Origin of the sequence: Pseudonocardia sp. HH130629-09, from assembly GCF_001294645.1 — a bacterium.
GTDB lineage: Bacteria > Actinomycetota > Actinomycetes > Mycobacteriales > Pseudonocardiaceae > Pseudonocardia.
Genome location: NZ_CP011868.1, coordinates 339,546 through 797,666, shown reverse-complemented (window position 1 = coordinate 797,666; position 458,121 = coordinate 339,546). Strand labels below are relative to the sequence as shown.

The 458,121-nt window shown below is 73.4% G+C and carries 430 protein-coding genes, 3 tRNA genes and 21 pseudogenes (2 of these 454 running past the window's edge); 210 read left to right on the top strand and 244 right to left on the bottom strand.

Going from position 1 to position 458,121, the window contains the following annotated elements; all coding sequences use genetic code 11:
* The 3 genes from XF36_RS03820 to XF36_RS03810 all read left to right on the top strand — a co-directional run.
* Positions 1-1,252, top strand: partial view of a 3-oxoacyl-ACP synthase III family protein gene (locus tag XF36_RS03820; RefSeq protein WP_060710913.1) — the 3' portion only. It extends 698 nt beyond the left edge of the window; the window shows 1,252 of its 1,950 coding nt (coding positions 699-1,950); its start codon lies off the left edge, out of view; the stop codon is at positions 1,250-1,252.
* A 183-nt stretch (positions 1,253-1,435) separates the two neighbouring features.
* On the top strand, positions 1,436-7,057 hold the full coding sequence (locus XF36_RS03815) for a biotin carboxylase N-terminal domain-containing protein (RefSeq protein WP_060710912.1): 5,622 nt from the start codon (positions 1,436-1,438) through the stop codon (positions 7,055-7,057).
* A complete protein-coding gene (locus XF36_RS03810; RefSeq protein ID WP_060710911.1) occupies positions 7,054-7,821 on the top strand; it encodes a beta-ketoacyl-ACP reductase in 768 nt (255 codons plus the stop codon). The genes XF36_RS03815 and XF36_RS03810 overlap by 4 nt, the downstream gene beginning before the upstream one ends.
* Before the next feature lie 64 nt (positions 7,822-7,885).
* Here XF36_RS03810 and XF36_RS03805 read toward each other — a convergent pair whose 3' ends face one another.
* Positions 7,886-9,100: a glycoside hydrolase family 3 N-terminal domain-containing protein gene (locus tag XF36_RS03805; RefSeq protein WP_060714390.1), complete on the bottom strand. Its 1,215-nt coding sequence runs from the start codon at positions 9,098-9,100 to the stop codon at positions 7,886-7,888.
* Positions 9,101-9,239: 139 nt separating this feature from the next.
* Positions 9,240-10,229, bottom strand: coding sequence for a glutathione S-transferase family protein (locus XF36_RS03800; protein ID WP_060710910.1), 990 nt, complete (start codon positions 10,227-10,229; stop codon positions 9,240-9,242).
* A gap of 35 nt (positions 10,230-10,264) precedes the next feature.
* On the opposite strand from XF36_RS03800, the gene XF36_RS03795 reads away from it, so the two are divergent.
* The 3 genes from XF36_RS03795 to XF36_RS33640 all read left to right on the top strand — a co-directional run bounded on the left by XF36_RS03795 (position 10,265) and on the right by XF36_RS33640 (position 13,458).
* A complete protein-coding gene (locus XF36_RS03795) occupies positions 10,265-11,470 on the top strand; it encodes an acetyl-CoA hydrolase/transferase C-terminal domain-containing protein (RefSeq protein WP_060710909.1) in 1,206 nt (401 codons plus the stop codon).
* Between the two features lie 339 nt (positions 11,471-11,809).
* Complete coding sequence (locus XF36_RS33645) at positions 11,810-12,625, top strand: class I SAM-dependent methyltransferase (protein WP_082375141.1); 816 nt, start codon at positions 11,810-11,812, stop codon at positions 12,623-12,625.
* A complete protein-coding gene (locus XF36_RS33640) occupies positions 12,622-13,458 on the top strand; it encodes a methyltransferase domain-containing protein (RefSeq protein ID WP_082375140.1) in 837 nt (278 codons plus the stop codon). Before XF36_RS33645 ends, XF36_RS33640 begins: the two co-directional genes overlap by 4 nt.
* 13 nt (positions 13,459-13,471) lie before the next feature.
* Here the strand turns inward: XF36_RS33640 and XF36_RS03785 are convergent, their stop codons facing one another.
* The 5 genes from XF36_RS03785 to XF36_RS03765 all read right to left on the bottom strand — a co-directional run bounded on the left by XF36_RS03785 (position 13,472) and on the right by XF36_RS03765 (position 17,585).
* Positions 13,472-14,383, bottom strand: a complete 912-nt coding sequence (locus tag XF36_RS03785) for an alpha/beta fold hydrolase (RefSeq protein ID WP_202968474.1) — start codon at positions 14,381-14,383, stop codon at positions 13,472-13,474.
* Positions 14,347-14,922, bottom strand: a complete 576-nt coding sequence (locus XF36_RS03780) for a GtrA family protein (RefSeq protein ID WP_060710908.1) — start codon at positions 14,920-14,922, stop codon at positions 14,347-14,349. The genes XF36_RS03785 and XF36_RS03780 overlap by 37 nt, the downstream gene beginning before the upstream one ends.
* Before the next feature lie 128 nt (positions 14,923-15,050).
* Positions 15,051-15,638: a protocatechuate 3,4-dioxygenase subunit alpha gene (pcaG, locus tag XF36_RS03775; RefSeq protein ID WP_060710907.1), complete on the bottom strand. Its 588-nt coding sequence runs from the start codon at positions 15,636-15,638 to the stop codon at positions 15,051-15,053.
* Entirely contained in the window at positions 15,635-16,333 is a 699-nt protein-coding gene (gene pcaH / locus XF36_RS03770; RefSeq protein ID WP_020625980.1) for a protocatechuate 3,4-dioxygenase subunit beta, read from the bottom strand. The genes pcaG and pcaH overlap by 4 nt, the downstream gene beginning before the upstream one ends.
* Positions 16,334-16,361: 28 nt before the next feature.
* Positions 16,362-17,585 carry a 4-hydroxybenzoate 3-monooxygenase gene (locus XF36_RS03765; RefSeq protein ID WP_060710906.1) on the bottom strand — a complete coding sequence of 408 codons (1,224 nt, stop codon included), beginning with the start codon at positions 17,583-17,585 and terminating at the stop codon, positions 16,362-16,364.
* 70 nt (positions 17,586-17,655) lie between these two features.
* Between XF36_RS03765 and XF36_RS03760 the strand changes: the two genes are divergently transcribed.
* Both XF36_RS03760 and XF36_RS03755 read left to right on the top strand, forming a co-directional pair.
* Positions 17,656-18,414 carry an IclR family transcriptional regulator gene (locus XF36_RS03760; RefSeq protein WP_060710905.1) on the top strand — a complete coding sequence of 253 codons (759 nt, stop codon included), beginning with the start codon at positions 17,656-17,658 and terminating at the stop codon, positions 18,412-18,414.
* A 57-nt stretch (positions 18,415-18,471) separates the two neighbouring features.
* Positions 18,472-19,599 carry an epoxide hydrolase family protein gene (locus XF36_RS03755; protein WP_060710904.1) on the top strand — a complete coding sequence of 376 codons (1,128 nt, stop codon included), beginning with the start codon at positions 18,472-18,474 and terminating at the stop codon, positions 19,597-19,599.
* Between the two features lie 4 nt (positions 19,600-19,603).
* Here the strand turns inward: XF36_RS03755 and XF36_RS03750 are convergent, their stop codons facing one another.
* Entirely contained in the window at positions 19,604-20,806 is a 1,203-nt protein-coding gene (locus tag XF36_RS03750; protein WP_238589098.1) for an FIST signal transduction protein, read from the bottom strand.
* 119 nt (positions 20,807-20,925) lie between these two features.
* Complete coding sequence (locus XF36_RS03745; RefSeq protein ID WP_238589097.1) at positions 20,926-21,198, bottom strand: S24/S26 family peptidase; 273 nt, start codon at positions 21,196-21,198, stop codon at positions 20,926-20,928.
* Between the two features lie 145 nt (positions 21,199-21,343).
* Between XF36_RS03745 and sodN the strand changes: the two genes are divergently transcribed.
* The 4 genes from sodN (at position 21,344) to XF36_RS03725 (ending at position 23,256) form a co-directional block, all read left to right on the top strand.
* Complete coding sequence (gene sodN / locus XF36_RS03740; RefSeq protein ID WP_020628231.1) at positions 21,344-21,751, top strand: superoxide dismutase, Ni; 408 nt, start codon at positions 21,344-21,346, stop codon at positions 21,749-21,751.
* 128 nt (positions 21,752-21,879) lie between these two features.
* Positions 21,880-22,212, top strand: coding sequence for an ArsR/SmtB family transcription factor (locus XF36_RS03735; RefSeq protein ID WP_060710901.1), 333 nt, complete (start codon positions 21,880-21,882; stop codon positions 22,210-22,212).
* Complete coding sequence (locus XF36_RS03730) at positions 22,209-22,694, top strand: SRPBCC family protein (RefSeq protein WP_060710900.1); 486 nt, start codon at positions 22,209-22,211, stop codon at positions 22,692-22,694. The genes XF36_RS03735 and XF36_RS03730 overlap by 4 nt, the downstream gene beginning before the upstream one ends.
* A gap of 28 nt (positions 22,695-22,722) precedes the next feature.
* Positions 22,723-23,256: an AAA family ATPase gene (locus XF36_RS03725; protein WP_060714388.1), complete on the top strand. Its 534-nt coding sequence runs from the start codon at positions 22,723-22,725 to the stop codon at positions 23,254-23,256.
* Positions 23,257-23,265: 9 nt separating this feature from the next.
* Here the strand turns inward: XF36_RS03725 and XF36_RS03720 are convergent, their stop codons facing one another.
* Positions 23,266-23,733 carry a MarR family winged helix-turn-helix transcriptional regulator gene (locus XF36_RS03720; protein WP_238589096.1) on the bottom strand — a complete coding sequence of 156 codons (468 nt, stop codon included), beginning with the start codon at positions 23,731-23,733 and terminating at the stop codon, positions 23,266-23,268.
* Between the two features lie 80 nt (positions 23,734-23,813).
* Here XF36_RS03720 and XF36_RS03715 point away from each other — a divergent pair, with 80 nt between their 5' ends.
* The 3 genes and pseudogenes from XF36_RS03715 (at position 23,814) to XF36_RS03705 (ending at position 26,445) form a co-directional block, all read left to right on the top strand.
* Positions 23,814-24,989, top strand: a complete 1,176-nt coding sequence (locus XF36_RS03715; RefSeq protein ID WP_202968473.1) for an FAD-dependent monooxygenase — start codon at positions 23,814-23,816, stop codon at positions 24,987-24,989.
* Positions 24,990-25,007: 18 nt separating this feature from the next.
* Entirely contained in the window at positions 25,008-25,559 is a 552-nt protein-coding gene (locus XF36_RS03710) for a DUF1697 domain-containing protein (RefSeq protein ID WP_060710897.1), read from the top strand.
* Positions 25,560-25,846: 287 nt separating this feature from the next.
* A pseudogene (locus XF36_RS03705) lies at positions 25,847-26,445 on the top strand (superoxide dismutase).
* 69 nt (positions 26,446-26,514) lie between these two features.
* Here XF36_RS03705 and XF36_RS03700 read toward each other — a convergent pair.
* A complete protein-coding gene (locus XF36_RS03700; protein ID WP_082375138.1) occupies positions 26,515-27,849 on the bottom strand; it encodes a competence/damage-inducible protein A in 1,335 nt (444 codons plus the stop codon).
* 363 nt (positions 27,850-28,212) lie between these two features.
* Between XF36_RS03700 and XF36_RS03695 the strand changes: the two genes are divergently transcribed.
* On the top strand, positions 28,213-29,655 hold the full coding sequence (locus XF36_RS03695; RefSeq protein WP_060710896.1) for a glycosyltransferase family 2 protein: 1,443 nt from the start codon (positions 28,213-28,215) through the stop codon (positions 29,653-29,655).
* Positions 29,656-29,738: 83 nt separating this feature from the next.
* Here the strand turns inward: XF36_RS03695 and XF36_RS03690 are convergent, their stop codons facing one another.
* Positions 29,739-30,218, bottom strand: a complete 480-nt coding sequence (locus XF36_RS03690) for an acyl-CoA thioesterase (RefSeq protein WP_020625583.1) — start codon at positions 30,216-30,218, stop codon at positions 29,739-29,741.
* Between the two features lie 255 nt (positions 30,219-30,473).
* Between XF36_RS03690 and XF36_RS03685 the strand changes: the two genes are divergently transcribed.
* Together XF36_RS03685 and XF36_RS03680 are read left to right on the top strand one after the other, a co-directional pair.
* Entirely contained in the window at positions 30,474-30,866 is a 393-nt protein-coding gene (locus tag XF36_RS03685) for an STAS domain-containing protein (RefSeq protein WP_043280132.1), read from the top strand.
* A 141-nt stretch (positions 30,867-31,007) separates the two neighbouring features.
* Entirely contained in the window at positions 31,008-32,261 is a 1,254-nt protein-coding gene (locus tag XF36_RS03680; protein ID WP_060710895.1) for an amidase family protein, read from the top strand.
* 19 nt (positions 32,262-32,280) lie between these two features.
* Here the strand turns inward: XF36_RS03680 and XF36_RS03675 are convergent, their stop codons facing one another.
* A complete protein-coding gene (locus XF36_RS03675; protein ID WP_082375737.1) occupies positions 32,281-33,327 on the bottom strand; it encodes a PLP-dependent cysteine synthase family protein in 1,047 nt (348 codons plus the stop codon).
* Positions 33,328-33,641: 314 nt separating this feature from the next.
* Between XF36_RS03675 and XF36_RS32145 the strand changes: the two genes are divergently transcribed.
* The 3 genes from XF36_RS32145 (at position 33,642) to XF36_RS03660 (ending at position 35,618) form a co-directional block, all read left to right on the top strand.
* Positions 33,642-34,517: a hypothetical protein gene (locus tag XF36_RS32145; protein WP_060710893.1), complete on the top strand. Its 876-nt coding sequence runs from the start codon at positions 33,642-33,644 to the stop codon at positions 34,515-34,517.
* 104 nt (positions 34,518-34,621) lie between these two features.
* On the top strand, positions 34,622-35,035 hold the full coding sequence (locus tag XF36_RS03665) for an STAS domain-containing protein (protein WP_060710892.1): 414 nt from the start codon (positions 34,622-34,624) through the stop codon (positions 35,033-35,035).
* Between the two features lie 256 nt (positions 35,036-35,291).
* Positions 35,292-35,618, top strand: coding sequence for a WhiB family transcriptional regulator (locus XF36_RS03660; protein ID WP_060710891.1), 327 nt, complete (start codon positions 35,292-35,294; stop codon positions 35,616-35,618).
* 94 nt (positions 35,619-35,712) lie between these two features.
* Here XF36_RS03660 and XF36_RS03655 read toward each other — a convergent pair whose 3' ends face one another.
* The gene (locus tag XF36_RS03655) at positions 35,713-36,246 is read right to left on the bottom strand and encodes a hypothetical protein (RefSeq protein WP_060710890.1); all 534 of its coding nucleotides are present in this window, start codon (positions 36,244-36,246) and stop codon (positions 35,713-35,715) included.
* Between the two features lie 293 nt (positions 36,247-36,539).
* A complete protein-coding gene (locus XF36_RS03650) occupies positions 36,540-38,831 on the bottom strand; it encodes a GAF domain-containing SpoIIE family protein phosphatase (RefSeq protein ID WP_145981243.1) in 2,292 nt (763 codons plus the stop codon).
* 215 nt (positions 38,832-39,046) lie between these two features.
* Here XF36_RS03650 and XF36_RS03645 point away from each other — a divergent pair, with 215 nt between their 5' ends.
* The 4 genes from XF36_RS03645 to XF36_RS03630 all read left to right on the top strand — a co-directional run bounded on the left by XF36_RS03645 (position 39,047) and on the right by XF36_RS03630 (position 42,074).
* Positions 39,047-39,475: an STAS domain-containing protein gene (locus XF36_RS03645; protein ID WP_060710888.1), complete on the top strand. Its 429-nt coding sequence runs from the start codon at positions 39,047-39,049 to the stop codon at positions 39,473-39,475.
* A gap of 81 nt (positions 39,476-39,556) precedes the next feature.
* Entirely contained in the window at positions 39,557-39,988 is a 432-nt protein-coding gene (locus XF36_RS03640) for an ATP-binding protein (protein WP_060710887.1), read from the top strand.
* A gap of 1 nt (position 39,989) precedes the next feature.
* Positions 39,990-40,766: a SigB/SigF/SigG family RNA polymerase sigma factor gene (locus XF36_RS03635; protein ID WP_060710886.1), complete on the top strand. Its 777-nt coding sequence runs from the start codon at positions 39,990-39,992 to the stop codon at positions 40,764-40,766.
* A gap of 90 nt (positions 40,767-40,856) precedes the next feature.
* On the top strand, positions 40,857-42,074 hold the full coding sequence (locus XF36_RS03630; protein WP_060710885.1) for an NAD(P)/FAD-dependent oxidoreductase: 1,218 nt from the start codon (positions 40,857-40,859) through the stop codon (positions 42,072-42,074).
* Positions 42,075-42,127: 53 nt separating this feature from the next.
* On the opposite strand, the gene XF36_RS03625 is transcribed toward XF36_RS03630, so the two are convergent.
* A complete protein-coding gene (locus tag XF36_RS03625; protein ID WP_060714386.1) occupies positions 42,128-42,349 on the bottom strand; it encodes a DUF3618 domain-containing protein in 222 nt (73 codons plus the stop codon).
* A 275-nt stretch (positions 42,350-42,624) separates the two neighbouring features.
* Between XF36_RS03625 and bcp the strand changes: the two genes are divergently transcribed.
* The 3 genes from bcp (at position 42,625) to XF36_RS03615 (ending at position 43,566) form a co-directional block, all read left to right on the top strand.
* Complete coding sequence (gene bcp, locus XF36_RS03620) at positions 42,625-43,092, top strand: thioredoxin-dependent thiol peroxidase (RefSeq protein WP_060714385.1); 468 nt, start codon at positions 42,625-42,627, stop codon at positions 43,090-43,092.
* A 153-nt stretch (positions 43,093-43,245) separates the two neighbouring features.
* The gene (locus XF36_RS32140; RefSeq protein ID WP_168169454.1) at positions 43,246-43,503 is read left to right on the top strand and encodes an HNH endonuclease; all 258 of its coding nucleotides are present in this window, start codon (positions 43,246-43,248) and stop codon (positions 43,501-43,503) included.
* Positions 43,494-43,566, top strand: a tRNA-Leu gene (locus tag XF36_RS03615). Before XF36_RS32140 ends, XF36_RS03615 begins: the two co-directional genes overlap by 10 nt.
* An 18-nt stretch (positions 43,567-43,584) precedes the next feature.
* On the opposite strand, the gene XF36_RS03610 is transcribed toward XF36_RS03615, so the two are convergent.
* The gene (locus tag XF36_RS03610; protein ID WP_060714384.1) at positions 43,585-44,298 is read right to left on the bottom strand and encodes a TVP38/TMEM64 family protein; all 714 of its coding nucleotides are present in this window, start codon (positions 44,296-44,298) and stop codon (positions 43,585-43,587) included.
* A 129-nt stretch (positions 44,299-44,427) separates the two neighbouring features.
* Here XF36_RS03610 and XF36_RS03605 point away from each other — a divergent pair, with 129 nt between their 5' ends.
* Positions 44,428-44,826 (top strand): carboxymuconolactone decarboxylase family protein, encoded by a 399-nt coding sequence (locus XF36_RS03605; RefSeq protein WP_020624061.1) that lies wholly within the window; start codon positions 44,428-44,430, stop codon positions 44,824-44,826.
* Positions 44,827-44,829: 3 nt separating this feature from the next.
* Here XF36_RS03605 and XF36_RS03600 read toward each other — a convergent pair whose 3' ends face one another.
* The 10 genes from XF36_RS03600 to XF36_RS03555 all read right to left on the bottom strand — a co-directional run bounded on the left by XF36_RS03600 (position 44,830) and on the right by XF36_RS03555 (position 51,377).
* Entirely contained in the window at positions 44,830-45,516 is a 687-nt protein-coding gene (locus tag XF36_RS03600) for a non-canonical purine NTP pyrophosphatase (RefSeq protein WP_060710884.1), read from the bottom strand.
* Positions 45,513-46,268 (bottom strand): ribonuclease PH, encoded by a 756-nt coding sequence (rph, locus tag XF36_RS03595; protein WP_060714383.1) that lies wholly within the window; start codon positions 46,266-46,268, stop codon positions 45,513-45,515. Before rph ends, XF36_RS03600 begins: the two co-directional genes overlap by 4 nt.
* A gap of 67 nt (positions 46,269-46,335) precedes the next feature.
* A complete protein-coding gene (locus XF36_RS03590; RefSeq protein ID WP_060710883.1) occupies positions 46,336-47,121 on the bottom strand; it encodes an MBL fold metallo-hydrolase in 786 nt (261 codons plus the stop codon).
* 8 nt (positions 47,122-47,129) lie between these two features.
* Complete coding sequence (locus XF36_RS03585; RefSeq protein ID WP_020624065.1) at positions 47,130-47,546, bottom strand: hypothetical protein; 417 nt, start codon at positions 47,544-47,546, stop codon at positions 47,130-47,132.
* On the bottom strand, positions 47,539-47,913 hold the full coding sequence (locus tag XF36_RS03580) for a hypothetical protein (protein WP_060710882.1): 375 nt from the start codon (positions 47,911-47,913) through the stop codon (positions 47,539-47,541). Before XF36_RS03580 ends, XF36_RS03585 begins: the two co-directional genes overlap by 8 nt.
* 82 nt (positions 47,914-47,995) lie before the next feature.
* Positions 47,996-48,826, bottom strand: coding sequence for a glutamate racemase (murI, locus tag XF36_RS03575; protein ID WP_060710881.1), 831 nt, complete (start codon positions 48,824-48,826; stop codon positions 47,996-47,998).
* A gap of 3 nt (positions 48,827-48,829) precedes the next feature.
* Complete coding sequence (locus tag XF36_RS03570) at positions 48,830-49,432, bottom strand: rhomboid family intramembrane serine protease (protein ID WP_060710880.1); 603 nt, start codon at positions 49,430-49,432, stop codon at positions 48,830-48,832.
* A gap of 49 nt (positions 49,433-49,481) precedes the next feature.
* A complete protein-coding gene (locus tag XF36_RS03565; protein WP_060710879.1) occupies positions 49,482-50,429 on the bottom strand; it encodes a PLP-dependent cysteine synthase family protein in 948 nt (315 codons plus the stop codon).
* 62 nt (positions 50,430-50,491) lie between these two features.
* The gene (locus XF36_RS03560) at positions 50,492-50,767 is read right to left on the bottom strand and encodes a MoaD/ThiS family protein (protein ID WP_043278539.1); all 276 of its coding nucleotides are present in this window, start codon (positions 50,765-50,767) and stop codon (positions 50,492-50,494) included.
* A gap of 115 nt (positions 50,768-50,882) precedes the next feature.
* Positions 50,883-51,377, bottom strand: a complete 495-nt coding sequence (locus tag XF36_RS03555; RefSeq protein WP_064485547.1) for a Mov34/MPN/PAD-1 family protein — start codon at positions 51,375-51,377, stop codon at positions 50,883-50,885.
* Positions 51,378-51,511: 134 nt separating this feature from the next.
* On the opposite strand from XF36_RS03555, the gene XF36_RS03550 reads away from it, so the two are divergent.
* Entirely contained in the window at positions 51,512-53,197 is a 1,686-nt protein-coding gene (locus XF36_RS03550) for a bifunctional metallophosphatase/5'-nucleotidase (RefSeq protein ID WP_414706214.1), read from the top strand.
* A 19-nt stretch (positions 53,198-53,216) separates the two neighbouring features.
* Here the strand turns inward: XF36_RS03550 and XF36_RS03545 are convergent, their stop codons facing one another.
* On the bottom strand, positions 53,217-53,768 hold the full coding sequence (locus tag XF36_RS03545) for a DUF2017 domain-containing protein (RefSeq protein ID WP_060710878.1): 552 nt from the start codon (positions 53,766-53,768) through the stop codon (positions 53,217-53,219).
* Between the two features lie 2 nt (positions 53,769-53,770).
* On the bottom strand, positions 53,771-54,079 hold the full coding sequence (gene clpS / locus XF36_RS03540; RefSeq protein ID WP_060710877.1) for an ATP-dependent Clp protease adapter ClpS: 309 nt from the start codon (positions 54,077-54,079) through the stop codon (positions 53,771-53,773).
* A gap of 155 nt (positions 54,080-54,234) precedes the next feature.
* Here clpS and XF36_RS03535 point away from each other — a divergent pair, with 155 nt between their 5' ends.
* Positions 54,235-55,521 carry a nicotinate phosphoribosyltransferase gene (locus XF36_RS03535; RefSeq protein WP_060710876.1) on the top strand — a complete coding sequence of 429 codons (1,287 nt, stop codon included), beginning with the start codon at positions 54,235-54,237 and terminating at the stop codon, positions 55,519-55,521.
* A gap of 3 nt (positions 55,522-55,524) precedes the next feature.
* Positions 55,525-56,100, top strand: a complete 576-nt coding sequence (locus tag XF36_RS03530) for an isochorismatase family protein (protein WP_060710875.1) — start codon at positions 55,525-55,527, stop codon at positions 56,098-56,100.
* 289 nt (positions 56,101-56,389) lie between these two features.
* Here XF36_RS03530 and XF36_RS03525 read toward each other — a convergent pair whose 3' ends face one another.
* Positions 56,390-56,881 carry a BCCT family transporter gene (locus XF36_RS03525; protein WP_060710874.1) on the bottom strand — a complete coding sequence of 164 codons (492 nt, stop codon included), beginning with the start codon at positions 56,879-56,881 and terminating at the stop codon, positions 56,390-56,392.
* A gap of 164 nt (positions 56,882-57,045) precedes the next feature.
* On the opposite strand from XF36_RS03525, the gene XF36_RS03520 reads away from it, so the two are divergent.
* Complete coding sequence (locus XF36_RS03520; RefSeq protein WP_238589343.1) at positions 57,046-58,257, top strand: IS256 family transposase; 1,212 nt, start codon at positions 57,046-57,048, stop codon at positions 58,255-58,257.
* Between the two features lie 200 nt (positions 58,258-58,457).
* On the top strand, positions 58,458-58,994 hold the full coding sequence (locus XF36_RS31215; protein WP_145981242.1) for a hypothetical protein: 537 nt from the start codon (positions 58,458-58,460) through the stop codon (positions 58,992-58,994).
* Here the strand turns inward: XF36_RS31215 and XF36_RS03510 are convergent.
* Positions 58,883-60,139: an IS256 family transposase gene (locus XF36_RS03510; RefSeq protein ID WP_060710872.1), complete on the bottom strand. Its 1,257-nt coding sequence runs from the start codon at positions 60,137-60,139 to the stop codon at positions 58,883-58,885. The genes XF36_RS31215 and XF36_RS03510 overlap by 112 nt on opposite strands.
* Positions 60,140-60,640: 501 nt before the next feature.
* Positions 60,641-61,531 (bottom strand): thioesterase family protein, encoded by an 891-nt coding sequence (locus XF36_RS03505; protein WP_060710871.1) that lies wholly within the window; start codon positions 61,529-61,531, stop codon positions 60,641-60,643.
* Between the two features lie 178 nt (positions 61,532-61,709).
* Between XF36_RS03505 and XF36_RS03500 the strand changes: the two genes are divergently transcribed.
* Both XF36_RS03500 and XF36_RS03495 read left to right on the top strand, forming a co-directional pair.
* Entirely contained in the window at positions 61,710-63,770 is a 2,061-nt protein-coding gene (locus tag XF36_RS03500) for an ATP-dependent DNA helicase (protein ID WP_043280142.1), read from the top strand.
* Positions 63,771-63,842: 72 nt separating this feature from the next.
* Positions 63,843-64,259 (top strand): organic hydroperoxide resistance protein, encoded by a 417-nt coding sequence (locus tag XF36_RS03495; RefSeq protein WP_060710870.1) that lies wholly within the window; start codon positions 63,843-63,845, stop codon positions 64,257-64,259.
* On the opposite strand, the gene XF36_RS03490 is transcribed toward XF36_RS03495, so the two are convergent.
* The 5 genes from XF36_RS03490 to XF36_RS03470 all read right to left on the bottom strand — a co-directional run bounded on the left by XF36_RS03490 (position 64,260) and on the right by XF36_RS03470 (position 69,732).
* Positions 64,260-64,871 carry a carboxymuconolactone decarboxylase family protein gene (locus XF36_RS03490; protein ID WP_060710869.1) on the bottom strand — a complete coding sequence of 204 codons (612 nt, stop codon included), beginning with the start codon at positions 64,869-64,871 and terminating at the stop codon, positions 64,260-64,262.
* Positions 64,872-64,881: 10 nt separating this feature from the next.
* On the bottom strand, positions 64,882-65,637 hold the full coding sequence (locus tag XF36_RS03485) for a peptidyl-tRNA hydrolase (protein WP_060710868.1): 756 nt from the start codon (positions 65,635-65,637) through the stop codon (positions 64,882-64,884).
* Positions 65,634-66,893 (bottom strand): phosphoserine phosphatase SerB, encoded by a 1,260-nt coding sequence (gene serB / locus XF36_RS03480; protein WP_060710867.1) that lies wholly within the window; start codon positions 66,891-66,893, stop codon positions 65,634-65,636. The genes XF36_RS03485 and serB overlap by 4 nt, the downstream gene beginning before the upstream one ends.
* The gene (gene ctaD / locus XF36_RS03475) at positions 66,893-68,647 is read right to left on the bottom strand and encodes a cytochrome c oxidase subunit I (protein WP_060714380.1); all 1,755 of its coding nucleotides are present in this window, start codon (positions 68,645-68,647) and stop codon (positions 66,893-66,895) included. Before ctaD ends, serB begins: the two co-directional genes overlap by 1 nt.
* Positions 68,648-68,922: 275 nt before the next feature.
* Positions 68,923-69,732 (bottom strand): PIG-L family deacetylase, encoded by an 810-nt coding sequence (locus XF36_RS03470; RefSeq protein ID WP_060710866.1) that lies wholly within the window; start codon positions 69,730-69,732, stop codon positions 68,923-68,925.
* Between the two features lie 135 nt (positions 69,733-69,867).
* Between XF36_RS03470 and XF36_RS32895 the strand changes: the two are divergent.
* From XF36_RS32895 to eutC, 4 genes and pseudogenes are all read left to right on the top strand, one after another.
* Positions 69,868-70,858, top strand: a pseudogene (locus tag XF36_RS32895) (IS481 family transposase); the annotation flags it as partial.
* A gap of 66 nt (positions 70,859-70,924) precedes the next feature.
* A complete protein-coding gene (locus XF36_RS32890; protein WP_349675560.1) occupies positions 70,925-71,896 on the top strand; it encodes an amino acid permease in 972 nt (323 codons plus the stop codon).
* Positions 71,893-73,269: an ethanolamine ammonia-lyase subunit EutB gene (locus tag XF36_RS03460; RefSeq protein ID WP_060710865.1), complete on the top strand. Its 1,377-nt coding sequence runs from the start codon at positions 71,893-71,895 to the stop codon at positions 73,267-73,269. Before XF36_RS32890 ends, XF36_RS03460 begins: the two co-directional genes overlap by 4 nt.
* Positions 73,266-73,985, top strand: coding sequence for an ethanolamine ammonia-lyase subunit EutC (gene eutC, locus XF36_RS03455; RefSeq protein ID WP_060710864.1), 720 nt, complete (start codon positions 73,266-73,268; stop codon positions 73,983-73,985). The genes XF36_RS03460 and eutC overlap by 4 nt, the downstream gene beginning before the upstream one ends.
* On the opposite strand, the gene XF36_RS03450 is transcribed toward eutC, so the two are convergent.
* Positions 73,954-74,955, bottom strand: coding sequence for an LLM class flavin-dependent oxidoreductase (locus XF36_RS03450; protein ID WP_082375134.1), 1,002 nt, complete (start codon positions 74,953-74,955; stop codon positions 73,954-73,956). The two genes, eutC and XF36_RS03450, sit on opposite strands and share 32 nt — an antisense overlap.
* Before the next feature lie 161 nt (positions 74,956-75,116).
* Between XF36_RS03450 and XF36_RS03445 the strand changes: the two genes are divergently transcribed.
* From XF36_RS03445 to XF36_RS03430, 4 genes are all read left to right on the top strand, one after another.
* On the top strand, positions 75,117-76,550 hold the full coding sequence (locus XF36_RS03445) for an IS1380 family transposase (protein ID WP_060710862.1): 1,434 nt from the start codon (positions 75,117-75,119) through the stop codon (positions 76,548-76,550).
* A gap of 175 nt (positions 76,551-76,725) precedes the next feature.
* The gene (locus XF36_RS03440; protein ID WP_238589094.1) at positions 76,726-77,706 is read left to right on the top strand and encodes an ABC transporter substrate-binding protein; all 981 of its coding nucleotides are present in this window, start codon (positions 76,726-76,728) and stop codon (positions 77,704-77,706) included.
* Positions 77,707-77,801: 95 nt separating this feature from the next.
* The gene (locus XF36_RS03435; protein WP_202968472.1) at positions 77,802-78,836 is read left to right on the top strand and encodes a FecCD family ABC transporter permease; all 1,035 of its coding nucleotides are present in this window, start codon (positions 77,802-77,804) and stop codon (positions 78,834-78,836) included.
* Positions 78,833-79,597 carry an ABC transporter ATP-binding protein gene (locus XF36_RS03430; protein ID WP_060710861.1) on the top strand — a complete coding sequence of 255 codons (765 nt, stop codon included), beginning with the start codon at positions 78,833-78,835 and terminating at the stop codon, positions 79,595-79,597. The genes XF36_RS03435 and XF36_RS03430 overlap by 4 nt, the downstream gene beginning before the upstream one ends.
* A gap of 72 nt (positions 79,598-79,669) precedes the next feature.
* Here XF36_RS03430 and XF36_RS03425 read toward each other — a convergent pair whose 3' ends face one another.
* The 5 genes from XF36_RS03425 to XF36_RS03405 form a co-directional block, all read right to left on the bottom strand.
* The gene (locus XF36_RS03425; RefSeq protein WP_060714377.1) at positions 79,670-80,749 is read right to left on the bottom strand and encodes an ABC transporter ATP-binding protein; all 1,080 of its coding nucleotides are present in this window, start codon (positions 80,747-80,749) and stop codon (positions 79,670-79,672) included.
* 143 nt (positions 80,750-80,892) lie between these two features.
* Entirely contained in the window at positions 80,893-81,258 is a 366-nt protein-coding gene (locus XF36_RS03420) for a hypothetical protein (RefSeq protein ID WP_145981241.1), read from the bottom strand.
* On the bottom strand, positions 81,255-81,818 hold the full coding sequence (locus XF36_RS03415; protein ID WP_060710859.1) for a hypothetical protein: 564 nt from the start codon (positions 81,816-81,818) through the stop codon (positions 81,255-81,257). Before XF36_RS03415 ends, XF36_RS03420 begins: the two co-directional genes overlap by 4 nt.
* On the bottom strand, positions 81,815-82,348 hold the full coding sequence (locus tag XF36_RS03410) for a hypothetical protein (protein WP_060710858.1): 534 nt from the start codon (positions 82,346-82,348) through the stop codon (positions 81,815-81,817). The genes XF36_RS03415 and XF36_RS03410 overlap by 4 nt, the downstream gene beginning before the upstream one ends.
* Positions 82,349-82,458: 110 nt before the next feature.
* Positions 82,459-83,004, bottom strand: coding sequence for a hypothetical protein (locus XF36_RS03405; protein WP_060710857.1), 546 nt, complete (start codon positions 83,002-83,004; stop codon positions 82,459-82,461).
* Between the two features lie 498 nt (positions 83,005-83,502).
* Here XF36_RS03405 and XF36_RS35435 point away from each other — a divergent pair.
* Positions 83,503-83,610: pseudogene (locus tag XF36_RS35435) on the top strand (acyl-CoA dehydrogenase family protein); the annotation flags it as partial.
* A gap of 92 nt (positions 83,611-83,702) precedes the next feature.
* Positions 83,703-84,344: a TetR/AcrR family transcriptional regulator gene (locus tag XF36_RS03400; RefSeq protein WP_060710856.1), complete on the top strand. Its 642-nt coding sequence runs from the start codon at positions 83,703-83,705 to the stop codon at positions 84,342-84,344.
* 341 nt (positions 84,345-84,685) lie between these two features.
* On the opposite strand, the gene XF36_RS03395 is transcribed toward XF36_RS03400, so the two are convergent.
* From XF36_RS03395 to XF36_RS03360, 8 genes are read right to left on the bottom strand one after another with little or no spacing between them, the layout of a single operon-like run.
* Positions 84,686-85,486 (bottom strand): alpha/beta fold hydrolase, encoded by an 801-nt coding sequence (locus XF36_RS03395; RefSeq protein ID WP_238589092.1) that lies wholly within the window; start codon positions 85,484-85,486, stop codon positions 84,686-84,688.
* 20 nt (positions 85,487-85,506) lie between these two features.
* Positions 85,507-86,928, bottom strand: a complete 1,422-nt coding sequence (locus XF36_RS03390; protein ID WP_082375733.1) for an aldehyde dehydrogenase family protein — start codon at positions 86,926-86,928, stop codon at positions 85,507-85,509.
* Between the two features lie 7 nt (positions 86,929-86,935).
* On the bottom strand, positions 86,936-87,799 hold the full coding sequence (locus XF36_RS03385) for an SDR family NAD(P)-dependent oxidoreductase (RefSeq protein WP_060710855.1): 864 nt from the start codon (positions 87,797-87,799) through the stop codon (positions 86,936-86,938).
* A 39-nt stretch (positions 87,800-87,838) separates the two neighbouring features.
* Complete coding sequence (locus tag XF36_RS03380; protein ID WP_060710854.1) at positions 87,839-88,639, bottom strand: enoyl-CoA hydratase/isomerase family protein; 801 nt, start codon at positions 88,637-88,639, stop codon at positions 87,839-87,841.
* On the bottom strand, positions 88,636-89,475 hold the full coding sequence (locus XF36_RS03375) for an enoyl-CoA hydratase/isomerase family protein (protein ID WP_238589091.1): 840 nt from the start codon (positions 89,473-89,475) through the stop codon (positions 88,636-88,638). The genes XF36_RS03380 and XF36_RS03375 overlap by 4 nt, the downstream gene beginning before the upstream one ends.
* Positions 89,472-89,690 carry a hypothetical protein gene (locus tag XF36_RS03370; protein WP_193393998.1) on the bottom strand — a complete coding sequence of 73 codons (219 nt, stop codon included), beginning with the start codon at positions 89,688-89,690 and terminating at the stop codon, positions 89,472-89,474. The genes XF36_RS03375 and XF36_RS03370 overlap by 4 nt, the downstream gene beginning before the upstream one ends.
* Positions 89,690-90,190: an aromatic-ring-hydroxylating dioxygenase subunit beta gene (locus tag XF36_RS03365; protein WP_060710853.1), complete on the bottom strand. Its 501-nt coding sequence runs from the start codon at positions 90,188-90,190 to the stop codon at positions 89,690-89,692. Before XF36_RS03365 ends, XF36_RS03370 begins: the two co-directional genes overlap by 1 nt.
* Positions 90,187-90,879 (bottom strand): RHO alpha subunit C-terminal catalytic domain-containing protein, encoded by a 693-nt coding sequence (locus XF36_RS03360; protein WP_238589272.1) that lies wholly within the window; start codon positions 90,877-90,879, stop codon positions 90,187-90,189. Before XF36_RS03360 ends, XF36_RS03365 begins: the two co-directional genes overlap by 4 nt.
* 143 nt (positions 90,880-91,022) lie before the next feature.
* On the opposite strand from XF36_RS03360, the gene XF36_RS32130 reads away from it, so the two are divergent.
* From XF36_RS32130 to XF36_RS32125, 3 genes and pseudogenes are all read left to right on the top strand, one after another.
* Complete coding sequence (locus XF36_RS32130; protein ID WP_060710852.1) at positions 91,023-91,811, top strand: enoyl-CoA hydratase/isomerase family protein; 789 nt, start codon at positions 91,023-91,025, stop codon at positions 91,809-91,811.
* Positions 91,808-92,161 (top strand): annotated as a pseudogene (locus XF36_RS33635) (nuclear transport factor 2 family protein); the annotation flags it as partial. The gene XF36_RS32130 and the pseudogene XF36_RS33635, both read left to right, overlap by 4 nt.
* Before the next feature lie 245 nt (positions 92,162-92,406).
* A complete protein-coding gene (locus XF36_RS32125) occupies positions 92,407-92,964 on the top strand; it encodes an enoyl-CoA hydratase-related protein (protein WP_349675531.1) in 558 nt (185 codons plus the stop codon).
* Here the strand turns inward: XF36_RS32125 and XF36_RS03340 are convergent.
* Positions 92,951-93,535, bottom strand: coding sequence for a TetR/AcrR family transcriptional regulator (locus tag XF36_RS03340; RefSeq protein ID WP_238589089.1), 585 nt, complete (start codon positions 93,533-93,535; stop codon positions 92,951-92,953). The two genes, XF36_RS32125 and XF36_RS03340, sit on opposite strands and share 14 nt — an antisense overlap.
* Positions 93,536-93,641: 106 nt before the next feature.
* Between XF36_RS03340 and XF36_RS33630 the strand changes: the two genes are divergently transcribed.
* Both XF36_RS33630 and XF36_RS33145 read left to right on the top strand, forming a co-directional pair.
* Entirely contained in the window at positions 93,642-95,843 is a 2,202-nt protein-coding gene (locus XF36_RS33630) for a phosphotransferase (RefSeq protein WP_238589088.1), read from the top strand.
* A gap of 127 nt (positions 95,844-95,970) precedes the next feature.
* Positions 95,971-96,450, top strand: coding sequence for a hypothetical protein (locus tag XF36_RS33145; protein ID WP_060710848.1), 480 nt, complete (start codon positions 95,971-95,973; stop codon positions 96,448-96,450).
* Between the two features lie 171 nt (positions 96,451-96,621).
* On the opposite strand, the gene XF36_RS03320 is transcribed toward XF36_RS33145, so the two are convergent.
* Positions 96,622-97,671 (bottom strand): SDR family oxidoreductase, encoded by a 1,050-nt coding sequence (locus XF36_RS03320; protein ID WP_349675530.1) that lies wholly within the window; start codon positions 97,669-97,671, stop codon positions 96,622-96,624.
* 14 nt (positions 97,672-97,685) lie between these two features.
* Here XF36_RS03320 and XF36_RS33625 point away from each other — a divergent pair, with 14 nt between their 5' ends.
* On the top strand, positions 97,686-97,880 hold the full coding sequence (locus XF36_RS33625; RefSeq protein ID WP_060710846.1) for a hypothetical protein: 195 nt from the start codon (positions 97,686-97,688) through the stop codon (positions 97,878-97,880).
* Between the two features lie 164 nt (positions 97,881-98,044).
* Here XF36_RS33625 and XF36_RS03310 read toward each other — a convergent pair whose 3' ends face one another.
* The gene (locus XF36_RS03310) at positions 98,045-99,196 is read right to left on the bottom strand and encodes an acyl-CoA dehydrogenase family protein (protein ID WP_060710845.1); all 1,152 of its coding nucleotides are present in this window, start codon (positions 99,194-99,196) and stop codon (positions 98,045-98,047) included.
* A gap of 17 nt (positions 99,197-99,213) precedes the next feature.
* On the bottom strand, positions 99,214-99,516 hold the full coding sequence (locus XF36_RS03305) for an NAD(P)-binding protein (protein ID WP_145981239.1): 303 nt from the start codon (positions 99,514-99,516) through the stop codon (positions 99,214-99,216).
* Positions 99,517-99,762: 246 nt separating this feature from the next.
* Here XF36_RS03305 and XF36_RS03300 point away from each other — a divergent pair, with 246 nt between their 5' ends.
* The 11 genes and pseudogenes from XF36_RS03300 to XF36_RS03255 all read left to right on the top strand — a co-directional run bounded on the left by XF36_RS03300 (position 99,763) and on the right by XF36_RS03255 (position 107,396).
* Positions 99,763-101,184 (top strand): DHA2 family efflux MFS transporter permease subunit, encoded by a 1,422-nt coding sequence (locus tag XF36_RS03300; RefSeq protein ID WP_060710843.1) that lies wholly within the window; start codon positions 99,763-99,765, stop codon positions 101,182-101,184.
* Positions 101,185-101,224: 40 nt separating this feature from the next.
* Positions 101,225-101,698 carry a MaoC/PaaZ C-terminal domain-containing protein gene (locus tag XF36_RS03295; RefSeq protein ID WP_060710842.1) on the top strand — a complete coding sequence of 158 codons (474 nt, stop codon included), beginning with the start codon at positions 101,225-101,227 and terminating at the stop codon, positions 101,696-101,698.
* A gap of 108 nt (positions 101,699-101,806) precedes the next feature.
* Positions 101,807-102,472: an amidase family protein gene (locus XF36_RS29930; protein WP_349675529.1), complete on the top strand. Its 666-nt coding sequence runs from the start codon at positions 101,807-101,809 to the stop codon at positions 102,470-102,472.
* The gene (locus tag XF36_RS03285) at positions 102,432-102,722 is read left to right on the top strand and encodes a transposase (RefSeq protein WP_060710840.1); all 291 of its coding nucleotides are present in this window, start codon (positions 102,432-102,434) and stop codon (positions 102,720-102,722) included. The genes XF36_RS29930 and XF36_RS03285 overlap by 41 nt, the downstream gene beginning before the upstream one ends.
* Complete coding sequence (locus XF36_RS03280; RefSeq protein WP_060710839.1) at positions 102,719-103,627, top strand: IS3 family transposase; 909 nt, start codon at positions 102,719-102,721, stop codon at positions 103,625-103,627. Before XF36_RS03285 ends, XF36_RS03280 begins: the two co-directional genes overlap by 4 nt.
* Positions 103,528-103,863, top strand: a pseudogene (locus XF36_RS35090) (amidase family protein); the annotation flags it as partial. The gene XF36_RS03280 and the pseudogene XF36_RS35090, both read left to right, overlap by 100 nt.
* A 49-nt stretch (positions 103,864-103,912) precedes the next feature.
* Positions 103,913-104,377, top strand: a complete 465-nt coding sequence (locus tag XF36_RS35085) for an amidase family protein (protein ID WP_060710838.1) — start codon at positions 103,913-103,915, stop codon at positions 104,375-104,377.
* A gap of 85 nt (positions 104,378-104,462) precedes the next feature.
* The gene (nthA, locus tag XF36_RS03270) at positions 104,463-105,101 is read left to right on the top strand and encodes a nitrile hydratase subunit alpha (RefSeq protein ID WP_060710837.1); all 639 of its coding nucleotides are present in this window, start codon (positions 104,463-104,465) and stop codon (positions 105,099-105,101) included.
* Between the two features lie 18 nt (positions 105,102-105,119).
* Positions 105,120-105,755, top strand: a complete 636-nt coding sequence (gene nthB, locus XF36_RS03265) for a nitrile hydratase subunit beta (RefSeq protein ID WP_060710836.1) — start codon at positions 105,120-105,122, stop codon at positions 105,753-105,755.
* Between the two features lie 94 nt (positions 105,756-105,849).
* Positions 105,850-107,079 (top strand): GTP-binding protein, encoded by a 1,230-nt coding sequence (locus tag XF36_RS03260; protein WP_060710835.1) that lies wholly within the window; start codon positions 105,850-105,852, stop codon positions 107,077-107,079.
* 11 nt (positions 107,080-107,090) lie between these two features.
* Complete coding sequence (locus tag XF36_RS03255) at positions 107,091-107,396, top strand: ArsR/SmtB family transcription factor (protein ID WP_064485365.1); 306 nt, start codon at positions 107,091-107,093, stop codon at positions 107,394-107,396.
* A 90-nt stretch (positions 107,397-107,486) separates the two neighbouring features.
* Here the strand turns inward: XF36_RS03255 and XF36_RS03250 are convergent, their stop codons facing one another.
* The 4 genes from XF36_RS03250 to aceA form a co-directional block, all read right to left on the bottom strand.
* On the bottom strand, positions 107,487-108,620 hold the full coding sequence (locus XF36_RS03250; protein WP_060710834.1) for a bifunctional 2-methylcitrate synthase/citrate synthase: 1,134 nt from the start codon (positions 108,618-108,620) through the stop codon (positions 107,487-107,489).
* A gap of 33 nt (positions 108,621-108,653) precedes the next feature.
* Positions 108,654-109,439, bottom strand: coding sequence for an isocitrate lyase/phosphoenolpyruvate mutase family protein (locus tag XF36_RS03245; RefSeq protein WP_060710833.1), 786 nt, complete (start codon positions 109,437-109,439; stop codon positions 108,654-108,656).
* The gene (locus XF36_RS03240) at positions 109,439-110,320 is read right to left on the bottom strand and encodes a 3-hydroxybutyryl-CoA dehydrogenase (RefSeq protein WP_082375130.1); all 882 of its coding nucleotides are present in this window, start codon (positions 110,318-110,320) and stop codon (positions 109,439-109,441) included. Before XF36_RS03240 ends, XF36_RS03245 begins: the two co-directional genes overlap by 1 nt.
* A 79-nt stretch (positions 110,321-110,399) precedes the next feature.
* Positions 110,400-111,704 (bottom strand): isocitrate lyase, encoded by a 1,305-nt coding sequence (aceA, locus tag XF36_RS03235; protein WP_060714371.1) that lies wholly within the window; start codon positions 111,702-111,704, stop codon positions 110,400-110,402.
* 208 nt (positions 111,705-111,912) lie between these two features.
* On the opposite strand from aceA, the gene XF36_RS03230 reads away from it, so the two are divergent.
* Positions 111,913-113,361, top strand: coding sequence for a short-chain fatty acyl-CoA regulator family protein (locus XF36_RS03230; RefSeq protein ID WP_060710832.1), 1,449 nt, complete (start codon positions 111,913-111,915; stop codon positions 113,359-113,361).
* 171 nt (positions 113,362-113,532) lie between these two features.
* Here XF36_RS03230 and XF36_RS35430 read toward each other — a convergent pair.
* From XF36_RS35430 to XF36_RS03200, 6 genes and pseudogenes are all read right to left on the bottom strand, one after another.
* A pseudogene (locus XF36_RS35430) lies at positions 113,533-114,204 on the bottom strand (enoyl-CoA hydratase/isomerase family protein); the annotation flags it as partial.
* Between the two features lie 97 nt (positions 114,205-114,301).
* Entirely contained in the window at positions 114,302-115,429 is a 1,128-nt protein-coding gene (locus XF36_RS03220; protein ID WP_060710830.1) for a bifunctional 2-methylcitrate synthase/citrate synthase, read from the bottom strand.
* Positions 115,426-116,334: a methylisocitrate lyase gene (gene prpB, locus XF36_RS03215; RefSeq protein ID WP_060710829.1), complete on the bottom strand. Its 909-nt coding sequence runs from the start codon at positions 116,332-116,334 to the stop codon at positions 115,426-115,428. Before prpB ends, XF36_RS03220 begins: the two co-directional genes overlap by 4 nt.
* Positions 116,334-117,845: an MmgE/PrpD family protein gene (locus tag XF36_RS03210; RefSeq protein WP_060710828.1), complete on the bottom strand. Its 1,512-nt coding sequence runs from the start codon at positions 117,843-117,845 to the stop codon at positions 116,334-116,336. Before XF36_RS03210 ends, prpB begins: the two co-directional genes overlap by 1 nt.
* Positions 117,846-118,258: 413 nt before the next feature.
* Positions 118,259-120,196, bottom strand: a complete 1,938-nt coding sequence (locus XF36_RS35080) for a tyrosine-type recombinase/integrase (RefSeq protein ID WP_064485364.1) — start codon at positions 120,194-120,196, stop codon at positions 118,259-118,261.
* 91 nt (positions 120,197-120,287) lie between these two features.
* A tRNA-Gly gene (locus tag XF36_RS03200) sits at positions 120,288-120,361 on the bottom strand.
* A gap of 120 nt (positions 120,362-120,481) precedes the next feature.
* Here XF36_RS03200 and XF36_RS03195 point away from each other — a divergent pair.
* Together XF36_RS03195 and XF36_RS33135 are read left to right on the top strand one after the other, a co-directional pair.
* Entirely contained in the window at positions 120,482-121,051 is a 570-nt protein-coding gene (locus XF36_RS03195; protein ID WP_064485363.1) for a sigma-70 family RNA polymerase sigma factor, read from the top strand.
* A gap of 20 nt (positions 121,052-121,071) precedes the next feature.
* Positions 121,072-121,716 (top strand): zf-HC2 domain-containing protein, encoded by a 645-nt coding sequence (locus XF36_RS33135; protein ID WP_060714369.1) that lies wholly within the window; start codon positions 121,072-121,074, stop codon positions 121,714-121,716.
* On the opposite strand, the gene XF36_RS03185 is transcribed toward XF36_RS33135, so the two are convergent.
* The 6 genes from XF36_RS03185 to XF36_RS03160 form a co-directional block, all read right to left on the bottom strand.
* On the bottom strand, positions 121,709-122,875 hold the full coding sequence (locus XF36_RS03185) for an FtsW/RodA/SpoVE family cell cycle protein (RefSeq protein ID WP_020627193.1): 1,167 nt from the start codon (positions 122,873-122,875) through the stop codon (positions 121,709-121,711). The genes XF36_RS33135 and XF36_RS03185 overlap by 8 nt on opposite strands.
* Before the next feature lie 67 nt (positions 122,876-122,942).
* Positions 122,943-123,551, bottom strand: a complete 609-nt coding sequence (locus XF36_RS03180; protein WP_082375128.1) for a class F sortase — start codon at positions 123,549-123,551, stop codon at positions 122,943-122,945.
* Complete coding sequence (locus XF36_RS03175; protein ID WP_060710827.1) at positions 123,538-124,239, bottom strand: CHRD domain-containing protein; 702 nt, start codon at positions 124,237-124,239, stop codon at positions 123,538-123,540. The genes XF36_RS03180 and XF36_RS03175 overlap by 14 nt, the downstream gene beginning before the upstream one ends.
* 73 nt (positions 124,240-124,312) lie before the next feature.
* On the bottom strand, positions 124,313-125,188 hold the full coding sequence (locus tag XF36_RS03170) for a hypothetical protein (protein ID WP_060710826.1): 876 nt from the start codon (positions 125,186-125,188) through the stop codon (positions 124,313-124,315).
* 15 nt (positions 125,189-125,203) lie between these two features.
* The gene (locus tag XF36_RS03165) at positions 125,204-126,934 is read right to left on the bottom strand and encodes a diflavin oxidoreductase (protein ID WP_238589086.1); all 1,731 of its coding nucleotides are present in this window, start codon (positions 126,932-126,934) and stop codon (positions 125,204-125,206) included.
* Complete coding sequence (locus tag XF36_RS03160) at positions 126,931-132,207, bottom strand: glutamate synthase-related protein (RefSeq protein WP_238589084.1); 5,277 nt, start codon at positions 132,205-132,207, stop codon at positions 126,931-126,933. The genes XF36_RS03165 and XF36_RS03160 overlap by 4 nt, the downstream gene beginning before the upstream one ends.
* Positions 132,208-132,351: 144 nt before the next feature.
* On the opposite strand from XF36_RS03160, the gene XF36_RS03155 reads away from it, so the two are divergent.
* Positions 132,352-132,428, top strand: a tRNA-Pro gene (locus XF36_RS03155).
* A 61-nt stretch (positions 132,429-132,489) separates the two neighbouring features.
* Here XF36_RS03155 and XF36_RS03150 read toward each other — a convergent pair.
* From XF36_RS03150 to XF36_RS03120, 7 genes are all read right to left on the bottom strand, one after another.
* Positions 132,490-133,647, bottom strand: coding sequence for a tyrosine-type recombinase/integrase (locus XF36_RS03150; protein ID WP_060710824.1), 1,158 nt, complete (start codon positions 133,645-133,647; stop codon positions 132,490-132,492).
* A complete protein-coding gene (locus tag XF36_RS03145) occupies positions 133,644-133,832 on the bottom strand; it encodes a helix-turn-helix domain-containing protein (RefSeq protein ID WP_060710823.1) in 189 nt (62 codons plus the stop codon). Before XF36_RS03145 ends, XF36_RS03150 begins: the two co-directional genes overlap by 4 nt.
* Positions 133,833-133,847: 15 nt before the next feature.
* The gene (locus XF36_RS03140) at positions 133,848-135,374 is read right to left on the bottom strand and encodes a replication initiator (protein ID WP_060710822.1); all 1,527 of its coding nucleotides are present in this window, start codon (positions 135,372-135,374) and stop codon (positions 133,848-133,850) included.
* On the bottom strand, positions 135,374-135,691 hold the full coding sequence (locus tag XF36_RS03135) for a hypothetical protein (protein ID WP_060710821.1): 318 nt from the start codon (positions 135,689-135,691) through the stop codon (positions 135,374-135,376). Before XF36_RS03135 ends, XF36_RS03140 begins: the two co-directional genes overlap by 1 nt.
* The gene (locus XF36_RS03130; RefSeq protein WP_064485362.1) at positions 135,688-136,584 is read right to left on the bottom strand and encodes an FtsK/SpoIIIE domain-containing protein; all 897 of its coding nucleotides are present in this window, start codon (positions 136,582-136,584) and stop codon (positions 135,688-135,690) included. Before XF36_RS03130 ends, XF36_RS03135 begins: the two co-directional genes overlap by 4 nt.
* Before the next feature lie 61 nt (positions 136,585-136,645).
* Complete coding sequence (locus XF36_RS03125) at positions 136,646-137,455, bottom strand: hypothetical protein (protein WP_060710820.1); 810 nt, start codon at positions 137,453-137,455, stop codon at positions 136,646-136,648.
* Positions 137,456-137,582: 127 nt separating this feature from the next.
* On the bottom strand, positions 137,583-137,906 hold the full coding sequence (locus tag XF36_RS03120) for a hypothetical protein (protein WP_060710819.1): 324 nt from the start codon (positions 137,904-137,906) through the stop codon (positions 137,583-137,585).
* A gap of 157 nt (positions 137,907-138,063) precedes the next feature.
* Between XF36_RS03120 and XF36_RS03115 the strand changes: the two genes are divergently transcribed.
* Positions 138,064-138,807, top strand: coding sequence for an XRE family transcriptional regulator (locus XF36_RS03115; RefSeq protein WP_060710818.1), 744 nt, complete (start codon positions 138,064-138,066; stop codon positions 138,805-138,807).
* Between the two features lie 7 nt (positions 138,808-138,814).
* The gene (locus XF36_RS03110) at positions 138,815-139,282 is read left to right on the top strand and encodes an NUDIX hydrolase (protein WP_060710817.1); all 468 of its coding nucleotides are present in this window, start codon (positions 138,815-138,817) and stop codon (positions 139,280-139,282) included.
* Here the strand turns inward: XF36_RS03110 and XF36_RS03105 are convergent.
* From XF36_RS03105 to XF36_RS03100, 4 genes and pseudogenes are all read right to left on the bottom strand, one after another.
* Positions 139,273-139,827 carry an HD domain-containing protein gene (locus XF36_RS03105; protein ID WP_060710816.1) on the bottom strand — a complete coding sequence of 185 codons (555 nt, stop codon included), beginning with the start codon at positions 139,825-139,827 and terminating at the stop codon, positions 139,273-139,275. The two genes, XF36_RS03110 and XF36_RS03105, sit on opposite strands and share 10 nt — an antisense overlap.
* Before the next feature lie 245 nt (positions 139,828-140,072).
* A complete protein-coding gene (locus tag XF36_RS29915) occupies positions 140,073-140,381 on the bottom strand; it encodes a transcriptional regulator (protein ID WP_082375127.1) in 309 nt (102 codons plus the stop codon).
* Entirely contained in the window at positions 140,374-140,841 is a 468-nt protein-coding gene (locus XF36_RS31195) for a hypothetical protein (RefSeq protein ID WP_145981238.1), read from the bottom strand. The genes XF36_RS29915 and XF36_RS31195 overlap by 8 nt, the downstream gene beginning before the upstream one ends.
* A gap of 314 nt (positions 140,842-141,155) precedes the next feature.
* Positions 141,156-142,028: pseudogene (locus XF36_RS03100) on the bottom strand (IS256 family transposase); the annotation flags it as partial.
* 57 nt (positions 142,029-142,085) lie between these two features.
* Here XF36_RS03100 and XF36_RS03095 point away from each other — a divergent pair.
* On the top strand, positions 142,086-143,237 hold the full coding sequence (locus XF36_RS03095) for an IS30 family transposase (RefSeq protein WP_060710806.1): 1,152 nt from the start codon (positions 142,086-142,088) through the stop codon (positions 143,235-143,237).
* 14 nt (positions 143,238-143,251) lie between these two features.
* Here XF36_RS03095 and XF36_RS29910 read toward each other — a convergent pair.
* Positions 143,252-143,527: pseudogene (locus XF36_RS29910) on the bottom strand (transposase); the annotation flags it as partial.
* A gap of 153 nt (positions 143,528-143,680) precedes the next feature.
* On the opposite strand from XF36_RS29910, the gene XF36_RS03090 reads away from it, so the two are divergent.
* A complete protein-coding gene (locus XF36_RS03090) occupies positions 143,681-144,892 on the top strand; it encodes an IS256 family transposase (RefSeq protein WP_238589343.1) in 1,212 nt (403 codons plus the stop codon).
* A 198-nt stretch (positions 144,893-145,090) separates the two neighbouring features.
* Here the strand turns inward: XF36_RS03090 and istB (XF36_RS03085) are convergent, their stop codons facing one another.
* The 3 genes and pseudogenes from istB (XF36_RS03085) to XF36_RS03075 form a co-directional block, all read right to left on the bottom strand.
* Positions 145,091-145,942: an IS21-like element helper ATPase IstB gene (gene istB, locus XF36_RS03085; protein ID WP_060713594.1), complete on the bottom strand. Its 852-nt coding sequence runs from the start codon at positions 145,940-145,942 to the stop codon at positions 145,091-145,093.
* A complete protein-coding gene (istA, locus tag XF36_RS03080; RefSeq protein ID WP_145981219.1) occupies positions 145,939-147,198 on the bottom strand; it encodes an IS21 family transposase in 1,260 nt (419 codons plus the stop codon). Before istA (XF36_RS03080) ends, istB (XF36_RS03085) begins: the two co-directional genes overlap by 4 nt.
* A 123-nt stretch (positions 147,199-147,321) precedes the next feature.
* Positions 147,322-148,119 (bottom strand): annotated as a pseudogene (locus XF36_RS03075) (transposase family protein).
* 180 nt (positions 148,120-148,299) lie between these two features.
* Here XF36_RS03075 and XF36_RS03070 point away from each other — a divergent pair.
* Positions 148,300-148,518 carry a cold-shock protein gene (locus XF36_RS03070; RefSeq protein WP_060710815.1) on the top strand — a complete coding sequence of 73 codons (219 nt, stop codon included), beginning with the start codon at positions 148,300-148,302 and terminating at the stop codon, positions 148,516-148,518.
* Positions 148,519-148,526: 8 nt separating this feature from the next.
* Here XF36_RS03070 and XF36_RS03065 read toward each other — a convergent pair whose 3' ends face one another.
* Genes XF36_RS03065 through XF36_RS31190 form a run of 3 tightly spaced genes read right to left on the bottom strand, consistent with a single transcriptional unit; the run spans position 148,527 to position 151,505 of the window.
* A complete protein-coding gene (locus XF36_RS03065; protein WP_060710814.1) occupies positions 148,527-149,753 on the bottom strand; it encodes a tyrosine-type recombinase/integrase in 1,227 nt (408 codons plus the stop codon).
* A complete protein-coding gene (locus tag XF36_RS03060; RefSeq protein ID WP_060710813.1) occupies positions 149,753-149,938 on the bottom strand; it encodes a helix-turn-helix domain-containing protein in 186 nt (61 codons plus the stop codon). Before XF36_RS03060 ends, XF36_RS03065 begins: the two co-directional genes overlap by 1 nt.
* A gap of 1 nt (position 149,939) precedes the next feature.
* Positions 149,940-151,505, bottom strand: coding sequence for a hypothetical protein (locus XF36_RS31190; RefSeq protein ID WP_060710812.1), 1,566 nt, complete (start codon positions 151,503-151,505; stop codon positions 149,940-149,942).
* 192 nt (positions 151,506-151,697) lie between these two features.
* On the opposite strand from XF36_RS31190, the gene XF36_RS31185 reads away from it, so the two are divergent.
* A complete protein-coding gene (locus XF36_RS31185) occupies positions 151,698-151,835 on the top strand; it encodes a hypothetical protein (RefSeq protein WP_349675528.1) in 138 nt (45 codons plus the stop codon).
* A 16-nt stretch (positions 151,836-151,851) separates the two neighbouring features.
* Here XF36_RS31185 and XF36_RS03050 read toward each other — a convergent pair whose 3' ends face one another.
* Positions 151,852-152,220, bottom strand: coding sequence for a DUF4870 domain-containing protein (locus XF36_RS03050; RefSeq protein ID WP_060710811.1), 369 nt, complete (start codon positions 152,218-152,220; stop codon positions 151,852-151,854).
* Between the two features lie 237 nt (positions 152,221-152,457).
* On the opposite strand from XF36_RS03050, the gene XF36_RS33130 reads away from it, so the two are divergent.
* Both XF36_RS33130 and XF36_RS33125 read left to right on the top strand, forming a co-directional pair.
* Positions 152,458-153,138 carry an acyl-CoA dehydrogenase family protein gene (locus XF36_RS33130; RefSeq protein ID WP_202968471.1) on the top strand — a complete coding sequence of 227 codons (681 nt, stop codon included), beginning with the start codon at positions 152,458-152,460 and terminating at the stop codon, positions 153,136-153,138.
* A 2-nt stretch (positions 153,139-153,140) separates the two neighbouring features.
* Positions 153,141-153,716, top strand: coding sequence for an acyl-CoA dehydrogenase family protein (locus XF36_RS33125; RefSeq protein WP_202968470.1), 576 nt, complete (start codon positions 153,141-153,143; stop codon positions 153,714-153,716).
* Between the two features lie 32 nt (positions 153,717-153,748).
* On the opposite strand, the gene nhaA is transcribed toward XF36_RS33125, so the two are convergent.
* Positions 153,749-155,089 (bottom strand): Na+/H+ antiporter NhaA, encoded by a 1,341-nt coding sequence (gene nhaA / locus XF36_RS03040; RefSeq protein WP_060710810.1) that lies wholly within the window; start codon positions 155,087-155,089, stop codon positions 153,749-153,751.
* Between nhaA and XF36_RS03035 the strand changes: the two genes are divergently transcribed.
* On the top strand, positions 155,090-155,656 hold the full coding sequence (locus XF36_RS03035) for a DsbA family protein (protein ID WP_238589083.1): 567 nt from the start codon (positions 155,090-155,092) through the stop codon (positions 155,654-155,656).
* Between the two features lie 1,438 nt (positions 155,657-157,094).
* The gene (locus XF36_RS32120; protein ID WP_168169452.1) at positions 157,095-157,262 is read left to right on the top strand and encodes a hypothetical protein; all 168 of its coding nucleotides are present in this window, start codon (positions 157,095-157,097) and stop codon (positions 157,260-157,262) included.
* 25 nt (positions 157,263-157,287) lie between these two features.
* Here XF36_RS32120 and XF36_RS03020 read toward each other — a convergent pair whose 3' ends face one another.
* Positions 157,288-157,983 (bottom strand): TetR/AcrR family transcriptional regulator, encoded by a 696-nt coding sequence (locus tag XF36_RS03020; protein ID WP_145981237.1) that lies wholly within the window; start codon positions 157,981-157,983, stop codon positions 157,288-157,290.
* 312 nt (positions 157,984-158,295) lie between these two features.
* Here XF36_RS03020 and XF36_RS03015 point away from each other — a divergent pair, with 312 nt between their 5' ends.
* Together XF36_RS03015 and XF36_RS03010 are read left to right on the top strand one after the other, a co-directional pair.
* A complete protein-coding gene (locus tag XF36_RS03015) occupies positions 158,296-159,447 on the top strand; it encodes an IS30 family transposase (RefSeq protein WP_060710806.1) in 1,152 nt (383 codons plus the stop codon).
* Positions 159,448-159,518: 71 nt separating this feature from the next.
* Entirely contained in the window at positions 159,519-160,376 is an 858-nt protein-coding gene (locus XF36_RS03010) for an alpha/beta hydrolase (protein ID WP_060710805.1), read from the top strand.
* A gap of 28 nt (positions 160,377-160,404) precedes the next feature.
* On the opposite strand, the gene XF36_RS03005 is transcribed toward XF36_RS03010, so the two are convergent.
* Entirely contained in the window at positions 160,405-161,262 is an 858-nt protein-coding gene (locus tag XF36_RS03005; protein WP_060710804.1) for a universal stress protein, read from the bottom strand.
* A 178-nt stretch (positions 161,263-161,440) separates the two neighbouring features.
* Between XF36_RS03005 and XF36_RS03000 the strand changes: the two genes are divergently transcribed.
* The gene (locus tag XF36_RS03000) at positions 161,441-162,889 is read left to right on the top strand and encodes a flavin-containing monooxygenase (protein WP_060710803.1); all 1,449 of its coding nucleotides are present in this window, start codon (positions 161,441-161,443) and stop codon (positions 162,887-162,889) included.
* A gap of 70 nt (positions 162,890-162,959) precedes the next feature.
* Here XF36_RS03000 and XF36_RS02995 read toward each other — a convergent pair whose 3' ends face one another.
* Positions 162,960-163,247, bottom strand: coding sequence for a hypothetical protein (locus XF36_RS02995; RefSeq protein ID WP_060710802.1), 288 nt, complete (start codon positions 163,245-163,247; stop codon positions 162,960-162,962).
* A gap of 434 nt (positions 163,248-163,681) precedes the next feature.
* On the opposite strand from XF36_RS02995, the gene XF36_RS02990 reads away from it, so the two are divergent.
* Positions 163,682-164,386 carry a MerR family transcriptional regulator gene (locus tag XF36_RS02990; protein ID WP_060710801.1) on the top strand — a complete coding sequence of 235 codons (705 nt, stop codon included), beginning with the start codon at positions 163,682-163,684 and terminating at the stop codon, positions 164,384-164,386.
* Between the two features lie 212 nt (positions 164,387-164,598).
* Here XF36_RS02990 and XF36_RS33610 read toward each other — a convergent pair whose 3' ends face one another.
* Positions 164,599-165,015 (bottom strand): zinc-binding dehydrogenase, encoded by a 417-nt coding sequence (locus XF36_RS33610; protein ID WP_238589082.1) that lies wholly within the window; start codon positions 165,013-165,015, stop codon positions 164,599-164,601.
* 268 nt (positions 165,016-165,283) lie between these two features.
* Positions 165,284-165,562: pseudogene (locus XF36_RS35425) on the bottom strand (alcohol dehydrogenase catalytic domain-containing protein); the annotation flags it as partial.
* 137 nt (positions 165,563-165,699) lie between these two features.
* On the opposite strand from XF36_RS35425, the gene XF36_RS02980 reads away from it, so the two are divergent.
* The 4 genes from XF36_RS02980 to XF36_RS02965 are packed head-to-tail and all read left to right on the top strand — an operon-like array spanning position 165,700 to position 168,756.
* Positions 165,700-166,320: a TetR/AcrR family transcriptional regulator gene (locus XF36_RS02980; RefSeq protein WP_060710799.1), complete on the top strand. Its 621-nt coding sequence runs from the start codon at positions 165,700-165,702 to the stop codon at positions 166,318-166,320.
* Positions 166,321-166,328: 8 nt separating this feature from the next.
* Positions 166,329-166,601, top strand: coding sequence for a hypothetical protein (locus XF36_RS02975; protein WP_060710798.1), 273 nt, complete (start codon positions 166,329-166,331; stop codon positions 166,599-166,601).
* Positions 166,598-168,097 carry an AMP-binding protein gene (locus tag XF36_RS02970; RefSeq protein WP_060710797.1) on the top strand — a complete coding sequence of 500 codons (1,500 nt, stop codon included), beginning with the start codon at positions 166,598-166,600 and terminating at the stop codon, positions 168,095-168,097. The genes XF36_RS02975 and XF36_RS02970 overlap by 4 nt, the downstream gene beginning before the upstream one ends.
* Positions 168,094-168,756 carry an RraA family protein gene (locus tag XF36_RS02965; RefSeq protein ID WP_060710796.1) on the top strand — a complete coding sequence of 221 codons (663 nt, stop codon included), beginning with the start codon at positions 168,094-168,096 and terminating at the stop codon, positions 168,754-168,756. Before XF36_RS02970 ends, XF36_RS02965 begins: the two co-directional genes overlap by 4 nt.
* A 9-nt stretch (positions 168,757-168,765) precedes the next feature.
* Here the strand turns inward: XF36_RS02965 and XF36_RS32115 are convergent, their stop codons facing one another.
* The 4 genes from XF36_RS32115 to XF36_RS02950 all read right to left on the bottom strand — a co-directional run bounded on the left by XF36_RS32115 (position 168,766) and on the right by XF36_RS02950 (position 171,078).
* The gene (locus XF36_RS32115) at positions 168,766-168,918 is read right to left on the bottom strand and encodes a hypothetical protein (RefSeq protein WP_168169451.1); all 153 of its coding nucleotides are present in this window, start codon (positions 168,916-168,918) and stop codon (positions 168,766-168,768) included.
* 45 nt (positions 168,919-168,963) lie between these two features.
* Complete coding sequence (locus XF36_RS02960) at positions 168,964-169,704, bottom strand: HAD-IIA family hydrolase (RefSeq protein WP_198932332.1); 741 nt, start codon at positions 169,702-169,704, stop codon at positions 168,964-168,966.
* Positions 169,705-169,766: 62 nt separating this feature from the next.
* Entirely contained in the window at positions 169,767-170,582 is an 816-nt protein-coding gene (locus XF36_RS02955) for an Fpg/Nei family DNA glycosylase (protein ID WP_060710795.1), read from the bottom strand.
* A 25-nt stretch (positions 170,583-170,607) separates the two neighbouring features.
* Positions 170,608-171,078, bottom strand: a complete 471-nt coding sequence (locus XF36_RS02950; protein WP_020626091.1) for a ribose-5-phosphate isomerase — start codon at positions 171,076-171,078, stop codon at positions 170,608-170,610.
* Positions 171,079-171,096: 18 nt separating this feature from the next.
* On the opposite strand from XF36_RS02950, the gene XF36_RS02945 reads away from it, so the two are divergent.
* Together XF36_RS02945 and XF36_RS02940 are read left to right on the top strand one after the other, a co-directional pair.
* Positions 171,097-171,771 (top strand): DUF429 domain-containing protein, encoded by a 675-nt coding sequence (locus XF36_RS02945; RefSeq protein WP_060710794.1) that lies wholly within the window; start codon positions 171,097-171,099, stop codon positions 171,769-171,771.
* A 16-nt stretch (positions 171,772-171,787) separates the two neighbouring features.
* The gene (locus XF36_RS02940; protein WP_060710793.1) at positions 171,788-172,669 is read left to right on the top strand and encodes an MBL fold metallo-hydrolase; all 882 of its coding nucleotides are present in this window, start codon (positions 171,788-171,790) and stop codon (positions 172,667-172,669) included.
* Positions 172,670-173,409: 740 nt separating this feature from the next.
* Here the strand turns inward: XF36_RS02940 and XF36_RS29900 are convergent.
* Positions 173,410-174,471: pseudogene (locus tag XF36_RS29900) on the bottom strand (MFS transporter); the annotation flags it as partial.
* A 169-nt stretch (positions 174,472-174,640) separates the two neighbouring features.
* On the opposite strand from XF36_RS29900, the gene XF36_RS02935 reads away from it, so the two are divergent.
* Complete coding sequence (locus XF36_RS02935; RefSeq protein ID WP_060710792.1) at positions 174,641-177,226, top strand: carboxylate--amine ligase/circularly permuted type 2 ATP-grasp protein; 2,586 nt, start codon at positions 174,641-174,643, stop codon at positions 177,224-177,226.
* A gap of 7 nt (positions 177,227-177,233) precedes the next feature.
* Here XF36_RS02935 and XF36_RS02930 read toward each other — a convergent pair whose 3' ends face one another.
* Together XF36_RS02930 and xylA are read right to left on the bottom strand one after the other, a co-directional pair.
* The gene (locus XF36_RS02930) at positions 177,234-178,406 is read right to left on the bottom strand and encodes an ROK family protein (protein WP_168169450.1); all 1,173 of its coding nucleotides are present in this window, start codon (positions 178,404-178,406) and stop codon (positions 177,234-177,236) included.
* A gap of 5 nt (positions 178,407-178,411) precedes the next feature.
* Positions 178,412-179,581, bottom strand: a complete 1,170-nt coding sequence (gene xylA, locus XF36_RS02925; protein ID WP_060710790.1) for a xylose isomerase — start codon at positions 179,579-179,581, stop codon at positions 178,412-178,414.
* Between the two features lie 254 nt (positions 179,582-179,835).
* On the opposite strand from xylA, the gene XF36_RS02920 reads away from it, so the two are divergent.
* Positions 179,836-181,695 carry a S9 family peptidase gene (locus XF36_RS02920; RefSeq protein WP_060710789.1) on the top strand — a complete coding sequence of 620 codons (1,860 nt, stop codon included), beginning with the start codon at positions 179,836-179,838 and terminating at the stop codon, positions 181,693-181,695.
* 27 nt (positions 181,696-181,722) lie between these two features.
* Here XF36_RS02920 and XF36_RS02915 read toward each other — a convergent pair whose 3' ends face one another.
* The 3 genes from XF36_RS02915 to XF36_RS02905 all read right to left on the bottom strand — a co-directional run bounded on the left by XF36_RS02915 (position 181,723) and on the right by XF36_RS02905 (position 185,547).
* Positions 181,723-183,288, bottom strand: a complete 1,566-nt coding sequence (locus XF36_RS02915; RefSeq protein ID WP_060710788.1) for a serine/threonine-protein kinase — start codon at positions 183,286-183,288, stop codon at positions 181,723-181,725.
* A 139-nt stretch (positions 183,289-183,427) separates the two neighbouring features.
* Positions 183,428-184,801, bottom strand: a complete 1,374-nt coding sequence (locus tag XF36_RS02910; RefSeq protein WP_060710787.1) for a transglycosylase family protein — start codon at positions 184,799-184,801, stop codon at positions 183,428-183,430.
* Between the two features lie 119 nt (positions 184,802-184,920).
* Positions 184,921-185,547: a DsbA family protein gene (locus XF36_RS02905; protein WP_060714363.1), complete on the bottom strand. Its 627-nt coding sequence runs from the start codon at positions 185,545-185,547 to the stop codon at positions 184,921-184,923.
* Between the two features lie 99 nt (positions 185,548-185,646).
* Between XF36_RS02905 and pepN the strand changes: the two genes are divergently transcribed.
* Positions 185,647-188,253, top strand: coding sequence for an aminopeptidase N (pepN, locus tag XF36_RS02900; protein ID WP_060710786.1), 2,607 nt, complete (start codon positions 185,647-185,649; stop codon positions 188,251-188,253).
* A gap of 64 nt (positions 188,254-188,317) precedes the next feature.
* Here the strand turns inward: pepN and XF36_RS02895 are convergent, their stop codons facing one another.
* The 7 genes from XF36_RS02895 to XF36_RS02865 all read right to left on the bottom strand — a co-directional run bounded on the left by XF36_RS02895 (position 188,318) and on the right by XF36_RS02865 (position 193,960).
* The gene (locus XF36_RS02895) at positions 188,318-188,641 is read right to left on the bottom strand and encodes a hypothetical protein (protein WP_060710785.1); all 324 of its coding nucleotides are present in this window, start codon (positions 188,639-188,641) and stop codon (positions 188,318-188,320) included.
* Positions 188,642-188,808: 167 nt separating this feature from the next.
* The gene (locus tag XF36_RS02890) at positions 188,809-190,371 is read right to left on the bottom strand and encodes a sensor histidine kinase (RefSeq protein ID WP_060710784.1); all 1,563 of its coding nucleotides are present in this window, start codon (positions 190,369-190,371) and stop codon (positions 188,809-188,811) included.
* Positions 190,372-190,472: 101 nt separating this feature from the next.
* The gene (locus tag XF36_RS02885; protein WP_060710783.1) at positions 190,473-191,144 is read right to left on the bottom strand and encodes a response regulator transcription factor; all 672 of its coding nucleotides are present in this window, start codon (positions 191,142-191,144) and stop codon (positions 190,473-190,475) included.
* Positions 191,145-191,225: 81 nt separating this feature from the next.
* A complete protein-coding gene (locus XF36_RS02880; RefSeq protein ID WP_060710782.1) occupies positions 191,226-191,705 on the bottom strand; it encodes a DUF5130 family protein in 480 nt (159 codons plus the stop codon).
* Complete coding sequence (locus XF36_RS02875) at positions 191,692-191,946, bottom strand: hypothetical protein (protein ID WP_020626927.1); 255 nt, start codon at positions 191,944-191,946, stop codon at positions 191,692-191,694. The genes XF36_RS02880 and XF36_RS02875 overlap by 14 nt, the downstream gene beginning before the upstream one ends.
* 11 nt (positions 191,947-191,957) lie before the next feature.
* Positions 191,958-193,388: a DUF2252 domain-containing protein gene (locus XF36_RS02870; RefSeq protein WP_060710781.1), complete on the bottom strand. Its 1,431-nt coding sequence runs from the start codon at positions 193,386-193,388 to the stop codon at positions 191,958-191,960.
* Entirely contained in the window at positions 193,385-193,960 is a 576-nt protein-coding gene (locus tag XF36_RS02865) for a TetR/AcrR family transcriptional regulator (RefSeq protein WP_060710780.1), read from the bottom strand. Before XF36_RS02865 ends, XF36_RS02870 begins: the two co-directional genes overlap by 4 nt.
* Before the next feature lie 96 nt (positions 193,961-194,056).
* Between XF36_RS02865 and XF36_RS02860 the strand changes: the two genes are divergently transcribed.
* On the top strand, positions 194,057-194,986 hold the full coding sequence (locus XF36_RS02860) for an NmrA family NAD(P)-binding protein (RefSeq protein ID WP_060710779.1): 930 nt from the start codon (positions 194,057-194,059) through the stop codon (positions 194,984-194,986).
* Here the strand turns inward: XF36_RS02860 and XF36_RS02855 are convergent.
* A complete protein-coding gene (locus XF36_RS02855; protein ID WP_202968469.1) occupies positions 194,956-196,305 on the bottom strand; it encodes a UDP-glucose dehydrogenase family protein in 1,350 nt (449 codons plus the stop codon). The genes XF36_RS02860 and XF36_RS02855 overlap by 31 nt on opposite strands.
* 115 nt (positions 196,306-196,420) lie before the next feature.
* Here XF36_RS02855 and XF36_RS02850 point away from each other — a divergent pair, with 115 nt between their 5' ends.
* Complete coding sequence (locus XF36_RS02850; RefSeq protein ID WP_060710778.1) at positions 196,421-197,095, top strand: GPP34 family phosphoprotein; 675 nt, start codon at positions 196,421-196,423, stop codon at positions 197,093-197,095.
* A gap of 4 nt (positions 197,096-197,099) precedes the next feature.
* Here the strand turns inward: XF36_RS02850 and XF36_RS02845 are convergent, their stop codons facing one another.
* Both XF36_RS02845 and rfbB read right to left on the bottom strand, forming a co-directional pair.
* Complete coding sequence (locus tag XF36_RS02845; protein WP_060714361.1) at positions 197,100-197,699, bottom strand: dTDP-4-dehydrorhamnose 3,5-epimerase family protein; 600 nt, start codon at positions 197,697-197,699, stop codon at positions 197,100-197,102.
* Complete coding sequence (rfbB, locus tag XF36_RS02840; RefSeq protein WP_060710777.1) at positions 197,696-198,658, bottom strand: dTDP-glucose 4,6-dehydratase; 963 nt, start codon at positions 198,656-198,658, stop codon at positions 197,696-197,698. Before rfbB ends, XF36_RS02845 begins: the two co-directional genes overlap by 4 nt.
* 73 nt (positions 198,659-198,731) lie before the next feature.
* On the opposite strand from rfbB, the gene rfbD reads away from it, so the two are divergent.
* The 4 genes from rfbD (at position 198,732) to XF36_RS02820 (ending at position 202,000) form a co-directional block, all read left to right on the top strand.
* Positions 198,732-199,577, top strand: a complete 846-nt coding sequence (rfbD, locus tag XF36_RS02835; RefSeq protein ID WP_168169449.1) for a dTDP-4-dehydrorhamnose reductase — start codon at positions 198,732-198,734, stop codon at positions 199,575-199,577.
* Complete coding sequence (gene rfbA / locus XF36_RS02830) at positions 199,574-200,461, top strand: glucose-1-phosphate thymidylyltransferase RfbA (RefSeq protein WP_060710775.1); 888 nt, start codon at positions 199,574-199,576, stop codon at positions 200,459-200,461. The genes rfbD and rfbA overlap by 4 nt, the downstream gene beginning before the upstream one ends.
* A 355-nt stretch (positions 200,462-200,816) precedes the next feature.
* The gene (locus XF36_RS02825) at positions 200,817-201,107 is read left to right on the top strand and encodes a hypothetical protein (RefSeq protein ID WP_145981235.1); all 291 of its coding nucleotides are present in this window, start codon (positions 200,817-200,819) and stop codon (positions 201,105-201,107) included.
* Between the two features lie 2 nt (positions 201,108-201,109).
* Positions 201,110-202,000 (top strand): exopolysaccharide biosynthesis polyprenyl glycosylphosphotransferase, encoded by an 891-nt coding sequence (locus XF36_RS02820; RefSeq protein ID WP_060710773.1) that lies wholly within the window; start codon positions 201,110-201,112, stop codon positions 201,998-202,000.
* 22 nt (positions 202,001-202,022) lie between these two features.
* Here the strand turns inward: XF36_RS02820 and XF36_RS02815 are convergent, their stop codons facing one another.
* The 4 genes from XF36_RS02815 to XF36_RS02800 form a co-directional block, all read right to left on the bottom strand.
* Complete coding sequence (locus XF36_RS02815; RefSeq protein WP_060710772.1) at positions 202,023-202,499, bottom strand: hypothetical protein; 477 nt, start codon at positions 202,497-202,499, stop codon at positions 202,023-202,025.
* A gap of 82 nt (positions 202,500-202,581) precedes the next feature.
* Positions 202,582-203,865: an NAD(P)H-dependent oxidoreductase gene (locus XF36_RS02810; protein WP_060710771.1), complete on the bottom strand. Its 1,284-nt coding sequence runs from the start codon at positions 203,863-203,865 to the stop codon at positions 202,582-202,584.
* On the bottom strand, positions 203,865-204,437 hold the full coding sequence (rfbC, locus tag XF36_RS02805) for a dTDP-4-dehydrorhamnose 3,5-epimerase (protein ID WP_060710770.1): 573 nt from the start codon (positions 204,435-204,437) through the stop codon (positions 203,865-203,867). Before rfbC ends, XF36_RS02810 begins: the two co-directional genes overlap by 1 nt.
* 57 nt (positions 204,438-204,494) lie before the next feature.
* Positions 204,495-205,064: a DUF4232 domain-containing protein gene (locus XF36_RS02800; RefSeq protein ID WP_060710769.1), complete on the bottom strand. Its 570-nt coding sequence runs from the start codon at positions 205,062-205,064 to the stop codon at positions 204,495-204,497.
* 125 nt (positions 205,065-205,189) lie between these two features.
* On the opposite strand from XF36_RS02800, the gene XF36_RS02795 reads away from it, so the two are divergent.
* Positions 205,190-205,828 (top strand): acyltransferase family protein, encoded by a 639-nt coding sequence (locus XF36_RS02795; RefSeq protein ID WP_060710768.1) that lies wholly within the window; start codon positions 205,190-205,192, stop codon positions 205,826-205,828.
* 22 nt (positions 205,829-205,850) lie between these two features.
* On the opposite strand, the gene XF36_RS02790 is transcribed toward XF36_RS02795, so the two are convergent.
* Entirely contained in the window at positions 205,851-207,176 is a 1,326-nt protein-coding gene (locus tag XF36_RS02790; RefSeq protein WP_168169448.1) for an HNH endonuclease signature motif containing protein, read from the bottom strand.
* Positions 207,177-208,525: 1,349 nt separating this feature from the next.
* Between XF36_RS02790 and XF36_RS29895 the strand changes: the two genes are divergently transcribed.
* Positions 208,526-209,272: a sugar transferase gene (locus XF36_RS29895; RefSeq protein ID WP_060710765.1), complete on the top strand. Its 747-nt coding sequence runs from the start codon at positions 208,526-208,528 to the stop codon at positions 209,270-209,272.
* 174 nt (positions 209,273-209,446) lie between these two features.
* Here the strand turns inward: XF36_RS29895 and XF36_RS02775 are convergent, their stop codons facing one another.
* The 3 genes from XF36_RS02775 to XF36_RS02765 all read right to left on the bottom strand — a co-directional run bounded on the left by XF36_RS02775 (position 209,447) and on the right by XF36_RS02765 (position 212,266).
* On the bottom strand, positions 209,447-210,871 hold the full coding sequence (locus XF36_RS02775) for an IS1380 family transposase (RefSeq protein ID WP_060710764.1): 1,425 nt from the start codon (positions 210,869-210,871) through the stop codon (positions 209,447-209,449).
* A 92-nt stretch (positions 210,872-210,963) separates the two neighbouring features.
* A complete protein-coding gene (locus XF36_RS02770; protein ID WP_060710763.1) occupies positions 210,964-211,218 on the bottom strand; it encodes an aldehyde dehydrogenase family protein in 255 nt (84 codons plus the stop codon).
* 295 nt (positions 211,219-211,513) lie between these two features.
* Positions 211,514-212,266, bottom strand: coding sequence for an SDR family NAD(P)-dependent oxidoreductase (locus XF36_RS02765; protein WP_060710762.1), 753 nt, complete (start codon positions 212,264-212,266; stop codon positions 211,514-211,516).
* Between the two features lie 108 nt (positions 212,267-212,374).
* On the opposite strand from XF36_RS02765, the gene XF36_RS02760 reads away from it, so the two are divergent.
* From XF36_RS02760 to XF36_RS02730, 7 genes are all read left to right on the top strand, one after another.
* Positions 212,375-212,992, top strand: coding sequence for a TetR family transcriptional regulator (locus XF36_RS02760; RefSeq protein ID WP_060710761.1), 618 nt, complete (start codon positions 212,375-212,377; stop codon positions 212,990-212,992).
* A gap of 190 nt (positions 212,993-213,182) precedes the next feature.
* Entirely contained in the window at positions 213,183-214,718 is a 1,536-nt protein-coding gene (locus XF36_RS02755; protein WP_060710760.1) for a class I adenylate-forming enzyme family protein, read from the top strand.
* Complete coding sequence (locus tag XF36_RS02750; RefSeq protein WP_060710759.1) at positions 214,715-215,830, top strand: NDMA-dependent alcohol dehydrogenase; 1,116 nt, start codon at positions 214,715-214,717, stop codon at positions 215,828-215,830. Before XF36_RS02755 ends, XF36_RS02750 begins: the two co-directional genes overlap by 4 nt.
* Before the next feature lie 141 nt (positions 215,831-215,971).
* Positions 215,972-216,469 carry an SRPBCC family protein gene (locus XF36_RS02745; protein ID WP_060710758.1) on the top strand — a complete coding sequence of 166 codons (498 nt, stop codon included), beginning with the start codon at positions 215,972-215,974 and terminating at the stop codon, positions 216,467-216,469.
* A 1-nt stretch (position 216,470) separates the two neighbouring features.
* Positions 216,471-217,523 (top strand): phosphotransferase family protein, encoded by a 1,053-nt coding sequence (locus XF36_RS02740; protein WP_060710757.1) that lies wholly within the window; start codon positions 216,471-216,473, stop codon positions 217,521-217,523.
* The gene (locus tag XF36_RS02735) at positions 217,520-218,086 is read left to right on the top strand and encodes a DUF7065 domain-containing protein (protein WP_060710756.1); all 567 of its coding nucleotides are present in this window, start codon (positions 217,520-217,522) and stop codon (positions 218,084-218,086) included. The genes XF36_RS02740 and XF36_RS02735 overlap by 4 nt, the downstream gene beginning before the upstream one ends.
* On the top strand, positions 218,083-218,436 hold the full coding sequence (locus XF36_RS02730) for a DUF7064 domain-containing protein (protein ID WP_060710755.1): 354 nt from the start codon (positions 218,083-218,085) through the stop codon (positions 218,434-218,436). Before XF36_RS02735 ends, XF36_RS02730 begins: the two co-directional genes overlap by 4 nt.
* Positions 218,437-218,440: 4 nt before the next feature.
* Here the strand turns inward: XF36_RS02730 and XF36_RS02725 are convergent, their stop codons facing one another.
* The 4 genes from XF36_RS02725 to XF36_RS02710 form a co-directional block, all read right to left on the bottom strand.
* Positions 218,441-219,964, bottom strand: coding sequence for a class I adenylate-forming enzyme family protein (locus XF36_RS02725; protein WP_060710754.1), 1,524 nt, complete (start codon positions 219,962-219,964; stop codon positions 218,441-218,443).
* A gap of 67 nt (positions 219,965-220,031) precedes the next feature.
* A complete protein-coding gene (locus tag XF36_RS02720; RefSeq protein WP_060710753.1) occupies positions 220,032-221,486 on the bottom strand; it encodes an aldehyde dehydrogenase in 1,455 nt (484 codons plus the stop codon).
* A gap of 12 nt (positions 221,487-221,498) precedes the next feature.
* Positions 221,499-222,323 carry a mycofactocin-coupled SDR family oxidoreductase gene (locus tag XF36_RS02715; protein ID WP_060710752.1) on the bottom strand — a complete coding sequence of 275 codons (825 nt, stop codon included), beginning with the start codon at positions 222,321-222,323 and terminating at the stop codon, positions 221,499-221,501.
* A 141-nt stretch (positions 222,324-222,464) separates the two neighbouring features.
* A complete protein-coding gene (locus XF36_RS02710) occupies positions 222,465-223,349 on the bottom strand; it encodes a LysR family transcriptional regulator (protein WP_060710751.1) in 885 nt (294 codons plus the stop codon).
* Between the two features lie 106 nt (positions 223,350-223,455).
* Here XF36_RS02710 and XF36_RS02705 point away from each other — a divergent pair, with 106 nt between their 5' ends.
* Together XF36_RS02705 and XF36_RS02700 are read left to right on the top strand one after the other, a co-directional pair.
* A complete protein-coding gene (locus tag XF36_RS02705; RefSeq protein ID WP_060710750.1) occupies positions 223,456-224,688 on the top strand; it encodes an acyl-CoA dehydrogenase family protein in 1,233 nt (410 codons plus the stop codon).
* Positions 224,689-225,828 carry an acyl-CoA dehydrogenase family protein gene (locus XF36_RS02700; protein WP_060710749.1) on the top strand — a complete coding sequence of 380 codons (1,140 nt, stop codon included), beginning with the start codon at positions 224,689-224,691 and terminating at the stop codon, positions 225,826-225,828.
* Between the two features lie 280 nt (positions 225,829-226,108).
* Here the strand turns inward: XF36_RS02700 and XF36_RS02695 are convergent, their stop codons facing one another.
* Positions 226,109-226,771: a TetR/AcrR family transcriptional regulator gene (locus XF36_RS02695; RefSeq protein WP_060710748.1), complete on the bottom strand. Its 663-nt coding sequence runs from the start codon at positions 226,769-226,771 to the stop codon at positions 226,109-226,111.
* A gap of 73 nt (positions 226,772-226,844) precedes the next feature.
* On the opposite strand from XF36_RS02695, the pseudogene XF36_RS02690 reads away from it, so the two are divergent.
* Positions 226,845-228,294 (top strand): annotated as a pseudogene (locus tag XF36_RS02690) (MFS transporter).
* Complete coding sequence (locus XF36_RS02685; RefSeq protein WP_060710747.1) at positions 228,291-229,478, top strand: cytochrome P450; 1,188 nt, start codon at positions 228,291-228,293, stop codon at positions 229,476-229,478. The pseudogene XF36_RS02690 and the gene XF36_RS02685 overlap by 4 nt, the downstream one beginning before the upstream one ends.
* A 318-nt stretch (positions 229,479-229,796) precedes the next feature.
* Here XF36_RS02685 and XF36_RS29890 read toward each other — a convergent pair.
* The 4 genes and pseudogenes from XF36_RS29890 to XF36_RS35420 all read right to left on the bottom strand — a co-directional run.
* Positions 229,797-229,963: pseudogene (locus tag XF36_RS29890) on the bottom strand (IS481 family transposase); the annotation flags it as partial.
* Between the two features lie 125 nt (positions 229,964-230,088).
* Entirely contained in the window at positions 230,089-230,352 is a 264-nt protein-coding gene (locus XF36_RS32110; protein ID WP_168169447.1) for a hypothetical protein, read from the bottom strand.
* Between the two features lie 197 nt (positions 230,353-230,549).
* The gene (locus XF36_RS02675; RefSeq protein WP_060710745.1) at positions 230,550-231,026 is read right to left on the bottom strand and encodes a hypothetical protein; all 477 of its coding nucleotides are present in this window, start codon (positions 231,024-231,026) and stop codon (positions 230,550-230,552) included.
* A gap of 30 nt (positions 231,027-231,056) precedes the next feature.
* Positions 231,057-231,440 carry a hypothetical protein gene (locus XF36_RS35420; RefSeq protein ID WP_414706228.1) on the bottom strand — a complete coding sequence of 128 codons (384 nt, stop codon included), beginning with the start codon at positions 231,438-231,440 and terminating at the stop codon, positions 231,057-231,059.
* A gap of 247 nt (positions 231,441-231,687) precedes the next feature.
* Between XF36_RS35420 and XF36_RS02670 the strand changes: the two genes are divergently transcribed.
* The 4 genes from XF36_RS02670 to istB (XF36_RS02655) all read left to right on the top strand — a co-directional run bounded on the left by XF36_RS02670 (position 231,688) and on the right by istB (XF36_RS02655) (position 235,712).
* Positions 231,688-232,461, top strand: a complete 774-nt coding sequence (locus XF36_RS02670) for an HARBI1 family protein (protein WP_060714360.1) — start codon at positions 231,688-231,690, stop codon at positions 232,459-232,461.
* Positions 232,462-232,755: 294 nt separating this feature from the next.
* Positions 232,756-233,457 carry a phosphopantetheine-binding protein gene (locus XF36_RS02665; RefSeq protein WP_060710744.1) on the top strand — a complete coding sequence of 234 codons (702 nt, stop codon included), beginning with the start codon at positions 232,756-232,758 and terminating at the stop codon, positions 233,455-233,457.
* Positions 233,458-233,604: 147 nt separating this feature from the next.
* Positions 233,605-234,864 carry an IS21 family transposase gene (gene istA, locus XF36_RS02660; RefSeq protein WP_145981219.1) on the top strand — a complete coding sequence of 420 codons (1,260 nt, stop codon included), beginning with the start codon at positions 233,605-233,607 and terminating at the stop codon, positions 234,862-234,864.
* Entirely contained in the window at positions 234,861-235,712 is an 852-nt protein-coding gene (gene istB / locus XF36_RS02655; protein WP_060713594.1) for an IS21-like element helper ATPase IstB, read from the top strand. The genes istA (XF36_RS02660) and istB (XF36_RS02655) overlap by 4 nt, the downstream gene beginning before the upstream one ends.
* 117 nt (positions 235,713-235,829) lie before the next feature.
* On the opposite strand, the pseudogene XF36_RS02650 reads toward istB (XF36_RS02655), so the two are convergent.
* Positions 235,830-236,063 (bottom strand): annotated as a pseudogene (locus tag XF36_RS02650) (transposase family protein); the annotation flags it as partial.
* Positions 236,064-236,221: 158 nt separating this feature from the next.
* Between XF36_RS02650 and XF36_RS02645 the strand changes: the two are divergent.
* The 5 genes from XF36_RS02645 to XF36_RS02625 all read left to right on the top strand — a co-directional run bounded on the left by XF36_RS02645 (position 236,222) and on the right by XF36_RS02625 (position 241,967).
* Positions 236,222-237,679 carry a CitMHS family transporter gene (locus XF36_RS02645; protein ID WP_202968467.1) on the top strand — a complete coding sequence of 486 codons (1,458 nt, stop codon included), beginning with the start codon at positions 236,222-236,224 and terminating at the stop codon, positions 237,677-237,679.
* Between the two features lie 45 nt (positions 237,680-237,724).
* Positions 237,725-238,405, top strand: a complete 681-nt coding sequence (locus XF36_RS02640) for a GntR family transcriptional regulator (RefSeq protein ID WP_060710741.1) — start codon at positions 237,725-237,727, stop codon at positions 238,403-238,405.
* 60 nt (positions 238,406-238,465) lie between these two features.
* Positions 238,466-239,842 carry an acyclic terpene utilization AtuA family protein gene (locus XF36_RS02635; protein WP_060714359.1) on the top strand — a complete coding sequence of 459 codons (1,377 nt, stop codon included), beginning with the start codon at positions 238,466-238,468 and terminating at the stop codon, positions 239,840-239,842.
* 1 nt (position 239,843) lies between these two features.
* Positions 239,844-240,197, top strand: coding sequence for a DUF4387 domain-containing protein (locus XF36_RS02630; RefSeq protein ID WP_060710740.1), 354 nt, complete (start codon positions 239,844-239,846; stop codon positions 240,195-240,197).
* Positions 240,198-240,314: 117 nt separating this feature from the next.
* Entirely contained in the window at positions 240,315-241,967 is a 1,653-nt protein-coding gene (locus tag XF36_RS02625; RefSeq protein ID WP_060710739.1) for an acyl--CoA ligase family protein, read from the top strand.
* A 722-nt stretch (positions 241,968-242,689) separates the two neighbouring features.
* Here the strand turns inward: XF36_RS02625 and XF36_RS02620 are convergent.
* Entirely contained in the window at positions 242,690-243,859 is a 1,170-nt protein-coding gene (locus tag XF36_RS02620; protein WP_060710738.1) for a lipase family protein, read from the bottom strand.
* A gap of 165 nt (positions 243,860-244,024) precedes the next feature.
* Between XF36_RS02620 and XF36_RS02615 the strand changes: the two genes are divergently transcribed.
* Complete coding sequence (locus XF36_RS02615) at positions 244,025-245,143, top strand: alpha/beta hydrolase (RefSeq protein ID WP_064485540.1); 1,119 nt, start codon at positions 244,025-244,027, stop codon at positions 245,141-245,143.
* 110 nt (positions 245,144-245,253) lie between these two features.
* Here the strand turns inward: XF36_RS02615 and XF36_RS02610 are convergent, their stop codons facing one another.
* The gene (locus XF36_RS02610) at positions 245,254-246,024 is read right to left on the bottom strand and encodes a DUF2382 domain-containing protein (RefSeq protein WP_060710736.1); all 771 of its coding nucleotides are present in this window, start codon (positions 246,022-246,024) and stop codon (positions 245,254-245,256) included.
* Positions 246,025-246,320: 296 nt separating this feature from the next.
* Here XF36_RS02610 and XF36_RS02605 point away from each other — a divergent pair, with 296 nt between their 5' ends.
* Together XF36_RS02605 and XF36_RS02600 are read left to right on the top strand one after the other, a co-directional pair.
* Positions 246,321-247,187 (top strand): hypothetical protein, encoded by an 867-nt coding sequence (locus tag XF36_RS02605; RefSeq protein ID WP_060710735.1) that lies wholly within the window; start codon positions 246,321-246,323, stop codon positions 247,185-247,187.
* A 100-nt stretch (positions 247,188-247,287) separates the two neighbouring features.
* Positions 247,288-248,985: a GNAT family N-acetyltransferase gene (locus tag XF36_RS02600; RefSeq protein WP_060714358.1), complete on the top strand. Its 1,698-nt coding sequence runs from the start codon at positions 247,288-247,290 to the stop codon at positions 248,983-248,985.
* A gap of 91 nt (positions 248,986-249,076) precedes the next feature.
* Here the strand turns inward: XF36_RS02600 and XF36_RS31170 are convergent, their stop codons facing one another.
* A complete protein-coding gene (locus XF36_RS31170) occupies positions 249,077-249,274 on the bottom strand; it encodes a hypothetical protein (RefSeq protein ID WP_145981233.1) in 198 nt (65 codons plus the stop codon).
* Between the two features lie 293 nt (positions 249,275-249,567).
* Between XF36_RS31170 and XF36_RS29875 the strand changes: the two genes are divergently transcribed.
* The 4 genes from XF36_RS29875 (at position 249,568) to XF36_RS02575 (ending at position 252,571) form a co-directional block, all read left to right on the top strand.
* Positions 249,568-249,765: a hypothetical protein gene (locus tag XF36_RS29875; protein ID WP_060710733.1), complete on the top strand. Its 198-nt coding sequence runs from the start codon at positions 249,568-249,570 to the stop codon at positions 249,763-249,765.
* A gap of 93 nt (positions 249,766-249,858) precedes the next feature.
* The gene (locus XF36_RS29870; RefSeq protein ID WP_060710732.1) at positions 249,859-250,206 is read left to right on the top strand and encodes a hypothetical protein; all 348 of its coding nucleotides are present in this window, start codon (positions 249,859-249,861) and stop codon (positions 250,204-250,206) included.
* A 13-nt stretch (positions 250,207-250,219) separates the two neighbouring features.
* Positions 250,220-250,492: a hypothetical protein gene (locus XF36_RS02580; RefSeq protein ID WP_060710731.1), complete on the top strand. Its 273-nt coding sequence runs from the start codon at positions 250,220-250,222 to the stop codon at positions 250,490-250,492.
* 24 nt (positions 250,493-250,516) lie between these two features.
* Positions 250,517-252,571: an NAD(+) synthase gene (locus XF36_RS02575; protein ID WP_060710730.1), complete on the top strand. Its 2,055-nt coding sequence runs from the start codon at positions 250,517-250,519 to the stop codon at positions 252,569-252,571.
* Here the strand turns inward: XF36_RS02575 and XF36_RS02570 are convergent.
* On the bottom strand, positions 252,568-254,013 hold the full coding sequence (locus XF36_RS02570; RefSeq protein ID WP_060710729.1) for an amino acid permease: 1,446 nt from the start codon (positions 254,011-254,013) through the stop codon (positions 252,568-252,570). The genes XF36_RS02575 and XF36_RS02570 overlap by 4 nt on opposite strands.
* Positions 254,014-254,464: 451 nt before the next feature.
* Here XF36_RS02570 and XF36_RS02565 point away from each other — a divergent pair, with 451 nt between their 5' ends.
* The gene (locus XF36_RS02565) at positions 254,465-254,764 is read left to right on the top strand and encodes a hypothetical protein (RefSeq protein ID WP_238589383.1); all 300 of its coding nucleotides are present in this window, start codon (positions 254,465-254,467) and stop codon (positions 254,762-254,764) included.
* Between the two features lie 44 nt (positions 254,765-254,808).
* Here the strand turns inward: XF36_RS02565 and XF36_RS02560 are convergent, their stop codons facing one another.
* Positions 254,809-256,152, bottom strand: a complete 1,344-nt coding sequence (locus XF36_RS02560) for an MFS transporter (protein ID WP_238589081.1) — start codon at positions 256,150-256,152, stop codon at positions 254,809-254,811.
* A gap of 277 nt (positions 256,153-256,429) precedes the next feature.
* On the opposite strand from XF36_RS02560, the gene XF36_RS33605 reads away from it, so the two are divergent.
* Entirely contained in the window at positions 256,430-257,212 is a 783-nt protein-coding gene (locus tag XF36_RS33605) for a hypothetical protein (protein WP_238589080.1), read from the top strand.
* Between the two features lie 49 nt (positions 257,213-257,261).
* Here XF36_RS33605 and XF36_RS02550 read toward each other — a convergent pair whose 3' ends face one another.
* Both XF36_RS02550 and XF36_RS02545 read right to left on the bottom strand, forming a co-directional pair.
* Entirely contained in the window at positions 257,262-259,319 is a 2,058-nt protein-coding gene (locus XF36_RS02550) for a PhoX family protein (RefSeq protein ID WP_060714356.1), read from the bottom strand.
* A 337-nt stretch (positions 259,320-259,656) separates the two neighbouring features.
* Positions 259,657-260,394 (bottom strand): LuxR C-terminal-related transcriptional regulator, encoded by a 738-nt coding sequence (locus XF36_RS02545; RefSeq protein WP_060710726.1) that lies wholly within the window; start codon positions 260,392-260,394, stop codon positions 259,657-259,659.
* 268 nt (positions 260,395-260,662) lie between these two features.
* Here XF36_RS02545 and XF36_RS02540 point away from each other — a divergent pair, with 268 nt between their 5' ends.
* Positions 260,663-262,168: a helix-turn-helix domain-containing protein gene (locus tag XF36_RS02540; protein WP_060714355.1), complete on the top strand. Its 1,506-nt coding sequence runs from the start codon at positions 260,663-260,665 to the stop codon at positions 262,166-262,168.
* Between the two features lie 37 nt (positions 262,169-262,205).
* Here XF36_RS02540 and XF36_RS02535 read toward each other — a convergent pair whose 3' ends face one another.
* The 4 genes from XF36_RS02535 to XF36_RS33600 all read right to left on the bottom strand — a co-directional run bounded on the left by XF36_RS02535 (position 262,206) and on the right by XF36_RS33600 (position 268,675).
* Positions 262,206-265,994 (bottom strand): ABC transporter ATP-binding protein, encoded by a 3,789-nt coding sequence (locus XF36_RS02535; protein ID WP_060710725.1) that lies wholly within the window; start codon positions 265,992-265,994, stop codon positions 262,206-262,208.
* A 419-nt stretch (positions 265,995-266,413) separates the two neighbouring features.
* A complete protein-coding gene (locus tag XF36_RS02530) occupies positions 266,414-267,274 on the bottom strand; it encodes a hypothetical protein (RefSeq protein ID WP_060710724.1) in 861 nt (286 codons plus the stop codon).
* Positions 267,274-268,215 carry an ATP-binding cassette domain-containing protein gene (locus XF36_RS02525; protein ID WP_060710723.1) on the bottom strand — a complete coding sequence of 314 codons (942 nt, stop codon included), beginning with the start codon at positions 268,213-268,215 and terminating at the stop codon, positions 267,274-267,276. Before XF36_RS02525 ends, XF36_RS02530 begins: the two co-directional genes overlap by 1 nt.
* Before the next feature lie 157 nt (positions 268,216-268,372).
* Positions 268,373-268,675, bottom strand: a complete 303-nt coding sequence (locus XF36_RS33600; RefSeq protein WP_238589079.1) for a TetR-like C-terminal domain-containing protein — start codon at positions 268,673-268,675, stop codon at positions 268,373-268,375.
* Positions 268,676-269,161: 486 nt separating this feature from the next.
* On the opposite strand from XF36_RS33600, the pseudogene XF36_RS33590 reads away from it, so the two are divergent.
* From XF36_RS33590 to katG, 3 genes and pseudogenes are all read left to right on the top strand, one after another.
* A pseudogene (locus XF36_RS33590) lies at positions 269,162-269,338 on the top strand (nuclear transport factor 2 family protein); the annotation flags it as partial.
* Between the two features lie 294 nt (positions 269,339-269,632).
* Positions 269,633-270,052, top strand: coding sequence for a Fur family transcriptional regulator (locus XF36_RS33585; RefSeq protein ID WP_043278241.1), 420 nt, complete (start codon positions 269,633-269,635; stop codon positions 270,050-270,052).
* Positions 270,045-272,291, top strand: coding sequence for a catalase/peroxidase HPI (gene katG, locus XF36_RS02510; RefSeq protein WP_060710722.1), 2,247 nt, complete (start codon positions 270,045-270,047; stop codon positions 272,289-272,291). Before XF36_RS33585 ends, katG begins: the two co-directional genes overlap by 8 nt.
* A 277-nt stretch (positions 272,292-272,568) precedes the next feature.
* Here katG and XF36_RS02505 read toward each other — a convergent pair whose 3' ends face one another.
* The 4 genes from XF36_RS02505 to XF36_RS02490 are packed head-to-tail and all read right to left on the bottom strand — an operon-like array spanning position 272,569 to position 274,799.
* Positions 272,569-272,763 (bottom strand): hypothetical protein, encoded by a 195-nt coding sequence (locus XF36_RS02505; RefSeq protein ID WP_020623821.1) that lies wholly within the window; start codon positions 272,761-272,763, stop codon positions 272,569-272,571.
* The gene (locus XF36_RS02500; RefSeq protein ID WP_060710721.1) at positions 272,760-273,371 is read right to left on the bottom strand and encodes a winged helix-turn-helix domain-containing protein; all 612 of its coding nucleotides are present in this window, start codon (positions 273,369-273,371) and stop codon (positions 272,760-272,762) included. Before XF36_RS02500 ends, XF36_RS02505 begins: the two co-directional genes overlap by 4 nt.
* A gap of 5 nt (positions 273,372-273,376) precedes the next feature.
* A complete protein-coding gene (locus XF36_RS32105; RefSeq protein ID WP_060710720.1) occupies positions 273,377-274,378 on the bottom strand; it encodes an esterase/lipase family protein in 1,002 nt (333 codons plus the stop codon).
* A gap of 43 nt (positions 274,379-274,421) precedes the next feature.
* Positions 274,422-274,799 (bottom strand): DUF5997 family protein, encoded by a 378-nt coding sequence (locus XF36_RS02490; RefSeq protein ID WP_060710719.1) that lies wholly within the window; start codon positions 274,797-274,799, stop codon positions 274,422-274,424.
* Between the two features lie 30 nt (positions 274,800-274,829).
* Between XF36_RS02490 and XF36_RS02485 the strand changes: the two genes are divergently transcribed.
* Positions 274,830-275,510 (top strand): LysR substrate-binding domain-containing protein, encoded by a 681-nt coding sequence (locus XF36_RS02485; RefSeq protein ID WP_060710718.1) that lies wholly within the window; start codon positions 274,830-274,832, stop codon positions 275,508-275,510.
* A 68-nt stretch (positions 275,511-275,578) separates the two neighbouring features.
* Here XF36_RS02485 and XF36_RS02480 read toward each other — a convergent pair whose 3' ends face one another.
* Positions 275,579-276,547 (bottom strand): acyl-CoA desaturase, encoded by a 969-nt coding sequence (locus XF36_RS02480; RefSeq protein ID WP_020623104.1) that lies wholly within the window; start codon positions 276,545-276,547, stop codon positions 275,579-275,581.
* Between the two features lie 120 nt (positions 276,548-276,667).
* Here XF36_RS02480 and XF36_RS02475 point away from each other — a divergent pair, with 120 nt between their 5' ends.
* The 4 genes and pseudogenes from XF36_RS02475 (at position 276,668) to XF36_RS02460 (ending at position 284,139) form a co-directional block, all read left to right on the top strand.
* Entirely contained in the window at positions 276,668-277,696 is a 1,029-nt protein-coding gene (locus XF36_RS02475; protein WP_060710717.1) for an LLM class F420-dependent oxidoreductase, read from the top strand.
* A gap of 447 nt (positions 277,697-278,143) precedes the next feature.
* Complete coding sequence (locus XF36_RS02470) at positions 278,144-278,923, top strand: hypothetical protein (protein ID WP_060710716.1); 780 nt, start codon at positions 278,144-278,146, stop codon at positions 278,921-278,923.
* A 210-nt stretch (positions 278,924-279,133) separates the two neighbouring features.
* Complete coding sequence (locus XF36_RS02465; RefSeq protein ID WP_060710715.1) at positions 279,134-283,021, top strand: multifunctional oxoglutarate decarboxylase/oxoglutarate dehydrogenase thiamine pyrophosphate-binding subunit/dihydrolipoyllysine-residue succinyltransferase subunit; 3,888 nt, start codon at positions 279,134-279,136, stop codon at positions 283,019-283,021.
* Between the two features lie 121 nt (positions 283,022-283,142).
* Positions 283,143-284,139, top strand: a pseudogene (locus tag XF36_RS02460) (IS481 family transposase).
* 61 nt (positions 284,140-284,200) lie between these two features.
* On the opposite strand, the gene XF36_RS02455 reads toward XF36_RS02460, so the two are convergent.
* Both XF36_RS02455 and XF36_RS02450 read right to left on the bottom strand, forming a co-directional pair.
* On the bottom strand, positions 284,201-284,677 hold the full coding sequence (locus tag XF36_RS02455) for a hypothetical protein (protein WP_064485359.1): 477 nt from the start codon (positions 284,675-284,677) through the stop codon (positions 284,201-284,203).
* Positions 284,678-284,850: 173 nt separating this feature from the next.
* Positions 284,851-286,059, bottom strand: a complete 1,209-nt coding sequence (locus XF36_RS02450; protein WP_060710714.1) for a DUF418 domain-containing protein — start codon at positions 286,057-286,059, stop codon at positions 284,851-284,853.
* A gap of 87 nt (positions 286,060-286,146) precedes the next feature.
* Between XF36_RS02450 and XF36_RS32100 the strand changes: the two genes are divergently transcribed.
* Positions 286,147-286,323, top strand: a complete 177-nt coding sequence (locus XF36_RS32100) for a DUF6104 family protein (RefSeq protein ID WP_020623156.1) — start codon at positions 286,147-286,149, stop codon at positions 286,321-286,323.
* Between the two features lie 125 nt (positions 286,324-286,448).
* Complete coding sequence (locus tag XF36_RS02445) at positions 286,449-287,888, top strand: CitMHS family transporter (protein ID WP_060710713.1); 1,440 nt, start codon at positions 286,449-286,451, stop codon at positions 287,886-287,888.
* A gap of 312 nt (positions 287,889-288,200) precedes the next feature.
* On the opposite strand, the gene XF36_RS02440 is transcribed toward XF36_RS02445, so the two are convergent.
* The 3 genes from XF36_RS02440 to XF36_RS02430 are packed head-to-tail and all read right to left on the bottom strand — an operon-like array spanning position 288,201 to position 291,716.
* On the bottom strand, positions 288,201-288,563 hold the full coding sequence (locus XF36_RS02440) for a hypothetical protein (RefSeq protein WP_139318938.1): 363 nt from the start codon (positions 288,561-288,563) through the stop codon (positions 288,201-288,203).
* Complete coding sequence (locus XF36_RS02435; RefSeq protein WP_082375118.1) at positions 288,560-291,436, bottom strand: FtsK/SpoIIIE domain-containing protein; 2,877 nt, start codon at positions 291,434-291,436, stop codon at positions 288,560-288,562. Before XF36_RS02435 ends, XF36_RS02440 begins: the two co-directional genes overlap by 4 nt.
* 19 nt (positions 291,437-291,455) lie before the next feature.
* On the bottom strand, positions 291,456-291,716 hold the full coding sequence (locus XF36_RS02430; protein ID WP_020623160.1) for a hypothetical protein: 261 nt from the start codon (positions 291,714-291,716) through the stop codon (positions 291,456-291,458).
* A 259-nt stretch (positions 291,717-291,975) separates the two neighbouring features.
* Between XF36_RS02430 and XF36_RS02425 the strand changes: the two genes are divergently transcribed.
* On the top strand, positions 291,976-293,370 hold the full coding sequence (locus tag XF36_RS02425; protein WP_060714354.1) for an Nramp family divalent metal transporter: 1,395 nt from the start codon (positions 291,976-291,978) through the stop codon (positions 293,368-293,370).
* A 6-nt stretch (positions 293,371-293,376) separates the two neighbouring features.
* Here the strand turns inward: XF36_RS02425 and XF36_RS02420 are convergent, their stop codons facing one another.
* Genes XF36_RS02420 through XF36_RS02400 form a run of 5 tightly spaced genes read right to left on the bottom strand, consistent with a single transcriptional unit; the run spans position 293,377 to position 297,604 of the window.
* Complete coding sequence (locus XF36_RS02420) at positions 293,377-294,177, bottom strand: MOSC domain-containing protein (RefSeq protein WP_060710712.1); 801 nt, start codon at positions 294,175-294,177, stop codon at positions 293,377-293,379.
* On the bottom strand, positions 294,177-295,112 hold the full coding sequence (locus XF36_RS02415) for an ABC transporter substrate-binding protein (protein ID WP_060710711.1): 936 nt from the start codon (positions 295,110-295,112) through the stop codon (positions 294,177-294,179). Before XF36_RS02415 ends, XF36_RS02420 begins: the two co-directional genes overlap by 1 nt.
* A 32-nt stretch (positions 295,113-295,144) precedes the next feature.
* Positions 295,145-295,864 carry an ABC transporter permease gene (locus tag XF36_RS02410; protein WP_060710710.1) on the bottom strand — a complete coding sequence of 240 codons (720 nt, stop codon included), beginning with the start codon at positions 295,862-295,864 and terminating at the stop codon, positions 295,145-295,147.
* On the bottom strand, positions 295,861-296,514 hold the full coding sequence (locus XF36_RS02405) for an ABC transporter permease (protein ID WP_020623165.1): 654 nt from the start codon (positions 296,512-296,514) through the stop codon (positions 295,861-295,863). The genes XF36_RS02410 and XF36_RS02405 overlap by 4 nt, the downstream gene beginning before the upstream one ends.
* A 7-nt stretch (positions 296,515-296,521) precedes the next feature.
* Positions 296,522-297,604, bottom strand: a complete 1,083-nt coding sequence (locus XF36_RS02400; protein WP_060710709.1) for an ABC transporter ATP-binding protein — start codon at positions 297,602-297,604, stop codon at positions 296,522-296,524.
* Positions 297,605-297,757: 153 nt separating this feature from the next.
* On the opposite strand from XF36_RS02400, the gene XF36_RS32095 reads away from it, so the two are divergent.
* Both XF36_RS32095 and XF36_RS02390 read left to right on the top strand, forming a co-directional pair.
* Positions 297,758-298,537, top strand: coding sequence for a hypothetical protein (locus XF36_RS32095; RefSeq protein ID WP_060710708.1), 780 nt, complete (start codon positions 297,758-297,760; stop codon positions 298,535-298,537).
* A gap of 59 nt (positions 298,538-298,596) precedes the next feature.
* Positions 298,597-299,837, top strand: a pseudogene (locus XF36_RS02390) (acyl-CoA dehydrogenase family protein).
* Positions 299,838-299,876: 39 nt separating this feature from the next.
* Here XF36_RS02390 and XF36_RS02385 read toward each other — a convergent pair.
* The 3 genes from XF36_RS02385 to XF36_RS32880 form a co-directional block, all read right to left on the bottom strand.
* Positions 299,877-302,654, bottom strand: a complete 2,778-nt coding sequence (locus tag XF36_RS02385; protein WP_060710707.1) for a putative bifunctional diguanylate cyclase/phosphodiesterase — start codon at positions 302,652-302,654, stop codon at positions 299,877-299,879.
* A gap of 315 nt (positions 302,655-302,969) precedes the next feature.
* A complete protein-coding gene (locus XF36_RS02380) occupies positions 302,970-304,139 on the bottom strand; it encodes an NAD(P)-dependent malic enzyme (RefSeq protein WP_060710706.1) in 1,170 nt (389 codons plus the stop codon).
* A 283-nt stretch (positions 304,140-304,422) separates the two neighbouring features.
* Positions 304,423-305,418, bottom strand: coding sequence for a hypothetical protein (locus XF36_RS32880; RefSeq protein WP_060710705.1), 996 nt, complete (start codon positions 305,416-305,418; stop codon positions 304,423-304,425).
* 161 nt (positions 305,419-305,579) lie between these two features.
* Between XF36_RS32880 and XF36_RS02370 the strand changes: the two genes are divergently transcribed.
* A complete protein-coding gene (locus XF36_RS02370; RefSeq protein WP_060710704.1) occupies positions 305,580-306,200 on the top strand; it encodes a histidine phosphatase family protein in 621 nt (206 codons plus the stop codon).
* Positions 306,197-306,682, top strand: coding sequence for a GNAT family N-acetyltransferase (locus XF36_RS02365; protein ID WP_020623032.1), 486 nt, complete (start codon positions 306,197-306,199; stop codon positions 306,680-306,682). Before XF36_RS02370 ends, XF36_RS02365 begins: the two co-directional genes overlap by 4 nt.
* Here the strand turns inward: XF36_RS02365 and XF36_RS02360 are convergent.
* Positions 306,679-307,107 carry a hypothetical protein gene (locus XF36_RS02360; protein WP_060710703.1) on the bottom strand — a complete coding sequence of 143 codons (429 nt, stop codon included), beginning with the start codon at positions 307,105-307,107 and terminating at the stop codon, positions 306,679-306,681. The two genes, XF36_RS02365 and XF36_RS02360, sit on opposite strands and share 4 nt — an antisense overlap.
* An 83-nt stretch (positions 307,108-307,190) precedes the next feature.
* Here XF36_RS02360 and XF36_RS02355 point away from each other — a divergent pair, with 83 nt between their 5' ends.
* Together XF36_RS02355 and XF36_RS02350 are read left to right on the top strand one after the other, a co-directional pair.
* On the top strand, positions 307,191-308,141 hold the full coding sequence (locus XF36_RS02355) for a diacylglycerol/lipid kinase family protein (RefSeq protein ID WP_060710702.1): 951 nt from the start codon (positions 307,191-307,193) through the stop codon (positions 308,139-308,141).
* Between the two features lie 475 nt (positions 308,142-308,616).
* Complete coding sequence (locus tag XF36_RS02350; protein ID WP_043277332.1) at positions 308,617-308,868, top strand: WhiB family transcriptional regulator; 252 nt, start codon at positions 308,617-308,619, stop codon at positions 308,866-308,868.
* A gap of 384 nt (positions 308,869-309,252) precedes the next feature.
* Here XF36_RS02350 and XF36_RS02345 read toward each other — a convergent pair whose 3' ends face one another.
* Positions 309,253-310,767, bottom strand: a complete 1,515-nt coding sequence (locus XF36_RS02345) for a sensor histidine kinase (RefSeq protein WP_060714353.1) — start codon at positions 310,765-310,767, stop codon at positions 309,253-309,255.
* Positions 310,768-310,859: 92 nt separating this feature from the next.
* Here XF36_RS02345 and XF36_RS35415 point away from each other — a divergent pair, with 92 nt between their 5' ends.
* A complete protein-coding gene (locus XF36_RS35415; RefSeq protein WP_414706227.1) occupies positions 310,860-310,934 on the top strand; it encodes a 50S ribosomal protein bL37 in 75 nt (24 codons plus the stop codon).
* Between the two features lie 71 nt (positions 310,935-311,005).
* On the opposite strand, the gene rsrA is transcribed toward XF36_RS35415, so the two are convergent.
* Together rsrA and XF36_RS02335 are read right to left on the bottom strand one after the other, a co-directional pair.
* On the bottom strand, positions 311,006-311,344 hold the full coding sequence (rsrA, locus tag XF36_RS02340; protein ID WP_043277336.1) for a mycothiol system anti-sigma-R factor: 339 nt from the start codon (positions 311,342-311,344) through the stop codon (positions 311,006-311,008).
* Between the two features lie 41 nt (positions 311,345-311,385).
* Positions 311,386-312,039 carry a sigma-70 family RNA polymerase sigma factor gene (locus XF36_RS02335; RefSeq protein ID WP_060710701.1) on the bottom strand — a complete coding sequence of 218 codons (654 nt, stop codon included), beginning with the start codon at positions 312,037-312,039 and terminating at the stop codon, positions 311,386-311,388.
* A 308-nt stretch (positions 312,040-312,347) separates the two neighbouring features.
* Here XF36_RS02335 and ybaK point away from each other — a divergent pair, with 308 nt between their 5' ends.
* From ybaK to XF36_RS02320, 3 genes are all read left to right on the top strand, one after another.
* A complete protein-coding gene (gene ybaK / locus XF36_RS02330) occupies positions 312,348-312,824 on the top strand; it encodes a Cys-tRNA(Pro) deacylase (protein WP_060710700.1) in 477 nt (158 codons plus the stop codon).
* A 147-nt stretch (positions 312,825-312,971) separates the two neighbouring features.
* Positions 312,972-313,772: an SAM-dependent methyltransferase gene (locus tag XF36_RS02325; protein ID WP_238589077.1), complete on the top strand. Its 801-nt coding sequence runs from the start codon at positions 312,972-312,974 to the stop codon at positions 313,770-313,772.
* 20 nt (positions 313,773-313,792) lie between these two features.
* Complete coding sequence (locus XF36_RS02320) at positions 313,793-315,994, top strand: putative bifunctional diguanylate cyclase/phosphodiesterase (RefSeq protein WP_060710698.1); 2,202 nt, start codon at positions 313,793-313,795, stop codon at positions 315,992-315,994.
* Here the strand turns inward: XF36_RS02320 and XF36_RS02315 are convergent.
* The 3 genes from XF36_RS02315 to XF36_RS02305 are packed head-to-tail and all read right to left on the bottom strand — an operon-like array spanning position 315,991 to position 317,957.
* Entirely contained in the window at positions 315,991-316,509 is a 519-nt protein-coding gene (locus XF36_RS02315; protein ID WP_060710697.1) for a hypothetical protein, read from the bottom strand. The genes XF36_RS02320 and XF36_RS02315 overlap by 4 nt on opposite strands.
* Positions 316,510-316,539: 30 nt before the next feature.
* Positions 316,540-317,142 carry an alpha/beta family hydrolase gene (locus XF36_RS02310; protein WP_060710696.1) on the bottom strand — a complete coding sequence of 201 codons (603 nt, stop codon included), beginning with the start codon at positions 317,140-317,142 and terminating at the stop codon, positions 316,540-316,542.
* Complete coding sequence (locus tag XF36_RS02305; RefSeq protein WP_060710695.1) at positions 317,139-317,957, bottom strand: SOS response-associated peptidase; 819 nt, start codon at positions 317,955-317,957, stop codon at positions 317,139-317,141. The genes XF36_RS02310 and XF36_RS02305 overlap by 4 nt, the downstream gene beginning before the upstream one ends.
* 35 nt (positions 317,958-317,992) lie before the next feature.
* On the opposite strand from XF36_RS02305, the gene aroA reads away from it, so the two are divergent.
* From aroA to XF36_RS02285, 4 genes are all read left to right on the top strand, one after another.
* Positions 317,993-319,285, top strand: a complete 1,293-nt coding sequence (aroA, locus tag XF36_RS02300; RefSeq protein WP_060710694.1) for a 3-phosphoshikimate 1-carboxyvinyltransferase — start codon at positions 317,993-317,995, stop codon at positions 319,283-319,285.
* A gap of 1 nt (position 319,286) precedes the next feature.
* On the top strand, positions 319,287-320,306 hold the full coding sequence (gene rsgA, locus XF36_RS02295) for a ribosome small subunit-dependent GTPase A (RefSeq protein WP_060710693.1): 1,020 nt from the start codon (positions 319,287-319,289) through the stop codon (positions 320,304-320,306).
* Positions 320,307-320,380: 74 nt separating this feature from the next.
* Positions 320,381-321,175 carry a hypothetical protein gene (locus XF36_RS02290; protein ID WP_060710692.1) on the top strand — a complete coding sequence of 265 codons (795 nt, stop codon included), beginning with the start codon at positions 320,381-320,383 and terminating at the stop codon, positions 321,173-321,175.
* A gap of 106 nt (positions 321,176-321,281) precedes the next feature.
* Positions 321,282-322,106, top strand: coding sequence for a crotonase/enoyl-CoA hydratase family protein (locus tag XF36_RS02285; protein ID WP_060710691.1), 825 nt, complete (start codon positions 321,282-321,284; stop codon positions 322,104-322,106).
* A 14-nt stretch (positions 322,107-322,120) separates the two neighbouring features.
* On the opposite strand, the gene XF36_RS02280 is transcribed toward XF36_RS02285, so the two are convergent.
* Both XF36_RS02280 and XF36_RS02275 read right to left on the bottom strand, forming a co-directional pair.
* Positions 322,121-322,627, bottom strand: coding sequence for a DUF6912 family protein (locus tag XF36_RS02280; protein ID WP_060710690.1), 507 nt, complete (start codon positions 322,625-322,627; stop codon positions 322,121-322,123).
* Positions 322,628-322,649: 22 nt separating this feature from the next.
* Positions 322,650-324,086 (bottom strand): WS/DGAT/MGAT family O-acyltransferase, encoded by a 1,437-nt coding sequence (locus XF36_RS02275; RefSeq protein WP_060710689.1) that lies wholly within the window; start codon positions 324,084-324,086, stop codon positions 322,650-322,652.
* Here XF36_RS02275 and XF36_RS02270 point away from each other — a divergent pair.
* The 3 genes from XF36_RS02270 to XF36_RS02260 are packed head-to-tail and all read left to right on the top strand — an operon-like array spanning position 324,085 to position 326,453.
* A complete protein-coding gene (locus XF36_RS02270; RefSeq protein WP_060710688.1) occupies positions 324,085-324,879 on the top strand; it encodes a TrmH family RNA methyltransferase in 795 nt (264 codons plus the stop codon). The two genes, XF36_RS02275 and XF36_RS02270, sit on opposite strands and share 2 nt — an antisense overlap.
* Positions 324,880-324,901: 22 nt before the next feature.
* Positions 324,902-326,173: an alpha-hydroxy acid oxidase gene (locus tag XF36_RS02265; protein ID WP_060710687.1), complete on the top strand. Its 1,272-nt coding sequence runs from the start codon at positions 324,902-324,904 to the stop codon at positions 326,171-326,173.
* A 19-nt stretch (positions 326,174-326,192) separates the two neighbouring features.
* Positions 326,193-326,453, top strand: a complete 261-nt coding sequence (locus tag XF36_RS02260; protein WP_060714352.1) for an antitoxin — start codon at positions 326,193-326,195, stop codon at positions 326,451-326,453.
* A gap of 126 nt (positions 326,454-326,579) precedes the next feature.
* Here XF36_RS02260 and XF36_RS02255 read toward each other — a convergent pair whose 3' ends face one another.
* The 4 genes from XF36_RS02255 to XF36_RS31150 form a co-directional block, all read right to left on the bottom strand.
* The gene (locus tag XF36_RS02255) at positions 326,580-326,984 is read right to left on the bottom strand and encodes an HAD-IA family hydrolase (RefSeq protein ID WP_060710686.1); all 405 of its coding nucleotides are present in this window, start codon (positions 326,982-326,984) and stop codon (positions 326,580-326,582) included.
* 67 nt (positions 326,985-327,051) lie between these two features.
* Positions 327,052-327,816 carry an ABC transporter permease gene (locus XF36_RS02250; RefSeq protein ID WP_060710685.1) on the bottom strand — a complete coding sequence of 255 codons (765 nt, stop codon included), beginning with the start codon at positions 327,814-327,816 and terminating at the stop codon, positions 327,052-327,054.
* On the bottom strand, positions 327,813-328,799 hold the full coding sequence (locus XF36_RS02245) for an ABC transporter ATP-binding protein (protein WP_060710684.1): 987 nt from the start codon (positions 328,797-328,799) through the stop codon (positions 327,813-327,815). The genes XF36_RS02250 and XF36_RS02245 overlap by 4 nt, the downstream gene beginning before the upstream one ends.
* A 16-nt stretch (positions 328,800-328,815) precedes the next feature.
* Positions 328,816-329,319, bottom strand: coding sequence for a MarR family winged helix-turn-helix transcriptional regulator (locus tag XF36_RS31150; RefSeq protein ID WP_060710683.1), 504 nt, complete (start codon positions 329,317-329,319; stop codon positions 328,816-328,818).
* 327 nt (positions 329,320-329,646) lie between these two features.
* Between XF36_RS31150 and XF36_RS31145 the strand changes: the two genes are divergently transcribed.
* Positions 329,647-330,417 carry an Rv3235 family protein gene (locus XF36_RS31145; RefSeq protein WP_060710682.1) on the top strand — a complete coding sequence of 257 codons (771 nt, stop codon included), beginning with the start codon at positions 329,647-329,649 and terminating at the stop codon, positions 330,415-330,417.
* A gap of 138 nt (positions 330,418-330,555) precedes the next feature.
* Here the strand turns inward: XF36_RS31145 and secA are convergent, their stop codons facing one another.
* The 13 genes from secA to ald all read right to left on the bottom strand — a co-directional run bounded on the left by secA (position 330,556) and on the right by ald (position 348,579).
* On the bottom strand, positions 330,556-333,381 hold the full coding sequence (gene secA, locus XF36_RS02230; protein ID WP_238589076.1) for a preprotein translocase subunit SecA: 2,826 nt from the start codon (positions 333,379-333,381) through the stop codon (positions 330,556-330,558).
* 211 nt (positions 333,382-333,592) lie between these two features.
* Positions 333,593-334,252, bottom strand: coding sequence for a ribosome hibernation-promoting factor, HPF/YfiA family (hpf, locus tag XF36_RS02225; RefSeq protein WP_020622735.1), 660 nt, complete (start codon positions 334,250-334,252; stop codon positions 333,593-333,595).
* Between the two features lie 324 nt (positions 334,253-334,576).
* A complete protein-coding gene (locus tag XF36_RS02220) occupies positions 334,577-335,305 on the bottom strand; it encodes a ComF family protein (protein WP_064485534.1) in 729 nt (242 codons plus the stop codon).
* 117 nt (positions 335,306-335,422) lie between these two features.
* Positions 335,423-337,147 carry an LpqB family beta-propeller domain-containing protein gene (locus tag XF36_RS02215; RefSeq protein ID WP_060710680.1) on the bottom strand — a complete coding sequence of 575 codons (1,725 nt, stop codon included), beginning with the start codon at positions 337,145-337,147 and terminating at the stop codon, positions 335,423-335,425.
* On the bottom strand, positions 337,144-338,925 hold the full coding sequence (gene mtrB / locus XF36_RS02210; protein WP_060710679.1) for an MtrAB system histidine kinase MtrB: 1,782 nt from the start codon (positions 338,923-338,925) through the stop codon (positions 337,144-337,146). The genes XF36_RS02215 and mtrB overlap by 4 nt, the downstream gene beginning before the upstream one ends.
* A gap of 31 nt (positions 338,926-338,956) precedes the next feature.
* Positions 338,957-339,634 carry an MtrAB system response regulator MtrA gene (mtrA, locus tag XF36_RS02205; protein ID WP_020622190.1) on the bottom strand — a complete coding sequence of 226 codons (678 nt, stop codon included), beginning with the start codon at positions 339,632-339,634 and terminating at the stop codon, positions 338,957-338,959.
* A 25-nt stretch (positions 339,635-339,659) separates the two neighbouring features.
* Entirely contained in the window at positions 339,660-340,304 is a 645-nt protein-coding gene (locus tag XF36_RS02200) for a dTMP kinase (protein WP_060710678.1), read from the bottom strand.
* Between the two features lie 18 nt (positions 340,305-340,322).
* Complete coding sequence (locus tag XF36_RS02195; protein ID WP_238589075.1) at positions 340,323-340,856, bottom strand: NUDIX hydrolase; 534 nt, start codon at positions 340,854-340,856, stop codon at positions 340,323-340,325.
* Positions 340,857-340,942: 86 nt separating this feature from the next.
* Positions 340,943-342,430: an adenosylhomocysteinase gene (gene ahcY / locus XF36_RS02190; protein WP_060710677.1), complete on the bottom strand. Its 1,488-nt coding sequence runs from the start codon at positions 342,428-342,430 to the stop codon at positions 340,943-340,945.
* Between the two features lie 264 nt (positions 342,431-342,694).
* Positions 342,695-344,032 (bottom strand): glutamate mutase L, encoded by a 1,338-nt coding sequence (locus XF36_RS02185; RefSeq protein ID WP_060710676.1) that lies wholly within the window; start codon positions 344,030-344,032, stop codon positions 342,695-342,697.
* Between the two features lie 187 nt (positions 344,033-344,219).
* Complete coding sequence (locus XF36_RS02180; protein ID WP_060710675.1) at positions 344,220-345,764, bottom strand: amino acid permease; 1,545 nt, start codon at positions 345,762-345,764, stop codon at positions 344,220-344,222.
* 84 nt (positions 345,765-345,848) lie between these two features.
* Complete coding sequence (locus tag XF36_RS02175; RefSeq protein WP_060710674.1) at positions 345,849-347,384, bottom strand: amino acid permease; 1,536 nt, start codon at positions 347,382-347,384, stop codon at positions 345,849-345,851.
* A 94-nt stretch (positions 347,385-347,478) separates the two neighbouring features.
* Positions 347,479-348,579 (bottom strand): alanine dehydrogenase, encoded by a 1,101-nt coding sequence (ald, locus tag XF36_RS02170; RefSeq protein ID WP_060710673.1) that lies wholly within the window; start codon positions 348,577-348,579, stop codon positions 347,479-347,481.
* Between the two features lie 117 nt (positions 348,580-348,696).
* Between ald and XF36_RS02165 the strand changes: the two genes are divergently transcribed.
* The gene (locus XF36_RS02165; RefSeq protein ID WP_060710672.1) at positions 348,697-349,179 is read left to right on the top strand and encodes an Lrp/AsnC family transcriptional regulator; all 483 of its coding nucleotides are present in this window, start codon (positions 348,697-348,699) and stop codon (positions 349,177-349,179) included.
* A 27-nt stretch (positions 349,180-349,206) separates the two neighbouring features.
* On the opposite strand, the gene XF36_RS02160 is transcribed toward XF36_RS02165, so the two are convergent.
* Positions 349,207-349,797 carry a TetR/AcrR family transcriptional regulator gene (locus tag XF36_RS02160; RefSeq protein WP_060710671.1) on the bottom strand — a complete coding sequence of 197 codons (591 nt, stop codon included), beginning with the start codon at positions 349,795-349,797 and terminating at the stop codon, positions 349,207-349,209.
* 75 nt (positions 349,798-349,872) lie between these two features.
* Between XF36_RS02160 and XF36_RS02155 the strand changes: the two genes are divergently transcribed.
* A complete protein-coding gene (locus tag XF36_RS02155) occupies positions 349,873-351,090 on the top strand; it encodes an FAD-dependent oxidoreductase (protein WP_060710670.1) in 1,218 nt (405 codons plus the stop codon).
* Positions 351,091-351,130: 40 nt separating this feature from the next.
* Here XF36_RS02155 and manA read toward each other — a convergent pair whose 3' ends face one another.
* From manA to XF36_RS02130, 5 genes are all read right to left on the bottom strand, one after another.
* Positions 351,131-352,342: a mannose-6-phosphate isomerase, class I gene (gene manA / locus XF36_RS02150; protein ID WP_060710669.1), complete on the bottom strand. Its 1,212-nt coding sequence runs from the start codon at positions 352,340-352,342 to the stop codon at positions 351,131-351,133.
* Between the two features lie 28 nt (positions 352,343-352,370).
* Positions 352,371-353,489 (bottom strand): SIS domain-containing protein, encoded by a 1,119-nt coding sequence (locus XF36_RS02145; RefSeq protein ID WP_060710668.1) that lies wholly within the window; start codon positions 353,487-353,489, stop codon positions 352,371-352,373.
* Positions 353,486-353,689, bottom strand: coding sequence for a Trm112 family protein (locus XF36_RS02140; protein WP_020627721.1), 204 nt, complete (start codon positions 353,687-353,689; stop codon positions 353,486-353,488). Before XF36_RS02140 ends, XF36_RS02145 begins: the two co-directional genes overlap by 4 nt.
* A 110-nt stretch (positions 353,690-353,799) precedes the next feature.
* Complete coding sequence (locus tag XF36_RS02135; RefSeq protein ID WP_060710667.1) at positions 353,800-355,212, bottom strand: phosphomannomutase/phosphoglucomutase; 1,413 nt, start codon at positions 355,210-355,212, stop codon at positions 353,800-353,802.
* A gap of 63 nt (positions 355,213-355,275) precedes the next feature.
* Positions 355,276-355,626, bottom strand: a complete 351-nt coding sequence (locus XF36_RS02130) for a DUF3499 domain-containing protein (RefSeq protein WP_060710666.1) — start codon at positions 355,624-355,626, stop codon at positions 355,276-355,278.
* Positions 355,627-355,760: 134 nt separating this feature from the next.
* Between XF36_RS02130 and XF36_RS02125 the strand changes: the two genes are divergently transcribed.
* Positions 355,761-356,246 (top strand): metallopeptidase family protein, encoded by a 486-nt coding sequence (locus XF36_RS02125; RefSeq protein WP_082375113.1) that lies wholly within the window; start codon positions 355,761-355,763, stop codon positions 356,244-356,246.
* A 185-nt stretch (positions 356,247-356,431) separates the two neighbouring features.
* Here the strand turns inward: XF36_RS02125 and XF36_RS02120 are convergent, their stop codons facing one another.
* Positions 356,432-356,722: a WhiB family transcriptional regulator gene (locus XF36_RS02120; protein WP_043282017.1), complete on the bottom strand. Its 291-nt coding sequence runs from the start codon at positions 356,720-356,722 to the stop codon at positions 356,432-356,434.
* Positions 356,723-356,943: 221 nt separating this feature from the next.
* On the opposite strand from XF36_RS02120, the gene XF36_RS02115 reads away from it, so the two are divergent.
* On the top strand, positions 356,944-357,714 hold the full coding sequence (locus XF36_RS02115; RefSeq protein ID WP_145981230.1) for a site-2 protease family protein: 771 nt from the start codon (positions 356,944-356,946) through the stop codon (positions 357,712-357,714).
* Positions 357,715-357,923: 209 nt separating this feature from the next.
* On the opposite strand, the gene XF36_RS02110 is transcribed toward XF36_RS02115, so the two are convergent.
* From XF36_RS02110 to XF36_RS02085, 6 genes are read right to left on the bottom strand one after another with little or no spacing between them, the layout of a single operon-like run.
* Positions 357,924-358,454, bottom strand: a complete 531-nt coding sequence (locus tag XF36_RS02110; RefSeq protein ID WP_060710664.1) for an NUDIX hydrolase — start codon at positions 358,452-358,454, stop codon at positions 357,924-357,926.
* Positions 358,455-358,458: 4 nt separating this feature from the next.
* Complete coding sequence (locus XF36_RS02105; protein ID WP_238589074.1) at positions 358,459-359,835, bottom strand: coenzyme F420-0:L-glutamate ligase; 1,377 nt, start codon at positions 359,833-359,835, stop codon at positions 358,459-358,461.
* Positions 359,828-360,826: a 2-phospho-L-lactate transferase gene (cofD, locus tag XF36_RS02100; RefSeq protein WP_060710662.1), complete on the bottom strand. Its 999-nt coding sequence runs from the start codon at positions 360,824-360,826 to the stop codon at positions 359,828-359,830. The genes XF36_RS02105 and cofD overlap by 8 nt, the downstream gene beginning before the upstream one ends.
* A 19-nt stretch (positions 360,827-360,845) precedes the next feature.
* Positions 360,846-361,793 (bottom strand): DNA-3-methyladenine glycosylase family protein, encoded by a 948-nt coding sequence (locus tag XF36_RS02095; protein WP_238589073.1) that lies wholly within the window; start codon positions 361,791-361,793, stop codon positions 360,846-360,848.
* Positions 361,794-361,804: 11 nt separating this feature from the next.
* Complete coding sequence (locus tag XF36_RS02090) at positions 361,805-362,875, bottom strand: sugar phosphate nucleotidyltransferase (RefSeq protein ID WP_020625544.1); 1,071 nt, start codon at positions 362,873-362,875, stop codon at positions 361,805-361,807.
* A gap of 38 nt (positions 362,876-362,913) precedes the next feature.
* Entirely contained in the window at positions 362,914-363,792 is an 879-nt protein-coding gene (locus XF36_RS02085; protein WP_238589072.1) for a glycosyltransferase family 2 protein, read from the bottom strand.
* A 404-nt stretch (positions 363,793-364,196) separates the two neighbouring features.
* On the opposite strand from XF36_RS02085, the gene XF36_RS02080 reads away from it, so the two are divergent.
* The 4 genes from XF36_RS02080 to XF36_RS02065 are packed head-to-tail and all read left to right on the top strand — an operon-like array spanning position 364,197 to position 368,238.
* Positions 364,197-365,855 (top strand): LCP family protein, encoded by a 1,659-nt coding sequence (locus XF36_RS02080; protein ID WP_082375112.1) that lies wholly within the window; start codon positions 364,197-364,199, stop codon positions 365,853-365,855.
* Positions 365,856-365,872: 17 nt separating this feature from the next.
* Complete coding sequence (locus XF36_RS02075; protein ID WP_082375111.1) at positions 365,873-366,619, top strand: TIGR03089 family protein; 747 nt, start codon at positions 365,873-365,875, stop codon at positions 366,617-366,619.
* Between the two features lie 22 nt (positions 366,620-366,641).
* On the top strand, positions 366,642-367,907 hold the full coding sequence (gene ilvA / locus XF36_RS02070) for a threonine ammonia-lyase IlvA (protein WP_060710660.1): 1,266 nt from the start codon (positions 366,642-366,644) through the stop codon (positions 367,905-367,907).
* Between the two features lie 58 nt (positions 367,908-367,965).
* Positions 367,966-368,238, top strand: coding sequence for an MSMEG_0570 family nitrogen starvation response protein (locus XF36_RS02065; protein WP_226360665.1), 273 nt, complete (start codon positions 367,966-367,968; stop codon positions 368,236-368,238).
* A 9-nt stretch (positions 368,239-368,247) separates the two neighbouring features.
* Here the strand turns inward: XF36_RS02065 and XF36_RS02060 are convergent, their stop codons facing one another.
* A complete protein-coding gene (locus XF36_RS02060) occupies positions 368,248-369,426 on the bottom strand; it encodes a benzoate/H(+) symporter BenE family transporter (RefSeq protein WP_060710659.1) in 1,179 nt (392 codons plus the stop codon).
* 234 nt (positions 369,427-369,660) lie between these two features.
* Between XF36_RS02060 and XF36_RS29840 the strand changes: the two genes are divergently transcribed.
* The 3 genes from XF36_RS29840 to XF36_RS02040 are packed head-to-tail and all read left to right on the top strand — an operon-like array spanning position 369,661 to position 371,024.
* Positions 369,661-370,209, top strand: coding sequence for a DUF1097 domain-containing protein (locus XF36_RS29840; RefSeq protein ID WP_082375109.1), 549 nt, complete (start codon positions 369,661-369,663; stop codon positions 370,207-370,209).
* Positions 370,206-370,442 (top strand): MerR family DNA-binding transcriptional regulator, encoded by a 237-nt coding sequence (locus XF36_RS02045; RefSeq protein ID WP_060710656.1) that lies wholly within the window; start codon positions 370,206-370,208, stop codon positions 370,440-370,442. Before XF36_RS29840 ends, XF36_RS02045 begins: the two co-directional genes overlap by 4 nt.
* 48 nt (positions 370,443-370,490) lie before the next feature.
* The gene (locus tag XF36_RS02040; protein ID WP_060714347.1) at positions 370,491-371,024 is read left to right on the top strand and encodes a helix-turn-helix domain-containing protein; all 534 of its coding nucleotides are present in this window, start codon (positions 370,491-370,493) and stop codon (positions 371,022-371,024) included.
* A 40-nt stretch (positions 371,025-371,064) separates the two neighbouring features.
* Here the strand turns inward: XF36_RS02040 and XF36_RS02035 are convergent, their stop codons facing one another.
* Positions 371,065-371,886 carry a squalene cyclase gene (locus tag XF36_RS02035; RefSeq protein WP_238589071.1) on the bottom strand — a complete coding sequence of 274 codons (822 nt, stop codon included), beginning with the start codon at positions 371,884-371,886 and terminating at the stop codon, positions 371,065-371,067.
* Between the two features lie 229 nt (positions 371,887-372,115).
* Here XF36_RS02035 and XF36_RS02030 point away from each other — a divergent pair, with 229 nt between their 5' ends.
* A complete protein-coding gene (locus XF36_RS02030; protein ID WP_060710654.1) occupies positions 372,116-373,372 on the top strand; it encodes an IS256 family transposase in 1,257 nt (418 codons plus the stop codon).
* Between the two features lie 48 nt (positions 373,373-373,420).
* Positions 373,421-374,083 carry a tyrosine-type recombinase/integrase gene (locus XF36_RS02025; protein WP_238589070.1) on the top strand — a complete coding sequence of 221 codons (663 nt, stop codon included), beginning with the start codon at positions 373,421-373,423 and terminating at the stop codon, positions 374,081-374,083.
* Here the strand turns inward: XF36_RS02025 and XF36_RS02020 are convergent, their stop codons facing one another.
* Positions 374,084-374,437 (bottom strand): hypothetical protein, encoded by a 354-nt coding sequence (locus XF36_RS02020; RefSeq protein ID WP_145981229.1) that lies wholly within the window; start codon positions 374,435-374,437, stop codon positions 374,084-374,086.
* A gap of 92 nt (positions 374,438-374,529) precedes the next feature.
* Here XF36_RS02020 and istA (XF36_RS02015) point away from each other — a divergent pair, with 92 nt between their 5' ends.
* Positions 374,530-375,789, top strand: a complete 1,260-nt coding sequence (gene istA, locus XF36_RS02015) for an IS21 family transposase (RefSeq protein WP_145981219.1) — start codon at positions 374,530-374,532, stop codon at positions 375,787-375,789.
* Positions 375,786-376,637, top strand: coding sequence for an IS21-like element helper ATPase IstB (gene istB / locus XF36_RS02010; protein ID WP_060713594.1), 852 nt, complete (start codon positions 375,786-375,788; stop codon positions 376,635-376,637). Before istA (XF36_RS02015) ends, istB (XF36_RS02010) begins: the two co-directional genes overlap by 4 nt.
* A 520-nt stretch (positions 376,638-377,157) precedes the next feature.
* Here istB (XF36_RS02010) and XF36_RS02005 read toward each other — a convergent pair.
* Positions 377,158-378,312 (bottom strand): acyl-CoA dehydrogenase, encoded by a 1,155-nt coding sequence (locus XF36_RS02005; protein ID WP_060714346.1) that lies wholly within the window; start codon positions 378,310-378,312, stop codon positions 377,158-377,160.
* Between the two features lie 60 nt (positions 378,313-378,372).
* On the opposite strand from XF36_RS02005, the gene XF36_RS02000 reads away from it, so the two are divergent.
* Positions 378,373-379,080, top strand: coding sequence for a TetR family transcriptional regulator (locus XF36_RS02000; protein WP_060710652.1), 708 nt, complete (start codon positions 378,373-378,375; stop codon positions 379,078-379,080).
* Between the two features lie 127 nt (positions 379,081-379,207).
* Here XF36_RS02000 and XF36_RS01995 read toward each other — a convergent pair whose 3' ends face one another.
* From XF36_RS01995 to XF36_RS01985, 3 genes are all read right to left on the bottom strand, one after another.
* The gene (locus tag XF36_RS01995) at positions 379,208-380,131 is read right to left on the bottom strand and encodes a hypothetical protein (protein WP_060714345.1); all 924 of its coding nucleotides are present in this window, start codon (positions 380,129-380,131) and stop codon (positions 379,208-379,210) included.
* Between the two features lie 461 nt (positions 380,132-380,592).
* Positions 380,593-381,108, bottom strand: coding sequence for a 5-(carboxyamino)imidazole ribonucleotide mutase (purE, locus tag XF36_RS01990; RefSeq protein WP_020625222.1), 516 nt, complete (start codon positions 381,106-381,108; stop codon positions 380,593-380,595).
* Complete coding sequence (locus XF36_RS01985) at positions 381,105-382,304, bottom strand: 5-(carboxyamino)imidazole ribonucleotide synthase (protein ID WP_060710651.1); 1,200 nt, start codon at positions 382,302-382,304, stop codon at positions 381,105-381,107. Before XF36_RS01985 ends, purE begins: the two co-directional genes overlap by 4 nt.
* A 79-nt stretch (positions 382,305-382,383) precedes the next feature.
* Here XF36_RS01985 and XF36_RS01980 point away from each other — a divergent pair, with 79 nt between their 5' ends.
* Complete coding sequence (locus XF36_RS01980) at positions 382,384-382,917, top strand: GtrA family protein (RefSeq protein WP_060710650.1); 534 nt, start codon at positions 382,384-382,386, stop codon at positions 382,915-382,917.
* Here the strand turns inward: XF36_RS01980 and XF36_RS01975 are convergent.
* Positions 382,914-384,188 (bottom strand): sensor histidine kinase, encoded by a 1,275-nt coding sequence (locus XF36_RS01975; protein WP_020625225.1) that lies wholly within the window; start codon positions 384,186-384,188, stop codon positions 382,914-382,916. The genes XF36_RS01980 and XF36_RS01975 overlap by 4 nt on opposite strands.
* 7 nt (positions 384,189-384,195) lie before the next feature.
* The gene (locus tag XF36_RS01970) at positions 384,196-384,852 is read right to left on the bottom strand and encodes a response regulator transcription factor (protein ID WP_043279754.1); all 657 of its coding nucleotides are present in this window, start codon (positions 384,850-384,852) and stop codon (positions 384,196-384,198) included.
* A 65-nt stretch (positions 384,853-384,917) separates the two neighbouring features.
* On the opposite strand from XF36_RS01970, the gene XF36_RS01965 reads away from it, so the two are divergent.
* On the top strand, positions 384,918-385,736 hold the full coding sequence (locus XF36_RS01965) for an inositol monophosphatase family protein (protein WP_051050249.1): 819 nt from the start codon (positions 384,918-384,920) through the stop codon (positions 385,734-385,736).
* 20 nt (positions 385,737-385,756) lie between these two features.
* On the opposite strand, the gene XF36_RS01960 is transcribed toward XF36_RS01965, so the two are convergent.
* The 3 genes from XF36_RS01960 to XF36_RS01950 form a co-directional block, all read right to left on the bottom strand.
* Complete coding sequence (locus XF36_RS01960) at positions 385,757-386,653, bottom strand: hydroxymethylglutaryl-CoA lyase (RefSeq protein WP_238589069.1); 897 nt, start codon at positions 386,651-386,653, stop codon at positions 385,757-385,759.
* A gap of 32 nt (positions 386,654-386,685) precedes the next feature.
* On the bottom strand, positions 386,686-387,309 hold the full coding sequence (locus tag XF36_RS01955) for a PH domain-containing protein (protein WP_060710648.1): 624 nt from the start codon (positions 387,307-387,309) through the stop codon (positions 386,686-386,688).
* Positions 387,310-387,388: 79 nt separating this feature from the next.
* Positions 387,389-388,237 carry a biotin--[acetyl-CoA-carboxylase] ligase gene (locus XF36_RS01950; RefSeq protein WP_060710647.1) on the bottom strand — a complete coding sequence of 283 codons (849 nt, stop codon included), beginning with the start codon at positions 388,235-388,237 and terminating at the stop codon, positions 387,389-387,391.
* A 145-nt stretch (positions 388,238-388,382) separates the two neighbouring features.
* On the opposite strand from XF36_RS01950, the gene XF36_RS01945 reads away from it, so the two are divergent.
* From XF36_RS01945 to XF36_RS01925, 5 genes are all read left to right on the top strand, one after another.
* Entirely contained in the window at positions 388,383-390,023 is a 1,641-nt protein-coding gene (locus XF36_RS01945; protein WP_060710646.1) for an acyl-CoA carboxylase subunit beta, read from the top strand.
* Positions 390,023-390,280: an acyl-CoA carboxylase epsilon subunit gene (locus XF36_RS01940; protein WP_060710645.1), complete on the top strand. Its 258-nt coding sequence runs from the start codon at positions 390,023-390,025 to the stop codon at positions 390,278-390,280. The genes XF36_RS01945 and XF36_RS01940 overlap by 1 nt, the downstream gene beginning before the upstream one ends.
* 154 nt (positions 390,281-390,434) lie before the next feature.
* Positions 390,435-390,980, top strand: coding sequence for a hypothetical protein (locus tag XF36_RS01935; RefSeq protein ID WP_060710644.1), 546 nt, complete (start codon positions 390,435-390,437; stop codon positions 390,978-390,980).
* Positions 390,981-391,165: 185 nt separating this feature from the next.
* Positions 391,166-392,158 carry a sensor histidine kinase gene (locus XF36_RS01930; RefSeq protein WP_060710643.1) on the top strand — a complete coding sequence of 331 codons (993 nt, stop codon included), beginning with the start codon at positions 391,166-391,168 and terminating at the stop codon, positions 392,156-392,158.
* Positions 392,155-392,805 carry a response regulator gene (locus XF36_RS01925; RefSeq protein ID WP_060710642.1) on the top strand — a complete coding sequence of 217 codons (651 nt, stop codon included), beginning with the start codon at positions 392,155-392,157 and terminating at the stop codon, positions 392,803-392,805. The genes XF36_RS01930 and XF36_RS01925 overlap by 4 nt, the downstream gene beginning before the upstream one ends.
* A 45-nt stretch (positions 392,806-392,850) precedes the next feature.
* Here XF36_RS01925 and XF36_RS01920 read toward each other — a convergent pair whose 3' ends face one another.
* Genes XF36_RS01920 through XF36_RS01910 form a run of 3 tightly spaced genes read right to left on the bottom strand, consistent with a single transcriptional unit; the run spans position 392,851 to position 395,484 of the window.
* Positions 392,851-393,318, bottom strand: a complete 468-nt coding sequence (locus tag XF36_RS01920) for an FmdB family zinc ribbon protein (protein ID WP_060710641.1) — start codon at positions 393,316-393,318, stop codon at positions 392,851-392,853.
* A gap of 58 nt (positions 393,319-393,376) precedes the next feature.
* Positions 393,377-394,672, bottom strand: coding sequence for a hydroxyacid-oxoacid transhydrogenase (locus XF36_RS01915; protein ID WP_060710640.1), 1,296 nt, complete (start codon positions 394,670-394,672; stop codon positions 393,377-393,379).
* Positions 394,672-395,484, bottom strand: coding sequence for an N-acyl homoserine lactonase family protein (locus tag XF36_RS01910; protein ID WP_060710639.1), 813 nt, complete (start codon positions 395,482-395,484; stop codon positions 394,672-394,674). Before XF36_RS01910 ends, XF36_RS01915 begins: the two co-directional genes overlap by 1 nt.
* Before the next feature lie 137 nt (positions 395,485-395,621).
* Between XF36_RS01910 and XF36_RS01905 the strand changes: the two genes are divergently transcribed.
* The 16 genes and pseudogenes from XF36_RS01905 (at position 395,622) to XF36_RS01840 (ending at position 408,460) form a co-directional block, all read left to right on the top strand.
* Complete coding sequence (locus XF36_RS01905; RefSeq protein ID WP_060710638.1) at positions 395,622-397,436, top strand: helix-turn-helix domain-containing protein; 1,815 nt, start codon at positions 395,622-395,624, stop codon at positions 397,434-397,436.
* Between the two features lie 11 nt (positions 397,437-397,447).
* The gene (locus XF36_RS01900; RefSeq protein WP_060710637.1) at positions 397,448-398,065 is read left to right on the top strand and encodes a Maf family protein; all 618 of its coding nucleotides are present in this window, start codon (positions 397,448-397,450) and stop codon (positions 398,063-398,065) included.
* Between the two features lie 40 nt (positions 398,066-398,105).
* A complete protein-coding gene (locus XF36_RS01895) occupies positions 398,106-399,014 on the top strand; it encodes a sulfurtransferase (RefSeq protein ID WP_060710636.1) in 909 nt (302 codons plus the stop codon).
* 28 nt (positions 399,015-399,042) lie between these two features.
* The gene (locus tag XF36_RS01890) at positions 399,043-399,474 is read left to right on the top strand and encodes a SufE family protein (protein ID WP_060710635.1); all 432 of its coding nucleotides are present in this window, start codon (positions 399,043-399,045) and stop codon (positions 399,472-399,474) included.
* Positions 399,475-399,642: 168 nt separating this feature from the next.
* The gene (locus tag XF36_RS01885; protein ID WP_064485532.1) at positions 399,643-400,554 is read left to right on the top strand and encodes a TIGR04222 domain-containing membrane protein; all 912 of its coding nucleotides are present in this window, start codon (positions 399,643-399,645) and stop codon (positions 400,552-400,554) included.
* 93 nt (positions 400,555-400,647) lie between these two features.
* Positions 400,648-401,333: pseudogene (locus XF36_RS35410) on the top strand (DUF692 family multinuclear iron-containing protein).
* Positions 401,234-401,539, top strand: coding sequence for a DUF692 family multinuclear iron-containing protein (locus XF36_RS35065; protein WP_349675525.1), 306 nt, complete (start codon positions 401,234-401,236; stop codon positions 401,537-401,539). Before XF36_RS35410 ends, XF36_RS35065 begins: the two are co-directional and overlap by 100 nt.
* The gene (locus XF36_RS01875; protein ID WP_064485531.1) at positions 401,536-401,970 is read left to right on the top strand and encodes a hypothetical protein; all 435 of its coding nucleotides are present in this window, start codon (positions 401,536-401,538) and stop codon (positions 401,968-401,970) included. The genes XF36_RS35065 and XF36_RS01875 overlap by 4 nt, the downstream gene beginning before the upstream one ends.
* 115 nt (positions 401,971-402,085) lie before the next feature.
* The gene (locus XF36_RS01870) at positions 402,086-403,864 is read left to right on the top strand and encodes an acetyl/propionyl/methylcrotonyl-CoA carboxylase subunit alpha (RefSeq protein ID WP_060710633.1); all 1,779 of its coding nucleotides are present in this window, start codon (positions 402,086-402,088) and stop codon (positions 403,862-403,864) included.
* Between the two features lie 4 nt (positions 403,865-403,868).
* Positions 403,869-404,156: pseudogene (locus XF36_RS35405) on the top strand (GNAT family N-acetyltransferase); the annotation flags it as partial.
* A 107-nt stretch (positions 404,157-404,263) separates the two neighbouring features.
* Positions 404,264-404,452: a GNAT family N-acetyltransferase gene (locus XF36_RS34750; RefSeq protein ID WP_060710632.1), complete on the top strand. Its 189-nt coding sequence runs from the start codon at positions 404,264-404,266 to the stop codon at positions 404,450-404,452.
* A 298-nt stretch (positions 404,453-404,750) separates the two neighbouring features.
* The gene (locus XF36_RS31140) at positions 404,751-405,257 is read left to right on the top strand and encodes a hypothetical protein (RefSeq protein ID WP_051050033.1); all 507 of its coding nucleotides are present in this window, start codon (positions 404,751-404,753) and stop codon (positions 405,255-405,257) included.
* A 139-nt stretch (positions 405,258-405,396) separates the two neighbouring features.
* Positions 405,397-405,762 carry a hypothetical protein gene (locus tag XF36_RS01855; protein WP_060710631.1) on the top strand — a complete coding sequence of 122 codons (366 nt, stop codon included), beginning with the start codon at positions 405,397-405,399 and terminating at the stop codon, positions 405,760-405,762.
* The gene (locus tag XF36_RS01850; protein ID WP_060710630.1) at positions 405,759-406,442 is read left to right on the top strand and encodes a PPE domain-containing protein; all 684 of its coding nucleotides are present in this window, start codon (positions 405,759-405,761) and stop codon (positions 406,440-406,442) included. The genes XF36_RS01855 and XF36_RS01850 overlap by 4 nt, the downstream gene beginning before the upstream one ends.
* Positions 406,443-407,061: 619 nt before the next feature.
* On the top strand, positions 407,062-407,688 hold the full coding sequence (locus XF36_RS01845; RefSeq protein WP_060710629.1) for a hypothetical protein: 627 nt from the start codon (positions 407,062-407,064) through the stop codon (positions 407,686-407,688).
* Complete coding sequence (locus XF36_RS01840) at positions 407,681-408,460, top strand: ESX secretion-associated protein EspG (RefSeq protein ID WP_168169445.1); 780 nt, start codon at positions 407,681-407,683, stop codon at positions 408,458-408,460. The genes XF36_RS01845 and XF36_RS01840 overlap by 8 nt, the downstream gene beginning before the upstream one ends.
* Here XF36_RS01840 and XF36_RS01835 read toward each other — a convergent pair.
* A complete protein-coding gene (locus XF36_RS01835; RefSeq protein ID WP_060710627.1) occupies positions 408,435-409,838 on the bottom strand; it encodes an NAD(P)H-quinone dehydrogenase in 1,404 nt (467 codons plus the stop codon). The two genes, XF36_RS01840 and XF36_RS01835, sit on opposite strands and share 26 nt — an antisense overlap.
* A gap of 143 nt (positions 409,839-409,981) precedes the next feature.
* Between XF36_RS01835 and XF36_RS01830 the strand changes: the two genes are divergently transcribed.
* Positions 409,982-410,446, top strand: a complete 465-nt coding sequence (locus tag XF36_RS01830) for a gamma-glutamylcyclotransferase (protein WP_060710626.1) — start codon at positions 409,982-409,984, stop codon at positions 410,444-410,446.
* A gap of 107 nt (positions 410,447-410,553) precedes the next feature.
* Here XF36_RS01830 and XF36_RS01825 read toward each other — a convergent pair whose 3' ends face one another.
* Positions 410,554-411,801: an amidohydrolase gene (locus XF36_RS01825; RefSeq protein ID WP_060714344.1), complete on the bottom strand. Its 1,248-nt coding sequence runs from the start codon at positions 411,799-411,801 to the stop codon at positions 410,554-410,556.
* A gap of 481 nt (positions 411,802-412,282) precedes the next feature.
* Between XF36_RS01825 and XF36_RS01820 the strand changes: the two genes are divergently transcribed.
* From XF36_RS01820 to XF36_RS01805, 4 genes are read left to right on the top strand one after another with little or no spacing between them, the layout of a single operon-like run.
* A complete protein-coding gene (locus XF36_RS01820) occupies positions 412,283-413,965 on the top strand; it encodes a serine/threonine-protein kinase (protein WP_238589068.1) in 1,683 nt (560 codons plus the stop codon).
* Positions 413,966-414,002: 37 nt separating this feature from the next.
* Entirely contained in the window at positions 414,003-414,806 is an 804-nt protein-coding gene (locus XF36_RS01815; protein WP_060710625.1) for a purine-nucleoside phosphorylase, read from the top strand.
* The gene (locus XF36_RS01810; RefSeq protein ID WP_060710624.1) at positions 414,806-416,425 is read left to right on the top strand and encodes a phospho-sugar mutase; all 1,620 of its coding nucleotides are present in this window, start codon (positions 414,806-414,808) and stop codon (positions 416,423-416,425) included. The genes XF36_RS01815 and XF36_RS01810 overlap by 1 nt, the downstream gene beginning before the upstream one ends.
* The gene (locus tag XF36_RS01805) at positions 416,422-416,883 is read left to right on the top strand and encodes a flavodoxin family protein (RefSeq protein WP_060710623.1); all 462 of its coding nucleotides are present in this window, start codon (positions 416,422-416,424) and stop codon (positions 416,881-416,883) included. The genes XF36_RS01810 and XF36_RS01805 overlap by 4 nt, the downstream gene beginning before the upstream one ends.
* Before the next feature lie 6 nt (positions 416,884-416,889).
* Here the strand turns inward: XF36_RS01805 and XF36_RS01800 are convergent, their stop codons facing one another.
* The gene (locus tag XF36_RS01800) at positions 416,890-417,639 is read right to left on the bottom strand and encodes a GDSL-type esterase/lipase family protein (protein WP_060710622.1); all 750 of its coding nucleotides are present in this window, start codon (positions 417,637-417,639) and stop codon (positions 416,890-416,892) included.
* A 7-nt stretch (positions 417,640-417,646) separates the two neighbouring features.
* Entirely contained in the window at positions 417,647-418,270 is a 624-nt protein-coding gene (gene upp / locus XF36_RS01795) for a uracil phosphoribosyltransferase (protein ID WP_020625437.1), read from the bottom strand.
* 523 nt (positions 418,271-418,793) lie between these two features.
* Here upp and XF36_RS01790 point away from each other — a divergent pair.
* Both XF36_RS01790 and XF36_RS01785 read left to right on the top strand, forming a co-directional pair.
* Positions 418,794-419,030 carry a hypothetical protein gene (locus tag XF36_RS01790; protein ID WP_060710621.1) on the top strand — a complete coding sequence of 79 codons (237 nt, stop codon included), beginning with the start codon at positions 418,794-418,796 and terminating at the stop codon, positions 419,028-419,030.
* Between the two features lie 85 nt (positions 419,031-419,115).
* Entirely contained in the window at positions 419,116-420,378 is a 1,263-nt protein-coding gene (locus XF36_RS01785; RefSeq protein ID WP_060710620.1) for a hypothetical protein, read from the top strand.
* A 125-nt stretch (positions 420,379-420,503) separates the two neighbouring features.
* Here the strand turns inward: XF36_RS01785 and XF36_RS01780 are convergent.
* Positions 420,504-421,726: pseudogene (locus tag XF36_RS01780) on the bottom strand (IS701 family transposase).
* A gap of 109 nt (positions 421,727-421,835) precedes the next feature.
* Positions 421,836-422,939 (bottom strand): adenosine deaminase, encoded by a 1,104-nt coding sequence (locus XF36_RS01775; protein ID WP_060710619.1) that lies wholly within the window; start codon positions 422,937-422,939, stop codon positions 421,836-421,838.
* 184 nt (positions 422,940-423,123) lie between these two features.
* Between XF36_RS01775 and XF36_RS01770 the strand changes: the two genes are divergently transcribed.
* Positions 423,124-424,449 (top strand): hypothetical protein, encoded by a 1,326-nt coding sequence (locus XF36_RS01770; RefSeq protein ID WP_060710618.1) that lies wholly within the window; start codon positions 423,124-423,126, stop codon positions 424,447-424,449.
* A 295-nt stretch (positions 424,450-424,744) separates the two neighbouring features.
* Here XF36_RS01770 and murJ read toward each other — a convergent pair whose 3' ends face one another.
* Entirely contained in the window at positions 424,745-426,310 is a 1,566-nt protein-coding gene (gene murJ / locus XF36_RS01765) for a murein biosynthesis integral membrane protein MurJ (RefSeq protein ID WP_238589067.1), read from the bottom strand.
* 627 nt (positions 426,311-426,937) lie between these two features.
* On the opposite strand from murJ, the gene XF36_RS01760 reads away from it, so the two are divergent.
* The gene (locus tag XF36_RS01760) at positions 426,938-427,765 is read left to right on the top strand and encodes an enoyl-CoA hydratase/isomerase family protein (protein ID WP_060710616.1); all 828 of its coding nucleotides are present in this window, start codon (positions 426,938-426,940) and stop codon (positions 427,763-427,765) included.
* A gap of 77 nt (positions 427,766-427,842) precedes the next feature.
* Here the strand turns inward: XF36_RS01760 and XF36_RS01755 are convergent, their stop codons facing one another.
* Genes XF36_RS01755 through XF36_RS01730 form a run of 6 tightly spaced genes read right to left on the bottom strand, consistent with a single transcriptional unit; the run spans position 427,843 to position 434,531 of the window.
* Positions 427,843-429,129 carry a thymidine phosphorylase gene (locus XF36_RS01755; protein ID WP_060710615.1) on the bottom strand — a complete coding sequence of 429 codons (1,287 nt, stop codon included), beginning with the start codon at positions 429,127-429,129 and terminating at the stop codon, positions 427,843-427,845.
* Positions 429,126-429,527: a cytidine deaminase gene (locus tag XF36_RS01750; RefSeq protein WP_060714343.1), complete on the bottom strand. Its 402-nt coding sequence runs from the start codon at positions 429,525-429,527 to the stop codon at positions 429,126-429,128. Before XF36_RS01750 ends, XF36_RS01755 begins: the two co-directional genes overlap by 4 nt.
* 39 nt (positions 429,528-429,566) lie before the next feature.
* Positions 429,567-430,802, bottom strand: coding sequence for an ABC transporter permease (locus tag XF36_RS01745; protein ID WP_060710614.1), 1,236 nt, complete (start codon positions 430,800-430,802; stop codon positions 429,567-429,569).
* The gene (locus XF36_RS01740; protein ID WP_020627201.1) at positions 430,799-431,878 is read right to left on the bottom strand and encodes an ABC transporter permease; all 1,080 of its coding nucleotides are present in this window, start codon (positions 431,876-431,878) and stop codon (positions 430,799-430,801) included. Before XF36_RS01740 ends, XF36_RS01745 begins: the two co-directional genes overlap by 4 nt.
* The gene (locus tag XF36_RS01735; RefSeq protein WP_060710613.1) at positions 431,875-433,386 is read right to left on the bottom strand and encodes an ABC transporter ATP-binding protein; all 1,512 of its coding nucleotides are present in this window, start codon (positions 433,384-433,386) and stop codon (positions 431,875-431,877) included. Before XF36_RS01735 ends, XF36_RS01740 begins: the two co-directional genes overlap by 4 nt.
* Positions 433,383-434,531, bottom strand: a complete 1,149-nt coding sequence (locus XF36_RS01730) for a BMP family lipoprotein (RefSeq protein WP_082375101.1) — start codon at positions 434,529-434,531, stop codon at positions 433,383-433,385. The genes XF36_RS01735 and XF36_RS01730 overlap by 4 nt, the downstream gene beginning before the upstream one ends.
* A 193-nt stretch (positions 434,532-434,724) precedes the next feature.
* Between XF36_RS01730 and XF36_RS35400 the strand changes: the two are divergent.
* The 3 genes and pseudogenes from XF36_RS35400 to XF36_RS01720 all read left to right on the top strand — a co-directional run.
* Positions 434,725-434,829 (top strand): annotated as a pseudogene (locus XF36_RS35400) (SRPBCC family protein); the annotation flags it as partial.
* A gap of 31 nt (positions 434,830-434,860) precedes the next feature.
* Entirely contained in the window at positions 434,861-435,175 is a 315-nt protein-coding gene (locus tag XF36_RS01725) for an SRPBCC family protein (protein ID WP_238589066.1), read from the top strand.
* Positions 435,176-435,427: 252 nt separating this feature from the next.
* Positions 435,428-436,963 (top strand): D-alanyl-D-alanine carboxypeptidase family protein, encoded by a 1,536-nt coding sequence (locus XF36_RS01720; protein ID WP_238589065.1) that lies wholly within the window; start codon positions 435,428-435,430, stop codon positions 436,961-436,963.
* A gap of 45 nt (positions 436,964-437,008) precedes the next feature.
* Here XF36_RS01720 and yhjD read toward each other — a convergent pair whose 3' ends face one another.
* The 9 genes from yhjD to XF36_RS01675 form a co-directional block, all read right to left on the bottom strand.
* Positions 437,009-438,073, bottom strand: coding sequence for an inner membrane protein YhjD (yhjD, locus tag XF36_RS01715; protein WP_082375722.1), 1,065 nt, complete (start codon positions 438,071-438,073; stop codon positions 437,009-437,011).
* Between the two features lie 43 nt (positions 438,074-438,116).
* Positions 438,117-439,130, bottom strand: coding sequence for a tryptophan--tRNA ligase (gene trpS, locus XF36_RS01710; RefSeq protein ID WP_060710611.1), 1,014 nt, complete (start codon positions 439,128-439,130; stop codon positions 438,117-438,119).
* A 25-nt stretch (positions 439,131-439,155) separates the two neighbouring features.
* Positions 439,156-440,058, bottom strand: a complete 903-nt coding sequence (locus XF36_RS01705; RefSeq protein ID WP_060710610.1) for a winged helix-turn-helix transcriptional regulator — start codon at positions 440,056-440,058, stop codon at positions 439,156-439,158.
* 196 nt (positions 440,059-440,254) lie between these two features.
* Positions 440,255-440,470, bottom strand: coding sequence for a hypothetical protein (locus XF36_RS01700; RefSeq protein ID WP_060710609.1), 216 nt, complete (start codon positions 440,468-440,470; stop codon positions 440,255-440,257).
* 126 nt (positions 440,471-440,596) lie between these two features.
* Complete coding sequence (locus tag XF36_RS01695; protein WP_060710608.1) at positions 440,597-443,236, bottom strand: bifunctional FO biosynthesis protein CofGH; 2,640 nt, start codon at positions 443,234-443,236, stop codon at positions 440,597-440,599.
* Positions 443,237-443,318: 82 nt separating this feature from the next.
* Positions 443,319-443,831 carry a YbaK/EbsC family protein gene (locus tag XF36_RS01690; RefSeq protein ID WP_060710607.1) on the bottom strand — a complete coding sequence of 171 codons (513 nt, stop codon included), beginning with the start codon at positions 443,829-443,831 and terminating at the stop codon, positions 443,319-443,321.
* Between the two features lie 61 nt (positions 443,832-443,892).
* Positions 443,893-444,705, bottom strand: coding sequence for a protein kinase domain-containing protein (locus tag XF36_RS01685; RefSeq protein ID WP_020622531.1), 813 nt, complete (start codon positions 444,703-444,705; stop codon positions 443,893-443,895).
* Entirely contained in the window at positions 444,702-445,544 is an 843-nt protein-coding gene (locus XF36_RS01680) for an exodeoxyribonuclease III (RefSeq protein WP_060710606.1), read from the bottom strand. Before XF36_RS01680 ends, XF36_RS01685 begins: the two co-directional genes overlap by 4 nt.
* A gap of 43 nt (positions 445,545-445,587) precedes the next feature.
* A complete protein-coding gene (locus XF36_RS01675) occupies positions 445,588-445,917 on the bottom strand; it encodes a hypothetical protein (RefSeq protein ID WP_060710605.1) in 330 nt (109 codons plus the stop codon).
* Positions 445,918-446,175: 258 nt separating this feature from the next.
* On the opposite strand from XF36_RS01675, the gene XF36_RS01670 reads away from it, so the two are divergent.
* Positions 446,176-448,404, top strand: coding sequence for an NADP-dependent isocitrate dehydrogenase (locus XF36_RS01670; RefSeq protein ID WP_060710604.1), 2,229 nt, complete (start codon positions 446,176-446,178; stop codon positions 448,402-448,404).
* Positions 448,405-448,853: 449 nt separating this feature from the next.
* On the opposite strand, the gene XF36_RS01665 is transcribed toward XF36_RS01670, so the two are convergent.
* From XF36_RS01665 to XF36_RS01655, 3 genes are all read right to left on the bottom strand, one after another.
* Positions 448,854-449,162 (bottom strand): DUF3017 domain-containing protein, encoded by a 309-nt coding sequence (locus XF36_RS01665; RefSeq protein WP_060710603.1) that lies wholly within the window; start codon positions 449,160-449,162, stop codon positions 448,854-448,856.
* A gap of 51 nt (positions 449,163-449,213) precedes the next feature.
* Positions 449,214-450,068 (bottom strand): bifunctional methylenetetrahydrofolate dehydrogenase/methenyltetrahydrofolate cyclohydrolase, encoded by an 855-nt coding sequence (locus XF36_RS01660; protein ID WP_060710602.1) that lies wholly within the window; start codon positions 450,066-450,068, stop codon positions 449,214-449,216.
* A 527-nt stretch (positions 450,069-450,595) separates the two neighbouring features.
* The gene (locus XF36_RS01655) at positions 450,596-453,937 is read right to left on the bottom strand and encodes an error-prone DNA polymerase (RefSeq protein ID WP_060714340.1); all 3,342 of its coding nucleotides are present in this window, start codon (positions 453,935-453,937) and stop codon (positions 450,596-450,598) included.
* Between the two features lie 485 nt (positions 453,938-454,422).
* Here XF36_RS01655 and XF36_RS01650 point away from each other — a divergent pair, with 485 nt between their 5' ends.
* Positions 454,423-455,934, top strand: coding sequence for a M28 family metallopeptidase (locus tag XF36_RS01650; protein ID WP_064485358.1), 1,512 nt, complete (start codon positions 454,423-454,425; stop codon positions 455,932-455,934).
* Between the two features lie 88 nt (positions 455,935-456,022).
* Here the strand turns inward: XF36_RS01650 and XF36_RS01645 are convergent, their stop codons facing one another.
* Entirely contained in the window at positions 456,023-457,843 is a 1,821-nt protein-coding gene (locus tag XF36_RS01645) for a Y-family DNA polymerase (RefSeq protein WP_060714338.1), read from the bottom strand.
* A gap of 92 nt (positions 457,844-457,935) precedes the next feature.
* Positions 457,936-458,121, bottom strand: the end of a protein-coding gene (locus XF36_RS33575; RefSeq protein ID WP_064485357.1) for a hypothetical protein. Its footprint extends 906 nt past the window's final position; 186 of the gene's 1,092 nt are visible here — the last part of the coding sequence; the start codon falls outside the window, past its right edge — the gene reads right to left on this strand; its stop codon occupies positions 457,936-457,938.

The following is a 458,121-nucleotide window of genomic DNA, read 5'->3' as shown; positions in this document are numbered from 1 at the left end:
CGACGACGAGTACGTCATCGCCTTCCACCCGCGCAACCGCGACGTCGAGCAGTTCCTGGACCGCGCCACCGGCGCCCGTCCGGCGCGGCGCGGCCGGCTCTCCACCCAATCCGACCCGGTCGAGCCCGTCGCCCCGCTGCCCCCGATCCGGGTGCGCGAGGCGTTCGCGGTGCAGCCGAAGGTGGAGGCGCTCGCCGTCGTCCGGGGTGAGCACGTCTGCTCCAACGACGACGTCGTCCGCAACTCCGCGTTCTCCTGGTCACCGATGAGCGCCGACGAGATCGCCGCCAAGACCGGCATCGACCAGCGCCGCTACACCGAGCTCGACATCGAGGACCTGGCCTGGGCCGCCGCGGTCCGCGCGCTGGAGCACTCCGGCCGCGACCGATCCGAGATCGGCGCCGTGCTCGTCGCCACCTGCACCAGCGAGCGGCTCATCCCGTCGCTGTCGACGTGGCTGTCCGGTCGCCTGGGCCTGCTGCAGACGCACTGCTCGGCCGACATCATCGCCGCCTGCGCCGGGCTGCCCTACGGCCTGTCCGAGGCCGTGCGCCAGCTGCAGGAGGTGAACCGGCCGGTCCTGCTGGTCTGCGTCGAGAAGTTCTCCGACAAGATCGGCAACGTCCGCACCTCGCGGATGATCTTCGGCGACGGCGCGGCCGCGATGGTCATCGCCCCGGCCGCCGAGGGCGAGCGCGGCGACGTCGACCTGCTGCAGACCTACGCGTCGGGCCCGGACACCCAGGTGAACTCGATCATCTGGCCGAACCCGGAGTTCGACAACGACATCACCGTCTACGGCCCCGAGGTCAAGGCGCTGGTCGCCCGCTACCTGGCGCAGATGATCGACGAGCTCACCGAGCAGGCCGGGCCCGACGGCGAGGGCACGATGCTCGAGGCGGTCGACCTGATCGTCCCGCACCAGGCGAACAAGACGATGATCCTGCAGCTCGCGGGCAAGGCAGGGCTCTCGGCCGACCAGCTGTACTTCAACATCGAGTCGATGGGCAACGTGTCCGCGGCATCCATCCCGATCGCGCTGTTCGACTCCGTGGCCGACGGCGTGGTGGCTGGCCGGACCCGGGTCTTCGCGCCCGGCTTCGGGGCCGGCGCGGTGGGCGGCTATGCGGTGCTGGAGATCGACCCGGCCGTGATGGCGCCGGAGGTCCACCTGGACCCGACGGCCGCCGCGGTGGCCGAGCCGGCCGTCGCCCCGACCTCCGACGACGTCCGCATCGCCTTCGGCGAGTAGCACGACCGGGTGACACGGGCCACAGTGGGCGGGAAGATCCCCGTCCGAGAGGTGAGCCCGCCCGCATTCCGGCACAGCCCGGGCGACCGTCCGTACCGACCCGCCGACCGCACGACGACGATGTCAGTGCGGCACCCCGCCGCCACCTCGTCGTCGCACTCGTAGGAGCAGTGAACCCCAGCCATGTTCTCGCGCATCGCCATCGTCAATCGCGGCGAGCCCGCCATGCGGCTCATCAACGCCGTCCGTGAGTGGAACGCCCAGAACGGGCCCGACCGCCGCCTGCGCACGATCGCGCTGCACACCGCCGTCGACCGCCGCGCGATGTACGTCCGCGAGGCCGACGAGGCCGTCCTGATCGGTCCGGACGACCCGGACCACATGGGCGCGAGCCCCTACCTCGACCACGCCGAGCTGGAGCGCGCGCTGCGTGTCACCCGCGCCGACGCGGTCTGGCCCGGCTGGGGCTTCGTGTCGGAGAAGGCCGAGTTCGCGGAGCTGTGCGAGCGGCTGGGGATCACCTTCGTCGGGCCGTCGGCGGAGGTCATGCGCCGGCTCGGGGACAAGATCGCGTCCAAGCAGCTGGCCGAGTCGGTCGGGGTGCCGATGGCGCCGTGGTCGGGCGGCCCGGTGGCCGACGTCGAGGCGGCCCGCAAGACCGCCGAGACAGTCGGCTACCCGCTCATGGTGAAGGCCACCGCGGGCGGCGGGGGGCGGGGCATCCGCTACGTGGCGGGCCCCGAGCAGCTCGACGAGGCCTTCGAGCGGGCCGCGTCGGAGGCGTCGAGGACCGCGGGCGACGCGACCGTGTTCCTGGAGCGCGCGGTGTCCGGCGGCCGGCACGTCGAGGTGCAGGTCGTCGCCGACGCCACCGGCGACGTCTGGACCCTCGGGGTGCGCGACTGCTCGGTGCAGCGGCGCAACCAGAAGGTGATCGAGGAGTCGGCCTCCACCGCGCTCGACCCCACGCAGGAGGAGCTGCTGCGCAGCTCGGCCGCCGAGCTGGCCCGCGCCGCGGGCTACGTCAACGCCGGCACCGTCGAGTTCCTCTACCAGCCCGAGGAGAAGCTGCTCTCCTTCCTCGAGGTCAACACCCGGCTGCAGGTCGAGCACCCGGTCACCGAGGCGTGCACCGGCGTCGACATCGTCAAGCTGCAGCTGCACGTCGCCGCGGGCGGCACGCTCGCCGAGGTCGCGCGTGAGGTCCCGGCGGCGCAGGGCTGGGCGATCGAGGCCCGGCTGACCGCCGAGGACCCGGAGCGCGAGTTCGCCCCCGCCCCGGGCCGGATCGAGCACCTGGCACTGCCGTCCGGCCCCGGCATCCGGGTCGACACCGGCGTGGCCGCGGGCGACGTCATCCCGCCGCAGTTCGACTCCATGATCGCCAAGGTGATCGCCTGGGGCCGCGACCGCGACGAGGCCCGCGCGCGGCTGTCCCGGGCACTGCGCCAGACCGCCGCGGTGATCGACGGCGGCTCCACGAACAAGGCGTTCCTGCTGGACCTGCTCGACCGCGACGAGTTCCGCTCGGGCGAGCTGCAGACCACCTGGCTCGACGGCATGATGGCCGAGGGCTACGCACCGCCCCGCCGGCTCGACGTCGCGCTGCTCGCCACCGCCGTGCTCAGCCACGACGGCCACGTCGCCCGCCAGCAGGAGCGGCTGTTCCGCTCCGCCGAGGCCGGCCGGCCCGAGGTGGGCTACGAGACCTGGCACCAGACCGACGTCACCGTCGCCGGGCAGTCCTACAAGCTGAAGGTCGCCCGGACCCGCGCCGGGCGCTACACCGTCGAGCTGGACGGGACCTCGGTCGACGTCGACGTCGAGCGCAATGGCGCCTACGAGCGCCGGCTCACCGTCGGCGACCGGTCCTGGACCGTGCTGTCGGTCGCACAGGAGGCGGACTACCTCGTCGAGGTCGACGGCGCCGTGCACCGCATCTCCGGCGGCGAGGCCGGCATCGTCCGCGCCCCCGCCCCGGCGATGGTCGTCGCGCTGCCGGTCACCGCGGGCCAGACCGTGGCCGAGGGCGACACCCTCGCGATCGTCGAGTCGATGAAGCTGGAGACCTCGCTGCGGGCGCCGTTCGACGGCACCGTCGCCGAGATCCTCGTCCCGGCCAACACCCAGGTCGACGGCGGCACGAAGCTGGTGCGGCTGGAGCCGTCGGCCGACGCGGACGCAGCGGCGCCCAGCGGGGAGCGCGCCGACCTGTCCGCGTTCGCCGCGACCGGCGCCGACACCGACCCCGCCGCGACCGCGGCCGACGCGCTGTCCGCGCTGCGCTTCCAGGTGCTGGGCTTCGACGTCGACGAGCGCCAGGCCCGCCCGCAGCTGCGCCGCCTCGCCGGCGCCCGCGAGCAGCTGGCGGCCGACGACCCGGCCGTGCTGGCCGGGGAGACCGCCGTCCTGCAGATCTTCGCCGACCTGTGCCAGCTCTCGCGCAACCGGTCCGAGACCGACGACGAGACCGGCGAGACCGAGCGCAACCCGCAAGAGTACCTCTACGCCTACCTGCGCTCCCGCGACGCCGAGGACGAGGGCCTGCCCGAGTCCTTCCAGGCCAAGCTGCGCCGGGCGCTGGCCCACTACGGCGTCGCCGAGATCGACGGTGGCGCGGCCCGCGCCGACGATCTCGGCCCGGCGCTGTACCGGATGTTCCTGGCCCACCGCCGCGCGCCGCAGCAGGTGCCGGTGGTGCTGGACCTGCTGAACTGGCGGCTGCGCCACCCGGAGTCGGTCGCGCACCTGTCCCCCGCGGCGCGCGAGGACTACCTGCGCACGCTCGACGAGGTCGTCGTCGCCACCCAGCTGCGGCACCCGGTCGTCGGCGACACCGCCCGGCTGGTGCGCTACCGCGCGTTCGACGCGCCAGTCGTCGCGGCCGAGCGGGACCGGGCGCTGGCCGAGGTCCGGGAGAGCCTCGACGTGCTGGCCGAGAACCCCGACGCCGACGACCGGGCCCGCCGGATCGCCGCGCTCGTCGGCTCCTCGGAGCCGATCCTCGGCGTGTTCGGCGAGCGGCACGACGCCGTCCTGCTGGAGGTCATGACCCGGCGCTACTACCGGGTGCGGGTGCTGCGCGACCTGGAGCTCGTCGAGCACGCGGGCAAGCCGCTGCTGACCGCCCGCTACCAGCACCTGGGCCGGGACCGCACGCTCTTCGCCTCGGTGATCGACAACAACGACCCGGCCGCCGCGCAGGCCGTGGCCGACGAGCTGCGCCGCCGCGTCGGCGAGCTCGACGGGGACCGCACCGCACTCGTCGACCTCTACGTCACCTCGACCAAGGCCGACGACGGCGGTGACCCCGACGCCCGCGCCGAGCGCGTCCGCGCCGCCCTGGGGAAGGTGCCCGCGAACCTGCACCGGGTCGCCGTCGCCGTCCGCCCGAACCCGCGCGCCGCGGGCACGGCGAGCGAGGAGGCCGAGCCGCCGACCTGGTTCACCTTCCGGCCCGACGAGACCGGCGAGCTCGTCGAGGACCGCACGCTGCGTGGCATGCACCCGCTCGTCGCGGACCGGCTGCGGCTGTGGCGCTTCCGCGACTTCGAGCTGCACCGCCTGCCCGCCGCCACCGACGTGCACCTGTTCCGCGCCACCGGCCGCGAGGTCACCGCCGACGACCGGCTCGTCGCGATGGCCAACGTCCGCGAGCTGACCGTGCTGCGCGACGAGGAGACCGGCAAGGTCCGCTCGCTCCCGCAGTTCGAGCGGGCGCTCGACGCCTGCATCAACTCGCTGCGTGCCGCCCGCGCCGGGGACCGCACGCTGGCCCGGATGTCGTGGAACCGGATCGCGCTCTACGTGTGGCCGGAGGTCGACGTCCCGCTCGCCGAGCTGGACTCGGTGGTCCGGCGGCTCGCGCCGCGCACGGCCAACCTCGGCCTGGAGCAGGTCCTCGTCGAGTTCCGCACGGCCGATCCGCAGGTCACCGGGGGTCAGGGCGGCCCGCGCTCGATGCTGCTGCGCATGTCGCGCCCGCCCGGCGCGGGGCTGCAGGTCAAGCTCGACCAGCCCCCGACCGAGCCGATGCGCGAGCTCGACGCCTACGACCAGAAGGTGCTCAAGGCCCGTCGCCGCGGCGCCGTCTACCCGTACGAGATCGTCCCGCTGCTCACCGCCCCGATCGACGCCGGCCCGGGCACCTGGCAGGAGTACGACCTCGTCGACCCGGACGATCCGGCCCTGCCGGTGCCGGTCGACCGCGCGCCCGGCGGCAACACGGCCAACCTCGTGCTCGGCGTCGTCTCGGTGCCGACCCGGCGCTACCCGGACGGCATGAAGCGGGTCGTGCTGCTCGGCGACCCGACCCGGGCCCTCGGCGCGATCGCCGAGCCGGAGTGCCGCCGGGTGCTGGCCGCGATCCACCTGGCCCGCGAGCTCGACGTGCCGATCGAGTGGTTCGCCGTGTCGGCCGGCGCGAAGATCGCGATGGACTCCGGCACCGAGAACATGGACTGGATCTCCCGGGTGCTGCGCGGGATCATCGAGTTCACCCAGGACGGCGGGGAGCTCAACGTCGTCGTCACCGGCATCAACGTCGGCGCCCAGCCCTACTGGAACGCCGAGGCCACGATGCTCATGCACACCAAGGGAATCCTGGTGATGACGCCGGACTCGGCCATGGTGCTGACCGGCAAGCACTCGCTGGACTTCTCCGGCGGGGTGTCGGCCGAGGACAACTTCGGCATCGGCGGCTACGACCGGATCATGGGCCCGAACGGGCAGGCGCAGTACTGGGCGCCGGACCTGAGCGGCGCCGTCGGCGTGCTGCTTGCGCACTACGCCCACACCTGGACCCAACCGGGCGAGCGGTTCCCGCGGCCCGCCCCGACCACCGACCCGGTCTCGCGCGACGTCACGACTGCCCCGCACTCCGGGCCGAACTGCGAGTTCACCACGCTCGGCGAGATCTGGGCACCGGAGACCAACCGGGAGCGCAAGAAGCCGTTCGACATCCGCTCGGTGCTGCGCGGCGTCGCCGACGCCGACCACCCGACGTCGGAGCGCTGGGCCGACATGCACGACGCCGAGTCGGTCGTCGCGCTCGACGCCCACCTCGGCGGCCAGCCGATCGCGATGATCGGCATCGAGTCGCGGCCGCTGCCGCGGCGCGGGCCGCGCCCGGTCGACGGGCCGTCCCAGTTCACCGCCGGGACGCTGTTCCCGCGCTCCTCGCGCAAGTGCGCGCGGGCCATCAACGCCGCGTCGGGCAACCGGCCGCTGGTCGTGCTGGCGAACCTGTCCGGGTTCGACGGCTCGCCGGAGTCGCTGCGCGGCCTGCAGCTGGAGAACGGCGCCGAGATCGGCCGGGCCATCGTCAACTTCGACGGCCCGATCGTGTTCTGCGTGGTCTCCCGCTACCACGGCGGCGCGTTCGTGGTGTTCTCCGGAACGCTGAACGACAACATGGAGGTCGCCGCAATCACCGGCTCCTACGCCTCCGTGCTCGGCGGGGCGCCCGCGGCGGCCGTCGTGTTCGCCGGCGAGGTCAACGACCGCACCGCCAAGGACGAGCGGATCACCGACCTGGAGGCCCGGATCACCCGGGCCGTCACCGACGGGGACGAGGCGACGGCGGCCCGGCTGCGCGGAGACCTCGCCACGCTCCGCCCGGACGTCCGCTCCGAGAAGCTCGGCCAGGTCGCGGAGGAGTTCGACACCAAGCACTCCATCGAGCGGGCGCGGTCCGTCGGCTCGGTGCACCGGATCGTCAGCCCCGACCAGCTCCGGCCCTACCTGGCCGATGCGGTCCAGCGGGGCATGAAGCGCACACTCGACACCCTTGGAGGAACCGCATGACCGCGATCACCGACACCAACCCGGAGCAGCGCGTCGCCATCGTGACCGGGGGTGCGCGCGGGATCGGTGCGGCGATCACCACCGCGCTGGCCCGCACCGGCGTGCACGTGGCCGCCGGGTACTCGTCCAACTCCGAGGCCGCCGACGAGCTGAAGGGCAAGCTGGACGCCGAGGGCGCGTCGATCTCGGTGCACCAGGGCAACGTCGGCTCGCCCGAGGACTGCCAGCGGGTCGTGTCCGAGGTGCTGGAGCAGAAGGGCCGCGTCGACTACCTGATCAACAACGCCGGCATCACCGTCGACAAGACCGTCCGCAAGCTGACCGTCGACGACTGGCACGCCGTGCTGCGGATCAACCTGTCCGGCGCGTTCTACATGACCAAGGCCGTGCTGGAGCACATGACCGGCAACGAGTTCGGCCGGATCGTGAACATCTCCTCGGTGATCGGCCAGATCGGTTCGATCGGGCAGGCGAACTACGCCTCCTCCAAGGCGGGCCTGATCGGCTTCTCCAAGTCCCTCGCCCAGGAGGTCGCGAAGAAGGGCGTCACGGTCAACTGCGTCGCACCCGGCTTCATCGAGACCGAGATGGTCGCCGCGGTGCCGGAGAAGGCGCTCGAGAAGATCGTCTCGAAGATCCCGGTCGGCCGTCTCGGCCAGGCCGACGAGATCGCCCGGGCCGTGCAGTTCCTCGTCGACGACCGCGCCGGGTACGTGACCGGCTCGGTGATCAGTGTGAACGGCGGGCTGGACATGGCGTCCTGACCGTCGTTCTCCCCGGCCGAGGGCCTCGCACAGTGCTGTGCGGGGCCCTCGTGCGCAACCGGGCTCAGCCGCGGCGGCAGAGGCCCTTGGCCGCCAGCACCCGCGCGACGGCGGTGTCGTTGTCCTGCGCCGTGATCCGCCCGTCGGCCAGCGCCTTCTCCGCGGCGTCGAGCAGCGGTGCGACCGGGGTGACGTTGGAGAACAGCGCCATGTCCGCGCCCGCGGTCAGGGCCCGGGTGGTGGCCTCGGCCAGCCCGAAACGGTCGGTGATCGCCTTCATCGCACCGAGGTCGTCGGTCATGGCGAGACCGTCGAACCGGTAGTCCTCGCGCAGCAGCCGGTAGGCGGCCGGGGCGATGCTGGTGGGCACGTCGGTGGTCAGGCCGGGGACGTCGAGGTGGCCGAGCATGACCCCGACCCGCCCGTCGAGCGGCTTCCCCGGTCCGACGAGGTCGGCGTAGGGCTGCAGGTCACCGGCGCGCAGCTCCTCCAGCGGCGGGGTGCTCACCGACCCCTTGTGCGAGTCACCGGAGCTGTGCCCGTGGCCGGGGAAGTGCTTCAGGACGCCGAACACCCCGCCGGCCTCCTGCCCCTGCACCCAGGCCGCGGCGTAGCGGGTGACGGTGGCCGGGGCGTCGGAGAACGACCGGTCCCCGATGACGGCGGTGCGCGGCTGGTCGGAGACGTCCACCGACGGCGCGAGGTTCCAGGTCACGCCGCGGGCCTTCAGCTGTTCGGCGCGCTTGCGGGCGATCTCGGTGACCTGCTCGGGGCTGTCGGACGCGGCCATCTGCCGGGCGCTGGGGACGTCGCCGTCGAGCTCGTCGATGCGCTGGACCCGGCCGCCCTCCTCGTCGACGGCGACGGCCAGCGGCGTGCGGGACGCCTTCTGCAGCGCCGCGAGCCGGCCGTCCTGCAGCAGCGCGGTCGCGTTGCCGCCGAGGAACACCCCGCCGACCTGCGAGTCCCGCACGATCGCGGTGGCGCCGGCCGGGTCGGCCGCGTCCACCCCGACCATCAGACGCTGGGCGAGCCGGTCGCGGGGGGACAGCGCCGCCACCATCGGGGCGCAGGTGTCCGGGTCCGGCGCCGGCTGTGCCTGCACCGCATCCGGACCGGCGTCCGGCTGTGGGACGCCGGTGCTGTTCGCGGTGAGCTGCGGCCCGGCGACGGCGACGAGCCCCGCCGTCAGCGCGCCCACGACGGCGGCGGTGAGCAGTCCGGTGCTGCGACGACGTCGCTGCCGGAGCACGGGGTGGGGTCGTCCAGGCACTCGCATCGCGACCATCGTGACAGGCCCTCGCCGGTCCGGCGCCCCCGCCGCGCCGCCACCGGTTCGCCCGGACCGCGCTCGGCCGGGCCCTCCCGCCCGTGCCCGGACGCCCCGCCGTCGCCACGGCGGGACTCCGACGCCGCGGTCAGCCGATCGCGGGGACCCGCTCGGACTCCGGCGGCGGGCCGGGCGGGGTGCCGTCGCCGAACGGGCGCCCGCCCAGTTCCTCGCGGCCGTGTGGGGTCGTCCAGCCGGCGAGGTCGGGCCCCTTCGGGACGATCCCGGTCGGGTTCACCGACGCGTGCACGCCGTAGTAGTGCCGCTTGACCTGCTCGAAGTCGATGGTGTCGCCGAAGCCGGGGGTCTGGAACAGGTCCCGGGCGTAGGCCCACAGCACCGGCAGCTCGGTCAGCTTGTGCCGGTTGGCCTTGAAGTGGCCGTGGTAGGCGGCGTCGAAGCGGACCAGGGTCACCCACAGCCGGATGTCGGCCTGGGTGATCGAGTCCCCGACCAGGTAGCGGCGCGTCGACAGGTGATCGGACAGCTCGTCCATCCGCGACCAGAGGGCGTCGTAGGCGCGGTCGTAGGGACGCTGGGACGAGGCGAACCCGCACGTGTAGACGCCGTTGTTGACGTCGTGGAAGATCCCCTTCCCGATCTGCTCGATCGCCTCCGGGTCGGTCCACAGGTCCGGTGCGCCGTCGCGGTGGAACTCCCGCCACTCGGTGGACAGGTCCCGCTCCAGCAGCGCGTACTCGTTGGTGACGACCTTCCCCGAGGCGACCTCGACCATCGCGGGGACGGTGACGCCCTCGGCGTAGCCGGGGACGGCCTTCTCGTAGGCCTCGCGCAGGTACTCGATCCCGAGCACCGGGTCGACGTTCCCGGGGTCGAGGTGGAAGCGCCAGCTGCGCTCGTCGTGCAGCGGGCCCGCGATGCCCAGCGAGATCGCGCCCTCCAGCCCGAGCAGCCGCCGGGTGATGATCACCCGGTTCGCCCACGGACAGGCGCGCGCACCGACGAGGCGGTAGCGGCCCGCCTCGACCGGCCACGGCGACGACCCGTCGGCCGTGATCCGCTCGGCCACCCCGAGCGCCTCCCGTACGAACTCACCGCTGTCCTGGTCGGTCCCCATGCCCGCCAACGCTAGCCCTGTGGTCGGATGGGCCCATGAGCGTCGACGGTGACCTCGAACGCGGTCTGTCCGAGCTGGTCGCGCCGGGCTCCCGGGTGGCACTGGCCGACGGCTGTGGGCTCCCCTACGCGCTCGCCCGTCCGCTGTCGCGAGTGGCGGCCCGGGCCGGGGGTGTGCGGCTCGTGCTGGGCTGGGTTCCCGGCCCGGCCCCGGATCTCGACCCGGACGCGTTCGCCGACATCCGCACCGTCGTCGGCGGGCCGGGGGCGCGGGTGTTGATCGAGGCCGGGCACGCCCACCGGGTGCCCGCCCGGCTCTCCGCGGTGCCGGCGCTGCTCGCCGGGCCGCTGCGGCCGGACCTGCTGCTCGCCACCGTCGTCCGCGACGATGCCGGTGGCCTGCGGTTCGGCGCCGAGGTGTCCTGGATGCGTGGTCTGGCCGAGGCCGGTGTCCCGGTCGCCGCACTGGTGTCGGCCTCGGCCCCGCACGCCGACACCGGACCGCCGCTGCGCGGGGTGGCCGTGCTCGGCGAGGTCGACGGACCGATCGGGGCGCCACACACCGTCGGCACCCCGGCCCCGACCGATGCCGACCGGGCCGTCGCGGCCGCGGTCGCCGCGCTGGTCCCGGCCGGGGCACGGATCCAGTTCGGGCCGGGCCGGCTGGCCGCGGCGCTGGTCGCGGCCCTGGACGTGCCGGTCGCGGTGGACTCCGGGCTGCTCGCCGACCCGGTCGTCGACCTCGACGAGCGCGGGCTGCTGCGCGGCACCCCGACCTCGACGGCCCTCTACGGCAGCCCCCGGCTGCACGACTGGGCCGACCGGCTCGGCCGGGCCGGCCGGGCGACCGTGCGCCCGATCGAGTACACCCACGACGTGTCCCGGCTGACCTCGGCCCCGGGGCCGCTGGTCGCGCTGAACACCGCCCTGGAGATCGACCTCGACGGCCAGGTCAACGTCGAGGGGGTCGCGGGGTCGGCGGCCGGGATGATCGGCGGGCACCCGGACTTCGCGGCCGCCGCGGCACGCGGGCCGGGCCTGTCGGTGATCGCGGTGCCGTCGGCGCACCGCGGCCGCCCGACGCTGGTGGAGCGGCTCGGCGGGCCGGTCACGACGCCGTCGCACGACGTCGAGGTGGTCGTCACCGACCGGGGCACGGCGGATCTGCGGGGGCTCGGCCGCGGCGAACGGCGGCGCGCGCTGAGCTCCCTGTGGGGCGGCGCCGTTGCGCCGGACGGATGAACTCGAATCCATGGTGTGACCGGAGTCACCGATCACCCGGGGTGAGTGGATGGCCGCCGTCCCGGGCGCGGCCCGTCGTGGCCGGGCCTCGGTGACTCCGCGTCCCTACCGGACCGACGGCGTGTGACGGTCGTATGACGTCACTGGTGGGCCCGCGCGCCGCCCGGGACCGACTCGGCCCGGCCGCCGCCGTCCGGGAGCACCCCGAATGACCGGCCGGGTTGCGCATAGCACAACGCGGGCGATGAGTTCCAGGCTCACCCTCGGTGAGCGGACAGGGGCCGCGGGGGCACCTACGGTCGGGCCGTCCAGCCCCCGAGCGCCGAGGAGGCGCGCCACATGACGGCAGACCAGGAGTTCGGCGACGCGCCGACCGAGGTCCGCGAGTCCACCCACTACCGGCAGGAGTACGTGCAGACGTTCGTCGACAAGTGGGACGAGCTGATCGACTGGAGGGCCCGCTACGCCAGCGAGGGGAGGTTCTTCGTCGAGCAGCTCCGCAGGCGTGGGGTCACCAGCGTCCTCGACGTGGCGACCGGCACCGGTTTCCACTCCGTCCGGCTGCTGGAGGAGGGCTTCGAGACCGTCGTCTCCGCCGACGGCAGCGCCGAGATGCTGTCGAAGGCCTTCTCGAACGGGATGAAGTTCGGCGGGCACGTCCTGCGCGTCGTGCAGGCCGACTGGCGGTGGCTCAACCGGGACGTGCACGGCGAGTACGACGCGATCATCTGTCTCGGGAACTCGTTCACGCACCTGTTCTCCGAGCGTGACCGCCGCAAGGCGCTCGCGGAGTTCTACGCCATGCTCTCCCACGACGGTGTGCTGATCCTCGACCAGCGCAACTACGACGCGATCCTGGACAACGGCTTCAGCTCCAAGCACCAGTACTACTACTGCGGCGACGACGTGGTGGCCGAGCCGGAGTACGTCGACGACGGTCTGGCCCGATTCCGCTACAGCTTCCCGGACGGCTCCCGGTACCACCTCAACATGTTCCCGCTGCGCAAGGACTACACCCGGCGGCTCATGCAGGAGGTCGGGTTTCAGCGGATCGACACCTACGGCGACTTCCAGTCGACCTACGCCGACGACGAGCCCGACTTCTTCGTGCACATCGCCGAGAAGGCCTACCTCGACCAGGAGGTCGTCGCGTGACGCGGACGCCCGAGCACACTGCCGAACACACCGCCCGGTCGTACTACGACTCCGACGACGCCGACACCTTCTACGCGCGGGTCTGGGGCGGTGAGGACATCCACGTCGGCGTGTACAAGGACCCGGACGAGCTGATCTCGGTCGCGAGCTCCCGCACGGTGACCCGGATGGCCGAGGTCGCCGGGGTCGGCCCGGGCACCCGGGTGCTGGACCTGGGAGCCGGTTACGGCGGCGCGGCCCGCCGGCTGGCGGCCGGGCACGGGGCCGCGGTGCACTGCCTCAACCTCTCCCCCGTCGAGAACGCCCGCAACGAGCGGATGACCCGCGAGCAGGGGCTGGACCAGCAGGTCACCGTCACCACCGGCAGCTACGAGGCCGTGCCGGTCGAGGACTCCTCGGTGGACCTGGTGTGGTCCCAGGACGCGTTCCTGCACTCCGGCGACCGGGACCGGGTGCTCGACGAGGTCGCCAGGGTGCTGCGCCCGGGCGGGCAGGTGGTGTTCACCGACCCGATGGCCGTCGACGGGCTGGACCAGTCCTCGATCCAACCGATCCTGGACCGGATCGCGCTGTCCACGATGGGCACACCCGGCTTCTACACCGACGGGCTGGAACGACGCGGCTTCACCGGTGTGCGGTTCCACGACCACGCCGGGCAGCTGCCGACGCACTACCGCCGGGTGCGCGAGGAGCTCGTCGCGCACGAGGAGGAGCTGTCGTCGTCGATCTCGCGGCCCTACCTCACCGCGATGAAGGCCGGCCTGCAGCACTGGGTGGACGGCGGGCGGGCCGGGAAGCTCACCTGGGGCATCGTGCACGCCGTCCGGTCCTGAGGACCGCCGGCGGTCAGCCGCCCAGGAACGCGCGGACCGCGGCGGTGGTCGCGGCGGGCTGCTCGTCGATGAGGAAGTGCCCGGCGCCGGCGAGTGCCTCACCGGTGACCAGGTCCGGGTCGGCGGCGGCGCGGCGCCACACCTCCAGCGGGCTCTCGGCGTTGGCACCGACGACGCCGCGCTCGCCCCACAGCACCAGGGTGGGCGCGGCGATCCGCTCCCCCGCCCGCTCCGAGGCGGCGTCGTGGTCGAGGTCGATCGAGGCGCCCGCCCGGTAGTCCTCCAGCATCGCGTGCCGGGCGGCCGGGTCGGCGAACGCGCGCTCGTAGGAGGCCAGCGCCTCGGGCGGGTGCGCGTCGAGCCCGGAGCCCCAGCCGCCGAGCAACGAGTGCAGGAAGCCGATCGGGTCGCCGGCGATGAGCCGTTCGGGCAGATCGGCGGGCTGGATGAACAGGAACCAGTGGAAGTACGCCGTCGCCAGCGCGCGATCGGTGTGGGCGTAGACGTAGGCGGTGGGGAGGATGTCCAGCAACGCCGACCGTGTGATGCGCTCGGGATGGTCGAGCAGCATCCGGTGGGTGACGCGGGCGCCGCGGTCGTGGGCGACGACGGCGAAGGTGTCGAAGCCGAGGCGGGCCATCACGTCGACCTGGTCGGCGGCCATCGCCCGGAACGAGTAGCCGGCGTGGTTCTCGCCGTCGGCGGGGCGGCCGGACTCTCCGTAGCCGCGCAGGTCCGTGGCGACGACGGTGTGGTCGCGCGCCAGGTCCGCCGCGAGCGGCCCCCACATGGCGTGGGTCTGCGGGAAGCCGTGCAGCAGCAGCACCGGCGGGCCCTGTCCGCCGCGCACCCCGTGGACGACGACCCGCTCCTCGGGCGGCCCGACGGTCAGGTCGAAGGCGTCGAACTCGGCTGTTCCGGGCACGGGTGCCGTCCTTCTTGGTCGCCTCGCGCACCGGCGGCGGCCGGGCGTGCCACATCGAACACCCAGAACCGCAGCACCGCGAACCGCAGCAGCCCGCCGACGAGGCTGGCGGCGGCGACGACCGCCGCCTCCTCCCCCGGTGTGGTGTCCCCGGCCACCTGGTGCAGCGCGAGCAGCACCGCGGAGGTGTAGGTCGCGTAGAACGCGACGGTGCCCGCGTCGTGCACCCACTCGCGCAGCCGGTGCGCGGGGGCGCCGTCGAAGGCGAAGCGGCGGCTGGCCTCGGTGCTGACCGCGGTGGTGAGGACCAGCGCGACCAGGTTCGCCGGGACCGCCGGGAGCACCGGGCGCAACAGCAGGAACAGCGCGGCGTTCAGCGCGGTCGCCCCGCCGCCGACGACGGCGTAGCGGGCGAGCTGCACGGCGAGGGGGTACCGCCGCGACACCGCGGCGACGGCGCCCGTCACGCGCCCGCGTACCCGGGCGGCGGACTGCGCCGGATCACCGAACGGCACGTGTGCCGACTGCGCTGCGTCCACCGGTCCTCCCGCCCCTGCTGGGTAGATCTTCGCAGGAGTACCCCCGAAGGATCACCCGAATCAACCGGACGCGTCACACCCGCCACACCGGTGAGGTCCCGGGCGGGTGCCGGCGCGGCCGGGCGCCGTCACAACGCGAGGAACACCGTCTCCCCCTCACCGCGCAGCCGGATGTCGAACCGGTACCGGCCCGGCCCGTCCGCGACGGCGACGAGCGTGTGCCGACGGTCGGCCGGGACGGCGGTGAGCAGCGGCTCGGTGGCGTGCGCCGCGGCGTGCTCGGGGAAGTAGACGCGGGTGACGACGCGGTCGAGCAGGCCGCGGGCGAACACCGAGACGTTCACGTGCGGAGCCTCGGCGGAGCGCGCGTCGGCACCCTGCGGAGCCTCGGCGGGCAGCACACCCGGCAGCACGGTGCGGATCCACCACCGGCCCTCGTCGTCGGTGGGGCAGCGGCCGAAGCCGCGGAAGCCCTCGACGGACGGCTTCGCCGCGCCGCGGGGGTCGTCGGGGTGGTCGAAGCGGCCGTCCGGGTCGGCCTGCCAGGTCTCGACCAGCGCGTCGGGGACGAGTGCCCCGGCGCCGTCGAACACGGTCCCGCCGATCAGGACGGCGCCCGGGGTGCCGTCGGGCACGACGTCCGGGCCGTCCGGCCAGGGCAGGCCCAGCGCGAGGTAGGGGCCGACGGTCTGGGTCGGGGTCGGCGGCAGGCTCATGCGTGGGGCTCCTCGAACGGGGTGGCGCCGCGGCCGCGCAGCACGATGTCGAACCGGAACGCCAGCGCCCACTCCGGGCGGGTGGCCTCCAGGTCGAAGGTGGACACCAGCCGCGTCCGCGCCTGCTCGGGCGTCGCGTTGTAGATCGGGTCCTGGGCGAACAGCGGGTCGTCCGGGAAGTACATCTGGGTCACCAACCGCTGGGTGAACGCGCGCCCGAACAGCGAGAAGTGGATGTGCGCGGGGCGCCAGGCGTTGTGGTGGTTGCCCCAGGGGTAGGCGCCGGGCTTGATCGTGGTGAACGAGTAGCCGCCGTGGGCGTCGGTGAGGACCCGGCCGCCACCGGTGAAGTTCGGGTCGAGCGGGGCGGGCCAGTTGTCCCAGCGGTGGGCGTAACGGCCCGCGGCGTTGGCCTGCCAGACCTCGACCAGAGTGTCCGGGACGGGGCGGCCGTCGGAGTCGAGGACCCGGCCGAACACGACGATCCGCTGTCCCTGGGCCTCACCGTGCGCACCGACGGTGAGGTCGTCGTCGCCGGGGCGGACGGGCCCGGTGAGCAGCGGCCCGGTGATCTCGGTGAGCCGCTGGGGCAGGATCACCGGCTGCTCGGACGGCGCCCGCAACGCGGTGCTGCGGTAGTCCGGTGAGAGCAGCGGTGCGTGGGTCCCGGCCGGGACGGGGGCGTAGCCCTGCATCGGCGGTCCTTCCTCGTGGTGGGTGGGTCTAGACGGCGCCGTGCGGGAGGCCGACGTAGTTCTCGGCGAGGCTCGTCGCGGCGGCGCGGGAGGTCACGGTGTAGCGCAGCTGGGAGCGTTGCAGCCCGACGCCGAACGCGTCGCCGCCCTCGGTGGCGGGGTCGAAGCGGTGCAGCATCGAGGTCATGAACCAGGAGAAGTGCTCGGCCCGCCAGACGCGGCGCAGGCAGGTCTCGGAGTAGCCGTCGAGACCCGCGTCGTCGCCGTCGCGCAGTGCGCGGACGACCGCGTCGGCGAGCACCCGGACGTCGGCGATGGCGAGGTTCATACCCTTGGCGCCGGTGGGCGGCACGATGTGCGCGGCGTCGCCGGCGAGGAACAGCCGTCCGCGGCGCATCGGGGAGGCGACCATGCTGCGCATCGGGGTGACCGAGGGCTTCTCGATGAACTCGCCCTCGTTGATCGTGAAGCCGTCGCAGGCCAGGCGGGTGTGCAGGGCGTCCCAGATGCGGGCGTCGGACCAGTCGGACGGGTCGGTGTCGTTCGGGACCTGGACGTAGAGCCGGGTCACCTCGGGGCTGCGCATCGAGTAGAGCGCGAAGCCGTCGTCGTGGTGGGCGTAGACGAGTTCGTCGGTGGTGGGGGCGGCCTTCGCGAGCACGCCGAGCCAGGAGAACGGGTAGACGCGCTCGGCGATCTCCGGGGCGACGAGCGGGCGGGAGACGCCGTGGAAGCCGTCGCAGCCGGCGATGACGTCGCAGCGCAGGACGTGCTCGGTGCCGTCGGCCGCAGCGTAGGTGATCGACGGGGTGTCGGTGTCGACGTCGTGCAGGGCGACGCCGGTGACGCCGAACTCCACCGGCAGCCCGGCGGCGTCGACGCGGTCGGCGAGCAGGTCCTTCACGACCTCCTGCTGGCCGTAGACGGTGATGCCGGTGCCGACGAGGTCGGCGAAGTCGATGCGGTGGTCGGCGGCGGGTGCGCCGGGGGCCTCGGCGAATCGCAGCGCGATGCCGGTGTGCGGCATGCCCTCGCGGTCGAGCCGGCCGGCGACGCCCATCTCCCGGAGCAGCTCGACGGTCGGCGCCTCCAGCACACCGGCGCGGACCCGCGCCTCGACGTAGGCACGGTCGCGGGACTCCAGGACCACCGACCCGATCCCGGACAGCGCCAGCAGCTTCGCCAGGACGAGCCCGGCGGGGCCCGCTCCGACGATGCCGACCTGGGTCCGGGTCTCGCGTCGCTGCGTCATGGGCGTCACCTTCCCGCCCCGGCACCGGAGCATTCGACCCCGCTTCCGCTCTGCGGAAGAATGCCCGGTCATGGCGACACGTCCGGTCCGGTCGGGGGTCACCGCGCGGGTGCTGGACGTGCTGGGCGCCTTCAGCGCGCGGGCCCCGGTGCTCGGGTTGACCGACATCGCCCGGCGCACCGGGCTCCCGCTGACGACGGTGCACCGGATCGCCGGTGAGCTCGCCGCGGGCGGGGCACTGGACCGCGGCGACGACGGCCGCTACCGGATCGGGCTGCGGCTCTGGGAGATCGCGCACCTGGCCCCGGCCAGCCACGGGCTGCGGGAGGCGGCGATGCCGTTCCTGGAGGATCTGCACGAGGTCACCCGGCACAACGTGGCGCTCGCCGTGCTCGACCCGGACGACCCCGGCGAGGTCGTCTACGTCGAGCGCCTGTCCAGCCGCGGCGCCGTCTCGATCGTCTCGCGGACCGGGTCCCGGCTGCCGTCGACGGCGACCGGGGTCGGGCTCGTGCTGCTCGCGCACGCCGACCCGGCAGCGGTGGAGACGGTGCTGGCCCGCCCGATCCGCCGGTTCACCCCGTGGACGGTGTGCCGCCCCGACGGCGTCCGTGCGCTGCTCGCCCAGGCCCGGACCGGCGGGTTCGTGGTGTCCGACCGGCAGATCGAGGAGGTGTCGATGTCGGTGGCCGCGCCGGTGCGCGCCGGGGACGGGCCGGTCGTCGCCGGGCTGTCGATCGTCGTGCCGGCCGCGACGAACCCGCACACCCTGGTGCCCGCGGTGCGCGCGGCGGCCCGCGGGATCAGCCGGGCCCTCGCCGCATCGTGATCGTTCCGATGCCGTGGCCACGGCGCCCGTCGTCACGTTCCGTGTCACCGTGGCCAGGTGCGCGACTTCCGGATCGAGATCCCCGACGCCGAGCTGGACGACCTGCGCGAGCGGCTCGCCCGCACCCGCTGGCCGGACCCGGCAACGGTCGACGGCTGGTCCCAGGGCGTGCCGCTGGACTACGCCCGCGAGCTCTGCGACTACTGGCGCACCCGCTACGACTGGCGCCGCGTCGAGGCCGAGATCAACGCGTGGCCGCAGTTCCGCACCGGTCTCGACGGCGGCGGCGACGACGCGGTCGAGATCCACGTGCTGCACGCCCGGTCGAAGCACCCGGACGCGACGCCGCTGCTGCTCACCCACGGCTGGCCGGGCTCGCTCGTCGAGTTCCTCGGCGTGCTGCCCGCGCTGACCGACCCCGAGGACCCGGCCGACGCCTTCCACGTCGTCGTGCCGACGCTGCCCGGGTTCGGGTTCTCCGGCAAGCCCACGACGACCGGGTGGGGGGTCGAGCGGATCGCCGTCGCCTGGGCGCAGCTGATGGACCGGCTCGGCTACGAGCGCTTCGCCGCGCAGGGCGGCGGCTGGGGCTCGAGGATCACCTCGGCGCTGGGGACCGCCGCCCCGGAGATGCTGATCGGCATCCACCTGACGATGGCGCTGGCCCCCAAGCCCGACGACGCCGAGGCCCTGTCGGGGCAGGAGAAGGCCGACATCCGCTTCTCCAAGGAGTTCTCGCGCTACGGCTCCGGCTACTCCGCGGAGCAGTCCACCCGTCCGCAGACCATCGGCTACGGCCTCGCCGACTCCCCCGTGGCGCAGTGCACGTGGATCGTGGAGAAGTTCTGGGACTGGACCGACTGCGCGGGGCGCCCGGAGAACGTGATCAGCCGGGACCGGCTGCTGGACAACGTCATGCAGTACTGGCTGGGATCGGCCGGCGCGTCGTCGGCGCGGATCTACTGGGAGAGCTTCGCCCGCCGCCGCCTCGACGACGTCGACGTCCCGACCGGTGTCGCCCAGTTCCCGCACGAGATGGTGAAGCTCCCCCGGTCCTGGCTGGAGCGCCGCTACACCGACCTGCGCTGGTTCTCCCGCCCCGACGTCGGCGGGCACTTCCCGTCGCTGGAGCAGCCCGAGTCCTTCGTCGACGAGGTGCGGGGGTTCTTCCGGACCCTGCGCTGAGAGCTCAGACCACCAGCACGGACGCGGTGAACGCGTGCAGGTGGTTGCCCGGCCCGACCGGGCCGATCTCGCCGGCGGCGAAGAAGCCGGCCACCCGGGGGCCCGTCGCACCCGTGGCGGTCCCGTGCGGGTCGAGACCGACGCGCACGGCGTGCACGTCGTGGTCGGCGTCGCCGAACATGCCTGCGCCGCGGCCGTTGCAGGAGAACAGCAACGCACCCGCGGCCGGCGCTGCGCGGCGCACCGGGGCGAGCAGCTCGTGCAGGTCCTGGGCGGCGCCCGCGGCGTCGTGGACCTGGAAGCGCACGGTGGTGCCGACCTCGACGAGGTCGCCCGCGATGACGGCGCCGTCGCCGACGTCGACGGCCAGCACCGCCCGGACCAGGAAGTCGCCGCGGTCGTGGGACTCGGCGTACTCGTCGACGGCGACGCCCAGGTGCAGCCCGGTCAGCGCCTGCTCCTGCTCCTCGGGCGGCAGCGCGGTGACGATCTCGCGCAGCCGCTCGGCCGCGGGCCGCCCGGCGAGCTCGGCGATCCGGTTGTCCCGGGCGCTGGTGACGACCATCGGCGGCCCGATCGGGCGGCACCCCTGGCTGACGACGACCCGCGCGTCGGACGCACCGCCGAGCAGCACCCCGACCGCCCCGCCGTGGTGCACGGTGCCCCCGGCGAACAGCCGGTCGGCCCCGGGGCCGCCGGGTCCGCGGGCCAGGCCCCCGATCACCGGGAACCCCGGATGGGTCGACGCGAGCCGGTCCAGGACCCCGCTGACCGGGAACACGGACGGGTCGGCCAGCAGGACGGCGACGCGGTCGTCCTCGGCGGGCGGGACCAGGCCGCGCACCGCGATCGCGTCGCGTCCGTCCGGTCCTGCGCCGGGGCGGCGCCGCGCGACCGGGAAGAACGTCCGGACCCGGGTGCCGGGCAGCGACGCCGCCCAGACGGCGACGGCGGGCTCGCCCTCGACGCCGCGGCCGTCGGCCATCACGCCGTGCGCGGTGGTCCCGATCGTCGCGCCGGGTCCGGCGAGCTCCATCACCCGCAGTCCGGCGGCCTCGGCCTCCTCGACCGGGGCGGCGGGCCCGGCACCGGGACAGACGAAGAACGCCACGAGGTCGGGGACCGCACCGAGCGCCGCCAGCGCCTGCCCCGTCGCGACCTCCGCGGCCCCGACGAGATCCGGCCCCACGCCCAACCCGTCCCCCACCCGCGCACCCTCGCCCCGACCCACGCCCCCGACGCTACGTCAGCCCACCGCTCCCACACTGGATCCGGCGTCCCACACGGGTCCCGATCCCGTGTGGGAGACCGGATCCCGTGTGGGACTCAGCAGCGGGGGGCGGGGATGCGGCCGGGGCGGGGGCAGAGGCGGTAGCGGGCGACGGCGTGGACGCTCGCGGGGCCCAGGGTGGTCGAGTCCGTGGAGCCGAACGGGTTGTCGCCGCGGACGTGCCAGCCGTCGCCGTCGGGGTGCACGGCCCGCTTCACCGACAGCTGCCCGGGGCGGGACTCCCAGGTCACGAGGACGACGTCGCCGGGCCGGACGGGTGCACCGAACCGGACCAGCACGACGTCGCCGTCGGAGAGGGCAGGGGACATCGAGGGCCCCCGCACCGTCACCCGCCGCAGGCGCATCGCGGACTCCCTCCAGAGTGGATCTCCTGACGTGGTCGTCCTGCCCGACCACCGTCGCGAGGGTAGGGTCGCCGGTGCCAGAACGATCACCCCACCAGGAAGGACACTCATGCGGCTGTCCCGCATTCTCCGTCCGCGACTGGAGGCCACCGCGCACTGCGACCTCCCCTGCGGCGTGTACGACCCGGCCCAGGCCCGGATCGAGGCCGAGTCGGTCAAGGCGATCCAGGAGAAGTACCAGGGCAACGAGGACGCGGACTTCCGGGCCCGCGCCATCGAGATCAAGGAGCAGCGCTCCGACCTGGTGAAGCACCACCTCTGGGTGCTCTGGACCGACTACTTCAAGCCGCCGCACTTCGAGAAGTACCCGGAGCTGCACGAGCTGTTCAACAAGGCCACCAAGGCCGCCGGCGCGTCGGGCACCAAGGGCTCGAACGACCCGGCCACCGGCCAGGAGCTGCTCGACTACATCGCCCAGATCGACAAGATCTTCTGGGAGACCAAGCAGGCTGCCTGATCACAGGCCCTGAAACGGCGCTGACCAGCGGGAACCATCTCCCGTCGGTCAGCGCCGTTGTCGTGTCCGAGGCACAGCCACATCCATATGCCTTGACCGGCACATGCCCACTGTGGCATGTTCATCGAGTGCGTGATTCCTTCGACGTCCTGGCGGACCCGACGAGACGAGCCATCCTGGACCGGCTGCGGACGCCGCAGGGCTGCGTCGTCGGAGACCTCGTGACCGCGCTGGAGCTGAACCAGACCGCGGTGTCGAAGCACCTGCGCGTGTTGCGCCACATGGGCATGGTCGACGTCGTCGTCGAGTCCCAGCACCGTCGCTACGTACTCCGGGCGGATGCGCTGGCCGAGATCGAGACCTGGCTCGCGCCGCATCGCGCCTTCTGGCAGGAACGACTCGACGCCCTGGGCGCACACCTCGACTCACCCGACAGTCCCCCCGGAGAGGAACCATCATGAGCACTCAGGTCACCGTCGATCCCGACGGCCCGGTCCTGCGCTTCGTGCGCCGCTATCCGCATCCGATCGAGAAGGTCTGGGCCGCGCTGACCGAACCCGCCCAGATGAGCCGCTGGTTCCCCTGCGAGGTGCAGGCGGAGATGCGCGTCGGGGGAATGATCACGCTGACCTTCGAGGGCGGCGAGCAGGACCACGCCGAGATCACCGAGCTCGAGCCACCGACGGCGTTCGGGTTCACCTGGGCCGACGAGAAGCTGCACTGGACCCTCGAACCCGACGGCGACGGCTGCGTGCTGCGGCTCAGCAACACCGTGCTCGACCCCCGCTGGTCGGCGAACACCGCCGCCGGGTGGGACCGCTGCTTCGAGGCACTCGCCGCACACCTCGGCGGGAGCGACCCCGACACCACACCGGGTCCCGACGAGGCCCTCATCGCGCACTACCGTGCGGTGCTCGGGTCAGGAGCCCCGGCAGCTCGGTGACTCCGGACCCCGGCGCTACGGTGCCCCGGTGATCGTGTGGCTGAACGGCGGGTTCGGGGTGGGCAAGACGACCCTGGCCGCCGAGCTGCATCGCCGCCTCCCGGACGCGGTCGTGTACGACCCCGAGGACGTCGGCCTGATGCTCTGGAAGTGGCTCCCGCCGAACGAGGACTTCCAGGCCCTGCCGAGCTGGCGGGAGCTGGTCGTCGCGACGGCCCTGTCCCTGCGCAGGCACCACGCGCGGACGCTGGTGGTGCCCATGTCGCTCCTGCGCGACAGCTACCGGGCGGAGATCCTCGACGGCCTGGCCGACGCGGGCGAGGAGGTCCTGCACGTCTTCCTGGACGCCGCCCCCGAGGTGCTGCGGGACCGGCTCCGCGCCCGTACGCCGCCACCCGGTGGCCACCGACCGGACGGGTCGGCCCTCGACTGGGCCCTCAGCCGGCTCGACCCGACCGCCGCCGACCGGCAGCCGGCGGGGACCCTGGTCCTGCGCTCGGACCGGCTTACCCCGGCGGAGCTGGCCGACGCCGTCCTGGCCGCTGCCGACCGTCCGTCGTGACCGTCGGGGTCAGGACGGCTCCTCGTCGACCTGGGCGGTGAGGTCGTCCACCATCCGCCCGAGCAGCCGGGTGAGGTCGGCGCGGTCCTGCTCCGACCAGCCCGCCATCGCACCGGAGAACCAGCCGAGCACCTCGCGCAGGTAGCGCCCGACCGCGTCGGCACCCCCGGGGGTCATCTCGACGAGCCGGGCTCGCTGGTCTGCCGGGTCGGCGACGCGATGCACCAGGCCGCGCCGCTCCAGCTCGTTCACCTGCCGGGTGACGTGCGGCCCGACCACCTGCATCCGGGTGGCGATCTCCCCCACCCGCAGCGGGCCGCCGGCCGTGTGCAGCGTGATCAGCACCGACAGCGCGGGACGGTCGACGTCGATGCCCGCGGCGGCGACCGCTCGCTCGACCACGCGTCCCCGGTTCAGGACGGCACTGAGCTGGGTGATCCGCGGCAGCAGCCCGGCCGGCATCGGGTCCTCGGACACAGATCCCCCTTGATAGATACCTAAGTTAGGTATATGTTCGGCGATGTCGGAAAAAGATACCTAAGTTAGGCAGGTACATCGTGAAGGGGACGATCCTCGTGTCCGGGGCGAGCATCGCGGGGCCCGCGCTCGCCTACTGGCTGCACCGCCGGGGCTTCACCGTCACCGTCGTCGAGCGGGCCGGCGCGGTCCGCGGCGGCGGCTACCCGATCGACGTCCGGGGCACCGCGATCGAGGTGGTCGACCGGATGGGCCTACTCCCCCGCGTCCGGGCGGCGCACGTCGACTCGCAGCGGCTCACCTTCCTGACCCCCGGCGGCACGGCCATCGCGACCGTCGACCCGGAGGCCGCGACCGGTGGGACGCACGGCCGCGACGTCGAACTGCGGCGTGGCGACCTCGTCGGCGCGCTGTACGACGCGGTCCGTGACGACGTCGAGTTCGTCTTCGGGGACTCGATCGCGAGACTGGCCGACCACGACAACGGCGTCGACGTGACCTTCCACAGCGGGAGGGAGCGGACGTTCGACATGGTCGTCGGCGCGGACGGGCTGCACTCGGCCACCCGGGCGCTCATCTTCGGTCCTGAGGAGCAGTTCCACCACTACCTCGGGTACTGCTTCGCGGGTTTCACCATGCCGAACCACCTCGGCCTCTCCCACGAGGGCGTCATCTGGAACGTGCCGGGCCGGGCGGGCATCCTCTACGCGACGGGCGACGCCCCCGAGGTGCACGGCCTCCTGAACTTCGCCCGCACCGACCCGCCGTTCGACGCCTGCCGGGATCCGCAGGCCCAGTGCGACCTCGTCGCGGAGGTGTTCGCGGGTGACGGCTGGGAGATCCCGCGGATGATCGCGACCATGCGCACCGCCGACGACCTGTTCTTCGACGTCGTCAGCCAGATCCGGATGCCGCGCTGGTCGTCGGGCCGGGTGGCACTCGTCGGCGACGCGGGCTACGCGCCGTCGTTCATGAGCGGGCAGGGGTCGAGCATGGCGCTCGTCGGGGCCTACGTGCTCGCCGCGGAGCTGGCCGCGGCCCCCGATCACACCGGCGCGTTCGCCGCCTACGAAGACGGACTGCGCGGGTTCGTCGAGCTCAACCAGGCCCTCGCCACCGGGGGCGGCGGGCTCGTCGCGCCCCGCACGGCCGAGGACCTGGAACGGCGCGACGCGGCGCTGCGCGAGCCGGTGGGCCCCACCGGCGACCGCATCCGCGAGGCCGCGTCGGCCTTCACCCTCCCGGCCGCCGCATAGCCGCGGCACCATTCCGGCGTGCGTACCCACATCGCGCTGCTGCGCGGGATCAACGTCGGCGGCCACGGGAAGGTCCCGATGGCCGACCTGCGCCGGGTGCTCGGCGAACGCGGCTGCGCCGACGTCGTCACCCACATCCAGTCCGGCAACGTCGCCCTGACCAGTCCCGCGGGCGACGACGAGGTCGCCGCGACGATCGCCGCGGCGCTGCTGGAGGAGTTCGGCATCGAGCGCCCGGTGGTCGTGTTCGGCCGTGCCGACTACCTCACCGCGGTGGCGGCGAACCGGTTCCCGCAGGTCACCGACCTGAAGCAGCTGCACGTCCTGTTCCGGGCAGGTCCACCGCCCGACGACCACGAGCGGATCGCGGCCGCGCTGGCGGCCGAGCGGGCGAAGGGCGGCCGCGGCGACGCCGTCGCCCGTGGCCGGACGGTGTGGCTGCACCTGCCCGACGGGCTGGGCCGCAGCGAGCTCGCCACCCGGATCTCGGCCCGCACGACCGCGCCGGACCAGGGCGGCACGATGCGCAACCTCGCCACCGCCCGGAAGCTCGCCGACCTCCTGGGCTGAGAACTCCTGGGCGGAACGCTCCTGGGACGGGACGGGACGCGACGAAGCCGTGGCCCGCGCCCAATCGGACGCGACGCCACGGCGCCGTCGACGGCGGATGTCGAGCTGCCAGAACGATCTCCGCCGCGTCACCCGCATTCCTGCAAGTGACTTGCAGCAGACTACATGTTGCGGATCGATCCGTCCACGCGTGCGCGTGGCCGGTCGCGGGTAGTCGGCAGTTGCTACATAGTGGCAAGTGAATCCGCGTGGCACACCGCCGCGCGTTCCCGACCCAGGAGAGGACCATGGCCGAGTACACGCTCCCGGACCTGCCCTACGACTACTCCGCGCTCGCCCCGCACATCGCGCCCGAGATCATGGAGCTGCACCACTCCAAGCACCACAACACCTACGTCCAGGGCCTCAACACCACCCTCGACAAGCTCGCCGAGGCCCGGGACCGCAACGACTTCGGCGCCATCGTCGGACTCGAGAAGACCCTCGCGTTCAACCTCGGCGGCCACGTCAACCACTCCGCCTTCTGGAACAACCTCTCCCCGACGGCGGCGACAAGCCCACCGGCGACCTCGCCGCCGCCATCGACGAGGACTTCGGCTCCTTCGACGGATTCCAGGCCCACTTCACCGCCGCCGCCACCACCATCCAGGGCTCCGGCTGGGCCATCCTCGGCTACGACCAGCTCGGCGGCCGCCTGCTGATCCACCAGCTCTACGACCAGCAGTCCCAGCTCCCCGCCGGACAGACCCCGATCGTCCTGCTCGACATGTGGGAACACGCCTTCTACCTGCAGTACAAGAACGTGAAGCCCGACTACGTCACGGCCTGGTGGAACGTCGTGAACTGGGCCGACGCCGCCCAGCGCTTCGCCGCCGCGAAGGGCTGAGCCTCCCCCCGCACCGCGCAGCGCCCCGTCCGGGCCCCCCGGGCGGGGCGTCGTGCGGAGAGGGTGCACTCAGCGGTGCGCGCCCGGCCCCGTGACGCCGGTGGCGCGTAGCAGCAGGTGCATGGCCAGGTCGACCGAGCGCTCCCGCACGTCGGCCCGCCCGCCGGGCAGCTGCGGGTCGCGCGCGATGACCTGGCCGTCGGCGGTGGTCACGCAGAAGCAGACGTAGCCGACGGGCTTGGCCTCGGTACCCCCACCGGGGCCCGCGACGCCGGTGATCCCGACGCCGACGTCCGCCCCGAACCGCGCCCGCGCACCGTCCGCCAGTGCCCGCGCGACCTCGGGCGACACGGCCCCGTGCGCCTCGATGAGCGCGGCGGGGACGTCGAGCAGCGCGGTCTTCGCCTCGTTCGAGTAGGCGACCACGCCCCCGGCGACGTAGGCCGACGACCCGGCCCGGTCGACGAGCCGCCCGGCGAGCAGCCCACCGGTGCAGGACTCGCCGGTCGCGACCGTCCAGCCCTTCGCGACCAGCGCCGCGGCGAGCAGCTCGTCGGTGGTGCTGCCGTCGTCGCTGATGAGCGCGCGGCGGTGCCGGTCGACGATCCGCGCGGCCAGCTCGCGGGCCGCCGACTCGGCCCCGGGCAGCGGGTGCAGGTCGACCTCCAGCTCCGAGCGGCGCAGGCAGGTGGTCACCTCCACCCCGGACACGTCGAGCTCGGCCTCCAGGACGCGCAACGTCTCGGCGATCTCGGACTCCGGCAGCCCCGCGAAGCGCAGCAACGTCGCCTCCGCGCGGGGCACCCGGGTCAGCAGCTCCGCGACCGGCGCCGACTCCAGCGCGGCGGGCCACATGCCCTGCAGCTCCCGCGGCGGCCCCGGGAGCACGACGACGAGCGGCCCACCCGGCCGCGTCACGGCCAGTCCCGGCGCGGTCCCGACCGGTTCGAGGACGCTCGCCCCGCGCGGGACCCTGGCCTGCTTGGCCGTCGCCGCGTCGAGCGCGGGGCCGGCCCAGCCGGCGCGGCTCGCCCACCCGGCGACCCGGTCGTGGATCCGACCCTGCAGCGCGGTGTCGACCTCCATCTCCGCTCCGGCGAACTCGGCGACGACCTCGGCCGTCAGGTCGTCGGCGGTCGGTCCGAGCCCGCCCGAGGTGACGACGAGATCGTCGGAGGCGACGAACTCCAGGGCCGAGCGCAGGTCCTCGGCGCGGTCCCCCACCAGCAGGACCCGCGAGACGGCGAAGCCGAGCTCGCTGAGGGAGCGGGCGACGAAGGGGCCGTTGGCGTCGGCGACGTGGCCGGTCAGCAGCTCGCTCCCGGTGACCAGGACCGAGGCGGGGGGCGGGACTCGCTCATGATCCGAACCTACCCGCGCCCGGACACCCGCACCCCGTCCCACGCGAGGTCACCATCGGTGCTGGTCCGGGGCGTCGAGGGATCGTCCGGTGTGGACTTCGCACCCGTTCGAGTGACGCGAGCGGTGCGACACGCCCGAAACCGGACCTCTACGGCGTGTCGTCGCAGCACCGATGCCGCTCGTCGTGCCCCGGGAGCGCCGCGGGCAACCGCGCTGCGCGGCCGCCGTCGTCACCCGTACGGCGCATGATCGGGCGCCACGGCTCCGACCTGCGCCGACGCCGTCCGTCGCACCGCATCCGGTGAACTCCGCGACCGCGCACACGCACAGTGTCCGAAATCCGGCAACTGCGCACTCTCAGTGTGAGCACAGCTCGCGTACCCGACACTGTGACCCATGTCAGCGATGTCTGCGCCGAACGACGCCGCGACCTGGGTGGGTGAACTGGACCGGCTCGGCCCGCTGCGCGATCTGCGGGTCGCCCCGGGCTTCCACGCCGCCCGTCTGCTCGTCACCGTCGGGGGCACTCCACAGGGTCAGGTGACCGTGCCGCTGCGTGGCGGACGCGCCACGATCGCAGAGCTGCGGTCCGCGCTGATCACCCTGGGTCCGCCCGAGGACGTGGCCCCGGCACCGGTGGCGAGCGACCCGGTGACGGTGGTGATCGCGACGCGCAACCGCCCCGAGTCGCTGGCCCGCTGCCTGCGCGCGGTCCTAGCCTCCGACCACCCGGCGCTGTCGGTCGTCGTCGTCGACAACGACCCGGCGGACGAGCTCACCCGCGACGCCGTCGCCGCCGCCGGGTCCCCACGGGTCCGCTACGTCCGCGAGCCGCGCCGCGGTGCCTCGGTCGGGCGCAACCGCGGACTCGCCGAGGCCCGCACCGAGATCGTCGCCTTCACCGACGACGACACCGAGGTCGACCCCGCCTGGGCCTCCCGCATCGCCGGCGCCTTCGCCGCCGACCCCGAACTCGCCTGCGTCTCCGGCCCCGTCCTGGCCGCCCGCCTCGCCAGCCCCGAGGAACGCGCCGCCGACGTCGCCCTGGCCTGGAACAAGGGCTTCACCCCCCGCCGGTTCACCCTCGCCGAACCCCCCGCGGACTCCCCGATCTTCCCCTTCGCCCCCGGCCTGTTCGGCATCGGCGCCAACCTCGCCGTCCGCGCAAGCGCCGCCCGCGCCGTCGGCGGCTTCGACGAGGCCATGGGCCCCGGCACCCCCACCCACGGCGGCGAGGACTGCGAGTTCCTCGTCCGCACGATCCTCGCCGGCCACGTCCTGGGCTACGCACCCGGCGCCTACCTGTGGCACCACCACCGCCCCGACCAGGCCGCCCTGCGCAAGCAGATGGAGGGCTACGCCGTCGGGCTGGGCAGTTTCCTGGCCAAGGTGGCGCTGTCCCCGCAGGGCCGGTCGGTCGCACTGCGCCGACTCCCGGCCGCGGTCGCCCGGCTGCGCCACATCTCCGACCGCGAGGCCGGCGCCGGCGACGCGATGCCCGCCGACGCCGACCAGACGCGCAACCGGGGACTGCTGACCGGCCCGCGCGCCTACCTCCGGTCGCGCCGCGCGGTGCGACGGGCCGGTGGAGCGGTGCCGCCGCTCGTCGGCCCGGCCCGGGCCGGGACCACCGCCCCGCACAAGATCCTCGCGACCGGCGGCCACCGGGCCGTCACGCCCACCCGGCCGCACGGCACCGGCGGGTATCCCGCGGTCGCTCCGTCCGGGGCCGAGGGCACCGGGGGCCGTCCGGCCGCCGCACCCCGTCCGCAGGACAGCGGTGGGTACCGGCCCGTCCCCGCCCGCACCGGCGGCCCGTACGGCGCGGACCCCGCCCGGCGCGGCTGAGCCGTCGCGGGCCCGCACCGGCGGCACCCGCCACGGAGCCTCCGGCACCTCGACGCCCCCGCCGCGAGGGCGCGCCCCCGCCGTCACGACGGCGTCGTGGCCTCCGGGCCCGGCCCCAGCAGGGCCGGGTCCGACGCCGCGGCCACGAGCCGGCCGTGCGGGTCGGCGACCAGGCGTCGCGTCGTCGTGTCGAGCACACCGAGGGTGCACTCCACCTCGGCCGCGAGATCGTCCGTCCGGGCCCCGTCGGCCGCGGTCTCCCGGACGATCCGGTGACGCATCGTGAACGGCTTGCGGGTCGTGAACGCGATCGCCGAGTCGATCCACAGCTCGTCGCCGGCGCGCAGCTCGGCCCGGAAGTGCGCTGTCGTCGACAGCAGCACGATCGTCAGGCCGTGCGCCCCGAGCGCGTGCTGGGACAGCCCGGCCGCGCGGAAGTGCTCCATCCGGGCGTGCTCGCCGTACTGGTGGTAGACGGCGTGGTTGACGTGCCCGTTCACGTCCATCTCGTAGCTGCGGACACCGATCCGGACCCCGAACGGCGGAGGCATCTCGACGCTCATGGTGGCCACCCTGCCAGCCGGGCCGGACCACCCCCGCCGACGCACCGGACCACGTCGCGGAACGTTTGTGCCACCGCCGACCGCGGTCGTAGGGTGGGTGACCGCGCTGACTAGGCTGGTGCGGAGGCAGCACGAGCGGCACGTCAAGCAACGGCGGCCGGTTGTCACTCACGGTGAAGTCGACGGCGCGTCCGGGACCGGACCACGAGCACGTCGACGGCGCCGACGGCGACGACTCGCGAGGGAGCACGACACATGAGCAGTGAGACGCCCACCGGGGTGGGGGGAGACCAGGGCCCCGACGTCGGCGAGGTCGTCCGCTTCGAGGTGACCGAGCACGGTGACGGCGCCGTCGTCGTCGGTGTGCACGGCGAGATCGACACGATGACGGCGCCCGTGCTGAGCGAACGACTCGCCGAGCGGATCGGCTCCGCGAGCCTGCTGGTGGTGGACCTGACCCGGGTCACGTTCCTCGGGTCGGCCGGGCTGGCGGCGCTCGTCGAGGGCAAGGAGAAGGCGGAGAACGCCGGCAGCCGGCTGCGGCTGGTCTGCGGGTCGCACGCCGTCACCCGAGCGCTCGAGGCGACCAACCTGATGTCCCTGTTCGACGTGGCCGACGGTGTGCCGGAGGCACTCCGCACGGCCTGAGGACCCGGAGGTCCACGGGTGCCCGGTGGCGCCCGCGGTCCTCGACGCCGACATGGCCGAGCATCTCGGCAGGGCGGGTGCGATCCCCGTCCTCCTCCCCCACCACTCCCTCCGACGACCGGGACGACGAGCCCCACCGCGATGAGCACTCTGCACCTGGACGAGCCGTCCCCCACCTCGGGAGACGGCCCATCCGGTGTGTCGGGGCTCGCGGCCGCGGTGCGCGAGGGACGGCTGAGCGCGGTCACCGTCGCCGAGCGGCTCCTCGCCGCCCTCGACGACGCGGTACCCGTGAGCGCCGGGCTCGTGGTGGACGCCGGACCGCTGCGCGCGGCCGCCGCGGCGCTCGACCGGCGCACCGACCGGTTCGCCCTGCCGCTGGCGGGGGTCCCGGTGGTAGTCGAGGACGGCATCTCCGTCGCCGGTCGCGGGGACGAGGTCGTGCGCAGGCTGCGGGCCGCGGGCGCGCTCGTCGCCGGGCGGGCGCGGACCGCCGAGCACGAGGTGGGCCTCGACGGCACCCCGGGCGGCCGGGCCACCGCGACCGTGGTCGCCTCCGGTGTCGTCCCGCTCGGGATCGGCGTGGACGGCGACGGGACCCTGCGCTGCGCCGCCGCCGCCCACGGGATCACCGCGCTCAAGCCGGGCCGCCGGGTGCTCCCGCTGCCCGACGCCGCCGAGCGCCGCTGGTGCGGGCTGGCCGAGCCGACCCTGATCGCCGGGTGCGCGGAGGACCTCACCGTGGTGCTCGACGCCCTCTCCCGCGGCACCGGGGGGCCGGCCGCGCCGTCGTCGGTGCCGCGGCTCACCACCCCCGCCGGTCCCGGCCCCGGGTCCGGCGCGATGCCCGTCTCCTCCCTGGCCGCGTCGCTGCGCACCGGCCGCACCCGGCTCGCCGGGCCGGACGCGGCGTCCGCGGTGCACGCGGCGATCACGCTGCTGCAGGACGCCGGGCTGGGCCTCGTCGCCGCCGACCCGCCGTACCGGGCCGTGCTGGTCGTCCACTCGGCCCGCCGCCGGCAGGCCGGGCTCGCCCGCCGGGTGGAGGACCTCGGCCTCGACCCGGCCGAGCTGCCGCGCAGCGCCCGCAGCCTCGTCCGGCGCGGCCGCCGCGTCCGGCGCCTGGGCGGCCTGCGTCCCGCGACGCCCGCGTCGTGGCGGCAGCGGATGGTCGCCTGGCTCGACGACGCCGGCGCCGAGGCCGGCCTGCTGCCCGCCCCGCCGGGGGCGTCCGGTGCCGGATCCACCGGTGTGGCCGCGTGGAACCTGGCCGGGCTGCCGTCGCTGGTCGCGCCGGTGCACCGGCCCGGGGAACACGGCTGCGTGCAGCTCGTGGGGCGGCCCGGGTCGGAGCGACGGCTGCTCGCGACCGCCGCCCTGCTCGCCGAGGGCTGACCCGGACCGGCGGACCCGCTCAGTCCGCGGGCGGGGACCAGACCCCGGTCGCGACGAACCGGTCGAGGGTCGCCGTGTAGGGCGCCAGGTCCATCCCCTGGGCGGCGACCCAGGCGTCGTCGTAGTAGCTGTGTCGGTAGCGCTCGCCGCCGTCGCACAGCAGGGTCACGACGCTGCCCGACCGTCCGGCACGCAGCATCTCCGCGACGACCTGGTAGACGCCCCACAGGTTGGTGCCGGTCGACCCGCCGGCCCACCGGCCGGTGCGGTCGCGCAGGTGGCGGGCCGCGGCGACGCTGGCGGCGTCGGGGACCGGGACCATCCGGTCGATCACCGACGGGACGAAGCTCGGCTCCATCCGGGGCCGCCCGATCCCCTCGATCCGCGACGCCGCACCCGTCGCGTACGACGGGTCCCCCGCCGTCCAGCCGGGCAGGAACGCCGAGCCCTCCGGGTCGACGACGGCCAGCCGGGTCGCGAGCCGCCGGTAACGCAGGTAGCGGCCGATCGTCGCCGACGTGCCCCCGGTCCCGGCGCCGACGACGATCCACTCCGGCACCGGGTGCGGCTCCTCGGCGAGCTGGGCCAGGATCGACTCGGCGATGTTGTTGTTGCCGCGCCAGTCGGTGGCACGCTCGGCGTAGGTGAACTGGTCGAGGTAGTGCCCGCCGGTGGCCGCGGCGAGCCGCTCGGCCTCGGTGTAGACCTCACCGCCGTGGTCGACGAAGTGGCAGCGCCCGCCCTCCCGCTCGATCAGCGCGATCTTCTCCGGGCTGGTCGAGCGCGGCATGACCGCCACGAACGGCACCCCGATCAGCCGCGCGAAGTAAGCCTCGGAGACCGCCGTCGACCCGGAGCTGGCCTCGACGACCGTCGTGCCGTCGGTGATCCAGCCCGACGCGAGCGCGTAGAGGAACAACGACCGGGCCAGCCGGTGCTTGAGGCTGCCGGTGGGGTGCACCGACTCGTCCTTGAGGTAGACCTGCACACCCCACTCGGTGGGCAGGTCCAGCACGTGGAGGTGGGTGTCGGAGGAACGGTTCGCGTCGGCCTGGACGCGGCGCATCGCCTCGTCGACCCAGGCGCGGGTACGGGCACAGGAACGGTCGACGGGGTGCACGCCCCCGACCCTAGATCGGTCTCGGAGCCTGCCCGGCCCGGTCCCTCGGTCACCGCGCCGATCCGGGCCACGTCGTGCCCGCGCGGCCCGCCCCGGCGCCGCCCTCCGTGCCCCCGTGCCCGCATCGGCGCTCCGTGATCGCGCACGTCACACACCGTCGACCGCCGCACCGGCGCCGTCCGCCGAACGGGGGCTGTCGGGGTGCGTCACGGAGCCGGAGACTGACGCACCGTAAACAGCTGCCCGGGGAGTGCGACGAGGTGACCGACGGTGTCACAGAGACCGGTGCCGATGTGACGGCCGAGGACGTGCGCGACGACGAGGCGACCCGGCCCGGGGACGCGACGCCCCCGACCGGGCGCGTTCCCGAGGCCACGCCCCCGGGGACCACGGCCGCCGGACTGCCGCAGCGCAGCCCGCGCGGCGGCGACGGTGCCCGCACCGTCGAGCACATCGTCGAGGACCTGATGGTCCGTCTCGCCGCGGCCGAGCACGCCAGGGACACCGCCGAGCGCCGGGCCGACGCGCTCGCCGCCACCCTGGAGGAGGCTCGCTCCCGGCCCGCGGAGACCTTCGGCATGCGCGCGGACAAGGTGCTCCGGATGGCCGAGCACGAGGCCGCGATGCGGCGGCGCACCGCCGAGATCGAGGCCGCGCAGCTGGTGGACGCCGCCCGCGACGAGGCCACCCGGATGGTCGACGAGGCCCGCGCGGAGGTCGACCGGCTGCGTGCGGCCGGGGCGGCCGCACGGCGGGACAGCGAGCTCGTCGCGGACACCGCGGCGTCGATGCACGCGCACGTGTCCGGCCTGCGCTCGTCGGTGCGCGACGAGATCGCCCGGCTGCACGCGATGCTGGGGGCCGAGCTGGGCAGGCTCGACGCGCCCGCCCGCGCCCCCCGGGGCGCCGACCAGGGCGAGCGGGTCCGGCGCCCGGCGGGCGGCCCGGCGCACGCGCTGCGCACCGGGGAGACCGCCGGGCCGGACGAGGCCCCCGACGCCGTCGCGGACCGGGACGAGGCCGCCGCCCTCCCGGCGGTGGTGCTGCCGGAGCAGCGGGACGCCGAGCCGTCACCGGCCGCAGCCCCCGCCTCCTCCGCCGCCGGTTCCGAGGGCAGCGTGCAGCAGACGTCCTGAGCCGGGACGGTGCGGTCGCCCGACGGGACGCGTCGTCGGCACCGAGTGGGCACCGAGCGGGCTCCAAGTGGCGACGCCGTGCCGCGGTGCCTACCGTCGACCCAATGACCGACCCCCGTCCACCCGGCGCCGGCACCAGCGACGGCTCGGGCACGGCGTCACCCGACGTCACCGACAGCTGCGACGGGCTGCGACTGGAGACCACCCGGCCCGCGGACGGGACAGTCGTCGTCGCGGTGACCGGCGAGCTGGACATGCTGACCGCGCCGGAGCTGCGGCACTCGGTGGCCGAGCAGATCGCGGTGTCCTCGCTGGTCGTGCTGGACCTCGACGGGGTCCGTTTCCTCGGCACATCCGGACTGGCGGCCCTGATCGAGCTGCGCGAGCAGGCCCACCGGGCCGGCGTCGAGCTGCGTCTGGCATGCACCGAGCGGCGTGTCCTGCGCCCGATCGGCATCGCCGGGCTGCACCATCTGTTCGACATCCACGACGACGTGCAGGCCGCACTGGCCTCCTGATAGGTGACCTGAGTCACACATTGCTGGGCCGATTCCACCCTTTCCCGGCGCGCCGGTCGCAGCTCGCAGGTGCGTGGTGGTGTCGTGAACAGGGGTGATGGCGGTCGATCCGATCGACCGCCCGCCCCCGGGGGCCGCACGCGGCCGATCGCCGACACCGATCCCGCCACCCCGCAGGTTTGATCTCGGACCCCCTCGGGAATCGGGTTGGGGAGCCAACCCGGTCCGCCCGGGCCCCGAGCGACGAGGTGAGCACGTGAGCGACGTTTCCCGGCTTCCCGGCCCGATGGACGACGTGTGGCAGTGGCAGCGACTGGGCGCGTGCCGCGGCATGGACAGCGCCGTGTTCTTCCACCCAGACGGCGAGCGCAACCCCTCCCGCTCGCGTCGCACCGAGCGCGCGAAGCAGGTCTGCCGGGGCTGTCCCGTGCTGCAGGAGTGCCGCCGCTTCGCGCTGGCCAGCCGTGAGCCGTTCGGCGTGTGGGGCGGGCTGGGCGAGTCCGAGCGTCGCGCCATCATCGAGCGCCGCGACGCCGAGCGCATCGTCGCCGAGCAGGGCCCGGGCCTCGCCGCCGTCGTCTGACGGCACCGCTCGACGGCTCACCGATCCGGCACGGCCCGTCCGGGCATCGGGCGGGCCGTCTTGCTGCCCGGACGTTCTGCCACACCTCCGGGCGTCACACCGCGGAGGGCAGGGCCTCCGGCTCGGTGATGTCCCGAGTGATGTCCTCGGTGAGCTCCTCCGCGACGGGCCCCAGGGGCCGGTAGGGCAGCACCGGAAGGCCGTAGACCCGCGCGACCCGGCGCACCGCGCGACGGACCACCTCGATCTCGGGGTCGGACACCGGTCCGGCGGCGGCCGGGGCCACGCACCAGGTGTCGTCGTCGGGGTCGAACCCGACCAGCTCCGAGAGCGCCGCGACGAGGTCCGCCTCGTCGCCGTCCTGCACCGCCCAGCGCAGCCCGAGGCGGTGCACCCGCACCCGCTCGACCGGCAGCATCACCACCGGCGCGGCCCCAGTGCCGTCCTCGGTGTCGTCATCGGTGTCGTCATCGGCCGCCAGCAGCTCCCGCGCCTGCGCCGGTGTCAGCGGACGCCGGACGGGGGCCGGGTCGTCCCGCACCACCAGCAGGTCGGTCTCCCCCGCCGCGCCGGAGAGCGCCGCGAGCGGTCCCCCCGCCCTCTCCGACTCCGCAGCGGTCAGCGCCACGGCGACCAGCCTCCGCGGTCGCGTCGTCCCCTGCCCCACGCTCGCCCCCGTCGATCCCGCACGTCCTCGTCCGTCGAGTACAACGCCCGGGTCCCCCGATCGATCGCCGATTACCCACCCGGACGGACGAGTGGGGTCACCCGTTCCACGAGCGGGAGACGACCCCCTGTCCCGAACCCCCGGACGGCCCCGACCGCAACTCCGCCGTGACCTCGGCCCGCCCACCGGTAGTACGGAGGGGCCGGACGGTCGAACGGCGCCGGCCGGTCCGGGCGGCCGGTCAGGGCGGTCCGTCAGGCGGGGCGGTCCAGACGGATCGCGAGCAGCGCGATGTCGTCGTCGAGCCGGTCCGGCAGGCACACCTCGAGCACCCGGTCGACGACCCGCTCCGGGTCCGCGTCGGACGGCAGCTGCTCCACCGTGCGTTCGATGAGCTCGGTGCGGGCGTCGGCGTCCTCGCCGACGATGTCGGTCAGGCCGTCGGTGTAGAAGACCAGCAGCGACCCCGCCGCACACGGCACGGTGGCGCCGTCGCGGTGCGCCCCGGTGGCCCGCCCGAACTCCGGCACCGCCCCGAGCATCGGCGAGTGGTGCGCGTCGAGCCGGTGCAGCCGACCCTGCGGATCGCGCAGCAGCGGCGCCGGGTGCCCGGCGTTGGCGTAGGTCAGCTCGCGCGCGCCGTCGGGGCCCGCCGGGCCGAACCGGGCGTAGACCGCGGTCGCCATCGCGGCGATGTCCAGGCCCTGCACCAGCTGGTCACAGCGGTCGAGCACCGGCCCTGGCGCGTCGCCGCCCCAGGCGTAGGAACGCAGCACACCGCGCAGCTGCCCCATCGCGGCTGCCGCCGACAGGTCGTGGCCCACCACGTCGCCCACCGCGGCACCGACAGAGCCGTCCGGCATCGGCAGCACGTCGTACCAGTCCCCGCCGACCTGGTTGCCGTCCGCGCCCACCAGGTAGCGGGCCGCGACCCGCATCCCCGGGACCTGCGGCAACGCCGGGAGCAGGCTGTGCTGCAGGGTCGCAGCCGCGGCCCGCTCCACCTCGTAGAGCCGGGCGTTGTCGACGGCCAGCCCGGCGCGGCCCGCCAGGTCCGAGGCCAGGTGCACGTCGCGCTGGGTCCAGCGACGGCCGTAGGGGAACTGGGTGGACAACGTCACCAGGCCGAGCACCCGGCCGCGGCCGAGCAGCGGGACGACCATCGCCGAGCGCAGCCGCAGCCGCTCGTAGGCGTCGGCCGCCTCCGGGTCGTCCGGATGGACCTCGCGTCCGTCGTCGGGCAGCTCCTGCACCAGGTAGGGCTTGCCGGTCCGCACCGCGGTCTTGGCCTCCTGCTCGATCCGGCCCGTCCCCAGCGGACCGGACCGGGACAGCAGTGCCTCGTCGTCGGCGTCGCGGGCCGAGACGGCCATCCGCTCGCGGCTGGCCCCGTTGGGAGTGTCGAGCAGGTCCACCGTGCACAGGTCGGCCAGCTCCGGCACCACGATCCGGGAGAACCGACGGCACGCGTCGGCCACGTCGAGCGCCGAGGTCATCTGGGTGGTCGCCTCGGCGAGCAGCCGCAGCTGGGCCCGCGCCGCCTCGGCGTCGACCAGCGCCGCACGCCGCTCCTGCTCGACGACGACCCGCTCGGTGACGTCGCTCTGCACCCCGACGAAGTTGACCAGCTCGCCGTCGCCGTCGTGCACCGGCGAGACGGACACCTGGTTCCAGAACGCGGTGCCGTCGCGGCGGTAGTTGAGCAGCACCTCGGTGATCGGCCGCTGTTCCCGCAGCGCCTCGCGCAGCCGGCGGACCGCGGACCGGTCGGTGTTGGGCCCCTGCAGGAACCGGCAGTTGCGCCCGACGACCTCGTCGAGCGGATACCCCGTCAGCCGCTCGAACGACGGGTTCACCCAGGCCAGCGGGTCGTCCTCACGCTGCGGGTCGGATATCGTGAACGACATCTCGGTGGCCAGCACGGCGCGGTCGCGCAGGAACCCCATCCGGTCGCGGTCCCCGCCCTGGCCGACCTCGGAGTCCGACAGCGGCAGCAGCACGGCCAGCGCCCGGCCGGGGCCGGTGGCCTCGGCGAACGTGCCCCGCCCCTGGGCGGCCGGGTCCGACAGCGCGAACCCGGTCACCCAGACCAGCGTGCTGCTGGCCGGCGCGCCCTCACCCGGGACCGGGACGCCGTCGCGGTCGGGCATCAGACCCGGCCCGTGCAGCGCCACCGGCTCGCCGGACACCGCCTCGCCGGAGGCGATGCGGGACAGCGGTGCCCCCTCGTCGGTGTAGGGCCGGCCGTCCAGGTCGGTCAGCCGCACGGACTCGCTCCACTCGCGGACCCCGATCGGCAGCCGCACCGGGCGGTCGCCGGCCAGCTCCAGCGCGGTGGTGTTGGCATAGACGATCCGGCGGTCCGCGATGTCGATCATCAGGACGGCCACCTGGGTCCCGCCGCGCACGTACGGCATCGCGGGGGTGCTCGGCTGCTCACCGAAGGTCTCCACCGAGGTCGCGACCGCCTGGTCGACTGCCCGGTCCACCGCGTCGCCGGGCGGGCCGGCGGGGGTGTCGGAACCGAGATCGGGATACCGCGTCACCCGGGCGAGCCTAAGGGCAGGCGCCGTGCCGGGCGCACCGAGCCCGGCCGGTATCGTCGGTCCCGGTCTCCTGTCGTGGGTGGACCGGACCGGCGCGGGCCAGGAAGGCTCCGCCGCACCCCCGGTGCGTCGTCGCGATGCGAGAAGGCATCTGCCCGTCGAGAGCACGGCGGCGCTCCACCACGCTTCCGCGCCGCCCGGCGCCCGACACGGAGGTGATCACCCTGCCCGGATCCGCGCCGGCGCAACCGTCCCGGGGGGACGGCGACGCCGAGCTGGACCCCGCCGACTCCACCCACCTCGGGGTCCGCCTGTCCTCACCGCGCAGTGGCCTGACCGTGCTCACCGTGCGTGGCGAGGTCGACACCCTGACCGCGCCGCGTCTCGAGACGGCCCTCGACGAGCTGCTGAACCTCCCGCCCGACGGCGACGGCCGCGACCTCGCCGTCGACCTGGAGGGCGTCACGTTCCTCGCCTCCAGCGGCCTGGGCGTGCTCATCCACACCGCCCGTCGGGCCGCCCGGGACGGACGGCGACTGTTCGTCGTCGCCACCAACCGGGCCGTGCTCCGGCCGCTCGAGGTCACGGGCTCCGCCCAGCTGTTCACCGTCCTGCCCGATCAGGAAGGCATTCCCGGCGCCTGAGCGGACACCCGGTCTGCACATCCCCGCCGGAGGCGACATGATCCGGCCCGACACCCCCGTCGTACGAAAGGACTCGTCAGCGTGGCCCAGGAGGACGTGGCAGGCACGGCGCACCCCGCCGGCACCGACAACACCGTCGAGATCCGGGTCGCCGCGCGGCCCGCGTTGATCCCCACGGTCCGCGCGGTGGCCTCCGACCTCGCCGCGCGCGCGGACTTCGACCTGGACGCGGTCTCCGATCTGCGGATGGCCGTCGACGAGGCGTGTGCGACGCTCGTCGCGATGGCCACTCCCGGCACGCCGCTGCGGTGCACCTTCGCCGTGTCCGACGAGCGCATCGAGGTCACCGCCCGGGTCGAGACCGGCAGCGGCGCGCAGCTGCCCACCGACAGCTTCGGCTGGCGGGTCCTGCAGACCCTGGCCGACCACGTCGCCGTCGAGACCGGTGGTGAGGACGGCGGCCGCCCCGCCCTCACCATCCGGCTGCACAAGCTCGCAGGTCACGGACCGTGACGTGACGGTGGACCCCCAGTACGCCCACCTCACCCCGCTGCTCGAGCAGTACGCGGGCCTCGACGACGGCGATCCCCGCCGGGAGCGGCTGCGCGAGCAGCTCGTCACCGGCTACCTGCCCGTCGCCCAGCACATCGCCCGCCGGTTCAACCACCGGGGCGAGCCCCTCGACGACCTCGTGCAGGTCGCGACGGTCGGGCTGATCAACGCCATCGACCGGTTCGACCCGGAGAAGGGCGGCGAGTTCTTCTCCTTCGCCGTGCCCACGATCTCCGGTGAGGTGCGCCGGCACTTCAGGGACCAGAGCTGGTCGATGCGGGTACCGCGACGGCTCAAGGACATGCACGTGTCGATCAACGGCGCGGTGTCCGAGCTGTCCCAGACCCTCGGTCGCGCGCCCCGGCCCTCGGAGCTCGCGGAGTACCTCGACCTGCCCGTCGGCGAGGTACTGGAGGGCCTGGAGGCCGCCGAGGCCTACCGCAGCTCCTCGCTCGACGAGATGCTGTCGTCGGAGAACGGCAGTGCGACCGTGGGCGAGCTGGTCGGCGACGCCGACGCCGAGCTCGACCGGGTCGACTACCGCGAGTCGCTGCGCCCGCTGCTCGCCGAGCTCGCGCCACGGGAGCGGACGATCGTGATGCTCCGGTTCTTCGGCAACCGCACCCAGACCCAGATCGCCCAGGAGGTCGGCATCTCCCAGATGCACGTCTCCCGGCTGCTCGCACAGACCCTGTCGCGGCTGCGCAACCGGCTCGACCCGGACGACCGCACCTTCTGACGGCCGGGCCGCGCGGCCGCGTCGCACGCCGTCCGCGAAGATCGGGACGGGACCGGCGCACCGTCCGGCCCCGGAGCGGGGAGGTAGGAGATGAGCGTGCCGGAACACGTGCTGGTGGTCGGCGCAGGGCTGGCCGGGCTGCGGACGGTGGAGAACCTGCGCCGGGACGGCTACGAGGGCCGGATCAGCCTGGTGGGGGCCGAGGAGCACCTCCCCTACGACCGCCCCCCGCTGTCGAAGCAGTTCCTCGCCGGCGCGTGGGAACGCACCAAGATCGACCTGTGCACCGCCGAGGACCTCGCCGAGCTCGGCGTGCGCACCCATCTCGGCCGTTCCGCGGTCGCGCTGCGGCCCGGTGAGGACCCGGCCGACGGCTCCGAGGTCGAGCTCGACGACGGCACCGTGCTGCACGCCGACGCCGTCGTCCTCGCCGTGGGGGTCACCTCCCGGGTGCTCGACGGCCAGCCGGACTCCGCGCACCTGCTGCGCGCCGTCGACGAGGCCGAACGGCTGCGCGACGCGCTCGCCTCGGCGTCGTCGCTGCTCGTGGTCGGTGCCGGGTTCATCGGGGCCGAGGTCGCGAGCACCGCCCGGGACAGGGGTGTCGCGGTCACCGTGGTCGAGACCGGCACCGTGCCGATGGCGCGGCTCCTGGGCGAACAGGCCGGTGCGGTGGTGGCCCGGCTGATGGTCGACGCCGGGGTCGACCTGCGCACCGGGGTGGCGGTGTCGGAGCTGACGTCCTCGGGCGCCACCCTCTCCGACGGGTCGACGGTGACGGCCGACGAGATCGTCGTCGGCGTCGGCGGGATGCTCGACCTGGGCTGGCTGGAGGCCACCGGCGTCGACGTCTCCGCCGGGATCCCGTGCGACCACCGGGGCCGGGTCGACGGGCTGCCCGGGGTGTGGGCGGCGGGCGACGCCGCCGCCTGGACCGGCCCGGACACCGGCGAGCGCGCCCGGCTGGAGCACTGGACCTCGGCGAGCGACCAGGCCGCCGCGGTCGCCGCGGACATCACCGGCACCGACCTGCCGCCTGCCGCGGTGCCGTTCTTCTGGTCCGACCAGTTCGGCATGAAGATCCAGCTCGTGGGGTGGCCGGACCGCGCGGACTCGCTGCTGCCGTTGCACGGGGAGGGTCTCGGCGACGGCCCGGTGAAGGGCACGGTCCTCGGCTACCTGCGCGGCGACGACCTCGTCGCCGTCGCCGGGTTCGGCGCGGCCCGGCTCGTCGCCCGATACCGCCGTCCGCTGGCCGAGGGCGCCGACCGCGCCGCGGTGCTGGAACTGCGCAACTCGCTGTCCTGACACACCGACGCCCGGCCGGTGCGTGCACCGGCCGGGCGTGACGTGCAGGCGGTCTAGCGGAAGATCGAGCGGACGATCGCCAGCCCGACCAGCGCGCCGACCGCGATGAGCGAGTACTTGATCTTCGGGTCGGCGAGCCGCTCGGCGAGCTGCGCCTTGCCGCCCTCGATGAGGTTCTTCGGGTTCGCCCGGTCCGCCAGCGCGTCCAGACTCTCGGCCAGCGCGTCCCGGGTCTTCTCGATCTCGCGCTGGATGTTCTCGGGGTCGCGGGCCACCACGTCCACCTCCGGTTCGGCCGGTACGCGTCCGCGTACGGGACTCCTGCTGCTCGCGCCCGACGCTGCCCCGACACCTCTGTCCGGGCACCGCGAGCGGCGTGGGACACACCGTAGCCACCGACGGGGGCGGACCGCGCGCCCGGCCACCGGCGCGCCGCCGATCGGGTGCGCCCGACGGTCGTCGGTGTCGCATCCGTCCACAACCGGCCGGTACGTCCACAGGCACCACACTCGTGGCGGCGTCGCGGCCGGCGGGTGGCACGCTGATCGACATGAGCACACGGCTGCAGGCGGGCGACCCCGCCCCCGACTTCACCCTCGACGACGCCGACGGCACGCCCGTCTCCCTGGCCGACTACCGCGGCCGCAAGGTCGTCGTCTACTTCTACCCGGCGGCGAGCACCCCGGGCTGCACGAAGGAGGCCTGCGACTTCCGCGACAACCTCGCCGAGCTGAACGAGGCGGGCATCGACGTGCTGGGCATCTCCCCGGACAAGCCCGCCAAGCTCGCGACCTTCCGCGACAACGAGAAGCTGACCTTCCCGCTGCTGTCCGACCCCGACCGCGAGGTCCTCACCGCCTGGGGTGCCTTCGGGGAGAAGAAGCTCTACGGCAAGACCGTCACCGGTGTGATCCGGTCGACCTTCCTGGTCGGCGAGGACGGCACGATCGTCGACGCGCAGTACAACGTGAAGGCGACCGGGCACGTGGCGAAGCTCCGCCGGGACTGGAAGGTCTGATGCCGGACCGGCCGGCGGGCGCGGGGTGAGCGGGCGTGCCCCGCGCCCGCCGGTGGACCGACGAGGAGCTGGTCGCCGCGGTGGCGGCGTCGCAGACGATGGCCGAGGTGTGCCGGGCCCTCGGGCTGCGCCCGGGCCGTTACGACTGGCTGCGTGCCCACATCGCGCGGGTGGGCGCCGACGCGAGCCACCTGCCGGGCCCGGTGGACGGCCGTAGACGCCGCCGGGCTGAAGGAGGCCCGGTGCGAGCTGCGCGGACTGGACCGGTGGCGGGACCTGCCGTTGCCACTACAGCTGGACCACGTCAACGGTGACCACACCGACAACCGGCTGGAGAACCTCCGTATCCTGTGCCCGAACTGCCACGCCCAGACGACGACGTGGTGTGTCCGCAAGAGCCGGCCGGCGTAGCCCAACGGCAGAGGCACGGTCTTTAGGTGGCCGCAAGTGCGGGTTCGAATCCCGCCGCCGGCACGCGTCGCGTCGCCCGCCTCACCCGGCGGGCGGCGCGGTCCCGGTCGGCCCGGCACCCCCGGGCGTGACGCCGTCGGGCTCGTCGGGCAGCGGCCGGCGGGCGGCGAGCAGCACCCCTCCCAGCCCGAGCACCGCGCAGATCCCCGACACCAGCAGCAGCGCGGGCGGCACGTGCCCGGTCACCGCGTCGCCGAGGGCCACGACGGCGATGGTGCTCGGTGCCGACCCGATCACGGTGCCGACCAGGTAGGGCCAGAACCGCACCTGGGACAGACCGGACAGGTAGTTCAGCACCGCGAACGGCACCATCGGGATCAGCCGCAGCGACGTCACCGCCAGCACGCCGTGGTGGTCGAGCCTGCGGCGCACCCACACCGCGCGCGGGTGGCGCGCGTAGCGGGCGACGAGCCCTCCGCCGGTGGCACGGACGAGCGCGAACGCCACGACCGCGGACAGTGCGGTCGCGAACAGGGTCAGCGCGGCCCCGCCGACGGCACCGAACAGCACCCCGGCGGACACGGTGAACACCGTCCGGGGGAAGGGCGGGACGTTGAGCGCGACCTGGAGCAGGACGAACACGACCGGGCCCCAGAGCCCGGCCGACTCGACGGCCCGGCGCAGCTCTCCGAACCGGGGGAACGCAGACAGCCCCAGCGACCGGGCCACGAGTACGACGAGTGCGGCCGCGAGCACCAGCCCGAGGCAGCCCAGCAGAAACCGCCACCACCGCACGGACGTCACGGTACCGAGCCCCGCGCCGGTGCCGTCGGCCGCGTCGCCGCACCGACCGGTCCCCGCCGCCGGTCGTCGGGCGACCTCGGCCGGCGTGCCATGGGGATGGGCCGTGAGAGGCTGCCGACCATGAGCGACTCGGGTATCGATCCCGCCGAACTGGACGCCGATGGGCTGGCCGTGCGCCGCGAGGTCCTCGGCCAGGACTACGTCGACGCGGCGCTGGGCCGCGTCGACGACACGACCGCGGACTTCCAGAAGCTGATCACCCGCTACGCGTGGAACGAGATCTGGACCCGCCCCGGGCTGGAGCGCCGGATGCGCTCGGCGGTGACGCTGACCGCACTCGTCGCGCACGGGCACTGGGAGGAGTTCGAGCTGCACGTACGGGCGGCCCGGCGCAACGGCCTGACCACCGACGAGATCGTCGAGATCATCCTGCAGACCGCGATCTACTGCGGGGTCCCGGCGGCGAACTCGGCGTTCCGGATCGCGCAGCGCGTCCTGGCCGAGCCCGCCCCCGAGTAGCCCTCAGTCGCGGGCGAGCAGCGCCTGCAGGTGCGGGACGAGTGCGCGCAGCGCGGTCCCGCGGTGGGAGGCGGCGTCCTTCTCCTCGGCGCTGAGCTCGGCCGAGGAGCGGGTGTCGCCCTCCGGGGCGAAGATCGGGTCGTAGCCGAACCCGTTCTCCCCGCGCGGGGCACGCAGCAGGGTGCCGCGCCACGTCCCGTGCACCACAGTGCGCCCGGGCACGGAGTCCTCCGCGTCGGGGCCGCCGGTGGCATCGGAGCCGTCGGTGTCGTCGGTGTCATGGAGCCCGGCCGCCGCCTCGGGCGTGACGAGCGCGGCGGCGCACACGAACGAGGCGCCGCGGCGCTCGTCGGGGACGTCGGCGGTCTGTCCGAGCAGCAGCGCCAGGTTGGCCGCGTCGTCGCCGTGCCGGCCGGACCAGCGGGCGGAGAAGATGCCCGGCATGCCGTTGAGGGCGTCGACGGTGATGCCCGAGTCGTCGGCGATCGCGGGCAGCCCGGTCGCGGCGGCGGCGTCGCGGGCCTTGGCGAGCGCGTTCGCGGCGAAGGTCGCGCCGGTCTCAGGGGCCTCGGGGAACTCGGGGACGTCGGCGAGCCCGACGATCTCCACCCCGGAGAGACCCGCGGCCTCGGTGATCCGGCGCAGCTCGACGAGCTTCTTGGCGTTGCGGGTGGCGAGCAGGATCCTCACGCGTCGCCCTCCCCCGCGGTGCCCGGGGCGGCGGGGGCGGTCTGCGCGACGATCTTCGGGTGCGGCGCGGCGAGCACATCGACCTGGAGGCGGGACAGCTCGGCGATCCCGGCGAGCGCGGAGTCGAGCATCGCGTCGAGGGTCGAGCGGGAGAACGTGGCGCCCTCGCCGGTCCCCTGGACCTCGATCAGCGTCCCGGTCTCGGTGGCGACGACGTTCGTGTCGACCTCGGCCCGCGAGTCCTCCTCGTAGGGCAGGTCGAGCCGGACGCGTCCGTCGACGACGCCGACCGACACCGCGGCGACCTGACAGGAGATCGGCTTGGGGTCGGACAGCTTGCCCTGCTCCCCGAGCCAGGTGACGGCGTCGCACAGGGCCACGTAGGCGCCGGTGATCGCCGCGGTGCGGGTGCCGCCGTCGGCCTGCAGGACGTCGCAGTCGATCGCGATCGTGTTCTCGCCGAGCGCGCGCAGGTCGATGCAGGCACGCAGGGACCGGCCGATCAGCCGGGAGATCTCGTGGGTGCGGCCGCCGATCCGCCCCTTCACCGACTCCCGCGACGAGCGGGTGTCGGTGGCCGAGGGCAGCATCGCGTACTCGGCGGTGACCCAGCCGAGGCCGGATCCCTTGCGCCAGCGCGGTACCCCGTCGGTGACGCTGGCGGCGCACAGCACCTTCGTGTCACCGAACTCCACCAGCACCGATCCCGCAGGGTGCTTCTGGAAGCCCCGGGTGATGGTCACCGGCCGCATCTCGTCGTCGGTCCGGCCGTCGGCCCTGCCCTCGGTTCGTGTCACCGGACCATCGTAGGAAGCCGGTTCAGACCTCGAACACCGCGTCGGGCCGGGCGAGCTCGACGGTCCCGCCGAAGGCCGCCTTGGCCTCGGCGCCGAGGGACTCGCGGTCGAACCAGGCCGGGACGTGGGTGACGACCAGACGCCGGGCGCCGGCAGCCGCGGCGTGCTCGCCCGCCTCCCGTCCGGACAGGTGCACCCCGGGCGGTCCGGCCTCGGCGTGCGGCCAGCTGGCCTCGCAGAGCAGCAGGTCGGCGTCGCGGGCGGCCTCGACGAGTCCGGGGCAGGCGGCGGTGTCCCCGGAGTAGGTCAGCACCCGGCCGCGGTGCTCGAGGCGCAGCGCCCAGGCGGGGCAGACGTGCACGACCTCGTGGGCGGTGACGGTGACGACGTCGTCGCCGGCGCCGACGGTGAACGGCTCCCCCGCCACGAGGTCGTGGAAGGAGAAGACGTCGGTGAGGTCGGTGCGGGCGTAGTCGGCCTCGGTGACGGCGTCGGCGCGGGCGAAGCGGGTGTGCGCACCGGCCGGGGCGTGCACGGGCAGCTTCCGCGCGGTCGCGTCGAACGGGGGCCGGGGATGGTAGCGACGGTGCACCGCCAGCGACGGGAAGTCCGAGCAGTGGTCGGGATGCAGGTGGCTGAACACCGCGGCGTCGAGGGAGAACGGGTCGGCGTGCCGCTGCAGGGCGCCGAGGGTGCCGTTGCCGAGGTCGAGGGTGAGGCGGGTCGACCCGGCCTCGACGAGGTAGCCCGATGCCGGGGACTCGGGTCCGGGGCCGCTGCCGGAGCACCCGAGAACGATCAGCTGCATGCGCGCCCCTAACCCGTTCGTGAGGTGCGCCGCAGCCACCAGAGTCCGACGAACGGCAGGACGAGCGGGACGAAGCCGTAGCCGGCGCCGAAGTGCGACCAGACCGTCTCGCGGGGGAAGTCGGCGGGGACGAACGTGGTGAACGCGCCGACCCCGAGCACGCCGACGAGCTCGAACACGACGGCGGACCAGGCGAGACGGCGGAAGCCGGGCCCGGTGCCCGCCAGGCCGACGGTGGCCAGGATGTAGACGAACCCGGCGAGCGCGGACAGCGAGTACGCCAGCGGTGCCTCGCCGAAGCGTTCGGCGATCTGCACGCCGGCCCGCGCCGAGGCCGAGAGCGCGAAGATGCCGTAGACGGCGATGAGGATGCGGCCGGGGCCGGTGGCGGTGGCGCGGGGCCCGGGGGCGTGGGGCTCAGGCACCGGGCACCCCCGGGATCCACAGGCCCTGCAGGCGCAGCACGGCGACGAGCGTCCCGATCGCGCCGACCGCGATCACGGCTCCGCCCCAGCGGCTCGGTTCGGCGGTGGCGAACTGCAGCGCGATCACCGGGACGCAGACCGCGACGGCGAGGTAGATGAGGAAGGTCGACTGTTCGGGCAGGGTGACCCCGCCGAGCAGGACCCGGTACGCCGCGATCGCGGCCTGCACGACGACGAGCGCCACACAGACGCCGACGGCGACGGCGTGCACCCGGCTCGGGGGCCGGTTCAGCGCCGTCGTGACCAGCCCGAACAGCGCGGTGGCCGAGAGCGCCACGGTGATCACCAGGACGAGCGTTCCGATCACGGCGGGAACGCTACCCCCGCGCCCCTCCGACACGGCGCCGGACCCACCGTCGTGGGCCGGTGGGCATCCACACCCCCGGCCGTCAGGCGGACGGGAGCGCGGCACCCGCGCGGCCCACGACCGACCCGATCTCCGGGCCCAGGAACCGGCGGCCCAGGCGGGCGAAGGGCTCCGGGTCACCGGTGGCGAGGAAGCGGTGCGGTGCGGGCGGGGCGGTGTCGTCGCGCAGCAGGTCGTGCGCGTGCAGGGTCCGGACCAGGGTGCGGGCGGTCTCGTCGGCCGAGGACACGAGCGTCACGTCCGGGCCGAGGACGATCTCCAGCACCCCGGACAGCAGTGGGTAGTGGGTGCAGCCGAGGACGACGGTGTCGACCCCGGCGCGCTGGAGCGGCTCCAGGTAGCCCTGGGCGACGCCGAGGACCTGGCGGCCGCTGGTGGTGCCGCGCTCGACGAAGTCGACGAACCGGGGGCAGGCGACCGAGGTGATCTCGGTGTCGGGAGCGGCGTCGAAGGCGTCGGAGTAGGCGCCCGAGGCGATCGTCGCGGCGGTGCCGATGACACCGATCCGACCGTTGCGGGTGGTGGCGACGGCGCGGCGCACGGCCGGGCGGACGACCTCGACCACCGGCACGGGGTAGCGCTCGCGGAAGTCGGCCAGGCACGCCGCCGAGGCGGAGTTGCAGGCGATGACCAGCGCCTTGACCCCGGAGTCGACGAGCTCGTCGCCGATGCCGAGCGAGAGGCGCCGGATGTCGGCGAGCCGGCGCGGCCCGTACGGGCTGTGCGCGGTGTCACCGACGTAGACGATCTGCTCGGCGGGCAGCAGGTCGATGACCGAGCGGGCGACGGTCAGACCGCCGACCCCGGAGTCGAAGATGCCGATCGGGGCGTCGAGCCCGGGTGCGTCGCTCACACCCTAGGAGGGTAGGCGGTCGGCCCGGGACACCCAGTAGGCGGCGAGCACCCCGCCGACCGCGCCGAACAGGTGGCCCTGCCAGGACACCGACGGGTCGGAGGGCAGCACGCCCCAGAGGATGGAGCCGTAGAACAGGAACAGGAACAGGACGACGGCGAGCAGGATCTGCGTGCCGTTGCGGGCGTAGAAGCCGCGGGTCAGCAGGAACAGGAACCAGCCGAACACGATCCCGGAGGCGCCGAGTACCGGCAGCGGCGAGGTCAGCCACACCCCCAGCCCGCTGACCAGCCAGATCGTCGCGGTCACCGCGAACCACTGGACGGGGCCGCCGGACATCGCGAGGAACCCGAAGATCAGGAACGGCAGGCTGTTCGCGGCGAGATGCGCCCAGTCGCCGTGCAGCAGCGGCGCGGTGAGGATCCCGGCCAGCCCGTCGATGTCGCGCGGGTAGATCGCCGAGGCGGCGTCGACCATCTCGCCCGACGCCTGGTCGACGGCCTCGAAGACGTACAGCGCGGCGGTGAACACCAGCATGATCACCGCCGCGCGCACCGGCGCGGGCGGCAGCACACGGGCGGGGCGGCCGTCCGGGGGTGCGGTCATGCCGTCCACGGTACCGGCGCGCCCGCCCGCTATGCCCGTTGTGACCGGTTCAGGCCCAGAGGTGCCCGTCGATGCCCTGCGCGGCGGTGCCCAGGTCACCGGAGTAGGCGCCGGTGGACAGGTACTTCCATCCGCCGTCGCAGACGATCATCACGACGTCGGCGCGCTGACCGGCGTCGAGCGCCTTGTTCGCGACGCCGAGGGCGGCGTGCAGGATCGCGCCGGAGGAGATCCCGGCGAAGATGCCCTCCTGCTCCACCAGCTGGCGGGTGCGGCGCAGCGCGTCGTAGGAGCCGACAGAGAAGCGACCGGTCAGCACTGTCTCGTCGTAGAGCTCCGGGACGAAGCCCTCCGACAGGTTCCGCAGGCCGTAGACGAGCTCGCCGTAGCGGGGCTCGGCCGCGACGACCTGCACGTCGGGCTTCTGCTCACGCAGGTAGCGCCCGGCCCCGACGAGGGTGCCGGTGGTGCCGAGCCCGGCGACGAAGTGGGTGATCGACGGCAGGTCGCGCAGGATCTCCGGGCCGGTGCCGCGGTAGTGCGCGTCGGTGTTGGCCGGGTTGCCGTACTGGTAGAGCATCACCCAGTCCGAGTGCTCGGACGCCAGCTGCTTGGCGAGGGCGACGGCCTGGTTCGACCCACCGGCCGCCGGCGAGGAGATGATCTGCGCGCCGTACATCGCCAGCAGCTGGCGACGCTCCTCGGAGGTGTTCTCCGGCATCACGCAGATGATCTCGTAGCCCTTGAGCTTCGCGGCCATCGCCAGCGAGATGCCGGTGTTGCCCGAGGTGGGCTCCAGGATCGTGCAGCCGGGCGTGAGCAGCCCCTGCTTCTCGGCGTCCTCGATCATGGCCAGCGCAGGCCGGTCCTTGATCGAGCCGGTGGGGTTGCGGTCCTCCAGCTTCGCCCACAGCCGCACGTCCTCCGACGGCGACAGGGACGGCAGCCCGACGAGCGGGGTGTCGCCGACGGCGTGCAGCAGCGAGTCGTAACGCACGGGATCTCCTCACGCACCGGTGCCGGGCGGGCGGGCCGCCCGGCACCGATCTCCGGTGGGGCTCAGCGACCGCCGGCCACGGCCGGGAGGATCGTGAACGTCGAGGACTCCTTGACCGGGGCCTCCAGGCCGCCGGCGAAACGGATGTCCTCGTCGTCGACGTAGATGTTGACGAAGCGGTGCAGCTTGCCGTCGGTGATCAGACGGTCCTTGATGCCGCTGTGCCGCGACTCCAGGTCGTCGATGACCGCGGAGACGGTGTCGCCCTTCGCCTCGACGGTCTTCTCGCCGCCGGTGTGGGTGCGAAGGATGGTGGGGACGGACACGGAGACGGCCATGTCGGTGATCACTCCTGGTGGGGTCGCTCTGGCGTGGACTTCTGCACGCGGCAACGCGGCCGGAGTACGGCGACATTCCCGCGCGACCTCCGGCGCGGGTGCGCGAGAGGGTCGATCAGGCCCGGTCGGGCACGTCGTCGGAGCCGGTGTGGGAGAACATGTAGGACTCCACGACCGCCAGCTCGTCCTCCACGACCTCGCCGTCGGCGAGGTGGTAGGAGCGCACCTCGGGCTCGGCGTCGGCGGTGGCGAGGCCCACGATCAGCCAGTGCTGGTCGGGGGTCCACTCCATCTGGGCGACGTCCTTGGGCGACGGGTAGGCCTCGGGCAGGCCGGTGTGCGCCACCGGGCGCCGCGGCAGCCGCGTGTGGGAGTGGACGACGAACATGCGGCGCTCACCGGACGCGTCCAGCTCGCGCTCCAGGCGGATGTCCTCGGCCGGGGAGAAGGCGAAGTCGCTCGCCACCTCGTCGGCGTTGGTCATCGGCACGTAGCGCTCGGGGTGCTCACCGGTCTCGGGACCGACGAGCTGCCCGCACGACTCGACCGGGAAGTCCCGGCGGGCGTGCGCGACGATCGCATCGACGAGGTCGGACCGGAGGACGAGCACGACGTGAGGATACGCGGCCCCGGCGGCGGGACCGAACACCCGCCGGGCCCGCACCCGGCGTTCACGCACTCGACACCACGGTCTGTGATCCCGGCCACGGCCCGGCGGTCGGCGGTGCCTCCATACTGCCCTGCGTGTCCTCCCCCGGTCGCCGTGTCGGAATCGTCCTCGCCGCCCTGCTCGCCGTCGTCCTGGCGGTGGGGGTCACCGTCGAGGCGGTGACGCTCTCCGGCCGTTCCGCCCCGGGTGCCCCCGGCTCCGGCACGGTGCGGCTCATCGCGCTCAACGACCTGCACGGCAACCTGGAACCGCCCTCGGGATCCTCGGGCCGGGTGACCGACGACGCCGGCGCGCAGGTCGAAGCCGGCGGCGCCGCGTTCCTCGCCGCGCACGTCGCGGCGCTGCGGGCACAGGCTCCGGCGAGCGTGGTGCTGTCCACCGGCGACAACGTCGGCGCGTCCCCGCTGGCGTCGGCGCTGTTCCACGACGAGCCGACCGTCGAGGTGCTGGAGCGGATGGGTGTCGCCGCGTCCGTCGCGGGCAACCACGAGTTCGACGAGGGCATCGCCGAGCTGCGCCGGTTGCAGCACGGCGGCTGCCACCCGACCGACGGCTGCCGCTTCACCCCGTCCTACGACGGCGCCTCCTTCCCGATCCTGTCCGCCAACGTGACCGACGGCTCCGGGCGGCCGGCGCTCGCCGCGTCGACGGTGGTGGAGGCGGGCGGGACCCGGATCGGTGTCATCGGCGCCACCCTGTCCGAGCTGCCCGACCTGGTCTCCCCCGACGGCATCCGCGGCCTGGCCGTCGGCGACGAGGTCGCCGCGGTCGACGCGGCGTCGCGCGGGCTGACCGCGCAGGGGGTGCGGGCGCAGGTGCTGCTGCTGCACCAGGGCGACGAGACGACCGGTGACGGCGGCCCGGACGCCTGTGCGATCGAGCCCGGCGGGCCGGCGTCGCGGATCGCGGCCGCGGTGTCCGCCGACGTCGACGCGGTGTTCTCCGCGCACACCCACCAGCAGTACCTGTGCTCGGCGACCGACCCGGCCGGGAACCCCCGACCGTTCGTGCAGGGCCTGTCGTTCGGCAGGCTGCTGTCGGTGGTCGACCTCGCCCTGACCGGCGACGGCGACGTGGACCGCGGCACGACGACGGCCCGCAACGAGGTCGTCACCCGCGACGTCACACCCGACCCGGGCGTGGCCGAGGTCGTCGACCGTGCGGTCGCGCAGTCGCGGCCGCTGGCCGAGCGTCCGGTCGGGACGGTGGCCGGGCCGCTGCTGCGCGCGGCCGGGCCGACCGGGCTGTCCCCGCTCGGCACGGTGATCGCCGACGCCCAGCTCGCCGCCTCCCGCGGCGACGGCGCGCAGATCGCGCTGACCAACCCCGGCGGGGTGCGCGCGGACCTGGTGCCCGGCGCGGGCGGCCGAGTCACCTACGGGCAGGCCTACACCGTGCAGCCGTTCGGCAACATCCTGCAGACGATGACGCTCACCGGTGCCCAGCTGCGGGCGGTGCTCGACCAGCAGTTCACCGTCGAGGACGGCCCGACGGTGCTGCAGAGCTCGTCGAACCTGCGCTACACGGTGACGGGGAACCGGGTGGGCGACATCGCGATCGGCGGTGTCCCGGTCACCGACGGCGGCCGCTACCGGGTCGCGACGAACAACTTCCTGTCCGCGGGCGGCGACGGCTTCGACACCTTCACCGCCGGGACCGAGCTGGTCGGGGGGCCGGTGGACCTCGACGCGTTCGTCGCGTACCTCGGCGCGAACCCGGGACTGACCCCGCCGTCCACCGACCGGATCGTGCGGCGGTGACGGGACCCGACCCGTCGGGTCAGAGCCCCCGGACGCGAACCCGGACCAGGGAGTCCTGCACGTAGGTCAGCCAGTGGTAGACGCCCAGGTGCTGGGCCCGCGGGTCGTCGTCGGGCAGCTGCTCGGGCATGTCCTCGCTGACGTCGAGGGCGGTGCCGAGCGCGAGCCGCACGTCGTTGAGGGCGGCCAGCCAGGCGTCGACCTGGGCCTCGGTGAGCTCCAGCCGTCCACCCGCCTCCGGCAGGGTGTCCAGCACGGTCGCCGCGGCGGCGTCCTTGGCCTCGATCAGCGACGGCTCGTGCAGCGAGCGCATCCCGCCGGCGAGGTCGGAGTCCTCGGTGGTGAAGTCCGGCAGCAGCCGGGCCAGCACCCGGTCGGTCGGCCGCGACGTCGGGCCGGTGCGGATACCGGTGAGCTCGGCGAGCTCGTCGGTGGACGCGAACTCGGCGCGACCGGCGAGCATCTGGCGGATCTCGGTGAACAGCCCCCGCAGGACGACGGCCTCCTCGCCGGAGAACCCGGACGTGTAGCGGACGCGGTCACCGCGGCCGCTGCGCTTCCAGCCGTTCACCCTCAGGCCCGCTGCATGGTGGCCCACAGGCCGGCCGCGTGGAGCTGGGCGACGTGCCCCTCCACGGTGTCCTTGTCACCGGCCGACACGGCGGCGCGTCCCTTGTGGTGCACGTCGAGCATCAACGCGGTGGCCTTCGCCTCGGGGTAGTGGAACACCTTCTGCAGCACGTAGGTCACGTACGACATGAGGTTGACCGGGTCGTTCCAGACGATGGCCTGCCACGGCGTGTCGGGGCCGGCGGACTCGTCCAGGTCGGGCGTGACCTGCTCGGTGGGCGCCGGGGACGGCGCTGGTGACGGCGCGGACATGCGCCCATGGTGGCACAGCCGGGACGGCGGTCCCGGCCCGACCGCACAGCCCCCGACACGGCCCCCGACACGGCCCCCGACACCGGCCCGACCGCTCCGGCACCGACCAGCGCGGCCCCGACCACGTCGGCGGGCGCGGCCGTAGGCTCCCGACCATGACCGGCACGGCCCTGCTGACCGACCGCTACGAGCTGACGATGGTGGCGGCGGCCCTCGCCGACGGCACCGCCGAACGGCACTGCGTCTTCGAGCTGTTCGCGCGCCGCCTCCCCGACGGGCGCCGCTACGGCGTCGTCGCCGGGACGGGGCGGCTGCTGGAGGCGCTGTCGCGCTTCCGCTTCTCCGACGCCGACCTGGAGTTCCTCACCCCGGTCGTCGACGCGGCGACCCTGGACCGGCTCCGCGACTACCGCTTCTCCGGCGACGTCGACGGCTACCCGGAGGGCGAGCTGTACTTCCCCGGCTCCCCCGTCCTCACCGTGACCGGCACCTTCGCCGACGCGGTGATCCTCGAGACCCTCGCGCTGTCGATCTACAACCACGACAGCGCGATCGCCTCGGCCGCGGCGCGGATGGTGACCGCGGCGGCCGGGCGGCCGCTGATCGAGATGGGTTCGCGGCGCACCCACGAGGAGGCCGCCGTGGCCTCCGCACGGGCCGCGTACCTGGCGGGCTTCGCGACGACGTCGAACCTCGCCGCCGGTGCCCGGCACGGCATCCCGACAGCGGGCACGGCCGCGCACGCCTGGGTCCTGCTGCACGACGACGAGCCGTCCGCCTTCGCCAGCCAGGTCGCCGCCCTGGGCACCGACACCACGCTGCTCGTCGACACCTACGACATCCGCCGCGGCATCTCACACGCCGTCGCGGCCGCCGGTCCCGGGCTGGGTGCGGTCCGCATCGACTCCGGGGACCTCGGCGTACTGGCCCGCCAGGCCCGCGAGCAGCTCGACGCGCTCGGTGCCACCGGGACCCGGATCGTGCTGTCCGGCGACCTCGACGAGTACGCGATCGCCTCGCTGCGCGCCGAGCCGGTCGACTCCTACGGCGTGGGGACCTCCTTGGTCACCGGGTCGGGCTCGCCGACGGCCGGGATGGTCTACAAGCTCGTCGAGGTCGACGGGCGCCCGGTGTCCAAGCGGTCGAGCGCGAAGGAGTCCCGCGGCGGGCGCAAGGCGGCGCTGCGTCGGTTCAAGCCGACCGGCACCGCGGTCGAGGAGGTCGTGTACCCCTACGGCACCGATCCGGTCCCCGGCCCGCACGACCGGGTGCTGCCGGAGCCGCTGGTACGGGGCGGCGAGATCGTCGCCGACGGCTCCGTCACCGGCCTGGAATCCGCCCGGGAGCGGCTGCGGACGGCGCTGGTCGCCGTACCGTGGGAGGGGCTGAAACTGTCCCGCGGCGAGCCCGCGATCCCGACCACCTTCCTCACCGGGAGCTGAGCCATGGCCCGAGCGTTGATCGTCGTCGACGTCCAGAACGACTTCTGCGAGGGCGGCGCCCTCGCGGTGGCCGGTGGGGCCGCCGTCGCCGCCGGCATCGGGCCGCTCGCGACCGGCGGCCGGGACGGCACGGCCTACGACCACGTCGTCGCCACCCGGGACGTGCACGTGGACCCGGGCCCGCACTTCTCCGACACCCCGGACTTCGTCGACTCCTGGCCGCCGCACTGCCGCGCGGGGACGCCGGGCGCGTCGTTCCACCCGGCGCTGGACGTCGCGCCGATCGAGTGCGTCTTCGACAAGGGCGCCTACACCGCTGCCTACTCGGGCTTCGAGGGCGCGAGCGCCAACGAGTCGGGCCAGCCGCTGGGCGACTGGCTGGGCGAGCGCGGGGTGACCGAGGTCGACGTCGTCGGCCTGGCGACCGACCACTGCGTCCGGGCGACCGCGCTCGACGCCGCACGGCTCGGGCTCGCGACGACGGTGCTGCTGCACCACTGCGCGGGGGTCTCCCCGGAGACGACGGAGCGGGCGCTGGCCGAGCTGGCCGAGGCCGGCGTGGAGCTCCGCACGGCCTGAGCCGGGCGCCGGCCGGGAACGCGTCCCGGCCGGCGCCGGGGTCCCGGCGCCGGGGTCCCGGCGCCGGGGTCCCGGCGCCGACGTCCCGGTGCCGACGTCCCGGTGCCGACGTCCCGGTGCCGACGTCCCGGTGCCGACGTCTCAGTGCCGACGTCTCAGTGGCGCTCGACGGTCGTGACCTGGGCGGCCCGGTCGCCGTCCACCGGGGTGGCGTCGCCGTCCACCGGGGTGGCGTCGCCGTCCGCCGGAGCCGCGTCGCCGTCGGGGCGCTGCGGGTCCGCCGGGACGCTCAGGGGGTCGACCGCCGCGACCGGGACGGCCGCTCCCCGGGGTACGCGGCGGTGACCCCATCGTCCTTGGCGAAGGAGCCGACCTTCACGTAGAAGTCGTCGCCGTGGTTGTCGGTCGCCCAGTCGACGGCCTGCTCCATCACCTCGGCGCTCTTGACCGCGCGCAGGATGACCCGGTCACGGCGGACGTCGCGGTGCAGGGCCACGCACAGCAACACCATGATCACCACGAACGGTGCCGCGACCAGGATCGTGAGGTTCTGGATGCCCGACAGGGCGTCCTCGCCCCCGGTGAGCAGCATCAGCACCGAGACCGCGCCCATCGCGGCGCCCCAGAAGACGACCACCCACTTGCTGGGCTCGACGGTGCCGCGCTGGGACAGGGTGCCCATCACGATCGACGCGGCGTCGGCGCCGGAGACGAAGAAGATCGCGACCAGGACCATGACGAGCAGGCCGGTGACCGTCGCCCACGGGTAGGCGGCCAGCATCTGGAACGGGACTGTTTCAAGATCGGTGTTTTCGGCCCGACACGCCGGGCTGAGGTCCGGCGAGATGGGCACGGACAGTGATGACATCGGACCTTGTGGATCCAAGCGAGGGTGACCCGAAGCCTGCTCGGCAGGCGTCGGCGGAGCGGGCCGCTGCGGCGGCGATGGTGGCCGAGGCGAAGGCGCGCGGGCTGGCGTTGACCGGCCCGGACGGCCTGTTGAAGCTCTTTACCAAGAATGTTCTGGAAACGGCGCTGAACGAGGAGATGACCGAGCACCTCGGGCACGACAAGAACCGGGCCGACCCCGGCCGGGAATCCACCAACGTGCGGAACGGGTCCCGCTCGAAGACGGTTCTCTCGGATGCCGCGGGTGACGTGGAGATCGACGTTCCGAGAGACAGGGCCAGCACTTTCGAGCCGCAGATCGTGAAGAAGCGTCAGCGGCGCCTCACAGATGTCGACGAGGTCGTACTGTCGCTGTATGCGAAAGGGATGACGACCGGGGAGGTTTCCGCACATTTCGCTGACATCTATGGGGCGTCAGTATCGAAGGAGACGGTCTCGCGGATCACCGACAAGGTCGTCGCCGAGATGAATGACTGGGTTGGTCGGCCGTTGGATTCGGTGTACGCCGCGGTGTTCATCGACGCTGTCCACGTCAAGGTCCGGGACGGGCAGGTCGCCAACCGGCCGGTCTACGCAGCCATCGGCGTCACCGTGGACGGCTGCAAGGACGTGCTGGGGCTGTGGATGGGCGTCGGCAGTGAGGGCGCGAAGTTCTGGATGAGCGTGCTGGTCGACCTGAAGAACCGCGGCGTGCGTGACGTGCTGTTCCTGGTCTGCGACGGCCTCAAAGGACTCCCGGAGGTCGTGGCCAACGTGTGGCCGCAAACCATTGTCCAAACCTGCGTCGTGCACCTGATCCGAAACACTTTCCGGCTGGTGGGTCGACAGGACTGGGACGCGGTGAAGCGCGACATCAAACCAATCTATGCCGCGCCCAACCCGAATGCAGCACTTATCGCTATGGATGAGCTCGACGAGAAATGGGGCCGTAAGTACGCGGCGATGATCCGGCTATGGCGCAACGCGTGGGAAGAGTTCGTGCCGTTCTTGGACTACGACGTCGAGATTCGAAGGGTGATCTGCTCTACGAATGCGATCGAATCGCTTAACGCCCGCTACCGGCGCGCGGTGCGGGCGCGTGGTCATTTCCCCACTGAGCAGGCTGCGATGAAATGCTTGTATCTTGTGACTCGCAGCCTGGACCCGACCGGGACGGGCCGCACGAGGTGGACGATGCGTTGGAAGCCCGTGATCAACGCGTTCGCCATCACGTTCGGTGACCGCTGGCCGGGAGCCGAGACCTACTGAGCAACGACGCCGAAACACCGATCACGAGACAGGCCCCATCAGACCCGAATCCGCGAGTAGCGCTGGTGTCCGGACTGGGGAGATGGCGATAGGTGCCCGCTGACCTGCGATGATCGTGTTTGCGACGACACGACATTGCGGGTTGAGAGGACACCTATCAGGTGCGAACAGTACGCAAGCGACGCCCGCGGTGTGCGCGGGTGCGTCTCGGCGCGCCGGACGCGGCGCTGACCAGGTTCTCCGGGCTGGCCGCGGTGACCGAACTGATCGACCGGCTCGGGATCATCGACAAGCTCGACGCCGCGGTCGGGCCCATCAAGGACCGCGACCGCGGGTGCAGCGCCGGGCAGATGCTGGTCGGCATGTCGGCGGCGCAGCTGTGCGGGGAGGACTTCCTGGTCGGGCTGGACCGGCACCGCGCCGACACCGCCGGGCAGGCACTCACGCCGGTGCCGGGGTTGGCGTCCACGACCGCCGCCGGGCTCGCGCGCAAGTTCATCGAGGGGCAGTGGGCGGCGGTGGAGACCGGGCTCGGTGACGTGCACACCACCGCGCTGGACCTGCTCGCCCAGGTCAAGTCCGCTGGCGTGGTGTGTGACGACGACCGCGTGATCTTCTTGTTCGGTCAGGCGCTGAGCGCCGGGATGGTGGTGGTCGAGGTCGCCTCCTCAGCGCTGGTGGCGGTGTCGGGGATCCTGGTGACGCGGGAGCGGGCGAGGACGTCGAGGCCGAGGTAGCGGCGTCCTTCGGCCCATTCGTCGTGTTGCTCGGCCAGGACCGCGCCGACGAGGCGGATCAGGGAGTCGCGGTCGGGGAAGATCCCGACGACGTCGGTGCGGCGCCGGATCTCACGGTTCAGGCGCTCGGAGGGGTTGTTCGACCAGATCTGGCGCCACAGTTCTTTCGGGAAGCCGGTGAAGGCCAGGACGTCGGCTCGGGCGGCGTCGAGGTGCTCGGCGACCTTCGGGAGCTTGTCGGCCAAGGCGTCGAGGACCCGGTCGAACTGGGCGTGCACCGATGCGGCGTCGGGCTGGTCATAGACCGAGTGCAGCAACGCCCGCACCCACGGCCAGGACTGCTTCGGGGTCGCAGCCATCAGGTTCGCCGCGTAGTGCGTCCTGCACCTCTGCCAGGCGGCGCCGGGCAGGGTCGCCCCGATCGCGGACACCAAGCCGGCGTGGGCGTCGCTGGTGACCAGCGCGACGCCGGTCAGACCGCGGGCGGTGAGGTCGCGGAAGAACCCCAGCCAGCCGGCGCCGTCCTCGGCGGAGCTGACCTGCAGGCCGAGGATCTCCCGGTGTCCGTCGCCGTTGACCCCGGTGGCGAGCAGGGCGTGGACTGCCACGACCCGGCCGCCCTCGCGGACTTTGAGCACGAGCGCGTCGGCGGCGACGAAGGTGTAGGGGCCCTGGTCGAGCGGACGCGTCCGGAACTGCTCGACTTGGCCGTCGAGGTCCCGGACCATCTCTGAGACCTGCGACTTCGACAACCTCGTGATGCCCAGGGAGTCGACGAGTTTCTCCATCCGCCGCGTCGAGACCCCGAGCAGGTAGCAGGTCGCGACCACCGTGGTCAGGGCCCGCTCCGCCCGGCGACGACGCTCCAGCAACCAGTCGGGGAAGTAGGAGCCGTTGCGCAGCTTGGGGATCGCCACGTCGATCGTGCCAGCGCGGGTGTCGAAGTCGCGGTGGCGGTAGCCGTTGCGGGTGTTCGTGCGAGCCTCGGAACGCTCGCCCCAGGCCGCGCCGCACACCGAGTCGGCGTCGGCGGACATCAGGGTGTTGATGAACGTGGTCAACATGTGGCACAGCAGATCCGGGCTCGCCTGGGACAGCTGCTCGTGCAGGAACTCGGTGGGGTCGATACTGGAGGGTGCGGTCATCGCGTGATCCATCTTCTGTGGGCTGTGAGAGGCGTTCAGAAGATCACGCGGTGGCCGCCCTACAGCTCGACCAGCTCGTCACCGGGCCGGTCGCACACCACCTTGGTGGACGCCACTCCGGACGACGGACCCGCCCCAGCGCACCCGAGCACCGCAGCCGAGGACCGCGGCCGGGGTTCACGGCCGGGGTTCACGGCCGGGGTTCACGGCCGGGGTTCACGGCCGGGGTTCACGGCCGGACGTGCCGCCGGAGGGCGCGCACGCGGCCGGAGAGCGGGGACAGGCCGGCACAGCCGGGGCGGGCGGACGCCCCCGGGTTCGCACGTCGCAGGGAACCCCTGCGTCGAGATGCAGCTCAGCGGGCTCTGGCGAGCCACGGATCCCGCTGAGCTGCATCTCGACGAGCGGTCGAGCAGACAGCGCGGAACGAGGGGCGGCCGAGGGCGAGGGGCAGCGCGGAACGAGGGGCGGGGGCCGTGACGGGGCACGGCCCCCGGCGGTTCAGCCGCGGAGGCGGAACGGGGCGAGCTTCTCGGCCAGCTCGACCGGGTCGCCGTCCTCGCCCGGGGCGTGGTGGAAGCCCTCGGCCTCGGCGAGACCGATCAGCCTGCGCTCGTCGAACAGGCCGCAGACGTAGCGGACGGTGTCCTCGCCGATGTCGGTGACCGCGACTCGGAGCTGGTAGATGCCCGGGTAGTGGACCTCCTCGAGGTACTGCACCGACAGCGACGACGGGGACAGCCCGTCGAGCGGGCCGCCCGCCGGGTAGCCGAGCACGTCGGAGTGCAGCTCGGCGAGGCCGTCGAGGTACCAGGCCGCCAGCGCGACGTTGTTGACGTGGCGGTTGGTGTCCAGGTCGGTGAAGCGGGTCCGCACGTCCCACCGGAACGGGTAGTTCTCACGGACCGCGCGGGCCTCGCCGCGGTCGGGGCGGCTCGGGGCCGGGGCGTCGATGCGCAGCGTCGTCAGGGCGCCGCGGACCTCGTCGGTCAGCGGGGCCGGGGCGGTGCCGTCGGTGTGCACCGAGGTGGACTCGCCGGTGGCGACGCACTCGTCGCCGGCGAAGACCGCGTAGCGGTAGGAGAACGACGTGGTCCCGATGTGGCTGACGCCGACGCCGATCCGGTAGGAGCCGGCGACCCGCAGCGGGGCCAGCACGTCGACCCGGATGGCGGCGAGCAGCAGTCGTACGCGGGACTGCAGGCGAGCGACGAGGTCGGCGCCGAAAGTGTCGCGCTCGACGGCGACGCGGGCGTCCTCGAACCAGCGCACCAGGGCGTCGCGGCCGATCCGGCGGCTCGGGTCGAGGTCGGCGTACCGGGCCTCGTGCTCGATCAGCACCGGGAACATCCCGGGCTCGGGCACGGTCGGCGTGGTGATGGTTGCTGTCACCCCTCCATCGTGACGCTGTGTCGCCGCTCACCGGTAACCGGCCGTCGGACATCACACCTGGTGAGCTGTCCGGATACACCGGGTGCGCGGTCCCGGGTGCCGGGCGGCCCGGTCACGGCCGGGCCTGTCGGGGGTGCTCGGTAACCTGCCGGACGTGCCTCCCCCCTCGACGGCCCCCGTGCGTACCCAGGACCTGCCCGGTGTGCACGAGCTGCTCGAGGTGGCCGTCACCTCGGTCGGCGGTGCGCGCCGCGAGGGCCAGGACCGGATGGCCGACGCGGTGCGCCGCTCGCTGTCGTCCGGGGAGCACCTGGCCGTGCAGGCGGGCACCGGCACCGGGAAGTCGCTGGCCTACCTCGTGCCCGCCATCCGGCACGCGATCGCCCGTGACACCACGGTCGTGGTCTCGACGGCGACGATCGCGCTCCAGCGCCAGCTCGTGGACCGGGACCTGCCGCGCGTCGCGAAGAGCCTGAAGCAGGTGCTGGGTCGCGAGCCCACGTTCGCCATCCTCAAGGGGCGGCGCAACTACCTGTGCATGAACAAGCTGCACGGGGACATGGGAGACACCGCCGACGAGGCGGACCAGCTGTTCGACGCGTTCGCCATCTCGGCGCTCGGGCGGCAGGTGAAGCGGCTGCACGAGTGGTCGTCGGACACCGAGACCGGGGATCGCGACGAGCTGGTCCCCGGCGTCCCGGACTCCGCGTGGCGGCAGGTGTCGGTGACGGCGCGGGAGTGCCTGGGCGCGAGCCGCTGCCCGGTCGGTGAGGACTGCTTCGCGGAGAAGGCGAAGGCCGAGGCGGGTCGGGCGGACATCGTCGTCACCAACCACGCGCTGCTCGCGATCGACGCGATGGGCGAGGCACAGGTGCTGCCCGAGCACGACGTCGTGATCGTCGACGAGGCGCACGAGCTGGTGGACCGGGTGACCGGCGCGGCGACCGCCGAGCTCACCGCGGGCACGGTCGCGACCGCGGCCCGGCGCTGCGGCAAGCTCGTCGACCAGGACACCGCGGACCGGCTCGCGGAGGCCGGTGAGGGCCTGGCGGCGGTGCTGGAGGACATGCCCCCCGGACGCTGGGAGTCGCTGTCCACCGCCGCCGCGGGCGCGCTGAACGCCATCCTGTCGGCCGGGGCGGGCTGCCGGCAGGCGATGGGCGCGAACAAGCGCAGTGACGACTCCGACCCGGAGGGCGCGGCCGCCCGCAAGCTCGCCCAGGCCGTGCTCGACGAGGTCGTCGACACCGCCGCGCGGCTGCTGGAGACGTTCAAGGAGACGGACGCGGCCAAGCGCCGCGACGTCGTCTGGCTGGGGGAACAGGGTCCGGACGGGTCCCGGCACAAGGTGCTGCGGGTCGCACCGCTGTCGGTGGGCGGGCTGCTGCGCGAGCGGCTGTTCAACACCCGCACCACCGTGCTGACCTCCGCGACGCTGGCCCTGGGCGGGTCGTTCGACGCGCTGGCCCGGCAGTGGGGCCTGCCCGCCGCGCAGCCCAAGGAGGCCGGCTCCACCCCGCCGTCGAGCGTCGACGAGGGGCACGGCCCCGTCCAGGACCCGGAGGCGCCGCGCTGGCAGGGCCTCGACGTCGGCTCGCCGTTCGCGCACGCCAAGTCCGGGATCCTCTACCTGGCGCGCCGGCTGCCCAACCCGGGCCGCGACGGGCTGGCGCCGGAGACCCTGGAGGAGATCGAGGGACTCGTGCGCGCCGCCGGGGGCCGCACGCTGGGTCTGTTCTCCTCCACCCGCGCGGCGAAGCAGGCCACCGAGGCACTGCGCGGCAAGCTCGACACGCCCCTGCTGTGCCAGGGCGACGACTCCACGATGCTGCTGGTCAAGCGGTTCGCCGAGGACCCGGAGACCTCGCTGTTCGGCACGCTGTCGCTGTGGCAGGGCGTCGACGTGCCCGGCCCGTCGCTGTCCTGCGTGATCATCGACCGGATCCCGTTCCCCCGCCCGGACGACCCGCTGGTCGCGGCCCGGCAGAAGGCCACCGACGCCCGGGGCGGCAACGGCTTCCTGTCGGTGTCGGCGACGCACGCGGCGCTCCTGCTCGCCCAGGGCGCCGGGCGGCTGCTGCGCGCCACCGACGACCGCGGCGTCGTCGCCATCCTGGACCCGCGGATCGCGACCGCGCGCTACGGCGGGTTCCTGCGGGCGAGCCTGCCCCCGTTCTGGGAGACCAGCGACCGCGAGAAGGTGCACGGCGCGCTGCGCCGGCTGCGCGGGTCCTCGTGACCGGCTCCATACGGCGGACGACCCTCCTCCCTTGATAGGTTGTGCACAATCAATCAAGTCGGAGGAGCACTCATGGCGAACTACACGACCGAGGCCACCTCGACCGGCGGCGGCCGCGACGGCCACATCCGCAGCGAGGACGGCTTCATCGACCAGGACCTGAAGATGCCGCCGGAGCTGGGCGGCCCCGGCGGCGCCACCAACCCCGAGCAGCTCTTCGCCGCCGCCTACGCGGCCTGCTTCCACGGCGCGCTGCGGCTGGCGGCCCGGAAGGCGAAGGTCGCCGTCCCGGACGACGCACAGGTCACCGCGACCATCCAGCTGCAGCCCGACGACGTGAGTTTCCACGTCGCCGCAGACATCACCGCCCACCTGCCGGGCCTGGAGCAGCCGGCCGCCGACGAGCTGGTCGAGGCGGCGCACCAGGTGTGCCCCTACTCGAAGGCGACCCGCGGCAACATCGAGGTCACCCTCACCGCCACGGTCTGATCAGGGACCGTCCGGCGCCGGGATCTCGAAGGCGTTGAGCAGCGCCGACACCGACAGGTACATCCCCGTCAGGTGGACGGTGTCGAGCACCCCGTCGCGGCCGAGCGCGGCCTCGGCCGCGGCGTAGGTGTCGTCGGTGACCCGGTGGGTGCGGACCAGCTCGTCGACGAACCGGTGCACGACGCGCTCGTCGCCGGTCAGCACCTTCGCCGCGGTGCCGTCGAGCAGTGCCTGCACCACGTTCTCGTCCAGCCCGACCGAGCGGGCGACCGCGGTGTGCGCGTACAGCTCGTAGGCGGCGCCCCAGGCCGCGCCGACGGTCAGGATGACGACCTCGCGCACGGTCGCCGGCAGGGACGACTCCTGCTGGTCGGTCGCGACCCACCGGTTGAACGCCGTGCCCGGGCGCGGGCGCAGCACGAACGCGTTGAACGGGCCGATGAGGCCGCCCTCGTCGTCAGTCGCGGCGAAGCCGGATTCCTCGGCCCAGCGGGCCGTGCCGGAGCGGATCCGGTCGACGGCGGCGCACTGCTCGTCGTCGAGGTCGAGGGTCTCGTTGCGGGGCAGCCGGCCGCCCCAGTCCCGGGCGCCGGCAGGCGGGTGTGTGGTCACGCCCGGTGTATCACCGCCGGGGTCCGGCCGCAAACGCGGCGTGAGCCACTGCCAGGCAAGTCATGGTGCCCGGGTCGACCTCGGTGAAACCCGCGTCGCGCACCCCGACGACGCCGTCGGTGCCGTCGTCGGCGGCCGGGGCCATGCGCGCCCAGGTGGCCGGGTCCGCGGCGCGCACCGCGCACACCGGTGCCGCGCCGACCGGCCACCCGGCGGCCGCGCCGAGCAGCATGGTGGCGTGCCCGACCTGCGCGGCGGCCTTGCCGACGGTCATCTCGGCGTGCGGTGACAGCAGCACCAGCGGGGCGTCCGGGTCGGGTGGGCCGGGCTCGTCGGCGGGCAGCTCGGTGCCGCCGATCTGCAGCCGTGCGACGACCTTCGGCACGCCGTCGACCGGGCCGAGCAGCAGGGCACGGGCCTCGGCGTCACCGACCCGCACCGTCACGCCGGGGAGCTCAGCCACGGCGCGCCAATGCGCGCCACGGGCCCGCCGCGCGATCTTGCGGATGCGTCCGTCCACCCACGGGGCGACGGCGTCGTGCCACTCGCCACCGGGCTGGGCCCGCGGGTCGGTGCAGACGGCGAGCGCCGCGGTGGCCGCCGCCTCCAGCAGCGCGGTGCGCACGGGCAGCGGGTCGCGCTCGATGCGCAGCACGACCGGCATCGCCCGCACGACGCCGTCGGCCTCCGGCGCGATGTCCCGGCCGCGGGCCCCGGCTCCGTAGCGGCCCGCGAGCAGCGCCAGAACCGGTGCGGGGGCGGTCACGCCAGCGGGACCCGGCGCAGCACGCCCTCGGCGGCGTCGGCGACCTCGACCTCGGTGCGGGTGATGCCCAGGACGAACAGCACGACGTCGAGGTAGGGCACCGACACCGAGGTGTCGGCGACCTCGCGCAGCGCCGGCTTGGCGTTGAACGCGACGCCGAGCCCGGCGGTGGAGAGCATGTCGATGTCGTTCGCGCCGTCACCGACCGCGACCGACTGCTCCAGCGGGATGTCGTGGGCCGCGGCGAACCGGCGCAGCGCGACGGCCTTCCCGGCCCGGTCGACGACCTCGCCGACCACCCGTCCGGTCAGCTTCCCCCCGGAGATCTCGAGCTCGTTCGCGGCGACGAAGTCGAGCTTGAGCTCGCGCGCGAGCCCGGCGATGACCTGTGTGAACCCGCCCGAGACGACGCCGCAGCGGTAGCCGAGGCGGCGCAGCGTGCGGATCGTGGTGCGGGCACCGGGCGTCAGCTCGATCTCGGCGGCCACCTCGTCGACGACGGAGGCGGGCAGCCCCTCCAGGGCCGCGACGCGCCGGGTCAGCGACTCGGTGAAGTCGAGGCGGCCGGCCATGGCTTCCTCGGTGACCCGGCGGACCTCGGCCTCGACGTCGGCCCCGGCACGGGCGGCGAGCATCTCGATGACCTCGCCCTGGATCAGGGTGGAGTCCACGTCGAACACGATGAGCCGCTTGCTGCGCCGGGCCAGCCCGGCCCGGGACACCGCGACGTCGACGCCCGCCTGCCGCGCCACCCGCACCAGCCGCTTGCGCAGCGTGCCGGGCGGGTAGGCGTCGGCGTCGCCCTGGGGGACCGGGGAGACGAGCAGCTCCAGCCCGGTCACCGGGTAGTCGGCGACCCGGCGGATGGAGTCGATGTTGGCGCCGACCGCCGCGAGCTCAGCGGCGATCGCGCCGAACGCGCGGGCCGTGATCGGCCGGCCGAGTACCGTGACGACGTGCGTCGACGGAGTCCGGGTGGCCCGGCGGCCGTCGCGCTGGATCTCGATGTGCACGCTCATGGCGATGGAGTCCATCGCCGCGCCGACGGTGTCCTGCAGGTCCTCCGGGTCCCCCTCGGGCACGACCAGCGCGCCCAGGGTGAGCCGGCCGTTGACCACGACCTGTTCCAGGTCGAGCAGCTCGACACCGGCCGCGGTGAGCGCGGTGAACAGCACGGAGCTGACACCAGGACGGTCCGGCCCGGTCACCGTGACGAGCACGGTGGGCCGGGCCGGACCGGGAAGTACTGGGGTCACTACTTCGACTTGGGGTCGCTGTCCGGCATGGACTCCTTGCCGACCTCCTGCGCGAGCACCTCGCTCGGGTGCGCCCGGTTGCCGACGTGCGCCTCGGCGCGCGCCTTCTCGACCAGGTGCGGGTAGTGCAGGTCGAACGCCGGGCGCTCGGAGCGGATCCGGGGCAGCTCGGTGAAGTTGTGCCGCGGCGGCGGGGACGAGGTCGCCCACTCCAGCGAGTTGCCGAAGCCCCACGGGTCGTCGACGGTGCAGACCCGGCCGAACCGGTAGCTCTTGAAGACGTTGTAGAAGAACGGCAGCGTCGAGGCACCGAGGATGAACGCGCCGATCGAGGAGATCGTGTTCAGCGTCGTGAAGCCGTCGGAGGGCAGGTAGTCCGCGTAGCGACGCGGGTAGCCCTCGTTGCCCAGCCAGTGCTGCACCAGGAACGTCAGGTGGAACCCGAGGAAGGTCAGCCAGAAGTGGATCTTGCCGAGCTTCTCGTCGAGGAACCGGCCGGTCATCTTCGGGAACCAGAAGTAGATCCCGCCGAAGGTCGCGAACACGATCGTGCCGTAGAGCACGTAGTGGAAGTGCGCGACCACGAAGTAGGTGTCCGACACGTGGAAGTCCACCGGCGGCATCGCGAGCAGGATGCCGGTCAGGCCGCCGAAGAGGAACGTGACGAGGAAGCCGACCGAGAACAGCATCGGCGTCTCGTAGGTGATCTTGCCCTTCCACAGGGTGCCGATCCAGTTGACGAACTTGACGCCCGTCGGGATGGCGATGAGGAAGGTGGTGAAGGCGAAGAACGCAAGCATGATCGCGCCGGTGGCGTACATGTGGTGCGCCCACACCGCGACCGACAGCGCCGCGATGGCGATGGTCGCGAACACCAGGCCCTTGTAACCGAACAACGGCTTGCGGGAGAAGACCGGGAAGATCTCCGAGACGATGCCGAAGAACGGCAGCGCCACGATGTAGACCTCGGGGTGGCCGAAGAACCAGAACAGGTGCTGCCAGAGCACCACACCGCCGTTGGCCGGGTTGAAGATCTGGGCGCCGAGGTGGCGGTCCGCGGCCAGTGCCAGCAGCGCGGCGGTCAGGATCGGGAACGCGATCAGGACCAGCAGCGCGGTGATGAAGATGTTCCAGGTGAAGATCGGCATCCGGAACATCGTCATGCCCGGGGCGCGCATGCAGACGATCGTCGTCACGAAGTTGACGCCACCGAGGATCGTGCCCAGACCGGAGACGACCAGACCCATGATCCAGAGGTCACCGCCCGGACCCGGCGACCGCACCGCGTCCGACAGCGGGGTGTAGGCGAACCAGCCGAAGTCCGCGGCGCCGCCCGGGGTCAGGAAACCGGAGACGACGATGATGCCGCCGAACAGGTACAGCCAGTACGAGAACGAGTTGAGCCGCGGGAACGCGACGTCGGGGGCACCGATCTGCAGCGGCACGATGTAGTTGGCGAAACCGAAGACGATCGGCGTCGCGAACAGCAGCAGCATGATCGTGCCGTGCATGGTGAACAGCTGGTTGTACTGCTCGGTCGACAGGAACTGCAGCTCCGGCCGTGCGAGCTCGGCGCGGATCAGCAGCGCCATGACACCGCCGACGGCGAAGAAGCCGAACGACGTCGTCAGATAGAGGATCGCGATGTCCTTCGGGTCCGTCGTCCTCAACATCTTGAGGAACGTGGATCCCTTGCCCTCACGCCGCGCCGGATACGGGCGCGTCGAGATCGGCTTGGGCTCGACGGCTGTCACCTGGGCCTCCATGCACTTGCCTGACCTGAGCACGTCCTCGCGGACGGGCAGACTCTACTTCCCGACCGGCGAGCGGCGCCCGTCCGGTCCGGGAGATCCACTTCGTGGGTCCCGGCTCGTCGCACGGCGCGCGCCGATTGTGCTCTACGGAGAGTAGAACCGACAGTCCCCGACCGCGCACTCAGGGCGCCCTTCACCCGGACCGACAGGTGGGCGAGGGCCCGCGACGGTGGCGGCGTGGCGCGCCCGACACTGCCCGGAACCGGCGCGGGGCGTCACCGCAGCGGCTCGAAGACCTCGGTCCAGAGCTCCGGCGCGCTGGCCGGGTTGGGCTGGGCGTCGACGATGTAGAACTCGGTGCCCAGCCCCATCGCGAACACCGGGTCCGGCATCGCCAGCAGAAAGTGGTCGGGCCCCATCTGGCTGGCGTGTGCGCGCATCGAGGCGCGCTTGGCCTCGGCGTACTCGACGGCCTCGACCCGGTGGGTGATCTCGGACTCGGGCTTGCCGAACGACGGGTCGTCGGGGATGTCGAGGAAGAAGTCGGCGCCGCCGTCGGCGCGCAGCCCCTTCATCCCGCGCAGCAGCCAGTCCCGGTTGGTGGTGTTCTGCGCGACGACCGGCACCCCGGCGAGCTCGCCCGCGCGGGCGCCCACCCGGTGCACCTGGATGTGGTCGGGGTGGCCGTAGCCGCCGTTGTCGTCGTAGGTGGTGAGGACGTCGGCCTCCTCCTCCTCCTCCTCGAGGATCAGCGCGAGCCGTTTGGCCGCGTGCTCCACCGAGGCCTGCCAGAAGCAGTACGGGGCGTCGTTGGACGGCTCGCCCATCATCCCGGAGTCGACGTAGCCGAGAAACTCCACGCGAGCCACGCCCAGCACGCGGGCCGACTCGTGGCACTCCGCGGAGCGGCGCACCGGCAGCTGCTCCCCCTCGACCAGGACGCCGGGCACCGGCTCCCCCAGCTCGCCACGGGTGGCGAAGACGAGGACGACGCGATGGCCGAGCGCGGCGGCCTTGGCGAGCGTGCCCGCGGTGCCGATCGACTCGTCGTCGGGATGGGCATGGAAGCTGACGAGGGTCCCCACGACGGTGAGCCTAGGTGTGATGTCCATGGACGTTGTTCCAGGTTGAGCTGATGACGGCCTGTCGCTGAGACAGGCGAGGACCCCCGGTTGTGAAGTGGAGCTGTCTAGGAACCGCTTCACCAACCGGAGGCCCTTGTGACCCACGCTAACGCTGCGCTGACTCCGCGTGCCCGGCTACGGCTGGCCCGTCTGATCGTCGACCAGGACTGGACCTGCTCCACCGCGGCCAGAATGTTCATGGTCGCCCCTCGCACCGCCCGAAAGTGGGCTGACCGCTACCGCGCCGAGGGCCCGCCCGGGATGGTCGACCGCAGCTCCCGACCACGGTCGATGCCGGCCAAGACCCCGCCGAGGCTGGTGAAGCAGATCGTGCGACTGCGGTGGCACCACCGACTCGGACCAGTACAGATCGGCGGCCGACTCGCTCTCTCTCGCCGCCTCGACCGTGCACGCGGTCCTGCGCCGCTGCCGGATCAACCGGCTCTCCCACATCGACCGGGTCACCGGCGAGCCCCTACGCCGCTACGAACACCCACACCCCGGCTCGTTGATCCACGTCGACGTCACCAAGTTCGGCAACATCCCCGACGGAGGCGGACACCGCTTCGTCGGACGCCGACAAGGCGCCCTGAACAAGCGGTCCACTCCCGGACTGCCCAGGGGAACCGACTACAAGCCGCGCACCGGCAGAGCGTTCGTCCACACCGTCATCGACGACCACTCCCGCGTCGCCTACGCCGAGATCCACAGCGACGAGAAAGCCGACACCGCCACCGGTGTGCTACGCCGGGCCGTGGACTGGTTGAACGCCCGCGGCGTGACCGTCGAACGGGTCCTGTCCGACAACGGCAGCTGCTACCGATCACACGCCTGGCGTGACACCTGCAGCGAACTGGGCATCACCCACAAGCGAACCCGGCCCTACCGGACTCAGACCAACGGCAAGATCGAACGTTTCCACCGCACCCTCGCCGACGGGTGGGCATACGCCCGCTTCCACCCCTGCGAAACGGCTCGGCGAGACGCGCTCCCCGGCTGGCTGCACTTCTACAATCACCACCGGCCCCACAGCGCAACCAACGGCCTACCGCCGATCAGTCGCCTGACCAACCTGCCTGGACATCACACCTACGTCGAGTCGCTCGGCCTGTTCGGCATCACCGACGGCTGGTGGGTCTACCTGGCCGCGTACGTGCTGTTCATCGGCATCCACATCGCCGGCGTGGGCGAGGCGCTCAAGGTCATGTTCGTGATCACCGCGATCGCCGTGGTCGGACTGCTGATCTTCGCCGTCGCCGCGGTGCCGCTGTTCGACGCGGGCAACCTCGTCGACATCCCGCCGACCGACGCCGCCGGCGCCTCGGCGTTCCTGCCGTTCGGCTGGCTGGGGATCTGGTCGGCGGTGCCGTTCGCGATCTGGTTCTTCCTCGCACTGGAGGGCGTACCGCTCGCGGCGGAGGAGGCCCGCGACCCGGAGCGCAACGTCCCCCGCGGGATCGTCGCGGCGATGCTCGTCCTGCTCGTCACCGGCGCGCTGGTGCTGGTGCTGGCGACCGGGGCGCTCGGCGCGCAGGCGCTCTCGGAGTCGGGCAACCCGCTGGTGGAGGCGCTCGGCGGGTCCACAGCGGGCGTCGTCGTCAACTACGTCGGTCTCGCCGGGCTCGTCGCCAGCTTCTTCTCGATCATCTACGCCTACTCCCGGCAGACCTTCGCGCTGTCGCGGGCCGGGTACCTGCCGCGGGCCCTGTCGGTGACCAACGGTCGCAAGGCCCCCACGCTCGCGCTCGTCGTGCCCGGCGTGATCGGGTTCCTGCTGTCGCTGACCGGGCAGGGCGCGGTGCTGCTCAACATGGCGGTGTTCGGGGCGGCACTGTCGTACGTGCTGATGATGGTCAGCCACATCGTGCTGCGCCGGACCGCGCCGGAGATGCCCCGCCCCTACCGCACCCCGGGCGGGGTCGCGACGACCGGGTTCGCCCTGGTCGTCGCGGTGCTGGCGGTCGTCGCGACCTTCCTGGTCGACCCGGTCGCCGCCGGCGCGACCCTCGGCGCCTTCGCCCTGTTCATGCTGTACTTCGCGCTCTACTCACGACACCACCTGGTCGCCGCGGCACCCGACGAGGAGTTCGCCGCGCTGGCCCGCGCGGAGGAGGAGCTCACGTGACGGTCCGCCGGACCACGCTCGGGGGCCACACCCACGAGTTCGCCGACCTGCGCGCACTGCTGGCCGCGGCCACGCCACAACGGTCCGGGGACGTGCTCGCCGGGGTCGCGGCCCGCTCGGAACAGGAACGGGTTGCCGCCCAGACGGTGCTGGCCGACCTGCCGCTCGCCACCATCCTCGACGAGCAGGTCGTCCCCTACGAGGACGACGAGGTGACCCGCCTGATCGTCGACTCGCACGACGCCGACGCGTTCGCCCCGGTCGCGTCGATGACCGTCGGCGAGTTCCGCGAGCACCTGCTCGACCCGGCCACCGACACCACCGCGCTCGCCCCCGGGCTGACCCCGGAGATGGTCGCGGCGACCTCCAAGCTCATGCGGCTGCAGGACCTGATCGCCGTCGGTCGGCGCACCCCGGTCGTCACGGCGTTCCGCTCGACGGTCGGGCTGCCCGGCACGATGGCGACCCGGCTGCAGCCCAACCACCCCACCGACGACCCCGCCGGGGTGACCGCCTCGATCGTCGACGGGCTGCTGCTCGGCTGCGGCGACGCCGTCATCGGCATCAACCCGGCGACGGACTCGCCACAGCGCACCACCGATCTGCTGCACCTGATCGACGAGGTCCGCACCCGCTACGACATCCCCACCCAGTCCTGCGTGCTCGCCCACGTCACGACCTCGATCGAGATCATGGAACGCGGCGCCCCGGTCGACCTGGTCTTCCAGTCGATCGCCGGGACCGAGGCCGCGAACACAGGGTTCGGGGTGACCCTGGCTATGCTGCGGGAGGCGCACTCCGCCGCGCTGTCGCTGGACCGCGGCACCGTCGGGACGCAGTGCATGTACTTCGAGACCGGCCAGGGGTCCGCGCTGTCCGCCGACGCCCACCACGGCGTCGACCAGCAGACCCTGGAGGTCCGCGCCTACGCCGTGGCGCGGGCGTTCGACCCGCTGCTGGTCAACACCGTCGTCGGGTTCATCGGGCCGGAGTACCTGCTCGACGGCAAGCAGATCACCCGCGCCGGGTTGGAGGACCACATGTGCGGGAAGCTGCTCGGCGTCCCGATGGGTGTCGACGTCTGCTACACCAACCACGCCGAGGCCGACGCCGACGACACCGACGCGCTGCTCACCCTGCTCGGCGCGGCGGGCTGCTCGTTCGTCATCTGCGTGCCCGGCGGCGACGACGTGATGCTGCACTACCAGTCGCTGTCCTTCCACGACGCGCTCTACGCCCGCCAGGTGCTCGGGCTGCGTCCCGCGCCGGAGTTCGAGGCGTGGCTGACCACGATGGACATGCTCGACGGCGACGGGCGGCTGCGGGACCTGCCCGCGGGCGCCGTCCGGACCCTGACCGCGGGTGTCCGGTGAGCGACCCGCTCGACGTGCTGCGCGCCTCCACCCGGGCCCGGGTGGCGCTCGGCCGCGCCGGGGACGCCCTGCCGACCGCGCGGCTGCTGGAGCTGCGCGCCGCGCACGCCGCCGCCCGCGACGCCGTGCACACCCCGCTCGACGTCGACGCGCTCGCCGAGCGGATCACCGGGCTGGGGGTGTCCACGCTGCACGCCGCGGGCGCGCCCGCCGACCGCACCGAGTACCTGACCCGACCCGACCTGGGCCGCCGCCTCGCCGCGGGCACCGAGCTGCCCCGCGGCGACCACGACGTGGCGCTCGTCGTCGCCGACGGGCTCTCGCCGCGGGCGGTCGCCGAGCACGCCCCGGGGATGATCGCCGAGATCCTGGAACGGCTCGACGGCTGGCGGGTGGCCCCGGTCGTGATCGCCACCCAGGCCCGGGTCGCGCTCGGCGACGAGATCGCGGCCGCCCTCGGCGCCCGGCACGTCGTCGTGCTCGTCGGAGAGCGGCCGGGGATGAGCTCGGTGGACTCGCTGGGGCTGTACTTCACCTACGACGCCCACCGCGGGCGCCGCGACTCCGAGCGCAACTGCATCTCCAACGTCCGCCCGCCGCACGGCACCGGCTACGCCGCCGCGGCGACCACCCTGGCGCTGCTGATGAGCGAGGCGCGGCGGCTGAAGCTGTCCGGGGTCGCGCTCAAGGCCGATCCGGCGCTGCCGCCGGGCTGAGCGGCCCGCAGCGGGCGCCCCCGCGGCCGGCCGGGGTGGCCCCGGTCGTCCCCGGTCCGGCCGCGACCGGCGGTGTGCCGGCCAGCTCCGCCAGCCCGCGCAGGACCGGACGCAGCTCGGCCAGGGTCAGCCGGGCGGGCTGGACGTGGCAGAGCAGGTCGGTGGCGTAGGGCAGGCAGGGATCCGCCTCCAGTGCGGTGCGCACCTCGGGGCCGGTGCCGGCGTGGACGTTCCCGGCGGCGAACCAGGCCGCCGGATCGTGTCCGCGCCGGGCGACGTGCGGCGCGAGCAGCGCGTGCACGGCCGCGCGCGAGGAGCCGGGAAGCACCGGCCGGGACAGCCCGACCCGGGCACCCCCGGCGGCCCGGAACCGGGCCAGCAGCCCGGCGGAGCGTCGGTCGTCGGGGCCGGCCGGGCCGGAGCGACGCCCCGACAGCAGCCCCAGGCCGTGGCGCGCGGCGGTGTCGACGCCCTCGGGGGACGACGTCGCCAGCCACAGCCGCTCCCGCAGACCCGGTGCCCGCGGGGTGACGGCCGGGCCGGTGTCGGTGAGCGCGTCCAGGGCGGCGCCCAGACGGGCGTGACGCTGCGCAGGGTCCGCGCCGAACGCCTCGGCGACGCCCGGGTCGGACCCGGCGCCCAGTCCCAGCTCGAGCCGGCCACCGCTGAGCACGTCGACGGTGGCCGCGTCCTCGGCGAGGCGCAGCGGGTGCTCCAGCGACGCCACGACGACGGCGGTGCCCAGCCGGATCCGCGAGGTGGCTGCGGCGACCGCGGCCAGGACCACCAGCGGTGAGGACGCGCGCCCCTGCTGGGCGCCGAGATGGTGCTGGGCCAGCCAGAACGACGCGAACCCCAGCTCCTCGGCGAGCACCGCGAGGCCGACGGTGTCGGCCAGCTCGGACGCCGCGTCGCGCGGGCCGGCCGCGTGGGTGAGCACGCCCCATCTCACACCGGACACCATGGACATCTGACCCGAATCCGCGAGTAGCGCTGGTGTCCGGACTGGGGAGATGGCGATAGGTGCCCGCTGACCTGCGATGATCGTGTTTGCGACGACACGACATTGCGGGTTGAGAGGACACCTATCAGGTGCGAACAGTACGCAAGCGACGCCCGCGGTGTGCGCGGGTGCGTCTCGGCGCGCCGGACGCGGCGCTGACCAGGTTCTCCGGGCTGGCCGCGGTGACCGAACTGATCGACCGGCTCGGGATCATCGACAAGCTCGACGCCGCGGTCGGGCCCATCAAGGACCGCGACCGCGGGTGCAGCGCCGGGCAGATGCTGGTCGGCATGTCGGCGGCGCAGCTGTGCGGGGAGGACTTCCTGGTCGGGCTGGACCGGCACCGCGCCGACACCGCCGGGCAGGCACTCACGCCGGTGCCGGGGTTGGCGTCCACGACCGCCGCCGGGCTCGCGCGCAAGTTCATCGAGGGGCAGTGGGCGGCGGTGGAGACCGGGCTCGGTGACGTGCACACCACCGCGCTGGACCTGCTCGCCCAGGTCGACCCGGACCGGGCCGAGCAGCTGACGGCGGACGTGACGATCGATCTGGACACCACCGATGTCGAGGTTTACGGCCGGCTCAAGCAGGGCGTGGCGTTCAACCACCAAGGCCAGCGGGTCGCCCGCCCGCACGTCGCGACCTGGGCCGACACCGCGGTGGTGCTGGCCGCTGACCTCGGTTCGGGCCGGGATGACCCCCGCGCCACCAGCGCCGAGCTGTTCTACCGGGCGCTGGCCGCGCTCCCCGCGCAGGCGCGGGCGGGGCGAGTCCGCGTGCGTGCGGACGCGGGCTACTTCGCCGGGCAGCTCGCCCGCGCAGCCCTGTTCGTCGGCGTGGAGTTCGCCATCGGCGCCCGACGCATCGCGCCGCTGTGGCGCATCCTCGACGGCGTCGCGGCCGACGGGTGGACCGACGCGATCGACATGACCGGCGCGCAGGTCGCGGTGGCCGACTATTGCCCGAACTGGTGGCCCGCAGCGACCCAGCTGCTGATCCGTCGGGTCCGGCTCGACCTGGACCACGGCCAGGTCTCCGGTGACCCGCGAGCGCGGCGCCGACGCACCCTGCACCCCGCCCAGCGGGCGCTCCCGCTCGACGACCTCGCTACGGTGGCCAAGGTCGACGGGGTGTTCGCCTACTCGTTCATCGTGACCAACCTCGACGTCTCCACACCTGCCGCAGCCGCGCAGGCCGAGTACTGGTACCGCCACCGCACGAAGGTGGAGAACCTGTTCCGCGACACCAAGCACGGCGCCGCGCTGCGCCACCTCCCCTCCGGACACCTCGCGGTGAACCGAGCCTGGATGTGGGGCGCACTCCTGGCCGCCACCACCAGCGGGTGGCTGCACCACCTCACCGCCCGCACCCGCGACGGGCGCCTGGTCGGGCACGGCGTCCGCGGCGGCCAGGCCATGATCGCCACCCTGCGCCGGCGGCTGATCACCATCCCCGCCCGCCTCGTGCGCCACGCCCGCGGCCTCACCCTGCGCCTACCACCCGGCGAGCACCTACTCGCCGAGGTCCTCGCCCGCGTCCGCGCCCTGCCCGCTCCGTCCTGACCCGGCCGCACCGGCCCCGACCAGCACAGGAACCCGCCACCCGAGGCGACACTCGGGCCGCCCGCTTGCCCACCACCCAACTCCCGACCCAAGCAACATCAACTTTGGCCGACCAAGATCAGCTCATAGCCTACTCGCGGATTCGGGTCTGACGAGGTTTTCATACATTGGGTCGGTGCCCCCACCCCGTCTGCGCGTCGTCGGCGCCGCCCTGTCCCTGCTGCTGCTCGCCGGGTGCGGCGCCGCCGTCACCGACGCCCCGGCCGGTGGGGCGCTGGCCGCGGGGTTCCCGGTCGTCGACGACAACTGCGGCGTGACCACGACCTACACCGCGCCGCCCACCCGGGCGGTCACCCTGACCTCGAACGCCACCGAGCTGCTGCTGGACCTCGGGGTGGAGCGGTCGATGGTCGGGACGGCGTACCTGAGGAACCGGCCGATCGGCGAGCGCTACGCCGCGGCGTACGCGACGGTGCCGGTGCTCGCGCCGGGCCAGCCGTCGCTGGAGCAGCTGCTCGCCGCCGAGCCGGACTTCGTCTACTCCGGCTACCCCGACGGATTCTCCGAGTCCAGCGGACACACCCGTGCGCGGCTCGCCGAGCTGGGCATCGACAGCCACCTCAACCCCGAGTCGTGCCAGGAGGGGCGTTCGGGCTTCGAGGACCTGTTCGGCGAGACGACCCGGATCGGCGCGATCTTCGGGGTGCCGGAGCGGGCCGAGCGCAGCGTCGAGGGCATGCGGGCCCGGCTCGACGCCGTCGCGGCGCGGCTCGGGACCGTCGATCCGGTGCCGGTGTTCGTCTACAACAGCGGCACCGACGCGCCCCGCACCGCGGGCGGCCGGGCGCTGCTCACCGACATGGTCGAGCGTGCCGGGGGGCGCAACGTGTTCGCCGACCTCGACCAGCGCTGGGGCGAGGTGTCCTGGGAGCAGGTCGCCCGCCGCGCCCCTGCCGTCGTCCTGATCTACGACTACCTCGACCCGAGCGTCGAGTCGAAGATCGCGACGCTGCGCGCGACGCCGGCACTCGCCGGGCTGCCCGCGCTGGCCGGCCCGTTCCCGACTGTCCCGCTGTCGGAGGCCCAGCCCGGGCCGCGCTCGGTCGACGCCGTCGAGCGGCTGGCCCGCGAGCTGCACCCCGACCGGTTCCGGTGACCGGGCGCGCGGCTCCTCGCGGTGCTGCGCCCGGACGGGCCGCTCCCCGATCCCGCGCCGGCCCCGGCGCGGGCCGCGACGGCGGGCGCGGCCGGGTGCCGACGGCGACGGCGGTCGCCGTCCTGGCGGTGCTGCTGGTGCTCGCCGCCGGCCTCGCGCTCACCACGGGCTCGGTGCACGTTCCCTGGTCGGTGACCTGGCGGATCCTCGCCCACCGGGTCGGCGGCACCGCCTGGGTGCCCGACCCGGACTGGTCCCGGGCCGACGACCTGATCATCGCCGACACCCGGTTGCCCCGGGTGCTGCTCGCCGGGCTGGTCGGCGCGGCGCTGACGGTGGCCGGGATGGTGCTGCAGGCCGTGGTGCGCAACCCGCTGGCCGGGCCGGGCGTCATCGGCGTCTCCGCCGGCGCGGCGACGGGCGCGGTGGTCGTGATGCGGTTCGGGCTGCTCGGCGCGGGCGCGCTCACGCTGAACGTGGCCGCGTTCGCCGGGGCACTGCTGACCCTCGCCGTGGTGCTGGTCATCGCCCGCTCCGGCGGGCGGATCACCGTCCTGCGGCTGATCCTCGGCGGTGTCGCGGTCGGGTCGGTGCTGTCGGCGCTGACCAGCCTGCTGGTGCTGACCGCGCCCAGCCCCACGCTGGCGTCGCAGGTGCTGTTCTGGACCCTCGGCGGGTTCGGCGCCGCCCGCTGGGACGTGCTGGTGGTACCGGCGGTCGTCCTCGGCGCCGGGGTCGTGGTGCTCGTGTCGCGGGCGCGTGACCTGGACCTGCTGCTGGCCGGCGACGAGAGCGCGGGCGCCCTCGGGCTGGACGTGCACCGGTTCCGGCAGGCGATGTTCGTCGTCGTCGCCGTGCTGGTCGGGGTGACGGTCGCGGTGAGCGGGGTGATCGGCTTCGTGGGGCTGATGCTGCCGCACGTCGTCCGGTTCCTCGTCGGGTCCGGTCACCGGCGGGGCCTGCCGGTCGCGGTGCTGGTCGGCGCACTGTTCACGGTGCTGGCCGACCTGGTCGCGCGGACCGTCGTCATCCCCGAGGAGCTGCCGGTCGGGATCGTCACGGCGCTGGTCGGCGGCCCGTTCTTCGTGTGGCTGCTGCGCCGCGACGGGCGCCGGGAGGGTGCGCGGTGACCCCCCTGGAGATCGACGACGTGCACGTCGTCGCCGGGACGGCCACGCTGGTCGCCGGGGTCTCGCTGACCGTCGGCCCGGGCGAGGTGGTCGGGCTGCTCGGCCCGAACGGCAGCGGCAAGTCCTCGCTGCTGCGCACCGTCTACCGGGTCGGGGTGCCGTCGTCGGGGACGGTCCTGGTCGAGGGGACCGACGTGCGGCGGGCCCCGGCGCGGTGGGTGGCCCAGCGGGTCGGCGTGGTCCTGCAGGACATGCCCTCGGACTTCCCGCTGACCGTGCGCGAGGTCGTCGCGATGGGGCGCTCGCCGCACAAGCGCCCGCTCGCCGCCGACGACCCGGTCGACGACGCCCTGGTCGCCGCCGCCCTGGAGCTGCTGGAACTCTCCCGCCTCGCCGGACGACGCTTCGCCACGTTGTCCGGCGGCGAGCGGCAGCGCGCACTGGTCGCGCGGGCGCTGGTCGGGCGCCCGGCGCTGCTGGTGATGGACGAGCCGACCAACCACCTCGACGTCCGCCACCAGCTGGAGCTGCTGACGCTGGTGCGCGAGCTGGGCCTGCCCACGCTGGTGGCCCTGCACGACCTGAACCTGGCCGCGCGCTACTGCGACCGGCTGTGCCTGCTCGACGCCGGCCGGGCCGTGGCCACGGGGACACCCGCGCAGGTACTGACCCCGGAGCGGATCGCCGCGGTCTACGGCGTCACCGCGACGGTGCTGGCGCACCCGTCGGCGGACTGCCCGCTGATCGTGCTGTCCCCCTGAGCGCGGTCCGCCCGCGTCGGGTGGGACCCACCCGGCGCGGGCGCCACGACGTCGGGCCGGGAACGACCCGCCTCAGCCCCGCACCTGCGGCTGCACGTCGGTGGGCGAGTCGTCGCCGCCCGCTCCCGCCCGCGCCTCCTGCCGGGTGCTGCCGTCCCGCGACGGCGCGGCGAGCTGCGCGGTGGCGTCGGTCTCGGCGTGCTGCTCGCGGATCGCCTCCTGCGCCGACTGCGGCAGCTCGTGCAGCATCGCCTCGACGCGCTCCCGGCGACGGTGGACCGCCTTCCGGTCCGGCATCCCCGTCGAGGCCACCAGCTGCGGCTTCATCGGCGGACGACCCTCCAGCTCACCCGCCTCCTCCATCTCCCGGGCGGCCTGCGCGGCGTCCTTCTCCTCCGACATCCCGATCGGACCCTCACGACGACCGTTCAGGAACTGCGCCACCACCGGCTCGTCCGAGGTCAACAACACCTCCCGCGGACCGAACATCGCCAGATGCTTGCGATACAGCAGACCGATGTTGTCCGGCACCGTCTGCGCCGAGTTGATGTCATGGGTCACGATCAGGAACGTCGAGTCCGTCATCGCGTTCAGATCGATGATCAACTGGTTCAGGTACGCCGTCCGCACCGGATCCAGACCCGAGTCCGGCTCATCGAACAGAATGATCTTCGGATCCAGCACCAACGCCCGCGCCAACCCCGCACGCTTGCGCATACCACCCGAGATCTCCCCCGGCAGCTTCCCCTCCGCACCCACCAGACCGACCATGTCGATCTTCTCCATGACGATGTCCCGGATCGCCGACTCCGACTTGCGCGTGTGCTCCCGCAACGGGAACGCGATGTTGTCGAACAGGTTCATCGACCCGAACAACGCACCGTCCTGGAACAGCACCCCGAACAGCTTCCGGATCTCGTACAGCTCGGACTCCGAGCACTTGCACAGATCCACACCCTCGATGACGATCGATCCCCGCTCGGGCTTCAGCAGCCCGATCAGCGACTTCAGGAACACCGACTTGCCGGTACCCGACGGGCCCAGCAGCACCGACACCTCGCCCGCGGGCAGGGTCAGTGTCACGTCCGACCAGATGTTGGCCGGACCGAAGGACTTCGTCAGCCCTTCGACCTTCACCTCGACGCCCGTCATCTCGTGGCCTCTCGACTCGCAGTTCGCGTACTGGAAGTTTCGCAGGTCCGACACCAACCAGCGCCCGTCGACGAACTCGACGATCACCTCGGCACGGCCGACGGTGGTCCGCTTGTCGTCGGACCCGCGGCTGGCGTCCTGGGTCAGGTAGAGCAGGGTGGTGACCCGGTCGGGCTGGGCGTCGACGACACCGGCCCGGTCACCGTCGTGCGGGTACCGACCCCGCGGTCCAGCGCCGGGCCCACGACCGAGTCGAGGACGGTGCCGAACTGGCGGCCGAAGTCGCCGGTGACGAGCCCGCGGGCCCGTGCGAGGTCGGCGTCCCGGGACGCGGGCCGGTAGCTGAGGACCTGCTCGGTGAGGGTCCGGGCGGCGGCGAGCCCGTCGGTCCTGGCCTGCTCGATCTGCTGGGCCGGACGGACGACGACCAGGTGGACCACGACGGCCGCCACGGCGAGCACGCCTGCCGTCGTCGTCACGGCGCGCAGGCCGGGGAGCGGGACCCTCACGGTGCGACCTCCACGGTCGAGACCTTCCACGAGCCCTCCTGGTGGGCGAGCGTCAGCAGCATCCGGAAGTCCCGCTTCGCACCGTCGGGGATCTCGGAGTTGCGGACGGTGGTGCTCGCGCTGACCAGCACGACGGCGGTGTCGTCGTCGGCCCGCTCGATCCCGACGGCGTCGATGCGTCCCTCGGTCGACACCTTCCCCTCCACCAGGATCTTCCCGAACACCTCGGAGAAGCGGCCGAGCTCGGTGCGGAACGGCTCCGCGGCGACGGCGAACAGGTCCTCGCTGCGCCGGCGGGCGTTGTCGCCACCGATGCTGATGAAGTCGTTCACGACGCGGGTCGACACGTCGGTGATCTCCCGCCGGTCGGCCTCGGCGCGGCTGGTGGACACCCAGCCCAGTCCGACGAGGACCGCACCAGTGAGGGCCAGCAGGAGCAGCAGGACGGCTGCCGCCGGGAGCAGGAGGCCCCGCCGCCCCGTGTGGGACGCCGTGGTGTCGGGCCCCGTGGTGGACCCGGTGGCCGCCTCGGTGCGGTCCGTCCGCTCGCCCGCCGTCACGCCTGGTCCAGACCGGCGATCAGCCATCGGCCGTCGACCTCGCGCATCGTCAGGGTCGCCGCCACGGTGTCCACCCGCTCCCCCTGGTCGGTCGTCGTGCTCCGGTTGACGAAGGCGAGCACCTTCGCGTCGCCGCCCTCGGAACCGATCCACGCTGCCCCGACCACGCGGGCCAGCGTGCGTGCCTTCAACCGCTCCGCGTTCGGGCGGACCGACTCGTCGAAGAGCCGCTCGTAGTCGTCGTGGAAGCTACCGGTCGTCGCCTCGTCGACGACCCTGGCGGCCGCGTCGAGCTTGGTGCCGTCGTAGGACAGCAGGGTCTGCAGCTGCGTCGTGGTCGCGGCCAGCACGTCGGCCCGGGTCCCCTCCTCGGCGCCACCCGAGGCGAGCATCGCCCCGGGCACCCCCGCGACGACGGCCAGCACCGCCGCCACGGCGGTCAACCCGATGACCAGCATGCGCCGCCGGGATCGAGCCGGGTGGGCGGCGCCGCCGGTCGCGCCCCGGTCCTCGGTGTCCCCGGTGCCCACGCCGGTCCGCTCGTCGATCCGGTGGGACGGACCCGCCGTCGTCGCCGACCGGCCTCACGGCACGAACTCCAGTCGGGAGACCAGCCATCGTCCGTCCTCCTCCTGCACGGTCAGTCGAGTCCGGTACCGGCGGGGTTCACCCTGGGGGACTGGGTGTTGCGCACCGTCGAGTTCGCGGACACGAGCACCACCGCCCGCCCCGGCCCGTGCTCGGCGACACCGGCCGCGACGACCGATCCGGTCGAGGTGACCTCGGCGTCCCGGATCGCGCCGACGAAGCCGGCGGACCGGCCCGCGAGCTGGCACGCGAACTCCCCCGTCGATCCGGCGGTGAGTCGCGCGAGGGTGTCCTGCGCGGCCGCCGGGCCGATGGTGAGCAGGTCGGTCACCGTCTGGCGGGCGGCCACCAGGGCCGGCTCGTCGTCTCCCGCTGCCGGTGCCCGCCGGACGGCCAGCACGGTGACCAGCACCGCCACGACCACGACCAGTCCGGCCGGCAGCAGCGCTCCCGCGGGCAGGCGTCGCCGCCGGGGCGCAGTGCAGTCCGTGTCGAGCGTGTCGACGGCGGCGACCTCGGGGACCTCGGCCGGGGCGCTCGTCCGCCCGCTCCGGCCGGAGCGGTGGCGCCGAGCGGGTCCAGCACGATGCCCTGCCACCCGGTGTCCGTCGACGGGACCTGGTTCCCGTCGACGACCGGGGTAGTGCTGCCCGGCGGCAGGAAGATCCCGTCCAGCGCGACGGCGTCGGAGGGCAGGTAGCCCTGCTCCCCCGGGGCACAGGGCTGGTTCTCCTCCGGGTCGGTGTTCGGGCCGCTGCTGGGCAGCCTGTCCGAACGCAGCAGGTTGTCCGCGGTGCTCGTGGTCTGGCGTACCGGCGGCCTCCATCTGGGTGTCGATCGCCGCCCGACGCGCGGCCTCGGCCTCCTCGGGGCTCTGGAAGTCCAGGCCGCAGGACCGGGCGCCCCGGGCCCCGACCGCCGGGGACCGGCGCGCCGGGCGGGCAGGCGTAGGCTTTGCCGCCACGGGCCGCCTTGAGCGGGTCGGCGTCCTTGCAGCGCACGTCGCTCGGCGGCCGGGCCGGCGAGCTGTCGTTCGGCGGACGCCGGTCGACGACGAAGCCCTCGGTGCACGACGCCGGATCGTTGACCTGCGTCTGTCGCGCGGGCCTACGCCGACCGTCGCATCCAGACGATCTACGGCGGCACGACCGAGATCATGAAGGAGATCATCGGGCGGGACATCGCCTCCCGGTACCGCTCCTGAGCAGAGGTCGCCGGCACCCGGACCCCCGCGTACCAGCGACACGGCCGGGCAGGTGTCCGGCTGGTGACCCCCGGTCCGCCTATCCTGGTCCGGTGGCCCGCAGGACGAACGCGGTGGCCCCAGCCGCCACCGACGACACCGACGCGACCGACACCAAGTCGGCTCGCACCCGTGCCCGCCTGCTGGACGCCGCGGCGCGGGTCCTGAGCGAGAAGGGCTTCGCGGGGACCCGGCTGTCCGACATCGCGAAGGCCGCGCAGATCCAGGCGCCGGCGATCTACTACTACTACCCGTCCCGTGAGGACCTGATCGAGGACGTCGTCGCGACGGGCGCGATCTCGCTGCGCGACCACCTGTCCCAGGTCCTCGAGGCACTGCCGCCGGACACCCCACCCGCCGAGCGGATCGCCGCGGCGGTGGAGGCGCAGCTCCGGCACGAGCTGCAGCTGTCCGACTACGCCCGGGCGGTCGTCCGCAACGCCAACCAGCTGCCCGAGCACCTGTCGGCCCGTGCCCGCGTGCACATCGGGGAGTTCCACGACATCTGGCGCGGACTGGTCGAGGACCTGCGCGCCACCGGGCAGCTGCGGCACGACGTGGAACCGTCCATCGGCCGCATGCTCGTCATAGGCTCGCTGAACTGGACGGTCGAGTGGTGGGACCCGCAGCGGGGCGACATCGACCGGACGATCACGGTCGCCCAGTCGATGGTGCTACACGCGCTGCGGCCGTGACCTCCCTCCCGGTGCCACGACGCGGGACGCCACGGCACCGGGGGGCACGGGGTCAGGCGTAGCGCTTCTTCAGCTCGCCCTTGACCAGCTTGCCGGTCTCGGTGCGGGGCAGGTCGTCGACGACATCGCACCACCGTGGTGTTCCTGGCGTCGCGCGGCTCGCGCTGGCTCAACGGCTCGACGATCACCGCCGACGGCGGCATCACCGGCGCCGTCGCCGCCGGGCTGGTCCCGGACCCCGAGATCTGAGCCCGGGCCGGCCGGTGGGCGCCTCGGTGGCGGTGCCCACCGGCCGGTGTCGTCCGGCGTCGCTCGGGGTCGTCGGGGGTCCTTCAGGGTCGTCAGTGCTCGGCCGGGTCCGCGTCGCGGTCGACCCGCGCCGTGAACCGGGTGATCAGCGACGAGACCAGGGCCGGGGCGTCGGCCATCGGCACGTGTCCCACCACCGGCACCCGGACCAGCTGCGCGCCGCGGACGGCCTCGACCATCGGACGGCCGTAGCGTGGGAAGGGCAGGATCCGGTCCCGCTCCCCCCAGGCGATCATCACCGGGCCCTCCGGCGTGAACGGGGCGAGCCCACCCGAGTCCGGGGCCCCGGCGAGCAGGTCGGCCAGCACCGCGCAGCCCGCCAGGTCCTCGACCAGCTCCCCGACGTCGGCCTGCGACAGCACCTCCGGGTGCTCGGAGACCGCCCGCAGCAGCAGGCGGCGCACCGCACGCGGCCGCAGCACCGCACCCGTGCCCGGCAGCCGCCCGATCCGCCCGCCGATGCGGAACAGCCGCAGCAGCCGGTCGAGGTCCGCCGGTGTCGCCCACGCCCCGGCCGGGGACAGCGCGACGACCGACCGCGACCGGCCGCGGCGGGCCAGCTCCAGCGCGACCCACCCGCCGAGCGAGTTGCCCACCAGGTGGGCCCGGTCGATGCCGGCCTCGTCCAGCGCGACCTCGACGGCGTCGACGATCGCGGGCACCACATTCTCGGGGGCCACCGACAGCACCGGGCCGCCGTGGTGCCCCGCCAGCGTGGGCGCGACGACGTGGTGGTGGCGCTTCAGCGCCGGCAGGACCGGCCGCCAGGCCCGCCACGACGACGTCGCGCCGTGCAGCAGGACCATCGGCGTACCGACCCCGCCGACGTGCACGGGCTCGACGGGGATCCGGGTCAGAAGAACCTCCGCAGCAGGGCCATCTTCCGGTCGGTGTAGGGCGGGTACATCAGCGACGGGTCCGGCTTGGCCGGCTTGTCCAGCACCGCCTTGCGGTGGCTGAACGCGTGGAAGCCCCACTCGCCGTGGTAGGCGCCCATCCCGCTGTTGCCCACACCGCCGAAGGGCAGCTGCGGGACGAGGCAGTGCATGGCCAGGTGGTTGACCACCACGCCGCCCGAGCTCGTCCCGGTGAGCACCCGCTCCTTGACCGCCTTGGACCCGGTGAACAGGTACAGGCCCAGCGGCTTCGGGCGGTCGTTGACGAAGCGCAGCGCCTCGTCGACGGAGCGCACGGTGAGCACCGGCAGGATCGGGCCGAAGATCTCGTCGGCCATCACCGCCGAGTCCGGCGACGGGTCGACCAGCACGGTCGGCTCGATCGCGTGCGAGGCCGCGTCGGTGCCACCGCCGAGCGCGACGGTCCCGCCGTGGTCGTCGAGCAGGCCCGCGATCCGGGCGAACTGCCGGTCGTCGACGATCGGCTGGGTGGCGGGCTCCCCCGCGCGGAACTCCCGCACGGTCGCGACGATCCCCGCGACCAGGCGGTCCCGCACCGACTCCTCGACCAACACGTAGTCCGGTGCGATGCAGGTCTGGCCGGAGTTCAGCAGCTTCACCCAGGCGATCCGGCGGGCCGCGACGTCGATGTCGGCATCGGTGGTCACGATCACCGGGCTCTTGCCGCCCAGCTCCAGCACCACCGGCGTCAGGTGCTCGGCCGCGGCGGCCATCACCTTCTTGCCGATCCCCGGGCCGCCGGTGAAGAACGCCAGGTCCAGGCCCTGCGCGAGCAGGGCCTGGGTGACCGCGGCGTCGCCCTCCAGCACGGCGACCGCGTCCGGGTCCAGGTACTCCGGGATCAGCCGGGCCATCAGCGCGGAGGTGGCCGGGGCGTGCTCGGACGGCTTGACCACCGCGGTGTTGCCGGCCGCGACCGCGGCCACCAGCAGGCCGAGCGTCAGGTAGACCGGGTAGTTCCACGGCCCGATGACCAGCACCGTGCCCAGCGGCTCGTACTGGTAGAAGCCGCGGCCGGGCAGCATGGACAGCGGCAGCGACGTCCGTCGCCGGCGCATCCAGCGCTTGAGGTGCTTGCGGGCATAGGCGGCCTCGGCCGCGGTGGAGGCGATGTCGCCGAGCCAGGCGTAGGGCGCGGGGCGGCCCAGGTCCTGCGCGAGCGCGGCGGCGATGTCCGGCTCGCGCTCGGCGACCAGCCGCTCGATGCCGTGCAGCTGGCGGCGCCGCCAGGCGAGCGGCCGGGTCCGGCCGGACTCGAAGGTCCGGCGCAGGCAGGCGACGGTGGCCGCGGCGTCCGAGGCCTCCGTGGCGTCCGTGGCGTCCGTGGCCTCGGGGGACGTGCTGTCGGTGACGGTCACGGCCGCCTCACCCGACCGGGGTCGTGCCGACGACGGCACCGTCGAGGTCGACGATCTCGGCGAACCGGTCACCGACCTGGTCGATGGTCGGGACCTCCGCGAAGGTCACGCCCTTGCTGCGGAACTGCGCGACGCGGTGAACCTCGCCGCCACCGACGACCAGGACGCTGCCGGTCTCGGTGCACTCGTCGGTCAGCAGGTAGCCGACGACCGGGGCGACGTGCGCCGGGTCGAGCTTCGCGAGCACCTCCGGCGGCGCGATGTCGGAGGTCATCCGGGTCGCCGCCATCGGCGCGATCGCGTTCGCGGTGATGCCGCGCTTGCGGCCCTCGATGGCCAGGGTGTTGATGAGCCCGATCAGCCCGCCCTTGGCGGCGCCGTAGTTGGCCTGCCCGAAGTTGCCGTAGATCCCCGAGGTCGAGGTGGCGACGACGACCCGGCCGTGGCCCTGCTCGCGCAGGTGCGGCCAGGCCGCGTGGGTCACGTGGTAGGCGCCGTAGAGGTGCACGCGCTGCACGGCGTCCCAGTCGTCGTCGGTCATCGAGTGGAACGACCTGTCCCGCAGGATGCCGGCGTTCGCCACGACGCCGTCGATGCGGCCGTAGGCCTCCAGCGCGGTCGTGACGACCGCGGCGCCGCCCTCGGACGTGGCCACGCTGTCGTGGTTCGCCGTGGCCTCGCCACCCTCGGCACGGATCTCGGCGACGACGGCTTCCGCGGCGCTCGATCCGCTGCCGCGGCCGTCCCGCGACCCACCGAGGTCGTTGACGACGACCTTCGCGCCCGCCCGCGCCAGCACCAGCGCGTACTCGCGGCCCAGGCCGTTGCCCGCCCCGGTGATCGCGACGACGCGTCCCTCGACTCCTGCCATGCCTGCCGAACTCCTTCGTAGTGGGGGTGGACGGCCGCGTCAGCGGCCGGTGAACCGGGGCCGGCGCCGTTCGAGCACGGCGGCGAGCCCCTCGCGGGCGTCCGCGGTGCCGGACAGCTCGGAGACCGTGCGGGCCTCCTCCGGCAGCTGGGCCTCGACCCGGGCGCCGAGCCCGGACCAGACCAGCCGCTTGACGGCACCGAGCGCACGCGGCGCGCCGGCGGCCAGGGTGCGGGCGACGGCGAGCGCCTCGTCGTGCAGCGCGTCGTCGGCGACCACCCGGGTGATCAGCCCGATCTCGACGGCCTCGGCGGCGGTCAGCGTGGGGTTGAGCAGCAGGATCTCCATCGCCTTGCGCAGCCCGACGAGCTGGGGCAGCGTCACCGACGAGCCCGCGTCGGGTGCCATGGCGACCCGCGCGGCGCCCGACATGAACTTCGCCGACTCCCCGGCGAGCACGATGTCGGAGGCACACACCAGGCCCAGTCCCCCGCCGCCCGCGGCGAACCCGTGCACCGCCGTGACCACCGGGACGGGCAGCGCCAGCAGGGCCTGCGCGACGTTCTGCAGCCAGGCGGTGGCCTCGCGCAGGTAGTCCGGGAGCGCCTCACCCTTGGCGGCGAAGGTCTTCACGTCACCGCCGGCGCAGAAGTGCGGGCCCTCGCCGGTCAGCAGGAGCACCCGCAGGCCGGCCTGCCCGGTGGCGGTCATGACGGCGTCGTAGAGCGCGCGCAGGAACGGCACGTTCATGCCGTTGGCGGCCTCGGGGCGGTTGAGGCGCAGCCGGCCGACGCCGTCCTCGTCGAGGTCGAACAGGACCAGCTGGTCGGTGACGGTCACGTGCGTGTCCTTCCGGTGAAGCGGCCGATGCCCGCACCGGCCCGTTCCCCGTCCAGGTGGGCGAGGGTGGCGGCGGTCTCGGCGGACAGGCCGTCGCCCAGCGGGTCGTCCAGCCCGCCGCGCACGAGCTGCTTGATCCGGGCCAGCGCGCCGGGGTCCTCGCCGAGCAGGTTGGCGACGGTGTTCTCGACGAGGGCCTCGAACCCGTCGGCCGGGGCGCAGGCGTAGGCGATCCCCCAGTCGACGGCGTCGCGGCCCGAGAGCCGGTCGCCGAGCAGGATGTGCCCGAGTGCGCGTGGGGTCCCCACGATGCGGGGCAGCCGCTGCGACCCGCCACCGCCGGGGATCATGCCGAAGTTGGCGTGGTTGTCGGCGAGCACCGCGTCCTCGCGGACGAGCGCGATGTCGACGGACTGGACCAGCTCGAAGCCGCCGGCCATCGCGTAGCCCTCCACGGCGGCGACGACCGGGATCGGCAGGTCCGCGATCAGCTGGCACGCACCGACGAAGGTCTCGAACAGCGGTCGCAGCGCCTCCGGGCCGTCCTCGCGCAGTCGGGAGACCTCGTGGAAGCCCCCGCCCGCGCAGAAGTGCCCGCCCGCCCCACGCACCACGACGACGTCGACCTCGGCCGCGGCCGCCACCAGCGACGCGTGCAGGGCGCCGGCCAGCGCGACGGTGATCGCGTTGCGGGCCTGCGGCCGGTTCAGCGTCAGGTGGGCGACGCGCCCGTCGGCGCGCTCCTCGATCCGGGACAGGACCGGTGCGGTGTCCGGGCCGGTGCCGGGGTCGGTGCCGGGGTCGGTGCCGGGGTCGGTGCCGAGGTCGGGGCTCACGTGTCCTCCCGCCACCGGTCGGCCGACGGATCGAGGAGCTTGTGCAGGTGTCCCTCGGGCAGCCACACCAGCGTCTCCAGCTCCAGCGCGTGGAGGTAGCGGACCCGGCCGGTGCGCAGGTCCTCGATGCGCAGCCGCCGGCTGTTCGCCTCGTCGTCGATGCGGACGGCGACCTCGGCGAACTCGTTGCCGACGATATCGGGACGGATCTCCATCAGACCAGGAACGCCAGCGTCGCGATCGCGCGGGCGTTGTCCACCAGCGCGACCTTCTTGTAGGACATCGCGAGCTCCCCGTCGACCACACGCAGCCGGTAGGTGTAGCGCCCGGCCCACAGCTGGGTGCCGCGCTCGCGGGACTCGACGAGCACGAAGTTGGCGCCGACCTCGGTGTCCCCGGTCTCGGGCACGGTACCGAGTATCTCCACGTTGGACACGACCCGACGCAGCCGCGACGCAGGCACCTGGGAGTGCCGGCGCCCCGTGCGGTACTGGCGGATCCGGGTGGCGATCCGGTTGCGGTTGTCGTGGATGATCGACATCTGGGTCGTGCGGTCGGCGTCGTCGTCGTTCGCGGGCACCCAGTAGAGGGCGTCCGGGGTCCAGAGCGCCTCCCAGTCGGAGTAACGGTGCTCGTCGGCGTAGCGCGCCTCGCGGTAGAGGAACTGCTCGACGGTGCGCAGGTCGAGCCCGGTGGCCGGCTCGGTGGTGGTCATCGGCCCTCCGTCATCAACCGCCGGTAGTGCGTCCAGAACCCGCGCATACCGGTCTCGTCGGTGGCCCCGCCGACGGTGAGGCCACGCTCGTCGGTGTACTCGCGCTCCGCGCCGCGCCGGATGTCGAGCCACTCTGGGCGCAGCTCGGCGACGCCTGCCTGGTTGCGCTCGTACATCTCGGTGTCGTCGGCCAGCAGCATCCCGGCCGGCCCGACCGACCCGATGCACTGCTGCGGCATCCGCTTGTTCATCTCCGGCGCGCCCTTGAGCTGCACCGCGGTGACGTGCTGCACGGTGAGGTCCGCGGCCAGCGGCTGGATCGTGAACAGCTGGATCTCGGCGATGAACAGGTTCGGGAAGATCATCACGTGGGGTCCGCCCTCGACCAGGATGTCGTGGGCGTCGGACCCGTAGGTCTCCCGCATCCGGGCCGCGTAGCGCGGCACCTTCTCCTCGGTCGTGCCGAACCAGCCCAGCGGGACGCCGAGCCTCCGGAACTCCGGGCGCAGGTCGTTCTCGCTGTGCCCGCCACCGAGGTCGCGGGTCACCGCGGTCGACTTCTCACCGTAGAGCGCCCCGATCCCGCTCTCCGCGACGCTGAAGATCGAGGCGTGCACGAACTGCGGGTGGTAGCCGTCGGTCTCGTTCTCCGCGAGGAGCTTCCAGTTCGCCTTCGCGCGGTGCTGCAGGAAGCCGGCGGACAGCTCGACCTCCCCGTCCGGGGACAGCCGGACGTGACATCGCAGGCACCCTTTCGTCGACCAGATTCGAATCGATAATAAACTTATGCCAGATTCGACGTCAACGCGGGGCCGCCGTTCGGGAGGACGCGATGCACGAGGACAGGGCCATCCACCGGGTCACCGGAGGACTCGCCGAGATCAGGCCGACCCGGGACCGGGGCAACGCGATCGACCCCGCGATGGTGGAGGCGATCGACGCCGCCGTCCGCGCCGTCGAGGCCGACGAGACCGTGCGCAGCGTGCTGCTCACCGCCGCCGGTCCGGCCTTCTGCGTCGGCGGCGACCTGGGTTTCTTCCGCAGCCGGGTGGACGACCTGCCCGCCCAGCTGGACTCGATGATCGACACGTGGCACGGCTCGACGCTGCGCAGGCTCTCCGCGCTGCCGGTCCCGGTCGTCGCGGCCGTGCGCGGCGGCGTCGGCGGCGTCGGGCTGGGACTGGTGTGGGGTGCCGACGTGGTCGTCGCCGCCGACGACGTGAAGCTCGCCACGGGGTTCACCAAGCTCGGCATGACCGGCGACGGCGGCAGCACCTGGTACCTGCCGCGACTCGTCGGGATGCGCCGCGCCCAGCAGCTCATGCTGCGCTCCACCCCGGTCGGCGCCGAGCAGGCGCTGAAATGGGGGCTGGTGTCGCGGGTCGTGCCCGGCGACGAGGTCGACACCGTCGCCCGGACCATCGCCGAGGAGTTCGCCGACGGCCCGACCTGGGCCTACGGCGGGATCAAGCAGCTGCTGCGCGACGGCGACGACCGCACCCACGCCGACGGCCTGCTCGCCGAGTACCGGCTGATGACGGCCGGTGCGGGGCGGGCCGACGTCCGCGAGGGCGTCATCGCGTTCACCGAGCGCCGCGCCTCGAAGTTCGACGGCCGATGACCGAGGAGCACACCGTGGACACCACCACCATCACCACCGGGGCCGGCCCCGACGCCGGGACCGGGACCGACGCCGAGGCCGTGGTCCGGCGCCCCTACACCGCGCTCGCCGACGGCGACCGGGACACCTTCGACGCGATCCTCGACCCCGATTTCGTCGGCGTGCTCGCCGCGGGGATGCCGGGCGGGGTGGGCGGCGAGCACCGCGGCGCCGAGGCGATGCGGCGCGACGGCTGGGGCGGCATCGGACGACAATTCGCCGCCCGCGCCGAGCCCGACCGGATCGACGCGCTCGCCGACGGCCGGCTCCTGGTCTCCGGGCACTACCGGGGCCGCGGGCGGCGCGGCGGCGCCGAGCTGGAGGCGGCGTTCACCCACGTCGTCACCGTCACCGGCGGCCGACTGACCCGGCTCGAACAGCTCACCGACACCGCCCGCTGGGCCGCCGCCGCGCCGCCGTACACCACCCTCGACGTGCGGGTCACCGACGGCGTCGGCACCCTGCGGCTGAACCGTCCGGACCGGCACAACGCGGTCGACCGGACACTGGGAGCCGAGTTCGCCCGGGCCGTGGACGCCGTCGCCGCCGACCCCGGGTGCGGGCCGTGGTGCTCACCGGCGGGGACCGGGTGTTCTGCGTCGGCGGCGACGTCGAGCTGTTCACCGGCTGCACCCCCGAGGAGCTCCCCCGGGTCCTGCGCGAGGTCACCGACCTGTTCCACCCCACCGTCGAACGCCTGTCCACGATGGACGCCCCGGTGGTCGCGGCGGTGCACGGCGCCGCCGCCGGGATGGGCCTGGCACTGGTGTGCGCCGCGGACGTCGTCGTCGCCGAGGACGCCGTAGTCACCACCGCCTACGGCGGCATCGGGCTCACCGCGACCGAGGCCCTGGAGTGGGGCCTGGTGACCCGGATGGTGCCCGCCGCCGAGGTCGACGCGGTGGCGCGGGAGTACGCGACGACGATCGCGGACGGCCCGACACAGGCGTTCGGCGCGGTGCGCCGGCTGCTGCGCCGCAGCAGCGAGTCCGACCTGCACACCCACCTCGCCGACGAGCAGCGCTCGGTGGTCGAAGCCGGGCGCAGCCACGACCTGGTCGAGGGGACGCGGGCCCTCGCCGAGCGCAGGCGCCCCCGTTTCACGGGCTCCTGACCGGCCCGGGCCCGGCTCCGACGAGGCGCAGCGCGAACTCCGCGAGCTGCCAGGCGACCTCGTTCTCGGCCGGGCCCGCGTCGTCGCGGAACCACACCGCGACGCCCATCCCCTGGTCCAGGATCGCGTACGAGGCCAGCTGCGGCGAGGCCACCGAGAACACGCCGGCCTCGACCCCGCCGGTGATCAGACGGCGGAAGCGCTGCTCGTAGTCGGCACGCAGCCCGAGCACCTCGGACCGGTGCGGCTCGGTCAGGCTGCGCAGCTCCCGGTTGCCGACGAAGGCCTCCAGGCGGTTGCGGGCGTGGAACCGCACGTGGGCCTCGACCGCGCGGCGCAGCCGCTCGGCCGGGTCGGCGACCCCGGCGACCGCGGCGTCGTGCTCGGCCAGCAGGGCGCGCATGGTCGCGTCGATGACCGAGGCGAGCAGCTCCTGCTTGGAGCGGACGTGCTTGTAGAGGCTCGGGCCGCGGATGCCGACCGCCGCGCCGATGTCGGCCATCGTCGTCGCCTCGTAGCCGCGACGGGCGAACTCCGCCAGCGCCGCCGACCGGATCTCGTCGCCCCGCACGGCTAGCAGTCTATAGCCGACCTGTGACATGAGGCTCCCTGCGCTGTACTCACCTGCCTCGAACCTGCTAGAAGGTGGCTAACACTCATTAGCCGATGGAGGAGACATGGCCGTCGACCTCGCCCAGGACGCGGACGTCCGCGATCTCGCGGAGCGCACCGCACGCTTCATCCGGGAGGTGGTGATCCCGGTCGAGGAGACCCACGGCGGTGTCCTGCCCTCCGAGGAGGCCCGGGTGCAGCTGCAGGACGCCGCCCGCGCCGCGGGGGTGTTCGCCCCGCACGCGTCACCGGAGCTCGGCGGGCACGGCCTGGACATGCGCGCCCGCGCCGCGGTGTTCGAGGAGGCCGGGTACTCGCTGCTCGGACCGATCGCGCTCAACATCGCCGCCCCCGACGAGGGCAACGTGCACATGCTGGCGCGGATCGCGAGCGAGGAGCAGAAGGAGCGCTACCTCGCCCCGCTGGCCGCCGGTGACGTCCGGTCCTGCTTCGCGATGACCGAGCCCGCCCCCGGCGCGGGCTCGGACCCCGACGCCCTGTCCACCACGGCCACCCGGGTCGACGGCGGCTGGCGCATCGACGGCCGCAAGTGGTTCACCACCGGCGCGGACGGCGCCGCGTTCGCCATCGTCATGGCCCGCACCACCGGCGAGCCCGGTGACCGCGGCGGCGCGACGATGTTCCTGGTCGACGCCGACAACCCCGGGATGAAGGTCGGCCGGCACATCCCGACGCTCGACGAGTCGCTGTTCGGCGGACACCTGGAGGTCGAGTTCTCCGACTGCCGCGTCCCGGACGACGCGGTGCTCGGCGAGGTCGACCAGGGCTACCGCTACGCCCAGGTGCGGCTCGGCCCGGCGCGGCTCACCCACTGCATGCGCTGGCTGGGGATCGCCCGGCGCGCGCAGGACATCGCGGTGGCGTGGGCCTCGGAGCGCGAGGTGTTCGGGTCCCGGCTGGCCGACCTCGGCATGGCCCAGGCCATGATCGCCGACAACGAGATCGACATCGCCGCCTCGCGCGGGCTGATCCTGCAGGCCTGCTGGGAGCTCGACCGCGGCAACCCGGCGGGCAGCCAGGTGTCGATCGCCAAGACCTTCACCGCCGAGGCCGTCTGGCGCGTCGTGGACCGGTCACTGCAGCTCAACGGCGGACGCGGGGTGTCCGGCGACGTGCTGCTGGGCCGCTTCCTGCGCGAGGTGCGCCCGTTCCGGATCTACGACGGCCCGTCGGAGACCCACCGCTGGTCGATCGCCAAGCGCACCGTGGGCCGCTACCGCAGGGAACAGGCCCGATGCGGCCCCGACGGCCTGGACCTGGCCGCCCTGGACACCTTCCTGACGGCGAACGTCGACGGGTACCGCGGCGGGGTCACCGCCGAACTGGTCTCCGGCGGCCGCTCGAACCTCACCTACCGGGTCACCGACGGCACCCACGTGTGGATCCTGCGGCGCCCCCCGCTGGGCACGCTGACGCCGTCGGCACACGACATGGGCCGGGAGTTCCGGGTCACCGCCGCCCTGGCGGGCACCGGCGTACCGGTCGCCCCGGCCGTCGCGCTGGCCGACGACAGCGTGCTCGGGGTGCCGTTCGCGCTCACCGGCTTCGTCGACGGGATCGTCGTGCGCAGCGAGGACGACCTCGCCGCCCTCGACGACCCCACCGTGCACGCGGTGGCGTTCTCCCTGGTCGAGACCCTCGCCGCACTGCACGCCGTGGACGTCACCACCGGTCCGCTCGCCGAGCTGGGCCGCCCCGCCGGGTACCTGCGCCGCCAGGTCGAGCGCTGGTACGGCCAGTGGCAGCGCGTCGCCACCCGCGAGATCCCCGACGTCGACACCCTGTACCGCCTGCTCGACGACACCTGCCCGGCCGAGAGCGACCACGCCGTCGTGCACGGGGACTTCCGCATCGACAACGCCATCCTCGACGCCGGGCACCCGGCCACGATCCGCGCGCTCGTCGACTGGGAGATGGCCACGCTCGGCGACCCCCTGGCGGACCTGGCGCTGCACAGCGTCTACGGCGACCCGACGTTCGCACCGGTGCTGGCCGGGTCCGCGGCCTCGACCAGCTCCCGCATGCCGTCGACCGCGGAGCTGGTGGAGCGCTACGCCGTCGCCTCCGGGCGGACGGTGCGCCACTGGGAGTTCCACCGGGGGCTGGCCTACCTCAAGGCCGCGGTCATCGCCGAGGGCATCCACGCTCGGCACCTGCGCGGGGACACCCGCGGGGAGGGGTTCGCGACGGTCGGCGAGGCGACCGCACCGCTGGCCGAGGCCGGGGTGGTCGCCGTCCACGCCTGACCGGCCGGGGGAACGTGCCGGGCACCGCGACCCGGCGCGCCGCGGTCACCGGGTCCGCCCTCAGCCGCCGTGGTGCGCGCGGTCGGCGTACTCGGGCAGCCGACGCAGCCGTCCGGCGATCGCGTCCTTGGTCATCGGCGGCCCGCTGCCGCCGGCGAGCCCGCACCTGCGCTCCGAGGTCGCGATCCTCACCGGCATCGCCGAGGCCACCCTCGGCGACCGGCACGGCATCGGCTGGGCCGCGATGCGCGGGGACTACCGCCGCATCCGCGACCACATCTCGCGCGTCGTGACCGGCTGCGAGAGCTACGAGGTGAACGTCCGCCGGCCCGGCGGGTTCGTTCTGCCGCACCCGCCCCGGGACTCGCGGACCTTCGAGACCCCGTCCGGCCGCGGCGAGTTCGTGGTGTCGCGGGTCGAGGTGCTCGAGGTGCCCGACGGGCACCTGCTGCTCCAGACCCTGCGCAGCCACGACCAGTTCAACACCACGATCTACGGCCTCTCGGACCGCTACCGCGGCATCGAGGGCGGGCGCCGGGGTCGTGTTCTGCCACCGCGAGGACATCCGCCGCGCTCGGCTACGCCGAGGGCGACCACGTCGACCTGATCACGCGCTGGGACGGCGACGAGCACGTGCGCTGCGCGTCGGACTTCCGGCTGGTCGCCCACGACGTCCCGCGGGGCACCGCGGCGGCGTTCTACCCGGAGACGAACCCGCTCGTCCCGCTCGACGCCACGGCGGCCGGGAGCAACCAGCCGGCGACGAAGTCGGTCGTGGTCAGGCTCGGCGTCGCCGGGGGCACCGACTGCAACCCGCGGGGCGCGCAGGGCCAGGTCGGCGACGACGACGGCCACAAGTCCCGGCCGGAGGTGGCACACCTGTCCTGACCGCGGGACCCGCGCGGGTCACCACGGCACGACCGCGCCGGTGTGGTCGAGGAACTGCAGGCCACCGTCGTGGGCATGGCCCTCCAGCACGTCGGCCACCCCGTGCGCGCTCTCGGCGACGGTCAGCCGGCCCCGGGGCCGCCGAGGTCGGTCTGCACCCAGCCCGGGTGCAGGAGCAGCAGGTGCGCGGGTCCTGCACCGTCCGGGCGGCGTAGCTGCGCATCAGCTGGTTGAGCGCGGCCTTGCTCGCCCGGTACACCTCGTGCCCGCCCCGGGTGTTGAACCCGACGCTGCCCTGCCGCGAGGACATGACCCCGATCGTGCCGGTGGGCGGGACCAGCGGGGACAGGCCAGCGACGACCCGCATCGGGCTCAGCGCGTTGGTCACCATGACCTCGGCGAACACCTCGGTCGGCACCTGTGCGGCCGGCACGTCGGCGTCGGCGATGCCGGCGTTGACGAACAGCAGGTCGATCCGGCGGCCGCCGAGGCGCTCGCGCAGCGCGGCGATCCCGGCGGCGTCGGTGATGTCCAGGCGCTCGACGGTCACCCGCCCGGTCCGGGCGGCGAGCTCGGCGAGGCCCTCGAAGGTGTCGCCGCGCACCGTGGCGACGACGTCCCACCCCCGATCGGCGAACTCCCCCGCCAGGGCGAGCCCGAGGGAGCGCGAGGCCCCCACGACGAGTGCGGTGCGGTCGGTCATGTCGCCTCCGGCGGTGTGGCCCGGCTGCTCCCGCCGAGCTCGGTCTCGATCCGCCGCAGCAGCGCGACGGATGTCGATCGCGGCGGGGTCGTCGCCGACCCCGTCGAGCAGTCCGCTCCAGATCCGGCGCAGCACACGCAGGTTCTCCGCGGCCAGGTCGGTCGGGTACAGACGGACGCGGCGGGCGTCGGCCGGATCGGGCTCGCGGCGCACGAGCCCCTTTGGCCTCGAGGCCACGCAGTGCGCGGCTGGTGTTGCTGGAGATCAGCCGCGTCGCCTGCGCGACGGCACCGGCGGTGGTCCCCGGCTCCCGGTCGACGACCCGCATGACCGCGCTCTCCAGCGGGGTCCAGCTCTGCCCGGAGAACGCGGGCTCCTTCGACGCGTGGATGAGCCGGCCGACCGCCAGGATGCGGTCGGCCAGCTCGAACAGCCGGTTCTCCTAGTCCTCGTCCACGCAACGACCGCACCACCACTACCTGTCGAACGACAGGTATCTGCCGACAGCTACCGGACCCGGGGCCAACCGGCCCACCGGACGCCCTCCGGTCCCGCCCCCGAGGCCGAGAACCCTCCGGCAGCGACACCTGCCGGGACGGTCCGGGCGACGTCACTGCCGGGTCAGGTCCCGACCGATGATCTCCTTCATGACCTCGTTCGCACCGCCGTAGATCCGCTGGACGCGGGCGTCCCGGAACGCGCGGGCGATGGGGTACTCGTTCATGTAGCCGTATCCGCCGTGCACCTGCACTCCGGAGTCGATGACCTGCCACTGCATCTCGGTCGCCCACAGCTTGGCCATGGTCGCGTCCACGGCGGTCAGCGTCCCCGCGTTCAACTCCCGCACACACCGGTCGACGTAGGCCCGGGTCACCTCGACGCGGGTCCGCAGGTCGGCGAGGGTGAAGCCGACGCTCTGCTGCTGGGCGAGCGGACGCCCGAACGCGACACGCTGCTTCACGTGGTCCACAGTCCAACCGAACGCGGCCTCGGCGGAGTACTGGGCGGCGACGGCGATGCCGAGGCGCTCCCGCGGCAGATTGCGCATCAGTGCACGCAGCCCGCCCCCCTCCTCGCCGAGCAGGTTGTCGGCCGGGACCCGGACGCCGTCGAAGAACAGCTCGGCGGTGTCCTGCGCGGTCAGACCGACCTTGTCGAGCTTCCGTCCGCGTCGGAAGCCGGGCATCCCCCGCTCGACGACGAACAGTGAGAAGCCGGACGACCCCGCGCCCGGATCCGTCCTCGCCACGACGATCACCAGATCGGCGGTGACGCCGTTGCTGATGAAGGTCTTCGACCCGTCGAGCACCCAGCTGTCGCCGTCCCGCCGGGCCGAGGTGGTGATCCCCCGCAGGTCGCTGCCGGCGCCGGGCTCCGACATCGCGATCGCGGCGACGGTCACCCCGGTCGCGAACCCGGGGAGCCACCGTGCACGTTGTGCGTCGTTCGCCGACTCGAGCAGGTATCCCAGCACGATGTCGTCGTTCGTCCCGAACGCCGACTGCAGTGCCGAAGCGCCCACCTTCGCGATCTCCCCCGAGAGCACGTAGCGGAACCGATAGTCCGACACCCCGGCACCGCCCAGCTCCCCGGGTACGGCGAGACCCACCAGCCCCGCGGCGCCGGCCTTCTTCCAGGTGTCCCGATCGACCTCGCGGGCCTCGTCCCACCGGTCGAGATTCGGCATCACCTCGCGCTGCACGAATGCTCGGGCGGTCTCGCGGTACGCCTCGTGGTCGGCGTCGAAGAGATCGGTCTCCATGAATTCACCTCAATCTGTTAGACACGGGTACCGGGATGGTCGGGGGCGACGCCGTAGCGGAGCAGACCGCCGGGCACCGGGAGCCGCTCGAACATGGACACCCGGACGTCGAGCTCCCGGCGGGCGAAGAGGCTCTCCACCGCGTAGCAGGCGGCGGGGCCCGACCCCACGACGGCGACGCGGAGCGGCCCCCCGCCGGCCGGCGGAGCGACGGTCGTGCGCTCGGTGCCGGCGACCGGCACGGGCCGACGTCCCTCGTACCAGGCCGCGTTCAGCAGCAGGTAGGGGTCGTCGTCGCCCTCGAGGTCGTCGTCGGACACGATCGCCTCGACCGGACACACGTCCAGGCAGGACCCGCCTGGGCGTGGCGAACGCCCTCGAGCCGATCACGTACGTGGCCCGGCTGCCCCCGCCACGAACCAGCGGCAGCGAGCCGTCCGGTCACCTCGTGCACCCGGTGCGAGGACGTCATGGGAGCCCGCGGCGAGCACGGCGACACCGCCGCACGGCTGGTGACGGCCCGGAGACGATCTCCAGGGCGGCAGCGCCGTCCGGGTTCCCGGCCCATGCCCGCGACCTCGGCGAGCCCCGCTCCCACCACGGTGCTGCTGGTCACCTCGGCGGCGGCGTTCCTGTCGAGCCTCGACCTGTTCATCGTCAACATCGCGTTCCCGGCGATCCGGGCGGACTTCCCCGGATCGGACCTGGGGCAGCTGTCGTGGGTGCTGAACGGCTACACCGTCGTCTTCGCCGCCTTCCTGGCGCTCGCCGGGCGCCTGGCCGACCGGCTCGGCCACCGCAGGCTGTTCCTGGTGGGACTGGCGGTGTTCACCGTGGCCTCGGCGCTGTGCGCGGTCGCCCCCACGGTGTGGACGCTGGTCGCCGCACGGGCCGTCCAGGCCGTCGGGGCGGCGATGGTCATGCCGACCTCGCTGTCACTGCTGCTCGCCGCCTACCCGCCGGAACGGCGGTCGCACGCGGTCGGCGCCTGGGCCTCGATCGGCGCCGTGGCGGCCGCACTGGGACCACCGGTGGGCGGCCTGCTGGTCGAGCTCTCCTGGCACTGGGTGTTCCTGGTCAACGTCCCCGTCGGTGTCGTCGCGCTGCTCGTGGGGCTGCGGGTGCTGGTCGAGCCCGGTACCGCACGGGTGGGGGTCCCGGACCTGCTCGGCGCGACCGGACTCGTCGTCGGCGTCGGCGCGCTGGCCTACGCGCTGGTCCGCGCCCCGGACGACGGATGGGTGTCGGTGCCGGTCCTGTCCGGGGCCGCCCTGGCCGTCGCCGGCGTCACCTGGGTGGTCCTGCGCTCGCGGCGGCACCCGGTCCCGGCCCTCGAGCTCGACGTGCTCCGGGTCCCGGTCGTGGCGACCGCAGCGCTGACGATGACCGCGTTCACCACTGCGTTCGCCGGGATGCTGGTCGTCAACGTCCTCTTCCTGACCGGCACCTGGGGCTGGTCCGCGGCGCTCGCCGGCTTCGGACTGGCGCCCGGCCCGCTCGTGGTCGTCGTGGTGTCCCGCTTCAGCGGCCGGCTCGCCACACGGTTCGGGTCCGGCCCGGTGGCGCTCGCCGGGACCGTCGCGTTCGCCGCGGGTCCGACCTGGTGGCTGCTCCGACTGGGGACCGAGCAGGGCTACTGGGCCGGGGTCCTGCCCGGTCAGGTGTTCACCGGGCTCGGCGTCGGGCTCATCCTGCCCACCCTGTCCGCGCTCGTGGGGTCGGCGCTGCCCGCCCACCAGTGGGGCTCCGGCCCGTCCCTCATCAACACCGCCCGCCAGGGCGGCTCCGTGCTCGGGGTCGCGCTGCTGGTGTCGGTCGTCGGGACCCACACGACCGGGCTGCCCGAGGAGCTGGGTGCGCTCCGAGGCGGGTGGGTCCTGCTGGTGGCCTCCGCCCTGGTCGCGGCGGTCTTCGCCACGGCCCTCACGGTCGTCGAGCGGCGGCGGGGCACACCGGCCGACCGCCCGGCGTCGGCACCGGCGACCTGACCCCGACCATCCCCGTCCGACGACCGAGCGGAGGCTCACCATGACCACGCCGAACCCGACCCGCGACGACCTCTGGCTCGACGACCTCCTCGAGGGCGCCACCTTCACCACCGACACCCACGAGCTGACCGCCGAGGAGATCGTCGCCTTCGCCCGCGACTTCGACCCGCAGCCCTTCCACACCGACGCCGACGCGGCCGCGGGAACGTTCTTCGACGGTCTCGTGGCCAGCGGCTGGCACACCGCGGCGATCACCATGCGGCTCGTGGTCACCAGCGGGCCGCCCATCGCGACGGGCATCGTCGGCGGGGGTGCCGACGTGCCCTGGCCCAGCGCAGCCCGGGCCGGGGACGTCCTGCAGGTGGAGATCGTGATCCGGGAGATCCGCCGGTCCCGGTCGCGACCGGACCAGGCGTGGGTCGTCGTCGAGCAGCGGACGCTCAACCAGCACGACGCGGTGCGGCAGACCACCACCGCACGGTTGCTGGCCTGGCAACGGCCCCGCCACGACTGACTCCGACTCGTACTCGGCGTCGTTACGATCATGTCAACGCGTCAGAATCTGTTGACATGTGAGTGTGTACGGGCCAACCTCCTTGATACCCGGATCGAAGGAGTGCCCGTGGCGATTCCCCCTCCCGATGCCGCCCGGCTGGCGGCGCTGAACGAGCACTACGCGTTCGGTCTGTCCGAGGCCGAGCTGGCGGAGTTCGGTCCGGCGGTCACGGCGACGCTGGCTGCTTCCGACCGGGTCGAGGAGCTCTACCGGGCCTCGGCGCCGCAGACGCCCCAGCGGGCCTGGTCGGAGCCTGCGGACAACCCGCTCGGTGGTTGGTATGTGACGACGTCGGTGCCGGGTGCCGCCGAGGGGCCGCTGGCCGGGCGCACGGTGGCGTTGAAGGACAACATCTGCCTCGCCGGGGTGCCGATGACCAACGGGTCGGCGACGGTCGAGGGTTTCGTCCCGTCCCGGGACGCCACGGTGGTGCCCCGGCTGCTGGCGGCGGGGGCGACGATCACCGGGAAGTCGGTGTGTGAGGACCTGTGTTTCTCGGGTGCGAGTTTCACCTCGCGTCCGTGGCCGGTGCGCAACCCGTGGGACACCGGCCGTAATGCCGGTGGCTCGTCGAGTGGGAGCGCGGCGCTGGTGGCCTCGGGTGGGGTGGATCTGGCCGTGGGTGGTGATCAGGGTGGTTCGATCTGCGGTTCCCCCATGATCGGGGAGGCATCAGCTATAAGGGGTAGCGATGCCAGAGGTACGGAAGCGCTACGACCGGGAGTTCCGTGACGGAGCGGTCCGGGTCGTGGAGGAGACGGGCAAGCCGATCGCCCAGGTCGCCCGTGACCTGGGGGTCAACGAGGGCACGCTGGGCAACTGGGTGGCCCGTGCACGAGAGGCCCGCGAGGACACCGAGGGCCTGTCTCGCGGCGGCGTCGAGGAGCTCAAGCGGCTGCGCGCGGAGAACGCCGAGCTGCGGATGGAGCGTGATGTCCTCAAGCGATCCGTGGTCCTGTGGGTCAAGGAGGCGACGAAGTGAGCGTGGCCCGTTTCATCGCCGACCAGAGGACCTTCCACCGGGTGCCGCACACGCTGGCCTGCGCCCTGTTGGGGGTGTCGATCTCCTGGCTGTACAAGTGGCTCGACCGCGCCGCGCGTTCCGACGGTGGTGCCACCGCGACCGAGAAGCGCCGCTGCGCGTTGGACGCCGCCGTGGCCGTGGCGTTCGACGACGCCCAGCGGCTACACGGCTCACCCCGTCTGCACGCCGACCTGTGTGAGGCCGGATGGCGGGTGTCGGAGAAGACCGTGGCGGACTCGATGCGCCGCCAGGGCCTGGTCGCCCGCCGGATCAAGCGGCACAACGGGCTGACCCGCCAGGACCGCACGGCGCCGAAGTTCCCGGACCTGCTTCGTCGGGGTTTCACTGCGGCCGAGCCGAACCGCAGATGGGTCGGGGACATGACCGAGATCCCCACCGCGGCCGGGAAGTTGTATCTGGCCACGGTGATCGACCTGTACTCGCGGCGGCTGCTCGGCGCGGCCACGGGGCTGCACCCGAACGCCGAGCTGGCGTGTGCGGCGATCCGGATGGCGGTGGCGGCCCGCGGCGGGGCGGACCGAATCGCCGGGGTGATCTTCCACACCGACCGCGGGTCGACCTACACCGCGGGCGCGTTCACCGCTCTGTGTCGGCGGCTCGACATCCGTCAGTCGATGGGCCGGGTCGGGTCGTGTTTCGACAATGCCGCGGCGGAGGCGTTCTTCTCCAGCCTGGAGTGGGAAGTGCTGTCCCGCAACGACTTCGACACCATCAGTAGGGCGCGGGCGGCGGTCATCGACTGGTGTTACGGCTTCTACAACCACCGGCGGCGACACAGTGCCGCCGCCGGGCTCTCACCGATCAACTACGAGAACGCCGCCCTCACCCGAGACGCGGCATAAGAACCCTCCACGATCTCGGGGGAACCGCAATCCGGATTCCGAGTGCGTTCTGCGGGACGGTGGGGCACAAGCCCACTCACGGGCTGGTCCCCTACACCGGGGCGTTCCCGATCGAGGCCACGATCGACCACCTGGGTCCGATCACCCGGACGGTGTCCGACGCCGCACGGATGCTCACGGTCCTCGCGGGTGTCGACGGGTTCGACGCCCGTCAGCCCACCGTCCTGGACCCGGTCGACTACCTCGCCGCGTTGGAGCAGTCGGCGGCGGGGTTGCGGGTCGGAGTTGTCCAAGACGGTCAAGCTGGTCGGGCTCTCGGGTGGCTACACCTTCGGCCACGGGGGCGGTGCCTACTACGGCATGGCCCGCAACCTCGCGTTGGAGCTGCGTGCGGCCTACGACCGGGCGCTGAGTGGCTATGACGTGCTGGTCATGCCGACCCTGCCCTACACCGCGCCGGAGCTGATCGGGCTCGACGCCGGGCTGGACACCTACCTGCCTACCGCGTTGGGGATGGTCGGCAACTGTGCCCCGTTCGACGTGTCCGGTCACCCCGCGGTCTCGGTGCCGGCCGGGCTGGTCGACGGGCTCCCGGTCGGTCTGATGATCGTCGGCCGGCGTTTCGACGACGCGACCGTCCTTCGGGTCGCGCACACCTTCGAGCAGGCCGTCGGCGGCTTCCCCGCCCCACCGGCCCTCGCCGGCCCGGCCGGAGCAGCGTCGCCGCTCGTCTCCGGCGTCCGGGGGTGACGCCGCCCCCGCCACTCGCGCGCAGGTCTCGCAGCACCTGCCACACACGAACCGAACGCACCACCACCATCCCGAAGGAGCACACGTGACGCTCGCCGCCCACCAGAACCGCACCGGCCTGCCCGAGCAGGCCCCCGTCGAGGACCGCGCCTGGGCGCTGAAGAACACCCTGGACGCCAAGGGACTTATCCCCACCGGCTTCGACGAAGGATGGAAGACGACCTTCGAGGAGGAGTACAGCCCGCGGCGCGGGGCCGAGCTCGTCGCACGGGCCTGGACCGACCCGGAGTTCCGCGAGCTGCTGCTCTCCGACGGGACCGCAGCCGTCGCCCAGTACGGCTACCTCGGCGCCCAGGGCGAGTACATCCGAGCGCTCGCCGACACCCCGACGGTCAAGAACGTCATCGTCTGTTCGCTGTGCTCCTGCACCGCCTGGCCGATCCTGGGTCTGCCGCCCACCTGGTACAAGGGCTTCGAGTACCGCGCCCGCGTGGTGCGTGAGCCCCGCAAGGTCCTGGCGGAGCTGGGGACCACGATCCCCGAGGACGTCGAGATCAAGGTCTACGACACCACCGCCGAGACCCGCTACATGGTTCTCCCCATGCGCCCGGCGGGGACCGAGGGCTGGGACGCCGAACGACTCGCGTCCATCGTCACCAAGGACTGTCTCATCGGCGTCGCACTGCCCTCGGCCGACGTCGTCGTCGAGCACCCCAACACCTGAGCGAACGGAGCACACCCCATGGACGGCGTTCACGACCTCGCGGGCCGGCAGGGTTTCGGCCCGGTCCCGCACACCGCCAACGGCCCGATCGGTGACACCTTCAAGTACGACTGGGAGCACCTGGGCTACAGCCTGCTGTTCCTCGGCGTGACCAACGGCAACTTCACCCTCGACGAGGTGCGCCACGCGGTCGAACGGCTCGAGCCGGTGCACTACCTGAGCACCCCGTACTACGAGCGCTACATCATCGGCGCCGCGACGCTCATGGTCGAGAAGGGCGTGCTCACCCACGACGAGCTGGAGGCCGCGGCCGGCGGACCCTTCCCGCTGGCCCTCCCCGCCACCTCCCCCGGGCGTCCCGCGCGGGAGAACCGCGAGACGTTCGAGGTCGGCGACAAGGTCCGGGTCACCGACGACCACTTCGCCGGGCACGTCCGCTACCCCGCGTTCTGCCGGGGCAAGGTCGGCACGGTGCAGCATCGCACCGGGACGACCTGGCCCTTCCCCGACGCCGCGGGCCACGGCCGCAGCGACGGCGGCTCGGAGCCGAGTTACCACGTCGAGTTCGACGCCGCCGAGCTGTTCGGCGACGACACCGACGCCGGTGCCGTCGTCGTCGACCTGTTCGAGGGCTACCTCGAGCGCGCCGCCTGACCCACCGCACCGTCCGGGCGGGCCCGTTCCGACGGGCTCGCCCGGCCTGCACGACCTCCCACCACGGTCGCCTCCGGCGACGAGAGGAACGACGATGACCGACACCCGCCTTCCCGTCACCGTCCTGTCGGGCTTCCTCGGAGCAGGCAAGACCACGCTGCTCAACCACGTGCTGAACAACCGCGACGGCCGCCGGGTCGCGGTCATCGTCAACGACATGAGCGAGATCAACATCGACGGCTCGGAGATCGCCCGCGAGGTCGAGCTCAGCCGCTCCGAGGAACGCCTGGTCGAGATGACCAACGGCTGCATCTGCTGCACCCTGCGCGACGACCTGCTCGGCGAGATCACCCGCCTCGCCCGCGAGGACCGGTTCGGCTACCTGCTCATCGAGTCCTCCGGCATCTCCGAGCCCCTCCCGGTGGCCGAGACCTTCACCTTCGTCGACCCCGCAGGTGGAGCGCTCGACGACATCGCCCGGCTCGACACCATGGTCACCGTCGTCGACGGCGTGAACTTCCTCCGGGACTTCCGGGCAGGGCGCCCGGTGGACGCCGATGCTCCCGACGACCGCCGTGACCTCTCCGACCTGCTGGTCGACCAGGTCGAGTTCGCCGATGTCATCCTCATCAGCAAGACCGACCTGATGCACGACACCCAGGTCGCCGAGCTCACGGAGATCCTGCGCCGGCTCAACGCCGTCGCCGAGATCCTCCCCGTGTCCGAGGGACGGGCACCGCTCGACCGCATCCTGGACACCGGCCTGTTCTCCCTCGCACGCGCCGCCACGGCACCCGGCTGGCTCCAGGAGATCAACGGCGAGCACATCCCGGAGACCGAGGAGTACGGCGTCGCCTCGTGCCTGTACCGGGCGCGGGCACCGTTCCACCCGGAGCGCCTGCACCACTTCCTCACCCGTGACTGGACCAACGGCCGGCTCCTGCGGGCGAAGGGCTACTTCTGGAACGCCGCCAGGATCACCGAGATCGGCAGCATCTCCCAGGCCGGACACCTCATCCGGCACGGCTACATCGGGCACTGGTGGCGCTTCCTCCCACAGGAGATCTGGCCGCAGGACTACCGACGCGACGCGATCACCGACAACTGGGACGATGCCGTCGGCGACTGCAGGCAGGAGCTGGTGTTCATCGGGCAGGGAATCGACCGCGACCGCCTGTTCGCCGACCTGGACGCGTGCCTGCTCACCGACGCCGAGATCGGGCTCGGGCCCGACGGCTGGGACGCGCTCCCCGACCCGCTCGGCACCGGACAGATCGACGTCGCCTCCGCGGCGGCAGGTGGCCGGCTCCCCGCCGGACTCTGACGGAGGCGGAGATGACCGTGGTCAGGGAGGACGGGCTCGTGGGGTCCGCATTCGAGGCACTCGCCGACCCCACCCGGCGCAGCATCCTGATCCTGATCGCCGACGGCGAGGAGTGCACCGCCGGCGAGATCGCGCTGCGCACCACCACCGTCGCGCGCAACACGGTCTCCACACACCTGCGCATCCTGCGCACGGCCGGACTCGTCCACGAGCGGCGGTCCGGCCGGCACCGCTTCTACTTCGTCGACCAGAACGGGCCGGCGAGACACGTGCTGACGACGTTGCAGACGATCTTCCGGACACCCGATGGTCGATGACCGCGGGCAGGGAGGTCCACCGGTTCCGGACATGCCGAGAACCGGACGGGGCATCGGACCCGTCCGGTTCTCCGACGCGGATTCAGGATGTCATCGAACGGCACTCACCTCCCGGCGCGCCTTTCCGTCGTAACGCGCGACGGGGCGGATCAGGACGTCATGGGAAGCCTGTTCGATCACGTGCGCGGTCCAGCCGCTGATCCGCGACATCGCGAAGAGCGCGGTGAACATCGGGGTGTCGAACCCCATGAGGTGGAACAGCGGGCCCGCGGCGTAGTCGAGGTTGGGCCGCAACCCCTTCTCCCGCAGCATCGCGCCGGCGAGCACCTCGTAGTGCGCCATCAGTGAACGGCCGCCTCGCAGGTCGGCGACCTGTCGCATCCGGGAGTGCAGGGCGGGAACCCGGGAGTCGCCACGCTTGTAGACCCGGTGACCGAACCCCATGACCTTCTTGCCGGCGGCGAACCGGGCCTCCAGCCACTCGTCGACCAGGTCGGGGTCGCCGATCTCGTCGAACTGGTTCATCACCGCCTCGTTCGCACCGCCGTGCAGCTCGCCCTTCAGCGCCCCGAGGGCGGCGACGACGGCGCTGTAGAGGTCCGAGCGGGTCGAGGTGACGGTGCGCGCGGCGAACGTGGACGCACTGAAGCTGTGCTCGGCGTAGAGGATCATCGCGACCTCGAAGGCCCGCACGATCTCGGGTTCGGGGATCTCACCGAAGGTCATGTGGAACACGTTCTCGGCGTGCCCGAGGTCCTCCCGCGGCGCGATCGGACGCTGCCCGCGGCGGCGCCGCTGGTCGAGCGCCACGATCGTGGGCAGCACCGCGAGCAGCTGCACCGCCTTCTCCGCGCTGGCCCCGGCCGAGTGGTCGGTGGTCGCCGGGTCGTGGGCGCCGATCCAGCTCACCGCGGTGCGGAGCACGTCCATCGGATGGCAGTCGGTCGGCAGGGACAGCAGCATCGCCTCGCACGCGGGGTCCAGCCGGCGCAGGGACCGCTCGCGCCGCTCCAGCGCCGCGAGCTCGGCCGGGTCCGGGAGCTCCTCGGTCCAGAGCAGGTGGGCGACGTCGAGGAAGCCGTGCCGCTCGGCGAGTGCCGGCGCCGGGTAGCCCCGGTAGAGCAGGACGTTGTGACAGGGGTCGACGTCGGAGATCGACGTCGTGTCGGCGACGACTCCCACCAGGCCGCGCCGGACGGGGGTGTCGAGTTGGTCGTCGGTCATGGGTGTCTCCTTCTGCGGCGGGCCGGTGGCCCGCTACCGGACGGCGTCGCGACGTGCTCCGGCCAGGAGCGCGTCGGCGAGACCTCGTGGTGTTCCTGTGTCGCGCGGGATCCGGCTGCCACGGTCGGTGGCTGCCGGGGACCGCGGCCCGGTGACGGGGTGGATCACGGCGTCCACGCCGAAGGCGGCGAGCTGCGTGACGGTGGGCAGCAGGACGGAGGTCGGGTCGCCGCCGGTGACCGGGGTGGCGGTCACGAACAGCGGCGCGGTGAAGGCCTCGCGCAGGACCGGGTAGGTGCCCCGCGACGCAGGCGCCTCGACGACGACGAGGTCCGCGCCCGCGGCGAGACGGGCGCGGGCCCGGTCGATGGTGTCGACCAGGCCGCGGGCCCGGTCGGTGGTCGTGCGGACCCCGATCAGCAGGGCGGGGTCGTGACGGGCGCGGACAGCGGTGCGGACACGGGTCTCGGCGTCCCCGGCCGCCCCGTCGTCGGGCGAGATGTCGTCGAGGAGCACGCCGGACGCGCCCGCCGCAGCGATGTGCGCCACCGTGTCGGCGTCGCCGGTCGGGCCGAGGTCGACCAGGACCGGCAGCGGGGTGGCCCGGACGATCCGTGCGACCAGCTCCGCGGCGTCCTGCCCGCCCGTGTCGGCCGCCGCCACGTGCACGCCGTCGAGCCCCATGGCCGCGATCTGGCGCGCGGACGCGGCGGTGGTGACGGTGTGGAAGCGCAGCGGGCGGCGTCCCGCACGGGGCCGGTCGAGCGCGGCCCGGAGCACGACGCGTCGGCGGGTGGGTGGGACGTCGGTCTGCAGCATCAGCGCGCCCCTGCCGTCGTGGCCGGGTAGGAGTGGAAACCGCGGCCGGTCTTGCGTCCCAGCAGGCCCGCCTGGACCATCCGACGCAGCAGCGGCGGCGGTGCGTAGAGGGGTTCGTGCTCCTCGGCGTACATCGTCTCGGCGATCGCGGCGACGGTGTCGAGCCCGATCAGGTCGGCGAGCTCCAGCGGCCCCATCGGGTGGGCGCACCCGAGCTTCATCCCGGCGTCGACGTCGGCCGGTGTGGCCCGACCGGTCTCCACCATGCGGACGGCGCCGAGCAGGTAGGGCACCAGCAGCGCGTTGACGACGAACCCGGCCCGGTCGGCGGCTCGGATCGTCCGCTTGCCCAGCGCTCCGGTCACCCATTCCTCGACCCGGGCGAGGGTCTGCGCCGAGGTCGTGAGCGAACCGACGACCTCGACCAGGGGCAGCACCGGCACGGGGTTGAAGAAGTGCAGCCCCACGACCTGTCCCGGTCGCCCGGTGCCGTGCGCCAGCTTCATGATCGGGATCGAGCTGGTGTTGGAGGCGATGACCGCGCCCGGGTCGGCGAGCACCTTGTCCAGGCTCGCGGCGAGGTCGCACTTGACGATCTCGTTCTCGACGACCGCCTCGATGACGAGCTGGCGGTCGGCGAGGTCGCCGAGGTCGATCGAGAACGTCAGCCGGCTCGCTGCCGCGTCCCGGTCGGGCACGGAGAGCCGCCCGCGGTCCACCGCCCGGTCCATCGAGGCCAGGATGCGTTCCCGGCCCCGGTCCAGCGCTCCGTGGTGCTGTTCGACGACGTGGACGTCGTTCCCCGCCCGGGCACACACCTCGGCGATGCCCGCGCCCATCTGTCCGGCGCCGACGACGCCGACCCGCTCGATCCCGCTCACCTGTTCTCCTCCTACGACGGGGTGCGGCAGGGGTGGCCGGATGCGCGGACGCACCCGGCCACCCACCGCGGGAACTCGCTCAGCCGTGGAACTGCTCGGACTCGGTCGACCCGGCGAGCGCCGTGGTGGACGACTCCGGGTTGACCGCGGTGGAGACGGCGTCGAACCAGCCGGTGCCGACCTCGCGCTGGTGCTTGATGGCGGTGTAGCCGTCGGCCTCGGCGGCGAACTCGCGCTCCTGCAGGGCGACGTAGGCGGTCATGCCGTTCGCCGCGTAGCCCTTGGCCAGGTCGAACATGGAGTGGTTCAGCGCGTGGAAGCCGGCGAGGGTGATGAACTGGAAGGCGTAGCCCATCGCACCGAGCTCGCGCTGGAAGCGGGCGATCGTGTCGTCGTCGAGGTGCTTGCGCCAGTTGAACGACGGCGAGCAGTTGTAGGCCAGCATCTGGTCGGGGAACTCGCCCTTGATCGCCTCGGCGTACTTGCGGGCCAGCTCCAGGTCCGGCACCGAGGTCTCCATCCACAGCAGGTCGGAGTACGGCGCGTAGGCGAGCCCGCGGGTGATGCAGGGCTCGATGCCGCCGGTGACCCGGTGGAAGCCCTCCGCGGTGCGCTCACCGGTGAGATACGGGCGGTCCCGCTCGTCGACGTCGGAGGTGATCAGGTTCGCGGCCTGGGCGTCGGTCCGGGCGACGATCACCGACGGGACGCCGGCGATGTCGGCCGCGAGCCGCGCCGCGTTGAGGGTGCGGACGTGCTGGGAGGTCGGGACCAGCACCTTGCCGCCGAGGTGGCCGCACTTCTTCTCCGAGGCGAGCTGGTCCTCCCAGTGCACACCGGCCGCGCCCGCGGCGATCATGGCCTTCATCAGCTCGAACGCGTTGAGCGGGCCACCGAAGCCTGCCTCGGCGTCAGCGACGATCGGGACCAGCCAGTGCGGGTCGTCTCCGCCCTCGGCGGCCGAGCGGCCCTCCAGGGTGCTGATCTCGTCGGCGCGCAGCAGCGCGTTGTTGATGCGGCGGACCACAGCGGGCACCGAGTTGGCCGGGTAGAGGCTCTGGTCGGGGTAGGTCTGACCCGCGAGGTTGGCGTCCGCGGCGACCTGCCAGCCGGACAGGTAGATGGCCTCCAGCCCGGCGCGCACGCTCTGCACGGCCTGGTTGCCGGTCAACGCCCCGAGGGCGTGCACGTAGTCGCGCTCGTGCAGCAGCGACCACAGCCGCTCGGCGCCGAGGCGGGCCAGCGTGTGCTCCTCGCGCACGCTGCCCGACAGCGCCACGACCTCCTCCGCGCTGTGACCGCGGGTGATCCCTGCCCAGCGCGGGTCGTTCGCCCACTCCTGCTTCAGCTCGTCGACCCGCTGCTGCCGGTTCGTCCCGGTCATGTCCTGCTCCTTTGCGAAGTTCGCGTCCGTGTCCGCGCTCACGGTCTCCCGGCGGTGACCGGGGACCGTGGCGATCCCTCGAACGGGGTTCGACCAGCATCGGAGCTGCAACAGAGGTGAGGTGACGGTGGCCGCCTGCCAACTCCTGCGCATCTTCCGGCCGGATTCTGCGAATCTTGCGAAGGGTGGTCTCGGCTACAGTCCCGCCATGGCGACCTCCGGCATCCCGGGCACCCGGCTACGCGCGCTGCGCGAGACCCGCTCGATGACCCAGGCGGAGCTGGCCAGGGCCCTGGAGATCTCGCCCAGCTACCTGAACCAGATCGAGCACGGCTCCCGGCCCCTGACCGTGCCGGTGCTGCTGCGGATCACCGAGGTGTTCGGTGTCGACGCGGCGTTCTTCGCGGCCCGGCGCCCCGAGCGGCTGGTCGCCGAGCTGCACGAGGTGTTCGCCGAGACCACGTCGGCGGCCGGACCGGTCCCGGCGGGGCAGATCGAGCGGCTCGCCGGCGAGCTGCCCGCGGCCGCGGACGCGGTGCTGGAGCTGTACCGGCGGTGGCGCCGCGCGGACGAGCACCTGGCCGCCGCGTCGGACCAGACCCGGGACGGCCGTCCGGTCGGCAACGACGGCACCGACCGGGTCCGGTCGGCGTCGCCGCACGAGCAGGTCCGCGACTACTTCTACCGCCGTCGCAACCACGTGGCCGAGCTCGACGACGCGGCCGAGGCGCTGGCGTCGGAGATCGGGCTGCGCCGGGGCGAGGTGCGCCGCACCCTCGCCGAGCGCCTGCGGACGGTGCACGGTGTCGGCATCGCCGGGCTGGAGGACGACACGACCGGCTCCGGCGAGATGCACCGCTACGACCGGGTCGAACGGGTGCTGCGGCTGTCCCCCGCACTGCGCGCCGGCCAGCAGGCGTTCCGGATGGCGACCCAGCTCGCGCTGCTGGAACACGACGCGCTGATCGAGCGCTTGGCGGCCGAGGACCCGGCGGATGACGACACCCACACCCTGACCCGGATCGGCCTGGCCCGGTACTTCGCGGCGGCGCTGACGCTGCCCTACGGCGAGTTCCGGGCCACCGCCGAGCGGTTCCGCTACGACATCGAGCGCCTGTCCGACCACTTCGGACTCGGGTTCGAGACGATCGCGCACCGGCTGTCGACACTGCAGCGCCCGTCCGAGCCGGGGGTGCCGTTCTCCTTCGTCCGCGTCGACCGGGCCGGGAACATGTCAAAGCGCCAGTCCGCGACCGGGTTCCACTTCTCCCGCGGCGGCGGGACCTGTCCACTGTGGAACGTCTACCGCGCCTTCGCCTCCCCCGGCGAGATCGACGTACAGATCGCGGCCATGCCCGACGACTCCCGCTACCTGTGGGTCGCGCGCACGGTCACCGGCTCCCAGCGCCGATGGGGACGACCGGGCAAGACGTTCGCGATCGCACTCGGCTGCGAGATCCGCCATGCACACCGGTTGGTCTACTCCGACGGGCTCAACCTCGACACCCCTTCGGCCGCGACACCGATCGGCGCCGGCTGCCGGGTGTGCAGCCGGGCGCAGTGCCCGCAGCGGGCGTTCCCACGCCTGGACCACACGACGCTGATCCTGGAGGACCGCAGCACCTTCGTCCCCTACCCGGTCGCTCCGGGCGGCTGAGGGGCCCGGCGGGCCCCATCGACCGGGAGCCGGAGCACGAGCTGTCAGTGCCGGCCGTAGGCCGGCCGGGTCCGATCGAGGATGCTGCGCACTGCCTCGACGTGGTCGCGGGGTGCGGACCAGGTCGGCGAACCGTTCCGCCTGCACGGTCCGACCGCCGGCCGCGTCGAGCTGATGTGCCCGGTTGGTGGCGGCCTTCGTCGCCTCGACCGACAGCGGCGACCGCCCCGCGATCCGGTGCGCCCGTTCCAGGGCGGCGTCGACCACCGCGTCGGTCGGCACGACGGCGCTCACCAGGCCGGTCCGCAGGGCCGTAGCCGCGTCGCACCGGTCACCGGTGAGCAGCATGTCCTTGGCCGGGCCGAGCCCGAGCAGCCGCCAGGTGCTCATGATCAGGCCGACGTTGACCCCGGCAGCCACGAAGAAGCCGTCCTCGGCGGCGACCCGCAGGTCGCAGGCCAGGGCGAGTTCAAGCCCGGCGCCGACGGCGCCTCCGGCGACCGCGGCGACCACGGGGACGCGGAGCTCCTCGACCCGGTCGGTGAGCTCGACGATCTCGGTCAGGAAGGCCGCGGCGTCGCCGTCGTCGCGGGCGTGCTGCTCCTCGACGAGATGGCCACCGGCGCTGAAGTGACCGACGCCGGTGAGGACGGCGGCGCGGAACCGGGTGTCACGGTCCACCTCGTCGAGGGCGTGGCGCAGTGCCGCACGCACGGGACGGGACAGCGCGTTGGCGGGCGCGGCGTCCAGCGTGAGGACGGCGACGTGCTGCCCGTCGCGGCTCAGCCGGACGCCGGCGGTGCCGGACGGCCTGCCGGAGCTCGCCACCGCGGTCGCGGCCATGGATACCTCCGGATGTGGGCGGCCGGCCCGCCCGTGATCGACGGGCGGGCCGCCCGCGGGAGAACCGGCGGTCGGCCGGTGGGCGAGGCCGGAACGGTCAGCGTCCGGCCGGGACCTCACGGCGGGCCGAGCCCTCGTAGGCCGCGAGCGGCCGGATGAGGGAGTTCGCCGCGAGCTGCTCGGCGATGTGGGCCGTCCAACCGGTGATCCGCGCCATCACGAACAGCGGGGTGAACATCGGGATGTCGAAGCCCATGAGGTGGTAGAGCGGGCCCGCCGGATAGTCGAGGTTGGGGTGCAGCCCCTTCGCCCGGTGCATCGCCTCAGCCAGCGCAGTGTGGGTGGCCAGCAGCTCGTGGGCCCCGCGCAGCTCCACGATCCGTTCGAGTGCGGCCTGCAGGGTCGGGACCCGGGAGTCGCCGCGCTTGTAGACGCGGTGCCCGAAGCCCATGATCTTCTTCTTGTGCGCGAGCGCGTCGGCGAGCCACGCATCGGCGGCGTCGGGACCGTCGATCTCGGCGAGCATGTGCATGACGGCCTCGTTGGCCCCGCCGTGCAGCGGCCCCTTCAACGCACCGATCCCCGCGACGACGGCGCTGTAGAGGTCCGACAGGGTCGAGGTCACGACCCGGGCGGTGAAGGTCGAGGCGTTGAAGCTGTGCTCGGCGTAGAGGATCATCGAGACCTCGAACGCACGCACCACCTCGGGCTCGGGCACCGCGCCGAATGTCATGTGGAAGAAGTTCGCCGCGTAGCCCAGGTCCGGGTCGGGCGCGATCGGGTCGAGCCCCCGTCGGCGGCGCTGATCGATCGCCACGACGGTCGGCAGCGCGGCGAGCAGCCGCAGCGACTTCTGCGTGTCGGCGGCCGGGTCGTCCTCCTGGGCGTCCTCGGAGCCGAGCCAGCTCACGGCGGTGCGCAGGGTGTCCATCGGGTGGCAGGTGGTGGGCGTGCCGAGCAGCAGTGCCTGCAGGCTGCGGTCGATCGGGCGGAGCGCGCGTTCCTGTGCCTCCAGCCGGGCCAGGGCGTCGGCGGCGGGCAGCTCGCCGTGCCAGAGCAGGTGCGCGACCTGGAGGAAGCCGGAGTGCGCGCACAGGTCCTGCACCGGGTAACCGCGGTACAGCAGGGAGTTGGTGTCGGCGTCGACCTTGGAGATGGTCGTGGTGTCGGCGACCACTCCGGCCAGCCCCTTGTGGATCTGCGGGGGTGCGTCGGCCACGGTCATGAGGGGTCCTCCTCGTCGAGATAGCCGGCGAGCCCGGCGTCGAAGGCGCCGTACTCGTCGTAGTGCAGGAGTTCGTAGAGCCGGGCGCGGGTCTGCATCCGGTCGACCACTCCGGCCTGGGTGCCGGTGCGGCGGATCTCGGCGAGCCCGGCCTCCGCGGCACCCATGGCGAGCCGGAGCAGGGTCACCGGGTAGATGACGACGTTGACGCCGAGCTTCTCGAGGGTGTCCGCGGTCAGCAGGGGGCTCTTCCCGAACTCGGTCATGTTCGCCAGCAGCGGGACGTCGAGGGCGTCGCGGAACGCGGCGTACTCGTCCTCCCCGGTCAGCGCCTCCGCGAAGATCATGTCGGCGCCGGCGGCCACGTAGGCGCGGGCGCGGTCGATCGCGGCGTCCAGCCCGTCGACGGCGCGGGCGTCGGTCCGGGCGCACAGCACGAACGCGTCGTCGCGGCGCCCGCGCACCGCCGCCCGGATGCGGGTGCGCATGTCCTCGGTCGGCACCAGCGCCTTGCCTGCCAGGTGTCCGCAGCGCTTCGGGTCGACCTGGTCCTCCAGGTGGCACCCGGCCAGCCCGGCGTCCTCGAAGGTCTGGATCGTGCGGGCCACGTTCGCCGGACCGCCCCATCCGGTGTCGGCATCGACCAGGACGGGCAGGCCGGTCTGCCGGGCGATCGTCGCGGCGCGGGCCGCGACCTCGGTGGCGGTGGTGAGCCCGACGTCGGGCAGCCCCAGCTCCGCGGAGAGGACGGCGCCCGAGACGTACACGCCGTCGAATCCCTGCTCGGCGATCAGCATCGCCGACAGTGCGTTGAACGCGCCGGGGAACTGCAGCAGCCGGCCGCTCGCCAGCGCCTCGCGGAACGCCACCCTGCGCGCGTGGGGTGTGCTGGTCGCGCCGAGCATCAGAACACCCCGCGACCCGGTGCGGTCGCGAGCGACGCCGGGACCATCGTCAGCTCGCCCAGCTCGGCGGCGCTCAGCTCGGGCAGGCGCAGGGCGTGGTCGAGGAACCGGTCCTGTTCGACGCGGTCGACGACGTCGCGCGCCAGGTCGCGGAACTTGCCGACGTACTCGTCACGACCGAACGGGCGGGCGCCGAACGGATGCGCGTCGGCGACGGCGATCTCGTCGACCAGGATCGTGCCGTCGGTGAAGGTGACCTCGACCCGACCACCGAACGCCTTCTCCGCGGGGTCGTGGGAGTGGTAGCGGCGCGTCCACTCCGGGTCCTCGAGGGTGGAGATCGCGTGCCACAGCTGGACGAGCTCCGCGTCGGCCGCGCGGTGCGGCGGGTAAGAGCGCTCGTGGTGGAAGCCGCCGTCGAGCAGCGCGACGGCGACGATGTAGGGGATCGAGTGGTCCAGGGTCTCCCGCGACGCCGTCGGGTCGTACTTCTGCGGGTCCCCGGACCCGGACCCGATCACGTAGTGGGTGTGGTGGCTGGTGTGGATGACGATGCTGCGCACCCGCTCCGCGCCGCCCGCCTCCCGGATCCGGGGGCCGAGCCGGCGCGCGAGGTCGATCAGCGCCTGGCTCTGGTACTCCGCGGAGTGCTCCTTGGTGTAGGTCTGCAGGATCGCGCGGGGTGCCTCCCCGCGTTCCGGCAGCGGAACGGTGTACGCGGCGTCCGGGCCGTCGAGCAGCCAGGCGATGACACCGTCCTCGCCCTCGTAGATCGGCGACGGCGCGCCCTCGCCGAGCATCGCGCGGTCGGCGGCCTCGATCGCGACCTTCCCCGCGAACGCGGGGGCGAACGCCTTCCACGACGAGATCTCGCCCTTGCGCGACTGCCGGGTCGCGGTCGTCGTGTGCAGGGCCTGCTGCACGGCCTGGTAGGTGACCTCGGCCGGCAGGTCCAGCAGGGCACCGATCCCGGCGGCGACCGACGGACCGAGGTGCGCGACGTGGTCGATCTTGTGCTGGTGCAGGCAGATCCCGGTGACCAGCGCGACCTGGACCTCGTAGGCGACCGCGATCGCCCGGGTCAGCGCGGCGCCGTCCGCACCCGTGTGCTGGGCGACCGCGAGCAGCGGCGGGATGTTGTCGCCGGGATGGGAGTAGTCCGCCGCCAGGAACGTGTCGTGGAAGTCCAGCTCCCGCACCGCGACACCGTTGGCCCACGCCGCCCACTCCGGCGACACCCGCTCACGGGTGCCGAACACGACCGCCCCGGCCCGGTCCTGCGGGGCCGCGTGACGCAGCGCCTGCGCCCGTGCGGCCACGACCGGACGACGGTTCAACGACGCCGTCGCCACACCCGCGTTGTCGACCACCCGGTTCACGACCATGTCGGCCACCTCGGCCGGCGGCGGTACCTGGTCGGCGGCCACCTCGGCGATCTTCCAGGCCAGCTGGTCGGCGCGGGCGAGGTTCTCCTCGCTGCGGTACACGCGCACCTTGTGCTCGACGGTCATACGTTCTCCTCCATCATGAACAGGCACGACGTCGAGGCACGGCGACGGAATCCGCGGCCGGTTCTCCGGCCACGCATCCCTATGCATCCCTGCCTCGACCATTCGTCGCACTGGCACCGGTGGGGAGACTGCGGTTCCCCGTGTTCGATGCACATCGCCGTCACAACGGTGACGAGCACGCGAGACCACCCTGATCCGCTGGCCCGAGCGGGTCGGGCCGGAGTCCCGACCGGCCGCGCCTGGCGACGTTTCCGATACTCGCGCACGGACCGAGAGCAACTCCAGACTGCGATGGATGCAAATCTGTGCGCAGATCCGGCCCGTTCTTGTGAATGGTGCGAACCACCGATTCGCAGTCGGGTTCCACCCCGACCGCGATGCCGGTCAGCGCACCTGCCGTGGCCGTCCCGAACTCAGCCCGCCACCACCGGGTTCACGAGCCGGCCGATCCCGGTGATCTCGACCTCGACGAGGTCCCCGTCGGTCAGGAAGACCGGCGGGTCCCGGAACAGGCCGACGCCGCCCGGAGTGCCGGTGAGGATGACGTCCCCGGGAGCCAGCACGGTGAACGTGGTGATGTAGGGCCGACGAAGATCGAGTTCGTAGCGTCCGATCCACGCTTCGCCTTCGTCCGTTCCATCGGGGTCCTCGATTCGCGCGATTCCGAGGAGATGCCGGCGGAATCCGTCCGGGTCGTCGAGCGCGCCGCTGATGATCCGTGCGTGAGTATGCAGCCCGGCCGGCCCGCGCAGCGCCGCGAGCCACTTCACGTTCGCCGCCTCCTCGGCTGGCCGGGCCAGCGGGTGCGGAGCAGGCGCCTCCTGCACAGCCGAGTTTGCTGCAGTCGGCGCACTTGCGGTCAGAATCGGACGTCCGCGGACGGTCGCGACCGCACCTCGGTCCTTCAACAGGCGAACGGCGCGACGCGCCGTCGACAACGACACCCCTGCCTCGGACGCGATCTGCTCCGCGGGCGGAAGCGCATCTCCGACAGCGATTTCACCCCGAGCCGACTTCGCGACGATCGCGTCCGCCAGATGCTCGTACGGGTGCTCCGACACCCGGACGGCCCGCCGCTCATCCTCGGCCCGACTCGGCCTCTCCGGCATCCGCGCTCCGAGCCCGGTCGCCGCCCGCTGGTCCGCCTCCGACACCCACGCCGTGTAAGTCTTCAACGTCGTGGTCCCGCCGTCTCCGTGCCCGAGCCGCCCCGCGACCGTCCGCGGGTCGACCCCACCCACGATCAGCTCCGTCGCCGAGTAGTGCCGCAGCTTGTGAAACGTCGTCACGATCCCGAGCTTCTTCGCCATCCGGTCGTAGCCCTGAGTCACGCTGTCCGGCGTCGGGAACGTCGCGCCGTCGGCCGCGGTGCTGAACACGAACGCGTCCGGCGCCAGCTCGATCCCGAGCATCTCCGCGCGCTTCATGGCTCGGCCGCTCAGATCCGTGAGCACCGCGACCGTCTCGGCGTCGAGCGCGATCCGGCGCTGCTGGTGGGTCTTGAGGTCACCCTCGACCCAGCCGTCGTCACTCTTGCGAATCCCGCTCTGCAACCAGAGGGTCTCGCGGCCCTCCTCGAAGTTGAGCCACGTCCAGCGGACGGCGCACAACTCGCCCCGGCGGGCGCCGGTCGTCATCGCCGTCCAGATCAGGGCGCCCCAGTCCGGGTCGTCCCACGCCTTATTGAGGAGCTGCGCGGCCTGCTCGGCGCTCGGCGGCCGGGGGTTCGACTTCGGTGCCGGCGGCGGCTCGGCCTGGGCGAGCGGGTTCACCGCGACCCAGCGCCAGCGCACGGCGCGCTTGTAGGCACCGGAGAGGATGAAGTGGATGTGCCGGATCGTCGTCGCCGAGAGCGGCTTGCAGCGGTGCGGGCGGCACCGGTCGTCGCACTCGTGGTCCCGGCGGGTCCGGTGGTCGACGAGCCCGGACCCGGAGCAGTGGATCCGGCAGCGGCGCAGCTCGGCGTAGAAGGAGTCCAGGATCTCGGGGTCCAGGCGGCCGATGCTGATCCGCCCGAGCAGCGGAGAGATGTGGTTCTTCACGTGCCCGCGGTACATCTGCAGGGTGTTCGGCGCCCCGGCGAACTGGTCGAGGTGGCGCCGCACCAACTCGTCGACCGTGGCGTTGGTCCGCGGGTTGCGGCGCTCCTCGACCTGGGCGAGCAGCCGGGCCCGCACGGCCTCGGCCTCGCGCTGCGCCTTCTTCCCCGGCTGGACCAGCTCGGTGAGGTAGTGCCGGCGTCCGGACACCGGGTCGATCCCGGCGTAGACCCGGACGCGGATGGTGCCGCTCGGAAGCGTGGTGATGCTGCCCCGGGCGCGAGCCGTGCTCGCGGGCTGTCGACCTGCCATGCAGTCAACGCTAGGACCGACTCGCACCACGTTTGATGCACAAAGTCTGTCTCAAGATCACAGCTGATCAGCGTTTCCGCTGGTCAGATGGTGGAGCGGGCGACGGGAATCGAACCCGCGTAGCCAGTTTGGAAGACTGGGGCTCTACCATTGAGCTACGCCCGCATGCCCCGATCTCACCGAGCAGGACCTCCACAGCGTATCCCACACCGGCCCCGTGAACATCCCCGCCCCCGGGTACGTACACACCGGTCACAGGGACGTTCAGGAGGTTCGCAGACACCGATGAAGGCGCCCCACCGCAGGCTGCGCTCCGTCGACGCGCGGGTCGCAGAACCCGGGCTCGACACCGAGCAGGGGCTCCGGGCCGCGTACACGGCGCACGGAGCCGAGCTCTACCGCTACGCCCTGCGTCAGCTCGGCGACGAGGGCGCGGCCCAGGAGTCCGTGCAGGAGGTCTTCCTGCGCGCCTGGCGTCGTGCCGACTCCTACGACCCGTCGATCTCCAGCCTGCGGGTGTGGTTGTTCGCCATCGCCCGCAACGTGGTGATCGACGAGATCCGTAGGGTCGCTGCGCGGCCCTGGCGCCGCAGGCTCACCGACGAGCCCGACCCCGGGAACGACTCCGTCGGCCCCGCCGACGACGCGCTCGTCGACGGCTGGCTGGTCGAGGAGGCGTTGCGGCGGCTCCGTCCGGAGCACCGGCAGGCGATCGTCGAGGCGTACCTGCGGGGCCGTCCGCACGCCGAGATCGCGGCGGAGGCGGGGGTGCCCCTGGGGACGATCCGGAGCCGGGTCTTCTACGGGCTGAAGGCGTTGCGACTGGCGATGGACGAGATGGGGGTGGAACCGTGACTCCGGACGAGCACCGGGCGATGCGGGAGTCTCTGGGCGACCACGCGATGGGCCGGCTGGAGGGCGACGAGCTGGCGACCCTCGCGGCCCACCTGCAGGGCTGCCCGGCGTGCCGCGACGAGCTGGCCGAGGTCGCGAGTGTGCTGCCCGCGCTGGGCCGGGTCGATCCGGACCGGCTCGACCACACCCCCGCTCCCCCGGCGGACCTGGGTGACCGGATCGTCGCGGCGGCGCGGGCCGAGCGCCCGGCGTCCATCGCGGGCCGGTCACGGAGCCGGTGGGCACCGGCCGCCGCGGCGGCCGCGGCCGCGCTGATCGTCGGCGGCGTCGCCGGCTACCTGGTCGGCGACCACGACGGCATTCCGCGCGAGCCGGTCGCGGTCCAGGCGATGGACCCCGCGGTGCGGGCCACGGCGGTCGCGATCCCGCACACCTGGGGCGTCGAGATCGTGCTCGACGGCGACGGGTTCCGCTCCGGTGCGACCTACCGCGTCGTCGTCGAGGCCGAGGACGGGCGCGAGGTGAGCGCGGGCGAGTTCATCGGGACCGGCGCGTCGCCGATGGTCTGCAACCTCAACTCCTCGGTGCTGCGGGCCGACGCGGAGCAGTTCCGGGTCGTCGACGGCGCCGGGGCCACGGTGCTGCGCGGCAGCCTGGCTACCTGACCCGGCGGGCGGCGTTGGCGACCAGCCCGAGCAGGAACAGGGTGCTGACCAGCGCCGTCCCGCCCGCGGACACCAACGGCAGCTGCTGGCCGGTCACCGGGAGCAGACCGACGACGTAGCCGACGTTCATCACGGCCTGCACGACCACCCAGGTCACGGTCGCCGCCGTCACCAGCCGCAGGAACGGATCCCGGGTGCGGACGGCGACGCGCAGCCCGACCCAGGCGAGCAGCAGGTACAGCGCCAGCACGGCGAGCCCGCCGACCAGGCCGAGCTCCTCGCCGATGACGGCGAAGATGAAGTCGTTCGCGGCGTTGGGCAGGTAGTCCCACTTCGCGCGGCCCTGTCCGAGGCCGGTGCCGAACAGGCCGCCGTCGGCGAGGGACAGCAGCGCCTGACGGGACTGGTAGCCGGCGCCGAGCTCGTCGCCCGCGCCGAGGAACGTGCTGATCCGGTCGCGGCGGTAGTCGGCGGTGAGCCCCAGGACGGCGACGCCGAGCAGCGCCCCGACGGACATGCCGCCGAGCAGCAGCAGCGGCGCCCCGGCGAAGAACAGCAGCGACAGCACGATGACACCGAGCGCCACCGTCGTACTGAGCGCGGGTTGCAGCATGAGCAGCGCCGCGGCCAGCAGCGCGACCGGGACCAGTGGGAGGACGGCGTAGCGGCCCCGGCGCACGGCACGGCCGCGCAGGGCCAGCACGTGCGCGCCCCACAGCAGGAGCACGACCTTCGCCGCCTCACCCGGCTGCACGGTGAACCCGGCCACCGAGATCCACCGGCGGGCACCGCCGCGGACCTCACCGATGCCCGGGACCAGCACGAGCACCAGCGCGGCGAGGCAGGCGAACAGCAGCCACGGCGTCCACCGTCGCAGCCCGGCCGGTGACACCCACATCCCGAGCGCGAACGCGCCGGCCCCGAGCAGCAGGAAGATCAGGTGACGGACGAAGACCGTGAGCACCATCCCGTCCGCGACGGTCCGCCCGCCCGCCGACGCCGACAGCACCATCACGACGCCGACCGCGAGCAGCACGCCCGTCGCCCCGAGCAGCAGGTGCAGCGGCGGGACGCGGCGCAGCCGGGCGAGCCGCGACGCCCGGGGGCGTCCGGCTGCGGCGCCCGTCGGGCGCGGGTCGCGCTGTCGCGGCACCGTCACCCGATCAGTGTGGTCCCGGACCAGGTGTCCGGAGTGGAACCGGACGTCTCGGCGCGTCGGGCAACGGTCACAGCGCGCGGGCGTGCACGACCATGTTGTCGAGGTAGCTGAGTGCCCCCCGGTCGAAGTCACCCGCACAGGTGACCAGGCGCAGCTGGTCCGGTGACGTACCGCCGAACACGGCGAAGGTCGGGAACGCGTCCTTGGGCATCTGCTCGGTCCGCTCGACGGCGTACCGGTCGACGGAGCCGTCGTCGCGGCCGACCTCGATCACGTCGCCCGGGGCGAGGTCAGCCAGGTCGATGAACACCGCGGGCCCGTCACGTGAGTCGACGTGCCCGAGCAGGACGGTCGGGGCGGGCGCGGTGCCGCGGTCGAACCAGCCGACGCGGTCGTAGTCCTGCGGCACCTCGGCGGTGCCGTCGTCGGCGATGCCGAGCCGGAGCAGCTGCGACTCGTCCACCCCGATCGCCGGGATGTGCAGCGAGACGGGCACACCGGCGGCTGCCGGGACGGCGCCGGACAGCGGGCTGGCGGGCGGCGCGGCAGACACGGGAACGGCAGGAGCGGGGGCGGGCGGTGCCGCACACTCCACGAGCAGGAACACCAGCGCGACGGCGCCCGGGAGCAGCAGGGCTCCCGGGCGCCGGTCACGCGTGTGGTCAGCCCTGCGCACGGCCCCGGCGGGCCATCAGCACGCCCGCACCGGCCGCGGCGGCCAGCCCGGCGGCACCGACCGCGTAGAGCGCGGTCGAGTCGGAGGAGGACCCACCGGCGCCGGTCTCGACGCCGCCCATCGGAACGGCGGCGAGCTGGCCGCGCACCGTGCCGGCCGCGAAGTCGGCGGTGTGGGTGTCACCGGTGAAGCCGGCCGGGTTCGCCTCGATCTGCTTCAGCGAGAAGCCGGTGGCGGTGTCCTGGCCGTTCGGGCCCTCGAGCCCGGTGGTGAACGGGCCCTGCAGGCAGCCCGACGAGGTGCGGACGTCGCCGTCGCCCTCGGGGTTCGGGAACGCCAGACGCGGCGGGCCGGGCTTGCCGAGCGCCGCCTCGTGGATGTGCGTCGCGGTCTTGGCCGGGCTCTGGTACTCGCCGGTGACGCCCCGCAGGGTGATGTCGTAGCAGATGATCTCGTCGTCGGAGTTGATCCGGAAGTTGAACTCGCCGGTCGCACCGGGCTGACCGGGGACGGCCTGCCCGTCGTTGTTGACGATGGTGTCCGGGGTGGCGCTCACGGTGTACATGCTCGTGAACGTCGACGGCTCCCCGGCCTCGGTCTCCTGGGCGAACGCGATCCCCGCGGTCGCGGCGAAGCCGAGTGCGGTGGCGGCGGTGACGGCGGCGAGACGGGGCAGGGTGCGGCGCATCCCGGTGTCCTTTCTGACGGGTTCATCCTTGATTGCCTGTCTCTACGACCACCGCGTCGGCCGCGTTCACCACTCACCTGATCGGGTGCAGCAGCACGTCCCGGACCATGCGCTCCCAGGCCGTCACGACGTCGGTGGACGGCAGTCCGAACTGGCCGATCAGGGCGGGGCAGCGGCCGTCCGGCCCGGTCAGGAGCACCGTCGTCATCGGACCGTGTGGGCCGTGCGTGCGGACCGGGCGCACCGCCTCGATCCCGCCGGGGGCGAACGCGAACTGCACCGCACCCGACACCACGCCGACGACGTCGCCGGTCTCGACGTGGTCGACCGATCCCGTGCCGACCTGCAGACAGCCGCCGTTCGGCACGGCCAGCCCGGCAGGAACCCCGTGCTCGCAGAGCAGGCACAGCAGGTCGACGGCCCGGGCGACGTCGCACGGCGGGGCGGCCGGGACGAGCCCGTCGGGGACCCGGCCGCCGCCGTCGGTGAGCGCGTCGAGCAGGCCGAGGTGGTCGAGCTCGTCGGGGACCGCCGTCGGCGCGACGGGCGGGTCGTCGACGCGCGGGGCCAGCCGCATCACCTCGGTGACCAGCGGGGCGTCGGGCGACAGCAGGTGCGTGCGGTGCACGGCCGCGCCGTCGCCGTCGAACAGCCACAGCGCGGCGGGCTCGCGACGCTCGTCGTCGGCCCGGGTCGCGACGACCGCGGCGACCGCGGGCCGGGACAGGCGCAGGGTCACCGCGTCGGCCCGGACCCCGAACGCCTCGCCGGTGAAGGTCGGCTCGGCGTAGGTGCCGAGCTCGCTGATCAGGGCGCTGCCGTTCGCGGTGGTCGCGACGACCTCGTCGAGCAGCGGGAGGTGCCGCGCCAGCGTGCCGGCGTCGAGGTCGAGCCGGTCGCCGACGAGGTGGGAGAGCAGGACGTCGAGGTCGGTGCGGGGCAGGGTCACGAGGCGCGCTCCGGTTCAGTAGACGTCACGCAGGTACCGCTTCCCGCGCTTGAGGTCGGCGACGAACTCGGCCGCACCGTCCTCGCCCCCGGTGTGGGCGGCGAGGATCTCGTGCAGCGCGGCGTCGACGTCGCGGGCCATCCGGCTCGCGTCGCCGCACACGTAGAGGTGGGCGCCCTCGGCCAGCCACGCGTACAGCCGGGCGCCGTGTTCGCGCATCCGGTCCTGGACGTACACCTTCTCCGGCTGGTCGCGGGAGAAGGCGAGGTCGAGGTGGGTGAGCAGGCCGTCGGAGGCCCAGCCGAGCAGCTCGGACCGGTAGAGGAAGTCGTGGTCGGAGCGGCGGTCGCCGAACAGCAGCCAGTTCCGGCCCCGCGCCCCGCGAGCGGCCCGTTCCTGCAGGAACGCGCGGAACGGGGCGACACCCGTGCCCGGCCCGATCATGATCATGTCGACGTCGTCGGCGGGTGGCCGGAACCCGGTGTTGGGCTGCAGGGAGACGACAGCGGTGTCCCCGACGGCGAGCCGGTCCGCGAGGTGGGTGGAGCAGACCCCGCCGACCGCGCGGTCGTCGCACCGGTAGCGGACCGAGGCGACGGTCAGGTGCACCCGGTCCGGGAACAGCAGCGGGCTCGACGAGATCGAGTACGCCCGGTGCTGCAGCGGGCGCAGCAGCCCGACGAACTCCTCCGGGTCGAGCCGCACCCGTGCGGCGTGCAGCAGTCCGAGCAGGTCGCGGTCCCACAAGGCGGCCGCGCGGTCCTCGCGCAGGCCTGCGCGCAGCCCGGCGTCGGCGGCCCGCTCGGCGAGCACCTCGAGCAGGTCCCGCGACGGCGTGACGATCTCGTGCGCGCAGGTCAGGAGCTCGCGCAGCGGACGGTCACCGACCGGGGTGTCGCCGTCGTGACCGAGGTGGTCGAGGAACGCCTCGACGAGCGCGGGGTCGTTGGCGGGCACGACGTTGAGCGAGTCTCCCGCGGCGTAGGTCAGGCCGGTGCCGGTGAGGTCGAACTCGTGGTGGTGGATCTCCTTGTCCGAGGCGGGCCCGGACAGCCGCACCCGGTGGGCGAGCACGGCGGGCACCGGGGCGGGGCGTTCGCGGCGGCGCGCCGGCTCCAGCGCGGGTGCGGGCGCGGGTGCGGGCTCCTCCGCGGCGGGCGCGGCGCTCAGCACGGCGACGATCTCGGGGAACCACTGCGCGGAGGCGTCCTCCCACATCACGTCGCAGTCGCGGCGTTCCAGGAGGCGGGTGGCCCCCAGCTCGGCGAGGCGGGTGTCGAGCAGCCGCCCGGCCGCGCAGAAGTCCTCGTAGGACTCGTCGCCCAGCGCGCACACCGCGAACGACATCGCGTCCAGGCGTGGCGCGTCGTCGGCGGTGATCATCTTCCGGAAGAGGTCGGCGTTGTCGGGCATCTCGCCGTCGCCGTAGGTGGAGCAGACGACGACCACCCTGCTCATCGCGGCGAGCGCGTCGCCGTCGACCGCGTCGAGCTCGTGGAGCTCCCACGGCACCCCGGCCTCGGTGAGGCGTTCGGTGAGCAGGTCGGCGACGTACTCGGCGTTGCCGGTCTCGGTGCCGTACAGCACGTGCACCGGGGTCATCCCGGTCTCCTTCCGGACGGGTGCGGCGGCGCTGCGGGCGCCCGCGAGGTAGCCGGACAGCCAGATGCGCTGCTCGGCGGTGAACGGGGCGTCCGGCGAGATCGCCAGGTCGCCCAGCTCGGCCGGGGGTGGCGGCGCGATCACGGGGCACCCACCAGGTCCGGTGCGGCGCGGGCCGCGAACAGCTCCTCGACGCTCGGGATCCGACCGAGGCGTGCGGTGTTGGCAGCGTCCTGGGCGAGGATCCAGCCGTAGGTGCCGGGGCTGTCGGTGCCGTACACGTCACGCCGGGCGAGGGAGCGCTTGAGGTCGCCGACGCGCTTGTCCGAGACCAGTACGGCGAGCTCGTCGTCGGTGTAGCCGGCCAGCGCGTCGCGGGCGTAGCGCACCAGCCGCGTCCGGACGGCATGGTCCTCGGTGAGCAGCAGCGTGCGGACGGGAACGCCGCGGCGCGCGGCGACCTCCTCGGCGACGGTCTGCACGGTCAGTCCGTTGAGCAGGACGAACATCTCCTCCCCGGCGTCGCCGTCGGGTACCACCCCGGACGCGACGGGGACGCCGTCGCGCTGGGCCAGCTTGTGCCGCCGCAGCTGGTGCGCGGCGAGGGCGGCGGCGAGCTCGTCGACGAGCTCGCGCCGGGTGCGGGCGGCGAGGATCTCCCCGGCGTCCTGGTAGAGCCGCAGCGACCGCGGGGTCGCGACGAGCAGGTGCGCGCGCTCGCGCTCCCAGTCCTCGAGCAGCCGGGTGGCGAGCGGCGAACCGGTCGCCTCGGCGTGCCACTCCAGCAGCAGCCGGACGGCGGTCGTGTGGAACCCCGAGACCGGTGCGACGTCGACCGAGTCGGTCGAGAACCCGACCGTCCCGGCCGGGTCGTACTGGTAGAGGAACCCGCCGGACATGCCGTTGCCCAGACCCGACCCGGCGGCGCCGAGGTTCAGCACGGCCCCGCCGGTCATGTACTCGCAGCCGAAGTCGCCGAGCCCCTCGACGACGGCGCTCGCCCCGGAGTTCCGCACCGCGAACCGGTCCCCCGCCTCGCCCTGCACGAACAGCCGGCCGCCGGTGGCCCCGAACAGCACGAAGTTGCCGACGAGCACGTTGGTGCCGGGCCGGTCGTCGTGCACGGTGCCGGGCGACCGGACCGCGATGGTGCCGCCGCAGGCTGACTTGCCGACGCCGTCGTTGGCGGTGCCGGTGTGGACGAGCCACATCCCGTCGTTGCAGAACAGCCCGAACGACTGTCCCGCGGCGCCGTGGGTGCGGACCCGCAGCCACCGCTGCGGCAGGAACCGGCGGCCTCGGTCGTCGACGAGTGCCGGACCGGGGACGTGCTCGTGGTTCAGCATCCGCTCCACGTCGACGGCGAGGCGCCCGCCCACGGATCGGTGCCGGTTGCCCAGCACGCCGCCGTCGATGTCCACTCCGGACTCCCCACGGGCCAGGGCCGCCCGGACGGTGGCCGACCACCGCTCGTCGTGGTCGTGGTGAGCGCCGACCCGCACCGGGTCGGCGACCTGCGGGGTCGTGACGCGGTGCAGCAGACGGCGCAGGTCCAGCCGCCCGACCAGCGACGGGTGCCGGGCGAGGTGCAGCAGGTCGGCCCGGCCGCGGGCCTCGCGCAGGCTGCGCAGCCCGAGGCCGGCGAGGATCTCGCGGACCTCGTGGGCGACGCCGAGCAGGTACTGGGCCAGCGCGCGGGGGTCGCCGTCGAAGGCGTCGGCGTCGGTGGTGATCCCGGCCGGGCACTTCACGTTGCAGTTCTTCGCCATGACGCAGCGCAGCATCATCAGCGCGGTCGTCCCGAACTCGAAGGAGTCGGCGCCGAGCAGCGCGGAGACGACGACGTCGCCGCCGGTCTGGTGCGCCCCGGAGCAGCGCAGCTCGACGGCGTCGCGCAGACCGTGCGCGGACAGCGCCTGGTGCACCTCGGCGACGCCCAGCTCCGCGGAGCGCCCGGCGAACTTGAGGCTGGTGACGTTGGCGGCGCCGGTGCCGCCGGTGTTGCCGGCGACGTTGATGACGTGCGCCCCGGCCTTCGCGACGCCGACGGCGATCGTCCCGATGCCCTCCGAGGACACCAGCTTGACCACGACCCTCACCCGCGCCGCGGTGGCGTCGTGGATGAGCTGGGCGAGATCCTCGATGGAGTAGGTGTCGTGGTGCGGCGGCGGGGACACCAGCTCGACCCCGGGCGTCGCGCCGCGGGCGGCGGCGATGTCGACGGTCACCTTGGCGCCGGGCAGCTGGCCGCCCTCGCCGGGCTTGGCCCCCTGCGCGATCTTGATCTCGACCTGGTCGAGCATCGGGTCGGCGAGGTAGCCCGCCCACACCCCGAACCGTCCGGAGGCGAACTGCTTGACCCGGGAACCGCGGATGGTGCCGAACCGACTGCGGGACTCGCCGCCCTCGCCGCAGTTGGACAGCCCGCCGACCATGTTGGTGCCGTGGGCGACGGCCTCGTGCGCCCCGGCGATGAGGGCGCCGTGGCTCATCGCGCCCGAGGCGAGGGTGCGGGTGATCTCCGAGGCGGGCTGTACCTGCGACAGCGGGACCGGGTCGGGGGCGGTGACGAGCAGGTCCAGCCGGTCCGCAGCCGTCCCCGTCGCGGCCACCCGCAGGGTGCGGTGGTCGAGGCGTTCGACGGACACCCCGAGCCGCTCGGTCAGCCAGGACGCCAGCGGGCCGGCGTCGCCGTCGACGTACAGCAGGTCGCCGTCGCGGCGCAACCCGCGCACGGCGATGCAGGCGTTGCCGTGCGGGTCGATGCGGTCGAGCGCGGCGGCGGGATCGCCGTCGCGCAGGTCCGGCGGCAGGACCAGGACGTCGCGCAGCGCGGACGGGCGCCGCTCGCGCTCGGCGGCGAGGGACCGGACGAGCTCGCGGTAGCCGGGCGTGGGCGCGGACGCGTCGATCTCGGCGTCGGTGAGCGCACCCAGTCCGGTGTGGACGTAGGCGTCGTCGTGCAGGCCGAGGGAGTCGGTGAGCGCGGCGAGCGGCAGCAGCCGGAGCTCGCGGTCGACCGTGCCCGCGGTGAGGCCGGCCCGTTCGTCGACCAGACCGGTGAAGGCGGTGACGGCGGCGGCGCCGTAGGAGTGCCCGGCGCCGTCGGAGCGTTCCTTGAACAGGCCGAGCTGCGGGAGGTCCTCGGGGCCGGTGACGGTCAGCGCGCGAGCGTGCCAGTCGCGGACCGAGCGCTCGACGTCGGTGAAGCCGGCACCGCCGACCGGGGAGTCGACCTCGGGGAGCCAGCGGGCGAGCACCGGGTCGCGGGTGTCGAGGTAGGCGGACTCGAAGAACTCGCCGCCGACGTAGCTCTCCATCGTGCACAGCCCAACCCGGGCCATGGTCTTGAGCAGGGACTTCTCCGCCGCGGCGCGGAAGCGCGCGAACGCCGCGCCGGGGTCGTCGGGGTGCTGCTGGACCGCGCGCAGGTGCGCGGTGTGCGGGTGCACCGCCGACGCCCCGAACCCCAGGACGACGGCGAGGTGGTGCGCCGAGCAGACCTGCCCGGTCGCGACGACCAGCGACACCGCGGGCCGCAGACCGGCCGCGACCAGGGAACGGTTCACCGCGGCGACGGCGAGCGCCGCGGGGACCGCGGCCCGGCCGCGGGCGACGGCGCGGTCGTCGAGGACGGCGATGCCACCGCGGTCGCGGACGAAGGCGACGACCTCCGCGCACAGTCCCTCGACCGTGGCCTCCAGCGTCCCCGGCTCGTGCAGCAGCGCGAACCGGCCGACCGGGACGACCTGCTGGGCCTCGATGCGGGCGAGGCCGTCGGCGTCGAGCACGGGCGAGTCGAGGACGATGCGGTGGAACGGGCCGTCGTGCACCGGACGGGCACCGAGCGCGACGCGCAGGGTCATGCCGTCGGCCTCGCGGATCGGGTCCAGCGGCGGGTTGGTGACCTGGGCGAAGCGCTGGGAGAAGAAGTGCGCGACGCCGCCCTCGCGGTCGCTGAGGGCGTTGATGGCGTTGCCGTAACCCATGGCCGAGACGCGTTCGGTGCCGGTGTCGAGCATCGGGTCGAGCAGGACGCGGAACGCCTCGGCGTCGAGGCCGTAGGCGACGTAGCGCTGGTGGACGGTGAGGTCGTCGCCCACGGCCTTCTCGGGGGCCCCGGGTGCGGCCGGGAGCTCGGCCGCCGGTGTCCGCGCCCCGGCCAGGAGGGCCTCGTGGTCGGCGCGGACGGCGAGCAGCTCCAGGGTCTGCGCGGTGTCGTAGGTGCGATGATCACGGGTGCTCCACCACAGCATGCCGCCGGCCTCGATACGGCCGCGGCGCAGCACGTCGTCGTCGGGGAACGGGAACTGGCCCGCCTCCGAGGAGACGGTCAGGTAGTCGGCGGTCTCGCAGGTCCGCAGGGGACGCAGGCCGAGCCGGTCGAGACGGGCACCGATGACCTCGCCGTCGGAGAAGACCAGCGCGGCCGGGCCGTCGTTGATCTCCTCGACCAGCGACCGGTACTCCAGCATCGCACGCACCGGCCCGGGCAACGTGCGGTCGTTCTCCCAGGCCGGAGGCATCGCGGCGACGACGGCCGCGACGAGGTCGAGCCCGTCGCCCGCCACACGTGCGTGCAGGGTCTGGTCGAACCGCGCGCTGTCGGACTGCCCGGGCGGCCGCACGATCCGGCGGCCCCGGGCGCGGGCGAGTGCCTCGTCGGCGATCCGGTTCTTGCGGTCGGTGTTGAGCTCGCCGTTGTGCGCGAGCAGCCGGAAGGGCTGCGCCATCGACGGGTGCGGGTCGGTGTTGGTGGAGAAGCGGGTGTGGAAGTAGAGGCTGCGCACCCGGTGCTCGGGGTCGGTGAGATCGGCGAAGTACGGCACGACCTCCCACGAATTCAGTCGTCCCTTGAGGACCTGGGTGCGGGTCGAGAGGCTGAGCGGGTAGAGGCCGGCGACGGTCTCGTCGGTGTAGGCGACCGACTCGACGTCGAGCAGGATGCCGTGCGCCAGGCGCTCCGGGTCGGCGACGTCGGGGACCTCGACGATCCACTGCCGAACCGGGAGCTGCTGTGCGGCGGCCGCGGGGCGCAGCACCGACGGATCGACCGGCACGTCGCGGACGGCCAGGACCGTGCAGCCGTGCGCGGTGAGGGTGAGTGTGACCAGCGCCGCGGCCGCCGCGGCGCGTTCCGGGTCGGCGGGGAGGAAGACGTTCGCGACGGCGAACCGTCCCGGAGCCAGCTCGCGGCCGGCGAGCCGGGAGAAGAACGACACCGAGAGGTCCACCGAGACCCCGCCGCCGTCGCCGACGCCCTCGGCGGACATCCCGCCGCGGTGCGGCACGGCGCAGAGGGCACGATGAGCGAGGGCGAGCACGTCGTGGGTCTGCACCCCGTCCTTGCGGACGATCAGCCCGACGCCGCAGCTCGCGTGCTCCGCGGTGGGGTCGTGCAGTCCGGACGGTGCCACGTGGCGCTCCTCCTTCAGTAAGGGAAGGCTTACCTTAAGAAGGGGAGAGCGGACGGATCAACGGCCGGTCGCTGTCGCGCAGGACACACCCGGCGTCGACGGCGGCGGACGAGCGGGACAGGCGCAGGGCTAGAATGCGGGCGACGGGGTGTGGCGCAGCTTGGTAGCGCACTCGCTTTGGGAGCGAGGGGCCGTGGGTTCAAATCCCGCCACCCCGACCAGCGGAAACGTCGCCGCGAGCGGCGTTCCGGAGGCGGTTGACAGCGGCATCTGACAGCAACCTCAGTGCTCGCCGGGGTTCTCGGCACCGGCGCCGAGCTGGGTGTTCAGCAGGTCCAGTGCGTCACGCTGGCTGTCGAGAGTGACGTGACCGTAGACGTTCATCGTCATCTCGATCGCGCTGTGGCCGACGATCTCCATGACGATCCGCGGGTGCACGCCGAGCGAGAGCAGCAGGCTCACGCAGGTGTGCCGGAGGTCGTGCAGCCGCACCCTGCGGAACCCGTGCCGTTCGAGCAGCGCGTGGAACGTGCGGGTCAGGGTCCGCGGTTCGAGTGGGGTGCCGACCGACGAGGTGAACACGTACGGCGTGTCCGTCCAGGTCCCCCGCACGGCCGCGGTCCGCTCGGCGCGCTGGCACTCCTGGTGCTCGCGCAGGGCGTCGACGACCATCGCGGGCAGCGGCACCGTCCGGCGGGACCGCCGGGTTTTGGTCGGCAGCTCCTGCAACCGTCCCCCGGTGCGCTGTAGTCCGCGCTGGATCTTGAGGGTGCCGCGGTCGAGATCGACGTCGTCCCAGTGCAGCCCGCACACCTCCGAGCGCCGCAGGCCGAGCACGAGGACGGTCACCCAGAGCCCGTGCAGCCGGTGCGTCTTGACCGCCCGCAGGAACGCCGTGGCCTCGTCGGCGGTCAGCGGCTCGCTCAGGGTGTCGCGCGGCGGCTGGGCGACCCGGACGCTGCGGGCGACGTTGCGGGTCACCAGCTCCTCGGAAACGGCGTGCTGCAATGCGACCCGGAGCGTGGAGTGGATCCACTGGACCATGCGCGCACTGGTACCGCCGGCCTTCAGGTCGTCGACCATGAGCCGGACGTCGCGCACCGAGAGTGTGGTGACCTTCTTCCTGCCGAGCCTCGGCACGAGGTGGTTGCGCACGTTGCTCTCGTAGCCCGCCCAGGTCTGAGGCCGCACGTGCAGCTTGATGTGGTCCAGCCACTCGGTCAGAAACTGCTCCACGGTGAGCTTGGTCGGCCCGGCCGGGATGCCCTTGTCGTGGCGACCCTGGAGGCCGACGAGCTTGCTCAGCGCCTCCTTCTTCGTCTTCCCGTAGACGTAGCGGCGCTCGATCCGGCCGGTGCTGGTGCTCACGTAGGCGGCGCCGGACCAGCGGCCGTCGTTGCGCTTCCAGACGCTGCCGTCGCCGTTGACGTTCTTGCTCATGCGGCGTCCTCCCCCGCCTCGATCAGCCGCCGGGCGAAGTCCTGCACGGCGTCGACCGGGACGCGACGGAGTCGGCCGATCTTGATCGAGACGATGTCGCCGTTGCGGATCAGGTCGTAGACCTTGCTGCGGCTGATGTGCAGTGCGTCGGCGGCTTCCTCCGCCGTGAGGAACACGCGGTTCATGGGGTCTCCCAGGGCTCATGCGGTCGTGGTGGCCAGTTCCTCGCGGGCGGCACGCCTCCTGGCCCGGGCCTGGGCGGCAGCGGTGTTGGCCAGTAGCGCGTCGGCGGTGGTGTGCCAGCCGATCCCGGCGAAGTGCAGCGAGGAGATGACCACCTCGGTGGTGTCCTCGCCCTCATCCAGACGCTCGACGTCCTCAGCGGCGGGGCGGGGGCTGGCGTGGCTGCGTTGCCAGTCCCGACGCGCCTGCCGCAACGCCGTGAGAGTCGTCGAGTACCGGCGGGAGCGGGTGGAGAAGTGACCGGCGAACCCGAGCATGTGCGCCCACCGCCACAACCGTCCCCACGAGGCCGACCACTCCTCGGGGTCCCAGCCACCGGGCCGCTGCCCGATCCGCCAGCAGGCGTCGATCTGGCGGCCGGTGTGGGTGGTGTGGTCGGTGTAGGAGCGCACCGTGTCCGGCCGCAACCGCGTCGACAGGTGCCCGGCGGTCTCCGTCGCCTTGGTCGCGTACTTGGCGAGGTAGGCGGCGACGGCGGTCGTGGTGATCTCCGCGGCGTCGTCGAGATCGCGAGGAGCGAGCCGGACCGGGCGGGGATCGACCTGCTCACCCCAGCCGATCGGCCAGCCCTCGGGGCGGGCCGGGTGCGGGGCGGTGGTGAACGAGGTCTCGACGGCCGCACAGCGCAGCAGTTGCGCGATCTGTGCGGCGGACACTCCGGGCGGGGGCGGAAGGCTGCGGTGGGTGGCGGCGGGGTCGCGGCCGTCGAGGCGGACCAGGGCGTGCAGGTGCACGGCGCCGCGGGCCTGGAACTCCGCGACCTTGGTGTAGCTCAGCCGGAGCTTGGCGCCGGTGAGCTTCTCGAGCTGCCGCAGGTTGCGGGTCGCGGCGATCATCGTGCGGCGCCAGAGTTCGCCGACGTGCAGGTTCCACACCGCCTGGTGCGGGTGGTCGTAGCAGTCCAGGCACAGCGGCCGGCCCACGCGCGGGTCGTCGGCGGTGTGGCGTTCCCAGCAGGCGTGCTCGGTCCCGTGCTCGCAGCTCGTCTCGTCGCGGCGGGGGCGGCACGGAAGAGGCCGGCCTTTCCGATCGGTGCGGTGGGCGTGGACCGGGCCGAACGAGGGCGCGGTGACGGTCAGGAACACGCACGGGTGCCCCGCGACGCTGGCCGGGGTGCCTTTGCCGCCGACCAGTCCGGCGGTGACGAGCTGGAAGGTGTCGGCGCGGTAGGTCTCGGCGCACGAGGGGCAGACGCTCGCGCGGCGGTTGCCGCAGGCGGTGTAGATCAGCCCGTCGGGCATCTCCGCGGTGTGGCGCTCGCCGGTGATGCGGCCGGTGGCTTCCTCGACCCGGAACACCGTCCCGGACAGGCGGATCGGGTGGGCACATCCGGCGGCAGGGGTGACGTGGAGCAGCCACCCAGCGAAGTCCTCCCGGCGACCTGCGGCAGCGACCAGGTCGGCGGCGGGGGTGGTTCCGGCCAGGCGGGACAGACGTCGGGCCGCGAGGTCCTCGACGGTCGCCGAGCCGTGGCCGGTGCTCATCACGCCACCCGAGCCACAGCGGTGCCGGTGTACTCGCGGGCGGTCCGGGCCCAGTCGGCGGCGGAGCGCAGGGCGCCGGCCTCGGCGTCGGACACGGCCGCGATGTAGACGAGTGGGATCGTGTGGTCGGCGACAGCGCTGCGGGCGAGCACAGACCACCAGCGGGCGTCGCGGGCGTGCAACGCGGCGAGAGCGTCGGCCCACTCAGCGGCGGTGACGGCTCCGCGCTCGTAGCGGGCGCTGGCCTGACGGCGAGCAGCCGCGCACCGACGCAGCCCGGCGTAGACCAGCTCGGCCGTCCTCAGGCGGGCGGTCATGCGGCACCACCGGTGGTGTCGTCGAGGTCCTGGCCGTGGGCGATCCCGGCGGCGAGCCGTCGCAGCGCGGCACGGTCGGCCAGGGCGTAGACCTGCTCGTCGGACAGATGCGCAGCCTTGATCCGGCGCGGGACACCGCCCTCGGCGAGCAGGAACCCGATGCCCTTGGTCTCCGGAGCCACGCTCGCCGCGGAGTGGCCGCGGGAAGCCCAGCCGTGACCGAGCACGATGTCCGAGCTGGCGTCGGTAGTGCAGCGGAAGGCCCACCGATACCCGAACAGGTCCCGCAACGAGGTGGGGATGATGTCCGAGCTGGGCCGCTGCGTCGCCGCCACGACGATGATCCCGGCCGCACGGCCCCGGGCCACCAGGTCACGCACGAGCACGGAGAAGGCTTCCTGCTCGCGCTTGGTCCCGACGGTGGCGGAGAAGTAGGCCAGCTCGTCGAGGACGACCACGATCGGCGGAACGCCGTCGGCGGCGGCGACCTTGCGGCGGCGCTCATCGTCGAGGACGGCGTAGCGGGAGTCCATCTCCGACTGCAGGTCCAGCAGAGCGGCGATGGCGTCGTCGAGGCTGTTGGCGACGAACCGGTCCGCGCACGACCGCCACAGGCCGAGTTCGACGATCTTGCCGTCGAACAGCCACAGGCGGCAGTCCGTGGCGAGGGCGGCGTGGGCGACGATGTTGTTCAGGCCCACCGACTTGCCGGCGCCGGGCTCACCGGCCAGGAGCATGTTGCGGTAGATCAGCGGGACCCGGACCGGACGTCCGTTCTCGTCGATGCCGAGGTGGATCGGCTCCCAGATCGATGGCCCGTCGTCGGTGCGGCGTTCGCGGCGGTGGGCGCGGTACTCATCGGCCCAGCGGCGCAGGACCAGCAGCGGGCGCACCAGCCGACCCGGTACGTCATCGTTATCGGTGATCAGTGGCAGGGGCTGTGTGGGCGGGTGCTCAGACATAGTCCGACCAGTCCCCACCCCGACCGCTATCGGACGGGCCATCGAACGCAGGCTGCGGGGCCGCGGGCAGCACCGGCCGGGACAGCTCACGACGCGGAGTCGGAACCGGCGAGTCAGGGCCGTCGTGGGTGGGCCAGCCCGGGTCGTGGATGTCGCCGGAGGCGTAGCGGAACAGGTCCGAGCGGATCAGGTTCGGCGCCAGCGGGTCGCGTCGGATGATCTCGATGCGCACCACGGTGGTGAATCGCGACCACGGGACGACGCGGGCCTCGCGGGCGAAGCACGCCGATGCCAGCTCCTCGGTCTGCTCGGCGACCGCGGTCGGGGAGATCCCGGCGCGCAGGACCACCCACACCGCTTCCCCGACCCGGGTCGGGCGGGCCCACACGGTGAGCGGGCAGGCCCGGGAGCGGGAGTTCAGGACCCGGCACTCCAGGAGCGTCTGCCGGACCCGGTGACGGGTCAGCACGGCCTGAGCGCGGTGGAACAGGAACCGCCGCGTCCACGGCAGCCCCGCCAGCACCAGCCCGACCGCAACGAACAGCGCGACCCGCGTCGTGGTGTCGAAGCCGGTGCCCGGGACGGCGACGAATCGGCCGGCCTCGTCGCGGACGTGGTCCGGGCCCAGCGCCACCCACGCCCACACCCCGACGGCGAGGACGAACAGCTCGGCGCGCAGTCGCAGCAGCAGGGCGGCGACGCGGACAGCGGGGTTGGTGGGCGGGGCGGAGATGATCTCGAAGGAGTCCACACGGGACTTCCCGGCACCGAAGGTGCGGGCAGGAGCGGCGTTGCGAGCCATGACAGGGCCTTCCGGACGCGGGGCGAGCGACGAGGCGGGAAGCACGAACAGCGACGGAGCGCCGGGGTGCGGGGCTGGACTCCAGGGAAGACAGCCCCGCGACCCGCACCACCGACCAGACAGGCGGTCAGGACGCCTTGGACGCCTGCGCGTGCGCGGGCTCGATCCGGTCGGCCTTGAACGCCACACCGGCCCGCTGACCCTGCTGCCACGGGATCGCGACCAGCCCCACCGGACGCACCTCCGCGCCCTGCTCCACCTGCGGGGCACCCGGGGTCGTAATGGTCAGGATCTCCGCGCCCTCGGCGTCGACCTTGACCAGCTGCGTGGTGAACAGCGGCGTCCCGGTCTGGCGGTCGGTGCGCTGACGGCCGTCCATGTCGTTCTTCGGACGCGGAGCCGCGCCCACGGTGTAGCGCGTGCCGGTGATGTCGACCTTGATCGTTGCCATGACCGTCCTCCAGGGACTGAATCGGGATGGCCCTCGTAGCGGGGCAGGTCCAAGACTCCGGAAATCACCGGGACGGCCCGACCACACAGAGGGACATCTCAGGACGTTTCAGCTAGAATCAAGACGTCCCAGCTCGTGTCCACGGAGGGGTGCGGCGATGGCGAACGAGCGACTGCGCGACGCGCTGATGAACGCCGGCCTCACGCCCGCGACGGCAGCAGAGCAGATCGGCGTGGACGCCAAGACCGTCGAGCGATGGGCCACCCGGGGCCGCACCCCCTACGCCCGACACAGGGCAGCGCTGTCCGCGCTGGTCGGGCAGAGCGAGTCCTACCTGTGGCCCGCAGCGGTACCGCCCGAGCGTCAGGTGAGGATCGCGGCCTCGGAGATCGTCGCCGCCTATCCGCACCGCGGCGCGGTCCCTACCGAGCTGTGGGACGAGCTGCTCGCCTCGGCGACCGACCGGATCGACATCCTGGTCCACGCCGGGCAGTTCCTCATCGAACGCCCGGACTTCATCCGCACCGTGGCCGAGAAGGCCGGCGCCGGCGTGACCGTGCGGATCAACTTCGGCGACCCCGACAGCGACGCCGTCGAGCTGCGCAGCCAGGAAGAACGCCTCGGGACCGGGACACTGGCCGCGCGGATCCGCTACGGCCTGGCCGCGTACCGGCCGCTACTGGACACCCCGGGCATCGAGTTCCGGTTCCACACGACCACGCTCTACAACTCGATCTTCCGGTTCGACGACCAGGCCATCATCAACACCCACGTCTACGGCGTGCCCGGCGCCCACGCCCCGGCCCTGCATCTGCGCAAGCTCGGCGCCGGGGACCTGTTCGACACCTATGCGCGTAGTTTCGTCGACGTGTGGAGCACCTCGACCCCAGCGCGTTGGTGACCGGCGCGTGGCCCGGACCGACCACTTCCACGACCCCGACGCGCCGAAGGCGACCAGCATCGTCATCGCCGTGAGCGCGTTCGTCACCGACGAGCGCGCCCGGCTGCTGATGATCCGCCGCACCGACAACAACCTCTACGCGCTCCCCGGCGGACGCCACGAGCTCGGCGAGACCATGACCGAGACCGCGGTCCGCGAAACCGACGAAGAGACCGGCATCCGCATCGAGGTCACCAGCCTGGTCGGCATCTACAGCAACCCCGACCACGTCATGGCCTACAGCGACGGCGAGGTCCGGCAGGAGTTCTCCATCTGCTTCCGCGCCCGGCCGGTAGGGGGCGAGCCGAGGACGAGCGACGAGTCCTCGGAAGTGCTGTGGGTCGAGCGGGCCGAGCTGGACGGCATCGACGTGCACCCGTCGATCCGGCTGCGGATCGAGCACGGGTTCAGCCGGCGGGACCCGTACTACACCTGACCGCCGAGACCGACCGACGACAGCCAAGCTCGTGCTCGATCCACAGCACCACGGCGGTCGGCCATGCTGCCGTCGAGAGCGCGGCTCACGTAGTGGTCGACGGGATAGCGCTCCCGCACTTCAGCCATGCGGTCGTCGAACGAGACGCGCTCGCCGTCCGGGCTCGTAGTCATGTCGAGGTACCAGAGCAGATCGCGGACGAGGCCCTGCGGATCGTCGAAGGCACGCAGCTCGTCGAGCAGGCCCAGGACGTCAGCCTCGTGGGCCGCAGCGGAGTGGAATGCGACCAGGCCACACATCAGGTCGTTCGCACCCCAGTCGCGGAGTGCACGGGCACCGTCGAGCGGATGGAACCGTGTCGCACCGAGGTCCGGCGCGTAGCCGACGTCGTGAAGCCAGCAGGCAGCGACGAGGACCGGGCCGCCATCGAGATGTGGGCCGATGACCTCAGCGCGTGTGGCGACGCCCTGGACGTGGTTCCAGCGACGCGGCAGCGTCTCGGCGAGGTGGCGTTCAGCCACCGAGCGGGCTGCGTCGAGGACCATCACATCTCCGAGCCTAGGAGGCCGTCCGGGCGTCTGCCCGGACCATTGACCGCAGCCGGCCGAAACCCACCCGCTCGGTCGGTGAGGACTTTCTTCACGTCTTCAAGCCGGCCCTGACGGGCCGGACGGGCGGCGTCGCTGCCGTCCGCCTCCTGCCTCCGGCCCGGCGACCGGCGCGCGCACGCCCGCCATCGCAGACCAGCTCCAGGGGTGACGAACGAACAGCCGCAGACTGCGCAGCGATGTCACTGCTCGGCCCGAGTGGCGATATCTCGCAGGGCACCGACATGGCTCGCCACTTGTGCACGGCCTTCGGTGCTCAAGCGCAGCCAGCTCCGCCGGGCGGGCCCAAAACGTTCACGTCGAGAGGTCACTAGTCCCGATTCGACGAGCGTCTTGACCTGCTTGGACATGGCCGAATCGGTCAGGCCAACTCGGTCGCGCACGAACGCGAAATCGACCTCGCCCGCTGCGAGCAGAGTGGCTACGATGCGTAGTCTCGTGGGCTCCAGTAGGAGTGGTATGAGCCGGGTATCTGGTGGGATCTCAGACATGTCTTCCTGCGCGGGGCATGAGCTGCGCGGCGAAGGCGAACCCGGCAGGTCTTGTTACGGAGAGTAAAAATCCCGCGACTGTGTTCGGACGACGCACTCGGCTGCGCCGAATGAGCGCAACCGCGGTTCGTTCGAGTGCCATCCAAGTGGCGATCGATCCGAACAGCATTGCTGCCCGGCCGGGCGATGGCCCATCAGCGGGCTCATACGGGACGACCGGGTTCGTTCGCGTCTCCGCGAGGGTCATCGCCAGGAGTCCTGTCTGTACCAGCGCAGTAACCGCGTACTGCGCTGGTCGCGAGACGTGGTCCTTCGCCGCGAAATCGACGAACGTCAGCGCGGAGGTGGCCAGCAAGATCGCCGGCCGCGCCCGACGATCCGTCGCATCGACGGCCCGTCGGGCAGCCTCGATCTCATGCAGTGCCGCAGTCGCCTGATCTCGCCTCGGAGTGTCGTCCATGTCCGCCTCCTTGGTTGGGGGCCCAGCATGGCACCTACTTGCCTAATTAGCAACTAGCTCAATGCGCCGAGACTATCCTGAGGGGTCGAAGCGTTGGTGAACGAATCGATCGCACTGGACCTTGGGAGTCGAAGCGATCAGCCCACCCCCGATGCCGAGAACGGTCGTACGTGGTCCGCGCGGCATCCAGGGCGAACCTGCGCGGGGCCCCTACCCCACACAGAACCGTCGCTACGCGAGCGCCTACGGCGCCCCTGGACGGTCAAGTCCGCTGGCGTGGTGTGTGACGACGACCGCGTGATCTTCTTGTTCGGTCAGGCGCTGAGCGCCGGGATGGTGGTGGTCGAGGTCGCCTCCTCAGCGCTGGTGGCGGTGTCGGGGATCCTGGTGACGCGGGAGCGGGCGAGGACGTCGAGGCCGAGGTAGCGGCGTCCTTCGGCCCATTCGTCGTGTTGCTCGGCCAGGACCGCGCCGACGAGGCGGATCAGGGAGTCGCGGTCGGGGAAGATCCCGACGACGTCGGTGCGGCGCCGGATCTCACGGTTCAGGCGCTCGGAGGGGTTGTTCGACCAGATCTGGCGCCACAGTTCTTTCGGGAAGCCGGTGAAGGCCAGGACGTCGGCTCGGGCGGCGTCGAGGTGCTCGGCGACCTTCGGGAGCTTGTCGGCCAAGGCGTCGAGGACCCGGTCGAACTGGGCGTGCACCGATGCGGCGTCGGGCTGGTCATAGACCGAGTGCAGCAACGCCCGCACCCACGGCCAGGACTGCTTCGGGGTCGCAGCCATCAGGTTCGCCGCGTAGTGCGTCCTGCACCTCTGCCAGGCGGCGCCGGGCAGGGTCGCCCCGATCGCGGACACCAAGCCGGCGTGGGCGTCGCTGGTGACCAGCGCGACGCCGGTCAGACCGCGGGCGGTGAGGTCGCGGAAGAACCCCAGCCAGCCGGCGCCGTCCTCGGCGGAGCTGACCTGCAGGCCGAGGATCTCCCGGTGTCCGTCGCCGTTGACCCCGGTGGCGAGCAGGGCGTGGACTGCCACGACCCGGCCGCCCTCGCGGACTTTGAGCACGAGCGCGTCGGCGGCGACGAAGGTGTAGGGGCCCTGGTCGAGCGGACGCGTCCGGAACTGCTCGACTTGGCCGTCGAGGTCCCGGACCATCTCTGAGACCTGCGACTTCGACAACCTCGTGATCTTGGACTCAACCGGTCAGCGCAACACCCGGGTAGTTGATCATGATAGGGGTGTGGGATGGCGCGACTGGGACGACCTGGGATGTCCGATGCCGACCGCGCGGATCTGTGGGTCCGGTGGGGGCGTGGGGAGTCGATCAGTGACATCGCTCGGGCGATCGGACGCCCGCCGGGGTCGGTGTTCACGGTGCTCAAGTCCACCGGTGGCTACGTGCCGCCATCACGTCGTCGCCGACCGGGGACGCTGACCGCGGCCGAGCGGGAGGAGATCTCTCGTGGTCTGGCCCAGTATCGTTCGATCCGGGCCATCGCGGCTGGGCTCGGTCGTCCGGCCTCGACGGTGAGCCGGGAGGTCGCCCGCAACAAGGGTCGGCGTGCCTACCGTGCTGTGGACGCCGAGGACCGCGCCTGGCGCCGGGCCCAGCGCCCCAAGACGTGTCTGCTCGCCCGTCGTCCGCTGCTGTGTGGGTTCGTCGCTGCCAGACTGGGTGAGGACTGGTCGCCCGAGCAGATCGCCGGGCACCTGGCCAAGCACTACGCTCCGGGATCGGGGATGCGGGTGTCACACGAGACGATCTACAAGTCGCTGTTCGTGCAGACCCGCGGTGTGCTGGCCAAAGACCTGCAGAAACACCTGCGGTCGGGCCGTCCGATCCGGCGTAACGTGCACAACACCACCGGTGGGCAGTGGCGCTCGCAGATCCCCGGCGCGGTCTCCATCCACGACCGGCCCGCCGAGGTGACTGATCGGGCGGTGCCCGGGCACTGGGAAGGTGATCTGCTGCTCGGGCGTGGCACCACCCAGATCGCGACCGTGGTCGAGCGCGCGACCCGGTTCACCGTGCTGGTCGCGCTCGGAGGGCGCGACATGCACACCGTCGCCCACCAACTGTCCCGGCAGATGGCCCGACTGCCCGAACACGTCCGCAAGTCGCTGACCTGGGACCGCGGGATGGAACTGGCCCGCCACACCATCGTCACCGCCCGGACCGGGTTGGACGTCTACTTCGCCGACCCGGCCAGCCCCTGGCAGCGTGGCACGAACGAGAACACCAACCGGCTACTACGCCAGTACTTCCCGAAGGGCACCCGGCTCGACCACATCACCCAGGCCCAACTCGACCGCGTCGCGGAACGCCTCAACACCCGACCGCGCAAAACGCTTGATTTCGACACCCCGGCTGATAGATTCGGAGCACTGTTGCGCTGACCGGTTGAGTCCAAGATGCCCAGGGAGTCGACGAGTTTCTCCATCCGCCGCGTCGAGACCCCGAGCAGGTAGCAGGTCGCGACCACCGTGGTCAGGGCCCGCTCCGCCCGGCGACGACGCTCCAGCAACCAGTCGGGGAAGTAGGAGCCGTTGCGCAGCTTGGGGATCGCCACGTCGATCGTGCCGGCGCGGGTGTCGAAGTCGCGGTGGCGGTAGCCGTTGCGGGTGTTCGTGCGAGCCTCGGAACGCTCGCCCCAGGCCGCGCCGCACACCGAGTCGGCGTCGGGGGACTGTTTCAAGATCGGTGTTTTCGGCCCGACACGCCGGGCTGAGGTCCGGCGAGATGGGCACGGACAGTGATGACATCGGACCTTGTGGATCCAAGCGAGGGTGACCCGAAGCCTGCTCGGCAGGCGTCGGCGGAGCGGGCCGCTGCGGCGGCGATGGTGGCCGAGGCGAAGGCGCGCGGGCTGGCGTTGACCGGCCCGGACGGCCTGTTGAAGCTCTTTACCAAGAATGTTCTGGAAACGGCGCTGAACGAGGAGATGACCGAGCACCTCGGGCACGACAAGAACCGGGCCGACCCCGGCCGGGAATCCACCAACGTGCGGAACGGGTCCCGCTCGAAGACGGTTCTCTCGGATGCCGCGGGTGACGTGGAGATCGACGTTCCGAGAGACAGGGCCAGCACTTTCGAGCCGCAGATCGTGAAGAAGCGTCAGCGGCGCCTCACAGATGTCGACGAGGTCGTACTGTCGCTGTATGCGAAAGGGATGACGACCGGGGAGGTTTCCGCACATTTCGCTGACATCTATGGGGCGTCAGTATCGAAGGAGACGGTCTCGCGGATCACCGACAAGGTCGTCGCCGAGATGAATGACTGGGTTGGTCGGCCGTTGGATTCGGTGTACGCCGCGGTGTTCATCGACGCTGTCCACGTCAAGGTCCGGGACGGGCAGGTCGCCAACCGGCCGGTCTACGCAGCCATCGGCGTCACCGTGGACGGCTGCAAGGACGTGCTGGGGCTGTGGATGGGCGTCGGCAGTGAGGGCGCGAAGTTCTGGATGAGCGTGCTGGTCGACCTGAAGAACCGCGGCGTGCGTGACGTGCTGTTCCTGGTCTGCGACGGCCTCAAAGGACTCCCGGAGGTCGTGGCCAACGTGTGGCCGCAAACCATTGTCCAAACCTGCGTCGTGCACCTGATCCGAAACACTTTCCGGCTGGTGGGTCGACAGGACTGGGACGCGGTGAAGCGCGACATCAAACCAATCTATGCCGCGCCCAACCCGAATGCAGCACTTATCGCTATGGATGAGCTCGACGAGAAATGGGGCCGTAAGTACGCGGCGATGATCCGGCTATGGCGCAACGCGTGGGAAGAGTTCGTGCCGTTCTTGGACTACGACGTCGAGATTCGAAGGGTGATCTGCTCTACGAATGCGATCGAATCGCTTAACGCCCGCTACCGGCGCGCGGTGCGGGCGCGTGGTCATTTCCCCACTGAGCAGGCTGCGATGAAATGCTTGTATCTTGTGACTCGCAGCCTGGACCCGACCGGGACGGGCCGCACGAGGTGGACGATGCGTTGGAAGCCCGTGATCAACGCGTTCGCCATCACGTTCGGTGACCGCTGGCCGGGAGCCGAGACCTACTGAGCAACGACGCCGAAACACCGATCACGAGACAGGCCCGGTGCAGACGCCGAGCTAGCGAGCCGGTGACCTGTGCAGCTGTGGTCAGAGCAGTTGCGCTGCAACCTTCGCGATCTCCTGACGCAGAAGCTGTCAACGGCGGGTTGGGAGTGACCCCGTAGCGACGGATTGGAACTGACCCCCGGCGTGGTGTGGTGATGGTCAGTCGTTGCTGGCGCGGTTGTGTTTGGCCAGGAGCTCGCGTCGGGCGCGGGTGCGGTAGGAGTCCCCGGACAGGGTCAGGACTTCGGCGTGGTGGACGAGGCGGTCGATCATGGCTGCGGCGACGACGTCGTCGGAGAAGGTCTCGCCCCAGCGGCCGAAGGGCAGATTGCTGGTGACCATGACGCTGCCTTGTTCATAGCGGGAAGCGATGAGCTGGAAGAACAGGTTCGCTGCGTCCTGGTCGAACGGGATGTAGCCGACCTCGTCGATGATGATCAGTTTGTAGCGGCGGATCTTCTTCAGCTCGGCCTCGAGCCGGCCGCTCTGGTGCGCGGCGGCGAGTCTGGTGATCCAGTTGCTGGCGGTGTCGAACAGGACCGAGTAGCCGGCGTGGGCGGCTTTGACGCCGAGCCCGATCGCGAGGTGGGTCTTCCCGATCCCGGGCGGGCCGAGCAGGATCACGTTCTCGCACTTGGCGACGAACGTGCTCGTGGCCAGGTGGGCCAGGATGTCGCGGCGCAGCGAGGGCAGATGGTCGAGGTTGAAGTCCTCCAAGGTCTTGACCTGGGGGAAGTGCGCGGTGCGGATCCGCATGACCGTGCCCTTGGACTCGCGGTCGGCGACCTGGCGCTGCAGCAGCGCGCCCAGATACTCCTCGTGCGACCAGTTCTCCTCACGGGCCTGGGCGGCAAGCTGTTCCCAGCTGGCCGCGATGGTCGGGGTCTTCAGGACCCGGGTCAGGTAGGCGATCATCGCCGGCAGTCCGTCGGGGACCGCGGCCAGCACCGGACCGGCCGGCCCCGAGCTCCCAGCGGGGTCGGTGGTGATCTTCGGTGGTGTGGTTGTCATGAGCTGCTCGCTTCCTCGGCAGTGGAGACGAAGTCGACACCGAACAGGGCGTCGTAGTCGGGCAGTGCGCGCAGGGTCACCGGGTGGCCGTCGAGGTGACGGCGTGCTGCGGCCTGTCGGGTGTTGCGGTCGTGGGCCAGGGCGCGGCGCATCGCCGCGGCGGTGTGCTGGTGCGCCGGGTCGGTGATCACCGCGTGGCGGGCCCAGCTGCGGTCGTGACGGGCGACGACCTGGCCGGCGCAGTAGACGACGACCTCGCGCGGTGAGGCGGCGACATCGACGAACCGGCCGATCATCTGCGGATCCACGGAGTAGTCGTTGGCATCGACGCGGACGTAGTAGTCCCGTGCCAGCCGGATCCGCTGGGCCAGCCCGATCGGCGGGTCCAGCGGCGGCAGCGGAGTCATCGCCGCGTAGTCGTGGGCGAGCACGTCCACCGGGCGGCCGCCGATCGCTCGGACGGTGCGGGTGTTGGCCCGGGCCAGCCAGTCGTCGATCTGGTGGTTGAAGTCGGCTGGGGAGGCGAAGCGACGTCCGGGCAGGAACGAGGTCTCGAAGTAGCCGTTGTTGCGTTCGACCAGCCCCTTGAACTCCGGATCCCGCGGTGGGGCAAGCCGGATCCGGGTGGCCAGAGTGCCGGCGAACGCAGCGGCCGGTGCCGAGACCCGCCCGGTCCCGCCGATCGCAGACTCCCGGTCCCAGACCAGCGTGCGGGTCACCCGCCCGACGTCGCTGATCAGCTGCCACATCCCGGACAGGATGTCCCCGGCCTGGCGCGAGGGGATCATCGTCGCGGACAAGAACCGCGAGTAGCCCAGCGTCATCACCAGCACCGGTAGGACCCGTTCCTGGCCTGGGCCGACGGGGATCGTGGTCTCGGGGAACCACAGGTCGCACTGGGTGATCTCGCCCGGTGCGTAGGCGACCCGGTCGACCGGGTCGATCCCGACATACTCGGGGCGGATCTGGCGGATCCGGTCCTTGAGCACGGTCAGCGAGTGCTCCCACCCGATCCGCTCTGCGATCACCGTGGCCGGCATGCGTGGGAACTGCGCCAGCAATGCCCGCACCTGCGGCTCGACCGCATCCGCCAGCGATCCCCGCGGGCCCCGTTCCCGCTTCGGCGGGCCCGGCGCCCGCAACGCGGAGCGCACCGTGTTGCGGGCCACCCCCAGCCGGCGGGCGATCTCCTTGATCGGGACACCCTCGGCCCGATGCAGACGACGGATCTCGGCCCAGTCCTCCACCGACAACACCCCCTCAGCGTCGTGCAGAGGGGGTCAATCCCAAGCCGACGCTAGGGGGTCAGTCTGAGCCCGTCGTCGACAGAAGCTCGCTGGTCAGGTTGAAAAAGGCTCACTGAGCCTTTGCCAACCTGGTCAGGTGTTGACGATCATGAGGGTCTGAACTGCGGCGATGAGCTGTCCGGCCCGGTTCGGGCTGGAGCGGATCTTGCGCAGGATCTTCCAGTTCTTCAGCTCGGCGTTGACCCGCTCACCGGGTCCGCGGCGGCGTGAGTGAGCGGCGTTGACCTCGCGCTGGTTGTGCGACAGCGGACGGAACCGGCCGGTGTCGGGGTCCTTGCGTCGCCGCCGGTGCGGGACCGCGACCGTCGGGCCGGCGCCCTGATATGCGGTGTCGGCAGCCGCCCGGATCCGGTGCTCGGTCAGGGCGTCGATGATGCCGTGCTCGCGGGCGGCGCCCATGTCGTGGCGGGCTCCGGGAAGCGGCGGGGAGATCCACACCAGCCGGCCGGCCGGATCGGCGATGACCTGGACGTTGAGTCAGTGGCACTTGTGCTTGCCGGAGTAGAACCCGCGGTCATAGCCCGAGGCCATCCCGACGCGGTCGATGCGCAGCAAGGTGCCGTCGAGGATCACGAACGCCTTGCCGATGGCGATCTCGATGGCCTGCTCGAGGGTGGGGGCCATCGTCGCGAGCAGGTCGATCGCCTCGCGCAGGTAGCGGTACACCGTCGAGGTCCCGACCCGGAAACCGCAGGCCAGATCGGCGTAGGTCTCGCCCTTGCGCAGGTGGGCCATGACGAGCAGGGCCTGACGGCCCGCCGTCAGCTTCCGCCACCGGCTCTGGCGCTGGTTGCGGTGCGCGCGCAACGCGTCGGAGAGCACGTGCAGGGCACGGCTGGACACGGTCATCCCGGACGGGTAGGACAGCACCTTGAAGCTCCTGGTTGGACGGTTTCGATCTCAGCAATCGCCCGTCTACCAGGAGCTTCACCCATCCGAGGGCACGCCACGCCGCACAGGCTCTGACCAGCCCCAACACCAGGTTGGCAAAGGCTCAGTGGCTCCCGCAACCGCGTAGACCATGGCGACCTGACCTGCTCTGATCGACGCATGGCAACCGGGGTCGTGAAGTTCTACAAGGCCGAGAAGGGCTGGGGCGCGATCAGCAGCCCGGAGCTGCCCGACGGCCTCGACGCCTTCGTCCACTTCAGCGTCATCGAGGCCGACGGCTATAAGGCGTTCGAGCAGGGCGACCAGGTCGAGTTCGATTACGAACCGGCCCAGCAGGACAGCTTCCGGTTCCGTGTGACGCGCGCACGACGCCTCTGACACCTGGCTCATCCCGCCTCCCACTCGATCGCATCGAGCGCCTGGCGCATCTCGTCCAGGTTGGTGTGGGCGTAGATCGTCATGGTCACGTCGATGTCGGCGTGCCGGGCGATGGCCTGCACCACGTGCGGCGGCGTCCCGAGCGACAGCAGCAAGCTGACGACGGTGTGCCGCAGGTCGTGCAGCCGAACGCCAGGAAGGCCAGCGCGGACGCGGAGCTTGTCGAAGTCGCGGTTCACCGCGCGCGGTTCGAGCGGGGTGCCGATCTGCGTGCAGAGCACAAGGTCGTGGTCCTGCCAGCACTCCCCCGCGGTCTCCCGTTCGTCGGCCCAGATGCGGCGACGAGCCAGGATCGCCGAGCGGGTGATCTTCGGCAGCGGGACGACGGCCGACGAGGCGCGGGTCTTGGTGCCCTCGACGACCAGCTCGCCGCCGACCCGCTGCACGGTCTGCCGGACGTGGATCGTCGCGTCGTCCATGTCGATGTCACACCACCGCAGCCCGAGCAGCTCGCCGCGTCGGAGTCCGAGGGTGGCCGCGACGACGTAGAGCGGATGGAACCTCGTCCCCTCCGCGGCCGTGAGGAGCGTGCGAACCTGGTCGACAGGCAGCCCCTTCCCGACGGAGTACTCCGGCGTCTTGACCCGCACGAGCTTGGCGACGTTGCGCGGGACCAGCTCCAGGCGCTCGGCGTGCCCGAGCGCGTTGCGCAGGACGGCGTGCACGAACTGGAGCTGCCGGGGCGAGGGCCGGCGCCCGCAGCAACGTCCCCGTGAGCAGCACTGCTGCGCCGGCGGCCGGCGGGCGTCCCACTGGTTGGCGCAGCAGAGGCACTTCTCCCGCATCCCGGCCATGAACGAGCGGACGTCGGTGGCGTTGAGCCGGTCGAGGCGCTTCTTGCCGAGAGCGGGCACCAGGTGCAGCCGGACCGCGGACTCGTAGCCGCGGATCGTGGTGGCGCGCTTGTCGTCGCGGATGTCGGCGAGCCACTGGTCGAGGAACTGCGCGACGGTCGTGCGCCGGTCAGGTGCGGGCATCCCGGCGGCCGAGCGGGTCTTGAGGACGTCGAGCTTCTCGCGGACCTCCTCGAACGACCGCCCGTAGACGGGGCGGCGTTTGATCTGCCCGGACGTGGTGTGCACATAGGCCATGCCGACCCAGTAGCCGTCGCTCTCGCGCTGGTAGATCGAGCCCTCTCCGTTGCCCCGGCGGCCTCGGGGCCTGCGCGGCGGCATCAGGCCGCGTCATCGTCGAGCAGCCGGGCGACGTACTCCTCCACGGCCGAACGCGGGATGCGGCGGGCACCACCGATCTTGATGGAGCGCAACTCGTTGTTGCGGATCAGGTCATAGACCTTGCAGCGTCCGATGTGGAGCAGCTTGGCGGTCTCCTCGGCGGTGAGCAGCAGCAGGGCGTCCATGTCAGCGGACCTCCTTCGTGTGGGCGTCCCAGTTGTGGGCGGACTCCCGCCAGAAGCGGGCCTCGTGCTCGGCGTCGCCCCGGGCTCCCAGAACGGCGCGGTAGAACAGCAGGTCGACCTTGGTGCGCGCAGCCTGGCTACGAGCGAGCACACGCCACCAGCGCGCGGTCCGGTCGTACAGGTCGGCCATGCGGCGGGCACGGACCGCGTGCGCAGCAGGGCTGTCCGGCTGGACCGCTCCGAGCCGGAGGATCTCGGCGGTGACCCGGTCCAGGCCGCCCCGGACGGTGTCGAACACCGGATCGGTGGTCGTGGCCATGTCAGTTCCCCTTCCGGGCGGTGCGGGCGATGCGGTCGCAGTACTCGGCGTACTCGCCGAGGTAGGGCACCCGGACCCGGACGAGCTCACGCCCGGGTGCGGACACGACGGCGACGCCGGGCGGTGCGGTGGCGTGCTGCTCGGCGAGGTCCCGGACGGCGGCACCGTGCAGCATCTCCAGCGAGTCGCCGGGGACCCGGAACGAGAGCCGCAGCGCGTACTGGTCACGGGCGTAGCCGCCGCCCATCGCCTCGGCCTCTGGGCGAGGGTGACGACGCGGAAGGCGACCTTCCGGCCTTCCGAGAGCAGCCGCAGGTTGGCGGCCTTGATCCGGTCGAGCACCGAGCGCTCACCACGTCCCGGCTTCGGGAGGCGGGCAGCCGCGCGCAGCAGGCCGGGGAACTCCTCGACCACGACGAGGAACAGCGGCCGCTCCGCCGTCGGGTCAAGCTTGTCGGTCCGGTCGGGCAGCGCGGCGAGACGGTCGTCCATGACGCCGACGAGCCGTTCGAGGAGGGTCGCGTGCTCCTCGAGGTCGGCCGTGCCGGTCGCCTGCCATCGCCGGTGCACGGTGCCCTCCCACGGGCGCCCGAGCAGCAGGCCGGTGATGGCCGAACCCGCGATCCGGACGTCGTCGGCACCGGCGAGCTGCGCGAGCAGCCCGTAGGCGAACTGGGACTTCCCGGCACCGTTCTGCCCGTGCAACGCGACGTGCGCCGCGTCGGCGAAGGCGTGCCCGAGCGCGTCGCCGAGTTCGTCCCGTCCGATCAGGACCGGCTTCCGGCACGTCGTGACAGCGGTGCGCGGCAGCGCGTACTGGTCGGCGAGCGGGTCCCGGTCGAGCAGCTCGATCCGCACCCACCGGCCCGCGTGCGGGACGACCCGCAGACCCTCGAAGCACAACGAGTGCGCGAGCCGACCCCCGACGCGAGTGAGGTCCTCCGGCTCCTGGCCGGGTATCAGCTCGACGAGCATCGACACCGGCGGCCCGGTCATCACCGAGCCGACCCGCGGCGTGCGGGCCGTCGGGCAGGTCACCGTCTCGACTATCTTGCAAGCTCCGACTCCCTCGCAGGCGTCCCGCCAGGCGTAGCGGAGCCACTCGGCGAAGGCGCGTGCCTCGTAGTCCTCCTCTCGGCGGGCGCGGCGCTCGGACCAGGTGAGCAGCAACCAGGTGAGCCAGCCGGGGATACCGGTCCGGGGCCGCGTGGCGTCACGGCGGGACGGAACGGTCAGCTCGGTGGTCATGACGCATCGCCCACCGGGTGCGGAGGCGGGACGATCGCGGCGGGCCGAAGAGTATTCCGGAGGTCGACGTCGGGACTTGTGATCGTTCCGACGAGCGGGCCGAACCCTCCCCCGAACCGCCGCGCCGTCACGGCACCCACCGTCTCCGGCCCGGCAGCGGCGAGGGGTGGTGAACGGCCGGAGGGGACGGACGTGTTCATGCACTTCGGCGCGATCCAGACCGACGAGGACTACCGGACCCTCGCCGCCGGCGACCGCGTCGTGTTCGAGCACGAGCCGGGGCCGCAGGACGGCTTCCCGTTCCGCGCGACCAGCGCCCGACGCCGCTGACCCGCGCAACCCGGACTCAGGACAGCACGCGCAGCTGGAACGGGTAGTCGTAGGGCCGGTTGTTCGACGCCCGCACCGCGCCCTTGATGTGGCACCACGCGGAGACGACGAACAGCGCGATCATGAGGGGGATCGCCACGAGGATCCCCACCACGGTGAAGATCAGGATCCAGCTGACGATGAACAGCACCCAGAACGACAGGTTGAAGTTGAACGCCCCGGCTGCGGCCCGCCGCGCGAACGGGTCGTCCTTCTTGACCAGCCACACCAGCAGCGGGCCGACCAGGCTCAGCAGCCCGGCGCTCAGGATCGCGGCGATCGGCGCCGAGAGGTGGGCGAGGATCGCGGCGATCCGGCTGGATTCGGCGGGGTACGGCTGCGACATCGAGGTCCTCTCAGGTCCGGCCCGGCTCGGTACCGGTGGGCCGACCACCCTGCCAGTCCTGGAGCCGGCCGGCCGGAACCGGGCGACACACCGGTGCCCGACCACCCGGACGGGTGCTCGGGACCCCGATCACGAGCCCGCCGCGCGGGCGGCGCGGACCGGGGCGCGTCGAGACACACACCACTTACAGTCAGAAATGACTGTTAGTGTGCGCTGTCGACCGAGGAGGGACGTTCCGTGACGATCGCCGAGCAGGGACGGGGCACCGAGACCCAGGTGCCGCGCACGCAGGACCGCATGACCCACGACGTCTGGCTGCCCGACGAGATCGTCGCGGTCCGTGCGACGGCCCGCGCCGCCGTCGAGAAGCGGCTCGCCCCGCACGCCCGCGACATCGGCGCCCGCGAGGAGTCCGCCGACAGCTTCCCGTGGGAGGCGTTCCGCGGCCTCGCCGAGGAGGGCCTGTTCGAGGTGCCGTTCGGCGCCGACTTCGGCGCGGGGCTGGCGCACCCGATGCTCGCCACCTGCACGGTCACCGAGGAGATCGCCTACCACTCGAGCTCGATGGCGGGCGTCTACGACGGCCAGTGCATCCTCGTCCCGCAGACGCTCACCTACGCCTCCGACGAGCTGCGCGCCCGGCTGATCCCCGAGCTGACCAGCGGTCGCACCGCGTTCTCCTTCGCCACGACCGAGCCGGAGACCAGCTCGGACCTCACCGCGGAGCGGATGCAGACCGTCGCCGAGCCGACCGCCGACGGTGACTACCTGCTCAACGGGCGCAAGCGCTGGATCACCAACAGCGTCGTCGCCGGCTGGGTGTCGGTGCTCGTGCGCGCCGGGGCGGGCAGCGACCGGGCCGCCATGTTCCTCGTCGACCTGTCCACCCCGGGGTCCGGATCGGTGCCCCCGACCTGAAGATGGGCCACCGGGGCCAGATCACCGCCGACATCGTGTTCGACGACGTCCGGGTCCCCGCCGGGAACCTGCTCGGCCAGTGGGGCGTGGGGCTGGGTGTGGCCCTGTCCGCGCTCGTCCGGGGCCGGATCGGGATCGGCGCGGCGGGCGTCGGCGTCGCCCAGGCCGCGCTGGACCTGGCCGTGCAGCGGCTGCGCACGCGGCAGGTCTTCGGCGGACCGCTCGGCGCGATGCAGCACTGGCAGTTCACGATGGCCCAGCGCGCGACCGAGATCGAGTGCGCCCGCACGCTCTACCAGAAGGCCGCGACCCTGCTCGACCGCGGCGACCGGTCGGCCGAGCCCGAGGCCGCCATGGCCAAGGCCTACGGCACCCGGCTGGCCAACGACCTCGTCCGCGAGGCGATCCAGATCCACGGCGCGCTGGGCTTCGCCCGGCAGGTGTCGGAGTCCGGCGAGTCGGTCCGCCTGGAGGAGATGTACCGGGACGCGAAGATCCTGGAGATCTTCGAGGGCGCCAACGAGCTGCAGCAGTGGATCGTGGCCCGGCAGCTGATCGGGCGCGACGTCACCGGCTGAGCCCGTCGTCGCACGCGGGCCGTGGCGGCCGGTCAGTCCACCGGCCGCCACGGACGCGGCGGCAGCATCGGCAGCCCGCTCGGCGCGCACTGCCCACCGCGCTCGCCGGCCAGCCGGAACACCAGCCAGCCCGACAGCGCCGCCAGCACCGACCCGGTGAGGATCCCGATCTTCGCCTCGGCGATGAGCAGCTCGTCGGTGAGCGCGAGCTCAGTGACGAACAGCGCCACGGTGAACCCGATGCCCGACAGCGCCGAGCCGCCGAGCAGCTGTCCCCAGCGCAGCGTGTCCGGCACCCGTCCCAGCCCGGTGCGCAGCGCGACCCACGTCCCGACGGCGACGCCGATCGGCTTGCCCACCACCAGTCCAAGCACGATGCCCCAGGTCAGCAGCGAGGTCGCCGCGGCGGACAGGGTCTCCGACGAGAGCACCACGCCGGCGTTGGCGAGCACGAACAGCGGCACGATGACGTAGCTGCTCCACGGCTGGATCGCCTGCTGCAGCCGCTCGTTCGGCGAGACGGCGGCGACCGCGACCGCGCGGGCGGTGCGAGCCCGCTCCGGGGTCGGGTCGAGCAGGAAGTTCTTGCCGATCCGCACCGCCTCGACCATCTCCGTGCGGCGGGGTGCGTAGGCGTTGACCAGCAGCCCGAGCGCGACGCCGACGACGCTCGGGTGCACCCCCGAGCGCAGCACCGCGACCCAGCACAGGATCCCGACGACGGCGTAGAACGGCGTCCGCCAGAACCGCACCCAGCGCAGCGCGAGCAGCCCGGCGAGCAGCACGACGGCGACGAACAGCGCGAGCAGGTCGACCTCGTCGGTGTAGAACAGCGCGATCGCCAGCACCGCGCCGATGTCGTCGACGATGGCCAGCGCCAGCAGGAACACCCGCAGCTGGTCCGGGCAGCGCGGCCCGAGCAGCGCCAGCACCCCGAGCATCACCGCCGTGTCGGTGGAGATCGCGATGCCCCAGGCGCCCGCTGCCTCACCCCCGGCGTTGAGCGCGAGGAAGAACAGCGCGGGTACGACGAGGCCACCCAGCGCGGCCGCGGCCGGTGCGGCCAGGGCACGGAAACCGCGCAGCTCCCCCAGCGTCGTCTCGCGGGCGATCTCCAGCCCGACCGAGAGGAAGAACAGGACCATCAGGCCGTCGTTGACCCAGTGCTTCAGGTCGAGGTCGAGCGCGGCATCGCCGAAGGAGACGGCCAAGCCGGTGTGCCAGAACGACTCGTACCCGGCACCCAGGTTGGCCCACACCAGGGCCACGACGGCCGCCCCGACCAGCAGGACCGCCGATCCGGACTCGGTCCCGAGGAAGCGCCTCGCGGCATCGGAGAGGTCGCCGCGCTCGGCTAGGGTCACCACCGCCATGTGCTGATCCTGCCCTGCGCGGGTCACGACGAGGAGGCCGCCATCAGTCTGGACCCACCCGTCGGACCGTACGACCACGTCCTGGGCCCACCCGAGGCCGAGCTGACGCTGGTGGAGTACGGCGACTTCGAGTGCCCGTACTGCCGCGATGCGGCGCCGGTCCTGGAGCAGGTCCGCGTCCGTTTCGGGGACCGGCTGCAGTTCGTGTTCCGGCACTTCCCGCTGCACGAGGTGCATCCGCACGCCATCGCGGCAGCGCTCGCCGCGGAGATGGCCGGCTTCGAGGGCCGGTTCTGGGAGATGCACGAGACGCTGTTCGCCCCCGGCCCGCCCCGGCTGCGCCAGGACGACCTGCGGGAACACGCCGTCGCCGCGGGGGTGCGTCCGGACCGGGTCGTCTGGCCGGCGACGCAGCTGGCGGAGGACCGGGTGGAGGCCGGGTTCAACGCGGCCGTGCGCTCCGGGGTCCGCGGCACGCCGACACTGTTCGTGAACGGCGAGCGCTACCGCGGCCAGGTCGGCGTCGCGGAGCTCTCCGCCGCGCTGGACCCCGCACTCACCTCGTAGCGGACGGACCGGTCGGCGTCACCGGGCAGCCGGCGCGCCGGACCGGACCACCTGCGCACGACAGACGCTTGACCTACACGATGCAACCTTGACGAATGGCAGCTGGAGACGATCGGCCGGGCGAGCCTCACCCCCAGGACGTCCAGGGCTTCCGCCACGGCCGGGTCCCTCGGGCGGTACGCGCAACAGCTCCTGGACTGCGCGGAGGCGCTGTTCGTCGAACACGGACTGGACGGTGTGTCGGTCGAGGACATCTGCCGGGATGTCGGTGTGGTTCCGGCAGCGCAGGTCATAGGCGGGCTGTACCCGCAGCCGGACCTCGGTGAGCACGATGCGCCCCAGCCCGGTGAGCAGCGCGGCACACCTGGGTCCGGCCGGTCGAAGGTCCGCTCGGCGAAGCCGCCCCGCGCCGCGTCCCAGACCACGGCGGTCACCGCGGTCACGAGGTTGGACACGGAACCGAAGCTCTGCCCGCGCACCCGTCGCTCACCGGCCGCGGGCACCGAGGACCCGTGTCCCCCGACGGCCAGCACGCCGGCGACCGTCACGTCGCCCGGAGCGGGGGCGTTCGTGATCGACGCACCGTTGCGGTGCAGGAACGAGAGCAACCGGTCCATCCGGGCACCGGCCTGGACCCGCACCTCGTCCGGGGCCGGCGCCCATCGATGAGTACCAGGACAGAGCGGGAGCCGGCGCGCCGGTTGATCCAGTCCTGCGCTCGGCGCAGACCAGGCTGGCTGGTCGGGAACTCGCGATGCTCGATCAGAGCCCCGGTGGCGGCTTCGACGATCGCGTAGGTATGGCTGGCAGCGTGGGTGTCGACGCCGATGAGCAGGTCGTGGTTGTCGGCGACGAGGGGTGCGACGATGGGCATGCGGATGTTCGTCCTGTTCCGGGCTGTGGGCATCCGTGACGGGCGCCGGCCCGGGCATGAGGTGCTCTCGCGGCAATACTGTGACGGGTCACGGTCCGCGGCAACGGACCGGACAGGCTTCTGATCAGGCCATCGAGAACCGCAGGGCCGGCGCCGCGTCTCCGAATCCGAGCGGGCAGATCTCACTTCGGGCACCCGCTTCGCGGGACAACACCTTGAATCTCCTGGTTAGCGCGGGTTGATCTCGGTAATCGCCCGTCTACCAGGAGCTTCACCCCTTCGTGGTCACGCCACGCCGCACCGCCGCCGACCTGCCCGTCCAGCAGGTTGGCACAGGCTCACTGAGCCCTTTTCAACCTGCCGTTCCGGCAGCTCAGGGGCCTGGTTGTGTGGGTGCAGACGCCGAGCTGGCGAGCCGGTGACCTGTGCAGCTGTGGTCAGAGCAGTTGCGCTGCAACCTTCGCGATCTCCTGACGCAGAAGCTCGCTGGTCAGGTTGAAAAAGGCTCACTGCCGGGAGCGGGTTCGACGTGGCGATCAGCGACCTGGCCGCGATGATCGCCGCGTGGTCGGCTTCCAGGGGCTGATCGTGCCCGACCGACGGCGTCCGGACGGGACGCCCCGCAAGCTGCTGGAGACCACCCGGATCCGGGGACTCGGCCGGCAGCCGACGGTCGAGCTGCGCGACGGGCTCGCCGACGCCTACGCCTGGTTCCTCGAGCATGCGTGCTGAGGTGCGCGTCCGACCGACCGCGGCCTCACCCGGTCGGCGGGGGCAGCAGACGGGCGAGCCAGGGTGTCCAGCGGTTGGCACAACCGTCGAAGGACGGGTTCGGGGCGTCGAGGATGTCGACCGCGAGCTGACGCAACGCGTAGACGACCACGAGGAACACCTCGGACTCCAGATCGTCCTCGACACCGCCCGCCCACTCCCGGCGGCGCACCTCCAGCAGCGCCGCGATGCCCTGCATCGCGAGCCGGTTCCGGTGCCGGGCCTCCCGGCCCAGCGGTTCGAGCTCCACGAGGAAGGCACGGGCCACGACGATGTCGCGGCCCAGCAGGTCCAGGTAGACGAGCGTGAAGTGCCGGATGATCGAGGTCCAGTCGTCGGAGCGGTAGTGGACCTCGGCGAAGCCGCCGACGATCACGTTCACGAACCGGTCGAAGGCCGCGAACATGCACTCGTCCTTGTCCGAGAAGACCTCGTAGAAGGCCGTCAGGGACACCCCGGCACGGGCACAGATCTCGCGGACGCCGATGTTGCGGTAGCCGTCGCCGGCCAGCAGCTCGGTCGCGGCGATCATCATCCGCTCCCGACGCTTGGTGCAGACCTCCTCGCGGCCGAGCCGGTGTCGACCTCGGGGCAGGGCGGGTGGGGTCGTGAAGAACACACCCTCCGCAATCGTCGTCGGTGTGCGCTCCGCGCCGACCGCGTCCGACACCGACTCTGCCACCGCGGCCGTCACCTCCTCCGCTCGACCTCGTCACCCTACTGGGTGGCCCATGTACGACAGGCCATACTCGACCGTATAAGTAACATTGAGCCTTTTTCAACCTGCCGTTCCGGCAGCTCAGGGGCCTGGTTGTGTGGGTGCAGACGCCGAGCTAGCGAGCCGGTGACCTGTGCAGCTGTGGTCAGAGCAGTTGCGCTGCAACCTTCGCGATCTCCTGACGCAGAAGCTCGCTGGTCAGGTTGAAAAAGGCTCATTCTTGGACTCAACCGGTCAGCGCAACACCCGGGTAGTTGATCATGATAGGGGTGTGGGATGGCGCGACTGGGACGACCTGGGATGTCCGATGCCGACCGCGCGGATCTGTGGGTCCGGTGGGGGCGTGGGGAGTCGATCAGTGACATCGCTCGGGCGATCGGACGCCCGCCGGGGTCGGTGTTCACGGTGCTCAAGTCCACCGGTGGCTACGTGCCGCCATCACGTCGTCGCCGACCGGGGACGCTGACCGCGGCCGAGCGGGAGGAGATCTCTCGTGGTCTGGCCCAGTATCGTTCGATCCGGGCCATCGCGGCTGGGCTCGGTCGTCCGGCCTCGACGGTGAGCCGGGAGGTCGCCCGCAACAAGGGTCGGCGTGCCTACCGTGCTGTGGACGCCGAGGACCGCGCCTGGCGCCGGGCCCAGCGCCCCAAGACGTGTCTGCTCGCCCGTCGTCCGCTGCTGTGTGGGTTCGTCGCTGCCAGACTGGGTGAGGACTGGTCGCCCGAGCAGATCGCCGGGCACCTGGCCAAGCACTACGCTCCGGGATCGGGGATGCGGGTGTCACACGAGACGATCTACAAGTCGCTGTTCGTGCAGACCCGCGGTGTGCTGGCCAAAGACCTGCAGAAACACCTGCGGTCGGGCCGTCCGATCCGGCGTAACGTGCACAACACCACCGGTGGGCAGTGGCGCTCGCAGATCCCCGGCGCGGTCTCCATCCACGACCGGCCCGCCGAGGTGACTGATCGGGCGGTGCCCGGGCACTGGGAAGGTGATCTGCTGCTCGGGCGTGGCACCACCCAGATCGCGACCGTGGTCGAGCGCGCGACCCGGTTCACCGTGCTGGTCGCGCTCGGAGGGCGCGACATGCACACCGTCGCCCACCAACTGTCCCGGCAGATGGCCCGACTGCCCGAACACGTCCGCAAGTCGCTGACCTGGGACCGCGGGATGGAACTGGCCCGCCACACCATCGTCACCGCCCGGACCGGGTTGGACGTCTACTTCGCCGACCCGGCCAGCCCCTGGCAGCGTGGCACGAACGAGAACACCAACCGGCTACTACGCCAGTACTTCCCGAAGGGCACCCGGCTCGACCACATCACCCAGGCCCAACTCGACCGCGTCGCGGAACGCCTCAACACCCGACCGCGCAAAACGCTTGATTTCGACACCCCGGCTGATAGATTCGGAGCACTGTTGCGCTGACCGGTTGAGTCCAAGTTGGCTATCTTTGCTTATCACGGTCGCGCCCGGCATCACCCGACGGAGGAGCAAGCGTGCGGGTCACTCCCCTGCTCACCGCGGTGCTGTGCGTCGGCTCCCTGCTCGGCCCGGTCGCGGCCGCACAGCCCGCGACCGCCGCGACCGGTCGGATCGCACACACCGCGACCGCGACCGCGACCACGGCCGCTCCGATCGACCGTTGGAGCGCGCCGGGGCCGGAGGAGGTCACCGAGGAGATCGGGGCGACCCACACCGTGTTCCGGCCCGCCGACCTCGGTCCACCCGGCACCCGGCACCCGGTCGTGACCTGGGGCAACGGCACCGGCGGCATCCCCGCCGTCTACCGAGGCCTGCTGATCCACCTCGCCTCGCACGGCTACCTCGTCACCGCCGCCAACACCCCGCTGGCCAACAGCGGGCAGGAGATGCTCGCGGGCGCGCGCACGCTCGTGCGGGCCGATGCCGACCCCGGCAGCCCCTACTACCAGCGGGTCGACACCTCGGCGATCGCCGCGACCGGGCACTCGCCAGGGGGCGCCGGTGCGATGGTAGCCGCGGCCGACCCGCTGATCACGACCATCGTCGCCGTGCAGCCGGGGCCGCTGGCGGTGCCGCAGCGCATCCGGGGCCCGATCCTGTACCTGGCGGGCGAGCGGGACACGACGGCGCGGCCGGAGCTGATCGTGGAGCCGTTCTACGAGAACACCCCCCAGGTCGAGGCGGCCTACGCCGAGTTCGCCGGTGTCGGCCACTTCGAGCCGCTCCCCGACGGAGGCCGGTTCCGCGCTCTGCTGACCGCCTGGCTGGACTACCAGCTGCGCGGCGACACGGCCGCCGCCGCACAGTTCGTCGGCGCCGACTGCGGAGCGTGCACCGACCGGGCGATCGTCGACTACCGCCACCACGGCTGAGGAGAGCACCCGACGCGGGGCGCCGCGCTCACGTCGCGGCGGCCGGACCGACCAGCATCACCGGGCAGTCCGCACGCTGGACCAGGGCCAAACCGGTCGACCCCAGCAGCAGCCCGGTGAACCCGCCACGACCCCGGGTGGCGACGACGACCAGCCGCGCCGCACCACTGCGCCGGGCCAGCGCCCGCCCCGGCTCCTCGCGCTCGATCACCCGCTCCACGGCGACGTCGGGATAGCGCTCCGACCAGCCCGCGAGCCGCTCGGCGAGCGCGCGCTCCTCGGCGTCGCGCAGCCGGTCGAAGACCCCGGCGGCACGCAATGCCGGGGAACGGCCGTCGTGCCAGGCGTACAGGGCGACCAGGCCGGTGCCGTGCTCGGAGGCTGCGGCGAAGGCGTGCTCCAGGGCCGCGTCGGACAGCGGACCACCGTCGACGCCGACCAGCACCGGCCCCTCCGACGAGGTGCCGCGCACGACGACGACCGGGCACTGGGCGTGCGAGGCCACCGCCAGGGTCACCGATCCCAGCGCGGTGCCCATCGCACCGCGCCCGGCGGACCCGAGCACCAGCAGCTCGGCCGTGGCGGACCGTTCGACCAGCGCCGTCGACGGCGCCCGCCGGTCCTCCGCGAGGTCGACCGCGACCTCGGGTGCGGCCTGCGCGGCGGTGTGCCGGGCCGCGTCGAGGGTCGCGCGGGACTCCTCGCGGATCGAGGTCTCGACGTCGTCGAGCAGGGGCGCGACGACGGCGTCGGCGTAGAGGCGGGCCACGTCGAAGGCCTGTACGAGCAGCAGGTCGGCGTGCCGGGTGGCGGCCTCGCGGGCCGCCCAGGCGACGGCGTCCAGGGCCGCGTCCGATCCGTCCACGCCGACGACGACGGTGCTCATCACTGTGCTCCGTTCCAGGCCGGCCCGGTGTCGGCCTCTCACCCTCCACTGTGCTCCGATCCGCGCCGCCCCGCACGTGTCCGGAATGTGAGGTGGCAGACGGCCCGCGCGGGCCGGGGCGGGCCTCCGGGGCCCCGCGGGCGATCGTTACCGTGACCGGCGGCGACAGGGAGGTCCCATGCACGCACCGAGCGTTCTCATCGTCGGCGCCGGATTCGGTGGCATCGCTGCTGCGATCGAGCTGCGCGCCCACGGCATCCGCGACGTCACGATCGTCGACGCCGCCGACGGCATCGGCGGCACGTGGCTGCACAACACCTATCCGGGCGCAGCCTGCGACGTCCCCAGCCACCTGTACTCGTACTCGTTCGCCCAGCGCACTGACTGGTCGCGGCTCTGCTCACCGCAGCCGGAGATCCTGGCCTACCTGCGCGGCGTCGCCGCCGAGTTCGGGATCGACGAGGTGGTGCAGGCCGGTGTGCGGATCGTCGACGCCCGCCGCGACGAGGCCGACGGACCGTGGACGGTCACCGCGGACGAGGGCCGCACCTGGACCTGCGACGTGCTGATCGTCGCGACCGGGCAGCTCAACCGGCCGGTCTCCCCCGACCTGCCCGGCGTCGACTCCTTCACCGGGACGATGTTCCACTCCGCGCGCTGGGACCACGACCACGACCTGCGCGGACGCCGCGTCGCCGTGATCGGGACCGGCGCCAGCGCCGTGCAGTTCGTGCCGGCGATCGCCCCCGAGGTGGGGCACATGACGGTGTTCCAGCGGTCCGGGAACTGGTTCCTGCCGCGGCGGAACCGGAAGTTCCCGGCGTGGTGGCGGGCCGCGATCGCCCGGGTGCCCGGCCTGCAGGCCGCGCGCCGTCGGTTCATCACCGAGTACTGCGAGACGCTGACGCTGATGATCCGCCACCCCGCCACCTGGGGACGGCTGGGGCGGCTCTGGTCGACGTTGTTCATGCGGGCCCAGCTGCGCGACCCGGAGGTCCGCCGCAAGGTCTGGCCGGACTACACCTTCGGCTGCAAGCGCATCCTGTTCAGCTCGCACTGGCTGCCCGCGCTGCAGCGGCCCAACGTCGAGGTCGAGACGTCGCGGATCGCCGCGATCGAGCCGACCGGGGTGCGCACCGAGGATGGCACGCTGCACGAGGTCGACACGATCATCTGGGGCACCGGCTTCGCGGCGACCGACTTCATGTTCCCGATGGAGATCAGTGGTCCGGGTGGGCGGTCGCTGCGCACCGAGTGGTCCGACGGCGCGCACGCCTACCTGGGGATGACCGTGCCCGGGTTCCCGTCGCTGTTCGTGCTCTACGGCCCCAACACCAACACCTCGGGCGGCTCGATCATCCGGTACCTGGAGCACCAGGTCCGCTACGTCCGCGAGGCCCTGCAGGAGGCGGCCCGGCGCGGCGCGTCCGGCGTGGAGGTCCGCCCCGAGGTCGAGCGGGCCTACGACGAGGAGATCCAGGCCCGGTTCCCCGGCACCGCGTGGACCCGGTGCGACTCCTGGTACCGCGACGACACCGGGCGGATCGTCACCAACTGGCCCGGCTACATGCGCGAGTACGACGAGCGCACCCGCCGTGTCGAGCCGTCGGACTACGTCTTCCACTGATCCTACGCCCGCACGGAACCGCCCCTGCACCCCGTGGCGGCGGGATGCAGGGGGCGGAGGCGTGTGCGGGTCAGTCACACTTCGTGGGGTTGTCCCGGGTCTGGGCCGCGCCGCCACCGAGGATCCCGAGGACGTTGCCCAGGGTCGCGTTGACGCCCGGGCAGATGTTCGCGTTGTTGAGCACGTTGACGTCGTCCAGGTTCACCAGGCCGAACTGGTCGCCCCTGGTGTTGCCGACGTCCTGGACGAAGGAGTCACCGTCGTCGTCCTTCGGCGCGGGCGCAGCCGACGCCAGCGGGCTGAAGGCCACCATGGTGGCGATGACGGCGACGCCGGTGACCGCGAGCTTCCTGCGCATGTCGTTCTCCCCGATCGTGTCCGGTGGGACGGACGTGCCTCACGATTCCCGTGAGCACCACCGGGACGCCTGTGCGTCACGGCAAGCGGACAGTAGGCAGGTGCTCACCGGCGGGGATACGCGAACGACACCACCGGGTGACACGGTCACCACGGGTACCGAACGTGTGGTGTGAACCGGACGGAACGGGTTCGCCCTGGACGCCGGATACCCTCCGTCCCCACGGACGGGGCGACGGACGCGAAGCGTCACGGGATGCCCGGCTCGTGGACGGGACCCCACCACCCGCGGGGGTGAACTCGTGACCGGCGTGTCGCCGGGTCCGGCGTGTCGCGGCAGAACGGTGCCGGTCGGGGCTTGCACCTCACGCGACGTGAGGCGGCACCGTCCATCATGCCGCCACGACGTGGCGGTGCGACGGGGAGGGGCACGGGGTGAAGGTCGGCGAGCTGGCCCGGGCGACCGGGCTGACGGTGCGCACCCTGCACCACTGGGAGGAGCGGGGACTGGTCGTGCCGTCGGCACGGACGTCCTCGGGCCACCGGGTCTACGACGACCAGGACGTCCGCAGCGTCTACCAGGTGGTCGCTCTGCGGGAGCTGGGGCTGCCGCTGGACGCCATCGGTGAGCTGCTGTCGTCGGGGTCCTTTGCCGAGGTCCTCACCGCGCACCTGAACCAGGTCGACGCAAGACTGGCCGCGCTGCACGCCCTGCGGGGCACGCTCGCGGCGGTCGTCGACCGGCTCCGGGAGGCGCCGGACCCCGACCCGTCGGACGTGTTGATGATGATCGACGAGGTGAGCAGGGTGAACGACACCTTCGCGCAGTACTTCACTCCCGAGCAGGTCGCCGCACTCCGGGCGCGACGTGCCGAGGGCGAGACGACCGCGGCCGCGTGGCCGGGGCTGATCGCCGCCGTCCGGGCCGAGATGGACACCGGCACCGACCCGTCGGAGCCGCGCGTGCAGGCGCTCGCGGCGCGGTGGTCGGAGCTGCTGGCGGCCTTCCACCACGGCGACGAGTCGTTGCGCCGGCAGCTGTACCGGCTGCGGGAGGAGAACTCCGGGGAGGTGACCGTGGCGGGTGGCCCGGACCAGGCGATGATCGACTACATCGCCCGGGCCGGGGCCGGCGGCTGAGCCTGCCCCGGGCGGCCGGTTCAGCAGCTGCACGGTGCGCGGCACCGGCCACGTCGGCGGGGTGTGGCCGGTGCCGCCCGGACCGGCGGTCGGGGACCGCAGGCCGAAGATCGCGTCGCGGGCGGCCACGCCCGACCGGACTGGCGTTCGGCGAGGTCGCCCGCGATGTCGGCGAACCGCGGGGCCCATCGGGTCGGGCGGCCGCGTCCCGCTCAGGACCGGTCGACCACCACGACGACCTTGCCGCGGATTCCGCCCGCCTCGACCCGCCGGTAGGCCGCGGCGACGTCGTCCAGGGCGAAGCGTGCCTGGACCGGCACCCGGACCACGCCCTTCTCGACGAGTTCGGCGAACGCCCCGAGCTCGTCGGACCGTGCGTCGTTGCTGAACGGGAGCACCCGGCCGGGATGGCGCTCGGCCAGGTCTGCGGTCGCGCGCAGGCCGCCGAGTGGGTCGGCGGCGTCCACACCGAGCGGCACCAACCGTCCGCCGGGACCCAGCAGATCGTAGAGCGCGGCCGGTTCGGTCCCGACGAGGTCGACGACGACGTCGAACGGCGGCAGCGCGCGCAGGTCCCCGACATCCGTGGCGCGGTAGTCGAGGACGACGTCGGCGCCGAGCCCCTGCACCCACTCCTGGTGCGCGGTACCGGCCAGCGCGGTGACGTGCCCCCCCCCACGCGCGGCCGATCTGCACCGCGACGCTCCCGACACCGCCACTGGCCCCGCGGACGAGCAGCCGCTCCCCCGGCTGCACCCGTGCGACGTCGCGCAGGGCGTGTGCCGCGGTCGTCCCGACCGCGGGTGCCGCGGCGGCGTCGAGGAGGTCGAGCCCGGCCGGGGCCCGGGACACCTGCTCGGCCGGCACGGCGACGAACTCCGCCATGGACCCGGGGACCCAGTGCGGGGTGAGCCCCCAGACCGGTTCGCCCACCCGCAGCCCGACGCCGTCGGTGACCGCGGCGACGACACCGGAGAAGTCGATCCCCACCCGTCCCGGCAGCGTAGCTCCCACCATCTCCCGCAGCTCCCCGCCGCGCGTCAGGTTCTCCCCGTTGCTGGCCGACGCCGCGGCGACCCGCACCAGAACCTCCCCCGCTGCGGGCCGGGGGACACGTGCCTCCCGGACCACCAGGACCTCGGGGCCGCCGTGTCGGTCGTACTCGACGACCCGCATCGTGTCGGGTGTCGTGCTCATGGTTCCTCCGGATCGCGATCGTTCCGTACCGTGGCGATCAGATCCGGTACGAAGTGGGGAATGTCCCCACTTCGAAGATATGGGGACATTCCCCACTTGTGCAAGGAGGCGGCCCCATGCCCCCGGTACGGTCGCGTCCACCGCGGGCGGACGCCCGGCGCAACCGCGCAGCGATCGTCGCTGCGGCGCGGCAGGTGTTCGAGGCCGAGGGCCTCCGGGCCCCGACCGACGGCATCGCGACCGCGGCAGGGGTGGGCAACGCGACGCTCTACCGCAACTTCCCCACCCGTGACGACCTGCTGGCCGCTGTCGTCGAGGACAGCATGTCCGACCTGCTCGACACCTCGGCCGACCTCGACGCCGCACCCGCTGCCGCCGACCCGCTGCGCGAGTGGTGCTTCCGGCTCGCATGGCACCTGCGGACCTGGCACGACCTGCCGACCTACGTCGCCGCCGCCCTGAATGCACCGGACTCCCCGCTGCAGGCGATCTGTGCCCGGCTCGGCGCGCGCACCGGGGAGCTCCTCGACCGCGCCCGGGCCGAGGGCTCGGCCGATCCGGGCGTCACCGCCGGGGCGCTCCTCGAGCTGATCACGGCCACGGCCTGGGCGGTCGACCACTTCGGTGACGACCCGGCGGCGGCGCGCCGCCGGGTCGCGCTGGCCACCGCGGGCGTCCACACCGACCGGAACCGGGGCCCGCGCAGGACCTCCGATCCCGTCCACGACGGACACTAGGATCACCCGTGCGCGCGATCGGCCCGCTCGGCGGCATGAGCTGGGAGTCCTCCGCGGAGCGCGAGGCACTGGACGAGCCGGGCAGCAGCCCGGCGAGCGGGAACCGCGCCGTGGTGCCCGCCGACCACATCGCGACCAGGACGGAGCTCTCCTCGATCCGCGGCCGGATCACCAGCCCGGCGACGACGAGCGCGCGCTCCGTGCCGGCCCGCGGGCCGGTTCCCGACGACGAGCGGCTCGGCCCGGCCGCCGACGACGACGAGGCCGGGAGTACCGCGTGAACGCGCGCGTCACCGGGCCGCGGTTCCCCGAGCCCGTGGTGCCCTCCGGTGCCACCGCGCTCGCGGCCCGGCTGCGCGAGCTCGTCGCCGCCGCCCCGGACCGCCCGCTGGTCACCGAGGACAGCCCCGACGGCACCGGCGTGGTGCGCACCCGCGCGGGGTTCGACGCCCGTACCAACCGCCTGGCCAGGGCGTTCGCCGACCGCGGGGTCCGGTGCGGGGACCTGGTGTCGATCGCGCTGCCGAACACCGCAGCGCACCTCGAGTGCTCGGTCGCGGTGTGGAAGATCGGTGCGGTGCCCCAGCCGCTGTCGGCCCGGCTGCCCGCCGCCGAGCGCGACGCGGTGCTCGCCGTCGCCGCGCCGGCGCTCGTCGTCGACACCCCGGTCGACGCCGACGGGTACGCCGACGGCCCGCTCCCCGACGTGATCGGGCCGAGCTGGAAGGCACCCACCTCGGGTGGGTCGACCGGCACGCCGAAGGTGATCGTCGCCGGTCAGGCAGCCTGCGTCGAACAGGTCCTGGCCCGCGTCGACGGGCTGCGGATCGACCGCGACGGCGTGTTCGGCTGCACCGCACCGCTGCACCACAACGCCCCGTTCATGTTCACGCTGATGGCGTTGCTGCAGGGCCACCACGTCGTGCTCATGGGCCGGTTCGACGCCGCCCGGGCACTGTGGATGATCCCCGCGTACGGCGTGACCTGGCTCTACGCGGTGCCGACCATGATGAGCCGGATGCTGCGGTTGCCCGACGCCGACTGGGCCGCCTGCGACGTCGGCACCCTGCGGACCGTGCTGCACGTCGGCGCGCCCTGCCCGCCGGAGGTCAAGCGCGGCTGGATCGACCGGGTCGGCGCGGAGACGGTGCTCGAGATCTACTCCGGCACCGAGTCCCAGGCCGGTACCGCGATCGACGGCCGCGACTGGCTGGCCCACCCGGGTTCGGTCGGACGGGTCACCCGCGGCGAGATCACCGTCCGCGACGACGACGGCCGCGAGCTCGGCCCCGGCGTGACCGGCGAGATCTGGATGCGGTCCGGCGGGGCGCCGACGTACCACTACCTGGGTGCCTCCGCGCGCGAGCGGGACGGCTGGGAGTCACTCGGCGACATGGGCTCGCTGGACGCCGACGGCTATCTGTACCTGGCCGACCGACGTTCGGACATGATCCTCGTCGGCGGCGCGAACGTGTACCCGGCCGAGGTCGAGGCCGCGCTGACCGCGCACCCCGGGGTGCGCGACGCCGTCGTCGTCGGGCTGCCCGACGACGACTACGGGCACGTCCTGCACGCCGTGGTGCAGGCCGAACCGGGCGTCGAGAACGATCTCCGCGAGTTCCTCGACGGACGCCTGAGCAGGGCGAAACAGCCACGGAGCATCGACGTCGTCGACCACCCGCTGCGCGACGACGCCGGGAAGGTGCGCCGCTCGGAGATCGCCGCGCGCGCCGCCGACGCTCGACGACGCGCAACGGCGGGAGGTGCGACAGGATGACGACCATGCCCGATCTCCTCGACCGTCTGCGCGAGCTGCAGGTGTCCTCCCTCTGCGACGCCGACAAGTCGCTGCCCGTGGTGGACCCGGCGATCCGGGCCCTGGTCCTGGACGTGTCGATGGCCGGCCCCGCGGTGACGGTCTCGTGTGTGGACGACCACCTGCCGATGTTCGCGGCGCTGTCCGCGGCCCGCCCGGGCTCGGTGCTCGTCGTCGCCGGGGCCGGTGGTCACCGCGCCGTGTCCGGTGAGCTGTTCGCGACCGAGGCGAAGCGGCGCGGGCTGGCCGGGATCGTCGTCGACGGGCTGGTCCGCGACATCCGTGGGCTGCGCGGGATCGGGCTGCCGGTGTTCGCCCGCGGGACATGCCCGGCGTCGGGCAGCACGAGCGACCCCGGCACCGTCGACGAGATGGTGTCGTTCGGCGGGCTCGTCGTGAGCCCGGGCGACCTGGTGTGCGGCGACGACGACGGGCTGCTCATCGCCGCGCCGGACCGGCTCGCCGAGGTCGTCGAGACCGCCGAGGGCATCGAGGCCGCCGAGCGCGCGTTGGTCTCGGCCATGCGCAACGGCCACGACCTGCACTCGCTGACCACGGTCGTCGAGCACGTCGCGGCGCTGCGCCGGGGCGAGCCCAGCGCGCTGGGGTTCAAGATCTGAGCGGGTCGCTCAGGCCGCGACCGCGTCCCAGCTGAACTCCTCGGTCATCGAGCCGGGACAGTCCGGGCACGGGACGGCGACGCCCGCCGCCTCGTCACCGGGGAGCTCGGCCTCCGCGCCGCAGGCGGCGCACCGCTGCCAGGACACCAGTTCTCCGTACATGCGTTCGAGGGTGAACCACATCGGTGTAGTTCGCAACCCCGCAGGTCAGACGTCGTCGATCAGGTCCGCGACCGAGGAGACGACCCGGTTCGGGCGGAACGGGAACCGGTCGATCTCGTGCTCCTTGGTGATCCCCGAGAGCACCAGCACCGTGCGCATCCCGGCCTCCAGCCCGGCGAGGATGTCGGTGTCCATCCGGTCGCCGATCATGACCGTGGACTCCGAGTGCGCACCGAGCCGGTTGAGCGCGGCCCGCATCATCAGCGGGTTCGGCTTGCCGACGAAGTAGGGGTCGACCCCGGTCGCCTTGGAGATCATCGCGGCGACCGAGCCGGTCGCCGGGAGGATGCCCTCGGGCGACGGGCCGGTCGCGTCGGGGTTGGTGGCGACGAACCGGGAGCCCTGCTCGACCAGGCGCATCGCGGTGGCGATCGAGGAGAAGCTGTAGGTGCGGGTCTCGCCGAGCACCACGTAGTCGGGGTTGCGGTCGGTGATGACGTAGCCGATGTCGTGCAGGGCGGTGGTCAGCCCGGCCTCGCCGATCACGTAGGCGCTGCCCTGTGGGCGCTGCTCCCCGAGGAACGCGGCCGTGGCGAGCGCGGAGGTCCAGATCGACTCCTCCGGCACGTCGAGGCCGGTGGCCTGCAGCCGGTAGCGCAGGTCGCGGGGGGTGTGGATGCTGTTGTTGGTCAGGACCAGGAACGGGACGCCCTTGTCGCGCAGCCGCGACAACAGGGTGTCCGCCCCCGGGACGATGGTGCCCTCGCGGACGAGGACGCCGTCCATGTCGGTCATCCAGCACTCGATCGGCTTCTGCTCCACCACGGCCGCCACCCTAGGCCGCCACCCTAGACGGCTGCCGGTTGGCAGCGCGGGCACCAGAACAGGTTGCGGTTCTGGTGCTCGGCGTGCCGCACCGGCGTCCCGCAGACGAGGCAGTCCATCTCGGCGCGGCGGTAGACGTAGACCTCCCCGCCGTGCCGGTCGGTGCGCCCGGGCTGTCCGCGGCGGCGCGGGTCGTGCTCGGGGCGGACGGTGTCGATGCGGCCGGTCCGCACGCCGTCACGCATGAGCACGACCAGGTCGGCCCACATCGCGTCCCACGTCTCCCGGTCCAGCGCCCGGCCCGGGAGCTGCGGGTCCAGGCCGTGCCGGAACAGGACCTCGGCTCGGTAGACGTTCCCGACGCCGGCGAGCACCTTCTGGTCCATCAGCAACGTCGCGAGCGGGCTGCGCGAGGCCGAGATCCGGGCCCAGACCGTGTCCGGGTCGGCGTCGGGACGCAGCGGGTCCGCACCCAGCCGGGCCCGCAGCGCGCGGGCCTCGGCCGAGGTGAGGAGCTCGCAGGCGGTCGGGCCGCGCAGGTCGGCGTAGTGGGTCTGCCCCACCAGCCGCATCCGCAGCTGCCCGACCGGTTCCGGCGCGGGCAGCGGCCGTTCGACGAACGTGCCGTACAGCCCGAGGTGGACGTGCACGACGCGGTCGCGGCCGTAGCGGTGGAACAGGTGCTTGCCGTGCGCCTCGGCGCCGGTCATCACCTCGCCGTCGAGCAGTGCCGCGGAGGCGGCGAAGCGGCCCTGCGGGCTGGAGACGCCGACCGGCCGGCGGACGAACAGCTTCCGGTGCAGCCGGGCCAGCCGATGCAGCGTGTGTCCCTCGGGCATCTCGGCTCCGGGTCAGGACGCGGGATCAGGAGGCGGGGAGCTCGATCTTCCCGGTCCGCTCGTAGTCCAGGACCTGGTCGATGCGGCGCTGGTGGCGCGCGTCGCCGGAGAACGGGGTGGCGATGAAGGCGTCGACGATCGCGACGACCTCGGTGAACGAGTGCTGCCGCGCGCCGATGCCGATGATCTGGGCGTCGTTGTGCTCGCGGGCGAGGGTGGCGGTGGCCTCGTTCCACGCCAGCGCGGCGCGGATGCCCTGCACCTTGTTGGCGGCGATCTGCTCGCCGTTGCCGGATCCGCCGAGCACGATGCCGAGGGACGTGGGGTCCTCGACCACGCGCCGCGCGGTCTCGATGCACCAGGCGGGGTAGTCGTCGAGGGCGTCGTAGGTCGGCGCTCCGACGTCGATCGCCTCGATCCCCTTCTCGGTCAGGTACTCGACGAGCTTGCCCTTGACCTCGAAACCGGCGTGGTCACTGCCCAGGTAGACGCGCACGGGGCACGATCCTCCCCCATGCGGATCGGCGGCGTGGACGGGGTCCCGGGTGGCTGGGTGGTGTGCGTGCTCTCCGGCAGCGGAGCAGCACGTGAGGTGAGGTGGACGGTGGTCCCCGACGCGGCGTCGGTGCTGGCCGCGACGGCCGGGTGCGACGCCGTGGGGGTCGACATCCCGTTGTCGGTCCCGGCCGGTGCGCAGCGGCGCGAGGCCGAGGTCCTCGCGTCGGCGCGGCTGGGCCGGGCGCGGTCCTCGCTGTTCCCCACCCCGCCCGCTCCGGTGCTCGACGCGCAGACCTACGAGGAGGCCTGTGCCACCGCCCGGGCCGTCACGGGGAAGAAGATCAGCCTCCAGACCTGGTACATCGTCGACAAGATCCGGGAGTTCCAGCGGGTGCGGCTGCCGTCGTCGGTGGTCGAGACGCACCCGGAGCTGTCGTTCCGCACGATGGCACCGGCGGTGGCGTTCGCGTCGAAGAAGACCGCGCGCGGGGCGGGCCAGCGGGTCGCGGCGCTGTCGGAGTGGGTCCCCTCCGCCGCGTCGCTCGGTGACCTGCCCACCGCCGCCCGGCTCGACGACGTCCTCGACGCACTGGCCTGTGCCTGGACGGCCGAGCGGGTGGCCCGCGGGACCGCGGAGGTGCTCGGCCCGGGAACCGACGCCCTGGGCCGGTCCGCCGCGATCGCGGTCTGAGCGCGAGGATCACCGGATGGACGGGCAGCGGTCGGACGCGCAGCCGGCGGACGGGCGCTGGGTGGAGCTCGCCGACGGTGTGCTCGCTCGCCGGCACGACGAGCTGGATCTGACCACCGGCCTCGTGCTCGGCACCTCCGCGGCGCTGGTGATCGACACCCGCGGCGACACCGCCCAGGGCGCCGAGCTCGCCGCCGCGGTGCGTGCGGTGACCGCACTGCCGGTCGTCGTGGCCCTCACCCACGCACACTTCGACCACTGCTTCGGCACCGCCGCGTTCCCCGGCGCCCCGGTGTACGCCCAGGCCGGCTGCGCCGGCGCGCTCCTGGCGACGGCCGCCGCGCAGCGCGCCCACTGGGTCCGGCACTACCGCGACTCCGGAGACACCGCCGACACCGGGGACGGGGACACCCGCGGCTCCGGCGACACAGGCGGCTCGACCGCCGCCGCGACGGCCGACGCGCTCGCCGCCACCGTCCCGGTGCTCCCCGACCGCCCCGTCTGTCCCCGCGCCGGCTCGGTGCACCCGGTCGACCTGGGCGGACGCGTCGTACAGCTCGTGCATCCCGGCCCCGCCCACACCGGACACGACCTGGCGGTGCACGTCCCCGACACGGGCGTGCTCTTCGCCGGGGACCTGCTGGAGAACGGAGCGCCGCCGTCGTTCGGGCCGGACGCCTACCGCCGGGACTGGGCGGCCGCCGTGGGGCTGCTGCTCGACGTCGGCACGGCACCCTCGGCCGTCGCCACCCGGGTGTTCGTGCCCGGGCACGGCGACCCGATGACACCCGACGAGGCGGCAGCGCAGCACGCGGACCTGCTGCGGATCGCCCGAGCTGCCGAGGTTTCCGATGCCGAGGTTCCGGACGCCCCGTCTACGAGTTCGCTTACCCGGTAAGCGAACTCGCACAACAAGGGTCTGCCGACCACGCCGCAGGAGCCGGGAGCAGGGAGCCGGGAGCCGGTCATCACCGCTCGGGGTCGCCGACCTCGGGTGACGGCGCCCCTCGAGTGGATTCGCTTACCGAGTAAGCGAATCCCTGCACGACCGGCCGGGTGCGGTCCGTTGCGGGTTCCGGCCCGGCGCCACGATCCCGGGTGGCCGCCGCGTCCCGCCGATGCTCCGGGGTCACCCGTCCGGTCGGTCCCGCCGGCGCGGAGCCGGGCCGGTGCCGAGCCCCGATCGGCGGGCGGCCGACGGAGCCGTGTCGGGCGGGACGCCGTCGAGCCGGCGAGCGTTCGGCTGGGCAGCGTTCGGCTTGGCAGCGACCGCCTGGACAGCGGCCGGTGGGGCGGCGCCCCGGGACCGGTCGGACAGCACGCGCGCGACGCGGCCGGCGACACCGGACGGGTCGGGTTCCACGCCCGCCGCCCGGCGCAGGCGGTACAGCTCCACGGTCGGCGGCCCGGCCACGACCAGGGGCAGCGGTGCGGTCGGGTGGTCGTCCGTCGCGATCCGGGGGAGCTCGACCGTCGGCAGGTCCACCGGAAGGTCCACGGCCCGGCCCGCCGAGAGGGTGACCGAAGGGGCGGCACGGCAGGCAGGTGCCGGCGCAGTGCGAGCACCGCGGGCAGTCCCAGCGCCGGGCCGACGGCGAGCACCACGAGCGCCGCCTGCCATCCGACCGCGGCCGCGGCCACCGTGACCGTCGCGATCCCGGCGACGGTGAGCAGGAACCCCAGCGCGGTCTGCACGGTCAGGGCGGTGCCGGTGTAGCGGGGATCGGCGATCTCGATGGTCGCCGTCGTCAGGACCGCGGAGTCGGCGACGGCGGCCGCGCCCCACAGCACGCAGAACGCGCTCACCAGCAGGGGCGCCGCGCCGATCACGAGCGGGGACGCCAGGCAGCAGACGCCGCTGACCAGCAGCGCCGTCGCGATCACCGGGACACGTCCGTAGCTGTCCGCGGCGCGGCCGCCCAGCACGCAGCCGGCGGCGCCGCCCAGCCCGGCCGCCACGAACACCAGCAGGTGATCCGATGGGCCGGGGTCGCCACCGGCAAGTGCGGCGCCCAGCCAGGTCCAGAGCGCGTACAGCTCCCACATGTGCCCGAGGTAGCCGAGCACGACCAGCCGCGGGCCGGGCTCCCGGAGCAGCCGCAGCGCGTAGCCGGTGTCCGGGGGCGGGGCCGGGGCGAGCGCCGGTCCGGGACGCAGGCACCAGTGGGCCAACGCGGCCGCCGCGAGCCCGCACAGCGCGGCGCCGGCGAGCACCCCGCGCCACGGCAGCCCCGGCAGCCCACCGATCAGGTGCGGCAGCGCCGACCCGACGGTCAGCGCGCCGACCAGCACGCCGAGGTCGCGGGCCCGGCGCGACCGGTCCGACCAGGACGTCATGATCTTCATGCCGACCGGGTAGACGAGCGCGAGACACACCCCGGTCAGCGTCCGCAGCACCAGCGCCGCCACCGGCCCGTCGACGACGGCGGCGAGCAGCAGCGTGCACGCAGCGGCCGCGGCCGCGCCGGCCGCGAGCAACCGCTGCGGCGGGACCCGGTCGGCGAGGGTCAGCACCGCCGAGACCACCGCGCCTGCGGCGAACCCGAGCTGCACCGACGTCGTCAGCCAGACCCCGGCCGTCGCGGACAGGTTCCACTCGGCGCGCAGCTCGGGCAGCACCGCGGACGCGGAGAACCACACGGCGAGCCCGAGCACTTGGACCAGGGCGACCAGGGCCCGCGCCCGGCTGCCGGCGGTCATGGCGGCTCCGTGGGGTCGGCGGATCCGGACACGCTAGCGACAACACCTAGTGGGAACTGGTCCGGACAGATGATCCGGTACCGCCGTCCGGACCAGCAGCCGACGCAGTGTCGGGCGTGATCGCCGCGGGACACACGGACGTAACAGGAGCCACCTAGCGTCACCGGCCGTGGGGAACGTGCCGCTGGTGGGGGTCGAGGAGGAGTTCCACGTGGTCGGCCTGGCCGACCGCCGGGCCGCGCCCGACGCGGAACGGTTGCTGGAGCACCTGGACGGGGCGGAGTTCTTCCCCGAGCTGCAACGGTCGCTGGTCGAGACCAACTCGCCCGCGACCCCGTCGCTGGACGACCTGCGCGCCCACGTGCGACGCCTGCGCAACCGGCTGCGCGAGGCCGCCGAGCCGCTGGGGCTGGGTGTCGTCGCGGCCGGGACGGTGCCGCTGGTCGACCTGTCCGGCGACGACATCTCGGCCGGTGCCCGCTACGAGCGGATGCAGCACGAGTACCAGATGCTGGTGCGCGAGCAGCACATCTGCGGGGTGCAGGTGCACGTCGACGTCCCCGACCGCGACACCGCCGTGCAGGTCTCGCGCCGGGTCGCGCCCGCGCTGCCGACCCTGCTCGCGATCACCGCCAGCTCGCCGTACTGGCGCGGCCACGACACCGGCTACGCCAGTTACCGCAGCATGATCTGGCAGCGCTGGCCCACCGCGGGACCGCCCGGTGACGTCACCACCGCCGCCGAGTACGACGCGATGATCGACGAGCTCATCGCGTCCGGGACGATCAGCGACGCCGGGATGCTCTACTTCGACGTCCGCCCCAGCGCGCACCTGCCGACCGTCGAGCTGCGGCTGTGCGACGCCTGCCCCGACGTCGACGACGTCGTGCTGGTCGCGGGACTGTTCCGTGCCCTGGTCGCCCGCGCCCGCACCGACACCGAGGCGAGCAGGCCGCTGCCCCGCGCCCGGTACGAGCTACTGCGCGCGGCCGGGTGGCGGGCCGCACGGTCCGGGCTGGAGGGCGACCTCGTCGACATCGGCCGGGCCCCCGGCGGTCCCCCGACGCTGAGCTCCCCGTCGATGCAGCTACGCGGGCTGGTCGAGGAGCTGCGGCCGTGGCTGGAGGAGGTCGGCGACCACGACCAGGTCGCCGAGCTCGCCGAGGGCGTCCTGGCCCGCGGGTCGGGCGCGGCGGCGCAGCGGCGGGCCTTCGGGCGACGCGGCTCGCTGGCCGACGTCGTCGACGACCTGCTGGCACGCACGCACGGCGAGCGGCCGCCGTCGGCCCCCGCGGAGACCGTGCCGTCCGCGCCGGAGCTGCTGCACGGTTACGTCCCACCCCGCTACGACGAGGCCGTCGACGCGACCGGCGCCGTCCGGCCCGGCTACGGCTGGCTGTTCCGGTCGCTGGAGCGGCTCGGCCCGCGCGGCCTGGCCGCGGCGGAAGCCGCCCTGCGCACCGAGCAGCGCGCCCGCGGGGTGACCTTCCCGGTTCCCGGCGTCGAGCCCGGCGACGACGGCGAGCGGCTGTTCCCGCTGGACCTGGTGCCACGGATCATCGAGGCCCAGGACTGGGCGCACCTGGCGTCCGGGCTGGAGCAGCGGATCCGGGCGCTGGAGTGCTTCGTCCGCGACGTCTACGGCCGCCGCGAGATCGTGCGGGACCGGGTCGTCCCGGGGTCGGTGGTCGAGCAGGCCCCCGGTCGCACCCGCTCCGGCGCGCTGGTGCCCCCGGACGCCGTCCGGATCGCCGTCGGCGGCATCGACCTGGTCCGCGACGACGCCGACGGCTGGGTCGTGCTGGAGGACAACCTGCGGGTCCCGTCGGGCATCGGGTTCTCGATGATGAGCCGGCGGCTGATCCGCAGCGTGCTGCCCGACCTGGAGTCGCCGTCGGAGGTCCGCCACCTCGACGACGTGCCGGAACGGCTGCGCGCCGCGCTCGCGGCGGGCGACCCCGACGGGCCCGACGGGGAGGCCGCGCTGCTGACCGCGGGCGAGGTGGACCCGGCGTTCTTCGAGCACCAGCTGCTCGCCGAGGCGATGGACGTCCCGCTGGTGACCCCCGCGCGGCTGCAGGTCACCGACGGCGCGGTGTTCCTCGTCGGCGGCGGGCGGCGGCGCCGGATCACCACCCTCTACCGTCGGATGGACGAGAACGAGCTCGCCACCGCCCGCGGCGCCGACCACCGGCCGCTCGGTCGCGCGCTGTGGGCGGCGATGGCCCGTGGACGGGTCGCGCTGCGCAACGCGCCCGGCAACGGCGTCGCCGACGACAAGCTGGTCTACGCCTACGTACCGGAGATGATCCGCTACTACCTCGGCGAGAAGCCCGTGCTGGCTTCGGTGCCGACGCTGCCCTGCGTCGACCCGGCGGCCCGTGAGCAGGTGCTGGACCGGCTCGACCAGCTGGTGCTCAAACCCGTCGACGGCTACGGCGGCGCCGGGATCGTGATCGGCCCGTACGCCGGTCGGGCCGAGCTGGACCGGGTGGCCGAGGCGATCCGGGCCACCCCGGCCGGCTGGGTCGCCCAGGACCTCGTCGGGATCTCCACCCACCCCACGTTCACCGACGGCGCCCTGCAGCCCCAGGCCGTCGACCTGCGGGTCTTCGCGGTGCAGTCGCCCGGCGCCGGCGGAGTGCCCGAGGTCGACGTGCTGCCCGCGGCGCTGTCGCGGGTCGCCCCGCCCGGCGGGATGATCGTGAACTCCTCGCGCGGCGGCGGGGCGAAGGACACCTGGGTACTGGCCTGAGGCAGGTTCAGCCGGCGAGCAGCAGGTCCGGCTCGCCCAGCACCCGGTCGGCGACCGCGCGGGCGGTACCGGTGACGGTGGCCGCGCGGCCGTGCGGGGACACGACCACCGCGACGTCCGGCCCGGTCGCGACCCCGCGACGCACGAGCTCCGCCCGCACCGCGGGCGCCAGCCAGGTGCCCAGCTCGGCGTAGCTGCCGCCGAGGACGACGGTGCCGACGTCGACGACGTGGAGCACCGACGTCAGCGCCGTCCCGAGCGCGGTGCCGGCCCGGGCCAGCGCCCCCGTCGCGGCCGGGTCCCCCGCGCGGGCGGCGGTCCGCAGCGCGGCGACGTCGGCGACGCCCGCGTCGCCGAGCAGGGCGGGCAGACCCGCGTAGACCTCGACGCAGCCGGTGCCACCGCAGCCGCAGCGCCGCCCGTCGCGCTCGATCACGACGTGCCCGATCTCCCCGGCGACGCCGCGGGCACCGGGCAGCACCCGCCCGTCGACGACGATCCCGCCGCCGATCCCGACGTCGGCGGAGACGTAGACGAAGTCGTCGGCCTGGCCCAGGTGCGCGAGCGCGCCGAGCGAGGCCTCGTTGCCGACGAGCAGCGGCACCGCGCAGAGCGCGTCGGCGTGCTCGGCGGGGCGGCAGCCGTCGAGCCGGGGCAGGTTCGGGGCCCGCAGCAGCACCGCCGCGCCGTCGGAGCCGTGCACCGGTCCGGGGACGGCGATCCCGGCCCCGGCCACCGGGCGTCCGGTGCGCGCGGCCAGGGTCGCCACGGTCCGAGCGGCCCGCCCGAACACCGCCTCCGGGTCGAGGCCGCGGTGGTCCCGGCGCCGGCGCGACCGACGCACCACCTGCCCGTCCAGGCCGGTGACCAGCGCGTCGACGCCGTCGACCTCGACCGACACGGCCAGCACGACGGGCCCGGTGCCGGCGAACGCCAGCGGCGTCCCGGGCCGCCCGACCCCGCTCCGGTCCGGCTCCCCCTCCGCGAGCACCCCCGCGGCGACCAGCGGGTCCAGCAGCCCCGCGACGGTCCCGCGGGTCAGCCCGGTCGCCGCAGCGAGCGACGCCCGCGACGACGGGGCCGTCCGCAGCACTCCCAGCAGCAGCCCGAGGTTGTGCCGGCGCACCGTCGGGGGACGCGCAGGCAGGGCCTGGGGACGGGGAGCCGGTCGGTCGGGCACGGAGGTCATCGTGCTCCGGCGAGGTGCTCCACCACGAGCTGGTGCAGCCGGACGAAGCCGTACCCGCGACGGCCGAACGCGTCCGGGTCGACCGTGTCCAGCGCCGGGTCGGCGAGCAGGTCCGCCGCGGTCTCCCCGCCCCCCAGCGTCGGCTCGGACAGCGCGGGCACCCCGGCCGCGGCGAGCGCGGCGACGACCTCGGGGTCGGCCCGGAACGCGGCCGCCCGCTCGCGCAGCAGCAGGTAGGTCCGCATGTTCGCCTCGGCGGAGTCCCACACGCCACGGCGGTCCTCGGTGCGCGAGGGCTTGTAGTCGAAGTGGCGGGGGCCGTCGTAACCCGCGGTCTCGAGCAGGTCGACCAGCGCGAAGGCGTTGAGCAGGTCACCGTGGCCGAACACCAGGTCCTGGTCGTACTTGATGCCGCGCTGACCGTTCAGGTCGATGTGGAACAGCTTCCCGGCCCACAACGCCTGGGCGACGCCGTGGGCCATGTTGAGCCCGGCCATCTGCTCGTGCCCGACCTCGGGGTTGACCCCGACGAGCTCGGGGTGGGCGAGCCGCTCGACGAAGGCCAGGGCGTGCCCGACGGTGGGCAGCAGGATGTCGCCGCGGGGCTCGTTCGGCTTGGGCTCGATCGCGAACCGGATGTCGTGGCCCTGCTCCAGGACGTACCCGCAGAGCAGGTCCATGGCCTCGCGGTAGCGGTCCAGGGCGGCGCGGACGTCCTTCGCGGAGTCGTACTCCGAGCCCTCCCGTCCGCCCCAGAGGACGAAGGTGCGGGCACCGAGCTCGGCGGCCAGCTCGACGTTGTGCAGCACCTTGCGCAGCGCGAGCCGCCGCACGGTGCGGTCGTTGGAGGTGAACCCGCCGTCCTTGAACACCGGGTGCGAGAACAGGTTGGTGGTGATCATCGGGACGGTCATGCCGGTCGCCTCGCACGCCTTCCGCAGGCGTGCGATCTGCCGGTCCCGGTGGGCCGGGTCCGGCGCGAAGCCGAACAGGTCGTCGTCGTGGAACGTGAGGCCCCACGCGCCGCGCGCGGCGAGCTCCTCGACGGCCTCGACGACGTCGAGCTCGGGGCGGGTGGGCGAGCCGAACGGGTCGGCTGCGGTCCAGCCGACGGTCCACAGTCCGAAGGAGAACTTGTCGGCGGGGGTCGGGGCGGGGACGGCCATCGTCTGCTCCTGGAGGTGGGGGTCCGGCTCCGGCGAGCATGCTCCCGGAGCCCGTCCCGGTCCAGAGTTTGTTCGTTTTACCTACGAATGAATCTCTCGTTCGCCGTAGTGGTCGTCATCACCCCGAAACGCTGTGGGTCTTGCACGAGCGGTCCGGCGCACGTGAGGTGGAACCCGGCGCGGACCCACCGGGTAGTTTCGACGTCCGGCCAGGCGAACCGCAGGACACGAGGGCAGAACCGGGGGTGTGATCGGTGGAGGCCGGGCAGACCGGGCAGATCACCCAGACCGTCCCCGACCGTGACGGCGCCGGGGCCGCGCCCGGGCACCACTCCCCCGCGGTGTCCCCGGACGGCACCCGCATCGCCTGGATCTCCGACCGCACCGGGCGCCCACGGGTGCACGTCGCGACGCTGCCGCCGGACGGGCCCATCGACCCGGACGAGGCACGGGTGCTGTCGGCGCCCGGCCCGTACGCCGACGTGACGGCGCTGTCCTGGTCGCCCGACGGCAGCCGGATCGCGGTGCAGGTCGCCCCGTGCGGCGGCGACCGCACCCGGGTGGCGCTGCTCGACCCCGACGGCGGTCCGGCCGTCGGGATCGCGACGCACGCCACCGCCGTCGTGCTGGGGGCCTGGGCCCCGACCGGACGGTCGCTCGGCGTCACCGTGCTGTCCGACGCGACACCGCGCGGCAGCGAGCCGGGCGACGGCACCGCCTGCCTGGTCGACGTGCGTGACGCCTCCTCCACCGTCCTCGGGTCCGGGCAGGCGGCCGTCGTCCAGGCGGTGTCGGCGGACGGCCGTCGGGTCGTGCTGCGCACCGGGCGTCGCGGGGAGCGCGCCCTGGAGCTGGTCGACCTGCACCGCGGCACCCGGGACCGGGTGATCGGCGGGCCCAGCGGTGCGCTGACCGCCGCCGCCCGCTTCGGCTCCGCCCCCGGCACACTGTGGGTGCACACCGACGCCGACCGCGAGCACGCCGCGCTGCTCGCCGTCGCGCTCGGCCCCACGGCCGAGCACCGCCTGTCCCCCGCGCGCCCGGTCGCCGTCCGGCCCGGCGCCGACCTGGAGGTCGTGGCACTGGACCCGGGCGGCCCGCGGGCCGCGCTGGTGTGGAACGTCAGCGGGCGCAGCCAGGTCGAGATCGCCGACCTGCGCGGCGGGAGACCGGAGCGGCTGCCGGCGCCGTGCGACGTCGTCACCGGGGTGACCTTCGCCCGCGACGGCGTGTCGCTGCTGGTCGCGGGCCACTCCCCGGGGGTGCCGCCGTACGTGGTGCGGCTGCCGCTCGACGCCCGCCCGGCCACACCGCTGCTCGGCGGGACCCCGGTGACGCCCCGGCCGCCGCGCCCGGAGGCGGTCGGCTTCCCCGCCGAGGACGGGCTGCGGCTGTCCGGGTGGCTGCACCGGCCGTCGTCGCCGACAGGGGTGGGGTTCGTCTGGCTGCACGGCGGCCCCGAGTCCGAGGAGCGGCCCGGCTGGGCGCCCCTGCTGCACGCGCTGGTCGCCGCCGGGGTCACCGTGCTCACGCCGAACGTGCGCGGCTCCTCCGGGCGGGGGCGGGCCTTCGCCCGGCTCGACGACGGTCCGCTGCGGCCGGAGTCGATCGCCGACGTGCGGGCCGCGACCCGGCTCCTGGCCGGGGTCCCCGACGTCGACCCGCGCCGGATCGTCGTCGGCGGCCGGTCCTACGGCGGGTTCCTCACCCTCGCCGCGCTGACCCGGTTCCCGGAGCTGTTCGGGGCCGGCGTCGACGTGTGCGGCATGTCCGACATGGCCGCCTTCTTCGCCGACTCCGAGCCCTGGATCAGCGGTCCCGCGACGACCGAGTACGGGCACCCGGACCGGGACCGCGCGCTGTTGGAGGAGCTGTCCCCGCTGCGGACGGCGGACCGGATCGCCGTGCCGCTGCTGGTCGTGCACGGCGAGCACGACACGAACGTCCCGCTGTCCCAGGCGCTCGCGATCCACGCGGCGCTGGCCGGACGCGGCGCCCCGGTGGAGCTGCTGCGCATCCCGGACGAGGGCCACGAGGTGCACGACCGGCACACCCGGGCCGCGGCGAACGCCCGGATCGTGGACCTCGTGACCGCGACGACGGCCCGTGGCTGAACGGGCGACCCGGCCCGGCCGAGCGGGTCAGGCCGTGCTGAACGACTGCAGGATCTCCTGGCCCTCGCTGTTGGTGCCGACGACGAACCGGTAGTTCTCCCGGGTCGTCGTGCCGTCGTTGCGCATGAACACGACGGTCGCGGTGACCGTGTTCGGGCCGGCGTTGCGCAGGTTCTCGGCGTAGACGTTGCGCACGGTGCTGTAGAAGGACCGGAAGCCCTGGATGCCCTGGCTCTGGGCCTGTGCCTGCGGGCTGAGCATCGCGAACGCGCCGTCGATGTCGTCGGGCAGCATCCGGTAGTAGTTCTGCACGAACGAGACCGGGTCCTGCACCTGCCCGGTGCCGGTGGTCGGCGTGGGCGTCGGCGTCGCGGAGGTGGTCGGCGCGGGCGTGGTCGTCGGGGTCGCGCTCGGCGACGGCGATCCGCTCGTCGGCGGGGCGGCGATCACCGGCGGGGTGCCCTGCTGCTGGTTGGTCGAGTAGATGCCGAACGCGACACCGCCGCCGACGACGACGAGCAGCACGGCGAGCGCACCCAGCACGACCGGGGTGCGACGGCCCCGCCCGTCCCGGGAACGGGGGGCACCCTTCCGGCGGCCACCGCGCCCCCCGGGACCGGGGATGACCTGCGGCGCGGGGACGGCCGGGGCGTCGACGACCGTCCCGCCGCCCTGCGCGGCGAGCCCGTGCGGCGCGGCCACGGCGTCACCGGTGTCCATCACCGCGGACGCCGTCGACGGCGTCGCGAGACCGGCGACGGACTGGCCCGCGGCGATCCGGGCGAGCGCGTCGCGGGCCTGGGCGGCGCTGGGCCGCTCGGCGGGGTCGTTGGCGAGCAGGCGCATCAGCAGCGCGGTCAGCGGGCCCGCCTCCCGCGGCGGGGTGATCGCGCCGGTGGCGACCTTGTGGAGCAGGGCGTAGGCGTTGTCGTCGAGGCCGAACGGCGGCTCGCCCTCGACCGAGGCGTAGAGCATCGCGCCGAGCGCGAAGATGTCCGAGGCGGCCGTCGGCTCCTGGCCGCGGGCGACCTCGGGGGCGAGGAACGCCGGCGTGCCGGCGATGACGCCGGTGCGGGTGAGCTGCACGTCGTCGACGGCGCGGGACACACCGAAGTCGGTGATCTTGGCCCGGCCGTCCTCGGCGATCAGGACGTTGCCCGGCTTGATGTCGCGGTGCACGACACCGGCGGTGTGCGCGGCGGCCAGCCCGTCGGCGACCTGACGGCCGATCGCGGCGGCCTCCCGCGGCGGGATCGGGCCCTTCTCGGCGAGGACCGCGGCCAGCGAGCGCGACGGCAGGTACTCCATGACCAGCCACGGACGGTCGTCGTGGACGACGACGTCGAACATGCTGATCACGTGCGCGTGCTGCAGGCGGGCACCGATCCGGCCCTCGCGCAGGATCCGCTGGCGGGACTCCTCCAGCTGCTCGTCGGACGGCAGCGCGGCCGCGAGCAGCTCCTTGACCGCCACCGTCCGGTTCAGCAGCTCGTCCGTCCCCCGCCACACGGCGCCCATCGCACCGGCACCGATCCGCTCGTCGAGCCGGTAGCGGTTCCCGATCCGGGGCGTGTCGGGGGTGGGCGAACTCATGAGGTCCAAGGGTAGGGAATCGGGGCCGGGCCGCCGTCGGCAGGGCAGGTGCTGCAGACGACCGGGAGAGGGACCACGGACCCTACGCGACCACCCGTCGAGCAGCCAGCGACCGTACGCCACACCACAGGACGCCCGATCACCTCGGAAGGCCCAGTTTGTTGGCACAGGCCGGCCACGATCCGTAACCACCGCGGGCGTCGCGGACCTTGGTCGCGATCTCGATCTGCTGCTCCTTGGTCGCACCATCGGCGGTGGGGGCGTACTTCGTGCCGCCGAAGTCGCTCCAGGTGCCCCTGTCGAACTGGAGACCACCGTGGTAGCCGTTCCCGGTCGAGATGGCCCAGTCGCCGGAGGACTCGCACTGCGCCAACCGGTCCCAGGTACCGTCGGCCGCCTTCGCCGACGACGACGGCGTCGGCTCCTTCTTCTCCTCCCGCTCCGGGGCCGGGGCCCGGGGTGCCGGGGTCCCGCTGTCGCCTCCACCGCCCTCGGCCCCGCTGTCCTTCGCTCCGCCGTCCTCGTTCCCACCGGACCCGTCGCCGCCGGGCTTCTCGTCGCCGCCGGACTTGTCGTCACTGGAGTCGTCGCGACCGGACTCGGAGCCGTCGGTTCCGGACCCGCCCTCGGACGAGCCACCGTCGTCGCGGGAGCGGCCGGGGTCTCCGGAGTCGCCGAAGTCGCGGTCCTCCGGCTCGGAGCCCGAGGCCGGGCCGTCACCGGCGCTACCGCCGGATCGCTGGCCGGAACCGCCGGGGTCGCCCACGCTGCCGCCCGGACCGGAGCCGTTCGGATCGGAGCCGCCCGAGCCCGAGCCGCCCGAGCCCGAGCCGCCCGAGCCCGAGCCGCCCGAGCCCGAGCCGCCCGAGCCCGAGCCGCCCGAGCCCGAGTGGTCCGAGCGGGAGCCGCTCGGAGCCGGCCCATCGGAGCCGCCGCCGTTCGGGCCGCCGCCGGAGCCGCTCTCGGAGCCGGCGCGGTCCGGATCCGCACCGGAACCCGCCTCCGCCACCGCGGCGCGCACCCGCTCCCCCACCGCCCGCGCGATGGCGTCGGCGTCGGGGGCGCCGTACCCGGCGGCGACGTCGTCGACCACCAGCACCCAGTCGGTGCTCCCACCCGTGCCCTGCGGCACCGGGAACCGGGCGATCCCCGAGCTCGACAGCTGGGCCAGCTCCAGGGTCGTCCCGGTCGCGGGCTGCACCCACCACGGGCGCGCGGTGTCGCCGGAGAGCAGGTCGAGGTCGAGGACCACATCGCTGCCCGCCGGGGTGTGGCCGAGCACGTAGGAGCCGTCCTCGGCCCCGGCGATGTCGACCCGGCTGTCCACCGCCGCCGCCCGCACGGTGAACGCGCCGTCGGAGTACGGGCTCAGCGACGTGCGGGGCACCGCGTCGGCGAGTGCCCCACGCTCCAGCACCGCACCGACGGCGATCTGCCCGCCCGCGAGCGTCCCGGCGACCAGCGCCACCGTCCCGAGCACCGACGTCGTCCGCCGCGAGAACCAGGTGTCCACGGCGGAGCACTGTGCGCCCCCGCGGGGCCCGCCACGGCCGAACGGGCCATCCCGTTCGCGATCGCGAGCAGCCGTCGTCGGAGATCACCGGCCGTGCGGGGATCACCCGCCGGAGCGGGTCAGTAGTCGAAGGACGGGTCCTCGGTGCGGGTGCGCTTGAGCTCGAAGAAGTGCGGGTTCTCGGCCAGCAGCCGGGCGCCGTCGAACAGGCGGCCGGCGTCCTCCCCCTTCGGGACCCGGGAGATGACCGGCCCGAAGAACGCCACGCCGTCGACGTGGATCGTCGGGGTGCCGACGTCGAGGCCGACCGGGTCCATGCCCTCGTGGTGGCTGGCGCGCAGCTTCTCGTCCCACTCGGTGGAGTGCGCGGCCTCGGCCAGCGACTCCGGCAGGCCGACCTCCTTGAGCGCGCCGGCGACGACGTCGTCGAAGTCCTTGTTCTGCTGGTTGTGGATCCGCTCACCGAGGGCGGTGTAGAGCGGCGCGAGCACCACGGTGCCGTGCTGCTCGGCAGCGGCGATGCACACCCGCACCGGGCCCCACGCCTTCTTCATCATCTCCACGTACTGCTCGGGCAGGTCACGGCCCTCGTTCAGCACGGCCAGGCTCATCACGTGCCAGGTGACGTCGACGTCACGGACCTTCTCCACCTCCAGCACCCAGCGGGAGGTCAGCCACGCCCAGGGACACAGCGGGTCGAACCAGATGTCGATGCGGGCCTTGCCGTCAGCAGCAGCAGTCGTCATGTACGGCACAACGCACGCCACGCGCCCCCGATTCCTCGGACCGCGCCGCGCCCACCGTGATTGGATGCCGGACGACACCACTCCCCGGAGAGGACCTACGTGACCCCGCCCAACCTCACCCGTACCCAGGCCGAGGAGCGCGCCGCGCTGCTCGACGTGTCGACCTACGACGTCACGATCGACCTGACCGACGGCGCCGGAGCCCCCTCCGAGCGGACGTTCGCGGTGACCACGACGGTGCGCTTCACCGCCACCGAGCCCGGCGGGAGCACCTGGATCGAGTGGGTCGGCGACGGCATCACCTCGGCCACCCTGAACGGCGCCGACCTCGACGTCTCGGGCTGGACCGAGGAGGACGGCCTCGCGCTGCCCGATCTGACCGCCGACAACGAGCTGACGATCGTCGCGACCGGCCTCTACACCAACACCGGCGAGGGCCTGCACCGCTTCGTCGACCCTGTCGACCGGGCCGTCTACCTGTACTCACAGTTCGAGACGGCCGACTGCAAGCGGCTGTTCCCCTGCTTCGACCAGCCCGACCTCAAGGCCCGCTACACCCTCACCGTGACCGCGCCGGAGGACTGGAAGGTCATCTCCAACGCGCCGGCGACCGTCGAGGGCGGGGTCCACCGCTTCGAGCGGACCGAGATCCTCTCCACCTACCTGGTGGCGCTGATCGCGGGTCCGTACGCGAGCTGGCACGACACCTACCGCGACGAGCACGCCGAGATCCCGCTGGGCATCTACTGCCGTGCGTCGCTGGCCCCGCACATGGACCACGAGCGGATCTTCACCGAGACCCGCCAGGGCTTCGACTTCTACCACCGCAACTTCGGGGTGACCTACCCGTTCGGCAAGTACGACCAGCTGTTCGTCCCCGAGTTCAACGCGGGCGCGATGGAGAACGCCGGCGCGATCACGTTCCTGGAGGACTACGTCTTCCGGTCGCGGGTGACCCGCACGCTCTACGAGCGCCGCGCCGAGACGATCCTGCACGAGATGGCGCACATGTGGTTCGGCGACCTCGTGACCATGCGCTGGTGGGACGACCTGTGGCTCAACGAGTCCTTCGCGACCTGGGCGAGCGTGCTGTGCCAGGCCGAGGCGACCGAGTACACCGGCGCCTGGACGACCTTCGCGAACCTCGAGAAGTCCTGGGCCTACCGACAGGACCAGCTGCCCTCGACGCACCCGATCGCCGCGGACATCCCGGACCTGCAGGCCGTCGAGGTGAACTTCGACGGCATCACCTACGCCAAGGGCGCGTCGGTCCTCAAGCAGCTCGTCGCCTACGTCGGGCTGGAACCGTTCCTCGCCGGGCTGCGCGACTACTTCGCCGCCCACGCCTGGGGCAACGCCACCTTCGACGACCTGCTGGGCTCGCTGGAGAAGGCGTCGGGCCGGGACCTGTCGGACTGGGGCGCGCAGTGGCTGCGCACGACCGGCCTGAACCTGCTGCGCCCCTCGTTCCAGATCGACGACGCCGGCAGGTTCACCTCCTTCGACGTCGTGCAGGGCGGGGCCCGGCCGGGAGCCGGTGAGCTGCGCACGCACCGGATCGCCGTCGGCGTCTACGACGACGACCCGCAGACCGGCAAGCTCGTCCGCACCCACCGCGTCGAGCTCGACGTCTCCGGCGAGCGCACGCCCGTCCCGGACCTGGTCGGGGTGCCCCGCGGCAAGCTCGTCCTGGTCAACGACGACGACCTCACCTACTGCGCGCTGCGCCTGGACCCGGGCTCGCTCGCGACCCTGGTGGACCGCATCGGTGACATCGCCGACTCGCTGCCGCGCACGCTGTGCTGGTCCTCCGCGTGGGAGATGACCCGCGAGGCCGAGCTGAAGGCCCGCGACTTCGTCACCCTGGTCGCCGGCGGGTTCGACACCGAGTCCGAGATCGGCGTCGTGCAGCGGCTCCTGCTGCAGGCCCAGACCGCGACGGCGTCGTACTGCACCCCGGAGTGGGCGCACGGCCGCGGTTGGCCGCTGCTGACCGACGCGCTGCGGTTCCGCCTGGACACCGCCCCGCCCGGGTCCGACGTCCAGCTGGCGGTGGTCAACGCGCTGACCGCATCGGTGCTGCCGGAGAACACCCTGGACCGGATGAAGGGCTGGCTGCTCGACATCGACGTGCCGAAGGGCCTGACCGTCGACGCCGACCTGCGCTGGCGGCTGCTGCACGCACTCGTCGCGCACGGGAAGGCCGGCGAGACCGAGATCGCCGAGGAGGCCGAGCGCGACGCCACCTCCACCGGGGCGCGGCAGGCCGAGCGGGCCCGCGCGCTGATCCCGACCGCGGAGGCCAAGGAGCGGGCGTGGCAGCGCGCCGTGCACGACGACTCCCTGCCGAACGCGATCAACGAGTCGGCGATCTCCGGGTTCTCCCACCCCGCGCTGTCCACGGTGAACCCCGGCCTGCTCGACGGCTACGTCCGGCGCTACTTCGACGAGATCGACGGCGTGTGGGCCCGCCGGACCTCGGAGCTGGCGCAGAACGTCGTCGTCGGGCTGTTCCCGTCCTGGGCGGTCGCGGAGCCGACCGTCGCGGCGGCGGACGCCTGGCTCGCCGACGAGTCGAAGCCGGCGGCGCTGCGCCGGCTCGTGTCCGAGGGGCGCGCCGGGATCGTGCGCGCGCTGGCCGCCCGCGAGTTCGACGGTCAGGCCACTCCGGACCCGGAGCGGACCACCGCGGTCCAGCAGCCCTGACCCACGCACGACGGCGCCCCGGGAGCACGTGCTCCCGGGGCGCCGTCCGTGTGTCGGGGTGTGGTCAGCGGCGGCGCAGCCACCGCCGCAGGGGGTTGGCCGGCGCCGGTTCGTCGGCGGAGCGGAAGCCCGCGCAGACACGTGGCCCGCAGCTGCCGCAGTCGGTGCCCGGGCGGTAGTGCTCGTGCACCTCCTCCTGGTGGCCACAGGTGCACAGTCCCACCTGCGGTACGGCGGGCGCCGGCGGACCGGCCGGGGTCCGGGGCTCGGACGGGGTGCGCGGCCGGGGCAACGCCGGGACGGGCTGCAGGCCCGTCGGCGGTGTCAGGACCGCGGCCGTGGGGGCGACGGGGGTCCTGCGGTCGGTGCCGTCGTTCTCGTGCGCCATGTGACCTCCTTCGTGCCGGCGAACGGCAGCGCGGACGACCATTGCGTCATCGCACCATGCCGCTGCGTCACCAGTATGAGATCGCGTGGGGCGCGTGGGAATGGCTCGGAACGACGAATAGACCTTCCGTGGACGGATCGGCAGCTCACGGACACGGAGTCACCCGATCAGCGGGCCACCGGAAGTGTGAGTACGGCGAGACAGCCGCGGGGTGCGTGCACCGTACGGAGCACCAGGTTGCCTCCGTGCTCCTGAGCCAGCTGGGCGCTGATGTGCAGCCCGAGCCCGGAGCCGCCGGCGGCCTCGTCGTGCCGCCCGCGGACGATCTCGAGCTGCTCCTGCCCGTCGGGCAGGCCGGGGCCGTGGTCGCGGACCTCGACGGCCACCAGCCCCGGCTCGTCGGCGAGCCGGGCCCGCACCACCACCGGGGTCCGGGGCGCGTGCCGGTCGCAGTTGGCCAGCAGGTTCGTCACGACCTGACGGGTCAGCGACTCGGGCGCCGCGACCGGGGGCAGGTCGTCCTGGGTGTCGAGGGTGATGGAGCGGCCGTCGCGCAGGTCAACCAGGGTGCGCAGGGCCGCCCCGACGTCGTGCTCGCTGCCGGTGTCCGCCCCCGGCGAGGAGGCGACCGGGGCGTACGCCGGGCCGAAGTCGAGCAGGGCGGCCTCGCTCCGGCCGGTCGTCGGGTCGGCCGCGGCGTCGTCGACGGCGACCGGGGTCTGCAGCATCTGGCGCAGCCGGTTCAGCTCGGCGAGCACCGCCTCCCGCATCCGGTCGACCTGGGGGTCCTCGCCGCCGGGGCGGGTGGTCAGCAGCTGCGCCGCTCCGGCCAGACCGGCCAGCCCGTTGCGCAGCTCGTGGTCGCGCTCGGCGGTCTGGCCGGTAGCCCGTTCGAGCAGCGCCGATGCCTCGCCGAGGGTGTCCTGGAGCTGGTCGTAGTCGTCCTGCATCCGGGTCACCGTGCGCAGCGCCATGGTCAGCAGCGCGACGAGCACGACGCTCATCCCGAGCACCCGCAGCGACGGGTAGACCAGGCCGGCCACCGGCTCCTGGCCGGGCACGATCGCCCGGTACAGCTGCGACACCGCGATGATCAGCAGGCCGAGCCCCATGCGGGCCCGGACCCGGCTCGGGCGCCGGTAGCCGTCGAGCAGGAACAGCACCGCGACCAGGGCCCAGCCGCTCTGCACCACGACCGAGTACAGCGGCGAGGTCGCCAGCATCCGGGTGAACGGACTCTCCGCCTGCGACGCGACTACCCCGCCGACGACGAGGCCGACCGCGGCCAGCGCCCAGCCACCCCAGGCCCCGAGGACCGGCGGCGGCCGCAGCCCGGCGACCAGGATGCACAGGCTGATCACGAACATGGTCAGCACGGCCAGCCGCGGGGTACCCGCCGGGTACTGGGGCAGGACCAGCGCGGACAGCGGAAGGAGCACCACGCCGTAGAGCAGGAGGGCGGCCCCGAACCACGACGGACGGGGGTCCCCGGACAGCCGGCCCGTCACCAGCGCGACGATCGCCGCCGCCGACCCGACCGCGGCCGCGACGAGGGTGAGCACCGCCGTCGCATCGGACAGGTCGACCCGGCCGTCGACGACCGCGGGGCGGCTCACGGCCACCACGACGACGGTCATCACCGCGACGACCAGCACGTCGGTGAGGTGACCTGCCAGGAAGCGGGCCCGCCGCTGCGGCCCCAGGACCTCGCCGACGACACCGGACGCCACGTCGTCTCCGCTCTGCAGATGTCGCCGGACTGGTTGAGAACGCGATGATAGGACTCGTCATTCTCGGTGGCCCCCGGCGGCGGCGCCGAGGGCCGAACGGGTCAGATTCCGGCGGCCTTGCGGTACAACGCGACGGCCTCCAGCTGGGAGCCGACCTCCAGCTTGGTCAGCACCGCGCGGATCTGCGTCCGGACCGTCGCCAGCGAGACGACGAAGTGGTCGGCCACCGACTGCGCTCGCTTGCCCCCCGCCAGCAGGGCGAGGACCTCGCGCTCGCGCTGGGTGAGCCTGCCCAGCTTCTCGTGCAGGTCGCGGCGCTCGTGCTCCCGGTCACGATGCAGCCGGATGAACTGCTCGCGGCGGCCCGGCGGCATGATCGAGCGCCCGGCGTGGGCCTCGCGGATGGCGCTGAGCAGCGCCGGGAACGGCGCGTTCTTCGGCACGAACACGAACCCGCCCGCGTCCAGGGCGGCGCCGACCCGGCCGGCGTCGGAGCTGCCCGACAGCACCACCACCCGCCAGCCCACCTCGCACAGGGGGCCGACGAGCCGGACCCCGTCGATGCGGTTGCCCTCCGGATCACGCCCCAGGTCGAGGTCGAGCACGATCAGACCGGGCGTGACACGCCGGACGTGCTCGAGCACGTCCGCCGCGGAACGGACCGGGAGGAACGTCGCGTCCTCACCCTCGGCGCGCAGGTTGAGGGCGAGGGCGGACCCCACCAGCTCGTGGTCGTCGACGATCAGGATCGGGCTGCCGGTGGGCCCGGTCACCGCTCGGTCCTCCCACTACGCGACATGCTGACACCTTAGAGCCGTGGCACCGATCGTGGTGACCCACGGGTGACCCCCAGTTCAGGGGCGGCTTCCGACCTGGTCCGCCAGCATCCTCAGCCCGGACAGGATCCCACCGAACAGATCGCCCTCCTTGAAGGACGCGACCATGCTCATGAGAGCGAGCTTGGCGCCGCGGTCGGGGAGGCGGACCTTCGCCTCGGCACCGGTCACGATCTCCAGCAGGCGCTGCTCGGGGCTCACGGCGACGAGCACCGCGTCGTCGTGGTGGTCGATGCGCCCGTGCAGGTCGACCGCGGTCGACCGCGCGTCCGAGCCCAGATCGCCCAGGTACAGCGCGAACCGCAGACCGGTCTCGCGGCTGGCCAGGTAGAGGGCCTCGTCCAGGCGGGTCAGCTGCACCGGGGTGAACGGGTGCGCGGCAGCGGACGGCTCGACGAAGTTCTCGGCCACCGAGAGGCGGCCGGAGTTCGTGACGACCGACCCTTCGGGCAGGTCCTCCTCGTTGCCGGTGAAGACGGCGAGGTCACCACTTGCCACCGGTACCTCCTCGGGTGTCGCCGCCCTCGGACGGGGCGGTGTCGCCGTGTCCGGCGTGCGCGGCGTGGTGCCCCGCGCCGGACGGCTCGGCGATCCAGAACAGCGGCTCGTACGGCCAGGGGTCACCCGCGTGGTAGCGGGGGCGGTTGCTCCGGTTCCGCATCGCGATCCAGCCCCAGATCGCGAAGTAGAGGACAGCCGGCGCGACCACGAAGACCAGCAGGGTTTCGACGACGGTCACGGGGCCAGAACCTAGCCGATGGCCGTGCCCGGCACCTGCTCAGGTGTCCGATCCGACAGCCGCCCGGACCGCACCGCGCGGACCAGTGCGTCATGATCGGCTTCGGTCTGGTCGGCGTAGGCCCTGGCGAAGGTCGTCAGCGCCCCGGCCACCTTGCCGCCCTTCCCCAGGTAGCCGGCGATCATCGACGCTCCCGAGGTGCGGGCGTGCCCCTTGGCGAGCAGCTTTCCGCAGACGTCGGCGTAGTCGGCCAGGGCGGTGGCGTCGAGGGTGTCGGGGACGATCGCGCCCTTCATGTCGCGGAACTGGCGGACGTAGTACTGGCGGCCGTTGATCGTCGTCCAGCCCAGGAGCGGGTCGGAGACGGTCTGCAGGGCCTGCTGGTACCCCACGACCCGCTGCCCCTGGTGGGCGTGCCACGCCTCGCCGCCGTGCACCCACGGGGCGACGACGGACCGGCGCGCCTGCTTGAGCTGCAGGAACAGCACGTCGTCGGGGCTGGAGCCCTCGCAGAGCACGAGGTAGGCGCGCAGCCCGACCGAGCCGACCCCGACGACCTTGTGGGCGACGTCGACGGCGTGGTAGCCGCCGAGGATCCGGCTCCAGTGCGGCGGCAGCGTCGTGAGGTAGCCGTCGAGGGCGGCCAGGATGCGCGCGGTGTGCTCGTCGTCGGGGTGGGTGATCAGCGGCGGCTCGGTGACGATCCGCCGCGCCCCGCCCTCCTCGGTCACGAACCGGGGCAGCGCGCGGTCGCTGGTCCGCCGGCGCGCCCGCTCGGCGGCCTTGTCGATGGCCCGGCGCGAGGTCTCGTGGTCGGCGTCCGAGCGCAGCGTGTCGACGTCCATGACGTCGAACGAGCGGGCGAGCAGCGGCTCGTCGGCGAGGTGGCGCAGGTGCTCGGCGTAGGAGGTCACGCAGCGGGTGACGGCCTCGCCGCACTGCTCCTCGGTCGCACCGGAGACCCGGCCGGCGACCCAGGTGGAGGACACCAGCCGGCGCAGGTCCCACTCCCAGGCGCCGGGGTGGGCCTCGTCGAAGTCGTTGAGGTCGAAGACGAGGTCGCGCTCGGGCGAGGCGTAGAAGCCGAAGTTGCCCAGATGGGCGTCGCCGCAGATGACGGGGTGCACGCCGGTCTCGGGCAGCACCGCGAAGTCCGCGGCGTGCAGGGCGGCGGCGCCGCGCAGGAACGCGTGCGGCGAGGCGGTCATCCGCTGGATCCGCAGCGGGACGAGCTCGTGCACGCGCCCCGCGTTCTGCGCCTCGACGACGTCCACCGGGTCGGCCCGACGCACGTCCGCCGACCACGTGGCGAGCCCGGACCGGGGCGCGACCTTCCTCAGACCCTTCCCGATGCGGTAGCGCTCCGCGCGTGGCGTCGAGGCCCGCTGCAGCGAGTCGAAGGCCGCGCGGTCCGATCCGGCGAGGACGGGGTGGGAGGTCACGCCTGCGTTCTACCGCAGCCGGACGTCCGCAGCCCCTCCACGGTCAACCGCAGCAGCCTCCGTGCGGCAGCCGGATCCTCTCCCGCGGCCGTGGACACGGCCGCGGTGAGGGCGACGACGTCCTCGGGGCGGGCGTCGGGATGCAGACCACCCGCGGCCGCCGCAGCGGCGACCAGCGGGCGGGCGACGGCACACACCCGGTCGCTGTGGCACACGGGGGCCTCCGGGGACGGCTCGGCGAGCAGGACCTCGACCATGCCCCGGGCGGACGCCACGTACTGGACGAACTCGTCGAGCCAGACCCACAGCGCGGTGGCGGGCTCGGCGCGGCAGAGCGCCTCGGCCCGGGCGCAGAGCGTGTCGACGCCGTCGGCGAACACCGCCTCGAGCAGCACCCTGCGGGAGGCGAAGTGCCGGTGCAGGGTCGCCGACCCGACACCCGCCCGGCGGGCGATCTCCTCCATCGACGCCTGGGCACCGTCCCGCGCGACGACCTCCATCGCGGCTCTGAGCAGGCGTTCCCGGTTGCGGAGGCGGTCGGCCCGTGGGGTGGCCGTGGCGTCGCGCGGCATGGGATCTCCCGGACTGCTCGACAAAACGGGGTGGTCCTCCATATCGTAGCGGACAGAAAACGGGGGGCTACTCCGTTTCAACGGGAGGAGCACGTCATGAACGCACCGGTTCTGGTCACGGGGGCGACCGGCAAGCAGGGCGGGGCGGCCGCCCGGTCACTGCTGGCCACGGGCACGCCGGTCCGGGCGCTGGTCCGTGACCCCGGCACCGCTGCGGCGCGGGCACTGGCCGACGCCGGCGCCGCGCTGGTCACGGGCGACCTCGACGACCCCCCATCGGTGACGGCGGCCGCCCGCGGCGCCCGCGGGGTCTTCTCGGTGCAGATGCCCGACCTGGAGGACCTGCTCGGCGGCCGGGAGCTGCGCCACGCGGAGTCGATCGCGTCCGCCGTGCGGGAGGCCGGCGTCGCGCAGGTGGTGCACACCTCGGTGTCCGGGGTCGCCGAGCTGGGACGTCCCGGCGCCATCGACCCCGGGGTCTGGGGTGAGCACATGGCCCACTACTGGCGGTCCAAGGCCACCGCGGAGGACGCGATCGCCGGGTCCGGGGCCCGGTGGGTCACCCGGCTGCGGCCCGCCACGTTCATGGAGAACTTCGTGCCGTGGTCGCCGTACCTGGTCGGCGGCGACGCACCGCGGATGCTGCTGGCGATGGACCCGGACCGCGCGCACCCGTTCGTCGCGGTGGCCGACATCGGGGCCGCGGCGGCCGCCGCGTTCGCCGACCCGGACCGGTTCGACGGCGTCGCGCTCGACCTGGTCGGCGAGCGCCTGAGCTACCGGCAGGCGGCCGCGGCGCTCACCGAGGCCTGGGGTGTGCCGTTCACCCTGACCGAGAGCCCCGAGCAGGCCGTCGCGGAGGGGATGGCCGAGATGTTCCTGCAGGCCCACGCCTTCCTCGACGCCCACCCCCGCGTCGTGGGCCCGGAGCGGGCCCGGGAGTTCGGGCTCGACCCCGTCGGCGTCGCGGCGTGGGCTCGGGCCGTGGGCAGGCCTCAGACGTTGCGCCTGCCCAGCGCGCGGTAGGTCCAGCCCGCGGACTCCCAGGTCTCGCGATCCAGGGCGTTGCGGCCGTCGAGCACCCGGCGGGTCTTCACGACCGTGCCGAACGAGCCCGGGTCGAGCTCGCGGTACTGCTTCCACTCGGTCAGCAGCAGGACGACGTCGGCACCCTCGGCGGCCTCCTCCGGCGTGTCGACGCAGTCCAGCTGCGACCAGTGCCGCCGCACGTTGGGCAGCGCCTGCGGGTCGGTCACCCGGACGTTGGCACCCTGCAGCTGCAGCTGCGCGGCCACGTTCAGCGCCGGGGAGTCGCGGATGTCGTCGGAGTCGGGCTTGAACGCCGCGCCGAGCACGGCGATCCGCTTGCCGAGCAGCGAGTCGTCGCACACCTGGCGGGCGAGCTCCACCATCCGGATCCGGCGCCGCATGTTGATGTTGTCGACCTCGCGCAGGAAGGTCAGCGCCTGGTCGGCACCCAGCTCCCCGGCACGGGCCATGAAGGCCCGGATGTCCTTGGGCAGGCAGCCGCCACCGAAGCCGAGCCCGGCGTTGAGGAACTTGCGGCCGATCCGGTCGTCGTGGCCGATCGCGTCGGCGAGCTGCTTCACGTCGGCGCCGGTGGCCTCGCACAGCTCGGCCATCGCGTTGATGAAGGAGATCTTGGTGGCGAGGAAGGAGTTCGCGGCGGTCTTGACCATCTCCGCGGTGGCGTAGTCGGTGACGACCTTCGGCGTGGCGTCGGCGACGATCCGCGCGTAGACGGTGTCCAGGACCTTCTCCGCGTCCACGTCTGCGTCCACACCGGACAGCGACTGGACGCCGTAGACGAGCCGGTCCGGGTGCAGGGTGTCCTGCACCGCGAACCCCTCGCGCAGGAACTCCGGGTTCCACGCCAGCGCGGCGCCCGGCACCCGGGCGGCGACCTGCTCGGCGAGCCGGGCCGCCGTGCCCACCGGCACCGTGGACTTCCCGACGACCAGCTCGCCGGGGCCCAGCACCTCGATCAGCGACGCCGTCGCCGCCTCCACGTACGTCAGGTCCGCGGCGTACTCGCCGCGCCGCTGCGGGGTGCCGACGCACACGAAGTGCACCGCCGCGCCCCGGGCGTCGGCCGTGTCCGAGGAGAACGACAGCCGCCCCGAGTCCAACGACCGGCGCAGCAGCTCCTCGAAGCCCGGCTCGAAGAACGGGACCCGGCCCGCGGCCAGCGACTCGGCCTTCGCGACGTCGGCCTCGATGCCGACGACCTCGTGGCCCAGCTCCGCCATCGACGCCGCGTGCACGGCACCCAGGTAGCCGCACCCGATCACGGAGAGCTTCAGCCCGGTGGTGGTATCCGACATGGGCGGAGGCTATCTCCCCGTCCGTGGGACGGGTCGCGCACGTCGGGCAGTGGGCGTGAGGGTGACGCTGCGGTGGCGCGACGGTGCCGTCGGCCGGGCGATAGCGTCACCGGGTGTGAGGACGCTGCTGCTGGCCGAGGAACTGCTGCTGCTCGGGCTGGATCGGCCGACCGGCCGGATCAGCGACCGGTTCGACGCCCGGGTGCTGCCGGTGGCGCTGGTGCGCGACCTCGTCGACGCCGGTGCGCTGCACCTCGACGCCGGTCCCGCGGGTGCCGGGGAGCCTGCCGACACCGTGACGCCCTCGGGCGGGGAGCCCGAGCACCCGGCCCTGGCCGCGGCGCTCGCCGCGGTGACCCACGACGGCACCGACTCGGGCTCGCGGACGGTCACCGCGGCCGCGGTGCACCTGGCGCGGACCCCGGCCGGGAGCGCGGGCGGCGCCGTCGGGCAGCTGGTGGCCGACGGGGTCCTCGGCGCGCAGGAGTACCGGCGGTTCGGCCTGTTCCGCCGGGTGCACCTGACCGAGCAGGACCCGGAGCCCGCCCGTGCGCTGCGGACCCGGCTCGCGTCGGCGCTGGTGACCGACAGCCCTCCCGGCGACCGCGACGGGCTGCTGCTCGTGCTGCTGTCGCACAGCGACCTCGCCGCGGACGTGCTGCCGCCGGAGATCGACGCCGGGACGCGGGAGCAGGCGGCGCGGCGGGCGGCGTTGCTGGCCGAGGGCGCCGCGCGGGACCCGTTCGTCCGGGCCTACTTCGCGGTGCGGTCCGGCTGGGCCGGCAACTGAGCGGCTAGCCGCGCATCTGCGCCAGGCGGGCGCGGCAGTCCTCCCAGGTGGGCAGGGCGCCCGCGGCGAGTGCCTCCTCCAGGGTGGGCGCGGCGCGGTCCTTCTCGGACAGCACCGGCTCGACCCCCTCGAGCCAGGGCAACGCGAGCACCGGGTCCAGCGGGCTGATCCCGTGCTCGGCCGCCGGCGTGTACGACGTCGAGCACAGGTACCCGACGACGGTGGTGTCGGCGAGCGCCTGGAAGGCGTGCCCGAGCCCCTCGGACAGGTAGAGCGTCCGCGGGGAGGCGGCGTCGAGCTCGACGGCCTCGAACCGCCCGAACGTCGGCGACCCGACGCGCAGGTCCACGACGACGTCGCGGACCGCACCGGCGGCCACGTAGAGGTACTTGGCCTGGCCGGGGGGCACGTCGGCGTAGTGCACGCCGCGGACGACCCCGCGCGTCGACACCGACTGGTTGGTCTGGGCGACGGTCAGGTCGAACCCGAGCGCGTCGCGGAATGCCGGGCCCTGGAAGGGCGCGGTGAACGAGCCGCGGTGGTCGGCGAACGTGGTCGCCTCGAACAGCCAGGCCCCGTCGATCGACAGCGGTGTGGCCTTCATGCCCACCAGCTCCGGTGGTCGCGGTACCAGGCCACCGTCGCGGCCAGGCCCTCGTCGAAGGGCACCCGGGGGGCGTAGCCGAGTTCGTCGCGGATCTTCGACCAGTCCACCGCGTACCGGCGGTCGTGTCCCTTGCGGTCGGCCACCCGTTCGATGCGGTCCTCCCCCACACCGACGGCCGCGAGCAGCGCGCGCGTCAGGTCCAGGTTGGTCAGCTCGGTCCCGCCGCCGATGTTGTAGACCTCTCCGGCGCGGCCCGCCGTGGCGGCCAGGGCGATGCCGCGACAGTGGTCGGAGACGTGCAGCCAGTCGCGGACGTTGAGGCCGTCGCCGTAGAGCGGGACGGTGCCGCCGTCGAGCAGCCGTGTGGTGAACAGCGGGATCACCTTCTCCGGGAACTGGTACGGCCCGTAGTTGTTCGAGCAGCGGGTGATCACCACATCGAGGCCGTGCGTGCGGTGGTAGCTGCGTGCCAGCAGGTCACTGCCCGCCTTCGCGGCGCTGTAGGGCGAGTTCGGCTCCAGCGGGTGGGTCTCGGGCCAGGAGCCCGACTCGATCGAGCCGTACACCTCGTCGGTGGAGACGTGCAGGAACCGGCCGACGCCCGCGTCCAGCGCCGCCTGCAGCAGCACCTGGGTGCCGAGGACGTTGGTCGTCACGAAGTCCGCCGCGCCGGTGATGGAGCGGTCGACGTGGGTCTCGGCGGCGAAGTGCACGAGCAGGTCGGCGCCGCCGTCGAGCACCTCCGCGACGCGGCGCGGGTCACGGATGTCGCCCCGCTCGACCGTGAGCCGCGGGTCGTCGGCGACGGGGGCGAGGTTCTCGATCCGGCCGGCGTAGGTGAACGCGTCGAGCACCCGGACCTCGGCCCCGGCCAGCTCGGGATGCTCCCCGCCCAGCACCTCCCGGACGAAACAGGACCCGATGAACCCGGCCCCCCCGGTCACCGCGATGCGCACGTGCCCTCCCCGCTCACTGTCCGCCCCCACCAGCGTGTCAGAGTCGGTCGCGACGATATCCGGAGGTGGGCGAGTGCACGCGTGTGTGCTGGGGGCGAACGGGCAGCTCGGGCGGGCGCTGGTCGCCGCCCGGCCCGATGCGGTGGCACTCGACCGTGCGGCGCTGGACATCGGCGACTCCGACGCCGTCGCCGCGCACGACTTCACCGGCGTCGACGTGGTGTTCAACGCGGCCGCCTACACCGCCGTCGACCGCGCCGAGACCGAGCCGGCCGGCGCGTGGCGGGCCAACGCGGCGGGCCCCGCGCACCTCGCCGCGGCGGCCCGGGAGCACGGCTTCCTGCTGGTCCACGTCTCCACCGAGTACGTCTTCGACGGCACCGCGCCCGGCCCGGTGCCGGAGGACGCCCCGCTGTCCCCGCTCGGGGTGTACGGCGCGTCGAAGGCCGCCGGGGAGCTGGCGGTGCGGGCGGCGCTGCCGGATCGGCACGTGATCGTGCGCACCAGCTGGGTCGTCGGCGACGGCGGCGACTTCGTCGCGACCATGGCGCGGCTGGCCCGCGACGGGGTCCGCCCCGCCGTCGTCGACGACCAGGTGGGGCGGCCGACGTTCGCGCCGGACCTGGCCACGGCGCTGCTCGTGCTGGCCGGGTCCGGGCAGCACGGCACGTTCCACGCCACCGGCGACGGCGAGCCGGTCAGCTGGTACCAGCTGGCCCGCGAGGTGTTCGCCCGCTGCGGCCGCGACCCCGGCGACGTCCGCCCGGTGTCGAGCAGCGAGTACGCCGCGGACAAGCCGCACGTGGCCCGCCGCCCGGCGAACTCGGTGCTCGACCTCTCCCGCGCGACCCGGGCCGGTGTCGCGATGCCCGCCTGGCGCGACGGGCTGGACCAGGTCCTCGCCCGGGCCCCGCGGTGAAGGGCATCGTGCTGGCCGGCGGCACCGGGAGCCGGCTGTTCCCGCTGACCGCGGCGGTGTCCAAGCAGCTGCTGCCGGTCTACGACAAGCCGATGATCTACCACCCGCTGACCACGCTGATGCTGGCCGGGATCCGGGAAATCCTGCTCATCTCCACCCCGCACGACCTGCCCGGCTTCCGGCGTCTGCTCGGCGACGGCAGCCGGCTCGGCCTCGAGATCACCTACGCCGCCCAGGAGCACCCCAACGGCCTGGCCGAGGCGTTCGTCGTCGGCGCCGACCACGTCCGCGGCGGGCCGTCGGCGCTGGTGCTGGGCGACAACATCTTCCACGGTGCCGGGTTCGGCGACCTGCTGCGCCGCCGCGCCGCCGAGGTCACCTCCGGCGACACCGGCTGCGTGCTGTTCGGCTACCCCGTCCGCGACCCGCAGCGCTACGGCGTCGGTGAGGCCGCCCACGACGGCACCCTGCTCTCGATCGAGGAGAAGCCCGAGCACCCCCGCTCGGACCGCGCGATCACCGGCCTCTACTTCTACGACGACCGCGTCGTCGACATCGCCGCGCGCATCACCCCGTCGGCCCGCGGCGAGCTCGAGATCACCGACGTCAACCGCGCCTACCTCGAACAGGGCCGTGCCCGCCTGCAGGACCTCGGACGCGGCTTCGCCTGGCTCGACACCGGCACCCACGAGTCGCTGATGGAGGCCGGCCAGTACGTCCGCGTCCTGGAGAACCGCCAGGGCATCCGGATCGCCTGCGTCGAGGAGGTCGCCCTGCGGATGGGCTTCATCGACGCCGACGCCTGCCACGCCCTGGGGGCACGGCAGGCGGGCTCGGGCTACGGCGAGTACGTCATGGCCGTCGCGGATCAGTTCAGGTCGTAGATCAGTGACTCTCCGTTACCGAATGGCTGCGGCAGTCACGCCGGCGCGACACACTCCCTCATGACACTGTGCGTTCTCCTCGAAAGAGAAGCAAAGCAAAGGAGTGATGCATGTCCCACGTTCGCCGACGTAACGTACGGAACGTGCGTGACGAGCGTGCAGATCGTACGGCAAGATCCCAAGGACACCTCCGAACGGACTAATGCCGTGCCCGCAGCTCGGCCCGTCTCTGCGATTGATGGTTACTCATCGTGACAACGCTGGCACCACCCTCCGCTACGCTCCGTCGCACGAACACGCGGTCCGCGGTGTGGTTCTCGTTGTCGCAGAGCACCTTCCGAAGGGCCGGCCGGCCATGAGCTCCGGATCGATGCAGACCCGTCGACCCGGGAGCGCCGACTCCTCTGCCGCGCCGGCGCCGGTGCGCAGGCTGTCCGCGCGGGTCTGCCTCGTCCGGACCGCGCTGGTGCTGACCGACGTGGTGGCCGTCGGGATCGCCGTACTCGTGGTCGCGCAGACCGGCGGCAGCGGAGTCGTCGCCGCGTCCCTGCTGCTGGGGGTGCGCTCGGCGGCCCGCCTGCACCGTTCCCGGCTGCGGCTGTCCTGGTTCGACGACCTGCCCGTGAGCTGGCCGCCCTCGTCGTGACGATGGGCCTCCTGCTGGCCGGGGCGATGGCCGTGCAGCAGAGCTGGACACCCGCATCGACGTCGCCGGACCGGTCCGGGTCGTGCTGCTCGCCACCCTGCTCGCCCTGGTCCTGCGCGCCGTGGTGCGTCGTCGTGTTCGCCTGCCACACCGTCGACGACGCCGCCGTCCTCGACGCCGCGATCGAGGCCCGTCGCGACGGACTCGACGTCCTGCTCCTCCCCTGGCTCTCGGAGCTGGTGCACGACCACTCCGGCGTCGAACGGCTGCGCAGCATCCCGCTGCTCCGGCTGCCCGCGGACCCGATGAACCGGCTCTCCTGGCGGCTCGAGCGCCTCGCCGACATCGTGGTGTCCGCATCGGCGCTGGTGCTGACCTCGCCACTGCTGCTGGCGGTCGCGGTCGCGGTGCTCGTCGAGAGCGGGCGGCCGGTCATCTTCCGCCAGGAACGCATCGGGCTGGGCAACAAGCCCTTCACCGTCCTCAAGTTCCGCAGCATGCGGCCGGTCGACGAGCGCGAGCAGCAGACACAGTGGTCCATCGCGAGCGACTCCCGGGTCGGCCCGGTCGGCAGGTTCATCCGCCGCACCTCGTTCGACGAGCTGCCCCAGCTCTGGAACATCCTGCGCGGCGACATGAGCCTGGTCGGTCCGCGTCCGGAGCGGCCGTCGTTCGTCGAGCGCTTCGCCACCGAGCACGAGCGCCACACCGCCCGCCACCGCGTCCCGGTCGGACTCACCGGGCTCGCCCAGATCTCCGGGCTGCGCGGTGACACCTCGATCGCCGACCGGGTCCGGCACGACAACTACTACATCGCGAACTGGTCGCTGTGGCTCGACGCCCAGATCGTCGTGCGCACGGCGCGGGAGCTGGTCCGGCGCGGCCGGCACTGAGCGGTGGCCGGGAACCGGCGGCTCAGAGCGGCAGGTAATCCGAGAGCACGACGGCCATGGCGACCGCGGCGGTGAGCACGACCAGGACCGCGGCGACCGTCGTCCGGCGGCGCACGGTCGTGGGACCCGGCGACGTGGCGGGTCCCGGGTCCGGCCACACCGGCTCGCCCGTCCGGCGGGCGGCCGGCCACGGGGCGACGCCGTCGTGCTCCCGGCGCGCGGCCGCGGTCAGCGCCGCGGCCCGGTCGGCCGTGGCGGGATCGACTCCCCCGTCCCCGGCCAGCGCGGCGAGCAGCGCGCGGGTCGCGGCCTCGTCGTCGGGCAGGATCCGCCCGCGGACGATGCCGCGGACCCGCGCCACCGGAGTCCGCAGCCTGCGCGCGATGTCGCGCTCGGACCGGCGGCCGTTCCGGTCGTGGACGGCGTCGAGCAGGTCCAGGAGCTCGCGGTGCGGGCCGTGCTCGGGCCAGGACGTCCGGTCGAAGCGGCGCAACGGCACCCGTCGCCTCCTCACGCAGGATGATCGTTCGATCACCTGTCGCATTCGGGCGGGCCGGCGTTACGCAAAACTGATGAGTCGCTCAGGCGAAGAGCTTCTCCTGCTCCTCGCGCAGCGCGTCGACGAGCCGGCCCGGGGGCAGGGTCACGTCGTCGTAGGTGAGTACGGCGTCCCTGGCGACGTCGCGGTTGAGCGTGCACCCCTCCGCCACCCCCATCGGGAGCAGCCGCTCCGACCGCGCGACCGGGGAGGCCTCGGCGACGCCGTAGGTGTCGTAGCCGCCCAGCCCGTCGAGGGTGTGCCCGGCCCGCAGGTCCTGCTTGGCGGTGGCGACGACGTCGACCCGCTGCCCGGCGGGCGGGCTCAGCGCGGCGTCGGCGAAGTCCACGGCCCGCACGATCGTGTTCGGGACCTCGAAGTGGCACAGGTGGTAGGGCGTGTAGAAGCTGTACAGCGGGCCCTCGCCGAGCTTGTACAGGTTCAGGTAGTGGCGCTGCTTCGGGTCGTCGTGGGTGCCGAGAACGTAGATGCCGGGGCCCGGCTTGGCGCCGACCACGTAGTCCACGACCCCGCCGAGCTCGCGCAGCTCGTCGACGTCGTAGGCCTGCGTCAGCTCGTCGACGTGCCCGGCGTGGTCGCGCCCGTACATGCCGCGCTTCCCGACGGTGAAGCCGAACGCGTTGGCCACGATCGCCTGCTCGAACGACACCTTGGTGCCGTCGGCGAAGCTGGTGACCATGTAGGGGTCCTGTCCCCACTTCTGGGCGAACGCCTGCTGCGTGGTGGGGGTGCGGTACTCGTCCTGCAGGCCCTTGATGTTGCCGGCGACGAGCGGGGTGACCCCGATGCCCTTCACAAAGCGCAGCAGGTTGGCCTGGACGCCGGGCTGGTCGCCGTCGGCGCCGGTCAGGACGACCCCGGCGGCGCGGGCGCGGTGCGCGAGCAGCGGGCCGACGGTGCCGTCGAGCTCGGCGTTCATCGTGACGACGGGCAGCCCGCGCTCGATGGCGGCGACGGTGACCCGCGCGCCGAACTCGACCGCGCCGGTGACGTCGACGAGCACGTCGATGTTCTCCGCCGCGAGCAGCGCGAACGCGTCGCCCAGCACCGCCGGGACGCCCTTCGCGATCATCGCCTCGACCTGCGCGGTGCTCGACACCTCGACCGGCTCCAGCCCGGCCTCGGTGTAGGCACGCACCCCGGTGGCGACGGTGCGGTTGGCGATCGCGACGACGTCCATCCCGGGGGTGGAGTTCACGATCTGGTTGACCAGGCCACGGCCCATGAACCCCGCGCCGACCAGGCCGACCCGGATGGGCCGGTTCTCTGCGGCACGCTTGGCGAGCGCGGTGTCGAGGATCAGCATCAGCGGCCCGCCGCCCCGGTGGCGACCGACGGGAAGTCGGCGTTGTCGGCCAGCAGGGGCCAGTTCGCGTCCTTGTCCGAGACGTGGTCGACCGAGTGCGGCCACGCGACGTCGAGCGCCGGGTCGTTCCAGCGCAGGCCGCGCTCCGCACCGGGGGTGTAGGGCGTCGAGACCTGGTAGATCGTCGTCGCGTCCGGGGTGAGGGTGAGGTAGCCGTGCGCGAAGTTCCGCGGCACGTACATCGCCCGGTAGTTGTCCTGGGACAGCTCGGCGCCGAACCACTGCAGATAGGTGTCGGAATCGGGGCGCAGGTCCACGATCACGTCGTAGATCGCGCCGCGGACGCAGCGGATGACCTTGACCTCGGCGTTGGGCTCCAGCTGGTAGTGGAAGCCGCGCAGGGTGCCCGCCTCGTGGTTGTACGAGAGGTTGCACTGGGTGATCGTCGGGTCGAGCCCGGCGTCGGTGAACTCCTGCTCGCAGAAGGAACGCGCGAAGAAGCCACGGTCGTCCTCGAGTCGCCTCAGGTCGATGAGAGCCGATCCGGGGAGCGGGGTCGGATGGATGTCCATGCCCCTCTTGTACGTCACGACCGTGGCTTCGTTAACCGCAGGGTGGCGACGCCCCGGTCACACCGAGCCGGGCGCCACCGGGTGGATGTAGGTGCCGGGGCGGGTCGCACCGTCCTGGCGGAGCACCGGCCCCTGGTCCCACGTCAGCGTCGTCGACGTGGTCTCGTCCGGCGCGGTCACGACGATCTCGGTCGGCGTCCAGTTGTCCCCGGGCAGCCAGGTGATGACGGTGTGCGCGGTGCCGCCCGGCTTCACGACGAGCGTGGTCGGCTCCTCCGCCGCGCGCGGCAGCGAGTAGGACGGCCCCCACTGCGGGTCGTCCGGTCCGCGCAGGTCGACGCCGCCGAAGCCGGTCATGGTGCAGGGCGCGGCCGAGGTGTTGCGCCAGACGATGGTCGTGTCCTTCTGGTCGTTGCCGAGGGTGGTGCCGACCGACGCCTCGAGGCTCTGGCTGGTGCAGCGGGCGACCTGACCGGCTTCCCCGGTGGGCTGCTGCGCCGCGGTGGTGGGCGGGGACGACAGCGCCGCCGGCGCCTGGTTCGCTGGCTCGGCCGCGCCGCCGCACCCGGCGACGAGCAGGCCGGCCGACAGCAGTCCGATCAGCAGTGGTGCGCGGTGAGTGGTCATGTGCGACACCGTTCTCCGGTTCGTCCGATCGCGCTGGGCCGTGGCGGCAAAACCACCCGGCCGTGAGGACGACCTGTGACCCGCGTCGCCGGTAACGATCACCGGCCGTCGCCGAGGCCATTCCCGTGATCGCTGCCCCGTCCCGTGTGCCGGCCCTCGACGGCCCGCGCGGCGTCGCCTCCCTGGTCGTCGTGGTGAACCACTGCCTGATGACCGACCCGACGCTGGCCGCGGTGGCGGCCGGAACGGGCCGCGCGGCACCGGGAACGCTCGCCTGGTGGCTGGCCTACACCCCACTGCACCTGGTGTGGGCGGGCACCGAGGCGGTGCTGCTGTTCTTCGTGCTGAGCGGCTTCGTGCTCACCGGATCGGCGACCCGGGACGGGTTCGGGTGGGGCTCCTACTACGCACAGCGGCTGCCCCGCCTGTACCGGGCCCGGGCGCTGCAGATCGTGGGTGCGCTGCTGCTGGTGGTCGCGGCACTGTGCCGGCCTCCGGTGCTCCGCGTCCTGGAGCGGCCGTGGGTGCAGTGGCTGGGCAGCCGGTCGTTCAGCCTGTACCTGACCCACGACGCCGTGGTGATCTCGACGGTGCTGTTGTTCGGCGGCCGGCCGCCGGTGTGGCTGACGATGCTGGACGCCGTCCCGGTCGCGTTGGTCGTGGCAGAGGTGTTCTTCCGGGGCGCGGAGCGCCCGGCGCACCGGCTGGCCCGCAGGATCGGTCGTCGTGTCGAGGGAGCGGCGCAGGTCCGGCCGGTGGCCTGACCCGGCACACCGGCCCGGGCGATCACGACACCGGCCCGCGGCCGGCACCGGCGCCGGCGAGATCCTCGAGCGGCACCGGTGGGTCGTCGCCGTGCGGGTAACGATCGTCGCCGCCGAGCAGGTCGGGACGGTGCAGGAGGTTGCGGCGCGGGCCGCCCGGTATCCAGGGCGGCGGGTGGAACACCGGGAACCCGCTGGTGAGCACCACCAACCAGTCCCCCGTGTGGATCATGCGGTGGTGGTGCGCGCACAGCAGCACCAGATTGTCCAGGTCGGTGGCTCCGCCCGAGGCCCAGTGCACGACGTGGTGGGCCACGCACCACTGGGGTGGGGCCTCGCAGCCGGGGAAGGCGCACCCGCCGTCGCGTTGGGCCAGTGCCCGGCGCTGTGCCCGGGTCGCGAGCCGGTGTTCGCGCCCGACCGCCAACGGCTCCCCCGTGCCCGCGAGCACCACCGGCACCACCTTCGCGTCGCAGGCCAGCCGCAGTGCGTCCTGCGCGGGGACCGGCGCGGCCAGTCCGCCCGCACCGAACCCGAGCAGCGCCGTCCCGGTGGCCGTGGTCAGGGTCTCCAGCGGCACGGTCACGGTGAGCGCGACCGGCTGCCCGTTCTCGATCCCGAGTCCGTCGGTCGCGAGCATGCGGCGGGCCAGTTCGGCCAGCCCGTCGCCCATGCGCTCGGCCGTCGATCGCTCGTCGCGCCCCGCTCCGGCCGGCCCGTCGGCAGGGGCCGGGGCGGAAAGCGGCGACAGGGCGGTCCGCAGCAGCGCCGCGGACTCGATGTCCAGCCAGCCCCGCGCCTCGAACCCCGCACCGTGCGGGCGCAGCGTGAGCCGGTTGCGCGACGGCGTGGGCTCCTGGGGACGGGGCCCGTCCGGGTCGAGCATCGCGATCGCGCGCCGGCCCAGCTTCTCCACCGCGTCGGGGTCCAGGCCGCGGGAGTGGTGGACCAGGTCCGCCTCCAGCGCAGGCCGATGTTCGTCGAGGTGCGGCGGGAGCGCAGCCAGCACCCGGACGATCACGCGGACGTGCTCGGGCGTCACTGCGCCCTCGGCGAACGCCGCGGCCAGTTCGGGGAGCTCGGCGTCGACCTGCTCACGGGTGATCAGGAACAGCGGCGAGAGCTTCCGGGTGGCGTCGACGCGGGCGCGGGCGGTCGACAGCGACACGTTCTGCACCGTGCGCAGCAGGTCCGCGGTGTGGCGGAAACCCCGTGCCTCGGCCAGGCCCCGGATCGCGATCTCCGCGACCAGCGCCACCAGGGCGTGGGACTCGCGGTTGATCCGCTCCTGGACGGCCGCGACCGCGAGGAGAAGCTCCTCGTCGCCGGTCTGCCAGGTTCCGTCCACGCACTCCACTATACTCGACCTAATGTTCGACTCATGACATCTGAGCTGGGCGGCAGCCGGGTGGAGACGAGCGGTCACTCCGCCGCAAGCCAGGTCAGCGCAAGTCCCACCCGTAGCAGGTGGGCAACACGAGCGGAGCCTGCCAGCCGGGTGAGGGTTTTCGCCACCGGCTCCGCCGCTGGTTGCGGCGTGCGCGCAAGCCGTCGGACCACACCTGCAGGGCATGGCTGGACACGATCATCCCCGATGGGCAGGCCAGCACCGTGAAGCTCCTGGTCGGCGGTCTCGGTCTCGACAAGCCCGGCCGTCCGCCGGGAGCTTCAGCCGTACGGGGTCACGCCACGCTCCACCGGTCTCGACCAGCCCGTCTGCCAGGTTGGCAAGGCCTCATCGGTGAGGGTCGTCCAGGATCACGCATACTGAACGATTCAACGCCGCTCTTGCGCTAGTGAGGTGGCTAGCCTTTGGCTCGATGATCGTGATGACCTACATGCTAGCGCGTGAGGACTCCACAGCATATGACAAGATTGGCTTGACTATCAGTCCCATAGTTGTCGCGCGATCGGTTTCTACGATCCGTTTTGGATTCAATCCCACCACCGAGCGCCTGCACTACCAGGAATCCTGGGAGTCTTGTATGTATGCCCGCGCTCGTGCCGCTCTCCCACGGCGTCGTGCACGGCACCTTCTCACCACTCACCGCGACCGCGCTGATCCCGCGGTCGCAGCCGCGGGATCAGGACACCGGCTACGCCGCGTGGCCGTTCGTCGCTCCCCGACGCTGCAGGCCACACAGCACCACGTGCGGCTCCACTCCCGCGACCGGTTCGACCGGGCGGACGACCTGCGGCTGTCCGGACTGGAGTCCGACGACGCACCGAATGGCTGCACCCGCTGGGCGCTCGACGTGACCAGGCCCGCCTGCAACGTCGAATGCGAGAACGGTTCGTCAGCGTCGACCGTCCGCTACCCGCGTCCTCGATCCGCCCATGATCGACCGCTGAGTGTGTGACCATCCCACCGGAACCCATCGCCAAGATTGTCGATCTCCCCCCGCCCGTCGCTCATGCCCCATCGTCCGTAGGCGAACCCCCAGAGGACAGGGCCGGAGCACCCGGACCGGACCTGGGGGACAACACGATGACCGCACCGACGGACGACCGCACCGCACCGCACCGCGTCTCCGTCCCGACCCCATCCCCGAGGCGACCGGGGCCGCGGCGGTCGTCGATGCCGCGGTCGGGACCGTCGAGTCAGTCACCGCCACCCCGGCCCGCACCGCCGGCCGCGCCTACACGGTCCTCAACGCCGTCGCCGCGCTGCTGCTCATCCAGCTGCTCGCCCCGGTCATGCTGGCCGTCGCGATCGCGGTGAAGCTCGACGGCGGCCCGGTGCTCTTCCGCCAGTCCCGCGTCGGCAAGCACGGCACCGACTTCGGGATGCTGAAGTTCCGCTCGATGGTCGTCGACGCCGAGGCCCGGCTCACCCCGCTCGCCGCCCGTGACGAGGGCGCCGGCCCGTTGTTCACGGTGTGCGCCGACCCTCGGGTCACCCGGGTCGGCTGTGTCCTCCGCCGCTACTCCCTCGACGAGCTGCCCCAGCTGTTCAACGTCGTCACCGGCGCCATGCACCTCGTCGGTCCGCGCCCCGCCCTGCGCCGCGAGGTCGCGGCGTACTGCCCGCTCGCCGCCCGCCGCCTCGCCGTCGAGCCCGGCCTCACGGGCCTCTGGCAGATCTCCGGCCGCAGCGACCTCACCTGGGACGAGTCGATCCACCTCGACGCCGAGTACGTCGAGCGCTGGTCCCGATGCTCGACCTGTCCATCCTGGCCCGCACCGCCGGTGCGGTCGCCCGCGCCGGGGCGCCTACTGACCCCGTTCCCCCACCTCCTCCGCGACGGCGGGGATCATGAGGTGCATGACCGAGGTCGGGTTCACCGCGGTCGACCGTCCACCGACCTGCGTCGGCCGGATATGTTTCCGAACCGGAAGCACCGGGCCGAGGCGGCGTCGCTGCGGCGCCCCAGGTCGCAGCAACGCACCATCGCGCTGCGTCACCATAGAGTGACGAAACGTGTCCGTTCCCGCACGGTGTGAGCCGGCGAACAGACACCCGGCGCTAACCCTGGTGATTCACGGAGCTGCGGATTGACCGCGTGATCGGCTGGCGGCGGATCCGGTCCGGTTCGTTCGATGGGTGGGCATGGCGAAGGGGCCGGCCTGCGCGTTCTGCCGGGAGCTCCCGCCGCTCGTCGTGTCGGGCTTCGGAGATCAACCAGCAGGAACAGGCAACGCGCACAGCCGCGCGAACGCGCGGGCGAGATCGACCGCCCAGGGCCAGGACCGTTGGATACGGACCCAGACTCGGCGTTGCCCGCGGGTGATCCGCGCGGCGGTGTGCAACAACCGGTAGCGCAACGCCTTCGGCTCGACCTTCGCCAGGTCGCCGTCGAGAAGCAGGCGCTGGGTCCAGGTGATCAGGTCGACCGCGAGCATGACCACGGTCAACCACGCCGCGTTGACGGCGAAGGACCGGGACGGGAAGTGGTTGAGGCCGGTGTCCTTGCCGCAGCGGATCCGGTCCTCGACCCGGGCGTGGGCGCGGTGGCGGGCGTCGAGGAAGGCGAGCTGCCCGACGCGGGTGTCGGTGGCGAACGCGGTGTAGCGCCAGCCGTCACGCTCCTCGAACGCATCGAGCTGCGCGCCGGGATGCGGCCGTTCGCGACGGACGACAACGCGGGTCCCGGCCGGGTAGTCGACCAACGCGGAGGCGGGGAGCAAGCCGGTGATCTCGGCCAGCCCGGCGCCGTCACGGTGCCCGCCGTCAGCGTCGACCGCCTCGGCCCACACCGTCTTCGGGACCAGGCTGATCACGGTGCGTTCGCGGTCGGTGACGGCCCAGCCGACGGAGAACTCACAGCTCACCGCTGTGTCTTGTTGCGCTCGGATGTGGGCGAGGAAGGCTTTCGTGGCGCCCGCGGTGTCGGTGCGGACCAGGATCGGGTGCCCGTGACGGAACGCGTCAGGGATCTGGGCGAGCGCGTCGTCGAGCACGTTGATGTGATCCGCGGCGGTGTTCGCACCGGCGTTCCCGCGGCGCAAGCGGGCGGCGAGGAACTCGCCGGTGTTGTCGCAGAACGCCAGCATCGGGTGATACCCGAACGTCTTCTTGAACGTGGGCGTGGCCTGTTCCTTCTCGCTGTGGGCGATGACGATCGTGGCGTCGAGATCGATCACCAGCACGTCCCGGCCGTGCCGGCGCAGGTCGCGGCCGGCGACCCGAGCCGCGGGAAACGCGCGACCATCGACGTCGGCGTGCTGGGCCCAGACCACCTCCCGGGCCCGCGCCCGCCCCGCCGCGATCGAGGACAACCGGCGCTCGTCGAGCTTGTCGAGCAGTCGCCAGCAGGTCGAGTCCGATGCCACCGACCCGAACACCGCGCCCTGATCGGCCAGGACCGCGATCTCGCAGATCCTCGTGGCCCCGTCGGCGACCGCGACGGCCAGATCGACCAGCACCCGCCCCGGATCATGACGCGCCCGAGCTCGTCGCAGCGGTGCGAGCGCGGTCGAGAGTTCACTGGTCAACGTGGTCCGGTCGGCGACATCGGCCAGCAGACGCGACCCGACGTGCGACACCACCCCAGCGCCGTCGGCGGTCACGATGACCGGTGGGCGCGTGCTTGTAGTCTGCACTCGGAAAGTGCCTCCTCGACCATGGCGGACAGGGCTTCGACACCCGCTGTCTTACCTGGTCACGAGGCACTTTCTTCAGTTGGGGTCGGAGATCACCGGCACAGCCCGTGAAGAGTCCGGGCTAGCTCGTCCGCGAGGCGGGAGACGAACGCCGCCCGCTCCGGCGGTGCGGTCGCCGCCCAGTCCGGGAACGCCCGGCGAGCCGCGCGGACGGCACGGTCGACATCGGCGGCATCCCCGGCCGGCACGTCGGCGAGCGACTTCCCGGTCGCCGGGTCGAGCACCTCGATCCACTCGGTGGCGGCGGACGCGATCCACCCACCGTCGATGTAGAGCTCGAGACTCACGAGACACTCCCCCTCGTCGGACAATCGCGGGTGAGAAGAATTCGCCGCGCAGATCATTGAGCCTTTTTCAACCTGACCAGCGAGCTTCTGCGTCAGGAGATCGCGAAGGTTGCAGCGCAACTGCTCTGACCACAGCTGCACAGGTCACCGGCTCGCTAGCTCGGCGTCTGCACCCACACAACCAGGCCCCTGAGCTGCCGGAACGGCAGGTTGAAAAAGGCTCATTGGCACAGATGCGCCAACCGGGCGATGATTTTTACCTTACGGGTATAGTTTAATATCTGTCAACCGCCGGTCACCGGACCCCGCCGGAGACCGGCAGGGTGTGCCCGGTGACCATCGCGGCCGCCGGCGAGCACAGGTAGACCACCGCCGCAGCGACCTCCTCCGGCGCCGCGGCGCGGTGCACGAACTGACTGTCGGCGACCTCGCCCGCGATCGCGTCGGGCGCGAACCACTGCTCGACCCGTGGCGTCAGCGTCAGCCCCGGAGCCACCGCGTTGACCCGGATCCCCTGGTCCGCGTACTGCCGCGCGGTGTAGCGGGTCAGGTGCACGACGCCGGCCTTGGCCGCGGCGTAGGCGGGCGAGGCCGTGGTCTGAGGACTGACCCCGGCACTGGACGACATGTTCACGATCGCCCCGCCACCGCGCTGCGCCATCGCCGGGATCTCGTACTTCATGGCGAGCCAGGTCGAGGTCAGGGACCGGCCGATGATCGCGTTCCAGCTCTCCAGCGACGTCGTCGTCACGGTGCGCCCGAGCTCCCCGTCGCCGACGTTGTTCACCGCCAGGTCGAGTCCGCCCAGCTCGGCCACCACCTGGCCGACGACGCCCGCGACCTGCGTCTCGTCCGTCGCGTCGACCTGCTGGAACACCGCGCGGCGCCCGTGGGCCCTGATCCGGGCCACTGCCGCCTCACCACCGTCCGCGTCCAGGTCGGCGATGCCGACGTCGGCGCCCGCGGCCGCCAGCGCTACCGCCGAGGCGAGCCCGATCCCGGACGACCCGCCGGTCACCAGGGCGATCCGCCCGTCCAGCACACCCATGAGGACTCCCTCGTCGACGACCGGCGTGCGGCCGCGACGGGCCGCTTCACCTTACGACAATAGGTATGTCTCGCGGTTCGATCCAGAACGGTGCGCCATACTCCTGCCATGCCGCGTCCCGCCCAGCCGTTGCTGAGTCCCGCGTCCATCGTCTCCGCCGCCCTGGCGATCATCGACGCGGAGGGCCTGGAGGCGTTCAGCCTGAAGCGGCTGGCCCGGGACATGGAGGTGCAGGCGCCGTCGCTCTACTACCACTTCCCGGACAAGGCCTCGATCCTGGAGGAGGTCGCACGGGCGATCGTGATGGAGACCCCGCGTCCGCGCGAGCGCGACGCCGGGCACTGGATCGAGTACCTCGTCACCCAGAGCCTCAACTTTCGGCGAACCGTGCTCCGGCACGCCAACGCGGCGCCCGTACTGCTGGAGTTCATGCCGCGCGAGGTGCTCGCACCGGTCTACGAGGTGTCGGCACGACTGCTGGCGGACGCCGGAGTCCCCACGCACCTGCAGGTCCTGGTCCTCGACGCGCTGGACCGCTTCACGCTGGGCGCGGCCCTGACCGAGGCGATGAAACGACCGGGGACCCGCAGGGAGACGTTCCCGCACGTCGACCCCCTGGAAGAGCCTGCGATGGCGCGGGCCGTGGCCGCCAACCGGCTGGCGCCGGAGGCACTGTGGGCGGAGTCGATCCGCACGTTCCTGCGCGGTATCGACAACGCCGGGTGAACCGGAACACACACATGTCTTGACCAGTACTACCTACCGCCATAAGGTAAGAATCATTCGCCCGCGTTCCGATCCGGAACGCGCTCCGCTCTGTAGGTCGTCACCGCACACAGGAGTGCGGACGCCGGTCGTCCCTCCCGCACGTGCGCGGACGGCTCCGCGCTCTCCTGACCACCACCGGGAGAATCGAATGATCACCGACGGCGTCCGATGGTGGGCGCGCACCACCCCGAACAGACCGGCCGTCGTCTTCGACGGCACCGACGAGGTCGGCTACGCGGTCCTCGACCGCTGGACCGACGACGCCGCCCGCCGGCTCGCCGGCACCGGCGTACGCGCCGGGGATCGCGTCGGATTCGGCGGCGCCAACCAGCTCGAGTGGATCGTCTCCGCCATCGGCGCGCTCAAACTCGGCGCCGTCGCGGTTCCGTTCAACAACCGCTTCACCGCGGCCGAGCTCCGTTACCAGCTCGGCGACGCCGAACCCGTCGCCGTCGTCGCCGACGCGACCGTCCGCCCGGCGATGAGCGAGGCGATCGGTGACGCGCCGATCCGGCTGCTGTCGATGGAGTCGTTCGCGGAGCAGCGCCCTGCGCCGGACTCCCCGCCCACCGACCCGTTGCCCCCGCCTGCGGTGTCACCCGACGACGTCGCCGTCATCGTCTACACCTCCGGGACCACCTCGGAGCCGAAGGACGTCACGATCACCCACCGCGGGTTCGTCAGCTTCGTGACCGAGTTCGCCGTGACCGAGCCGGTGATGCGCCCCGGCGGGCGGATCATCTACGTCCTCTCCATGTCGGGCATGCCGGGACTGCCCTGGCACGTGCTGCACCCGCTCACCCGCGGCATGACCCTCTTCTACGAGCGCGGGTTCGACGCCGTGGCGATGCTGCGGCGGATCGCCGAGCAGCGCGTCGAGGTCGACTGCGGGGTCCCGCTGCTGTTCGAGCAGATGTCGGCGGTCCCGGAGTTCGCCGACGCCGACCTGTCCTGCGTCCGGCTCGCCACCGTGGCCGGTGCCCGGGTCTCCCCCGACAACCTCCGGCTGTGGCTGGAGAAGGGTGTCGTGCTCCGGCAGTCCTACGGGATGACCGAGCTGCACGGGCTGTCGTCGATGAACCCGGTGGAGGAGGCGGTCGCCCATCCGGAGGCGATCGGGCGGGGTTCGGTGTTCACCCCGCACCGTGTCGTACGCGAGGACGGCAGCGACTGCAGGCCCGGTGAGGAGGGCGAGATCGTCGCCCGCGGCCCCTCCATCACCCCCGGCTACTGGCGCAAGCCCGAGGCCACCGCGGCCGCATGGCGCGACGGCTGGTTCCGGACCGGCGATCTCGGGGTGGCCGACGGGTCCGGACTGATCCGCATGGTCGACCGGACGAAGGACCTCATCATCTCCGGGGGCTACAACATCGCCCCCTCCGAGATCGAGAACGTGATCGCCGGACTGCCGGGGGTCGACGAGGTCTGCGTGATCCCGGTCGACGACGACCGGTTCGGCGAGACCCCGGCCGCCGTCGTCCACGGCGACGCGGTCCCCGACGCCGCCGCCGTCGTCGCCCACTGCCGGAACAGGCTGGCGGGCTACAAGGTGCCCCGCTACGTGATCCACCGGGCAGAACCGCTGCCCCGCATGGCCAGCGGGAAGATCGCCCGCCGCCGGGTCCGCGATCTGTACCCCGACGTCCTCCACACCCACCACCGAGTCCGCGAGGAGTCGCGATGAAGAGCAGGGCCGCACTGCTGATGGAGGTCCCCGGCAAGTGGGAGGTCCACGAGGTGGACATCGACGGGCCCCGTGCGAACGAGGTCCTGCTGGGCTACGCGGCGTCCGGGCTCTGCCACTCCGACGAGCACCACGCGACCGGGGACAGCGCCACCCAGGTGCTGCCCTACTGCGGCGGGCACGAGGGGGCGGGCGTCGTCGAGGCCGTCGGCCCGGGGGTGACCACCCTGAAGGTCGGTGACCACGTGGTCACCTCGTTCCTGCCGGGCTGCGGTCGCTGCCGCTGGTGCGCGAGCGGGATGCAGAACCTCTGTGACCTGGGGGCCCTGATCGGGCGCGGCGCCATGCTCGACGGCACCTTCCGGATGCACCACCAGGGCCGCGACGTGGCGCAGGCGTCCTTCGTGGGCACGTTCTCCGAGTTCGGTGTCGTACCCGAGCACTGCTGCATCCCCATCGGCACGGACATCCCGCTGACCACCGCGGCCCTGGTCGGCTGCGGGGTACCGACCGGCTGGGGCTCCGCCGTCAACGCGGGTGGTGTCCGGCCCGGCGACGTCGTGATCGTCATGGGGACCGGAGGGCTCGGGATCAACGCCGTGCAGGGTGCCGCGCACGCCGGTGCCGTCCGCGTGGTCGCCGTCGATCCCCTGCCGAACCGGCGCGCGAGCGCACTGTCCTTCGGCGCGACCGACGCGCTGGGGTCGATGGAGGAGGCCACCGAGCTCGCCCGCTCGCTGACCAACGGGCAGGGCGCGGACGTCGCGGTCGTGACCACCAGCACGCTCAAGGGCACCTACATCGCCCAGGCCTTCGACGCCGTGCGGAAGGACGGCACCGTGGTCGCCACCGCGGTTCCCGGCCGCGACGCCGGCGCGGTCCCGCTCGACCTCGCCCAGCTGCCCATGTACCAGAAGCGCATCCAGGGCTGCCTCTACGGCTCCTGGTCACCGGCGCAGGCCGTCCCGGCGCTGCTCGACCTCTACCGCGCGGGCGCACTCAAGCTCGACGAGCTCGTCACCCGCACCTTCACCCTCGACGAGATCAACGAGGGGTACGCCGCGATGTACGACGGCAGCACCCTGCGCAGCGTGGTGGTCCACTCCTCCTGATCCCGCCCGCGGGCCTGTCCCCCGCGCGACCGGCGCAGCGATCCGGTGTCCCGGGGCGACCGTCCCCGGACAGATGACGGACTTCGTCGTTTGTCTCGTACACTGCGGTCGTTCCCCGGCGACGACGCGAGGAGACCGGCCATGCCGCGGTCACGCACGATCAGCGACGAGATCCACGTCGAGGCCTCCCCCGAGGCGCTCTGGCGGCTCGTCGCCGACCCGGCCCGCTACCCGGAGTGGAGCCCGGAGAACACGGGGGCCACGCTCCCGGCCGGCTCCACCCCGGCGGTCGGCGACGCCTTCGTCGGCAGCAACCGCCGCGGGCCGCTGCGGTGGACCACGCGCTGCGTCGTCACCGAGGTCGAGCCCGGGCGCCGCTTCGGGTTCTCGGCCCACGACTGGGGTCTGCGGTCCCCGTCGCTCCGGATCCGCAACGCGGCCTGGCGGTACCAGCTCGAACCGGACGGCACCGCCACCCGGGTCCGTCTCACGTGGACCGACGAGCGCCCCTGGCCGGACGTCGTCGCCGCCGTCGTGGACCGGATCGTGACCGGCGGCCACACGTTCGCGGAGTTCCAGCGCGACAACATCGGCCGGTCGCTCGCCGGCCTGCGGCGGGTCGCGGAACGGACCGGCTGACGTGGCCGTCGACCTGCTCCGCCGCACCGGCCGCGACCTCGACGACCTGCAACGGCGGCTGGGTGGCTGGCTGCGGTCGCACGGTGCCCTCGACGGCGTCCTGGCCGTCGAGCGGGCCCGCCCGGCCGAGGGCGCGGGCACCGCGAACGAGACGGTCCTGGCCGAGTGCCGCACCACCCGGGGCACCCGCGGGATCGTCGTGCGGCTGACGGTCCCGGAGGCGGCCGCCTACCTCGATCCCGACCTGGAGCGGCAGGCGGCGGCGCTGCGGTGGGTCGCCGCGCACACCGCGGTGCCGGTGCCCGCCGTGTACGGCGTCGACCCCACCGGCGAGGTCCTCGGTGCCCCGTTCCTGGTGACCGAGCGGGTGGCCGGGTTCGTCCCGCCCGACTACCCGAACTACAACACCGCGGGTCCGCTGCACGACCTGACCGCGGACGCGCGGCGCGCGCTCTGGCAGGACGCGCTCGACCAGATGTGCCGGCTGCACCGGGCCGACGTGTCCACCGTGGACTTCCTGGAGCCGGGGCCGGAGCCGCTGGTGCGGTACTGGGAGCGGATGGCGGAGTGGGTCGGTGAGCGGGCGCCGCTCGGGCCGCTGGCGGGCGTCCGCGACTGGGTGCGCGCGCACGTCCCGGCCGACGCGCCCGCCGGCCTGTCCTGGGGCGACGCCCGGCTGGGCAACATGCTGTTCGCCGGGACCCGGTGCACCGCGGTGCTGGACTGGGAGATGGTCTCGCTCAGCGGCCCGACGGTCGACCTCGCCTGGTGGCTGATGTTCGACCGCAACCACAGCACCGACGCCGGCGTCGACCGCCTGCCCGGGCTCGGGACGCGCGACGAGACGCTCGACCGCTGGCGGGCAGGCACCGGCCTGCCGGTCGTGGACCTGCGCTGGCACGAGGTGTTCGCCCTGTTCCAGCTCGCGCTGCTGCGGGCCGGGGCGTTCGCCGACCGCGCCCGCGCCGGGCTGCCGGTCCCCGGCGACGACGACCCCCGCAGCGTCCGCAGGCTGCTGGACCGGATCGACGCGCGTCTGGAGGACCCCGCGTGAGCTACACCCCCGAGGACCACCACCGGCACCACCCCGACGGTGACGTGCCGGGCTGGCAGGAGTCCTGGCTTACCTCCTGGTACGACCCGCTCACCCGCTCCGGCAGCTACCACCACGTCGACTTCCAGCCCGCACGCGGGCGCGCATGTGTGCAGAGCTGGGTCGCCCGCGGCGGCGAGGTGCTGGAGCGCTACCAGTCGCTCAACGTCCCGATGGACGATTACGACCCCGCGGAGTTCCGGGCCGGCCCGCTGGACGTGAGCACCACGGTCCCGCTGCGCGAGTACACGACCCGCCTGCCGCAGGTGGAGCTGGCCTTCACCGGGTTCACCGAGCCGCTGGCGCCCCGCGGGAACACCATCTCGGACTACCGCTCCCCCGGGACCGGTCACTACGAGGTCTTCGGGCGGGTCGCCGCGACGTTCCCGGACGGCGGCACCGCCACCGCGTTCGCCTTCCACGACCACTCCTGGGGCCCGCGCGACTACGGCGACCTCGCCGCGACCTACCGCTGGGGGCACCTGACCTTCGGGAGGACCTGTTCGCCGTCGTCTACGCCATGACCAGCGACCGGCGCGGCCGCGGGGACTACGGCTACGTCGTCGACGGCGGCGTGCGGCACGGCGTCGTCCGGGTGGCCGACCGGATGACGATCGCGGAGGACGGGCACACCCCGCTCTCCGCCCGGCTGCAGGTGTGGACCGACTCCGGGCACGGCTACGAGTTCACCGGCGAGACCGACCTCTCGGGGGTGTCCACCCACGACGGTGGGCACTTCGCCACCGAGACCTACGGGACCTGGCGCTGCGGCGGGCGGCTGGGCAGCGGGCACCTCGCCGTCCGGGAGCGTGCCTCCCCATCGCCCGAGCACCGGGCGTGGCTGTCCGCCCACGAGCACGGCACCGGGTCGTGAGCCCTCAGCGGACCTTCGGGAAGCGCTCGGGCGCGTCGGCGTAGACCGCACGCAGGTCGCGCTTGGCGATCTTCCCGCTCGCCATCCGCGGCAGCGGCCCGTCGTGGGTGATCACGTAGCGGGGCACCTTGTAGTCGGCGAGGCGCTCGTTGCAGAACGCGACCAGGTCGGCCGGGGCCAGGTCCCCGTCGACGTGGACGACGGCGGCCGACGTCTCGCCGAACTTCGCGTCGGGCACCGGGACGACGGCCACCTCGATCACCCCGGGGACCTGGGCGATCACCGTCTCCAGCTCGGCCGGCGAGATCTTCAGGCCGCCGGAGTTGATCATCTCGCCCATCCGGTCGACGTAGGTGAGCAGGCCCTCGGCGTCGAGCGTCCCGAGGTCGCCGGTGTGCAGCCAGCCGCCCCGCAGCGCCTGCTTCGTCGCCTCCTCGTTGCGCCAGTAGCCGGGGAACATGCCGGGCCCGCGCATGACGATCTCCCCGACCTCGCCCACCGCGCAGTCCCGGCCGTCCGGATCGACGACCCGGATGCGGGTGAAGGGCCCGCCCCAGCCGCACTTGTCGGGATGCCGCAGCGCTCCCTCCGCCGACATCGCGGTGGCGGTGCCGCCGATCTCGGTCTGCCCGTAGAGCTGGCGGAGCGCGACCCCGCGCGGGCGCCACTTCTCGAGCAGCGGCACCGGGACCCTGGCACCGCCGACCCACGCGGTCGTGAGGTGGTCCAGCCGTGCCCGCTCGAACCCGGGCACCCGCGAGATCTGCTCGAAGAGGATCGGCGGGCCGGTGAAGGTGGTGATCCGGGCTTCCTGCAGCACCTCCAGCGCCCGGGGCGGGTCGAAGCCCGGCTGCAGGTACATCGTCCCGCCCTGCACGAGGCTCCGGGAGAGCCCCCACACGACGCCCGCCGCGGTGAACATCGGCAGGACGAGCAGGACGCGCAGGTCGTTGGGCCCGACCTGCTCGCCCAGGGACCACTCGTGCATGATCCCGGCGATCGTGCGGTGGGTGAAGACGACGCCCTTCGGCGTGCCCGTCGTGCCGCTGGTGAAGACGATCGAGGTCGGGTCGTCGGGCTCGGCCCCGAACGCCGGGGCCGGCTGGTGCCCGCCGCCGCGGGCGCCCGTGACGGCGTCGTCGAGCCCGAGGACGGTGAACTCCGGCCCGGAGCGCCGCACCTCCTCCAGCAGCGGCAGGTGGGCGGCGTCGCCGAACACGACAGCGGGCTCGCAGAGCGACACCAGTGCCCCGAGCTCGGCGGCGAGGAAGCGCTGGTTGAACCCGCAGACCACGGCCCCGGTCTTCCAGGCGGCGACCGCCGCGACGCACCACTCGAGGCTGTTGGTGCCCACGATCCCGACGCGGTCGCCCCGCGCCACGCCGTGCCCGCGCAGGACCGCCGCGACGCCGTCGGCCCAGGCGTCGAGGTCGGCGTAGGTCAGGACGTCGCCGTCGAGGTCGACGGCGGGATGGTCCGGGACCGTGCGCACCCACCAGGTCAGGGCGTCGACGACGGTGCCGCTCACGGGATCCTCCAGGGCGTGGTGGGACGGACGGGTCCGGGGCGCCGGCGGACCGGCGCCCCGGGGAGTGTCAGGAGAACAGCGGGGTCATGTCCTCGGTGAGGTTCACGGTCTTCAGCTCGTAGTACGACTCGACGGCCTCCGCACCGGTGTCCCGGCCGACGCCCGAGCACTTCACCCCGCCGAACGGCGCCTCGGTGTTGTAGGTGAAGGAGTTGACGCTAAAGGTGCCGGTCCGGACCCGGCGGGCGACGTCGGCCGCCCGCTGCGGGTCGGCGGTGAACACGGCGCCGTGCAGCCCGTACTCGGAGTCGTTCGCGATTGCGATCGCCTCGTCGACGGTCTCGTAGCGGATGACCGACGCGACCGGGCCGAAGATCTCCTCCTGCGCGATCCGCATCCCGTTCTCGACGCCGGTGAAGACGGTGGGCTGGATGAAGGCGCCCTTCTCCAGCCCGGCCGGCACCCCGCCGCCGGTGGCGACCGAGGCGCCCTCGGCCTTGCCCGCCTCGACGTAGCCGAGCACCCGCTCCTGCTGGCGCTTCGACACCAGCGGGCCCATGGTCGTTGCCGGGTCGAAGGGGTCGCCGACCACGAACGACTCGGCGGTGGCCACGAGGGCGCCGACGACCTCGTCGTAGCGGCCGCTCGGCACCAGCACCCGGCTGTAGGCGGCGCAGACCTGGCCGGTGTTGAAGAACGAGCCGGTCGCGAGGCCGGTCATGGTCGTGGTGAGGTCGGCGTCGTCGAGCACGATCGCCGCGGACTTCCCGCCGAGCTCCAGCTGCAGGCGCTTGAAGCTCCCGCCGCACTCTTGCCCGATCTGGCGACCGGCCGCCGTTGACCCGGTGAAGCTGACCTTGTCCACACCCGGGTGTGCGACGAGGGCACGCCCGGCGTCGCGGTCGCCGGTGACGTAGTTGAACACCCCGGCCGGGACACCGGCCTCGACCAGCGCCTCGGCGATGTAGTACGCGTCGAGCGGGGTCTCGGGCGCGGGCTTGTAGACCACGCTGCACCCGCTGACCAGCGCCGGCCAGATCTTCGAGACGGCCATGTTGAACGGGCCGTTCCACGGCGCGATCGAGGCGACGACGCCGACCGGTTCCTTCACGACGGCCGCCGGCCCGTACATGGTCTGCCGGACCTCGGAGAGCGGGCTGTCGCGTGCCACGTCGAGGAAGTACTTCCCGACGGCCAGTGCGCCGGGGATCTGCATCCCGGCGAAGGCGGTGGGGAGCCCCATCTCCGCGGTCACCAGCCTGCCGATCTCGTCGAGCTTCGGCTCGATCAGGCCGAGCGCGCGCTCGAGCACCTCGGCCCGCTCGGCGACCGGCCGCAGCCGCCACACGCCCTCGTCGAACGAGCGGCGGGCCGCGCGCACGGCGGCGTCGACGTCGTCGGCGTTGGCGTCGGGGGCCTCGCCGATCACCTCGTCGGTGGAGGGCGACACGACGGGGATCCGTACCGACGACGCCGGCTTGCGCCACTCGCCGTCGATCAGCAGTTCGTCACGGACGTTCACGACGTCTTCCTTTCAGCGGTTGAGGTAGCCGGCGTCGACCGGGAAGGTCACGCCGGTGACGTAGCGGGCCTCGTCGGAGGCCAGGTAGACCAGCGCGTTGCTGACGTCGACGGGCTCGATGAGCGGGACCGGCATCGGGTTCTGGTAGTTCGGGCTGCCCGCGATCTCGGGGAACCGCTCGACGAACTCGCCGTAGGCCGCGTTGGCGACCATCGGCGTGTCCACGCCCGTGGGGTGCACGGTGTTAACCCGGATGGAGTGCTTCGCGAGCTGCGAGGCGTAGAGCCGCATCAGGCCGACGACGCCGTGCTTGGCCGCGGAGTAGGCCGCCTGCCCGGGCAGGGTGTTCAGCCCGATGCTGGACAGGCCCGCCGCGGAGCTGGTGATCAGGATCGACCCGCCGCGGTCCCGTTCGATCATCGACGGGAGGCAGACCTCCACCGTCTGCCAGACCCCGGTGAGCAGCGTGTCGATGCCGTCGAACCAGGCCTGGCGCTGCTCGCCCTCGTTGATCACCGGCATGATCCCGGCGTTCGGCAGCACGGTGTCGACGTGCCCGAACTCCCGGACGCCCGCCTCGTGGGCGGCCTCCAGCGCGGCCCGGTCGCGCACGTCGGCGACCCGGGCCACGATCCGTCCGCCCGCGGCCTCGACGAGCGCGACGGTCTCGTCGAGGTCCTCCTTGGTCGCCATCGGGTAGAAGACGGTGGGGATCTGCTCGCAGATGTCCACCGCGACGATGGCGGCGCCCTCCTCGGCGAGCCGGACGGCGTGTGCCCGCCCCTGCCCCCGCGCGGCCCCGGTGATGAAAGCGACCTTGCCCTCGAGCCTGCCCATGGACGGCACCCCTTCGATCGAACGGCCGGGGCCACAGCGGGACCACACCCCCGGCCCCGTCACCGCGAGTGCGCGAAGCCTATTGGCGTTAGGTGAAGCGTGTCCACGACCACGTCGGCGACCTGCGGATGACCGATCCGGTCACGCGTGGAGGCGACGCGACAGCGCGGGGAGCCCGTGCAGGAGACCGCCCCGGTCGGCGCGCCAGACGGCGTGGGTCTCCAGCCGCTCGCGGTCGTCCTCGAAGGGGAGCAGGAGCACCGGCTCCTGGAGGAACACGTTGCGGGTCGCCCCGAACCGGGCACCGCACATCGTGAAGGCCTCACCCGCCGAGACCATCGGCACCAGCTCGGCGTGCGCGGCCTGCACCGGCAGCCGGCCCGCGACACCGTGCCGGGCGAGCAGGGTGTCGGCCGCGTGCGCGACGAACGGGGCCGACGACGCCTTCAGGGAGGTGTAGGGCAGGTGCGCGAGCTCGGCGAGCCGCAGCGAGTCCCGCCCGTCGAAGCCGATCCCCTGCGCCACGACGACCCGGACCGGCTGGGACTCCACGACGACCGACGACAGCCGCGGGTCGTCGACGCGGCCGTGGACGAAGGCCAGGTCCACCTCGCCCTTGAGCACGGCCCGCACGAGCGGGGCGGTGCTGGCGGGCCGCTGCCGCAGGACGAGCCCCGGGCGCTCGGCGCGGACCAGGGTGAGGAACCGGGAGCGCAGGTCCGGCGACACCTCGGGCGCGGTCCCGACGGTGACGACCGTCTCCCGCGACGCCGCCGGGGGGAGCAGCCCGGGGAGGGCGTCGACGCGCTCGACGATCCCGCGTGCCTCGTCGACGAGTGCCCGGCCGGCGTCGGTCAGCGTGACGCGGTGGTAGTCGCGGACGAACAGCTGCACACCGAGCTCGCCCTCCAGGTCCCGCACCCGCCTGCTGAGCGGGGAGGTGGCCATGCCGAGCCGCTCGGCCGCGCGGGAGAAGCTCGCCTCCTCGGCCACGGCCACGAAGTACCGGAGATGTCGGACCTCCACGGCCGGAGCATCGCCTCGGGGCGGGCCGTTTGTCCACTTCCCCCCCCGCAACCTATACATGTTAGGTTGCGGGGGCACCGGCGAGCGAGGGAGTGGCGCAGCAGAGATGGATCTCCAGTGGTCAGCGGCCGATCTCGCCTTCCGGGACGAGGTCCGCGCGTTCCTCGACGAGAAGCTCACCCCGGACCTGCGCCGGGCCGGCCGGCTGATGACGAGCGTGTACGCCGACCACGAGGCGAGCATGCGGTGGCAGGCGGTCCTCCACGAGCGCGGCTGGGCCGCCCCGGCCTGGCCGGTGGAGCACGGCGGCTGCGACTGGACGCTCACCCAGCACTACATCTTCTCCCGCGAGTCGGTCCTCGCCGGAGCGCCGCCGTTGTCGCCGATGGGGATCTCGCAGGTCGCCCACGTGATCGTCGAGTTCGGGACGCCCGAGCAGCAGGCGTACTTCCTCCCCCGGATCCTGAGCGGCGAGATCTTCTTCTGCCAGGGGTACTCCGAGCCGGAGGCGGGCTCCGACCTCGCCTCCCTGTCGATGTCCGCCGTCGTCGACGGCGACGACCTCGTCTGCACCGGCAGCAAGATCTGGACCACCCACGCCCACGAGGCGAACTGGATGTTCTGCCTGGTCCGGACGAGCCGGACCGGGAAGAAGCAGCAGGGCATCACGTTCCTCCTGATCGACATGACCTCGCCGGGCATCGAGGTCCGGCCGCTGGTCATGACCTCCGGGGAGCAGATCCAGAACCAGGAGTTCTTCGACGGGGTGCGGGTGCCGCTGTCGAACGTGATCGGCTCGGTCGACGACGGCTGGACCGTCGCGAAGTACCTGCTCGAGTTCGAGCGGGGCGGCGCGGCGGTCGCGCCCGGGCTGCAGGTGACGGTCGGGGAGGTGGCGCGCGCCGCGAGCGGTCAGCCAGGCCCGGACGGGCGCCCGCTGATCGACTCACCGGACTTCGCGGCGAAGCTGGCCGAAGCCCGCATCCGGATCGACGTCTTCGAGATCCTGGAGTTCCGGGTCCTCTCGACGGCGGCCGAGGGCGGCAACCCGGGGACGGCGTCGTCGATGCTGAAGATCCTCGGCACCGAACTCAGCCAGACCCTGACCGAGCTGCTGCTGGAGGCCGCCGGCCCGCGCGGGCACGCCTACCAGCCGCACGCGACCCGACCCGGCGGCCCGGTCGCGGGCTTCGTCCCACCGGCGGACGGCTACCTCAGCGGCGAGGAGTGGCAGGCGGTCGCGCCGCTGCGCTACCTCAACGACCGAGCCGGGACGATCTACGCGGGCAGCAACGAGATCCAGCGCAACATCATCGCGAAGGCGGCTTTGGGGCTCTAGATGGACTTCCAGTTGACCTCGGAGCAGGAACAGCTCCGCGACACGCTCGCCGGTTTCCTCGCGGCCCGCTACGACCTCGCGCGCAGCCGCGAGATCGCCGGGTCGGACGCCGGGTGGCAGCCCGCGATCTGGCAGGCGTTCGCCGACGACCTCGGGATCCTCGGCGCGGCACTGCCGGAGGACGCCGGTGGCTCGGGCGGCGGCCCGGTCGAGGTCATGGTCGTCGCGGAGCAGCTCGGCCGCGCGCTCGTCGTCGAGCCCTATGTGGACACGGTGGTGCTCGGTGGCGGCGTGTTCGGCCGCGCGGGCGCGACCGACGTGCTGAAAGGTGTCGCCGCCGGCTCGGTCCGCATCGCACCGGCGCTGGCCGAGCCGGGATCGGGGCACACCGCGCACGACGTGTCGCTCACGGCCCGCCGCTCGGGCGGCGGCTGGGTGCTGAGCGGCGCGAAGGTCGTCGTCCCCGGGGTGCCGCAGGCCACCCACCTGCTCGTCAGCGCCCGCACCTCGGGCGGGCGGCGCGGGCTCGACGGGATCTCGCTGTTCGCCGTGCCGGTCGACGTCGACGACCCGCCGGCCGGGCTGCGGATCGCCCCCTTCCGGACCGTCGACGACCGGCACGCCGCGGACCTCGTGTTCGACGACGTCCGGCTGCCCGCCACCGCGCTGCTCGGCGTGGAGGACCGCGGCTGGGACCTGCTCGCGCCCGCACTCGACGAGGCGGTCGCCGCGGTGTGCGCCGAGGCGGTCGGATGCCTGCGGACGGTGCTCGCCGACACCGTCGCCTACGCGCGGGAGCGCCGGCAGTTCGGGCAGCCGATCGGGTCGTTCCAGGCGCTGCAGCACCGGATGGTCGACATGCACATGGAGGTGGAGCAGGCAGTCTCGGCCACCTACCTGGCGACGCTGCGGCTGGGCTCGGAGCCGGCCGAGCGGGCGCGGGCCGTGTCCGCCGCCAAGGTGACGGTGAGCCGCGCGGCGCGGTTCGTGGGGCAGAGCGCGGTCCAGCTGCACGGCGGGATGGGGATGACCCAGGAGCTCGCGGTCGGGCACTACTTCAAGCGGCTCACCGCGATCGAGTACGAGTTCGGCTCCGCCGACCAGCACAGGGCCCGCTACACGCGTCTGTCTCGCAACTGATCCCATGATCACCGGACGGCTCCGCGGAGCGGACCGGACCCGTCGGCACGCTGAGCACCAGTGCTACTGCCGGATTGGTACCACGACGATCACGTCGCTGCGCGGGGAGAGGACCCGTTCGAGGACGTCACTGTCGACGGTGGAGTGCTCGACCCGTCTGGCGACACATCCCCCGTGTCACGGGCTCTGGGCCTCTGCTGTCCGCAGTCGCCGGTCCATCGGAACCGCCTCGGCGACCACCGGCGACGGGCGGCAACAGGCAGTTCCCGCACGTGCATCTCTAGTCGGCCCGCATCGTGGAACTCACCGGCGCTGTCCAGATCCCCACCAGCGCGTCGACGAGGCCGGTGGCGGCTCCGTCCCAGGATGACCGTGGGGTGGGCAGCCCCTCCGCCAGTGCCCTCTCCCGCTCCGCGAAATGATGCACGAGCAATTGCCGGCAGATGTCGCCGCGTTCGAGTCGCACCTCGGGTGGGAGTGTCGGCAGTGCCGCGTTCAGACCGTCGAGAACGGTGGTCAGCGACCGGGACCCGAGCGATTCCCTCACCATGATTTCGCGGAGCCCGGGATCGGTCATGATCTGCGCCCCGAATCGGGCGTACCAGGTCGGCGCCCCCCGCTCGGCGAGGTGCTCGGCGACCGGACGCACAAGGCAGTCCACCCACCTACGCACGTCCGGCGCGGAACCGAGAGCAGCCACCATCGCCTCGCGCCGCGCGTCCATCTCTGCGGCATGCCGCCGAATCAGCGCCCGCACAAGGTCGGCCTTCGTGCCGAAGTGGTAGCCGACGACGGTGTTGTTGCCCTGCCCCGCCGCCTCGGCGACGGAACGGTTCGACACCGCACGCACCCCATGCTCGGCGAAGAGCCGCTCCGCCGCGTCCAGGATGCGTTCGCGGGTCACCCCCGCCCGGTCCACGTACTGCCGGTCCACTCTGCTCATGACCTCTCCCTCGCCACCAACAGTCAACTCCCCGCACTTGATTCAGTCAATTGATTGACTTAGCGTCCATCGCATGACCCGTCCCGTCACGGCGCCCGGCTCCCCGCCGGGAGGGCCCGTCCCCGGCGAACGCGCCCCGGCGCTGGTCGCCGTCCTCGCCGCGGCCGGCATCGTGGTCTCGCTGCAGCAGACCGTGGTGATCCCGCTGGTCCCGCTGTTCCCGCGGCTACTCGGCGCAGACCCGGCCGATACCGCATGGATCGTCACCGCCACCCTGCTCGCGGGCGCGGTCGCGGTCCCTGTCGTGGGCCGGCTCGCCGATATGGTCGGCAAGCGCCGCATGCTCCTGGTGTCTGGGTGTGCTGGTCTCCGGCTCGGTCGTCGCCGCGCTCAGCACCTCCCTGGTTCCGCTCGTCGTGGGCCGGGCGCTGCAGGGACTCGCCGCGGGCGTCGTCCCCTTGGGCATCAGCCTGATGCGCGACCTGCTACCGGCCGAGCGGGTCGGGTCGGGCACCGCGACGATGAGCGCCTCGCTCGGCGTCGGCGGCGCACTGGGCCTGCCGCTCTCGGCACTGGTCGTGCAGGCCGCAGACTGGCACGCACTGTTCTGGACAGCCGCCGCGCTGGGGACCCTCGTCACCGCCCTCGTCGGGAGCCTGGTGCCGGAGTCGCCTCAGCGCACCGGCGGCCGATTCGATCTGCCCGGGGCACTGCTGCTCTCGGTCGCGCTGGTCACGCTGCTGCTGGCCGTGTCGAAGGGTGGTGACCCGGGCTGGGCCGGGGCGGTGACGCTGTCGTTGGCCGGGGCCGCCGCCGTCGCGCTCGTCGGGTTCGGCCTGCGTGAGCTGCGCACCCCCGACCCGTTGATCGACCTGCGGGTCAGCCGTCGCCGGCCGCTGCTGCTCACCAACATCGCCTCGGCCGTGTTCGGCTTCTCGATGTTCGCCATGTCGCTGGTGTTCCCACAGCTGTTGCAACTGCCGAAGGAGACCGGCTACGGGCTGGGGCAGTCGATCCTGGTCGCCGGGCTGGTCCTGGCCCCCGGGGGACTCTGCATGATGGCGATGTCGCCGATCTCGGCGCGGATCAGCGCCGCTCGGGGCCCGCGGACCACGCTGATGATCGGCGCAGTCGTCGTGGCCACCGGGTACGGGCTGGGAGCGGCGTTCCACACCGCGATCTGGCAGCTCGTGCTCAGCTCGGTCGTCATCAGCTCCGGGGTCGGCCTCGCCTACGGGGCCATGCCCGCTCTGGTCATGGCGGCTGTGCCGGTCACACAGACCGCGGCCGCCAACAGCCTCAACAACCTGATGCGCGCCATCGGGCTGTCCACTGCCGGCGCCGTCGCGGGTGTGCTGCTGGCCCGCATGACGACAACCGTGGACGGCGTCGCCGTCCCGTCCGAGGCCGCCTTCCTCGTCGTGATGCTGCTCGGCGCCGGCTCCGCCCTCGTCGCCGTCGCAATCACCGCCGCGATCCCGCGTCGACCCGCCACCAACCCCGTCCGAGAGGACCACTCGTGACCACCGCCGACCTCGACCTGCAACGCACCGACTTCGGGCCCGCCCCCGCCGCAGAGGCGCTGCGCGACCAGCCCCTGCGCCGCGTGCCGACCCCGTTCGGCCCGCAGGCGTGGATGCTGACCCGCCACGCCGACGTCCGCCGAATGCTCGGCGACGCCGATTCCTTCCGTAACGGGTGGACCCCCGCCGACCTGGAAGGCTCCCCCGGCCGCGACCCCCGCCAGCTCTCCGGAGACCGCAGCGGCAACCTGCTCTCGCTCGACCCGCCCGACCACACCCGGCTACGCCGTCTACTCACCCCCGAGTTCACAGTGCGCCGGATGCGCCGCCTCGAACCGCGCATCGCGCAGATCGTCGACGACCATCTCGACGCGCTCGCACGAACCGGCCCGCCCGCCGACCTGGTCACCCACTACGCGCTCCCCATCCCGTCCCTGGTCATCTGCGAGCTACTCGGCGTGCCACCGACCGACCAGGCAGAATTCCAGACCCGCACCGCCAGCCAGCTCGACACCACCACAGGTGAACAGGAGCGGGTCACGCTCGCCGCCGAAGCGCTGGCCTACATGCAGGACCTCGTCTCCCGCGCCCGACGCGACCCCGGCGAGGACCTGATCGGGATGCTGATCCGCGAGCACGCCGAAACCCTCACCGACGCCGAGCTCGTCGGCGTCGCCAACCTACTGCTGGTCGCCGGCCACGAGACCACCTCCAACATGCTCAGCCTCGGCACCCTCGCACTGCTGCGCCACCCCGAGCAGCTCGCCCTGGTCCGTGACGAACCCGAGGCCGTGCCCGCCGCCGTCGAGGAGCTGCTGCGCTGGCTGTCGATCGTCAACTCCGGCTCGCCACGCCTGGCCGCACGGGACGTGGAGATCGGCGGTACGACGATCCGTCGCGGAGAGCTCGTCTTGTTCCACCTGCCCGCCGCGAACCGCGACCCCGAGATCACCGAGCAACCCGGACGCCTCGACATCACCCGCCCATCGACCAACCACGTCGCGTTCGGGCACGGCATCCATCACTGCCTGGGCGCCCCATTGGCCCGGATGGAGATGAAGGTCGCGTTCCCGGCGCTGCTGCGCCGGTTTCCGAAACTCCGACTGGCCGTCGACGACGATGATGTCGCCTGGGCCGGACACAAAGCGATCTTCGGGCTCGAGAGACTCCCCGTCATGTGGTGATTCACGGGACCGGCGCCCACGACGGGTGAAGAGCCCGGAGGGGCCGGAGGGGCCGTCATCCCGACCCTCCCATGTCGACCTGTGGCTCGGACAGGCCTCGCCGACCCAACGAAGACGGCGTGCGCCGTGCGCAACCGACACATGGTAGAGGCGACGATCCAATCGACCGACATGTCGGCGTCGTCAGATGCTCGTCGGTGAACGCACCTCCCGCCCGTTGCAGCCCCTCACGCCCGACCCGCTCGGTGGCCGGGCGGCCGCGGGCGACAGTGCGCCACCCCGCAGGGTGAGCGCCGCCTCGGACACCAGCACCACCTCCCCCGCGCACGACAGGACCCGGCAGGTGGTGACCTCGCAGGCGGCGAACCAGGCAACCGCACGCGCAGCACGACGGTGGTGGCGGCTGTTTCGTCGTCGTGGATCTCGGCATAAGCGATGCGCGAGTGATCGTCGAGGACGGTGTGCACGAACACCATCCCCATCTTCGCCCGGTCTCCGGACGCGCCGGGGTCCACGGTGACCGGCAGGCCGACTCGGCGCTCTACACGATCACGATCGCCCGCCTTCGACTCGTCTTCGCCGCGGCCGGGGTCGCTATGTCGGCGACCCTCTACGAACCCGCGTTCGCGCTCACCGCAGCCTGGTTCGAGGAGCCTCCCGTGCCCGCGCGGTCGCCGTCGTCACCCTGCTCGGCGGGCTGGCCGCGACGATCTTCATCCCGCTGGCCGGCGTGCTCGCGCCCCACCTCGGCTGGCGTGCGGCGCTGCTGGCGCTGGCCGCGGTCGTCGCGCTGACCACGCTCCCGCTGCAGCTCGTTCTGCTGCGCGCCGGGCAGTGGACGGCACGAGGCCATGATCAGCTGAGCCGCGATCAACACCATAACCCGCCGACTCGCCCGGGAAGGCCCCGCCACTCGACAGCAACGCCGCAGGTTCACACCCACAAGTTGATCGTCTCAAACACACCCTTGCGGAAGGAGACCTGATCCACGGCTCCCATGTGTGGCAAGACGATCGCGACACTTGTCGAGCGCAAAACGCGTTTCACCACCCTTGTCCCGCTACCCTCCGGTCATTCCGCAACTGCGGTAGCGGGCCCGGACTCTTCCTGTATCGGACCGGCAAGGATGCCCTCGAGAGTGCTGCGCAGCTCATCCGGTACTCGCTCGATTGCGCGGGATGCGGAGATCTCCACCTCGATCGTCGCGTTCTCGGCGGACGTGAACCGTTCGAGCTCTGCCCCATACAGGAGAGTCAGGAAAGCCAACGACCCGAGGACTGGTCGAGGCATGTCGAGTGTCACCCACTCGTCGCTGTCTGCGGCACGGGTGTGAAGCGCGCCGTGACGGGCGACGGTCTCCGCGCGGCTCCCGGTGTCGGAGCCGTCGAGATCGGGCATCTCGAAACGGGTGCGTGAGTGGGCCACACCGTCACGTGGGCTGACGTAGGCGTTGTCGGTCGTCTGGATGCCTGCGACGGCATGGACGATCGAAGCCTCCAAGGCTTCCGCGGAGAGGGTCGCATCCAGTGCGTCGTTCAGGGTGGGCATCGTGCCTCCTTGTCCTGGCGGGGTGACGGCCTACGAAGACCCGCGACCTCGAGTGAGATGGTCAAGCCATGCAGCGTGTTGCCGATAGGCGGTTCGGCCCTGCAGCGTCAGAGTCAGCACTGAGCCTTTTTCAACCTGCCGTTCCGGCAGCTCAGGGGCCTGGTTGTGTGGGTGCAGACGCCGAGCTAGCGAGCCGGTGACCTGTGCAGCTGTGGTCAGAGCAGTTGCGCTGCAACCTTCGCGATCTCCTGACGCAGAAGCTCGCTGGTCAGGTTGAAAAAGGCTCACTGTCACCGGTCGCTGACGGTCGCCCACCTGTTCAGCATGCTTCAACTGATCGACGTATCCAGCATCCGCCAGCACACGCACATTCTTCGACAGATGCGAGTCGGTGATGCCCAGTTCTGCCTGCACTTCTGCGAATCTCAGCGAATCGGCGGCGGCGAGGATGGCACAGACCTGCAACCGGATCAGTGAGCCTTTCCCAGTAGTGGGGAGCGGCTGGCGGCGACACGCCGGGGGCGTGGAGGTGCTCAACGAGGGTGCGGGACCCCAGTAGAAGAGATCGGTCCGCTCAAAGATCGACTCACCACCGAGGTCCCGCGTGCCCGATCCTGTCACCTACACCGCCGTGCTCCCGATCGGGGAGCCCACCGCGTCCATGTTGTCGCGGCTGTTGGCCGAGGAACGCCTCCGGCGCGGGACCCGGCGCGGGCGTCGGGCGCTGGACTGTGACCGCCACGCGGTGCTGGTGCTGCGCTGGTTCCTCGACGCGACCCGGGTCGCCCAGCTCGCCGCCGACAACCAGCTGAGCCTGTCGAGTACCTACCGCTACCTGCACGAAGGCATCGACGTTCTGGCCGCCGCCGCGCCTGGACTGCCCGGCGCGCTGCTCGCGGCCCGCACCGCCGGGCACACCCACGTTCACCTCGACGGCACCGTGATCCACACTGACCGCTCCCGCACTCCCGGACCGACCCCGGGAGTGGATCTGTGGTGGTCGGGTAAGCACCACGTCCACGGCGGGAACGTTCAGGTCCTCACCGCGCCTGACGGGTGGCCGTTGTGGACCTCCCCGGTGCGCCCGGGCCGCGAGCACGACACCACCTGCGCCCGCGGTCACCCCGGCCTGCTCGACGCGATCGAGGGCTGGACCGACGACACCCACGTCGTGCTCGCCGACCTCGGCTACGAGGGTGAGAACACCCGCCTGACCTGCCCGTTCAAGACCCCCACCGGCGGCGGACTGTCGGTGGACAAACGCACCGTCAACACGCTGCACTCCGCCGTCAGGGCTGTGGCCGAACGCGGGAACTCCCTGCTCAAGACCACCTTCAAGGCGCTACGCCGGGTCAGCTTCTGCCCCTGGCGGATCGGCGCGATCACCGCCGCCGCGCTCGTCCTGCTCCACGTCGAGCACGACCGAACCACATGATCAACCAGCACCTACTGGGAAAGGCTCAGTGAGTGGATGACCTCGTCGAACACTGTCGATTCCGGCGGCGAACCGGAGCCGGTAGTACTTGCCATGTTGGCAAGCTTGGACTTCACTTGCCAACATGGCAAGTTGTGAGCTGGGTCGAGATCTCCGTGCGGAACCGCTGACCTGGTCGCGGGCACAGGAACGGCTGGACCCTCACCCATCACGCCTAAGTTGACCTGGACGGGATGCAGCGGCTCCTGCACGACGGGCGTCCAGCGGCCCAGTCGGTCGAACACCGGCCAGCCGGTGACCGACGCCGAGAAGCAGCTGACCGAGATCTGGGAGCAGGTGCTGGGTCGCGGCGGCATCGGGGTCTCCGACCGGTTCTTCGACCTCGGAGGCAACTCGCTGCGGGCGATCCAGATCCTGTCCCAGGTGCGCAGTCAGCTGGGCGTGGAGCTGGGGCCGGAGATGCTGTTCGCCCGGCCGACGATCGGCGCGCTCGCGGCGCTGGTGCCTCCGCGCCCAGAGCGCGGTCGAGACCATCACGAGCATCGGCGGTGCCGGACCTACGAACCGGCTCTGCCGCGGCTCTTGCTGCTGGACATCGAACGGACAGCGGTGCAGGCGGAAGCGTTCAACCGCAGCGATCTGCTCGACCTCTACGGCCCGGTCGACCCCGCACGGCTCGAACGCGCGTTCGCCCTCGTGGTGGAGCGACACGAGAGCCTGCGGACGACGTTCGGTGTGCTGGACGGGGAACCGGTGCAGATCGTGCACGAGCCGGGCGTCCTCTCACTCGGGATCGGCGTGCAGGACTTCTCCCACGAGTCCGACCGGCCGAAACCTCCCGCCGGTACGCCGAGCATCGGATCGGCACGCCATTCGACACGGGAACGCAGTCGCGTCCGCGCCGACCTGCTGCGCACCGGGGCCGACGAGTACAGCCCGACCGTCTCGATGAGCCTGTGCCAACCTGATCATGCGTTGGCGATCATGAGAGTCTGAACTGCGGCGATGAGCTCGTCGGCGGCGTTCGGACCGGATCGGATCTTCCGCCGGACCCACCAGTTCGTCAGCTCGTGTCGACGACGGGCTCAGACTGACCCCCTAGCGTCGGCTTGGGATTGACCCCCTCTGCACGACGCTGAGGGGGTGTTGTCGGTGGAGGACTGGGCCGAGATCCGTCGTCTGCATCGGGCCGAGGGTGTCCCGATCAAGGAGATCGCCCGCCGGCTGGGGGTGGCCCGCAACACGGTGCGCTCCGCGTTGCGGGCGCCGGGCCCGCCGAAGCGGGAACGGGGCCCGCGGGGATCGCTGGCGGATGCGGTCGAGCCGCAGGTGCGGGCATTGCTGGCGCAGTTCCCACGCATGCCGGCCACGGTGATCGCAGAGCGGATCGGGTGGGAGCACTCGCTGACCGTGCTCAAGGACCGGATCCGCCAGATCCGCCCCGAGTATGTCGGGATCGACCCGGTCGACCGGGTCGCCTACGCACCGGGCGAGATCACCCAGTGCGACCTGTGGTTCCCCGAGACCACGATCCCCGTCGGCCCAGGCCAGGAACGGGTCCTACCGGTGCTGGTGATGACGCTGGGCTACTCGCGGTTCTTGTCCGCGACGATGATCCCCTCGCGCCAGGCCGGGGACATCCTGTCCGGGATGTGGCAGCTGATCAGCGACGTCGGGCGGGTGACCCGCACGCTGGTCTGGGACCGGGAGTCTGCGATCGGCGGGACCGGGCGGGTCTCGGCACCGGCCGCTGCGTTCGCCGGCACTCTGGCCACCCGGATCCGGCTTGCCCCACCGCGGGATCCGGAGTTCAAGGGGCTGGTCGAACGCAACAACGGCTACTTCGAGACCTCGTTCCTGCCCGGACGTCGCTTCGCCTCCCCAGCCGACTTCAACCACCAGATCGACGACTGGCTGGCCCGGGCCAACACCCGCACCGTCCGAGCGATCGGCGGCCGCCCGGTGGACGTGCTCGCCCACGACTACGCGGCGATGACTCCGCTGCCGCCGCTGGACCCGCCGATCGGGCTGGCCCAGCGGATCCGGCTGGCACGGGACTACTACGTCCGCGTCGATGCCAACGACTACTCCGTGGATCCGCAGATGATCGGCCGGTTCGTCGATGTCGCCGCCTCACCGCGCGAGGTCGTCGTCTACTGCGCCGGCCAGGTCGTCGCCCGTCACGACCGCAGCTGGGCCCGCCACGCGGTGATCACCGACCCGGCGCACCAGCACACCGCCGCGGCGATGCGCCGCGCCCTGGCCCACGACCGCAACACCCGACAGGCCGCAGCACGCCGTCACCTCGACGGCCACCCGGTGACCCTGCGCGCACTGCCCGACTACGACGCCCTGTTCGGTGTCGACTTCGTCTCCACTGCCGAGGAAGCGAGCAGCTCATGACAACCACACCACCGAAGATCACCACCGACCCCGCTGGGAGCTCGGGGCCGGCCGGTCCGGTGCTGGCCGCGGTCCCCGACGGACTGCCGGCGATGATCGCCTACCTGACCCGGGTCCTGAAGACCCCGACCATCGCGGCCAGCTGGGAACAGCTTGCCGCCCAGGCCCGTGAGGAGAACTGGTCGCACGAGGAGTATCTGGGCGCGCTGCTGCAGCGCCAGGTCGCCGACCGCGAGTCCAAGGGCACGGTCATGCGGATCCGCACCGCGCACTTCCCCCAGGTCAAGACCTTGGAGGACTTCAACCTCGACCATCTGCCCTCGCTGCGCCGCGACATCCTGGCCCACCTGGCCACGAGCACGTTCGTCGCCAAGTGCGAGAACGTGATCCTGCTCGGCCCGCCCGGGATCGGGAAGACCCACCTCGCGATCGGGCTCGGCGTCAAAGCCGCCCACGCCGGCTACTCGGTCCTGTTCGACACCGCCAGCAACTGGATCACCAGACTCGCCGCCGCGCACCAGAGCGGCCGGCTCGAGGCCGAGCTGAAGAAGATCCGCCGCTACAAACTGATCATCATCGACGAGGTCGGCTACATCCCGTTCGACCAGGACGCAGCGAACCTGTTCTTCCAGCTCATCGCTTCCCGCTATGAACAAGGCAGCGTCATGGTCACCAGCAATCTGCCCTTCGGCCGCTGGGGCGAGACCTTCTCCGACGACGTCGTCGCCGCAGCCATGATCGACCGCCTCGTCCACCACGCCGAAGTCCTGACCCTGTCCGGGGACTCCTACCGCACCCGCGCCCGACGCGAGCTCCTGGCCAAACACAACCGCGCCAGCAACGACTGACCATCACCACACCACGCCGGGGGTCAGTTCCAATCCGTCGCTACGGGGTCACTCCCAACCCGCCGTTGACAGCTCGGCGTTCGCTCGTTCACCGGGTCCGCGGCGGCGAGCGTGGGCGGTGAACGCGTCGATGATGCCGTGGTCGCGGGCTGCGCCCATGTCGTGCCGCGCTCCGGACAGCGGCGGAGAGATCCACACCAGCCTGCCGATCTGGTCGGCGATGACCTGCACGTTCAGGGCGCGGGCCTCGTGCTTGCCACTGCAGAAGGCGCGGCCGTATCCCGAGGTCATACTCACGCGGTCGATGTGCAGCAGGGTGCCGTCGAGGATCACGAACGCCCGCCGTTTCGCGACCTCGGTCGTCTACTCCAAGGGCTGGCCCCAGCCGCGGGGGAAGGGTCCCCACGAAGGGCCGGACCCGTTCGCGCCGCCCGCACCGCGGGGCCGCTCGTCGAGCCCGGAGCCGGCTCGAACCCGCCCGGATCGAGTGGCGGCCGTGACGACGCCCGGTGAGCGAGACGGACAGCGTTGCCGTGGCAAATTTGCTATGGCATGATCCCTCCACCTTCCAACGACGGGAGATCCTCGTGCTCGCTTTCCTGGGCTTCGCCATGGTCATCGTGTTCATCGTGTTGATCATGACCGGGCGGATGTCACCGGTCGCCGCCCTCATCGTGTTGCCGCTGTCCGCCGGGTTGCTCGCCGGACAGGCGGCCGACCTCGGCGGATTCGTCGTCGATGGCATCGAATCCCTCGCGCAGACCGCACTGCTGCTCGTGTTCGCCATCATGTACTTCAGCCTGATGATCGATGTCGGGCTGTTCGATCCGGTCGTGAGCGCGATCCTGCGCTTCTCCCGGGCCGACCCGGTCCGGATCGCCATCGGCACGGTCGCACTGACGCTGGTGGTGTCGCTCGACGGTGACGGGTCGTCGACGATCCTCATCGTCGCGGCCGCCTTTCTCGCGCTCTACGACCGGCTCGGAATGTCCCGCGTCGTGCTCGGGGTCCTGATCATGCTGTCGATCGCCTGCACGAACATCACACCCTGGGGTGGGCCAGTCACTCGTGCGGCGGCGGCGCTGCAGGTTGATCCGGCGGAGATCTTCCTGCCGATGGTCCCGTCCATGGCGGCCGCCGCGGTCGCGATGTTCGGCCTCGCTTACGTCCTGGGGCGTCGGGAGCGCGCTCGACTGCAGTCGAGCGCTCGGACCGCCGGAGCACGAACGGGTACCGGCGTCGTGGCCGGGTCGGCCTCGGACGCTCTCGCAGCGCCGCCGGCCGTCGGGACGCAGCGGCTGTCCCGGGACACCCCGGAGATCGTGCCGGAGCGGGCCGTCCGGCATCGCCGGCTGTTCTGGTTCAACGTGGCCTTGACCGTGACGCTGATGGCCGCGGTCGTGCTGGAGGTCTGGCCGTTGGGGGTGCTGTTCGCAGTTGCGTTCGCGATCGCCCTGGTCGTCAACCACCGGTCGCCGAAGGAGCAGGCCGCGCAGATCACCGGCTACGCGCCGGCCGTCATCCCGGTGGTGTCACTGATCTTCGCTGCCGCCGTCTTCGTCGGGGTCCTGTCGGGTACTGGGATGATCGAGGCCATGGGGCTGGCACTCGTGGCGGCCCTCCCACAGTCCTGGGGCGCAGGCTTCGGCGTCCTCGTCGGCCTGCTGAGCCTGCCGCTCAAGTTCGTGCTCTCCAACGACGCCTACTACTTCGGCGTCGTGCCGGTGCTGGCGGAGGCCGGCGCGGTGCACGGCCTGACCCCGTCCGAGGTCGGCCGGGCAGCGATCATCGCCGGTCCGGTGCACGTCCTCAGCCCGCTGGTGCCGGCCTTGTACCTGCTGGTGGGACGGCTGGACATCACGCTCGGCGAGCTGCAGCGCAAGGGGTTGCCGTGGGCCGTGGCCCTGTCGGTCCTGATGCTCGCCGTCGCCCTGGCACTCGGCGCGATCCCGATCGGAGCGAGCTGATTAAGCTATAGCAAAACCAGTGGCGCAGGACGTCGAGGAGACCTCATGAGCACGCCGACACCAGCGGACCTACAGAAGCTCGACCAGGTCGAGTCGCTGGCCGACCGCGCCTACAACGTCTTGCGCGAGGGGATCGCAACCGGTGTGTTCGCGCCCGGAGAGCGGGTGACCGAACGTGGCCTGGCGGCCAGACTGGGGGTGTCGCCCACTCCGGTCCGTGAGGCGCTGCGCAAGCTGGAGCACGAGCGGCTGATCGTGCGCCTCGGCCCACGTCGCCTGGCGGTCGCCGAGCATTCCGACCGCGACCTACGCGGTCTCATGCACGTGGAGGTGGTGCTGCGAGCTGCCCAGGCCAGGCTCGCGACCGACCGGATCGACGACGAGACGGTCGAGGAACTGGCCGCGATCGTGGACGAGATCGAGAATCCCTCCACCGAAGACCCTGCGGATCAGCAACGGAGGGCGCATCGGTTCGACGAGGTCCTCACTGCGGTCGCCGACAATCCGATGCTGGACCAGATGATCGTCGGCGCCTCGCTGTTCGGCGCCGAGCGTCGGGCCCGGTCCCTGGCCCGAATGCAGCAGGACCCCGAGATTCGCCAGCACCGCGTGATCGCCCACCGGCATGTCCTCGACGCACTACGCCGCCGGGATCCCAACGCGGTCGAGGACGCCATGCGCGCTCACCTGAGCCACGTCATGGACTTCCTACTCACCATCGACTGATCCACGACCCGACACTCGTCGGCCTCAGGGCGGATGGGGTCGCTCGAAGGAGCCAACAACATGACCGACGACGTGTCCGACCCGGTACGAGTGCTCGTGCCCGTCGGAATGCTGGGGGCCGGGTTCCCACCCGGCACCATCGAGCGCGGGATCGCCCGGGGTGCCGACGCCATTGCGATCGACGGCGGATCGACCGACTCCGGCCCCTTCTACCTCGGCGCGGCGCAGGCGAAGAGCGCCCGCGCCGCCGTCCGCCGCGACCTGCGCGCGGTGCTGGGGCCCGCTGCCCGGGCCGGCATACCGGTGATCGTGGGGTCCTGTGGCACGTCGGGTACCGATGCCGGCGTCGACTGGGTCGCATCCGTGGTGGCCGAGATCATCGCCGAGGACGGGATTCGGGGACGGCGGGTCGCGAAGATCTACAGTGAGATCCGGCCGGCCCATCTGCACGCCAGACTGGCCGCCGGCGATGTCGTACCGCTCGAACCGGCGGCCCCGCTGACGCCGGACGTCCTGGACAGCTGCGCCCACGTGGTCGGCTTGATGGGGCACGAGCCGATCGCGGAGGCGTTGCAGGCCGATGCGAACATCATCCTGGCCGGCCGCGCGACCGACTGTGCGCTCATCGCCGCACTGCCCCTTCTTCGGGGCAAACCGTTCGGCCCGACATGGCACGCGAGCAAGATCGCCGAGTGCGGGAACCTGTGCACCACCGGATCCGTGCTCGGTGGGGTCCTCGTCCACATCGGTGACGACGGCTTCGTCGTCGAACCGACCGCAGAGGATGACCGGGCCACCCCGTACACGGTGTCGGCGCACATGCTCTACGAGAACGTCGACCCGTACCGGCTGCGGGAGCCCGCCGGAACACTGGTCACCACGAACGCCACGTACACCGCGTTGGACGATCGTCGGGTACTGGTCCGCGGTTCGGAGTTCGAGTTCGCCGAGGACTACACCGTGAAGCTGGAGGGCTCGGCAGCCGCCGGAGCGCAGACGGTGAGCATCGTCGGCATCCGTGAACCCGCCGTTCTCGCTCGGCTGGACGACTGGCTGAAGTCGCTGATGACTTATCTGAACGACCGCATTCCCGACACACTCGGTGTCGAGCCGGGGCACTACGACATCGACGTGCGCCCCTACGGTGCGAACGCCGTCCTCGGTGACGCCGACCCGGACCCGGGTCCACCCCGAGAAGTCGGTGTCGTCTTCTGTGCCACGGCAGCCGACCAGGACACCGCAACCACGATCGCCAAGTTCGCCAACCCCTTTCTGCTCCATCACGCCCTGCCCGGGACGGACTCGGTGCCGAGCTGGTCGTTCATGTCCTCCCCCGCCGAGATGGAGCGAGGTCCGCTGTACTCGTTCGTCCTGCAGCACGTCGTCCGGGTCGACTCGCCCCGCGAGCTCGTCCGCACCGAGATCAAGGATCACTGACATGGTCAACGCCCCTCCGCCGCAGTCCACGACCACGCCGTCCGACGCCGGCGCGACGGTCGGCGAACTCGCTTCCAAGATTCGCTCCAAGAACGCCGGCCCGTTCTGGGTGACGATCGACGTCTTCCTCCCCGACGACGACGCCTACCAGCGTCTCGCCGACGCCTCATGGCTGACACCGGAGGGAATCTCGCGCGTGTACGAAGCTCCTGCCGAGGCGGTGAAGATCTTCCGGATCCCGGAACTACGGGTGGTGAAGATCTCCTACCCACGATCCGTACCGCAGGGCTCGGTCAACGATCGGGACATCCACTCCGCGCAGCAGTACATCCCGCTGGCGGCCCACCATGTCTGATCGATGGCGCGGAGCGGGCGACCGGACCCGTCATCGTGGCCGGCTGCGTGTGCTGGTGTCGGTGAACGGCCGAGGAAGCGGCGTCGACACGTTCGCTGACCTGCGGGGGAGGCGACCGTGACCGCCGACGTCTGGACCACCCCGCTGACCCCGCTGGCCTTTCTCGGCCGGTCGGCCGCCGTGTTCGGGGACAAGACGGCGATCGTCTACGGTGAGCGACGGCACACCTACGCCGAGTTCGCGGCCGAGGCCACCCGCGTCGCGCGCGCCCTGCATGCCTCCGGCGTACAGCCCGGTGACCGGGTCGCCTACCTGCTGCCGAACCTGCCCGAGATGCTGGTCGCGCACTTCGCGGTCCCGCTGGCGGGCGCGGTGCTGGTCGCGGTCAACACCCGCCTCGCCAGCGAGGAGGTCCGCTACATCCTGGACCACTCCGCGGCGAAGATCCTCGTCGTGGACGCGGTCCTCTACGAGACCGTGCGCCCGATCGCGGACGACCTGAAGACCGTCACCGAGATCGTCACCGTCGTCGACGCCGCCGCACCCGGGGACGGCACCGGCTCCGGAGTCCCCTACGCCGACCTGCTCGCCCGCGGCTCCGACGAGCCCCTCCCCTGGGCCGTCGACGACGAGCGCGGCACGATCTCGATCAACTACACGTCCGGGACCACCGGGCACCCGAAGGGCGTGGAGTACCACCACCGCGGCGCCTACCTGAACTCGTTCGGCGAGATCGTGCACTCCGCGCACGGCCCGGACTCGGTGTACTTGTGGACACTGCCGATGTTTCACTGCAACGGCTGGTGCACCCCGTGGGCCGTGACGGCGATCGGCGGCACCCACGTCTGCCTGCGTGAGGTGCGCGGGAACGTCATCTGGGGCCTGATCGCCGAGCACGGGGTCACCCATCTCAACGGCGCACCCACCGTCGTCACCACGATCATGAACGCGCCCGAGGCGGCCACCGTGGACCACCAGTTGGTGATCACCACCGCGGGCGCCCCGCCGAGCCCGACCACCATCTTGCAGATGGAGCGGATGGGCTTCCGGATCGTGCACGTCTACGGTCTCACCGAGACCTACGGCCCGTACTCGGTGAACCAGTACCAGCACGCCTGGGACGACCTCGACGCCGAGGAGCGCGCCATCCTGCAGGCCCGTCAGGGCGTCGGGATGATCTGCGCCGACCGCGTCCGCGTCGTCGACAAGGACATGATCGACGTCGCCCGCGACGGCACCGCCATGGGCGAGATCGTCATGCGCGGCAACAACGTCATGAAGGGCTACCACCGCGACCCGGACAGGACCGAGGAGGCGTTCCGCGGCGGCTGGTTCCACTCCGGCGACCTCGGCGTCGTGCACCCCGACGGCTACGTCGAGCTGCGCGACCGGGCCAAGGACGTCGTCATCTCCGGCGGGGAGAACATCTCCACCGTGGAGGTCGAGCAGGCCGTCGTATCGCACGACGCGGTGCTCGAGGCCGCGGTCGTCGGCGTTCCGGACGAGAAGTGGGGCGAGGTCCCGAAGGCGTTCGTCGTGCTCAAGCGGCGCGGCTCCGCCGGGCCGCAGGAGCTGATCGACCACGTGAAGTCGAGGATCGCCCGCTACAAGGCTCCGAAGACCGTCGAGATCGTCGACGAGCTGCCCAAGACCTCCACCGGCAAGGTGCAGAAGTTCGAGCTGCGTGAGAAGGAGTGGTCCGGGCACGGGGAGTCGCGCATCCGCGGCTCCGTCGACCGGCGACACGACGACGGCGGAGCCCACCGTTGAGCAGCGGACCCTGCCGCCGGACGCGGCGGGGTCCGACGCGCGGCCGACCCGGGAGCTGGTCGACCAGGCCGCCGGCCCCGTGCTCCTGCGGGAGAGTCCGCCACCCGGGTCACGGCCCGGTGTCGGCGTCACGCCGGGATGGCGGGATGGCGGGTGCTCGGGCACCCGGGGGGGCAAGATCCTGCTCGTCCCGTAGCGATCGAGGTGGGCGACGCGGGAGGGCGGTGGGCCCACGAGGCCGGGACCACGGCCACCTACCCACCCGACACGGCCGGGGACCCGGACAAAGGCCACCATGTCCGCCCCGGCCCCCAGGACGGCGAACACGGCGTGAAGCCCCGTGCGCTCGGCCGCGTCGCGCGCGCCTTCCCGATCAGTCGGTGTGCGTGGTCGACAGGTCGGCGACCAGGGACGGGTCCGGGTCGAGTGGTGCGGTCGGAGGTCACAAGGTCGGCGGTGAACAGTGCCCCGGAGACATCCGGTACGACCATCTCCCTGCACCACCACCGCCATCGCGGCGGCGCGGTGGTCCAGGCCGCGGCGCTGCCGGTAGGCCTCGTCCCCGCCCGTCACCCGGCGCACGCGTACCCCCCTCCTGCATCCTCCGACGCCGCAGGTCACGGCGCCGGGCACGGAGTCCGGCGCCGTCCCGGGGGGCTTGCCGCGAGTCCCCCCGCTGCGTAGTACGTCGACCACGGCGGGAGGTGCTCCCGAGCAATGGGTCAGTCGCAGGTGGACGCGGTCGGCAGGTCGGCGAAGCGGGTCTGTAGGAACGCCAGCGCCCGGGCCTGGCCGTCCGGGTAACCGCCGAGGTGCCCCGGGACGGGCGACGGCCGGAACTCGACGTCGGCACCCTGGTCGCACCAGCGCTCGGCGAGCTCCCGACCCTGGTCGAACGGCACGATGTCGTCGGTGAGGCTGTGCACGATGAGCACCGGGGCCTCGGGCGTACGGCGCCCGATCAGCTGCTCGTCCACCCGGCTCGCGAAGGGCTCCTCGTCGAGGAACTCCGAGATCGGCCGCCCGTCGGCGGACAGCTGCTCGGACCGCAGGCCCGGGTAGCGCAGCGCCGAGTCCGGGGTGCACTGCTCGCGCAGCTCGGCGATCACCTGGCGGCCGCGGTCGTTCAGCAGGTCCAGCACGCCGAGGTCGGGGTAGGCGGCGTCGAACCCGGAGACGGCGTAACCGAGCAGGAAGGAGGCGGGGCCGCTGTCGAGGACGCGGCCGGTCGCGCGCAGGTCCGCGGGGGGCGCGCCCGCGTAGGCGCCGACGAGGTCCAGCTCGGGGGCGTACTCCGGGGCCAGCTCGACCGCGGCGGCGGACGCCCCGCCGCCCTGGGAGTAGCCGTAGAGCGCGGTCGGGGCGTCCTCCGGCACGCCGACACCGGCCCGCTGGGCCGCACGCGCGACGTCGAGCAGGGCGTGCGCCTGGGCGGCCCGGTTGACGTAGGTGTGCTCGCCGGGCGTGCCCAGGCCCTCGTAGTCGGTGACGGCCACGGTGTAGCCGCTGCTCAGCAGCGCACCGATCGCCGGGGCCTCGTACTCGGTGCCGGCCTGCAGCTGCCGCGACGGCGCGCAGCGGTCGGCGAGCCCCTGGGTCCCCGCGGCGAAGCCGATGACCCGGGCCGGCCCGGGCGCCGGGACGAGCGGGGTGAGGACGATGCCGCTCACCGTGACCGGGCGGTCGTCGGTGTCGAGGCTGCGGTAGAGGATCCGGGTCGCCGTCGCGGCGGGCACCGTCGGGGTGAGGACCCGCTCCGCGGACACGACGTCACCCGGTTCCCCGTCGGCTCCCGGTCCGTCCGGCGAGGCCAGTGCCTGCGGCACCGCGACCACCGCCGCGACGACCGCCACCACCCCCGCCACGACCGTCGCACGCAGCCTCGTCCTCATGCACGTCCCCTCCGTAGATGATCTCCACTGGATTGAACGAGGATCCGGCGGCGGAGGAACGGACGGCGGAGGTTGCGATCCGGCGACGACCGGCGGGTGATGCGTGCCGCGCGCAGCGGCACGCAACGGCACCCGGTGCCACAATCGGGGGTGGAGATCGAGTGGATGCGGGAGGTCGCCGTGGATCGTCGGGTGCGGGTGGCACGGGGAGCCCTGCGCGGTGTGCTGGCCCTGCCGAAGCCGGTGAAGCGAGTGATCGCGGGCCCGCCCGTCCGCCGCGACGGCCAGCAGCTCGACCTCGACATCCAGCTGCTGCTGCGGCTGCTCACCCCGCGCCGGCCGCAGCCCGTCCCGCCGCCGGAGCAGATGCGGGCCGGCCAGTCGTTCGTCGACCGCGTCGTCGCCGGGCCCGCCGAGCCGGGGGTGCGCCGCGAGGACCGGACGGTCCCCGGCGCGGTCGCCGACCTGCGGGCGCGGCTGTACGTGCCCCCGCCCGGACCGGACGTGCTCGACGGCGCACTGCTCGTCTACGTGCACGGCGGCGGTTTCGTCGCGGGCGACCTGGACACCCACGACGAGCTGTGCGCCACGCTGGCCGCCGAGTCCGGCGCCCGGGTGCTCTCGGTGGACTACCGGCTGGCGCCCGAGCACCCCTTCCCGGCCGCCGTCGACGACTGTCTGGCCGCCTTCGCGCACGTCGTGGCGCATCCGGAGGAGTTCGGGGCGGCCCCGGGCCGGATCGCGGTCGGCGGGGACTCCGCCGGGGCGAGCCTGGCGCTCACGGTGGCCCGCGAGACCAGCCGCTACGGCGCCGACCCGGCCGGACGTCCGGTGTTCTGCCTGGCGTTCTTCCCCGTCACCGAGCTCGAGGGGCACACCCGCTCGCGCGAGCTGTTCGGCGACGGGTTCCTGCTCACCGGCGAGGCGATCGAGGCGATGGCCGGCTGGTACGTCCCCGAGGCGCTGCGCGACGACCCACGGCTGCGGATCGCCGAGGGCGACCTGACCGGGATGCCGCCGGCCTACGTCGCGACCGCCGGGTTCGACCCGCTGCGTGACGAGGGCGAGCACCTGGTCACCCGGATGCGGGAGGCGGGCGTCCCGGCCACGCTGCGCCGCCACCCGGACCTGGTGCACGGCTTCGCGACCTCGCTCGGGATCGGGACGCGGCCCCGGCAGGCGGTCGCCGAGGCGTCCGGCGCGCTCCGGACGGCGTTCGCGCTGCTCGCCTCCCCGGTCCCGGCGCCCGCACCGGATCCGAGCAGGAGCAGCAGCCCGTCCTGATCCCCGCAGGACACCGTCGGTGACGTACCCGGGCGGCCCGGACATGGGTCCGGCGCGTCACCGGGCCCGGGTGCGGGCTCCGGTGACGCGCCGGTGGCGCGGTGCGTCGCTCAGCTGCGGCGCTCGTCGCGGGGCAGGGCGTGCTGCGGGTCGTCGACCTCGATGCGCTCCTTGCGGACGGTGTCGGAGACCTTCTCGTCCTCGGTGACGGTGCGGGTGCCCAGGCGGACCTTCTCGACGGCCTCGGTGGTCTTGTCGACGACCGGGCGCTCGCGGTGCAAGATCACCTCCTGCTCGGCCTCGCCGATGGCGCCCGGGCGGGCCGTCGCCTCGGTGCCGTCGATCGGCTCGCGCTCGAGGCGGACCTCCTCGTGCGACACCGGGACGGTGACGGTCTGGTCCTCGGTCACCACGTACTTGCGCAGCGCGACGCGACCGGTCTCCTCGGTCTCGGTGCCGACGCGCAGGTACTCCTCGTGCCGGACGATCGCGTCGTCGCCGCCGGTGCGGGCGGTGCGGTCGCGGTCGGTGCGCTCACCGGTGGCGTGGCGGGCGTCGGTGCGGCCCTGGCCGATGCCGTAGTGACGGTAGAGCTCGTCCTCCTCCGAACCGGTCAGGCGCTCGTCGGAGCGGCCCACGTGCGGGGAGTTCTTGACGGCCTGCTTCTCCACACCCAGCGCGACGTCGAGGTCGTGCACGTCGGCGTTCTGCAGCGGCACGAAGCTCTCCTTGGTGCCGAACAGCCCGGTGTTGACCGTGGCCCAGGTCGGCTCCCCGCTCCGCTCGTCCAGGTAGATCTGGCCGATCTTGCCGACCTTCTCGCCGTGGTTGTCGACGACCTGGCGACCGATGAGCTCCCGGGTCATGTCCTTCGTGATCATGCTGCTGTCCTCCGTGGCTCGGTGCGATTGCTGTCGAACACCGGTGGGGTCGGCCCGAAACGGCCTCGGCATGCGGCGGGGACCACGTTCCCCGTCGTCCGTGTGACGTCCGCCATCCAGCTGGCCCCACGGGATCGTCTGCGGGACAACGCTGGGTGCATCACGTTCCCGTCACGGGCGACCCCGGACGGCATGTTTGGGACACTCTGTTCTGGACTTGATCTAGGACGTTCCCGACGACGGGGACGGATCGTCCCGCCGCCGGGGCCCCGGGACCGCCGTGGAATCGTGGTGAGGTGCTCGCCGGGACCGCACTCCTCCCGCTCGAGTCGGCCGTCACCGTCACTGCCGTCGCGGGCGCGGCCGTGCTCGCCCTCGTCCTGCTCGTGCTCCGGTGGGGCCGGTGGCGCCCCGCGGTGCGGGCGGCCGCCCTGCCGGCCGTGGTCGCACTCGTCGTGCTCGCCGTCGCGATCGCGACGAACGCCTGGTTCGGCTTCTACCCGACGCCCGCCTCACTGGCCGCCGGACCGGACCGCGGCGGCCTGCCGGCGCCGCCCGTCCAGCCGGTGACCGGCCCCGGCCGGGACACCGTGCCGACCGTCGACGGCGTCGAGGTGCCCGTGCACCTCCCGCCCGGCTACGACGACCACCTCGCCCACCCCGTCCTGGTGTGGACCGGGCCCCGTGACGGGTCGGCCGCGGTCGACGCCGCCGTCGACGCCGCGGTCACCGCGGGACGGATGCCGGCCGTGATGGTGCTGTGGACCGACCGGGCCGCGTGGGCCCTCGCCGGACCGCCCGACGCGCCGGGGTGCGCACTGGGCCGGGCGCTCGCCGAGCGTGCCGACGTCGCGACGGCGGCCGGACCTCCCGGCGGCGACGGCTGCCCGGACCCCGGGTCCGGTTCGCCCGATCCGTTGGACCTGGTCGTCGTGCGCACCGCGGCGACGCAGGATGACCCGGTCCCGGGCGCGCCGCTGCCGGGCCCGGCGCCAGCGTCGGGGTCGGTGACCGCGGCGCAGGGGAACCTGCCGGCCGACGTCGTCGCCGCGGAGCTGGACGCGCTCGGCGCCCGGCTGCCGGGTCCGGTGGCCCGCTCGGACGCCGCCGGTGGATCGCCACCGGGGACGGGATCGACAGGAGGAACGCGTGACGGGCTCTGAGGACTCCGGTCCGCCCGGCGACACCACGGACGAGCGCGGGGACGTCCGCTCCACCCGCGGAGCGGCCCCGACGCCGGACCCGGAGGCCCGCAGACGACGGCTGTCCGAGGCCGCCGTCGTGCGCGCCGTGGTGTGGGCGGCACGGATCGTCGGTGCGCTGACCGTCGTCGCGGCGGTGCTGCCCGCGCCGCGGCGCATCCTCGGCGGCGAGCTGCGCAGCACCCTGGGGCTGCCCGCGGGGCTGGGGCTGGCGTCGCTGGTCGTGACCGCACTCGCCGGGGTCGGCCTGCTGCTGCTGGCCACCGGGCTGCGCCGGCGCAAGCAGCGCGCGTGGTGGGTGGCGACCGCGACGACGACGTTCCTCGTCGTGGTCAACCTGCTGCACGTGCTGGACCAGCGGCGCGGCATCGGGCCCGCGGTGCTCGTCGTCGCGCTGCTGGCGGCGCTGATCGCCACGCGCCGCTACTTCGTCGCCCGGCAGGACCCGGGCGGGCTGGGCCGGTCGGTCCGGTCGCTGCTGCAGTTCGGGCTGTCCGGCTTCCTCATCGTCGGGGTGCTGCTCGCGCTCAACCCGCGCCGGCTCGTCGGCGACCCGTCGATCGCCGCGCAGGCCGCGCACGCGGCGCTGTCGCTGATCGGGGTGACCGGCCCGGTCCAGTTCGAGCAGCGCGCCGTGTGGCTCGACGACCTGACCTCGGCGATCGGGCTGACCTTCGGGGTGGTGGCGCTCGTCGTCGCCGGGTACCACCTGCTGCGCTCACCGGAGCCGCGCCCGTCGCTCGCCCCCGAGGACGAGGAGCGTCTGCGTGCCCTACTCGACCAGCGCGACGGCGACTCACTGGGCTACTTCGCCCTGCGCCGTGACAAGGCCGCGGTGTTCGCCCACGGCGGGAAGTCAGCGGTGTCCTACCGGGTGCTCGCCGGGGTCGCGCTGGCCTCGGGCGACCCCGTCGGCGACGTCGGCGCGTGGCCCGGCGCCATCGAGGCCTTCCTCGACATCTGCACCCGGTACGGCTGGTCGCCCGCGGTGCTGGGCTGTTCCGAGCGCGGCGCGACCGCCTGGGCCAAGGCCGGTCTCGACGCCCTGGAACTGGGCGACGAGGCGGTGCTGGAGACGGCGACGTTCAGCCTCGACGGGCGCCCCATGCGCGGGGTCCGCCAGACCGTCAACCGGATGCAGCGCAGCGGGCACACCGTCGAGGTGACGCGGCTGCGCGACGTCGACGAGGCCGAGCGGACGCGGATCGCCGAGCGCGTGCACCGCTGGCGCGGCGCGGAGGACGAGCGCGGTTTCTCGATGGCGTCCTCGCGGGTCGCGGACCCCTCCGACCCGGACGCGGTGATCGTCACCGCGTTCCGCGACGGCGAGCCGACCGGGATGCTGCAGCTGGTCCCCTGGGGCCGCGACGGGCTCTCGCTGGACCTCATGATCCGCTCCGCCGACGCCGACAACGGCGTCAACGAGCTGATGATCGCCGAGCTGATGGCGGCCGCGAAGGACCACGGCGTGAAGCGGGTGTCGCTGAACTTCGCGATGTTCCGCTCCGCCCTGGAGCGCGGCGAGCGGATCGGTGCCGGACCGGTCGCCCGCGGCTGGGCCCGAGTGCTGCGGATCGCCTCGCGCTGGTGGCAGATCGACTCGCTCTACCGGTTCAACGCGAAGTTCCGTCCCACCTGGTACCCGCGCTACGTGCTGTTCCCCGCCGTCCGCGACCTGCCGCGGGTGCTGTTCGTCGTGCTCGAGGCCGAGGGCTTCGGCGGCCGTCCGCCGACGCTGCTGCGGCTGCTGCGGCGGTGAGCCGGGGCCACGTGGGGACGGTGTCGTGATCCACGCCTCCGAGCTGCGCCTCGACGTCGTCGCCGCGGCGGTGGTGCCGGCCGTCACGGCGCTACTGGCGCTCGCCCTCACCGGAGGGTCGTGGCACCGGCTGCGCCGGGGTCGCGCGGACGCTGCTCGTGATCGTCTCGGCCGTGGCCGTGCTCGCGACCGCCGGGGCCGGGGCGAACCTGCTCGGCGGCTTCTTCCCCACCGTCGGCTCGCTGATCGGGTCCTCCCCCGACCCCGGCGAGGGCTCGGTCGCCGACATCGGCCCGGACGGTGCCGGCCTCGACGCGGCGATGCCGCTGGTCGCCGCCCGGTCCGCGCAGGGGCTGGGCTCCACGCTGCACATGACCCTGCACGGGGACGCGTCCGGCATCGACCGCGACCCCGACGTCTACCTCCCGCCCGCTACACCGAGCACCCGCAGGCCCGCTTCCCGGTCGTCGAGTGGCTGCCCGGGTTCCCCGGCGAGCCCCGCGAGGTCGCCGCGCTGTTCCGGGTCCCCGAGGTCCTCGACGCCGCGATCGCCGCGATCGCCGCATCCCGCCGGTCGTACCGGTGATCCCCGACATCAACGGCGAACCCCGGTTCGGCCACGACCAGGAGTGCGTCGACGCCCAGCACGGCGCGGCCGACGACACCTACCTGACCACCGACCTCGTCGGCTGGACCACCCGGCACCTGCGGGTGCGCTCCGACCGCGGAGCCTGGGCGCTGGCCGGCTGGTCCTCGGGTGGGTACTGCGCTGCGCGATGAACCTGGCGCTGCGCCACCCGCGCACCTACACGCTCGCGGTCAGCCAGAGCGGCTACGACCGCACCCCCCGACGACGTCGTCACCGGGGAGCTGTTGGCCGGCCGGCCCGACCTGGCGGCCGCGAACGACGTCGTCGCGCTGCTGGGCGAGCGGCCCGCACCACTGGCGATGCTGGTCACCGCAGGTTCCGACGAGCCCGAGGAGCGGGCGGCGGCGGACCGGATCCGGGCCGCCGCGGCGCCGCCGGTGACCGTCGACACCCGCGTGTACCCGGGCGGCGGACACAACCAGAACGCCGTCCGCGCCCAGGTGCCGGACCTGGTGGACTGGCTGGGTGCGCACCTGCCGGGGCCGCTCGCCCCGCCCGCGACGCCGGCGGGTGTCACGATCGACGACGGGCCCGGTGTGCCGCAGCGCGTGCTGCCGGTCCCCGACCCCTAGGAAGGAGACACGCGTGGTCTGGGAGGGAGTCGGCACCCTGCTGCTGGTCGGTGGGCTGCTCGCCGGGGTGGTGTGGATCGTGATCGCGGCCGGCGTCGGGGAGATCCCGGCGGTGCTGCACGGCCTGGCGCTGTGGTTGCTGGTGCCGCTGGCGTGGCTGGGGTCGCTCGGGGTCGTGCTGGCCGGCGGCTCGGTCGGGGCCGGCTGGGCGGTGCTGCTGGGGCTGCTCGTCGCCACCGGGATCGCCTGCGGGGCGGCGCGGATGCTGGCGGGTCGAAGGGGCTGACCACCCACCGGTCAGAATGACGACGTGGACTTCCGCTCCGTCTACCGCCACCGCTTCCTGCGCACCGCCGCGGCGACCCTGCACACCACGATGGCCGCCCCGGCCGCGAACGTCGCCGCCGTGCTGGAGACCGCGCGGACCTGCGCCGACGACGGCGTCGGGCTGGTGGTGTTCCCCGAGCTGACGCTCTCGGGCTACTCCATCGAGGACGTCCTGATGCAGGACACCCTGCTGGACACCGTCGAGACCGAGCTGGTCTCGCTCGTCGCGGCGACGGCGGACCTGCTGCCGGTCCTCGTGGTCGGGGCACCGCTGCGGTACCGCCACCGCCTCTACAACTGCGCGGTCGTGATCCACCGGGGCCGGATCCTCGGCGTCGCCCCCAAGTCCTACCTGCCGACCTACCGCGAGTTCTACGAGCGCCGCCAGACCGCCGCCGGCGACGACGTCCGCGGTGCGACCATCCGGCTGGGCGGCGCGTCCGGTGTCGACGTGCCGTTCGGCACGGACCTGCTCTTCGCCGCCGAGGACCTGCCCGGCCTGGTGCTGCACGCCGAGCTCTGCGAGGACTACTGGGTGCCGATCCCGCCGTCGTCGGAGGCGGCACTGGCCGGGGCGACGGTGCTGGCGAACCTGTCCGGCTCGCCGATCACCGTCGGCCGGGCCGACACCCGGCACCTGCTGTCGCGCTCGGCGTCGGCGCGCTGTCTGGCCGCCTACGTCTACGCGGCCGCGGGCGAGGGCGAGTCCACCACGGACGTCTCCTGGGACGGCCAGACCATGATCTACGAGAACGGCGTGCTCCTCGCGGAGTCCGGGCGCTTCCCGCAGGGGGCGCGGCACGCCGTCGCCGACGTCGACCTCGACCTGATCGCCGCCGAGCGGCGGCGCCAGGGCACGTTCGACGACAACCGCCGCACCCACGCCGCCCGCACCGACGCCTTCCGCACCATCGGGTTCCGGCTCGACCCGCCCGGCCACGACATCGGGCTGCGCCGCACCGTGGAGCGTTTCCCGTTCGTGCCCGCGGACCCGGCGCGACTGGAGCAGGACTGCTTCGAGGCGTACTCGATCCAGGTCGCCGGGCTGGAGCAGCGGCTGCGCGCGATCGGCCAGCCGAAGGTCGTGATCGGGGTGTCCGGCGGGCTCGACTCCACGCACGCGCTGATCGTCGCGGCCCGGGCGATGGACCGGCTCGGGCGCCCGCGCACCGACATCCTGGCCTTCACCATGCCCGGCTTCGCGACCTCGGACCACACCCGCAGCAACGCCGTCGCGCTGTCCGAGGCCCTCGGGGTCACATTCGACACGATCGACATCACCGGCACCGCCCGGACGATGCTGTCGGAGATCGACCATCCCTTCGGGCGCGGCGAGCCGGTCTACGACGTCACGTTCGAGAACGTCCAGGCCGGTCTGCGCACCGACTACCTGTTCCGGCTGGCGAACCAGCGCGGCGGGATCGTGCTCGGCACCGGGGACCTGTCGGAGATCGCGCTCGGCTGGTCCACCTACGGCGTCGGCGACCAGATGTCGCACTACAACGTCAACGGCGGCGTCCCGAAGACGCTGATGCAGCACCTCATCCGCTGGGTGATCTCCTCCGAGCAGTTCCCGGCCGAGGTCTCCACCGTGCTGCAGTCGGTGCTCGACACCGAGATCACCCCGGAGCTGGTGCCGTCGGACGGGACCACCGAGGTGCAGTCCAGCCAGGCCACCGTCGGGCCGTACGCGCTGCAGGACTTCACGCTCTGGTACACGCTGCGCCACGGCTACCGGCCGTCGAAGATCGCGTTCCTGGCCGGGCACGCCTGGTCCGACGCGACCGCGGGCGCCTGGCCGCCCGGCTTCCCCGACGACGAGCGGCCCGAGTACTCCCCGGCGGAGATCCGCCGGTGGCTGCAGGTGTTCGCCCGGCGCTTCTTCCAGTTCGCCCAGTTCAAGCGCTCGGCGCTGCCGAACGGCCCCAAGGTGTCCGCCGGGGGTGCGCTGTCGCCGCGCGGTGACTGGCGGGCGCCCTCGGACCTGTCGGCGACGATCTGGCTGGACGAGATCGAGCGCGAGGTCCCGGAGGGCTAGGCGGCGATCCGGTCCCGCTCGGCGAGCTCGGCAGCCACCTTCTCCCGGCGCGCGGCCCTGGCCCGGGCGTGCGCCGGGCTGCGGCGCAGCACCAGGTAGGCGACGGCGAGCACGGCGAACCAGATCGGCGTCACCAGCAGGGCGACCAGGGTGTCGTCCTGCTGGGTCAGCGCCCACAGCACGAACACGAAGAACGCCAGCACCGCGACGACCATCGGCACCCCACCCGGCATCGGGAACCTCGACGCCGCGTGGCGCTGCGGGCGGCGCCTGCGGTGCTCCAGGTAGCTCACCAGGATCATCGTCCACACGAACACGAAGCAGACCGACGAGATCGTCGTGACGACGGTGAACGCCCCCACCACGGACTGCCCCGAGTACAGCAGCGCCACCCCCACCAGCAGGAACACGCACGAGAACGCGAGCGCGTTCACCGGGACCCGGCGCGCGGACAGCCGGGCGAACCGCGGGGGCGCGGCGCCGTCACCGGCGAGGCCGTAGACCATCCGCGACGTCGAGTAGATGCCGGAGTTGGCGCTGGACAGGGCACTGGTGAGCACCACGAAGTTGACGACGCCTGCCGCCGCGGCGAGCCCGGCGAGGCCGAACATCGCGACGAACGGGCTCTCGTCGGCAGCGATCCGGCTCCACGGGGTGACCGCGCAGATGACGGCGAGGGCGCCGACGTAGAACAGCAGGATCCGCACCGGGATGGTGTTGATCGCCCGCGGCAGCGTGCGCTCCGGATCACGCGCCTCGGCGGCGGTGGTGCCGACGAGCTCGACCCCGACGAAGGCAAACACGGCGATCTGGAAGCCGGCCACGAAGCCCGTCACTCCGGTCGGGAAGAAGCCGCCGTCGTTCCAGAGGTTGGCGAACGCCGCGGTCGTGCCGTCCGGGGCGCGGAACCCGCCGAGGACCATCGCCAGCCCGACGACGACGAGTGCGAGGATCGCGACGATCTTGACCAGGGCGAACCAGAACTCGGCCTCGCCGAAGGCGCGCACCGTCGGCAGGTTCAGCGCGAAGAGCACCAGGATGCAGGCCAGCGCGGGGATCCAGAGCGGGACGTCGGCCCACCAGTAGGCGACGTAGCCGGAGATCGCGACGACGTCGGCGATGCCGGTGACCACCCAGCAGAACCAGTAGGTCCAGCCGGTGAAGAACCCGGCCCACGGGCCGAGCAGGTCAGCGGCGACGTCGCTGAAGGACTTGTAGCGCAGGTCCGACAGCAGCACCTCGCCCATCGCGCGCAGCACGAAGAACAGGAAGAAGCCGATGATCGCGTAGACCAGGATCACCGACGGCCCCGCGAGCGAGATCGTCTTGCCCGCCCCCAGGAACAACCCGGTGCCGATCGCGCCGCCGATGGCGATGAGCTGGATGTGGCGGTGGGCGAGGTCCCGGCGGAGCGGCGACCCGGCCGTCGCGTCGTCGTGCATCGTGCTGTCCCCCTTGCGCTCCCGAACCGTTCGGAGGCGCCCGACCGTATCGGTGCGCAATGCGGACGTCCCAACATGACAGGTACGGACGGGGGCGGTCCACTGGTCCGGACGCCGTGACGACGAGTGCTCCGAGTGCGCGTCCGTCGCAGCGGTGGTGCGTGTCGTCGTGTCGTCGGCACCGACTGCCGATCGGTGGCACGGTTCACCGAGCGGGCAGGGCCGCACTGTGCCGACGGGACGGGCGTCACACCCGGCGACCGGGCGACCGAGCCGCTCCGCCCCACCCGCCGGCACCCGGTGCGAGCAGCGGTTACGGACGGTCCTGAGTGGATCGCCGGTCCGCGGTGGGCGGCTGCCCGCCCCGCCGGGGACGGGTGAACCCGACCACTACTGTCGCTCGCATTCGACCTGGAGGTGAGTCGTGGCACTCGCGAACATCCTGTCCGAGATGCCAGATCTGCTGGAGCGGACCCTGGCGGAACACACCCCCGACACGCAGGGCTTCTGCCGTGAGTGCAGGGACGCGACGGGGGTCAGTGCCACCTGGCCCTGCGTGACCCGCGAGCTGGCCGAGCAGGCCCGCTCGATGTCCTCCCCCGGCACCGGAACCAGCACCGGCCCCGCGACCAGCGCCATCGACGAGCGGGCGGTCGAGGGCACGGTGGCCGGGCGTCGCCGGGCCAGGGACCTCTCGTCCTCGGCCGGCGCCCCGGCCCCGCTCGGCAGCGGCCGGCACCGTTCGCTCTAGGCCCCTCCGGCGCCCCGGACACCGCGTCCGGGGCGCCGTCGTCGTCAGGAGAGCCGGGCGGGTGCGTCCGGGCGGTGCGTCTCGCGGATGAGCAGGACCGCGACCAGCGAGACTACCGCGACGACGACCATGTAGGCCGCGACCGCCATCGACGTCCCGTAGCCCTGCTGCAGCGCGGCGGCGATCAGCGGCGCGAACCCGCCGCCCAGCACCGCACCGACGGCGTAGGAGAAGGACGCGCCGCTGTAGCGGAAGCGGGCCTCGAACATCTCCGCGAACAACGCGGACTGCGGGCCGTAGGACAGCCCCAGGCCCACCGTGAGGACGACGACCGCGACGACCATCGCGGCGAACCCGGTGGTGTCGAGCAGCAGGAAGAACGGCACCGGCCACACCACGAGCAGCACCGAGCCCGCCAGGTAGGCACGCTTGCGGCCGACCCGGTCCGACCAGACCGCGCCGGCGACGATGCTGACCAGCCAGCTCAGCGAGCCGATGATCACGATGACGATCATGGTGTTCCGCGGGACCTCCAGCACCTGGGTGCCGTAGGAGAGCAGGTAGGCCAGGAAGATGTAGCCGATCGCGTTGTTGGCGACGAAGCTGACCGAGGCCAGCACCAGCTCGCGCGGACGCTGCCGGAACACCTCCAGGATCGGGGCCCGGCTACGGCCGCGGTGGGTCCGCAGCAGTGCGAACACCGGGCTCTCCTCGACCCGCATCCGGATCACGAGCCCGACGACGACCAGCAGGATCGACAGCAGGAACGGGATCCGCCAGCCCCACGCGGCGAACTGCTCGGCGGTGGTCAGGTTGGACACGACGAGGAACACCAGCTGGGCCAGGATCAGCCCGGCGGGCACCCCGATCTGTGGGAACGAGCCGTAGCGCCCGCGCCGGCCGGGCGGGGCGTGCTCGACCGCCATGAGCGCGGCGCCGCCCCACTCACCGCCCGCCGAGAGACCCTGCAGCAGGCGCAGCACGACGAGCAGCACCGGCACCGCGACGCCGATCTGGCCGTAGGTGGGCAGCAGGCCGACCCCGACGGTGGCCACGCCCATCAGCAGCAGCGAGAGGACCAGCATCCTCTTGCGGCCGAGACGGTCACCGAAGTGCCCCCACACGATGCCGCCGAGCGGACGCGCCACCAGGCCGACGCCGAGGGTCGCGAACGCGGCCAGGGTGCCCGAGGCCGCGGACATCGTGCTGAAGAACTGACTGTTGAACACCAGGGCCGCGGCCGTGGCGTAGATGAAGAAGTCGTACCACTCGATCGTCGTACCGATCGCGCTCGTCGCGGCGACCCGGCGCACCTGCGCGGGCGCGGAGCCGGTCGTGTCGGCGGCACTCGTCGGGCCCGTGCCGGGCGCGGCCTGCTGCTCGGTCATGCGTCCTCCCCTGCACCGGGACGGCGGTGTCCCGGACGCGCTACTTTTGCACCGAACGTCCGGTCGGGTAAAGACGTCCCGTTCATCCGGTGCGTGCCACTCGCCGCACGGCCGGGTGCGGTGGCCGCCACGAACGGACCGTGAAGATCGGACATCGCGGGACATTCGCTACCGTCCGGTCACTGAACACGCGGTCCGGTATCCCCCGACGGGCCGGGATCCCCCGATCCCGACGCTCCCCCGCAGCCCGGCCGGTCCGCGTGCCGGAGGAGAGACCGTGCCGCCGCACCAGGAAGTGCCCCGACACCGACATCGGGCGCAGGCCGGGCCACGGCCCGGCCTGCGCCACGTCGCCACCGCGGCCGCCGTCGCGAGCGGCACGCTCGCCGTCGTCACGCCCGTGACCGGGCTCGACCTCGGGCCGACCCCGGCCGACCTGCGCCTGGCCGCGCAGGAGGTGTCCGACGGCACCGACCCCGGCGCACCGTTCGCCGAGGCCGCGGCCGCCGCGCGGGACACCCCGGTCCTCGGCGCCGAGATCGTCCGCGACGCGGGCCTGCTCGACCCGGCCGCCGACGCGAGCCTCGCCGCGGCCCGCAAGGCCCAGGGCCTGGCGCAGGAGGCCGCTGAACGGGCCAGGGCCGCTGCGGAGCTCGCCGCGCGCGGACTGAACGACCCGTCGTGCGGGCTCGACCTCGGCGATCTGGGCCGGGTGAAGGAGTGGGTCTCCGACGCCGCGGATTTCCTCGGCTGCACCTACGGCGAGACCGACCTGATCGGCGTCGCGCAGCGGGCGAACGCCTCCGACCATCCCACCGGGCACGCGCTGGACATCATGGTGCGCGGGCAGAAGGGCGACCGCATCGCCGACTGCACGCTGACCAACGGCGACGAGCTCGGCGTGAAGTACGTCATCTGGGAGCAGCGCATGAACGACGGCTCCGGGTGGTCGAAGATGGAGGACCGCGGCGACGACACCGCGAACCACTACGACCACGTGCACATCTCGTTCGACGAGCGCGCCGGGTCCGGCGAGCCGGACCTCGGCCGCTGCGCCTGACCCCGCGCCACCCGGTCCGCGCGGAGCACGGACCGGGTGGCGCTGGGTGTCAGACGCCGATCTTCGCCGGGCGGCCGCCCTTCAGGTGCCGGATCGCGGCGACGGCCGGGCGCGGCTGCGCGGCACCGCCGTCGGGCCAGTGCGAGGCGGGCTCCTCCGGGGAGGCCCCGTCGAGGTCGCCCGGGTGCTGCACCGAGACGAGCACGAAGTTCTCGGTGACGACCGGCCCGCAGCACTCCGAGCCGACCGGGACGCTGGCGAACAGCCGGGTCGAGCCGCGCTGCGGCCCCTCCAGCACGACGCCGTAGAGGCCGTCGTTGATCTTCAGCGCCTGGGTGGAGTCGGTCGAGACCCACAGGTTGCCGTAGGGGTCGAACGCCACGTTGTCCGGCGAGGTGATCGGGCTGACCTGGGACTTGTCGAACCCGCCGAAGTAGGTCGACGGGTCGTCGGGGTCCCCGCAGACCAGCAGGATGTTCCAGGCGAACGTCGTCGCCGCAGGGTCGTCGCGGGACTCGGTCAACTCGATGACGTGCCCGTGCTGGTTCGCGTTGCGCGGGTTCGCCTCGTCCGCGGCGGCCTGGCTGCCGGCCTTGCCCCGGTCGGAGTTGTTGGTGCAGGCGATGTAGACCTTGCCGGTGCGCGGGTTGGGCTCCACGTCCTCCGGACGGTCCATCTTCGTCGCGCCGACCTTGTCCGCGGCGAGCCGGGTGAACACGAAGACGTCGGCGACGCTCATGCCGTCCACGTAGGACTTCGTGGTCGACGCCAGCGGCTTCCACTGCCCGGAGCCGTCGAAGCGGCCGTCACGCGGGAGGGCCCCGGTGCCGGTGATCTCCGCGGCCGGGCTGTCCCCGGTGAAGGTCGCGACGTAGAGCGTGCCCGAGGACAGCAGGGTGGCGTTGTGCTCGCGGGCGGCCCGGCTGTTGCCGCGACGCATCCGCTTGTCCGACACGAACTTGTAGACGTAGTCGAAGCGCTCGTCGTCGCCCATGTAGACGACGGGGCGGCCGTCGCGGGTGAGCGCGACGGTGGCGCCCTCGTGCTTGAAGCGGCCGAGCGCGGTGTGCTTGACCGGCTTCGAACGCGGGTCGTGCGGGTCGATCTCGACGATGTAGCCGAACCGGTTGGCCTCGTTCGGCTCCTGCGCGAGGTCCCAGCGCGGGTCGACGCGCTCCCACTTGCGCGACGAGCTGCCCTCGGAGATCCCGTAGCGCTGCGCGCGCTCGTCGGTGACCGGTCCGGAGGCGAAGTAGCCGTCGAAGTTCTCCTCGCCGGACAGGAAGGTGCCCCACGGGGTGGTGCCGCCGGCGCAGTTGCCGATCATGCCCTTGACGCTGCGTCCGGTCGGGTCGGCCTTGGTGCGCAGCACCTCGGCACCGGCGGCCGGGCCGTCGAGCACCATCTCGGTGTCGGCGGTGATCCGCCGGTTGAGCTTCCCGTTGCGGTCGTAGCGCAGCTCGCCGGTGCGCAGGTCGCGGGTCACCTCGACGACGCCGCCGCCGTGCGCGGCGATCCCGATCCGGATCTGCTCGGGGGTGGGGGCGTCCTCGTCGTACCCGCGGAACATCAACGGCTCGATGGTGTACTCGTGGTTGGAGAACATGACATAGCGGCGGCCGGGGCCGTCGATCGGCAGGATGCCGCAGAAGTCGTTGTTGTAGCCGAACTGGCGGGCCTGCGCCGCGGCGGTCTGCTTCTCGAAGTCGAACTCCGGCGCGTCCGGGAACATCGGGTCGCCCCAGCGGATCACGACGTTGCTCGCGTAGTCGGTCGGCACGCGGATCGCGTCGTCGAGATTCGGCGCGACGGTCTCGTACTGCAGCCCGCGCGGGGGCCGGGCCTGCTGCTGCGCGGCCACGTCCGCACCGAGAGGATGGGCCGGCGCGGCCGGGGCGGGCTCCGCCGCGGAGGCCGTGCCGGCCAGCGCCACACCGGCCCCGGCGCCCAGGCCGATCACCGCACCGGCGCGGAGCATCCCGCGCCGGTCGAGCACGGCCTGCATGACGTCACCGAAGTAGGCGTTCGACGACGGGTTGGGCTCGGGCCGGGAGCAGGCGTCGCCGCACCGGTAGCGGCAGGTGAGTCCCTGGCGGTCGTGCCGCATGCGGTCGAGGAGCGGGAGGGCACGGCGGGGGCCGGCCTGGGGGGCGTCGCCGGGGCAGCTGTGAGCCACGGTCGTCCTCCTGGGGTCGTGGTGGGATGGCGCGGTTCGGTCCGGTCCGTTCGGGACCGTCCCTTTCCTCCGCATCCCAACACCCCTGTTCTCCCGTGAGGTGAGGAGAAGGTGGCCGCCGGGTGAACGCATCCCCGGATGGGATGACGTCGACCACGCGACGCGACCGGCGCGGCCACCCGATGGGTGACCGCGCCGGTCGTGTCACTCCGTGGATCAGGGGCACGGGCCGGGGCGGGTACGTGTCCTCCGCCCCGGCCCGGCGGGATCAGACGATGCCCTGACGGGCGGCGGTGTAGACGATCTCGGTGCGGCGCCGGACCTCGAGCTTGTCGCGCAGGTTCCGCACGTGGAACTTCACGGTGGCCTCGGAGATCCGCAGCCGGGTCCCGATCTCGCGGTTGGACAGGCCGACGGCGAGCAGCCGCAGCACCTGGTTCTCGCGGTCGGTCAGCAGCGAGGTCTTGCAGAGGTCAGGCGCGGGCGACGGCGCCGGGTCGGTGTCCCGCAGCACCTGCAGCGGGCCGGCGCTGGCAGTGCCCGGATCGAAGACGCCCTCGCCGCGCAGGACCGTGCGCAGCGCCCGCACGATCTCGGCGGTGTCGGCACCCTTGCGCAGGTAGCCGTGCACCCCCAGACGCACGGTGCGCATCATCGCGTCGCGGTCCCGGCAGCCGGTCAGCACGAGGATCTTCACCCCGCGGCAGCGCTCCATCAGCGCACGCACCAGGTCGAGGCCGGGCCGCTCGTCGCGGGCGAACTCGATGTCGACGACGATCGCGTCGGGGCGGGTCCGCTCGGCAGCCATCAGGGCGTCCCGCGGGGAGGCGGCCTCGCCGGCCGGGGCCAGGTCGGGCTCGGCGGTCAGCAGTGCCCGCAGCCCGTGCCGGACGATCGGCTCGGAGTCGACGACGAGTACCCGGGCCGCGCGACGGATCATATCCACGCCGTCGGCCCCGCGGCCGGCACGCAGATCGATGGCCTCACGAACGGCTTCGAGCGTCATCGCTGTCCTCCGGTGGGTCTGTTGCGTCATCGCCGGGCACCACCCGGCGTCCCGATGCGGCAAACCGTAAGGAGCGCCACGTTGCCCCCACGTTGCGCGCGATCCGGCGACGTCGCATCCCGGGCCCGGTCGTGTGGAGGTCGGGCCCCCGAACAGCGGGTATGCTCGCCACCCCGGGGGACGAACGCCGGGACGGATCGACCCGCGCCGGCGCGGGGCATCACGTGGGAGCAGGGCACCGGGTGCCCCGGCCGTGGCGGGAGGCGACGTGAGCGGAGCCGAGGGCGGCACCTCCCCCGACGAGCTGGTGGCCGACGCGAACCGCCTGCGGCGCATCTACGACGACGGGCTCGGCGCCGGCGGCTCGGCCGGCGCACCGCGACCGGTCGTGTCCGACTCCTGGCAGCGGAGCCTGGCCGCGCACGTCGACCCGGAGGGCAGGCTCCCCCCGCTCATCTACCTCGCCGACGAGCTGAAGGAGGTCCGGACCGGCCACCCGCTGCACGCGGTGATGCCGCTGCTCCGCTCCACGCTCGTGAGCATCGCCGACGAGGCGATGCACGTGATGCTCGTGACCGACGCCGACGGCACCGTCCTCTGGCGTGACGGCGCACACGGCCTGCTGCGCTCCGCCGACGACGTCGGGCTCGTCGAGGGCACCCGCTGGGCCGAGGAGACCATCGGCACCAACGCGATGGGGACCGCGCTGGCCGTCGACCAGCCGGTCCGGATCCACTCCGCCGAGCACCTCGTCCGGACCTACCACGACTGGACCTGCGTCGCGGCCCCCGTGCACGACCCGGACACCGGCGACACCATCGGCGCCATCGACATCTCCGGCCCGCTGCACACCGTGCACCCCGCGCTGGTGCAGCTGGTGACGGCGACCGCACACCTCGCGGAGAACCAGCTGCGGGTGCGGCTGGCGATCGCCGACGAGCGGCTGCGGGTCAAGAACATGCCCCACCTGACGGCGTTGCGCGGCTCCGAGGGCGCCCTGCTGTCCCCGAGCGGCCGGGTCATCGCCAGCGAGCCCTACGGCCTGTTCCCCGAGCGGATCCGGCTCGACGACGGCGTCGACCGGGTGCAGCTCGGCGACGGCCGGGAGATGGCCGTCGAGAAGCTGGCCGAGGGCTACCTGCTGGTGCCGCCGTCGCGACAGCGCGGGCGTGTGGTCGCGACGATGCCGCCCGACACGGCACGCCCGCTGGAGCTGCGCTTCACCGGCGGGGGCGGGCCGCGCGTCACCCTCGACGGCGAGGAGTTCGCGGCCACCCTGCGCCCGGCCGAGATCCTCACGGCGCTGGCGCTGCACCCCGACGGGCTCTCCGGCGAGCAGCTGACCCTGATGCTCTACGGCGAGGACGGCAACCCGACCACCCTGCGCGGCGAGATCCACCGGCTGCGGTCGTCGTTGGGCGCGGAGCTGCTGCTCACCCGTCCGTACCGGCTCGCGACCGGACCACAGGCCGACTTCCTGCGGGTCCGGGACGCGCTGCGGGACGGCCGGGTGTCCGACGCGCTCGACTCCTGCCACGGCGAGCTGCTGCCCCGTTCCGACGCGCCCGCCGTGCGCGAGCTGCGTGACGAGCTCCTGGTCGGGCTGCGGCACGCGGTGCTCGCCTCGGACGACGTCGCGCTCCTGCACCGCTTCGTCGTGCACCCGCTGGGGACCGACGACCTGGAGGCGCACGAGCTGCTGCTGGACCTGCTCGACCGGGACGACCCGCGCCGCGCCGCCGTCGCCGCGCGGGCCGAGCACCTGCGGGACTGACCCGGCCCGGTCGACCCGGTGGCCCGGCCGACCCGGGTCAGGTGTGTGCGGCCAGCGGGCTGTCCGGCTCCGGCTCCAGCTCCCCCGCGCGCCACAGGGCCGCGTACCGACCGCCCGCACGGACCAGCTCGTCGTGGCTGCCCTCCTCGGCGATCCGGCCGCCGGACAGCACCACGATCCGGTCCGACCGCCGGGCGGTCTGCAGCCGGTGGGCGACGACGAACGCGGTCCGCCGCGACGCCACCCGCTCCCCCGCCGCCAGCACGGTGGCCTCGGTGGCCGGGTCCAGCGCCGCGGTCGCCTCGTCGAAGATCAACACGTCCGGGTCGACCAGCTCGGCCCTCGCCAGCGCGACGAGCTGCCGCTGTCCCGCCGACAGGCCCTGCCCCCGCTCGCCGACGGGGGTGTGGAACCCCTGGGGCAGCGACCGCACTAGGCCCAGCGCCCCGACCGCGCGGGCTGCGGCCTCGATCCGCTCCGGCGGGGCGTCCGGGCGGCCGTAGGCGATGTTGGAGGCGACGTCACCGGTGAACAGGTGCGCCTCCTGCGGGACCACCCCGAGCCGGGACCGGTACCCGGCCAGCGGGAACCGGCGCACGTCGACGCCGTCGACGCGGACCTGGCCCTCGCCGGTGTCGTAGAACCGGGCGATCAGCTTGATCAGCGTCGACTTCCCGGCGCCGGTCGCGCCCACCAGCGCGACGGTCTCACCCGCGCCGACGCGCAGCGACACGTCGTCGAGGGCGGGGGCGTCGACCCCCGGGTAGCGGAACGTCACGTGGTCGAGCTCGACCTCGCCGCGCAGCCGCGACGGCACCGGCACCGGCCGCTGCGGCTCGTCCGGGACCGAGGTCGGCGTGCGCAGCAGCTCCGAGATCCGGTTCAGGCCGACCCGGGCCTGCTGGTAGCCGTCGAACACCTGCGACAGCTGCTGCACCGGGCCGAAGAACAGGGTCAGGTACAGCAGGAACGCGGTGAGCACACCCGGAGTGATGTCCCCGCCGACGATCCGGGAGCCGCCGACGAACAGCACCACCGCCGTCGCGATGTCGGACAGCAACCCCACGAACGGGAAGTAGGTGGCGATGTAGCGCTGCGCGCGCAGCCGCGACCGGCGGTAGGCGTCGGAACGCTCGCCGAAGCGGTCGTAGCTCAGCTCCTCGCGGACGTAGGCCTGCGCGATGCGGACACCGGACACGTTCTCCTGCAGGTCGGCGTTGACCACGCTGACCCGCTCGCGGGCCTCGGCGTAGGCGCGGGAGGAGAACCGGCGGAACACCACGGTGCCGACCGCGAGCAGCGGCAGCAGCCAGCCCAGCGCGTACAGCGCGAGCTCCGGATCGGTGAGCACCAGTGCGGTCGCGACCCCGCCGATCGTCAGGAGGCTGACGACGGCCTGCGCCAGACCGGTCTGCAGGAACGTGGACAGCGCGTCCACGTCGGTGGTCATCCGGGTCATGATCCGGCCGGACAGCTCCCGCTCGTAGAAGTCGAGGCCGAGCCGCTGCAGGTGCGCGTAGCTGCGCAGCCGCAGCAGGTAGAGCAGGCTCTCCCCGGCCCGGGCGGTGACCAGCGTCTGGAACCCGACGACCACCGCGTCCAGCACGACGATCAGCAGCCCGGCCAGCGCCGCCAGCAGCAGGACCCGGGTGGCGCCGTCGTCGATGCCGTCGTCGACGGCGATCCGGGCGATGCTCGGCAGGGCCAGGGTCGCCAGCGCGTCCGCAGTCATCAGCGCGACGCCGAGCACCAGCAGCCAGCGCACCGGCCGCAGTAGCGAGGACAACCGGAACGCGGGGTCGGGGGCCGTCGGGGCGTCGTCGCCGTGCAGCCGGGGCGTCTCGGTCGCCGGGGACAGCTTCGCGACGGACTCGAGCAGCTCGGGGGTCGCGCTGATCCCGCCCGCCCAGGCGGCCGCGCCGCCTCCGCCGTCGCGGGTCAGGGCCCGGTCCGGGTCCTGCTCGATGCTCATCCGCGGCCACAGCTCCGGGGTGACGGCCGGGACGGCTGCCACAAACGCCGGCACCGGGTCACCGGAAGCCGCCCCGTCGGTGTCGTCCGCGGGCTCGTCGTCGACCGGGGCGACGGTGGCCGCGCGGGTGCCGCCGCCCAGCTCGTCGGCGGGGCCGGTGGCCAGCAGCTCCCGGAACAGCGCGCACCGGCTGCGCAGCTCGTCCTCGGTGCCGGTGTCGACCACCCGCCCCTTGTCCAGGACCGCGATCCGGTCGGCCAGCGCCAGGGTGGACCGCCGGTGCGCGACCAGCAGCGTGGTCCGATCGGCGGTCAGCTCGTGCAGGGTCTCGTGGATCGCGGCCTCGGTGGCGGTGTCGACTGCGGAGGTCGCGTCGTCGAGCACGAGCACCCGTGGCCGGGTGAGCATCGCCCGGGCCAGTGCGATCCGCTGTCGCTGGCCACCGGACAGGGTCAGGCCGCGCTCGCCGACCTCGGTGTCGTAGCCGTCGGGCAGGTCCTCGACGAACGACGCGACCTGCGCCGCCTCGGCGGCGGCGCGGATCTCGTCCTCGTCGGCGTCGGGGCGGCCGTAGGCGATGTTGTTGCGGATGGTGTCGGAGAACAGGAACGCCTCCTCGAACACCACCCCCAGTTCGGCGCGCAGGTCGTGCAGCCGCAGGTCGCGCAGGTCCACCCCGCCGATCGCGAGACGCCCGGCCTGCGGGTCGTAGAACCGGGGCAGCAGCAGCGCCACCGTCGACTTGCCCGAGCCGGGCGGGCCGACCAGGGCGAGGGTCTCACCGGGCTCGACGCGCAGGGAGAGCCCGTCCAGGACCGGGTCGGGGGCCGCGTGGCCGTCCGGGCCGGAGCCCGCGGGCTCGTAGCCGAACCGGACGTCCTCCAGCTCGACGGTCAGGGGGCCCTCGGGGAGCGAGGCCGGACGTTCCGGGTCCACGATCCCCGGTGCGGAGTCGACGATCTCGAAGACGCGCTCGGCCCCGGCCCGGGTCAGCTGCGCGGTGACCACGAGCGCGCCGATCAGCCGGGCGGGCCCGACGAGCATGCCGACGTAGGTGGTGAACGCCAGGAACGTGCCGAGGTCGATCGTGCCCCGGGCTGCCATCCAGCCACCGATGCCGATCACCGCGACCTGCCCCAGGCCGGGCAGCGCCAGCAGCATCGGGTTGAGCCGCGCGGTCAGCCCGGCGGCCCGCAGCCGCTCACCGTAGAGCCGGCGGGCCCGGCCCTCCAGCGTGGCGGTCTCGCGGGCCTCCTGCCCGAAGCCCTTCACCACGCGCACGCCGGTGACGGTCTCCTCGACCTGCTGGGCGATCTCGGCTGCCCGCTGCTGCGCGGACCAGGTGGCCGGGAACAGCCTGCGCCGGATGCTGTTGGTGGCCAGGAACGCCAGCGGCAGCAGGACCAGCGCGACCACCGTGAGCAGCGGAGACAGGTACAGCATCGCGACGACCGCGACGACCACCAGCACGACGGTGCCCGCCGACAGCGGAACCATCGACAGGAAGCCCTGCACCAGCTGCAGGTCGGAGATGGCCCGCGAGGCGACCTGGCCGGTGCGCAGCCGGTCCTGGCGGACTCCGTCCATCCGCTGCACCGCGCCGAACACCGCGCGCCGCAGGTCGTGCTGCACGTTCAGCGCCATCTTGCCACCGAGGTAGCGGCGCACGAACGCGCCGACGAACTTCAGCACGCCCAGCACCAGGAGCCCACCGACGACCGGCGCGAGCACGCCGGTGTCCCCGCCGATCGCGCCGTTCACGCCCTCGCGGATCAGCAGCGGGCCGATCGCCTCCAGCCCGACGCCGAGCATGGACGCGACCAGCGCACCGACCGTGACGCGGCGGTGCCGCATGCAGGCCGCGGCCAGTCTGCGGATCCAGCCGGGGCCTGCGGAGGGGTGGGGAGTGGGCACGTCGCCAGGCTATGCCCGACCCCCGACAGCCGGCCCGTCGACGCCGCCCGACACGGGGTCGACGGCGCAGGCAGCCGGGCGCGGGTAGCTCCCCCGCACGGCCCACCGCGGCTCGACCGGGTCGACGCGGCCGCGCCCACCGTCGTCGCCGTGGTCCCCGGCGCCGCACCTCGTCGCTCCGGACCCGCCGCCGCACCGTCGATCAGTGCATGAGCGCTGCCGGAGGCCGGGCGGACAACGGTCATGCGCTGATCGACGAGGTACCCAGCGGTACTCACGGCGGGAGGCGGCTCAGGGCCGGCATCCCGCACCTACGGCACCGCCGCGTCGGAGACCCGGGGGCCGCCCACCGGCACTGCTCAGGTGATGTCCCGCCGTGCCCCGACGACGGCGGCCAGCGCGATCCCCGCGGCCGTCCACGCCGCCAGGACCAGCAGCCCGACCCAGCCGGGCGGCGGGGCGCTGACCCCGGCCAGGAACTCCAGGACGAACCGGGACTGCGCGCCCAGCCCGGCCGAGCTCACGACCGGCTCCCAGACGGCGAGGTCACCGGCGTTGCCGGGCAGGAACGGGGTCAGCCGGGCGAACACCGACGGGTCCCCGAGCGAGGACCCGTCGCCCGCGCGCAGCGCCCCGGCGATCAGGTTCTCCCCGATCAGCAGGTAGCCGACGGTGAGCGCGATCGCCCCGGCCTGGTTGGTGACCAGGGTCCCGACGGCGACGCCGAGCACCCCCCACAGCGCGCACACCAGGATCCCGATCGCGCCCAGCCCGGCGAGCCGGCCGAGGTCGGGGAGCTGCTGGCCGCCGAGCGCCGCACCGCCGAGCAGCGGGCCGACCACGACGAGGGCCAGCGCGTACAGCCCGGCGACGACGGCGGCGATCACCGCCTTGGCCGCGAGCACCTGGCCCCGGGACCCGGTCAGGTAGGCCAGCGTGACCGTGCGGTGCCGGAAGTCGCCGGTGCCCAGCAGGGTCCCGAAGGCGGCGCCGACGATCGCGGTCATGGTCAGGCCCGACGCCAGGCCCGCGAGCATCAGGATCGAGGAGGTCTCGGTGGCCTGCGGCACGAGTAGCTGCAGGATGCTGCCGAGCAGGCTCTGGGCCAGCGCGAGCAGCAGCACCGGGAGGAACAGCAGCCACCACACCCGGGTGGACAGGGTCTTGCGGACCTCCGCGGTCAGCACCGCGCGGAAGCGGTCGAGGCTCACGGTCGCCATCAGCGCTGCTCCTCACCGGCGAGCAGGCGCAGGAACATCTGTTCCAGCCCGGCCCGCTCCTCGCTCATCCCGTACACGGCGACGCCCGCGGCGAGCGCCAGGTCCCCGACGCGGACCGCGTCGGCCCCGCCGACGGCCAGCACGCCGTCGTCGACGCGGTCGATCTCGGTGATCCCGTCCGTGGCGAGCGCCTCGGCCAGCCGGGCCGGGTCCGCGGCGCGCACGAGCACGCGAGAGCCGTGGCCGGCGCGCAGCTCGGCGACGGTGCCGTCGAAGCGGCAGGCACCACGGTCGATGACGACCAGCCGCTGCGCGGTCAGCTCCATTTCGGCCAGCTGGTGGGAGGAGACGAGCACGCTGCGCCCCGACGCGGCGAAGGCCTGCAGGAACGAGCGCAGCCAGGCGATGCCGTCGGGGTCCAGGCCGTTGCCCGGCTCGTCGAGCACGAGGATGCGCGGGTCGCCGAGCAGTGCCACCGCCAGGGCCAGCCGCTGGTTCATGCCGAGCGAGAACCCGCCCGCCGAGCGGTCCGCGGCGGCGGCCAGGCCCACCAGGGTGAGCACCTCGTCGACCCGGGTGTCGGGCACGCCGATCGCGGCGGCCGCGGCGCGCAGGTGTGCGCTGGCGGTGCGTCGCGGATGCACCCCCTGCACCTCCAGCACCGCGCCGACGACGCGGCCGGGCGAGACCAGCGCGGAGAACGGCACCCCGTCGACGAGTGCGCGTCCGGTGCTGGGCACGACCAGGCCGAGGATCATCCGCAGCGTCGTCGTCTTGCCCGAGCCGTTGGGCCCGAGGAACCCGGTCACCGAGCCGGGCTCGACGGTGAACGACAGGTCGTGCACGGCCTCGACCGGGCCGAACTTCTTGCCGAGCCCCTCGACGACGATCCGCCCGCTCCCGGCCGCCGTCGCCGGGTCCGTGGACGCGGTCTCCTGCACTCCGGTCTCCGTCCGTCTCGCGTCGTGCCCCGGGGTTCGCACCGGGGCATCGCCTGCGCCAATCCTCGCCCAGCCCGGGATCGCGACGGGAGGCGGGCCCCGCACCGTTCCGGGCGGCGCGGGACCGGCCGGACCGTGGCGATCGGGTCCCCGACCGCTACGCGGTGGCGCGGACCCCCGCCTCGACCGCCGCGGCGAGCGTGTCCAGGTACGGGTCGTCGCACGCCGCCCCCGTGACCAGCACCCGGAACAGCAGCGGGGCGATCAGGAGGTCGACCGCGAGATCGACGTCCACCGCCGGCGGCAGGTCCCCCCGCGCGATCGCCGCCCGGAGCATCTGCACGCCGACCTCCCGCCGCGGACCGGCCACGTCCGTCTGCAGCACCTCGGCCAGCGCCGGGGTGTGGCGGAACTCGGCGAGCAGCGTCGGGACCACCGCCGCCACCACCGGGGTGGCCACCTGGTCGCGCAGGGCACCGAGCAGCTCACGCAGGTCGCTGCGGAACGCCCCGGTCGCGGGGGCGGGGGCAAGGTGTCGGCGACGGCCTGGCGGACCAGGTCGGCCAGCATCTGCTCCTTCGACGACCAGCGGCGGTACAGCGCCGCCTTGCCCACACTCGCACGCCGGGCGACCGCCTCCATCGACAGGCGGCCGTACCCGGACGCGGCCAGCTCGGCGAAGGCCGCGGACACGATCGCCTCGGTGACACGGGGGCGCAGCACCGCTCCGCCGCCGGTGGTTCGTCGGAGCGTCACGCCGACATCCTAGCCGCCGACGGAACGCTTGCGTTCCGTCGGCCGTCGACCTAGCCTCGGACACCAAAACGGAACGATACCGTTCCGTTGGGCGAACGGAGGGATGCGATGTCCACGTCCACCAGCGACCGGGTCCGGCTGCTGACCGCCGGCCTCGAAGCCTTTCCACCGGGAGGACGTCGAGACGTTCATGGCCATGTACCGCGAGGACGCCGTGCACGAGTTCCCGTTCGCCCCGGAGGGGATGCCCACACGCGTCGAGGGCCGGGAGGCCGTCGAGGCCTGGATGCGCACCGTGCCCGATCTCCTGACCCTCGACGGCGGGATGCACGACCTGCGGATCCACGAGGGCGGCGACACCCTGACCGCCGAGTGGTCCTCGACCGGCCACTTCGCCGACGGGACCCCGGCCGCGATCTCCTACGTCGCGGACCTGCTGGTTCATGCGCGCGCCCACCGCGCGTCGTTCACATGTCCGACGACCGTCGACGCCCTGTCGGAGCTCCCCCGCCACCCGACCGGCAAGATCTTCGAGAAGGACCTCCGGCCACCGTTCCAGGTGATGTGGCGCCGGTCTCGTACTGAGACACGCCGAAACTTGACTGACTCAAGAAAAGCGGGCAGGCTCGCCGCCGTGTCGAACGCATCGGACTACGAAGGCATGTTGCGTGGAGCGTCGCTGCGCGTGACGCGTCCTCGCCTGGCCGTGCTGCAGGCGGTCCACTCCCACCAGCACGCGGACACGGAGTCGATCATCCGTGTCGTGCGGGAGGACCTCGGGGAGGTGTCGCACCAGGCCGTCTACGACGTGCTGCGTGCGCTGCACTCCTCGGGGCTGGTTCGTCGGATCCAGCCCACCGGCTCCGTCGCGCGGTACGAGGCGCGGGTCGGCGACAACCACCACCACGTGGTCTGCCGATCCTGTGGCGCCATCGCCGACGTCGACTGCGCCGTCGGCTCCGCACCCTGTCTCACCGCCTCCGACGACAGCGGCTTCGTGATCGACGAGGCCGAGGTCGTCTACTGGGGACGGTGCCCCGACTGCTCATCCACTGATCCCGAGAGGATGTCCCGTGTCTGACGAGCACCCCACCGTCGAGAGCAAGATGAACCGCGAGCAGGACGGCGGTTGCCCCGTCGCCGCCGGTCGCATCGCGCACCCCACCGAGGGTGGCGGCAACCAGAGCTGGTGGCCCAACCAGCTCAACCTGAAGATCCTCCGCAAGCACGCTCCCGCGTCGGACCCGATGGAGCCGGACTTCGACTACGCGAAGGAGTTCGCCACCGTCGACCTCGACGAGCTCGCGCGCGACGTCGACGCCGTCATCACCACCTCGCAGGACTGGTGGCCGGCTGACCACGGCAGCTACGCCGGGTTCTTCATCCGGATGGCCTGGCACTCCGCGGGCACCTACCGGACCTACGACGGCCGCGGCGGCGCGGGCGCCGGCATGCAGCGCTTCGCCCCGCTGAACAGCTGGCCGGACAACGGCAACCTGGACAAGGCCCGCCGGCTGCTCTGGCCGGTCAAGCAGAAGTGGGGCCGCAAGGTCTCCTGGGCCGACCTGATTGTCTTCGCGGGCAACCGCGCGCACGAGATCTCCGGCTTCCCGATGTTCGGCTTCGCCGGCGGCCGCGCCGACGTGTGGGAGCCCGACGAGGACGTCTACTGGGGCTCGGAGAACGTCTGGCTGGGCAACGACGCGCGCTACGGCGGCAGCAAGGACTTCGCCCACCGCGAGCTGGAGAAGCCGCTCGGCGCGTCGCACATGGGCCTGATCTACGTCAACCCGGAGGGCCCGGACGCCAGCGGTGACCCGATCGCCGCCGCGCGCGACATCCGCGAGACCTTCGGCCGGATGGCGATGAACGACGTGGAGACCGCGGCGCTGATCGTCGGCGGCCACACCCTCGGCAAGGCCCACGGTGCCGCCAACCCCGACGAGAACGGCAACGTCGGCCCCGAGCCGGAGGCCGCCGACATCACCGAGCAGGGCCTGGGCTGGAAGCAGAACTACGGCAAGGGCAAGGGCCGCGACGCCATCACCTCCGGGCTCGAGGTCATCTGGACCCGCACCCCGAACCGGTGGAGCCACGACTACCTCAAGCACCTCTACGCCTACGAGTGGGAGCTGACCGAGTCGCCGGCCGGCGCGCGGCAGTTCGTCGCCAAGGACGCACCGGAGATCATCCCGGACCCGGAGCCCGGCTTCCCGAACCGCAAGCCGACGATGCTGGTCACCGACGTGTCCATGCGGGTCGACCCGGTCTACGGCGAGATCACCCGCCGCTGGCTGGACAACCCGGGTGAGTTCGAGGACGCCTACCGCCGCGCCTGGTACAAGCTGACCCACCGCGACATGGGCCCGAAGGAGCGCTACATCGGCGCCTGGGTGCCGCAGGAGGAGCTCCTGTGGCAGGACCCGGTCCCGGCCGTCGACCACCCGCTGGTGGACGCCGACGACGTCGCGTCGATCAAGGCGAAGGTCCTCGAGTCCGGCCTGTCGGTCACCGACCTGATCAAGACCGCCTGGGCCGCGGCCTCGTCGTTCCGCCAGTCCGACAAGCGCGGTGGCACCAACGGCGGCCGCATCCGCCTGGAGCCGCAGCTGCAGTGGGAGGTCAACGACCCCGACACGCTGCGCCAGGTCGTCTCGGCGCTGGAGTCGCTCCGGTCCGAGATCAACGGCTCGCTGACCGGCGGCAAGAAGATCTCCTTCGCCGACCTCGTCGTGCTGGCCGGTGCCGCCGCCCTGGAGAAGGCCGCCAAGGACGGCGGGCACGACATCACCGTGCCGTTCGTCCCGGGCCGGACCGACGCCACCCAGGAGAAGACCGACGTCGAGTCGTTCTCCTACCTGGAGCCCACCGCCGACGGCTTCCGCAACTACCGCGGCAAGGGCCACACCCTGCCCGGCGAGTTCCTGCTCGTCGACCGCGCGAACCTGCTCGGCGTCTCCGCCCCGGAGATGACCGTGCTGGTCGGCGGCCTGCGCGTGCTGGGCGCCAACACCGGCGGGTCGACGGCCGGCGTGTTCACCGACCGGGTCGGCACGCTGTCCAACGACTTCTTCACCAACCTGCTGGCCGGCGACGTCCAGTGGCGCTCGGTGGCCGGCGACGACGACTCCTTCGAGGCCGTCGACGCCTCCGGGAACGTCAAGCGGACCGGCACCCGCGCCGACCTGGTATTCGGGTCGAACTCCGAGCTGCGCGCCGTCGCCGAGGTCTACGCCTCCGACGACGCGCAGGAGAAGTTCGTCCGCGACTTCGTCGCCGCCTGGGACAAGGTCATGATGGCCGACCGCTACGACGTCTGATCGTCGCGTAGCAGCACGTCACGACGCCCGGGCCGGGTCACCGGTCCGGGCGTCGTCATGTCCGGGCCCTCGCCCACACACCGCGCCCGGCACCTCCGTCGAGATGCAGCTGAGGGCTGCTGCGCGCGCCCCGCACGGATCCTGCACTGCATCTCGACGCATTCCGGACACCGAGATGCAGCTCAGCGGGCTGGGGAGATCCACAACTCCCGCTGAGCTGCATCTCCGCGGGTCGGCGCCGGCGGTACCGGTCGACGGGCGCCCCGTGGACCGGGCGTCAGTGCTGCAGCAGCCGTGGGGCCCAGGTCCCGGCACGCGGGCGGACGGCCCACCACAGACGGGCGTAGGCGGAGTGCAGGGAGTCCCGCACCCGCGGACGGGGGCGTCCGCGACCGAGACGGTGAGCCTCGGCCTCGCGGTGCAGGTCCGCCATCCGTGCCCGCGCGAGGCGGGCCCAGTGGTCCTCGATCACGACCCACCTCCCGGCGGGCCGGACGGGGTGATCTCGCCGGGCGGGCGCGGGAGCCACGTGCCGAAGAAGAACTCGACCGGCCGCGCCCCCGGCGGACGGGTGTCCGGGTCGTGCTGCCGCTCGCGGAACCGCCGCGAGACGGCGACCAGCTCCTCGTGCAGCTCGGCGAGCTCCTCGGCGGTCATCCAGGTGGAACCCCCCGAGAACCCGCCGCCCTCGCGCCACTCGGGCGCCTCGGCCCCGGCGCGCCGGAACCACCGCTTCATCTTCTCGGCGACGCGGTCGACGTAGACCTCCGACAGCGTCTCGGCCGCCATCGCGGTCTCGGGCTCCATGCCGTCCTCGACGCCCCAGGACTGGCCGTAGCGCACCAGCTTCCACGGCTTCTCCCGGGCCCGGCCGCCCTCGGCGGGCTCGACGAAGCCGTACTTGGCGAGGATCCCCAGGTGGTACGCGCAGCTGGCGACGCTCTCGCCGGTGACCTCGGCGCACCGGGTGGCGGTCGCGCTCCGTTCGAGCCCCACCAGCTCCAGCAGCTCGACCCGAAGCGGATGGGCCAGCGCACGCAGCCGCGCGGGGTCGGTGAGGGTGTAGGGCTCCTTCGGCACGGGAGTCAACCTATCTTGATAAAGACATCTTGAGCAAGGAGTGTTGATACGACTCGACCGCGCCGTGATGCAGCCGAGGGCTGCCCCAGCGCACGTGCGCACGGCCCTGACCTGCATCGCGGCGTCCGAGGGTCGTCGAGATGCAGCTCAGCGGGAGCTGTCGATCTCCACAGCCCGCTGAGCTGCATCTCGGCGACCGGCGGGCCGGGCGATGGGGCGGGCGGTGGGCCGACCGGCGAGCCGGGACGGGACGGGACGGGACGGGAGCGGGGGCGCGCCCGGAGGTGCGCGGCGGCGGGATCACTCCAGCCCGTCGAGCACCCCCGCGAGCCCGACGGCTCGGATAGCATCGGCCAGTGCCCCGTCGGCAGCGCCGTGAACGTCCACTCCGGACCGTCCATCTCCGCGAACCCGGGCACCCCGGCGTCGATCAGCTCGCGGGCGGCGGCGGGAGTGAAGCTGCAGGTCACGACGGTCTTCGGCAGCGAGGGATCGGGCGTTCCGCGACGGGCGGCGGTGAGCACCACCCCGGGCGGCTCGGCCGTCGAGCGGGCGCGGACGTCGTCGAAGACGGCGTCGGGGATGCCTGCGGTGCTGCTGCCCGCGGCGTCGAGCTCGGCGCGGGACGACATCGGCAGTGCGCCGTGCTCGGCGAGGGTCGCCCGGGTCGCGGCCTGCGCGTCGGACGGGGTGAAGTCGATCTGCGCGACCCCGTCGGGCAGTGGTCCGGTGTCGACGAACACCAGGTGCGCGACCCGGTCCCGGGCCCGCTCGGCCGCCGCCGCGCAGACCGGGCCCGCGCCGCTGTGACCGACGAGCACGACCGGCTCGCCCGCGCCGCCCAGCGCGGCGAGCACGTCGTCGACGCGGGTCCGGGCGGTGGCACCGGGCTCGTGACCGAGGTCGAGCGCGGTGACGTCGTGCCCGCGGGCGCGCAGGTCGTCCGCGACCGCGCTCCACGCCGTCGCGTCGATCCAGAACCCGGGAACCAGCAGGTGGCTCGTCATGCCCCGAGCCCGGCGGCGGACGAGGGCGGTTCCGGTCCTCGTGCTAGTTCTTCCGCTGCTCGGCCTTCAGCCGAGCGGCCTCGCGCTGACTCTCGGCGCGGGTGGCGCGCTCACGGGCCAGCCACTCGGGCTCCTCGGCCTTGATCGCGGCGATCTGCTCGGTGGTCAGCGGCTCGGTGATCCCCGCGCGGGCCAGTCCCGAGATCGACACCCCGAGCCGGTCCGCGACGACCGGGCGCGGGTGCGGCCCGGTGGCGCGCAGCTCCCGCAGCCACTCCGGCGGGTCGGCCTGCAGCACGTCGAGCTCGTCGCGGGAGACGACCCCCTCGCGGAAGTCGGCGGGGGTGGCGTCGAGGAGCACACCGAGCTTCTTCGCCGCGGTCGCGGGCTTCATCGTCTGGGCGGACCTCTGGCGCGTCATGTCACCAGGCTATGCGGCTAGCCTCGACCGGTGACCGCCACGTCCTTCCACCTCGGCTACGTCCCGGGCGTCACCCCAGGCAAGTGGACCCGGATGTGGGCCGAGCGCCGCCCCGGGGTCCCCCTGGAGCTGCACACGGTGAGCCCGGCCGAGGCCGCGGACCTGGTCCGCGCGGGCACGGTGGACGCGGCCGTCGCCCGGCTGCCGATCGACCGGACCGGACTGCACGCGATCCCGCTCTACACCGAGACGACCGTGGTGGTGGTCCCGAAGGAGCACGTGGTGACCGCTGCCGACGAGGTGACCGTCGCCGACCTGGCCGACGAGATCGTCCTGCGCACCGGCGACGACACCCTCGACTGGCCCGACGGGCCGCCCGGCCGGGCCGCGGAGTACACCCCGCCGACGACGGCCGAGGCGGTCGAGATCGTCGCGGCGGGGGTCGGACTGCTGGTCGTCCCGCAGTCGCTGGCCCGGCTGCACCACCGCCGGGACCTCACCTACCGGCCGCTGGTCGACGCCCCGGGCTCCGGCGTCGCGCTGACCTGGCCGGACGCCGAGAACAGCGACCTGATGGAGGAGTTCATCGGGATCGTGCGCGGCCGCTCGGCACACAGCACCCGGACCCGGCGCAGCGAGCCCCCGGCCGCGCCGGCACGCCGCCCCGCGTCGACGGCGGCGAAGCGGCGACCGGCCCGGCGTCGCCGCTAGTCCCCCGGATACGACGACGCCCCCGGTGCACGGGGCACCGGGGGCGTCGGGCGTATGACGCGGACGGGTCAGGCCGCGGCGGGCACCGGCTTCTGCGAGAGCTTCTCGAGGCGGCGCGTGGTGGGCCAGCGGACGGCGGTCGCCCAGCCGAGCTTCTCGAAGCCGCGGATGACGGCGGCCGAGATGTCGATCTGGCCCTTCTTCACACCGTGCCGGGCGCAGGTCGGGTCGGCGTGGTGCAGGTTGTGCCAGGACTCGCCGAAGGACAGGACCGCCAGCCACCAGACGTTGGCGGACTTGTCACGGGAGGCGAAGGGACGCTCGCCCCAGATGTGGCAGATCGAGTTGATCGACCAGGTGACGTGGTGCAGCACCGCGACGCGGACCAGGCCGGCCCAGAAGAACGCGGTGAACGCGCCCCACCAGGACATGGTCACCAGACCGCCGATGAGCGCCGGGCCCGCCAGGCTGAAGACGACGATCAGCGGGAACGCCTTCTCGACGCGCATCATGTCGCGGTCGGCGAGCAGGTCCGGGGCGAACCGCTTCATGTTGGTGAGGTCGCGGTCGAACAGCCAGCCCAGGTGCGAGTGCCAGAAGCCCTTGACCAGCGCCGAGGCGCCGGTGCCGTAGAGCCACGGCGAGTGCGGGTCGCCCTCCTTGTCGGAGAACGCGTGGTGGCGGCGGTGGTCGCCGACCCAGTCGAGCACGCTGCCCTGCAGCGAGATGCTGCCGGCGATCGCCAGGGCGATCCGGAGCGGACGGTTCGCCTTGAACGAGCCGTGGGTGAAGTAGCGGTGGAAACCGACGGTCACACCGAGGCCGCTGACGGCGTAGAAGACGACGAACAACGCGACGTCGACCCACCCGAGACCCCAGCCCCAGGCGAGCGGGACGGCGGCGAACAGCGCGAGCGTCGGGAGGATCACGAACAGTCCGACCAGGAACATCGCGCCGGGCGGGCGCTGCCCGTCGACGATCGGCGCGGGTGTCCGCTTCTCGGACGTGCTGCGGGGTGGTGCGGCCTCGAGCGTCATGCGTCCCACTGTCGCGGCACCCCTACCCCGCGGGCAGTGCGGTTAACCCCCCTGTTCGGATTCGGGTTCCGCCCCGGCCCGGACTTGACCGACGAGTAACTTATGAGTACTGAACGGGGAGTGAAGCTCTCCACCGTCCTCCCCTACGGCGACGACCCGATCCGCAACGCGGACGCCGTCACCGACATGGAACGCGCCGGCCTCGACGTCGTCTGGGCCGCCGAGGCGTACTCGTTCGACGCCGTCTCCCTGCTCGGTTACCTCGCCGCCCGCACCGAGCGTCTCGAGATCGGGTCGGCCATCCTGCCGATCTACTCGCGCACCCCCACCCTGACCGCGATGACCGCGGCCGGCCTCGACGCCCTGTCCGACGGTCGGTTCAACCTGGGCCTCGGCGCGTCCGGCCCGCAGGTCATCGAGGGCTTCCACGGGGTCGCCTACGACAAGCCGGTCGGGCGCACGCGCGAGATCATCGAGATCTGCCGCAATGTCTGGAAGCGGGAGGAGAAGCTCACCAACGACGGGCTCTACCCGATCCCGCTGCCCGGCGGCACCGGCCTCGGCAAGCCGCTGAAGATCATCAACCACCCGAAGCGCGCCGACATCCCGGTCTGGGTGGCCGCGCTGGGCGAGAAGAACCTGGAGATGACCGCGGAGCTGGCGAACGGCTGGCTCCCGCACGTCGTGCTGCCGGAGAAGATCCAGGAGGTCTTCGGGCCCGCGCTGCAGGCCGGCTACGCCAAGCGCGCCCCCGAGCTGGGTCCGCTGCAGATCACCGGCGGCGGGATCATCGCGCTCGAGGAGGAGTTCTTCGAGCCCGCCCGCCAGGCCGCCCGCGGCCTCTACGCGCTCTACATCGGCGGAATGGGGGCGCGCGGGAAGAACTTCTACAACACCGTGTTCGCCAAGCAGGGCTACGTCGACGAGGCGAAGACCGTGCAGGACCTCTACCTGGACGGCAAGAAGGAGGAGGCCATGGCCGCCCTCCCTGCCGACTTCATCGACAAGGTCACCCTGATCGGCCCCGAGGGTCACGTCCGCGAGCGGATCGCCGCCCTGCGCGAGAACGGGATCACCCACCTGCACGTGAACCCGATGACCAACGACGTGAACCACACGTTCGAGAAGCTCAAGACCTGGATGTCGTAGGTCGACGTCCTGGGCCCGACGTCCTGGGCCGATGTCCCGGGTCCCGGCTTGCCGGGCCCGCGCGGGCGTGCTCATCTGGGTGACGTGGTCGACAGCACCGTTGGTCAGGACCTCACCCCCGACGAGCGCGACGCGGTCGTGGCCGGAGCCCGGTTCGTCGGGCCCTCCGGGCCGCACCGCCTGCGCGGGCCCGGGCCCCTCCGCCGTCGCACCGGACGCCACCGCGGGCTCCGGCCGTCCGGCCGCGGCGCGGCCGCGTGAGCGCCACGCCGCTCCCCGACGGAGGGACCTGCGCCATTGCGCCGTTCGGCCCAGTACCGGGGGGTCCTGTCACGGCTCGTAGGCGGGGCGTACAGAATGTGTGACGTCATCCACGGTTCACGGTGCTCCGGGCAACCCCCGGCGGGGCACCCGCGACAGGACTCGCGACATGACGAGGAGACCGACTTGCTGGAGCTCGCCATCCGGACCTCCGACGAGCCGATCTCCCCCGGTCAGTACCGGCACACTGCGACGCACGCCTGGTGGATGGGGACCTGCTTCGCGCGCGACGAAGTCTGTGTCCACTACAGCGAGCACCTGCTCCAGCAGTGGACCCCGCTCGACCCGGCCCAGGACTGGCTGCTCGACCGCGAGCTGACCGGCCGCGTGCACTGGCTGTGCGGTGACGGCGCGGCGGCGATCGAGGACGGCTTCGACATCGCCGACCAGTGGCCCACCGGCCGCTTCCGCGCCCCGCACGGCGACTTCTACGCCGAGCTCCACGGCCACCGACCCGCCGCGAAGGTCGGCTCGTGGGCCAACCCGACCGAGGCGTTCCTCGCCGGCCTGCCCCGCGACCCGGCGGCGATGCTGGACCGGCTGATCGCCGACAGCCCGCCCGGCCGCGGCTACACCGGCCCGTTCCCGAGCGCCGTGAGCGCGCTGCGGACCTGCCGGGTCCCCGCCGAGCTGCGCGCGGTGCTCTACGCCGCGCTGCGCCGGATGCCCGCCGTCTCCCTCGGCGAGACCGACGACCTCGACGGCGAGCGGCACCCCACCCTCGTCCACGACGACGGGCCGGTCCGCACCGAGCTGCTGATCTCCCCCGTCGACGGGCAGTACGCCGGCGAGCGCGACACCGTCCGGCGCCCGGCCCGCGTCGGCCCGCCGGTCGGCACCGTCGTCGCCGAGACGACCACGCAGACCTCCGTGGTCGACGTGCTCGGCTCCCCGCCCGGCTTCTGAATCGTGCCGCTCGCCGTCCGCGGGCGGTCGATCACGAAACGATCACGAAGTGGGACCCGGCACACTGCCCGGTCTCGCGCCAAGGGGACTAACCTGGTAGCCGGTCGCGAAAAATCGAGCAGCTATCAAGGCGGTTGACGCAGAGTGTCATCGAGCAGTACCTCCCATCAGGCGAGCGACTTCGGTCCGAACGAGTGGCTCGTCGAGGAGATGTACCAGCGCTTCCAGGAGGACCCGTCGGCCGTGGACCCGGCCTGGCACGAGTTCTTCGCCGACTACGGCAAGGGCGGTGAGAAGGCCCCCTCCTCGTCGTCCGTCGGGACCGAGGAGTCCGACGACACCTCCTCCGGCCACGGCTCCGCTCCCGCCTCCTCGGGTGGTGTCACCCGCGGCGCGGGCACCGAGGACGACCAGGGCAGTGGGAACGACACCGGGAACGGTGTCGGAAGCGGCACGGTGAGCAGCAAGGGGACCGGCGCGGCCGGCTCCGGCGACGCCCCGGCCCAGAAGGCCGTGACGAACGGCGGGAAGGCCGGGGGCAACGGCACCGCCACCTCTCGCGACGTCCCGCCGCCGGTCACCCCGAAGGCCGAGCCGCCGCCCGCCGAGGAACGCCTGCGCACCGCGAGAGCCCCGGCACCGGCGTCGTCGAACGGGTCGTCGGCCAAGCCGGCCGCGGGCAGCGGCTCCAAGGCCGCGAAGCCGGCGCAGGACGGGGGTGGCGCGACCACCACCCCGCTGCGCGGTGCCGCGAACGCCATCGCCAAGAACATGACGTCGTCCCTCACGCTGCCGACCGCGACCAGCGTCCGTGCGGTCCCGGCCAAGCTGCTGGCCGACAACCGCATCGTCATCAACAACCACCTCAAGCGCACCCGCGGCGGGAAGCTGTCGTTCACGCACCTGATCGGCTACGCGCTGGTCCGGGCCCTGGCCGACTTCCCGAACATGAACCGGCACTTCGTCGAGACCGACGGCAAGGCGTCGGTCTCGACGCCGGAGCACGTGAACCTCGGCCTGGCCATGGACATGGCGGGCAAGGACGGCAGCCGCACGCTGATCGTCGTGTCCATCAAGGGCTGCGAGAACATGTCGTTCGCGCAGTTCTGGCAGGCCTACGAGGGCATGGTCCGCAAGGCCCGCGAGGGCAAGCTGACCGCCGAGGACTTCTCCGGCACCACGATCAGCCTCACCAACCCGGGCACGCTGGGCACGAACCACTCGGTGCCGCGGCTGACCGTGGGCCAGGGCGCGATCATCGGCGTCGGCGCGATGGAGTACCCGGCCGCGTTCCAGGGTGCGTCGGAGGAGCGGCTCGTCGAACTCGGCATCTCCAAGATCATCACCCTGACCTCGACCTACGACCACCGGATCATCCAGGGCGCCGAGTCCGGCGACTTCCTGCGCCGGATCCACCAGCTGCTCCTCGGCGAGGACGGCTTCTACGACGACGTCTTCGCCTCGCTGCGGGTGCCGTACGAGCCGGTCCGCTGGGTGCAGGACTTCCCCGAGGGCGAGGTCGACAAGACCGCCCGGGTGCTGGAGCTGATCGAGTCCTACCGGACCCGCGGCCACCTGATGGCCGACACCGACCCGCTGAACTACCGCCAGCGCCGCCACCCCGACCTCGACGTCCTCAGCCACGGCCTGACCCTGTGGGACCTCGACCGCGACTTCGCGGTCGGCGGGTTCGGCGGGCAGAGCCACATGAAGCTGCGCGACGTGCTCGGCCTGCTGCGCAACTCCTACTGCCGCACCATCGGCACGGAGTACATGCACATCGCCGACCCCGAGCAGCGCAAGTGGCTCGAGGAGCGCGTCGAGGTCCCGCACATCAAGCCGGACTCCTCGGAGCAGAAGTACATCCTGTCCCGGCTGAACGCGGCCGAGGCCTTCGAGACCTTCCTGCAGACCAAGTACGTCGGGCAGAAGCGGTTCTCGCTGGAGGGCGGCGAGACCGTCATCCCGCTGCTCGACGCCGTGCTGGACAAGGCCGCCGAGCGCGAGCTCGACGAGGTCGTCATCGGCATGCCGCACCGCGGCCGGCTCAACGTGCTGGCCAACATCGTCGGCAAGCCGATCAGCCAGATCTTCCGCGAGTTCGAGGGCAACCTCGACCCGGGCCAGGCGCACGGTTCCGGCGACGTGAAGTACCACCTCGGCGCCGAGGGCAAGTACTTCCGGATGTTCGGCGACGGCGAGACCGCCGTCTCGCTGACCGCGAACCCGTCGCACCTGGAGGCCGTGGACCCGGTGCTGGAGGGCATCGTCCGCGCCAAGCAGGACCTGCTCGACAAGGGCGACGGCGGCTTCACCGTGCTGCCGGTGCTCATGCACGGCGACGCGGCGTTCGCCGGCCAGGGCGTCGTCGCCGAGACGCTGAACCTCGCGCTGCTGCGCGGGTACCGCACCGGCGGCACCGTGCACGTCGTGGTCAACAACCAGGTCGGGTTCACCACCGCGCCGGAGCACTCGCGCTCCTCGCAGTACTGCACCGACGTGGCGAAGATGATCGGCGCACCGGTCTTCCACGTGAACGGCGACGACCCGGAGGCCTGCGTCTGGGTCGCCAAGCTGGCCGTCGAGTACCGCCAGCGCTGGAACAACGACGTCGTGATCGACATGATCTGCTACCGGCGCCGGGGCCACAACGAGGGCGACGACCCCTCGATGACCCAGCCGTCGATGTACGACATCATCGACGCCAAGCGCAGCGTCCGGAAGATCTACACCGAGTCGCTGATCGGCCGTGGTGACATCACCATGGAGGAGGCTGAGCAGGCGCTCAAGGACTTCTCCAACCAGCTCGAGCACGTCTTCAACGAGGTGCGCGAGCTGGAGAAGACCCCGCCGGTGATCTCGCCGTCGATCGAGTCGGAGCAGCTCGTCCCGTCCGACCTCGACACCTCGGTCCCGCTCGAGGTCGTCCACCGGATCGGCGACGTGCACACCAACCTCCCCGAGGGGTTCGCGGTGCACAAGCGGGTCGAGCCCGTGCTGCGCAAGCGCGAGAAGATGTCCCGCGAGGGCGACGTCGACTGGGCCTTCGCCGAGCTGCTCGCCCTCGGCTCGCTGGCGATGGACGGCCGGCTGGTCCGGCTGTCCGGTCAGGACTCCCGTCGCGGCACCTTCGTGCAGCGGCACTCGGTCCTGATCGACCGGCACACCGGCGCCGAGTACTTCCCGCTGCGCAACCTGGCCGAGGGTCAGGGCCGGTTCCTGCCCTACGACTCGGCGCTGTCGGAGTTCGCCGCGGTCGGCTTCGAGTACGGCTACTCGGTCGCCAACCCGGACGCACTCGTGATGTGGGAGGGCCAGTTCGGCGACTTCGTCAACGGCGCCCAGTCGATCATCGACGAGTTCATCTCCTCCGGTGAGGCCAAGTGGGGCCAGCTCTCCGACGTCGCGCTGCTCCTGCCGCACGGCCTGGAGGGCCAGGGCCCCGACCACAGCTCCGGGCGCATCGAGCGCTTCCTGCAGCTGTGCGCCGAGGGCTCGATGACCGTCGCGCTGCCGTCGGAGCCGGCGAACTACTTCCACCTGCTGCGCCAGCACACCCTGGACGGGGTGCGCCGGCCGCTGGTGGTGTTCACGCCGAAGTGGATGCTGCGCGCCAAGCAGGTCGTCAGCCCGCTGTCGGACTTCACCGAGGGCCGGTTCCGCCCGGTCATCGACGACCCGGAGCACGCCGGCAAGGGCGAGCGCGTCTCCGGCGTGAAGCGGGTGCTCTTCTGCTCCGGCAAGATCTACTGGGAGCTGGCCGCGGCACGCGACAAGCGCCGCAAGAACGGCGACGAGTCGGTCGACGAGGCCGCGCTGGTCCGGGTCGAGCGGCTCTACCCGATGCCGGCCGAGGAGATCGCCGCCGTCCTCGAGCGCTACCCCGAGGCCGCCGGTGACATCCGCTGGGTCCAGGAGGAGCCGGCCAACCAGGGCTCGTGGCCGTACTACGGCCTGGAGCTGCCGCAGAAGCTCCCGCAGCTGCAGGGCAACTTCACCCGGGTGTCCCGGCGGCGGATGGCGGCCCCGGCCGCCGGCTCGTCGAAGGTGCACGAGGTCGAGCAGGCCGAGCTGATCGAGAAGGCGTTCGCCCGCTAGGTGTGATGTCCATGGACGTTGTTCCAGGTTGAGCTGATGACGGCCTGTCGCTGAGACAGGCGAGGACCCCCGGTTGTGAAGTGGAGCTGTCTAGGAACCGCTTCACCAACCGGAGGCCCTTGTGACCCACGCTAACGCTGCGCTGACTCCGCGTGCCCGGCTACGGCTGGCCCGTCTGATCGTCGACCAGGACTGGACCTGCTCCACCGCGGCCAGAATGTTCATGGTCGCCCCTCGCACCGCCCGAAAGTGGGCTGACCGCTACCGCGCCGAGGGCCCGCCCGGGATGGTCGACCGCAGCTCCCGACCACGGTCGATGCCGGCCAAGACCCCGCCGAGGCTGGTGAAGCAGATCGTGCGACTGCGGTGGCACCACCGACTCGGACCAGTACAGATCGGCGGCCGACTCGCTCTCTCTCGCCGCCTCGACCGTGCACGCGGTCCTGCGCCGCTGCCGGATCAACCGGCTCTCCCACATCGACCGGGTCACCGGCGAGCCCCTACGCCGCTACGAACACCCACACCCCGGCTCGTTGATCCACGTCGACGTCACCAAGTTCGGCAACATCCCCGACGGAGGCGGACACCGCTTCGTCGGACGCCGACAAGGCGCCCTGAACAAGCGGTCCACTCCCGGACTGCCCAGGGGAACCGACTACAAGCCGCGCACCGGCAGAGCGTTCGTCCACACCGTCATCGACGACCACTCCCGCGTCGCCTACGCCGAGATCCACAGCGACGAGAAAGCCGACACCGCCACCGGTGTGCTACGCCGGGCCGTGGACTGGTTGAACGCCCGCGGCGTGACCGTCGAACGGGTCCTGTCCGACAACGGCAGCTGCTACCGATCACACGCCTGGCGTGACACCTGCAGCGAACTGGGCATCACCCACAAGCGAACCCGGCCCTACCGGACTCAGACCAACGGCAAGATCGAACGTTTCCACCGCACCCTCGCCGACGGGTGGGCATACGCCCGCTTCCACCCCTGCGAAACGGCTCGGCGAGACGCGCTCCCCGGCTGGCTGCACTTCTACAATCACCACCGGCCCCACAGCGCAACCAACGGCCTACCGCCGATCAGTCGCCTGACCAACCTGCCTGGACATCACAGCTAGGGCACACGCGACGACGGCCGGGCCGGGGACTCCCCCCGCCCGGCCGTCGTGCTGTGCGGGGTCAGCGTCCGCGCACGGCACCGACGACGACCGCGGCGCCGGTCAACGCGGGCACGGCCCACTCGACCGCCCGGATCCGGCGCGCCAGGGCAGGCTCCGGCGCGGCCGGACCGGCACCGGCCGGGGCGTCCGACCCGGCACGCCGTCCCAGGGCACCCGCGTAGGCGGTCGCGGCGAGCGCGGCGCCGGTGAGCGCGGCCCGGGAGACCGCGGCGGTGGCGGCGGCGGGCTCGCGCCGGGCCCGGGCCACGTTGCGCACCAGCAGACCCGCGCCACCGAGCAGGTGGGTGGCCATCGCGGCGCTGCCGATCCGACCCCACCGGCCCCAGCCGGCCCCGGCGAGCCGCTCGCGCTCGGCTGGGTCGCCGACGGCGTCGAGCGCGCCGTTCAGTCCGGTGACGCCCATCAGCGACCCGCCGAACCAGGCGGCCAGTCCGACGTCGTGCAGGGTGCGGGCGAGGGGCTCGGTACGGGACATCGGTACTCCGGTGCGTCGGGGGGCGGCGGGCCACGGGTGCGGCCGCACCGGACGCTAGTGCGGCCCCTCGGCGGGGTTCCCGCGGGCCGGTGGGGGTCCTCCGTCCGCGGTGCCACCGCGGCCGACGGTGGCGGCGCGGCGACCCCGTGCCGCCACCCCCGGAGCGGGGTCGGTCACCGACGGGCGGCCCAGCGGTAGGACAGCCGTCGCAGCAGGGTCTCGGCGGGCCCCCGGACACCGGCCCGGTCGAGCCGGTACGCGACGACGACGGTGAGCAGCCACACCCCCACCGCGACCAGCGACGCCGACCAGCCCGAGAGGTGGGCACCCAGTCCGAGGCCCCAGGCGGCGAGCAGCGGCACGAACAGCAGCGACTGCGCCAGGTAGCCGCTCAGCGACCGGCGGCCGAGCGCGACGAGGGCCCGGACCGGCAGCGGCGCCACCGGACGGGTGCCGAGCCGGTGCGCGACGAGGCCGAACACCGCGACGTAGCCGAGGGCGGCGAAGATCCCGGTGGCGATGTGCAGACCGGCGAACGCGCCCGGGTCCGGCAGGACGACGACGCCGACGTGCACGAGCGCCTGGGCGAGCCCCGCCGACCAGCCGACGGCGATGCCCACGACGGCGGTGCGTCGGAGCAGGGGCAGGTACCGGCCCGGCTCCTCCAGGACGCGGTGCCGCGCGGCGAGCAGCCCGAGCAGCACCGCGGCGGGCATCACCAGGGTCAGGAACGCCCCGGGGAGCGCCGCGACCCACAGTCCGAGCCGCAACGGCAGGGTGGCGAGCCAGCCCGGCGTGGACAGGGCCACCTGCTGCGCGACGGCCGTGGGCGTGCCGCCGCCGGTGAACTGTGCGAGCACGCCGGTCACCGTGGGGACGACGACGGCCAGTCCGACCAGCACGCCGGCCACGGTCCGCAGGGTGCGGTCGCTGCGGTGCAGGAAGAGCGGTACCAGCACCAGGCCGAGGAGACCGTAGGTGCCGAGGATGTCGCCCTGCCACAGCAGTGCCGCGTGGAGCAGGCCGAACGCGAGCATCCACCAGTGCCGGGTGCGCAGCAGCCGTCGTGCCTGCGCATCGGTGCCGCCACCGGCGATGCGGCGGGCGTAGAGCTGCCCGATGCCGTAGGCGAACAGGAACCCGAACAGCGTCCAGGCCCGGCCGTCGACGGCGGTGATCGTCACGATCTGGGCGATCCGGTCGGCGGGCCCGCCGTCCGCGGCGTGCAGCAGCGTGGCCCCCAGCTCCGAGGTGTAGGCGAACCAGGGGGCGTGGGCCAGTGCGATCAGCAGAAGCATCGCCCCCCGGGCGAGGTCGGGGGCGAGCGCACGGTCGCTGACCGGGGTCGGCGCGACGGTCGCCGTGGGCGGCGCGGTGGACATGGGGTCTCCTCACGAGGCGGTGGGAGACCCATCGGAAACGATGCCGTCGCGTCCGGGTCAAGCAGTGCCCGCCGTATCCTCGCCAGCATGTACTTCACCGACCGCGGCATCGAGGAGCTCGTCGACCGGCGCGGCGACGAGCAGGTCAGCGTCGAGTGGCTGGCCGACCGGCTCCGCGCCTTCGTCGACGCGAACCCGCAGTTCGAGACGGCCGTCGAGCGGCTGTCGAGCTTTCTCGCCCGGGACGACGCCGACGACGAGTGACCCCGTGACCACAACGACCACAGGGCACGCAGCGACCACTACGTGGGCTGTGTCCGCAAGCGGGACCGGGGCCGGGGTCCGGACCTAGCGTTGCTCCTCGACACGTCCGTCGAAGAGGAGCACCGATGCTCATCGTTCTCGGGTCCGCGATGATCGCGGTCTTCATGTACCTGATCCTCTCGAAGCGGCTCGCGCCGACACTGGCGCTGGTCCTCGTCCCGCTGACCTTCGCCCTCGTGGTGACCGGCACCGGCCTGTCCGAACCGGGTGAGGACGGCGTCGTCGACTCGATCTCGTCCGCCTTCAAGGACTTCGCGCCGACGGCCGTGCTGCTGTTCTTCGCGATCGTCTTCTTCGGCACGATGATCGACGTCGGGCTGTTCGACCCGCTGATCCGCTTCGTGCTGCGCACGGTGAAGAACGACCCTGTGCGCCTGGTCGTGCTGACCGCGGTGCTGGCCGGGGTCGTCTCCCTCGACGGCGACGGCTCGACCACCTTCATCATCACGGTGTCCGCGCTGCTGCCGATCTACCTGCGGCTCGGGCTGAGCCCGGTGGTGCTGACCGTCGTCGCCAACCTCGCGAACGGCGTGCTCAACATCCTGCCCTGGGGCGGCCCGACGATCCGCGCCGCGACGGTGCTGAACGTGTCCCCCTCGGAGCTGTTCAACCCGATGGTCCCGGGCATGGTGGCCGGCATCGCCACGGTGCTGCTGCTGGCCTGGCAGCTCGGGCGTTCCGAGCGCAAGCGGCTGCTCGCCTCGGGCCGCACGCTGTCGGTCGTCGCCGACGAGATGGTGGCGGTGCCCGAGCCCGCCCTGGTCGGCGGGGGCACCGGCACCGACGGCACGCACGGTGCCGACCGCCCGGCGTCGGGCTCCGCCGGGGGCGCCTCCGACGCCTCCGACGACCTCGGGGGCACCCTCGACCCGAACCGCCCGACCCTGCGGCCGAAGCTGATCTGGTTCAACCTGGGGCTGACGGTCGCGCTGCTGGTGCTGCTGGGCATGGACGTGCTGCCGCTGTCGCTGGTGTTCGTCGCGGCCGCCGCGATCGCCCTGGTCGTGAACTTCCCGAAGCCCGAGGACCAGCTCCGTGCGGTGACCTCGCACGCCACCTCGATCGTCGGCGTCGTGTCCATGGTGTTCGCCGCAGCGGTCCTGGTCGGGGTGCTGTCGGGCACCGGGATGGTGACGGCGATGGCGAACGGGATCGTCTCGGCCGTGCCGCCGTCGGTCGGCTCCTGGTTCGCGGTGATCACCGGGGTGCTGAGCATGCCCCTGACGTTCTTCATCACCAACGACGCGTTCTACTTCGGCATCCTGCCGATCCTCACCGAGGCCGCGGGCCACTACGGCATCGCCCCGGTGGAGATGGCCCGCGCCTCGATCATCGGCCAGCCGGTGCACATGACCAGCCCGCTGGTCCCGGCGCTGCTGCTGCTCGTCTCGCTGGCGAAGGTCAACCTGGCCGACCACCACCGCAAGGTGATCTGGCGGGCCGCGGTCTGCTCGCTGGTGATGCTGGGGGGCGCGCTGCTGCTGGGCGTCGTCCCGCTGGGCTGACCGCCCACCCACCATCCGGTGCCGCGCACGCGGTACGCCGGGGAGGGGCGGACGGCGACCACCCGGCCCCGGAACCCCGGCACGTTCGTCGAGATGCAGCTCAGGGCTGCCTGCGATCCGTAGACACGCCCCTGGGCTGCATCTCGGCGTGTCCGGAACGTGCCGACGAGCCCGGTGCGGACGGGCCCCGTACCGACGAGCCCGGCGCGGACGGCCGGATGCTGCGCGAGTGGCGCGCCGCGCGGCACAGGGCAGGACGGGCGCGGCGCGGGCCCGGTGCGGTGCGGGCCCGGTGCGGGGCGCGGGACGGGGTCAGTCGTCGTCGCGGCGCAGGCGGAACAGCCGCCGGTCGCCCGAGGAGCGCAGCTCGCGCAGAGCCTCGTCGGCGGCCTCCTCCAGCGCGGCGTGCTCGTCCGGGTCGGCCCGCAGGTCGGGTCGCGGGCGGGGCCGTCCCGGCTCCTCGGCCGCCCACATCAGCTGCAACGCGGCCTCCCAGCGCAGCTCGAACATGCCGCGGGCCAGAGTGAGCCGGTCCGCGGCCTCGCGCAGCTCCCGCTCGGTGCCACGCAGCTCGCGGCGCAGCTCCTCGGCCCGCCGGGCGTCGTGTTCCCGCAGGTCGACGACGGCGCCGGCCAGCTCGGACACCACCGCCCGGTAACGCTCCACCGCACTCACGCCCCACCTCCGGCGAGAGTCCCCGAGCCGCCGCCACCCGCGAGGGTGCCCGAGCCACCACGTCCGGCGAGGGTGTCCGAGCTGCCGCCGCCCCCGGCGAAGGTGTCCGAGCCGCCGCCCCCGGCGTCGGTCAGGATGACCAGCTGCGGACGACCGTGCCGGGAACGGTCGAGGAACAACGCGCGCCCCGGCGTCGGCGTCCAGTCGAGCGGCTGCCCGCCCAGCAGCGCCACCAGGTCGGTGCCCTGCACGCCGGTCGCCACCCAGGCACCCAGGTCGTCGATCGCCGCACCCGGCGGTGCCAGCAGCGTCTTCAACCGTTGCGCGCCCTGCCACCAGCCCAGCACGTGCACCCCGACACCGGGGCCGTGGCGCAGCAGCGCCCGCAGGTCCTCGGTGCCGGCGCGGTCCAGCATGGACTCCGCCGCGTCGGCGCCGAACACCACGACCAGCAGCGACGCGTGTCCCCCGCCACCGCCCGACGCGGCCCGGGCGCGGACCGTCGCCGCCAGCTCGGCGACGCGGGCGGCGAACCCGTCGGCGGACACCTTCTCCACCGTGCCGGGCAGATCCGGGGCGAGCGCGCCCGACGCGGCCACCGCGTCCGGGACCAGCGGCACGAGCACGATCTGGACGCCGGCCGGGTCGGGCAGCGACGACGCCACCGAGCGGACGGCCGAGCACAGCAGCGGGACGGCGACGCGGGCGTCGGGCCCGATCACCCCGAGGTTGCGGCCGGGACCGTCGGACAGCTCGGCGGCCGCGGGGCTGCCGTGCACGTCGACGAACTGCCCGACCAGCGCGCGGGGCACACCGTCGGCGGGCAGCCGGGCGGCCAGCGCGTCGTACCCGGGGGCGCGGGCACCGTCGAAGACGACCGGCTCCGGGGTGTCCGGGAAGTCGGCGAACGCGGTCACCTGGACGTCGCGGACCACCGGGCCGCCCGCCTCGGGCAGCCGGACCACCCGGTTGCCGTGCGCGACGCCCGAGTCGTGATTGACGATCGCGTGCCAGCGCGGGAGCGCCAGCGCCGCCTCGTTGTCCTGGGCGAGGATCCGCCGCGCGCGGGGCAACGCGATCCGCAGCACGAACTGCTCGAAGATCGCCGAACGGCCCCAGAGCGCGTCGATGCCGGAGACGTCCTGGCTGGCCAGCACCAGGTGCACGCCCTGCGATCGGCCGCGCCGGGCGACGTCCTCCAGCAGCGCGGTCGCCTCGGCGCTGACCGCGTCACGACCGGTGAACAGGAACTGGAACTCGTCGATGACCGCGACGATCCGCGGCAGCCGCAGGTCCGAGCGCTCGGCCCGCAGCTCGGCCAGCTTGGTCGCGCCGTGCCGGCGGGCGGCCTCGGCCCGGCTGCGCATGACCTCGGAGAGGTGGCGCAGCAGCGCGAGCCCGAACTCCCGGTCGGTGTTGATGTTGACACCGATCAGGCGGGCCTGTGGGAGCCGGTCGGCGCGGTGCCCGTCGGGGTCCGGGGCGAACGGGGTGAACGACACCCCCTCCTTGAAGTCGAGCAGGTACAGCTCGACCTCGTCGGGACCGTAGTGCGCGGCGAGGCCGGCGATCCAGGCCAGCAGCAGGTTCGTCTTGCCCGACCCGCTCGGCCCGCCGACGAGTGCGTGCGGGGAGTGGTCGTCGAGGCTCAGCTCGGCGGGGATGCCGTCCTCGTGCCCGACGACGACCTTCAGCCCGTCGTGCGACCGGCCCTCGCCACGCCGCCGGGGCAGCATGTCCTTGAACGCGCCCAGCCGTCCGCGCCACTGCTCGTGCCCGGCGGCGATCGCCTCGCACACCGCGGTGACGTCGTCGGCCGGCACCGGAGGGTCCGGCTCGACGAGCACGTGCGGCCCGGTCACCGACGTCCGCACCGGGACCGGCTGCCGGTCGTCGGCGGGATCGACGCCCGGCGGGTCCCCGAAGTCGACGGTCTCCACCGGACGCGGCAGCGCCGCCGGGGCGTCGAGCAGCACCAGCTGCACCCCCGCCGCGACACCGCCGCGCGCGACCCGCTGCAGCTGGCGCAGCTCGGCCTCGGGCAGCTCGCGGCCGTTGCCGACGAGCACCGCCACCAACCACGCCTCCGGGCGTTCCCCCGTGCGGTCGGCGAGCTCGCGCAGCGAGGTGGCGCCGTCGGCGAGCACCCGGGTCTGCACCCGGCGGATCCGGTCGGCGAGCTGGTCCAGCAGCCGCCCCAGCCTGGTCGGGTCGTGCACGGTCAGCAGCCCGGTGCGGGTCAGCGGGTACAGCCCGGGCAGTGCGCCGGCGAGCTGGCCGACGTCCCAGACGTGCACGTTCACCGCGCCCGGGCGGAAGTACCGCACGGTGCGCAGGACCAGCTGCTCGACCATCGCCTCGGCCCGGTCGCGGGAGCGCGGCGTCGACACCACCTGCAGGTGTGCGCCGTCGAGCAGCGGGACCGCGACCCGGAACGGGGCGCCGCCCTCCACCGAGCCGGTGCCGAGCACCCACATCTCCGGCACCGGACCGGTCGGCTCCACAGCACCCGCGACCGGCTTCCAGTCGGTCGGGTCGTCACCGGCGGCACCCGGGGTGGCGGCGGCGACGATCTCCGACAGCGTCTGCGGGGAGTCGCCCTGCCAGCGGTCGAACACGTGCGCCCGGTCCTCGGCGACCCGGGCGAGGACGCCGTCGAGCCGCGGGTTGTCGAACAACCGGGAGAGCCCCGGGTCGCGGCGCGCGGCGTCGTACCCGGTTTCGCGCAGCCACAGCTCCGCCACGACCTCGGCGTGCCGGGTCGCGGCCCGGTCGCGGCGCCCCTCCGCCGCGCTCAGTGCCCGCGACGCCGCCCGGTGGAACCCGTCGAAGGCGGACCGGATCCGCTCGCGGCGGTTCGGACGACGGGCCATCAGGGGCGGGCGGGCGCGGTCAGAGCCGCGAGGCGACGTCGTCGGCGGACTGCATGGCGATGTGCAGGGCCTGCTCGACCTCGTCGATCTTCTCCGACGCGGCGGCGAAGCGGGCGCGGGCGTCGTCGGCGTCGTTCTGGGCGGTGCCGTAGATGTTCTGCGAGAACGCGGCGCCGGCCTCCTCGATGGCCTGGCGGGCGTGCCGCAGCGCGCCGAGGCTCTCGGTGGCCTGCTGGTTGGCCCGCCCGATCCCGGCCCGGATCTCGTCGATGTTCGCCATGCCCACCCTCCGTGCGTGCGCGTGCGACGACCGTGACCCGGCCGACGCCGCGGCCAATCTATCGGCCGGTCCCGGTACCCGTTCATGGTGCGCCGCACCTGCGGCCGCTGCAACGCCGGGTGCGCCGACCAACCCACCCGGCCCGCGTTCGGGGGGTCCGGTTCGTCCGTTCGTGACCCTCTCGCGCTGGAACCCCCCGGTGCGCTCGCCTAGCGTGCACGGCACACCACCCACGACGCCGTGATCGGAGACTGTGACGATGGCCTCCCCCGCTCCGCAGACGGATTTCCTGGAACCCCCCACCGGTGCACGGAAGATCCGCTCGATCGGGCCGGGGCTGCTCGCCGCGGCGGCCGGCGTCGGGGCGGGCGACCTTGTCGCGACGATGGTGGCGGGAGCGTCGTTCGGGACGGTGCTGCTCTGGGCCGCCGTCGTCGGCACGCTGGTCAAGCTCGCGCTCGGCGAGGCCGCCGGCCGCTGGCACCTCGGTTCCGGGGCCACCATGCTCGACGGCTGGCGGCGGCTGGGCTACTGGGCCACCGGCTTCTTCGGCGTCTACATCGTGGTGTGGGGCTTCGTCTACGGCGCCACCGCGATGTCGGCGGTCGGGCTGCCCCTCAACGCGCTGTTCGGCGGACTGCCGGTCGGCGGGTGGGCGGCGATCGCGGGCGTCGTCGGGCTGGTGCTGGTGTGGGTGCAGCGCTACCACGCCTTCGAGAAGTTCATGACGGTGCTCGTGCTGATCAAGTTCGCGACGGTCGTGTTCGTCGCGATCCTGGTCGGCCCGGACGTGCCCGCCCTGCTGAACGGTCTGGTGCCGCGGCTGCCGGAGGGGTCCACGGTCTACGTGCTCGGGCTGATCGGCGGCGTCGGCGGCACGATCACCATGGCCGCCTACGGCTACTGGCTGTTCGCGAAGGGCTGGAAGGGCCCGAAGTGGCTGTCGATGATGCGGCTCGACAACGCGACCGGCTACATCATGACCGGCATCTTCGTCGTCTCGATGCTCGTCGTCGGGTCGACGATCCTGCTCGGGGAGAACCTCACCGAGTCCGACAGCGGGCTGCTCACCCTCGCCGACCGGCTCGGGGCCCTCTACGGCGAGCCGGTGCGGATCCTGTTCCTCGTCGGCTTCCTGTCGGTCACCTTCACCTCGCTGCTCGGCGTGTGGAACGGCGTGTCGCTGCTGTTCACCGACTGGGTGCGGGCGATCCGGCTCCCGCACGGGAAGAAGGCCGCGATCGGGCCGGACGTGACGAACGCCGTCGTCGCCGGGGAGGAACACACCGCCACCGACAACCAGGCCGGGGCCGCCGCGACCGGGGACGAGCGCGGCGACGGCCCCGGGCGGCCGGGTGCCTACGAGGCGGCCCGCGCCGAGCGCTCGCTGCCCTTCCGCGGGTACCTGCTGTGGCTGACGTTCCCGCCGATGGCGCTGCTGCTCATCGGGCGGCCGTTCGCGCTGACGCTGGTCTACGGCGTGCTGGGCTCGTTCTTCATGCCGTTCCTGGCGGTCACGCTGCTCCTGCTGCTGAACACGACGATGGTGGTTCGCGAGGCGCGCTCGCGGTGGCTGTCCAACGCGATCCTGGGGATCTCGTCGGTGCTCTTCGCGGTCCTGCTCGTCACCGACGTCTACGGCCGCCTGACCTGACGGGGGTCAGGTCACCTCGACGCGGTCGCCGACGCGCAGCGTGCCGGTGTGCTCGACGCGGGCGTAGAGACCCGCGCACGGCAGCACCCCGAAGCCCTCTACCTCCACACGGTTGGCCTCGGCCGGGCCGCGCAGGGCGTGCGGGGCCCGGGGCAGGTCGCCGTGCTCCAGCGTCGGCACGGAACAGCGCGGCGTCGGCAGGGTCGGGACCAGCACGACGCCGCCCAGGGTGAGCCGGCGCCCCAGCCAGTCGTTCTCCACGAACGGCTCGGTGCCCGGCGGCGTCGCGACGACGACGTTCGGCCGGTAGCGCAGCGCCTCGACACCGAGCGCGTCCAGCGTCGCGGTGGTGATCAGGTGCACCGGCGAGTGGTCGACGAACCGGCCGCCGGGAGCGCCCTGGGCGATCTCCAGCACCGGCGCGTCGACCTCGGCGTCGAGGCCGTGGGCCAGCACGTCCTCCGGGTCCGGCCGCTCGACGACGGCGCCGTCGGGCCGTTGCTGCGCGACGACCACCGACCTGCCGAGCAGCTCGCCCAGCGGGCCCGCGGCCCGCCCGGCCTCGACCGTGCGGCCGTCGGGCAGGGTGACCCGGACGTCGTCGCCGACGCCGGCCGACGCGCACGCCAGCAGCCGACGCCAGTGCCGCGGCTGTTTGGCCGTCGCGACCCGGCCGGTGCCCGGGTCGGTCAGGGCGAGCGCCCGGTCACCGACGACGCCGTGCGTGTCGAGCTCGAGAGCGGCGAGGTCCTCCCCCCGCATCGACTTGACCGGGTAGCGGTGCAGGGACAGGACCTGGCCGACCATCAGAGGAGGCCCTGCGCGGTCAGCCAGTTCCTCGCGACGGTGTCGACCGAGGGCTTGTCCGGCGCGGCGGCGGCCTCGTTCAGGCCGAGCAGCTCCTGTGTGCTCAGCTTCGCGGTGACCGCGTCGAGCGTCTCGGTGACCTGCGGGGTCGCCTTCGCCTTGGTGATCAGCGGGACGACGTTCTGCGCGGCGAAGTTTCCTCTCGGGTCGGTGAGGACCACGAAGTCGTTCGCCGGGATCGCGGCGTCGGTGGTGAACAGGTCCGCGGCCTGGACGTCACCGTTCTCGAGCGCCGCGACGGTCAGCGGGCCGCCGGCGTCGAGCGAGCGGTAGGACCGGAACGAGCAGTTGTAGGTCTCCTCGATGCCCGGGATGCCGTCGGGACGGGTCTGGAACTCCGGCGGGCCGCCGAACACGAGCTCGCCGCAACGCGGCGCGATGTCCTCGATGGACGTCGCGCCGAGCCGCTGCGCGGTCTCCCGGGTGACGACGACGGCGTCCTTGTTCTCCGCCTCGGCCCGGTCCAGGACGGTCAGCGTCGGCGCCGCGGCGTTCAGCGTCGACTGGAGCGCGGTGTAGACCTCGTCCGGCTCGCTCTGCGTCGCCGCCTCGTCCAGGTACTGCAGCAGCGTACCGCTGTAGTCCGGGATGAGGTCGATCGATCCGTCCTGCAGCGCAGGGACGTATGCCTCGCGGGACCCGATCGGCGGCCGGGTCTCGACCGCGACGCCCTTGGCCTCCAGTGCCTGGGCGAACACCGAGGACAGGATCTGGCTCTCGGTGAAGTTCGCGGCGCCGACGACGACGGTGTCCTGGTCACCGCTGCCGGACTGCCCGCCCCCGGCGAGGGGGTCGGAGCCCCCGCCGCAGGCGGTCAGCGCGAACGCGGCGGTCACCGTCGCGGCGACGGCGGTCAGGAGGCGGGTGCGTCTCATGGTGGGTGTCCTCTCGGGACGTGCGGGGTGGGTCAGGCCGCTTCGCGGACGGGTTCGGGGCGGGTGGGCACCGCGCGCAGCCGGCGCGGCGCGGTCCGGCCGGTGGCCTGCAGGCCGGGGGACACGATCAGCTTCTGCAGCCCGCCCAGGAGCAGGTCGGCGAGGATCGCGAGCACCGCGACCAGGATCGAGCCGCCGATCATCATGCCGAAGTCGCGCTGGCCGAGGCCGTCGATGATGAACCGGCCGAGCCCGCCGAGGGACACGTAGGCGGCGATCGTCGCGGTGGCGATGACCTGCAGGGTGGCGCTGCGCAGCCCGCCGATGATCAGCGGCAGCGCGTTGGGGAGCTCGACCTTCCAGAGCACCTCGGACCCGCGCATGCCCATCCCGGTGGCGGCGTCGACCACCGCCGGGTCGACGTTGCGGATGCCGGCGTAGGTGCCGGCCAGCACCGCCGGCACCGCCAGCACGATGAGGGTGATGATCGGGCCGACCAGCGAGAGCCCGGTGAGCGTCGCCAGCAGCACGAGCAGGCCGAGCGTCGGCAGCGCGCGCAGGCCGTTGGCCAGCCCGACGACGACGAACCCGCCGCGCCCGGTGTGCCCGATCCAGGCGCCCAGCGGCACCGCGATCACGACCGCGACCAGCAGGGTCAGGGCGGTGTAGCCGAGGTGCTCGGCGAGCCGGGCGAGGATGCCGGTCGGCCCCGTCCAGTTCGCGCCGTCGAACAGCCAGCCGAAGTAGGTCATGTCCCCGCCTTCCCGGTCCGGGCCCGCTGCCAGGGGGTGAGCAGCCTGCCGGCGAGCAGCAGGGCCGAGTCGACGACGAGGGCCAGGAGCAGTACGAGCACGATGCCCGCGACGATCTGGGCGTCGTTGCTGCGGTTGAAGCCCTCGGTGAACAGCAGGCCGAGCCCACCGAAGCCGATCACCGCCCCCACCGTGACCAGGCTGATCGTGGACACCGCGGCGACCCGCAGCCCGGCCACGATCACCGGCACGGCCAGCGGCAGCTCGACGCCGACGAAGCGGCGCAGCGGCGTGTAGCCCATCGCGTTCGCGGCGTCGACGACGTTGCCGGGCACCGCGGACAGCGCGTCGGACACCGTCCGTACGAGCAGTGCGACGGTGTAGACCGTCAGCGCGACGACCACGTTGACCGGGTCGAGGATCTGGGTGCCGAGCAGCGGCGGCATGAACACGAACAGCGCCAGCGACGGCACCGTGTAGAGCAGCCCGGCGGCGTTGGTCATGACGGTGCGCAGGGTTCCGTTGCGGTTGGCGACCCAGCCCAGCGGGATCGCGAACAGCAGCCCGAGCAGCACCGGGATCAGGGCGTACACGACGTGCTCGGCGAGCGCGTCGAGGACGGAGTCGAGGTTGGCGAACACCCAGGTCACGGCGGCCTCAGGCGGCGTTGTGCGAGTCGCGGGCCGCGGGCAGCGCCTCGAGCACCGAGTCGGCGGTGACCGAGCCGGCGACGCGGCCGTCGGCGTCGACGGCGACGCCCTGCCCGGACGGTGAGGACAGCGCCGCGTCGAGCGCGCCGCGCAGCGAGCCGGACTCGACGGCGTAGAGCGACCCGCCCGGGACGATGGCCTCCTCGGTCACCCGTCCCGCACCGGCCTCCACCCAGCCCAGCGGCCGGGCTGACTCGTCGACGACGACCGCCCAGCCGTCGTCGGGGAGGGGGTCGCCGACCGAGAGCATCGGCAGCGACCCGAGGGGGATGGTGTCCGAGGAGAGGAAGCCCAGGCCCCGGTATCCGCGGTCGCGGCCGACGAAGTTGTCGACGAAGCCGTCGACCGGGCGGGACAGCAGCACGCCCGGCTCGTCGTACTGGGCCAGCGTGCCGCCGACCCGGAACACCGCGACCTTGTCGCCGAGCTTGATGGCCTCGTCGATGTCGTGGGTGACGAACACGATGGTCTTGCCGAGCTCGGACTGCAGGCGCAGCAGCTCCTCCTGCAGGCTCTCCCGGACGATCGGGTCCACCGCGGAGAACGGCTCGTCCATCAGCAGCACGGGTGGGTCGGCGGCGAGCGCACGGGCCACGCCGACCCGCTGCTGCTGGCCACCGGACAGCTGCGCCGGGTAGCGCCTGGCCATTGCGGTGTCCAGGCCGACGATCTCCATCAGCTCCATCGCCCGGTCCCGCGCGGCCTTCTTGCTGCTCCCGACGAGCATCGGCACGGTCGCGATGTTGTCGACGATGGTGCGGTGCGGGAACAACCCGGCCTGCTGGATGACGTAGCCGATGCCCCGGCGCAGCTCGGCGGGGTCGGCGGACAGCACGTCGCGCCCGTCGACGCGCAGCTCGCCCGAGGTCGGCTCGATCATCCTGTTGATCATGCGGAGGGAGGTCGTCTTGCCGCAGCCGGACGGGCCCACGAAGACCGTGATCCGCCCCTGCTCGGCCACGAGGTCGAGCTCGTCGACCGCGACCGTCCCGTCCGGGAAGCGCTTCGTGACGCCCCGGAACTCGATCATCGGCGGTTCCCCCTGCCGTCGCGCGGGACCCCTGCTCCCCGCTTGGTCGCAGCACACTAACCCGGTCGTGCGCGACGGGCGAGCGGTCGGCCGCAGGTCACGACACCCCGTCGCGCTTGACCTGCAGCCCGGTTCAGCACCGACGCTGCGGACATGACCCCGACCACCGCCCTGGGCCCGGTCGGTATCGCCACCGGACCCGCTCCCGCCGATGCCGCGGCCCTGGAGGACGCCGGTGCCCGCACCCTGTGGCTCGCCGGGGGCGCGATCGACCGGCTCGACCGGCTGACCGCGCTGCTCGACGGCACCCGGGACGCCGTCGTGGTGCCCGGCATCGTCCCGACCGGGGTGTACCCGGCGTCGGCCGTCGCCGCGGTGCACGCCGACGCGGCCCGCCGTCATCCCGGGCGCTACCTCACCGGATTGGGGGCGCCCCAGCAGCCGGGGGCACTGGACGCACTGCACCGTCACCTCGACGAGCTCGACGCACTCGGGCTGCCCGCGTCGCAGCGGCTGCTGGCCGCGCTCGGACCACGCAAGCTCGACCTCGCCCGTACCCGCTGCGCCGGGGCGGTGACGCTGCTGGTCACCCCGGAGCACACCGCCCGGGCGCGGGCGGCGGTCGGTACGGGCCGGCTGCTCGCGGTGATGCTGCCGACCGTGCTCGGGACCGACCGGACGGGTCTGCGCGAGCTGGCCGGGTTCCTCCTCGACGTGCCCGGCTACCGCGCCGCCGTCCGCGGGATGGGGTTCACCGACGCCGAGATCGACACCCGCGCCGACCGGCTGCTCGACGCCGTCGCCGCCCGCGGCGACCGCGACGACATCGTCGCGCGGATGGCCGAGCACCGGGCCGCGGGCGCCGACCACGTCGTGCTCAGCCCGGTCGGGGACCCCGGATCCGGTGCCGCGCTGCTGCGTGCGCTCCGATAGGCGCCCGGGCCGGCCCGTCCTGCCGTGCGGCCGGTGCGCCGCGGCGCAACAGTGGGGCCATGCCGAAGGAGCCCACGCGTCTGCCGCGACCCGAGCTGGACCTCGACCCGGACCACCCGCACGTCGCGGACTGGTTCCACTACGCCGACCTGCTCACCGACGCCGAGCGCGCCGACCTGCGCCGGGTGCGGGAGTTCCTGCGGGCCGAGGTCGCCCCGGTCGTGCTGGACGCGTGGGACCGTGCCGAGTTCCCGATGCAGCTGGTGAAGGGCTTCGCCGGGCTGGACCTGGCGGGGCCGGTTACGCCGATCCTCCTGCGTCGCGGCTGTTCCTCGGGTTCCTGCATGCGGAGATCTCACGGGTCGACCCGTCGGTCAACAGCTTCTACGGCGTCCACACCGGCCTCGCGATGGGCTCGATCCACGCCGGCGGCACCCCCGAGCAGCGCCGGCGCTGGCTGCCCGCGATGGCCCGGATGGACTCCATCGGCGCGTTCGGGCTGACCGAGCCGCACGGCGGGTCCGACGTGGCCGGTGGCATGGAGACCACCGTCACCCGGGACGGGTCCGGGCCCGACGCGGAGTGGGTCCTCGACGGCGAGAAGCGCTGGATCGGCAACGCCACCTTCGCCGACCTGATCATCGTGTGGGCCCGGGACACCGACCCGGACGCCGACGGTGCGGTGTGCGGCTTCGTCGTGCCGTCGCCGTCCGACGGCATGACGATCACGAAGATCGAGGGCAAGCAGTCGCTGCGGATCGTGCAGAACGCCGACATCCTGCTCGACCAGGTCCGGGTGCCGGAGTCGCATCGGCTCTCCGGCGGCTCGGGCACGTTCCGCGACGCCGGGCTGGTCCTGCAGCGCACCCGGGCCAACGCCGCCTGGGGCGCGGTCGGGGTGCAGATGGCCGCCTACGAGCTGGCGCTGTCCTACGCCGCGCAGCGCGAGCAGTTCGGCCGCCCGATCGGCGGGTTCCAGCTGATGCAGGACCTGCTGGTGCGGATGCTCGGCAACGTGAGCGCCTCGCTGGGGATGGCGGTGCGCAACGCCCAGCTGCTCGACCAGGGCCGGGGCTCGGACGCGCACTCGTCGCTGGTGAAGGAGTTCTGCGCGACCCGGATGCGCGAGACCGTGGCGATGGGCCGCCAGCTCGTCGGCGGCAACGGGGTGGTGCTGGAGAACCGGATCGCGAAGTACTTCGCCGACGCCGAGGCGATGTTCTCCTTCGAGGGCACCCGGGAGATGAACACGCTGATCGTCGGGAAGGCGATCACCGGGCAGAGCGCGTTCGTGCGGTGACGACGGCGGTCGCGCCCGCGGTGGGCGGGCGCGACCGGCTCACCAGAGGTTCGGGGTCCCCTCGGGCGGGGTGGCACTCGTCGCCGGGGTCGGCAGGCCGCCGCCGCGCAGCACGCGGTGCAGGTCGGCAGGGCGCAGCGAGCGGGCGAACAGCCAGCCCTGGAACGCGTCCACACCGAGCCCGCGCAGCACGTGGAACTGCTCGGCGGTCTCGACGCCCTCGGCGACGGTCTTGCGACCCATCGCGCGGGCGACCTCGACGACGGCGCGGGCGAGCGCGAAGTCGGCCGGGTCGGTGCCGACCCCGGTGACGAAGGCCCGGTCGACCTTGACCGTCTGCGCCGGGAGCTCCTTGAGCCGGGCCAGCGACGAGTAGCCGGTGCCGAAGTCGTCGACGGCGAAGCGGACACCGCGGTGCACGAGCTCGCTCATCGCGTCGAGCGCGGGGCGCGGCAGCGCGACCAGGCTGGTCTCGACGAGCTCGAGCACCAGCTGGTTCCACGGCAGCCCGGCACCCTCGACGATCGCGGTGACGTCGGCCAGGAACGACGGGTCGGCGGGCAGCAACCCGGCCAGGTTCACCGCGACGGCGACGGCCTGACCGGTCCGGGGCCAGGTCGCGGCCTCGGTGACGGCGGAGCGCAGCACCCACAGGTCCAGCTCGCGCTGCAGGCCGCCGCGCTGGGCGACCGGCAGGAACTCGCCGGGCGAGACCTCCCCGTGCACCGGGTGCGACCAGCGCAGCAGCGCCTCGGCGGACAGCACGGTGCCGTCCGGCGCGACGACCGGCTGGTACTCCAGGCGCAGCGCGTCGCCCTCGATCGCGGCGCGCAGCTCGGCCTCCAGCTCCAGCTGGCGGCGTGCCGGCGCGACGGCGCCGCGGTCGGCGACGGCGACCGTGCCGCGTCCGCGCTGCTTGGCCTCGCGCACCGCGACCTCGGCCGAGCGCAGCAGGTCGTCGCCGCGGGGGCCGCGGGCGTCGGCGTGCGGGCCGGTCAGCGCGGCGTCCCGCCCGGCGACGCCGACCGAGGCGGTCAGCGTGATCGGCCTCCCGGCCACGGTGACCTCCCCACGCAGCAGCTCGGCGACGACGGCGGCGAGCGCCTGCGGTCCGCCGACCTCGTCGACGTCGGCGCAGACCACCGCGAACTCGTCGGCCGACAGCCGCCCGGCCGTGCAGTGGTACGGCAGCTCGCGCTGCAGCCGCCCCGCCAGCTCGATGAGCAGCAGGTCACCGGCGTCGTGGCCGAGGCCGGTGTTGACGCGGGAGAAGTCGTCGACGTCACCGCAGACGACGGCGACCCGGTCGGCGTCCGTACCGGCCAGCAGCCGGTCGGCGAGCTCCAGCAGCCCGGCCCGGTTGGGCAGCCGGGTCAGCGGGTCGACGGTGTCGGCCTCGCGCAGCACGTCGGCGGCGCGGCGGCGCTCCCCCACGTCGGTGACGACGAGCAGCCAGAACGGGCGGCCGTCGTCGGAGGGGGCGGCGTTGACCACGACCTCGCAGTCGACCCGGGTGCCGTCGGCCCGCAGCAGCGGCAGCCACTCGATCCGGTAGGTCGGCTCGGGGTGCGACGGGTCGCGCAGCCAGTCCGGCAGCCCCCCGCGGCGGTCGGACCCGGGCTCGGCGGACAGGCTGCGTGCCGGGACCCCGCGCAGGGTCTCCAGATCGGCGTCGAGCAGCTGGCACAGCGCCGGGTTGGCGTCGACGATCCGGCCACGCCCGTCGAGCATCGCGACGCCGGTGGTGATCGCGGCGACGAGGTCGGCGAACCGCTGCCCGGAACGCTGCGCGCGGGACTCGGCGCGGCGCCGGTCGGAGATGTCCTGCACGGTCCCGATCAGGCGCAGCGGTGCGCCGCCGGGCGTGCGGTCGATCCGGGTGCGGCACGACAGCACCGCGCCGCCCTCGGGGCGGATCTCGGAGCTGTGCGCGGTGGTGGGCTCCGGCGCGGCCTCCGGGCCGCGGCGCAGCATCCGGCAGACCCGCTCGACCTGCTCGCCCTCGATGGGGCCGTCCGGGCCGTCGGGGCGCACGCCCAGCGCGCGGTAGAGCTCGACGAGCCCCTCGCTGCGGGTCAGCGTCCCGGCCTGCAGGTCGAAGGTCCAGGTGCCGGAGCGGGTGGCGCGCTCGAGGTCGAGCGCGGGTGCCTCGTCCGACGGCGCGGGCGCGGCGTCGGGGAACGGGGTGAGCAGCACGACGGTGCGGTCGCCGGGCTGGTTCCAGCGGACGACCTTGACCCGGGCCAGCCGACGGTCGGCGCGGACCAGGCGGGCGTCGGAGTCCGGGCCGACGAGCAGCTGCGGGAGCCGCATGCCGGTCGGGTCGGCGGACCCGGCGAGGCGACGGAGCGCGGCGTTGGTGTGGACGACGACGCCCCCGGCGTCGCAGACCAGCGCGGGCGAGGGCGGGAGCTGCACCGCGGAGTGGTCGGCGCCCGTGGACCCGACGGTCCCCGGACCGGGGCCCGCGGCGGTGTCCGACTGGACCGGACCGGGCGGGCGCGGTGCACCGGGCAGCCGCCGGGCCATGCCGAACGGCGGCTCCCCGACGCCCGCGCCGGAGATCTCGGCGTCCGGCGCGGCCGCGGCGTTCAGGGCCTCCGCCGGGGCGAGGAGCTGCTCGTCGTCGGGACCGGGCCGGGTGCGACCCGCCGGGGTGCCGCCGGGACCGGCGAAGGCCCGGGCGAGGTCGCCGGCCAGGCCGGGGTCACGATCCCGGTCCCGGCGGACACCCGGTGCCTGCTCCGCGCGTCCACCGGCCGGTTCTCCGACCGATGCACCCGGACGGTGTCCCGTCCGCGGCTCCTGCTCCGACACGCCCGCCTCCGTTCCGTTCGGCAGCTCCGTCGGGAACAACGAGCCACCGTTCCGGGCGATCCGGGCGGGTAGACCGATCGAGCCACCCGATACAGCGAGTGATGAGGCCGTTCGGCTCAATCTCGCTACTCCGCCCGTCACTCACGGGTGGTGACAGGTAGTCGTCGGAGGGTGAAGGGTGTGGCGCACTCGGCGAGCGGTGGCAACCGATCCGACCGTGCGTGGTCGACCGCTCACAGCGCGCCGTGCCGTTCGGCGCAGACCCCGATTGCACACGTTTCGTAACCGGGGTTATGGCCGCCCGACGGCCGTCGGTCAGACGGGCGTCGCCGCGGCGCGGGCCACCGCCGCGGCGACGGCCGGGGCCACCCGCGGGTCGAACGGACCGGGCACGATCTTCTGCGGGGACAGCTCGTCGGCCACGACGTCGGCGATGGCCCGCGCGGCCGCGATCTTCATGTCGTCGGTGATGCGGCGGGCGTGCGCGTCGAGGGCCCCGCGGAAGATCCCCGGGAAGGCCAGCACGTTGTTGATCTGGTTCGGGAAGTCGCTTCGGCCGGTCGCGACGACCGCGGCGTGCCGGGCCGCGATCTCCGGGTGCACCTCGGGATCGGGGTTGGACAGCGCGAAGACCATGCCCTCCGGGGCCATCGTGGCCAGCAGCTCCTCGGGCAGCGTGGCGCTGGAGAGCCCGACGAACACGTCCGCACCGGCCAGTGCCTCGGCGACCCCGCCGGTGACCCCGCGCGGGTTGGTGACGGCGGCCAGGGCGGCCTTCTCCCCGCCACGTCCGGCGTCGACGACCCCGCGCGAGTCCAGCAGGACGACGTCCGAGGCGCCCGCAGTCAGCAGGATGCGGGCGCAGGCGATGCCGGCAGCACCGGCCCCCGAGATCACGATGCGCAGGTCCGACAGCGAGCGGTCCTGCACCCGGCAGGCGCCGTCGACGGCGGCGAGCAGCACGACGGCGGTGCCGTGCTGGTCGTCGTGCATGACCGGGCAGTCCAGCGCCTCGACCAGGCGGCGCTCCAGCTCGAAGCAGCGCGGCGCGGCGATGTCCTCGAGGTTGACCGCACCGAAGGTCGGCCGCAGCCGCACCAGGGTCTCCACGATCTCGTCGACGTCGGTGGTGTCGAGGACCAGCGGGATCGAGTCGAGCCCGGCGAAGGACTTGAACAGCGCCGACTTGCCCTCCATCACCGGCAGCGACGCGCGCGGCCCGATGTCACCGAGGCCGAGCACCGCGGTGCCGTCGCTGACGACGGCGACCAGCCGGTGCGCCCAGGTGTAGCGGGCGGCCAGCGAGGCGTCGTCGGCGATGGCGCGGCAGACGTCGGCGACGCCGGGGGTGTAGGCGATGGACAGGTCGCGCTCGTCGGCCAGCGGCGCGGTCAGGCCGGTGGCGAGCTTGCCGCCCTCGTGCGCGCCGAACACCTCGTGCCGGTCGGGGGCGGAGCGCGTGGTCGGGTCCTGGGCGAGCGTCATGGGAGAACTCCACGGGTGGTGCGGTACGAGAGGGGCGCACGGACGCGCCTGCCGTCGCACCGGGCGGCGCGGGTTGACGTCGACCTGCTCGCGGTGCCGGACGGCCATCCCGCCCGCCACGCCGGGATAGGGGCGCCGCGCCGGGACGAGCTGTCAGATCTGGCGGCGAGTCTAACCGGGCGCGCGCCGGGAACCGGCCACCCGGCACGTCCGGAGTGGCCACCCGCACACCGACGGGCGTCCGGCGCCGGTCCCCGGCGGTGCACCGGGTCGGCGCAGCGGGTCAGCGCAGTGGGGCCGGGGTGAGGTCGGGCAGCGGGAGCGCGGGCAGCGACGGGCCGGTGGGCAGCTCGGTCAGCGGCAGCACGCCCGGGGTGAACGGGACCCGCCCGGGGACGACCTCCAGCGCGCCGACGTCGCCGTAGCGCTCGGCGTAGGCCAGCGCGCGGGCGATGTCGGTAACCCCGTTGGTGTTGGTCGGCAGCATCAGGCTCGACAGCAGCCCGAACGCACGGCCGCGCGCGTCGAGGTAGCCCGAGCCCGAGTCGCCCGGGACCCCCGGCGGCGTGGTGGAGACGACATGGGCGCGCGGCCCCTCCGGCTGCCCGAGGCTCAGCCCCTGCTTGTACGGCGTCGCCACGAGCTGGTTGGGCTGGTAGCTGTAGACCTTCTCCCCCTGTTCGGTGCCGTCGGTGTCGAGCCCGGTCGGGCCGCCGAAGCCGGGGACCGTGGGGTCGGCGACGGCGACGGCCGCCGGGTCCAGGCGGATCAGCGACAGGTCGTTGTAGAGGCACAGCTGCGGGTCGGTCTCCCCGCGGTCCTGCATGACCGCCCAGGAGTTGTAGGCGACCCGTCCGGTGTAGTTCCTGCCGTCGCGGCCGCGGATGCCGACCTCGATGCCCTCCGGCATGACCGGCTCGCTGCAGCCGTCCACCGAGGACATCGCGTCCTCGCCCGCCATGCAGTGCGCGGCCGCGCCCAGGTAGAGCGCCCCGGCGGGCGCTGCCTGGTGCTCGGCGCCGTCCCGGTGTCCGTCCTGCGCGGCGGCCGGGGTGTAGAGGAAGTTGGCGGTGCACAGCTCGGCCCCGCCGGTGACCGGGGTGGCGATCTGCACGCCAGGGCCGATCGCGCCCGACTGCACCGCCGGGGCGGACGGCGCGGCCACGGCGGTGCCCGCGGCGGCGGGCGCGGTCAGCGCGACGGTGACCGCGAGTCCGGCCGCGGCCGCGATCCCGGCGATGCGCCACCGCGCGGGGCGGTGGGAGAACTGCGACGACATGACGCTCCTCGGCTCGTGGTCCGCCACGGATCTCAGCCGAACCGGCCACCCTGCGGGTACGGCGCGCCCGGCGGACTCCCCGGTCGGGGACCGATCCGACCCGACCGGGTGACGTGATCACCGCGAGCGTCCCGCAGCGTCCGCGACTAGCGTCGCCGCACGTGAGCACCGACGCCGATCCCGAGGGACGGATCCTCCTGCTGCGCCACGGCGAGACCGAGTGGTCGCGCACCGGCAAGCACACCGGCCGCACCGACGTCCCGCTGACCGACCAGGGCCGGGTCGCCGCCCGCCGGGTGCGCACCGCGCTGGCCCTGGTCCGCCACGACGCCCCGCCCGCCCGGGTCCTCTCTTCCCCGCGCTCGCGCGCACGGGACACCGCCGAGCTCGCCGGGCTGCGGGTGGATGCGGTCGACGACCGGCTCGTCGAGTGGGACTACGGCGACAACGAGGGCCGGACCACGCCGCAGATCCGCGAGTCCCTGCCGGGCTGGACGATCTGGGACGGACCGTGGCCCGGCGGTGAGACCCCCGACGACGTCGCGGCCCGCGCCGACGCCGTGCTCGCCGACGCACGCGCCCTGCTCGGCGACGGCGACGTCGTGCTCGTGGGGCACGGCCACTTCTCGCGGGTGCTGACGGCGCGCTGGATCGGGTTGCCCGCGAGTGGCGGGGTGCACTTCCGCATGGACCCGGCCGGGGTCAGCGTGCTGGGGTTCGAGCGCGGTATCCCCCGCCTCGACCACGTCAACCAGCGCCCCACCCCAGCGGAGGACCAGTGAGCGTCCGGACGGCCACCCCCGACGACGTGCCGGTGATGGTCCGGCTCGTGCACGAGCTGGCCGACTACGAGAAGGCCGCGGACGAGTGCGGGCTGACCGAGGAGCAGCTGCACGCCGCGCTGTTCGGCCCCGACCCGTCGGCCGGGGCACTCGTCGCCACCGGCGACGACGGCGCGGTCGTCGGCACGGCCATCTGGTTCCGGACCTTCTCCACCTGGGAGGGCGTCGCCGGGATCCACCTGGAGGACCTCTACGTGACCCCCGCCGCCCGCGGCGGCGGGCACGGCGCGGCCCTGCTCGCCGAGCTGGCCGCCGAGGTGGCCCGGCGCGGCTGGAAGCGCCTGGAGTGGAACGTGCTGGACTGGAACACCCCGGCCATCGGCTTCTACCGCTCCGTCGGCGCGGTGCCGAACGAGGGATGGACCACCTACCGGCTCACCGGCGACCCGCTCGTCGCGCTGGCCGGGCGGGCCGGACGCTAGTCCTCGGGGTACTCGTCGCCCATCGACCAGCGGCGGGACTGCTCGCTGATCAGCATCAGGAACGTGAACAGCACGAACAGGCCGCAGACGATGCCCCACACCAGCTGCCGGCTGGGACCCAGCGCGTAGTAGATGACCGGGAACAGCAGGAGCTGCACGACGATCGCCGGGGTGCGGCAGCCGTGCACCCCGCGGACCAGCCCGTAGCCGACACCGGCCACGGCGGCCGCCATGAGCACGAAGATCCCGGCCTCGGCGAGCCCGTAGTAGAGACGGGCGCCACCGGCCTCCAGCGCGCGCACGCCGAGCACGACCGCGAGGACGGCGCCGACGAGCCCCTGCGCCGCGACGAGCACCCCCGCCACCCGCACGTTCTCCGGCGGTCGCTCCCGCGTCGCGGGGCGGGCGTCACGGTCATCGGCCACCTCGCGAGGATAGGCCGCCCGCCGTGACGGCCACCGCCGGGCGGCCGACGGACCGCCCGGTGCACGGTCGATACAGTCGGCCCGTGCGCGCGCTGCTCGTGGTCAACCCTCAGGCCACGTCCACCACCGCCGCCGGCCGGGACGTGCTGACCAAGGCCCTGGCCAGCGAGCTGAAGCTCGACGTCCTGCAGACCCGCTACCGGGGCCACGCGGCGGAGGCGACCGCGGCGGCCGTGGCGGACGGCGTCGAGCTCGTCGTGGCGCTCGGGGGCGACGGCACGGTCAACGAGGTCGTCAACGGGCTCCTGGCCGCGCAGACCGGCTCGGGCAGCGGCGCCCCGCGGCCGGACCCGGACGCCACGGCGATGCTCGCGGTGGTCCCCGGCGGCTCGGCGAACGTGTTCGCCCGCGCCCTGGACATGCCGCGCGACCCGGTCGAGGCGACCGGGCACGTGCTCACCGCGGTGGCCCGGCGGCGACGACGGCTGGTCGGCCTGGGCTGGGCCGACGACCGCTGGTTCACCTTCAACGCCGGCATGGGCTGGGACGCCGAGGTCGTGGCCGCGGTGGAGCGCGCCCGCGCGCAGGGCCACGAGGCCAGCCCCGGCCGCTACGCGCTGACCGCGATCGCCCAGTACCTCGCGCAGCTGCGCCGGCCGCCGTCGATGACGGTGGAGCTGCCCGACGCGGCGCCGCTGACCGGGGTGCGGCTGGCGTTCGTCTCGAACACCGACCCGTGGACCTTCCTGTCCGGCCGCGCGGTGCGGACCAACCCCCGCTCGTCGTTCGGCAGCGGGCTGGGGCTGTTCGCCCTCACCGGGCTGAGCCCGCGGACGATCGCCTCGACCCTGCGTCAGATCCTGGCCGCCGACGGCGACCCGCACGGGCGGCACATCGTCCGGCACGACGCGGTCGGCCGGGTGCGGATCACCTCGGAACAGCCCCTCGCGCTCCAGCTCGACGGCGACCACCTCGGAATGCGCACCGACGTGGAATTCCTGAGCGTGCCCGGAGCGTTACGCGTCGTCGTGTGAGACGGACGGTTCGTCGCTCATCGTGCGGGCGCTTTCACACGCTGGAGTGAGCTACCCCGCCATTCACCGATGTGAGCGGACCGTCGGTCCCGTTGGGGCTTACACCAGGCCAAACCCGTGATCCAAGGTGGTCCTACGCAAGCGAGGCCACGAGCAGCGCCGCTCGTGGAGGTTCCGTCCCACCGGGCCGGGCCCCTCACTCGGAGGGTGTCCGGGTCGACACCGTTTTCGGGTGGCCGATTCCGCGTGGGGCAGGGACACTGGATCGTGGAACCGGCCCAGGGCGGCTCGAAGTCCCGGGCACAGGTCTGTCTGCGTGCGTTCCCTATGAGGGCGCTCACGTATCCCGCGAGCAGTTCCCCATTGAGGACCGTGGTGGCTCGTGAAAGTATTCACAAGCTGCGAAACATGCACGTAACATCAGCGCACAGACGATCGGCGCGACCCCGATCGCGCACCAGAGGAGAAAGTGATCATGGACTGGCGTCACGACGCGATCTGCCGCGACGAGGACCCGGAGCTGTTCTTCCCGGTCGGCACCAGCGGCCCCGCCCTGATGCAGATCGCGGAGGCCAAGAGCGTGTGCCGGCGTTGCCCGGTCACCGAGTCGTGCCTGCAGTGGGCCCTCGAGTCCGGTCAGGACGCGGGTGTCTGGGGCGGCATGAGCGAGGACGAGCGGCGCGCCCTGAAGCGGCGCAGCACCCGTCCGCGCGCTCGCACCGCGTAGGAAGCCGCCTCCGGGCACTCGCCCGGACCACGGCAGGAACAGCTGTCCCGGGAACAGTCGCTTCGCACGCCTCGGGCAGTAGCTCCGAGAAGTAGAGGAAGTAGCTCCCCGACCTCGGGCCCGTAGCCGGACGCCACCGGCCACGGGCCCGAGGTGCGTTCGGGGTGATCTGCCACCCCGGTGTGAAGGTCGACCACGGTACCGGCGCGACCACGGCACCGGGATCAACGGTCACGGGACGAGCGTATCCGGTGCCCTCCGGGCCCTCTCCCACGCCCCGGGTCACCGGGAGTGACCGGGATCGGTCGCCCGCCGCACCGCAGCGACCGCCCGGGGACGACGGGCGGCGGAACCGTTGCCCCGCCGCCCTCCTATCCCCTGTCCTCAGGAGCCGCCGAGCGGTACCCGGACAAGGGCCACCGTGCCGCCGCCCTCCCGGGCCCGCACCTCGATCGTCGCCTCCAGCTCGGAGGTCAGCAGGGTCCGCACGATCTGCAGCCCCAGCCCCTTGGACTTCTCGAAGTCGAAGTCGGCCGGCATCCCGTGACCGTCGTCGGCCACCGACACCTCCAGCCGGCTCGCCGAGCGCACCGGGCTGACGACCACCTCCCCCGCCGTACCGGGGTCGTAGGCGTGCGCCAGGGCGTTGTGCGTCAGCTCGGCCAGGACCAGCACCAGCGGGGTCGCCTTCGCCGCGGGCAGCGCCCCGAAACCGGGGTCGACGCGTACCCGGGCACGGGACTCGGTCGTCGCGCCGTCGCGGATGGCGGGCAGCACCTTCGGCAGCAGCTCGTCGAGCTCGACGACCTCGGCGACGGAGTAGGCCAGGGCCTCGTGCACGTGCGCGATGGAGGTGACCCGGCGGACCGACTCCTCCAGCGCGCGACCGGCCTCCGGGTGTTCGCTGCGCCGGGCCTGCATCCGCAGCAGCGCCGCGACCGTCTGCAGGTTGTTCTTCACCCGGTGGTGGATCTCGCGGATGGTGGCGTCCTTGCTCATCAACGCCGCGTCCCGGCGGCGCAGGTCGGTCACGTCCCGGACCAGCACCAGCGCGCCCGCCGCGTCGCCGCGGGGGCGCAGCGGCAGTGCGCGCACGAGCATCGTCGCCCGACGGCCCTTGATCTCCATCCGGGTGGACGGGACGCCGTCGAGTGCCTCGTTGATCCGGCCCGCGACGTCCTTCGCGTCGAACGGGTCCAGCACCAGCGCCTTGGTGACCGTCGCGAGGTCGGCCCCGGCGACGTCGCTGGCGTGGCCCATGCGGTGGTACGCCGACAGCGCGTTCGGGCTGGCGTAGGCCACGTTGCCGTGCACGTCGAGGCGGACCAGGCCGTCCCCCGCACGCGGGCTGCCCTCGGCCGAGCCGGGCGGACCCGACTGCGGCGGGAACGTCCCGTCCACGATCATCTGGCACAGGTCCGAGGCGCTGCCGAGGTAGGCGATCTCCAGCGGGCTCGGGACGCGCGGGGTGGACAGGTTGGTGTCGCGGGACAGCACCGCCACCGTGCGGCCCTTGAACCGCACCGGGATGGTCTCCCGCCGCACCGGCACCTCCAGGTGCCAGCGCGGGTCGTCGTCGCGGCAGATCCGGCCCTCCAGCACCGCCCGGCGCAGCTGGCCGACCTCCACCGGCACCGCCCGGCGTCCGACGACGTCGTCCGGGTGGGCGGTCGGCGCGGTGGTGGGCCGGGCCTGGGCTACGCACAGGAACTGCGCGGTCGCCGCCCGGGAGGCACCGCCGGTCCCCGCGTGGAGGTCGTCCAGCGGCACCCACAGCAGGAAGTCGGCGAAGGACATGTCGGCCAACAACTGCCACTCACCGACCACGCGCTGGAGGTGATCGGCGGTCTCGCCGTCCATCGTCGTGTGCTCGGCGAGCAGCTCGCTCAGCGTGGTCACGATCGCCCATCCCATCACATGCGAGAATCGCCCGTACCAAGCTCCCGCGGCACCGCCGCGGAACCGTGACCCGGACGGGAAGGAGGGTCGAGATGTCCAAGCTTGCACGCAAGCGCCGTGACCGCGCCAAGAAGGGCGCCAACCACGGCAAGAAGCCGAACTGCTGAGCTTCGGCGACGCCGACGCGAGAGGGCGGGCACCCCGGTGGGAGTGCCCGCCCTCTCGCGTGTGTGGCCGGTCAGCCGCTGCGGTACTCGGTGCGCTGGTGCGACACGGAGACGCTGGTGCCCTCCGGACCGCTCTCCACGGTCACCTGGGCCTGCTCGAGCACCGCGGAGCGGATCTGGGACCGCAGCCGGTCCTTGAGCCCGGCCGGGGCCGCCTCACCGCCGCACTTGCGGGCCAGCAGCGCCTTCAGCTTCTCGTCGATGCCGTACTCGGCCAGGCAGGGCCCGCACTCGTCCAGGTGCTGCTGGAGCAGGCGTCGCCGCTCCTGGTCGCACTCGTGGTCGAGGAACAGCCACACCTCCGCCAGCACCTCGCTGCACCCGGTGTTCGCGGGCGGGTCCTGGATCATGGGGTTGCGCTCGAGCGGTGCGCCCGAGCCCTCGGCGGCGCTCACGATGCCGTCACCTCCCGGTCCCCGGTCGCGCCGGCGCCCCCGTCGCGGACGAAGCCGCGCTCACGGGCGACGTCGGTCAGCATGTCGCGCAGCTGGCGCCGGCCGCGGTGCAGCCGCGACATCACGGTGCCGATCGGGGTGCCCATGATCTCGGCGATCTCCTTGTAGGCGAACCCCTCGACGTCGGCGAGGTAGACCGCCATGCGGAAGTCCTCCGGAAGGCCCTGCAGGGCCTCCTTGACGTCGCTGTCGGGCAGCGCGTCGAGCGCCTCCACCTCGGCCGAGCGCAGACCGGTCGAGCTGTGCTCACCGGCCTTGGCCAGCTGGTAGTCGGTGATCTCGTCGGTCGGCGACTGCAGGGGCTGACGCTGCCGCTTCCGGTACCCGTTGATGTAGGTGTTGGTCAGGATCCGGTACAGCCACGCCTTGAGGTTGGTGCCGCGGCGGAACGACCCGAACGCCGAGTACGCCTTCAGGAACGTCTCCTGCACCAGGTCCTCGGCGTCGGCCGGGTTCCGGGTCATGCGCAGCGCCGCACCGTAGAGCTGGTCGAGCAGCGGCATCGCGTCGCGCTCGAAGCGGGCCGTGCGGTCGGAGACGCTCTCGTCCTCGGGCGCGCGGTTGCCGTCCTCGTCGGCCACACCGACCATGGCCGCGAGCTCCGCGGGATCGGTCCCTGCCGCACCCGTCTCCGGCTGGTCCGGCTCATCCGGCTGTACTGACAAAGGTTCCCTCTCCAGTGACACGAGTCGCGCGCCGGTGCGGGTCACCGGCACGACGGACGCGTCGGAGGGTACGCGCCCCGGCCGCTCGCGGCCGTCCGGCGGCGCGGCCCCGGGCCTCTCCATCACTGATGTCGTCACCCCCGGAACAACGGTGCGGCGCCGGACCGCATTCCCATAGGTTCTCCGTCACCCCCGGGTCGGGCCCCGGGGACGAGGACGGGAGGACACCGACGATGGCGGGCAGGGGCACCCCGGCGACGGCACTGCTGAGCAAGCGTGGGGTGGCGCACGAGCTGCACACCGACACCCACCACGACGGCGCGGACTACGGCGCGGAGGCCGCCGCCGTCATGGGGCAGGACCCGCGACGGGTGTTCAAGACCCTCGTCGCGCTCGTCGACGGGACCATGACGGTCGGGATCGTGCCGGTGTCGGCCCAGCTGGACCTCAAGGCACTGGCCGCCGCCGCGGGCGGGAAGAAGGCCGTCATGGCCGACGTCGCCGACGCCGAGCGGGCCACCGGCTACGTCGCGGGCGGCATCTCCCCGCTGGGCCAGCGTCGACGGCTGCCGACGGTCCTCGACGTCTCCGCGCAGGAGCACCCGACGGTGTTCTGCTCCGGGGGCAGGCGCGGCCTGGAGATCGAGCTCGCCTCGGCGGACCTGGTGGCACTCACCGGCGCCGTCGTCGCGCCGATCGCGACCGGCTGACCGCAGGGGGTCACACGGACTGGTCCGATCCGGGCTCCGCGCCAGTAGGGTCGGTCACCGACGGCCCCGGACCGCCGTCGGCACCGTCGAGACGAGCAACGGGGAGCACGCGTGGACCGACCGGAATGGGCGCCCGACGAGGTGGACATGACCAGCCCGAGCGTCGCCCGGGTCTACGACTACTACCTGGGCGGGTCGCACAACTTCGAGGTCGACCGTGCCTTCGCCGACCGGGTGCTCGACGCGCTGCCCGAGATGGCGGCCGTCGCGCAGGCCAACCGGGCGTTCCTGCGCCGGGCAGTGCACCACATGTGCGCGCAGGGGATCCGCCAGTTCCTCGACCTCGGCTCGGGCATCCCGACCGTCGGCAACGTGCACGAGGTCGCGGCGACCGCCTGCGACGACGCCCGGGTGCTCTACGTCGACAACGACCCGATCGCCGTCGCGCACAGCCGTGCGCTGCTCGACGACGACCCGTCGACGGCCGTGCTCGCCGCCGACCTGACCGACCCGCGACGGGTCCTCGACGACCCCCTGACGCGCAGCCACCTCGACCTGACGCAGCCGGTGGCGGTGCTGCTCGTCTCGGTGCTGCACTTCGTCCCGGACGAGGCCGACCCGGCCGGGATCATCGCCGCCTACGCCGCCGCCGCGACCGCCCCCGGCAGCCACGTGGTCGTCAGCCACGCGAGTGACGAGGGGGGCCTCTCCGGTGCGAGCCAGGCCCAGAACCTCTACAACAGGGACGCGTCCCCGAACCGGATGCGGATGCGGATGCGGATGCGCGACAACGAGGAGCTCACGGCGCTGTTGGCCGGCCTGGAGCTGGTGGAACCCGGAGTCGTGCGGATCCCGCTCTGGCGTCCGGAGACCCCGGTGGGCCCCGAGGCGCAGCGCTACCCCGGCCTGGCCGCCGTCGCCCGTCACACCGGGCCGCCCGGCGACTGACAGTGGGAGGGAGAGCCGTCATGGCGAAACCCGTCCCCGTCCTGCCCGACGACGGGGGCCCGGGGCCGTCGGCGCTGGCCGACGCCTGGGTCGCCGCGATCGAGGCCCGCAGCTTCGTCTCCGCCGCCCGCGCCGACCTGCACGCGGTGCTGTCCGGTGCGGCCTGGTGGTTCACCGCCGTCGTCGAGGGGCGGGCCGAGGAGACGATGGCCGAGGAGGTCGGCGCCGAGCTGGTCGCCGCGCACCTCACCGACCCGGCCGCCCTGCGCTGCTCGATCGACGTGCTGTCCGAGCACTTCGCCGAGCACACGCTCGACCCGGAGCGGTTCCGCCGCTGGAGCAGGGCGGTCGGGGCGCTGTCGACGGGGTACGCCCGGATGCTGCGCGACCGCACCCGGCTGGAGCAGGAGCGGATCAGCTCGGCCGCGTTCGCCGCACGCGCCGCCGCCGAGGACGCCCGCTGGCGCTCCGAGGCGCGCTACGGCGTGGTGTTCGAGAGCTCCGTGATCGGCATCAGCGTCGCCGACACCGAGGGCCGGATCCTGGAGGCCAACCGCACGCTGACCCAGATGCTCGGCCACCGGCCCGGCGGGCTCGTGGGCCGCTCGGTGTTCGAGTTCATCCATCCCGAGGACACCCCCGAGATGTGGCCGCAGATCGAGTCCATGCTCGCCGGGCGGATCGGGCACGTCCGGATGGAGAAGGCCTACTTCCGGGTCGACGGCGACCAGGTGTGGACCGAGCTGACCGTCTCGCTGGTCCGCTCCCCCGACGGCGAGCCCCGCTACCTCGTCGCGATGGTCTCCGACTTCACCGAGCGCCGTCGTCTGCAGTCACGGCTGCGTCACCAGGCCGAGCACGACCCGCTCACCGGGCTGCCGAACCGCTCGCTGTTCTTCACCCGGCTCGAGACCGCGCTCGCCGGACCGTACGGCTCCCCCGCCCCGGTCGGGGTCTGCTATCTCGACCTCGACGGCTTCAAGGCCGTCAACGACACCCTCGGCCACGACGCGGGCGACCAGCTGCTGCGCACCGTCGCGCACCGCCTCGACGCCGAGCTCCGCCCGGCAGGGCACACCGTCGCCCGGATGGGCGGCGACGAGTTCGTGGTGCTCGTGGAGCAGTGCACCGGCGTCGAGCAGCTGGCCGAGGTCGCCGACCGGGCGCTGGCGGTCGTCCGGCGGCCGGTGCACGTGCGCGGCCGGGAGGTTGTGGTGTCGGCCAGCATCGGGATCGTCGCCCGCCCGTTCCGCGACGCCGCGGGCACCGCCACCGGCGAGGACGTCACCGGTGCCGCGGGCGCCGCCGAGCTCATGCAGGCCGCGGACACCACCATGTACTGGGCCAAGCGCGACGGCCGGGACCGCATCGCGGTCTTCGACCCGGCCCGGCACGCCAACGACGTGCACCTGTTCGAGCTGGCCGGCCGGATGCCGGGCGCGCTGGAGCGCGGCGAGTTCCACCTGGAGTACCAGCCGCTGGTCGCGCTCGACGACGGCGCCGTCGTCGGGGTGGAGGCGCTGGCCCGCTGGCGCACCGCCGACGGCGAGCGGCTCGGCCCGGACGTGTTCATCCCGCTGGCCGAGCAGACCGGCCTGATCGTCCCGCTGGGGCTGCACCTGCTGGAGCAGGCCTGCACCGACGCCCGGTCCTGGGTGGACTCAGGCGCCGACGCGGGGCTGGTGCTCAGCGTGAACGTGGCGGGCCAGCAGCTGCGCAGGCCCGACGCCGTCCTCCGCATCGCCGACGTGCTGGAGCGGACCGGGTGGCCCGCCTCGTCGCTGCAGCTGGAGCTGACCGAGAGCGACCTCATGTCCGCCGCCGGGCGCCCGGTGCAGGCGTTGGAGGAGCTGTCGCGGCTCGGGGTGCGGATCGCCATCGACGACTTCGGCACCGGCTACTCGAACCTGGTCTACCTGCACCGGCTGCCGGTGGACGTGCTCAAGCTGGCCGGGTCGTTCGTGACCGGGCAGAGCGGCCCCTGCCCGGGTGAGGTCCCGGACGACGGGGCGGCACCGTCGGACGTGGACAGCCCGGTCATCCTGTCGGCGATGATCGAGCTGGCGCACACCCTCGGGCTGACCGTCGTCGCGGAGTCGGTCGAGACCGGCTGGCAGGCCCGCAGGCTGCACGACCTGGGATGCGACATCGGCCAGGGCTGGCACCTGGGGTCGCCAAGCCCCGCGGCCGAGCTCGCCGCGCTGCTGGCCGGGGCCCGCTAGGACGGCGGGCCCGGGGCCAGACGCTGCCGCACGTCGTCGACGATCCGGTCGGCGCCGAGCACTCCGATCCCCACCATCCAGGTCTCGTCCTCGACCTCGTGCACCCGGCCGGCGCGGACGGCGGCGGTGCCCCACAGCCTGCTCACCGCACCCCGGGCACCGGCCGACGGGTCACCGGCCCGGTCGGTGAAGAACACGACGTCGCCGTCGATCTCCGAGGCCATCTCCGGTCCGACCTGCAGCATCGAGTACTCGTTCCAGGCCCGCTCGCCCAGGTCGAGGCCCACCGCGGTCAACACGGACCCGGAGAAGCTCCTCGGCCCGTAGAGCCGGAACGAGTCCGGCTGGAACCGCACGATCGACGCCGTCCGGCCGGGCGCGCCGACCTCCCTGCCCACCTGCTCGGCGCGCAGCCGCCACCTGTCGAGCAGCTCCTCCATCTCGCCGGTGCGCTGCACCGCGGCAGCGGTGACCCGGGCCTGTTCGGTCCAGTCGGTTCGATACGGAGGGAACATACCGGGCACATAAGGGTCGGCAAACCTCTTCTACCGGTCGAGCTGCTCCGCCGCCCATCCGGCGACGACCTCGCGCAGCCGGTCGTGCTGTTCCTTCAGACCGTGGTCGCCGTCGAGCAGCACCACCCGCCGGTCGGGCCCGTCGGCCGGGACGCCGAACCGGTCGCTGCGGCCCTGCACCACGAGCACCGGCACCCCGGCCCCGTCGAGCTCCGGGGCCCGGGTCCGCTCCGGACGGCCGGGCGGGTGCAGCGGGAAGGCCAGGCACAGCACCGCGGCGGCACCGGCCGTCGTCGCCGTGCGGCAGGCGACGCGCGCACCGGAGCTGCGGCCGCCGACGACCAGCGGCCCGTCGTGGCCGGGCCGCACCGCCGCGACGACGGCGAGCCACGCTTCGTCGAGGTGCCCGGCCGGGGCGGGGGCCCGCCGGCCCGCGACCCGGTAGGGCTGCTCGACCAGGCCGACGTCGAACCCGGCGGCGGTGGCCGCCGCGGTCGCGGTGACCAGGTCGGGGGCGTCGACACCGCCGCCGGCGCCGTGCCCGAGCAGCAGCAGGCCGCGCGGTTGCTCCGCCCGGTGCAGGGTGACCCGGGCCGGTCCGCGCGGGGTGTCGACCTCGCGCGCCCCGGTCACGACAGCAGGTCGAGCTGGATCGGCTCGGTCACCCGGTCGTCGGAGATCCGGTCGAGCAGCTCGGGAGCGTTGTTGCGGACGTTGTTGACCTGCGGCGACACCGGCCGGATCTCGAGGGTGGACACCAGCTCGGGGGTCGGCGGGACGAGCAGCCGGGTGACCCGGTCGTCGCCGGTGTCGCGGTCCGGGTCGAGCCAGTCCGACCAGTCGTCGGGGCGCAGCACGAGCGGCATCCGGTCGTGGACCTGGGCGAGCGGGCCGACCGCCTCGGTGGTGAGCACGCAGGCGGTGACCAGGCCGTCCGGGTACTTCTCGGCGAGCTCGCCGCCGCTGGGACGCCAGTACTCCCACAGGCCGGCCATCGCCATCGTGGCGTCATCGGCGTAGTGGGTGAAGTACGGCTGCTTGGTCGGCTTGCCGGTCCCGCCCTGGCTCTTCGGGACGGCGTCGTGGCGCTGCCACTCGTACCAGCCGTCCATCGGGAACAGGCAGCGCCGCGACGCGGCCGCACGGCGGAACGCGGGCTTCTCGGTGATCGTCTCCGACCGGGCGTTCACCATCCGCGCACCAGCCGACGGGTCCTTCGCCCAGAACGGCACCAGGCCCCAGCGGACGGTCCGCAGCGACCGCTCGGTGGTGTCCCGGTCGGGTTCGCCGCTCTCGTCGCGGGGGTGGCGTTCGACCACCACGGTGATGTCCTTGGTCGGCGCCACGTTGTAGTCCGGACGCTGCGAGGACTCCTGCGTCGCGTCGACGGCGTGGAACTCGTCGGCCAGGTCCGCGGGGGCCTTGGTGGAGGCGTAACGGCCGCACATGCGCCCCATGCTCCCATGTGGGGAAGGATGGGGGTGTGAGCTACTGGACCACCCCCACGCCCGGGTCGCCGGTGACCGGCACCGTCACCGTCCCCGGGTCGAAGTCGGTGACCAACCGTGCGCTGCTGCTCGCCGGCCTGTCCGGCGGCGGGGTCCGGGTCGACGGTGCGCCGCCCACCCGCGACACCGCGCTGATGACCGGCGCGCTCACCGCGCTGGGCGTCCCAGTCGTCACCGAGGGCGACACGGTGCGGATCGGCGCGCACGGCGGGCTGCGCGGCGGCACGGCGGCGTTCCCGGCGGAGGTCGACTGCGGGCTGGCCGGGACGGTCATGCGGTTCGTCCCGCCGGCCGCGGCGACGGCGTCGGGCGCGGTCCGCTTCGACGGCGACCCGCGGGCGAGGGAGCGGCCGATGGGCACCGTGCTGGGCGCCCTGCGCGACCTCGGCGCCACCGTGTCCTTCGACGGCGCCGCCGACGCGCTGCCGTTCGTCCTGGACGGGGGCCCGGTCCGGGGTGGCGAGGTCACGATCGACGCGTCGGCGTCGTCGCAGTTCGTGTCCGGGCTGCTGCTGTCCGGGGCGCTGTTCGAGCGCGGGGTGACCGTCCGCCACGACGGGAAGCCGCTGCCCTCGCTCCCGCACATCGCGATGACGGTGGAGATGCTCCGCACCGCCGGGGTGGTCGTCGACGACGGCGAGCCGAACAGCTGGCGGGTCGAGCCCGGCCCGGTCGCGGGGCGGGACTGGACGGTCGAGCCGGACCTGTCGAACGCCGCGGTGTTCCTCGCCGCGGCCGTCGTGACCGGCGGGCGTGTCACCGTGCGCGGCTGGCCCGCCGAGACCACCCAGCCCGGCGTCGACGTGCTGCCGGTGCTGGAGCAGTTCGGCGGGACCGTGTCGCACACCGCCGAGGGGCTGACCGTGACCGGCCCGGACCGGCTCAGCGGCGTCGACGTCGACCTGCACGACGCGGGCGAGCTCGCACCCACCGTCGCGGCGATCGCCGCGCTCGCCTCGGGCACCTCGCGGCTGCGCGGGATCGGGCACCTGCGCGGGCACGAGACGGACCGGCTCGCCGCGCTCGCCACCGAGATCACCGCGCTCGGCGGCGCCGTCACCGAGACCGACGACGGGCTGGTCATCGAACCGAAGCCGCTGACCGGGCGCGCCGACCGGCCCTGGGGCGCCTACGCCGACCACCGGATGGCGACCGCGGGCGCGATCATCGGTCTGGTCGTGCCGGGCGTCGAGATCGACGACGTCGCCAGCACCGACAAGACCATCCCGGACTTCCCCGGCCGGTGGGCGGCGCTGGTCGGGAACTGACGTGCCCCGCGACATCAGCAGGCTCGACGAGTCCGACGTCCGCGTCCGCCCCGGACGACGCGGCAGCCGTCCGCGCAGCAAGCGCCGCCCCGCGCACGCCGACGCGACCCGCGCGATGGTCACCGCCGTCGACCGGGGCCGCTGGACCTGCGCGGTCGACGCCGACCCGAGCCTCCCCCAGGTCGTCGCCATGCGGGCCCGCGAGCTGGGCCGGACGCCGGTCGTCGTCGGGGACCGGGTGGACCTCGTCGGGGACCTGTCCGGCGAGCCGGACACCCTCGCGCGGATCGTGCGGGTCGCCGAGCGCGAGACCGTGCTGCGCCGCACCGCCGACGACACCGACCCCTACGAGCGGATCGTCGTCGCGAACGCGCAGCGGCTGATCGTGGTCACCGCCGTCGCCGACCCGGTGCCGCGCAGCGGGTTCGTCGACCGCTGCCTGGTCGCGGCGTTCGCCGGCGGGCTGCAGCCGGTGCTGTGCCTGACCAAGTCCGACCTCGCCGACCCGGAGCCGTTCGCCGCGCAGTACCGCGAGCTCGGTGTGCCGGTGCTGGTGACCGGACGTTCGGAGTCCGGGCCGCCGAGCGGGCTGGACGCGCTGCGCGCGGAGCTGTCCGGGCGGCTGTGCGCGCTCGTCGGGCACTCCGGGGTCGGCAAGTCCACGCTGGTCAACGCGATCGTCCCGGCCGCGACCCAGGCCATCGGGCGGGTGTCGGGCGTCGGCAAGGGGCGGCACACGACCACCGCGGCCCTGGCGTTCCCGCACGCCGACGGCTGGGTCGTCGACACCCCGGGGGTCCGGTCGTTCGGGCTCGCGCACGTCAGCGCGGACGACGTCGTCGCCGCGTTCGGCGACCTCGCCGAGGCGATCGAGGGCTGCCCGCGCGGCTGCGGGCACCTCGGGCCGCCCGCCGACCCGGAGTGTGCACTGGACGACCTGGTCGCCTCCGGCGCACTCGGAGGAGGCAGACTCGACGCGTTGCGCCGCGTGCTGGTGGCGCTGGCGAGCGACAGGTTCTGAAGGTCCTGTCGGTCCTGACAGTTCCGACGATCACGACGACGGCCGGGGAGCGGGTAGTGCCGGGACGGCGCGCGATGACGCTGCTGCTGTGCGGGGCGGTGCTGGTACCCGGGCTGTCCGGGTGCTCGTGGCCCGGCTCGTCGGGCGCCACCCCGCCGCCCGCGGTCGCGCCCGCGGCGCTGCCGAAGTACTACGACCCGGCCCCACTGGTCGCCGACGTCCGGGCCCGCACCCGGCTCGACGGCGGCTCGACGCTGTCGGTGGCGGGCACCCTGACCCACGACGGCACGACCGTCCCGGTGACCGGCGACGGCGCCCTTCGGGTCGACGAGGCCGGGGACGCCCCCGCCGTGCGGCTGCTGCTGCGTTCGGGGCCGTCCAGCACGGTCGCCCGGAGCACTGAGATCATCCGGATCGGCGGCCGCACCTGGCTGCGCCCCGGCGACGGCGGCTGGGGCGAGGCCGGGCGGGTCCCGCTGCCACCGGAGCAGATGGCGCACGCGACGCTCGCCGCGAACGTCGCCGCCGGGGTCGACCCGCTGGGGGCGGTGGCCCGCTACCCGGACGCGGTGCTCGTCGCCGACGCCGCCGACGACGCCGTCGACGGCACCCCGGCCGTGCACTACACGCTGGTCGTCGACCTGGTGCGAGCCGTGGCGACCGAGACCGACCCGGCGCGCCGGGCGTCGCTGCAGGCCCAGCAGCGGGCCGGGCTGACCCGGCTGAGCTCGGAGATCTGGGTCGACGCCGAACGCAGGCCGCTGCGCAGCCGGGTCCGCCAGCAGCTCCCCGACGGCGCGGCGCTCGACGTCCTCGTCCGCTACGACGGCTGGGGCGTCCCGATCACCATCGAGCCGCCCGTCGGCTGAGGGCTCCCGGCGGCCGAACGCGGGGACGCGGGCCCCCGGCCCTCCGCGTGCCGTTGCGGCGCGACGGAGGCCGTGGCGGCCTCCGATCCGGGCTACGGTGCGGTGCATGAGCGAGCGGGTCCGGACCGCCGTGGACGACGGCGTCGCCGAGGTGCGGTTCACCCGGCCGGAGCGCCGCAACGCCCTCGACGTCGCCCAGTTCACCGCGATCGTGCACGCCGCGGACGCGCTGCGCGACCGCGCGGACGTCCGCGTCGTGGTGCTGTCGGCGCAGGGGCCGGACTTCTGCGCGGGCCTGGACCGCGACATGTTCCGCGCGATGCGCGCCGGCGAACGGCTCTCCGCCACCGCCGAGCTGCCCCCGCCGCGCGACGGCTCCCCGGCCCGCGCGACCGGGCAGCGCGCCGCGTACGCATGGACCGAGCTGGACGTTCCGGTGATCGCCGCCGTGCAGGGGCACGCGCTGGGCGGCGGACTGCAGATCGCGCTCGGCGCGGACCTGCGGATCGTCGCCCCCACCGCGACGCTGTCGGTGCTGGAGATCGTCTGGGGCCTGGTGCCCGACATGGGCGGCACGCTGTTGCTGCCGCAGCTGGTCGGGCGCGACGTCGCCCGCGACCTGACCTTCACCGGGCGTACGGTGTCCGGCACCGAGGCCGTCGCGCTGGGGCTCGCGACCCGCACCGCCGAGGACCCGCGGGCCGCCGCGCTGGCGACCGCACGGGAGATCGCCGCCCGCAACCCGCACGCGGTCCGCGCGGCGAAGCGGCTGCTCGCGACACCCCGTCCGCCCGCCGAGCAGCTCGCCGCCGAGCAGGCCGAGATCGGTGCGCTGATCGCGAGCCCGAACCAGCGCGAGGCCGTCGCCGCGCGGCTGGAGGGCCGCGACCCGGTGTTCCACGACCCCGCGCCGGGGGCCGGAGCGGGCTGAGGGCCCGTCGGGGCTCAGCCCAGCTCGACCAGGAACGGCAGCTCGGTGCCGTCGTACCAGGCGAGCTCGTGGTCCTCGGCCTCGCCGACGAGGAACTCGGCATCCATGTCGCCCAGGTCGGCCTTGTCGACCGCACCGGCCGCCTCCCGGACGGCGTGCTCGGCCACCGGCAGGTCGACGTGCACGGCGGCGATCTTCGACAGCGGCACCGGGCCGGTCACCCGGACCGCGCCGTCGTCGAGGTCGGGGCGCAGGGTGACGTCGTCGGTGTCGGCGGACACCACGACCCGGCGGGCGGGGGTGTCGTTCTCGCCCAGGCCGAACTCGACCGCGAGCAGCCGCAGCGACGCCCGCGCCGCCTCGTTCATCGCGGCGTACTCGAGCTCCTCGTCGTCACCCGCGGTGTAGGACTCGCGCAGCTTCGGGGTGAGCGCGAACGCGGTGCCGCCGAGCGGCTCGAAGTTCCCGGTCTTCACGGCGCGGGCCAGCATCGGCCAGGTTGCGGGGAGGTAGATCCTCAACGGTGCTCTCCTCTGACGGGGCTCACCCCGACTGTCGCAGTGTCTCGAGGAGCTCCTCGAGCGACTCGTCCACCATCCCGGCCAGCACGTCCAGGTCGCCCATGGCGTCCCGGTCCCCGTTCAGGCCGTAGTAGACACCGCCGTCGTAGCTGGTCAGGCCGATGGAGACGGCCTGACCCTTCGCCAGCGGGACCACCGGGAACATCTCCAGCATCCGCGCCCCGGCCGCGTAGAGCGGGAACTGCGGCCCGGGGACGTTGGTCACGACCAGGTTGAAGAAGTGCCGTGCCATGCCGTTCGCGGCGCGGGCGCCGACGGCGTGCAGCGTCGGCGGGGCGAACCCGCCGATCCGGACCAGGGTGTCGGCACCGACGGCGTCGCCGGTGTCGGTGTGCTCGCGCATCTGGTGGGTGACCTGGTGCAGCCGCACCAGCGGGCTCGGCTCGCCGACGGGCAGGTCCACCAGGAACGAGGCCACCCGGTTCCCGAGCGACCCGCCGGCCGCCGAGCTGGGCACGTCGCCCTCGCCGCGTACCGACAACGGCACCAGCGCCCGCACCGACGACGACCCGGCGACCGGCTCGCCGCGTGACATCAGCCAGGTCCGCAGGGCACCGGCGATCACGGCGAGCACCACGTCGTTGACGTCGCAGCCGTAGGCGGCGCGGACCTTGCGGTAGTCCTCCAGGTCGGTGCGGGCCAGCGCGAACCGGCGCTGGGTGGAGATCTCGGCGTTCAGCGGCAGCCCCGGCGCGCGACGACCCGCGGTCCGGGCCATGTTCAGGACCTTGCCCGCGGCCCCGGCGAGCTTGCCGACGGTGGCCAGCGCGTCCCCCGCGGCGACCCGCACGTTGTCCACGATCTCGGTGGGGCGGGTGACGGCCTCGGAGATCGCGTCGAGCACCAGCTGCCCGTCGGTCGGCTCGGGGCGCGGCATCCACAGCTCGTCCGGGGTGGCCCGCGGCTCGGCGGAGACGTCGAGGATGACCTGGCCGATGTCGATCGCGGAGATCCCGTCGACCATCGCCTGGTGGGTCTTGGTGAGGATCGCGACCCGGCCGGTGTCGCCGTCCCCGGCGGGGCCGAGCCCCTCGATGACGTACATCTCCCACAGCGGCCGGGTGTGGTCCAGCGGCCGGGACATCAGCCGTCCGACCAGGTCGGTCAGCTGGTCCTCGCTACCCGGACGGGGCAGCGCCGAGCGCCGCACGTGGTAGGCGATGTCGAACTCCGGGTCGTCCACCCACACCGGACGCGCGAGGTTGGCCGGGACGTGGCGCACCTTCTGCCGGTAGCGCGGCACCAGCGCGATCCGCTGCTCGATCAGCTCGACCAGGCGGTCGTAGTCGAACCCGTCGTCCGCGCGCTCGAAGACGGCGACCCCGCCGACGTGCATCGGGGTGGTCGCCTCCTCCAGGTACAGGAAGGACGCGTCGAGTGCGGAGAGCCGGGACGGCATGGCCGCGATCCTACGTGCGACGCTTCTCCCCGTGAGCGATGCAGGTGCGGTCTCCCCGAAGGACCGGTTCATCACGGTCTACGGCCGCAAGACCGTCCTGGAGGCGCTGGCCGACCCCGACCTGGAGGTCGACAAGGTCGTGCTGGCCGACACGGTGCGCGGTGGCGGCGAACGCGAGATCACCGCGGCCGCCCGTGACCGCGGGGTGTCGGTGCAGCGTGCGACCGCGCAGCGGGTGAAGGTGCTGGCCGGCAACGGGCGCCACGACCAGGGTGTGCTGGCCGACGTCGTCGCCCCGCGGATGTCGCCGCTGGAGCACTTCCTGTCCGACCTGGGCACCCGGCGGCCGGCGTCGGTGCTGGTCCTCGACGCCGTCACCAACCCGTCGAACGTCGGGATGATCCTGCGCAGCGCGACGGCCGCCGGTCTGGACGGCGTGCTCCTGCCCCGCCGCGGGGTGCCCGCCATCGACCCGCTGGTGATCAAGGCCTCGGCCGGGGTGGCGTTCGCCGCGCCCGTGCTGCGCTGTGCCACCGCCGCCGAGGGCGTCGACCTCATGCACGCGGCCGGGTTCGGCGTGTTCGGCCTCGATGCCGGCGGCGACTCGCTGCTGGAGGCGTCGCTCCCGCCCCAGGTCGCCCTGGTGCTGGGCAACGAGACCGACGGCCTGACCGAGGACGTCCGCTCCCGGCTCGACGGGATCCTCTCGCTGCCGATGTACGGCGGGGTCGAGTCGCTCAACGTCGCCTCCGCCGGTGCCGTCGCCGCCTACGAACTGCTGCGCCGACGCTGAGCGGTCACCTAGTGTCGGGGCGATGGTGCGCCGTCGCATTCCCCGCCCGTCCGAGCTCGCGCCGCTGCTGCGGCCCGCCCCGTTCACCCTCGACCGCACGGCGGCCCGGCTGGCCCGCGCGTCGAGCATCGGGGACCTGCGCGAGCTGGCCCGGCGGCGGGCGCCGCGGGCGGTGTTCGACTACACCGACGGGGCCGCCGAGGACGAGGTGAGCCTGCGCCGGGCCCGCGAGGTGTGGGCCTCGGTGGAGTTCTCGCCGACCGTGCTCACCGACGTCTCCCGGGTGGACACCGGCCGGGACGTCCTCGGCGGACGCTCGTCGCTGCCGTTCGCGCTGGCCCCGACCGGCTTCACCCGCATGATGCACACCGAGGGCGAACGCGCGGTCGCCGCCGTCGCCGCCCGGGCCGGGATCCCCTACGCCCTCTCGACCATGGGCTCCACGACGATCGAGGGCGTCGCCGAGGCAGGGCGTGGCGGGCGGCACTGGTTCCAGCTCTACCTGTGGCGCGACCGCTCGGTCGCCCACGAGCTCGTCTCCCGGGCACGGGAGGCCGGCTACGACACGCTGCTGCTCACCGTCGACACCCCGGTCGGCGGCAACCGGCGCCGCGACGCCCGCAACGGCCTGTCCATCCCGCCCGCGCTGTCGCTGCGGACCTTCGTCGACGGCGCCCGCCACCCCCGCTGGTGGTTCGACCTGCTCACCACCGAACCGCTGACGTTCGAGTCGCTCGCCGCGGGCGGCGGCAGCCCGTACGAGGTGATCAACCGGGTGTTCGACCCGGCCCTGACCCTCGACGACGTCACCTGGCTGCGCGGCGCCTGGCCCGGGAAGCTGGTGGTCAAGGGCGTCCAGTCGGTCACCGACGCCCGCCGCGTCACCGACGCGGGCGCCGACGGCGTGCTGCTGTCCAACCACGGCGGACGCCAGCTGGACCGCGCCCCGGTGCCCGCCGAGCTGATCGAGCCGGTGGTGCAGGAGCTGGGCGACGACGCGGAGGTCCTGGTGGACACCGGGATCACCCACGGCGGCGACGTCGTCGCGGCGGTCGCGCTCGGCGCCCGCGCGGCGCTGGTCGGCCGCGCCTACCTGTACGGGCTGATGGCCGGGGGCGAGGCCGGGGTCGCGCGCGCCGTGGAGATCCTGCGGGCCGAGGTGGAGCGCACGATGCAGCTGCTCGGCGTCACCCGGGTCGACGACCTCCGCCCGGAGCACGCACGGCTCCGCTCGTCGACCAGCGGATACCATCACCCGAACGAGCGACGTCCCGGCGCTGCGCCCCGGCGCTGACCGGGCCAGCATGGGGCGCATGGGTTTCCTGGACAAGGCCAAGGAACTGCTCGGCCAGCACGACGACAAGGTCGACCAGGCGCTGAACAAGGCCGGTGACGCGGCGAAGCAGAAGTACGCCGGTCACGACGGCCAGATCGACGCGGCGACGAAGTTCGCCCGGGAGAAGACCGGTGCCGGCGACACCACCGCCCAGCAGCCCGGTCAGCCGGGTCCGGACGGGCAGGCCCCGCCGCCGCCCGCGCCGGGTGAGGCCCCGCCGCCGCCTCCGCAGCAGTAGGGCTCCGCAGCAGTAGGCAGAGCACGACCGGCCCGGCCGACCGCCGGGCCGCCCACGAGGCGCCGTCCGCTCACCGCGGGCGGCGCCTCCGCACGTCGCGACCCGCCCGGCCCAGTCCCCGGCGGCTCAGTCCCGGGCGGGGACCCCGAGCAGGACCTCCAGCTCGCCGAGGGTCGTCTCGGCGCCGGTGTGCCGCACCCCGACCGCCCCGGCAGCGGCGGCGCCGCGCACACACGCCCCCATGTCGTCGACGACGACGCAGTCCCCCGCGGGCAGGCCCAGCTCCGCCGCGACGGCGGCGAAGGAGTCGGGACTCGGCTTCCGGGCGCCGCGGACCGCGCCGAGCAGCACCGTGCCGAACGCCGCGGCGACCTCGTCGGGCACCGCATGCGCGCCGGAGAACAACGCGGTGCGGATCCCCGCGGCCGCGGCGCGACGGGCGTAGGCGAGCAGCAGGGCGCCGTCGGCGGGGTCGTCGAGGACACCGCCGTAGTCGACGATCAGGCCGCGCAGGGTCCGGGTGTCCGCCACCCGACCGACGGTACCGAGTGTCGCGACCGCCCGGGGCCCTCGCGCTTCGCCGCTCGACCGCCGCGGCTCAGTCCAGCGCGCGGCGCAGGAAGCCGCGGATCCCCAGCAGGGTGAACAGCACGATCGCCGCCACCGGGACGAGCACGCACACCCACAGCAGCATGTGCGGGACCTGCGGCACCAGCGACGCGCGGATCCCCTCGCTGACGTAGGTCAGCGGGTTGAGCGCCGACAGCACCTGGAACCAGCGCAGGTCCGCCAGTGTGAGCCACGGGTACTGCACCGAGCCGGTGAACAGCAGCGGCGTGAAGATCACCGCGAACAGGATGTTGATCCGCCGCGGCGGCACCGCGGTGCCGATGGTCAGCCCCATCGCCGCACCGAGCAGGCTTCCGAGCACCACCATCAGCAGCGCGGGCGCCAGCCCCTCGACCGGCCACCGGATGTCGATCATCAGGAAGCCGATGGGCACCATCAGCAGGCTGGCCAGCAGGCCGCGCAGCCCCGCGAAGACGATCTTCTCGACGGCGACGGCCCACACCGGCATCGGCGCGAGCAGCCGGTCGTCGATCTCCCGGGTCCAGGACAGCTCGAACACCAGCGGCAACGTCACCGCCTGCAGGGCGCCGAACATCGCGTTCAGCGCGATCAGACCCGGCAGCATGATCTGCCCGTACTCGGGCGCGACGAAGCCGCCGCGGCCGAGGACCACGACGAACACCAGCAGGAAGAAGAACGGCTGCACCAGCGTCTGGGCGAGGAACGACGGCAGCTCCCGGCCGGTGACGAACAGGTCGCGGCGCAGCACCGCCAGGAAGGCGCGCCCGGTCATCGGAGGTCCCTCCCGGTCAGGTCGATGAACACGTCCTCCAGCGTCGCCTGTCCCAGGCTGACGTCGCGCACCGTGGCGCCGTGCCTGCCGAGCAGGTCGACGGCCGGTGCGAGCAACGCCGCCGGCCCTCCGGTGACCGACAGCCGGAACGCCGTCGCGGTGCCGCTCTCCCCCGGGCCGCGGCCCGGCGGGGTCTCGGCGCGGGCGACACCGCCCAGCCCGGCCAGCGCCGCCCGCAGCGTCTCCGCCGCACCGGGGCCGTGGTCGGCGACGATCTCCACCGTCGCGCTCCCCGGCAGCGACCGGACCAGCGTGTCCGGGGTGTCCAGGGCGAGCAGCCTGCCGTAGTCGACGATCCCGATCCGGTCCGACAGCTTGTGCGCCTCGTCCATGTCGTGGGTGGTCAGCACGACGGTCACGCCCTCGGCGCGCAGGCCACCGATCTGGTCGTGGACGAACAGCCGGGCCTGCGGGTCCAGACCGGTGGAGGGCTCGTCGAGGAACAGCACCTGCGGCCGGTGCATGAGCCCGCGGGCGATCATGACGCGTTGGGCCTGACCGCCGGAGAGGTCGTCGGCGACCGCCTTCGCCTTGTCGGTCAGCCCCATCCGCTCCAGCAGCTCGTCGGCGCGGCGGTTGCGCTCGGCCCGACCGACACCGTGGTAGGCGGCGTGGAAGATCAGGTTGTCGCGGACGCCGAGGGATCGGTCCAGGTTCTGGCGCTGCGGGACGACGGCCAGCTTCGCGCAGACGGCGACGGCGTCGGTGCGCACGTCGAGACCGGCGACCCGGGCCGTGCCCGAGGTCGGCACCACGCGGGTCGTGAGCACGCCGACGGTCGTGGTCTTCCCCGCGCCGTTGGGGCCGAGCAGCCCGAACACCTCGCCCTCGGCCACCGAGAACGACAGGCCGTCGACGGCGTTGCCCTTCGCCTTCGGATACCGCTTCACCAGGTCGACCACCTCGACCGCGGTCCGCCCCATCGCACTCCCCTGCCGATCACGTCGCGTCGGACCGATCCTGCTCCAGGTCGACGATCACCGCGACCAGATAGTCGCGGACGGCGGCGTCGAGTCCGTCCGGTGGTTCCCGCAGCCACGGCCCGCGACCGTCCGGACGGGCGGCGCGCCACCGGTCCCGTCCGGCGTCGGTGAGCGCGACGAGCCGGACCCGCCGGTCGGCCGGGTCACCGCGGCGGACCACCAACCCGGCCGCTTCCAGGGCGTCGACGACCGGGGTCAGGCTGGTCGGGGCGACCCGGACCCGGGCCGCGAGCTCGCGCTGGGCGAGCCCGCCGCACCGCTGCAGCACGTCGAGGACGGCGAACCCGGTGACGCCGAGGCCGTGCGCCCCGGTCCGCCGGCGACGTTCGGCGAGCACCGCCGCCCCGGCCCGGACGACGAGGTCGGCCAGCGACTCCGCGGGGCCCTCCACCGGGTCGGGCGCGGCGACGAGACGGGGCGGGGTGAGATCGATCCGTCCCGGTGGGCGGGGTGCGGGCATCGCGGGAGGGTAGGACGGGGCCGGGCCCGGCGGGCGCGGTCGGGCGGAGCCGGTTGCGTTCGTGAACACCGGCCGCCGCCGTCGCCGTGGTGGGGCACACACGGCCTGCCTCGTCGCCGTGGTGGGGCCAGGCACGGCCTTCCCGTGCCGTGGTGGGCCACGCACGGCCACACCCACGCCGATGGGATCAGCCGCGGCCCGACCCGCCTCCCCCCGGGTCGTGCTGGTCCGGATCATGCGGATCCGGACCATGCGGAGCTGGACGGTCCGGTGGCGGACGCGAGCCGGTTCCCACCGTGGCGTCGGGGCGCGCCGCAGTCTGACGCCGTGACCACGACGACGACCGACGCCGACCCGGATTCCGGTGCCCGCGCACGGACCGGCACCGCTCCGGGGAGCGGTACCCACGTGCGGGCCGACACCGCCCCGGATGCCGGGGGCCGGAGGCGGACCGGAGCGGACTCCAGGGCCGGATCCGGTCCACGCACCGACACCGCCCGCCCCGGGGCCGCCGAGGAGCCGGCGCCGGCCCTGCCGTCCGGACCTGCACCGCTCCTGGCCCGGACCCCCGCCGACGTACCCGAACCGCTCGCACCGGGGGTCGTCGTCGTGCTGCCCGGTGGGTTCCGGATGTCCTCCGGACCGGCGCCCGCACCGCGCGAGGCGATCCGCCCCGTCCCGGTGCCGACGGTGCCCGAGGACATCTCCCCGGCCGACCTCGCCCGGGTACGGGCCCCGGCCACCGGGATCGTCCGGCTGCTGACCGAGGTGCTCGCCGGGCGTCGCCCGCCGGAGGGGGTCGCGGCCGTCACCACCCCTGCGGTGCGTCGCTACCTGACCGCGGCCCGGTTCGTGCACTCGGGCCACCGGTCCCGTGGTCTCTCGGGCGCCGGTGGACGGGCCGGTGCCCCCGGCTGCGGGAGTCCGGGCGGACCTACCGCGCGCCGGGCGCCGCGGGTGCACGTGGGCCTGCCCCGGCCGGACGTGGCCGAGGTCTGCGCGACCGTCACCGTCGGCGGGCGGGTACGTGCCCTGGCGCTGCGGCTGGACCGCACACCGGACGGCCGGTGGCTCGCCACCGCCGTCCGGCTCGTGTGAGACCCGCGTCCGGGTGCTCGCTCGTGCGCGTCCTGCCGGTGGGACCGTGGGAGACCTGCCGTCGGGCACCGCTCGTGAGGGTCGCGGCCGCGGGATCGGCGCCGCCGGCGGGAGGCCCCCACCGGACGGCGCACGGTCTCAGCGCCGCCGGCGGGCCTTCTCCGCGCGACGCCGCTCGGCGCGGTTGACGCCCTCGTCGCCGTTCGGGGAGGCCCCGTTGCCGCGGGCCGGCACCTGGTGGCGGCCGGTACGACCGGTGCCCGGGGCGGCCGCTCCGCCGTCACCGCGACGCGCGACCCCGCCGTCCTCACCCGGACCGCTGTACTGCAGGTTCTGCGGCGGGCTGGTGCGGAACAGGTTGGGCAGGACCACGGTGGACTCGGCGGGGTCCTCGGCCGGGACCCGGCGCACGACCGGGATCTCGGTCGTCTCCGGCTCGGCCTCCTGGACGGGCGCGGCCGGCTGCTGCACCTGGACGACGACGTTGAACAGGTGCCCGATCGTCTCCTCCTTGATGCCCTCGAGCATCGCGGAGAACATGTCGAATCCCTCGCGCTGGTACTCGATCACCGGGTCGCGCTGGGCCATCGCCCGCAGCCCGATGCCCTCCTTGAGGTAGTCCATCTCGTAGAGGTGCTCGCGCCACTTGCGGTCGATGACCTGCATCAGGACCTGGCGCTCGAGCTCGCGCATGCCGCCCTGCGGGCCGATGAGCGCGTCGATCTCGGCCTCACGCCGGGCGTAGGCGGCCTCGGCGTCGGCGAGGATGACCCGCTCGAGCTCCTCGGCCGACAGGTCGTCGATGTTCTCGGCGACGGTGCGCCAGTCGAGCTGGATCGGGTACAGACCCTTGACCGCCGTCCACAGCTTCTCGAGGTCCCAGTCCTCGGAGTAGCCCTCGGCGGTGGCCCCGACGACGTAGGCGTGGATCACGTCCTCGAGCATGTTGCGGGTCTGGCGCTGCACGTCCTCGCCGTCGAGGACCCGGCGGCGCTCGTCGTAGATGACCTTGCGCTGCTGGTTGAGGACCTCGTCGTACTTGAGGACGTTCTTGCGGATCTCGAAGTTCTGCTGCTCGACCTGGGTCTGCGCGCTGCGGATCGCGCGGGTGACCATCCCCGCCTCGATCGGCACGTCGTCCGGCAGGTTGAACCGGTTCATGATCGACTCGACGACCTGGCCGTTGAAGCGGCGCATCAGCTCGTCACCCAGGGACAGGTAGAAGCGGGACTCACCCGGGTCGCCCTGGCGGCCGGAGCGGCCGCGCAGCTGGTTGTCGATGCGCCGGGACTCGTGGCGCTCGGTGCCGAGCACGTAGAGACCACCAGCGGCGCGGACCTCGTCGGCCTCGGCCTTGACCTGCTTGCGCATGCGGTCGAGGACCGCGTCCCACGCGGCCTCGTACTGCTCCCGGGTCTCGACCGGCTCCAGCCCCTGGCTGCGCAGCTCCAGGTCGGCGAGGAACTCGGGGTTGCCGCCGAGCATGATGTCGGTGCCGCGACCGGCCATGTTCGTCGCGACGGTGACGGCGCCCGCGTGCCCGGCCTGGGCGATGATCTGCGCCTCACGCGCGTGGTTCTTGGCGTTGAGCACCTCGTGCTGCACGCCGCGGCGCAGCAGCAGTTTCGACAGGTACTCGGACTTCTCGACGCTCGTCGTGCCGATCAGGACCGGCTGGCCCTTCTCGTGCTTCTCGGCGATGTCGTCGGCGACCGCCTCGAACTTCGCGGGCTCGGTCTTGTAGATCAGGTCCGACTGGTCGACGCGCACCCGCGGGCGGTTCGGCGGGATCGAGACGACCGACATCTTGTAGATCTCGTGCAGCTCGGCGGCCTCGGTCTGGGCCGTACCGGTCATGCCGGCGAGCTTGTCGTAGAGCCGGAAGAAGTTCTGCAGCGTGATCGTCGCCAGGGTCTGGTTCTCCGGCTTGATCTCGACGCCTTCCTTGGCCTCGATCGCCTGGTGCATGCCCTCGTTGTAGCGACGACCGGCGAGCACCCGGCCGGTGAACTCGTCGACGATCAGGACCTCACCGTCGTTGACGATGTAGTCCTTGTCCTTCTTGAACAGCTCCTTGGCCTTGACCGCGTTGTTGAGGTAGCCGACCAGCGGGGTGTTCGCGGACTCGTAGAGGTTGTCGATGCCGAGCTGGTCCTCGATCAGCGCGACACCCTCCTCGGTGATGCCGACGGTGCGCTTGCGCTCGTCGACCTCGTAGTGGATGTCCTTGGACAGCATCGGCGCGAGCCGCGCGAACTCCTGGTACCAGCGGGCGCTCTGCTCGGCCGGACCGGAGATGATCAGCGGGGTGCGGGCCTCGTCGATGAGGATCGAGTCCGCCTCGTCGACGATGGCGAAGTTGTGCCCGCGCTGGACCATGTCGGCGGTGTTCCACGCCATGTTGTCGCGCAGGTAGTCGAAGCCGAACTCGTTGTTCGTGCCGTAGGTGACGTCGCAGGCGTACTGCTCGCGGCGCTGCGCCGGGGTCATCTCCGACAGGATCACGCCGACGGTGAGACCCAGCCAGCGGTGGATGCGGCCCATGGTCTCGGAGTCGCGCTTGGCGAGGTAGTCGTTCGTGGTGACCACGTGCACGCCGTCGCCGGGCAGCGCGTTGAGGTAGACGGCCAGCGTCGAGGTCAGGGTCTTGCCCTCACCGGTGCCCATCTCGGCCACGTTGCCCATGTGCAGCGCGCCGGCACCCATCAGCTGCACGGTGAACGGGCGCTGGCCCAGCGTGCGCTGTGCGGCCTCGCGCACCGTGGCGAAGGCCTCGGGCAGCAGGTCGTCGAGCGACTCGCCGTCGGCGTGGCGACGACGGAACTCGTCGGTCTTGGCGCGCAGCTGGGTGTCGGTGAGACCCTCGAACTCGGGCTCCAGTCCGTCGATGTGCGCGGCGATCTTCGCGAGCCGCTTCACCAGCTTGGTCTCGCCGGCCCGGAGGAGTCGACTCAGGAAGGGCACTGCCGACCTCATTCACGTCGCGGTCAGGACACGGGGCCTCCCACCACGGTCTCCGCGCCGCGTCTCGGCGCCTCGGACGGCACCGGCGCGGCGCCGGCGCCGCGCGGCGGACCGACCCCGCCGACCATGGTACGGGCACCCGGGCGATGACCCGCGCCGCGGCGGGGAGGCGTTCCCCGCCGCGGTACGGGGCACCGTCGGGCGCGGGTGCTCAGCCGTCGAGCCGGATCACGCCGTAGTCGTAGCCGCGGCGGCGGTAGACGACTGAGGCACGGCCGGTCTCGCTGCAGGAGAACATGTAGAAGTCGTGGCCGACGAGCTCCATCCGCGACAGCGCCTCGTCGACGCTCATCGGCGTGGCCGGGTGGGACTTCTCGCGGACGATGCGGCCGGGCCGGTACTCGGCCTCCCACTGCTCCTCGAGGCGGGCCAGCTCGTCGTCGGTCAGGGACTCGTCGTGGCTGCGCGGTGCGGGAATGGTGTCGGTCATGGGAGGGGCCGCTTCCATCAGCGCGACGGCCGAGGCGTCGGCGGCGGCGCGGGAGGCGGCGACGCGGTCGCGGCGGCTGGGCTTGCGACGGTCGTGGGAACGGCGCAGCCGTTCGGCGAGCTTGCCGACGGCCAGGTCGAGTGCGGCGTAGAAGTCGGCGGCAGAGGCCTCGGCGCGGGCGACCGCTCCGCAGCCGCCACGTCCGGTGATCTCGACGCGCTGGCAGGACTTCTGCTGACGGCGGTTCGGCTCGTGGAAGAGCTCCACCTCCATTCCGACGATCTTGTGGTCGTGGCGCTCCAGGCGGCTCAGCTTGTCCTGGACCAGGCCACGGAAGTGCTCCGGCACCTCGACGTTGCGGCCGGTGACGACGATCTCCACTCGAACATCCCTCGCTTCAGTCGTGCTGAACCCGGGACCCGACGACGGCCCCAGGGGGTGGGCTCGCGGTCGTTCCTCCTGATGTGGTAGCGGTCGGAGTTCGGCCGACGTTATCGGGAAATCTGCCTCCGGGACAGGTCGTTCGCCGACCCGTCGGGTGGACACCCTGGCGCCGACGGACGCGGCGTGCGACGACCCCGCGGCACCCGGGTGACCCACCGCCCCGGTCTGGCGCGCCCACCTCCCGATCGCGCGCCCGACGACTACAGTGGACCCCCGACAGGACCAGCACGCGACCGTCTCCCTATGTGACAGCCGTCACAATCAGCGGTGCGGTCGACGTCGCCTCGTCGAGGCGTCGGCGAGCACCACCGCGCCCACCGCGGGCAGCCCGGACCCGGCGAGCACGGCCCCGCAGGCGCGCAGCGTCGCCCCGGAGGTCACGACGTCGTCGACCAGCAGCACCGCCTCCCCCGGGGCCGCCGGAACCGGCTCGCGGCCGCGGGCCGGGTGCAGCGCCGAGGCCAGGTTCGCCGCCCGGCCCGCGCCGTCGAGCCCCACCGAGTCCCTGGCGCGGCGGTGCAGGGCCAGTACCGCGTCGGTGCGGGCCGGTAGCCCGGCCGCGGTGAGCAGCGGCACCAGCGCCCGGCACAGCCGCACCACGTGGTCGCCGCCGCGGACCCGGGCCGCCGACGGCCGGGACGGTACGGGCACCAGACGCACCGCGGTCGGGTCCGGCGTCCCGTCGGCCCGCGGCGCGAGCACCGCCGACACCGGTCCGACCAGCAGTCGGGCCAGGTCCGGCGCCAGGTCCCGCCGGCCGCGTTCCTTGTAGGCCAACACCGCCCGGCGCAGCGGCCCGCGGTAGCGCCCGGCCGCAGCGACCCGGCCGGCGCGGGGTACCCGGACCGGCACCGGGCCCGGGGTGTCCTGCGCGCAGGCCGGGCACCAGCCCCCGCCACCGGGCGGCCCGGCGCCGCAGCCGCCGCAGGTCCGGGGGAGCAGGAGGTCCAGCAGGGCGGCGGCCGGGGACGGGGATCGGGTGGGGTTCACGGCACCGATACTCGCCCCGGGCACCGTCACCGCGGCGCCGCCGGAGCCCGCCGGAGGCGGGTTGTCCACATGCTCCGGAGTTGTCCACAGGCCGGCGGTCCGGTCACCGGGACGGCGTCAGCCGGGGTAGAACGGCTGGGTGGCCGCCCCGGTCCCGCCCACCTGCTGCCAGGCGTCGAACTCGCTGCCGGTGTAGCTCCACAGGCCGGTCCGGTCGGTCACGTACAGCGGGCGCCCCTCGGCGGCGGCCAGTGCGCGCAGCGGCGCGGTCAGGTTCGTCCCGGGGATCTGGTCCAGACGGAGCCCGTCGGCGCTCACCTCGGACATGGGGCGGTCGGAGTCGGAGGCGACCACGATCCGGTCCGCCGAGTGCCAGTCGACCGACACCACGTCGTCGAGGTCGCCGGGGCGCAGCCGGCGCAGCGGCCCGACGGCGACCTCGCCGGCCTCCAGCGGGACGATCGGGCCGACGAGCAGCGCACCGTCGGCGACGACGGCGATCCGGCCGCCCTCACGCGCCAGCGCGATGTCCCCGATCCGGCCGAGCGGCGTCAGCCGGCCCGCGTCCACCGCGCCCTCGACCGGCGGCCCGGACGGCGGGACGAGGACCCGGCGCAGCCTGCCGTTCACGACCGCCCAGATCTCGTCGCCCGCCCCGTTCCAGCTCAGCGAGCGGATGTCGGCGCCGGACACCGGGGTGGCGGTGAGCTCCCCGCCCAGCGGGCCGGTGAGCAGCCGCTGGGTGCCCGTCGACTCCCGGGACACGACGGCGATCCGCCCGCTGCGCGCGGACGCGGCGGCCTCGGTGATGTCGAACGAGCCGTTCCCGGCCTGCCCGGCCACCGGTGCCGCCACGCCGGTCGCGCTGAGCTGACGGACCCGGCCGCCGTCGACCACGTAGGGGAACGCGGGGGCCCGGCCGGGGCCGGCGACGAGGTCGGCCTGGTCCGCGCCCGACACCGTCGGTGTGCCGGGGACCAGCGGTACGCCGTCGGCCAGCAGCTCCACCCGCGGCACGCCCACCCCGCCGAGGGTCTGCGCGACCTGCGCGGCGAGCAGCTCCCGGTCCTGCGGGGACAGCCCCGACACCCCGGTCAGCTCGATCGACGCGGTGCCCGCCGCGGGGTCGGTGGTGGCCGACCGGATCCGCGCGGTCGCCGGGATCATCGTCACCGCGGCCCCGGCCAGGCCGGTGGACGGCCCGCGCAGCAGGACGTCGACGGCGTCCATCGCGAGCTCGCCGGGACGCCCGCTGCGGATGTAGTGCCCGTCGGGGAGCAACATCCGGCGGACCGGGTCGACGAACCAGGCCTGCAGCTCCCTGTAGTACAGGCGGAAGTCCGCCAGCCGGACCATCACCCCGGGCGGCGGACGGTCGATTCGCCAGTGCTCGCCCTCCCGGACGACCCCGACGTCGACCTCGACCCGCTGCGGCGAGGACTCGAACGCCCCGCCGGGCCCGACCGTCCCCAACCGGGTGCCCCGCACCCGCACCGTCATCCGGTCCGGGCCCGGGGTGCCGCCGTCCGGGGACACCACGGTGTCGAACCGGTCGTCCAGGACGGTCAGCGACGCCGCGTCGTCCCATCCCGACGCCGACGCCGTCAGGTAGCGGCGGGCCTGCGCGTGCCGGTCGTCGGGCGAGCCGGAACGGTAGACGAACCCGCGGACCAGGCCGAGCGGCTCGTCGTCCTCGATCGGGCCGCTCAGGTCCCGCTCGGCCGCCTGTTCGCCCTGGCGCAGCACCTGCACGTCGGACTGCTGGGGCACCGTCGCGCACCCGGCGACCACGGCGGCGACGACCGCCACGACCAGGGCCGCCCACACGGGCCGGGCGGTCACCGGTCGCCACCCGGGTCGATGATGGCGCGCTCGGCGGGCTGCATCGGCGCGTGCTCCTCGGCCCGCAGCCGCCACAGGTCCTCCTCACGCAGCTCGCGGCCGATCCCCTGCGGCGGGGTCGGCACCGAGCTGCCGTTGCGCCGTTCCCCGGCGTCCGCGGCCGGTGGGCCGAGCGGCAGCGGCGAGGCGGTGATGTGCCCGCCGACCTCGCGCGGCAGGGTCAGCCGGAACGCCGAGCCGTTGCCCGGCTCGCCCCAGGCCTGCAGCCAGCCGCCGTGCAGCCGGGCGTCCTCGATGCTGATCGACAGCCCGAGACCGGTGCCGCCGCTGCGCCGGGCCCGCGACTCCTCGGCCCGCCAGAACCGGTTGAACACCAGGTCGGCCTCGCCGGGCCGCAGCCCCACCCCGTGGTCGCGCACGACGACGGCGACCGCGGCGTCGTCGACGGCCACCGTCACCTCCACCGGGCGTCCCTCGCCGTGGTCGATCGCGTTCGCCACCAGGTTGCGCACGATGCGCTCCACCCGGCGCGGGTCGGCCTCGATCAGCTCGCCCGCCGGCAGGTCCAGGACGAGGTCGGTGCCGGCGTCGGCGGCGATGCCGCGCACCGCGTCGGTGGCCCGTCGCACCACCGCGGACAGGTCGACCCGCTCGGCACCCAGCTCGGCCACACCGGCGTCGAGGCGGGAGATCTCCAGCAGGTCCGCCAGCAGCTCCTCGAACCGGTCGAGCTCGGTGACCAGCAGCTCGGAGCTGCGGCGCAACGCCGGGAGCAGCTCGTCGCGGGAGGCGTAGAGCACGTCGGCGGCCATCCGCACGGTGGTCAGCGGCGTGCGCAGCTCGTGGCTCACGTCGGAGGTGAACCGCCGCTGCAACGCCCCGAACTCCTCGAGCTGGGCGATCTGCGCGGCGAGGCTGCCCGCCATCTCGTTGTAGGACTCGGCGAGCCGGGCGACCTCGTCCTCGCCGCGGACGGCCATCCGCTCGTCGAGGTGTCCCCCGGCGAAGCGTTCGGCGACGTCGGCGGCGTGCCGGATCGGGCGGACCACCTGCCGGGTGACGAGGCTGGCGATCGCGGCCAGCAGCACCAGCAGCACCAGCCCGCCGACTATCAGCGTGCTCTGCACCAGCCCGAGGGTCAGCTGCTCACCGTTGAGCGGGAACAGCAGGTAGAACTGCAGCTCCCGGCCCGCGGTGGCGATCTTCTGCCCGATGACGAGGTTCGGGACGCCGTCGACGGTCGTGTACTGGCGGTTCAGGCTGTCCAGCGACCCGCGGGCGGTGATGTCCTGCTGGCGCGCGGTGATCTGGCCGACGTCGCCGGCGGACACCTCGGGCCCGTTCGCCGAGCCGGTGGTCAGCGCGGCGCTGAACTCCCCGGCCGTCCCTGCCCGGCCGGGGCCGGTGGTGTCGGTCAGCCGCTCCAGGGCGCTGTCGAGGGTCTCCTGCACGCCCTCCCGGTCCGGGTCGACGTTCGCGAGCTGCCCCTCCAGAACCTGCCGGTTCGCGTCCGACTGGGAGATCGCGGCGTCGAGCTTGCTCTGCAGCAGCCGTTCGGCGATCTCGCTCTGCAACACCAGACCGAGCACCAGCACAACCGCGGACGACAGCGCCAGCGTGGAGGTGACCACCCGCAGCTGCAGCGACCGCCGCCAGGCCGCGGAGATGAGCGCGCCCAGCTCGTGCGCCTGCACCCGCAGCGGGCCCAGCGCACGGGCCACCCGGCGGGCGCCGGGCAGCCGGGCCAGCCGGGTGCGGAGCCCACGGCGCCGCGTCACCAAGGCCGGTGCACCACCCGCGGCGCGCCGGTCACGGAGGACCGGCCTTGTACCCCACCCCGCGGACGGTCAGGACCACCTCGGGGCGCTCCGGGTCGCGCTCGACCTTCGACCGGAGACGCTGCACGTGCACGTTCACCAGGCGGGTGTCCGCGGCGTGCCGGTAGCCCCACACCTGCTCGAGCAGGACCTCGCGGGTGAACACCTGGCGCGGCTTGCGGGCCAGCGCGACGAGCAGGTCGAACTCGAGCGGGGTCAGCGCGATCGGCCGGCCCTCCCGGGTGACCTGGTGCGCGGGCACGTCGATGTCGATCTCGCCGATGGACAGCTGCTCGGCGGGCTCGGCGTCGTTGCGGCGTACCCGGGCCCGGATCCGCGCGACGAGCTCCTTGGGCTTGAACGGCTTCACGACGTAGTCGTCGGCGCCGGACTCCAGGCCGAGCACGACGTCGACGGTGTCGCTCTTGGCAGTCAGCATGACGATCGGGACGCCGGACTCCGCCCGGATCGCCCGGCACACGTCGATGCCGTTCATGCCGGGCAGCATCAGGTCGAGCAGCACCACGTCCGGCTGGGTGTCCCGGACGGCGGGCAGCGCCCGCGTGCCGTCGGACACGACCGCTGTCTCGAACCCCTCGCCCCGCAGCACGATGGTGAGCATCTCGGCCAGGGCCGGGTCGTCGTCGACCACCAGTACGCGCGACTTCATGGGCCCCACTATCCCAGTCGTCCGGTCAGGCCCCGTGCAGCAGGGCGGGAACCAGCGCCGATGGGGTGACGGCGGGGTCGTCGAGCACCGTCCACGGGCTCAGCCACGACCCGGCCGCGAGGGCCCGGTAGACGGCGTCGGTGCGGGCCTGCAGGCCGTCGTCGCTCTCGTAGGCGTCGCGGGTGCGGGCGGCGTCGGCGGCCGCCCGGGACCGTGCGCGCTCGGCCGCGACCTCGCGCGGCGGGGCGAGCAGCAGCTGGTGGTCCGGGACCGGCAGGCCGAACCGGTCCATCTCCAGCGCCCGGACCCAGGCGACGACCTCGCCCGCGGCGTCCTGCCCGAGCCGGGCGGCGCTGTAGGCCGCGTTGGAGGCGACGTAGCGGTCGACGAGCACCACGTCGTGGGCGGCGAGCGCGTCGCGCAGGCCGGGGGCCGCCGCCCGCCGGTCGAGTGCGAACAGCACGGCCATCGCGTGCACCGAGGAGGCCAGGTCGCCCATCCGCCCGTAGAGCGCGTCGCGGGCCAGCTCCGCGTGCACGTCGTCGTCGTACCGGGGGAAGGCCAGCGTGGCGACCGAGGCGCCGCGCCCGCCCAGCTCGGCGACCAGCGCCGTGGTGAACGTGTGCTTGCCCGCGCCGTCGAGCCCCTCGACGACCACCAGTCTCCCCACGGCGGTCGAGCCTAGGGGTCAGGCGCCCAGGGTCGAGACCGTGGGCCAGCTCGTCGCGAAACCGGGGTGCAGCTCCAGCTCGCCCAGCCGGTCGGTACGCACCCAGCGCAGCTCGGTGCTCTCCGCGCCCCGCACCCGGACCGGCGGCGCATCCGGTGTCCGCACGACGACGGTGGTGTAGCTCCAGCCGCCGTGGTCGTCGACGAACTCCTGCACCGGTGCCAGCCCGGCGACGTCGAGCGTGCTCTCCTCGGCCGCCTCGCGCAGCGCCGCCTGCACCGCGGACTCCCCCCGGTCCCGGGCACCGCCGGGGATCCCCCAGGTGCCGCCGTGGTGGCTCCAGGACGCCCGGTGCTGCAGCAGCACCCGGTCGACACCCACCGGGTCGGCGCCGTCGTGGTGCCGCACGAGCAGCCCGGCCGCGCCGAACAGGCCCCAGTGCCGGTGCCCCAGGGCGCAGTGGACCCAGCCGTCACCCGACCCGGCCTCGATCGTCATCTCGACGGTGACCTCCTGGTACGCCGACGGCGCGGCGGCCCGGGAAGGGACCACCGCGCCGTCAGAGCGAGAGAACTGTACCGATGCGCGATCCGCGGGCTACTCGCTCAGTACCGATGCGCGATCCGCGAGCTACTCGCTCAGTAGCGGTAGTGCTCGGGCTTGTACGGCCCCTCGACGTCCACGCCGATGTACTCGGCCTGGTCCTTGCTGAGCTTGGTCAGCTCGCCACCGAGGGCCTGCACGTGGATCCGCGCGACCTTCTCGTCCAGGTGCTTCGGCAGCCGGTAGACGTCCTTGTTGTACTCCTCGTGCTTGGTGAACAGCTCGATCTGGGCGATCACCTGGTTCGAGAAGCTGTTGGACATCACGAACGACGGGTGGCCGGTCGCGTTGCCCAGGTTCATCAGACGGCCCTCGGACAGCACGATGACCGAGTGCCCGTCCGGGAAGATCCACTCGTCGACCTGGGGCTTGATGTTGATCTTGTTGATGCCCTCGACGCGGGACAGGCCCGCCATGTCGATCTCGTTGTCGAAGTGACCGACGTTGGCGACGATCGCCTGGTGCTTGGTCCGCTTGAGCAGGTCGACCGTGAGGATGTCCTTGTTGCCGGTCGCCGTGACGATGATGTCGGCCTGCTCGATGACCGAGTCCAGGGTCGCGACCTGGTGGCCCTCCAGCAGTGCCTGCAGCGCACAGATCGGGTCGACCTCGGCGACGATGACGCGCGCGCCCTGGCCCGCGAGGGCCTCGACCGAGCCCTTGCCGGTGTCGCCGTAGGCCGCGACGACCGCGACCTTGCCGCCGAGCAGCACGTCGGTGGCCCGGTTGAGGCCGTCGACCAGCGAGTGGCGGATGCCGTACTTGTTGTCGAACTTCGACTTGGTGACCGAGTCGTTGACGTTGATCGCCGGGAAGAGCAGCTCGCCGCGCTCGGCCAGCTGGTACAGCCTGTTGACGCCGGTGGTGGTCTCCTCGGTGACGCCGCGGATGTCGGAGTTGATCGTCGTCCAGCGCTGCGGGTCCTCGGCGAGGCTGCGGCGCAGGGTGTCGAACACGACCCGCTCCTCGTCGGAGACCGACAGGTCGTCGTCTGCGAAGCTCGGCACGACGCCGGTCTTCTCGAACTCGACGCCCTTGTGCACCAGCAGGGTGGCGTCACCGCCGTCGTCGAGGATCATGTTCGGGCCGACGACGTTGCCGTCGGCGTCACGGAACTTGAACAGCTGCTCGGTGCACCACCAGTAGTCCTCCAGCGACTCGCCCTTCCAGGCGAACACCGGGACGCCCTTGGGCTCCTCGGGGGTGCCGTGCGGGCCGACGACGGTCGCGGCGGCCGCGTAGTCCTGGGTGGAGAAGATGTTGCAGGACACCCAGCGGACGTCGGCGCCGAGCGCGACGAGGGTCTCGATGAGGACCGCGGTCTGGGTGGTCATGTGCAGGGACCCGGCGATCCGGGCGCCCGACAGCGGCTTCGACTCGCCGTACTCCCGGCGCAGGTCCATCAGGCCCGGCATCTCGTTCTCGGCGAGCCGGATGTCCTTGCGGCCGTACTCCGCCTCGGAGATGTCGGCGATCGCGAAGTCCAGGCCGCCGGCGTGCTGCAGCTTCGGGTGATCGGTCATGGGGTGGGTGCGCCTCCTCAGGCGATCGAGTCGTACTCGTCGGCACGACGGGTGCGGTCCGACGGCGAGGAGGAGCGACGTGCACGGGGCACGGCGTCCTCCCTCCTCGTCGGAGACAGGCGCCCTTTCTCGTCCGTGCCGGCCGGGCCCGAGCGTGGCGGACGGACCGGTGACGGTCACGGCCGCTGCAGCGCCTCTCGGCGCCCGGCGATGTCACGACCTCCATGGTCGCGAGCCGGTGCGGGGGTGTCAACTCATGCGTGATCAGCCCGTCAGATGCTCGGCGAGCAGCCCGCTCGCCGCGACCTCGCGGCCGTGGGCGGCCAGCAGCCCGGCCGGGGCCAGCACGGACTCGCTGTCGACCCGCACCTCCGCCCGGGCCAGCAACGGGGCCAGGACGGCGTCGTGGCGCACCGTGCGGGCCGCCGCGGCCAGCCCGGCCGCGTCGCGCTGGCGGAACACGCCACCGGTGAGGACGACGAGACCGATCTCACCTGCGTCGACGGGGGTGTCCGGGCCGGGCTCGGGCTGCGCGGGGTCGGCGAGGACGCCGGTGTGGCGCAGGTGTCTGCGCAGCGCGACCACCGCGGCGATCGCCGCCAGCCTGCGGTCCTCGGCCGCCGCGCCCCGGTCGGCGGGCACGGTGGCCCGCGACTCCTGCAGCGTGGCGACGGCCGGGCCGAGCAGGTCGGCCTCGACCGGGTCGACGATGCCCTCGGTCTGGGCCTCCGTCAGGACGCCGACGGCGCCGTCGCGCACCCCGAGGTCGCCCTCCACGGTCGCGGCCACCGGACCGGAGCCGGGGCCGTGGCGGTGCACGTCGGTGGTCGCCGACCCGACGTCGACGACGAGCACCCCGGTCCCGGTCAGCCGGGCCAGCACCCCGGCCCCGTCGCCGACGGCGGCGTGCGTGCCGGAGCGGACCAGCGCGCCGAACCGGCCGGTGCCCGCCCCGAGGACGTGCCGGGCGTAGAGCGCGGCGACGGCGTCCCGCGCGGGTCCGGCGACGATCCTGCCCGGCTGCGGCGTGACGTTCGGGCAGGTCGTCACGGCGCGCCCGCCGGCCAACAGCAGGTCGAGCGCGTCGGTGCGGGCGTCCTCGCCGACCGAGAGCAGCACCGGCCAGTGCCCGCGGGTGCGGGCCAGCCTGCCCGCGTTGTGCAGCAGCACCGCCGGGTCGGCCCCGTCGGCCCCGCCGAGCAGCAGCACAGCGCCGGGACGACGGCTCGACAGCTCCAGCACCGCGTCGGGCTCCAGCGGACCGGGGTGCACCCCGACCACCCGGGCCCCCGCGGAGCGGCAGACCCGGTGCCCGGCCTCGGTCGCGGTCAACGTCTCGGCCCCGACCACGGCCAGGCGCAGAGCCCCGCCGGCCGAGGAGCAGGCCAGCACCCGCGGCGCGGCACGCCTGCGCCGGCCCGCGGCGGCCGCAGCGGCGGCGACCGCCGCGTCGACCCCGGTGAGCACGTCGGGGGTGGTCGGGTGCTCGGCGAACCCCGCCGGGGTCCCGTCGGGCAGCACCAGCACGGCCTTGGTCCAGCAGGAGCCGACGTCGAGGCAGACCGCAGGCGTGTGCGGGTCGTCCGGCGACGCGTCGGTCATGGAGGGCGAGCGTACTGCGGCCGGGCGGTCACAGGGAGTGGTCCGGGGAAGATCGGTTGCGACGCGCACCTGGCCGAGAGGTGGGTGCCGCCGGCTCCACGATCGACCCCGTGATCAGCAGTACCTGAGCGCTGTCGTGGTCGGGCCGGACAGCGCTCAGGTACTGATCGACTGCGTCTCGGATCGACTACTGCTCGGACTGCTGCGGGGCCTTGCGTCCACGGGACTCGGCGGCGATCTCGGCCAGGGACTGGCCGGTGGCCAGCCGCGAGCGCCTGCGGCCGTAGACGAAGTACAGGACCGCACCCAGCGCCATCCAGCCGAAGAACCGGATCCAGGTGTCGGCGGGCAGGAACAACGCCACGCCGAAGCAGGCCACCGCCGACACGATCGGCAGCACCGGCATGAACGGGACCCTGAACGTGCGGGGCAGGTCCGGACGGCGCTTGCGGAGCACGATCACGCCGATCGAGACGAGCACGAACGCGGCCAGGGTGCCGATGTTGACCAGCTGGCCCAGCTCGGTGAGCTCCAGGAAGCCGCCCATCAGGGCCGCCGAGACACCGGTGATGATCGTCAGCCGGTACGGGGTGCGGAACCGCGGGTGTACCCGGGCCAGCCACGGCGGCAGCAGCCGGTCGCGGCTCATCGCGAACGCGACGCGGGTCTGGCCGAGCATCAGCGTCATGATCACGACGGTGAGGCCGATCAGGATGCCGAAGGAGATGATGAACTCCGCCGCGGGCAGCCCGGTCGCAGCCATCGCCGCCGCGGCCGGCGCCTCCACCCCGAGCTGCTCGTAGGGCAGGATCCCGGTGTAGACCAGAGACACGATGATGTAGAGCAGGGTCGCGACGGTCAGCGAGGCGATGATGCCGATCGGCATCGTGCGCTGCGGCTCCCGCACCTCCTCCGACAGCGTCGCGACGATGTCGAAGCCCAGGTAGGCGAAGAAGACCAGCGCCGCGGCGGTGAAGACGCCGGTCAGGCCGAACGCCGTGTCGATGCCGAACAGGTCCATGATCAGCGGGGTGCCCGCCGCGGTGGAGTAGTCGGCCGGCCGGGACTCGGGGACGAACGGGATCCAGTTCTCGCCCGAGACGAAGAAGACACCGATGCCGATGATCCCGGCGACGATCACGAGCTTGAGCGTGGTGACCGTGGCGTTGACCCAGGCCGACAGCTTGATGCCGACGATCAGCACGGCCATCATCAGCAGCGCGATGAACACCGCGGGCAGGTCGACGATCCCGCCGCCGCCGGGCCCGGCCGAGACGGCGTCGGGCACCGGGAGCCCGATGCTCGCCATCACCGTGTCGAAGTAGCCGCCCCAGCCCTTCGACACCGTGGCCGCGCCGAGGGTGAACTCCAGGACGAGGTCCCAGCCGATCATCCAGGCGATGAACTCGCCCATCGAGGCGTAGGAGAAGGTGTACGCGCTGCCCGCCACCGGGACGGTGGAGGCGAACTCGGCGTAGCAGAGCGCCGCGAGCGCGCACACGATCCCGCTGATGAGGAACGAGAGCGACACCGCGGGGCCCGAGTAGAGCGCCGCCGCCTCCCCTGCCAGCACGAACACGCCGGTGCCGATCAGGACACCGATCCCCATGATCGTCAGCTGGACCGGGCCGAGGGCCTTCTTGAGCTGGAACTCCGGTTCCTCGGTGTCCCGGATCGCCTGCTCGACCGATTTCGTACGAAAGATCCCGCTGTTCGGGCTTCTGGCCGTCATGGCGGAAAAGATACGGAAAGTCCGTTTGATGCGGAACGGCGGCGACCCCGGTCCGGGTGCGCCGCCGTCGTGGAGCGGGTCGGGTCAGTCCGAGGACGGCTCCTGGGCGGGCAGGTCGCCGCGCTCGCGACGACCGAGGATCGAGTTCTTCCGCGAGTAGGCGAAGTACACGACCACACCGATGACCATCCAGATGATGAACCGCAGCCAGGTCTCGACCGACAGGTTCAGCATCAGCCAGACGCAGGCGAGCACGGCCAGGATCGGCACGAGCGGCACCAGCGGGGTGCGGAAGCCGCGCGGCAGGTCCGGCCGGGTCCGGCGCAGGACCACCACGCCGATCGAGACCAGCACGAACGCGAACAGCGTGCCGATGTTGACCATCTGCTCGAGGTCCTGGGCCGGGAAGAACGTCGCGACCAGGGCGATGACGACGCCGATCAGCCAGGTGGCACGCCCCGGGGTGCCGAAGCGGTTCGTCTTCGCCAGCGCGGTCGGCAGCAGCCCGTCGCGCGACATCGCGAAGATGACGCGGATCTGGCCGAGCATCAGCACCATGACGACCGTGGTGAGACCGAGCAGCGCACCGATGGCGATGATCGTCGCCGCCCAGTTGATGCCCAGCGAGGCGAAGGCGGTGGCCAGCGTGGCGCGGGTGCCGTCGGGCTTCGTGGCCAGGTCGGTGTAGGGCACCATGCCGGTGATCACGAGCGCGACGGCGACGTAGAGCACGGTGACGATCGCGAGCGAGCCGAGGATGCCGCGCGGCAGCGCCTTGGACGGGTTCTTCGTCTCCTCCGCGGTCGTGGCGACGGCGTCGAAGCCGATGAAGGCGAAGAACACGATCGCGGCGGCGGCGAACACCCCGTAGACGCCGAAGACGCTCGACGAGGCGCCCCCGAAGAACGACAGCAGCGACTGCTGGATGCCGGTGCCGGTGTCGACGCTGCCGGGCGTGGGCTCCGGGACGAACGGGGTGTAGTTCGCCGCGTTGATGAAGAACGCACCCAGGATGATCACGAACAGCACGATCGCGACCTTGATCGTGGTGATCACCAGGCTGACCCGGCTGGACAGCTTCGTGCCGCGGTAGAGCAGGAACGCCAGGACGACGACGAGCAGCAGCGCGCCCCAGTCGAAGGAGAAGAAGCTCCCCAGCTCGAACGAGGTCGACACCTCGATGCCGAGCAGGCCGAGGGTCTGGGCCAGGTACTCCGACCAGCCCTTCGAGACGTAGGCCGAGCCGACCGCGAACTCCAGCACCAGGTCCCAGCCGATGATCCAGGCGATGAACTCGCCCAGGGTGGCGTAGGAGAAGGTGTAGGCGCTGCCGGCGACCGGCACCGTCGAGGCGAACTCCGCGTAGCAGAGCGCGGCCAGACCGCAGGCGACCGCCGCCAGCACGAACGACAGCGACACCGCGGGTCCCGCGATGTTGCCGGCCGTGCTGGCGGCCAGGGTGAAGATGCCGGCGCCGATGACCACCGCGACCCCGAAGACGATCAGGTCCATCGTCCCGAGGTCCTTTTTCAGCCGGGTGTCCGGTTCGTCGGTGTCCCGGATGGATTGCTCGACCGTCTTGGTGCGGAACATGCCGCCACCACGGCTCGTGACCGTCATGGCCGGTGAAACTACGACCGCTCTGCGGCCTGCGTCACGAATCCGGGGCCGGATTTAAGGTCACGATGGTGTTGCACCGTCGAACCGGCCCCGGTCAGACGGTGCCGTGCGGCAGTCCGTGGGCCTGCGCGACCTCGTGGGACAGCAGCGTCCCGGCGTGGGTCGACAGGCCGGCGGCCAGGTGCGGGTCGGCCTCGGTCGCGGCCTGCCAGCCCTGGTCGGCCAGGCGCAGCACGTGCGGCATCGTGGCGTTGGTCAGCGCGCGGGTCGAGGTGTGCGGCACGGCGCCGGGCATGTTCGCGACGCAGTAGAAGATCGTGTCGTGCACCTGGTAGGTCGGGTCGGCGTGGGTGGTCGGCCGCGAGTCCTCGAAGCATCCGCCCTGGTCGATCGCGATGTCGACGAGCACGGCGCCGGGCCGCATCCGGGAGACGAGCTCGTTCGACACCAGGGTCGGCGCCTTGGCCCCGGGCAGCAGGACCGCGCCGATCACGAGGTCGGCGGTGGTCACCGCCTCGCGCACGGACAGCGCGGTGGAGTACTGGGTGCGCACGGCCCCGCCGTACTGCTCGTCGATCGCACGGAGCTTGTCGACGTCGACGTCGAGCACGGTCACCTTCGCGCGCATGCCGGCGGCGATGGCGATGGCGTTCGCCCCCGCGACACCGGCCCCGAGCACGACGACCTCGGCGCCCGGGGCGCCCGGGACGCCGCCCAGGAGCATGCCCCGCCCGCCGGCCGAGCGCATGAGGTGGTAGCCGCCGGCCTGCGGGGCGAGCCGGCCCGCGACCTCGCTCATCGGGGCGAGCAGCGGCAGCCGGCCGCGGGAGTCGGTGACGGTCTCGTAGGCGATGGAGGTCGTCCCCGCCGACAGTAGCGCGTCGGTGCAGGCACGCGACGCGGCCAGGTGCAGGTAGGTGAACAGCGTCAGGTCGGGCCGGAGGAAGCCGTACTCGGACTCGATGGGCTCCTTCACCTTGAGCAGCAGCTCGGCCGAGCCCCACACCTCGGCGGTGTCGGACACGATGTGCGCCCCGGCCTCCTTGAAGTCGGCGTCGGAGATCGCGGACCCGGCGCCGGCGTCGTGCTCGACGACGACCTCGTGCCCCCGTCCGACGAGCTCGTGCACCCCGGCGGGCGTGAGCGCCACCCGGAACTCGTTGTCCTTGGTCTCCTTCGGCACTGCGACGCGCATGTCCTTCTCCTCCGCTCGGGGCCCTGTCCTGGATCAATGGTGAAGAAACATCGATAGGCTGCCAACAGAACTGAACAAGATTCTCGGAGGTGACTCATGAACGACGATCCTTCGTCGATGCCACGGAAGAGGCCGCCGTCGTCGAACCCTGTTCGGCTCGACGGGGTCGACCGCGCCCTGCTGCGCCAGCTGGAGCGGGATGCCCGGACGCCGAACAACTCACTCGCGGCGGGGGCGGGAATCGCCCCGTCGACGTGCCTGGGCCGGGTCCGGGCACTGCGCGAGAGCGGGGTGATCCGCGGCTACCACGCCGACGTCGACCCGGCGGCGACCGGTCACCCCCTACAGGCGATGATCTCGGTCCGTCTGCAGTCCGACGCCCGCGACCGGCTCGCCGAGTTCGTGACCCGGGTGTCCCGCCGCCCCGAGGTCCGCGACGTGTACTTCCTCGCCGGCGAGGACGACTACATGATCCGGGTCGCGACCGCCGACACCGTGGCACTGCGCGACCTGGTCGGCACGCTCAACGCCTGGGCCGAGGTCGCCGGCACCCGCACGTCACTGATCTTCGAGCACCACCGGGCGCCCGACACCTACTGAGCCGCGTCTCCTACCGAGCGGCGTCTCCTACCGAGCTGCGTCGTAGCCGTGGCGGATCAGCGCGAACGCGGCGTCGAGGTGCTCGCGGGCCCGACCGGCCTGCTCGCGCAGCAGTGGCGGGATCCCGACGACGACGTGCGCGAGCACCCGGTCCGCCGGTGACGGTTCGTCCCGGCCGGCGTCCCGGGCCAGCTCCGCCGCGAGCGCGGCCTCGTGGCGGGCCCACATCCGTCGCGCGTGGTCGCGCAGGCTCGGCGCCGCGTCGGTGAGCCTGCGGAAGCGCTCCAGGTCCTCCGCGCTCGGCCGCCGGTCCGACGGCGGCCCGTCGACGCGCCGGAGCAGCCAGGCCTGCAGCCCGTCGATGACGTCGGTCCCCGGCGCACGGTCGCGGACCGCGGCGACCAGCTCGGCCTCCTGCGTCGCGTCCTCGTCGAACAGCAGCGCCTCCTTACTGCCGAAGTGCTTGAACAGCGTGGTGACCGAGACGTCCGCGGCCTCGGCGATCTCGGCGACGGTCACCTCGTCGAAGCCCCGGTCGAGGAACAGCCGCAGTGCGGCGTCCGCGATGCCCTGGCGGGTGGCGGCCTTCTTGCGTTCGCGGCGTCCGGGCGTGGTCACGGCGACATGTTAGCGCAGTCACTCTGAAAGTTAAGTGACTATACTGTCGTAGTCGCTTCATCTAGATTCGGCGTCATGGCCGACACCACCAGCACTGCACCGCACGTTCTCGTCGTCGGGGCCGGCCCCGGCGGCCTGACCCTCGCCCGCGTCCTGCAGCGCCACGACATCGCCGTCACCGTCCTCGAGCGCGAGACCGACATCGCCACCCGCGACCAGGGCGGCACCCTGGACATGCAGCGCGACGGCGGACAGGTCGCGCTCGACGCCGCCGGCCTGCTCGAGGAGTTCCTGCGCATCTCCCGGCCCGAGGGTCAGGACATGCGGATGCTCGCCCTCGACGGGACCGTCCTGCTCGACGAGCGCGCCGCGCCCGGCGAGACGTTCAACCCCGAGATCGACCGCGGCGACCTGCGCACCCTGCTCCTCGGGTCGCTCGGCCCCGGCACGGTGCGCTGGGGCGCCCGGCTCGACCACGTCGAACACCCCGACGACGGACGACTCGACGCCGTACTCGACGGGGAGCCTGGCAGCGACCGGATCACCGCGGACCTCGTCGTCGGTGCGGACGGGGCACGTTCCCGGGTCCGCCCGCTGCTGTCGGACGCGACGCCGTCCTACGCCGGGGTCACCTTCGTCGAGCTGCGGGTCACGCCGTCGGCGTTCCCCGGGCTCGACGACCTGGTCGGCCGCGGCTCCATGAGCGCCCGCGCCACCGGCCGGGCGCTGATCTGCCAGCGGCTCGCCGACAGCTCCGCCCGCGTGTACGCCGGGTTCCGCCGGGAGCGCGGGTGGGCCGCCGCACACGGGCTCGACAGCACCGGAGGGGTGCTCGACGACCCGGCAGCCGCCCGCGCCGTACTCCTCGACGCGTTCGGCGACGCCGCCCCCGAACTGCGGGAGCTCATCGTCCGCTGCGACGACCGGATCATCGACCGGCCGCTGGAGATGCTGCCGGTCGGGCACCGGTGGGAGCCGGTCCCGGGCATCACCCTGATCGGCGACGCCGCCCACCTGATGTCGCCGTTCTCCGGGCAGGGCGCCAACTCCGCCATGCTCGACGCCGCCGACCTGGCCGGGGAGATCGCCGCCACCCCGGACGACCTCGACGCGGCGGTCGCCCGCTACGAGGCGACCATGTTCCCGCGGGCCGAGGCCAACGCCGCCGCGGCGGCACAGGGGCTGGAGCGCTTCTTCTCCGCGGCCGCCGCCGCGGACCCGGTGGCGGCGGCCGCCGAGGTGGCGGCGGCCGTCGCCGCGGCCGCCGAGGGGGACCGGGCCCGCCGCGGATGAACCGCCGGTGCAACAGCGCTGCCCACGAGTGCGGGCGGTGCTACAGGGCGTCGCCCGCCAGGAAGACGGTGGCGCCGTGCTCGCCGGTGGTCAGGACGGCGCCGCTGTCGGTCGCGGAGAGGAACACCGCGCGGCCGCGGGGCAGCTCGACGCCGCCACCGCCGGCCTCGACCGCGGCGTCACCGTCGACGCACAGCAGGATGCGGGCGCCGGTGCCGGGCACGTCGAGCTTGTCCCGGCCGTCGGTGACCGCACGGCGGAGCAGGAACTCCTCCACCGGCACGTCGTAGCGCTGCCAGCCGTCGGCGCCCGGGTCGGGGGCCGGGGTGCGGACCGGGGGCGGCGGGGCGGTGAAGTCGAGGACCCGCAGCAGCTCCGGCACGTCGACGTGCTTGGGCGTCAGGCCGCCGCGCAGCACGTTGTCGGAGTTGGCCATCACCTCGATGCCCGCCCCGGACAGGTAGGCGTGCAGGTTCCCGGCCGGCAGGTACAGCGCCTCGCCGGGGGCCAGGGCGATCCGGTTGAGCAGCAGCGCGGCGAGCACGCCCGCGTCGTCGGGGTAGCGCTCGGACAGGTCGAGCGTGGTCTTCGCCTCGCCGGTCCACTCCGGGGCCGTGCCGCGCTCCAGCAGCCTGATCGCGCCGTCCTGCAGGGCCGGAACGAGCCCGTCGAGCACCGACTGGGGCAGCGTGATCCAGGTGGTGAACAGAGCGCGCAGCCCGTCCGGGCACGGCTGACCGGCGAGCAGCTCGGTGTAGGCGGCGAGCTCGGGGACATCGAGGGCGCGCAGCAGCTCCACCGTGCGGGCCGGCTCACGGAACCCGACCAGCGCGACGAACTCGGTCAGCGCGCAGATCAGCTCCGGCTTGTGGTGGGCGTCGCGGTAGTTGCGGTCCGGCGCGTCCACCGCGATCCCCGCGGCGTTCTCCCGCTCCCAGCCCTCACGGGCCTGCTCCAGGCTCGGGTGGGCCTGCAGGCTCAGCGGCTCCTCGGCCGCCAGCACCTTCAGCAGGAACGGCAGCCGCCCTTCCCAGCGGTCGCGTCCCGGGCCGAGCGCGGCGACCGGGTCCGCGGCGATGAGCTCGTGCAGCGGGCGGGTGCCCCCGGCGACCGTCGACGGGGCGGCCGGGTGCGCGCCCAGCCACAGCTCCGCCTGCGGGTGCGGTGACGGGACGGGCTCGCCGAGCAGCTCGGCGATGACCGTCCGCGAACCCCAGGCGTAGGTGCGGATCGGGTTCTCCAGCAGTTCCACGGGTCTCCCGGTGTCAGGTGCGCGGGGGTCAGGTGATCAGGGTGGCACCGGTCGCCAGGCCGAGGTACACGGCGGCGATGTCGGCACGCAGGGCGAGGACGCCGGCACGCAGCAGCGCCGCGTCGCGGGTGCCCCGCGGGATCTCGTCGACCGGGTGCGCCAGGTCGGCGTTCGGCCACTCCCGGCCGAGCACCCGGCGACTCACCGCCTGAGGGTCCTCCTCGCCCGTGCCGAGCAGCACCAGGCGCGGCGGTGGCGCGTCGCCACCGGGGGCCGGGTCGTCGAACGGGTCGTGGAAGATGTCGCCCCCGCCCCGCTCGGACAGGTCGACGGCGACGCGCAGCCCGGCCAGGGTGCCGGCCTGTGCGAGCCCGTCGGCGTGCGCGACGACACCGGCGTGGGTGGCCAGCGCCAGCGCGCCGTGCCGGGCCACCGCGGCGGCGGCCGGGTCCACCCCCCACAGCAGCGGGGTCCGCTCGGCCAGCCGCAACGCGAGCGCCTTCGCCGGGTTCACGAACGGCTCGTGCGCGGGCTGGCAGCGCTCGGCCTCGGCGTCGAGCGCGTCGGCCAGCGCCTCGAGCCGGGCCGGGACCTCCTCGCTGCGCATCCCGGGCAGCAGGTCCAGCTCGGCGACGGCGACCAGCGCGACCGTCAGCGCCTGGGCGAACCCGAGGCCCTCGGGCAGCGGGATGCGCGGCTCGACCAGCCGGGCGCGCCCGGCGCCCGCCTGGGCGACCGGCCCGGAGTCCGGCGCGGAGAGCACGACCTCGGCACCGCGGTGCACCGCGACGGAGACCGACTCGGCCAGCTCGGGGTCGGTGGGGTCCGTGGAGTGCGCGACGACGACGTCCAGCGGCCCGATCCAGCCCGGCATCCGCTCGGCGGCCACGACCGGAACCGGACAGCGGTCGGTGAGCAGGGCCGTGACGAGGTCGGCCACCGCCCCGGAGACGCCGGGCCGGCGCAGCAGCACCAGCGCGCGGGGGCGGTGGCCGCGCAGCCGGTCCAGCCCGGCCTGGCCCGCGGTGTACAGCGCGGACCGTACCTGGGCACCCGCGGTCGCGGCGGCCCGCAGGACGCCCGTGGTGTCCCGCGCTGCCAGCTCCTCGGGATCGGCCAGCAGCGTGTCGTCGAGCACCCCGTTCACCCGTCGTCCCGTCCGTCCCCCGCCGGCCCGGTACCGGGCAGCGCCTCGTCGAGGAGCAGCACCGGGATCCCGTCGGTCACCGGGAACGCGCGACCGCACGCCGTGCAGGTCAGCCGGTCCTCACCCGGGGTCAGGACCGCGTGCGCGTCGCACGGGCAGGCCAGGATCTCCAGCAGCTGGGGGTCGAGCTGTAGGGCCACGGTTCTCCTCGTCGTCATCTCGCGCTCTCGATGCTGCCACCCGGTACCGACACTCCGCGGCAGCCGACCGGGTACGGACGCCGTCACCGCAGGTGTGCGGGGTCGTGCGATCAGGCGCGCACGACCGCCAGCACCTCGTCGACCAGGGCACGGACGGCCGCGGCGTCCGCCGCCTCGACGTTGAGCCGCAGCAGCGGCTCGGTGTTCGAGGCCCGCAGGTTGAACCACGAGCCGTCCGGCAGCGAGACGGTCAGACCGTCCAGCCGGTCGAGCTCGACACCGTCGCGCGTACCGAAGACGCGTTCGATCTCGGCCACCCGCGCCGCCTGGTCCTCGACCGTCGAGTTGATCTCTCCGGAGGCGGCGTAGCGGTCGTAGTCGGCCATCAGCCCGGACACCGTCGCGCCGTCGGCCGCCGCCCGGTGCTCGCCGAGCGCGGCCAGCAGGTGCAGCGCCGCGAGCATCCCGGAGTCGGCCTTCCAGAAGTCGCGGAAGTAGTAGTGCGCGGAGTGCTCGCCGCCGAACACCGCGCCGGTCTCGGCCATCGTCTGCTTGATGAACGAGTGCCCCACCCGGGTGCGGACCGCGCGGCCGCCGTGCTCGGCTACCAGCTCGGGGACCGCCCGCGAGGTGATCAGGTTGTGGATCACGACGACGTCGGACTCCCCCGCCGCGTGCGCCCTGGCGAGCTCACGGGCCGCGACCAGCCCGGTGATCGCGCTCGGACTCACCGCCTCGCCCTGCTCGTCGACGGCGAAGCAGCGGTCGGCGTCGCCGTCGAAGGCCAGGCCGAGGTCCGCGCCCTCGGCGACGACCCGCTTCTGCAGGTCCACCAGGTTCGCCGGGTCCAGCGGGTTCGCCTCGTGGTTCGGGAAGTTCCCGTCGAGCTCGAAGTACAGCGGGACGACGCGCACGTCCAGGCCGTCGAACACGGTCGGGACGGTGTGCCCGCCCATCCCGTTCCCGGCGTCGACGACGACGGTCAGCTCCGGGGACGCGTCCAGCGAGGTCAGGTCGACCAGGCCGCGGAGGTGGCGCGCATAGCCGTCGAGCATGTCCTCGGTGCGCACCGCCCCCGGGGACCGGACCTCGGGGACCCCGGAGTCGAGGAAGCGGGCCGCATCGTCGCGGATCGTCGCGAGACCGGAGTCCTGACTGACCGGGACAGCGCCGGCACGGCACAGCTTGATGCCGTTGTAGGCGGCCGGGTTGTGGCTCGCGGTGAACATCGCGCCGGGCAGGTCCAGCGAGCCGGAGGCGTAGTAGAGCATGTCAGTGCTCGCGAGCCCGATGTCGACGACGTCGAGCCCCTGCCCGGTCACCCCGTCGGCGAACGCCGCCGCCAGCGCGGGCGAGCTGTCCCGCATGTCCCGCCCGACGACCACCGCCGACGGCGCCGGGTCGTCGCCCGCCACGAGCCGCGCCGTCGCCGCACCCAGTGCACGCGCGGTGGGTTCATCCAGTTGGTCGCCTACGACACCGCGGATGTCGTAGGCCTTCACGATCGCCGAGAGGTCGGGCACGACGCACGACCCTAGCGCAGTCGTGTCACCCGTCCGCGCAGGTCTCCTCACCCCGTGGGCGGCTCAGCCGTCCTCGGGCTTCGGGAGCACCCGCAGGTGCCCGCGCCGCCCCGTGCCACCCGGCCGTGCGACGACCTCGAACGGCCGGTCCACCCGGCCCGCCTCGCGGACGGCGTCGGCGAGCGCGGTGAGGTCCTCACCGCTGTGCTGGGGCTGGGCGAACTCGCCCTCGAACCGGACGACCTCCCACCCGCGGGGTGCCGTGAGGTTGTGCGCGTGCCCGGTGCAGAGGTCGTAGGAGTGCGGCTCGGCCTGCGTGGCCAGCGGGCCGACGACGGCGGTCGAGTCGGCGTAGACGTAGGTGAGCGTGGCGACGGCGAGCTCGGTGCAGCCCGTCCGTGAACATCTCCGCACACTCAACACGTCGTCGACGATAGCCCGTCGCAGGCCCGCCGCCGTACTGCGACGCGCACCCCGCTCGGCGGACGGTCCGCCCGCCGCGGTCGCGGGTCGCCCCTCGACGGGGCACGGGGTCCTAGAATGCCCTGGTGCCCACCGCTCGCCCCGAGAGAGACCGCCGGCCGCCGCGCAGCCCGCGCCGGCGGGACCGGCGCGGACGCGGCCTGCGCGGCCTGATGTACCCGGTGTCGACGCCGGCCTTCCGCACCCGCGCCGAACGCTTCGACGCGAAGGTGCTGGAGGCGCTCGAGCCGATCGAGGCGCGCTGGGGCCCGGAGCTGGTCGACCTCGACCTCGCCGTCGACGACGTGCCGTCGGTCGACCGCACCTCGCCCGACGAGATCGTGTGGGGCACCGGTGTGCTGGCCGACGTCGGCGTCCCGCTGGCGCACCTCGTCCCGGCCGGGGTCGACTCCGCCGGGATGCCGACCCGGGCGCGGATCGTGCTCTACCGCCGTCCGCTCGAGGCCAGGGCGCGCAACGGCGAGGACCTCGCCGACCTCGTGCACGAGGTGCTCGTCGAACAGGTCGCGGAGTACCTCAACATCGAGCCCGACGCCGTCGACGGCGGCTGAGCGGCGCGGTACGGCCGCCCGGCGACCACCGACGCCGGGTACGACGACAGGCCGGTCACCGTGACGGCGACCGGCCCTCGTGTTCGCTTCCCGCGAGCTCGTTGCCCCGCGATGGATCCCAGACTGCGGTGTCTGCGACCTTCACTCCGCTCGGACGGCGGTGCCGTCTGCGCTCCTCGCTCCGCTCAGACGGCGGCCCGGCGGAGGCGACGACGCTCCCGCTCGCTCAGCCCGCCCCAGATGCCGAAGCGCTCGTCCTGGGCCAGCGCGTACTCCAGGCACTCGGCGCGGACCTCGCAGCCGGAGCAGATGCGCTTGGCCTCCCGGGTGGAGCCGCCCTTCTCGGGGAAGAACGCCTCCGGATCGGTCTGGGCGCACAGCGCGCGCTCCTGCCAGTCCGGGACCTCCTCGGCGGAGCCGTCGTCCAGCAGGCCCCTCAGGTCCAGGATCTGGGCGACCTGGTCGTAGTCGGCCATCTCCTGGCCGGGTCGTTCGACCGCCCCCACCGGCTCGGCTTCCACCGGCCGCAGCATCCGCATGAACCCCTCGACGTCGTCCACTCGCCCACCTCCCCGCAACGCACTGGCGAATGACACCGCTGTAAGTACAGCGCTGACACTCGCTCTGTGCAAGCCGGCTCTGCCGATTGAGTGAAGGGTCGCGCGCGGACGTTTCCTCCGACATGGAGTATGGGTACGTGCCGTCCCTGACACGCCGCATCAGCCCCTGGTTCCTGCTGATCCTCGGCGTCACCCTGCTCGGTGGTGTTCTCGCTGCCGCCGCCGTTCCCGCGCAGTCGCAGGCCCTGGGGACCCTCGGGATCTTCGTCATGGTGCTCGGCGGCTGGGTGGTGTCGCTGTGCCTGCACGAATACGGGCACGCCATCACCGCCTACCGCGGCGGGGACACCTCGGTCGCGGCGAAGGGCTACCTGACCCTCGACGTGCGGCGCTACACCGATCCCGGCCTGTCGCTGGTGCTGCCGCTGATCATCCTGCTGATCGGCGGGCTGCCGCTGCCCGGCGGCGCGGTGTGGATCAACCAGTGGGCGCTGCGGTCGCGGGCCCGGCGCAGCGCGGTCTCGCTGGCGGGCCCCGCGGCGAACCTCGTCCTGGGCATCGTGTTGATCATCACGGTGGCCGCGTTCCCGGAGATGCCGCTGCCGGTCGCGGCGGGACTGTCCGCGCTCGCCTACTTCCAGATCATCGCGTTCGTGCTGAACATGCTGCCCGTGCCCGGCCTCGACGGCTGGGGCGTGCTGGAGCCGTACCTGTCCGTGCCGGCACTGCGCCTCGGCGAGCGGGTCCGGCCCTGGGCACCGTTCGTGCTGCTCGCCCTGCTGCTGTTCGTGCCCGGGGTGGGCGCACTGTTCTTCGCCGTCACCCAGCTGCTCTTCGGCGCCGCCGGCGGTAACCAGCCGCTGTTCCAGCTCGGCTACTCCGAGCTGTTCTTCTGGCGCAGCCTCTGAGCCCCGCTCACCGCTCCGCGGTTCGCGCGCGAGTTCGGAGTCCGCGCGTGTCGTGATGCGCGCGGACTCCGACTGCTCGCGCGGGCGCCGGTTCCCAAGCGGACTCCGGTTTCGCTCGCGCAAGCCGGTCTCCCGAGCAGACGCCGGTCTCCCGAACGGCCGCTGGTCTCTCGCGCGCGCCACCGGGGTGGAGCGGGCGGGGTCGCAGGTCAGCGGGCGGCGGCGACCATCGTCGCGACGGTGTCGTCGTCGTCCGGGAGGGCGTCGACCGGCCACCAGCGCAGGTCGAGCGACTCGTCGCTGATCCGCGGGGTCGCCCCGGCCGGGGCGCGGACCAGGTAGCGCACGTCGAGGTGCCGGGTCGGGACGCCGAGCGAGCAGGTGACCGGATGGACGTCGACGTGCAGCGGGTGCTCGCCGATCTCCAGTCCCGCCATCCCGGACTCCTCGGTGGCCTCCCGCAGCGCCGCGGCGCGCAGCGAGCCGTCGCCGGGCTCGCAGTGCCCACCCAGCTGGATCCAGCGCCCGACCCGCGGGTGCAGGGTCAGCAGCGTGTGCTCGCCGGTCTCGTCGAGCAGCAGCGCCGACGCGGTGAGGTGGCCGGGCACGCAGGAGCGGTCGCAGGCGTCGTCCGGGCGCGCGTCCAGGAAGGCCAGCAGCGCGTGCTGCAGAGCCCGCTGGCCGGCGTCGGGCGGGGTCCAGGCAGCGAGCTCGCGGGCGGCCGTCGCCGGGGCTACCACGGGCTCACAGCTCCAGCAGGCCGTCGCCGACCGGCCGGGGCTCGCGCGGGGCGATCGGCTCGACCGGCACACCGACGGCGACTGCGCCGAGCGCGGCCCAGTCCTCGGGCAGGTCCAGGACCCGGCGGGCGACGTCCGCGGCGAAGATCGTCGAGCCGACCCAGCAGGACGCCAGGCCCTCCGCGGCCAGCGCGACCAGCAGGGACTGCACCGCCGCCCCGCCGGCGACGGTGAACATGTCCCGCTCGGCGGCGTTGCGGGCCGCGTCCGGGTAGCCGTGCATCCCCGCGCTGGACCGGAACGCCAGCACCAGCTCCGGGGCGCGGCGCAGCAGGTCCCCGCGGGCGAGGCGACGCTCCACCTCGTCGGCCGGGCGCCCGTCGGCGACCAGGTCGGCACGCCAGCGCTCGCGCAAGGCGTCGAGCAACGCGGTGCGCCGCGCCGCGTCGCGCAGCCACACGAACCGGAACGGGGTGCTGTGGTGCGGCGCGGGTGCGGTCAGCGCGACGGCCACCGCGCGGCGCACGGCGTCGGCGTCGACCGGCTCCTCGGCGAAGTCCCGGGTGCTGCGCCGCAGCAGGACCGCCTCGCGGCGTCCGCGGTCGATCGCCTCCTCGGTGCCCAGCCAGAACAGGTCCTCGGAGATCGGCCGGATCAGGTCGCGGGCGGTCGAACCGTCGTCGGGCAGGGCCGCGCCGCGCAGCACCGCCACCGGCAGCCCGCCGAGCTTGCCTTTCACCAGGTCCGCGGCCGCGGCGATCTCGTCGGCGACGGCGATCTCGGTGACGACCAGGTCGTTGCCCTGGCCGTCGACGGCGCCGGAGTAGCCGTGCAGCACCGGCAGCCCGGCCGCGCCGATCGCGATGTCGGTCTGGCCGACCCGCCAGCTGCGCCCCAGGGTGTCGGTGACGACGACGCCGACCTCGACGCCGAGCCGCTCGGCCAGCCCCGCGCGCAGCCCGGCCGCGCTGGCGTCCGGGTCGACGGGCAGCAGGGCGAGCTCGTCGCGGCGGACGTTGGAGCCGTCGATGCCCGCGGCGGCCTGCACGATGCCGAGCTTCCCGGCCACGATCAGCGTCCGGCCCTTGCGGGCCACCACCCGCTCGGTCTCCTGGTCGACCAGCCTGCGACGCAGCGCGTCGCGCTCCTCGTCGTCGGAGGGGGCCGGCACCAGCCTGCCCTCGACCTTGGAGAACACCTTGCTGGTGACCACCACGACGTCGCCGTCGCGCAGCCAGGCCATCCGCTCGGCCAGGACGGCGGTGAGGTCGTCGCCGGGGCGGAACTCCGGCAGCCCGGGGACCGGGAGGATCTCCAGCTTCTGCGACGCGTGGTCGGGGAAACCGCCGGCCACGTCGGCCCTGTCGGCCCCGTCAGACACCGACGCCCGCCAGCTCGAACGCGGCGCGAGCCATGTCGGCGGTCGCGTCGTGGTCGGTCATCAGCAGCGGCACCTCGCGCACGGTCGCGCCGGGCACGGTCGCGGCGTCACCGGTGTGCACCAGGTAGCCGTCGAGCAGGCCGCCCTCGCCGCGGCCGCCGTAGTGCCGGCCCACGCCCTCGGCGCTGGTCTCGACGCCGATCGCGGTCAGGCAGGCGTCGGCCATGCCGCGCACCGGGGCGCCGCCGACGATCGGGGACAGCCCCACGACCTTCGCGGGCGTCGCGGCGAGGGCCTGGGCGACCCCGGGCACCGAGACGACGGTGCCGATCGACACGACCGGGTTGGACGGGGCGACGAGCACGACGTCGGCCCCGGCGATCGCGGCCCGGGCGTCGGGCAGGATCGCGGCCTGGTCCGCGCCGACCGAGGCGAAGCGGTACGCCTTCGGGGCGGCCCGGTGCCGGATCCACCACTCCTGGAAATGGATCGCGACCTGCGGGGTCTCCTCGACCGCGGCCGGGTCGGGGTTGTCGATCACGACGTGGGTCTCGACGCGGTCGTCGGTGGCGGGCAGCAGCCGCACCCCGGGCTGCCAGCGGTGGCAGAGCGCCTCGGTGACCTGGGAGAGAGGGTAGCCGGCACGCAGCATCCGGGTGCGGACGAGGTGGGTGGCGACGTCGCGGTCGCCCAGCCCGAACCAGGTCGCGTCGGCGCCGTAGGCCTCCAGCTCGGCCTTGACCGACCAGGTCTCGTCCGACCGGCCCCAGCCCTTCTCGACGTCGATGCCGCCGCCGAGGGTGTACATGACGGTGTCGAGGTCCGGACAGACCCGCAGCCCGTGCAGCCAGATGTCGTCGCCGACGTTGACCACGGCGGAGATCTCGTGCTCGGACTCCCCCGCGCCGACCGCGGACAGTCCGAGCGCGACCTTCACGCCTTGCAGGAAGCGGGCCCCGCCGACGCCGCCGACCAGTACGGTGACCTTCACGGGTACGACCCTACGTCGGTCAGAACGAGCGGTAGTCGCGCGGGGAGAACCGCGGCCCGAACCGGGGACGGCGGAACCCGGACGCCTCGATGTAGCGCACCGCGCGCTGGCGCTGCGGGACGTAGGGGGCGAGCACCTCCAGCATCCCGGCGTCGTCGAGGTCGTGGCCGAGCAGTGACCAGCCGACGGTGTTGGGCACGTGGAAGTCGCCGAAGCTGACCGCGTCCGGGTCGCCCCAGGCGCGCTGGGCGGTCTCCGCGGCCGTCCACACCCCGATGCCGCGGACCCGGCGCAGCAGCACCCGGCCCTGCTCCCCGCCCAGCTCGGCGGCCCGTTCCAGCCGGTGGGCGACGACGGCGGCGTGCAGGATCGCCGTCCGGCGCGCGTGGTTGACGCCGGCCCGGTGCCACTCCCACTCCGGGATCGCCCGGACCTGCTCGGGCGTCGGCGGCACCCGCATCCCGGCGGGCACCACCCCGGTGGGCCCCGGCGCGGGGTCGCCGAAGCGCCGGGCGAGCTCGCGGAAGCTGCGGCGCGCCTCGGTGCCGGTGACCTTCTGTTCCAGCACCGCGGGCAGCAGCGCGTCCCACACCCGGCCGGTGGAGCCCAGCCGCAGGCCGGGGCGGCGCCGGTGCGCGTCGGCGACGAGCGGGTGGTGCGCCACGAACGCCGCCGGGTCGTCGTCGGCCCCCAGCAGCGACGGCAGCCGGTCGATCTCCCAGGCCGCGCCCGGTCCCCAGCCGGTCGCCCGCACGGTGCCGTACGGGCCCCCGTCGGCCCGGCGGCGGATCGCGACGGTGGCGGGACCGGCAGGCGTCGTCGAGACCCGCCAGATCACGGCACCGTCGACGGCGGTGCGCCAGGTGGGGTCGCCCCGGCCGCGGCGCAGCGGGGCCAGCACGCCGTGCAGGTCGAGCGGGAACGGCGGCCGCCATTCCCGGTCCACCACCACGGCGACCGCGTCCACGCCCCCGATGGTCACACGTCGGGCGAGAACCGGACCCCGTGGGGCGGCAGCGTGACGTCCGGCCACACCCGCATGTTGTGCCGCAGCTCGCAGTGCGCGCCGATCACGGCCCGGTCGCCGACCACGGTGTCGCGGATGCTGGCGCCCTCCTCGACGACCGCGCCGGCCCCGATCACCGAGTTCTCCACGACCGCTCCGGCCCGGACCACCGCGCCGTCGAACAGCATGGAGCCCTCGACCCGGGCCCCGGAGCCGATCCGGGCGCCGCGGCCGACGGTCGTCCCGCCGAACACGAACGCGTCGGCGGCCACCTCGGCCCCCTCCAGCACCATCGACTCGCCCGTCGGGCCGGGCAGCGCCGCCGAGGGCGCGACCCCGCGGACCAGGTCCGCCGAGCCGTGCACCAGGTCGCCAGGGGTGCCCATGTCGCGCCAGTACGCGACGTCGACGTGGCCCTGCACGTGCGCCCCGGAGGCGAGCAGGTCGGGGAACGTCTCGCGCTCCACCGACACCGGCCTGCCCGCGGGGATCGTGTCGATCACCTCGCGACGGAAGACGTAGCACCCGGCGTTGATCTGGTCGGTCGGCGGGTCCTCGGTCTTCTCGAGGAACTCCAGCACCCGGCCGGTCGGGTCGGTGGGGACGCAGCCGAAGGCCCGCGGGTTCTGCACCCGCACCAGGTGCAGCGTCACGTCGGCACCGGTACTCCGGTGGGTGTCGGCGACGGCGGTCAGGTCGGTGCCCGCCAGCACGTCGCCGTTGAAGATCATGACGTGCTCGGCCGAGAGCTTGCCGGCCACGTTGCGGATGCCCCCGCCCGTGCCCAGCGGCTCGGTCTCGGTCACGTAGGTGAGGTCCAGCCCCAGCGACGAGCCGTCGCCGAAGTGCTCCTCGAATGTCTCCGCCAGGTAGCTCGTACCCAGCACCGCCCGCCGGATGCCCGCCTCGCGGATCCGCGACAGCAGGTGCGCCAGGAACGGCACCCCCGCCGTCGGCAGCATCGGCTTGGGCGCCGACAGGGTCAGTGGCCGCAGCCGGGTGCCCTTGCCCCCGACCAGCACGACCGCCTCGACGTCCTGCAATGCAGGTTCCCCCTCAGGTTCCTTCTTCTCGTTCGCGCTCAGCCGGTCCGCCGCAGCAGACCCGAGCGCACGGCCAGGCCGGCACGCAGGGCCGCACGCAGCGGTGCGTGCACCGGACCGCGGTGGCGGCCGGCCAGGTACCGGTAGGCGCTGCGGTGGTGCTCGGCGAGCATCCGTGCCGACACCCCCGGCTTGCCCGTGGACGCTCCGCCCACGTGTACGACATCGGCCCCGGGGACGTACACGTTTCGCCATCCGGCGAGCCCCAGGCGTTCCCCCAGGTCGACGTCCTCGAAGTACATGAAGTAGCGCGGGTCGAAACCGTCGACGGAGTCGAACGCGGCGCGCCGCAGGAGCAGGCACGACCCGGACAGCCAGCCGGCCGACCGCTCGGTCAGGTCCTCGCGGCTGCGCCGGTAGGCCGCGGTCCACGGGTTGGCGGGCCAGACCGGCGCGAGCGCGGCGTGCCCGGCGCCCGCCAGCAGCGACGGGACCTCGCGTGCGGAGGGGTAGACCTCGCCGGACGGCTCGCGGATCAGCGGGCCGAGCGCCCCGGCACGGGGGTGTCGACGGCCGGCGTCGAGCAGGGTGTCGAGCGACCCGGCGCCCCACTCCAGGTCCGGGTTCGCCACGACGACCCAGCCGTAGCGGTCGGGCAGCGAGGCCACCCCGCGGTTGGCGGCGGCGCCGTAGCCGACGTTCTCCCCGATCGGCAGGAACGTCACGTGGTCGCGCTCGCGGGCCGCGCGCTCCGGGGCGCCATCGACGGATCCGTTGTCGGCCAGGACGACCGGCACGTCCGTGCGGGTCGTGGCACCGCGCAGCGAGTCGAGGAAGGTGTCCAGCAGCGCGCCCGGCGAGTAGGTCACCGTGACGACGGCGACCTCGTCGCCGTAGGACCGCACGTCGTCGGCCACCTGGCCTCCCCGTCCTTCTCCGTCCACCCGGCGCATGTCCGGCAACCTAGTCAGCACCGGTGCGGCCGGGCCCGGCGGCACCGCCCGTTCGCGCCAGCGAAGATCACACTCCGTCACCATACCGGAGATCGCGATACTGTAACCCTAATATCTGGACCGTCCCCGAGCTGCGGCGACACGCCACAGCCGTGCGTCACTCTCAAGTCCCGACCCCCTACGACGACCGGGCGAGCGGCCCGACACGCAGGCCCGCGCGGCCCGCGGCGCGGGTCCCGATGCTGCACCCTGGTCCCGACCGGGGTGTCCGGTCCTGGAGACGCACGGCCCGCGCCCGGGTTCACCGGACTCCCCCGTCCGGGTGAGACACGGCTGCGCGGACGAGACGGACCCCGAGGGGAGCGAGCATGGGCGAGAGCTACCGGGACCGCTCCCGCCCGTCGGCGGCCGAGCGCGCCGCCGCCCGGCGGTCCGGCCGCCCCACCGCTCCCGACGTCCGGTCCCGCTCGCCCCGCCTCCGCCCCGACACCGGCGCCGCACGCGGGCGACCGGCGGGCTCCGCGGGCTGGAGCCGTGCCGGGACCGGCCCCGACGAGCACCCGCCGTACCCGGCGCGCGACGGGCGCACCGGCGGACGACCGCCCCGGGGCCGCGGACTGCTGGCCCGGCTGCGCCTCGCCGTCGCCGTGCTGTCCGCGCTGACGGTGCTGCTCACCGGCGCCGCGTGGACCCTCTACCGCGACGTCACCGGCGGAATCACCACGACGAACCTCCTGTTCGGCGGCTCCGCCGGGGGCGAGCAGAACATCCTGCTGGTCGGTGTGGACAGCCGTACCGACGCGCAGGGCAACCCGCTGCCCGCCGACGTCCTGGCCCAGCTGCGCAGCGGCGCCGAGTCCGGCGTCCTCAACTCCGACACGATCATCGTCGTGCACCTGCCCGCCGACGGCAGCAGCGCGACCGCGTTCTCCATCCCGCGCGACTCCGAGGTGTCGATCCCCGGGATCGGCCGCAACAAGATCAACGCGGCGTACCCGCAGACGAAGGCGCAGACCGCGTCCCGGCTCGTCGCCGAGGGCGTGCGCGACCCCCGGCAGATCGACCAGGACTCCTCGCAGGCCGGCCGGCAGGCGCTGATCGACACCGTGCAGGACCTCACCGGGCTGGCCATCGACCACTTCGCCGAGGTCAACCTGCTCGGCTTCTACAACCTCACCAACGCCGTCGGCGGCGTCGACGTCTGCCTGAAGGCCCCGGCCAAGGACGCCTTCTCCGGCGCCGACTTCCCCGCGGGCCCGCAGACGATCTCCGGTGCCGACGCGCTCGCGTTCGTGCGGCAGCGGCACGGCCTGGCCGGCGGGGACCTGTCGCGGATCAACCGCCAGCAGGTGTTCCTCGCCGCCGTCGCCAACAAGGTCCTCTCCTCGGGCACGCTCACCGACCCCCGCAAGCTCGGCGCGCTGGTCGAGGTGATCCAGCAGTCCGTCGTCATCGACAGCGGCTGGGACCTGCTCGGCTTCGCCCGAGAGGCGTCGTCGATCGCCGCCGGGAAGATGGACTTCCTGACCATCCCCACCGGTGGCCCGGAGACCACCGGCGGCAAGGACGTGCTGCTCGTCGACCCCGCCGAGGTCCGCGACTTCGTCGCCCGCCACACCGAGCCCGAGCCCGAGGAGGCCGCCGCGGCCTCCACGGAGGCGGCGCCGCCGGTCGTGGCCGACGTGGCGAACGGGTCCGGGGTGACCGGGCTCGCGGCGCAGGTCGCCGACACCCTGGGCCGCAACGGGTTCACCCCCGGCGAGGTCGGCAACGCCCCGGACCGCACCACCTCGGTGGTCCGTTACAGCCAGGCCGACGGCGACGCCGCCGCCCGCCGGGTCGCCGACGCGCTGGGCGGGATCGGCGTCGAGCAGTCCGACGCCGTCGCCCAGGGCCGGGTGCAGGTCCTGCTCGGCACCGACCGCGCGAACGGCGGCCGGACCAGCGCCGCGGCGGCCGCGCCCGCCGCCGCACCGGCGCCGTCGACCCCGCCGATCACCGCGGGCGGGGTCCCGTGCATCGACTGACGTAGCGTTCCGGGGCGATGGACACCGTCTTCGGCTCCGGCCTGTTCCTCACCGACGCACTGCTCGGCCCGGCGCTCGGCGCCGCCGCTCCGCGCCCGCTGGTCACCCACTACGACGACGCGACCGGCGAGCGGACCGAGCTGTCCGGCACGACGACCGCGAACTGGACCGCGAAGGCGGCGAACCTGCTGCGCGACGAGGTCGACGTCGAGCCGGGCACCCGGGTGGCGGCGCTGCTGCCCGCGCACTGGCAGACCGTCGCGGCACTGCTCGCCGTCTGGTCCTGCGACGCGGAGCTCGTCGGCGACCCGGCGGGCGCCGACGTCGTCCTCGCCGACGCGGCGCGGCTCGACGTGGCGCTCGCCGCCGGCGCGGGCACGGTCGTCGCGTTCTCGCTGGACTTCTTCGGCCGCGGCCTGGGCGACCTGCCCGGCGGGGCCGTCGACTTCGCGACCGAGGTACGGGCGCACGGCGACGAGTTCGTCCCCTGGGACCCGGTCGAGGGCGCGGCCCCGGCCTGGGACGGCGCGAGCGGGGAGCAGGTGCTGGCCACGGCCCGGGAGCGGGCGGACGCGCTGGGCATCACCGCGGGCGCCCGGGTGCTGTCGGTCGTCGGCTGGGACAGCGCCGACGGCCTGCGCGACGGGCTGCTCGCCGTCCTCGCGGCGGGGGCGTCGCTGGTCCAGACGGTGAACCCGGCCGCCGACCCCGCCGCGCTGGACCGGCGCGCCGAGACCGAGCGGGTCACCCTGCGCCTGGGGTGAGCAGCGGCCCCGACCGGGGGTCATGACACCCTGGTCGACCGTGACCACCTCTGTGAGCGCCCGGGACGTCGACGACGCGGCGGCCCGGCTCCGCGCCGTCATCGGCCCGACCCCGCTGCAGCTCAACCCCCGCCTGTCCGACGCGCGCGGCGGCGAGGTCTGGGTCAAGCGCGAGGACCTCCAGCCGGTCCGCTCGTACAAGATCCGCGGCGCCTACAACCTGATCGCGCAGCTGCCCGAGGCCGACCGTCTCGCCGGCGTCGTCTGCGCCAGCGCCGGCAACCACGCCCAGGGCGTCGCGTTCGCCTGCCAGCGCCTCGGCGTGACCGGGCGGGTCTACCTGCCCGGCACCACCCCGCGTCAGAAGCGGGACCGCGTCGCGCGGCTGGGCCGCGACGCCGTCGAGATCCGGGTGGTCGGCAACACCTACGACGAGGCCGCCGCGGCCGCCCGCGCCGACGCCGAGTCCACCGGCGCCACCCAGGTCCCCGCATTCGACGACCCGCGCACCGTCGCGGGCCAGGGCACCATCGCCCGCGAGATCCTGTCCCAGCTGGCCGACCCGCCGGACGTGCTGGTCGTCCCGGTCGGCGGCGGCGGACTGCTCGCCGGGGCCATCACCTACCTGCGCGAGCACGCGCCGTCGACCCGGATCGTGGGCGTCGAACCCGCCGGGGCGGCGAGCATGGCGGCTGCGGTGGCCGCGGGCGAGCCGGTGGACCTGGGCACGCTGGACCCCTTCGTCGACGGCGCCGCCGTGCGCAAGGTCGGCGCGGCCACCTTCGACGTGGTGCGCGATGCGGGCGTGGAGCTGCTCGCGGTGCCCGAGGGCCGGATCTGCGTCGAGATGCTCGCGCTCTACCAGTCCGACGGCATCATCGCCGAGCCCGCCGGGGCGCTGTCCCCCGCGGCGCTGGACCGGCTCGGCATCCCCCGCGACGCGACGACGGTCTGCCTGCTCTCGGGCGGCAACAACGACGTCTCGCGCTACGCCGACATCGTCGAGCGCGCCCTGGTCTTCGAGGGACGCAAGCACTACTTCCTCGTCGAGTTCCCGCAGGAGCCGGGCGCGCTGCGCCGCTTCCTCGACGACGTCCTCGGCCCGGACGACGACGTCACCCTGTTCGAGTACACCAAGCGCTCCAACCGGGAGACCGGCCCGGCGCTGGTCGGCATCGAGCTGGGCTCCCCGGACGACCTGCCCGCACTGCTCAAGCGGATGCAGGAGGCTCCCCCGCACATCGAGCCCATCCCGCCGGACAGCCCGCTGTTCGGCTTCATCCTGTAGACGTCGCGCGCAACACGGCGGCAATCCGGGCCGCCTACCGTGCACGACCGTGCCCGAGATGATGTTCGACGTCCGCTGGCCGGACGGCACCGAGGTCAGCTACTACTCGCCGTCGCTGGTGGTGACCGAGCACCTGGACACCGGCACGACCTACCCGGTGGCGGAGTTCGTCACGCGCAGCCGCACCTGCATGGAGATCGCCGACTCGCGGGTCCGCGCGAAGTACGGCTTCGGCTGCGCGCAGTCGGCCCGCACGATCGCGCTCATCGACGCCGCCGCGGGGCGGTTCGCCCCGACCGACGAGGTGCGGGTGCAGGGCTTCCGCCGCTGATCCCCCGCCTCACGCGGCCGCCGCGCGTCGACGCAGCGCCAGGTGCAGCACCACCCCGGCGAGCAGCCCCCAGAACGCCCCGCCGATCCCGGCGATCGTGACCCCGGCCGCCGAGACCAGGAACGTGGCCGCCGCGGGCACCCGCGCGACGGCCGGGTCCGGCGTCCCGGCGGCGACGGCGAGGGCCCCGGCGAGCGCGGCACCGAACGTGCCGAGCAGGGCGAGCCCCGCGACGGACTCCACGACCCCGGGCGGCGCGGCCGCGACGAGGGCGGCCAGCGTCGTCGCGAGCGGGGCCAGCAGCAGGCAGGTGGCGCCGTTGGCCTGGCAGGCGATCCAGCGCCGGGCCGGGTCGGGATGGGCCTCGGGCGAGGCGGGCAGGGCCGCGGTGATCGCGGCCAGGTTGATCGCGTGCGCCCCGGCGGGGGCGCCGAGCGCCGTGCCGGCGCCGGTGAGGACCATCGCGTACCGCCACGGCACGCGGTAGCCCGCCGCGCCGAGCACCGCGACGCCCGGCACGTTCTGCGAGGCCATCGTCACCACCCACAGCGGCAGCGCCACCCCGACCACCGCGGCGAGGGAGAACGACGGCACCGTCAGCGCGATCTGCGGGGCCTGCAGCCACCCCCAGCCGTCGGCGAGGGCCATGACGATCACCAGTGCCAGCCCGAACGCGGCCGGCGAGGCCCAGCGCGGCGCGACGCGCGACAGGACGACCCACAGCACCACGATCGGCGCGACGAGCAGCGGCCGCTCCACCAGCGCCCGGACCGGCGCAAGGCAGAGCGGCAGCAGCACCCCGGCCAGCATCGCCTGCGCGATCGGCGCCGGGATCGCCCCGACGAGCCGCCCGAGCGGGCGCACGAGCCCCGTCGCGACGACCAGCAGGCCGACGACGACGAACGCGCCGACCGCCGCGGGCCACCCGCCCGCGACGGCGCCGGTGGACGCCAGCAACGCGGCACCGGGCGTGGACCAGGCGATCGTCAGCGGGCGGCGGAACCGGCGGGACAGCCAGATCGTCGCCAGCCCCATCAGGGCGGTGAGCACCACCAGCCCGGACGCGGCCTGCGCCGGGTCGGCACCGGCCGCCGACAGCCCCGCGAGGACGACGGCGAAGGAACTGGTCACCCCGATCACCGCGGAGACCACACCGACCGACACCGGTTGCGCCCAGGAACGATCCACGGGCCCACTCTAACCGCGTCGTTCCGTAAACAGAACTCTCTTCGGGCGGTAAGCAGGATGCTCTGCAGCCGATACACGGGACGCCCTCGGCGGGACCAGAGATGACCGAACCGAGTCGTCCGGAAAACAGGCGGTGACGTCCGGCCCGGCGATCTTGGAACGGGCACCGGCGGCGGCCCATCCTGCGTGGGTCGCCGCGCCTGCCGGCTGCGGCCCTACCGGGAGGTCCCTCCCATGAAGCTGCCCGTCGCTCTGGCCCTGGCGATCGGCGTCGCCGGGGCGGTGATCGCGTACCTCTACCTCGGCCCGCTCTCCGGTCTCGGCCTGTTCGTGCCCGCCACGTTCCTGGGTGCCGCGACCTTCTTCTCGGCCGGTGGTGACCGGCCCGCGCTGGTCACCACCCTCGCCACGAACATCTGGGGCATCGTCACCGGCACCGTCATGCGGATCCTGGCGGGACTCACCACGAACCCCGCCCTGCTGGGCCTGATCATCGGTGGGATGACCGCGGTGTTCATCCTCGATGCGCTCGTCCCGGCGCTCGGGGTTCGCGCCCGGCTCGGTCGTCGGGTCCGCCACCACGGCGGCGTTCGGCCTGCTCAGCGGCGCCTCCGGCACGGACTTCTGGCTGCCCACCGGCCCGTTCACGGTGATGCCGCTGTCGTTCGTGGTCGGCTCGGTCGCGCTCGGCTACGGCTGCAGCCTGATCGTCGGCCGCCTGACCGCCCGCGCCACGGCACCCGCCGCGGCCCGACCGGCGGCGGCACCCGGTGCGACTGGTGACCACCGGTGAGGCCGCGACCAGGCTGGCCCTGAGCCCGCGGGCACTGCACCGCTGGGCCAGGGCCGGTCTGGTGACGCCGGCCTTCCGCGAACCGGACGGCCGAGATCTCGGGGACGTGGAGGATCTGCGGGACCAGGTCACGGCGCACCCGGCACGCTTCTCCACGGCCACCGCGGTGCGCGACCCCGGAACACCCGGCCCGCCACGTGGTCCGGACACCCCGGCCCGGTAGCCCGGGCGCAGGGGCCTCGTGCCGACCGGCCCCGGCTACAGTCGCCCGGTGGACGACGGGGCGCTGCGCACGGCCCTCGGCGCACGGGTGCGGGCGGCCCGGACCGCACGCGGTCTCTCCCTCGGGGTCCTCGCGGAGCGGGCCGGGATCGGCAAGGGGTCGCTGTCCGAGATCGAGAACGGCAGCCGCAACCCGACCCTGTCCACGCTGTACGCCCTCGCGGACACCCTCGCCGTGCCGCTGTCCCGGCTGCTCGCCGAGCATCCCGGGGCCGAGCTCGCCGGCCCCGGCATCACCGTGCGCCTGCTGGAGACCACCACCGACGACCACGGCACCGTCGAGGTGTACGCGCTGGCACTCGTCCCGGGGGCGGTGCACGTGTCCCCCAGGCACGGTCCCGGGGTGGTGGAGCACCTGCTCGTCACCCGCGGTGCCGTCCGGGCCGGACGCAGCGGGCACGAGGCCGAGCTCGGCACCGGCGGGGCCACACACTGGCCCGCGGACGGCGAGCACACCTACGCCGCCCTCGCCGGGGAGCCGGCCGCTGCCGTGCTCGTCATCCGGACCCCACCGACTCCGTGATCAGCGATCGTCAGTACTCACCGCGCTCCGGCACCGATCGTCAGGCCGCTGCGTCCCACCAGGCGAGGATCCGGGTGCCGTACAAGGTCAGCCACGGTGACGGCTCCCCCTGCGGCACGTCGACCTCGAACCACATCTCGCCGGGATCGCGACGGCCCTGCACCCACCACCCGTCCGGACGCCGCGCCGCGCGCAGCACCGCGACGGCCTCCGCCAGGCGCGGGTCGGGCGCCGCACCGTCGAGCTCCGCGGCGCGGCGGAAGTACTCGGTGCCACGCAGCACGTCGAGCCGCCAGCGCAGCGGGTACGCGAGCTCGGCGGGGTCCCGTTCGAGCGGCAGGCGGTCCCCGGTGGACAGCCGGTACAGCAGACGTCGGGACAGCAGGTACTCCTCACCGGAGCGGCGGGCGGCCCGGGTCCCCGACGTCCCTCCGGTCAACCGCTCGTGGGCCAGCAGCCCGTGCAGGGAGTTGAGCGTCGAGTGGACCGACGACCGGGTGGCACCGTCCACCCAGTCGCAGTTCCAACCGCCGTCGGGGAGCTGGTACTCGGCGAACCAGGCGGCGAGCGCATCCATGTCGCGGCCGAGCCAGAGCCCGTTGGCGACGGTCCAGGCGTTGATGCAGGCGTCGACCTCGCCGTCCCAGTAGGGCAGGTCGTCGTACTCCCAGCCGCACGACCCGAGCTTCTCCGCGGTGCCCGCCAGCGCCGCGGGATCCAGGCCCCACTCCCGCAGGGCGTTCAGCGACCAGGTCGTCGCCGTCCACGGCTGACCCTCCACCGTCGACGGCTCGGCCGGGAAGTACGCGCCGCCCGCCCAGGTGCCGTCGTGGTCCTGACGGGCGAGCAGCCGCGCGCCCATCCCCTCGGTCGCGACCCGCGCACGGGTGGCCTCCCAGACCTCGGGAGGCGCACCCGCCAGGTCGCGCTCGACCTGCCAGCGCAGCGCCGGATCGGTGTCGAGCAGCCGGTCAAGTGGCGTCCACCAAGGTGGTGTGCGACCGGCCCGGTGACGAGCTGGTCGAGCTGTAGGGCGGCCACCGCGTGATCTTCTGAACGCCTCTCACAGCCCACAGAAGATGGATCACGCGATGACCGCACCCTCCAGTATCGACCCCACCGAGTTCCTGCACGAGCAGCTGTCCCAGGCGAGCCCGGATCTGCTGCGCCACATGTTGACCACGTTCATCAACACCCTGATGTCCGCCGACGCCGACTCGGTGTGCGGCGCGGCCTGGGGCGAGCGTTCCGAGGCTCGCACGAACACCCGCAACGGCTACCGCCACCGCGACTTCGACACCCGCGCCGGCACGATCGACGTGGCGATCCCCAAGCTGCGCAACGGCTCCTACTTCCCCGACTGGTTGCTGGAGCGTCGTCGCCGGGCGGAGCGGGCCCTGACCACGGTGGTCGCGACCTGCTACCTGCTCGGGGTCTCGACGCGGCGGATGGAGAAACTCGTCGACTCCCTGGGCATCACGAGGTTGTCGAAGTCGCAGGTCTCAGAGATGGCCCGGGACCTCGACGGCCAAGTCGAGCAGTTCCGGACGCGTCCGCTCGACCAGGGCCCCTACACCTTCGTCGCCGCCGACGCGCTCGTGCTCAAAGTCCGCGAGGGCGGCCGGGTCGTGGCAGTCCACGCCCTGCTCGCCACCGGGGTCAACGGCGACGGACACCGGGAGATCCTCGGCCTGCAGGTCAGCTCCGCCGAGGACGGCGCCGGCTGGCTGGGGTTCTTCCGCGACCTCACCGCCCGCGGTCTGACCGGCGTCGCGCTGGTCACCAGCGACGCCCACGCCGGCTTGGTGTCCGCGATCGGGGCGACCCTGCCCGGCGCCGCCTGGCAGAGGTGCAGGACGCACTACGCGGCGAACCTGATGGCTGCGACCCCGAAGCAGTCCTGGCCGTGGGTGCGGGCGTTGCTGCACTCGGTCTATGACCAGCCCGACGCCGCATCGGTGCACGCCCAGTTCGACCGGGTCCTCGACGCCTTGGCCGACAAGCTCCCGAAGGTCGCCGAGCACCTCGACGCCGCCCGAGCCGACGTCCTGGCCTTCACCGGCTTCCCGAAAGAACTGTGGCGCCAGATCTGGTCGAACAACCCCTCCGAGCGCCTGAACCGTGAGATCCGGCGCCGCACCGACGTCGTCGGGATCTTCCCCGACCGCGACTCCCTGATCCGCCTCGTCGGCGCGGTCCTGGCCGAGCAACACGACGAATGGGCCGAAGGACGCCGCTACCTCGGCCTCGACGTCCTCGCCCGCTCCCGCGTCACCACGATCCCCGACACCGCCACCAGCGCTGAGGAGGCGACCTCGACCACCACCATCCCGGCGCTCAGCGCCTGACCGAACAAGAAGATCACGCGGTCGTCGTCACACACCACGCCAGCGGACTTGACCTCATCGGCGAGCAACATCGTCATCTGGCCCCGCACACGCCTCGCCGCGATCGAGCAGCACATTAGCGAACGGTTCCGCCTCGCCGTGATCATCGGAGCAGGTTGCGGTCTGCGCCAGGGCGAGATCCTGGGACTCGGCACCGAGGACATCGACCGCGACTCCATGGTCGTCCATGTCCGCCGTCAGATCAGAATGGTCGAACGGCGAATCGTGTTCGCGCTTCCCAAGGGTGGGAAGACGCGCGTCGTTCCACTGTCCGGCGCAGTCCTCGACCACATCACCGCGCACCTGGACGACTTCCCGCCGTCATCGATCACGTTGCCGTGGGACAACCCCGACGGGGGCCCCGTCAGCGTCGACCTGCTGATGACCGGAGACGAGGGCCGTCTCTACAGCGGGGATCTCTTCAACAAGGTCATCTGGCAAGGCACATTTCGATCCGCCAGCCTCGTCTACCGCAAGCGTGCCGACGGGATGCACGCCCTACGTCACTTCTTCGCCTCGACCCTGCTCTCGCAGGGTGTGTCCGTCAAAGAACTTGCGGCCTACCTCGGCCATAGCGACCCGGGCTTCACGCTGCGGACCTACACCCACCTGGTGCCGTCCAGCTATGAGCGCGCCCGTTCAGCCATCGACGGCGTCCTCGCGGTCGGGTAGTCAGCCCAGGCCGTGCTTCTCGATCAGCGCTCGATGGTCGTCATGCATAGTGTTGGCCCACGGCAGCGGGAGGCGAGCCTCGACGGGCAGATTTTCCCGCTCGTCGTACAGGTCGGAGACCGAGAGCCGACGCGACGGATCGAGACCGTACTTCTGAGGGTCGCGAACGGTCTCCAGCCGAACCGTCTCCGGCTCGATGCCGACACCGACCAGCTGCACCCCCGCAACGCCCACAGCATGGACGAAGCCGGCCCATCCCCATGCGTAGCGCTGGTACGACATCGCTTCCTCGCGGCCGTCGACAACACATGTCGCGGTCGGCCAGTCCTGCCAACGCTGGGACAGCTCGTACACGTGGTCCACCTGGACCTTGTTGTCGACGACGGGCTCAGACTGACCCCCTAGCGTCGGCTTGGGATTGACCCCCTCTGCACGACGCTGAGGGGGTGTTGTCGGTGGAGGACTGGGCCGAGATCCGTCGTCTGCATCGGGCCGAGGGTGTCCCGATCAAGGAGATCGCCCGCCGGCTGGGGGTGGCCCGCAACACGGTGCGCTCCGCGTTGCGGGCGCCGGGCCCGCCGAAGCGGGAACGGGGCCCGCGGGGATCGCTGGCGGATGCGGTCGAGCCGCAGGTGCGGGCATTGCTGGCGCAGTTCCCACGCATGCCGGCCACGGTGATCGCAGAGCGGATCGGGTGGGAGCACTCGCTGACCGTGCTCAAGGACCGGATCCGCCAGATCCGCCCCGAGTATGTCGGGATCGACCCGGTCGACCGGGTCGCCTACGCACCGGGCGAGATCACCCAGTGCGACCTGTGGTTCCCCGAGACCACGATCCCCGTCGGCCCAGGCCAGGAACGGGTCCTACCGGTGCTGGTGATGACGCTGGGCTACTCGCGGTTCTTGTCCGCGACGATGATCCCCTCGCGCCAGGCCGGGGACATCCTGTCCGGGATGTGGCAGCTGATCAGCGACGTCGGGCGGGTGACCCGCACGCTGGTCTGGGACCGGGAGTCTGCGATCGGCGGGACCGGGCGGGTCTCGGCACCGGCCGCTGCGTTCGCCGGCACTCTGGCCACCCGGATCCGGCTTGCCCCACCGCGGGATCCGGAGTTCAAGGGGCTGGTCGAACGCAACAACGGCTACTTCGAGACCTCGTTCCTGCCCGGACGTCGCTTCGCCTCCCCAGCCGACTTCAACCACCAGATCGACGACTGGCTGGCCCGGGCCAACACCCGCACCGTCCGAGCGATCGGCGGCCGCCCGGTGGACGTGCTCGCCCACGACTACGCGGCGATGACTCCGCTGCCGCCGCTGGACCCGCCGATCGGGCTGGCCCAGCGGATCCGGCTGGCACGGGACTACTACGTCCGCGTCGATGCCAACGACTACTCCGTGGATCCGCAGATGATCGGCCGGTTCGTCGATGTCGCCGCCTCACCGCGCGAGGTCGTCGTCTACTGCGCCGGCCAGGTCGTCGCCCGTCACGACCGCAGCTGGGCCCGCCACGCGGTGATCACCGACCCGGCGCACCAGCACACCGCCGCGGCGATGCGCCGCGCCCTGGCCCACGACCGCAACACCCGACAGGCCGCAGCACGCCGTCACCTCGACGGCCACCCGGTGACCCTGCGCGCACTGCCCGACTACGACGCCCTGTTCGGTGTCGACTTCGTCTCCACTGCCGAGGAAGCGAGCAGCTCATGACAACCACACCACCGAAGATCACCACCGACCCCGCTGGGAGCTCGGGGCCGGCCGGTCCGGTGCTGGCCGCGGTCCCCGACGGACTGCCGGCGATGATCGCCTACCTGACCCGGGTCCTGAAGACCCCGACCATCGCGGCCAGCTGGGAACAGCTTGCCGCCCAGGCCCGTGAGGAGAACTGGTCGCACGAGGAGTATCTGGGCGCGCTGCTGCAGCGCCAGGTCGCCGACCGCGAGTCCAAGGGCACGGTCATGCGGATCCGCACCGCGCACTTCCCCCAGGTCAAGACCTTGGAGGACTTCAACCTCGACCATCTGCCCTCGCTGCGCCGCGACATCCTGGCCCACCTGGCCACGAGCACGTTCGTCGCCAAGTGCGAGAACGTGATCCTGCTCGGCCCGCCCGGGATCGGGAAGACCCACCTCGCGATCGGGCTCGGCGTCAAAGCCGCCCACGCCGGCTACTCGGTCCTGTTCGACACCGCCAGCAACTGGATCACCAGACTCGCCGCCGCGCACCAGAGCGGCCGGCTCGAGGCCGAGCTGAAGAAGATCCGCCGCTACAAACTGATCATCATCGACGAGGTCGGCTACATCCCGTTCGACCAGGACGCAGCGAACCTGTTCTTCCAGCTCATCGCTTCCCGCTATGAACAAGGCAGCGTCATGGTCACCAGCAATCTGCCCTTCGGCCGCTGGGGCGAGACCTTCTCCGACGACGTCGTCGCCGCAGCCATGATCGACCGCCTCGTCCACCACGCCGAAGTCCTGACCCTGTCCGGGGACTCCTACCGCACCCGCGCCCGACGCGAGCTCCTGGCCAAACACAACCGCGCCAGCAACGACTGACCATCACCACACCACGCCGGGGGTCAGTTCCAATCCGTCGCTACGGGGTCACTCCCAACCCGCCGTTGACACTTGTTGAACCCATCAGGGAACTGCACCGAGCTACGGTCGGGGCGCATCCGCTCAGACAGCGCGAAAAGGCAACAAAACGCAAGATCCTCGCGGAGGTCCATGCTGTCGAGACGCTGGTTGTGCGTTCCCACCGACAGGTGCGCTCGACCGCCCCGGACTCGGTGGCCCAGCCACAAGGTCGTCATCGGGTGGCCGATCGCGCCCTGATAGAACTCGACCCAAGTCGGCCCCTCCCACGACGCCAGCCCGAAGAAGGGGAAGTCGATCGGTGGGTGTCCTCGATCGACCGGCGAAGCTGCTGCCATCACCCGAGTCTCGCAGCCTCAGCACGAAGGCTGGTGTCGGAGGAGCGGGTCCATGGTCGACGCTCGTCAACCTCGGACGGCCCCGAGACGGCCTGATCATGGTCGCCCCGGGGTCCGCAGCGGGGCTCAACGCCCCGTACACCTCACTTGAGCAGCGAACGCGCCATCACCATGCGCTGGATCTGGTTGGTGCCCTCGTAGATCTGGGTGATCTTCGCGTCGCGCATCATGCGCTCGGCCGGGAAGTCACGGGTGTAGCCCGCTCCGCCGAGCAGCTGGACGGCGTCGGTGGTCACCTGCATCGCGGTGTCGGAGGCGAAGCACTTGGCGGCCGAGGAGATGAAGCCGAGTCCGGGCTCGTCGCGCTCGGCGCGCGAGGCGGCGACGTAGCAGAGCTGGCGGGCGGCCTCGACCTTCATCGCCATGTCGGCGAGCATGAACTGCAGGCCCTGGAACTCGGCCAGGTGCTTGCCGAACTGCTTGCGCTCCTTCATGTACTGCGTCGCGACGTCGAGCGCGCCCTGGGCGATGCCGACGGCCTGCGAGCCGATGGTCGGACGCGTGTGATCCAGGGTGCGCAGCGCGGTCTTGAAGCCGGTGCCCTCGGCACCGATGATCCGGTCCGCCGGGATGCGGGCGTCCTCGAAGTGGATCTCACGGGTGGGCGAGCCGTGGATGCCGAGCTTGCGCTCCTTGGTCCCGACGACGAAGCCCGGGTCGTCCTTGTGCACCACGAACGCCGAGATCCCGTTGGCCTTCTTCTCCGGGTCGGTGACCGCCATGACCGTGTACCAGGTCGACTCGCCGGCGTTGGAGATCCAGCACTTGGTGCCGTTGAGCACCCACTCGTCGCCATCGCGGCGGGCGCGGGTCTTCATCGACGCGGCGTCGGAGCCGGCCTCGCGCTCGGACAGCGCGTAGCTCACCATGGCCTCGCCGGAGGCGACCGACGGGAGAACCTGCTTCTTCAGCTCGTCCGAGGCCGACAGCAGGATCGGGGTCAGCCCGAGCCCGTTGACCCCCGGGATCAGCGACGACGACGCGCAGACCCGCGCGACCTCCTCGATCACGATGCAGCCAGCGAGCTCGTCGGCGCCCTGGCCGCCGTACTCCTCGGGGATGATCACGGCCTGGAAACCGGCCTTGACCAGCGCTTCGCGCGCCTCGACGGGGTACCGGCCCTGCTCGTCGACCTCGGCGGCGTGCGGGGCGATCTCCTTCTCCGCCAGGTCCCGGACCGCCTCACGGAGGGCCATGTGCTCGTCACTGAGCCGGTAGCTGTCGAACTCGCTGTTCATGCCGCCCATGCTAACGGCACTCCGTGCCACAGGCCAGGGGACCTTGCTACCCTCCGTGCCATGGCGACCAGCACGCGGCGCGGGCGTTCCCCCGAGGGGCGCGCCGAGGTGCGGAGGGACCTGGTCGCGGCGGCCGCGCGGCTGTTCACCGAACGCGGCTACGACGACACCACGGTGGACGACATCGCCGCCGCCGCGGGCGTCGGCCGCCGGACCTTCTTCCGCTACTTCCGTGGCAAGGAGGACGCGCTGTCCCCCGACCACGAGCGCGGGCTGGCCCGGATCAGCGAGGTGTTCGACGGCGCGCACCCCGACGAGCCGCTGCCGTCACTGGCGCTTCGTGCCGCGGAGACGGTGTTCGAGCTCTACACCGAGGACCCCGAGGTCGCCCGGCTGCGGTTCGCGCTGGTCGGCTCGGTGCCGGCGCTGCGCGACCGCGAGGCCGCGTCGGTGCACCACTACCGGCGGCTGTTCACCCGCGATCTCACCGCGCGCCTCGGCGACCGCCCCGACGGCGAGCTGCGCGCCGCGGTGACGGCCGCGGCGCTGGTCGCGGCGCACAACCAGGCGTTGCGCCGCTGGCTGGTCGACGGCGCACGCGACGCCGACCTGCCCGGCGCCGTCGACCACTTCCGGCGGGTCGCGTCGATGCTGCCACTGGAGGACGCGGACGAGCCGGCCGCGGCGCCCGACCTGGAGGACGTGACCCGGCGCCTGGAGCGCGCGGCACGGACCCTGGAGCGGGAGTCGACCCGGCAGACGGGCTGAGCGGCCGCCGGGGCCCGCGATCGCGCGCCGGCCGGGAGTGCGCGGTCACCAGCACCCGCCCCGCAGTACCGCCACGTCGAGCATCACACCGGCGGCGCACGCCCCGGGGTATCGCCGTGGGGACCAGTCACGCCCGGACCAGGTCCGGACTCGGTGGTCCGACCCGCCGCCGGGCGTCCGCGACAACGGCCAGGGTGAGCCCGCCGGTCGGCACGGCCAGCAGTCCGACGGCACCCCAGGTGAGCCCGTCCGGGTGCACCAGCGGCTGCCCCCGCAACGCCTGCCACGTCGTGATCGCGAAGACACCGGTCACCCCGAGTACGGCCACTCCCGTGAGTCGGGCCCGCACTCCCGGGTCCCGCAGCCAGACCACCCGGGCCGCCGCGAACCCCAGGGCCGACGCGGACAGCACCAGCAGCTGGATCGCATGCAGGCCGACGAAGTGCGGCACCCGCAGGTCACCCCCGGTGACGCTCCAGTTCGTCAGGGGCATGCCGCCTCCGTCGGGCGTCCCCACCCCGTGCGCACCCGCGAGGGTGACCGGGCGGCCGTACGCGTCGGGCACCGTCCGGCTCGGACCGGCACCGGCGATCCCGAACGCGACCGCCATCCCGCCCGTCGCGAGCAGCAGCCCGGCCCGCAGTGCCCGGGTCAGCGCGACGTCGCCGACCCGCTGGAACAACAGCATCACCGCGATGACCAGGCTGACCCCGAACAGTCCGACGACACCGCTGGAGAAGACCTGCTGACCGATCGCGTTGACCGGGTCGGTGTTCTGGTTGAAGTGGCTGTAGGTGCCCCGCGCCGCGGCGAGGACGATGAACCCGACGTCGACGACGCCGGTGGCGGCGAACGCCGTACCGAGCCACCACATCGTGCGGCGGGCCCGCGGCAGCATCGGGACGAGTGCGCCGAGCGTCAGACCGTAGACGGCGAACGAGACGCCGAACTTCAGCGGCTTGGCCCAGACGGACTCGGCGAGCAGGGTGCGGTCGTCGACGACGAGGCCGACCGCGGCGACCGCGGCGACGGCGGCCATCAGAACGGACATGACGAGCAGTGGCCGGCGCCAGGACGGCGGTTGCGGCTCGGTGGTGTGGCGCACGGATCCCCCTCGGCCGGCACGGTGTGTGCCGTGTCACCGAGCGTGTCGGAGCCCGTAGCCGGTCTCGTCGGGGACCACCCCGAACCCGGGCCGGGGTAGCCGATCCGGGACCCCGGAGTGTCGATCCGGACGAACCCCGGACATGCGTGATCCCCGGGCCGCACCGGGAGTGCGTCGACCGAACCGGACAGCGTTCGGACCCGGGGATCACGGGTGACCGTCGGGAACTCGCCGGCACCACACCGGCTTCCACGACCGCCTCTCCGACGGGTTCTCCCCGCCGGAGCAGAACGTGGTGCTAGCTGACGGCCACCTCACGTGTCCTGCTGTAGCTCATCTGCTGGACCACCTCCTCTCCCGTGTGCCCACACCGTACGCACGGGGTCCGGCGGCCCGCCACCGTAAATTCAGCGGCTCTCGCGGGCGGTCACGCGCAGCGCCGCGTCCTTGTCCAGGACGCTGCGTTCGAGGTCGGCCTGGAACTCCACCATCGCCTGCCGGAGCCGCTCGTCACCGGCACCGAGGATGCGCACCGCGAGCAGCCCGGCGTTGCGCGCGTTGCCGACCGCGACGGTCGCCACCGGCACACCGGCGGGCATCTGCACGATCGACAGCAGCGAGTCCAGACCGTCGAGGTACTTCAGCGGCACGGGCACACCGATGACCGGCAGCGGCGTCGCGGCGGCGACCATGCCGGGCAGGTGCGCGGCACCGCCCGCCCCGGCGACGATCGCCTGCAGGCCGCGGTCGGCGGCCGAGGCGGCGTAGTCGAGCATCCGCTGCGGGGTGCGGTGCGCGGAGTAGACGCCCACCTCCCACGGCACGCCGAACTCGTCGAGCGCGGCGCCCGCGGCGCCCATCACCGGCCAGTCGGAGTCGCTGCCCATGATCACGCCCACGCGCGGGGAGCCGGTCTGCGTCATCGAGGTCCTTCCGGGGAGTGCGGGGAGCGGGGATCACCGGTGTGGGCGGACCAGCCGTCCGCCCACGTCGCGGTGGCGAGCCACCCCGCGGCGAGCTCCGCGCGGGCGCGCACGTCGCTCTCGTCGCGACCGAGGATCGTCACGTGGCCGATCTTGCGCGCCGGGCGGCCGTCCTTCGCGTAGAGGTGCACCTTCGCCTCGGGGAAGCGCGCGAAGCAGTGGTGCAGCCGCTCGTCCATGCCCATCGCGGGCTCCTGCGCCGCGCCGAGCACGTTCGCCATCACCGCGACCGGGGCGACCGGGGCGGTCGAGCCGAGCGGGTAGTCCAGCACCGCGCGCAGGTGCTGCTCGAACTGCGAGGTGACCGAGCCCTCGATCGTCCAGTGACCCGAGTTGTGCGGGCGCATCGCCAGCTCGTTCACGACGACCTCGCCGGGCGCGGTCTCGAACAGCTCGACCGTCATCAGCCCGACGACGCCGAGCTCGGCCGCGATCCGCAGTGCCAGCTCCTGGATCTGCGCGGCGTGGTCCGGGGCGAGCCCGGGGGCGGGCGAGGTGACCCGGGCGCACTGGCCGTCGACCTGCAGGGTCTCGACGACCGGCCACGCGGCGGCCTGGCCGAAGGGCGAGCGGGCGACGCTCGCGGCCAGCTCCCGGGTCATCGGGACCGCTGACTCGACGAGCAGCGGGGTGCCGGCGTCGAGCAGGTCGGTGACCAGCCGCTCGGTGTCGTCGCCACCGGCGCGCAGGAACCAGACCCCGCGGCCGTCGTAGCCGCCGCGGGTGGCCTTGAGCACGACCGGCCAGCCGTGCTCGGCCCCGAAGGCGGCGACGTCGCCGGGCGCGGTCACCTCGGCGAACGCCGGCACCGGCAGGCCCATCTCCGACAGCCGCCGGCGCATCACCAGCTTGTCCTGCGCGTGCACCAGCGCCGAGGGCGGCGGCCGTAGCGGCACCCCGGCCTCGGCGAGCGGGACCAGCACCTCCTGCGGGACGCCCTCGTGGTCGAACGTGACGGCCGAACAGCCCGTCGCGAGCTCCCGCAGCGCGGCGGCGTCGTCGGGGTCGCCGAGGACCACGTCCGGCGTCACCCGGGCCGCCGGGTCGGTCGGCGACGCGGCCAGCACCCGCAGCGTCTGCCCCAGCGCGACGGCGGCCTGGGCGGTCATCCGGGCCAGCTGGCCACCGCCGACCATGCCGACAACGGGCAGGGCGGTCTTCTGCGCGTCAACCCTCTCCACGAGACCGGGAGCCTAATCTGGCACGATCGATCCCGTGACGGTGGTGGAGGCGACGCTCGCCAGGATCCCCCAGCCGTACCGTGACAAGGCGATCAAACACCGTGAGCTGATCAAGTTCCTGATGGTCGGCGGCAGCACCTGGGTCATCGACACGGTGGTGTTCCTGGTGCTGAAGGCCACGGTGCTGGCCGACAAGCCGGTGACCGCCAAGGTGATCGCGGTGCTGGTGGCGACGATGGTGTCCTACGTGCTGAACCGCGAATGGTCCTTCCGGACCCGCGGCGGGCGGGAGCGGCACCACGAGGCCCTCCTGTTCTTCGTGATCAGCGGGATCGGGGTCGCGGTGTACTCGGCACCGCTGTGGGTCTCGCGCTACGTCTTCGAGCTGCAGGTGCCGTTCGTCTCGCTGGTCGCCCAGGAGTCCGCGGACTTCGTGGCCGGGCAGATCGTCGGCACCCTGGTCGGGATGGCCTTCCGCTGGTGGGCCTTCCGCCGGTTCGTGTGGCCGGACCAGTTCGTGCGGCGTCAGCCCCCGCCCGCCCCGGTGGAGCAGGAACCGCGCCCCTAACGGGGTCCGGTCCGGTCCGGGACCGGCGCGGCGGCGGCGACGTCGTCGGTGCGCGCCGCGGGCAGGTAGAGCCGGAACACCGGCGGCCGGGCCCGCGACAACTCCAGCCGCCCGCCGTCGGCCTCGACCAGCGTCCGGGCCAGCGCGAGCCCCAGACCGGTCGAGGACTGCGCGGAGATGCCGCGGTCGAACACGTGCGGGACCAGGTCCTCCGGGACCCCCGGGCCGGTGTCGGACACCTCGACCAGCAGCGCGTTCTCGCCCTCCCGGGCCGCGATCGTGACGGTGCCCTCGCCGTGCTGCAGGGCGTTGTCGACCAGCACCCCGATCGCCTCGCGCAGCCGGGCCGCGGTGACCCGCGCGAGCAGCCCCTCGGGCACCCGCACCCTGAGCGACCGGCCGGCCGCGGTGAGCGGACCGCGCCACTCCCGCTCGGCGTCGGCGACGGCCTCGGCCAGGTCGACCGGCTCGGCCCCGACCGCCCGTGCGGCGCGGGCGGACTCCAGCAGGTCGTCGAGGACGGCGGTGAGCCGCTCGGTCTGCTCCAGGGCCGCGTTGGCCTCGCGGCGGGCGTCCGGGTCGGGGTGGCAGGCCAGCTCGTCGAGGCGCAGCTGCAGCGCGGTGATCCGGCTGCGCAGCTGGTGGGACACGTCCCCGACCAGCGACCGTTCGCGGTGCAGCAGCTGGGACAGCGCGGTCGCCGAGGAGTCCAGGACCTCCGAGACCCGGTCGAGCTCGGCGATGTCGTAGCGGGCCGGGGACCGGCGGAAGTCGCCCGCCCCGAGGCGGGCGGCACGGGCCGCGAGGTCACGCAGCGGGTCGGACAGCCGGCGGGCGGTGTACACCGCGACCCCGGTGCCGACGGTGACGGAGAACCCGACCAGCAGCACGACGACCGCCACCACCTGGGTCTGCTGGGAGCGCATCACCGAGGTCGGCTGGGACAGCTCCATGATCCCGCCGGGCCCGAACGGCAGCGACTCGGTCACCGGCTCGTCGACCCGGTCCACGCCGTAGACGATCGGGGCGGAGTCCGGCGGCACGACGACCAGCCGCGAGTTCGGCGGGATCGCCGCCTCCACCAGTTGTTGCGACTGCGGCCCGGTGCCGTACTCCTCGACGGTCTCGGTGACCTGCTCCAGGCGCTGGGTCAGCTCGGCACGGGTGAAGTCCTCGACGAGCTGCCAGGTCGCGAGCGCGAGCGGACCGCCCAGGAACAGCGCGGTCAGCGCCACCGTCAGCAGGGTGGAGATCAGGATCCGGCGGCGCACGGCGACCTCAGTCCGAGTTGTACCGGAAGCCGACGCCCCGGACGGTGGCGATCCGCTTCTCGCCGCCGATCTTGCGGCGCAGCCACGACATGTGCATGTCCAGCGTCTTCGACGACTTCATGTCCGCGTCGCCCCAGACCGCGTGCAGGATCTCCTCACGCGTCACGACCTGACCGGCGTGGATCATCAGCACCCGCAGCAGCTCGAACTCCTTGTTCGCCAGCGAGACCTCCTCGCCGTCGAGCAGGACGCGGCGGCCGGACAGCTCCATCCGCAGCCCGTCCACCTCGACGACGTCCTGGGTGCGGCGGCGCAGCAGCGCCCGCACCCGGGCCAGCAGCTCGGCCAGCCGGAACGGCTTGGACACGTAGTCGTCGGCGCCGGCGTCGAGCCCCACGACGAAGTCGACCTCGTCGGTGCGGGCGGTGAGCATGAGGACCGGCAGGTCCGGCAGGGTCGCGCGGACCCGCCGGCAGACCTCCAGGCCGTCCATCCCGGGCAGCCCGAGGTCGAGCACGAGCAGGTCGACCTGGGCACGCGTGACGCGGTCGACGGCGCCCACGCCGTCGGCGACGACGTCGACGTCGTACCCCTCGCGCTGCAGGGCCCGCGACAGCGGCTCGGCGATCGCCGCGTCGTCCTCGGCCAGAACCACTGTGGTCATTTCACCGAGCATAGGGCTCCGGGCCCCGGGCACGGTGGCGGTGCGAGCTGGCATGCTCGCCCAACGTGAACCCCGAGCGATGTGTGCCCGCCGAGCCCGGTGACCTGGATCTCGCCCTGCGCCTGGCGGACCTCGCCGACGCGATCACACTGCCCCGGTTCCGGGCCGCCGACCTGCGGGTGGAGCGCAAGCCGGACCGCACCCCGGTGACCGACGCCGACACCGCCGCCGAGGACGCGATCCGGGCCGCGCTGGGTCACGAGCGCCCGGGCGACGCGATCCTGGGCGAGGAGCGCGGCGGGTCCACCGACACCGCGCACGGCCGCGGCTGGGTGATCGACCCGATCGACGGGACGAAGAACTTCTCCCGCGGGGTGCCCGCGTGGGCGACCCTGATCGCGCTCGTCGTCGACGGCGTGCCGACGGTGGGTGTGGTGAGCGCGCCGGCGCTGCACCGCCGCTGGTGGGGCTCGGCGGGGGCCGGGGCCTGGGCACGCGACCTGCCGTCGGGGACGCCGAAGCGGATCGCGGTGTCGGGGGTGGCCGACGTCGCCGACGCCTACGTGTCGACCACCAACACCGAGACCTTCCGCACCGACCCGTCCCCGGCGTCGCGGGAGGGCTGGATCGCGCTGACCGAGGCCTGCTGGGAGTCCCGCGCGTTCGGGGACTTCTGGCAGCACGTGCTCGTCGCCGAGGGGGTCGTCGACGTCGCGGTGGAGCCCGCGGCGAACCCGTGGGACCTGGCGGCGCCGGCGGCCGTCGTCGCCGAGGCGGGCGGGCGGCTGACCGACCTGGCCGGGAACCCGACCTGGTCCGGCGGACACGGCCTGACCAGCAACGGGCTGCTGCACGACGCGGTGCTGGGAGTGCTGCGCGGCTGAGCCCGAGCGGGTGCCCGCGGTCAGGCCGACAGCGCCGTGACCACCCGCGACGGCGACGGCCGGCCCAGGTGCCCGGCCATCCACACGCTGGTGTCGACCAGCTTCGCCAGGTCGGCACCGTGGTCGATGCCGAGCCCGTCGAGCATCCACACCAGGTCCTCGGTGGCGAGGTTGCCGGTCGCGGACCCGGCGTAGGGGCAGCCGCCCAGGCCGCCCGCGCTGGCGTCGACGGTGGTCACGCCGTGCCGCAGCGCGGCGAGGGTGTTGGCCAGCGCCTGGCCGTAGGTGTCGTGGAAGTGCACCGCGAGCCGTTCGACGCCGACCCCGCGGGCGGCACAGGCGTCGAGCACCGCGCCGACGTGCGCCGGGGTGGCGACGCCGATCGTGTCGCCGAGGGAGAGCTGGTCGCACCCCATCTCCATCAGCCGGGCCCCGACGGCGGCGGCCTGGTCCGGGTCGACACCGCCCTCCCACGGGTCGCCGAACACCATCGACACGTAGGCCCGCACCCGCAGGCCCTCGCGCACCGCGCGGGTGACGGTGGGCTCGAACATCGCGAACTGCTCGTCGAGCGTGCGGTTGAGGTTGCGCTTCGCGAACGTCTCGGTGGCCGAGGCGAACACCGCGACGTGGTCGCAGCCCGCCTCGATCGCGCGGTCCAGGCCGTGCTCGTTCGGGGTGAGCACCGGGTAGTCGAGGCCGGCGCGTCGGTCGAGCACGGCCAGCAGGTCGGCGGCGTCGGCGAGCTGGGGCACCCACCTCGGGTGCACGAAGCTGGTCGCCTCCAGCGTGCGCAGGCCCGCGTCGGCGAGCCGGTCGAGGAACTCGGCCTTCACCGCGACCGGGAGGACGGTCTTCTCGTTCTGCAGCCCGTCGCGGGGGCCGACCTCGTAGATCTCGACGCGTTCCGGGAGCACGGGGTCGCGCACCGTCGTGGGTAGACCGTTGCTCACAGGGACGCCCTCTCTCGCTGCGGTGCGGGAGCCTCCATCCTGCCCCGCACGACCGCGTCGGCGTGAGCGCGGCGGGCCGTGTGCTCGCTCGCCTTCTCGTGGCCGCGGCGCCGCTCGGCGAGCAGGCCGATCTCGCGGTGCAGCCGCGCCTGGACCCGTTCCACGCCCGCGACGTCGGTGAACCGCAGCCGCTCCCCGGCGACGTCGAGCAGCAGGGTGCCGTGGCCGAAGAGCCGTCCCGCGGCGCCGGTCCGGACGCGGACCGAGTCGATGCGGTCGATGGGCACGTCGAGACCGTCGCGGACGAGCAGACCCTCCCGGACGAGGAACCGCCGGTCGGTGACGACCAGCAGGGTGGCGCGCCAGCGCGCGATCGGCAGCAGCGTCCAGCGCACCGCGACGAGCGCGGCGAGCACCCCGAGCACGAGCCAGGCCCACGGTGCCCACGGCTGCAGCCGGACGACGGCGGCGCCGAACCCGGCGGCGGCGCTCACCCCGACCAGCACCACGGCCGGGCGCAGACCCAGCCGCCAGTGCGGGTGCCCGAGCAGCACGACGCGCTCGCCCTCGTCGAGAACCCGGTCCAGTGCCCGGTCCAGAGCGCTGTCGGGGGACGCCATGTCCCCACGGTAGGGCGAAGGGCGCCCGCCGCCACCGCGACGCGCGGGGGCTGCGTCGCAGGTCAGCGCAGTGGGTGACTCAGGGCTGGTCGGCCGCGCGCAGATGGACGATGTCCCCGGCCGCCACCGCGACGCGGGCTCCGCCGTCCGGGTGGACCAGCAGCCGGCCCTGCGGGTCGACGTCCTCGGCCGTCCCGATGAGGTGGTCCCCGGCCGGGCGCTCCACCCGGACCCGCGAGCCGAGGCTGGCGCAGGCCGACCGGTAGTCGCGGCGCAGGCCGCAGGCGTCGGCGTCGCCGTGGGCGTCCCGCCACTGTGCCTCGCGCCGGTACAGGTGCCCCAGCAACACGGTCGCGGTCTCGGCGCGGGTCGCGGTGAACCCGTGCGCGGCCAGCGAGGTCGCGCCCCACGGCAGGTCGGTGGCCGGGGTGGAGACGTTGAGCCCGATGCCCAGCACGATCCCCGGGCCGCCGCCGGAGACCGCGGTCATCTCGGCGAGGATCCCCGCGGCCTTGCCCCGCGTCGTCCCGACGAGCAGGTCGTTGGGCCACTTCAGGGCCACCGGCACGTCCGGGGCGAGCTCGGTGATCGCGTCGGCGAGCGCGACGCCCGCGAGCATCGGCAGCCAGCCCAGCCGGTCGGCGGGCACGCCTTCCGGGCGCCACAGCACCGACAGCGTCAGCGCCGCCCCGGGCCGCGAGAGCCAGGTACGGTCCAGGCGGCCGCGGCCGCGCACCTGGTCCTCGGCGATCAGCACCGAGCGGTCCGGGGCACCGCGCACGGCCTCGGCCAGCAGGTCGGCGTTGGTGGATCCGGTCGAGGCGACGACGTCGAGCGCCGTCCAGCCCCCGGCGGGACGGAGCACGGCAGTCCGCAGGGCGTACGGGTCCAGCGGATCCCCGTCACCGTGATTCGTCCCGGTCGTCATCACCGCGCACCGTAACGGCACCGCGACCCGCCGGGGCCCGCGGAGGGTGCACGGATCGGTAACGGTGTCCGGGGACGGCCACCCGGTCGGCTGCGTCGGACGTCACGCCCGGACCGACGCTACTTGCGGGTTAGGCTCCGATCTCATGAGCGCCGCAACGGAGCCGATGGCGACCCCGGGAGACGGAAGCGCCGAGCCGGACGTCCACACCACGGCCGGCAAACTCGCCGACCTCTACCAGCGTTTCGATGACGCGGTCCACGCCGGTTCGGCGTCCGCGGTCGAGAAGCAGCACGCGAAGGGGCGCCAGACCGCCCGTGAGCGGATCGACCAGCTGCTCGACCCCGGCTCGTTCGTCGAGCTGGACGCCCTGACCCGGCACCGGTCCACGAACTTCGGGATGGAGGCCAAGCGCCCGTTCGGCGACGGCGTCGTGACCGGCACCGGCACCATCGACGGCCGCCCGGTCGCGGTGTTCTCCCAGGACGCGACCGTCTTCGGCGGGGCGCTGGGCGAGGTCTACGGCGAGAAGATCGTCAAGGTCATGGACGTGGCCGCGAAGATCGGCTGCCCGGTCGTCGGCATCAACGACGGCGGCGGTGCCCGCATCCAGGAGGGCGTGGTCGCCCTCGGCCTCTACGGCGAGATCTTCACCCGCAACGTGTCGAGTTCCGGCGTGATCCCGCAGATCTCGCTGATCATGGGCCCGTGCGCGGGCGGCGCGGTGTACTCCCCCGCGATCACCGACTTCACGGTCATGGTCGACGAGACCAGCCACATGTTCATCACCGGCCCGGACGTCATCAAGACCGTCACCGGCGAGGACGTCGACATGGAGGAGCTCGGCGGCGGCCGGGCCCACAACACCAAGTCCGGTGTGGCCCACTACCTGGCCGGCGACGAGGCCGACGCGCTCGACTACGTCAAGCAGCTGCTGAGCTTCCTGCCGTCGAACAACCTGTCCGAGCCGCCGTCGTTCCCGGCGAGCGAGCCCGTCGAGGGGTCGATCGAGGACGGGATCATCGACTCCGACCGCGAGCTCGACACCCTCATCCCGGACTCGGCGAACACCCCGTACGACATCCGTGAGGTCATCAACCGGGTCGTCGACGACGAGGACTTCCTCGAGGTCCAGGAGCTCTGGGCGCCGAACATCGTGATCGGGTACGCCCGCGTCGAGGGCCGCAGCGTCGGCATCGTCGCGAACCAGCCGACCCAGTTCGCCGGCTGCCTCGACATCGACGCCTCGGAGAAGGCCGCGCGGTTCGTGCGGACCTGCGACGCGTTCAACATCCCGGTCCTGACCTTCGTCGACGTGCCGGGCTTCCTGCCGGGCACGGAGCAGGAGTGGAACGGCATCATCCGCCGCGGCGCGAAGCTGATCTACGCCTACGCCGAGGCGACCGTCCCCAAGGTCACCGTGATCACCCGCAAGGCCTACGGCGGCGCCTACGACGTCATGGGCTCCAAGCACCTCGGCGCCGACGTCAACATCGCCTGGCCGACCGCGCAGATCGCGGTCACCGGCGCGCAGGGCGCGGTGTCGATCCTCTACCGCAAGGAGCTCAAGGGCCTGGAGGGCGACGAGCTCGCCGCCAAGCGCGCGGAGCTGCAGCAGGACTACGAGGACACCCTCTGCAACCCCTACATCGCCGCCGACCGGGGCTACATCGACGCGATCGTGCCGCCGTCGCACACCCGCGGCTACGTCGGCCGGGCGCTGCGGATGCTGTCCACCAAGCGGGAGCAGGGCCCGACCCGCAAGCACGGGAACATCCCGCTCTGATGGGCGAGCCGCAGGAGACGCAGGAATCGGCCGAGGCCACCCCGGAGGAGCGCCGCGCGCTGTTCCGGGTCGTACGGGGCACCCCGGACGCCCGCGAGCTCGCCGCGCTGACCGCCGTGGTCGCCGCCGCGGCGAGCGCCGGTGGGCCGCCCGCCCCGCCGCGGACGCCGGACCTGTGGTCGCACCCCGCGGCCCGGCTCCGCGCCCCGCTGCACGCGGGCCCCGGCGCGTGGCGCGCCTCCGGCCTCCCACGCTGACCCGCGTACGCGCCACCGGCCGACGCCCGGTCCCCGGCACACCACGGTGCCCGGGGCCGGGCGCGGTCCTCCCGGAGGTGGAGGGCGCGCGTCCACCCGGGATCGACCCCGGCGCCGACGCGACGACCGGCCCCGCGGAGAGATCGTTCTCCCCATGGACGCCACCTCCCTCGTCATCACGGTCGCGATCGTCGGCCTGGTCCTCTACAGGCAGTTCCGCGGGCAGTTCGTCGGCGGATCACGGGACGTGAAGCTCCCGCTCATCCTGGTCGGTATCGGGGTGCTCACCCTCGCCCAGGCCCACCCCGAGGTCACCGCGGCCGGGGTGGGCCTGCTCGCCGCCGAGCTGGTGCTGACGGCCGGGCTCGGGGTGCTGCGCGGGTACGCCTTCCGCCTCGGCACCCGCGACGGCTGGGCGTACCGCAGCGGCTCGGCCACGCTGCTGGTCGCCTGGGTGCTGACCATCGGGGTGCGGGTCGGCGCCGGGGTGCTCGGCGGGGCCGTCGGCGCCGGGCTGTTGCTGTCGACGTCGTCGGCGCTGGTCTTCGGCGGGAGCCTGCTGGTCCAGAGCCTGGTCCTGCGCCACCGGGTGGACGCGGCCGGGCTGCCGGTCCGGCCGGCCGAGCCGCGCCGTGCCGTGCCCGCACGGTGGCCTGACCGTCCCGCCCGGCCCGGCTGCTGTGTCAGAGTGAAACGGTGAGCACGCCCACCGCCCACGCGGCCCGTCGCGTCGAGGCCGACCGGTCGCCGCTGTTCGGGGTCCCCCGACGGCTGTTGTCACTGGTGTGGCTGCCGATCGTGCTGTTCCTGCTGTAATGGTCACCGGGCCAGCAGGTCTCGCCGCCCTGGCTCTACGCCGGGCTCGTCCCGGCCGTCGCCGGGTGGGTGGCCTTCGGCCTCTACCGGAACATGCCGCCGGTCGCGACGGTGCTGACCAGCCTCGCGCTCGGCGGAGGCGGGATCGCCCTGCTGGCCGGGTCCGACGGCTGGACCACCTCGGCGGCCTTCCCGATGCTGGCGGTGTTCGTGGCCGCGCTGCGGCTGCCCTACCGGACCGCGCTGTTCGTCGACGTGCCGCTCATCGCGGCCACCACGATCGCCGTCGGTCCCTACGACTCCCTCTGGGAGGCGCTGCTGGTGGTCACCGCGCTGACCGCGATGGTGCTGTTCGGGCTCGGCCGCCGCGACTCGACCCGGCGCCTCGAGGAGCACGAGCAGGCGCTCGTCGCCGACGCGAGGGCCCGCGAGGAGCACGCCCGCGCCGAGGCCATCGCCGACCGCGCCCGGGTCGCCCGCGACGTCCACGACGTGCTGGCGCACTCGCTGTCCGCGCTGGCCGTCCAGCTCCAGGGTGCTCGGCTGATGGCGCTGCGCGACGGCGCGGCGCCGGACACGGTCGCCCAGATCGAACGGGCCCAGCGGCTCGCCTCCGACGGGATCACCGAGGCCCGCCGCGCCGTGCGGGCGCTACGGGAGGGACCGACGCCGGTCGACGTCGCCGAGGAGCTGCGCGAGCTCGGCCGGGCGCACCCGGACGCGACCGTCGAGGTCGCCGAGGGGCTGCGGCTCGGCGCGCGGGAGGGCGAGACCGTGCTACGCACCGCGCAGGAGGCGCTGTCCAACGCCCGCAAGCACGCCCCCGGCGGCCCCGTGACGGTGCGCCTGCGCCGCGACGGCGACGGCGCCGAGCTGGAGGTCGTCGACGTCGCCGGGGCGCCGCCGGCGCCCGGTGACGGCGAGGGCTCCGGGCTGACCGGGATGGCCGAGCGGGCGGCGCTCGTCGGCGCCGAGCTGCAGACCGGCCCCACCCCGGACGGCTGGCGGGTCCGGCTCCGGCTGCCCGCCCGTTCCCCGGACCGCGAGAGGATCACGACGTGAGCGACCTGCGGGTGGTACTGGCAGACGACCAGCGGATCGTGCGCGACGGCCTCGCCACCGTCCTGGGCCTGCTCGACGGCATCGAGGTCGTCGGCACAGCCTCGGGCGGCGACGAGGCCCTCGCCCGGGTCGCCGAGCTGGCCCCGGACGTGCTGCTCACCGACCTGCGGATGCCCGCGGGCGACGGCGTCTCCGCGACCCGCCGGGTTCGCGACGAGCACCCGGGCACCGCCGTCGTCGTGCTCACCACCTACGTCGACGACGACGCCGTGGTCGACGCGATCGCCGCGGGCGCCTCGGGCTGGCTGTCCAAGGACGCCGACGCCGAGGCCATCGGCCGGGCCCTGCGCTCGGCCGCCGGCGGCGTGTCCACCGTCGACGCCGGCGTGCTGTCCCGGCTGGTCGCCGCCCGCGCGACGACCGCCCCGCCGGCGCCGGTCGACCCGCCCGACGGGCTCACCCCGCGCGAGGTCGAGGTGCTCGGGCTGATCGCCGACGGGCTGTCCAACACCGAGATCGCGAGGCGGCTCGTGGTCGGCGAGGCGACGGTGAAGACCCACGTCAACCACCTGTTCGCCAAGACCGGGCTGCGCGACCGCGCCCAGGCCGTCGGCTACGCCTACCGCCACGGCCTGACCGGCCGCTGACCCGGACACCCCCGTGTCCACACCCCCTGCCGACGGGGTCCGGGGTCAGTCGGAGGTGCCCGTGGTGGGGGGTGCGGGGGTGTGGCCGTGGCCATGTCCGTGACCGTGGCCCTGTTTCGCGGCCACGCCGGCGCCGGGCATCGGAGCGGTGCCACCCAGCTGGATGTCGCCGGCCCGCAGCGGGACGTCGTGGTACTTGCCCTCGTGCGCCAGGATCGGCCGCTGGTCCCCGGCGATCTCCGGGTACTTCTCCTCCAGCCGTCGCCGCTGGTCCCAGGTCCGGCGCATCGAGTCGATGTACTCGGAGTTGCCGTTGTAGACCCCGCGCCAGGTCTGGGGCATCTCGTCCTTGGACAGGCCGGGGCTGGCCTGGCCGCCGAGCGCGAACCCGGCCGGGACCTTGCTCGTCGCGCCGTCGCCGCAGACCGGGCACGGCGGGGTCGTCGGGTCCGACATGGACGCGAGGTGCTCGAAGCGGGCTCCGCACCCGCACCGGAAGACGTAGATCGGCATCTGCTGCTCTCTCCTCGGCGTCCGCCGGCGGCCCGGGTCGGGCCGCCGGCGGACGGGGTCACCAGTTCTGCACGGACTTCGTGAGGATGTCGGCGATGTCGTCCTCGGTCGGGGTCCGCGGGCAGGTCGCGAGCAGCCGCTGCTGCTTCATCGTGCCGGGGACCAGGTCCGGGACGTCGGCCTCGGTGTACCCGACGCCGCCGATGCCGTTCGGGATGCCGATGTCGCGCATCAGCCGGGTCAGGACCCCGGGCAGCTGCTCCCGCGGGTCGTTCGCCTTGTCCGCCCGCGGGTCCATCAGCTCCGCGGCCCGCAGATGCCGTTCGGGCGCGGAGTCGAAGGAGAACCGGAACGCCTCCGGCGCCGTCAGCGACACCGACTCCCCGTGCGGCACCATCGCCTCGTCCTGCGGGTAGCCCTGCGGCCGGTAGTCCTTGACCATGCCCGCGATGGGGTAGGCGTTGGCGTGCGGGATGTGCACCCCGGAGTTGCCGAAGCCCATGCCCGCGAACGTCGCGGCCATCATCATGTCCGAACGGGCCTCGACGTCCTCGGCGCCGCGCTGCACCGCCGCCCGGAACGACTTCGCCAGCAACGACATCGCCTTCTCGCACCACAGGTCCGAGACCGGATTGGAGCCGCAGTAGGTGACCCGCTCCTCGGGCTTCTTCCGGTCGAAGGTCGTGTAGTACCGCGCCGTGTAGCTCTCCAGCGCGTGGCAGGTGATGTCCATCCCGGCCGCCGCGGTGACCTGCGGTGGCAGCGTCATCGTCAGCAGCGGGTCGATGACGGCCAGGGTCGGGCGCAGCCGCCAGTGGCTGATCCCGGTCTTGACCTTCATCGACAGGATGTCCAGCACGCACATCGCGGTGGACTCCGAGCCGGTGCCCGCCGTCGTCGGGACGGCGATCAGCGGCTTGAGCTGCCCGGGCGGGACCTTGGCGTTGCCGATCGGCTTGTTGATGTAGTCCATCAGCTCGCCGGGGTGGCTGGTCAGCAGGTTGATGGCCTTGGCGGTGTCGATCGCCGATCCGCCCCCGACGGCGACGAAGCCGTCCCACGGGCCCTGCGCACGGGCGTACTCGGTCGCCTTGTTCATCGAGTCGTCGGTCGGCTCGACGTGCACACCGTCGAAGATCTCGGACTCGATGCCGTAGCGGGCCAGGTTGTCGGCCAGCCGCTGCGGGGCGCCGAGCGCGTTCACGCCCGGGTCGGTCACGATCAGGACCCGCGACACGTCGTAGGCCGACAGCTCGAAGCCGACCTCGTCGATCGCGCCCGCGCCGAACTTCAGCGGCGGCGCGCCCCAGGTGAAGATCGTCTCCTCGGTGAACTCCGGAACCTCGAACGTCATCAGGTGTAGGACCCCTCGGGCGCCTTGCGCAGCTGGTGGATCTGCTCGGCGTCGTGGCCGAACACCATCTGCGCGTTCGTCCGTTCCTGGATGCCGCGCAGCTTCTCCACCGAGGAGAACCAGTCCTCCAGGTTGTTCACGATCGCCGCGGGGGCGGCGGGCGGGCCGTAGCTCTCGCCCATGTAGACCGCGTCCGAGGTGAAGATCATCGTGCCGGTCTCGGGGAGGTCGACGCGCATCGACATGCACCCCGGGGTGTGCCCGGGGGTCTGGATCATGCTGACACCGGGGAGCAGCTCGACGTCGCCGGAGACGATCTCCCAGTCGATGCCCTCGTAGTCGGCCTTGAGGTGGGCGCCGTTGAACGGGCCCTCGAAGCCGAGCGCGAACTCCTTCTCCTTGTCCGAGCAGATCATCTTCGCGTTGGTGTTCTTGAACATCTGGGCGTTGCCCGCGTGGTCGAAGTGCAGGTGCGAGAGCACCACGTAGTCGATCTCGTCGAGACCGACGCCCATCTTGTGCAGCTGCTTGTCCAGGTACTCGTCGTCGGCGACCTGGTCGTAGGGGAAGAACTCCTGCAGACCGGTCGGCGCCCAGCGGGTCTCCCAGTCCGACGGACAGCTGGTGTCCCACAGCAGCTTGCCCTCGTCGGTCTCGACGAGGACACAGTGCGTCGGCACCTCCACCCAGTCGATCGGGGAGTCCTTCTCGGACCGTGGCTTGATGCTGACACCGGGCTTGAGGAGCAGGAACGGGAGATTGGCGTGCATCGCCCCGCAGGGGATGACACTGAGCTTGTTCGCCGTGGCCATGAGGAGTCCCTTCGTCGATGGAGGGTTCTGGCAGTTCGTCGCCGGGCCAGTCTCGGGAAGCCGGGGTCGGGCGTCCATGGTCGTATGCGCCTGTCTTGATCGCAGGACATGGCGCGGACAGACATAGGGTCGGGCGCATGAAGCCGGCTCCGCCGTTCCCCGAGCCCAGCCATGACGCGATCCTGCAGGCCGTCGGGCAGACGGCCGTGGACCTCGCGAACGTCGGCGACCGGGACGTCATGCTCGGCGCCGTCCTGCGCCGCACCCGGGCGCTGCTCGGCGCGGACATGGCCTACTTCAGCCTCAACGACCTGCACTCCGGTACGACCTGCATCGAGCTGACCGACGGCGTCCGCACCCCGGAGTACCGCGCGATCCGGATGCCGTTCGGCACCGGGGTGCTCGGTCGCGCGGCGGCCGGCGCGGGCACCGTCGCGACCGCGGACTACCTGGCCGACCGGGCGCTCAACCACCTGTCCGGGATCGACACGATCGTGCGCGGCGAGGGTGTGCGGGCCATCGCGGGCGCCCCCATGCGCCTGGGCGGCCGGGTGGTCGGGGCACTGCTGGTGGCCCACCGCGCGCCCCGCGTCCTCGGCCCGGCCGCGGAGGCGGCGCTGGAGCACATGGCCGTGCAGGCCGCCGTCGCACTCGAGCAGACCCGGCGCGGCGAGGAGATCCGCCGCCTGCGCACCACCCGCGACGACGGCTCGGCCCCCGGCGCCCGGCTGCGCCTGGAGCACCTCCTGCACCTCGACGAACGCCTGATGGGGGCGATGGCCGGCTCCACCGCCGAGGCGGCCGGGGTGTTCGCGGTGCTCGCCGAGTCGGTCGGGCACCCGCTCTCCCTGCACGACCCGTCCGGGGCGTTGCGCACGGGGCGGCGGCTGCTCACCCCCGAGGAGCTGGCCGGGTGGCGGCTGCGGGCGGCGGTCCGCACCTCCCAGCAGGCCGGCGGCGTCGCGATCGCGCACCTGCCCGGCGGTGGGACCTACGCGCTGCTCGCGATCACCACCGCGGGCGAGCACCTGGCGACGCTGGTCATGGAGGGCGCCGACGACGACGCCGTCGCCCGGCTGGCGCACGCCTCGGCGTTCATGACGGTCGCGCTGCTGGTCGAGCGGGCGCTGGCCCAGGCCGACGAGGCCGCCCAGACCACACTGGTCGAGGAGCTCGTCGACAGCCGGGTGCCGCCGCGGCCGACGCTGGGGAGCCGGCTCGCGCAGTACGGCATCTCCCCCGACGTCCCGGCGACGGTGCTGGTCGTCGACGTCGACCCGGCCGGTGCCGTGACCGCGGCGCGGGCGGTCCGGGGCCTGGACGGGGCGGGCCGCTGGCTGGTGTCGGTGCACGACGGGCACGTGTGCGTGATCGCCTCCGCCGGGACGACCGGTCCCGGCTGCACGGGGACCGGGGCGGCCGCACTCGTCGCCGACGGGCTCGCCGCGGCCGGGACTCCGGTGCTCGTCGGCGCCGCGCACAGCCCCTCGGGCGGGCCGTCGGACCTGCGCCGGGCGCACACCGAGGCCGCCGACGTCGCCGCCGCGGCCCGCGCCCTGGGCCGCACCACCGGGCACGCGGACTTCGCCTCGCTCGGCGCGGTCGGCGCGGTGATCCGGGACCGGACCGGCACCACCTCGCGGGAGATCGTCGGGCGTCACCTCGGCCCCGTCCTCGACTACGACCGGCGCCGGCGGACCCGGCTGGCCGACACCCTGTGGCACTGGTTCGCCGCAGGCGAGCTGCTCGCCCCGGCCGCCGACGCGCTGTCGGTGCACCCGAACACCGTCCGCCAGCGCCTCGAACGCTTCGACGACCTGCTGGGCCCGGACTGGCGCACCCCGGAGGGGCGGTTCCACCTGCACCTGGCGCTGCGCCTGCACCGGGTCGCCGGGCCGGACCGCAGCGCCGACCCGGCGACGGACCACGGCGCCGCGACGGCGGGCCGGTAGCGTCTGCCGGCGTGCGTCTGGTTCTGGCCTCCGCCTCCCCCGCCCGCCTGTCGGTCCTGCGCGCCGCCGGGGCCGACCCCGCCGTGGAGGTCTCCGACGTCGACGAGGACGCCCTGCTCGCCACGCACCCCGACGCCGACCCCGCGGCCGTGGTGACGCTATTGGCCGCGGCCAAGGCCGCCGCCGTCGCCGAGCGGCTGACCGGTGACTGCGTGGTCGTGGGCTGCGACTCGATGCTGCTCGTCGGCGGCGAGCTGGTCGGCAAGCCGCACGACCCGGAGACGGCGCGGCGGCGCTGGAAGGCCATGGCCGGGCGCACCGGGGAGCTGCTGACCGGGCACGCGGTGCTGCGCCTGGCCGACGGCGCGGTCGCCCAGGAGGCCGAGGGTCACGCCGGCACCGGGGTGCGCTTCGCCGAGCCGACCGACGCCGAGCTGGAGGCCTACCTCGCCACCGGCGAGCCGCTGGCGGTCGCGGGTGCGTTCACCCTCGACGGGCTGGGCGGCTGGTTCGTCGAGGGCATCGACGGCGACCCGTCCAACGTGATCGGGATCAGCCTGCCGCTGCTGCGCCGCCTGCTGGGCGCGGTCGGGGTGTCGGTCGTCGACCTCTGGGCGCCGCGCAGCTGACCCGTGTGTGGGTGTCGGGGCACCTGGTTACCCTGCGGCCATGACTGTCGGACACGACCCCGACCCGAAGCTCGCCGAGTACGCCCACCCCGAGCGCCTGGTCACGACCGCCTGGCTGGCGGAGCATCTGGACGACCCCGGGCTGGTGGTCGTGGAGTCGGACGAGGACGTCCTGCTCTACGACACCGGGCACATCCCCGGCGCGGTGAAGGTCGACTGGCACACCGAGCTCAACGACCCGGTCACCCGGGACTACGTCGACGGCACCCGCTTCGCCAAGATCATGTCCGAGCGCGGCATCGGCCGGGACACCACGATCGTCGTCTACGGCGACCGGAACAACTGGTGGGCCGCCTACGCGCTGTGGGTGTTCTCCCTGTTCGGCCACGCCGACGTGCGGCTGCTCGACGGCGGCCGGTCCACGTGGGTCGCCGAGGGCCGCGAGATGGTCACCGAGAAGCCCACCCCGGCGAAGGCCGACTACCCGGTCGTCGAGCGGGACGACTCCGGCATCCGCGCGTTCAAGGACGACGTGCTCGCCCACCTGGGGCTCGTGTCGACCGGAGGCGGGGCGCTGGTCGACGTGCGGTCCCCGCAGGAGTACACCGGCGAGAAGCTGCACATGCCGGACTACCCGCAGGAGGGCGCGGTCCGCGGCGGGCACATCCCGGGCGCCGCGAGCGTCCCGTGGGCCCGCGCCGCCGCCGAGGACGGCTCGTTCCGCAGCCGTGCCGAGCTGTCGGCCATCTACGAGCAGGAGCAGGGGCTGTCGGCCACCGACGACGTCGTCGCCTACTGCCGGATCGGCGAGCGTTCCAGCCACACCTGGTTCGTGCTGACCCACCTGCTGGGCTTCGACCGGGTCCGCAACTACGACGGCAGCTGGACCGAGTGGGGCAACGCCGTGCGCGTGCCGATCGTGCAGGGACAGGAGCGCGGGTCCGCGTGAGCGGCGATCCCGGCACACTCCCCCCGACCTGGCCGAGCTGGTCGAGGACTTCGCCGCGGTCGGCCCGAAGGACCGTCTCCAGCTGCTGCTGGAGCTGTCCCAGGAGCTGCCGGACCTGCCCGAACGCTACGCCGACACCGCGGACACCATGGAGCAGGTCCACGAGTGCCAGTCGCCGCTGTTCCTCGCGGTCGAGGTGGCGGGCACCCCGGGCGACCCGCCTGCCGAGCGGCCGGTCCACCTGTTCTTCTCCGCGCCGAAGGAGGCGCCGACCACCCGCGGGTTCGCCTCGATCATGATGACCGGGCTCGACGGGCAGCCCGCCGCGACGGTCCTGGCCGTCCCGGACGACTTCTACACCGACCTCGGCCTCGCCGAGGCCGTCAGCCCGCTGCGGCTGCGTGGCATCGCCGCGATGTTGGCGCGCATCAAGAACCAGGTGCGGGCCGCCACCGGCTGAGGCCCCACGAGCTCACTCCCGCGACAGCCGGGGTCACCGTCGGTGACCCCGGCTGTCCCCGTGCGCGGCCCTTCCTCAAGTCCACCTCAAATCGGTCACTCTCCAGGGGTGAGCGGGCGCACACTGCTTCGAACGACGAAGTGTCGCTCACCGCAGGGGGTGGTGGAGATGGGCACGAACCTCACCGGGGACACCTGGGGCATCCCGGGCCAGACCTTCCTGGTCCTCTACGTCGTCGCGCTGGTCCTGGTGTCCGGGATCGTGCTGCGCCGGCGGCGGGCGATCGCGCAGGGGGATCCGCGCGGCGCCGACACCCTCGACAGCAGACCCGAGGACGTCGCGTACCTCAACGGCGGGCCCGAGCTGGCCGTGTACGCGGCCCTGTCGGCCATGCACGTCGACGGCAGCCTGGTCACCTCCGGCCGCACCACGGGCCAGGTACGGGCGGGCCGGGTCCCCGGGCACGGCGCGTCGGCGCTGCAGCGCGCGATCCACCGCTCTGCGCAGCGCCTGACCCCGGGCCGGATGCTGGGCACCCACGAGCCGGTCCGCACCGAGCTGACCCGGGCCGCCCAGCGGCTGGAGACCGCGGGGCTGCTGCTGTCCCCTGCCGACCGGGCCCGCCACCGGGCGACCGCCTGGCCGGTCGGGGCGCTCGCCCTCGTCGGTGCGGTCCGGATCGCCGCCGGGCTGGGCGGCGGGCGCCCGGTCGGGTTCCTGCTGGTGCTCGTCGCCGCCACCGCGGTGTTCGCGGCGGTCCTCGCGACGCAGGTGCCCGCCCGGACCCGGGCCGGGGACGCCGCGCTCGCCGCCGTGCGGTCCCGCCACGACGCACTGTCGCCGTCGATGCGCCCGGACTGGACGGCCGTCGGGCCCGCCGCGGCCGCGCTGTCGGTCGGGGCGTTCGGAGTGGGCGCGATGCTGGCCGCCGAGCCTGCCTTCGCCGAGGAGCTCGCCGCGCAGAAGCTCGGCACGCTCGGCGGGGCGCCCGCCGCGACCGGGGGCGGCTCCTCCGACGGCGGGGGCGCCGTCGGCTGGTCCGGCAGCGACAGCGGCGGCGGGGGCGGCTGCGGCGGCTGAGCCCGCGACGGGGGAACCGGATCTGCCGTCCCCGCAGCTGCACCGTGGGGGGTGTGAAGCTGCGGGAACGGCTCGTACGGCGGAGGTGACCAGATGACGGGTGTCCCGGGCGGGACCGGGGTCGGCTGGCGCAGCGGGATCGCGGCGGTCCTCGACGATGTCGACGGCCTCGCCTTCCACGCGGTCGTCGCCGAGTCGCTGCACCCCGACGCGGTCCCGGCGTCGCTGCTGCGCAGGCCGGTCGTCGTGCACGGGGTGCGGCTGTCGCCCGGCTCCCCCGAGGGCGTCGCCCCGGGGCGGGTCGCCCACCTCGCGGCCTGCGTCGCCGCGACGGGTGCGGCACTGGTCAGCGAGCACATCGCGTTCACCCGGGCGGGCGGGGTCGAGGCCGGGCACCTGCTGCCGCTCCCCGCACCCGGGACGCGCTCGACGTGCTCGCCGCGAACGTGGCGGCGACCCGGCCGGAGCTGGACGTCCCACTGGCGCCGGAGCCGATCGCGGCGCTGTTCGACTGGCCCGACGACGAGTTCGACGAGGCGGAGTTCCTGCACCGGCCGCACGACAGGACCGGGTCTCCGCTGCTGCTCGACGTCGCGAACACCTACGTCAACGCCCGCAACCGGGGCCGCGACCCGCGGGCCGACGTCGACGCGCTGCTCGCCGGCCTGCCACCGGGGCGGTGGCCTACTGCCACGTCGCCGGGCACGCCGCCGACGCGACGGGGCTGCTGCACGACACCCACACCGACCCCGTCCCGGACGCGGTGCTGGCGCTGCTGACCCACACCGTGGCGCTGCTGCCGGTGCCGACGCCGGTGATGCTGGAGCGCGACGGCCGCTACCCGCCCGCCGCGGAGCTGCGCGCGGAGCTGGACGCCGTGGCGGCCACGGCCGGGCACGCGTCGCCGTGCCGGACGGGTGTGGACTCCCGCCACGGGGCCGGGCCGGTGACCGCGCCCGCCGCGGACCGGACGGGCACGACGTGAGCGGGGACCTCGCGCAACGGCAGACCGAGCTGGTGGCGGCGCTCGTCGCGGGCGGGGCGAACCCGGCCGGGTTCGACGAGGCGCGGCTGGCCGCGGCCCGGGCCGCCCTGCTGCGCAAGCGGGCCGGGCTCGTCGCCGCGGCGTGGCCGCTGCTCGCCGTCGACGCCGGGACGGGCTGGCAGGCCCGGTTCGCCGCCCGCTTCGACGGCGTCGCCCCCTACGGCGCCCAGCGGGAGGGCTGGGACCTGGCCCGCGAGCTGGCGGTCGCCGGGCGGCTCGGTGCGGGCGCCCGACGTGAGCTGGCCGCGCGCGAGGCGGCGCTGCACTACGACGGCCGGACCGCCCCACGGCCCCGTGGCCGGGTCGCACGGTGGTGGCACCGGTCACGCCTGGACCGATCACGACCGGGGTCGCGGGGCACGGACGGGTGAGAGCGTTGCCATCACCACGTTCCCCACCGGTAGTTTCCCGGCCCGCGGCTCCTACACTCCCCGGTAACCCTGCGCCGGAGCATCGGGCCGGCGCCGTGACCGGAGGAGTTCGACCGTGCCCGCACTGCGCAAAGTGCTCGTCGCCAACCGGGGAGAGATCGCCGTACGCGTGATCCGAGCAGCGAAGGACGCGGGACTGGAGAGCGTCGCCGTCTACGCCGACCCGGACCGGGACGCGATGTTCGTGCGTCTCGCCGACGAGGCCTTCGCGCTGGGCGGCTCCACCGCCGCCGAGTCCTACCTCGACATCGAGAAGGTCATCGGTGCCGCGAAGCAGTCCGGCGCCGACGCGATCCACCCCGGCTACGGCTTCCTGTCGGAGAACGCCGACTTCGCCCAGGCCGTGATCGACGCCGGCCTCACCTGGATCGGGCCGTCGCCGCAGTCGATCCGCGACCTCGGCGACAAGGTGACCGCACGGCACATCGCCCTGAAGGCCGGCGCCCCACTGGTGCCCGGCACCAAGAACCCGGTCGAGGACGCGGACGAGGTCATCGCCTTCGCCGACGAGCACGGCCTGCCGGTCGCGATCAAGGCCGCCTTCGGCGGTGGCGGGCGCGGCATGAAGGTCGCCCGCGAGCGCTCCGAGATCGCCGAGCTGTACGAGTCCGCGGTCCGCGAGGCCACCGCCGCGTTCGGCCGCGGCGAGTGCTTCGTCGAGCGCTACCTGGACAAGCCGCGCCACGTCGAGACCCAGGTGCTGGCCGACCAGCACGGCAACGTGGTCGTCGTCGGGACGCGTGACTGCTCGCTGCAGCGCCGCTTCCAGAAGCTGGTCGAGGAGGCGCCCGCGCCGTTCCTCACCGACGAGCAGCGCACGACCCTGTACGAGGCCTCGAAGGCGATCTGCAAGGAGGCCGGCTACTACGGCGCCGGCACCGTCGAGTTCCTCGTCGGCCAGGACGGCATGATCACCTTCCTGGAGGTGAACACCCGGCTGCAGGTCGAGCACCCGGTCTCGGAGGAGACCACCGGGATCGACCTGGTCCGCCAGATGTTCCGGATCGCCGAGGGCCAGGAGCTGGACTTCGACGGCGACCCGGAGCCGCGCGGGCACGCCATCGAGTTCCGCATCAACGGCGAGGACGCCGGGCGGAACTTCCTGCCGGCGCCGGGCACCGTCGAGCGGATCTGGTACCCGGCCGGTCCGGGCGTGCGGATGGACGCGGGTGTCGACGACGGCTCGGTCATCGGCGGCCAGTTCGACTCGCTGCTGGCGAAGCTGATCGTGTGGGGCAGCGACCGGCAGCAGGCGCTGCAGCGGGCCCGGCGCGCGCTCGCCGAGTTCACGGTCGAGGGCATGGCGACCGTGCTCGAGTTCCACCGTCTCGTCGTCGAGGACCCGGCCTACGCCGCCGAGACCCTCGAGGACTTCACCGTGCACACCCGCTGGATCGAGACCGAGTGGAACAACACCGTTCCGCCGTTCGAGGGCGGTGCGGGCGCCGAAGACACCTCCGGCGAGCGGCAGACCGTCGTCGTCGAGGTCGGCGGGCGACGCCTGGAGGTCTCGCTGCCCGGCGACCTCGCCCTCGGCGGAGGCGGCAACGGCGGCGGCCCGGCCAAGGCGGCCCCGCGCAAGCGCGGCGGCAAGGGCGGCGGCGGGGCGAAGGCCTCGGGCGACGCCGTCACCGCGCCGATGCAGGGCACGATCATCAAGGTCGCGGTCTCCGAGGGCGACACCGTCGAGGTGGGGGACCTGATCGTCGTCCTCGAGGCGATGAAGATGGAGAACCCGGTCACCGCGACGAAGTCCGGCACCGTGACCGGCCTGGACGCGGAGCAGGGCTCCTCGGTCACCCAGGGCACCGTGATCTGCGAGATCAAGGACTGACGCGGTGCCCGTCCCGGTGCTCGACCCGGTGCTCGACCCGGTCGAGATCAACGCCGGGGCGTGGTACCTGCGCGGGCTGCGGCACGACGGCCGGGTGGACGACCGCCCGGCCGTCGCCGCGTCCTGCCGGGACCCGGAGATCCGGCGCTGGCGCAACCGGCCCGACCCCGCGGCCCCGGACTTCGACGCACAGGTGACCGCGCACGTCGCCGACCGGATCGACGGCTGGGCCCGCGGCACCCGCTGCGCCTGGGCCGTGGCCGAGCCGACGACCGGGGAGATGCTCGGGGAGATCACCCTGGAGCACCTCGACCTGGCCCACGGCACCGCGGAGCTGCGCTGCTGGACGCTTGCCGCCGCCCCGGCCGCGGCCTGGCCCGCACCGCGGCCGGGGCGGTCGTGCGCTTCGCCTTCGGCGGGCTCGGGCTGCACCGCGTCACCTGGTGCCACGCCGAGCCGAACCGGGCCTCCGCCGCCGTCGCCGCGGCGCTGGGGTTCGTGCCGGAGGGCCGGCTGCGGGAGGCGTGGACCGTCGACGGCGAGCGGGTCGACGTCGTCGTGCTGGGGCGGCTGGCGGACGAGGGCTGACCCGGTCCGGCACGCTCATCCTCCGCGGTCCGTGGCAACGGGCCGTGCCGAGCGGGTCACGGCCCGTTGACCGGCACGCCCGGCCGTTCTAGCGTCCTCGGTGTGTCGTGCACGCCGTCCGGCGCCCGCGGCATGCACCGAGCAGTACCCACGACAACTCCACAGCCGACCCGTGTGCCCGATCCACGGGGCCCGGAACTACCGCCACGCGGAGTACCGCGCCGCGGATCCGCTCACCACGCAGGCCCTGCCGCGCCGTGAGCCGTCCCAGTTCGACCGAGACGTCACAGGATCCGTCATGCCCCCAGAGTTCGACCCCGCGTCGCCGACGTTCCACGTCACGACGCACGTCCACACCGACGGCCCGATCCCGGGCCCGCACTCCCTGCTCACCCTGACCTCCTCCGCGTACGGCGCGGGCGGGGTCCTGATCGGCACCTTCACCGCCAACCTCCGGGAGCTCCCGGGGGCCACCCTGCACCCGACCGCGCTGGCTACCTGGCGCACCCGGGCGGAGGACTGGCTCCTCACCCGGCGGGCCTCGCGCCCACCGGGCCAGGTCTCGAACGAGTACGCCGCCTGGGTCACCGACCTGGGCGGACGCGCGTTGTTCGTCACCGCCCCGGAGGACCCGGACCACCTGTTCGTCTACTGGTACCTGCAGCGTTTCGCAGGCCGGTGGCCGTTCGCGGGGACCGTTCCCGCCCACGACGGGACACCACGGCCCTGGGCCCCACCGCCGTGCCCGCTCCGCGGGTGCGCTCCGGTCGAGGTCCCGGCCCCGGCCGAGGTGACGGCGGCCTGACCGCGACGCACACCCCCGTCCGCACCGGTACCCACCGGTCGCGGACGGGGGTGTCGTCGTGTGCGGGCTTCGCGATCGCGACCGGTCCCCGCCGAACCCCCGCGGCGACGACCGGTGCCGGCCTAGCGTGTGCCCGTCCGTGATCCGCCCGTCCGCACCGGAGGCCGACGTGCCCGACATCTCCCCGGACCTGCGCGTCGACCCGGCGGCCCCGGCCGGGGCGGCGGAGGCGCTCGACCGGGCCGCGTCCCGGCTGGCCGCCGCGCTGCGCACCCTCGAAGCCGACGCCCGCCGGGTCGAGCCCTGGCTCGGTGACCCGGCCAGCGCCGAAGCCGCCGCCCGCTACGCCGTCCACGCCGCGGACGGCCCGGACGCGGCGATCGGCCGGCTGCGCACGGTGCACGCGGACCTGCTGCGGGCACGCGACGCGGCCGCCGCCACCGGTCGCGCCTACACCCGCACCGAGGAGTCGACGACGGACGCGCTGAACGGCGGCGCCCGGTGACCGCGCCGCGCTGGGCGGGGCTCGGCCACGCCGAGATCGCCGCGATGGTGGCGGCCGGTCCGGGGCCCGCGGCGTCGGCCGGGGCGGAACGGGCGTGGCGCGACGCCGCGGCCGCACTCACCGACGTCCACCGCGAGCTGTCCGGCCAGGTCCGCGGCCTGTCGGGGGGATGGTCCGGCACGGCCGCGGACGGCGTCACCGTGGCGCTCGGGACACTCGACGGCTGGGTCGTCTCCGCCACCGCCGACGCCGAGCGCACCGCCGACGCACTCGCCACCCAGGCCGGGCTCGCCGCGGACCTGCGGGCCCGGATGCCGGCCGCCGCGGCCCCGGCACCGCCGGAGACCGCACCCGTGGGCCCGGCCCTGCTCGACGACTGGGCGGCCGCCGACCTCGCCGCGGGCAACTCGGCCGGTCGGGCCGCGGAGCTCATGATCCGCTACGACGACGACACCCACGCCACCGGCGCACCGTGGACCGGCTGGGGCGCGGCCCCGGTCGTGACCCACGACGGCACCGCAGCCGCCTCCCCCGCCGTCCCGGCCCCGCCCCCGGCGGGCCCCCACACGGCACCGGCGGCGCCGGCGACGACACGGGTCCGGTCCCGGTGGACGGCGCGGGGTCGGGGACGTCGGTGTTCGCGGGGATCGGCTTCGGCGGGCTCACGGCGGCGGTGCTGACCGGGAACGGACGGGCCGGGGTGCCCGGTGCGCGACCGATCGACGTCGGCGGGCCCTCCGCCGGGCGGGACCCCGCGGACGCCACCGCGACCGACGACCCCCGCACCGGCGACGCCCCCGCCACGGACACCGCACCCGGGACCGGTGACCCCGGGACCGCTCCGGCGTCCCCGGCGGGCGACGCCGGCACCCCGGGCGACCGCGGTGGCCCCGACGACGGCGGCACGGCCGTGACCGCCGCGGTGCTCGCGGGCGGGGCGCTCGGTGGCGCCGGGATCCTGATCGGCGCCACGATCCGTCGGGAACGGCAGGCCCGGGACGGGCGGAGCCCCTCCGGCGACGGCGACACCACCGGCCGCGAGACGCCACCCGGCAGCGCCGCCGACCACGGGGCACCGTCCGGCAGCGCCACACCTCCCGATGACGGCACCCCACCATCCGGTGGCGGCACTCCGTCCAGTGGCGGCACTCCGCCGGGTGGCGATACTCCGTCCGCGGGCGACACACCGCCCCCCCCGACGACACCCCGGACCGACCGGGCGACACGACGACCAGCGGAGCCGAGCACCGCCCGCCGTCCGGCGACGCGACGACCAGCGGCACCCGCGCCCCCAGCGGCGTGCCGGCCACGGGGGCCGCGGACGGGGTACCGCCGTCGACGCACGACGGCCCCGTCCCGTACGGCGCCACCGGCGATCCCGCCCCGCACGGCGCGACGCCCACCGGGCCCGACGACCCCACGGCCGGCGGTGGCGCGCCGGACCGACCCACGAGCGGCGGCCCGACCCCCGGGAGCGCGGCGGGCGCCCATCCCACCGGCCCCGACACCACCCACCCCCACGTCACCGAGCCCCGCATCGCCGACCACGCCGTCGCCCCGCACTGCCCCGCTCCCGCGGGGCCCCCGGGCCCGGCCCACCACGCCGTCACCACCGGTGACCTCGCCGTCCCCCACCCCGACGCCCCGGCGCCCCACGGTGCCGCCACCCACGGCCGCTCCACCCCGCCGCCGGTGCCGCCGCACGGCGACCCGGCCGTCACCCCGGCCGGCGTGCCGGTGGGCGCGGTTCCGGCCGCCCCGCCGCCGGTCGCGGCGGCCGTCGGCGCGCCCGCCGACCCCCGGGTCACGGCCTGGCGCCTCGTCGCCGACCAGTACGCCGTCCCCGACGACCCCCTGGAGCAGCCCGATGCCCGACCCGACCCCGGCGTCCTGCGTCCCGAGGCCCGGTGGCGGGGCCGTGGCTGAGCCCGCGCCCTGGATCCCGTCGGTGCCGTTCGTGCTCACCGGCACCGAGTTCGACGTCGTCTGGGAGCACCTGGGACTCGGCGCCACCCCGGTGGCGCTGCGGCTCCCCTCCCCCGGGCGCACCCGCGAGGAGCGGCGCCGGGTCGTGGCGGCCGGCGTCGCCGGGCTGCGCGCCCGCGGCCTCGCCGGTCCGGCCGGACCCGACCCCGCGCTGGTACGGCTGCTGACCCTGCTCGCCCGCCCCGACCGTCACCTGGAGGTGCGCGGCCGGTTCGACGACGGCCCGCTGCGCGCGGTCGCCGCCGAACGCGACGGCGACGGCGTCCTCGCCGTCCACACCGGAACGGCCGTCACCGTGACCGCGGCGGGATCACCGGCGTTCGCCGCGGTGTCGGCCCTGCCCCGGCGCGCGCCGGGACCCGGGCCCGCCGTGACCCTGCCCACCGCCGAGCTGGCCCGCGTCCTCGACGGGGACGCACGCACCGACCCCGGCACGGCCGGGGACGACGAGCAGCGGGCCCGGCTCGTCTCCCTGCTCGCCGGGCCCGCGCACCGTGCGCAGATCTGTGCCGTCCGACACGACCACTGGGGCAGCCCGGCGCGGCTGCCGGGGCACGTCGCCGTCGTCGACACGCAGCGGGGCCGCTACCGCCTGACCCGCGGGACCGGCGCGCACGGTGGACCCGAGTGGTCCACCCTCGCCCCCGCGGGCGACGGCGAGCTGCGCGACCGGTTCGCCGAGCTGTTCAGTCCAGGTCGGAGTGCTGCATGAGCTGACGGCCCGCCTCGGTGATCGACCCGGACAGCGACGGGTACACCGAGAAGGTGTGGGCCAGGTCGTCCACACCGAGCCCGTTCTGGACCGCCATCGCGATCGGCAGGATCAGCTCGCTCGCGACCGGCGCGACCACGACACCGCCGATGACCACACCGGACGCCGGGCGGCAGAACAGCTTCACGAAGCCGCGGCGCAGCCCGCGCATCTTGGCGCGCGGGTTGGTCGACAACGGCAGCATCACGGTGCGGGCCGGGACCTCGCCGGAGTCGATCGCGTTCTGGCTGATCCCGACGGTCGCGATCTCGGGGCGGGTGAACACGTTCGCCGCGACGGTCCGCAGCCGGATCGGGGACACGCCCTCGCCGAGCGCGTGCCACATCGCGATCCGGCCCTGCATGGCCGCGACCGAGGCGAGCATGAGCACGCCGGTGCAGTCGCCCGCCGCGTACACACCCGGCTCGGAGGTGCGCGAGACCTTGTCGACCGGGACGAACCCGCCGCGGTCGGTCTCGACGCCGATCTTCTCCAGGCCGAGCTCGGCGGTGTTGGGGATCGACCCGACGGTCATCAGGGCGTGCGAGCCCTCCACGACGCGACCGTCGGACAGGGTGACCCGGACGCCGTCGCCGGTGTTCTCGACGGAGTCGGCGCGCGCGTGGGCGAGGATCTCCACCCCCCGGTCGGTGAACACCTCCTCCAGCACGGCGGCGGCGTCGGCGTCCTCGTGCGGGAGGACCCGGTCGCGGCTGGAGACCAGGCTGACCCGGCAGCCGAGCTCGACGTAGGCGGAGCAGAACTCGGCGCCGGTCACGCCCGAGCCGACGACGACCAGGTGCTCGGGCAGCTCGTCGAGGTCGTAGAGCTGACGCCAGTCGAGGATCCGGTCGCCGTCCGGACGAGCCGAGTCCAGCACCCGCGGGGTGGCCCCGGTCGCGATGAGGACGACGTCGGCGACGAGGTCCTCGACGGTCCCGTCGGCGTGCGTGGCGGTCACCTCGTGCGCGGCGCGGGCCTCGGCGGGCCCGGCGAACCGCGCGGTGCCGGCGATGATCCGGACGCCCTCGTTCTCCAGCCGGGCCCGCACGTCGGCGGACTGGGCGAGGGCGAGGGACTTGACCCGCTCGTTGACCGCGGGCAGGTCGACCGCGGAGTTGCCGCGGTCCACCAGGACGCCGAGGTCCTCGGCACGGTGCAGGTCGACCCGGACGGCCGCGGAGGAGATGAAGGTCTTCGAGGGGACGCAGTCGTAGACGACGCAGGCGCCGCCCATCCCGTCCCGCTCGACGACGGTCACCTCGCTGCCGTGCTGTGCCGCGACGAGTGCGGCCTCGTAACCGGCCGGTCCGCCGCCCATGATGACGATGCGGGTCACGGGAGATCCCCCTGGAGAAGTCGGTGGTGGTGGACCGGCAGGCGGTCCCGCCCGCCAGCGTCGACGGGGCTCACAGTACGCGTGTCCCATCGTTACGACCGGGCGGGTCGAGGCCCCGTCGGGCTCCCCACTACCCTGCATGCGTGCCGCTGTATGCCGCGTACGGGTCGAACATGGACCCCGAGCAGATGAAGGAGCGCGCCCCGCACTCGCCGATGGCCGGGACCGGGTGGCTCCAGGGCTGGCGGCTGACGTTCGGCGGCGAGGACTACACCTGGGAGGGCGCACTCGCCACCGTGGTGGAGGAGCCGGGCTCGCAGGTGTTCGTCGTGCTCTACGACGTCCCCGAGCACGACGAACGCCAGCTCGACCGCTGGGAGGGCGGTGAGCTGGGCATGCACAAGAAGCTCCGGCTGCGCGTCGCCACCCTCGACGGCAGCGTCCTCGCGTTCATCTACGTGCTCAACGCCTACGAGGGCGGGGAGCCCTCGGCCCGCTACCTGGGCGTGATCGCCGACGCCGCGGAGATCGCGGGCGCCCCGGACGACTACGTGAACGAGCTGCGCAGCAGGCCCAGCCGCAAGTCCTCGCCCGGCAACCACTCCTGACCGGGGCCCACCGTCCGACGAGAACGGCCCGGGCCTCCGCACGTGCGGAGGCCCGGGCCGTCGTCGTTCACAGCGGGAGGCGGTGGGCCGGTGAGTGCGTCAGCGGCTCAGGAGGCCGCCTGTGCCAGCGCGGACAGCGCGGCCTGGACCAGCACCCGCGAGCCGAACGGCAGGGCCCGCTCGTCGAGGTCGAAGGTCGGCTGGTGGATGTCGCGCTGCTTGCCGGTGCCCGACCACACCCCGAGCCGCGCCATGGCGCCCGCGGAGTGCTCCAGGTACCAGGCGAAGTCCTCGCCGCCGGAGGACTGCTCGGTGGAGGCGTCGGCGGCCTCGCCGCCGACGGTCACCGCGGCGTCGCGCAGCATCCCGGTGGACACCTCGTCGTTGACGACCGGCGGGACACCGCGGACGTGGTCGAGCACGTAGCCGACACCGGTGGGGGCGAGCACGGCCGCCACGAGCGCCCGCAGCTTCTCCTCGAGCTCGGTCCAGGTCGCGTGGTCGGCGGTGCGCAGGGTGCCGCGCAGCAGCCCGGACTGCGGGATCGCGTTCGCCGCGTCCCCGGCGTGCACCGCACCCCAGGTCAGGACGGTGCCCGAGCGCGGGTCGACGTGGCGGGTCAGCAGCAGCGGCACCTGGGTGGCCAGCAGCCCGAGCGCCTGCACGAGGTCGGCGGTCAGGTGCGGGCGCGAGGTGTGCCCGCCCGGTGAGGTCAGCCGGACCTCGATGAGGTCACAGGCCGAGGTGATCGGCCCGACCCGGGTGCCGAGCCGCCCGACCTCCAGCCGCGGGTCGCAGTGCAGCGCGAAGATCCGCTGCACGCCCTCCATCACGCCCTCGCCGACCGCGTCGAGCGCGCCGCCCGGCTGCACCTCCTCGGCCGGCTGGAACACCAGCCGGACCCGGCCGGGCAGCGACGGCGCGGACTGCAGAGCCAGGGCCGCCCCCAGCAGCATCGCGGTGTGCGCGTCGTGCCCGCAGGCGTGCATGACACCGGGCACCTCGGAGGCGAACGGGAGACCGGTCTGCTCCTGCAGCGGCAGCGCGTCCATGTCCGCGCGCAGGGCGACCAGCGGCTCGCCGTACCCCACCTCGCAGACGACGCCGGTGCCGTCGGCGAGGGTGCGCGGCTCCAGGCCCGCCCGCACCAGGGTCTCCGCGACCCGCGCGGTCGTGAGGTGCTCGCGACGGGCCAGCTCGGGCTGGGCGTGGATCGCGCGGCGCCAGCCCACGATCTCGCCCTTGTGCGCCCGCATCCACGACTCCAGCCAGGCCGGACCCGTGCCGACGCCGAGATCGTCGACCGCGAGATCGGTGATCTCCGGGAGCTCGGTGCGGGTCTGCAGCGCAGTCACCTTGTCCTCCTCGTACTGGCCTCCGGCCGGAACGGCCCGCCTGCCCGCGGTCGACGCGGGCGGCGATCGGTCGTGTCCCACCACTCATGATGGTGCTCACCCGTCCGGCGGTGTTCCAGTCGAAATCGTCCGTTCACGCCTCCGCGCGGCAAGGGGTCGACGGGGTGCTGCCAGCGGGTTCACCTCCCCAGGTGAACGGGCGCGGGCGACCGTTCCTCCCGTCGGCGAACGGGCGTCCTCGCCGTCCACCGGCGGTTCGGGCGCCCGTCACGGGACGCGTGGCCGACGACGACACCGGACCGCGGCCGGAACGCCACCGGACCGTGACCGTCGGCACGCCCGGCCCGCCGTGGCCGCCGTCCGCCGTCCGGACCAGCCGGTGTCGTCACCTACCGTCACTCCTGCACACCGGCGGTGACGATCACGGCCGGAGGCGGTGTGCGGGGACGGGCCGCGCGGGCACGATGGAACAATCGGCGCCGTGTCCGTTCCCGAGGGCGAGGTCCAGCGCCGACAGTTCGCCGGGCGGTACCGCGTCGACGGTCCGCTCGGGAGCGGCGCGATGGGCACCGTCTGGTCGGGTTTCGACGAGGTCCTGCACCGCCGCGTCGCGCTCAAGGAGCTGAAGATCCCCGACGGCATCCCGGCCGGGGAGAAGCTGGAGCTGCGGGAACGCATCATGCGGGAGGCCCGGGCGCTGGCCGGGCTGTCGCACCCCAACGTCGTGACCGTCTTCGACGTGCTCGACTCCGGCGGCGACGAGCCGCTGGTGGTCATGGAGCTGGTGCCGTCGAAGAACCTGGCCGCGGCGATCACCGAGCTGGGCAGGCTCGACGCCGCGCAGGCCGGCGTCGTCGGGCACGGCACCGCGGCGGCGCTGCGGGCCGCGCACCGGGCCGGGATCACCCACCGCGACGTCAAGCCGGGCAACGTCCTGATCTCCGACGACGGCCGGATCAAGCTCACCGACTTCGGCATCGCCCGCAACGAGTCCGACGCGCCGATGACCTCCGCGGGCCTCGTGCTCGGCTCGCCCGCCTACATCGCCCCCGAGGTCGCCGCGGGCCAGCCGGTCACCCCGGCCGCGGACCTGTGGGGCCTCGGCGCGACGCTCTGGGCCGCCGTCGAGGGCCGCCCGCCCTACGACGTCGACGGTGACCCGGTCCGCACCATCACCGAGGTCGTCGACGGCCCCGTCCCCGTGCCGACGGTCACCGGCCCGGTCGCCGAGGTCATCGCCGGGCTGATGGTCAAGGAGCCCGCCGCCCGCATGCCGCTCGACGAGGTACGGGCCCGGCTGCGCCCGCTGCTCGCCGACCCCGACGACCCGATCTTCCCCGGATCGCCGGACGTGCCGACCGTCATGGCGCGGGTCCCGGCACCGCCCGGTGGGACCGCGGCCCCGCCGCGGGTGCCCGCACCGGCACCGCCCGGCCCGCTCGGGCCCACCAGCACCGGCACCGGCACCTACGGCCGCGCCCCGGTCGCCGACCCCGTGCCCGCACCGGCACCGCCGCCGGCGGAGCGCCCGCGTCCGGTCCGGCCGTCGTCGCGGGGGGCCGCGCCCGCCCGCGTCGCGGCGACCGGCCCGACCACCGTGCTCGGTGCCGTCCCGCTGGTGCTCGGCGGCGCGCTGCTCGTGCTGCTCGGCGCACTCGCCGGGTTCACCGGGGTCCGCGCGCTGGCCGGCCAGGAACCGCTGTCGACGGTCACCGTCGCCACCGACCGGTCGCTGCGCACCACCTACCCGGACCCGCTCGGCTTCACCGTGCCGGTGCCCGACGGCTGGACGCAGTTCCGCTCACCCGCCCCGGACGGGTCGGTCGTCGTCCGCTTCGTCAGCCCGGACGGCCGTCAGGAGCTGTCGGTCCGCGCGGCCACCTCCGTGCAGGCCGTCACCGACGCGCTCACCCCCGAGGCGCTGGGCGTCGACCCGGTCGAGGCCGGGCCGGTCGAGCAGCTGCCCGACGGCTTCAGCCAGGTCGCGCTCACCACCGGCAGCGGCAGCGCGCAGCGCAGCACGCTGATGCGCATCGTCCCCGGCCGCGACCGGCAGGGCGGGGTCTGGGTCCTGCAGCTGACCTCCCCCGCCGGGCGCGCCGAGGACGCCGTGGCGGGCCTGTTCGACGCCGTCGCCTCGGGCTTCCGCGCCACCCCGGGCTGAGCCGGCCACGGCGCCGGCGCCCCCTAGGCTGGCGCCCATGGCCGACACCGCCGACCCCACCGCTCGCGCCCACGACGCCGCCGCCGAGCTCGCCCGCCGCACCGGCACCGACACCCACGACGTGGCGGTGGTCCTGGGCTCCGGCTGGCGTCCGGCCGCCGACGTGCTCGGCACCCCCGACGCCGAGGTCCCGATGGCCGAGCTGCCCGGGTTCGTCGCGCCTTCGGCGGTCGGCCACGGCGGCACCGCCCGCTCGCTGCGCATCGGTGACACCCGGGTGCTGGTCCTGCTCGGGCGCACCCACCTCTACGAGGGCCACGGGATGGACCCGGTCGTGCACGGCGTCCGCACCGCCGCGGCGGCCGGTGTCCGCACGGTCGTGCTGACCAACGCGGCGGGCGGCATCACCGAGGGCCTGTCGGTCGGGCAGCCGGTGCTGATCGCCGACCACCTCAACCTCCTGGCCCGCTCGCCGCTGCAGGGCGCGCACTTCGTCGATCTCACCGACGCCTACTCCCCCCGGCTGCGCGCCGCCGCCCGCGAGCTGGACCCGTCGCTGGTCGAGGGCGTCTACGCCGGGCTGCCCGGCCCGCACTTCGAGACCCCGGCCGAGATCCGGATGCTGCGCACGCTGGGCGCGGACCTGGTCGGGATGTCCACCGTCGCCGAGACGATCGCCGCCCGCGCCGCCGGACTGGAGGTCTCCGGGATCTCGCTGGTCACCAACCTGGCCGCAGGCCTGTCCGGCCAGCCGCTGAACCACCAGGAGGTCCTCGACGCCGGCGCCGCCGCGGCGACCCGGATGGGCTCGCTGCTGCGCGACCTCGTCGGCCGCGTCTGATGGTGCTCCCGGGACCGCTGCGCGACGCGGCGCTGCGCTGGATCGCCGACGACCCCGACCCGGCCACCCGCACGGAGCTGCAGCGCGTCCTGGCCACCGCGATGGCCGGGGGCGACGGCGCCGGGGAGGCGGCCGAGGACCTGGCCGACCGGCTGTCCGGGGCGCTGCGCTTCGGCACCGCCGGGCTGCGCGGGCCGGTGCGGGCCGGGCCGTCGGGGATGAACGTCGCCGTCGTGACCCGGGCGACCGCAGGGCTCGCTGCCCACCTGGCCCGGACCGCGGGCACCGGCCGGGTCGTCGTCGGCCGGGACGCCCGGCACGGGTCCGCCGCGTTCGCCGAGGCCACCGCCCGCGTGCTGACCGGCGCCGGGTTCACCGTGACCCTGCTGGACGGCCCCGTCCCCACCCCGCTGGTGGCGTTCGCGGTGCGGCACCTCGGCGCGGTCGCCGGGATCGCCGTGACCGCCTCGCACAACCCGCCCGCGGACAACGGCTACAAGGTCTACCTCGCCGACGGCGCGCAGCTCGTGGGCCCCGACGACACCGCCATCGAGGAGGCGATCACCGCCGCACCGCCCGCGGTGTCGGTCCCGCTCGGCCCGCTGCCGGACCCGGCGGAGGTCACCGGCGCCTACCTCGACCGGATCGCGACGCTGCCGGCGAACACCGGGACTCCCGCGCCGCGGATCGCGCTCACCCCGATGCACGGGGTCGGCGGCGCGACCGCGGTCGCCGCGCTCGCCAGGGCCGGGGTGCACGACGTCGCCGTCGTCGCGAGCCAGGCCGTGCCCGACCCCGACTTCCCGACGGTCGCCTTCCCGAACCCGGAGGAGCCCGGCGCCACCGACGCGCTGCTCGCGCTGGCCGCCGAGAGCGGCGCGGACCTCGCCGTCGCGCTGGACCCGGACGCGGACCGGTGCGCGCTCGGCGTCGCCTTCCCCGACGGCTGGCGGATGCTGTCCGGCGACGAGACCGGCGTGCTGCTCGGCGACCACCTGCTGCGGACCGGGACCACGCCGGACCCGCTGGTCGCGACGACCGTGGTGTCGTCGTCGATGCTCGCCCGCATCGCCCGGGCCCGCGGGGCGCGGTTCGCCGAGACCCTCACCGGCTTCAAGTGGATCGTGCGGGCCGGTGCCGGGCTGGTCTTCGGCTACGAGGAGGCGATCGGGCTCTGCGTCGACCCCGACGGCGTCCGGGACAAGGACGGCATCTCCGCCGCCGTCGTCGCCGCGGACCTGGTGCGCGGGCTCGCCGCCGCCGGGTCGTCGGTGCCACGGCGGCTCGACGAGCTGGCCGCGGAGTTCGGCGTGCACGCCACCCGGGGCGTCTCGATCCGGATGGCCCCCGCCGAGCGCGACGCCGCCGTCGCCCGGCTGCGCGCCGCGCCCCCGACCGACTGGGAGGCCGACCGCCCGGCCCCCGACGTGCTGCGGCTGCGCCGCCCCGGGACCCGGGTGGTGATCCGCCCGTCGGGGACCGAGCCGAAGCTCAAGGCCTACCTGGAGGTCGCCCTGGACCCCACCGGCGACGTGGCCGCGGTGCCGGCCTCGCGGGCCGTCGCCGCGGAGCGCCTGGACGCGGTGCGCGCCGAGGTCGACGGGATGCTCGCCGGATGAGCGCCCGCCTGCTCCTGGTCCACCACACCCCGTCCCCCGCGACCGCGGAGCTGCTCGCCGAGGTCCGCGCGGGGGCGGCCGACCCGGACATCACCGGGGTCGAGGTCGTCGCGCGCGCTGCCCTGGCCGCGACGGCGAGCGACCTGCTCGCCGCCGACGCCGTCGTCCTCGGGACGCCGGCGAACATCGGCTACATGTCCGGCGCGCTCAAGCACTTCCTCGACCAGGTCTTCTACGTCTGCGCCGACGACACCCGCGGCCTGCCCTACGGGCTGTGGGTGCACGGCGGCTCGGACACCTCCGGTGCGACCCGCTCGGTGACGACGATCGCCGAGGCGATGGGCTGGACCGCGGCGGCCGCGCCGGTCGAGGTCGCCGGTCCCCCGCACGCCGCCGCACGGGCCGCGTGCCGCGAGCTGGGCGCCGTCGTGGCCGCGACCGTCATGCCGGAGGACTGACCCCGGTCACCGGCGCCCGGTGGCGGGCCGGACCCCGAGGTGCGCCTCGATCCGGTCGGCCCACATCGACGCGATCGTGCGGTAGGCGTCCGGTCCGGCGTGCAGGCCGTCCGCGGTCCGCCCGGCGGGGAACAGGGCGGCGGTGTCCACGAACTCCACCGAGTGGCCCGCCGCCCGGTGCGCCGCGGCGACGTGGGGCAGGTACTCGGCCAGCCGCGCCCGCTCGGCCCGCTGCTTCGGCAGCGGTGCCCACACCCCGGCCATGATCACGTGGGTGTGCGGTGCGGCCGCGAACACGCGGTCCAGCAGCCGGTCCAGGCTCGCCGCCGTCGCCCGCGCGCCGGCGCCCTGCAGCAGGTCGTTGGTGCCGGCGTGCAGCAGCACGACGTCCGGCTGCGCGGCCAGCACCCAGCCACCCGTCATCGGCACCATCCGGGCCGCCGTCCAGCCGGAGCGGCCCTCGTGGTCGGTGTCGGGCAGCGCGTCCGGGCCGGAGCTGCGGGAGCCGACGTAGTCGACGCGGACGCCGTCGGCAGCGAGGCGCTGCCACAGCGGGAGGCGGTAGCCGGCCGTCGCCGGGCTCCCCACCCCGACCGTCGACGACGCGCCCAGCGGCATCACCCGCACCACCCCGGGATCGTCGACGGCGGCGGGCACCTCGACGTCCTCCGGCCGGTCGGCCGCGGGCAGCGCGGACAGCGCGACCGCCACCACCGCCGCCACGACCCCGGTGAGGATGCGCCGGGAGGGCCTCACGGCCGGCTCAGACCGCGCCGAACTGGCGGTCCCCGGCGTCGCCGAGGCCGGGGACGATGAACGCGGAGTCGTTGAGCCGTTCGTCGATGCTGGCGGTCACCATCCGGACCGGCAGCCCGGACGCACGCAGCCGCTCCACCCCCTCCGGCGCGGACAGCGCGCAGAGGATCGTCACGTCGTCGGCGCCGCGGCGGGTCAGGAGCTCGACGGTGTGCACCATCGAACCGCCGGTGGCCAGCATCGGGTCGAGCACGAACACCGGCCGGCCGACGAGGCTGTCGGGCAGCGACTCCATGTAGGGCACCGGCTGGTGGGTCGTCTCGTCGCGGGCCATGCCGACGAAGCCCATCTGGGAGTCCGGGATCAGGTTCAGCGCGGCCTCGGCCATCCCCAGCCCGGCCCGCAGCACGGGGACCAGCACCGGCGGGACGGCGAGCCGGTGGCCGACCGTCCGCGAGACCGGGGTGTGGATCCGGTCCTCGGTGAGCGGCGCCGCGCGGGTGGCCTCGTAGACCAGCATCAGGGTGAGCTCGCGCAACGCCGCCCGGAAGGTGGCGTTGTCGGTGCGGGCGTCCCGCATGGTGCTGAGCCGGGCCCGCACGAGCGGGTGGTCGACGACGATCGTGTCCACGGGCGCACAGCCTACGGCGGTCCGGCCCCCGGGAGATCCCCCGTGCGGAGGCGCCCGGCCCACCGATCCGGTGCCGTCACCCGCGGCGGGCGGACCCCGCCGGCCGGGACGCGCCGCGCATCCTGCGACGATGCCGTCCCGTGACCGGAAGGACACCGGGACGTCATCCACGAACGTTGACACCGGTTCGTGTCACGGTTCACGAAGCGTGAGAAGCAGCCGCTCACCGACGAGTGACGCCAGAACCGGCCGGATGCACCCCCTCGTCCTGCCGGGTGAGGCCGGGGGCACCCTCGCAGACCTTGCGTGACAGCCGATCTCCGCACGGACCCGTGATCACCAACGGTGTCCGGTCGAGCATGTCCCGTTCCCCGGATCGCGTGACCGGCCGCGAGGAGTGCCACGATCAGCACACGCGGTCGCCGATCTCGCGATTCACCTGACCCGAACGGGTGGTATGGCCGAAACGGTGTCACATCGAGGGCACCGCCGACGCTGTACTAGACGACAAGGAGGTGATCCGATGCCGGAGAACACGACTTCCGAGGAGCAGACGTTGATCGCTGCTGCCGAGAAGCTCACGCAGTGCGACGGATACGTCGTTCTGGCGGTGGACCCGCAGACCGGGGAGGTGGACGCACACGGCCCGTTCGACGGGATGACGGCGACCATCAAGGCCGATCAGCTGCGCCGCGACTTCGACCGGGGTGGACTCGACGACGTGTCCATCGGAGTGGTCCGACTGCACTCCCAGGCCTGACCCCGCAGGACCGTGATCCGCCGGACCGGCGACACCCGAGGTGGTGGGACCGGCCGGCGGAAGGACGCGACGATAGGCTCGCCCCGTGGCAAGCGACATCGTCCCGATCCGGCTCGCTCTCACCCGGGGCGACGTGGTCGCCCTGTGGGCTCCCCCGTGGCGCGAGGACGGCGAGGAGTGGGAAGCCTTCCTCGGCGACGACGAGCACGTGTTCGTCTTCGACGAGGTGGCCGGTCTCGCCGCGTTCGTCCGGACCGCGCCCGAGCACGACCTGGTCGACCACCCCGCGTGGTCCGCGGTCCCCGGTCTCGCGGTCGCCGAGCTGACCCCCGACGCCGTGCACCGGTACGACCTGGTGGGTCTGCCGGAGCTGGCCGCCGCCGACCCCGACGCGGCGACCGTGCAGGAGCTGCACGAGACCGTCTCGATCGTCCGGTCGCTGGCCGACGTCTGCGACCTCACCGACGTGATCGCCGCGCTCGACGGCGAGCCCACGTTCGCGCTGCTGCGCGAGGGCGAGCCCGCCTTCGCCGGCCGTGACGGGGCCCGGCGCTGGACCGCGCTGTCCGAGGCGATCGCGACGCACTGGGACGGGATCGTGGACGCCGTCGACGACCTCGTCGCCACTCCGGAGATCGACGCCGGCGCGCTGGACAAGGCGCGGGCCGAGGAGCAGGAGCTCCGCGACCGCCTCGCCGAGCAGCCCCTCGACGACGACGAGGCCCTCGAGGCCGCCGCGCTCGCCGCGGGCACCGACGACGCCGACGCAGCAGAGGAGGAGCCGACCGGCTTCTGGGCCGAGGTCGGCATCGACCCGATCCGCATCGAGATCGGCGACCGCTCCGTGGTCAGCCTGCGCTGCTACCTCGACGACAAGCCGGTCTTCCTCGGCTCCGACGGCCGGATCGACGTGTTCGACTCCGAGCGCGCGCTGTTCCGGGAGCTGGCCGACCGGGAGCACCCCGCCGTCGCCGGGACCGACCTGACCGCGGCCGTCACCTTCGCCGAGGTGCTCGACGCGGCCGCCGTCGGCGAGCTCGACGGCGGCGTCGAGGACATGAACACCTACGTCCTGACCGGGATCGGCCCGGACCTCGCCGAGGGCGTGCTCGACCTGGACCCGGTCCAGCTCGACCTGGCCTCGGAACTGCTGACCGACGTCGGCGAGTGGGCCGGGGACCCCAAGCCCGCCGAGGCCCTCGCCGAGTCCAGCAGCCTCGGCTGGCTCGTGTCGTTCGTCGTGCGGCCGGACCCGACCCGGATGGCACCCAGCCCGCCGTTCACCCAGGAGGCGCAGGCCTGGAGCGAACTCGCCGCCGGGCTCGAGGCCCGGCTGCGCGAGCACTAGTACTCCAGCCGCACTTCGTTAGCTGGGCTGTCTTCGTCGTCGGTAGTGGCTTTCGCGGGCTCGGTGTTGGTGACGGCGACGCCAAGTCGACCAGGCCCAGCCCACGGTGCGGGCGGGGATGTGGATCAGAGATGCCAGGAGACGTCGGATCTCGGCGAGGGTGAGCGGGATGAGCCCGCTGCCAGGTCTTTTGGGGCGATCGCCGCGGTGACCGAGAGGTAGGCGTGGGCGAGCATGGCCAGGGTGATGTGGCGGTACCAGGCGTCGTAACGCCGCACCTGGTACTGGTCGAGCCCGACCTCGTTCTTCGCGGTCTGGAAGCACTCCTCGATCGCCCACCGGGCGCCGGCGACCCGGATGAGGTCGTCGTCACTGGTGCCGGGCGGGCCTGCGCACAGGTAGTAGGCCAACTCCGGCTCGTCACCGGCGGCGATCTGGGTGTCGGTGAGGATTGACGGCGCACCAGCAGCCAGCGCCCCCACCCGGCGGGCGCCTCCGGTGGCGGAGACAGGCTGGCCACGGCCCAGTCGTAGAGCCGCTCACCCTTCGCCCCGTCCCCCGCCGAGCGGCGCTTCCACGCCTGCTCCGGCGCGCGAGCGACCAGGTCGTCGGCGCGTCGTGACCCGGCCAGCCCGGCGATGTCAGCCTCGAGCGAGAGCGGGATCGACTGACTGCGGGGCACGGCGACGACGTAGCCGATCCGGCGCTTCTCGCACCAGGAGCGGAACTTGTAGTCCTGACCGTAGGCCTCGTCCGCAGCCACCCACGACGCCGGGACACCAGCGTCGAGGGCCCGGCCGAGCATCTGCTTGGCCAGCACGGTCTTGGTGGCGAACTCGACCTCGTCGGGCACCGCCGCAGCCCGGCAACGTTCCCGATCACCGGTCCACGACCTGGGCAGGTAAAGCTCACGATCGATCAACGTGCGGCCCCTGCCGCTGGCATAGGCGCAGAACACCCCGAGCTGGCAGTTCTCCACCCGGCCCGCAGTGCCGGAGTACTGGCGCTGCACCCCGGCCGACTTGGCCCCCTTCTTCAGGAACCCGGTCTCGTCGACGATCAGCACCCCGCCGGGCTCGCCGAGGTGTTCTGTGACGTAGTCCCGCAGGTCATCGCGCATCCCGTCGGCGTCCCAAGCCGCCGAGTTGAGCAGCCGCTGCATCCCGTCCGGCGTCGTGTCACCGGCGACCTCGGCCAGCGTCCACCCGTTCTTCCCGGCCAACGGCGCCAACAATCCACGCACATACGCCCGCGCCCGACGCCGCGGCTCCGTCCGGAAGAACCGCCCCGCCACCAGCCCGAACAACCCGTCCAGGCCGCCGGCCCACGCCTCTAGGTCCTCCTCCACCTGCACAAGATCAAAGCCTAGCGCAGACCCACATCACGAAGTGCGGCTGGAGTACTAGGCGGCTCCGCCGCTCGTGAGTGGTCGTGCGGGCCCGGCCCCCCGGAACCGCTCACGAGCGCGACAGCGCCTCGTACCCCGGCTTGATGACGTCCTCGATGAGCGCCAGGCGCTCGTCGAAGCCGATGAAGGCCGACTTCATCGCGTTGACGGTGAACCAGCGCAGGGTGTCCCAGCCGTAGCCGAAGGTCTCGGCCAGGTCGTACATCTCGCTGGTCATCGTGCAGCCCGACATCAGCCGGTTGTCGGTGTTGACCGTGACCCGGAACCGCAGAGCGGTGAGCAGCCCGATCGGGTGCTCGGCCAGCGACGTCGCGGCCCCGGTGTGCACGTTCGACGTCGGGCACATCTCGAGCGGGATGCGGCTGTCCCGGACCCAGGCGGCGAGGCGGCCCAGGCGCGGGCCGCCGTCGGTGACGGTGATGTCGTCGACGATGCGGACACCGTGCCCGAGCCGGTCGGCCCCGCACCACTGCACGGCCTCCCAGATCGACGGCAGCCCGAAAGCCTCGCCGGCGTGGATGGTGACGTGCGCGTTCTGCTGGCGGACGTACTCGAAGGCGTCGAGGTGGCGGGTGGGAGGGAACCCCTTCTCCGCACCGGCGATGTCGAACCCGACCACCCCGGCGTCGCGATGGCGCACCGCCAGCTCGGCGATCTCCCGGGACCGCGCGGCGTGCCGCATCGCGGTGAGCAGGGTGCCGATCCGGATCGTGCTGCCGGCCGCGGCCGCGCGGGCGGTGCCGATCCGGAACCCGTCGAGGACGGCGGCGATGACGGCGTCGAGGTCGAGCCCGCCCTCGACGTGCAGCTCGGGGGCGAAGCGGACCTCGGCGTAGACGACGCCGTCGGCGGCCAGGTCCTCGGCGGCCTCGGCGGCGACCCGGGTCAGCGCCTCGCGGGTCTGCAGCACGGCGACGGTGTGGCCGAAGGTCTCGAGGTAGCGGACCAGCGAGCCGGAGTGCGCCGCACCGAGGAACCAGGCGGCGAGCTCGCCGGGGTCGGTGGTGGGGAGCCTGTCGTAGCCGTGCTCGCGGGCCAGCTCGACGACGGTCCCGACGCGTAGGCCGCCGTCGAGGTGGTCGTGCAGCAGCACCTTGGGTGCGCGGCGGACGGTGTCGGGGGTGACCGGGACGGGAGCGGTGGGATCTGCCACGCGGGCACGGTACCGAGCGGCGTGGCGCGCGACTCCCGGCGCCCCGACCTGCCATGATCGACCCGATCCGGGTGCGGAGACATGCCCCGGACGGCTCAACACAACACCGTCCGTCGACCCTCGTCCGGCGGTCGCTACCCTCTGGGCACTCCCCACTTGGCTCAGAGGAAGCGCAGCAGGTGCCATGAGCGACACTTCGAACCTCTCGTTCGACCGGATGCGCGGCATGCTCATGCGGGCGGCCGAGATCCGTGACAGCGAACAGCAGCAGATCTTCGACTCCCTCGACGAGATCCACGCCCGGCTGGCGGCCCTGGACGCCATCGGCACCGTGCGCAAGAAGCTCACCGAACTCCCCGACCGGACCGAGCTGAACGTCCTCGCCGAGCGCCTCGACGAGACCGTGTCCAAGCTGGACAACACCGAGATCGTGCTCGGCGCGATCACCCGGGCCATCGAGTCCCTGCCGGACAAGCTGGCCAAGCCGATCGCCCAGCTCGACGGCCGCCTCGACGGCATGGGTGGACGCCTGGAGGGTGTCTCGGGCCGGATGGACGGCCTCGACGACCGCCTGGGCGGCCTGCACAAGCGCCTCGACGACCTCGACAACCGGCTCGACCGGCACGAGATGCGGCTCGACGCGATGCCCAACGCCGTCGCCTCTCCGATCAAGGAGCGTGTCGACGGCGTCGAGCGTCAGGTGCGCGAGCAGCTCGACGCGGCCGTGCACTCCTTCGAGGAGACCGGGGAGGGCCTGCGCAACCTGCTGGGCGACACCTCGGTGGGGCTGCACCGCCGCCTGGAGGACCTGGCCCAGCGCCCGGCCGTCGACCCGACCCCGGCCTTCGACGCCCTCGCCGAGCGGCTGGAGGCGCTCTCTGCCCGTCTGGAGGAGGTCGGCACGCGGCTCGACTCGGTCGAGTCCGGGCTGGACGGCAAGCTGACCGACCTGGACGGGTCGGTCAAGGAGCGGGTCGGCAAGCTCGGCGGGTCCCTGAAGGACCGCCTGGGTGAGCTCGACGGCTCGGTCGCCGAGCGACTGTCGGCGCTGTCGGAGACCGTGGACGGCCGGTTCGACGCGCTGGGCCGCAACGTCGACGGCAAGCTCGACAAGCTCACCGGCGACGTCGACACCCGCCTCGACAAGCTGACCGGGGAGGTCGACACCCGCCTGGAGAAGCTGACGGGCGACGTCTCCACGCTCTCCGCCGGCGTCGACGACCGGCTGGCCGGCATCGACACGGTGCTGCACGACCGGCCGGACACCGGCGCGGTCACCGACCTGGTCACCAAGGCCAACGCCGAGTCCGAGCGCCGCAACGCCAGCCAGCTCGACGAGGCCATGGCGACCTTCGCCGAGCTGATCATGGGCCGGGGTGGGCAGTACGCCCAGCAGGCCCCGCCGCCCCCGCCCCGCCCGGCCCAGCGCCGTGGGCGGGCGAAGGTCGCGGTGAAGAGCCAGAACGGTGCCTCCGCCGCCGACCTGGTCGGCGACGACCCGGACGACTGAGCCCGCGCGCCGTCCGCGCGCACGACGACCACGGCGACGCCGCGTCCCGCTCCGGGGCGCGGCGTCGCTGCGTCCGGCCCCGGCATCCCGGCCGGCCGCCCGTCCCGCATCCCGCCGGGCTATCGATCCCCCGGCCCCGATCTCGGCCCCGCCCGGCACCCGGCCCCGCGCCACGGCCGTAGGCGCACCGGAGGGACGCGGCGGGGGACGTACTGGAGAGAACGCGCCGGGGACATGCCCGGTAGACGCGCGCCGGGGACGACGGCGCGCCGGGGAAGGGGGTACCGCCCCCGGGTCAGCGGCGGGCGAAGCGCCGGAAGACCGCGTCGAGCTCCCGGACCCTCAGCACCCGCATCGCGACCACGGCCAGCGGCAGGGCGATCAGCGTGCCCCCGAGCAGCAGCGTCCAGGCCCGGGCGACGTCCGGCCAGTCCGCGAGCGCCGGTTCCACGAGCCGGGTGATCCCCCAGGCGACGACGGCAGCGGCGGCCGAGGCGAGGGCCACCCTCGCCAGGCAGGCCAGCACCTCGCCGGAGCGGGCCCGGCCGAGGCGACGACGCAGCAGCCACTGCCCGAGCACGGCGCCGCCGACGAACGAGAGCCCGTTCGCCGCGGCGAGGCCGAGCACGACCTGCTCCGGCGGGAGCAGTAGCGGGCACGCCAGCAGCAGCGGGATCTTGACCCCGACCATGCCGACCTGGATCAGGGTCGGGGTGCGGGAGTCGGTCATCGCGTAGAACACGCGCATCTGCAGCATGGTGACCGCGTAGGGCAGGAGCCCGAACGCCGACCATGCGACGGCCTGGCCGAGGCGCTCGGCCCCGGCCCCGCTGCCCGCACCGACGGAGAACAGCGCGGTGCCCAGGGCCGGGCCGAACGCCGTCATGACGGCCGCGATCGGCACGAGCCCGACGGTGGACAGGCGGGCGCCGAGCGAGAGATCGGTGACGACCTGGTCGACGTCGCCCTTCGCCGCGGCCCGGCTCATCCGCGGCATGAGCGCAGTCAGCAGCGACACACCGAGCACGCCGTAGGGGACCTGGAGCAGCAGCCACGCGTTCATGTAGGTCGCGACCGACCCCTCGGACGCCGAGGCGGCGACCCGGGTGGTCACGATGTAGCCGGCCTGCCCGACCAGCACGTAGGCGACGATCCACAGGGCCATCCCGCCGGCCAGCGACAACCGTGGGTCCCATCCCCACACCGGGCGATAGCGGAACCCGATGCTGCGCATGAAGGGGATCAGCACCAGCGCCTGCACGACGATGCCGAGCGTCGTCCCGATGCCCAGCACCAGCAGCTTCGGGTCGCCCATCCGGACCGGGTCGACCGAGATCTCCCCCGGCACGAGGACGTAGACCACGAGCACGCCCAGCATGACGACGTTGTTGAGCACCGGCGCCCAGGCGAACGGCCCGAACACCTGTTTCGAGTTGAGGACCGCGCCGAGCAACGCACCGATGCCGTAGAAGAAGATCTGCGGCAGCAGCAACCAGGCGAACGCCGTGGCCAGCGCCGGGTTGGCCTGCCCGTTGTCCCCCGAACCGAGGTAGAGCCTGGTCAGCAGCGGGGCGGCGGCCATCGCGATCAGGGTCGCGACCAGCAACGCGGCCCCGACGACGGTCAGCAGCCGTCGGGTGAACCGTTCGCCGCCGTCGGCGTCCTCGGACTGGGCGCGGACCAGCACCGGGATCATCACGCTGGTCAGGACCCCGCCGAGCAGCAGCTCGTAGACGATGTTCGGCAGCGTGTTCGAGATCGTGTAGGAGTCGTTGACGATCGCGAAGCCCAGCACCGCGACCAGCGCGAGGTTGCGGACGAAGCCGGTGATCCTGCTGACCAGGCTCGCGATCGCGATCATGCCGGAGGAGCGGACGAGCGACCCGGTGCTCTCCGTGCCGCCGGACGGCGTCGAGGCGGCGGAGCCGTTCGCGGGTGTCGACGGGACCGGTGCCCCGTCCCCGGGAGTGTCCCTGGCCGACGCGGTGCCGTTCGACGGCGTTCCCGGGCCCACGGCGGCGCCGTTCGGGGGCGCCTGGGGCCGGCCACCCGTCGGTCCGGCAGGAGAGCTCGGGTCGGCGACCGGTCCCAGTGGGGTCGTCGGCTCCCCCGGGTCGGGGACCCGGCCGGATCCGAGCGGACGGGTCACCTCGGCGGCGCCCTCGGGAGGCGTCCGCGGGGTCCGTCGGGGGTCCGCGCCCATCACCGGTCGGGGCAGCGGCTCGTGCCGTACCACCGCGGGGTGGGGCGCCCGCTCCGCCGCTCGTCGGTCCTCACGCATCGTGGTCCATCGTGCCGGATCGGAATCGTCGTGCCGACGCCCGCCCGGTCCCGTGCCGTCCTGCGCCGTCCTGTGCCGTCCTGTCCTGCGCCGTCACCCACCGGTGGGCGCACCCGCCCGGCGGCACGGCGCAGCCGCGGGCGTGTCGCGGCCCACGCGAGGCGGGCCGGGGCCGCACCGTGCGTCGCCGCGACGCAGGATGGCCCGGTGACCACTCCCGCACCCGCCGCCCCCGTCCGTGTCGAGCGCGACGGCGACGTCGCCGTCGTCGTCCTCGACCGTCCGCCGCTCAACCTGTTCGACGAGTCCGTCTTCGCCCGGTTCGAGCGGGCCGTGGCCGAGCTGGTCGCGCTGACCGCGGCCGGCCGCCCCGACCGCGCCCGCGCCGTGCTCCTGGAGGCCCGCGGCCGCGTGGTGTCGGCCGGGGTGCAGGTGGAGGCGTTCCGCGACATCGCCGAGGGTCCCGACCCGGTCGGGGAGGGCACCGCGCTGTGGGCCCGGCTGATCCGGCTCGCCCAGACCCTGGAGGACCTGCCCGTACCGACGGTGTTCGCCGCGCACGGCCTGACCCTGACCGCCGCCTTCGAGCTGGCCCTGGCCTGCGACCTGATCGTCGCCGCCGAGCAGGCGTCGTTCGGGCTGGTCGAGATCGTCGTCGGGCTCACGCCCTCGATGGGCGGCCCGCAGCGGCTCGCCGAGCGCGCCGGCCCCACCCGGGCCAAGGAGCTGGTGTTCGGCGGTGAGCGGTATCCGGCCGCCCGGCTGGAGCAGTGGGGCGTGGTCAACAGGGTACTGCCCGACGAGGGGTTCGCCGAGGCCGCCCGGGAGTACGCGCGTCGTCTCGCCGCGGGCCCGACGGTCGCGCACGCCGCCACCAAGCAGCTCGTGTCGACCGCGGTGCGCGACGGCGTCCGCGCCGCCGACGCGGTGCTGCCCCAGGTCTCCGGGCCGCTGTTCGCGAGCGAGGACCTGCGCGGTGCGGTGGCCTCCTTCCTCGCCGACGGGCCCGGACGGGCGACCCACCGGGGCCGGTGACGACCGCGCGGGACCCGGCGCGACCTCGGCCCGCCGGACCAGCCCGGTGCCGCCGTGCCGGACGGGGACGGGCCGGGTCAGCCGCCCCGGCGGACGTCCAGCACCAGGTCCCGCTCCGGCGGCGGGTCGGCGGTGATCAGCAGCGCGGCCCCGGCGAGCAGCCCGCGGGCGGCGGGCAGCCGGTCGGCGTCGTCGGTGTGCAGCTCGGCCAGCGGCGTCCCGGCGCGGACCTCGTCACCCGGGCCGACCAGCAGCCGTACCCCGGCCCCCGCCTGCACCGGGTCCTCCTTGCGGGCGCGACCGGCGCCGAGCTTCCAGGCAGCGGTGCCGACGGCGAGGGCGTCGGCCTCCGCGAACACCCCGGACCGCTCGGCGAGAACGGTCTCGACGTGCGCGGCGACCGGCAACGGCGCGGACGGGTCACCGCCCTGCGCGGCGATCATCCGCTCCCACACCGGGTACGCGGCGCCGGAGGCCAGCACCGCTGCCGGGTCGGCGTCGGGCAGGCCGGCCAGCGAGAGCATCTCGGTCGCGAGCGCCACGGTGAGCGCCACGACGTCGGCCGGTCCCCCGCCGCGCAGCACCTCGACCGACTCGGCGACCTCCAGGGCGTTGCCGACGCAGCGGCCCAGCGGACGGGACATGTCGGTGAGCAGCGCGGTGGTCGGCAGACCGTGGGCGGCGCCGATCGCGGTCATCGCGTCGGCGAGCTCCCCGGCGCGCGGCCGGGTCTTCATGAACGCCCCGGACCCGACCTTCACGTCCAGCACCAGGCCGCCGGTGCCCTCGGCGAGCTTCTTGCTCATGATCGAGCTGGCGATCAGCGGGATGGACTCGACGGTGCCGGTCACGTCGCGCAGCGCGTAGAGCCGCCGGTCGGCGGGGGCGAGCGTCGGCGTCGTCGCGCAGACGACCGCGCCGACCTCGCGGAGCTGCTCGGTGATCTCCTCGGTGGTCAGCGACGCGCGCCAGCTGGGGATGGCCTCCAGCTTGTCCAGGGTGCCGCCGGTGTGGCCGAGCCCGCGCCCGGACAGCTGCGGCACCGCGGCACCGCAGGCCGCGACGAGCGGCGCCAGCGGCAGCGTGATCTTGTCGCCGACGCCACCGGTGGAGTGCTTGTCGACCAGCGGGCGTCCGACGTCGCCGAAGTCGAGGACCTCACCGGAGTCGATCATCGCCTGGGTCCAGTGCGCGATCTCGCCGGGCTCCATGCCGTTGAGCAGGATCGCCATGGCCAGCGCCGCCATCTGCTCGTCGGCGACCTCGCCACGGGTGTAGGCGTCGACCACCCAGTCGATCTGGGACTTCGACAGCGTGCGGCAGTCGCGCTTGGCGGCGATGACCTCGACCGCGGAGAAGCTCATGGCAGGTCCTCCGGGCCGAACGCGTCGGGCAGCACCTCGGTGAACGGCAGCACGCCGCGCGGGGTGTCGCAGAGCAGGGTGGCGCCGCCGAACTCGTGGAGCACCTGGCGGCAGCGGCCGCACGGCATGAGCAGATCGCCGTCGCCGGAGCGGCAGGCGACCGCGAGCAGCCGCCCGCCGCCGGACAGGCGCAGCTGCCCGGCGAGGGTCACCTCGGCGCAGACGCCGAGGCCGTAGGAGGCGTTCTCGACGTTGCAGCCGGTGACGACCCGCCCGTCGTCGACGAGCGCGGCCGCGCCGACGTGCAGCCGCGAGTAGGGCGCGTAGGCCCAGGCCGCGGCCTGCACCGCGGCGGCCCGCAGGGCGTCCCAGTCCGGGACGGGCGCGTCGGGCCGCATCATGTCCGCGCCCGCTCCGGACGGTCCCCCACCTGCCATCTAGCGTCCTTCCCCGCGCCGGTACGGCTCGCCGAGCCGGGCCGGTGGCCGTAGTCGTTGCGAGGCCGCCGCGAGCACGATCAGCGTCACCAGCTGCGGGGCGTAGGAGGCGAACTCGCTCGGCACGGTGTCGACCGACCAGTAGATCGCGTACACCAGCAGCCCCGCGACGAGCGCGACGGCGGCGGCGGTCCACATCCGGCGGATCGCCCACAGCACCGCGACGACGACCGCGACCAGCGTCGCGCCGTAGAGCAGCGCGTGCACCGCCTCGCCCCCGGCACGCAGCTGCAGGCCGTCGACGTAGCCGAACAGCGCCGAGCCGACGAGCAGCCCGGCCGGCCGCCAGTTGCCGAAGATCATTGCGGCGAGACCGATGTACCCGCGGCCGCCGACCTGGTTCTCCAGGTAGCCGAGCTGGCCGGGGTTGAGCACCAGCGCCGCGCCACCGAGCCCGGCGAGCGCGCCGGAGATCGTGACGGCGATGTACTTGTGCAGCACGACGTTCACCCCGAGCGACTCCGCGGCCACCGGCGACTCGCCCGCACTGCGCAGCCGCAGCCCGAACGCCGTCCGCCACAGCACGAGGTAGCTCACCGGGACCAGCGCGACCCCGATGATCAGGATCGGCGTCAGGCCGGTGACCAGCCCGGACAGCAGCCCGGCGAGGTCGGAGACGAACACCCGTTGCTGGGCCTGCAGCGCCGCGAGGCCGTCGGAGACCCCGGGGATCGAGAACTCGGTGAACCCCTGCAGCCGCGGGGACTGGCGCGGGTTCTGCGAGACCGGCGTGAACACCAGCGTGGCCAGGTACTTCGTCAGGCCCGTCCCGAGCAGGGTGATCGCGACGCCGGAGACGATGTGGTTGACGTTGAACGTCACCGTCGCGACGGCGTGCAGCAGCCCGCCGAGCGCGCCGAACACCAGCCCGCCGAGCATCGCCGCCCACGGGCCCCACTGGTAGCCGGCCCAGGCCGCGCCCCAGGTGCCGAGCACCATCATGCCCTCGAGGCCGATGTTGATGATCCCGGCGCGTTCGGCCCAGAGGCCGCCCAGGCCGGCGAGCAGGATCGGCAGCCCGAGCCGGACCGCGGCGGACGCGGTGCCGCCGGAGGTCAACTGGGTCTGGCCGGTCAGCGTCACCGTGATCGCCAGGACCGCGACGAGCGCCGCCGCGATCAGCGCCGACCGGGCCCAGCCGGGCAGGGTCCGCGCACGTTCCAGGACCGCGGTCACGACGACACCTCCGCGGGTTGCGGTGCGGGAGCCGCGGCGGCGACCCGCCGTTGCTCGGCCCGCCGCTCGACCCGGCGGACGATCTCGTAGGCGACGACCACCGACAGCACGATCAGGCCCTGCATGATCAGCACGATCTCCCGCGGGATGCCGACGACGTCGAGCGCCACCGCGGACTTGTCCAGGAACGCCCACAGCAGCGCGCCCAGCGCGATGCCGACGGGGTGGTTGCGTCCCAGCAGCGCGATCGCAATGCCGGTGAAGCCGTAGCCCTGCGGCGAGGACAGCGTGTAGGCGTGGTCGCGCCCGAGCAGCTCGGGCAGCCCGACCAGCCCGGCGACGGCGCCGGAGAGCAGCAGCGCGACGACGATCGTGCGGCGCGCGTTCACCCCGCCGGTCGCGGCGGCCGTCGCCGACTCGCCCGAGGCGCGCAGCTCGAAGCCGAACCGGGTGCGCCCGAGCAGGAACCAGTAGCCCACGCCCAGCGCGGCGGCGACGAACACCATCCCGAAGATCTCGCCGTTGCCGACCCCGATGCCGGGGAACCAGCCCGACTCCGGGATCGGCGGGGTGGTGATGTTGTTGCCCCGCAGCTCGCCGAAGGTCTCGGCGCGGATCAGGTAGGCGATCAGCCCGGTGGCGATCGCGTTCAGCATGATCGTCGAGATGACCTCGGAGACCCCGCGGTAGGCCTTGAGCAGCGCCGGGATCGCGACCCAGGCCGCACCGGTCAGCAGCGCCACCACCATGATCAGCACGGTGTGCAGGACCGGCGGGAGCGCCACCGTCCCGCCGACGATCGCGGCGACGCAGGCGGCGACCCGGAACTGGCCCTCCACACCGATGTTGAACAGCCGCATCTGGAAGCCGATCGCGACGGCCAGCGCGGCGAGGTAGTAGACGGCGGCGGAGTTCACGGTGTCCACGACGACCGTGCCCGACCCGACCTGCCCGAGGATGGTCGTGACCGCCGTCCACGGCGACGCCCCGCTGATCACCAACGCGACCCCGCACAGCAGGGCGGCGACCGCGATCGCCAGTACGGGCGCGACGACGGCGCCCCGCAGCCGGCTCACGTGGCTGCTCCGGTCATCTTGGTACCCAGCTCCTCGGGGGTCACGGTCGCGGGATCGGCGGTGCCGACCAGCCGCCCGCCGGAGATGACGGCGAGGGTGTCGGACAGGCCGATCAGCTCGTCCAGGTCGGCCGACACCAGCAGCACCGCGAGCCCGGCGGCTCTGGCCCGACGCAGCTCGGCCCAGATCCCGGCCTGCGCACCCACGTCGACGCCACGGGTCGGGTGGGCCGCGATGAGCAGCACCGGGTCGCCGGACAGCTCCCGTCCGACGACGAGCTTCTGCTGGTTGCCGCCGGACAGCGCGGCGGCCATGACGTCGATGCCGGGGGTGCGGACGTCGAAGTCGCGCACGATCCGCTCGGTGTCGGTGCGCGCGGCGGCGGTGTCCAGCAGCCCGCGCCGGGCGATCGGCGGCCGGGACTGGAACCCGAGGATCCGGTTCGCCCACAGCGGCTGCTCGCCGAGCAGGGCGTGGCGCGACCGGTCCTCGGGGACGTAGCCGATGCCGGCCTCGCGGCGGGACATCGTCGACGCCGCCGAGATGTCGGTGCCGTTGAGCAGCACCCGGCCACGGGCGTGCCTGCGCATGCCCATGACCGTCTCGACGAGCTCGGTCTGGCCGTTGCCCTCGACGCCGGCGATGCCCAGCACCTCACCGGCGTGCACGACGAGGTCGACGCCGTCGAGCAGGTCGCGGCCGCCGTCCGTGCTCGGCAGTCCCAGCCCCTCGACGCGCAGCACCTCTCGATCGGTCACGGTCGAGTCGCGGGTCTCCGGCGAGGGCAGCTCCGAGCCGACCATCATCTCCGCCAGCTCGCGGTTGGTGACGGTCCGCGGGTCCGCGGTCCCCACCGTGCGGCCGCGCCGGATCACGGTGATCCGGTCGGCGACCGCGCGGACCTCGTCGAGCTTGTGCGAGATGAACAGGAACGTGTAGCCGTCGCCCTGCATCGCGCGCACGGTCGCGAACAGCTCGTCGACCTCCTGCGGGACCAGCACCGCGGTCGGCTCGTCGAGGATCACCGTGCGGGCACCGCGGTAGAGCACCTTGAGGATCTCGATGCGCTGCCGGTCGGCGACGCCGAGGTGCTCGACGAGCGCGTCCTGCCGGGCGGCGAGCCCGACCGTCGCGGACAGCTCGGCGATCCGCGCGCGGGCCGCCTTCCCGATGCCGTGCAGGCGCTCGGCACCGAGCAGCACGTTCTCGGCGACCGTCAGGTTGTCGGCCAGCATGAAGTGCTGGTGGACCATCCCGATCCCCGCGGCGATGGCGTCGGCGGGGCTGCGGAAGTGCGTGTCCGTCCCGTCGACGACGATCGTGCCATCGTCGGGCGTCTGCATCCCGTAGACGATCTTCATCAGGGTCGACTTGCCGGCCCCGTTCTCGCCGCAGAGGGCGTGGACCTCACCGTGGGCGACGGTGAGGTCCACGCCGTCGTTCGCGACGACGCCGGGGAACCGCTTGGTGATCCCGCGCAGTTCGACCGCGTGGCGCTCGTCGGTCACTTCGTGGACTTGACGTCGATCTGTCCGGCGATGATCGCGGCCTTGTACGCCTCGAGCTGCGGGACGATGTCGTCGACCTGGCCTCCGGAGGTGGAGTAGCCGACACCGTTGTTGGCGAGGTCGAACCGCGCCGGGAGCTGGGCGACGGTGTTGCCCGCGACCGCGTTGACGTAGCCGTAGACCGCCACGTCGACCCGCTTGATCATCGACGTCATGATCGTGTCGCGGACCTGGGTCAGCTGCGGGGAGTTGTACTGGTCGGAGTCGACGCCGATCGCCTTGCGCTGCGCGGTCTGCGCGGCGGCGAAGACACCCTGGTTCGACTGGCCCGCCGCGGCGAAGGAGATGTCGGCACCGCCGTCGTACTGGCCGGAGGCGATCTCGGTGGCGCGGGTGGCGTCGTTGAAGCCGGTGAAGTCACCCGCCGGGGAGATGTAGGCCGACTCGACGTCGATGCTCGGCGCGACGGCCTCGGCGCCCTGCGCGTAGCCCACGTCGAACTTCTGGATCAGCGGGTTGTCGACGCCGCCGATGAACCCGACCTTGCAGGTCGAGGTCTTCAGCGCCGCCGCGGCACCGACCAGGAACGAGCCCTGCTCCTCGGCGAAGACCAGCGGCTTGACGTTCGGCAGCTCCACCGTGTCGTCGTCGACGATGGCGAACTGGACGTTCGGGAACTCGGTCGCGACGGTCTTCACGCCGGTGGCGTAGTTGAAACCGACCGCGATGATCGGGTTGAACCCGCTCTGGGCGAGCTGGCGCAGGCGGTTGGTGCCGGCGTCCTCGCTCTCGCCCGCCTGGGCGGTCGCCTCGCGCGTGTTGGCCTTCTGCAGCCCCAGCTCGGCGACGGCGCGGTCGAGCCCGGCGGCAGCAGCGTCGTTGAACGAGGCGTCGCCGCGGCCGCCGATGTCGTAGGCGAGTCCGACCTTCAGCCGGCTCGCGTCCGCCTTCGGGGCCTCCGGCGCCGGCTGGGCCGACGCGGCCGGGACCGACGGCGGCGCGACGCGCTCGCACTCCCCGGCCTGGGCCCCGCCGCCCCCGCCGGTGTCGCGCGCGCAGCCCGCGAGCGTGAGTGCCGCCGCGGCCACGAGCGCGATCGCGGTCGCGTACCGGCCCCTGCCTCCGATGCGCTGGTTGATCCGCACGAGGTGTCCTCCCCCTCCGGCGCCACCGGTCGGCGGCGCGTGTCCGGACGGGACCGTAACTGCTGGACAACGGTTTCGGCAGAACTCGAAACACGGCCGTGACGCGGAATCGTCGAGCGGTTGACGGACGGTACCGTCCGCGCACCCGGACGATCTTGTACCGGGAGGTGACCGCTGTCGTCGAGGAGGATCGATGGATCGCGCGGAACGTACGGTGCAGGCGCCACCGGAGCGGGTGTGGGAGCTGGTCTCCGACATCACCCGAGCAGGTGAGTGGAGCCCGGAGGCCACCGGGGGGGCGGTGGCGGGGCGACGCGACCGGGCCCGCGGTGGGCGCGCGGTTCACCGGCGGCAACCGGCACGGCCGGATCCGCTGGTCGACGCACTGCCGGGTCACCGAGTGCGAGCCGCCGCACCGGTTCACCTTCGTCGTGACCGAGTCGCGGACGGCCTGGGGCTGGATCCTGGAGCCTGCGGGCGACGGGGCGACGACCGTCGTCGCCTGGCGGGAGAAGGTCGGGGAGGCGACGCTGCCGGTACGGCTGCTGCAGCGCAGCGGGATCCTGGGCCGCGACCGCGAGACCCTGATGCGCGACGGGCTGGAGCGCAGCCTGGACCGGGTCAAGGAGATCGTCGAGCAGTGACCCTGGCCACTGGGCACAGGGCTGGGCACTGGCCACGACCGGCGGCCGGGCATGATCGCCAGGAATGGAGCGCGGGACGCAGTGCACTCGCCAGGGCGCTCGACTCCTGGCGATCATGGTCCGAGGCCGCGGCGCGGGGTGCCGGTCCCCGGCGGCCCGGTGCGACGACGTGCGGCGGTGGGCCATGCTGCACCGGTGACCGCCTCCCCAGGACGTGCATGTCGTGCCGCGCCGCTCGCGCTCCTCGTGGTGGTGCCGCTGCTCGTGGTGCTGACGCTGCTCGGACACCCCGGGACCGCGGCCGCCGGCGTCCCCGGCGCCGCGCCGGTCGCCGCGCCGGCGGGATGTCCGGGCCAGGACGCCCCGCCCGGCCCGCCCGCACGGGAGGAGGCGGTGCCGGTCGCCCCGCTGCCCGTGCCGTCGCCGGCGGTCGGCGGGCTCGACGGCTGCGGTGACGCCCACGCCGGGCCGGTGCCGCCCCCGCCCGTGGGGGTGGCGTCCTACGTGGTCGCCGATCTCGACTCCGGTGCTGTGCTCGCCGCCCGCGCCCCGCACACGCGGGAACATCCGGCGTCGACGATCAAGCTGCTGCTCGCGTTGGTCGTCGACGAGCGGCTGCCGATGGACCGGGTGGTCGTGGGCACCACCGAGGATGCGAACGTCGACGGCAGCCGGGCCGGGATCGGCCCCGGCGGGCGCTACACCGTCGACCAGCTGCTGCACGGGCTGCTGCTGTCCTCGGGCAACGACGCCGCGAACGCCCTGGCCCGCGAGCTGGGCGGCGTCCCGGCGACGCTGGCCGCGATGCGCGAGGAGGCCGCCGACCTGGGTGCACTCGACACCCGCCCCGCGACGCCGGCCGGTCTCGACGGCCCGGGGATGTCCTCCTCGGCCTACGACCTGAACCTGCTGCTGCGCGCCGCGTTGGAACGGCCGCGGATCGCGGCCGCGCTGACCACCCGGAACATCCCCTTCCCCGGGTTCGCCGACAAGCCCGGCTTCCTGCTCGGCAACGACGACCGGTTGCTCGGCACCCCCGGCTTCCTCGGCGGGAAGAACGGCTTCACCGACGCCGCCCGGCACACCTTCGTCGGCGCGATGGAGCGCGACGGGCGACGCCTGGTCGTCGCCGTGGTGCGCGGCGAGCAACGGCCGGTGCGGATGGTCGACCAGGCCCGGGCCCTGCTGGACTGGGGCTTCGGCGCCCCGGCCACCGGGATCGGGACGCTGGTCGAGCCCGGCACCACCGGTTCCGCCGACGGCTCGGGAACGCCCCCGGCGCCGCGGCCCCCGCAGGCGCCGCCGACGGCACGACATCGGCGTCCGGAGGCGCGGACGGGGCGACGGGGCGCACCGACGAGGCGACGACGACCGACGCCCCGGATCCCGCGGGCGCCCCGCCGGTTCCGGCCGCGGTGCTGGTCGGCGGGGTCGCCGCGCTCGCCGGCGTCGGGGCACTGGCGGCCGCGCGGCTGCGCCGGCGTCGTTGACCCGGGCGCGGACGCCGATCGTGCGGACGCACGGACCACACCGGCGACCTGGGGACTCTCCTCCACGCACCGTTCACCGGGTGGACGTTCGTCGGGACCCGCCCAGAATCCACTCTGGCCGGCCTCGCCCCCCCCCAGGGCCGGGCGTGGGACGCGGGGGCGCCTGATGCGTACTCGCTTACCAGGTAAGCGAGTACGCCGGGCCCCGTCCCCACAAGCCCCGCGGACGGCCGCTCCCCGAACGACGGCCACCGTGCCGCAGGCGGCGCCGTGCCCGGGCCAGGGCCGCACCCGCTGAGCGCAGCAACCGGGCAGCGCCCTACCCGGTCAGCGCCATGCCCGGTCAGCGCCGTCGGCGCCCCAGGGCCCGCAGGCCGAGCGCCCCACCGATCAGGCCCGCGGTCAGCAGGCCCGCCGAGGCCAGCGCGCCCGGGCCGTCGCGGACGACGTACTGCGGCCGGATGATCGCCGGGGCGGGCAAGTCGCGGGGACCCTGGTCGTTCTCCTCGGCGCTGGCGGCCCAGGCGGTCACGAACAGCAGGAACCGCGAGGTGAAGAAGATGAAGATGAGCAGACCGAGGATCGACCCGAACGCGGCCCCGGCCGGTGAGGCGCCGATGGTCGCGAGGTAGACGACCATGACGCGCTGCAGGATGGCGAACCCGATCGCGCCGAGCAGCGCCGCCTTCACCGCGCTGCGCAGGGTGACGGGCTCGCGCGGGAGCCGCGCGATCACCCACAGGAAGACCAGCCAGTTCCCGCCGATGCCGACCAGGAACGACAGGACGCTGAGCAGGAACCGGGCCCAGCCCACGTCACCGAGCCCGACCAGGCCGAGCAGCGACGAGCCGAGTGCCCCGGTCACCGAGGCGATCGCGAAGGACGCCACCAGGGCGAGCCCCAGACCGACCAGCGCGAGCAGGTCGAACGCGAGCCGCTTGATCATCGGTGGAGCTTCGTCGCGCTGACCCCACTGCTCGGTCAGCGCCTCGCGCAGGTTGCTCATCCAGCCGATGCCGGAGTACAGCGCACCGATCAGCCCGACCGCACCGATCGCGCCAGCGCGGTTGATCGCGGTGTCGACGACCTGCCCGAGCGTCTGGCCGAGGTCGCCGGGAGCGGCGCTGGTGATGCCGTCCCGCAGCTGCGCCACCAGATCCGGGTTCCCCCGCAGCACGAAACCGGCGATCGCGAAGCCCACCATCAGCAGCGGCACCAGCGCCAGGATCGAGAAGTAGGTGATCGCCGCGGCGTAGTGGTCGCCGTGGTTCTCGGTGTAGCGCTCCCCCGCCCGCACCAGGTGGTCCAGCCACGGATGCTTCTCCCGCTGACGGTCGAGGAAGGTGTCGGTCTCCTCCTCGTCGGTCTCCAGCCGGTGCGCGATCGTGGCGGCGCGGTTCTCGGCCATCATTCCCCCGGTTCGGTGGTACTCCCCGCCCCGGGCGCGCGGCTCAGACGGGCGGGAGGAACCCGATCCTCTCGTGAACCGCGGCCAGTGTCGCGCCGGACACCTCACGCGCACGGGTGGCACCGCGGGCGAGCACCCGGTCGAGTTCGGCCGGGTCGGCCAGGTAGCCGTTCACCTTCTCCGCGAACGGCTCCGCGAACGCGGCGACGATCTCGCCCAGGTCCTTCTTCAGGTCGCCGTAGCCGCGGCCGACGTACTCGGCCTCGACCTCGACGACCTTCCGGTCGGTCATCGCCGCGTTGATGGTGAGCAGGTTCGCGATGCCGGGCTTGTTCTCCGGGTCGAAGCGGATCTCGCGCTCGTTGTCGGTGACCGCGGAGCGGATCTTCTTCGCCGAGGTACGCGGCGGGTCGAGGAGCTCGACGATCCCGCTGGGCGACGACGCCGACTTGCTCATCTTCGCCGTCGGGTCCTGAAGGTCGTAGATCTTCGCCGTGGCCTGCGGGATGTGGGGCTCGGGGACCCGGAACGTCTCGCCGAACCGGTGGTTGAACCGCTGCGCGAGGTTGCGGGTCAGCTCCAGGTGCTGGCGCTGGTCCTCGCCGACCGGGACGCGGTCGGCCTGGTAGAGCAGGATGTCCGCGGCCTGCAGGATCGGGTAGGTGAACAGCCCGACCGTCGCCCGGTCGGTGCCCTGCTTGGCGGACTTGTCCTTGAACTGGGTCATCCGGCCGGCCTCGCCGAAGCCGGTGATGCACTCCAGGATCCAGGACAGCCGCGTGTGCTCCGGGACGTGCGACTGCACGAACAGCGTGCAGCGGTCCGGGTCGAGCCCCAGCCCGAGGAGCTGCGCGGCCGCGACCCGGGTCCGCCGGGCCAGCTCGGCCGGGTCGTGCTCCACCGTGATCGCGTGCAGGTCCACGACGCAGTAGAACGCCTCGTCGTCGTCCTGCAGGGCCATCCACTGCCGCAGCGCACCCAGGTAGTTGCCGAGGTGGAACGAGTCGGCCGTGGGCTGGATCCCGGACAGCACCCGGGGGCGGTGGGCGTCGTTCATGCCCGCCATCGTTCCCTACCGTCGGTCATCTCGGGCGCACCGGGGACACCGAGTCCCTGGCGAACGCCCGCCCGCACTGCCCGCAGTCCAGCCGCACACGGAGCGGCTGCCCGCAGGCCCGGTGGCGGATCGTGAAGTCGATCGGGGCGCCGTCCGCGCCGCACCAGCGGTGCGACCACTCGACCAGGCAGGCGTGGATCGGGAAGCAGGCGCGTCCCTTGTCGGTGAGGCGGTACTCGCCGTCGCCGCTGCGGCTGAGTACCCCGAGCCCGACGAAGCGGCGCAACCGGTCCGACAGCACCTCCGGGGAGATCGCCAGCTCGTGGGCGAAGCAGCTGAACGCCCGGACGCCGGTGAGTGCGGCGCCGATGACCGCGGCGCCCCACCGGTCGCCGATGATCTCCATGGCGCCGGGGAGGAACGAGAGCGGGTCGGCGGGCAGCGTGCCGCGGGTGCGCCGCGGGTGCCGGCGGGCCAGCACCTCCAGCCCCGGCGCCCACGGCTCGCGCTCGACCTCGGTGTCCCGCGGGCCGACCTCGCCGCCGCAGGTCGCGCAGCACACCCGCACGCGGGTGGGGCGCCCGCAGTCGCGGTGCACGATCTCGGGCAGCGGGACCTCGCGCGGGACCCAGGTCTTCTCCCAGTCCCAGGTGCAGATCAGCAGCTTCCAGATGTCCCCGCCGCGCTCGGTGAGGACGTAGCCGCGGCGCCCACGGCCGCCGTCGGCGTAGCTGCAGGTCTCGAGCAGGCCCGCCTCGACGAGCCCGCGCAGCCGCGCCGACAACGTCGCGTCGGAGATGTTGAGGGTCTCCCGCCACCCCGCGTACCGGCTGACCCCGAGGAACGCACGCTGGAGGATCAGCAGCGTCCAGGTGTCGGCTAGCAGGCCGAGACCGCGCCCGACGGCGCCCAGCTGCTGCGGCCGCACCCGCTCGCCTCCCTTGACCCGGACTGCGCAAGATCGTACCGTTGTCTCACTCTGCCGATCGAAGTCGCACCCGGGTGTGTGACCGTCGGCGGGGTGGGCCGGATCCGGGGGGGCGGCCCACCGGCCGGGGCGGACGTCCTGCGGCAGCGCGGTGATGGGGCTGCGGCAGCTGCGGGGCGTCGTCCCGGTCAGCACGTCACCCGTTCTGCCGGCTCTCCCGGCCGTTCTCCCGCTCCGGCTCCTCGTGCTGCGGGGCGGCCTCGTCCCTCACCGCCTCGACCGTCACCTCCTCGACCGTCACGACGCCCTTGTCGAGGTCGATCGGGCCCAGCCGCCACTGCTGCCCGCCCTGCGCGGCGTCCGAGTCCTCGTGCATCCGCTTCCGCGGGAACATCTCTCCGAGCACACCCATACCGCCACCGTACGGCGATCGGCGGCGGGGCCGGTCCCGCGCGACCGAGGGCGGCGCGGGACCGGCCGGGCTCGAACCAGGCCCGGGCCGGAGTCAGGCCGGGCTCACACCAGGCCCAGGCCGGGGTCAGGCCGGGGTCAGCGGCAGCATCCGCGGCCCGGCGCCCGACGCCGGGGTGAGCACGCGGGGCTCGCCGCGGTAGGTCGTCGTCCGCTGCCGGACCGGGCGACCGGCCGCCGCGGCGATCGCGGTGAGCTCGGCGACCGAGCGCTCGGAGCCGTTCTCCGAGCCGGCCATCCGGGAGATCGTCTCCTCCATCAGCGTGCCGCCCATGTCGTCGGCGCCCCCGGCCAGGATGTCCGCGGCGAGGTCGTCGCCGAGCTTCACCCAGGAGCACTGGACGTGGTCGATCCGTCCGTGCAGCGCGAGCCGGGCGAACGCGTGCACCGCCCGGTTGTCGCGCTCCGTCGGACCCGGTCGGGCGATCCCGGCCAGGTAGATCGGGGCGTTGTGGTGCACGAACGGCAGCGGCACGAACTCCGTGAACCCTCCGGTGCGGTCCTGGATCGACGCAAGGGTGCGCAGGTGCCCGAGCCAGTGCCGGGGCTCGTCGACGTGGCCGTACATCATCGTCGAGCTGCTCGGGATCCCCAGCTCGTGTGCGGTCGAGACGACCTCGATCCACTGCGACGCCGGCAGCTTGCCCTTGGTCAGGACCCAGCGGACCTCGTCGTCGAGGATCTCGGCGGCGGTGCCCGGGATCGAGCCGAGCCCGGCGGCCTTCAGCTCGGTCAGCCACTCCCGGATCGACACGCCGGCCTTCGCGGCGGCGGAGACGATCTCCATCGGGGAGAACGCGTGCACGTGCATCCCGGGCACGGCCGCGGTGACCGCGCGGACCAGATCGGCGTAGAACGACACCGGCAGCTGCGGGTCGATGCCGCCCTGCACACAGACCTCGGTGGCGCCGTCGCGGGCGGCCTCGGCAGCGCGCTGGGCGACCTCGTCGAGCGAGAGCCGGAAGGCGTCGGCGTCGCGCTCGCGCTGGGCGAAGGCGCAGAACCGGCAGCCGACGTAGCAGACGTTCGAGAAGTTGATGTTCCGGTTGACCACGTAGGTGACGTCGTCCCCGTTGACCTGCCGGCGCACGTCATCGGCGAGGTCGAGCAGGGTGCGTAACGCGGGCCCGTCGGCGGTCAGCACGGCCATCGCCGCGTCGGCGTGCGCCGGGTCGAGCAGCGCAGCCGGGTCGGACGCGGCCAGGTCCAGCCCGGCCCGGACGTCGGAGTCGAGCCGCTCCGGCGCCGCCCCGTGCCCGGCGCGCTGGTGCTCCAGCTCGGCGGCCACCTCGTTCCAGTCGCCGTAGACGTCACCGAAGTCGCTGCGTCGGTCCTCGGTGCGCCCGGTGGTGTCGATCGTGGAGTTCAGGTCGGTGCGCCCGGTCGAGGCGAACCCGCCGTCGGGCTCCTGCCACGCCCGCCCCTCCACGACGGCGTCGGGCCGGGCGAGCCCGTCCGGTCCGGACAGCGCAGCGACGTGGCCGTGCAGCCGCGCGTCGATCCACGGCGACCCGGCCCGCACGTACTTCGGGTAGGCGGTGAGCCGCTCCCGCAGCGTGAAGCCCTCGGCCGCGGTGATCGCGGCCAGCTCGTCGACGGCCGGCCACGGCATCTCCGGGGACACGTGGTCCACCGTCACCGGGGAGACACCGCCCCAGTCGTCGATCCCGGCGCGCAGCATCAGCGCCTGCTCGTCGCCGACGAGGTTCGGCGGGGCCTGCAGCCGCACCTTCGGGCCGAGCACCAGCCGGGCGACGGCGATCGTCGCGGCGAGATCGTGCAGGTCGGCGTCGGGGTCGTTCGCCATCGCGGTGTCCGGCTTCGCCCGGAAGTTCTGGACGATCACCTCCTGCACGTGCCCGTGCGCGCGGGCCGCCGAGCGGATCGCGAACAGCGACTCGGCCCGCTCGGTGCGGTTCTCCCCGATGCCGATCAGGATGCCGGTGGTGAACGGGACGCCGACGCGGCCGGCGTCGGTGAGGGCGCGCAGCCGGACCGCGGGCTCCTTGTCTGGGCTGCCGAAGTGCGGGCCGCCCTTCTCGAACAGCCGCTGCGAGGTCGTCTCCAGCATCATCCCCATGCTGGCCGCGACCGGCTTGAGCCGGGTCAGCTCCTCCCAGCTTATGACGCCCGGGTTGAGGTGCGGCAGCAGCCCGGTCTCCTCCAGGACGGCGATCGCACACGCCCGGACGTAGTCCAGTGTCGAGTCGTAGCCCCGCGCCTCGAGCCACTCACGAGCCTGCGGCCAGCGGTCCTCGGGGCGGTCGCCGAGGGTGAACAGGGCCTCCTTGCAGCCCTGCGCGGCGCCCTGACGGGCGATCTCGACGACCTCGTCGCGCTCCAGGTACATGTCCTCGAGCTTGTGCGGGACGGTCGCGAACGTGCAGTAGTGGCAGCGGTCGCGACAGAGCCGGGTCAGCGGGATGAAGACGTTGCGGGAGTAGGTGACGACGCCGGGGCGGCCCTCCTCGACGAGTCCGGCGTCGCGGACCCGGCCGGCGTGGCCGAGCAGCTCCTCCAGGTGCTCACCGCGGGCGGCGAGCAGCACCGCGGCCTCGGTGACGTCGAGGGTCGACCCGTCGCGGACCCGGCGCAGGGCCCGGCGGAACGCGGAGTCCGAGGGGACGGGCTCGGCGGGCGCGGGGGTCGGGAGGGGTACCGGCGGGACGGCCTCGGCCGGGACAGGGGCGGCAGGAGTATCGGCCATGCCACCCACACTAGGTTTCACGGAACACCGCAGCGACCGTCCGTTTCCCGGCGATGGATCACGCCCGGTACGGGAATACGGCTCAGGCGACCTCGGCGGGCGTGCCGCCGGTTACGGCGACGAGCTCGTCGAACGTCGTCGGGAACACCGAGCGGGCCACCCCGCCCGCCGCCCAGACCCGGTCGAACTCGCCCAGCGCGACGTCGACCAGGGTGCGAACCGGCGCCGGGTGCCCGACGGGGGCGACCCCGCCGATGACCTGCCCGGTGGCCTCACGCACGAACTCCTTCGACGCCCGTCCGACCCGCTGCGCGCCGACCAGGGCCGCGACCCGGTCGGTGTCCACCCGGTGCGCGCCGGAGGTGAGGACGAGCAGCGGGGCGCCGTCGGCGTCGAAGACCAGCGAGTTCGCGATCTGGCCGACCTCGACCTCCAGTGCGGCGGCCGCCGCGGCGGCGGTGGTCACCGCGTCGGGCAGCAGCACCAGGCCCGCGATCGACGCGGGACAGGCACCGGCCCGGCGCAGCGCCTCCTTCACGGCGGCGACGCGGGGGTGGTCGGCGGGGTGTTCGACGCTCGGGCTCACCCGGGACATCCTGCCCGCACCGCGCCGCGGCCGCTGCCGGGTTCCCCGGAGGTTCCTCGTCAGCGGTTCCTCAGAGGACGGCGAGGACCAGCAACACGACGACGACCACGGCCAGCACCCCGGCCACGCCCAGCAGGATCCAGCGGTTGCGTCCGAGGTCCCCGCCCTGGGACCGGGGCCGGGCACCGCGTTCGAACAGCTCGGCGGCCCGGTCGTGGGTCGGGCGGTCGGCCGGGTCGTCGGCGGTGAGGCCGTCCAGGACCGTCGCGAGCGCGCTGCCCGCCGGCGGGCGCGGGCCCACCGCCTCGCGCAGGACGACGCCGAGACACCACAGGTCCGCGGCCGGGGTGTCGGTGCCCTCGGGAGCGGCGGGCGCACCGGTCCCGCCGGGGCGCGGACCGACCGCGCGGGCGAGACCGACGTCGGTGAGCAGGGCGCGGCCCTCCGCGGTGATCAGCACCGCGTCGGCGTCGAGCCCGCCGTGGGTGCCGCCGTCGGCGTGCACCGCCCGCAGCGCGGCCAGCACGTCCCGTCCGACCAGCGCGACCTGCCGGGGCGACGGCGGCTCCGCCTCGACGACCGCGCCCAGCGGCCGTGCGTCCGGGTGCTCGGTGACCAGGTACTCGCGCATGTCCCCGGCCGAGGACCGGTCGGTGACCAGGTCCAGCACCCCGACGACCGACGGGTGCCGCAGCCGTCCGGCCGCCCGGACCTCGGTCAGCAGCCGCTCCCGGACCCCCGCGACCGGGGGCAGCGCGATCTCGGTGACGGCGACGGTGCGGCCGGTGATGCGGTCCTCGGCGCGGTGGGTCGGCCCGAAGCCGCGGCGGCCCAGCTCGTCGAGCAGCAGGTAGCGGCCGCCGACCATCCGTCCGGCGATCACACGGCCCCCAGCCGGACGACGACCGGGGCGTGGTCGGAGAAGCGCCGGTCGTGCGCGGGTGCCCGGTCCACGACGGCCTCGTACGCCGCGTCGGCGAGCCCGGGCGTGGTGAGCAGGTGGTCGATCCGCCACCCGGTGTCGTTGTCGAAGGCCCGCCCGCGGTAGCTCCACCACGAGTACGGCCCGTCGACGCCCGGGTGCCGTTCACGCACCACGTCGCGCCAGCCGTGTTCGAGCAGCTTCGCGAACCACTCCCGCTCGTGCGGCAGGAAACCGGAGTTGCGCCGGTTCCCGCGCCAGTTGCGCAGGTCCAGCTCGGTGGGCGCGATGTTCCAGTCCCCGCCGACGACCATCTCCCGGCCGGTCGCGACGCACCGGTCGAACGCGGTGCGCAGGTGGTCGCCGAACGCGGCACAGAACGCGTCCTTGGCGTCCTGCTTCGGCGTGCCCGACTCACCCTTGGGCAGGTACAGAGAGGCCACGGTGAGCCCGCCCGGCAGGTCCACCTCGAGATAGCGGCCGTCGAGGTCGGTGGTGGGAGCGGTGCTGTTGCTCGCTCCGCGGGCTCCGCTCGGGAAGCCGATCCGTACGGCCTCCGGCTCCTCGCGACTCAGCACGGCGACGCCGTTGCGCCCCTTCGCCGTCAGCGACGGCGCCAGCCGCAGGTGCCAGCCACCCGCGTCGAGCGCGACCAGGAAGGCGGCCGGCAGCTCGTCGGGCAGGGCCCGGACCTCCTGCAGGCAGACCGCCCGCGCGTCGGTCGCGGCCAGCCACTCCAGCAGCCCCTTGATGGTGGCGGCACGGACCCCGTTGACGTTGACCGTGGCGAGGGCGTTCACGCCGTCTACTGTGCCGCACCCATGATCACGCTGCGCGACGGGTTCAGCACCGGCTGCCCGAGGTCGCGGCGACGGAGTCCACCGGGACCCACTGGTTCTGCTCGGTGAGCTTGCGGAAGCCGCCGTCGACGATCGTCTCGGCCGCGACCTCGGTGCCGACCGGCAGCGTGCGGACCGGCGCCGCCGAGTTGCCGGGGGCCGCGCGCACCGTGACCTGCTCGCCCTGCACGACGACACGGCAGCCGGTCGTCTCCAGATCGCCCGTGACACCGCCGTAGGCGAGTGCGACGGCCGTCAGGCCGACACCGATGAGCCCCACCAGCGGCCAGCCCCTCAGGAGGGACTTCCGGGTGAGCCCGAAGACCTTCGCCACCGTGGTTCCCCTCCCGTCGGACGCTGCCGCTGACCACGGTAGCCGGTCCGCGGCCACGGGCTCGACCATCACAGGGGTGTCGGACCGGTTACTCCTACGGGCGTGCGGAGCCGGTGAACAGATAGCGTGTGGCCCAGTCAGCGGGTCGCCGCGCCGGGGACCCGCCCGGTCGTCCCGGGCCCGTCCGCCGGCGCCGGCGCGGCCCGCTCGCTGGACACGGCAGCACACACGACGAGCCGAGGCAGGCCTGAGGACGCGATGAAGCTCACCTACACGTACACCGACGAGGCGCCGGCGCTGGCGACCCACTCCTTCCTGCCGGTCATCGAGGCCTTCGCCGGACAGGCCGGGGTCGACGTGGAGACCCGCGACATCTCCCTCGCCGCCCGGATCCTGGCGAAGTTCCCGGACCGGCTGACCGAGGCCCAGCGCGTCCCGGACTCGCTGGCCGAGCTGGGCGAGCTGGCGAAGACCCCGGACGCCAACATCATCAAGCTGCCGAACATCTCGGCGTCGATCCCGCAGCTCAAGGCGGCCATCACCGAGCTGCAGGGTGCCGGCTACGACGTACCGGACTACCCGGAGAACCCGCAGACCGAGCAGGAGAAGGCCGCCCGCGCCGCCTACGACTCGGTCAAGGGCTCCGCGGTCAACCCGGTGCTGCGCGAGGGCAACTCCGACCGCCGCGCCCCGCTGTCGGTGAAGAACTTCGCCCGCAAGCACCCGCACTCGATGGGCGCGTGGAGCCCCGACTCCACCAGCCACGTCGCCACCATGGACGAGGGCGACTTCCGCCACTTCGAGACCTCGTTCACCGCCGCCGGTGACGGCGCGGTCCGCATCGAGCACGTCGCCACCGACGGCACCGTCACGGTGCTGAAGGAGAAGATCGCGCTGCTGGACGGCGAGGTGTTCGACGGCGCCGTCATGCGTCGCGAGGCACTGCAGGCCTTCCTCGCCGAGCAGGTCGCCGACGCCAAGGCCGAGGGAGTGCTGTTCTCGGTGCACCTCAAGGCCACGATGATGAAGGTCTCCGACCCGATCATCTTCGGGCACGCCGTCCGCGCCTACTTCGCCGACGTCTTCGACTCCTACGGCGACGACCTCGCCTCCGTCGGCGCCGACCCCGACGACGGTCTCGCCTCGATCCTGACCGCGCTGGAGAAGCTGCCCGCCGACGAGCGCGAGGCGATCGAGAAGGCCATCACCACCGCCTACGAGACCGGCCCGGCCCTGGCCCAGGTCGACTCCTCGCGCGGCATCACCAACCTGCACGTCCCCAGCGACGTCATCATCGACGCCTCGATGCCGGCCGCCATCCGCTCGTCCGGGAAGATGTGGAACGCCGACGACGCCCTGCAGGACACCAAGTTCGTCATCCCGGACTCGTCCTACGCCCCGCTCTACGACGAGACCGTCAAGCACTGCCAGGCCAACGGCGCCTTCGACCCGACGACGATGGGCACCGTCCCGAACGTCGGCCTGATGGCGCAGAAGGCCGAGGAGTACGGCAGCCACGACAAGACCTTCGAGGTCGCCTCTGCCGGCACCGTGCGCGTCGTCGACGCGGCCACGGGCGAGGAGAAGCTCTCGCACGAGGTCGGCGAGGGTGACATCTGGCGCGGCTGCCAGACCAAGGACGCCCCGATCCGCAACTGGGTCGGGCTGGCCGTCGAGCGGGCCCGGGCCACCGGCTCCCCCGCCGTCTTCTGGCTGGACTCCGCGCGCGCCCACGACGCGCAGCTGATCGCGAAGGTCGAGAAGTACCTGGGCGAGCACGACACCGACGGCCTGACCATCGAGATCCTCCCGATCGCAGAGGCCACCCGCTACACCCTGGAGCGGACCCGCAAGGGCGAGGACACCATCTCGGTCACCGGCAACGTGCTGCGCGACTACCTCACCGACCTGTTCCCGATCATGGAGCTGGGCACGTCGGCGAAGATGCTGTCGATCGTCCCGCTGATGAACGGCGGCGGCCTGTTCGAGACCGGCGCCGGCGGGTCCGCGCCGAAGCACGTGCAGCAGCTGCAGAAGGAGAACCACCTGCGGTGGGACTCCCTCGGCGAGTTCCTCGCGCTGGCCGTCTCGCTGGAGATGCTGGCGTCGAAGACCGAGGAGCCGCTGCGGGCGAAGCTGCTCGGCCAGACCCTCGACGAGGCCACCGGCAGGCTGCTGGAGAACGGGAAGTCGCCGTCGCGCAAGGTCGGGGAGCTCGACAACCGCGGCAGCCACTTCTACATCGCGCTGTACTGGGCGCAGGCCCTCGCCGCGCAGACCGAGGACACCGAGCTGGCCGCGATCTTCGCCCCGCTCGCCGAGAAGCTCGCCGCCGCCGAGGACACGATCGTCGGTGAGCTGAACGCGGTCCAGGGCGACCCGGTCGACCTGGGCGGCTACTACTACGTCGACCGCGCGAAGACCGACGCGATCATGCGGCCGAGCGCCACGTTCAACGCGGCGATCGACGCCTTCGCCGGCAAGTAGCCCCACCGACGACGGCCCGTCCCCCGCTGCCGGGAGGGCGGGCCGTCGCCGTGTCCGGACGACCACCATCCGTGGACCCGTTCGCGACACCACACCGCCGTCCGGGTGGCCGGAGGGTGATCGTTGCGATCATCGAGTGATCATGAGCGGCGCCGTGGGCGACGTCACTGACCCGTCCGGCGCAACCCCGGTCACGGTCCGACCGTACTCACCGGTACAATTACGTTAGCTATGATCATCATCGCCCTGCACCGCACCACCCCGACCGGGCCGCGCTCCCCCGCCCCATCGGGCGCTCCGGTGCGAGTACCGCGGGCGACGAGCACCGGCCCCGGCCGTCCGGGCAGCAAGCGCCCCGCCGGCCCGCGCCGGCCACCCACCAGGCGTCCCGCCGGGCCCGAGACGACCGGCGGCAGCCGGAGCTGACCCCGGCCCGGACCGGGGCGGGGTCAGCTGATCGTCAGCGAGCCCTGCGTGATCGTCAGCGCGAGCAGCAGGACGACGACGCCGAACCCGCCGTACACCAGCGCGTCGGCGTAGCGGCCGCGGATCGCGAGCAGCCCGACCCGGTCCGGCGGCAGCGCCACCCGCAGACACGCGGCGACCAGCATCGCCACCGCCAACGCCGCGGACCCCTCGCGCCAGTGCTCGGTCACCACCCGCTGCAGACCGACCAGGGACACCCCGAGGACGACGAGCAGCGGCCAGTGCGCCCGCAGCCGGGCCCGCAGACCGTGCCCGGAGCGGGTCTCCACCATCACTGCCCCCTGCTGTCCGTCACTGCGACGAGCTGCGTCCAGTACCGACGCTCACTCCGACAAGCTCCGCTCGGCGGCCTCGACGACGTTCGTCAGCAACATCCCTCGGGTCATCGGCCCCACGCCACCCGGCATCGGCGCCAGCAGCCCGGCGACCTCGGCGACCTCGGGGGCCACGTCTCCGACCAGACCCAGGTCGGTCCGGGTCACCCCGACGTCGAGCACCGCGGCGCCCGGCTTGATCTGGTCGGCGGTGATGAGTCCGGCCCTCCCCGCGGCGGCGACGACGACGTCGGCCTCCCGCAGGTGCACCGTCAGGTCCCGGGTGCCGGTGTGGCACAGGGTGACGGTCGCGTTCTCCGAGCGGCGGGTCAGCAGCAGCCCCAGCGGGCGGCCGACGGTCACGCCGCGCCCCACCACGACGACCCGCGCCCCGTCCAGCTCGACACCGAACCGGCGGCACAGCTCGACGATGCCGCGTGGGGTGCACGGCAGCGGCCCCGGCTCGCCGAGGACCAGCCGGCCCAGGTTCGTCGGGTGCAGGCCGTCGGCGTCCTTGCCCGGGTCGACCCGCTCCAGCGCGGCGCCGGCGTCGAGGCCGTCCGGGAGCGGGAGCTGCACGATGAAGCCCGTGCAGGTCGGATCGGCGTTCAGCTCGTCGATCGTGTCCTCGACCTGCGCCTGGCTCGCGTCGGCGGGGAGCTCACGCTGCAGCGACGTGATCCCGACCTTGGCGCAGTCGCGGTGCTTGCCGCGCACGTAGGCATGTGACCCGGGGTCGTCACCGACCAGCACCGTGCCCAGACCGGGGGTCACCCCGGCGGCGGTCAGCTTCTCGACACGGCCCCGCAGGTCGTCGAGCAGCTCCGCCAACGTCGCCTTGCCGTCCATCACGCGTGCGCTCACCCGGGCATCCTCTCAGGCAGCGCCCAGGCCGGTCGAACCTGACCGGAGGACGCCCGTGTGGCGAGCGGGTAGGGGACGCCGCCCCCACGACCTGCGACGACGGTCCGATCGCGTGCAACCGGGGTACAGGTCGGGTCTGGCCGTACGGAGGGGCGATGAACGATCTCCATGAGAGGAGAATCACACCACCGGGTGCACGGCCGGTCATGAACTCGACGAGGGGTTCTCCATGAGAGTGGAGAGCGACACCGCGGGGGCGCAGGCTGCTGCCCCGCCCGCCCCGGCAGGCAACCCGGCCCTGATGGGTCTCATCTGCTTCCTGCCGTCCGGCATCACGCTGGGCCCGTGGTTCGTGGGCTACCTGGACACCACCGCGCTGCCCGGCGGCATGATCCCGATCCCGACCTTCTCGGCGGGTCTGTTCCTGTTGCTGTCGGCCATGGCCGCGCTGCGCGTCGGGGACAGCGTCACCGCCGCGATCTTCGCCGTCTTCTCCGCGTTCCCGGTGTCGGCCGCGGGCAGGACGGTCAGCGGAAGTCCCGGGACGCCACCTTCACCGCCAGCGGCATCCGCTGCAGTCGGTCGGCCAGCAGGTTCAGCACGCCCTCCGGGCTGCGTTCGAGCCGGCCCCGGACCAGCAGCGCGGCACTCCCCAGCGCCACCGACCGGTAGCGCGCCCACAGTCCCTCCGAGCAGGTCACGTTCAGCATCCCGGACTCGTCCTCGAGGTTCACGAACGTCACCCCGCCCGCCGTCGCCGGGCGCTGGCGGTGGGTGACCAGTCCCCCGACCAGCACCCGGGCCGGGGTGTCCGGGCCGGCGCGGCGGCCCACCTCGTCGAGCCGGTCGATCCGGACCGCACCGAGCGCGTCGAGGTCCGCGCGCAGGTGCTGCACCGGATGGCTGTCCGGGGAGACGCCGGTGGCCCAGACGTCGGAGACGGTCAGCTCCGCCTCGGTCATCCCCGGCAGCGCCGGCGCGTCGAACCCGACGGTGGTGCCCGGCAGGTGCTCGGGCCGTACCCCCGCGACGACGCCCGCCGCCCACAGCGCCTCCCGCCGCCCCACACCGAAGCAGCCGAACGCGCCGGCCGTCGCCAGCGCCTCGGCCTGCGGGCCGGTCAGCCGGACCCGGCGGGCCAGGTCGGGCAGGTCCGCGAACGGCCCGCCCGCGTCGCGCTCGGCGTCGATGGACCCGGCGAGGTCCGCACCGACGGTGCGGACGCCCGCCAGACCCAGCCGGACCGCCTGGCCGCCGGTGCTGTCGTCGTCGGGCTCGAGGACGGCGTCGGCCCGCCCGGCATTCACGTCCGGCCGGTGCACCCGCACGCCGTGCCTGCGGGCGTCGGCCACCAGCGACTGCGGCGAGTAGAAGCCCATCGGCTGGGCGTTGAGCAGGCCCGCACAGAACGCCGCCGGGTGGTAGAGCTTGAACCACGCCGAGTAGTAGACGAGCGCGGCGAAGCTGATCGAGTGGCTCTCCGGGAACCCGAAGTTCGCGAAGGCCAGCATCTTGGCGAAGATCCGTTCGGCGAGCTCGCCGGTGATCCCGTTCGCGGCCATCCCGTCGTAGAACCGCTCGCGCAGCCGCTCCATCCGCTCGGTGGGCCGCTTGGACCCCATCGCCCGGCGCAGCTCGTCGGCCTCGGCCGCGGTGAACCCCGCGACGTCGACGGCGATCTGCATCATCTGCTCCTGGAACAGCGGGATGCCCAGGGTCTTGTGCAACGCGGGCTCGAGCAGCGGATGGTCGTGGTCCCAGGTCTCGAGCTCGTTGCGCCGACGGATGTAGGGGTGCACCGAGCCGCCCTGGATGGGGCCGGGCCGGATCAGCGCGACCTCGACGACCAGGTCGTAGAACTTGCGTGGGCGCAGCCGCGGCAGGGTGGCCATCTGGGCGCGGGACTCCACCTGGAACACCCCGACCGAGTCGGCGCGCGACAGCATCGCGTAGACCTCCGGGTCGGACTCGCCGATCTCGTGCAGCTCGATCCGCTCACCGGTGACGGTCTCGACCAGGTCCACCATCAGGTGCAGCGCGGTGAGCATGCCCAGCCCGAGCAGGTCGAACTTCACCAGCCCGGCCGCGGCGCAGTCCTCCTTGTCCCACTGCACGACGGTCCGGTCGGCCATCCGCGCCCACTCCACCGGCACGACCTCGGACACCGGCCGGTCGCAGATGACCATGCCGCCGGAGTGGATGCCCAGGTGCCGGGGCGCGCCCAACAGCTGCCCGGCGAGGTCCAGCAGCAGCGGCGGCATCTCCTGCGGGAGCTCGCTCGCCTCCAGGGCGTGCCAGCGTTCGACACGTCTGCTCCAGGCGTCCTGCTGGCCGGGTGAGAACCCGAGCGCCCGGGCGGTGTCCCGGATCGCCGACCGCGGCCGGTAGGTGATGACGTTCGCGACCTGTGCGGCGAACAGCCGGCCGTAGCGGCGGTAGACGTACTGGATCGCCTCCTCGCGGCGACCGGACTCGATGTCGAGGTCGATGTCGGGGTAGCCGTCGCGCTCCGGGGACAGGAACCGCTCGAACAGCAGCCCGTGCCGGACGGCGTCGACGTTGCTGATGCCCAGCGCGTAGCAGACCGCCGAGTTCGTGGCCGAGCCCCGGCCCTGGCAGAAGATGTCCGACCGGCGGCAGAAGTCGACGATGCCGTGGACGATCAGGAAGTAGCCGGGGAAGTTCTTCGCCTCGATGATCTCCAGCTCGCGCTGCACGGTGTACGCCGCGAACGGGTTCTCGTCATAGCTGCCATAACGCTCCATCCGGCCGCGTTCGGTCAGCACCCGCAGCCACGTCGTCTCGGTGTGCCCGGCCGGGACGTCGAACGGCGGCAGGCCCGGCGCCACCAGGTGCAGCTCGAACGCCAGCTCCCGGCCCAGCTCCGCCGCGCGTTCCACCGCGCCGGGGTGGCGCTCGTCGAACCGCAGGGCCATCTCCTGCCCGGACCGCAGGTGCGCGGTGCCCGCCGCGGGCAGCCAGGGGTCGATCTCGTCGAGGCTGCGCCGGGCCCGGACCGCGGCGACGGTAGCGGCCAGCGGGGCCCGGTCGGGGGTGGCGTAGTGCGCACCGGTCGTCGCCACCGTCGCGATCCCGGCCCGCTCGGCCAGCGCGGCCAGCGCGTCGTTGCGCTCGGTGTCGCCGGGCTCGCCGTACACGGTCAGCTCGACCCGCACGTTCTCCGCGCCGAAGCACGCGACCAGCCGGTCCAGCTCCGCCGCGGCGGCTGCCGGGCCCGAGCGGTCCAGGGCCCGGCGCACCGCGCCCTTGCGGCAGCCGGTGAGCACGACGACCTTCCCCGCGGTGTCGGCGACGACCTCGTCCGGGTCGTAGACCGGCCGGCCCTTCTCCCCGCCCCGCATCTGGGCGGTGGAGATGGTGCGGCACAGCGCGCGGTACCCGTCGGGGCCGCGGGCCAGCAGCAGCAGGTGCTCGCCCTCGGGATCGGCGACGCCGTTCTGCGGCGCGGTCAGCCCGGTGCTCAGCTCGGCTCCGAACACCGTGCGCACCCCGAGCGCGCGGGCCGCCTCGGCGAACCGCACGACCCCGTACATGCCGTCGTGGTCGGTGAGTGCGACCGTCTCCAGCCCCAGCTCGGCGGCGCGTTCGACCAGCTCCTCCGGAGCGCTCGCACCGTCGAGGAAGCTGAAGTGCGAATGACAGTGCAGCTCCGCGTACGGCACGACACCGGGCCCTGCCGGGCGCAGGTCCTCGGGCGGCTCGTAGGGGTCGCGGTGGACGGACCAGGCGGGGGCGTCCCCGCCGTCGGCCTCCGGACCGCCGCGCAGGCTCGCGCCGTCGCGCACGGGCCGACCCGACAGCGCGCTCTCCAGCTCCGCCCAGGGGACGTCCGGGTTCTGCCAGCCCATCCGCGCACGGTACTCGAACATGAGTTCGAACGTCGAGTGTCGGGTTCGCGGACGGGCGTCGCCGTGCGGGCCGGCCGGCTGCTCCCCAGCGCCGGTCGGCCCCGCACGGCGGATCCGGGCTCCGGCGCGGCACACCGGCCGCTCCCCAGCGCCGGCCCGCGGGCCACCCGGACGTACCCATCCGGTGCCGGCAGGTGGTTCGTGGACCGCCCCGCCGACATCTCCGAGTCCACCAGCCGAACCTGTGGAACGACTGAGACCCCGGTGTGGATCGACCGAGGATCACCGCGGCCCGGGTCGCGCCGGGCCGTACCGTCGTGTTCGTGACGCCATGTCGTGATCGTCGGTTCACCGCACGACCACGCCCGATGACGGATGCTGGTCCGACGCCGCGGCACCCGACCGGTGCCGCGCACGCACCGAGCAGCGCCGGACACCCGGCGCGGACGAGGCCCGGCACCGGGCCGGACGACAGGGGTGGCTCCATGGGACGGGCGAGCAGGACGGGGGGCCGGTACCGGCTGCGGCTGGGGAACCGGCTGGTCAGGGTCGCGGCGGCCGGGGTGGCCGTCGTCGCGCTCGCGGCCTGCGCGGACGTCCCCGCGGCACCGGGCTCCGCGACGATCGGCGCTGCCGGCGGCGGGGGTCAGGCCGCCGCACAGGGCGATCCCGGCCTCCCGCAGCGGCTCGCGGCCGCGGTCGGCGGCGACGGCGCCTACGCCCACCTGCAGCAGTTCGAGAAGCTCGCCGACGCGAACGCCGGCAACCGCGCCGTGGGCACCCCCGGGTACGACGCGGCCGTCGACCACGTCGTCGGGACGCTGCGCGCGAGCGGGTTCACGGTGTCGACACCGTCGTTCGAGGTGCGGACCTTCTCCGCGGGCGACGCGCGGCTGACCGTGGCCGGCGCCCCCGTGACGACCGAGGTGCTCGGCTTCTCCCCCGCCACCCCGCCCGGCGGGCTGACCGCGCCGCTGTCGCTGCGCCCGCGCACCCCGCAGGACCCGACACCGGGCTGCGAGGCGGCCGACTACACCGGCATGCCGGCCGGGGCCATCGCCGTCGTCGAGCGTGGGACCTGCGAGTTCGGGCAGAAGTCCCGGCTCGCGGGCGCAGCGGGTGCGGCGGCGGTGATCGTCATCAACACCGAGGACGCGGCCCTGCCCGCCACCCTCGGCGACACCCCGGGGGTCGTCCCGACGGCGTCCGTGACGAAGTCCGCCGGGGCAGCCCTGCGCGAAGGCCAGCAGGCCTCGCTCGTGCTCGACACCACGATCCGGCAGCAGACCTCGCGGAACGTGATCGCCGAGACCACCACCGGCGACCCGGCCAGGGTCGTGGTCGCCGGGGCCCACCTCGACAGCGTCCCCGAGGGCGCCGGGATCAACGACAACGGCAGCGGCAGCGCCGCCCTGCTCGAGATCGCGCAGAAGCTCGGCGGTTCCCCACCGGTCGGTCAGAAGGTGCGCTTCGCGTGGTGGGGCGCCGAGGAGATCGGCCTGGTCGGCGCCACGAAGTACGTCGAGGGCCTGTCCGAGGCCGACCGCGCGCGGATCGCGCTGTACCTCAACTTCGACATGGTCGGCTCGCCGAACCCCGGCTACCTCGTCTACGACGGCGACAACTCCGACGGCCTCGGCGGTGAGGCCGGCCCGCCCGGCTCCGACACCGCGGAGCGCGTCCTGACCGAGGCGCTGGTCGGGGCGGGCGTGAACGGCCCCGAGGGCACCGCGTTCGACGGGCGCTCGGACTACGGCCCGTTCATCGATGCCGGCATCCCGGCCGGTGGCCTGTTCACCGGCGCCGAGGAGCGGAAGACCCCGGAGCAGGCGCAGAAGTGGGGCGGCACGGCGGGGCAGTCCTACGACCCCTGCTACCACACGCCCTGCGACCGGCTGACCAACATCGACCGGACCGCGCTGGACCGGAACGTGACGGCGATGGCCTCGGCGATCGGCCGGTTCGCGGTCGACCTCACCGGGGTCCCGCAGCGCTGACCCGCCCGCGCCGGGCCCCGCTCCGGCCGCGTGGGCAGCGCTGTCGGCACGACAGTGCTGCCTGCGGTGCCCGCCGTCGGCCGGTGGCTCAGTCGTAGACACCGGTCACCTCCCAGCGGCCGCTGCGGTGCACGAGCAGCAGGGCCGCGCCGTCGGCGAGCACGACCTGCAGCCGGACCGCGGGCCCGGGGCCGTCGGGGTCCCACCAGCGGGTGTGCACCGGCCAGGGCCCGGCCCAGCCGGTGACCTCCCGGTCCGGGTCACCGCCCGCGACCCGGTGCGGGACGCCGTCGAGCAGGTCCGGCGCGGCCGGGTGCACCTCGGTGCCGTCCGCGGCGAGCAACCGGACCGGGACCGGGTCCGGGGGCACCGTCGCCGGCGACGGTGCCGGGAGCCGGCCGGGCCAGGTCGCCGGGGGGTCGGCAGGGCGACGGCCGGGGGCGCGGCGGGGGTGCGCGGCCCCGGGAGCCGCCGGTGCGGGCAGCGCGTCTCCCGCCCGCACCTCCGCCGGCCGCCCCGGGACCGGTGCGTGCGCAGCAGGGTCCGTGCACCCCGTGCTCCCGGCGGTGCTCCCGGTGCTGGTCCCGGCGCCGTCCGCCGCGGGGGCCGTGGCCTCCGGCCGGGCGGGGACCGCGGTGTCGGGCTGGGCGGGGACCGCGGTGTCCTCGACGACCCGTTCGTCGCCCCACCGCACCAGCCGCACCCGCTCGCCCGGGTCGCGGCCACCCGTCGGGACCACGGTGAACACCGCCTCCGGCCCGAGCAGCGCCTGCACCCGGACCAGGGCCCGCCCGGCCCGCTCGTCGCCCTCGCCGACGTCGCCCCACAACCCGCGCTGCAGCGCCCCGGCGACCACGGTGTCCTCCGGGGTGAGCCGCAGCGCGACCAGCGTCCCGGAGCCGCCGCGCCCGAGCCACGAGTCGAGCTGCCAGCGCACCCGGTCGACCGTCCCGGACGGGGTCAGCGGCTCGGCGCACCGCCAGACCCGCAGCAGCTCCTCCCCGCTCTCGGTGCGTGCGTGCACCCCCAGCCGGGTGCAGGCCAGGCCGTGTCCGGCGAGCGCGGTGTGCAGCCGGGTCGCGAGCGCCCGCGCGGCGAAGGCGGCCGCGTCGACCCGGTCCACCGGTGGATCCAGCTCGACCGCCGCGGCCAGCTCCTCCGGCGGGACCCGACGCGCGGGCGGGCGGGGGTCGCGCCCGCGGGCGAGCCGGTGCGCGGCCACCGCGGCGGCGCCGAAGCGCGAGGCCACGTCGGCCTCCGACAGCGACGCGAACGCCCCCAGCGAGCGCAGCCCCAACCGACGCAGCAGGTCCACCAGCGCAGCCCGGTCGACGTCGGGGTCCCGGTCCAGCTCGGCGACCTCCAGCGGTGCGAGGAACTCCGCCGACCGCCCCGGTGGCACCCCACGCCCCCGGCGGGCGGCGAGCTCGGCGGCGAACATCCCGTCCGCGACGCCGATCTGGCACTCGGTCCCGGCGTGCAGCGCGACCTGGTCGATCAGCCGCTCCACCGCGGCGCGCTCCCCGCCGAACCAGCCGACCGGACCGCGCGCGGGCAGCACCAGCAGCCCCGGCCGCACCACCTCGACGCCGGGGGCGAGCGCCTCCACCGCGGCGACGACCGGCTCGAACAGCCGGGCGTCGCGCCCCGGGTCGGGGGCGAGCACCACGAGCTCCGGGCACCGGGCCTGCGCCTCCCGACGCCGCAGGCCCCGGCGAACGCCGTGCCGGCGGGCCGTCGCCGAGCAGGCCAGGACCCGGTTGGCGTGCAGCACCGCGGCCGGCCGGTCCGCCGGGACGTGCGCGGCGCGGGCGGCCGCGGTGACCGGCCAGTCCGGGGACCAGACCGCCAGCACCCGCGGGTCGGGCTCCGCCCGCCCACCGCCGCCCGTGCCCGCTCCGCCGCGCACGCTCACCCTGCCGCCCGCGCTCCCGCCGACGCCCGCGTCCACTCCGCCGCGCGCGCTCGCACCACCGCCCGCGTCCGACGTACCGGACGTGCTCATCCCGCCGCCCGGGCCACGGGGCGCGCAACCGGGGCCTCGCCCACCGCCGGCGCGTGGACCGCGGGGACCGACGGCACCGAGGCGATCGCGGGTACCGACGGCGCCACGGGGACCGGGGGCGTCACCGGGGCCGGGGCGACCGTCCCGCCGGGACCGGGGAGGAGCACCTCCACCCCCCGGCC

Bases quoted from the DNA above. Each gene is read 5' to 3' on its own strand.
- XF36_RS03815 (WP_060710912.1), top strand. From the start codon at position 1,436: ATGTTCTCGCGCATCGCCATCGTCAATCGCGGCGAGCCCGCCATGCGG.
- XF36_RS03810 (WP_060710911.1), top strand. From the start codon at position 7,054: ATGACCGCGATCACCGACACCAACCCGGAGCAGCGCGTCGCCATCGTG.
- XF36_RS03805 (WP_060714390.1), bottom strand. From the start codon at position 9,100: ATGCGAGTGCCTGGACGACCCCACCCCGTGCTCCGGCAGCGACGTCGT.
- XF36_RS03800 (WP_060710910.1), bottom strand. From the start codon at position 10,229: ATGGGGACCGACCAGGACAGCGGTGAGTTCGTACGGGAGGCGCTCGGG.
- XF36_RS03795 (WP_060710909.1), top strand. From the start codon at position 10,265: ATGAGCGTCGACGGTGACCTCGAACGCGGTCTGTCCGAGCTGGTCGCG.
- XF36_RS33645 (WP_082375141.1), top strand. From the start codon at position 11,810: ATGACGGCAGACCAGGAGTTCGGCGACGCGCCGACCGAGGTCCGCGAG.
- pcaG (WP_060710907.1), bottom strand. From the start codon at position 15,638: ATGAGCCTGCCGCCGACCCCGACCCAGACCGTCGGCCCCTACCTCGCG.
- pcaH (WP_020625980.1), bottom strand. From the start codon at position 16,333: ATGCAGGGCTACGCCCCCGTCCCGGCCGGGACCCACGCACCGCTGCTC.
- XF36_RS03765 (WP_060710906.1), bottom strand. From the start codon at position 17,585: ATGACGCAGCGACGCGAGACCCGGACCCAGGTCGGCATCGTCGGAGCG.
- XF36_RS03760 (WP_060710905.1), top strand. From the start codon at position 17,656: ATGGCGACACGTCCGGTCCGGTCGGGGGTCACCGCGCGGGTGCTGGAC.
- XF36_RS03745 (WP_238589097.1), bottom strand. From the start codon at position 21,198: ATGTCCCCTGCCCTCTCCGACGGCGACGTCGTGCTGGTCCGGTTCGGT.
- sodN (WP_020628231.1), top strand. From the start codon at position 21,344: ATGCGGCTGTCCCGCATTCTCCGTCCGCGACTGGAGGCCACCGCGCAC.
- XF36_RS03730 (WP_060710900.1), top strand. From the start codon at position 22,209: ATGAGCACTCAGGTCACCGTCGATCCCGACGGCCCGGTCCTGCGCTTC.
- XF36_RS03695 (WP_060710896.1), top strand. From the start codon at position 28,213: ATGTCTGCGCCGAACGACGCCGCGACCTGGGTGGGTGAACTGGACCGG.
- XF36_RS03690 (WP_020625583.1), bottom strand. From the start codon at position 30,218: ATGAGCGTCGAGATGCCTCCGCCGTTCGGGGTCCGGATCGGTGTCCGC.
- XF36_RS03685 (WP_043280132.1), top strand. From the start codon at position 30,474: ATGAGCAGTGAGACGCCCACCGGGGTGGGGGGAGACCAGGGCCCCGAC.
- XF36_RS03680 (WP_060710895.1), top strand. From the start codon at position 31,008: ATGAGCACTCTGCACCTGGACGAGCCGTCCCCCACCTCGGGAGACGGC.
- XF36_RS03675 (WP_082375737.1), bottom strand. From the start codon at position 33,327: ATGCGCCGCGTCCAGGCCGACGCGAACCGTTCCTCCGACACCCACCTC.
- XF36_RS03665 (WP_060710892.1), top strand. From the start codon at position 34,622: ATGACCGACCCCCGTCCACCCGGCGCCGGCACCAGCGACGGCTCGGGC.
- XF36_RS03630 (WP_060710885.1), top strand. From the start codon at position 40,857: ATGAGCGTGCCGGAACACGTGCTGGTGGTCGGCGCAGGGCTGGCCGGG.
- bcp (WP_060714385.1), top strand. From the start codon at position 42,625: ATGAGCACACGGCTGCAGGCGGGCGACCCCGCCCCCGACTTCACCCTC.
- XF36_RS03605 (WP_020624061.1), top strand. From the start codon at position 44,428: ATGAGCGACTCGGGTATCGATCCCGCCGAACTGGACGCCGATGGGCTG.
- rph (WP_060714383.1), bottom strand. From the start codon at position 46,268: ATGCGGCCGGTGACCATCACCCGGGGCTTCCAGAAGCACCCTGCGGGA.
- XF36_RS03590 (WP_060710883.1), bottom strand. From the start codon at position 47,121: ATGCAGCTGATCGTTCTCGGGTGCTCCGGCAGCGGCCCCGGACCCGAG.
- XF36_RS03570 (WP_060710880.1), bottom strand. From the start codon at position 49,432: ATGACCGCACCCCCGGACGGCCGCCCCGCCCGTGTGCTGCCGCCCGCG.
- XF36_RS03560 (WP_043278539.1), bottom strand. From the start codon at position 50,767: ATGGCCGTCTCCGTGTCCGTCCCCACCATCCTTCGCACCCACACCGGC.
- clpS (WP_060710877.1), bottom strand. From the start codon at position 54,079: ATGTCCGCGCCGTCACCAGCGCCGTCCCCGGCGCCCACCGAGCAGGTC.
- XF36_RS03535 (WP_060710876.1), top strand. From the start codon at position 54,235: ATGACCGGCACGGCCCTGCTGACCGACCGCTACGAGCTGACGATGGTG.
- XF36_RS03530 (WP_060710875.1), top strand. From the start codon at position 55,525: ATGGCCCGAGCGTTGATCGTCGTCGACGTCCAGAACGACTTCTGCGAG.
- XF36_RS03525 (WP_060710874.1), bottom strand. From the start codon at position 56,881: ATGCTGGCCGCCTACCCGTGGGCGACGGTCACCGGCCTGCTCGTCATG.
- XF36_RS03520 (WP_238589343.1), top strand. From the start codon at position 57,046: ATGGTGGCCGAGGCGAAGGCGCGCGGGCTGGCGTTGACCGGCCCGGAC.
- XF36_RS03510 (WP_060710872.1), bottom strand. From the start codon at position 60,139: ATGACCGCACCCTCCAGTATCGACCCCACCGAGTTCCTGCACGAGCAG.
- XF36_RS03495 (WP_060710870.1), top strand. From the start codon at position 63,843: ATGGCGAACTACACGACCGAGGCCACCTCGACCGGCGGCGGCCGCGAC.
- XF36_RS03450 (WP_082375134.1), bottom strand. From the start codon at position 74,955: ATGTCCATGGTGTCCGGTGTGAGATGGGGCGTGCTCACCCACGCGGCC.
- XF36_RS03425 (WP_060714377.1), bottom strand. From the start codon at position 80,749: ATGACGGGCGTCGAGGTGAAGGTCGAAGGGCTGACGAAGTCCTTCGGT.
- XF36_RS03385 (WP_060710855.1), bottom strand. From the start codon at position 87,799: ATGGCAGGAGTCGAGGGACGCGTCGTCGCGATCACCGGGGCGGGCAAC.
- XF36_RS03370 (WP_193393998.1), bottom strand. From the start codon at position 89,690: ATGGAGATCCGTCCCGATATCGTCGGCAACGAGTTCGCCGAGGTCGCC.
- XF36_RS03365 (WP_060710853.1), bottom strand. From the start codon at position 90,190: ATGACCACCACCGAGCCGGCCACCGGGCTCGACCTGCGCACCGTCGAG.
- XF36_RS32130 (WP_060710852.1), top strand. From the start codon at position 91,023: ATGCACGAGGACAGGGCCATCCACCGGGTCACCGGAGGACTCGCCGAG.
- XF36_RS33630 (WP_238589088.1), top strand. From the start codon at position 93,642: ATGGCCGTCGACCTCGCCCAGGACGCGGACGTCCGCGATCTCGCGGAG.
- XF36_RS03310 (WP_060710845.1), bottom strand. From the start codon at position 99,196: ATGGAGACCGATCTCTTCGACGCCGACCACGAGGCGTACCGCGAGACC.
- XF36_RS03300 (WP_060710843.1), top strand. From the start codon at position 99,763: ATGCCCGCGACCTCGGCGAGCCCCGCTCCCACCACGGTGCTGCTGGTC.
- XF36_RS03295 (WP_060710842.1), top strand. From the start codon at position 101,225: ATGACCACGCCGAACCCGACCCGCGACGACCTCTGGCTCGACGACCTC.
- XF36_RS03285 (WP_060710840.1), top strand. From the start codon at position 102,432: ATGCCAGAGGTACGGAAGCGCTACGACCGGGAGTTCCGTGACGGAGCG.
- nthB (WP_060710836.1), top strand. From the start codon at position 105,120: ATGGACGGCGTTCACGACCTCGCGGGCCGGCAGGGTTTCGGCCCGGTC.
- XF36_RS03260 (WP_060710835.1), top strand. From the start codon at position 105,850: ATGACCGACACCCGCCTTCCCGTCACCGTCCTGTCGGGCTTCCTCGGA.
- XF36_RS03255 (WP_064485365.1), top strand. From the start codon at position 107,091: ATGACCGTGGTCAGGGAGGACGGGCTCGTGGGGTCCGCATTCGAGGCA.
- XF36_RS03250 (WP_060710834.1), bottom strand. From the start codon at position 108,620: ATGACCGACGACCAACTCGACACCCCCGTCCGGCGCGGCCTGGTGGGA.
- XF36_RS03245 (WP_060710833.1), bottom strand. From the start codon at position 109,439: ATGCTGCAGACCGACGTCCCACCCACCCGCCGACGCGTCGTGCTCCGG.
- aceA (WP_060714371.1), bottom strand. From the start codon at position 111,704: ATGACCGGGACGAACCGGCAGCAGCGGGTCGACGAGCTGAAGCAGGAG.
- XF36_RS03230 (WP_060710832.1), top strand. From the start codon at position 111,913: ATGGCGACCTCCGGCATCCCGGGCACCCGGCTACGCGCGCTGCGCGAG.
- XF36_RS03220 (WP_060710830.1), bottom strand. From the start codon at position 115,429: ATGACCGTGGCCGACGCACCCCCGCAGATCCACAAGGGGCTGGCCGGA.
- prpB (WP_060710829.1), bottom strand. From the start codon at position 116,334: ATGCTCGGCGCGACCAGCACACCCCACGCGCGCAGGGTGGCGTTCCGC.
- XF36_RS03210 (WP_060710828.1), bottom strand. From the start codon at position 117,845: ATGACCGTCGAGCACAAGGTGCGCGTGTACCGCAGCGAGGAGAACCTC.
- XF36_RS35080 (WP_064485364.1), bottom strand. From the start codon at position 120,196: ATGGCAGGTCGACAGCCCGCGAGCACGGCTCGCGCCCGGGGCAGCATC.
- XF36_RS03195 (WP_064485363.1), top strand. From the start codon at position 120,482: ATGAAGGCGCCCCACCGCAGGCTGCGCTCCGTCGACGCGCGGGTCGCA.
- XF36_RS33135 (WP_060714369.1), top strand. From the start codon at position 121,072: ATGCGGGAGTCTCTGGGCGACCACGCGATGGGCCGGCTGGAGGGCGAC.
- XF36_RS03175 (WP_060710827.1), bottom strand. From the start codon at position 124,239: ATGCGCCGCACCCTGCCCCGTCTCGCCGCCGTCACCGCCGCCACCGCA.
- XF36_RS03150 (WP_060710824.1), bottom strand. From the start codon at position 133,647: ATGAGCAAGAACGTCAACGGCGACGGCAGCGTCTGGAAGCGCAACGAC.
- XF36_RS03145 (WP_060710823.1), bottom strand. From the start codon at position 133,832: ATGAACCGCGTGTTCCTCACGGCGGAGGAAGCCGCCGACGCACTGCAC.
- XF36_RS03140 (WP_060710822.1), bottom strand. From the start codon at position 135,374: ATGAGCACCGGCCACGGCTCGGCGACCGTCGAGGACCTCGCGGCCCGA.
- XF36_RS03135 (WP_060710821.1), bottom strand. From the start codon at position 135,691: ATGACCGCCCGCCTGAGGACGGCCGAGCTGGTCTACGCCGGGCTGCGT.
- XF36_RS03125 (WP_060710820.1), bottom strand. From the start codon at position 137,455: ATGGCTCGCAACGCCGCTCCTGCCCGCACCTTCGGTGCCGGGAAGTCC.
- XF36_RS03120 (WP_060710819.1), bottom strand. From the start codon at position 137,906: ATGGCAACGATCAAGGTCGACATCACCGGCACGCGCTACACCGTGGGC.
- XF36_RS03115 (WP_060710818.1), top strand. From the start codon at position 138,064: ATGGCGAACGAGCGACTGCGCGACGCGCTGATGAACGCCGGCCTCACG.
- XF36_RS03105 (WP_060710816.1), bottom strand. From the start codon at position 139,827: ATGGTCCTCGACGCAGCCCGCTCGGTGGCTGAACGCCACCTCGCCGAG.
- XF36_RS29915 (WP_082375127.1), bottom strand. From the start codon at position 140,381: ATGTCTGAGATCCCACCAGATACCCGGCTCATACCACTCCTACTGGAG.
- XF36_RS31195 (WP_145981238.1), bottom strand. From the start codon at position 140,841: ATGGACGACACTCCGAGGCGAGATCAGGCGACTGCGGCACTGCATGAG.
- XF36_RS03095 (WP_060710806.1), top strand. From the start codon at position 142,086: ATGGCGCGACTGGGACGACCTGGGATGTCCGATGCCGACCGCGCGGAT.
- XF36_RS03090 (WP_238589343.1), top strand. From the start codon at position 143,681: ATGGTGGCCGAGGCGAAGGCGCGCGGGCTGGCGTTGACCGGCCCGGAC.
- istB (WP_060713594.1), bottom strand. From the start codon at position 145,942: ATGACAACCACACCACCGAAGATCACCACCGACCCCGCTGGGAGCTCG.
- XF36_RS03070 (WP_060710815.1), top strand. From the start codon at position 148,300: ATGGCAACCGGGGTCGTGAAGTTCTACAAGGCCGAGAAGGGCTGGGGC.
- XF36_RS03065 (WP_060710814.1), bottom strand. From the start codon at position 149,753: ATGCCGCCGCGCAGGCCCCGAGGCCGCCGGGGCAACGGAGAGGGCTCG.
- XF36_RS03060 (WP_060710813.1), bottom strand. From the start codon at position 149,938: ATGGACGCCCTGCTGCTGCTCACCGCCGAGGAGACCGCCAAGCTGCTC.
- XF36_RS31190 (WP_060710812.1), bottom strand. From the start codon at position 151,505: ATGACCACCGAGCTGACCGTTCCGTCCCGCCGTGACGCCACGCGGCCC.
- XF36_RS03050 (WP_060710811.1), bottom strand. From the start codon at position 152,220: ATGTCGCAGCCGTACCCCGCCGAATCCAGCCGGATCGCCGCGATCCTC.
- XF36_RS33125 (WP_202968470.1), top strand. From the start codon at position 153,141: ATGGGCCACCGGGGCCAGATCACCGCCGACATCGTGTTCGACGACGTC.
- nhaA (WP_060710810.1), bottom strand. From the start codon at position 155,089: ATGGCGGTGGTGACCCTAGCCGAGCGCGGCGACCTCTCCGATGCCGCG.
- XF36_RS03015 (WP_060710806.1), top strand. From the start codon at position 158,296: ATGGCGCGACTGGGACGACCTGGGATGTCCGATGCCGACCGCGCGGAT.
- XF36_RS03005 (WP_060710804.1), bottom strand. From the start codon at position 161,262: ATGAGCACCGTCGTCGTCGGCGTGGACGGATCGGACGCGGCCCTGGAC.
- XF36_RS03000 (WP_060710803.1), top strand. From the start codon at position 161,441: ATGCACGCACCGAGCGTTCTCATCGTCGGCGCCGGATTCGGTGGCATC.
- XF36_RS02995 (WP_060710802.1), bottom strand. From the start codon at position 163,247: ATGCGCAGGAAGCTCGCGGTCACCGGCGTCGCCGTCATCGCCACCATG.
- XF36_RS02980 (WP_060710799.1), top strand. From the start codon at position 165,700: ATGCCCCCGGTACGGTCGCGTCCACCGCGGGCGGACGCCCGGCGCAAC.
- XF36_RS02965 (WP_060710796.1), top strand. From the start codon at position 168,094: ATGACGACCATGCCCGATCTCCTCGACCGTCTGCGCGAGCTGCAGGTG.
- XF36_RS32115 (WP_168169451.1), bottom strand. From the start codon at position 168,918: ATGTACGGAGAACTGGTGTCCTGGCAGCGGTGCGCCGCCTGCGGCGCG.
- XF36_RS02960 (WP_198932332.1), bottom strand. From the start codon at position 169,704: ATGGACGGCGTCCTCGTCCGCGAGGGCACCATCGTCCCGGGGGCGGAC.
- XF36_RS02955 (WP_060710795.1), bottom strand. From the start codon at position 170,582: ATGCCCGAGGGACACACGCTGCATCGGCTGGCCCGGCTGCACCGGAAG.
- XF36_RS02945 (WP_060710794.1), top strand. From the start codon at position 171,097: ATGCGGATCGGCGGCGTGGACGGGGTCCCGGGTGGCTGGGTGGTGTGC.
- XF36_RS02940 (WP_060710793.1), top strand. From the start codon at position 171,788: ATGGACGGGCAGCGGTCGGACGCGCAGCCGGCGGACGGGCGCTGGGTG.
- xylA (WP_060710790.1), bottom strand. From the start codon at position 179,581: ATGGCCGTCCCCGCCCCGACCCCCGCCGACAAGTTCTCCTTCGGACTG.
- XF36_RS02915 (WP_060710788.1), bottom strand. From the start codon at position 183,288: ATGAGTTCGCCCACCCCCGACACGCCCCGGATCGGGAACCGCTACCGG.
- XF36_RS02905 (WP_060714363.1), bottom strand. From the start codon at position 185,547: ATGACGACTGCTGCTGCTGACGGCAAGGCCCGCATCGACATCTGGTTC.
- XF36_RS02895 (WP_060710785.1), bottom strand. From the start codon at position 188,641: ATGGCGCACGAGAACGACGGCACCGACCGCAGGACCCCCGTCGCCCCC.
- XF36_RS02865 (WP_060710780.1), bottom strand. From the start codon at position 193,960: ATGCCGCGCGACGCCACGGCCACCCCACGGGCCGACCGCCTCCGCAAC.
- XF36_RS02860 (WP_060710779.1), top strand. From the start codon at position 194,057: ATGAACGCACCGGTTCTGGTCACGGGGGCGACCGGCAAGCAGGGCGGG.
- XF36_RS02855 (WP_202968469.1), bottom strand. From the start codon at position 196,305: ATGTCGGATACCACCACCGGGCTGAAGCTCTCCGTGATCGGGTGCGGC.
- XF36_RS02845 (WP_060714361.1), bottom strand. From the start codon at position 197,699: ATGAAGGCCACACCGCTGTCGATCGACGGGGCCTGGCTGTTCGAGGCG.
- XF36_RS02825 (WP_145981235.1), top strand. From the start codon at position 200,817: ATGAGCTCCGGATCGATGCAGACCCGTCGACCCGGGAGCGCCGACTCC.
- XF36_RS02820 (WP_060710773.1), top strand. From the start codon at position 201,110: ATGGGCCTCCTGCTGGCCGGGGCGATGGCCGTGCAGCAGAGCTGGACA.
- XF36_RS02810 (WP_060710771.1), bottom strand. From the start codon at position 203,865: ATGCTGATCCTCGACACCGCGCTCGCCAAGCGTGCCGCAGAGAACCGG.
- rfbC (WP_060710770.1), bottom strand. From the start codon at position 204,437: ATGGACATCCATCCGACCCCGCTCCCCGGATCGGCTCTCATCGACCTG.
- XF36_RS02800 (WP_060710769.1), bottom strand. From the start codon at position 205,064: ATGACCACTCACCGCGCACCACTGCTGATCGGACTGCTGTCGGCCGGC.
- XF36_RS29895 (WP_060710765.1), top strand. From the start codon at position 208,526: ATGCTGGCCGTCGCGATCGCGGTGAAGCTCGACGGCGGCCCGGTGCTC.
- XF36_RS02765 (WP_060710762.1), bottom strand. From the start codon at position 212,266: ATGGGTGTGCTGGACGGGCGGATCGCCCTGGTGACCGGCGGGTCGTCC.
- XF36_RS02760 (WP_060710761.1), top strand. From the start codon at position 212,375: ATGCCGCGTCCCGCCCAGCCGTTGCTGAGTCCCGCGTCCATCGTCTCC.
- XF36_RS02755 (WP_060710760.1), top strand. From the start codon at position 213,183: ATGATCACCGACGGCGTCCGATGGTGGGCGCGCACCACCCCGAACAGA.
- XF36_RS02750 (WP_060710759.1), top strand. From the start codon at position 214,715: ATGAAGAGCAGGGCCGCACTGCTGATGGAGGTCCCCGGCAAGTGGGAG.
- XF36_RS02745 (WP_060710758.1), top strand. From the start codon at position 215,972: ATGCCGCGGTCACGCACGATCAGCGACGAGATCCACGTCGAGGCCTCC.
- XF36_RS02730 (WP_060710755.1), top strand. From the start codon at position 218,083: ATGACCAGCGACCGGCGCGGCCGCGGGGACTACGGCTACGTCGTCGAC.
- XF36_RS02715 (WP_060710752.1), bottom strand. From the start codon at position 222,323: ATGGGCAGGCTCGAGGGCAAGGTCGCTTTCATCACCGGGGCCGCGCGG.
- XF36_RS02705 (WP_060710750.1), top strand. From the start codon at position 223,456: ATGGATCTCCAGTGGTCAGCGGCCGATCTCGCCTTCCGGGACGAGGTC.
- XF36_RS02700 (WP_060710749.1), top strand. From the start codon at position 224,689: ATGGACTTCCAGTTGACCTCGGAGCAGGAACAGCTCCGCGACACGCTC.
- XF36_RS02695 (WP_060710748.1), bottom strand. From the start codon at position 226,771: ATGAGCAGAGTGGACCGGCAGTACGTGGACCGGGCGGGGGTGACCCGC.
- XF36_RS02675 (WP_060710745.1), bottom strand. From the start codon at position 231,026: ATGCCCACCCTGAACGACGCACTGGATGCGACCCTCTCCGCGGAAGCC.
- XF36_RS02670 (WP_060714360.1), top strand. From the start codon at position 231,688: ATGTTGTCGCGGCTGTTGGCCGAGGAACGCCTCCGGCGCGGGACCCGG.
- istB (WP_060713594.1), top strand. From the start codon at position 234,861: ATGACAACCACACCACCGAAGATCACCACCGACCCCGCTGGGAGCTCG.
- XF36_RS02640 (WP_060710741.1), top strand. From the start codon at position 237,725: ATGAGCACGCCGACACCAGCGGACCTACAGAAGCTCGACCAGGTCGAG.
- XF36_RS02635 (WP_060714359.1), top strand. From the start codon at position 238,466: ATGACCGACGACGTGTCCGACCCGGTACGAGTGCTCGTGCCCGTCGGA.
- XF36_RS02630 (WP_060710740.1), top strand. From the start codon at position 239,844: ATGGTCAACGCCCCTCCGCCGCAGTCCACGACCACGCCGTCCGACGCC.
- XF36_RS02620 (WP_060710738.1), bottom strand. From the start codon at position 243,859: ATGAGGACGAGGCTGCGTGCGACGGTCGTGGCGGGGGTGGTGGCGGTC.
- XF36_RS02615 (WP_064485540.1), top strand. From the start codon at position 244,025: ATGCGGGAGGTCGCCGTGGATCGTCGGGTGCGGGTGGCACGGGGAGCC.
- XF36_RS02610 (WP_060710736.1), bottom strand. From the start codon at position 246,024: ATGATCACGAAGGACATGACCCGGGAGCTCATCGGTCGCCAGGTCGTC.
- XF36_RS31170 (WP_145981233.1), bottom strand. From the start codon at position 249,274: ATGTCGGCGACCGAGCCCTCGCCGGGGTCGGGGGAGGACCCGATCAGC.
- XF36_RS02570 (WP_060710729.1), bottom strand. From the start codon at position 254,013: ATGCACGACGACGCGACGGCCGGGTCGCCGCTCCGCCGGGACCTCGCC.
- XF36_RS02565 (WP_238589383.1), top strand. From the start codon at position 254,465: ATGCCAGATCTGCTGGAGCGGACCCTGGCGGAACACACCCCCGACACG.
- XF36_RS02560 (WP_238589081.1), bottom strand. From the start codon at position 256,152: ATGACCGAGCAGCAGGCCGCGCCCGGCACGGGCCCGACGAGTGCCGCC.
- XF36_RS02550 (WP_060714356.1), bottom strand. From the start codon at position 259,319: ATGCGGCACGACCGCCAGGGACTCACCTGCCGCTACCGGTGCGGCGAC.
- XF36_RS02545 (WP_060710726.1), bottom strand. From the start codon at position 260,394: ATGACGCTCGAAGCCGTTCGTGAGGCCATCGATCTGCGTGCCGGCCGC.
- XF36_RS02535 (WP_060710725.1), bottom strand. From the start codon at position 265,994: ATGCGGCACCGCCGCGTCACGGTCGGTGCGCTGGTCGCGTCCATGCTC.
- XF36_RS02530 (WP_060710724.1), bottom strand. From the start codon at position 267,274: ATGGCGACCGTGAGCCTCGACCGCTTCCGCGCGGTGCTGACCGCGGAG.
- XF36_RS33585 (WP_043278241.1), top strand. From the start codon at position 269,633: ATGTTGCGTGGAGCGTCGCTGCGCGTGACGCGTCCTCGCCTGGCCGTG.
- XF36_RS32105 (WP_060710720.1), bottom strand. From the start codon at position 274,378: ATGACGAGCCACCTGCTGGTTCCCGGGTTCTGGATCGACGCGACGGCG.
- XF36_RS02490 (WP_060710719.1), bottom strand. From the start codon at position 274,799: ATGACGCGCCAGAGGTCCGCCCAGACGATGAAGCCCGCGACCGCGGCG.
- XF36_RS02480 (WP_020623104.1), bottom strand. From the start codon at position 276,547: ATGACGCTCGAGGCCGCACCACCCCGCAGCACGTCCGAGAAGCGGACA.
- XF36_RS02465 (WP_060710715.1), top strand. From the start codon at position 279,134: ATGTACCAGCGCTTCCAGGAGGACCCGTCGGCCGTGGACCCGGCCTGG.
- XF36_RS02455 (WP_064485359.1), bottom strand. From the start codon at position 284,677: ATGTCCCGTACCGAGCCCCTCGCCCGCACCCTGCACGACGTCGGACTG.
- XF36_RS02450 (WP_060710714.1), bottom strand. From the start codon at position 286,059: ATGTCCACCGCGCCGCCCACGGCGACCGTCGCGCCGACCCCGGTCAGC.
- XF36_RS32100 (WP_020623156.1), top strand. From the start codon at position 286,147: ATGTACTTCACCGACCGCGGCATCGAGGAGCTCGTCGACCGGCGCGGC.
- XF36_RS02445 (WP_060710713.1), top strand. From the start codon at position 286,449: ATGCTCATCGTTCTCGGGTCCGCGATGATCGCGGTCTTCATGTACCTG.
- XF36_RS02435 (WP_082375118.1), bottom strand. From the start codon at position 291,436: ATGGCCCGTCGTCCGAACCGCCGCGAGCGGATCCGGTCCGCCTTCGAC.
- XF36_RS02430 (WP_020623160.1), bottom strand. From the start codon at position 291,716: ATGGCGAACATCGACGAGATCCGGGCCGGGATCGGGCGGGCCAACCAG.
- XF36_RS02425 (WP_060714354.1), top strand. From the start codon at position 291,976: ATGGCCTCCCCCGCTCCGCAGACGGATTTCCTGGAACCCCCCACCGGT.
- XF36_RS02420 (WP_060710712.1), bottom strand. From the start codon at position 294,177: ATGGTCGGCCAGGTCCTGTCCCTGCACCGCTACCCGGTCAAGTCGATG.
- XF36_RS02415 (WP_060710711.1), bottom strand. From the start codon at position 295,112: ATGAGACGCACCCGCCTCCTGACCGCCGTCGCCGCGACGGTGACCGCC.
- XF36_RS02410 (WP_060710710.1), bottom strand. From the start codon at position 295,864: ATGACCTACTTCGGCTGGCTGTTCGACGGCGCGAACTGGACGGGGCCG.
- XF36_RS02400 (WP_060710709.1), bottom strand. From the start codon at position 297,604: ATGATCGAGTTCCGGGGCGTCACGAAGCGCTTCCCGGACGGGACGGTC.
- XF36_RS32095 (WP_060710708.1), top strand. From the start codon at position 297,758: ATGACCCCGACCACCGCCCTGGGCCCGGTCGGTATCGCCACCGGACCC.
- XF36_RS02380 (WP_060710706.1), bottom strand. From the start codon at position 304,139: ATGACGCTCGCCCAGGACCCGACCACGCGCTCCGCCCCCGACCGGCAC.
- XF36_RS32880 (WP_060710705.1), bottom strand. From the start codon at position 305,418: ATGTCGTCGCAGTTCTCCCACCGCCCCGCGCGGTGGCGCATCGCCGGG.
- XF36_RS02350 (WP_043277332.1), top strand. From the start codon at position 308,617: ATGGACTGGCGTCACGACGCGATCTGCCGCGACGAGGACCCGGAGCTG.
- rsrA (WP_043277336.1), bottom strand. From the start codon at position 311,344: ATGATCCAGGACCCGCCCGCGAACACCGGGTGCAGCGAGGTGCTGGCG.
- XF36_RS02335 (WP_060710701.1), bottom strand. From the start codon at position 312,039: ATGGTCGGTGTGGCCGACGAGGACGGCAACCGCGCGCCCGAGGACGAG.
- ybaK (WP_060710700.1), top strand. From the start codon at position 312,348: ATGGCGGGCAGGGGCACCCCGGCGACGGCACTGCTGAGCAAGCGTGGG.
- XF36_RS02325 (WP_238589077.1), top strand. From the start codon at position 312,972: ATGACCAGCCCGAGCGTCGCCCGGGTCTACGACTACTACCTGGGCGGG.
- XF36_RS02320 (WP_060710698.1), top strand. From the start codon at position 313,793: ATGGCGAAACCCGTCCCCGTCCTGCCCGACGACGGGGGCCCGGGGCCG.
- XF36_RS02315 (WP_060710697.1), bottom strand. From the start codon at position 316,509: ATGTTCCCTCCGTATCGAACCGACTGGACCGAACAGGCCCGGGTCACC.
- XF36_RS02305 (WP_060710695.1), bottom strand. From the start codon at position 317,957: ATGTGCGGCCGTTACGCCTCCACCAAGGCCCCCGCGGACCTGGCCGAC.
- XF36_RS02290 (WP_060710692.1), top strand. From the start codon at position 320,381: ATGACGCTGCTGCTGTGCGGGGCGGTGCTGGTACCCGGGCTGTCCGGG.
- XF36_RS02285 (WP_060710691.1), top strand. From the start codon at position 321,282: ATGAGCGAGCGGGTCCGGACCGCCGTGGACGACGGCGTCGCCGAGGTG.
- XF36_RS02270 (WP_060710688.1), top strand. From the start codon at position 324,085: ATGGCCGCGATCCTACGTGCGACGCTTCTCCCCGTGAGCGATGCAGGT.
- XF36_RS02275 (WP_060710689.1), bottom strand. From the start codon at position 324,086: ATGCCGTCCCGGCTCTCCGCACTCGACGCGTCCTTCCTGTACCTGGAG.
- XF36_RS02265 (WP_060710687.1), top strand. From the start codon at position 324,902: ATGGTGCGCCGTCGCATTCCCCGCCCGTCCGAGCTCGCGCCGCTGCTG.
- XF36_RS02260 (WP_060714352.1), top strand. From the start codon at position 326,193: ATGGGTTTCCTGGACAAGGCCAAGGAACTGCTCGGCCAGCACGACGAC.
- XF36_RS02250 (WP_060710685.1), bottom strand. From the start codon at position 327,816: ATGACCGGGCGCGCCTTCCTGGCGGTGCTGCGCCGCGACCTGTTCGTC.
- XF36_RS02245 (WP_060710684.1), bottom strand. From the start codon at position 328,799: ATGGGGCGGACCGCGGTCGAGGTGGTCGACCTGGTGAAGCGGTATCCG.
- XF36_RS31150 (WP_060710683.1), bottom strand. From the start codon at position 329,319: ATGCCCGCACCCCGCCCACCGGGACGGATCGATCTCACCCCGCCCCGT.
- mtrA (WP_020622190.1), bottom strand. From the start codon at position 339,634: ATGAAGTCGCGCGTACTGGTGGTCGACGACGACCCGGCCCTGGCCGAG.
- ahcY (WP_060710677.1), bottom strand. From the start codon at position 342,430: ATGACCGATCACCCGAAGCTGCAGCACGCCGGCGGCCTGGACTTCGCG.
- XF36_RS02185 (WP_060710676.1), bottom strand. From the start codon at position 344,032: ATGACCGACGCGTCGCCGGACGACCCGCACACGCCTGCGGTCTGCCTC.
- XF36_RS02180 (WP_060710675.1), bottom strand. From the start codon at position 345,764: ATGACGGCCAGAAGCCCGAACAGCGGGATCTTTCGTACGAAATCGGTC.
- XF36_RS02175 (WP_060710674.1), bottom strand. From the start codon at position 347,384: ATGACGGTCACGAGCCGTGGTGGCGGCATGTTCCGCACCAAGACGGTC.
- ald (WP_060710673.1), bottom strand. From the start codon at position 348,579: ATGCGCGTCGCAGTGCCGAAGGAGACCAAGGACAACGAGTTCCGGGTG.
- XF36_RS02165 (WP_060710672.1), top strand. From the start codon at position 348,697: ATGCCACGGAAGAGGCCGCCGTCGTCGAACCCTGTTCGGCTCGACGGG.
- XF36_RS02155 (WP_060710670.1), top strand. From the start codon at position 349,873: ATGGCCGACACCACCAGCACTGCACCGCACGTTCTCGTCGTCGGGGCC.
- XF36_RS02120 (WP_043282017.1), bottom strand. From the start codon at position 356,722: ATGGCCGACTACGACCAGGTCGCCCAGATCCTGGACCTGAGGGGCCTG.
- XF36_RS02080 (WP_082375112.1), top strand. From the start codon at position 364,197: ATGGGCGAGAGCTACCGGGACCGCTCCCGCCCGTCGGCGGCCGAGCGC.
- XF36_RS02075 (WP_082375111.1), top strand. From the start codon at position 365,873: ATGGACACCGTCTTCGGCTCCGGCCTGTTCCTCACCGACGCACTGCTC.
- ilvA (WP_060710660.1), top strand. From the start codon at position 366,642: ATGACACCCTGGTCGACCGTGACCACCTCTGTGAGCGCCCGGGACGTC.
- XF36_RS02065 (WP_226360665.1), top strand. From the start codon at position 367,966: ATGATGTTCGACGTCCGCTGGCCGGACGGCACCGAGGTCAGCTACTAC.
- XF36_RS29840 (WP_082375109.1), top strand. From the start codon at position 369,661: ATGAAGCTGCCCGTCGCTCTGGCCCTGGCGATCGGCGTCGCCGGGGCG.
- XF36_RS02035 (WP_238589071.1), bottom strand. From the start codon at position 371,886: ATGGGCGCGCGGCTGCTCGCCCGTCAGGACCACGACGGCACCTGGGCG.
- XF36_RS02030 (WP_060710654.1), top strand. From the start codon at position 372,116: ATGACCGCACCCTCCAGTATCGACCCCACCGAGTTCCTGCACGAGCAG.
- istB (WP_060713594.1), top strand. From the start codon at position 375,786: ATGACAACCACACCACCGAAGATCACCACCGACCCCGCTGGGAGCTCG.
- XF36_RS02005 (WP_060714346.1), bottom strand. From the start codon at position 378,312: ATGAACAGCGAGTTCGACAGCTACCGGCTCAGTGACGAGCACATGGCC.
- XF36_RS02000 (WP_060710652.1), top strand. From the start codon at position 378,373: ATGGCGACCAGCACGCGGCGCGGGCGTTCCCCCGAGGGGCGCGCCGAG.
- XF36_RS01995 (WP_060714345.1), bottom strand. From the start codon at position 380,131: ATGTCCGTTCTGATGGCCGCCGTCGCCGCGGTCGCCGCGGTCGGCCTC.
- purE (WP_020625222.1), bottom strand. From the start codon at position 381,108: ATGACGCAGACCGGCTCCCCGCGCGTGGGCGTGATCATGGGCAGCGAC.
- XF36_RS01985 (WP_060710651.1), bottom strand. From the start codon at position 382,304: ATGGTCGGCGGTGGCCAGCTGGCCCGGATGACCGCCCAGGCCGCCGTC.
- XF36_RS01970 (WP_043279754.1), bottom strand. From the start codon at position 384,852: ATGACCACAGTGGTTCTGGCCGAGGACGACGCGGCGATCGCCGAGCCG.
- XF36_RS01955 (WP_060710648.1), bottom strand. From the start codon at position 387,309: ATGGCGTCCCCCGACAGCGCTCTGGACCGGGCACTGGACCGGGTTCTC.
- XF36_RS01950 (WP_060710647.1), bottom strand. From the start codon at position 388,237: ATGACGACCGGGACGAATCACGGTGACGGGGATCCGCTGGACCCGTAC.
- XF36_RS01945 (WP_060710646.1), top strand. From the start codon at position 388,383: ATGAGCGCCGCAACGGAGCCGATGGCGACCCCGGGAGACGGAAGCGCC.
- XF36_RS01940 (WP_060710645.1), top strand. From the start codon at position 390,023: ATGGGCGAGCCGCAGGAGACGCAGGAATCGGCCGAGGCCACCCCGGAG.
- XF36_RS01935 (WP_060710644.1), top strand. From the start codon at position 390,435: ATGGACGCCACCTCCCTCGTCATCACGGTCGCGATCGTCGGCCTGGTC.
- XF36_RS01920 (WP_060710641.1), bottom strand. From the start codon at position 393,318: ATGCCGATCTACGTCTTCCGGTGCGGGTGCGGAGCCCGCTTCGAGCAC.
- XF36_RS01915 (WP_060710640.1), bottom strand. From the start codon at position 394,672: ATGACGTTCGAGGTTCCGGAGTTCACCGAGGAGACGATCTTCACCTGG.
- XF36_RS01910 (WP_060710639.1), bottom strand. From the start codon at position 395,484: ATGGCCACGGCGAACAAGCTCAGTGTCATCCCCTGCGGGGCGATGCAC.
- XF36_RS01905 (WP_060710638.1), top strand. From the start codon at position 395,622: ATGAAGCCGGCTCCGCCGTTCCCCGAGCCCAGCCATGACGCGATCCTG.
- XF36_RS01895 (WP_060710636.1), top strand. From the start codon at position 398,106: ATGACTGTCGGACACGACCCCGACCCGAAGCTCGCCGAGTACGCCCAC.
- XF36_RS01885 (WP_064485532.1), top strand. From the start codon at position 399,643: ATGGGCACGAACCTCACCGGGGACACCTGGGGCATCCCGGGCCAGACC.
- XF36_RS31140 (WP_051050033.1), top strand. From the start codon at position 404,751: ATGCCCCCAGAGTTCGACCCCGCGTCGCCGACGTTCCACGTCACGACG.
- XF36_RS01815 (WP_060710625.1), top strand. From the start codon at position 414,003: ATGGCCGACACCGCCGACCCCACCGCTCGCGCCCACGACGCCGCCGCC.
- XF36_RS01810 (WP_060710624.1), top strand. From the start codon at position 414,806: ATGGTGCTCCCGGGACCGCTGCGCGACGCGGCGCTGCGCTGGATCGCC.
- XF36_RS01805 (WP_060710623.1), top strand. From the start codon at position 416,422: ATGAGCGCCCGCCTGCTCCTGGTCCACCACACCCCGTCCCCCGCGACC.
- XF36_RS01790 (WP_060710621.1), top strand. From the start codon at position 418,794: ATGCCGGAGAACACGACTTCCGAGGAGCAGACGTTGATCGCTGCTGCC.
- XF36_RS01770 (WP_060710618.1), top strand. From the start codon at position 423,124: ATGAGCGACACTTCGAACCTCTCGTTCGACCGGATGCGCGGCATGCTC.
- murJ (WP_238589067.1), bottom strand. From the start codon at position 426,310: ATGATCGCGATCGCGAGCCTGGTCAGCAGGATCACCGGCTTCGTCCGC.
- XF36_RS01755 (WP_060710615.1), bottom strand. From the start codon at position 429,129: ATGAGCTTCTCCGCGGTCGAGGTCATCGCCGCCAAGCGCGACTGCCGC.
- XF36_RS01750 (WP_060714343.1), bottom strand. From the start codon at position 429,527: ATGCGGCCCGACGCGCCCGTCCCGGACTGGGACGCCCTGCGGGCCGCC.
- yhjD (WP_082375722.1), bottom strand. From the start codon at position 438,073: ATGGCCGAGAACCGCGCCGCCACGATCGCGCACCGGCTGGAGACCGAC.
- trpS (WP_060710611.1), bottom strand. From the start codon at position 439,130: ATGAACGACGCCCACCGCCCCCGGGTGCTGTCCGGGATCCAGCCCACG.
- XF36_RS01700 (WP_060710609.1), bottom strand. From the start codon at position 440,470: ATGGGTGTGCTCGGAGAGATGTTCCCGCGGAAGCGGATGCACGAGGAC.
- XF36_RS01695 (WP_060710608.1), bottom strand. From the start codon at position 443,236: ATGGCCGATACTCCTGCCGCCCCTGTCCCGGCCGAGGCCGTCCCGCCG.
- XF36_RS01690 (WP_060710607.1), bottom strand. From the start codon at position 443,831: ATGTCCCGGGTGAGCCCGAGCGTCGAACACCCCGCCGACCACCCCCGC.
- XF36_RS01670 (WP_060710604.1), top strand. From the start codon at position 446,176: ATGAAGCTCACCTACACGTACACCGACGAGGCGCCGGCGCTGGCGACC.
- XF36_RS01665 (WP_060710603.1), bottom strand. From the start codon at position 449,162: ATGGTGGAGACCCGCTCCGGGCACGGTCTGCGGGCCCGGCTGCGGGCG.
- XF36_RS01655 (WP_060714340.1), bottom strand. From the start codon at position 453,937: ATGGGCTGGCAGAACCCGGACGTCCCCTGGGCGGAGCTGGAGAGCGCG.
- XF36_RS01650 (WP_064485358.1), top strand. From the start codon at position 454,423: ATGGGACGGGCGAGCAGGACGGGGGGCCGGTACCGGCTGCGGCTGGGG.